398 protein-coding genes, 21 tRNA genes, 1 rRNA gene, 2 other RNA genes and 7 pseudogenes (1 of these 429 only partly in view) are annotated in these 461,373 nt (G+C 25.9%); 241 read left to right on the top strand and 188 right to left on the bottom strand.

Annotated elements, in window-relative coordinates:
• Positions 1-233 precede the first annotated feature (233 nt).
• The 9 genes from mnmG to D9V77_RS00045 all read left to right on the top strand — a co-directional run bounded on the left by mnmG (position 234) and on the right by D9V77_RS00045 (position 8,886).
• On the top strand, positions 234-2,120 hold the full coding sequence (mnmG, locus tag D9V77_RS00005; RefSeq protein WP_158337857.1) for a tRNA uridine-5-carboxymethylaminomethyl(34) synthesis enzyme MnmG: 1,887 nt from the start codon (positions 234-236) through the stop codon (positions 2,118-2,120).
• A gap of 193 nt (positions 2,121-2,313) precedes the next feature.
• A complete protein-coding gene (gene atpB, locus D9V77_RS00010; RefSeq protein WP_158337859.1) occupies positions 2,314-3,138 on the top strand; it encodes a F0F1 ATP synthase subunit A in 825 nt (274 codons plus the stop codon).
• Between the two features lie 36 nt (positions 3,139-3,174).
• Positions 3,175-3,414 carry a F0F1 ATP synthase subunit C gene (gene atpE / locus D9V77_RS00015; protein ID WP_158337861.1) on the top strand — a complete coding sequence of 80 codons (240 nt, stop codon included), beginning with the start codon at positions 3,175-3,177 and terminating at the stop codon, positions 3,412-3,414.
• 120 nt (positions 3,415-3,534) lie between these two features.
• The gene (locus tag D9V77_RS00020; RefSeq protein WP_158337863.1) at positions 3,535-4,020 is read left to right on the top strand and encodes a F0F1 ATP synthase subunit B; all 486 of its coding nucleotides are present in this window, start codon (positions 3,535-3,537) and stop codon (positions 4,018-4,020) included.
• A complete protein-coding gene (locus D9V77_RS00025; RefSeq protein ID WP_158337865.1) occupies positions 4,020-4,553 on the top strand; it encodes a F0F1 ATP synthase subunit delta in 534 nt (177 codons plus the stop codon). The genes D9V77_RS00020 and D9V77_RS00025 overlap by 1 nt, the downstream gene beginning before the upstream one ends.
• A gap of 14 nt (positions 4,554-4,567) precedes the next feature.
• Positions 4,568-6,106, top strand: a complete 1,539-nt coding sequence (atpA, locus tag D9V77_RS00030; protein ID WP_158337867.1) for a F0F1 ATP synthase subunit alpha — start codon at positions 4,568-4,570, stop codon at positions 6,104-6,106.
• Positions 6,107-6,141: 35 nt separating this feature from the next.
• Entirely contained in the window at positions 6,142-7,014 is an 873-nt protein-coding gene (atpG, locus tag D9V77_RS00035; RefSeq protein ID WP_158337869.1) for a F0F1 ATP synthase subunit gamma, read from the top strand.
• Between the two features lie 23 nt (positions 7,015-7,037).
• Complete coding sequence (atpD, locus tag D9V77_RS00040; protein ID WP_158337871.1) at positions 7,038-8,435, top strand: F0F1 ATP synthase subunit beta; 1,398 nt, start codon at positions 7,038-7,040, stop codon at positions 8,433-8,435.
• A 25-nt stretch (positions 8,436-8,460) separates the two neighbouring features.
• Entirely contained in the window at positions 8,461-8,886 is a 426-nt protein-coding gene (locus tag D9V77_RS00045) for a F0F1 ATP synthase subunit epsilon (RefSeq protein ID WP_158337873.1), read from the top strand.
• Positions 8,887-8,962: 76 nt separating this feature from the next.
• Here the strand turns inward: D9V77_RS00045 and gyrB are convergent, their stop codons facing one another.
• From gyrB to dnaA, 3 genes are all read right to left on the bottom strand, one after another.
• Positions 8,963-11,377 carry a DNA topoisomerase (ATP-hydrolyzing) subunit B gene (gyrB, locus tag D9V77_RS00050; protein ID WP_158337875.1) on the bottom strand — a complete coding sequence of 805 codons (2,415 nt, stop codon included), beginning with the start codon at positions 11,375-11,377 and terminating at the stop codon, positions 8,963-8,965.
• Positions 11,378-11,506: 129 nt separating this feature from the next.
• Positions 11,507-12,607: a DNA polymerase III subunit beta gene (gene dnaN, locus D9V77_RS00055; protein ID WP_158337877.1), complete on the bottom strand. Its 1,101-nt coding sequence runs from the start codon at positions 12,605-12,607 to the stop codon at positions 11,507-11,509.
• A gap of 4 nt (positions 12,608-12,611) precedes the next feature.
• Positions 12,612-13,976, bottom strand: a complete 1,365-nt coding sequence (dnaA, locus tag D9V77_RS00060) for a chromosomal replication initiator protein DnaA (RefSeq protein ID WP_158337879.1) — start codon at positions 13,974-13,976, stop codon at positions 12,612-12,614.
• 440 nt (positions 13,977-14,416) lie between these two features.
• On the opposite strand from dnaA, the gene rpmH reads away from it, so the two are divergent.
• The 4 genes from rpmH to mnmE all read left to right on the top strand — a co-directional run bounded on the left by rpmH (position 14,417) and on the right by mnmE (position 18,142).
• Entirely contained in the window at positions 14,417-14,560 is a 144-nt protein-coding gene (gene rpmH / locus D9V77_RS00065; protein WP_158337881.1) for a 50S ribosomal protein L34, read from the top strand.
• A 12-nt stretch (positions 14,561-14,572) separates the two neighbouring features.
• Entirely contained in the window at positions 14,573-14,920 is a 348-nt protein-coding gene (gene rnpA, locus D9V77_RS00070) for a ribonuclease P protein component (protein ID WP_158337883.1), read from the top strand.
• 202 nt (positions 14,921-15,122) lie between these two features.
• The gene (gene yidC, locus D9V77_RS00075) at positions 15,123-16,721 is read left to right on the top strand and encodes a membrane protein insertase YidC (protein WP_158337885.1); all 1,599 of its coding nucleotides are present in this window, start codon (positions 15,123-15,125) and stop codon (positions 16,719-16,721) included.
• A gap of 59 nt (positions 16,722-16,780) precedes the next feature.
• Entirely contained in the window at positions 16,781-18,142 is a 1,362-nt protein-coding gene (mnmE, locus tag D9V77_RS00080; protein ID WP_158337887.1) for a tRNA uridine-5-carboxymethylaminomethyl(34) synthesis GTPase MnmE, read from the top strand.
• A gap of 13 nt (positions 18,143-18,155) precedes the next feature.
• Here the strand turns inward: mnmE and D9V77_RS00085 are convergent.
• A tRNA-Phe gene (locus D9V77_RS00085) sits at positions 18,156-18,228 on the bottom strand.
• Positions 18,229-18,462: 234 nt separating this feature from the next.
• On the opposite strand from D9V77_RS00085, the gene D9V77_RS00090 reads away from it, so the two are divergent.
• The 3 genes from D9V77_RS00090 to efp all read left to right on the top strand — a co-directional run bounded on the left by D9V77_RS00090 (position 18,463) and on the right by efp (position 21,598).
• On the top strand, positions 18,463-18,753 hold the full coding sequence (locus D9V77_RS00090) for a co-chaperone GroES (RefSeq protein WP_158337889.1): 291 nt from the start codon (positions 18,463-18,465) through the stop codon (positions 18,751-18,753).
• Positions 18,754-18,801: 48 nt separating this feature from the next.
• Positions 18,802-20,448 (top strand): chaperonin GroEL, encoded by a 1,647-nt coding sequence (gene groL / locus D9V77_RS00095; protein WP_158337891.1) that lies wholly within the window; start codon positions 18,802-18,804, stop codon positions 20,446-20,448.
• A 580-nt stretch (positions 20,449-21,028) separates the two neighbouring features.
• Positions 21,029-21,598, top strand: a complete 570-nt coding sequence (gene efp / locus D9V77_RS00100; protein ID WP_158337893.1) for an elongation factor P — start codon at positions 21,029-21,031, stop codon at positions 21,596-21,598.
• A 14-nt stretch (positions 21,599-21,612) separates the two neighbouring features.
• Here the strand turns inward: efp and dnaC are convergent, their stop codons facing one another.
• The 3 genes from dnaC to rsmD form a co-directional block, all read right to left on the bottom strand.
• The gene (dnaC, locus tag D9V77_RS00105; RefSeq protein ID WP_158337895.1) at positions 21,613-22,353 is read right to left on the bottom strand and encodes a DNA replication protein DnaC; all 741 of its coding nucleotides are present in this window, start codon (positions 22,351-22,353) and stop codon (positions 21,613-21,615) included.
• Positions 22,353-22,847 carry a primosomal protein DnaT gene (dnaT, locus tag D9V77_RS00110; RefSeq protein WP_158337897.1) on the bottom strand — a complete coding sequence of 165 codons (495 nt, stop codon included), beginning with the start codon at positions 22,845-22,847 and terminating at the stop codon, positions 22,353-22,355. The genes dnaC and dnaT overlap by 1 nt, the downstream gene beginning before the upstream one ends.
• Before the next feature lie 95 nt (positions 22,848-22,942).
• Positions 22,943-23,515: a 16S rRNA (guanine(966)-N(2))-methyltransferase RsmD gene (rsmD, locus tag D9V77_RS00115; protein ID WP_158337899.1), complete on the bottom strand. Its 573-nt coding sequence runs from the start codon at positions 23,513-23,515 to the stop codon at positions 22,943-22,945.
• 136 nt (positions 23,516-23,651) lie between these two features.
• On the opposite strand from rsmD, the gene ftsY reads away from it, so the two are divergent.
• Positions 23,652-24,794 (top strand): signal recognition particle-docking protein FtsY, encoded by a 1,143-nt coding sequence (gene ftsY, locus D9V77_RS00120; RefSeq protein WP_158337901.1) that lies wholly within the window; start codon positions 23,652-23,654, stop codon positions 24,792-24,794.
• Between the two features lie 153 nt (positions 24,795-24,947).
• Positions 24,948-25,802: an RNA polymerase sigma factor RpoH gene (rpoH, locus tag D9V77_RS00125; protein WP_158337903.1), complete on the top strand. Its 855-nt coding sequence runs from the start codon at positions 24,948-24,950 to the stop codon at positions 25,800-25,802.
• Positions 25,803-25,919: 117 nt separating this feature from the next.
• On the opposite strand, the gene glmS is transcribed toward rpoH, so the two are convergent.
• Complete coding sequence (glmS, locus tag D9V77_RS00130) at positions 25,920-27,749, bottom strand: glutamine--fructose-6-phosphate transaminase (isomerizing) (protein ID WP_158337905.1); 1,830 nt, start codon at positions 27,747-27,749, stop codon at positions 25,920-25,922.
• A 74-nt stretch (positions 27,750-27,823) separates the two neighbouring features.
• Positions 27,824-29,200 (bottom strand): bifunctional UDP-N-acetylglucosamine diphosphorylase/glucosamine-1-phosphate N-acetyltransferase GlmU, encoded by a 1,377-nt coding sequence (gene glmU, locus D9V77_RS00135; RefSeq protein WP_158337907.1) that lies wholly within the window; start codon positions 29,198-29,200, stop codon positions 27,824-27,826.
• A gap of 207 nt (positions 29,201-29,407) precedes the next feature.
• Between glmU and D9V77_RS00140 the strand changes: the two genes are divergently transcribed.
• Positions 29,408-30,226 (top strand): Cof-type HAD-IIB family hydrolase, encoded by an 819-nt coding sequence (locus D9V77_RS00140; protein ID WP_158337909.1) that lies wholly within the window; start codon positions 29,408-29,410, stop codon positions 30,224-30,226.
• A 40-nt stretch (positions 30,227-30,266) separates the two neighbouring features.
• On the opposite strand, the gene metR is transcribed toward D9V77_RS00140, so the two are convergent.
• The gene (gene metR, locus D9V77_RS00145) at positions 30,267-31,181 is read right to left on the bottom strand and encodes an HTH-type transcriptional regulator MetR (RefSeq protein ID WP_158337911.1); all 915 of its coding nucleotides are present in this window, start codon (positions 31,179-31,181) and stop codon (positions 30,267-30,269) included.
• 143 nt (positions 31,182-31,324) lie between these two features.
• Between metR and metE the strand changes: the two genes are divergently transcribed.
• The gene (gene metE / locus D9V77_RS00150) at positions 31,325-33,601 is read left to right on the top strand and encodes a 5-methyltetrahydropteroyltriglutamate--homocysteine S-methyltransferase (RefSeq protein WP_158337913.1); all 2,277 of its coding nucleotides are present in this window, start codon (positions 31,325-31,327) and stop codon (positions 33,599-33,601) included.
• Positions 33,602-33,721: 120 nt separating this feature from the next.
• Here the strand turns inward: metE and purH are convergent, their stop codons facing one another.
• From purH to murB, 15 genes are all read right to left on the bottom strand, one after another.
• On the bottom strand, positions 33,722-35,299 hold the full coding sequence (gene purH, locus D9V77_RS00155) for a bifunctional phosphoribosylaminoimidazolecarboxamide formyltransferase/IMP cyclohydrolase (protein WP_158337915.1): 1,578 nt from the start codon (positions 35,297-35,299) through the stop codon (positions 33,722-33,724).
• Positions 35,300-35,463: 164 nt separating this feature from the next.
• Positions 35,464-35,736 (bottom strand): HU family DNA-binding protein, encoded by a 273-nt coding sequence (locus tag D9V77_RS00160; RefSeq protein ID WP_158337917.1) that lies wholly within the window; start codon positions 35,734-35,736, stop codon positions 35,464-35,466.
• A gap of 495 nt (positions 35,737-36,231) precedes the next feature.
• A complete protein-coding gene (gene rpoC, locus D9V77_RS00165) occupies positions 36,232-40,455 on the bottom strand; it encodes a DNA-directed RNA polymerase subunit beta' (RefSeq protein WP_158337919.1) in 4,224 nt (1,407 codons plus the stop codon).
• A 71-nt stretch (positions 40,456-40,526) separates the two neighbouring features.
• Positions 40,527-44,555 carry a DNA-directed RNA polymerase subunit beta gene (gene rpoB, locus D9V77_RS00170; RefSeq protein WP_158337921.1) on the bottom strand — a complete coding sequence of 1,343 codons (4,029 nt, stop codon included), beginning with the start codon at positions 44,553-44,555 and terminating at the stop codon, positions 40,527-40,529.
• A gap of 200 nt (positions 44,556-44,755) precedes the next feature.
• Entirely contained in the window at positions 44,756-45,124 is a 369-nt protein-coding gene (gene rplL / locus D9V77_RS00175) for a 50S ribosomal protein L7/L12 (protein WP_158337923.1), read from the bottom strand.
• A gap of 66 nt (positions 45,125-45,190) precedes the next feature.
• Entirely contained in the window at positions 45,191-45,688 is a 498-nt protein-coding gene (rplJ, locus tag D9V77_RS00180) for a 50S ribosomal protein L10 (protein WP_158337925.1), read from the bottom strand.
• Between the two features lie 237 nt (positions 45,689-45,925).
• Positions 45,926-46,621 carry a 50S ribosomal protein L1 gene (gene rplA / locus D9V77_RS00185; RefSeq protein WP_158337927.1) on the bottom strand — a complete coding sequence of 232 codons (696 nt, stop codon included), beginning with the start codon at positions 46,619-46,621 and terminating at the stop codon, positions 45,926-45,928.
• Positions 46,622-46,623: 2 nt separating this feature from the next.
• Positions 46,624-47,052 carry a 50S ribosomal protein L11 gene (rplK, locus tag D9V77_RS00190; protein ID WP_158337929.1) on the bottom strand — a complete coding sequence of 143 codons (429 nt, stop codon included), beginning with the start codon at positions 47,050-47,052 and terminating at the stop codon, positions 46,624-46,626.
• Between the two features lie 36 nt (positions 47,053-47,088).
• A complete protein-coding gene (nusG, locus tag D9V77_RS00195; RefSeq protein ID WP_158337931.1) occupies positions 47,089-47,634 on the bottom strand; it encodes a transcription termination/antitermination protein NusG in 546 nt (181 codons plus the stop codon).
• Positions 47,635-47,638: 4 nt separating this feature from the next.
• Positions 47,639-48,022, bottom strand: a complete 384-nt coding sequence (secE, locus tag D9V77_RS00200) for a preprotein translocase subunit SecE (RefSeq protein WP_158337933.1) — start codon at positions 48,020-48,022, stop codon at positions 47,639-47,641.
• A gap of 305 nt (positions 48,023-48,327) precedes the next feature.
• Positions 48,328-48,400, bottom strand: a tRNA-Thr gene (locus D9V77_RS00205).
• 13 nt (positions 48,401-48,413) lie between these two features.
• Positions 48,414-48,485: transfer RNA gene (locus D9V77_RS00210), tRNA-Gly, on the bottom strand.
• A gap of 26 nt (positions 48,486-48,511) precedes the next feature.
• A tRNA-Tyr gene (locus D9V77_RS00215) sits at positions 48,512-48,593 on the bottom strand.
• A gap of 16 nt (positions 48,594-48,609) precedes the next feature.
• Positions 48,610-48,682 (bottom strand) — tRNA-Thr (locus tag D9V77_RS00220).
• 143 nt (positions 48,683-48,825) lie between these two features.
• Positions 48,826-49,884, bottom strand: coding sequence for a UDP-N-acetylmuramate dehydrogenase (gene murB, locus D9V77_RS00225; protein ID WP_158337935.1), 1,059 nt, complete (start codon positions 49,882-49,884; stop codon positions 48,826-48,828).
• Between the two features lie 114 nt (positions 49,885-49,998).
• Between murB and metF the strand changes: the two genes are divergently transcribed.
• Positions 49,999-50,877 carry a methylenetetrahydrofolate reductase gene (gene metF, locus D9V77_RS00230; RefSeq protein ID WP_158337937.1) on the top strand — a complete coding sequence of 293 codons (879 nt, stop codon included), beginning with the start codon at positions 49,999-50,001 and terminating at the stop codon, positions 50,875-50,877.
• Between the two features lie 9 nt (positions 50,878-50,886).
• Here the strand turns inward: metF and argE are convergent, their stop codons facing one another.
• Positions 50,887-52,032, bottom strand: coding sequence for an acetylornithine deacetylase (gene argE, locus D9V77_RS00235; RefSeq protein WP_158337939.1), 1,146 nt, complete (start codon positions 52,030-52,032; stop codon positions 50,887-50,889).
• Between the two features lie 149 nt (positions 52,033-52,181).
• Between argE and argC the strand changes: the two genes are divergently transcribed.
• From argC to cysE, 7 genes are all read left to right on the top strand, one after another.
• Complete coding sequence (argC, locus tag D9V77_RS00240) at positions 52,182-53,186, top strand: N-acetyl-gamma-glutamyl-phosphate reductase (RefSeq protein ID WP_158337941.1); 1,005 nt, start codon at positions 52,182-52,184, stop codon at positions 53,184-53,186.
• Between the two features lie 20 nt (positions 53,187-53,206).
• On the top strand, positions 53,207-53,980 hold the full coding sequence (argB, locus tag D9V77_RS00245) for an acetylglutamate kinase (RefSeq protein WP_158338950.1): 774 nt from the start codon (positions 53,207-53,209) through the stop codon (positions 53,978-53,980).
• 31 nt (positions 53,981-54,011) lie between these two features.
• Positions 54,012-55,223: an argininosuccinate synthase gene (locus D9V77_RS00250; RefSeq protein ID WP_158337943.1), complete on the top strand. Its 1,212-nt coding sequence runs from the start codon at positions 54,012-54,014 to the stop codon at positions 55,221-55,223.
• 80 nt (positions 55,224-55,303) lie between these two features.
• Positions 55,304-56,683 carry an argininosuccinate lyase gene (gene argH / locus D9V77_RS00255; protein ID WP_158337945.1) on the top strand — a complete coding sequence of 460 codons (1,380 nt, stop codon included), beginning with the start codon at positions 55,304-55,306 and terminating at the stop codon, positions 56,681-56,683.
• A 110-nt stretch (positions 56,684-56,793) separates the two neighbouring features.
• Complete coding sequence (locus D9V77_RS00260; RefSeq protein WP_158337947.1) at positions 56,794-57,228, top strand: rhodanese-like domain-containing protein; 435 nt, start codon at positions 56,794-56,796, stop codon at positions 57,226-57,228.
• 92 nt (positions 57,229-57,320) lie between these two features.
• A complete protein-coding gene (gene secB, locus D9V77_RS00265) occupies positions 57,321-57,782 on the top strand; it encodes a protein-export chaperone SecB (protein WP_158337949.1) in 462 nt (153 codons plus the stop codon).
• Between the two features lie 74 nt (positions 57,783-57,856).
• Positions 57,857-58,651: a serine O-acetyltransferase gene (cysE, locus tag D9V77_RS00270; RefSeq protein ID WP_158337951.1), complete on the top strand. Its 795-nt coding sequence runs from the start codon at positions 57,857-57,859 to the stop codon at positions 58,649-58,651.
• Between the two features lie 127 nt (positions 58,652-58,778).
• Here cysE and rpoD read toward each other — a convergent pair whose 3' ends face one another.
• From rpoD to rpsU, 3 genes are all read right to left on the bottom strand, one after another.
• Positions 58,779-60,617: an RNA polymerase sigma factor RpoD gene (rpoD, locus tag D9V77_RS00275; RefSeq protein WP_158337953.1), complete on the bottom strand. Its 1,839-nt coding sequence runs from the start codon at positions 60,615-60,617 to the stop codon at positions 58,779-58,781.
• 136 nt (positions 60,618-60,753) lie between these two features.
• Positions 60,754-62,487 carry a DNA primase gene (dnaG, locus tag D9V77_RS00280; protein ID WP_158337955.1) on the bottom strand — a complete coding sequence of 578 codons (1,734 nt, stop codon included), beginning with the start codon at positions 62,485-62,487 and terminating at the stop codon, positions 60,754-60,756.
• 80 nt (positions 62,488-62,567) lie between these two features.
• Positions 62,568-62,783, bottom strand: a complete 216-nt coding sequence (gene rpsU, locus D9V77_RS00285) for a 30S ribosomal protein S21 (RefSeq protein ID WP_158337957.1) — start codon at positions 62,781-62,783, stop codon at positions 62,568-62,570.
• Between the two features lie 232 nt (positions 62,784-63,015).
• Between rpsU and tsaD the strand changes: the two genes are divergently transcribed.
• Positions 63,016-64,026, top strand: coding sequence for a tRNA (adenosine(37)-N6)-threonylcarbamoyltransferase complex transferase subunit TsaD (gene tsaD, locus D9V77_RS00290; RefSeq protein ID WP_158337959.1), 1,011 nt, complete (start codon positions 63,016-63,018; stop codon positions 64,024-64,026).
• Here tsaD and ribB read toward each other — a convergent pair.
• Together ribB and rfaE1 are read right to left on the bottom strand one after the other, a co-directional pair.
• Positions 64,004-64,651, bottom strand: coding sequence for a 3,4-dihydroxy-2-butanone-4-phosphate synthase (ribB, locus tag D9V77_RS00295; RefSeq protein ID WP_158337961.1), 648 nt, complete (start codon positions 64,649-64,651; stop codon positions 64,004-64,006). The two genes, tsaD and ribB, sit on opposite strands and share 23 nt — an antisense overlap.
• A gap of 285 nt (positions 64,652-64,936) precedes the next feature.
• Positions 64,937-65,884 carry a D-glycero-beta-D-manno-heptose-7-phosphate kinase gene (gene rfaE1 / locus D9V77_RS00300; RefSeq protein WP_158337963.1) on the bottom strand — a complete coding sequence of 316 codons (948 nt, stop codon included), beginning with the start codon at positions 65,882-65,884 and terminating at the stop codon, positions 64,937-64,939.
• Positions 65,885-66,109: 225 nt separating this feature from the next.
• On the opposite strand from rfaE1, the gene D9V77_RS00305 reads away from it, so the two are divergent.
• Positions 66,110-67,354 carry a tRNA CCA-pyrophosphorylase gene (locus D9V77_RS00305; RefSeq protein ID WP_158337965.1) on the top strand — a complete coding sequence of 415 codons (1,245 nt, stop codon included), beginning with the start codon at positions 66,110-66,112 and terminating at the stop codon, positions 67,352-67,354.
• Positions 67,355-67,382: 28 nt separating this feature from the next.
• On the opposite strand, the gene D9V77_RS00310 is transcribed toward D9V77_RS00305, so the two are convergent.
• From D9V77_RS00310 to cysK, 5 genes are all read right to left on the bottom strand, one after another.
• The gene (locus D9V77_RS00310; RefSeq protein ID WP_158337967.1) at positions 67,383-68,186 is read right to left on the bottom strand and encodes an undecaprenyl-diphosphate phosphatase; all 804 of its coding nucleotides are present in this window, start codon (positions 68,184-68,186) and stop codon (positions 67,383-67,385) included.
• A gap of 85 nt (positions 68,187-68,271) precedes the next feature.
• A complete protein-coding gene (gene crr / locus D9V77_RS00315; protein ID WP_158337969.1) occupies positions 68,272-68,775 on the bottom strand; it encodes a PTS glucose transporter subunit IIA in 504 nt (167 codons plus the stop codon).
• 47 nt (positions 68,776-68,822) lie between these two features.
• Positions 68,823-70,538, bottom strand: a complete 1,716-nt coding sequence (gene ptsI, locus D9V77_RS00320; RefSeq protein WP_158337971.1) for a phosphoenolpyruvate-protein phosphotransferase PtsI — start codon at positions 70,536-70,538, stop codon at positions 68,823-68,825.
• Positions 70,539-70,673: 135 nt separating this feature from the next.
• Positions 70,674-70,931, bottom strand: coding sequence for an HPr family phosphocarrier protein (locus D9V77_RS00325; RefSeq protein WP_158337973.1), 258 nt, complete (start codon positions 70,929-70,931; stop codon positions 70,674-70,676).
• 150 nt (positions 70,932-71,081) lie between these two features.
• On the bottom strand, positions 71,082-72,029 hold the full coding sequence (cysK, locus tag D9V77_RS00330; RefSeq protein ID WP_158337975.1) for a cysteine synthase A: 948 nt from the start codon (positions 72,027-72,029) through the stop codon (positions 71,082-71,084).
• Positions 72,030-72,275: 246 nt separating this feature from the next.
• On the opposite strand from cysK, the gene ligA reads away from it, so the two are divergent.
• Positions 72,276-74,297 carry an NAD-dependent DNA ligase LigA gene (ligA, locus tag D9V77_RS00335; protein WP_158337977.1) on the top strand — a complete coding sequence of 674 codons (2,022 nt, stop codon included), beginning with the start codon at positions 72,276-72,278 and terminating at the stop codon, positions 74,295-74,297.
• Between the two features lie 11 nt (positions 74,298-74,308).
• Here the strand turns inward: ligA and D9V77_RS00340 are convergent.
• Together D9V77_RS00340 and D9V77_RS00345 are read right to left on the bottom strand one after the other, a co-directional pair.
• Positions 74,309-74,381 (bottom strand) — tRNA-Lys (locus D9V77_RS00340).
• A 22-nt stretch (positions 74,382-74,403) separates the two neighbouring features.
• Positions 74,404-74,479: transfer RNA gene (locus tag D9V77_RS00345), tRNA-Val, on the bottom strand.
• A 202-nt stretch (positions 74,480-74,681) separates the two neighbouring features.
• On the opposite strand from D9V77_RS00345, the gene gltX reads away from it, so the two are divergent.
• Positions 74,682-76,085 carry a glutamate--tRNA ligase gene (gltX, locus tag D9V77_RS00350; protein WP_158337979.1) on the top strand — a complete coding sequence of 468 codons (1,404 nt, stop codon included), beginning with the start codon at positions 74,682-74,684 and terminating at the stop codon, positions 76,083-76,085.
• Positions 76,086-76,265: 180 nt separating this feature from the next.
• Positions 76,266-76,338 (top strand) — tRNA-Ala (locus D9V77_RS00355).
• A gap of 60 nt (positions 76,339-76,398) precedes the next feature.
• Here D9V77_RS00355 and fliE read toward each other — a convergent pair.
• Complete coding sequence (fliE, locus tag D9V77_RS00360) at positions 76,399-76,707, bottom strand: flagellar hook-basal body complex protein FliE (protein ID WP_158337981.1); 309 nt, start codon at positions 76,705-76,707, stop codon at positions 76,399-76,401.
• Between the two features lie 225 nt (positions 76,708-76,932).
• Between fliE and fliF the strand changes: the two genes are divergently transcribed.
• The 12 genes and pseudogenes from fliF (at position 76,933) to fliR (ending at position 86,884) form a co-directional block, all read left to right on the top strand.
• Entirely contained in the window at positions 76,933-78,606 is a 1,674-nt protein-coding gene (gene fliF / locus D9V77_RS00365) for a flagellar basal-body MS-ring/collar protein FliF (protein WP_158337983.1), read from the top strand.
• On the top strand, positions 78,603-79,598 hold the full coding sequence (gene fliG, locus D9V77_RS00370; RefSeq protein WP_158337985.1) for a flagellar motor switch protein FliG: 996 nt from the start codon (positions 78,603-78,605) through the stop codon (positions 79,596-79,598). Before fliF ends, fliG begins: the two co-directional genes overlap by 4 nt.
• The gene (locus D9V77_RS00375) at positions 79,591-80,256 is read left to right on the top strand and encodes a flagellar assembly protein FliH (RefSeq protein WP_158337987.1); all 666 of its coding nucleotides are present in this window, start codon (positions 79,591-79,593) and stop codon (positions 80,254-80,256) included. The genes fliG and D9V77_RS00375 overlap by 8 nt, the downstream gene beginning before the upstream one ends.
• Positions 80,256-81,617 carry a FliI/YscN family ATPase gene (locus D9V77_RS00380; RefSeq protein WP_158337989.1) on the top strand — a complete coding sequence of 454 codons (1,362 nt, stop codon included), beginning with the start codon at positions 80,256-80,258 and terminating at the stop codon, positions 81,615-81,617. Before D9V77_RS00375 ends, D9V77_RS00380 begins: the two co-directional genes overlap by 1 nt.
• Positions 81,618-81,646: 29 nt before the next feature.
• Positions 81,647-82,099, top strand: coding sequence for a flagellar export protein FliJ (locus tag D9V77_RS00385; RefSeq protein ID WP_158337991.1), 453 nt, complete (start codon positions 81,647-81,649; stop codon positions 82,097-82,099).
• Positions 82,099-83,172 (top strand): flagellar hook-length control protein FliK, encoded by a 1,074-nt coding sequence (locus D9V77_RS00390; protein WP_158337993.1) that lies wholly within the window; start codon positions 82,099-82,101, stop codon positions 83,170-83,172. Before D9V77_RS00385 ends, D9V77_RS00390 begins: the two co-directional genes overlap by 1 nt.
• A gap of 83 nt (positions 83,173-83,255) precedes the next feature.
• Positions 83,256-84,218, top strand: a complete 963-nt coding sequence (locus tag D9V77_RS00395; protein WP_261979274.1) for a FliM/FliN family flagellar motor switch protein — start codon at positions 83,256-83,258, stop codon at positions 84,216-84,218.
• Positions 84,211-84,612, top strand: a complete 402-nt coding sequence (gene fliN / locus D9V77_RS00400) for a flagellar motor switch protein FliN (protein ID WP_158337997.1) — start codon at positions 84,211-84,213, stop codon at positions 84,610-84,612. Before D9V77_RS00395 ends, fliN begins: the two co-directional genes overlap by 8 nt.
• 11 nt (positions 84,613-84,623) lie before the next feature.
• Positions 84,624-84,995 (top strand): annotated as a pseudogene (gene fliO, locus D9V77_RS03120) (flagellar biosynthetic protein FliO); the annotation flags it as partial.
• 36 nt (positions 84,996-85,031) lie between these two features.
• Positions 85,032-85,766, top strand: coding sequence for a flagellar type III secretion system pore protein FliP (fliP, locus tag D9V77_RS03125; protein WP_261979305.1), 735 nt, complete (start codon positions 85,032-85,034; stop codon positions 85,764-85,766).
• Between the two features lie 72 nt (positions 85,767-85,838).
• Positions 85,839-86,108 (top strand): flagellar biosynthesis protein FliQ, encoded by a 270-nt coding sequence (gene fliQ, locus D9V77_RS00410; RefSeq protein ID WP_158338001.1) that lies wholly within the window; start codon positions 85,839-85,841, stop codon positions 86,106-86,108.
• Positions 86,108-86,884, top strand: coding sequence for a flagellar biosynthetic protein FliR (gene fliR / locus D9V77_RS00415; protein ID WP_158338003.1), 777 nt, complete (start codon positions 86,108-86,110; stop codon positions 86,882-86,884). Before fliQ ends, fliR begins: the two co-directional genes overlap by 1 nt.
• Positions 86,885-87,017: 133 nt before the next feature.
• Here fliR and rpmG read toward each other — a convergent pair whose 3' ends face one another.
• The gene (rpmG, locus tag D9V77_RS00420) at positions 87,018-87,185 is read right to left on the bottom strand and encodes a 50S ribosomal protein L33 (protein WP_158338005.1); all 168 of its coding nucleotides are present in this window, start codon (positions 87,183-87,185) and stop codon (positions 87,018-87,020) included.
• A 10-nt stretch (positions 87,186-87,195) separates the two neighbouring features.
• Positions 87,196-87,423 carry a 50S ribosomal protein L28 gene (rpmB, locus tag D9V77_RS00425; protein WP_158338007.1) on the bottom strand — a complete coding sequence of 76 codons (228 nt, stop codon included), beginning with the start codon at positions 87,421-87,423 and terminating at the stop codon, positions 87,196-87,198.
• A gap of 335 nt (positions 87,424-87,758) precedes the next feature.
• Here rpmB and D9V77_RS00430 point away from each other — a divergent pair, with 335 nt between their 5' ends.
• Positions 87,759-90,629 (top strand): translocation/assembly module TamB, encoded by a 2,871-nt coding sequence (locus D9V77_RS00430; RefSeq protein ID WP_158338009.1) that lies wholly within the window; start codon positions 87,759-87,761, stop codon positions 90,627-90,629.
• Positions 90,630-90,654: 25 nt separating this feature from the next.
• On the opposite strand, the gene ppa is transcribed toward D9V77_RS00430, so the two are convergent.
• Complete coding sequence (gene ppa / locus D9V77_RS00435; RefSeq protein ID WP_158338011.1) at positions 90,655-91,194, bottom strand: inorganic diphosphatase; 540 nt, start codon at positions 91,192-91,194, stop codon at positions 90,655-90,657.
• A gap of 194 nt (positions 91,195-91,388) precedes the next feature.
• Between ppa and pmbA the strand changes: the two genes are divergently transcribed.
• A complete protein-coding gene (gene pmbA, locus D9V77_RS00440; protein ID WP_158338013.1) occupies positions 91,389-92,729 on the top strand; it encodes a metalloprotease PmbA in 1,341 nt (446 codons plus the stop codon).
• A 45-nt stretch (positions 92,730-92,774) separates the two neighbouring features.
• On the opposite strand, the gene rnpB is transcribed toward pmbA, so the two are convergent.
• Positions 92,775-93,144: RNase P RNA component class A (gene rnpB / locus D9V77_RS00445), an RNA gene on the bottom strand.
• Positions 93,145-93,164: 20 nt separating this feature from the next.
• Positions 93,165-94,025 carry a 16S rRNA (cytidine(1402)-2'-O)-methyltransferase gene (rsmI, locus tag D9V77_RS00450; RefSeq protein WP_158338015.1) on the bottom strand — a complete coding sequence of 287 codons (861 nt, stop codon included), beginning with the start codon at positions 94,023-94,025 and terminating at the stop codon, positions 93,165-93,167.
• A gap of 130 nt (positions 94,026-94,155) precedes the next feature.
• On the opposite strand from rsmI, the gene D9V77_RS00455 reads away from it, so the two are divergent.
• From D9V77_RS00455 to dapE, 4 genes are all read left to right on the top strand, one after another.
• Entirely contained in the window at positions 94,156-95,379 is a 1,224-nt protein-coding gene (locus tag D9V77_RS00455; RefSeq protein ID WP_158338017.1) for a beta-ketoacyl synthase N-terminal-like domain-containing protein, read from the top strand.
• A gap of 224 nt (positions 95,380-95,603) precedes the next feature.
• A complete protein-coding gene (gene tal / locus D9V77_RS00460) occupies positions 95,604-96,554 on the top strand; it encodes a transaldolase (protein ID WP_158338019.1) in 951 nt (316 codons plus the stop codon).
• Positions 96,555-96,608: 54 nt separating this feature from the next.
• A complete protein-coding gene (gene tkt, locus D9V77_RS00465) occupies positions 96,609-98,606 on the top strand; it encodes a transketolase (protein ID WP_158338021.1) in 1,998 nt (665 codons plus the stop codon).
• A 106-nt stretch (positions 98,607-98,712) separates the two neighbouring features.
• The gene (gene dapE, locus D9V77_RS00470; protein WP_158338023.1) at positions 98,713-99,840 is read left to right on the top strand and encodes a succinyl-diaminopimelate desuccinylase; all 1,128 of its coding nucleotides are present in this window, start codon (positions 98,713-98,715) and stop codon (positions 99,838-99,840) included.
• A 146-nt stretch (positions 99,841-99,986) separates the two neighbouring features.
• Here dapE and D9V77_RS00475 read toward each other — a convergent pair whose 3' ends face one another.
• The 3 genes from D9V77_RS00475 to aroC form a co-directional block, all read right to left on the bottom strand.
• Positions 99,987-100,247, bottom strand: coding sequence for a hypothetical protein (locus D9V77_RS00475; RefSeq protein ID WP_158338025.1), 261 nt, complete (start codon positions 100,245-100,247; stop codon positions 99,987-99,989).
• A complete protein-coding gene (gene dapA, locus D9V77_RS00480) occupies positions 100,225-101,109 on the bottom strand; it encodes a 4-hydroxy-tetrahydrodipicolinate synthase (protein WP_158338028.1) in 885 nt (294 codons plus the stop codon). Before dapA ends, D9V77_RS00475 begins: the two co-directional genes overlap by 23 nt.
• Before the next feature lie 591 nt (positions 101,110-101,700).
• Complete coding sequence (gene aroC / locus D9V77_RS00485) at positions 101,701-102,762, bottom strand: chorismate synthase (RefSeq protein WP_158338030.1); 1,062 nt, start codon at positions 102,760-102,762, stop codon at positions 101,701-101,703.
• Between the two features lie 297 nt (positions 102,763-103,059).
• On the opposite strand from aroC, the gene smrB reads away from it, so the two are divergent.
• The 12 genes from smrB to metG all read left to right on the top strand — a co-directional run bounded on the left by smrB (position 103,060) and on the right by metG (position 115,421).
• Positions 103,060-103,620, top strand: a complete 561-nt coding sequence (gene smrB, locus D9V77_RS00495) for an endonuclease SmrB (protein ID WP_158338032.1) — start codon at positions 103,060-103,062, stop codon at positions 103,618-103,620.
• A gap of 371 nt (positions 103,621-103,991) precedes the next feature.
• Positions 103,992-104,891 (top strand): ATP phosphoribosyltransferase, encoded by a 900-nt coding sequence (gene hisG, locus D9V77_RS00500; RefSeq protein ID WP_158338034.1) that lies wholly within the window; start codon positions 103,992-103,994, stop codon positions 104,889-104,891.
• An 8-nt stretch (positions 104,892-104,899) separates the two neighbouring features.
• Positions 104,900-106,207, top strand: a complete 1,308-nt coding sequence (gene hisD / locus D9V77_RS00505) for a histidinol dehydrogenase (protein WP_158338036.1) — start codon at positions 104,900-104,902, stop codon at positions 106,205-106,207.
• Positions 106,204-107,307 (top strand): histidinol-phosphate transaminase, encoded by a 1,104-nt coding sequence (gene hisC, locus D9V77_RS00510; RefSeq protein WP_158338038.1) that lies wholly within the window; start codon positions 106,204-106,206, stop codon positions 107,305-107,307. Before hisD ends, hisC begins: the two co-directional genes overlap by 4 nt.
• The gene (gene hisB, locus D9V77_RS00515; RefSeq protein WP_158338040.1) at positions 107,297-108,358 is read left to right on the top strand and encodes a bifunctional histidinol-phosphatase/imidazoleglycerol-phosphate dehydratase HisB; all 1,062 of its coding nucleotides are present in this window, start codon (positions 107,297-107,299) and stop codon (positions 108,356-108,358) included. The genes hisC and hisB overlap by 11 nt, the downstream gene beginning before the upstream one ends.
• Entirely contained in the window at positions 108,358-108,948 is a 591-nt protein-coding gene (gene hisH, locus D9V77_RS00520) for an imidazole glycerol phosphate synthase subunit HisH (RefSeq protein WP_158338042.1), read from the top strand. The genes hisB and hisH overlap by 1 nt, the downstream gene beginning before the upstream one ends.
• A gap of 4 nt (positions 108,949-108,952) precedes the next feature.
• Positions 108,953-109,693: a 1-(5-phosphoribosyl)-5-[(5-phosphoribosylamino)methylideneamino]imidazole-4-carboxamide isomerase gene (gene hisA / locus D9V77_RS00525; RefSeq protein ID WP_158338044.1), complete on the top strand. Its 741-nt coding sequence runs from the start codon at positions 108,953-108,955 to the stop codon at positions 109,691-109,693.
• The gene (gene hisF, locus D9V77_RS00530) at positions 109,672-110,448 is read left to right on the top strand and encodes an imidazole glycerol phosphate synthase subunit HisF (RefSeq protein WP_158338046.1); all 777 of its coding nucleotides are present in this window, start codon (positions 109,672-109,674) and stop codon (positions 110,446-110,448) included. The genes hisA and hisF overlap by 22 nt, the downstream gene beginning before the upstream one ends.
• Entirely contained in the window at positions 110,442-111,083 is a 642-nt protein-coding gene (hisIE, locus tag D9V77_RS00535) for a bifunctional phosphoribosyl-AMP cyclohydrolase/phosphoribosyl-ATP diphosphatase HisIE (protein ID WP_158338048.1), read from the top strand. Before hisF ends, hisIE begins: the two co-directional genes overlap by 7 nt.
• A gap of 345 nt (positions 111,084-111,428) precedes the next feature.
• Positions 111,429-112,841: an NADP-dependent phosphogluconate dehydrogenase gene (gene gndA, locus D9V77_RS00540; protein ID WP_158338050.1), complete on the top strand. Its 1,413-nt coding sequence runs from the start codon at positions 111,429-111,431 to the stop codon at positions 112,839-112,841.
• A gap of 199 nt (positions 112,842-113,040) precedes the next feature.
• Entirely contained in the window at positions 113,041-113,622 is a 582-nt protein-coding gene (gene dcd / locus D9V77_RS00545; RefSeq protein ID WP_158338052.1) for a dCTP deaminase, read from the top strand.
• A gap of 101 nt (positions 113,623-113,723) precedes the next feature.
• The gene (metG, locus tag D9V77_RS00550) at positions 113,724-115,421 is read left to right on the top strand and encodes a methionine--tRNA ligase (protein ID WP_261979295.1); all 1,698 of its coding nucleotides are present in this window, start codon (positions 113,724-113,726) and stop codon (positions 115,419-115,421) included.
• 47 nt (positions 115,422-115,468) lie between these two features.
• On the opposite strand, the gene tilS is transcribed toward metG, so the two are convergent.
• Together tilS and D9V77_RS00560 are read right to left on the bottom strand one after the other, a co-directional pair.
• Complete coding sequence (tilS, locus tag D9V77_RS00555) at positions 115,469-116,791, bottom strand: tRNA lysidine(34) synthetase TilS (RefSeq protein WP_158338056.1); 1,323 nt, start codon at positions 116,789-116,791, stop codon at positions 115,469-115,471.
• 31 nt (positions 116,792-116,822) lie between these two features.
• Positions 116,823-116,896: transfer RNA gene (locus D9V77_RS00560), tRNA-Val, on the bottom strand.
• 180 nt (positions 116,897-117,076) lie between these two features.
• Between D9V77_RS00560 and D9V77_RS00565 the strand changes: the two genes are divergently transcribed.
• The 8 genes and pseudogenes from D9V77_RS00565 to tyrS all read left to right on the top strand — a co-directional run bounded on the left by D9V77_RS00565 (position 117,077) and on the right by tyrS (position 124,571).
• A complete protein-coding gene (locus tag D9V77_RS00565; RefSeq protein WP_158338058.1) occupies positions 117,077-117,700 on the top strand; it encodes a riboflavin synthase subunit alpha in 624 nt (207 codons plus the stop codon).
• Positions 117,701-117,773: 73 nt separating this feature from the next.
• A pseudogene (locus D9V77_RS03165) lies at positions 117,774-118,280 on the top strand (Rnf-Nqr domain containing protein).
• A 185-nt stretch (positions 118,281-118,465) separates the two neighbouring features.
• Entirely contained in the window at positions 118,466-118,669 is a 204-nt protein-coding gene (locus tag D9V77_RS03130) for a hypothetical protein (RefSeq protein WP_261979276.1), read from the top strand.
• Positions 118,670-119,720: 1,051 nt separating this feature from the next.
• Positions 119,721-119,966: an Rnf-Nqr domain containing protein gene (locus D9V77_RS00580; protein ID WP_158338060.1), complete on the top strand. Its 246-nt coding sequence runs from the start codon at positions 119,721-119,723 to the stop codon at positions 119,964-119,966.
• A gap of 347 nt (positions 119,967-120,313) precedes the next feature.
• The gene (nth, locus tag D9V77_RS00585; protein WP_158338062.1) at positions 120,314-120,955 is read left to right on the top strand and encodes an endonuclease III; all 642 of its coding nucleotides are present in this window, start codon (positions 120,314-120,316) and stop codon (positions 120,953-120,955) included.
• A gap of 8 nt (positions 120,956-120,963) precedes the next feature.
• Entirely contained in the window at positions 120,964-121,554 is a 591-nt protein-coding gene (locus tag D9V77_RS03135) for a hypothetical protein (protein ID WP_261979279.1), read from the top strand.
• Between the two features lie 134 nt (positions 121,555-121,688).
• Positions 121,689-123,146, top strand: a complete 1,458-nt coding sequence (priA, locus tag D9V77_RS00590) for a primosomal protein N' (RefSeq protein ID WP_261979280.1) — start codon at positions 121,689-121,691, stop codon at positions 123,144-123,146.
• A 156-nt stretch (positions 123,147-123,302) separates the two neighbouring features.
• Positions 123,303-124,571, top strand: coding sequence for a tyrosine--tRNA ligase (gene tyrS, locus D9V77_RS00595; RefSeq protein ID WP_158338064.1), 1,269 nt, complete (start codon positions 123,303-123,305; stop codon positions 124,569-124,571).
• 7 nt (positions 124,572-124,578) lie between these two features.
• Here tyrS and D9V77_RS00600 read toward each other — a convergent pair whose 3' ends face one another.
• A complete protein-coding gene (locus D9V77_RS00600) occupies positions 124,579-124,971 on the bottom strand; it encodes an iron-sulfur cluster assembly accessory protein (protein WP_158338066.1) in 393 nt (130 codons plus the stop codon).
• Positions 124,972-125,207: 236 nt separating this feature from the next.
• On the opposite strand from D9V77_RS00600, the gene ydiK reads away from it, so the two are divergent.
• The 12 genes and pseudogenes from ydiK to yajC all read left to right on the top strand — a co-directional run bounded on the left by ydiK (position 125,208) and on the right by yajC (position 137,545).
• On the top strand, positions 125,208-126,302 hold the full coding sequence (ydiK, locus tag D9V77_RS00605; RefSeq protein ID WP_158338068.1) for an AI-2E family transporter YdiK: 1,095 nt from the start codon (positions 125,208-125,210) through the stop codon (positions 126,300-126,302).
• Positions 126,303-126,647: 345 nt separating this feature from the next.
• Positions 126,648-127,694, top strand: coding sequence for a 3-deoxy-7-phosphoheptulonate synthase (locus D9V77_RS00610; protein WP_158338070.1), 1,047 nt, complete (start codon positions 126,648-126,650; stop codon positions 127,692-127,694).
• Positions 127,695-127,857: 163 nt separating this feature from the next.
• Positions 127,858-129,786 carry a threonine--tRNA ligase gene (gene thrS / locus D9V77_RS00615; protein WP_158338072.1) on the top strand — a complete coding sequence of 643 codons (1,929 nt, stop codon included), beginning with the start codon at positions 127,858-127,860 and terminating at the stop codon, positions 129,784-129,786.
• Between the two features lie 3 nt (positions 129,787-129,789).
• Positions 129,790-130,329, top strand: coding sequence for a translation initiation factor IF-3 (gene infC, locus D9V77_RS00620; protein WP_158338074.1), 540 nt, complete (start codon positions 129,790-129,792; stop codon positions 130,327-130,329).
• Between the two features lie 88 nt (positions 130,330-130,417).
• Positions 130,418-130,615, top strand: a complete 198-nt coding sequence (rpmI, locus tag D9V77_RS00625) for a 50S ribosomal protein L35 (RefSeq protein ID WP_158338077.1) — start codon at positions 130,418-130,420, stop codon at positions 130,613-130,615.
• Between the two features lie 43 nt (positions 130,616-130,658).
• A complete protein-coding gene (gene rplT / locus D9V77_RS00630; protein ID WP_158338079.1) occupies positions 130,659-131,015 on the top strand; it encodes a 50S ribosomal protein L20 in 357 nt (118 codons plus the stop codon).
• A gap of 195 nt (positions 131,016-131,210) precedes the next feature.
• Complete coding sequence (gene pheS, locus D9V77_RS00635) at positions 131,211-132,200, top strand: phenylalanine--tRNA ligase subunit alpha (RefSeq protein ID WP_158338081.1); 990 nt, start codon at positions 131,211-131,213, stop codon at positions 132,198-132,200.
• Positions 132,201-132,209: 9 nt separating this feature from the next.
• Positions 132,210-134,597 (top strand): phenylalanine--tRNA ligase subunit beta, encoded by a 2,388-nt coding sequence (pheT, locus tag D9V77_RS00640; protein WP_158338083.1) that lies wholly within the window; start codon positions 132,210-132,212, stop codon positions 134,595-134,597.
• 4 nt (positions 134,598-134,601) lie between these two features.
• Positions 134,602-134,907 (top strand): integration host factor subunit alpha, encoded by a 306-nt coding sequence (locus D9V77_RS00645; protein ID WP_158338085.1) that lies wholly within the window; start codon positions 134,602-134,604, stop codon positions 134,905-134,907.
• Between the two features lie 35 nt (positions 134,908-134,942).
• Positions 134,943-136,015: pseudogene (gene queA / locus D9V77_RS00650) on the top strand (tRNA preQ1(34) S-adenosylmethionine ribosyltransferase-isomerase QueA).
• A gap of 57 nt (positions 136,016-136,072) precedes the next feature.
• The gene (tgt, locus tag D9V77_RS00655; RefSeq protein WP_158338089.1) at positions 136,073-137,185 is read left to right on the top strand and encodes a tRNA guanosine(34) transglycosylase Tgt; all 1,113 of its coding nucleotides are present in this window, start codon (positions 136,073-136,075) and stop codon (positions 137,183-137,185) included.
• Positions 137,186-137,209: 24 nt separating this feature from the next.
• Complete coding sequence (yajC, locus tag D9V77_RS00660; protein ID WP_158338091.1) at positions 137,210-137,545, top strand: preprotein translocase subunit YajC; 336 nt, start codon at positions 137,210-137,212, stop codon at positions 137,543-137,545.
• A 69-nt stretch (positions 137,546-137,614) separates the two neighbouring features.
• Here the strand turns inward: yajC and glyS are convergent, their stop codons facing one another.
• Positions 137,615-139,687, bottom strand: coding sequence for a glycine--tRNA ligase subunit beta (glyS, locus tag D9V77_RS00665; RefSeq protein WP_158338093.1), 2,073 nt, complete (start codon positions 139,685-139,687; stop codon positions 137,615-137,617).
• On the bottom strand, positions 139,662-140,600 hold the full coding sequence (glyQ, locus tag D9V77_RS00670) for a glycine--tRNA ligase subunit alpha (RefSeq protein WP_158338095.1): 939 nt from the start codon (positions 140,598-140,600) through the stop codon (positions 139,662-139,664). Before glyQ ends, glyS begins: the two co-directional genes overlap by 26 nt.
• 883 nt (positions 140,601-141,483) lie before the next feature.
• On the opposite strand from glyQ, the gene nfo reads away from it, so the two are divergent.
• Positions 141,484-142,329, top strand: coding sequence for a deoxyribonuclease IV (gene nfo / locus D9V77_RS00675; RefSeq protein WP_158338097.1), 846 nt, complete (start codon positions 141,484-141,486; stop codon positions 142,327-142,329).
• A gap of 36 nt (positions 142,330-142,365) precedes the next feature.
• Positions 142,366-142,650: a 50S ribosomal protein L25 gene (rplY, locus tag D9V77_RS00680; protein WP_158338099.1), complete on the top strand. Its 285-nt coding sequence runs from the start codon at positions 142,366-142,368 to the stop codon at positions 142,648-142,650.
• A 104-nt stretch (positions 142,651-142,754) separates the two neighbouring features.
• On the opposite strand, the gene D9V77_RS00685 is transcribed toward rplY, so the two are convergent.
• Positions 142,755-143,528: a DedA family protein gene (locus tag D9V77_RS00685; protein WP_158338101.1), complete on the bottom strand. Its 774-nt coding sequence runs from the start codon at positions 143,526-143,528 to the stop codon at positions 142,755-142,757.
• A gap of 183 nt (positions 143,529-143,711) precedes the next feature.
• Here D9V77_RS00685 and D9V77_RS00690 point away from each other — a divergent pair, with 183 nt between their 5' ends.
• Genes D9V77_RS00690 through apaH form a run of 3 tightly spaced genes read left to right on the top strand, consistent with a single transcriptional unit; the run spans position 143,712 to position 146,732 of the window.
• Positions 143,712-145,001, top strand: a complete 1,290-nt coding sequence (locus D9V77_RS00690; protein ID WP_158338103.1) for a peptidylprolyl isomerase — start codon at positions 143,712-143,714, stop codon at positions 144,999-145,001.
• A gap of 53 nt (positions 145,002-145,054) precedes the next feature.
• A complete protein-coding gene (rsmA, locus tag D9V77_RS00695) occupies positions 145,055-145,867 on the top strand; it encodes a 16S rRNA (adenine(1518)-N(6)/adenine(1519)-N(6))-dimethyltransferase RsmA (protein ID WP_261979282.1) in 813 nt (270 codons plus the stop codon).
• 49 nt (positions 145,868-145,916) lie between these two features.
• Complete coding sequence (gene apaH, locus D9V77_RS00700) at positions 145,917-146,732, top strand: bis(5'-nucleosyl)-tetraphosphatase (symmetrical) ApaH (RefSeq protein WP_158338105.1); 816 nt, start codon at positions 145,917-145,919, stop codon at positions 146,730-146,732.
• Positions 146,733-146,754: 22 nt separating this feature from the next.
• On the opposite strand, the gene folA is transcribed toward apaH, so the two are convergent.
• The 8 genes from folA to ribF all read right to left on the bottom strand — a co-directional run bounded on the left by folA (position 146,755) and on the right by ribF (position 158,043).
• Positions 146,755-147,237 (bottom strand): type 3 dihydrofolate reductase, encoded by a 483-nt coding sequence (gene folA, locus D9V77_RS00705; protein ID WP_158338107.1) that lies wholly within the window; start codon positions 147,235-147,237, stop codon positions 146,755-146,757.
• A 97-nt stretch (positions 147,238-147,334) separates the two neighbouring features.
• Positions 147,335-150,556 (bottom strand): carbamoyl-phosphate synthase large subunit, encoded by a 3,222-nt coding sequence (carB, locus tag D9V77_RS00710; RefSeq protein ID WP_158338109.1) that lies wholly within the window; start codon positions 150,554-150,556, stop codon positions 147,335-147,337.
• A gap of 17 nt (positions 150,557-150,573) precedes the next feature.
• Positions 150,574-151,722 (bottom strand): glutamine-hydrolyzing carbamoyl-phosphate synthase small subunit, encoded by a 1,149-nt coding sequence (gene carA, locus D9V77_RS00715; RefSeq protein WP_410051808.1) that lies wholly within the window; start codon positions 151,720-151,722, stop codon positions 150,574-150,576.
• A 220-nt stretch (positions 151,723-151,942) separates the two neighbouring features.
• Positions 151,943-152,752, bottom strand: a complete 810-nt coding sequence (dapB, locus tag D9V77_RS00720; RefSeq protein ID WP_158338113.1) for a 4-hydroxy-tetrahydrodipicolinate reductase — start codon at positions 152,750-152,752, stop codon at positions 151,943-151,945.
• On the bottom strand, positions 152,745-153,716 hold the full coding sequence (gene ispH / locus D9V77_RS00725) for a 4-hydroxy-3-methylbut-2-enyl diphosphate reductase (protein ID WP_158338955.1): 972 nt from the start codon (positions 153,714-153,716) through the stop codon (positions 152,745-152,747). The genes dapB and ispH overlap by 8 nt, the downstream gene beginning before the upstream one ends.
• Before the next feature lie 69 nt (positions 153,717-153,785).
• Positions 153,786-154,262, bottom strand: a complete 477-nt coding sequence (gene lspA / locus D9V77_RS00730) for a signal peptidase II (protein WP_158338115.1) — start codon at positions 154,260-154,262, stop codon at positions 153,786-153,788.
• Positions 154,262-157,084 carry an isoleucine--tRNA ligase gene (ileS, locus tag D9V77_RS00735; RefSeq protein ID WP_158338117.1) on the bottom strand — a complete coding sequence of 941 codons (2,823 nt, stop codon included), beginning with the start codon at positions 157,082-157,084 and terminating at the stop codon, positions 154,262-154,264. Before ileS ends, lspA begins: the two co-directional genes overlap by 1 nt.
• A 17-nt stretch (positions 157,085-157,101) precedes the next feature.
• The gene (gene ribF / locus D9V77_RS00740; RefSeq protein WP_158338119.1) at positions 157,102-158,043 is read right to left on the bottom strand and encodes a bifunctional riboflavin kinase/FAD synthetase; all 942 of its coding nucleotides are present in this window, start codon (positions 158,041-158,043) and stop codon (positions 157,102-157,104) included.
• Between the two features lie 168 nt (positions 158,044-158,211).
• On the opposite strand from ribF, the gene rpsT reads away from it, so the two are divergent.
• Positions 158,212-158,481, top strand: coding sequence for a 30S ribosomal protein S20 (gene rpsT, locus D9V77_RS00745; protein WP_158338121.1), 270 nt, complete (start codon positions 158,212-158,214; stop codon positions 158,479-158,481).
• Positions 158,482-158,529: 48 nt separating this feature from the next.
• Here the strand turns inward: rpsT and dnaJ are convergent, their stop codons facing one another.
• Complete coding sequence (dnaJ, locus tag D9V77_RS00750) at positions 158,530-159,663, bottom strand: molecular chaperone DnaJ (protein WP_158338123.1); 1,134 nt, start codon at positions 159,661-159,663, stop codon at positions 158,530-158,532.
• Between the two features lie 113 nt (positions 159,664-159,776).
• Positions 159,777-161,690, bottom strand: a complete 1,914-nt coding sequence (gene dnaK, locus D9V77_RS00755) for a molecular chaperone DnaK (RefSeq protein ID WP_158338959.1) — start codon at positions 161,688-161,690, stop codon at positions 159,777-159,779.
• A 351-nt stretch (positions 161,691-162,041) separates the two neighbouring features.
• Here dnaK and ndhC point away from each other — a divergent pair, with 351 nt between their 5' ends.
• The 16 genes from ndhC (at position 162,042) to D9V77_RS00840 (ending at position 179,940) form a co-directional block, all read left to right on the top strand.
• On the top strand, positions 162,042-162,437 hold the full coding sequence (gene ndhC, locus D9V77_RS00760; RefSeq protein ID WP_158338124.1) for an NADH-quinone oxidoreductase subunit A: 396 nt from the start codon (positions 162,042-162,044) through the stop codon (positions 162,435-162,437).
• A gap of 46 nt (positions 162,438-162,483) precedes the next feature.
• On the top strand, positions 162,484-163,161 hold the full coding sequence (locus D9V77_RS00765) for an NADH-quinone oxidoreductase subunit B (protein ID WP_158338126.1): 678 nt from the start codon (positions 162,484-162,486) through the stop codon (positions 163,159-163,161).
• A gap of 108 nt (positions 163,162-163,269) precedes the next feature.
• A complete protein-coding gene (gene nuoC / locus D9V77_RS00770) occupies positions 163,270-165,063 on the top strand; it encodes an NADH-quinone oxidoreductase subunit C/D (RefSeq protein WP_261979296.1) in 1,794 nt (597 codons plus the stop codon).
• 22 nt (positions 165,064-165,085) lie between these two features.
• On the top strand, positions 165,086-165,574 hold the full coding sequence (nuoE, locus tag D9V77_RS00775; RefSeq protein ID WP_158338130.1) for an NADH-quinone oxidoreductase subunit NuoE: 489 nt from the start codon (positions 165,086-165,088) through the stop codon (positions 165,572-165,574).
• Entirely contained in the window at positions 165,571-166,905 is a 1,335-nt protein-coding gene (nuoF, locus tag D9V77_RS00780) for an NADH-quinone oxidoreductase subunit NuoF (protein ID WP_158338132.1), read from the top strand. Before nuoE ends, nuoF begins: the two co-directional genes overlap by 4 nt.
• A 95-nt stretch (positions 166,906-167,000) precedes the next feature.
• Positions 167,001-169,733, top strand: coding sequence for an NADH-quinone oxidoreductase subunit NuoG (nuoG, locus tag D9V77_RS00785; RefSeq protein ID WP_158338134.1), 2,733 nt, complete (start codon positions 167,001-167,003; stop codon positions 169,731-169,733).
• Positions 169,730-170,698: an NADH-quinone oxidoreductase subunit NuoH gene (gene nuoH / locus D9V77_RS00790; RefSeq protein ID WP_158338137.1), complete on the top strand. Its 969-nt coding sequence runs from the start codon at positions 169,730-169,732 to the stop codon at positions 170,696-170,698. Before nuoG ends, nuoH begins: the two co-directional genes overlap by 4 nt.
• Positions 170,699-170,722: 24 nt before the next feature.
• Positions 170,723-171,265: an NADH-quinone oxidoreductase subunit NuoI gene (gene nuoI / locus D9V77_RS00795; protein ID WP_158338139.1), complete on the top strand. Its 543-nt coding sequence runs from the start codon at positions 170,723-170,725 to the stop codon at positions 171,263-171,265.
• A gap of 10 nt (positions 171,266-171,275) precedes the next feature.
• Positions 171,276-171,791 (top strand): NADH-quinone oxidoreductase subunit J, encoded by a 516-nt coding sequence (gene nuoJ, locus D9V77_RS00800; protein WP_158338141.1) that lies wholly within the window; start codon positions 171,276-171,278, stop codon positions 171,789-171,791.
• Between the two features lie 30 nt (positions 171,792-171,821).
• Positions 171,822-172,124 carry an NADH-quinone oxidoreductase subunit NuoK gene (gene nuoK, locus D9V77_RS00805; RefSeq protein ID WP_158338143.1) on the top strand — a complete coding sequence of 101 codons (303 nt, stop codon included), beginning with the start codon at positions 171,822-171,824 and terminating at the stop codon, positions 172,122-172,124.
• Entirely contained in the window at positions 172,121-173,980 is a 1,860-nt protein-coding gene (gene nuoL, locus D9V77_RS00810; RefSeq protein WP_158338145.1) for an NADH-quinone oxidoreductase subunit L, read from the top strand. Before nuoK ends, nuoL begins: the two co-directional genes overlap by 4 nt.
• Positions 173,981-174,061: 81 nt before the next feature.
• The gene (locus D9V77_RS00815; protein WP_158338147.1) at positions 174,062-175,579 is read left to right on the top strand and encodes an NADH-quinone oxidoreductase subunit M; all 1,518 of its coding nucleotides are present in this window, start codon (positions 174,062-174,064) and stop codon (positions 175,577-175,579) included.
• A 6-nt stretch (positions 175,580-175,585) separates the two neighbouring features.
• Complete coding sequence (locus D9V77_RS00820) at positions 175,586-177,046, top strand: NADH-quinone oxidoreductase subunit N (protein ID WP_158338149.1); 1,461 nt, start codon at positions 175,586-175,588, stop codon at positions 177,044-177,046.
• A gap of 95 nt (positions 177,047-177,141) precedes the next feature.
• Entirely contained in the window at positions 177,142-178,068 is a 927-nt protein-coding gene (locus D9V77_RS00825; protein WP_261979297.1) for a TerC family protein, read from the top strand.
• A gap of 142 nt (positions 178,069-178,210) precedes the next feature.
• On the top strand, positions 178,211-179,446 hold the full coding sequence (gene folC, locus D9V77_RS00830) for a bifunctional tetrahydrofolate synthase/dihydrofolate synthase (RefSeq protein ID WP_158338155.1): 1,236 nt from the start codon (positions 178,211-178,213) through the stop codon (positions 179,444-179,446).
• A gap of 287 nt (positions 179,447-179,733) precedes the next feature.
• Entirely contained in the window at positions 179,734-179,940 is a 207-nt protein-coding gene (locus D9V77_RS00840; protein ID WP_158338157.1) for a CvpA family protein, read from the top strand.
• A gap of 73 nt (positions 179,941-180,013) precedes the next feature.
• Here the strand turns inward: D9V77_RS00840 and D9V77_RS00845 are convergent, their stop codons facing one another.
• Positions 180,014-180,961, bottom strand: coding sequence for a ribose-phosphate pyrophosphokinase (locus D9V77_RS00845; protein WP_158338159.1), 948 nt, complete (start codon positions 180,959-180,961; stop codon positions 180,014-180,016).
• Positions 180,962-181,078: 117 nt separating this feature from the next.
• Positions 181,079-181,938: pseudogene (gene ispE / locus D9V77_RS00850) on the bottom strand (4-(cytidine 5'-diphospho)-2-C-methyl-D-erythritol kinase).
• 209 nt (positions 181,939-182,147) lie between these two features.
• On the opposite strand from ispE, the gene prfA reads away from it, so the two are divergent.
• The 3 genes from prfA to sirB1 all read left to right on the top strand — a co-directional run bounded on the left by prfA (position 182,148) and on the right by sirB1 (position 185,035).
• Entirely contained in the window at positions 182,148-183,233 is a 1,086-nt protein-coding gene (gene prfA / locus D9V77_RS00855) for a peptide chain release factor 1 (RefSeq protein ID WP_158338161.1), read from the top strand.
• Positions 183,230-184,063, top strand: a complete 834-nt coding sequence (gene prmC, locus D9V77_RS00860) for a peptide chain release factor N(5)-glutamine methyltransferase (RefSeq protein WP_158338163.1) — start codon at positions 183,230-183,232, stop codon at positions 184,061-184,063. The genes prfA and prmC overlap by 4 nt, the downstream gene beginning before the upstream one ends.
• A gap of 162 nt (positions 184,064-184,225) precedes the next feature.
• On the top strand, positions 184,226-185,035 hold the full coding sequence (gene sirB1 / locus D9V77_RS00865) for an invasion regulator SirB1 (protein WP_158338165.1): 810 nt from the start codon (positions 184,226-184,228) through the stop codon (positions 185,033-185,035).
• Between the two features lie 7 nt (positions 185,036-185,042).
• On the opposite strand, the gene nadE is transcribed toward sirB1, so the two are convergent.
• Positions 185,043-185,849: an ammonia-dependent NAD(+) synthetase gene (gene nadE / locus D9V77_RS00870; protein WP_158338166.1), complete on the bottom strand. Its 807-nt coding sequence runs from the start codon at positions 185,847-185,849 to the stop codon at positions 185,043-185,045.
• An 80-nt stretch (positions 185,850-185,929) separates the two neighbouring features.
• Between nadE and D9V77_RS00875 the strand changes: the two genes are divergently transcribed.
• The 3 genes from D9V77_RS00875 to pta all read left to right on the top strand — a co-directional run bounded on the left by D9V77_RS00875 (position 185,930) and on the right by pta (position 189,254).
• On the top strand, positions 185,930-187,150 hold the full coding sequence (locus tag D9V77_RS00875; protein ID WP_158338167.1) for an acetate kinase: 1,221 nt from the start codon (positions 185,930-185,932) through the stop codon (positions 187,148-187,150).
• A gap of 44 nt (positions 187,151-187,194) precedes the next feature.
• Positions 187,195-187,617: a hypothetical protein gene (locus tag D9V77_RS03140; RefSeq protein ID WP_261979284.1), complete on the top strand. Its 423-nt coding sequence runs from the start codon at positions 187,195-187,197 to the stop codon at positions 187,615-187,617.
• Between the two features lie 203 nt (positions 187,618-187,820).
• Positions 187,821-189,254: a phosphate acetyltransferase gene (pta, locus tag D9V77_RS00880; protein ID WP_261979298.1), complete on the top strand. Its 1,434-nt coding sequence runs from the start codon at positions 187,821-187,823 to the stop codon at positions 189,252-189,254.
• A gap of 34 nt (positions 189,255-189,288) precedes the next feature.
• On the opposite strand, the gene yfaE is transcribed toward pta, so the two are convergent.
• The 4 genes from yfaE to gyrA form a co-directional block, all read right to left on the bottom strand.
• Positions 189,289-189,552, bottom strand: coding sequence for a class I ribonucleotide reductase maintenance protein YfaE (yfaE, locus tag D9V77_RS00885; protein ID WP_158338169.1), 264 nt, complete (start codon positions 189,550-189,552; stop codon positions 189,289-189,291).
• 1 nt (position 189,553) lies between these two features.
• Positions 189,554-190,684 carry a class Ia ribonucleoside-diphosphate reductase subunit beta gene (gene nrdB, locus D9V77_RS00890; protein WP_158338171.1) on the bottom strand — a complete coding sequence of 377 codons (1,131 nt, stop codon included), beginning with the start codon at positions 190,682-190,684 and terminating at the stop codon, positions 189,554-189,556.
• Between the two features lie 47 nt (positions 190,685-190,731).
• Positions 190,732-193,017, bottom strand: coding sequence for a class 1a ribonucleoside-diphosphate reductase subunit alpha (nrdA, locus tag D9V77_RS00895; protein ID WP_158338173.1), 2,286 nt, complete (start codon positions 193,015-193,017; stop codon positions 190,732-190,734).
• Positions 193,018-193,112: 95 nt separating this feature from the next.
• Complete coding sequence (gene gyrA / locus D9V77_RS00900; protein WP_158338175.1) at positions 193,113-195,614, bottom strand: DNA topoisomerase (ATP-hydrolyzing) subunit A; 2,502 nt, start codon at positions 195,612-195,614, stop codon at positions 193,113-193,115.
• A 269-nt stretch (positions 195,615-195,883) separates the two neighbouring features.
• On the opposite strand from gyrA, the gene D9V77_RS00905 reads away from it, so the two are divergent.
• Positions 195,884-196,624: a DUF2076 domain-containing protein gene (locus D9V77_RS00905; protein WP_158338177.1), complete on the top strand. Its 741-nt coding sequence runs from the start codon at positions 195,884-195,886 to the stop codon at positions 196,622-196,624.
• A 123-nt stretch (positions 196,625-196,747) separates the two neighbouring features.
• Here the strand turns inward: D9V77_RS00905 and D9V77_RS00910 are convergent, their stop codons facing one another.
• Positions 196,748-197,341, bottom strand: a complete 594-nt coding sequence (locus D9V77_RS00910; protein ID WP_158338179.1) for a peroxiredoxin — start codon at positions 197,339-197,341, stop codon at positions 196,748-196,750.
• Positions 197,342-197,413: 72 nt separating this feature from the next.
• On the opposite strand from D9V77_RS00910, the gene ung reads away from it, so the two are divergent.
• Positions 197,414-198,079 (top strand): uracil-DNA glycosylase, encoded by a 666-nt coding sequence (gene ung, locus D9V77_RS00915; RefSeq protein ID WP_158338181.1) that lies wholly within the window; start codon positions 197,414-197,416, stop codon positions 198,077-198,079.
• A gap of 74 nt (positions 198,080-198,153) precedes the next feature.
• On the opposite strand, the gene grpE is transcribed toward ung, so the two are convergent.
• Positions 198,154-198,675: a nucleotide exchange factor GrpE gene (gene grpE / locus D9V77_RS00920; protein ID WP_158338183.1), complete on the bottom strand. Its 522-nt coding sequence runs from the start codon at positions 198,673-198,675 to the stop codon at positions 198,154-198,156.
• A gap of 140 nt (positions 198,676-198,815) precedes the next feature.
• Here grpE and nadK point away from each other — a divergent pair, with 140 nt between their 5' ends.
• Together nadK and D9V77_RS00930 are read left to right on the top strand one after the other, a co-directional pair.
• The gene (gene nadK, locus D9V77_RS00925) at positions 198,816-199,694 is read left to right on the top strand and encodes an NAD(+) kinase (protein WP_158338185.1); all 879 of its coding nucleotides are present in this window, start codon (positions 198,816-198,818) and stop codon (positions 199,692-199,694) included.
• Between the two features lie 135 nt (positions 199,695-199,829).
• Positions 199,830-200,141, top strand: a complete 312-nt coding sequence (locus tag D9V77_RS00930; protein WP_158338187.1) for an outer membrane protein assembly factor BamE — start codon at positions 199,830-199,832, stop codon at positions 200,139-200,141.
• A 36-nt stretch (positions 200,142-200,177) separates the two neighbouring features.
• On the opposite strand, the gene ssrA is transcribed toward D9V77_RS00930, so the two are convergent.
• Positions 200,178-200,546, bottom strand: a transfer-messenger RNA (tmRNA) gene (gene ssrA, locus D9V77_RS00935).
• 132 nt (positions 200,547-200,678) lie between these two features.
• On the opposite strand from ssrA, the gene grxD reads away from it, so the two are divergent.
• Positions 200,679-201,005, top strand: coding sequence for a Grx4 family monothiol glutaredoxin (gene grxD / locus D9V77_RS00940; protein WP_158338189.1), 327 nt, complete (start codon positions 200,679-200,681; stop codon positions 201,003-201,005).
• Between the two features lie 115 nt (positions 201,006-201,120).
• On the opposite strand, the gene rnt is transcribed toward grxD, so the two are convergent.
• Entirely contained in the window at positions 201,121-201,795 is a 675-nt protein-coding gene (gene rnt / locus D9V77_RS00945; RefSeq protein ID WP_158338191.1) for a ribonuclease T, read from the bottom strand.
• Positions 201,796-202,015: 220 nt separating this feature from the next.
• Here rnt and D9V77_RS00950 point away from each other — a divergent pair, with 220 nt between their 5' ends.
• From D9V77_RS00950 to ychF, 3 genes are all read left to right on the top strand, one after another.
• Positions 202,016-202,627 (top strand): Fe-Mn family superoxide dismutase, encoded by a 612-nt coding sequence (locus D9V77_RS00950; RefSeq protein ID WP_158338193.1) that lies wholly within the window; start codon positions 202,016-202,018, stop codon positions 202,625-202,627.
• 183 nt (positions 202,628-202,810) lie between these two features.
• On the top strand, positions 202,811-203,344 hold the full coding sequence (pth, locus tag D9V77_RS00955) for an aminoacyl-tRNA hydrolase (protein WP_158338961.1): 534 nt from the start codon (positions 202,811-202,813) through the stop codon (positions 203,342-203,344).
• A 33-nt stretch (positions 203,345-203,377) separates the two neighbouring features.
• On the top strand, positions 203,378-204,466 hold the full coding sequence (gene ychF, locus D9V77_RS00960; protein ID WP_158338195.1) for a redox-regulated ATPase YchF: 1,089 nt from the start codon (positions 203,378-203,380) through the stop codon (positions 204,464-204,466).
• Positions 204,467-204,544: 78 nt separating this feature from the next.
• Here ychF and thrC read toward each other — a convergent pair whose 3' ends face one another.
• Genes thrC through thrA form a run of 3 tightly spaced genes read right to left on the bottom strand, consistent with a single transcriptional unit; the run spans position 204,545 to position 209,237 of the window.
• Positions 204,545-205,834: a threonine synthase gene (thrC, locus tag D9V77_RS00965; RefSeq protein WP_158338197.1), complete on the bottom strand. Its 1,290-nt coding sequence runs from the start codon at positions 205,832-205,834 to the stop codon at positions 204,545-204,547.
• A gap of 3 nt (positions 205,835-205,837) precedes the next feature.
• Positions 205,838-206,767, bottom strand: a complete 930-nt coding sequence (thrB, locus tag D9V77_RS00970) for a homoserine kinase (RefSeq protein ID WP_158338199.1) — start codon at positions 206,765-206,767, stop codon at positions 205,838-205,840.
• Between the two features lie 19 nt (positions 206,768-206,786).
• Entirely contained in the window at positions 206,787-209,237 is a 2,451-nt protein-coding gene (gene thrA / locus D9V77_RS00975; RefSeq protein ID WP_158338201.1) for a bifunctional aspartate kinase/homoserine dehydrogenase I, read from the bottom strand.
• 611 nt (positions 209,238-209,848) lie between these two features.
• On the opposite strand from thrA, the gene hpt reads away from it, so the two are divergent.
• Positions 209,849-210,391, top strand: a complete 543-nt coding sequence (hpt, locus tag D9V77_RS00980) for a hypoxanthine phosphoribosyltransferase (RefSeq protein ID WP_158338203.1) — start codon at positions 209,849-209,851, stop codon at positions 210,389-210,391.
• A gap of 12 nt (positions 210,392-210,403) precedes the next feature.
• Here hpt and panC read toward each other — a convergent pair whose 3' ends face one another.
• The 3 genes from panC to dksA form a co-directional block, all read right to left on the bottom strand.
• Positions 210,404-211,258: a pantoate--beta-alanine ligase gene (gene panC, locus D9V77_RS00985; RefSeq protein WP_158338205.1), complete on the bottom strand. Its 855-nt coding sequence runs from the start codon at positions 211,256-211,258 to the stop codon at positions 210,404-210,406.
• A 16-nt stretch (positions 211,259-211,274) separates the two neighbouring features.
• Positions 211,275-212,066 (bottom strand): 3-methyl-2-oxobutanoate hydroxymethyltransferase, encoded by a 792-nt coding sequence (gene panB / locus D9V77_RS00990; RefSeq protein ID WP_158338207.1) that lies wholly within the window; start codon positions 212,064-212,066, stop codon positions 211,275-211,277.
• 117 nt (positions 212,067-212,183) lie between these two features.
• Positions 212,184-212,639 (bottom strand): RNA polymerase-binding protein DksA, encoded by a 456-nt coding sequence (dksA, locus tag D9V77_RS00995; RefSeq protein ID WP_158338209.1) that lies wholly within the window; start codon positions 212,637-212,639, stop codon positions 212,184-212,186.
• Between the two features lie 379 nt (positions 212,640-213,018).
• Here dksA and truA point away from each other — a divergent pair, with 379 nt between their 5' ends.
• From truA to D9V77_RS01010, 3 genes are all read left to right on the top strand, one after another.
• Entirely contained in the window at positions 213,019-213,819 is an 801-nt protein-coding gene (gene truA, locus D9V77_RS01000; protein ID WP_158338211.1) for a tRNA pseudouridine(38-40) synthase TruA, read from the top strand.
• Positions 213,820-215,671: 1,852 nt separating this feature from the next.
• The gene (gene secA, locus D9V77_RS01005; RefSeq protein ID WP_158338213.1) at positions 215,672-218,296 is read left to right on the top strand and encodes a preprotein translocase subunit SecA; all 2,625 of its coding nucleotides are present in this window, start codon (positions 215,672-215,674) and stop codon (positions 218,294-218,296) included.
• Positions 218,297-218,350: 54 nt separating this feature from the next.
• Complete coding sequence (locus tag D9V77_RS01010) at positions 218,351-218,740, top strand: NUDIX domain-containing protein (RefSeq protein ID WP_158338215.1); 390 nt, start codon at positions 218,351-218,353, stop codon at positions 218,738-218,740.
• 35 nt (positions 218,741-218,775) lie between these two features.
• Here D9V77_RS01010 and coaE read toward each other — a convergent pair whose 3' ends face one another.
• On the bottom strand, positions 218,776-219,429 hold the full coding sequence (gene coaE / locus D9V77_RS01015) for a dephospho-CoA kinase (protein WP_158338217.1): 654 nt from the start codon (positions 219,427-219,429) through the stop codon (positions 218,776-218,778).
• A 55-nt stretch (positions 219,430-219,484) separates the two neighbouring features.
• Here coaE and D9V77_RS01020 point away from each other — a divergent pair, with 55 nt between their 5' ends.
• The 4 genes from D9V77_RS01020 (at position 219,485) to lpdA (ending at position 226,110) form a co-directional block, all read left to right on the top strand.
• The gene (locus D9V77_RS01020) at positions 219,485-220,534 is read left to right on the top strand and encodes a GMP reductase (RefSeq protein ID WP_158338219.1); all 1,050 of its coding nucleotides are present in this window, start codon (positions 219,485-219,487) and stop codon (positions 220,532-220,534) included.
• Between the two features lie 198 nt (positions 220,535-220,732).
• A complete protein-coding gene (aceE, locus tag D9V77_RS01025; RefSeq protein ID WP_158338221.1) occupies positions 220,733-223,399 on the top strand; it encodes a pyruvate dehydrogenase (acetyl-transferring), homodimeric type in 2,667 nt (888 codons plus the stop codon).
• Between the two features lie 15 nt (positions 223,400-223,414).
• A complete protein-coding gene (locus D9V77_RS01030) occupies positions 223,415-224,623 on the top strand; it encodes a 2-oxo acid dehydrogenase subunit E2 (protein ID WP_261979286.1) in 1,209 nt (402 codons plus the stop codon).
• A gap of 65 nt (positions 224,624-224,688) precedes the next feature.
• Positions 224,689-226,110, top strand: a complete 1,422-nt coding sequence (gene lpdA / locus D9V77_RS01035; protein WP_158338223.1) for a dihydrolipoyl dehydrogenase — start codon at positions 224,689-224,691, stop codon at positions 226,108-226,110.
• Between the two features lie 126 nt (positions 226,111-226,236).
• Here the strand turns inward: lpdA and speD are convergent, their stop codons facing one another.
• From speD to D9V77_RS01130, 20 genes and pseudogenes are all read right to left on the bottom strand, one after another.
• Positions 226,237-227,037 carry an adenosylmethionine decarboxylase gene (speD, locus tag D9V77_RS01040; RefSeq protein ID WP_187307860.1) on the bottom strand — a complete coding sequence of 267 codons (801 nt, stop codon included), beginning with the start codon at positions 227,035-227,037 and terminating at the stop codon, positions 226,237-226,239.
• A gap of 27 nt (positions 227,038-227,064) precedes the next feature.
• Positions 227,065-227,925 (bottom strand): polyamine aminopropyltransferase, encoded by an 861-nt coding sequence (speE, locus tag D9V77_RS01045; RefSeq protein ID WP_158338227.1) that lies wholly within the window; start codon positions 227,923-227,925, stop codon positions 227,065-227,067.
• Between the two features lie 256 nt (positions 227,926-228,181).
• Positions 228,182-228,880, bottom strand: a complete 699-nt coding sequence (locus D9V77_RS01050) for a 5'-methylthioadenosine/adenosylhomocysteine nucleosidase (protein ID WP_158338229.1) — start codon at positions 228,878-228,880, stop codon at positions 228,182-228,184.
• A 67-nt stretch (positions 228,881-228,947) separates the two neighbouring features.
• Positions 228,948-229,292, bottom strand: coding sequence for an iron-sulfur cluster insertion protein ErpA (erpA, locus tag D9V77_RS01055; protein ID WP_158338231.1), 345 nt, complete (start codon positions 229,290-229,292; stop codon positions 228,948-228,950).
• A gap of 237 nt (positions 229,293-229,529) precedes the next feature.
• Positions 229,530-230,690: a cell division protein FtsZ gene (gene ftsZ, locus D9V77_RS01060; RefSeq protein ID WP_158338233.1), complete on the bottom strand. Its 1,161-nt coding sequence runs from the start codon at positions 230,688-230,690 to the stop codon at positions 229,530-229,532.
• Positions 230,691-230,744: 54 nt separating this feature from the next.
• Positions 230,745-232,001 carry a cell division protein FtsA gene (ftsA, locus tag D9V77_RS01065; protein WP_158338235.1) on the bottom strand — a complete coding sequence of 419 codons (1,257 nt, stop codon included), beginning with the start codon at positions 231,999-232,001 and terminating at the stop codon, positions 230,745-230,747.
• Positions 232,002-232,186: 185 nt separating this feature from the next.
• A complete protein-coding gene (locus D9V77_RS01070; RefSeq protein WP_158338237.1) occupies positions 232,187-233,119 on the bottom strand; it encodes a D-alanine--D-alanine ligase in 933 nt (310 codons plus the stop codon).
• Positions 233,116-234,570 (bottom strand): UDP-N-acetylmuramate--L-alanine ligase, encoded by a 1,455-nt coding sequence (gene murC / locus D9V77_RS01075; RefSeq protein WP_158338239.1) that lies wholly within the window; start codon positions 234,568-234,570, stop codon positions 233,116-233,118. The genes D9V77_RS01070 and murC overlap by 4 nt, the downstream gene beginning before the upstream one ends.
• A gap of 41 nt (positions 234,571-234,611) precedes the next feature.
• Positions 234,612-235,676: an undecaprenyldiphospho-muramoylpentapeptide beta-N-acetylglucosaminyltransferase gene (gene murG / locus D9V77_RS01080; protein WP_158338241.1), complete on the bottom strand. Its 1,065-nt coding sequence runs from the start codon at positions 235,674-235,676 to the stop codon at positions 234,612-234,614.
• Positions 235,673-236,872: a cell division protein FtsW gene (gene ftsW, locus D9V77_RS01085; RefSeq protein WP_158338243.1), complete on the bottom strand. Its 1,200-nt coding sequence runs from the start codon at positions 236,870-236,872 to the stop codon at positions 235,673-235,675. Before ftsW ends, murG begins: the two co-directional genes overlap by 4 nt.
• The gene (murD, locus tag D9V77_RS01090) at positions 236,869-238,191 is read right to left on the bottom strand and encodes a UDP-N-acetylmuramoyl-L-alanine--D-glutamate ligase (protein ID WP_158338245.1); all 1,323 of its coding nucleotides are present in this window, start codon (positions 238,189-238,191) and stop codon (positions 236,869-236,871) included. The genes ftsW and murD overlap by 4 nt, the downstream gene beginning before the upstream one ends.
• Complete coding sequence (mraY, locus tag D9V77_RS01095) at positions 238,191-239,258, bottom strand: phospho-N-acetylmuramoyl-pentapeptide-transferase (RefSeq protein WP_158338247.1); 1,068 nt, start codon at positions 239,256-239,258, stop codon at positions 238,191-238,193. The genes murD and mraY overlap by 1 nt, the downstream gene beginning before the upstream one ends.
• Complete coding sequence (locus tag D9V77_RS03145; protein WP_315984404.1) at positions 239,252-239,908, bottom strand: glutamate ligase domain-containing protein; 657 nt, start codon at positions 239,906-239,908, stop codon at positions 239,252-239,254. Before D9V77_RS03145 ends, mraY begins: the two co-directional genes overlap by 7 nt.
• Positions 239,803-240,618 carry a Mur ligase family protein gene (locus D9V77_RS03150; RefSeq protein ID WP_261979288.1) on the bottom strand — a complete coding sequence of 272 codons (816 nt, stop codon included), beginning with the start codon at positions 240,616-240,618 and terminating at the stop codon, positions 239,803-239,805. Before D9V77_RS03150 ends, D9V77_RS03145 begins: the two co-directional genes overlap by 106 nt.
• Positions 240,615-242,108: a UDP-N-acetylmuramoyl-L-alanyl-D-glutamate--2,6-diaminopimelate ligase gene (gene murE, locus D9V77_RS01105; protein ID WP_158338249.1), complete on the bottom strand. Its 1,494-nt coding sequence runs from the start codon at positions 242,106-242,108 to the stop codon at positions 240,615-240,617. The genes D9V77_RS03150 and murE overlap by 4 nt, the downstream gene beginning before the upstream one ends.
• 33 nt (positions 242,109-242,141) lie before the next feature.
• Entirely contained in the window at positions 242,142-243,854 is a 1,713-nt protein-coding gene (gene ftsI / locus D9V77_RS01110; protein ID WP_158338251.1) for a peptidoglycan glycosyltransferase FtsI, read from the bottom strand.
• Between the two features lie 46 nt (positions 243,855-243,900).
• Positions 243,901-244,160: pseudogene (locus D9V77_RS01115) on the bottom strand (cell division protein FtsL).
• On the bottom strand, positions 244,157-245,095 hold the full coding sequence (gene rsmH / locus D9V77_RS01120; RefSeq protein ID WP_158338253.1) for a 16S rRNA (cytosine(1402)-N(4))-methyltransferase RsmH: 939 nt from the start codon (positions 245,093-245,095) through the stop codon (positions 244,157-244,159). The pseudogene D9V77_RS01115 and the gene rsmH overlap by 4 nt, the downstream one beginning before the upstream one ends.
• A 222-nt stretch (positions 245,096-245,317) precedes the next feature.
• The gene (gene ilvN, locus D9V77_RS01125) at positions 245,318-245,794 is read right to left on the bottom strand and encodes an acetolactate synthase small subunit (protein ID WP_158338255.1); all 477 of its coding nucleotides are present in this window, start codon (positions 245,792-245,794) and stop codon (positions 245,318-245,320) included.
• Between the two features lie 3 nt (positions 245,795-245,797).
• Positions 245,798-247,513, bottom strand: a complete 1,716-nt coding sequence (locus D9V77_RS01130; protein WP_158338257.1) for an acetolactate synthase 3 large subunit — start codon at positions 247,511-247,513, stop codon at positions 245,798-245,800.
• Between the two features lie 1,500 nt (positions 247,514-249,013).
• Here D9V77_RS01130 and degP point away from each other — a divergent pair.
• A complete protein-coding gene (gene degP / locus D9V77_RS01135; RefSeq protein WP_158338259.1) occupies positions 249,014-250,450 on the top strand; it encodes a serine endoprotease DegP in 1,437 nt (478 codons plus the stop codon).
• Positions 250,451-250,496: 46 nt separating this feature from the next.
• Here degP and dapD read toward each other — a convergent pair whose 3' ends face one another.
• Positions 250,497-251,321: a 2,3,4,5-tetrahydropyridine-2,6-dicarboxylate N-succinyltransferase gene (gene dapD / locus D9V77_RS01140; RefSeq protein WP_158338261.1), complete on the bottom strand. Its 825-nt coding sequence runs from the start codon at positions 251,319-251,321 to the stop codon at positions 250,497-250,499.
• Between the two features lie 70 nt (positions 251,322-251,391).
• Positions 251,392-252,186, bottom strand: coding sequence for a type I methionyl aminopeptidase (gene map / locus D9V77_RS01145; RefSeq protein ID WP_158338263.1), 795 nt, complete (start codon positions 252,184-252,186; stop codon positions 251,392-251,394).
• A 251-nt stretch (positions 252,187-252,437) separates the two neighbouring features.
• Here map and rpsB point away from each other — a divergent pair, with 251 nt between their 5' ends.
• The 9 genes from rpsB (at position 252,438) to dnaE (ending at position 264,105) form a co-directional block, all read left to right on the top strand.
• On the top strand, positions 252,438-253,172 hold the full coding sequence (rpsB, locus tag D9V77_RS01150; RefSeq protein WP_158338265.1) for a 30S ribosomal protein S2: 735 nt from the start codon (positions 252,438-252,440) through the stop codon (positions 253,170-253,172).
• A gap of 75 nt (positions 253,173-253,247) precedes the next feature.
• Positions 253,248-254,057 (top strand): translation elongation factor Ts, encoded by an 810-nt coding sequence (gene tsf, locus D9V77_RS01155; RefSeq protein WP_158338267.1) that lies wholly within the window; start codon positions 253,248-253,250, stop codon positions 254,055-254,057.
• A gap of 50 nt (positions 254,058-254,107) precedes the next feature.
• Positions 254,108-254,836 (top strand): UMP kinase, encoded by a 729-nt coding sequence (pyrH, locus tag D9V77_RS01160; RefSeq protein ID WP_158338269.1) that lies wholly within the window; start codon positions 254,108-254,110, stop codon positions 254,834-254,836.
• A 78-nt stretch (positions 254,837-254,914) separates the two neighbouring features.
• A complete protein-coding gene (gene frr / locus D9V77_RS01165; RefSeq protein ID WP_158338271.1) occupies positions 254,915-255,472 on the top strand; it encodes a ribosome recycling factor in 558 nt (185 codons plus the stop codon).
• Between the two features lie 79 nt (positions 255,473-255,551).
• Positions 255,552-256,748: a 1-deoxy-D-xylulose-5-phosphate reductoisomerase gene (gene ispC / locus D9V77_RS01170; RefSeq protein WP_158338273.1), complete on the top strand. Its 1,197-nt coding sequence runs from the start codon at positions 255,552-255,554 to the stop codon at positions 256,746-256,748.
• A gap of 81 nt (positions 256,749-256,829) precedes the next feature.
• Entirely contained in the window at positions 256,830-257,585 is a 756-nt protein-coding gene (uppS, locus tag D9V77_RS01175; protein WP_158338275.1) for a polyprenyl diphosphate synthase, read from the top strand.
• A 163-nt stretch (positions 257,586-257,748) separates the two neighbouring features.
• The gene (bamA, locus tag D9V77_RS01180) at positions 257,749-260,160 is read left to right on the top strand and encodes an outer membrane protein assembly factor BamA (RefSeq protein WP_158338277.1); all 2,412 of its coding nucleotides are present in this window, start codon (positions 257,749-257,751) and stop codon (positions 260,158-260,160) included.
• Positions 260,161-260,319: 159 nt separating this feature from the next.
• Positions 260,320-260,790, top strand: a complete 471-nt coding sequence (gene fabZ, locus D9V77_RS01185; RefSeq protein WP_158338279.1) for a 3-hydroxyacyl-ACP dehydratase FabZ — start codon at positions 260,320-260,322, stop codon at positions 260,788-260,790.
• A gap of 48 nt (positions 260,791-260,838) precedes the next feature.
• Positions 260,839-264,105 (top strand): DNA polymerase III subunit alpha, encoded by a 3,267-nt coding sequence (gene dnaE / locus D9V77_RS01190; protein ID WP_261979293.1) that lies wholly within the window; start codon positions 260,839-260,841, stop codon positions 264,103-264,105.
• A gap of 496 nt (positions 264,106-264,601) precedes the next feature.
• On the opposite strand, the gene D9V77_RS01195 is transcribed toward dnaE, so the two are convergent.
• Positions 264,602-266,323, bottom strand: a complete 1,722-nt coding sequence (locus D9V77_RS01195) for a proline--tRNA ligase (protein WP_158338281.1) — start codon at positions 266,321-266,323, stop codon at positions 264,602-264,604.
• Between the two features lie 298 nt (positions 266,324-266,621).
• Here D9V77_RS01195 and flhB point away from each other — a divergent pair, with 298 nt between their 5' ends.
• Together flhB and flhA are read left to right on the top strand one after the other, a co-directional pair.
• Positions 266,622-267,773 (top strand): flagellar biosynthesis protein FlhB, encoded by a 1,152-nt coding sequence (gene flhB / locus D9V77_RS01200; protein ID WP_158338283.1) that lies wholly within the window; start codon positions 266,622-266,624, stop codon positions 267,771-267,773.
• The gene (gene flhA, locus D9V77_RS01205; RefSeq protein ID WP_158338285.1) at positions 267,766-269,853 is read left to right on the top strand and encodes a flagellar biosynthesis protein FlhA; all 2,088 of its coding nucleotides are present in this window, start codon (positions 267,766-267,768) and stop codon (positions 269,851-269,853) included. The genes flhB and flhA overlap by 8 nt, the downstream gene beginning before the upstream one ends.
• Before the next feature lie 157 nt (positions 269,854-270,010).
• Here the strand turns inward: flhA and argS are convergent, their stop codons facing one another.
• Positions 270,011-271,738 (bottom strand): arginine--tRNA ligase, encoded by a 1,728-nt coding sequence (gene argS / locus D9V77_RS01210; RefSeq protein ID WP_158338287.1) that lies wholly within the window; start codon positions 271,736-271,738, stop codon positions 270,011-270,013.
• Positions 271,739-272,136: 398 nt separating this feature from the next.
• On the opposite strand from argS, the gene D9V77_RS01215 reads away from it, so the two are divergent.
• From D9V77_RS01215 to D9V77_RS01225, 3 genes are all read left to right on the top strand, one after another.
• Positions 272,137-273,683 (top strand): 16S ribosomal RNA (locus tag D9V77_RS01215).
• A gap of 55 nt (positions 273,684-273,738) precedes the next feature.
• A tRNA-Ile gene (locus D9V77_RS01220) sits at positions 273,739-273,815 on the top strand.
• A gap of 13 nt (positions 273,816-273,828) precedes the next feature.
• A tRNA-Ala gene (locus D9V77_RS01225) sits at positions 273,829-273,901 on the top strand.
• On the opposite strand, the gene gloB is transcribed toward D9V77_RS01225, so the two are convergent.
• Positions 273,893-274,642 (bottom strand): hydroxyacylglutathione hydrolase, encoded by a 750-nt coding sequence (gloB, locus tag D9V77_RS01230; RefSeq protein WP_158338289.1) that lies wholly within the window; start codon positions 274,640-274,642, stop codon positions 273,893-273,895. The two genes, D9V77_RS01225 and gloB, sit on opposite strands and share 9 nt — an antisense overlap.
• Before the next feature lie 43 nt (positions 274,643-274,685).
• Positions 274,686-275,155, bottom strand: a pseudogene (gene rnhA, locus D9V77_RS03110) (ribonuclease HI).
• 56 nt (positions 275,156-275,211) lie between these two features.
• On the opposite strand from rnhA, the gene dnaQ reads away from it, so the two are divergent.
• The 5 genes from dnaQ (at position 275,212) to D9V77_RS01265 (ending at position 277,998) form a co-directional block, all read left to right on the top strand.
• Positions 275,212-275,931: a DNA polymerase III subunit epsilon gene (dnaQ, locus tag D9V77_RS01245; protein ID WP_158338298.1), complete on the top strand. Its 720-nt coding sequence runs from the start codon at positions 275,212-275,214 to the stop codon at positions 275,929-275,931.
• A 72-nt stretch (positions 275,932-276,003) separates the two neighbouring features.
• Positions 276,004-276,077: transfer RNA gene (locus D9V77_RS01250), tRNA-Asp, on the top strand.
• Between the two features lie 61 nt (positions 276,078-276,138).
• Complete coding sequence (gene lpcA / locus D9V77_RS01255) at positions 276,139-276,720, top strand: D-sedoheptulose 7-phosphate isomerase (RefSeq protein ID WP_158338300.1); 582 nt, start codon at positions 276,139-276,141, stop codon at positions 276,718-276,720.
• A gap of 105 nt (positions 276,721-276,825) precedes the next feature.
• Positions 276,826-277,311, top strand: a complete 486-nt coding sequence (gene gpt / locus D9V77_RS01260; protein ID WP_158338302.1) for a xanthine phosphoribosyltransferase — start codon at positions 276,826-276,828, stop codon at positions 277,309-277,311.
• 105 nt (positions 277,312-277,416) lie between these two features.
• Complete coding sequence (locus tag D9V77_RS01265; RefSeq protein WP_158338304.1) at positions 277,417-277,998, top strand: nucleotide exchange factor GrpE; 582 nt, start codon at positions 277,417-277,419, stop codon at positions 277,996-277,998.
• Between the two features lie 58 nt (positions 277,999-278,056).
• On the opposite strand, the pseudogene D9V77_RS01270 reads toward D9V77_RS01265, so the two are convergent.
• Positions 278,057-278,355, bottom strand: a pseudogene (locus tag D9V77_RS01270) (RnfH family protein); the annotation flags it as partial.
• A 56-nt stretch (positions 278,356-278,411) separates the two neighbouring features.
• Between D9V77_RS01270 and smpB the strand changes: the two are divergent.
• Together smpB and tadA are read left to right on the top strand one after the other, a co-directional pair.
• Positions 278,412-278,900 carry an SsrA-binding protein SmpB gene (gene smpB / locus D9V77_RS01275; protein WP_158338306.1) on the top strand — a complete coding sequence of 163 codons (489 nt, stop codon included), beginning with the start codon at positions 278,412-278,414 and terminating at the stop codon, positions 278,898-278,900.
• Positions 278,901-278,907: 7 nt separating this feature from the next.
• The gene (gene tadA / locus D9V77_RS01280) at positions 278,908-279,375 is read left to right on the top strand and encodes a tRNA adenosine(34) deaminase TadA (RefSeq protein WP_158338308.1); all 468 of its coding nucleotides are present in this window, start codon (positions 278,908-278,910) and stop codon (positions 279,373-279,375) included.
• Between the two features lie 19 nt (positions 279,376-279,394).
• On the opposite strand, the gene acpS is transcribed toward tadA, so the two are convergent.
• The 5 genes from acpS to lepA all read right to left on the bottom strand — a co-directional run bounded on the left by acpS (position 279,395) and on the right by lepA (position 284,308).
• A complete protein-coding gene (gene acpS / locus D9V77_RS01285; RefSeq protein ID WP_158338310.1) occupies positions 279,395-279,775 on the bottom strand; it encodes a holo-ACP synthase in 381 nt (126 codons plus the stop codon).
• A gap of 104 nt (positions 279,776-279,879) precedes the next feature.
• The gene (gene era / locus D9V77_RS01290; protein WP_158338312.1) at positions 279,880-280,746 is read right to left on the bottom strand and encodes a GTPase Era; all 867 of its coding nucleotides are present in this window, start codon (positions 280,744-280,746) and stop codon (positions 279,880-279,882) included.
• On the bottom strand, positions 280,743-281,423 hold the full coding sequence (rnc, locus tag D9V77_RS01295) for a ribonuclease III (RefSeq protein ID WP_158338314.1): 681 nt from the start codon (positions 281,421-281,423) through the stop codon (positions 280,743-280,745). Before rnc ends, era begins: the two co-directional genes overlap by 4 nt.
• 131 nt (positions 281,424-281,554) lie before the next feature.
• A complete protein-coding gene (gene lepB / locus D9V77_RS01300; RefSeq protein WP_158338316.1) occupies positions 281,555-282,499 on the bottom strand; it encodes a signal peptidase I in 945 nt (314 codons plus the stop codon).
• Positions 282,500-282,514: 15 nt separating this feature from the next.
• The gene (gene lepA, locus D9V77_RS01305; protein ID WP_158338318.1) at positions 282,515-284,308 is read right to left on the bottom strand and encodes a translation elongation factor 4; all 1,794 of its coding nucleotides are present in this window, start codon (positions 284,306-284,308) and stop codon (positions 282,515-282,517) included.
• 192 nt (positions 284,309-284,500) lie between these two features.
• Between lepA and mnmA the strand changes: the two genes are divergently transcribed.
• The 11 genes from mnmA to ribA all read left to right on the top strand — a co-directional run bounded on the left by mnmA (position 284,501) and on the right by ribA (position 295,386).
• Positions 284,501-285,604 carry a tRNA 2-thiouridine(34) synthase MnmA gene (gene mnmA, locus D9V77_RS01310; protein WP_158338320.1) on the top strand — a complete coding sequence of 368 codons (1,104 nt, stop codon included), beginning with the start codon at positions 284,501-284,503 and terminating at the stop codon, positions 285,602-285,604.
• 35 nt (positions 285,605-285,639) lie between these two features.
• Positions 285,640-286,275: a high frequency lysogenization protein HflD gene (gene hflD / locus D9V77_RS01315; protein WP_158338322.1), complete on the top strand. Its 636-nt coding sequence runs from the start codon at positions 285,640-285,642 to the stop codon at positions 286,273-286,275.
• Positions 286,276-286,307: 32 nt separating this feature from the next.
• Positions 286,308-287,678 carry an adenylosuccinate lyase gene (gene purB, locus D9V77_RS01320; protein WP_158338324.1) on the top strand — a complete coding sequence of 457 codons (1,371 nt, stop codon included), beginning with the start codon at positions 286,308-286,310 and terminating at the stop codon, positions 287,676-287,678.
• 106 nt (positions 287,679-287,784) lie between these two features.
• On the top strand, positions 287,785-288,375 hold the full coding sequence (locus tag D9V77_RS01325) for a transglycosylase SLT domain-containing protein (RefSeq protein WP_158338326.1): 591 nt from the start codon (positions 287,785-287,787) through the stop codon (positions 288,373-288,375).
• Between the two features lie 109 nt (positions 288,376-288,484).
• Positions 288,485-289,267: an enoyl-ACP reductase gene (locus tag D9V77_RS01330; protein WP_158338328.1), complete on the top strand. Its 783-nt coding sequence runs from the start codon at positions 288,485-288,487 to the stop codon at positions 289,265-289,267.
• 189 nt (positions 289,268-289,456) lie between these two features.
• On the top strand, positions 289,457-291,397 hold the full coding sequence (gene rnb / locus D9V77_RS01335) for an exoribonuclease II (protein ID WP_158338330.1): 1,941 nt from the start codon (positions 289,457-289,459) through the stop codon (positions 291,395-291,397).
• A 120-nt stretch (positions 291,398-291,517) separates the two neighbouring features.
• Positions 291,518-292,165 carry a YchE family NAAT transporter gene (locus tag D9V77_RS01340; RefSeq protein WP_158338332.1) on the top strand — a complete coding sequence of 216 codons (648 nt, stop codon included), beginning with the start codon at positions 291,518-291,520 and terminating at the stop codon, positions 292,163-292,165.
• A gap of 30 nt (positions 292,166-292,195) precedes the next feature.
• On the top strand, positions 292,196-292,831 hold the full coding sequence (gene lipB / locus D9V77_RS01345) for a lipoyl(octanoyl) transferase LipB (RefSeq protein WP_158338334.1): 636 nt from the start codon (positions 292,196-292,198) through the stop codon (positions 292,829-292,831).
• Between the two features lie 118 nt (positions 292,832-292,949).
• The gene (gene lipA, locus D9V77_RS01350) at positions 292,950-293,906 is read left to right on the top strand and encodes a lipoyl synthase (RefSeq protein WP_158338336.1); all 957 of its coding nucleotides are present in this window, start codon (positions 292,950-292,952) and stop codon (positions 293,904-293,906) included.
• A 120-nt stretch (positions 293,907-294,026) separates the two neighbouring features.
• Entirely contained in the window at positions 294,027-294,740 is a 714-nt protein-coding gene (pyrF, locus tag D9V77_RS01355) for an orotidine-5'-phosphate decarboxylase (protein ID WP_158338338.1), read from the top strand.
• A 61-nt stretch (positions 294,741-294,801) separates the two neighbouring features.
• The gene (gene ribA, locus D9V77_RS01360) at positions 294,802-295,386 is read left to right on the top strand and encodes a GTP cyclohydrolase II (protein ID WP_158338340.1); all 585 of its coding nucleotides are present in this window, start codon (positions 294,802-294,804) and stop codon (positions 295,384-295,386) included.
• Positions 295,387-296,076: 690 nt separating this feature from the next.
• Here the strand turns inward: ribA and cls are convergent.
• The 8 genes from cls to trpD all read right to left on the bottom strand — a co-directional run bounded on the left by cls (position 296,077) and on the right by trpD (position 304,137).
• Positions 296,077-297,537 (bottom strand): cardiolipin synthase, encoded by a 1,461-nt coding sequence (gene cls, locus D9V77_RS01365; protein ID WP_158338342.1) that lies wholly within the window; start codon positions 297,535-297,537, stop codon positions 296,077-296,079.
• 335 nt (positions 297,538-297,872) lie between these two features.
• Positions 297,873-298,280, bottom strand: a complete 408-nt coding sequence (gene yciA, locus D9V77_RS01370) for an acyl-CoA thioester hydrolase YciA (RefSeq protein ID WP_158338344.1) — start codon at positions 298,278-298,280, stop codon at positions 297,873-297,875.
• A gap of 38 nt (positions 298,281-298,318) precedes the next feature.
• Entirely contained in the window at positions 298,319-298,849 is a 531-nt protein-coding gene (locus D9V77_RS01375; RefSeq protein ID WP_158338346.1) for a septation protein A, read from the bottom strand.
• A gap of 28 nt (positions 298,850-298,877) precedes the next feature.
• The gene (locus D9V77_RS01380) at positions 298,878-299,621 is read right to left on the bottom strand and encodes a YciC family protein (protein ID WP_158338348.1); all 744 of its coding nucleotides are present in this window, start codon (positions 299,619-299,621) and stop codon (positions 298,878-298,880) included.
• Between the two features lie 106 nt (positions 299,622-299,727).
• Entirely contained in the window at positions 299,728-300,537 is an 810-nt protein-coding gene (gene trpA, locus D9V77_RS01385) for a tryptophan synthase subunit alpha (RefSeq protein WP_158338350.1), read from the bottom strand.
• The gene (gene trpB / locus D9V77_RS01390; protein WP_158338352.1) at positions 300,537-301,727 is read right to left on the bottom strand and encodes a tryptophan synthase subunit beta; all 1,191 of its coding nucleotides are present in this window, start codon (positions 301,725-301,727) and stop codon (positions 300,537-300,539) included. The genes trpA and trpB overlap by 1 nt, the downstream gene beginning before the upstream one ends.
• 39 nt (positions 301,728-301,766) lie before the next feature.
• Positions 301,767-303,128: a bifunctional indole-3-glycerol-phosphate synthase TrpC/phosphoribosylanthranilate isomerase TrpF gene (gene trpCF / locus D9V77_RS01395; protein WP_158338354.1), complete on the bottom strand. Its 1,362-nt coding sequence runs from the start codon at positions 303,126-303,128 to the stop codon at positions 301,767-301,769.
• Positions 303,091-304,137, bottom strand: coding sequence for an anthranilate phosphoribosyltransferase (gene trpD, locus D9V77_RS01400; RefSeq protein WP_158338356.1), 1,047 nt, complete (start codon positions 304,135-304,137; stop codon positions 303,091-303,093). The genes trpCF and trpD overlap by 38 nt, the downstream gene beginning before the upstream one ends.
• A 233-nt stretch (positions 304,138-304,370) precedes the next feature.
• Between trpD and D9V77_RS01405 the strand changes: the two genes are divergently transcribed.
• The 4 genes from D9V77_RS01405 to topA all read left to right on the top strand — a co-directional run bounded on the left by D9V77_RS01405 (position 304,371) and on the right by topA (position 309,852).
• Positions 304,371-305,264 (top strand): DMT family transporter, encoded by an 894-nt coding sequence (locus tag D9V77_RS01405; RefSeq protein ID WP_158338358.1) that lies wholly within the window; start codon positions 304,371-304,373, stop codon positions 305,262-305,264.
• Positions 305,265-305,316: 52 nt separating this feature from the next.
• A complete protein-coding gene (locus tag D9V77_RS01410; RefSeq protein ID WP_158338360.1) occupies positions 305,317-306,072 on the top strand; it encodes a pseudouridine synthase in 756 nt (251 codons plus the stop codon).
• A gap of 65 nt (positions 306,073-306,137) precedes the next feature.
• Positions 306,138-307,166 (top strand): protease SohB, encoded by a 1,029-nt coding sequence (gene sohB / locus D9V77_RS01415; RefSeq protein WP_158338362.1) that lies wholly within the window; start codon positions 306,138-306,140, stop codon positions 307,164-307,166.
• A 106-nt stretch (positions 307,167-307,272) separates the two neighbouring features.
• Positions 307,273-309,852: a type I DNA topoisomerase gene (gene topA, locus D9V77_RS01420; protein WP_158338364.1), complete on the top strand. Its 2,580-nt coding sequence runs from the start codon at positions 307,273-307,275 to the stop codon at positions 309,850-309,852.
• Between the two features lie 55 nt (positions 309,853-309,907).
• Here topA and D9V77_RS01425 read toward each other — a convergent pair whose 3' ends face one another.
• Positions 309,908-310,705 carry an inositol monophosphatase family protein gene (locus tag D9V77_RS01425; protein ID WP_158338366.1) on the bottom strand — a complete coding sequence of 266 codons (798 nt, stop codon included), beginning with the start codon at positions 310,703-310,705 and terminating at the stop codon, positions 309,908-309,910.
• Positions 310,706-310,936: 231 nt separating this feature from the next.
• On the opposite strand from D9V77_RS01425, the gene rlmN reads away from it, so the two are divergent.
• From rlmN to glyA, 4 genes are read left to right on the top strand one after another with little or no spacing between them, the layout of a single operon-like run.
• Entirely contained in the window at positions 310,937-312,037 is a 1,101-nt protein-coding gene (gene rlmN / locus D9V77_RS01430) for a 23S rRNA (adenine(2503)-C(2))-methyltransferase RlmN (protein ID WP_158338368.1), read from the top strand.
• A gap of 30 nt (positions 312,038-312,067) precedes the next feature.
• Complete coding sequence (ispG, locus tag D9V77_RS01435; RefSeq protein ID WP_158338370.1) at positions 312,068-313,183, top strand: flavodoxin-dependent (E)-4-hydroxy-3-methylbut-2-enyl-diphosphate synthase; 1,116 nt, start codon at positions 312,068-312,070, stop codon at positions 313,181-313,183.
• 42 nt (positions 313,184-313,225) lie between these two features.
• Positions 313,226-314,506, top strand: coding sequence for a histidine--tRNA ligase (gene hisS / locus D9V77_RS01440; protein ID WP_158338372.1), 1,281 nt, complete (start codon positions 313,226-313,228; stop codon positions 314,504-314,506).
• 30 nt (positions 314,507-314,536) lie between these two features.
• Positions 314,537-315,790 (top strand): serine hydroxymethyltransferase, encoded by a 1,254-nt coding sequence (gene glyA, locus D9V77_RS01445; RefSeq protein WP_158338374.1) that lies wholly within the window; start codon positions 314,537-314,539, stop codon positions 315,788-315,790.
• A 78-nt stretch (positions 315,791-315,868) separates the two neighbouring features.
• Here glyA and bioD read toward each other — a convergent pair whose 3' ends face one another.
• Both bioD and bioB read right to left on the bottom strand, forming a co-directional pair.
• Positions 315,869-316,543, bottom strand: a complete 675-nt coding sequence (bioD, locus tag D9V77_RS01450; protein ID WP_158338376.1) for a dethiobiotin synthase — start codon at positions 316,541-316,543, stop codon at positions 315,869-315,871.
• A 345-nt stretch (positions 316,544-316,888) separates the two neighbouring features.
• Positions 316,889-317,920, bottom strand: coding sequence for a biotin synthase BioB (bioB, locus tag D9V77_RS01455; protein ID WP_158338378.1), 1,032 nt, complete (start codon positions 317,918-317,920; stop codon positions 316,889-316,891).
• Between the two features lie 78 nt (positions 317,921-317,998).
• Between bioB and bioA the strand changes: the two genes are divergently transcribed.
• The gene (gene bioA / locus D9V77_RS01460; protein WP_158338380.1) at positions 317,999-319,285 is read left to right on the top strand and encodes an adenosylmethionine--8-amino-7-oxononanoate transaminase; all 1,287 of its coding nucleotides are present in this window, start codon (positions 317,999-318,001) and stop codon (positions 319,283-319,285) included.
• An 8-nt stretch (positions 319,286-319,293) separates the two neighbouring features.
• Here the strand turns inward: bioA and pgl are convergent, their stop codons facing one another.
• Together pgl and mfd are read right to left on the bottom strand one after the other, a co-directional pair.
• Positions 319,294-320,298 (bottom strand): 6-phosphogluconolactonase, encoded by a 1,005-nt coding sequence (pgl, locus tag D9V77_RS01465; RefSeq protein ID WP_158338382.1) that lies wholly within the window; start codon positions 320,296-320,298, stop codon positions 319,294-319,296.
• Between the two features lie 121 nt (positions 320,299-320,419).
• On the bottom strand, positions 320,420-322,855 hold the full coding sequence (gene mfd, locus D9V77_RS01470) for a transcription-repair coupling factor (protein WP_158338384.1): 2,436 nt from the start codon (positions 322,853-322,855) through the stop codon (positions 320,420-320,422).
• 393 nt (positions 322,856-323,248) lie between these two features.
• On the opposite strand from mfd, the gene D9V77_RS01475 reads away from it, so the two are divergent.
• From D9V77_RS01475 to gap, 4 genes are all read left to right on the top strand, one after another.
• Positions 323,249-324,448, top strand: a complete 1,200-nt coding sequence (locus tag D9V77_RS01475) for an ABC transporter permease (RefSeq protein ID WP_158338386.1) — start codon at positions 323,249-323,251, stop codon at positions 324,446-324,448.
• Positions 324,441-325,124, top strand: coding sequence for a lipoprotein-releasing ABC transporter ATP-binding protein LolD (gene lolD, locus D9V77_RS01480; RefSeq protein WP_158338388.1), 684 nt, complete (start codon positions 324,441-324,443; stop codon positions 325,122-325,124). Before D9V77_RS01475 ends, lolD begins: the two co-directional genes overlap by 8 nt.
• A gap of 17 nt (positions 325,125-325,141) precedes the next feature.
• Positions 325,142-326,380 (top strand): FtsX-like permease family protein, encoded by a 1,239-nt coding sequence (locus tag D9V77_RS01485; RefSeq protein ID WP_158338390.1) that lies wholly within the window; start codon positions 325,142-325,144, stop codon positions 326,378-326,380.
• Positions 326,381-326,495: 115 nt separating this feature from the next.
• Entirely contained in the window at positions 326,496-327,500 is a 1,005-nt protein-coding gene (gene gap / locus D9V77_RS01490; protein ID WP_158338392.1) for a type I glyceraldehyde-3-phosphate dehydrogenase, read from the top strand.
• Between the two features lie 497 nt (positions 327,501-327,997).
• Here gap and fldA read toward each other — a convergent pair whose 3' ends face one another.
• Positions 327,998-328,519, bottom strand: a complete 522-nt coding sequence (gene fldA / locus D9V77_RS01495) for a flavodoxin FldA (RefSeq protein WP_158338394.1) — start codon at positions 328,517-328,519, stop codon at positions 327,998-328,000.
• A 227-nt stretch (positions 328,520-328,746) separates the two neighbouring features.
• On the opposite strand from fldA, the gene phrB reads away from it, so the two are divergent.
• The 7 genes from phrB to D9V77_RS01530 all read left to right on the top strand — a co-directional run bounded on the left by phrB (position 328,747) and on the right by D9V77_RS01530 (position 337,966).
• A complete protein-coding gene (gene phrB / locus D9V77_RS01500) occupies positions 328,747-330,198 on the top strand; it encodes a deoxyribodipyrimidine photo-lyase (RefSeq protein WP_158338396.1) in 1,452 nt (483 codons plus the stop codon).
• Complete coding sequence (locus tag D9V77_RS01505; RefSeq protein ID WP_158338398.1) at positions 330,191-330,934, top strand: Nif3-like dinuclear metal center hexameric protein; 744 nt, start codon at positions 330,191-330,193, stop codon at positions 330,932-330,934. The genes phrB and D9V77_RS01505 overlap by 8 nt, the downstream gene beginning before the upstream one ends.
• A gap of 180 nt (positions 330,935-331,114) precedes the next feature.
• Positions 331,115-333,859 (top strand): 2-oxoglutarate dehydrogenase E1 component, encoded by a 2,745-nt coding sequence (locus D9V77_RS01510; RefSeq protein ID WP_158338400.1) that lies wholly within the window; start codon positions 331,115-331,117, stop codon positions 333,857-333,859.
• A gap of 3 nt (positions 333,860-333,862) precedes the next feature.
• Positions 333,863-335,134 carry a dihydrolipoyllysine-residue succinyltransferase gene (gene sucB, locus D9V77_RS01515; RefSeq protein ID WP_158338402.1) on the top strand — a complete coding sequence of 424 codons (1,272 nt, stop codon included), beginning with the start codon at positions 333,863-333,865 and terminating at the stop codon, positions 335,132-335,134.
• Positions 335,135-335,292: 158 nt separating this feature from the next.
• Positions 335,293-335,988, top strand: a complete 696-nt coding sequence (gene gpmA, locus D9V77_RS01520; RefSeq protein WP_158338404.1) for a 2,3-diphosphoglycerate-dependent phosphoglycerate mutase — start codon at positions 335,293-335,295, stop codon at positions 335,986-335,988.
• A gap of 158 nt (positions 335,989-336,146) precedes the next feature.
• Positions 336,147-337,109, top strand: coding sequence for a 6-phosphofructokinase (gene pfkA, locus D9V77_RS01525; RefSeq protein WP_158338406.1), 963 nt, complete (start codon positions 336,147-336,149; stop codon positions 337,107-337,109).
• An 89-nt stretch (positions 337,110-337,198) separates the two neighbouring features.
• Positions 337,199-337,966: an MIP/aquaporin family protein gene (locus D9V77_RS01530; protein ID WP_158338408.1), complete on the top strand. Its 768-nt coding sequence runs from the start codon at positions 337,199-337,201 to the stop codon at positions 337,964-337,966.
• Between the two features lie 11 nt (positions 337,967-337,977).
• On the opposite strand, the gene tpiA is transcribed toward D9V77_RS01530, so the two are convergent.
• From tpiA to serS, 8 genes are all read right to left on the bottom strand, one after another.
• Entirely contained in the window at positions 337,978-338,742 is a 765-nt protein-coding gene (gene tpiA / locus D9V77_RS01535) for a triose-phosphate isomerase (RefSeq protein WP_158338410.1), read from the bottom strand.
• Between the two features lie 100 nt (positions 338,743-338,842).
• Positions 338,843-339,145, bottom strand: coding sequence for an integration host factor subunit beta (ihfB, locus tag D9V77_RS01540; RefSeq protein ID WP_261979300.1), 303 nt, complete (start codon positions 339,143-339,145; stop codon positions 338,843-338,845).
• 72 nt (positions 339,146-339,217) lie between these two features.
• The gene (gene rpsA, locus D9V77_RS01545; RefSeq protein ID WP_158338414.1) at positions 339,218-340,894 is read right to left on the bottom strand and encodes a 30S ribosomal protein S1; all 1,677 of its coding nucleotides are present in this window, start codon (positions 340,892-340,894) and stop codon (positions 339,218-339,220) included.
• A 122-nt stretch (positions 340,895-341,016) separates the two neighbouring features.
• Positions 341,017-341,421: a (d)CMP kinase gene (locus D9V77_RS01550; protein WP_158338416.1), complete on the bottom strand. Its 405-nt coding sequence runs from the start codon at positions 341,419-341,421 to the stop codon at positions 341,017-341,019.
• A gap of 32 nt (positions 341,422-341,453) precedes the next feature.
• The gene (locus D9V77_RS01555) at positions 341,454-341,681 is read right to left on the bottom strand and encodes a (d)CMP kinase (RefSeq protein WP_158338418.1); all 228 of its coding nucleotides are present in this window, start codon (positions 341,679-341,681) and stop codon (positions 341,454-341,456) included.
• Between the two features lie 40 nt (positions 341,682-341,721).
• Positions 341,722-343,008, bottom strand: a complete 1,287-nt coding sequence (gene aroA, locus D9V77_RS01560) for a 3-phosphoshikimate 1-carboxyvinyltransferase (protein WP_158338420.1) — start codon at positions 343,006-343,008, stop codon at positions 341,722-341,724.
• A gap of 66 nt (positions 343,009-343,074) precedes the next feature.
• A complete protein-coding gene (gene serC / locus D9V77_RS01565; RefSeq protein ID WP_158338422.1) occupies positions 343,075-344,160 on the bottom strand; it encodes a 3-phosphoserine/phosphohydroxythreonine transaminase in 1,086 nt (361 codons plus the stop codon).
• Positions 344,161-344,198: 38 nt separating this feature from the next.
• Entirely contained in the window at positions 344,199-345,482 is a 1,284-nt protein-coding gene (gene serS, locus D9V77_RS01570) for a serine--tRNA ligase (protein ID WP_158338424.1), read from the bottom strand.
• A 340-nt stretch (positions 345,483-345,822) separates the two neighbouring features.
• Between serS and trxB the strand changes: the two genes are divergently transcribed.
• The 3 genes from trxB (at position 345,823) to aspS (ending at position 349,006) form a co-directional block, all read left to right on the top strand.
• Positions 345,823-346,782 (top strand): thioredoxin-disulfide reductase, encoded by a 960-nt coding sequence (gene trxB, locus D9V77_RS01575; protein ID WP_158338426.1) that lies wholly within the window; start codon positions 345,823-345,825, stop codon positions 346,780-346,782.
• Between the two features lie 106 nt (positions 346,783-346,888).
• Positions 346,889-347,107, top strand: coding sequence for a translation initiation factor IF-1 (gene infA, locus D9V77_RS01580; protein ID WP_158338428.1), 219 nt, complete (start codon positions 346,889-346,891; stop codon positions 347,105-347,107).
• Positions 347,108-347,239: 132 nt separating this feature from the next.
• Positions 347,240-349,006 (top strand): aspartate--tRNA ligase, encoded by a 1,767-nt coding sequence (gene aspS, locus D9V77_RS01585; RefSeq protein WP_158338430.1) that lies wholly within the window; start codon positions 347,240-347,242, stop codon positions 349,004-349,006.
• Here aspS and znuB read toward each other — a convergent pair.
• The 3 genes from znuB to pyk form a co-directional block, all read right to left on the bottom strand.
• Complete coding sequence (gene znuB / locus D9V77_RS01590) at positions 349,003-349,788, bottom strand: zinc ABC transporter permease subunit ZnuB (protein WP_158338432.1); 786 nt, start codon at positions 349,786-349,788, stop codon at positions 349,003-349,005. The genes aspS and znuB overlap by 4 nt on opposite strands.
• A gap of 35 nt (positions 349,789-349,823) precedes the next feature.
• Positions 349,824-350,540, bottom strand: coding sequence for a zinc ABC transporter ATP-binding protein ZnuC (gene znuC, locus D9V77_RS01595; RefSeq protein ID WP_158338434.1), 717 nt, complete (start codon positions 350,538-350,540; stop codon positions 349,824-349,826).
• A 646-nt stretch (positions 350,541-351,186) separates the two neighbouring features.
• Positions 351,187-352,629 (bottom strand): pyruvate kinase, encoded by a 1,443-nt coding sequence (gene pyk, locus D9V77_RS01600; protein WP_158338436.1) that lies wholly within the window; start codon positions 352,627-352,629, stop codon positions 351,187-351,189.
• Between the two features lie 289 nt (positions 352,630-352,918).
• On the opposite strand from pyk, the gene zwf reads away from it, so the two are divergent.
• The 5 genes from zwf to tsaB all read left to right on the top strand — a co-directional run bounded on the left by zwf (position 352,919) and on the right by tsaB (position 358,563).
• Positions 352,919-354,394, top strand: coding sequence for a glucose-6-phosphate dehydrogenase (zwf, locus tag D9V77_RS01605; RefSeq protein ID WP_158338438.1), 1,476 nt, complete (start codon positions 352,919-352,921; stop codon positions 354,392-354,394).
• 188 nt (positions 354,395-354,582) lie between these two features.
• Positions 354,583-355,461 carry a protease HtpX gene (htpX, locus tag D9V77_RS01610; RefSeq protein ID WP_158338440.1) on the top strand — a complete coding sequence of 293 codons (879 nt, stop codon included), beginning with the start codon at positions 354,583-354,585 and terminating at the stop codon, positions 355,459-355,461.
• A gap of 342 nt (positions 355,462-355,803) precedes the next feature.
• Positions 355,804-356,013, top strand: coding sequence for a cold shock-like protein CspC (cspC, locus tag D9V77_RS01615; RefSeq protein ID WP_158338442.1), 210 nt, complete (start codon positions 355,804-355,806; stop codon positions 356,011-356,013).
• Between the two features lie 247 nt (positions 356,014-356,260).
• Positions 356,261-357,835, top strand: a complete 1,575-nt coding sequence (locus tag D9V77_RS01620) for a TerC family protein (RefSeq protein ID WP_158338444.1) — start codon at positions 356,261-356,263, stop codon at positions 357,833-357,835.
• A gap of 62 nt (positions 357,836-357,897) precedes the next feature.
• Positions 357,898-358,563 carry a tRNA (adenosine(37)-N6)-threonylcarbamoyltransferase complex dimerization subunit type 1 TsaB gene (gene tsaB, locus D9V77_RS01625; RefSeq protein ID WP_158338446.1) on the top strand — a complete coding sequence of 222 codons (666 nt, stop codon included), beginning with the start codon at positions 357,898-357,900 and terminating at the stop codon, positions 358,561-358,563.
• A gap of 144 nt (positions 358,564-358,707) precedes the next feature.
• Here tsaB and minE read toward each other — a convergent pair whose 3' ends face one another.
• The 3 genes from minE to minC are packed head-to-tail and all read right to left on the bottom strand — an operon-like array spanning position 358,708 to position 360,515.
• On the bottom strand, positions 358,708-358,959 hold the full coding sequence (gene minE, locus D9V77_RS01630) for a cell division topological specificity factor MinE (RefSeq protein ID WP_158338448.1): 252 nt from the start codon (positions 358,957-358,959) through the stop codon (positions 358,708-358,710).
• 2 nt (positions 358,960-358,961) lie between these two features.
• Positions 358,962-359,774 carry a septum site-determining protein MinD gene (gene minD, locus D9V77_RS01635; protein ID WP_158338450.1) on the bottom strand — a complete coding sequence of 271 codons (813 nt, stop codon included), beginning with the start codon at positions 359,772-359,774 and terminating at the stop codon, positions 358,962-358,964.
• 27 nt (positions 359,775-359,801) lie between these two features.
• Positions 359,802-360,515, bottom strand: coding sequence for a septum site-determining protein MinC (gene minC, locus D9V77_RS01640; RefSeq protein WP_158338452.1), 714 nt, complete (start codon positions 360,513-360,515; stop codon positions 359,802-359,804).
• Positions 360,516-360,771: 256 nt separating this feature from the next.
• On the opposite strand from minC, the gene rsmC reads away from it, so the two are divergent.
• The gene (rsmC, locus tag D9V77_RS01645; RefSeq protein WP_158338454.1) at positions 360,772-361,782 is read left to right on the top strand and encodes a 16S rRNA (guanine(1207)-N(2))-methyltransferase RsmC; all 1,011 of its coding nucleotides are present in this window, start codon (positions 360,772-360,774) and stop codon (positions 361,780-361,782) included.
• Positions 361,783-361,797: 15 nt separating this feature from the next.
• Here rsmC and D9V77_RS01650 read toward each other — a convergent pair.
• A tRNA-Leu gene (locus tag D9V77_RS01650) sits at positions 361,798-361,884 on the bottom strand.
• A 14-nt stretch (positions 361,885-361,898) separates the two neighbouring features.
• Positions 361,899-361,969, bottom strand: a tRNA-Cys gene (locus D9V77_RS01655).
• 175 nt (positions 361,970-362,144) lie between these two features.
• On the opposite strand from D9V77_RS01655, the gene D9V77_RS01660 reads away from it, so the two are divergent.
• A tRNA-Ser gene (locus tag D9V77_RS01660) sits at positions 362,145-362,229 on the top strand.
• Positions 362,230-362,271: 42 nt separating this feature from the next.
• Here the strand turns inward: D9V77_RS01660 and D9V77_RS01665 are convergent.
• Both D9V77_RS01665 and murJ read right to left on the bottom strand, forming a co-directional pair.
• Positions 362,272-363,318: an OmpA family protein gene (locus D9V77_RS01665; RefSeq protein ID WP_158338456.1), complete on the bottom strand. Its 1,047-nt coding sequence runs from the start codon at positions 363,316-363,318 to the stop codon at positions 362,272-362,274.
• Between the two features lie 132 nt (positions 363,319-363,450).
• Positions 363,451-364,986 (bottom strand): murein biosynthesis integral membrane protein MurJ, encoded by a 1,536-nt coding sequence (murJ, locus tag D9V77_RS01670; RefSeq protein WP_158338458.1) that lies wholly within the window; start codon positions 364,984-364,986, stop codon positions 363,451-363,453.
• Positions 364,987-365,262: 276 nt separating this feature from the next.
• Between murJ and pyrC the strand changes: the two genes are divergently transcribed.
• On the top strand, positions 365,263-366,318 hold the full coding sequence (gene pyrC / locus D9V77_RS01675) for a dihydroorotase (RefSeq protein WP_158338460.1): 1,056 nt from the start codon (positions 365,263-365,265) through the stop codon (positions 366,316-366,318).
• A gap of 15 nt (positions 366,319-366,333) precedes the next feature.
• Here pyrC and D9V77_RS01680 read toward each other — a convergent pair whose 3' ends face one another.
• Both D9V77_RS01680 and flgA read right to left on the bottom strand, forming a co-directional pair.
• Positions 366,334-366,741 (bottom strand): flagellar protein FlgN, encoded by a 408-nt coding sequence (locus D9V77_RS01680; protein ID WP_158338462.1) that lies wholly within the window; start codon positions 366,739-366,741, stop codon positions 366,334-366,336.
• Between the two features lie 76 nt (positions 366,742-366,817).
• Positions 366,818-367,498, bottom strand: coding sequence for a flagellar basal body P-ring formation chaperone FlgA (gene flgA, locus D9V77_RS01685; RefSeq protein WP_158338966.1), 681 nt, complete (start codon positions 367,496-367,498; stop codon positions 366,818-366,820).
• Positions 367,499-367,692: 194 nt separating this feature from the next.
• Here flgA and flgB point away from each other — a divergent pair, with 194 nt between their 5' ends.
• The 10 genes from flgB to D9V77_RS01735 all read left to right on the top strand — a co-directional run bounded on the left by flgB (position 367,693) and on the right by D9V77_RS01735 (position 376,262).
• On the top strand, positions 367,693-368,103 hold the full coding sequence (gene flgB / locus D9V77_RS01690) for a flagellar basal body rod protein FlgB (RefSeq protein WP_158338464.1): 411 nt from the start codon (positions 367,693-367,695) through the stop codon (positions 368,101-368,103).
• An 8-nt stretch (positions 368,104-368,111) separates the two neighbouring features.
• On the top strand, positions 368,112-368,522 hold the full coding sequence (flgC, locus tag D9V77_RS01695; RefSeq protein WP_158338466.1) for a flagellar basal body rod protein FlgC: 411 nt from the start codon (positions 368,112-368,114) through the stop codon (positions 368,520-368,522).
• A 10-nt stretch (positions 368,523-368,532) separates the two neighbouring features.
• The gene (locus D9V77_RS01700) at positions 368,533-369,231 is read left to right on the top strand and encodes a flagellar hook capping FlgD N-terminal domain-containing protein (RefSeq protein ID WP_158338469.1); all 699 of its coding nucleotides are present in this window, start codon (positions 368,533-368,535) and stop codon (positions 369,229-369,231) included.
• A 39-nt stretch (positions 369,232-369,270) separates the two neighbouring features.
• On the top strand, positions 369,271-370,494 hold the full coding sequence (locus tag D9V77_RS01705) for a flagellar hook protein FlgE (RefSeq protein ID WP_158338471.1): 1,224 nt from the start codon (positions 369,271-369,273) through the stop codon (positions 370,492-370,494).
• A gap of 27 nt (positions 370,495-370,521) precedes the next feature.
• Complete coding sequence (gene flgF / locus D9V77_RS01710) at positions 370,522-371,280, top strand: flagellar basal-body rod protein FlgF (RefSeq protein WP_158338473.1); 759 nt, start codon at positions 370,522-370,524, stop codon at positions 371,278-371,280.
• A 20-nt stretch (positions 371,281-371,300) separates the two neighbouring features.
• Positions 371,301-372,083 carry a flagellar basal-body rod protein FlgG gene (gene flgG, locus D9V77_RS01715; protein WP_158338475.1) on the top strand — a complete coding sequence of 261 codons (783 nt, stop codon included), beginning with the start codon at positions 371,301-371,303 and terminating at the stop codon, positions 372,081-372,083.
• 82 nt (positions 372,084-372,165) lie between these two features.
• Entirely contained in the window at positions 372,166-372,882 is a 717-nt protein-coding gene (locus D9V77_RS01720) for a flagellar basal body L-ring protein FlgH (protein WP_158338477.1), read from the top strand.
• A 214-nt stretch (positions 372,883-373,096) separates the two neighbouring features.
• Positions 373,097-374,215, top strand: a complete 1,119-nt coding sequence (locus tag D9V77_RS01725) for a flagellar basal body P-ring protein FlgI (RefSeq protein ID WP_158338479.1) — start codon at positions 373,097-373,099, stop codon at positions 374,213-374,215.
• Positions 374,215-374,532: a rod-binding protein gene (locus tag D9V77_RS01730; RefSeq protein ID WP_158338481.1), complete on the top strand. Its 318-nt coding sequence runs from the start codon at positions 374,215-374,217 to the stop codon at positions 374,530-374,532. Before D9V77_RS01725 ends, D9V77_RS01730 begins: the two co-directional genes overlap by 1 nt.
• Before the next feature lie 92 nt (positions 374,533-374,624).
• The gene (locus D9V77_RS01735) at positions 374,625-376,262 is read left to right on the top strand and encodes a flagellar hook-associated protein FlgK (protein ID WP_158338483.1); all 1,638 of its coding nucleotides are present in this window, start codon (positions 374,625-374,627) and stop codon (positions 376,260-376,262) included.
• A gap of 247 nt (positions 376,263-376,509) precedes the next feature.
• Here D9V77_RS01735 and rne read toward each other — a convergent pair whose 3' ends face one another.
• Positions 376,510-379,236 carry a ribonuclease E gene (gene rne, locus D9V77_RS01740; RefSeq protein WP_158338485.1) on the bottom strand — a complete coding sequence of 909 codons (2,727 nt, stop codon included), beginning with the start codon at positions 379,234-379,236 and terminating at the stop codon, positions 376,510-376,512.
• A 242-nt stretch (positions 379,237-379,478) separates the two neighbouring features.
• Here rne and rluC point away from each other — a divergent pair, with 242 nt between their 5' ends.
• From rluC to D9V77_RS01790, 10 genes are all read left to right on the top strand, one after another.
• Positions 379,479-380,423 (top strand): 23S rRNA pseudouridine(955/2504/2580) synthase RluC, encoded by a 945-nt coding sequence (rluC, locus tag D9V77_RS01745; RefSeq protein WP_158338487.1) that lies wholly within the window; start codon positions 379,479-379,481, stop codon positions 380,421-380,423.
• An 82-nt stretch (positions 380,424-380,505) separates the two neighbouring features.
• Positions 380,506-380,670, top strand: coding sequence for a 50S ribosomal protein L32 (gene rpmF / locus D9V77_RS01750; protein ID WP_158338489.1), 165 nt, complete (start codon positions 380,506-380,508; stop codon positions 380,668-380,670).
• Between the two features lie 308 nt (positions 380,671-380,978).
• Entirely contained in the window at positions 380,979-381,935 is a 957-nt protein-coding gene (gene fabD, locus D9V77_RS01755) for an ACP S-malonyltransferase (protein ID WP_158338491.1), read from the top strand.
• Positions 381,922-382,656 carry a 3-oxoacyl-[acyl-carrier-protein] reductase gene (fabG, locus tag D9V77_RS01760; RefSeq protein WP_158338493.1) on the top strand — a complete coding sequence of 245 codons (735 nt, stop codon included), beginning with the start codon at positions 381,922-381,924 and terminating at the stop codon, positions 382,654-382,656. The genes fabD and fabG overlap by 14 nt, the downstream gene beginning before the upstream one ends.
• 88 nt (positions 382,657-382,744) lie before the next feature.
• Complete coding sequence (gene acpP / locus D9V77_RS01765; protein ID WP_158338495.1) at positions 382,745-382,987, top strand: acyl carrier protein; 243 nt, start codon at positions 382,745-382,747, stop codon at positions 382,985-382,987.
• Positions 382,988-383,055: 68 nt separating this feature from the next.
• Positions 383,056-383,694 (top strand): dTMP kinase, encoded by a 639-nt coding sequence (gene tmk / locus D9V77_RS01770; RefSeq protein WP_158338969.1) that lies wholly within the window; start codon positions 383,056-383,058, stop codon positions 383,692-383,694.
• Positions 383,691-384,674, top strand: a complete 984-nt coding sequence (locus tag D9V77_RS01775; RefSeq protein ID WP_158338497.1) for a DNA polymerase III subunit delta' C-terminal domain-containing protein — start codon at positions 383,691-383,693, stop codon at positions 384,672-384,674. Before tmk ends, D9V77_RS01775 begins: the two co-directional genes overlap by 4 nt.
• 30 nt (positions 384,675-384,704) lie before the next feature.
• Positions 384,705-385,499, top strand: a complete 795-nt coding sequence (locus D9V77_RS01780; protein ID WP_158338499.1) for a TatD family hydrolase — start codon at positions 384,705-384,707, stop codon at positions 385,497-385,499.
• A 118-nt stretch (positions 385,500-385,617) separates the two neighbouring features.
• Positions 385,618-387,051 carry a PTS glucose transporter subunit IIBC gene (gene ptsG, locus D9V77_RS01785; protein WP_158338501.1) on the top strand — a complete coding sequence of 478 codons (1,434 nt, stop codon included), beginning with the start codon at positions 385,618-385,620 and terminating at the stop codon, positions 387,049-387,051.
• A gap of 16 nt (positions 387,052-387,067) precedes the next feature.
• Positions 387,068-387,412 carry a histidine triad nucleotide-binding protein gene (locus tag D9V77_RS01790; RefSeq protein WP_158338503.1) on the top strand — a complete coding sequence of 115 codons (345 nt, stop codon included), beginning with the start codon at positions 387,068-387,070 and terminating at the stop codon, positions 387,410-387,412.
• 503 nt (positions 387,413-387,915) lie between these two features.
• Here the strand turns inward: D9V77_RS01790 and D9V77_RS01795 are convergent.
• The 3 genes from D9V77_RS01795 to pncB all read right to left on the bottom strand — a co-directional run bounded on the left by D9V77_RS01795 (position 387,916) and on the right by pncB (position 391,973).
• Positions 387,916-389,061: a porin gene (locus D9V77_RS01795; protein WP_158338505.1), complete on the bottom strand. Its 1,146-nt coding sequence runs from the start codon at positions 389,059-389,061 to the stop codon at positions 387,916-387,918.
• A gap of 139 nt (positions 389,062-389,200) precedes the next feature.
• The gene (gene asnS / locus D9V77_RS01800; protein ID WP_158338507.1) at positions 389,201-390,601 is read right to left on the bottom strand and encodes an asparagine--tRNA ligase; all 1,401 of its coding nucleotides are present in this window, start codon (positions 390,599-390,601) and stop codon (positions 389,201-389,203) included.
• A 172-nt stretch (positions 390,602-390,773) separates the two neighbouring features.
• Entirely contained in the window at positions 390,774-391,973 is a 1,200-nt protein-coding gene (gene pncB, locus D9V77_RS01805; RefSeq protein ID WP_158338509.1) for a nicotinate phosphoribosyltransferase, read from the bottom strand.
• Between the two features lie 266 nt (positions 391,974-392,239).
• On the opposite strand from pncB, the gene pyrD reads away from it, so the two are divergent.
• The 3 genes from pyrD (at position 392,240) to D9V77_RS01820 (ending at position 397,279) form a co-directional block, all read left to right on the top strand.
• Positions 392,240-393,250, top strand: coding sequence for a quinone-dependent dihydroorotate dehydrogenase (gene pyrD / locus D9V77_RS01810; protein WP_158338511.1), 1,011 nt, complete (start codon positions 392,240-392,242; stop codon positions 393,248-393,250).
• Between the two features lie 115 nt (positions 393,251-393,365).
• Positions 393,366-395,471, top strand: a complete 2,106-nt coding sequence (rlmKL, locus tag D9V77_RS01815; RefSeq protein WP_158338513.1) for a bifunctional 23S rRNA (guanine(2069)-N(7))-methyltransferase RlmK/23S rRNA (guanine(2445)-N(2))-methyltransferase RlmL — start codon at positions 393,366-393,368, stop codon at positions 395,469-395,471.
• 20 nt (positions 395,472-395,491) lie between these two features.
• Positions 395,492-397,279: an ATP-binding cassette domain-containing protein gene (locus D9V77_RS01820; protein ID WP_158338516.1), complete on the top strand. Its 1,788-nt coding sequence runs from the start codon at positions 395,492-395,494 to the stop codon at positions 397,277-397,279.
• A gap of 111 nt (positions 397,280-397,390) precedes the next feature.
• On the opposite strand, the gene D9V77_RS01825 is transcribed toward D9V77_RS01820, so the two are convergent.
• The 3 genes from D9V77_RS01825 to D9V77_RS01835 all read right to left on the bottom strand — a co-directional run bounded on the left by D9V77_RS01825 (position 397,391) and on the right by D9V77_RS01835 (position 402,858).
• Positions 397,391-398,323 carry a rhodanese-related sulfurtransferase gene (locus D9V77_RS01825; RefSeq protein WP_158338519.1) on the bottom strand — a complete coding sequence of 311 codons (933 nt, stop codon included), beginning with the start codon at positions 398,321-398,323 and terminating at the stop codon, positions 397,391-397,393.
• A gap of 63 nt (positions 398,324-398,386) precedes the next feature.
• Positions 398,387-401,248: a valine--tRNA ligase gene (locus tag D9V77_RS01830; RefSeq protein WP_158338522.1), complete on the bottom strand. Its 2,862-nt coding sequence runs from the start codon at positions 401,246-401,248 to the stop codon at positions 398,387-398,389.
• Between the two features lie 104 nt (positions 401,249-401,352).
• Positions 401,353-402,858 (bottom strand): leucyl aminopeptidase, encoded by a 1,506-nt coding sequence (locus D9V77_RS01835; protein WP_158338972.1) that lies wholly within the window; start codon positions 402,856-402,858, stop codon positions 401,353-401,355.
• A 267-nt stretch (positions 402,859-403,125) separates the two neighbouring features.
• Between D9V77_RS01835 and argF the strand changes: the two genes are divergently transcribed.
• The 4 genes from argF to D9V77_RS01855 all read left to right on the top strand — a co-directional run bounded on the left by argF (position 403,126) and on the right by D9V77_RS01855 (position 406,087).
• Positions 403,126-404,142, top strand: coding sequence for an ornithine carbamoyltransferase (gene argF / locus D9V77_RS01840; protein WP_158338525.1), 1,017 nt, complete (start codon positions 403,126-403,128; stop codon positions 404,140-404,142).
• A gap of 104 nt (positions 404,143-404,246) precedes the next feature.
• A complete protein-coding gene (gene pyrB / locus D9V77_RS01845) occupies positions 404,247-405,179 on the top strand; it encodes an aspartate carbamoyltransferase (RefSeq protein ID WP_158338528.1) in 933 nt (310 codons plus the stop codon).
• A 12-nt stretch (positions 405,180-405,191) separates the two neighbouring features.
• A complete protein-coding gene (gene pyrI / locus D9V77_RS01850) occupies positions 405,192-405,653 on the top strand; it encodes an aspartate carbamoyltransferase regulatory subunit (RefSeq protein ID WP_158338530.1) in 462 nt (153 codons plus the stop codon).
• Between the two features lie 47 nt (positions 405,654-405,700).
• The gene (locus D9V77_RS01855; RefSeq protein WP_158338532.1) at positions 405,701-406,087 is read left to right on the top strand and encodes a Rid family detoxifying hydrolase; all 387 of its coding nucleotides are present in this window, start codon (positions 405,701-405,703) and stop codon (positions 406,085-406,087) included.
• A gap of 87 nt (positions 406,088-406,174) precedes the next feature.
• Here D9V77_RS01855 and D9V77_RS01860 read toward each other — a convergent pair whose 3' ends face one another.
• From D9V77_RS01860 to greA, 13 genes are all read right to left on the bottom strand, one after another.
• Positions 406,175-407,977 (bottom strand): DEAD/DEAH family ATP-dependent RNA helicase, encoded by a 1,803-nt coding sequence (locus D9V77_RS01860; RefSeq protein ID WP_158338534.1) that lies wholly within the window; start codon positions 407,975-407,977, stop codon positions 406,175-406,177.
• Between the two features lie 378 nt (positions 407,978-408,355).
• The gene (gene pnp / locus D9V77_RS01865; protein ID WP_158338536.1) at positions 408,356-410,479 is read right to left on the bottom strand and encodes a polyribonucleotide nucleotidyltransferase; all 2,124 of its coding nucleotides are present in this window, start codon (positions 410,477-410,479) and stop codon (positions 408,356-408,358) included.
• Positions 410,480-410,642: 163 nt separating this feature from the next.
• A complete protein-coding gene (gene rpsO / locus D9V77_RS01870) occupies positions 410,643-410,912 on the bottom strand; it encodes a 30S ribosomal protein S15 (RefSeq protein WP_158338538.1) in 270 nt (89 codons plus the stop codon).
• 103 nt (positions 410,913-411,015) lie between these two features.
• Positions 411,016-411,954, bottom strand: a complete 939-nt coding sequence (gene truB / locus D9V77_RS01875; RefSeq protein WP_158338540.1) for a tRNA pseudouridine(55) synthase TruB — start codon at positions 411,952-411,954, stop codon at positions 411,016-411,018.
• 40 nt (positions 411,955-411,994) lie between these two features.
• The gene (gene rbfA, locus D9V77_RS01880; protein WP_158338541.1) at positions 411,995-412,354 is read right to left on the bottom strand and encodes a 30S ribosome-binding factor RbfA; all 360 of its coding nucleotides are present in this window, start codon (positions 412,352-412,354) and stop codon (positions 411,995-411,997) included.
• A gap of 45 nt (positions 412,355-412,399) precedes the next feature.
• Positions 412,400-414,910, bottom strand: coding sequence for a translation initiation factor IF-2 (gene infB / locus D9V77_RS01885; RefSeq protein ID WP_410051809.1), 2,511 nt, complete (start codon positions 414,908-414,910; stop codon positions 412,400-412,402).
• A 133-nt stretch (positions 414,911-415,043) separates the two neighbouring features.
• The gene (gene nusA / locus D9V77_RS01890; protein ID WP_158338545.1) at positions 415,044-416,534 is read right to left on the bottom strand and encodes a transcription termination factor NusA; all 1,491 of its coding nucleotides are present in this window, start codon (positions 416,532-416,534) and stop codon (positions 415,044-415,046) included.
• Positions 416,535-416,881: 347 nt separating this feature from the next.
• Positions 416,882-416,964, bottom strand: a tRNA-Leu gene (locus D9V77_RS01895).
• Between the two features lie 54 nt (positions 416,965-417,018).
• Positions 417,019-417,348 (bottom strand): preprotein translocase subunit SecG, encoded by a 330-nt coding sequence (secG, locus tag D9V77_RS01900; RefSeq protein WP_158338547.1) that lies wholly within the window; start codon positions 417,346-417,348, stop codon positions 417,019-417,021.
• A gap of 180 nt (positions 417,349-417,528) precedes the next feature.
• Complete coding sequence (gene glmM / locus D9V77_RS01905; protein WP_158338549.1) at positions 417,529-418,863, bottom strand: phosphoglucosamine mutase; 1,335 nt, start codon at positions 418,861-418,863, stop codon at positions 417,529-417,531.
• Between the two features lie 223 nt (positions 418,864-419,086).
• Complete coding sequence (gene ftsH / locus D9V77_RS01910) at positions 419,087-420,922, bottom strand: ATP-dependent zinc metalloprotease FtsH (protein WP_158338551.1); 1,836 nt, start codon at positions 420,920-420,922, stop codon at positions 419,087-419,089.
• 65 nt (positions 420,923-420,987) lie between these two features.
• Positions 420,988-421,608, bottom strand: coding sequence for a 23S rRNA (uridine(2552)-2'-O)-methyltransferase RlmE (rlmE, locus tag D9V77_RS01915; RefSeq protein WP_158338553.1), 621 nt, complete (start codon positions 421,606-421,608; stop codon positions 420,988-420,990).
• A gap of 74 nt (positions 421,609-421,682) precedes the next feature.
• Positions 421,683-422,162, bottom strand: coding sequence for a transcription elongation factor GreA (greA, locus tag D9V77_RS01920; RefSeq protein ID WP_158338555.1), 480 nt, complete (start codon positions 422,160-422,162; stop codon positions 421,683-421,685).
• A gap of 504 nt (positions 422,163-422,666) precedes the next feature.
• On the opposite strand from greA, the gene D9V77_RS01925 reads away from it, so the two are divergent.
• From D9V77_RS01925 to cgtA, 5 genes are all read left to right on the top strand, one after another.
• Positions 422,667-422,930, top strand: a complete 264-nt coding sequence (locus D9V77_RS01925; RefSeq protein ID WP_158338557.1) for a BolA family protein — start codon at positions 422,667-422,669, stop codon at positions 422,928-422,930.
• A 35-nt stretch (positions 422,931-422,965) separates the two neighbouring features.
• Positions 422,966-424,219, top strand: coding sequence for a UDP-N-acetylglucosamine 1-carboxyvinyltransferase (murA, locus tag D9V77_RS01930; RefSeq protein WP_158338559.1), 1,254 nt, complete (start codon positions 422,966-422,968; stop codon positions 424,217-424,219).
• A 109-nt stretch (positions 424,220-424,328) separates the two neighbouring features.
• Complete coding sequence (rplU, locus tag D9V77_RS01935; protein WP_158338561.1) at positions 424,329-424,655, top strand: 50S ribosomal protein L21; 327 nt, start codon at positions 424,329-424,331, stop codon at positions 424,653-424,655.
• Between the two features lie 4 nt (positions 424,656-424,659).
• On the top strand, positions 424,660-424,914 hold the full coding sequence (gene rpmA, locus D9V77_RS01940) for a 50S ribosomal protein L27 (protein WP_158338563.1): 255 nt from the start codon (positions 424,660-424,662) through the stop codon (positions 424,912-424,914).
• A gap of 162 nt (positions 424,915-425,076) precedes the next feature.
• Positions 425,077-426,081, top strand: a complete 1,005-nt coding sequence (gene cgtA, locus D9V77_RS01945) for an Obg family GTPase CgtA (protein ID WP_158338565.1) — start codon at positions 425,077-425,079, stop codon at positions 426,079-426,081.
• Positions 426,082-426,144: 63 nt separating this feature from the next.
• Here cgtA and rpsI read toward each other — a convergent pair whose 3' ends face one another.
• Positions 426,145-426,537, bottom strand: coding sequence for a 30S ribosomal protein S9 (gene rpsI, locus D9V77_RS01950; RefSeq protein WP_158338567.1), 393 nt, complete (start codon positions 426,535-426,537; stop codon positions 426,145-426,147).
• Positions 426,538-426,557: 20 nt separating this feature from the next.
• Positions 426,558-426,986 carry a 50S ribosomal protein L13 gene (rplM, locus tag D9V77_RS01955; protein WP_158338569.1) on the bottom strand — a complete coding sequence of 143 codons (429 nt, stop codon included), beginning with the start codon at positions 426,984-426,986 and terminating at the stop codon, positions 426,558-426,560.
• Between the two features lie 227 nt (positions 426,987-427,213).
• On the opposite strand from rplM, the gene D9V77_RS01960 reads away from it, so the two are divergent.
• From D9V77_RS01960 to rplS, 6 genes are all read left to right on the top strand, one after another.
• On the top strand, positions 427,214-428,371 hold the full coding sequence (locus tag D9V77_RS01960) for a chorismate mutase (protein WP_158338571.1): 1,158 nt from the start codon (positions 427,214-427,216) through the stop codon (positions 428,369-428,371).
• 76 nt (positions 428,372-428,447) lie between these two features.
• The gene (gene ffh / locus D9V77_RS01965; RefSeq protein WP_158338573.1) at positions 428,448-429,803 is read left to right on the top strand and encodes a signal recognition particle protein; all 1,356 of its coding nucleotides are present in this window, start codon (positions 428,448-428,450) and stop codon (positions 429,801-429,803) included.
• A gap of 130 nt (positions 429,804-429,933) precedes the next feature.
• Entirely contained in the window at positions 429,934-430,182 is a 249-nt protein-coding gene (rpsP, locus tag D9V77_RS01970) for a 30S ribosomal protein S16 (protein ID WP_158338575.1), read from the top strand.
• 1 nt (position 430,183) lies between these two features.
• Positions 430,184-430,723, top strand: a complete 540-nt coding sequence (rimM, locus tag D9V77_RS01975) for a ribosome maturation factor RimM (protein ID WP_158338577.1) — start codon at positions 430,184-430,186, stop codon at positions 430,721-430,723.
• Between the two features lie 5 nt (positions 430,724-430,728).
• Positions 430,729-431,502 carry a tRNA (guanosine(37)-N1)-methyltransferase TrmD gene (gene trmD / locus D9V77_RS01980; RefSeq protein WP_158338579.1) on the top strand — a complete coding sequence of 258 codons (774 nt, stop codon included), beginning with the start codon at positions 430,729-430,731 and terminating at the stop codon, positions 431,500-431,502.
• Positions 431,503-431,534: 32 nt separating this feature from the next.
• Positions 431,535-431,882, top strand: a complete 348-nt coding sequence (rplS, locus tag D9V77_RS01985; RefSeq protein WP_158338581.1) for a 50S ribosomal protein L19 — start codon at positions 431,535-431,537, stop codon at positions 431,880-431,882.
• 84 nt (positions 431,883-431,966) lie between these two features.
• Here the strand turns inward: rplS and tldD are convergent, their stop codons facing one another.
• The gene (gene tldD / locus D9V77_RS01990) at positions 431,967-433,418 is read right to left on the bottom strand and encodes a metalloprotease TldD (RefSeq protein WP_158338583.1); all 1,452 of its coding nucleotides are present in this window, start codon (positions 433,416-433,418) and stop codon (positions 431,967-431,969) included.
• 136 nt (positions 433,419-433,554) lie between these two features.
• On the opposite strand from tldD, the gene aroQ reads away from it, so the two are divergent.
• Positions 433,555-434,007, top strand: coding sequence for a type II 3-dehydroquinate dehydratase (gene aroQ / locus D9V77_RS01995; protein ID WP_158338585.1), 453 nt, complete (start codon positions 433,555-433,557; stop codon positions 434,005-434,007).
• 140 nt (positions 434,008-434,147) lie between these two features.
• Here the strand turns inward: aroQ and fis are convergent, their stop codons facing one another.
• Both fis and rluD read right to left on the bottom strand, forming a co-directional pair.
• Positions 434,148-434,444, bottom strand: coding sequence for a DNA-binding transcriptional regulator Fis (gene fis, locus D9V77_RS02000; protein ID WP_158338587.1), 297 nt, complete (start codon positions 434,442-434,444; stop codon positions 434,148-434,150).
• A 145-nt stretch (positions 434,445-434,589) separates the two neighbouring features.
• Positions 434,590-435,528 (bottom strand): 23S rRNA pseudouridine(1911/1915/1917) synthase RluD, encoded by a 939-nt coding sequence (rluD, locus tag D9V77_RS02005; RefSeq protein WP_158338589.1) that lies wholly within the window; start codon positions 435,526-435,528, stop codon positions 434,590-434,592.
• 144 nt (positions 435,529-435,672) lie between these two features.
• Here rluD and D9V77_RS02010 point away from each other — a divergent pair, with 144 nt between their 5' ends.
• The 6 genes from D9V77_RS02010 (at position 435,673) to gshA (ending at position 441,555) form a co-directional block, all read left to right on the top strand.
• A complete protein-coding gene (locus D9V77_RS02010; protein ID WP_158338591.1) occupies positions 435,673-436,416 on the top strand; it encodes an outer membrane protein assembly factor BamD in 744 nt (247 codons plus the stop codon).
• Positions 436,417-436,564: 148 nt separating this feature from the next.
• Positions 436,565-439,201 (top strand): alanine--tRNA ligase, encoded by a 2,637-nt coding sequence (gene alaS / locus D9V77_RS02015; RefSeq protein ID WP_158338593.1) that lies wholly within the window; start codon positions 436,565-436,567, stop codon positions 439,199-439,201.
• A gap of 173 nt (positions 439,202-439,374) precedes the next feature.
• Positions 439,375-439,560 (top strand): carbon storage regulator CsrA, encoded by a 186-nt coding sequence (csrA, locus tag D9V77_RS02020; protein ID WP_158338975.1) that lies wholly within the window; start codon positions 439,375-439,377, stop codon positions 439,558-439,560.
• 150 nt (positions 439,561-439,710) lie between these two features.
• A tRNA-Ser gene (locus D9V77_RS02025) sits at positions 439,711-439,801 on the top strand.
• A 20-nt stretch (positions 439,802-439,821) separates the two neighbouring features.
• Positions 439,822-439,895 (top strand) — tRNA-Arg (locus D9V77_RS02030).
• Between the two features lie 103 nt (positions 439,896-439,998).
• Positions 439,999-441,555: a glutamate--cysteine ligase gene (gshA, locus tag D9V77_RS02035; protein ID WP_158338595.1), complete on the top strand. Its 1,557-nt coding sequence runs from the start codon at positions 439,999-440,001 to the stop codon at positions 441,553-441,555.
• 136 nt (positions 441,556-441,691) lie between these two features.
• Here the strand turns inward: gshA and metK are convergent, their stop codons facing one another.
• Positions 441,692-442,831: a methionine adenosyltransferase gene (gene metK / locus D9V77_RS02040; protein WP_158338597.1), complete on the bottom strand. Its 1,140-nt coding sequence runs from the start codon at positions 442,829-442,831 to the stop codon at positions 441,692-441,694.
• A gap of 326 nt (positions 442,832-443,157) precedes the next feature.
• On the opposite strand from metK, the gene D9V77_RS02045 reads away from it, so the two are divergent.
• The gene (locus D9V77_RS02045; protein ID WP_187307854.1) at positions 443,158-443,826 is read left to right on the top strand and encodes an endonuclease; all 669 of its coding nucleotides are present in this window, start codon (positions 443,158-443,160) and stop codon (positions 443,824-443,826) included.
• 11 nt (positions 443,827-443,837) lie between these two features.
• Complete coding sequence (locus tag D9V77_RS02050) at positions 443,838-444,578, top strand: 16S rRNA (uracil(1498)-N(3))-methyltransferase (RefSeq protein ID WP_158338599.1); 741 nt, start codon at positions 443,838-443,840, stop codon at positions 444,576-444,578.
• A gap of 80 nt (positions 444,579-444,658) precedes the next feature.
• On the opposite strand, the gene rpiA is transcribed toward D9V77_RS02050, so the two are convergent.
• The 4 genes from rpiA to D9V77_RS02070 all read right to left on the bottom strand — a co-directional run bounded on the left by rpiA (position 444,659) and on the right by D9V77_RS02070 (position 445,854).
• A complete protein-coding gene (gene rpiA / locus D9V77_RS02055) occupies positions 444,659-445,321 on the bottom strand; it encodes a ribose-5-phosphate isomerase RpiA (RefSeq protein ID WP_158338601.1) in 663 nt (220 codons plus the stop codon).
• Positions 445,322-445,506: 185 nt separating this feature from the next.
• A tRNA-Gln gene (locus tag D9V77_RS02060) sits at positions 445,507-445,581 on the bottom strand.
• A 100-nt stretch (positions 445,582-445,681) separates the two neighbouring features.
• Positions 445,682-445,763, bottom strand: a tRNA-Leu gene (locus D9V77_RS02065).
• A 14-nt stretch (positions 445,764-445,777) separates the two neighbouring features.
• Positions 445,778-445,854, bottom strand: a tRNA-Met gene (locus tag D9V77_RS02070).
• Positions 445,855-445,953: 99 nt separating this feature from the next.
• Between D9V77_RS02070 and glnS the strand changes: the two genes are divergently transcribed.
• The 3 genes from glnS to eno all read left to right on the top strand — a co-directional run bounded on the left by glnS (position 445,954) and on the right by eno (position 450,813).
• Positions 445,954-447,666: a glutamine--tRNA ligase gene (glnS, locus tag D9V77_RS02075; RefSeq protein ID WP_410051810.1), complete on the top strand. Its 1,713-nt coding sequence runs from the start codon at positions 445,954-445,956 to the stop codon at positions 447,664-447,666.
• Positions 447,667-447,840: 174 nt separating this feature from the next.
• On the top strand, positions 447,841-449,478 hold the full coding sequence (locus D9V77_RS02080; RefSeq protein ID WP_158338605.1) for a CTP synthase: 1,638 nt from the start codon (positions 447,841-447,843) through the stop codon (positions 449,476-449,478).
• 30 nt (positions 449,479-449,508) lie between these two features.
• A complete protein-coding gene (eno, locus tag D9V77_RS02085; protein ID WP_158338607.1) occupies positions 449,509-450,813 on the top strand; it encodes a phosphopyruvate hydratase in 1,305 nt (434 codons plus the stop codon).
• A gap of 212 nt (positions 450,814-451,025) precedes the next feature.
• On the opposite strand, the gene D9V77_RS02090 is transcribed toward eno, so the two are convergent.
• From D9V77_RS02090 to D9V77_RS02140, 11 genes are all read right to left on the bottom strand, one after another.
• Entirely contained in the window at positions 451,026-452,039 is a 1,014-nt protein-coding gene (locus D9V77_RS02090; protein WP_158338609.1) for a peptidoglycan DD-metalloendopeptidase family protein, read from the bottom strand.
• A 94-nt stretch (positions 452,040-452,133) separates the two neighbouring features.
• Positions 452,134-452,619 (bottom strand): 2-C-methyl-D-erythritol 2,4-cyclodiphosphate synthase, encoded by a 486-nt coding sequence (gene ispF / locus D9V77_RS02095; RefSeq protein ID WP_158338611.1) that lies wholly within the window; start codon positions 452,617-452,619, stop codon positions 452,134-452,136.
• Positions 452,620-452,638: 19 nt separating this feature from the next.
• The gene (gene ispD / locus D9V77_RS02100; protein ID WP_158338613.1) at positions 452,639-453,346 is read right to left on the bottom strand and encodes a 2-C-methyl-D-erythritol 4-phosphate cytidylyltransferase; all 708 of its coding nucleotides are present in this window, start codon (positions 453,344-453,346) and stop codon (positions 452,639-452,641) included.
• 56 nt (positions 453,347-453,402) lie between these two features.
• Positions 453,403-453,624 (bottom strand): septum formation initiator family protein, encoded by a 222-nt coding sequence (locus D9V77_RS02105; protein ID WP_158338615.1) that lies wholly within the window; start codon positions 453,622-453,624, stop codon positions 453,403-453,405.
• A 51-nt stretch (positions 453,625-453,675) separates the two neighbouring features.
• Positions 453,676-454,296, bottom strand: a complete 621-nt coding sequence (gene cysC / locus D9V77_RS02110; protein WP_158338617.1) for an adenylyl-sulfate kinase — start codon at positions 454,294-454,296, stop codon at positions 453,676-453,678.
• A gap of 1 nt (position 454,297) precedes the next feature.
• On the bottom strand, positions 454,298-455,716 hold the full coding sequence (gene cysN, locus D9V77_RS02115) for a sulfate adenylyltransferase subunit CysN (RefSeq protein WP_158338619.1): 1,419 nt from the start codon (positions 455,714-455,716) through the stop codon (positions 454,298-454,300).
• A 21-nt stretch (positions 455,717-455,737) separates the two neighbouring features.
• Positions 455,738-456,646 (bottom strand): sulfate adenylyltransferase subunit CysD, encoded by a 909-nt coding sequence (gene cysD / locus D9V77_RS02120; protein ID WP_158338621.1) that lies wholly within the window; start codon positions 456,644-456,646, stop codon positions 455,738-455,740.
• 39 nt (positions 456,647-456,685) lie between these two features.
• Positions 456,686-458,077 carry a siroheme synthase CysG gene (cysG, locus tag D9V77_RS02125; RefSeq protein ID WP_158338623.1) on the bottom strand — a complete coding sequence of 464 codons (1,392 nt, stop codon included), beginning with the start codon at positions 458,075-458,077 and terminating at the stop codon, positions 456,686-456,688.
• 326 nt (positions 458,078-458,403) lie between these two features.
• Positions 458,404-459,138 (bottom strand): phosphoadenylyl-sulfate reductase, encoded by a 735-nt coding sequence (locus tag D9V77_RS02130; RefSeq protein WP_158338625.1) that lies wholly within the window; start codon positions 459,136-459,138, stop codon positions 458,404-458,406.
• Positions 459,139-459,153: 15 nt separating this feature from the next.
• Entirely contained in the window at positions 459,154-460,863 is a 1,710-nt protein-coding gene (cysI, locus tag D9V77_RS02135) for an assimilatory sulfite reductase (NADPH) hemoprotein subunit (protein ID WP_158338627.1), read from the bottom strand.
• Positions 460,863-461,373, bottom strand: partial view of an assimilatory sulfite reductase (NADPH) flavoprotein subunit gene (locus tag D9V77_RS02140; RefSeq protein WP_158338629.1) — the final stretch only. The gene runs 1,295 nt beyond the window's last position; only the last 511 of its 1,806 coding nucleotides appear in the window; the start codon falls outside the window, past its right edge — the gene reads right to left on this strand; its stop codon occupies positions 460,863-460,865. The genes cysI and D9V77_RS02140 overlap by 1 nt, the downstream gene beginning before the upstream one ends.

Below are 461,373 nucleotides of genomic sequence, written 5' to 3' on the forward strand. Positions count from 1 at the left end.
TTCTTTTATAATCAATACTACAGACTACTTATCCACAGATTTGGTCTGTTCTAATAATAATAATAATTAAATGTTATTTTTTTATCTTTTGAATTTAGATCTTAAAGATAAAAAGAAAAACAATCTTTCTTTGTAAGATCTTATTTTTAGGATTAACATGTGTTATCTTAAATAACTTAAATAAAATATTAATATTGGTTTAAACTAATTTAAATTTTTTTAAAGGTTTTTCTATGTTAAGTTTAAAAAACTTCGATGTGATTGTTATTGGAGCAGGACATGCTGGAACTGAAGCTGCTATGGCTTCAGCAAGAATGGGTTGTAAAACATTATTATTGACTCAAAAAATGACAGATTTAGGTGTGTTATCATGTAATCCAGCAATTGGGGGGATAGGTAAAAGCCATTTAGTGAAAGAAATCGATGCGTTAGGTGGTATAATGGCTGAAGCTATTGATTATTCAGGTATTCAGTTTAGAATTTTGAATTCTAGTAAAGGTCCTGCTGTAAGATCTACTAGAGCGCAAGCTGATAGATTGCTTTATCATAAAACTATAAAAAAAATATTACGAAAACAAAATAATTTATTAATTTTAGAACAAGAAGTTAAAGATTTAATTTTTAAAAATTATACTGTTATTGGGGTGTTAACACAAAATGAAATTAATTTTTATTCAAGATCTGTTGTATTAGCAACAGGTACTTTTTTAGGTGGTAAAATACATATAGGATTGAACAGTTATTCCGCTGGTAGAATGGGCAATAAATCTTCTGTAGATTTATCTGTTCGCTTAAGAGCATTGTCTTTACGAGTAAATCGATTAAAGACAGGAACACCACCTCGACTTGATATTAATAGTATTAATTTTAATAATTTATTCATTCAAAATAGCGATGTTCCCATGCCAGTTTTTTCGTTTATGGGAGATGTTTCACACCATCCTAAGCAGATATCGTGTTATCTGACACATACTAATGAAAAAACACATGAAATAATACGTCAAAATTTAGATAAAAGTCCTATATATACAGGATTTTTAAAAGGTTTAGGACCTCGATATTGTCCTTCTATTGAAGATAAAGTTGTACGTTTCCCTGATAGAAAATCGCATCAAATATTTTTAGAGCCTGAAGGTTTATCTAGTATTAAAATATATCCTAATGGGATTTCAACTAGTCTTCCATTAGAAGTTCAAGAAAAAATTGTAACTTCGATCAAAGGTTTAGAAAAGGCTAAAATTATCACTCCAGGATATGCTGTCGAATATGATTTTTTTGATCCAAAAGATTTAAATTTAACTTTAGAGAGTAAGTTGATTAAAGGATTATTTTTTGCGGGTCAAATAAATGGTACAACTGGTTATGAAGAAGCTGCTTCACAAGGATTATTAGCAGGTTTAAATGCAGGATTAAATTCGATGAATTCTGAAGGATGGTTTCCTAGACGTGATCAAGCGTATTTAGGTGTATTAATAGATGATCTTACTACTCAAGGTACCGAAGAACCATATCGAATGTTTACTTCACGGGCGGAATACCGGTTAATTTTACGCGAAGATAATGCAGATTTACGTTTAACTGAAATTGGTCGTAAATTTGGTTTGGTAAGTGATTTAAGATGGATGCGTTATAATGAAAAAATATTAAATATTCAAACAGAAATAAGTCGTTTAAAAAAAATTAAGGTATGTCCTCTATCATCTGATATTAATATCCTAAATGAATTATGTAATATTAAACTAATTAAAGAAACAAGTATGATTGAATTATTAAAACGACCAGAAATTAGATATAAAAATTTGCAGTCTTTAGAAGTATTTGGGATTGGACTTTCTGATTTGGAAGCTGTAGAACAAATAGAAAATAAAATAAAATATGCAGGTTATATCAAACGACAATCAGAAGAGATTAGACGACATTTGAAAAATGAAAATACTTTTTTACCTCCTATTTTTGATTATAATAAAATAAAAGGTTTGTCTTCTGAAGTTATCAAAAAATTAAATGATTATAAGCCAATTTCTATTGGTCAAGCGTCACGAATCTCTGGTGTTACACCAGCTGCTATATCTATTTTATTAATTTATATGAAAAAAGAATCTTATAAAAATTTTTTATAGTATGTATTTTTTAAAAATGTGGTTTTTTGACTAATTTTTCTTTAATTCGTGCAAATTAACATTTGATTTTAAATCATTTAAAATACATAATATTTTTTTAATTAGATAATTTTCTTAAACAGTAACTGTTTGCTGAATGTATTTTTTTTATTGTATAATCTTTTTTAAAATTATAAAAAAATAAGAGAAATCTATGATTTTAGAAAAGATATCTGATCCTCAAAAATACATTCGTCATCATTTAAATCATTTGCAAATAGATCTGCGTGATTTTAAATTCATTAAACCAGGTGCATTTTCTTCTCATTATTGGACTTTAAATATTGATTCAATAGTTTTTTCGCTTGTACTAGGGAGTTTTTTTTTAAGTATTTTTTATATAGTCTCAAAACGAGTTACTGAAGGTGTACCAGGAAAATTGCAAACTGCAATTGAGTTAATTTTTGAATTTGTAGATTCAAATGTAAAAAATATGTATCAAGGTAAAAATGCTCTTATTGCACCTTTGTCATTAACAGTTTTTATTTGGGTTTTTTTAATGAATCTTATGGATTTAGTTCCAATTGATTTCTTCCCATTTATTTCTGCAAAAGTATTTAATTTACCAGCTCTTCGTATTGTACCTTCTGCTGATATTAATATTACATTATCAATGTCATTTGGTGTCTTTGTCTTAATTTTATTTTATACTATCAAAATGAAAGGATACATAGGTTTTTTAAAAGAACTGACTTTACAACCTTTCAACCATCCTGTATTTTCTATTTTTAATTTTATATTAGAATTTGTATCATTACTTTCCAAACCAATTTCTTTAGGATTGCGACTTTTTGGAAATATGTACGCAGGTGAAATGATTTTTATTCTCATTGCGGGTTTGCTTCCATGGTGGTTACAATGTTTTTTAAATGTACCATGGGCTATTTTCCATATTTTAATAATTTCATTACAGGCTTTTATTTTTATGGTATTAACTATTATGTATTTATCAATGGCTTCTCAAGTTCATAAGAATTAAAAAATATTGTAATTTTATTAAGAATTGGAGTTTTTAATGGAAAATTTAAATGTTGACATGCTTTATATAGCAGTAGCTATAATGGTAGGATTGGCGTCAATTGGAGCAGCAATCGGTATTGGAATTCTAGGTAGTAAATTTTTAGAAGGGGCTGCTAGACAGCCTGATTTAGTTCCCCTATTAAGAACACAGTTTTTTGTTGTCATGGGATTAGTTGATGCTATTCCAATGATTGCTGTGGGTTTGGGTTTGTATATGCTTTTTGCTATTTCATAGTTTTTTTTATTATAATTTCTTTGAAGAAAAATATATTATTTTAGATAATTAAATAAAATCTTTACGTTTTTTAGATAACGTAAAGATTAATTTTTGTTTTAATATAAAAGGTGCATTATTGTGAATCTTAATGCGACGATTCTTGGACAAGCAATTTCATTTGTTTTATTTGTCTGGTTTTGCATGAAATACATTTGGCCTCCTATTATTTCTGCAATTGAAACTAGACAAAAGGAAATAAAACAATCATTAATAAATTCGAGAAAAGCTCAAGATGAATTATGTATTCTCCAAAAAAAAATAGATCAAAATATTATCGAAGCTAAAGAAAAAGCATCAAATATTTTAAATGAAGCCAATAAACAAAAAGTATTAATTTTAGAAGAAGCAAAAAAAAATGCTTTAGAAGAAAGTAAGAAAATTCTTGCAAATACTCAGTCGGAAATTGAAATCGCTATTATACATGCGCGTAAAAATTTACATAAAGAGGTAGTAGATTTATCTATTTTAATGGCAGAAAAAATTATTAAAAAAAACGTTTCTAAAGATGAAAATCAAAATTTATTAGATGAACTAGTTCTTTTTCTATCACAGGTAAAAAATTAATGTCAGTAGCAGATACTATTTCTAGACCTTATGCTCAAGCAATTTTTGAAATTGCTATTGAAAATAATACTATTGAAGAATGGAAACAGATCTTAATTTTTATTAAAGTTCTGGCTACTTATAAAAAAGTTAGAAATTTTTTATCAGGTTCACTTTCGTCTGAATATTTATCATCAATATTTATTACAATTGGTGGTGGTTTAATTAATAAAAATGCAGAAAATTTAATAAAATTATTATCTGAACATCAACGTTTTAACATATCAAATAATATATTAGAACAATTTTTAAAATTAGAAGCATTTCATAAAAAAATTATGTTGGTTGAATTAAGATCAGCATTTTCTTTAAAAGAAAGAAACATTAGTAAAGTACGAAAAATATTAGAACGATTTTTTTTAAGAAAAATAAAATTTACATGTAAAGTAGATCCTAAAATACTTGATGGTATGATCATAAAGGTGAATAATACTGTTTTTGATTTGTCGACTCAAAATCATCTTAAACAATTATCTAATGCTTTAAATTTTTAAGAGAAGAATAATATATGAGATTAAATTCTACCGAAATTAGTAAATTAATTAAAGAAAGAATAGCTCAATTTGAAGTTTTTAATCAATCATATAATGAAGGTTCCATTATTTCTGTAAGTGATGGTATTATTAGAATAAATGGTCTTTCTAACGTCATGTTAGGAGAAATGATTTTATTACCGAATAATGAATATGCAATTGCTTTAAATATAGAAAGAGATACAGTTGGTGCAGTAGTTATGGGGCCTTACGTTCATATTACTGAAGGCACCAAAGTACAGTGTACAGGAAAAATATTAGAAGTGCCTGTTGGTTATAATTTTTTAGGTCGCGTAGTAAATGCACTAGGTGTGCCCATTGATGGAAAAGATTCTATAAAGAATAATGGTTATTTTCCAGTAGAAGCAGATGCACCTGGAGTCATTGAACGTCAATCAATTAATCAGCCAATACAAACAGGTTATAAAGTTATTGATGCAATGATTCCTATTGGTCGGGGACAACGTGAGTTGATTATTGGAGACAGACAAACAGGGAAAACTGCACTTGCAGTCGATACAATTATTAATCAAAAAAATTCTGGTATTAAATGTATTTATGTTGCGATTGGACAGAAACTTTCTACAATTATTAATGTTGTCAAAAAACTTGAAGAAAATAATTCTTTATTCAATACGATTGTAGTAGTAGCCTCTGCTTCAGAAGCAGCTTCATTACAGTATTTATCACCATATTCTGGTTGCGCAATGGCAGAGTTTTTTCGAAATCAAGGAGAGGATGCTTTAATTGTTTATGACGATCTTTCAAAACATGCGATAGCTTATCGTCAAATTTCTTTGTTATTGCGTAGACCACCAGGTAGAGAAGCTTTTCCGGGAGATATATTTTATCTTCATTCTCGTTTGTTAGAAAGAGCATCTCGAATTTCTGTAGAACATGTAGAAAAAATAACTAAAAATAAGATTATTGGAAAAACAGGTTCAATTACAGCTTTACCTATTATTGAAACACAGTCTGGAGATGTTTCTGCTTTTGTTCCTACAAATGTTATTTCTATTACTGATGGTCAAATTTTTTTAGAGGCGAATTTATTTAACTCAGGTATTCGTCCTGCTGTTAATCCTGGTATATCTGTTTCTCGTGTAGGTAGTGCAGCACAAAGTGTTATTATCAAAAAACTTTCTTCTGGAATTCGTACAGCATTAGCACAATATCAAGAGCTTGCGGCATTTTCACAATTTTCGTCCGATTTAGATGATGCAACTAGAAAACAATTGAATTATGGTCAGAAAATTACAGAATTATTAAAACAAAAGCAATATTCACCTATTTCTATAGCTGAACAAAGTCTTATACTTTTTGTTGCAGAAAATAATTATCTTGACGATATTTCTATAGATAAAATAACTAGATTTGAAAAAGAAATATTAATTTATGCTAAACACTATTATTCTGATTTAATGAATACAATTAATAAAACAGGTGATTTTAACATCGTTATAGAAGAACAATTTAAAGAATTAATTACTAATTTTAAAAATAATCAATTTTAATTTAAATATAATTAAAAAGTTAAAAAGAGAAAATAGTGACTAGTACAAAAGAAATAAGAAATCAAATTTTTAGTGTTATTAATACAAAAAAAATAACTAAAGCAATGGAAATGGTTGCAGTTTCTAAAATGAGAAAAACTGAAGAAAGAATGAAATCTGGTCGACCATATGCTGATATTATTAAAAAAGTTATTGATCATGTTGTCCAAGGAAATTTAGAATATAAACATAGTTATTTAGAAAAAAGAAAAGTTCAACGTATTGGTATAATTGTCATATCTACTGATAGAGGATTATGCGGAAGTTTGAATACTAATCTTTTTAAACAAGTACTATTTAAAATTCAAAAGTTTGCTAATATAAATATTCCATGTGATTTAATATTATTTGGTTTAAAAAGTTTATCTGTATTTAAATTATTTGAAAGTAATATTCTTAAAAAAGTAACGAATTTAGGAGAACATCCTCAATTAGAAGAATTAATTGATTCTGTAAAAATTATATTAAAAGCATATCAACATAAAAAAATCGATAAGATTTTTATTGCTTATAATAAATTTCATAATAAAATGCTACAAGATCCTACAATTACTCAATTACTTCCTTTTTCTAAAAAAAACATTGTCAGTACTAGTAATAATAATTGGGATTATTTATATGAACCAGAATCAAAATTAATTTTAGATATGTTGTTTAATCGGTACATAGAATCTCAAGTTTATCAAAGTATTCTAGAAAATATAGCAAGTGAACAAGCTGCTCGTATGATTGCAATGAAAACAGCAACAGATAATAGTGGTAATCGTATTAAAGAATTACAGTTAGTCTACAATAAAGTTCGTCAGGCTAATATTACTCAGGAATTAACTGAAATTGTTGCAGGTGCGTCAGCGGTTTCAAATGATTAAAAATTAGTTGAGGTTTGAAAATAATGGCTACTGGGAAAATTATCCAAATTATTGGTGCTGTAGTTGATGTAGAGTTTAATCAAGATTCAGTGCCAAAAATATATAACGCCTTAGAAGTTAAAAATAAGGAATATAAACTAATTTTAGAAGTACAGCAACAATTAGGTGCAGGTGTTGTGAGAACTATCGCCATGGGTTCATCTGATGGTTTAAAACGAGGCTTATTAGTTACTGATCTTGGGCATTATATAAAAGTGCCAGTAGGAGAAGCAACATTAGGTCGTATAATTAATGTACTAGGTGAAACAATAGACAACAAAGGTATATTAAAAAGTAAAAGAAATGCTGAAATTGAACATTGGGAAATTCATCGATCTCCTCCAAGTTATCAGGAACAAGCTAGTTCTAGAGAAATATTAGAAACTGGAATAAAAGTTATTGATTTAATTTGTCCTTTTTCGAAAGGAGGAAAAGTCGGTCTTTTTGGAGGCGCTGGTGTAGGTAAAACAGTTAATATGATGGAATTAATCCGCAATATTGCTGTAGAACATTCTGGTTATTCCGTTTTTACTGGAGTAGGTGAAAGAACTCGGGAAGGAAATGATTTCTATCATGAAATGAATGATTCTAAAGTTTTAGATAAAGTTTCTCTTGTTTATGGACAGATGAATGAACCACCAGGAAATAGATTGCGAGTTGCTTTTACTGGTCTTACTATTGCAGAAAAATTTCGTGATGAAGGAAAGGATGTCTTGTTATTTATTGATAATATATATCGTTATACATTAGCAGGTACAGAAGTTTCTGCGTTACTTGGTCGGATGCCATCTGCAGTAGGTTATCAACCGACTTTAGCAGAAGAAATGGGTTTACTTCAGGAAAGAATTACTTCAACAAAAAAAGGTTCTATAACTTCTGTACAAGCTGTATATGTTCCTGCAGATGATTTAACAGATCCTTCACCAGCAACAACATTTGCACATTTAGATTCTACAGTTACATTAAGTCGTCAAATCGCGTCGTTAGGGATTTATCCTGCTATTGATCCTTTAAATTCAACAAGTCGTCAATTAGATCCTAACATTGTAGGTGATGAACATTATGAAACGGCATTAGGTGTACAGTCAATATTGCAAAGATATCAAGAATTAAAAGACATTATTGCTATTTTAGGTATGGATGAACTTGCAGAAAATGATAAGTTATTAGTATCAAGAGCACGTAAAATACAAAGATTTTTATCTCAGCCATTTTTTGTCGCAGAAGTGTTCACTGGTTTTCCAGGTAAATATGTTTCTTTAAAAGATAATATTCGAGCTTTTAAAGGAATTATCGACGGAGAATTTGATTCTTTACCCGAACAAGCATTTTATATGGTAGGTTCAATAGAAGAAGTTATAGAAAAATCAAAGAAACTATAGTTTTTTAAGATATATAGGAAATACTATGAATTTTTATTTAGATGTAGTAAGTGTAAAAAAACGTATATTTTCTGGTTTTGTAAAAAAAATACGAGTTACTGGAAGTGAAGGAGAACTTGGTATTTACCCTGGACATACTCAATTGTTAAGCATAATTAAACCTGGAATAGTATACATTTCTCATAAAATAGATAAAATAGATAAAAAAGAAGAATGTATTTATATATCAGGAGGCATATTAGAGGTACAACCTTCAATTGTATCTATTTTAGCAGATGTTGCTATTCGTGCTGTTGATTTAGATCGAAAACGTATTTTAAAAACAAAAAAAAATGCTGAAGAATATATGAAAAATGTAGATCTTAAAATTAAGAAAGATGACATTTTATTAAAAATTTCCAAGGAAATTGCAAAATTAAGAGTACTTGAAATGATGGACAAATTTAAATGAAAAATAATTTTTCGCGGCTGGTTTTTTCCTGCCGCAGGTGTTTTTAAAAATTTATTTTTTAAAAGTAAAGATTTTTTTAAATATCAATGTTTTCTGCTTTTAAAGCATTATTTTCTATAAATTGTCGTCTAGGTTCTACTGTGTCTCCCATAAGAGTACTAAATAGGTTGTCAGCAGAGACTGCATCTTTAATAGTAACCTGCAACATATTTCTAGTTTCAGGATTCATTGTTGTATTCCATAACTGTTCAGGGTTCATTTCTCCTAAACCTTTATATCTTTGTATAAACAAACCGCGTTTAGATTCTTTTATCAACCATTCTAATGTATCTTTTATATTATTTATTTTGTAGCTTTTTCCTGATTTTTCTATAAAAACTTCATTTAAAAAATGTTGTTTAAAATTCAATCCTAAATCAGTAATTGATAAGTATTTTTTACTTTTTAAAAAATCTTCTTTAAAATCATATTTTTTATAATATGCATATCTAGATATTTTTATCGTCGGTTCAAATATGTTTTTATCTAAATTCTTTTTAATTTCTGTTGAATAATAATTGTTACTTTTATCTTTTTTGTTTAGGTTTTCTGCTAATTGATTTATCCAGTCTTCTACTATTTTGATTTCTTTTAAATTAGATAAGCGGGTATGATATAATAGTTCGTCGAATACTAGTTTAGGAAAATAATGTTTATTTTTTTTAATACTAATTTGAAGAAAATGATATTCAGATATAATTTTTTTGAACGTATTAAGATTTTGATTAATATCTGTATTTTTTGTACTTTTTAAAACAAGATCTTTTAAAGCGTTTTTAATTTGATATTTATTCATATCTTCATCATTTTTAATATATTTTTCTTTTTTTCCTTTTTTTAATTTATATAATGGAGGTTGTGCAATATAAACATATCCTTTTTCAATTAATTCAGGTAATTGACGATAAAAAAATGTTAAAAGAAGTGTTCGAATATGTGCACCATCGACATCAGCATCAGTCATAATAATAATATAATGATACCTTAATTTATCTATATTATATTCATTTTTACCAATTCCACATCCTAATGCAGTAATAAGAGAAGCGACTTCTTGAGATAAAATCATTTTATCGAATTTTGATTTTTCAACATTTAATATCTTTCCCTTAAGAGGAAGAATTGCTTGATTTTTTCTGTTTCTTCCCTGTTTAGCTGAGCCACCTGCTGAATCACCTTCTACTAAATAAATTTCTGAAAATTTAGGATCATTTTCTTGACAATCAGATAATTTTCCAGGTAAAGAAGCGCCTAGATCTAGTATGTTTTTCTTTTTATTAATTTCTCTCGCACGTCGTGCTGCCTCTCTAATTTTTGCTGCATTAATAATTTTTTGAATAATAGATTTTGCATCAGAAGGATTTTCTAGAAGATATTCAATAAGATTTTCATTGATAAATGATTCTATAATTGATCTTGCTTCAGAAGAGACTAATTTGTCTTTAGTTTGAGATGAAAACTTAGGATCAGGTATTTTAATTGATATAATAGCTGTTAATCCTTCGCGTACATCTTCACCTGTTATGATAGTTTTGTGTTTTTTATTATATCCTTCTCTTTCTATATGTAAATTTAATGTTCGTGTCATACCAGAGCGAAAACCAGCTAAATGTGTTCCGCCATCTTTTTGGGGTATGTTATTAGTAAAACATAATATATTCTCTTGATGAGAGTTATTCCATTGCATCGCAATTTCTAATTCTATTTTATCTTTTATAGATTGAAAATAGAATATACGTGAATGAATTGGTGTTTTTTTTATGTTTAAGAATTTAATAAATGCTTTAATACCACCTTTATAATGATAACAATCTTTAATATCACTTCTCTTATCTTCTAAATAAATAGCAATATTTGAATTAAGAAAAGATAGTTCACGCAAACGTTTAGATAAAATGTCATATTGAAATGTTATATTATTAGTAAACGTTTTATAACTAGGCCAGAATCTTATATATGTACCTGTTACATCAGTGTTACCTATAACACAAAGAGAATGCTTTGGTTTTCCATTTTTATATATTTGTTGATATTTTTTGTTGTTTTTGCAAATTATTAATTCTAATTTTTCTGATAAAGCATTAACAACTGATATTCCCACACCATGCAATCCTCCTGATATTTGATATGAAGCATTATCAAATTTACCACCAGAATGTAATACCGTCATAATTACTTCTGCAGCTGAAATGTTTTCTTCAGGATGAATATCAGTAGGTATTCCTCTTCCATCATCTTTTACAGACACTGAATTATCTAAATGAATAGTAACTATTATTTCTTTACAATAACCTGACAGTGCTTCATCTATAGAGTTGTCTACAATTTCGAATACCATATGATGTAATCCACTGCCATCATCTGTATCTCCAATATACATTCCTGGTCTTTTACGAACAGCGTCTAATCCTCTTAATATTTTAATATTAGAAGAGTTGTACATATTCTTCATGCTTTTTCCTTTAATATTTTAAAGCAAAATATTTTTTAAGTATTAGTATGTTATTTCTATGATAAAAGAAATAATATTCAAGTTAATTTAAATTATTTATTATGTTCTATAATGCAGGTTTAAAAATATTTAACGTTTTAATAACATTACAACATATAAAATCGAAGCATCATTTTCTGCTTCAATTTGTATCGAATTATTGGCATTATTTAAAAATAAAAAAATATTTTCGTGAGTAATAGCATTTAATATTTCTAATATGTAATACACATTAACTGATATCTCTATTGCATTTCCGGTATAATTGATATCAAATGTATCTTCTGCTGTTTCTTCTTCTTGATTATCAGATAATACTTTAAATTGATTGTTTCTGATATGCATTTCTACTCCACAAAATTTTTCGTGTGATAAAATAGAAGCGCGTAATAGTGATTGTTTTAATGTTTTACCATTGAAATAAACAAAATCATTTTTTTGTGCGAGTAAAACATTTTTATAATCAGGATATTGTCCTTCAATTAATTGTGCTGTAAAAATTAGATCCTCTATATATACTCTAATATTATTTTTTCCTACTAAAACACGTATTAATTGTGTTTGAGTGTTTAACAATCTATATAGTTCGACAATGCCTTTCCTTGGAATAATTATTGAAAATGAAATTATATTTTCTTTCAAAGGAATTGTAGACATTGCAAGACGATAACCATCTGTGGCTACTACATTTAATGAGTTATCTATTTTTTCTAATAATATGCCATTAAGATAGTATCTAACGTCTTGTTTTCCCATAGAAAATTGAGTTTTTTCTATTGTTTTTTTTAAAATATTTGAAGATATGAAAAATTCTGAAATATGATGGAAATCATGATGATTTGGAAAGTTATCAGCAGGCAAAGTAGTTAATATATAATTACTATTATCAGAAGTAATATGCATTTTATTTTTATTTAATTGCATTTTAATGTCTGATGAATGTAATGAATGTCGACAAATATCTAAAAGTTTTCGACCTGAAATAGTTGTGTTTCCTGGTGTATTTTGTGTTGTCAGTTTAATAATGGAAATTAATTCTACTTCTAAATTTGTCGAAGTCAATGATAACATTCCATTTTTTACGCTAATTAATATATTTTCTAAAATAGGAAAAGAGGGATTTTTCACAAACAAACGATTTATTTTTTGTAAATTTTTAATTAAAATATTGTTTTTAATATTGAATTTCATATAATCACTCTGATAGAGTTCTAATTAAATTTGAAAAATCTTTTTTAATATCGCGATTTTCTTTCCGTAATTGTTCGATTTTACGACATGCATGTAGCACTGTTGTATGATCTCTACCACTAAAAGCATCTCCAATTTCAGGTAAACTATGGTTTGTTAATTTTTTTGCCATCGCCATTGCCATCTGTCTTGGCCGAGCGATTGAACGTGAACGTTTTTTTGATAATAGATCAGTAACTTTGATTTTATAATATTCTGCAACCGTTTTTTGGATGTTATCAATAGTTATAAGCTTGTCTTGCAGTGCAAGTATGTCTCTAAGAGCTTCACGAACAAAATCTACAGTAATAGCACGATGTGTAAAACGAGAATTAATAATGATTCGATTAAGAGCACCTTCTAATTCACGCACATTAGAGCGTAAATTTTTAGCAATAAAAAAAGCTACTTCATTAGATAGTATAACATTACTTTCATCAGCTTTTTTTATAAGAATGGCGACTCTAGTTTCTATTTCTGGAGGATCTATAGATACGGTAAGACCCCAACTAAATCTTGATTTAAGACGTTCTTCAACACCATTTATTTCTTTTGGATAACGATCAGAAGTTAAAATAATTTGCTGGTTTCCTTCTAATAGAGTATTAAATGTATGAAAGAATTCTTCTTGTGAACGTTCTTTATGTGCAAAAAACTGAATATCATCCATTAATAACGCATCAACGGAACGATAGTATAATTTAAATTTTTCAATAGTATTATTTTTTAATGCTTTTACCATATCTTGGACAAAACGCTCGGAATTCATAAAAATAATTTTAATATCATATTTATGTGCTAAAATTTCATTTCCTATAGCATGAAGTAAATGAGTTTTCCCTAATCCTGTTGCACCATATAAGAATAATGGATTATAAGAATTTCCAGGATTTTTTGCCGCTTGAAATGCTGCGGAGCGCGCAAGTTGATTAGATTTTCCTTCTATAAAATTTTCAAAATTATGTTTTTTATTAATATTAGAACAATAAGGCAAATTTTTAAATGCTGAGGTCTTAGACCAGGTTGTTTTTTTGTTTTTACTATTAGAATTATTCGAAATATTAATTTTTATTTTTTTTTCTTGATAAATTTGATATATTTCAAATTTTATTAATGGAGAATTAGTACCGCAAAAATCTTGCAGTATTTTTTGAAAATGAATTAAGTATTTATCTTTTACCCAATCTAACACAAATTTATTTGGGGCATATATTTCTAGAATATTATTTTTTAGTTTGGCCTTCAGAGAGCGTATCCACATACTAAACTCTGTGGTTGATAGCTCATCCTGTAACCGGTCAAGACACTGTTTCCAAAGACAAAGTGACACGTCAGACTCCAAGCGAACGCAATTAATAAAAAAATAAAATTTGAAAGTTATTGTTTTTTATACGTTTACTTTGATAAATATAATTTATATAAAATTATATTTTTTTATATTAAAAGTTATACAATCTAAGATTGGCGAGTATAACGAAAAGGATATAATATATTATTGAGATATTTTTCTTATCTAAAGAAGTGATTTTTAGATGTACTGTCATATTTATAAATAAAAATATAATTATCATACCAGAATACAACATTAAAAATATTTTTTTAGATCAACTAATGTCAAATCTATTTTAATTGAGAAATATTTTATAAATGTTTTTTCTATGAATTAATGATTATAATAAAGTTAATTGACTATATTATTCAGAATAATTACTCTTAGTAAAAGTTAATTTTAAACTATATTTAATAAAAAATAATTAGGTAAATATTAAAATGAAACGAACTTTTCAACCATCGATATTAAAACGTAATCGTTCACATGGATTTAGAATTCGGATGTCTACAAAAAATGGTCGTTATATTTTATCACGAAGACGTGCTAAATTAAGAACACGTTTAACTGTTTCCAGCAAATAGTAGGTTGGTATTGTGCTTAATCATTTTTTTAAAAAACAATTGCGATTATCAAATTCTATAAGTTTTCAAAATGTTTTTAGTAAACCTTTCAAAAAAAAAAATACTTTAGAAATAAGTATTTTAGGACGTTTTAATTTATTAGAACATCCTAGATTAGGTTTGAGTATACCTCGAAAAAATATTAAATATGCTCATAATCGAAATTTAATTAAACGATTAATTCGAGAAACTTTTCGTTTATTGCAATATAAATTACTTTCAATGGATTTTATAGTTATAGCAAAAAAAAATATTCTTTTTTTAACAAATAACAACATAATAGACATGCTAAAAAGCTTGTGGTTGAATTATCATAGATAATTTTATCTTTATATTTAATAAAACTAATATAGGATTAATACAATTACGTATTTCTTTTTATTCTATATATTTTAAATATTATATTATCTAGTTTTAATATCATTAGAATAGTTCTATGTTAATTAAAGTAATATCTTTTAAATGGAGGTAAATGGAATTATTTACCTTTAAATATTAAAGATAAGAATAGTGAATATTAATTATGGAAGTACAACGTAATTTTTTTATTTTTACTTTTTTATTCGTTTCTTTTTTACTTTGGCAAGCATGGCAAAGTCAAACATTTTTAAACAATGAAACAAATGAAAAAAAAGATCTAATTGTTAATTTTATTCATGCAAAAAAAAATGAAAAAAAAATTTTTATTAAAACTGATGTTATCAGTTTAGTTGTTAACATGCATGGTGGAGATATAGAAGAAGCTTCTTTGCTGTCATATAAAGATAAACTTTATTCATCTCAACCTTTTAAATTACTTGAAACTACATCTGATTTTGTTTATCAGGCACAAAGTGGATTAATTGGAAAAGATGGCCCTGATAGTTTGCTGAATAACAGTAGACCATTATATTTTTCTGATAAGAAGTTTTTTAAATTAGAAAAAAATGAAAAAGAATTACGTGTTCCTATAAAATGGGTTAGTAAGAATGGTGTTATTTATACAAAAACTTTTGTTCTTAAACCTAATAAGTATGATATTGAAATAGAATATAATATTTTTAATACAAGTAAAAAAACATTAACGATGAATATTTTTGGACAGATAAAACAAACAATAAATTTACCTAAAAAACGTAATATTTATAGTGGAAATTTTGCTCTTCAAACTTTTCGTGGTGCCGCTTATTCTAGTGTTGATAACAAGTATGAAAAATATAAATTTGATACGATTTCTAATAATGATAATTTACATGTTGTAACTGAAAACGGGTGGATTGCAATGTTACAACAGTATTTTGCTGTTTCTTGGATTCCTCAAAATTTAGGTCAAAATACAATATATACATCTATTTTAGATGATGGCATTGCTGCAATTGGATATAAATCTCCTTCAATTGATGTTTTGCCTGATTCTAGAACTGTTATAAAATCGAAGTTATGGATAGGTCCTGAAATACAAAAAGAAATGAAATTGATTGCGCCGAATTTAGATTTAACAGTTGATTATGGGTGGCTTTGGTTTTTATCTCAACCGTTATTTAAATTATTAAGTATATTATATAATATTATAGGAAATTGGGGTTTTTCTATTATTTTAATTACGTTTATTATGAGAGCGATAACCTATCCTTTAACAAAAGCACAATATACTTCTATGGCAAAAATGCGTGCATTACAACCAAAGATTCAAGAAATAAAAGAAAGATTTTTAAATGATAAACAACGTCTTAGTCAAGAAATGATAATTTTATATAAAAAAGAAAAAATTAATCCATTAGGTGGATTTTTGCCTATTTTTATTCAAATGCCAATTTTTTTATCTCTTTATTATATGCTTATAGGTTCTGTTGAATTACGTCATGCTCCTTTTATATTATGGATTCATGATTTATCAAGTCAGGATCCATATTATGTATTACCTATAATAATGGGTTTAACAATGTTTTTTATTCAAAAAGGATCTTCTACTAATCACATTTCTGATCCATTCCAAAAAAAGATTATGAATTTTATGCCTGTAATTTTTACAGCCTTTTTTTTATGGTTTCCTTCAGGATTAGTTTTATATTATATCGTTAGTAATTTGGTAACCATTCTCCAACAAAAGTTTATCTTATCTAATTTAGAAAAACATAAATAAAATTTTTTTAAATGTTTTTCAAATTGTTTACTCTTTGATTTATATGCAGAAAATATTTTATGATTCATAATAAAACTATTATTGCTCAAGTTACTTGTCCTGGAAAAAGTTCTGTTGGAATATTAAGAATATCTGGTGTTCAAGCAAAAACAGTTGCTATGAAAATTTTAGGCAAAATTCCTATACCAAGATTTGCTACTTATTCGAAATTTTTGGATGAAAATGGAATAGTGTTAGATCAAGGAATATCTTTGTGGTTTCCTGCTCCTTATTCATTCACAGGAGAAGATGTATTAGAATTACAAGGGCATGGTAGTCCATTAATAATGGACTTATTAATAAAAAGAATTTTATCTATTAATAATATTAGATTAGCTAAACCAGGAGAATTTTCTAAACGTGCTTTTTTGAATGGAAAAATAGATTTAATTCAAGCAGAATCTATAGATGATTTAATCAATTCTGAAACAAAAGCATCTATCAATGCCTCACTAAATTCATTACAAGGTAATTTTTCTTTATTGATTAAAGAATTGATGAATTTAGTTATTGAATTTCGTATTAATATAGAATCAAGTATAGATTTTGTAGAAGAAGAAATTGATATTAACATTAAAGATATAGTCAATATAAAATTTAGAGAATTAGATAATAAATTTTTCAAATTAAAAAATATGATTTCAGAAGGAAGTTTGTTAAGAGAGGGAAAAAAAATAGTCATTGCTGGTCTTCCGAATGCAGGAAAATCAAGCTTATTAAATATTTTATCATCTTCTGATAGAGCTATAGTAACTGATTTACCTGGTACTACACGAGATCTTCTTTACGAACATATCAGCATTGATGGTATTGCATGTGAATTAATTGATACTGCAGGTTTACGCACTACAGATGATACAGTAGAACGCATAGGGATTATTCGTGCTTGGGAAGCAATTAGAAAATCTGATCATGTTCTTTTTGTTATTGATAAGACAATTAGCAAATCCAAACAAAAGAAAATATGCGATGATTTTATGAAGAATATTTTAAAGAACAATATTCCAGTGACTTTTGTTTTAAATAAAAATGATTTAGTAAAAGATGATTTTGGTTTTAAAAATATGGATGGTTTATCATTTTTTAGCGTGTCGGCACGAACTGGTCAAGGTATTAATATATTACGAGAACATATTGTAAAAATCGGAAAAAATATAGAAAAAGAAGGTGTTTTTATTGCTCGTCGGCGTCATATAAATCAAATTGATTTAGCGTATAATGAGTTTTTAGTAGCTAAAAAAGAATGGAAATTATCTAGAAGTATTGAATTATTAGCGGAGTCTTTAAATATTATGAATAAGTTTTTAGGTGAAATAATAGGCAATTTTACTTCGAAAGATTTATTAAAACGTATTTTTTCTAGTTTTTGTATTGGAAAATAAATTTTAAATTATATGCCCGAAGGTGGAATTGAACCACCGACACGGGGATTTTCAGTCCCCTGCTCTACCAACTGAGCTATCCGGGCTTTTTTTATATTAAATCATCAAATATAAAACATTGTCAATGTTTTTTATTTATATTAATTAATAATTGATTTTTAAATATTTAAAAAAATAAATTTTATTGAATAAAATAATAAAAAATGATTTTTACCCTTGAAAGTTTTAATAAAGATCCCTATATTTAAACATAAGAGAACATATTAAATTAGAAAATATTTTTTTAAAATATATTAAGTAATTTACAGGAGCATTATCATATGAAAATTCGTCCATTGCATGATCGTGTGCTTGTTAAGCGTCAAGAAGTTGAATCGAAATCTGCAGGGGGGATTGTTTTAACAGGTTCTGCTGCAGGAAAGTCAACTAGAGGAACAGTAACAGCTGTAGGGAAAGGTCGTATTTTAGATAATGGAAATATTAAACCATTAGATGTTAAAGTTGGTGATGTTGTTATTTTTAATGAAGGTTATGGTGCAAAAACAGAAAAAATTGATAATGAAGAATTATTAATATTAACTGAAAGTGACATTTTAGCAATTGTTGAATAGTAAACTATATGCTATATCCATTGAAAAATTTATTTAAGGGAATGTCAAATGGCCGCTAAAGATGTGAAATTCGGAAACGAAGCCCGAATTAAAATGCTTCGTGGAGTCAATGTATTAGCAGATGCAGTTAAAGTAACTTTAGGGCCAAAAGGTAGAAATGTTGTTCTAGATAAATCTTTTGGAGCACCTAGTATTACTAAAGATGGTGTATCAGTAGCTCGTGAAATCGAATTAGAAGATAAATTCGAAAATATGGGTGCGCAAATGGTAAAAGAAGTTGCATCAAAAGCAAATGATGCAGCCGGTGATGGTACTACAACAGCAACGCTATTAGCACAATCTATAGTTAATGAAGGTTTAAAAGCAGTAGCAGCTGGCATGAATCCAATGGATCTTAAACGTGGAATTGATAAAGCTGTTATTAGTGCTGTAGAAGAATTAAAAAATTTATCTGTACCATGTTCTGATTCTAAAGCAATTACACAAGTTGGAACTATTTCAGCAAATGCAGATGAAAAAGTCGGCTCTTTAATTGCAGAAGCAATGGAAAAAGTTGGTAATGATGGAGTTATTACAGTAGAAGAAGGTACAGGTCTTCAGGATGAACTCGAAGTGGTTAAAGGTATGCAATTTGATCGAGGTTATCTGTCTCCATATTTTATCAACAAACCAGAAACTGGTATTGTTGAATTAGAAAACCCATATATTTTAATGGCTGATAAAAAAATATCTAATGTTCGTGAAATGTTGCCAATATTAGAATCTGTTGCAAAATCAGGAAAACCATTATTAATTATTTCAGAAGATTTAGAAGGTGAAGCTTTAGCTACGTTAGTGGTTAACTCCATGAGAGGAATTGTAAAAGTAGCTGCAGTAAAAGCTCCTGGATTTGGTGATCGTCGAAAAGCAATGTTACAAGATATTTCAATTCTTACTGGCGGTTCTGTTATTTCTGAAGAATTAGCTATGGAATTAGAAAAATCTACTTTAGAAGATTTAGGACAAGCAAAACGTGTTGTTATCAGCAAAGACACTACAACTATAATTGGTGGTGTAGGAGAAAAACACACAATTCAGAGCCGTATTAGTCAAATTCGTCAAGAAATTCAAGAAGCTACATCTGATTATGATAAAGAAAAATTAAATGAACGTTTAGCTAAATTATCAGGTGGAGTTGCAGTACTAAAAGTAGGTGCAGCTACAGAAGTAGAAATGAAAGAGAAGAAAGCCCGTGTTGAAGATGCATTACATGCTACTCGCGCAGCAGTAGAAGAAGGAGTAGTTGCAGGTGGTGGTGTTGCATTAGTACGCGTAGCTGGTAAAATATCTCATTTACGTGGTCAAAATGAAGATCAAAACGTAGGTATTCGAGTTGCTCTACGTGCAATGGAAGCACCATTACGTCAAATTGTTTCTAATTCTGGTGAAGAACCTTCTGTAGTTACTAATAATGTTAAAGATGGACAAGGTAACTATGGTTATAATGCTGCTACCGATGAATATGGTGACATGATAGATTTTGGTATATTAGATCCTACAAAAGTTACACGTTCTGCTTTACAGTATGCTGCTTCTGTTGCTGGTTTAATGATAACAACAGAATGTATGGTAACTGATTTACCAAAAGAAGATAAATCTTCTGATTCCCATTCTGCTCCTGCAGGAGGAATGGGTGGTATGGGTGGAATGATGTAATAAAAGATTTATTTTATTAAATTTTTTTTAAATCAATTTTAAAATATCTTTCCTCAGAAAAATTTATCTGAGGAAAGTTTTTTTGTTTTTAGTAGGTATATATTTTATTTGTAAATTGATTTTTTTAAAATAAAAAATTAAATGTTTCTAATTAAATTTAAAATAATCATTTCATATTACAATTTAAAACTAAAATTCATTTATCTAAAACATATAAAAATATTATTTTTATTAAAATTTATTAAATATTTTAATAATAGAATTGAATTATTATGTATTTTTTCTTGGTAAGAAAAATAAGTAAATACAATAATTTTAGATAGAATATAATGAATTTTTTAAAAAATAGAATTTATATAATAAAGTGATATAATAGTGCAATTTTCACAAATATTTTTTTTTATTTGTTTGATTAAAAACATTATAAATATTTATTGTAATATTATTTCTAACAAATGAGTGCGATTTAAATTATACTTGTCATTTCTATTTTTTTAAATTTTTTTAAAAATGATTTTTTTATTAAAAAAACTTATAGTTAGTCATAATTAGCAATTTTTTTTATAGAAATAGAGGTTATATGAGAGTATATCATAGTAATAATTTCCGTTCAGGTTGTAAAATTATTTTTGAAGATGAACCGTGTTTGATAGAATCAAGCGAATTTGTTAAGCCTGGGAAAGGTCAGTCTTTTGTTCGTGTAAAATTACGAAAGTTATTAACAAAACAACTTATAGAAAAGACATTTAAATCTACAGATTCTTTGGAAATAGCTGATGTTATAGAACATGTACTTACTTATTTATATAATGATGGTCATTTTTGGTATTTTATAAACCATAACACTTTTGAAGAATTGTCAGTAGAAGAAAAGATTGTAGGTATTCATAAAAAGTGGTTATTAGAACAAGATAAATGTATTATAACATTATGGAATAATCAACCCATTTCAATTACACCGAATAATTTCGTAAATCTTAAAGTAGTAGATGTACAAGCAACTCTTAAAGGTGATACTATCAATACTAGCAGTACTAAATTAGCTACATTAAGTACAGGTGCTATTGTTAAAGTTCCACTGTTTATTCAAATTGATTCATTCATTAAAGTAGATACTAGAACTGGTGAGTATGTATCTAGAGTTAAATAAAAAATTATATTTTTTTAATACTCATTACCTTTAACATATTGTCTATAACTATCCCATTCAAAAGTTAACCATAAACTATTTCCTAAACGCATTCTGTCAATAACTCTTTCACCTAATAAGCTTTTCATTCCTTTATGATCTAAATTAGATAACATTCCAGTCGAACGTTTAGATGAGGATCTTCTATCAACTATTTGATTAATAATTACTTTTTCATAACGGGATTCAGTTTGCATGCCAATTTCATCAATCATTAACAAATCAACGCTGCTTAGATTATGTAATAAATTTTCTTCAGTAATATTACTTGTACCGCTAAAAGTTCCTTTCATATTAGACATTAAATCTGCTACTGTTACAAGTAGAATACTTTTTCCATGTAAAATTAAATAATTTCCTATAGCAGATGCTAAATGATTTTTTCCTGTTCCTGGTTTTCCTGAGAAAATAAAACTAGCAATATTTTTATTAAATTCTTCTGCATATCGTTTTGATGCTTTAAGTACTTTTCTTTGACCGTCATGTTCAATTTTATAATTATCAAATGAACAGTTCATATATAACTCTCTAATGCCTGATCTTCCCAAAACGCGTTGCATTTTCATTGCTTTATTTTCACGCAATATAGATTCAGAAGACAGTCTTCCTTGTTCTTGATTCCAAGCTAATAAAGCTTCATCATTATCAAATTTAGGTTTAATATTTTTAGGCATAAGACGTTGAAGACGTTTAAAGAATTCAGTGTAGAATGTCATTATTTACCTCTAAATCCATTTGGTATTGTTTGATCAGGTGTTGGTATGTATGTAATATCTCTTTTTTTTTGTGAAATATAATTCATACATCTACTTTTTTGTAAACTTCTGGCTAGTTTTTGTTGCCATTGTATATGATGAAAAAAACAACCTTCTACTTGCCAATAAGAAATAAAACATGCAAGTTCAGATTCTGATACTTCTTCATTTAGTATAATTCCCCATAATGCTGCTTGACGAATAAAATCTTTATCAGGAATCCATTTGGGATGCATTGAAAATTTTTTGAGAATATCTGGTTTGCCTATATTTTTTTTTGATAAATGACATTCAATATCAAATATTTTTTTTAATAAGCAAGGTGAAATTGCATAAAAAATAGGAGAATTATTTTTTAGTACTGCTATTACTCCTTTATTTGATTTCTCTAAAATGGGAATTGGATTCTCACAAAATAAATTCAGTGATACATTATCTGAAACTAAAATTTTCATAAATATTTTTTTGCCTTATTTTAATTGTTAAAAATTTTATATATATTGTATATTATTAGAGTTTTTAAAACAAAATATTATAATTTTCATAAATCTTATATATTTAAAATATACAGATAGCATTGCATTCGATTTGTAATTTTTTTTTTATATAAAGTCCAATTTTTAGGTACTATTAGAGATTTTTGTTTTTCTTGTTCTATATAAATAAAAGAGTTTTTTTTAATCCATTTTTTATATTCTAATAAATCAATAGTTTTTTTAATTAACCCCTGATAATAAGGAGGATCAATAAAGATTATATCATATGGTTTTCCACTTTTTTTTAACCAATTGAGTGTATCAGTACGTATAATTTCTAAATTAGATATATTTAGTTTTTTTGCATTTTGTTTAAGAGTGAAAAATGTTTTCCTTTCTATTTCTAAAAAAGTAGAAAACGCAGCGTGACGAGAAATAGCTTCTATTCCTAGTCCTCCACTACCTGCAAAACAATCAAGACACCGTGAATCTTTAATATATTTAGATAACCATTCAAATAATGTTTCTCTTATTTGATTAGTAGTAGGTCTTAAATTTGGAATATTATCAAAAGATATTTTCCTTCCTTTAAGTTTTCCAGAAATAATATAAATTTTATTGTTTTTTTTTAAAAAAGAATTGTTCATTTTATTAGATGATTTATGTTAGTGATATGATTTATTTAAATATCTAATGTTAATTATAACTTAAATAAATATTTTTTTTTATTTAACATTTAAGATGTCATAGCTTCTTTTCTTGCAAAGTAAAAAGGTGAATAATATGAAAGATGATAAAAAATCTGGTTTTTTTTCTTGGTTAAGTTCTAAAATAAAAAAAAATAAGGAAATAGATACAATAAAAGATAAAAAAGAAAAAATTGATGATTTAAATAATAAAAAATTATTTGTTTCAGAAACTTTTTTTATAAAAAAAGACAATCTTAAAAAAAATAAAATAGAAGAAATAAATAATGATAGTAATAACATAGAAAATAACAAGAATATAAAAATCAATTTTTTTTCACGTTTAAAAGAAAATTTGAAAAAAACGAAAGAATTTCTTGGTGATAAAATCAATAATATTTTTTTATCAAAAAAAATTGATAGTGTGCTTTTTGAAAAATTAGAAGAAACAATGTTACTTGCTGATGTTGGTATTAATACTACTACTCGAATTATTAATAATTTAATTAAAGATGTCAATCATAAGGATTTAAAAATTTCTGAAAAACTATATTCTTTATTAAAAAAGAATATGTATAATATTTTAAAAAAAGTTGAAATTCCTTTAGAAATATCTGCTCATACTCCTTTTATAATTTTAGTAGTAGGTGTTAATGGAACAGGAAAAACTACAACGGTAGTTAAGTTAGCAAAAAAATATAAGTTAGAAGGAAAATCTATAATGTTAGCTGCAGCAGATACGTTTAGAGCAGCAGGTATAGAACAATTAAAAATATTAGGAAAATTACATAAAATACCGGTAATCGCACAGCATGCTAATTCAGATCCTGCTGCAGTGGTATTCGATGCAGTGCATTCTGCGAAATCAAAAAGAATAGATGTTTTAATTATTGATACAGCAGGAAGATTACATAATAAATCACATTTAATAGAAGAATTAAAAAAAATAGTTAGAGTAATTAAAAAAATAGATGTATCTGCACCGCATGAAAAAATATTAATTATTGATTCTTGTAATGGACAAAATACAATACAACAAACAGAAATATTTCATAAAGCATTAGATTTAACTGGAATGATAATTACTAAGTTAGATGGAACAGCAAAAGGAGGAGTTGTTTTCTCTTTAGCAGATCAATTTAAAATTCCAATTCGTTATATTGGAATTGGTGAAAAAATGAATGATTTAGGTGTTTTCAATAGTCAAGAATTTATTAATTCTATATTTTTGCAAAAATAAAATGTCATTTGAATATACAATGATGATTTTATAGAGTATAGATTATTTATTTTTTTATATAAATCTTTGATTTATGTTTTGAATTAAAGTATTATGAACATGTCCCACATATTAATAATTCAGTATATATAGTTCTTTAATGCGGGAATTCAAATGATTAATAAAGTACAGATTTTATCTGTAACACCGCCTAGTAATTTAGATGCTTATATTAGAATAGCCAATTTATGGCCGATGTTATCACTTGAAGAAGAAAAAATACTCACTAAACAATTACGCTATGACAGTAATTTAGATGCCGCAAAAACTTTAATTTTATCTCATCTCCGTTTTGTAATTCATATTTCACGTAACTATTCAGGATATGGTTTACTACAAGCAGATCTTATACAGGAAGGCAACGTTGGTTTAATGAAAGCAGTGCGTAGATTCAATCCTGAAATAGGAGTTCGTCTTGTTTCTTTTGCTGTTCATTGGATTAAATCTGAAATACATGAGTATGTTTTGCGCAATTGGCGTATTGTAAAAGTTGCGACGACTAAATCTCAAAGAAAACTCTTTTTTAATTTAAGAAAAACAAAACAAAGACTAGGTTGGTTTAATGAAGAAGAAATTCAAATAGTTGCTAGAGAATTAGGTGTCAGTAGTAGAGATGTAAGAGAAATGGAATCTCGTATGTCTGCTCAAGATATTGCTTTTAATCCATTACCAGAAGAAGATTTTGATGGTAAAGCAAATAGTTCTATGCAATATTTACAAGATAAAACATCTAATTTTGCCAACGGTGTTGAACAAGATAATTGGAAAGAACATGCTGCAGACAAATTAAGTAATGCCTTATTAAGATTAGACGAACGTAGTCGTCATATTATTCATGCTCGCTGGTTAGATAAAAATAAAAAAAATACTTTGCAAACTATAGCAAATGATTATGGAATTTCTGCAGAACGTGTTCGACAATTAGAAAAAAACGCAATGAAAAAGTTGAAAATAGCCATAGAGGCTTAGTTTAAAAAAAATTTAATATAAACTCATTTAGTTTATTAAAAAAATTTATATAGAGTATGAGATTAAGTTTAATAAAGTTGAAAACTCATACTCTTTTTATATATAAATAATAAAATTCTATTCTACTGTTACTGATTTAGCAAGATGTCTTGGTTGGTCAATACTTTTCCCTTTTTTTAATGCAATATAATAAGCTAGTAATTGTAGAGGAATTGTATAAAAAATAGGTGCTATTAATTCTTCTACATATGGCACTTTTATAATATTTAAATTTTTTTCATAATCAAATTCCTGATCAGAAAAAATATAAATTACACCACCTCTTGAACATATTTCCTTAATATTTTTTTTGTTTTTTTCTAATAATGAATTTTTAGGGGCAATCATAATAACTGGTAAATTTTTATCAATTAGTGCGAGGGGTCCATGTTTAAGTTCTCCAGAAGGATAAGCTTCTGCATGAATATAAGAAATTTCTTTTAATTTTAAAGCTCCTTCTATTGCAATAGGATATTGAATGCCTCGTCCAAGGAATAATATATTTTTTTTATCAGATAGCATATTAGCTATATTTTTTATTAATTGATTTTTTTTTAAAATCTCTTCAATTCTAACAGGTAAAATGTTTAATGTTTGTATAATTTTTTTTAAAAGGTTATTATTTTCTTTTTTTAGATTTATTATTTTAGCGACTAACATTAGTAAGACAGTTAATTGAGTTGTAAAAGATTTTGTTGAAGCTACTCCTATTTCTAAACCCGCTTTAGTTAATATGTAAAAATCAGATTCTCTTACTAAAGATGAGCTCTCCATATTGCATATAGTTAAATTCCCTAAATATCCAAGTGTTTTAGAATATCTTAATGCAGATAATGTGTCAGCAGTTTCACCTGATTGTGATAAAGTGATTAATAAACTTTTTTTTCTTACAACTAATTTTCTTGAAGAAAATTCTGATGCGATTTCAACATCACAAGGAATATGAGCAAGTGATTCAAACCAATATTTAGAAACCATTGCTGCATTATATGAAGTACCACATGCAACTATTTGAATGTGTTCTGCATTGTAAAATATATTTTTTTCTTTTAATCCTAATTCGGAAAAATGAACTTTATTATTATTTTGTAAACGGTTTTGTAATGTTTTTCGAATTGATTCAGGTTGTTCATATATTTCTTTTTCCATATAATGACGATATTTTCCTTTTTTTACTGATTGATATTCTATATTAGATATAATTTCCTTTCTTTGAATGATAGAGTTATCTTTATCAATGATTTTAATTTTTTTTTTCTCAACAATAGCAATGTCGCCTTCTTCTAAGCATATAAACCGTTTTGTAATATGTAATAATGCAATTTGATCTGAAGCAATAAAATTTTCTTCTATTCCTAATCCTACAATCAATGGACTTCCAGAACACGCAGCTATTAATCTTGAAGGATTATTTTTATCTATTATAACCATACTATAATTGCCATCTAATTTTTTTATGCTGTTTTGTATGACTTTTTTAAAGGAATCTTTTTTTTTATTTTGTTCCCAATGTAATAAATGAGCAATTACTTCTGTATCAGTATCAGAAGAAAATATGTATCCTTTTTTTTGTAAAAATAAACGCAACTTAGAATTATTTTCAATAATACCATTATGTACAACAATTATATTTGAAGAAATATGTGGATGAGTGTTTTCTTTTGAAACCTTTCCATGAGTAGCCCAGCGTGTATGAGCAACACCAATATTACCTGATATTTTTTTTTTGTTTGTTTTTTTTATAAGTTCATTAACTTTTCCAACACAACGAATTCTAATAATATTATTTTCATTGTCTATAACAGCGAATCCTGAAGAATCATATCCTCGGTATTCTAGTTTTCTAATACTGTTAACAAGAAAATTAGTAATATTACGTTGTGCTACTGCAGCAACAATACCACACATATTGACACCCTTTATTTTGTATTAAAATATTTTTTTACTTAGTATAAATATATTGATTTGATAGATAGTCATAATTATTTTTTATCATTTTTTCTAGAACGCATCCAATTTTTTTTGTATCGTTGTTCTTTAGTGTTGTAAACCAAACAAGGTGTATTGACATCTTTTGTTAAAGTAGTACCTGCTGCAATAGTTGTATTATTCGCAATTTTTATTGGAGCAATTAATTGTGTATTAGAGCCGACTAAAACATTGTCACCAATAACAGTTTTAAATTTATTCACGCCATCATAATTACATGTAATACTACCTGCTCCAATATTCACTTTAGAACCAATTTCAGAATTACCCAGATAACTTAAATGTTTCACTTTAGATTTTGTTTTTATAATACTATCTTTTATTTCGACAAAATTTCCTATATGAACGTTATTATCTAATAAAGTATTCGATCTTAAATGAGTAAAAGGACCTATAATACAACTTTTTCCTATTTTAGCATTTTCTATAATTGTATATGCTTGAATATTAGTTTGACTGCCAACAATACTATTTCTAATAATACAACCAGGACCAATTTTAACATCATTTCCTAAAATGACGTTTTGTTCTAAAATAACACCTGTATCTATTTCAACATTATGACCATGTTGTAATGTTCCTCTAAGAATAAAATGCAATGGATTTTTTATTATAACTCCATCCATCAGCAATTTATTAATTTGTTTTTTTTGAAAAATCCTTTCTAAAATAGATAATTGTAATTTATTGTTTATTCCTAATATTTCTTCATAATGCGAGGGTTGTACTGTTGTAATAAAATGTCCTTCAAGATAAGCTAAAGAAACAATATCTGTTGCATAAAGTTCTTGTTTTTGGTTTTTTTTATCAATTTTTTCTAACCATCTTTTTAAATCTTTACTTTTAGCTATAAAAATTCCTGAATATATTTCTTTAATATTTTTTTGTATACTAGTAGCATCTTGTTCTTCTACTATGCCGATAACTTTTCCGTTTTTTCGCAAAATACGTCCATATCCATTAGGATTTTTTACTTTCATAGTTAATAAACTAATTTTTGATATTTTTTTAGAACTTTGTAATTTTTTTATTGATGTTTCTGAAATAAATGGTACGTCTCCATATAGAACTAGGATATTTTCATTATCTAAAGTTTTTTTTATAGCTAGTAGTATAGCTTGCCCTGTTCCTTCTGGTTTTTTTTGTATTATCCATTCAAGAGGAATATTATGAATATTAGATGATATGAATTGTTTTTGATCATTATAAACCAATATAATTTTCTTGGGTTGTATAGATTGAGCAGTTTGTATTACATGTTCTAAAATTGTTTTTCCTCCTAAAAAATGCAATACTTTAGGATAATTAGATTTCATTCTAGTTCCTTTTCCTGCTGCTAGTATTACTATAATTGTTTCTTTTTTTAACATGAAGACCCTTTTTATATATATCATTAATTTATTTATTTTAAATAAAAGATTTTTGATTGAATAGTTTTAATTACTTATGAAGTATTTTTTATCGTTATTTTATTAATTTAAGAATAAGAAAACTTTAATAAATAATTTTTATATGTAAATTTATGTGTATATAATATTTTTTACAATAATAAATATTATTTATTTTAAGGTTTTTTTATGTGTCTAGTTATTGCAGTAGATTTAGATGGTACTTTGCTTTCTTCAGGGAATAAAATTACAGAATATACTAAAGAGATTATACATCTATTAATAGAAAAAAATTTTTATTTTATTTTTGCTTCAGGCCGTCACTACATAGACGTCGTTGATATTAGAGATAGTTTAGAAAAAAAAGTTTTTATGATTACTTCTAATGGTGCTAAAATTTATAATTTAGATAATAAACTTATATTTAGTGATAATTTAGAAGAAGATATTGCTTCACAACTTTGTAGAATAAAATATTTAGATGCAGAAATTATTACTCAGGTATATCAAAAGAATCAATGGTATATAAACAACAATGAAATAGGTAATCAATTTTGCTCTGCTCTCTCCTCATTAAGATATCAATATTTTCATCCAGACAATTTAAATTTTAAAAATATTAGCAAGGTTTTTTTTACAAGTAAAAATTTGAAAAAATTATATATTCTTGAAAAAAAAATTATTAACTTATATGGCAATAAAGTTCATATTAGTTTTTCAGTTCCAGGTTGTCTTGAGGTTGTATCAGGAACTACTTCAAAAAGTTATGGATTAAAATTAATATCTAATTTATTAGGAATTTCTTTAGATCATTTCATTGCTTTTGGAGATGGAATGAATGATCAAGACATGTTAACCATTGTTGGCAAAGCATATATTATGAAAAATGCAGATGCACGTTTGAAAGCAGCATTGCCACATATCGAAATTATTGAAAGTAATAATGATCATGGTGTTGCAAGATGTTTAAATAAAATTTTTTTAGAAAATGATAAATATATATTATAAAGTTAATAAAAAATTTTATATGCTATTGTGCATTATACAGTTAATATTGTTTTAATATATTACGAATAAAGTGCAAATGTACAGAAGCATGTAAACGTATAGAATGAATAAAATTTTTTATAACTAGTTCTTTTTGTTCACCATTTCGTATAGCTGCATACAATCGTCTCCATATTCCATTTCCTATTCTTTTTGTGACGATTAAACCTTGATGTTCAAAGTTTTCTACTACCCAATGGGGTAGTGCGGTGATCCCCATTTGTGCTGATACCATTTGAATTAAAAGAAATGTGTTATTTACATTTTTAAAAATAGGTACAATACCAGATGGTTGTAAAAAATGTTTCCATATGTCTAGTCTATATCGTTGAACAGGATAAATCATGAATCTTTCAGATGCAAGATCTTCTGGTGTAATATTATTATTTTTAAATACTAAAGGATGTTTAGGAGACAATACTAATCGTACTTCAAAATCGAAGATTGGTGCATAAAATAAATTATTCCGTGGTAATACTTCGGAAGTTAGTACAATATCAAGCTCTCCTTTTTGTAAAAATTGTTGAGGATTAAACATCATATCAGAATAAAAATCTACTTCTACTTTTGGATTATTTTTTTGGAAAGTTTCTATTGCTGGTATCAACGATTGAATACAACTGTGACATTCAATTGCTAGACGAATGATCATATGATGAGAATCTTTACATAATTGTATTGCTTTTTTTATTTTAGGCAGTATTTCTTCTGATAGTCGAAGTAAAATATTACCTTGGATTGTAAATATTATAGGATTGCTTTTTCTAATAAATAATTTAAATCCTATTTTTTTTTCTAATTGATTACATTGGTGTGATATCGCTGATTGTGTTTGATGAAGTTGAATTGCAGCTGCACTTAATGAGCCATTATTTTTTAAAGCTTGTAATGTTCGAAGATGTTTTATTTCGATCATGAGATTCCTTCATATCGATAATTAACTATTTACGCTTGCTAATTTTCTTTAATACTAGAATTATAAGATATTTGTTTTATACAAAGCAATTGTAAATTATATTCAAAAAAATATTTTAACTAAGAAAATAGGATATATTTAAAATGAAAATTTTAAATCACACTCTTGGTTTTCCAAGAATAGGCGTGAATCGTGAGTTGAAAAAAGCTCAAGAAAAATATTGGTCTGGTAATCTTTCAAAACAAGATTTGTTATCTGTTGGATATGAATTAAGAAAAAAAAATTGGCAAAAACAAAAAGAGTCTGGAATTGATTATATTCCAGTAGGAGATTTTGCTTGGTATGATCATGTATTAACTACTAGCATGATGTTAGGTAATATTCCAGAAAGACATAATAATATTATTAGTTCTGTTGATTTAGATTGTTTGTTTCGTATTGCACGAGGTCATGCTCCAGATATTGCAGCTTCAGAAATGACTAAATGGTTTAATACTAATTATCATTATATTGTACCTGAATTTTATAAAGATAAAGTTTTTAAATTTTCTTGGAAACAAATTTTAGATGAAGTAGACGAAGCATTATCATTAGGTTATAAAGTTAAGCCTATACTTTTAGGTCCAATTACATATCTTTGGTTAGGAAAAGTAAAAGGGAAATATTTTGATCGGCTTGATATTTTAAAAGATATAATACCAATATACAAATATGTTTTAAAAGAATTATCTAATCGCGGTGTTGATTTTGTTCAAATTGATGAACCTGTTCTAGTTTTAGAATTACCAAAAAAATGGCAAGATGCTTATTATGATGTTTATAAAGAATTGTTCGGAATAACCAAGTTACTTCTTACAACATATTTTGATAGTATTGAACATAATATAGAATTTATTCGCGACTTACCAGTGCAAGGGATTCATATTGATTTAGTGTTTGGAAAATATAATTTAAATAATTTCATTTCTAAAATACCATCAGAATGGATGCTTTCTTTAGGTGTTATTAATGGTCGAAATATTTGGCGTGCTGATCTTGTAAAATGGTTTAAATCTATTAAATTAATCTTAAAGAATCATAGAAAAATATTAATTGGTTCATCTTGTTCTTTATTACACACACCAGTTGATTTAGAAACAGAACAGAATTTAGATGCAGAAGTCAAAAAATGGTTTTCTTTTTCTGTACAAAAATGTATAGAGTTAAAATTATTATCAAATGCTTTAAATAATGATGATATTGATTTAATCACACAATGGAGTTTGCCTATTAAGGAGCGTAGTTTTTCTAAAAGAGTACATAAAATTGCAGTAGAAAATCGTTTATCTAATATTGTAATAGATAAATATCAACGTTTAAATTCTTACAATATTCGTACTATAGAACAAAATAAAAAATTTAATTTACCTATTTTACCAACAACTACTATTGGATCTTTTCCTCAAACTATTGACATAAGAAAATTACGACGTGATTTTAAATCTGGAATAATAAATAAAGAAGAATATTCAAAAGGAATTAAAAATCACATTCAAAAAGTTATAAGAATACAAGAAGAATTAGATATAGATGTTTTAGTTCATGGTGAAGCCGAAAGAAATGATATGGTAGAATATTTCGGTGAAAATTTAGAGGGATTTGTTTTTACAGATAACGGATGGGTTCAGAGTTATGGTTCGCGTTGCGTTAAACCTCCTATTATTATTGGAGATATAAGTCGTCCGAAACCAATTACTATAGAATGGTCTAAATACGCTCAATCTTTAACTAAAAAACCAGTTAAAGGCATGTTAACAGGACCTGTTACAATTTTATTTTGGTCTTTTCCTAGGGAAGATGTTTCATTAAAAAAAATGGCAACACAAATTGCTTTAGCACTGCACGATGAAGTGCTAGATTTAGAAAAAGAAAAAATAGAAATAATTCAAATTGATGAACCAGCATTGCGAGAAGGTTTACCCTTACGGAAAAGTTCTTGGGCTGAATATTTATCTTGGGCAGTAAATGTATTTCGTTTAAGTGCTTCAGGTGTTAAAAACACGACGCAAATTCATACTCATATGTGTTACTGTGAATTTAATGATATAATGGATGCTATTGCATTATTAGATGCAGACGTAATTACGATTGAAACAGCTCGTTCAGATATGGAATTATTAGAATCATTCAAAAAATTTAAATATCCTAATGAAGTAGGTCCTGGAGTATATGATATTCATTCATCGAATATACCAAGTGTAAAATCAATAATGATGCTTTTAAATAGAGCAATTAAATATATTCCTTTAAAACGTATTTGGATTAATCCAGATTGCGGCTTAAAAACACGAAATTGGAATGAAACAATATTAGCATTGAAAAATATGGTTGAAGCAACAAAAACTCTCAGAAAAGAAATTAAAAACAGTCATTTAAAATAAATTAGTTTTCTGTTATCTTTATAAAACAACTTGATATTAAATCATCTTTTAGATTTTTTTAAAATCTAAAATGATGATTTAATACTTTTGTAATTTGCATATTTTTTACAAACTAAAAAACTAATGTTTAAAATGACGTTTGTTAGTGAAAATCATTGTGATATTATGTTCGTTTGCAGCTTGAATAACTTCTTCATCACGTATTGAACCTCCAGGTTGAATTATACAAGTAATACCAACAGAAGCGGCGCTGTCAATCCCATCTCTAAAAGGAAAAAATGCATCAGAAGCCATAGTCGCTCCAATAACATTCAAACCTTGATCTTTTACTTTCATATTAGCTAATTTAGTAGAATAAATTCTACTCATTTGACCAGCACCTATACCAAGTGTTACTTCATTACGACCGTATACAATAGCATTTGATTTAACAAATTTAGAAACTCTCCAAGAGAATATTGAGTCTTTTAGTTCTTTTTTTGTTGGTATACGTTTTGTTACAAAATTCCATAATCTATAATCTACGTCACAAAAATCATATTCTTGTACAAGCAATCCATTAGAAATTTTTTTTAAATCTAATCCTATTTTATTTTTTTCTAATTTTCCAGTAATCAGTAATCTTATGTTTTTCTTTTTTTCTAATGTTTTTAATGCTAAATCACTTATTTCCGGAACAAGAATAACTTCAATAAATTGTTGGTTAATAATTGTTTGAGCTGTTTTTTCATCTAATGTTTTATTGAAAGCAATCACACCTCCAAACGCTGAAATAGGATCAGCATTGTATGCTGACAAATATGATTCTAAAATATAATTGCTTACTGCAACACCACAAGGGTTTCCATGTTTTACAATAACGCAAGCGGGTCTATTAAATTCTTTTACACATTCTAATGCTGTATCAGAATCTAATATATTATTATAAGACAGAGTTTTTCCTTGAATTTGATGTGCGGTACTCACTGTTCCAGATTTAAATATATTTTTTTCTATATAAAAAGATGCTTTTTGGTGATGATTTTCTCCATATCTTAAATCTTGTTTTTTTATAAAAGAAAATTTTATTTCGTTAGGGAATAAATAATTTTCATTGTTTTTATGCAAAGCATTTTTTTTTATAAAATATCGTGAAATAATTTTTTCATAAGATGATGTATATTCAAATGCTTTTGATGCTAAATTAAATCTTTTTTCTATATTCATAGTATTATTATTTATAGAATTAATAGTTGGGTGAAAATCAGAATAATCTACTATAACTATAACATTTTTATAATTTTTTGCTGAAGCACGTACGAGTGTCGGTCCACCTATATCAATATTATTTATTATGTCATCTATATCATTTGTTTTAATATTTTTTATTTTTTCAAATGGATAGAAATTCACAATAACCATATCTATTGGGCAAATATTATATAATTCCATAACTTCTTTATCTTGATTTTTTCTTCTTAAAATACCACCCATAATTTTAGGGTGTAATGTTTTAATACGTCCATCCATTATTTCGGGAAAGTTTGTATAATCAGATATTTCTGTTACAAGTATATTATTTTTTTTTAAAATTTCAGCAGTACCTCCTGTTGAAAATAAATTAATTTTATTTTTTATTAGTATCTTTGCTATTTCTAAAACGTTTTTTTTATCTGATACACTAATTAATGCGTTTTTTATAAAATTATCTGATTGCATAATATATTTTCTTGTTTTTAATAAAAAATTAAATATTTTGTTATATCATATAAGAATATTATTTTATATTTAGATTAGTTTAAATATATAATTATTTTATATAACGATAAATAGAATATGTATTAAGGGGCGTAATGCCCCTTTGAATATCTTGTAAATTATAATTATTTAATCGCATTTTTTAATGTTTTACCAGATGTAAAACTAGGAACCTTTGTAGCAGGGATTTGTATTTCTTTTCCTGTTTGAGGGTTTCGTCCTGTACGAGATGATCTTAAATTAACTTTGAAAGTGCCGAATCCAACTATTTGCACAGATTCACCTTTTCTTAAAGAATCTATAATAGTTGATAATGTTGTTTCTAAAGTTAATTTAGCTTGTGTTTTAGATAAATTAGATTTTTTAGAAATAACATTTATTAATTGAGTTTTATTCATTATTTTTCCTTTTTTTATTTAAATGTAAAAATTAATGATTTATTTAGATATTTTTTTTAATAAATTTAGAGAAAGAAAATTGATTTAAACTTTTATATTGATCACAAATAATATAAAAAGAAAGAAGAATTAGATTAAAAATTTTCAATATATCTAAAAACTATTAAAATGTATTATATGAAAATTATATATTTATCAAAAAAATTATTTTTTTAATCTAATGAAAATTGATTTTTTATTGAGTTTTTTATAAATATGAATTTATAATTAACTCCTTTATTACATATAAATAAAAGGAAATAAATTTTTTAAGCATAGCAAGAATTTTAAAAAACGTAATAATTCTATTCGAGAAATAATTTTTAAAAGATCGCAGTTATATTTTTAAAAAAAAAGTCTTATTTGTTCCAATTATGATGTAAAATTATCATATTTTCACTGTGGCTGCTTTTAAGAGCAGCCATAATTGAGGCATATAAAAACATTAAAGACAATTTATTTTTCTATAAGAGCAGAATTTAATAATTCTGAAAGACTAGCAGAGGCTTCTTCAGCACTCACTTGAGAACTGCTGACCGTTGGGTTATTATGTTTTTTTTGACGACGGTTAAAACGCTCTTTATGATATGCATATCCTGTACCTGCAGGAATTAAACGTCCAACAATTACATTTTCTTTTAATCCTCTTAATTCATCTTTTTTTCCTGCCACTGCAGATTCAGTTAATACTCTTGTTGTTTCTTGAAAAGATGCAGCGGATATAAAAGATTCTGTTGCGAGTGAGGCTTTAGTAATTCCTAGTAAATCTCTTGAAAAGGTAGCTGGTATTTTATTTTTTTTATCTAATGTACGATTTGAAATTTTTATACGAGAAAATTCAACTTGTTCACCGTCTAAAAAATCAGAATTTCCTGATTTAACTATAGTGGCTTTTCTTAGCATTTGTCTTATGATTACTTCAATATGTTTATCGTTAATTTTTACACCTTGTAGACGATATACTTCTTGTACTTCATTTACGATATATCTAGTTACAGCTTGAACTCCTCTTAATCGGAGAATATCATGTGGTGATTCTGGTCCATCAGATACAACATCTCCTCTTTCTACTCTTTCTCCTTCAAATACATTTAATTGTCTCCATTTGGGAATCATTTCTTCATAAGCATCACTACCGTCTACTGGCGTAATAACTAATCTTCTTTTACCTTTTGTTTCCTTGCCAAAAGATATAATACCACTGATTTCAGCTAAAATAGCTAATTCCTTTGGTCGTCTAGCTTCAAATAAATCGGCAACTCTTGGTAGTCCACCAGTTATATCTTTAGTTCCTCCTGATTCTTGTGGTACTCGTGCTAATGTATCACCAGAGCTAATTTGTACTCCATCATCAATTTGAACAATTGCTTTTCCAGGTAAAAAATATTGTGCTGGCATATCTGTTCCAGCAATAAGAACGTCTTTGCCATTATTGTCAATGATTTTTAATGCTGGTCTTAAATCTTTTCCAATTGACATTCTTTCTGCAGTATCTAAAATTACTATAGAAGATAATCCTGTTAATTCATCTGCTTGTCTTGTGATACTTTGACCGTCAATCATGTCAACAAAACGAACAAAACCATTAACTTCAGTAATAACTGGCATAGTATGTGGATCCCATTTTGCAACAGTTTCTCCAGAATTTACTTTTTCACCATCTCCTTTAGCCATTATTGCTCCATAAGGGACTTTATAGCTTTCTTTAGTTCTACCAAAATTATCAATGATATTCAGTTCTACATTTCTTGAAGTAATGACTATTTTCCCAGAAGAATTAGTTACAGATTTTGCATTGTTAAGGTTTATAGTGCCTTGATTTTTGATTTGTATACTAGATTCTGCGGCAGCTCTTGATGCTGCACCTCCAATATGAAAGGTTCTCATAGTGAGCTGTGTACCTGGTTCTCCTATAGATTGAGCTGCGATTACTCCAATTGCTTCTCCTTTGTTAACTAAATTTCCCCGAGCTAAATCTCTACCATAACAATAGGCGCACACACCAAAATCAGTATCACAATTTACTACTGATCTTACTTTAACATTATCTATAGAATTCTTTTCTAAAAGATCACACCATTGTTCATTAAGAAGTGTATTTCTTTTGATTAATACATGTTTAGTATTGGGAATAAAAACATTTTGAGCAGTAACACGACCTAAAACACGTTCACGTAATGGTTCTTTTACGTCACCTCCTTCAATTAACGGAGTCATTAAAATTCCTTCATGTGTTTGACAGTCATCTTGTGTTACAACTAAATCTTGTGCTACATCTACTAAACGACGGGTTAGATATCCAGAATTAGCAGTTTTTAGTGCAGTATCTGCTAATCCTTTTCGTGCTCCATGAGTAGAAATAAAATATTGTAATACGTTTAAACCTTCTCTAAAATTAGCTGTAATTGGTGTTTCAATAATAGAACCATCAGGTTTAGCCATTAATCCTCTCATACCTGCTAATTGACGAATTTGTGCAGCAGAACCACGTGCCCCTGAATCAGCCATCATAAATATACTATTAAAAGATATTTGTTTTTGTTTTGTACCTTTTTTGTTTATAACAGATTCAGTTGATAAGTTTTCCATCATGGCTTTAGCTACTCGTTCATTAGCTGCTGCCCAAATATCAATAACTTTATTATATCTTTCACCTGCTGTTACTAATCCAGATTGAAATTGTTCTTGTATTTCAGCCACTTCAATTTCTGCTTCATTAATAATGTTTGCTTTTTTCTCTGGTATTACCATATCATCAATACCAACTGAAGCTCCTGATCTTGCTGCATAGGCGAATCCAGTATACATAATTTGATCAGCAAAAAAAACAGTGGGTTTAAGTCCTAAAATACGATAACAAGTGTTAAGCATTTTAGAAATATCTTTTTTCCCTAAAGTTTGATTGACAATACTAAAAGGTAGTCCTTTAGGAATAATCATCCATAGAATTGCTCGACCTATAGTAGTGGTAATGATTTTTTTTATTGGAGTAAAACTTTCATCTTTATTTTTTTTATATTCTATTATTCTTACTTTTACTGATGAATGAAGTTCAGCAATACCTAATCGATATACTTTCTCTGCTTCATTAGAATCATTTAATAACATACCCTCACCTTTTCCGTTAATTTTTTTACGGGTCATATAATACAACCCTAAAACAACATCTTGAGAAGGTACAATAATTGGTTCTCCATTAGCTGGAGATAAAATGTTATTAGTTGACATCATGAGAGCTCTAGCTTCTAATTGTGATTCTAGAGTCAATGGAACATGTACAGCCATTTGATCTCCATCAAAATCGGCGTTATAAGCTGCACATACTAGTGGATGAAGTTGAATTGCTTTTCCTTCTATAAGAACAGGTTCAAATGCTTGTATACCTAATCTATGTAACGTAGGTGCACGATTTAAAAGAACGGGATGTTCGCGAATTACTTCATCTAAAATGTCCCATACTACTGCCTCTTCTCTTTCTACCATTTTTTTTGCTGCTTTAATAGTAGTAGCTAAACCACGAACTTCTAATTTTCCATATATAAATGGTTTAAAGAGTTCTAATGCCATTTTTTTTGGTAAACCACATTGATGTAAATGGAGATAAGGACCTACAGTAATTACTGAACGACCAGAGTAGTCTACACGTTTTCCAAGAAGATTTTGTCGAAATCGGCCTTGTTTTCCTTTAATCATATCAGCTAATGATTTAAGAGGTCTTTTATTAGATCCTGTAATTGCTCTTCCTCTTCTACCATTATCCAGTAAAGCATCTACTGCTTCTTGCAACATTCTTTTTTCATTGCGCACAATAATATCAGGAGCTGCTAAATCTAATAAACGTTTAAGACGATTATTTCGATTAATCACTCTACGATATAAATCATTTAAATCTGATGTTGCAAATCTTCCTCCATCTAATGGTACTAATGGTCTGAGATCAGGTGGTAATACTGGTAACACATTAAGAATCATCCATTCAGGTTTATTATGAGATTGAATAAAAGATTCTAATAATTTAATTCTTTTTGTTAGTTTTTTTCTTTTTGTTTCAGAATTAGTTTCATTTAATTCTATTCTTAATGTGTTGCATTCTTGTGCTAGATTAATATCTTTTAATAGAAATTGAATAGCTTCTGCTCCCATTGTAGCATGAAACTCATCTCCAAATTCTTCTAAAGAATCTAAATATTGCTCTTCAGTTAAAATTTGACGTTTTTCAAGGTTAGTCATTCCTGTTTCTATAACAACATAAGATTCAAAATATAATACTCTTTCAATATCTCTTAAAGGCATGTCTAATAGCAAACCAATACGTGATGGTAAAGATTTTAAAAACCAAATATGAGCTGTAGGTGAAGAAAGTTCTATATGACCCATTCGTTCTCTTCTAACCTTACTTTGAGTTACTTCAACACCACATTTTTCACAGATTACACCTCGATGTTTTAATCTTTTATATTTCCCGCATAAACATTCATAATCTTTTACGGGACCAAAAATACGAGCGCAAAATAATCCATCTCTTTCAGGTTTAAATGTACGATAATTAATAGTTTCAGGCTTTTTAACTTCTCCAAATGACCATGATCTAATCATATCTGGTGAAGCTAATGAGATTTTAATAGCATCAAAATCTTCATTTTTAGTTTGGGATTTTAGAAATTTTAGTAAATCTTTCACACATGAGCTCTCGTTGGAGTAAACTTTTAAGGTAATAAAGATATAAATTTTTTTTAATGTTACTGATATTCTTATTCACTTTCCAATTCAATATTAATACCTAATGATCGAATTTCTTTCAAAAGCACATTAAAAGATTCTGGCATTCCAGGTTCCATTTGATAATTTCCGTCTACAATATTTTTGTACATTTTAGTTCTTCCATTTACGTCATCAGATTTAACGGTTAACATTTCTTGTAATGTATAAGAAGCTCCATACGCTTCTAGTGCCCAAACTTCCATTTCACCGAAACGCTGTCCACCAAATTGAGCTTTTCCGCCTAGTGGTTGTTGAGTAACTAAGCTATAAGAACCAGTAGAACGAGCATGCATTTTATCATCTACTAAATGGTTTAATTTCAACATGTACATATAACCAACAGTAACAGGTCGTTCAAATTTTTCCCCAGTTCTCCCATCAAACAGCGTAATTTGTCCAGAAGCAGGTAAACCTGCAAATTTTAACATTGTTTTTATTTCGTTTTCTTGTGCACCATCGAATACTGGTGTTGCAATGGGAATACCATTTTTTAAATTTTTTGCTAATCGTAATATTTCTTTATCTGAAAAAGTATTTAAGTCTATTTTTTGACGCAAGTGATTTCCTAAATCAAAAGCTTTTTGGATAAATTTTCGTAAATTAGACACTTTTTCTTGTGTTTTTAGCATGTGATTGATTTTATCACCAATACCCTTTGCTGCCATACCTAAATGCGTTTCTAATATTTGTCCAATATTCATGCGAGAAGGAACGCCTAATGGATTTAAAACAATATCCACTGGGATACCATTATCATCATATGGCATATCTTCAATAGGATTGATTTTAGAAATTACTCCTTTGTTTCCATGTCTTCCTGCCATTTTGTCACCAGGTTGAATTTGACGCTTTACTGCTAAATATACTTTTACTATTTTTAGAACACCTGGCGCAAGATCATCACCTTGTGTAATTTTTCGACGTTTTATCTCGATTTTTTTATTAAATTCTTCTTTTAATTCATCATGTTGTTTTGCAAGCTTTTCTATTTCTTTTCTTTCATGTTTTTGTTTCATTTCTATAGAAAACCATTTTTCGAAAGGCAATCTATTAAGTTTTTCTTCTTCAATATTAAAAGATATAAAAGTTTTTTTAATATGAGCAAATAAACTTGATTCAAATATTTTAAATTCTTCAGTAAGATCTTTTTTAATTTTTTTAAGATGCATATCTTCAATTTCTAAAGCTCTTTTATCTTTTTTTACACCATCTCTTGTAAATATTTGTATGTCTATTACAGTTCCTGATACTCCATTAGGAACTCGTAATGAAGAATCTTTTACATCTGATGCTTTTTCACCAAAAATAGCACGTAATAATTTTTCTTCTGGTGTTAATTGTGTTTCTCCTTTTGGAGTTACTTTTCCTACTAGTATGTCACCTCCAGTAACTTCTGCTCCAATATAAACAATACCAGATTCATCAAGTTTAGACAGTGCAGATTCACCTACATTAGGTATATCTGCGCTAATTTCTTCTGCTCCTAATTTAGTATCTCGTGATATACATGATAATTCTTGAATATGAATTGTAGTAAAACGATCTTCTTGCACAACTCTTTCAGACACGAGTATTGAATCTTCAAAGTTATATCCATTCCATGGCATAAATGCTACACGCATATTTTGTCCTAATGCAAGTTCTCCCAAATCAGTAGATGGTCCATCAGCCAGAACATCACCTTTTTTAATTTTTTCTCCTAAATCAACACAGGGTTTCTGATTAATACAAGTGTTTTGATTTGATCGTGTATATTTAGTTAAATTATAGATATCTATTCCAGCTTCTCCTGCATACATTTCTTTTTCATCAACTTTAATTACTATACGTGAAGCATCTACATACTGAATAAAACCACTTCTTTTAGCTACTGCTGTAACTCCTGAATCTACTGCTACTGCTCGTTCCATTCCTGTGCCAACTAAAGGTTTATCTGCTTTTAGAGTAGGGACTGCTTGACGTTGCATATTAGCTCCCATTAGCGCTCTATTTGCATCGTCGTGTTCAAGAAAAGGAATTAAAGATGCACCGACAGATACAATTTGTTGAGTAGAAACGTCCATGTAATTTACTTGATTACAATTAAATAAACTAGATTCACCTTTGTGTCGACAGGTTACTAAATCGTCAGTAAAAAAACCGTTTTTATCAATGTTAGTGTTGGCTTGTGCAATAATATAATTACCTTCTTCTATAGCAGATAGATAATTAATTTCTTCTGTTACCAAACCGTTTCGTACTTTTCTATAAGGTGTTTCTAAAAATCCATATGAATTTGTTTGGGCGTATACAGATAAAGAATTAATTAATCCAATGTTTGGACCTTCCGGTGTTTCTATAGGACATACACGTCCGTAGTGAGTAGGATGAACATCTCGAACTTCAAAACCTGCTCTTTCTCTAGTTAAACCGCCTAAACCTAAAGCTGAAATTCGTCTTTTATGAGTAATTTCTGATAAAGGATTATTTTGATCCATAAATTGTGATAACTGACTGGAGCCAAAAAATTCTTTCACGGCAGCTGATATTGGTTTAGCATTAATCATATCTTGTGGCATAAGAGTATCTAAATCACCTATAGATAATCTTTCTTTAACAGCTCTTTCCACTCTAACTAAACCAATTCTAAATTGATTTTCCGCCATTTCTCCAACTGATCTGACACGGCGGTTTCCCAGATGATCAATATCGTCTACTTCTCCTTTTCCATTGCGAATATCAATGATTTTTTTTATTACATCAATTATGTCTTCTTTTTTTAAAGTACCTGAACCTTCAATTTCTTTTCGTAAAAGAGATCTGTTGAATTTCATTCTTCCCACAGAAGAAAGATCATATCTGTCCTCAGAAAAAAATAAATTTTCAAATAAATTTTCTGTCGCTTCTTTAGTAGGAGGTTCTCCAGGTCTCATAACTCGGTAAATTTCTATCAAAGCACTAGCACGATCATTTGATGAGTCTATTCTTAGTGTTTCTGACATATATGGACCATGATCTAAATCATTAGTAAATAATGTTTCGACATAATGAAAATTTGATTTTTTTAATTTTTCTAATGCTTCTAAAGATAATTCTGTATTAGAAAAAATAATTATTTCATTTGTTTTTTGATCTATATAGTTTTTAGATACGATTCTTCCTAACATATATTCAACTGGCACTGTTATAGATTTTATTTTATTATTTTTTAGTTCTTGAATATGTCGAGCAGTAATACGACGTCCTTTTTCTATATATATTTTTCCATTTTTTTGAATGTTAAATGATGCAGTTTCGCCACGAAGTCTTTCCGGGACTAATTCTAGTTTGATTTTATTGTTTTCTATTTTAAAAATATTTTTTTCAAAAAAAATATCTAATATTTCTTCTGTGCTGTAATTAAGAGCACGTAAGATAATGCTGACTGGTAGTTTTCTACGTCTGTCAATTCTAACAAATAAATTATCTTTTGGATCAAATTCAAAATCTAACCAAGATCCTCGATAAGGAATAATACGTGCATTATATAGTACTTTTCCGGAAGAGTGAGTTTTACCTTTATCACTATCAAAAAAAACTCCAGGACTACGATGCAGTTGAGAAACAACTACTCTTTCTGTGCCGTTTATTATAAACGTTCCATTATTTGTCATTAAAGGAATTTCACCCATATAAACTTCTTGTTCTTTAATATCTTTAACAGTGGCTTCTAATATGTCACGTTCATAAATAACAAGCCTTAATCTGACTCTCAATGGTGCTGAATAAGTTGCTCCTCTAATTTGACATTCTTTTACATCAAATATTGTTTCTCCTAAACGGTAACTCACATATTGAAGTTCAGAATTTCCATTATAACCACGAATAGGAAATACAGATCGGAATGCTGCTTCCAATCCTTGTTGACCTTCTAAATCTGGTTTAATAAATTTTTTAAAAGAATCTAATTGAATCGAAAGAAGATATGGTATATCTAAAACTTTAGGACGTTTGCCAAAATCTTTACGAATACGTTTTTTTTCGGTATAAGAGTAAACCATGGGGTTCCTAAGCTCGTTGACAGATAAGTTGAAAATTGATTTATTTTTGTTGTCTGAAGGGGAGACAGTTGTAATATTTTTATTATTTTTTATTAAATATTTCTTAGAAAATGATTTGATTTTTTTTTGATCTAAAAGGCTGGTGAATTAACATCACCAGCCGTACTGGAAAATTAATGAAATTATAAAATTTAATTTTTTTATTTAATTTCGATTTCAGCACCAACATCTTCCAATGTTTTTTTAAGTGATTCTGCATCTTCTTTGCTAATATTTTCTTTTAAAACTGTTGGAGCAGATTCTACTAAATCTTTAGCTTCTTTTAGTCCTAGACCAGTTGCACTGCGCACAGTTTTAATTACTGATACTTTATTAGGTCCAATAACTTTTAAAAAAATATCAAATTCTGTTTTTTCTTCATGTAAATTTTTTTCGTGATCATTATTGCTATTAATAGACATACTAGCAGATACACCAAATTTTTCTTCCATTGCTGAAATAAGATCTACAACATTCATGACTGACATTTTTGATACAGCTTCTAAAATTTGCTCTTTAGTGATAGACATAACAATAATTCCTAATAACAATTAGAATTGTTTTAGATGTTAGTAATACATCAAAAATAATAACCTTTAAGAGGTTTCTTTTTTCTTTTTTATAGCAGACAATGTATAAATCAGTTTTCCAGCAACCGACATTTTTAATATTAATAAAAGCTTTACTATTGCTTCTTTATACGTAGGCATATCTGCAAGTTGATTAATTTCTAAAATAGAGAGTAATTTTCCTTCAAAAGCTGCTCCTGTAATTTTAAAATGTGTATTTTTTTTTGAGAATTCCTTAAATAATCTAGCTCCGCTTCCTGGATGTATCATAGAATAAGCGATAAAGGTAGAACCTTTAATTTTTTTTTTTAAACATTCAAAAGCAGTATTTTTAATCGCTAAAGATAGTAGAGTATTTTGAACAATACTCATAGTTACTCCGATTTCACGTCCAGATTTTCTCAATTCATTGATTTTATTCACGCAAATTCCTTGAGAATCTGCAGTTACAGCTGATAATGCTGTATTAGATATTTTATTAATTTTAGAAACAATGATTTTTTTATTATGAAGATTTAATGCCATGTATCAGATTCTCCTGATTGATCTAGAGAGAAATAATTTAAATTCATTTTTTAATGAAAATGATAAACATGATAATATGACTATAAAGAAAAAATTATTAAATAATAAATTTACAGTATTAGACTTAGATTATTTTTAGGCATTGTAAAACTAAAAAATTTCATATATTATGCTGATTAAAAAAAGGATATCATTATAAATAATTTTTTTTATAGCGTAAAGTGGAAATCATTTTTGCTAAACAGATAACGTGGACTGATCCACGATTAATCCTATACCCATAGTTGTTGATAAAACTATTTTTTTTATATATGTTCCTTTTGATTGTGGTGGTTTTGATTTTTTAATGGATTCTAAAAATATATTTAAATTTTCTTTGATATGTTTTATATTAAAATTAATTCGACCAATTGTAGCATGAATAATTCCATTTTTATCATTTCTATAGCGCACTTGTCCGGTTTTTGCATTTTTAATTGCTTCAGCAATATTTGTAGTGATTGTGCCTAATTTAGGATTTGGCATTAAATTACGAGGTCCTAGTATTTGCCCTAACTGTGTCACTACTTTCATCGCGTCAGGAGAGGCGATAACAATATCGAAATTCACACCTTCTTTTTTAATTTTTTCAGATAAATCCTCCATTCCTATAAATTCTGCGCCTGCATTTTTAGCTATTTTAACATTATTACCTTGTGTAAATACGGCTACTCGAATGATGCGTCCTACGCCATTAGGTAAAACCACTGAACCTCGAATGTTTTGATCTGATTTTTTAGGATTTATCCCTAAATTAATAGCGATGTCAATACTTTCATTAAATTTTACTTGAGAAGATTTTTTTAATAAATTTATTATTTCATCAATGTGATGGAATTTTTTGAAATCAATATTATTTTTAATATGTTTCATACGTTTAGTTATTGTGCTCATTATTATTCCTCAATGATTAGTCCCATAGATTTAGCAGTGCCTTCAATAGATCGCATCATACTTTCAATATTAGAACCAGTCATATCGTTATTTTTTATTTTTGCTATTTCTTGTATCTGTAAACGATTTATTTTTCCTATTTGTTCTGATTTGGTTTTGCTTGCACCTTTTTTAATGCCAGATAGTTTTTTTAATAAAACAGAGGCTGGAGGCGTTTTTGTGATAAATGTAAATGAACGATCAGAATAAACAGTGATAATTACCGGTATTGGAAGTCCTTTTTCTATGTTTTCGGTTTTTTTATTAAATAATTTACAAAACTCCATAATATTAACACCTTTTTGGCCTAAAGCTGGTCCAATTGGGGGGCTAGGATTTGCTGTACCAGCTGAAACTTGTAGTTTAATATACGATTGTATTTTTTTAGCCATTTTTTTCTCATTTTATATAAAAATTTATAAATTATTTTAATTTTTTTCAACTTGTCTAAAGTCTAGTTCTACGGGAGTAGATCTTCCAAAGATAGACACAGAAACTTTTAATCTGCTTTTTTCATAATCTACTTCTTCTACAACACCATTAAAATCTGCAAAAGGACCATCATTTACTCGAACCATCTCTCCTGGTTCAAATAAGGTTTTAGGTCTTGGTTTATCGCCAATTTTACGAAGTCTATTAATAATGACTTCTACTTCTTTGTCACTGATGGGTGAAGGTTTATCTGATTTTCCTCCGATAAACCCTAGAACTCTAGGAATATTTCTAATTAAATGCCAGGTTGAATCTGTCATTATCATTTGAATCAAAACATATCCAGGAAAGAATTTATATTCACTTTTTCTGCGTTGTCCACCTCGCATTTCAATAACTTCTTGTGAAGGAACCATTACTTCACCGAATAAATCTCCCATTTCATTTAATTTTACATGTTCTCGTATTGATTGTGCTACGCGACTTTCAAAGCCAGAAAAAGCTTGTAATACATACCATCTTTTTTTTTGACTCTCATGCATTTTTTTAGAACCTTAAACTAATAATAAATGCTATTAAACGGAATATTATGCTATCTACACTCCACAAAATAAGAGATATAAGAATTGTTACACTAATCACAATGAATGTAGTATACAAAGTCTCTTTATATTTAGGCCATATTATTTTTTGCATCTCTTTTTTTGACACAATTATGTATGATAATATTTTTTTTCCCTGTTCTGTATATATAAAAGTAGTTATTGCACATAAAATGAAAAAAGATATCATAAACATTCGAATAAATAATTGTGTTTTATAAAAATAGTAATTAATGAAAAAAGATATAATAAAAAATATTGATATAGACAACCATTTTATTTTTTCTAAAACTTTAGACTTATTGCGATTTTGGTTATTTTTATTCATAGTTTCTCCTAAAATTATAAAATAATATAGAAAAAATATGTTAATACATTAAACAACTTGTTCTTTTTTATTTATAAAAATTTTATTTTTTACGTGAAAAATTTTTTTATTTTTTAATAAATTAAAAACTCTGAAAATAAACTATTTTTTTAAGCTAGATCAATTCTTTATGAAGTAAGTGTAGAAATTTCAAAATATAGAATATTTTAAAATAAAGTATTAGGTGAGATTGATGATAAATGATTTGAAAATATTTTTTTTAAAAAAGCTATCTCTAATATATATGAAATAAATCTTATAAGTTATGCTGATACCCAGAATTGAACTGGGGACCTCACCCTTACCAAGGGTGTGCTCTACCTACTGAGCCATATCAGCAATTTTATTTTTTAGCGGACAGCGGGAATTGAACCCGCGTCATCAGCTTGGAAGGCTGAGGTAATAGCCATTATACGATGTCCGCATTTTATCTGACATTTATTTTTTAATTGGTGGGAGAAGGATTCGAACCTTCGAAGTCTATGACGTCAGATTTACAGTCTGATCCCTTTGGCCGCTCGGGAATCCCACCTGAAATAATATTTTTATGCCGGCTACCGGAATTGAACTGGTGACCTACTGATTACAAGTCAGTTGCTCTGCCTGCTGAGCTAAGCCGGCTTTTTCGTATAAAGTGCAATTAATATTGAGATATTAGTTTGAAATAAATTATATTATATAATTTTTGATTTGTATTGCAAGTTTTTTTATTAAAAAAACTTCGAAGTACGAAATATCATGCTTTTTTTATTTAAATACAGTTTTTAATAGTTTTTTATTTTAAAAATTTTTGATGGTTCAATTTTTCCTAGTTGTCCAATAAAGTCTATTTCTGGTTTTAATGATATATTAAATTTTTTTAAAATAGATCTATGTATTATTTTTGCTAGTTTTAAAATTTCTTGAGCAGTAGCGCTTTTTTTGTTAATTAATACAAGCATTTGTTGCTTATGAATAGTTGCATCACCAATTTGAATATTTTTCAACGAGCAATGTTCAATCAACCAGCCACCAGAAATTTTTATTAAACCGTTTTTTTGAGGATAATTAGGTATTTTATATAATCTTATTAGTTGTTGTGCCTTTTTTTTTGTAATGACGGGGTTTTTAAAAAAACTACCGGCATTTCCAATATTTTTAGGATTTGGTATTTTTTTTTTACGTATTGTACATATTGTATTAAATATTTTATATGCAGTTATATTTTTTGGACTAATATAATTTTCTAATGAAGAAAAGATGATTGGATGCCATAATTTGGATAGTTTTATACCCACTCCAACAATAGCATATTCATGATTATATTTTTTTTTGAAAATACTGTTTCTATAAGAAAATTTACAAAATTTTTTTTTAATTCTTGTGTATGTATTATTTTTTAAAGATAATACGTCAACATATTGACATATATCTTTAAATTCTAAACCATATGCACCAATATTTTGAATGGCGGCAGAGCCTATACATCCTGGAACTAAAGCTAAATTCTCTAATCCTAAAATACCTAAATTCAAAGTTAATTTTACTAAATCATGCCATTTTTCTCCTGAAAAAACATACAATAACCAAGAATCTTTTTTTTCTATTATTTTTATTCCTTTAATTCGATTAATGATTACTACTCCTGCATAATTTTCTAAAAACAATATATTACTTCCTTCTCCTAAAATTATGTAAGGAATTTTAGATGACTGACAAGTTTTTGATATATTAATTAGTGATTGAATTGTTTTTACAAAAATAATTTTTTTTGCTGTTACATCTATTCTAAATGTGTTTAAATCTTTTAATGATTGATTAGAAAAATATTTTTTTTTATACATAGTATATGAAATATTAATTTAATGTTTTTGTTTTTATGGTAATAAATATATATTTAGTACATATAATATTTTTTAATAACTTTTATATAAAATTATTTTGATAAGGTTGTAAGAATGAATATTCCTTCTGTATATCATAAAGATATAATAAATCAAAAATTAGAAAATATTCGCAATAGTGTGGAGTGTTCTTTTGAATTTTTTCCACCTAAAAACTCTTCTTTAGAAAAAAATTTATGGTGCTCTGTAAAACGTCTAAGTGCATTAAAACCAAAATTTTTTTCTGTAACTTACGGTGCAAATGCTGGTGAACGTGAAAAAACATATAATGTTGTAAAAAAAATACAAGAAAAAACAGGTATTGTTACAGCAGCTCATTTGACTTGTATTGATTCTACACCTGATAAGTTAGAAAAAATAGCAAAAAATTATTGGAACAATGGAATTAAAAGCATTGTCGCATTAAGAGGAGACACATCAGAAAAAAACTATAAACATACTATGTATGCTTTAGATTTAGTTATTTTATTAAAAAAAATTGCTGATTTTGATATTTCTGTAGCTGCTTATCCTGAATTACATCCAGAATCAAAGAATTCCAAATTAGATATTATTAATTTAAAAGAAAAAATTGATGCTGGTGCAAGTCGGGCAATTACTCAATTCTTTTTTAATATTGATAGTTATTTACGTTTTCGAGAGAATTGTATTAAAAATAAGATAAATGTTGAAATTATACCAGGTATTTTACCTGTTTGTAATTTCAAGCAACTTCAACGTTTTTCAAATATGACGAACGTTCAAATTCCTAAATGGATGTTCGAAATATTTAATGGACTAGATAATGATATAGTTACACAAAAAATTATAGGTTCTAGTATAGCAATAGATATGGTAAAAAAATTGTCATCTGAAGGAGTAAAGAATTTTCATTTTTACACTTTAAATGAGTCTGATATTACTTATTCAATTTGTCATATTTTAGGTTTGTAAACTTTTAATTTAATAACAAAATTTATGTATTAATTTAGTAATAATATTTATAGTAGGTTGAATAAAATGGCATTCTAAATATTCATCTGGTTGATGTGCTTGTTCAATCGAACCTGGTCCTAATATTAAAGTTGGTGCAATTTTTTGAAGAAAAGGTGCTTCTGTACAGTAATTAACTGCTTGACTATTTAATTGACACAGTTTTTCTACTATTTTAATAGTATTATTTTTATAAGAACATTTATAAGCAGGAACAGAAGAAAAAAGTTTTTCTATAATTATACGATTAGACCATTTTTTTATAATTGATTCTAATTTTTCTTTAATTAAAATTTTAATTTGCGTTAGAGTCAAACCTGGTATAGGTCGTATTTCAAAGTTTAATACACATAAAGAACAAATGCGATTAATTGCATGACCTCCATGTATAGAAGATAAATTCATAGTTGGATATGGAATAGAAAAATCTTGATGTTGATATTGTTCTTTAAAATATTTTTTTAAAAGTAATAAAGATTTAATAATATTGCACATAATTTCAATACTATTAATACCATGGTTAGAATTACTAGAATGTCCAGTGTCACCAATGACTTTAATTGAATATGACACATGGCCTTTATGCGCGTTAATTAATTTTAAAGATGTTGGTTCGCCAATTATTATACAATCTGGTTTAATAGTAGTAGATTGTGCAAAATTTTTAGCTCCAGACATATCTGTTTCTTCATTGGCAGTGGCAAGGATATAAATTGGTTTAGTTATTTTTTTTGTATTAATAGAAGATATTACATCTAATACAAAAGCAAAAAAACCTTTCATATCTACTGTTCCTAATCCATAAAATTTATTATCATTTTGAGTTAATGTAAAGGGATCTTTTGTCCATGTATTTTCATCAAAGTCTACAGTATCTGAATGTCCAGATAATAGTAGTCCTCCATTTCCTGAACCAATAGAAGCTAACATATTAAATTTGTTAGTATGAGGAATTTGATAATTTTTTATTGAAAAATTTAAATCATAAAAGTAATTAGATAATAAATCGATAAAACTTTTATTGCTTTGATCCAGGGATTTATTATGGCTGCTAATCGTAGGAATTTTAATTAGTGATTTGTAAACTTCAATAAAATCAGGTATTTTTTTTTTCATAATAGAATTTCTTAAACTTATATCACGGTGAAATTAAAAATATTTTATTCATAAATAGATGATTCATCAATATATTAATAGTATAAGATATATTTTTTTATAAATTTAACATTTTATTTGATTTATTTTATTTAAGGCTTATTAATTTTATGTTGAATGTGTTAATTGTTGGTGCTAGTGGATATGCTGGTGCAGAATTAGTCAATTATATAAATTGTCATACGTTCGCTAACTTAAAAAAAATATTTGTCTCAAAAAATAGTTTAGATATAGGTAAATTATTTTCAGATGTTCATCCACAATTTAAAAATATTATAGATTTACGATTTGAAGCCATAAGTGAATCTTTTTTAATTGAAAATAATATTGATGCAGTTTTTTTGGCAACAGATCATGATGTTAGTCATTCTTTAGTTCCTTCTTTTTTATCTGCGGGTTGTGTTGTTTTTGATCTTTCTGCAGCTTATAGAATGAAAAATAGTACTATATATTTAAAGTATTATAATTTTATTCATCAGCATAAAGAACTTTTAAAAAACTCTGTTTATGGATTGGCAGAATGGAAAGAAAAAAAAATAAAAAAAGCAAATTTAATTGCAGTACCTGGATGTTATGCCACTTGCATTCAATTAGCTTTAAAACCTCTTATAAAAGAAAACGTTCTTTGTCGTGCAAATATGCCAATTATTAATGCTATTAGTGGTGTTAGCGGTGCTGGTAGAAAAGCTAATTTAAATAATAGCTTTTGTGAAGTAAGTTTGCAACCATATAATGTTTTTACCCATCGCCATACTCCTGAAATTATAGAAAAGTTAGGTGTTCCAGTACTTTTTATTCCCCATTTAGGTTCTTTTCCAAGAGGTATAATTGCTACTATTACATGTAAATTAAACTCTTGTATCAAGACAGTTGATATGTATAACATTTTTTATAAATTTTATGGTAAGAAACCATTAATTCGCATATATGAAAAATATTTACCAAGTATTAAGGCGGTTGAAAAGCAACCATTTTGTGATATTGGATTTATAATTAAGGATAACTATATGGTAATTGTAACAGCTGAAGATAATTTGTTAAAGGGCGCAGCTGCTCAGGCAATACAGTGTTTTAATATTCGTTTTGGTTTTTCTGAAACAGAATCAATTCTTTAATGAATAATGAGATATTTATGATAAACCCTTTAGTTATTAAATTAGGTGGAGTTCTTTTAGAAAGTGATAATGCTATGGTGAATTTTTTTGAAGCTTTAGTAGATTATCAGAAATCCTATAAACGTCATATGTTAATAATTCATGGAGGAGGTCGTTTAATTGATAATTTAATGAAAAAACTCTCTTTACCAGTTATAAAAAAAAATGGATTACGTATTACTCCATCTGAACATATTAATGTTATTACAGGCGCATTAGCTGGAACTGCTAATAAAACTTTACTTGCATGGGCATTAAAATATAAGATAAATGCTGTTGGATTATGTTTAGCAGATGGAAATAGTGTTACTGTAGAAAAGTTAGATCAAGATTTAGGTCATGTTGGAAAAGCAACACCAGGTTCGCCGTTATTTTTAACAAAACTCTTTGAACAAGGCATTTTACCAATTATTAGTTCTATAGGTATTACTTATGATGGCTTATTAATGAATGTAAATGCTGATTTAGCAGCAACAGCATTGGCAACTACTTTGAAAGCTCATTTAGTTTTATTATCTGATATTAGTTCTATATTAGATGGAAAAGGACAAAGAATTAAAGAAGTTAATACTGTTCAAGCAGAACAATTGATTGCTCAAGGAATTATTACTAATGGTATGATTGTGAAAGTAAATGCAGCTTTAGAAGCTGCGCGGATTTTACATAGACCAGTAGATATAGCTAGTTGGCAAAACGCAGAGGAATTGAAATTATTGTTTAATGGTATAAATATTGGTACCCGTGTCTTTTTATAACTTTATAATAAATATATAGTAGGCTTAAAAAATGATTAGAAAAAAAAACAATAAAATTGTTTTAGCATATTCTGGTGGTTTAGATACTTCAGCAATTATTCCATGGCTTAAGGAAAACTATGATTTTGAAGTTATTGCTTTTGTAGCCGACATAGGACAATCTAAAGAAGATTTAAGTGGAATTGAAAAAAAATCGTTAGAGTCTGGTGCATCCAGTTGTCATGTTTTTGATTTAAAAGAAGAATATATAGAAAATTATGTCTATCCTGTTTTGAAAACTGGCGCGTTATATGAAGGGAGCTATTTATTAGGAACAGCTATGGCTAGACCTGTTATTGCAAAAAAACAAGTAGAGCTAGCATTGAACATTGGAGCAAGTTCATTATGTCATGGTGCTACTGGAAAAGGTAATGATCAAGTTCGATTTGAAATGGCTTACGCAGCATTAGCTCCAGATTTAAATGTAATTGCACCATGGCGTGAATGGAATCTTAATTCGAGAGAATCATTGTTAAAATATTTACATGAAAGAAATATCCCTATAACAGCAACATTAGAAAAAATATATAGTAAAGATGAAAATGCCTGGCATATTTCAACAGAAGGAGGTTTACTTGAGAATCCTTGGAATCAGTCTAATGAAGATTGCTGGAATTGGACAGTAGATCCAGAAGATGCTCCAGAAAAACCTGAGTATGTTTTATTGGGAATAAAAGAAGGTTGCGTAATATCTGTTAATAATAAAAAATTAAACCCATTGAAATGTGTAGAAGTATTAAATGATTTGGGTTCCAAACATGGAATTGGTAGAATTGATATTGTTGAAAATAGATTAATTGGGATGAAATCTAGAGGATGCTATGAAACGCCAGGCGGTACTATTATTACAACAGCTATAAAAGCAATTGAACAGTTGGTATTAGATCGTGAAAGTTTTCACTGGAGAACAAAGTTAGGTTTGGAAATGTCATCTGTTATTTATGATGGACGCTGGTTTTCTCCGATAAGAAAATCTATACAGGCAGCAGCGAATTCATTAGCGTCTGAAATAACTGGAGAGGTTATATTAAAATTATATAAAGGTAACGCAATAGCTGTTCAAAAAAAATCTCCTAATTCATTATACTCCGAGGAATATGCTACTTTTGGTAAAGATCAAGTTTATAATCAATCTGATGCAGATGGTTTTATTCGTCTTTTTTCTCTTTCTTCAAGAATACGTGCAAAAAATAAATTAAAATAGTTTTTGTAAAAATGTATAAATATTTTTCTAATATATTACATTTTATTTTCTGTTTACATTTTTTATTATAGAGATAATATATGGCACTTTGGGGTGGACGATTTATTAACAATTCTCATAAATTATTTAAAGAATTTAATGCATCTTTATCTTTTGATTATATTTTAGCAGAAGAAGATATAATTGCTTCGATTGCTTGGTCTAAAACTTTAGTGAAAAGCAACATTATTACTAAAACAGAACAAATAACAATAGAATCTGCACTCCTTGAAATTCTAACAGAAGTTAAAGATAACATAAAAAATATTCTTTCAAGCAATTGTGAAGACATTCATAGTTGGGTTGAGGAGCAACTGATTAATAAAATTGGTTCATTAGGAAAAAAATTACATACTGGTCGCAGTAGAAATGATCAAATTACCACCGATTTAAAATTATGGTGTAGAAAACAAGTTAATCTTTTATTGGAAAATCTTATCGAGTTGCAAAAAACTTTTATTTTCATAGCAGATTCTAATCATGATACTATTATGCCAGGATATACACATTTACAAAGGGCTCAACCTATTACCTTTGCTTATTGGTGTTTGGCTTATGTTGAAATGTTAAGACGTGATGTCAGTCGTTTAAAAGATGTTTTAAAACGATTAAATATAAGTCCTCTTGGTTCTGGTGCTCTTTCTGGAACAGCGTGGAATATTGATCGTGAAGAATTGGCTTTATCGATGGGGTTTGATTCTGCAACTAATAATGGACTAGATAGTGTTTCTGATAGAGATTATATAGTTGAACTATTGTCATGTGCATCAATTAGTATGATGCATTTATCACGATTTTCTGAAGATGTAATTTTTTTTAATTCTGGTGAAGCTAATTTTATCGAATTATCGGATTCTATTACATCAGGTTCATCGTTAATGCCTCAAAAAAAAAATCCAGACGCATTAGAGATAATTCGTTCTAAATGTGGTCGTGTTCATGGTTCTTTGATTTCTATTTTAGTGATTTTAAAATCTCTTCCTTTATCATATAATAAAGATATGCAAGAAGATAAAGAAGGTTTATTTGATTCAATAAAAACTTGGAATGATTGTTTGCGCATAGCAATTTTGGTTTTAAAAAATATCAAAATAAAAAGAAAATCATGTCGTAAAGCTGCGGAAGAAGGCTATTCTAATGCAACAGAGATTGCAGATTATTTAGTAAAGAAAGGAGTAACGTTTCGTGAGGCACATAATATATCTGGTCAATTAGTATTGCGTGCAATTAGTGAAAAAAAGTCTTTAAATGATTTAGAATTATCTATATTTAAAACTTATAGCAATCTTATTGAAAATGACATATATGGAAATATTACTTTAGAATCTTGTCTTCAAAAAAGGTTATCAAAAGGAGGTGTTGCACCATCTCAAGTTTATCAAGAAATTATAAAAGCAAAAAAAAGATTAAATATTTTTTAACGTATTTTTAGAAATATAAGCATATTATATTATTTATAGTTGTTAACTGGCATTTAAAAATTATTTAAATGCTAAGTTAATAAACTTATAAAATATAGGAAACATAATTTATGCAAGATGTAGTATTTTTTTTTAATGAACACATTATACTTTGTAGTATATGGTTTTTTTCTTTTATTGCCGTCATTTTTTTTATGACTAAAAATATTTTTTTAAAATCTAAAATAATTAATAATTTTCAGGCAATCGAGTTAATAAATCGAGACAAAGCAATTATAATTGATACTCGTTCTAAAGAATCTTTTAAAACAGGTCATATTATGAATTCTATTAATATTCCATTGAAAAATATTTTCTTAGGCGATATCGAAGAAGTGCAAATATATAAAATATCTCCTATTATTCTCATATTAAATGATACATATAGCGAAAATAAATGTATTCAAGAATTTTTGAAACATGGATTTAAATATGTTTATATTCTAAAAAATGGTATATATTATTGGGATACAGAACATCTCCCACTCGTTGTAAAAAATAAATAATTTAAAAAAATTATTTTTTTGATGATTTTTTATAAATTAATGAAATTAAAAAATATCAACTTGTATGTATTTATCATTTTTTTGGATAATTTATGTTAGAAGAAAAAAAAAAACAAGAATCTTTTGAAATACAACGTATTTATATAAAAGATGCTTCTTTTGAAGCACCGCATACACCAAATATTTTTCATATTAATTGGGCACCTATGATTAAATTTAATCTAAATACCAGTGCTAAAAAAATAGAAAAAAATATTTTTGAAGTTATTTTAAAAATTAGAGTTGCAGTAAAAATTAAAGAGGATTTAGTTTTTTTATGCGATGTTGATCAAGCCGGAATTTTTTTTATTTCAAATTTAAATGAAGAAAAATTAAAACATTGTTTATATTCTTATTGTCCTAATATTCTATTTCCTTATGCTCGATCATGCATATCTAATTTGATATCTTATGGTAGTTTTCCGCAGATAAATCTTGCACCTATTAACTTTGATGCTCTTTATCATGATCATATTAAATCAGAAAAAAAGCATACACAAAACAATGAATTATAAATGCATTTATTTTTTACGAGATAAGAAAAAATAACTTTTTGCAAAAATTTTAAAAATATTCTATGGAGAAAAATATGTATGTTTTAGAAATATCAAAAATATGGAATACAATACTTTATGAGGTTACTTTATTATTGAAAAAAGAACCAATTTTATCAGATTTTTATAAAAATAGTGTATTGCAACATCAAAGTTTAATTAGTTCTTTAAGCTACATCTTAGCAAATAAATTATCTACATCTCTTATTTCTGAAAAGACGATTCAAAGTGTATTTTATGATATTTATGTAAATAATTCTTCTATATTAAATTTTTTAGTGCGAGATATTAAAGCGGTATTACAACGAGATCCAGCAGTCAAAGATTATTTGACTCCTTTACTTTATTTAAAAGGTTTTCACGCATTAGAAGCTTATAGAATAAGTCATTATCTTTGGAATATAAAAAAACAATCATTATCTATATACTTGCAAAGCAGAATCTCTTCTGAGTTTTCAGTTGATATTCATCCCGCTGCATATATTGGATCTGGTGTAATGCTTGATCATGCAACTGGTATTGTTATTGGAGAAAGTGTAATTATAGAAGATGATGTATCAATTTTCCATTCAGTTACTTTAGGAGGAACTGGTAAAAATTTTAGTAAAAATAGACATCCAACGATTCGAAAAGGAGTTATTATAGGTGCTGGAGCAAAAATATTAGGGAATATTGAAGTAGGTTTAGGAGCAAAAATAGGTGCAGGTTCAATAGTTTTAAAAAATGTTCCTTCATATGCAACAGTTGTTGGAGTACCAGCTAAAATTGTTAATAAATTAGACAGAAAAAGATATTCTTCTCAAAAAAGAAAAATAATTTATCATGCATAAGTATAAATACTTTTTTAATTTATTTTTTGATTTTACATAAAATAAAAACTTCTGTTTTTATTAATACAATTATAGTGGATACACTAATATTAGTACAGAAGCTTTATTTTATATTCAATATTCTATTTTAATCGTCCAAAAAACTACGCAATACTTCTGATCGGCTTGGATGACGTAGTTTTCTAAGTGCTTTCGCTTCTATTTGACGTATTCTTTCTCGAGTAACATCAAATTGTTTTCCAACTTCTTCAAGAGTATGATCGGTATTCATATCTATTCCGAAACGCATGCGTAGTACTTTTGCTTCGCGAGCTGTTAGACCTGATAAAACATCATGAGTCGCTGAACGAAGACTTTCGGATGTAGCGGAATCTAATGGTAATTCTAAAGTAGTATCTTCAATAAAGTCACCTAAATGTGAATCATCGTCATCTCCAATAGGTGTTTCCATTGAGATTGGTTCTTTAGCTATTTTTAATACTTTTCTAATTTTATCTTCAGGAATAAGCATTTTTTCAGATAATTCTTCTGGGGTTGGTTCTCGACCTATTTCTTGCAGCATTTGTCTAGAAATACGATTAAGTTTATTGATTGTTTCGATCATATGAACTGGAATACGAATAGTACGAGCTTGATCAGCAATAGAACGAGTAATTGCTTGTCGAATCCACCAAGTGGCATAAGTTGAAAATTTATAACCACGACGGTATTCAAATTTATCTACAGCTTTCATTAAACCAATATTTCCTTCTTGAATTAAATCTAAAAATTGTAAACCTCTATTAGTATATTTTTTTGCAATAGAAATTACTAATCTTAAATTTGCTTCTACCATTTCTTTTTTTGCTCTTCTAGCTTTTGATTCCCCAATAGACATTCTTTTATTAATATCTTTTACTTCTTCAATTGTTAAACCTGTTTCTTTTTCTATTTGAATCAATTTCTCTAAACTAAAAAAAACATCTTTTTGAACTTTTTTTAAATTTTCAGACCATGGTTGGTTTGAGTTTTGTTCTTTTATGAACCAAATATTATTAATTTTTTTTATTGGAAAAATTTTAATGAAGTTTTTTTTTGGCATTTTGCATATTTCAACACATAATTTTATAATAATTCTTTCTTGTATTCGAACTCTTTCCATCATATGTCGCATGTTATTCACTAAATGATCAAATTGTTTTGGAACTAAGCGAAATTGTTTAAAAACTTCTGAAAGATTATAAATTTCTAATAATGAGTCTTTATGTGTTCTATTTTTACTTTTAATTGTATTATTAGTATTATTATATTGAACGCGTAATTCAGAAAATTTTTCATTAGCTAACTCTGGATCAATACTATTATCATCTTCATGATGTTCTTGATTATGCTCTTCATCTTCTTCATTGTTTTGTTCTTCATCTAATAGTTCAGAGCCTATATGAATAGCTGCAGGAGAAAAAATTTCTTCTACATTAGGATCTACAAAACCTGTTATGATATCTGATAATCGTATCTGACCAGTTTTAACATGATCATATTGTTCGAGAAGATACGTAATGGCTTCAGGATATTCTGAGACTGAGCATTGGACTTGATTAATACCTTCTTCAATACGTTTAGCTATATCAATTTCTCCTTCTCGTGTTAGTAGTTCAACAGTTCCCATTTCTCTCATATACATTCGAACAGGATCAGTAGTTCGTCCTAATTCAGATTCGACACTAGATAGTACTTGTGTTGCTGCTTCAACTGCATCTTCATCTGTATCTGTATTAATCTCATTTAATATTAGATCGTCAGCGTCAGGTGCTTCTTCAACTACTGGAATACCCATATCATTAATCATTTGAATGATATCATCAATTTGTTCAGAATCAATAATATCTTCGGGTAAATGATCATTAACTTCAGAATAGGTTAAATATCCTTGCTCCTTACCATGTGTGACAAGCAGCTTAAGTTGCGATTGTGGATTTTGATCCATAATAAGGTATCCAGATTTTATTAATTTGATGAATATTAATTGACTTTTTTTGTCAATAATAATGAAATTATCTTAAATTTTTAAAGATATTAAGAAATATTTTAAATAGTGAATATATCTTTTAAAGAATTTAACACTATTTTTTTGATAATGCTTTATTAATAGACCAAATTTCTTTTTTTTCATTCATTTTTAATCCTTGTATTCTTTCTTTAGCAATTAGATATTCTTGTCTTTTTTCAAGAATTTTATTATATATATTCATTAACAAATCTAAAAACATATTTTGAATTTCTTCTTGAATTATCATGAGATCCCATCTTGATAAAATTTTTAAAATATTAATTATTTCTGTATGTCTGTATAATTCTAATAGTTGACCAGTATTAATATTAGGGTTTTCAATACAAGTCTGTAATATTTCTAAAAAAATAGGCAGTCCTTTTATTTTAAAATTTTTAAATTTTGTAATTGAAGGAGCTATTTTTGCTAAGCTAGGATTTTGTAAAAGGAGTCCTATTAAAGTACGCATTGGAGTACGCTTAATTTGAAAATTTGGTTTTTGAATTTTTTTCATTTCTTTTTCATGTAAAAATTTTTCAAATTGATTATCATCTAAAATTCCTATCATTCTAGCTAACATTTGGCGTAAATAAATTCTTATTGTATCACTCGAAATAGTATTTATTAAAGGTAAAGCGCGCACGCTTAAATAAAATTTATCATCATTAGATGCTAAATTAATATTTTTTAATATATTTTTAAAAAAAAATTTTGACATAGTAATTGCATTGTCAATACGTATTTGAAATTTTTCTTTACCTTCTTTTCTAATGATTGTATCTGGATCTTCATTATTAGGTAGTAAGATAAATTTTAATGTTTTTTTATCAGATATGTATGGCAATGCTTTTTTTAAAGTTTGCCAAGCCGCATTTTTCCCTGCATGATCACCATCATAGCAATATATAATTACATCAGTATTTTGAAAGAGAAGTTGAATGTGTTCACTTGTTATGGAAGTGCCTAATATAGAGACTGCGTGATTAATATTATATTGTGTTAATGTTATAACATCAATATATCCTTCAACAACTAATAAATATACGGGTTTTGAACATTTTTTTTTAACTTGATATAATCCATAAATTTGCTTTCTTTTCAGGAAAACATCTGTTTCAGGTGAATTAAGATATTTTGGTAAAAAATTGTTTAATGCACGACCTCCAAAACCTACAATTCTACCATGATGATCTTGTATAGGAAATATTATACGACCTTGAAATCGATCATATAGACATCCTTTTTTATTAATAGAAATAATATTATAAACTAATAGTTCTTTTTCAAGTTCTTGATCTATATTCAGTTTTTTATTGAAATTACTCCATTTCAAACTAGAAAATCCAATTAAAAAACAATCAATCATTTTTTTATTAATACCTCTACCAGACAAATATTTATTGGCTGAGTCAGTAAGATTTAAATTTTTTTTATATAATTTACATATTTTCTCCATTAATAAATATAGTTTTTGTTTTTTATAATAAATATTATTTTGTATGATATTTTCAAATGGTATTTCAATGCCATGAATCATTGATAGTTCTTCAATGCTTTCTACAAAACTTAAATTTTCGTACTGAATTAAAAAATCAATTGCATTTCCATGTGCATTACATCCAAAACAATAGTAAAATTGTTTCTCATGGCTTACAGTAAAAGATGGAGTTTTATCATGATGAAAAGGACAGTTAGTTTGATAATTTTTACCATATTTTTTTAATGTTAGACGTGTGTTAATTAATTCTACGATATTTGTGCGAAATAGCAATTCGGTGATAAAATATTTAGGTATTTTCCCAGACATATAATTTTGTAAACATAGAATTGATTTCCGTTCTTAAAGAAGAACGGTTTTTTTAGTTGTTTTATTTTTTTGAATTATATTTAGTACATGCGAATATGTCTTGCATTTTCTCGTGTAAGTTTTTTTGCGAGACGTTTAACAGCTGAAGCTTTAGCACGTTTACGTTCAGTAGTTGGTTTTTCATAAAATTCTCTTCGACGAATTTCTGCTAAAATACCAGCTTTTTCACAAGATCTTTTAAAGCGACGAAGTGCTACATCAAATGGTTCATTTTCACGTACTTTGATTATTGGCATTTAATACTTACCTCAATTATTCATTTTTATTAGAGTGAAAAATATAAAAATATATTTGGGACAATAGATCCTATATCAATCAGTGTAATATTGTAAAGTATCATTTTTTTGTATTTAATATACTTCAAATAAAATTTTACATATTCTAATTTATTTAGAATGACATCATTTTAAAAATCGTATGAAATGTATTTTTTCTCATTTTAGAAATTTAATGTAGAGGTTTAAACTTATGAGAATATTAGGTATTGAAACTTCTTGTGATGATACCGGTATAGCTATTTATGACACTAAAAAAGGATTATTAATAAATGAAATATACAATCAAAGAAAATTAAATAATACACATGGAGGTATTATTCCAGAATTAGCATCTCGCGAACATATGACAGCGATGATTCTTTTGTTAAATAAAATATTTAAAAAGCAAAATATTTCTGAATTTATCGATATTATTGCCTATACTGCTGGACCTGGTTTAGTTGGTTCGTTATTAGTAGGTGCTACATTTGCTTGCTCATTAGGATTATCTTTAAATATACCAGTTTTACCAGTTAATCATATGGAAGCACATTTACTATCTCCAATGTTAGAATTTAAGTTCATTAAATTTCCATTTATTGCATTATTAGTATCAGGCAAACATACACAAATTATTGGTGCTTATAGATTAGGTGAATATGAAATACTTGGAAATTGTTTAGATGATGCAGTAGGTGAAGCGTTTGATAAGACGGCAAAATTGTTGGGATTAAAATATCCAGGTGGTGTTGAATTATGCAAACTTGCATGTCAGGGAATTAAAAACTATTTTTACTTCCCCCGTCCCATGATACGTCATCCTAATTTAAATTTTAGTTTTTCGGGTTTAAAAACTTTTGCAGCTCAAAAAATAAATAATTGCAATCAAACCATGCAAGAAAGAGCTAATATTGCAAGAGCTTTTGAAGATGCGGTTATTGATATATTACTAATTAAAACAAAAAAAGCATTAAAACAAAAAAACTGGAAACGTTTAGTTATAGCAGGTGGTGTTAGTGCAAACTATAACTTACGTAAAAGATCTGAACAAATGGTTAAAAAGAATTTTAATGGACAAGTTTTTTATTCTAGTTTGAAACTATGTACAGATAATGGCGCTATGATTGCATATCTTGGTTCATTGCGTCATAAAGAAGCGAAAAATCCTCAATTAGACATATTAGTAAAACCAAAATGGTCTATAAGCGATTTGTCTTTTTAATGTAAAAAATTAAGTCTTTTATGGTTAACACTTGCATTTTTTTGTTTTTAGAAAATTTTATTACTTCAGGTGTACGAGCCATAGTTCCATCTTTATTAGTTAATTCACAAATCACTCCGGCGGGTTTAAAACCTGCTAAAGAAACAATTTCAACAGCAGCTTCTGTGTGTCCTGCTCTAGATAAAATTCCACCTTTATGAGCCCTTAAAGGAAAGACGTGTCCTGGTCTATTTAAGTCGCTAGGTTTAGCGTCATCAGCCATAGCGGTTTTAATTGTAGTTAGTCTATCTTTAGCGGACACACCAGTAGAAATTCCTTTTGAAGCTTCTATTGTCACTGTAAATCCAGTTCGATATACACTAGTATTTTTTTTTACCATCATAGGCAAATTAAGTTGTTTTCGTTTAGATTCAGTTATGCAAAGACATACTATTCCGCTACCATATCGAATAGTTAAAGCCATTTGTTCTACTGTCATATTTTCACATGCAAAAACAAGATCGCCTTCGTTTTCACGTTTTTCATCATCTAATATAATAACACCTTGACCAGATTGCAAAGCCAATATTGCTTTTTTAATTCGTTCTATAGGTGTTCCAAATTTAGATAGAAGTGATTGATTCATTATATAAATCTTAATAAGGTTGAATTATTTAAAAAATCATTTTTTTTCAAAAAAAAATTTTAGTTGATTTTTTATATTTTTTTGAATTTATTTTATAAAATTAGCATCAATAATTAATATATTATATATTGAATTAAATTGAAGAGCAATGTAGAAATTTTTATTTTTAATAATATCTCTACTTATTAATTCGTAAATATTTGAAATAATATTTTCGTATGAAATTTTATTTAAATGAATTATCGTATAAATTTTTTAAAAATATAAAGATATACGTTATTTTTTTTATTGATAGTTTAACACTGAGTTTAACTCGTTGATAGTTAATGTTTCAGTACCTATTTTTTGTATAACTACACTGGCTCCAATATTAGCATAAAAACATGCTTCTTCTAAAGAATATCCTGTTCCTAAAGACGCTGCGATTATTGCAATTACTGTATCTCCTGCACCAGTTACATCAGGAGCTATTTTAGATATAGCAGGAAAATGTATTGGTTTTTTTTCTCTTTGAAATAAAGTCATTCCATTCTGAGAGCGAGTAACTAATAATGCTGATAACTTTAGTTCATATAATAATTTGATTCCTCTTTGTAAAATTTCATTTTCTCTATGACACTTTCCAACTATTTTTTCAAATTCAGAAAGATTGGGTGTTAATAAACTAGCTCCTGAATATTTTTTGAAATCGATTCCTTTAGGATCTATAAGTATTGGGATGGACATTTTTTTTGCAAAGCTAATTATTTTTTTTATATCAACTAAAGTACCTTTTGCATAATCTGATAGTACTAAAATTTTAAAATATGATAATGAATTCATAATTTTTTGGTGTAATAAATTTATTTTTGTAGAAATATATTTTTCTTGAAAATCTACTCGAATTAATTGTTTGTTTTCTGATAAAATTCTAATTTTAGTAATGGTTTTATTTTTTTTTATAGAAATTAAATCGCAATAAATTCTAACATGATTCATAAGTTTTTTTAGCAGTAATCCTTCGTTATCCATACCAACAAAACCAATTATTTTAGAATAACCTCCAATTTCCGCAATATTTTTAGCTACGTTTGCAGCGCCTCCCGGTTGTTCTATAGTTTTATGAATAGGTGCTACTGGTGTTAATTGTTCAGACAGCATATAGTGGTTTTTACTGTACCAATAACAGTCTAGTATAAGATCTCCAACTACTAGAACAAGAGAATTTTTAAAACTAATTAATTTTTTTTTCATAATGTTATCTCTGATCAGTTTAAATAATTTAAAAAGATTAAATGTGAAATATTTTTTAAAAAAATATTAATAACTGTAAATTTGATAAAATATTTTTTTATATATTATATAAAATATTATTACAATATTTAATTGTTGAAAACGATAAATAATAAATATTTATATAAATGATTCTATTTTTTTATTATAGAATAAAATTCTATTTTTTAGTATGAGAAAATTATCATGAAAATATATTTAGTAGGTGGGGCTATTCGTGACTCCTTGCTGAATTTACCTGTCAAAGATAAAGATTGGGTAGTAGTTGGTGGTACAGAAAAAATGTTATTAGAAAAAAACTTCCAACAAGTTGGAAAAGATTTTCCAGTTTTCTTGCATCCAGAAACACATGAAGAATATGCTTTGGCAAGAAAAGAAAGAAAATCTGGCAAGGGATATACTGGTTTTGAAACTAATTCTGATTCTAATGTTACTTTAGAAGAAGATTTAGTAAGACGAGATTTGACGATTAATGCTATTGCTCAAGATCAAAATGGTAATTATATCGATCCTTTTAAAGGGAAAAAAGATATAGAACATCGTTTGATACGACATGTTTCAGAAGCTTTTACTGAAGATCCATTGCGCGTATTACGAGCAGCAAGATTTGCTGCTTCTTTAGTTCATTTAGGATTTACAATTGCAAAAGAAACTATGTTATTAATGTGCATGATAGTAAAAAAAAAGGAGTTGTTATATTTGACTTCAAATAGAATATGGAATGAAACTGAGAAAGCTTTTAAAACTTCTAATCCTCATGTATATTTTCAAGTGTTGTATTCTTGCAATGCATTACATTGTTTTTTTCCAGAAATGTATTTTTTATATGAGGAAAAATTTTTTTTAAAAAATTCTTATGTCAATCCTTTGTATAATAAAAATCTAGTATTAATGGGGTTAGCTAAAATTTCATTATATAATAAAGATGTTGATATTCGTTTTTCTTATTTATGTCAATTTTTATCAATCAATCTTATACATAAAAATTATTCGAAAATATTTTTTGATTCACGTTCTGCTGCGATTGTGAAAAGTTTATGTAAACGTTTTAATATTCCATCTTGTATTAGAGATATAGCTGTTTTAAATACCGGTTTTTACTTTTTTTTGAATACTATTAATTATCAATCATCTAAAAATATTATAAATTTATTTTCAAAAATTGATGCTTGGCGAAAACCAGAACGTATTGAAAAATTAGCATTTCTAAGTAATTTTAATTTTTTGAAAAAGTTTAAGTCTGAGTTTTTTTATCTCAAATCTGGTTTTTTTTTAAAAAAATATTTTTCTATTGTACAAAGTGTTTCTATTAAATTAATTTTAAAAAAAGGATTTAAAGGTTATGCAATAAAAAATGAATTAATGCGTTTAAGGATTAAAAAATTAGAGTTTTGGCGTTTAAAAAACATTAAAAATGATATTTATCTATAAAAAAATAATTTTGAAATTAGATTCTAAATTAATTAATAAAATAGATTAAAATAGCTGTTATAAAACGATATATTCCAAAAAATATCAGTGATATTTTATTGATCACTTGTAATAATTTTTTTATGCATGATAAAGAGACTATAAAAGAGATTATAAATCCAATAAAAAATATTGGAATTTCTGATATTTTAACATCACTTATATTATTAATAAAATCAAGAAAAGATGCTCCCATTATTAATGGGATAGATATTATAAAAGAAAATTCTATTGCAACTGATCGTTTAATTCCTAATAGTATTCCAGTTGCTATAGTAATTCCCGCCCTCGAAAATCCAGGATATAGACAAAAAATTTGAAGTAAACCAATAATTGTAGATTGAAATAAACTAATATCGTTAATATTATATGTACTATATTTTTTAGGTTTAAATATTTCGGCTATTATTAAAAATATACCACCTAATATTAATGAATACATAACATTCTGTATGTTAAATAATAGTTTAATTTGTTTATAAAATATTAACCCAAAAAAGATTGTAGGAAAAATAGCAATAATAATGTGAATGATTTTTGTTTTTATTTTTTTATTTTTATTGTTTAGATTGAAATTTATAATTGTTAAAATTTTTTGATGAAAAAAATATAATATTGATAATACAGAACCAAATTCAATGAATATTTCTAATATTTTTGTATTGTTATTTTCTATTCCTAACCAATGAGAAGCTATAATCATATGTGCTGTAGAAGAGATAGGAAGAAATTCTGTTATTCCTTCTATTATTCCAATAATAACAGAAGTAACAACTTGATATAAATCAAGCATTTTTTTTCCATATAAATTGTTTAAGATTAATAATGTATGTATTAAAACGGTACTAAATAATATAGCACCGTTTTTATATTGAAAATCAATGATATAAAGTTATAATAACTGTCTTTCCAGCAATAATAGTTCCAGACGATTTTTTTATTTTTTTAAAATTCTCCATATTAGATATTACTACAGGAGTTAAAATAGACTGCGCTTTTTCTGTGAGAAATTTTAAATCAAATATAATAATTTCATCTCCTATTTTTACTTTTTGATTGTCCTGTGCTATTTTTTTAAAACCTTTTCCTTGTAATTTTACGGTATCAATTCCAAAATGTACAAATAATTCCACGTTATCTTCTGAAACAATTGAAAAAGCATGCATAGTTTCAAAGATTTTTCCAATTGTCCCGTTTACTGGTGCAAGTATTTGATTTCCTGATGGTTTTATAGCAATTCCATCTCCTACAATTTTTTTAGAAAACACAAGATCGGGTACATCTTCTATGTTTATTATATCACCTGATAAAGGTGCGATAATTTCTATTTTTTTAGAAAAATTAGTTTTTTTACTGCTAAAAAAATCAGAAAAGAAACTCATTTTTTTCTCCTAAATACTTTTTTTGTCTTTTATAATACTTCTATTTATTAATGATTAACAAATGTTTCTAGTAAATGGAGTATTTCCCTAGTAGTAGGTAGTGTTAATGCTTTTTGTGCTAATTTTTGAGCATCGTGAAAAGATGTTTTGCGAATAATTTCTTTAATTTTAGGAATGCTTATTGAACTCATGCTAAATTCATCTAATCCCATCCCTAGTAATAGAATAGTAGCACGTTCATCTCCAGCAAGCTCTCCGCACATACCAGTCCATTTTCCGTTCAAATGTGAAACATCGATAACTTGTTTAATTAATTTTAAAACGGATGGGTTCATGGGATTATAAAGATGTGAAATTAAATCATTACCTCTATCAACAGCTAAGGTGTATTGTGTTAAATCGTTTGTTCCAATACTAAAAAAATCTACTTCTTTTATTAAATATTCTGCGATTATAGCTGATGCTGGAGTTTCTATCATAATTCCAATGTTAATATTTTTATCAAATGGTATATTATTATTATTTAATTGGTTTTGAAGTTTTTTAATTTCTAATTTTAAGATTCTAATCTCTTCTACTGATATTATCATAGGAAATAGAATATGTATTTTTCCAAAAGCAGAAGCTTTAAGAATGGCATTCAACTGTGCATGTAATATTTCTTTTCGATCCATCGAGATTCGTATAGCACGCCATCCAAGAAAAGGATTTTCTTCTTTAGGTAAATTCATATAAGGAAGTTCTTTATCTCCGCCAATATCCATTGTTCTAATAATAACAGATTTGTTTTCCATCACTTGGGCAATTTTTTTATATGCTTCAAATTGTTCATTTTCAGTAGGCAATGAATTTCTACCCATGAATAAAAATTCAGTTCGATAAAGACCAATGCATTCAGCACCATTTCTTTTTGCAGAATCAACATCTTTCAGGTTGCCAATATTAGAACCTATTTTAACATTATGTCCGTCAATAGTTGTAGCGGGTAAATTCTTTAAAATTATTAATCTATTTTTTTTAGAAATATATTTCTTTTTTATTTTTTCTTTTTGTTTAATTAGTTGATTTAGTGGATTTATAAAAATTTCATTATTAATAGAATCTAAAATAATATAATCATTATTTTTTACTATTTGTGTAATGTTTCCAGTTCCTACAATTGCAGGGATTTCTAAAGATCTAGCCATAATGGAGGTATGTGACGTTCTACCTCCTAAATCAGTAATAAAGCCTAAAATATATTCTAGATTAATTTGTGCTGTTTCAGAAGGAGTTAAGTCTTTTGCAATTAAAATTACTTCACTATTTATATTATTTAAATCAATAATATTTAGGTTAAGTATATTTTTTAATAAACGACTTCCAATATCTCTAACATCAATTGCTCTATTTTTTAAATATTCATCTTCTAGTTCTTCTAGAGCTTTTGCTTGTCCTTCAATAATTAATTCACTAGCTGCTGCAGCAGATATATTTCTTTCTTGTATTAAAGCAATTATTTCTTTTTCTAATTCTTCATCTTCGAGAAACATTATATGACCTTCAAAGATGCTTTCTTTTTTTTCTCCAAATTTCTCTCTTGTTTTTGTTTTTATTTTTGTTAGTTGTTCTATTGATTTTTTTCTACCTTCAAAAAATCTCTCTATTTCTGTTGTAATATTTTTAATAGCAATTGTTTTCCGGTTAATAACAATTTTTTCTTCTTTTAATAAAAGAGCTTTTCCAAAAGCTATACCCGGTGATGCTAAAATGCCTGAAATCATAACATTACCTTTAATAATAAAGTTTATCTATTCAGAGATGGAAATATGATATATCAGGCGAATATATTTTTTTTATAAAACAAGTTAGAAGTTATTTTTTTGCGCAACTTCTGGAGTTTTGTAAAAAATAATAAATTATTCTAATTCTGTCATGATAATAGATAAATGTTTAATAGCTTGTTCTTCATCTTTACCTTCAGCTGATAGCGTAACAAGACTTCCTTTTATCAAACCTAATGTCTGAATTTTAAACAAACTTTTTGCATTTACTGATTTACCGTCATAAATAATAGAAATATCAGAAACAAATTTTTTTGCTTCTTTTACAAACTGAGCTGCAGGACGAGTGTGTAAACCGTGCGGAGCAGTTATTTTAATTTGGTTTTGAAACATTTGTTTTCCTTATTGAAAGTTTTTTATGTTTTATGATAATAAATTTTAAAAAAATTTTTTAGTGTCTTTTAAAATCATTAAAATACAACTCGCATAGAAAAAATAATATTTTATATGTTTTTTACGATAAGTTATATTTTAATGGTTTTTTTATAATTTAGAAAATAATTCTGTACTTAAATAACGTTCTCCTGAAGAAGGTAAAATAATAACTATCTTTTTATTTAAAAAACTTTTTTGTTTCTGTAGCTTTATTGCTGCAAATAACGCAGCACCAGAAGAAATTCCTGCTAATATTCCTTCTTTTTTCATTAATTTTTTAGCCATAAGTATTGCCTCTTCACTAGAAACAGTAATTACCTGATCAATTAATCTTAAGTCTAGATTCTTTGGGATAAACCCAGGTCCAATTCCTTGAATTTTATGCGGTCCAGGTGTTATTTTCTTTCCTGTTAGAAATTGTGTAATTACAGGTGATTCAGAAGGTTCAACAGCAATACTGATTAAATTTTTTTTTCTTTTTGTTTGTTTTATATATTTTGTAATTCCAGTAATTGTTCCACCTGTTCCTACAGCAGAAATTAAAACATCTAAATTGCCATTAGTATCATGCCAGATCTCTGGACCAGTAGTTTTTTCATGAATATCAGGATTAGCTGGGTTTTCAAATTGTTTTAATAAAAAATATTTTTTTGAATTAGATGACGCAATATCATTTGCTTTAGAAATAGCTCCTTGCATACCATATTTTCCATCTGTTAATACTAATGTAGCACCTAAAGCTTTTAATAGTTTTTTTCTTTCAATAGACATTGTATCAGGCATAGTTAGTGTTAATCGATAATTTCTTGCAGCAGCAACATAGGCTAATGCTATTCCGGTATTTCCACTAGTTGCTTCTATTAGTTCTATGTTTTGATTTATATTTTTATTTTTTTCCGCACTCCATATCATATTAGCACCAATCCTGCATTTGACACTAAAACTTGGATTTCTAGACTCTATTTTTACCAAAATATTTCCATATCCGATATTTTTTAAACGAACTAAAGGTGTGTTACCAATAGTTAAAGAATTATCTTCATATATTTTAGTCATTTTTTTCCTTTTTTTGAAATTTTTTGTTCGTATATAATTAAAGTAATATTCAATAAATTTGTTTAATTTTATTTAAAATAATTTTCATTATACTTCTTTTGATAATTTTTAAAAAATTCTATTTTTTGTATTATAAATAAAAATTATATAATAAAAATATTTTAAAATACTAATATTATTAATTTGTAAAATTTGAGATAATTTGAAATTAATTTTTTATATAACAATTATATATATGATAAACTTATGACATCTATTAAAAATAAAATTGATAAATTACGGAAAAATATTTTAAACTATGAACACTTCTATCATACATTAGATCAACCTATTATTTCTGATGCAGAATATGATTATTTGTTGCATCAATTATATAATTTAGAATCAAAAAATAAAAAACTTATTACTTCAGATTCACCTACACAAAAAATTGGATCAAATTTACTGACAAAATTTAAAAAAATAACACATTTTTTTCCTATGTTATCTTTAGAAAATACATTTGATGTAAATGGATATTTTAATTTTGAAAAAAAAATTGTAAAATTTATTGATATTAATAAATCAAAAGATTTTTGTTGTGAACTTAAATTAGATGGTATAGCTATTAGTATAATTTATGAAGAAGGAGTTCTTGTACGCGCAGCAACTCGCGGCAACGGTTTTCAAGGAGAAAATATTACTGCCAATGCTCGAATGATTCAATCAATACCTTTAAAATTAAAAGGAACAAATATACCTAAAAGATTAGAAGTTCGCGGTGAAGTTTTTATGTTAAAATCTGATTTTTTGCAATTAAATAAAAAATACAAGATAAATCACAATAAATATTTTTCTAATCCTCGAAATGCAGCAGCAGGCTCACTACGTCATATCAATCCGAAAATAACAGCTGAAAGAAAATTGATATTTTCATGCTACGCTTGTTATTTTTTTACAGAAATTGAAAAAGAATTAACTACTCATTATACAAGATTAATGCAATGTTCATCTTGGGGTTTACCAGTTGATAAGAATATTATTCTTTGCTCAAGTCATATAGAAGTTATAGATTTCTATAAAAAGTTTGAAAAAAAAAGAAATTTTCTTGATTTTGATATAGATGGTATTGTTGTTAAGGTGAACTCGATAGAACTGCAAAAAAAATTAGGATGTAATACAAAATCACCAAGATGGGCTATAGCATTTAAATTTTTTTCTGCAGAAAGAATTTCCGTATTGAGATATGTAAAATTTGAAGTGGGTAGGACAGGTGTTATTACACCTGTAGCTTATTTTGATCCTATATGTATTTCTGGAGTTTTAATCAAAAAGGCCTCACTGTACAATAAACATGAAATAGAAAGATTAAATTTGCATATCAATGACTCTATTATAATTTGTCGTTCTGGTGATGTGATACCAAAGGTATTAAATGTTGTTAAAACTATGCGTTATAAAAATGCTAAAAAAATTGTTTTTCCTGTACTTTGTCCAGTGTGTAGTACAAAATTACTTGAAAATAGTGAAGAAAAAGTAATTCGTTGTCATGCTGGACTAACATGTGATGCTCAGAAAAAAAAAGCGTTACATCATTTTTTTTCAAAAAAGTCTTTATATATAAATGGTTTAGGTCCTAAAATTATTGACGAATTAATAAAAAAAGAATTTGTTAATAAACCAATAGATGTTTTTTATCTTAAAGATATCGATTTAATTAAATTAAAAAATGTTGGCATGAAGAAAAGCATAAAAATTATGAATTCTATTAGTCAATGTAAAAATACTACTTTTAAATGTTTTATTTACGCTTTAGGAATACCTGGAGTAGGTGAAATCGTTTCTGAAAAAATCGCAAATTATTTTATAAAATTAGATAAATTAATGAATGCAGATATTTTAAAGTTAAATAGTATAGAAGGCATAGGAAAAATCATTGCCAACAATATATTTAATTATTTTTCTATAGTATCAAATTGTGATATGGTTCGTGAATTAATAAAAAAAGCAGGGGTTTTTTGGGACGTACAAAGAGGAAGTGAACTAAAAATTAAACAAACAATTTTTTTTAATAAAAAAATTGTTTTAACTGGTGTTTTTAGTAACTATTCGAGAATAGAGTTAGAAAAAATTCTAATAGATTTAGGTGCTAATATTTCAACTAATGTTTCTAAAAAAACAGATTTTTTAATTTACGGCAAGAGTTTTGGCTCTAAATTTTATAAGGCAAAAAATATACGGATCAGAATAATCAGTGAAAAAGAATTAAATTCTTTAATTCAGATTTAATTATGTGTTTTTGGGTCGTGCAGGATTTGAACCTGCGACCAATTGATTAAAAGTCAACTGCTCTACCGACTGAGCTAACGACCCTTGTATAAAATTGTAAAAATATTGGTGGGTGATGACGGACTCGAACCGCCGACTTCCTCCGTGTAAAGGAGGAGCTCTACCAACTGAGCTAATCACCCTTTAATAAATATATATAATATATTGTAAAGCCAGAAGAAATAGAGTCAATCTTTTTTTTTAAAAACATATTTGTTTGTTGTAATTTTGATCATAATGGTTAAATTATAACCTATATTTTAAGAAACAAGATTGATAACGCTAATGTCAAAATATTTATGTAAGTTATAAATAATTTTAAAAATAATATCTTTTAAGGAATATATGAAAGTAAAAACTCGCTTTGCACCCAGCCCTACTGGAAATTTACATATTGGAAGTATTCGTACTGCTTTTTATTCTTGGTTGTTTGCGAGACATTATAATGGAAAGTTTGTACTTCGTATAGAAGATACTGATCTTTCACGTTCTGAATCAATTTCTACTGATTTTATTATAAATGGATTGAAATGGTTAGGGTTAAATTGGGATGAAGGTCCTTATTTTCAAACTCAACGATTAAATAGATATAAAGAAGTTATTAGAGTTATGTTAGAAAAAGAAGATGCATATATCTGTATTTGCTCTTTTCAAGAATTAGAAAAAACACGTATGAAACAAATTAAAAAAGGCTATAAACCCCGTTATCCTGGTACTTGTAGAAATTTAAAAATTAAACATGTATTAAACAAAAATTATGTAGTACGATTTAAAAATCCATTGTTTGGAAAAGTAACATTTCAAGATGAAATTAGAGGAGAAATTGTTTTTAATAATGAAGAATTAGATGATCTTATTATTCAACGGTCTAATGGTATGCCTACTTATAATTTTTGTGTTGTCATAGATGATTTAGATATGAAAATTACTCATGTTATTCGTGGAGAAGATCATATTAATAATACACCTCGTCAAATTAATATTTTAAAATCTTTAGAAGGTGATATACCTATTTATGCTCATTTATCAATGATTTTAGATGAAGAAGGAAATAAAATCTCTAAAAGAAAAAATTCTGTAAATATAATGGACTATAATAAAAATGGTTTTTTACCAGAAGCATTATTAAATTATATCGTACGATTAGGTTGGTCTTATGGTGATCAAGAGATTTTTAATATATCAGAAATGAAAAAATTATTTAATTTAAAATCAATTACTAAATCTTCTAGTATAGTAAATACAAAAAAACTTCTATGGATAAACAAATATTATATTAATAATTTACCGTTAAATTATGTGTCTAATCTCTTTGATAATTATATGAAGAAGCAAAATATTGATACACAAAATGGTCCTAATTTAGAATCTTTAGTTAAATTATTAAGAAGTCGTTATCATACTTTAAAAGAAATGGCGGAGTCTTGTCGGTATTTTTATGAAGAATTTGATCTTCTTAACAAAAAAGAAACAGAAAAATATTTCACAATAAAAAATTGTTGTGTTTTAGAAGAATCTTATAGAAGAATAAAAAAATTATTTATTTGGAATAACTATAATATATCTATGATTATTAATGATATATCTACAAGTATTAAAGTAAAAACAAAAGAAGTTAATATGATATTACGTATTTCTATAACAGGAAATATATATTCGCCTAGTATTAGTACTGTAATTTATTTAATTGGTCGAGAAAAAACTTTATCAAGAATCCAAAAAGCAATTTTATATATTAAAAATTTATAGAAAATATGTTTTATATATAATTAAGGATGTTACAAATTATTTATAAAAAATTTGACAGGTATGATTTTTAGTAAGATCATATTTGAGTTTTTATAGAAAATATATCTTCAGATTTTATTTTGAGATAATTTATAAAAAATAAATTGACACGGTTCCTGTGTTTTTATATTGTAACATTTTGGGGCTATAGCTCATTTGGCAGAGCGCTTGCATGGCATGCAAGATGTCAGCGGTTCGATTCCGCTTAGCTCCATTAAACTTAATTTTTAGACTGTGCTAAAATTTTTTTATTCAGCACAGAAAATTATATAAGTTAAATTTGTTGATTCATTATTTCTTGATAAGCCGATATAACTTTATTTCTTATTTGGATTGCCATTTGTATAGAAATAGAAGATTTTTCTAAATTTATCATTACATCGTTTAGAGATACTCCTGATTGATTTAATGTAAATTTTTCAGAATCAACTTTTGCATGATTTTGAATTTTGCTTATTTCTCCTAATGCTGTTTTTATATAGTCTAAAAACTTATCATTTTCTTTTTTTTGTATTTTGGTGTTTGTATCTAACAAATTAATTTTTGCATTAATATATTGATGATTGATATTATCAATAAACATAATCTTCCTTTATAAATAATTTTTAATATATTTTTCAAATTTTTAAAATACTATCATATCTTTATAAAGATAAAAATACTATCATATGCAAAAGATAAATATTTTAGTACTGTTTAGTATAGTATTATATTTAACAGGAAATTTTTTTATTTCATACTTTTTAATGAAATTTTTTAATTATCACTAAATTATAGTTAGAACTAATTATTCAGATAGGAAGATTTCATGAATTTCAGTGCTATAGAAGATTCAGTTGTAAAAAATAAAAAAAAATTTAATAATTTTTTATCTCGTTTTTTAAAAAATTCTCGTATTTTAATTATTTTATTAACAGCCGCAGTTCTTACTGCTGTTTCTGTTTCAATATTAGTTAAGTCTCCCGAGTATCAAGTTTTATACAATCATTTATCTAATGAAGATAGTGGAGCTATTATTAATGAATTAAATCAAATGAAAGTTCCTTATCAATTTACTGATATTTCAGGACAAATATCAGTTCCAAAAAATAAAGTTTATGAAATTCGTTTGCATTTTGCAGAAAATAATCTTCCTAGAGGGGGGGGTGTTGGTTTTGAGTTGTTAGACAAAGAAAAATTTGGATTAAGTCAATTTAATGAGCAAATTAATTATCAACGTGCTTTAGAAGGCGAATTAGCTAGAACTATACAAAGAATTAATATTGTAAAAAGTGCTAGAATACACATAGTATTTCCTAAATCATCACTGTTTTTACAAGATAAACAAAAATCGTCAGCTTCTGTTGTTTTAGAACTTCAAACAGGAAGTACACTAAATACAGGACAAATCAAGGCAATATTACATTTAATTTCCAGTAGTATATCTAATCTTTCAGTAGAAAATATTACTATTGTAGATCAATTAGGAAGATTATTAAATCAGACTTCTTTAGAATATGATCAAATTAATGATGTACAGTTTAAATATTCTGAAGATATTGAGTCTCGTTATAGAAATAGAATAAAAAATATTTTAGAACCGTTGGTGGGAATAGGTAATATTTACGCCCAGGTAACTGCACAAATAGATTTTAATGCACAAGAAAAAACACAGGAAAAATATTCACCAAATACTAATTATAAAAATCAAGCAATAAGATCCCATCAGATAAGTATTCATGATCAAATAGAGCAAGAAAATATAAAAGAAGATATAGCAAGTTCTTTATCGAATAATGATGTTTATTTTGATAAGAATATTCAAAATAATACAAATATAAAAAAATTAAAGCCTATTAATACTAGTAAAAGTGTAAAAGATAATTATACACCTTTTAATAGTAATATTAATAGAGATAATACGATCAATTATGAATTAAATCGCAGTGTATCACATACTAAAATGAATATAGGAGAAATTAAAAGATTATCAGCAGCAGTAATAATTAATTTTACTAAAGATGAAAACGGAAAATATGTTCCGTTAACACCAGAAAAAGTAAAAAATATTAAGAAATTAATACGTGAAGCAATAGGATATTCTAGATCTCGAGGAGATAGCATTCATCTTCTTAATGCATCATTTGTTAATAAATATAATGATGAAAACATACCAGTTAAAATAAATAATTCAAATACGTTTACGTTATCAAATTCTTTACTTACTTTTGCTCCATGGATTTTTTCTTCCTTTTTACTTGTTCTTTTATTAAAAAAATATATTTGTCCATTTTCAAAAAATAACACTATTAAAAATACGCCGATTATAAGAGAAAATAGAGATCAAAAAGAATATAATATTATAGAAAAACACGTTGCTCAAGTAGATATTCAAAATAATTTAAACGTAGATACGTTAATCCATAAAATTTGCAATATATCTAATCAGAATCCACGTACTATAGCGTTGATTATTCGTCAATGGATGAGTGATAAAATATGATTTTAAATGGTATTGAGAAAAGTGCATTATTATTAATGTCAATAGGTACTGATCAAGCAGGAAAAATATTAAAACATTTAACTCCTTTTGAAGTGCAAGAACTCATAACTGCTATGGTTAATATTAAAAGAGTTTCTACTCAAAAATTAAACGAAACTCTCTTAGAATGCTATAATATTGCAATGAAAAGCAATATTTTTAACTGCAATAATAGTGACGAGTATCTTATTAAGATGCTGACTACAGCATTAGGAGAAAAACAAGGAAATTTTCTTTTACAAGAAGCATTAGAAATCCGAAACGCCAAAACATGTATTGAAGCACTTAACTATATGAAAGCCAAACAAGTTGCTTTTTTATTAGATAATGAACATCCTCAAATTATTACTACAATACTAATATATCTTAACAAAAATCAAGCAGCTCAAGTCCTTTCATTTCTCAGTGATAAAAAACGTGCTGAAATTATATTAAGAATTATAGATTTTCGCGGGATCGAAGAATCTTGTTTAGTAGAATTGACACAAGTTATTAATAATTTATTAAAAAATAAAAAATTAGTTCTATCAGATCAAGGAGGGGTAAAAACTGCTGTTCAAATTTTAAATTCAATGAAAGTGCAACATGAAAAAGAAACTATAAAAAAAATTAGTAAATTGAATGTAGAATTAGCTGACAAAATTATTAAAGAAATGTTTTTATTTGAAAATTTAGTAGATTTAGATGATAAATATATTAAACTTGCAATAAAAAATATAGAAAAAGAAAAATTGTATATTGCACTTCAAGATACTAATTCCCTGATTAGAGAAAAGTTCTTTAAAAATATGTCCGAGATAGAATCTAGAAAATTATCTTTAAGTTTGCAAAAAAAATCTTATATTTCTAATACTTCAATACAAAATGAGCAAAAGCTAATTTTGATAATGATTAAAAGTATTATAAAAAATGGAAGTGTTTCATTAAAAAATTTAAGAGAGTATTATGTCTAATTCGATCTTAGAAGAAAAATGGAAAAGATGGTATCCAAGAAAAACATTTTTAAAACATACAAAAAAGAATAAAAGAACTTTATATGATTCTGATAAATTTAAAAAAGAAGATTTTCTTGTAGATTTGATAAGCTCACAAAACCTTGTAAGTAATAATACACGTAAAACTGAAGTAGATTTTACAAAAACTAAAGAATATAAAATAGGTTTTGAAAAAGGATTATTACAAGGTAAAGAAGAGAATATTTTATTACAAAAAAAATTAAATAATTTATTTTTGAATTTTGAAAAAGCTCTTTTTATTTTTGAAAATGCACTATATTCTCAATTGTTAAAAACAGTTTTAAAAATTTCATCTTATGTAATTGGAAAAAAAATTGATTTTGATGAATCAGTTCTAATAAATCATATCAAAAAAATTATCGATAAAGATGGTATTTTTTTAAAAAAACCACAACTTATAGTGCATTCTAATAATAAAAAATTAATAGAAAATATCTTTAAAGAGTTTTTAAGTACTTATAAATGGACAGTAATTTCCGACGATAGTATAGATTTAAATGGTTGTAAAATTAGATCAGAAAGTACTGATATAGATGCTACAGCACATGCTAGATGGGAAGAATTATGTCGTCTTATTAATTCAGAGGAATATTAATGAATTTAAGATTTGCTCAATTTTTAAAAAATTTTTCTTCTTTTGAAAATAGGATTGAGAAACTGTCTGATATTATTAATTATGGTCGTCTCGTTAGTATTAATGGATTAGTTTTAGAAGTTTCAGGATTAAAAGCACCCATTGGTTCAGAATGTTTTATTGAAAGAATAGTAGATGGTAAAAATGCAAATATTAATGCTGAAGTGATAGGTTTTTCAAGAGACAAAACTTTATTGCTATCTTTTGAAGAAATTTATGGTGTATTTCCTGGAGCGCGTGTTTTTTCAAAATTAAATAGTTATGTAAATTGTGTTACAAAAAAAATGCCATTAGGGTTAGAACTCTTAGGTAGAGTATTAGATGGTCAAGGAAAACCATTAGATCAATTGCCTAAAATTAATTATAAAAATCATGCTAAAATAAAAATTTATAAAGATAACCCATTAAATAGAACTCCAATTACTGAAGTATTAGATACTGGAATACGTGCTATAAATGGACTTCTCACTATTGGGAGAGGACAAAAAATAGGAATTTTTTCTACTTCAGGTATTGGTAAAAGTATTCTATTAGGTATGATGGCAAGGTATACAAAAGCTGACGTTATTATTATTGCTCTAATTGGAGAGCGAGGTCGAGAAGTAAAAGATTTCATAGAAAATATATTGGGTGTTGAGGGATTATCAAAATCAGTAGTAATTGCTGCTCCTGCAGATAAATCGCCTTTGTTAAAAATACAAGCAGCATCTTATGCTATTAATATTGCTGAATATTTTTATAACAGTAACAAACACGTATTGTTAATTATGGATTCTTTGACTCGTTATGCTATGGCACAACGAGAAATTGCATTATCTTTAGGCGAGTTGCCTATTTCAAAAGGTTATCCAGCTTCTATATTTTCAAAAATTCCAAATTTAATAGAACGTACGGGAATTTTTAATAAAGACAAAGGTTCGATTACTTCATTTTATACAGTTTTAACTGAAGGCGAAGATGAACAAGATCCAGTTTCACATCTTGCTCGCTCTATATTAGATGGGCATATTGTATTATCTCGTTATTATGCTGATTTAGGTCATTATCCTGCAATTGATATTGAATCTTCTATCAGTCGTGTTATGCCTGATATTATTAGTTCTAAACAGTATAAACAAGCTTTTTATTTTAAAAAATTAGTCGCATCTTATCAAAGAAATAAAGATTTAATAAATATAGGTGCTTATGTTAAAGGAACTGATTCAGTATTAGATCATGCAATAAAAATTTGGCCTAAATTAGAAAAATTTTTACAACAAGAAATGTCAGAAAAAAGTGATTATGTTTTTTCTTGTCAATCGTTAAATGAAATATTTCTTTAACATCTAAATATTTTGGATGTATTATACTAATGATATATAAAAAAAATTTTTTTTCTGTATTAGAAGACATTGAAATTAAAAAAATTGAAAAAGAAATAATCAACATTAAAAGTCTTTATTTAAAAAAAAAACAGAATACTGAACAAATAAAACTATTAATTAATTATCAAAAAGAATATTCAAAAAAAATATATAATAAAATGACTTCAGGTATTTGCATACATAAGTGGAAAAACTATAATAATTTTATTAAGATATTAGAAACAATTATTGAAGATAATGTAAATAGAATTGAAAAAAATAAAAAAATTATTGAAGACAATTTAAAAAAATTGTCTAAAAATCAAATGAAACAAAATGTTTGGAAACATTTAAATATAAAATATAAAAAGAAAATATTTAAAACAAAAAAAATACAGCAAGAAATAATTGATGATAGTTACATTCAATTGAAATTTTTTAAAAAAGGACAAGTACTATAATGTCAGAAATGATTTGCAATATAGTTTCACAAAAAAATATTTTTTTGAATAAAGCCAATAATTATTTTAATATTATTTACGAATCAGATTTATCAGAATCCGTTTTTAATAAATTAAATCAATACTTGTTACATCAAGCAATAGAATTTGATAATGTTTTCACGGAAGAAAAAAAAGATAATGAAGATAAAAATATTATATGTGCTAATTTTATAATTAATAATTTATTACATATTCTAAATAAAAAAGATATAAATTTTGATTCAAAACAATTTAATGATATAAAAGATGACAAAATCGAAAAAAAAAAGACAGGAAGACCGCACGATAGTTCATTAAATGCTATTAATTTTTTTAAAAATATAAAAAAATATAAAAAAAATAAAATTAAAGAAACATTCAACATATTAAAGACTAAAAAAGTCTCTAGTGAACTAATAAACAACAAAAATCATTGTAATTTAATTAACAAAATAAATAATGACTCTTTTTTAAAAGAAATAAATATTAATAATATCAATAGAAAAAATATGTCTTTTATAAAAGATGAAAAAAAAATAACTTTTTCAACAGATATAAAACAAAATAAAAGTAATTTATTTTTATCTAAAAATATAAATAAAATCGATAATGTGATTGTTCGAAGAAATTCAATTCAAATTTTTAATAAAAAAGAATATATAAAATCAAATGTAGAACCATTAACTTTAAATGATTCACAAAACTCTATTGAATGGAAAAAATTAATTAGTCATAAAATACTTTTGTCTATTTCTAATAAAGATAATCAAGCAGAAATACATTTAAAACCAGAATCTTTAGGCAATATACATATTATCATTAATATGAAAAATAATGCAGCCACATTAAAATTTATTTCTCAATGTAAAAAAATAAGAATTTTTTTAGATAATTATATGCCTTATTTACGAAATTCATTAATGAAAAATGGAATTAAATTAGAAAATTTTAATATTTGCAGTTCTTCAAAAAATAAACAAGTAAAAAACTACAAAAATGTTTCTCGCACTGATAGTCTTATGCAATATAAACTAATTGATATATACGTGTAATCAAGAATATAAAATATTTATACTCTTTGGTGTATAAAAAAATCGTATTTTCAGTTTTTTTTAATAACTTTTACCTGTGAGGGATGCAAATGGGGAAAAGTAATAATTTGTACAATGAATTTAACAATAATAAAAGAAAAAATAATTTAAAGAATTTTCTAACAGAATATGAAATTAAACTATTAAAAACCATAAATAATTGTTTTATAGATCAGTGTACAAAATTTTTTTCTAATTTTATTAAAAGTAGTGTGAGATTAGTTTCTTGTAATATGCATATTGGATCTTTTAATTTTGACAAGAAAATCATACAAAATTTAAGATCTCTTAATTTAATAGAAATATTACCTTATAAAAAGCAATGTTTTGTCATTTTTCCTCATAATTTTTTATCTTTTATTATAGATATTTTATTTGGAGGTCAAGGTTTTTTTTCAAATACAACTAAAAAAATAACAGATATTACATCTACTGAATCTTTAATAAATATAAAAATTATTAAATTTATAACTAATTCTTTTACTAAGATTTATAAAAAATATTTTTCACCAGAAATTAATTTTATTAATACAAAAACTTTTTATGATATCAAGAAATCGAATTTTGATTCAAATACAGTATTTTTAATTAATTATTTTAGTTTTCAAATCAATAATGTTGAATTTTTTTTCAATATTTTAATTCCAATATCAATACTTAAACATATAAATAAAAATATAGTTTGTTCAACTAGTGATAATCATGCCAATATAAATCTAGAAGAAAATATTGTAAATAGAGTTTCTTTGAATGATATATATGATGTTAAACTGAATATCATATCTAAAATAATTGGTATTTCTATTTCGCATGATAAAATTTCTAATTTATCTATAGGAGATATTTTATCAATTCAGAAACCTAATAAAATTGTAGGATTTATAGAAGATCAAGAGGTTTTTTTAGGTAACTATAAAAGATTTAATGAACAATCTATTGTTTTTATAGAAGAATTTATTCACTCTAATATAGAGTTCAATCAAGATAAGGAATGTTTTAATGAGTAATATAGAAGAAAACTCAGATAAGAAAAAATTGATCGATTCTGAAAAAAAAACTTCTAAAGATAAAGAGATTAATGAAAATATATTATCTCCAAAACATTTAAATAAAAATATTTTAAATGATTCTAAAGATGTAATAAATAATAAAAAAATTATACTTAATACACCTGTTAATATTACTGTGGAATTAGGAGCATCAAAAATAAAAATAAAAGATTTTCTTAGCTTTTCTAAAGGAAGCATGTTAATTTTAGACAAACCGATAAAAGATCCATTAGACATATTTATTAATGGTCATTTAATTGCATCGGGTGAAATTGTAGTTTTAGAAAAGAAATATGGTCTTCGCATTACAAGCATAAAAAAATCTTTAAAAACTATAAATATTTTATCTTAAATTTAAACTTTATGGAAAATAATTTATTTTTTCAATTAATATCAAATACTTTTCAGACAATATTTAATAGTCCAGAATTTTTTAAAATAATTAGCTCATTGTCTGAAATAATATTGCTAATATTAATTTTAAGTTGGATCTTAAAAAAAATTTCGGTTTTTAGAATTAACAACAAAATATCTCACGTGAAAATTATAGATAGGTTATCTATTGGATCTCAACAATCTATTATTCTAATAGAAGTTGAAAAAGTAAGATTAGTGTTAGGAGTAACAACAAAAAATATCACTCATTTGTATACATATCCATATGTTTTAAAAAATGAACCGATAAATAAAGCAATAGATGATACTCTATTTCAAAACAGTTTTTTCAATCGTTATTTAAAGAATTTTTCTAAAATTTCCTGGAAAAAAACAATGTTTTATCGAATTATTCCATTTTTATTTTTATTATTTTTTTGTCCAACTGTTCGTGCAGAAATACCTGGACTAACAAGTCATATTTTAAATGATGGTGGACAAACCTGGTCTGTACCTGTACAAACATTGGTTTTTTTAACATCTTTAACTTTTCTTCCAGCATTTTTATTAATGATGACTAGTTTTACAAGAATTGTTATTGTTTTTGGTCTTTTACGAAACGCATTAGGCACTCCATATGCACCTCCAAATCAAATTTTACTTGGTTTAGCGCTTTTTTTAACTTTTTTTATTATGTCTCCTACATTTGATAAAATCTATAAAGACGCTTATATTCCATTTAGTGAAGAAAAAATAAATATGGAAGATGCCATTTTAAAAGGTTCAGTTCCGTTAAAAAAATTTATGTTAAACCAAACACGTATACCTGATTTAGAATTATTCTCAAAACTAGCGAATATTTCTTATTATAAAAATAAAAATGATATACCAATGCGAATTTTATTACCATCATTTATTACTAGTGAATTAAAAACGGCTTTTCAAATTGGGTTTACTATTTTTATCCCATTTCTTATTATTGATTTAGTTGTAGCTAGTGTATTGATGGCTCTTGGTATGATGATGGTACCACCTTCAACTATTTCCTTGCCCTTTAAATTAATGTTGTTTGTATTAGTAGATGGATGGCAACTATTAATTACTTCATTAGCACAAAGCTTTAATACATGATATCTTCATGTAATGTTTTTGATATATCATAAATAATTTTTAATTGACTTTAAAAAATGGAGATGTTTATTTATGACATCTGAATATGTAATGGAATTATTTCATAATGCTATGAAAGTAACATTAATTATTGCATCACCATTATTATTAGCAGCTTTAATTAGTGGTTTAATTATCAGTATATTACAAGCAGCTACACAAATTAATGAGCAGACTTTATCTTTTATTCCTAAAATTATTTCTGTTTTAGGGGCGATAGCAATACTTGGACCTTGGATGTTAGGTATTATGCTAGACTATATGCATAATTTATTTAACAATATACCATTGATTATTAAATAATGTTAACATTTAATACTTTGCAGTTGATAACTTTAATTAGCAATTTTTTTTGGCCTATGATACGAGTTTTATCTTTTTTTTCTGCTGCACCTATTTTTAATGACAAGCTGATTAATAAAAAAAATAAAATTATTTTATCTGCTATTATCAGTTGGTTAATATCTCCTTTTTTACCTGAAGTTCATACGGTATTATTTTCATCTCTTGGGTTTTTGTTGCTTTTACAGCAAATGTTAATTGGTATTGTTTTAGGTTTTACTGTGCAATTATTATTTGTAACAGTAAATTTGTCTGGTGAAATAATAGGCTTGCAAATGGGTTTATCATTTGCAACCTTTTTTAATAGTAATAGTCATATTGGTACTTCTATAATATCTCGTTTCTTAAATATTTTAACTTTATGTTTTTTTTTAACTCTTAATGCTCATCTTTATTTGATTTCTATACTGATTGAAAGTTTTTATAGCATGCCTATTGAAGGTTATTTTTTTAAAATTAATATTTTTTTTGCTTTATTAAAATTTTCTAGCTATATTTTTTTAAATAGTCTTTTGTTTATCTCTCCTGTTATGATTTTTTTATTATCTCTTAGTTTTATAATGAGTTTATTAAATCGTCTATCTCCTCAGATATCTATTTTTTCGATTGGATTTCCATTAAATTTATTAGTAGGTATATTGATATTATATTTCTTAATTCCTGTTACATTTCCTTTTTTTGAAAAAATGTTAAATGATTTAATATTTTTTATAAAAAACACTTTTTTATATATATAACTGTTATTATATAAAAACATATCTAATAAATTTAAACATTTAAATAATTTTATAAATAAAGTATAATTTTTGAAAAATTATACTTTAATTTAAAATTGCTAAATTATTTTTCTCATAAATATATTTATAATTATTACTTTATTTTCCCTTCATTGTATAAGACATGTTTGCGAATCACAGGATCATATTTTTTAAATGTTAATTTATCTGGTGTATTTCTTTTATTTTTAGTTGTAGTGTAATAATGTCCAGTTCCTGCAGATGATATCATTTTTATTTTTTCACGAGTTTTTTTAGCCATTCAGAATCCTTTATTTTTTAAAATTAATTTTTTTAATTATTGTTTCAATTCCGTTTTTATCAATACAACGCATTCCATTAGTTGAAACACGTAATTTCACAAATCTTTTTTCGTCAGAAATCCAAAAACGATGGTATTGAATATTTATTAAAAATTTTCTTTTGGTCGCATTCATGGCGTGAGAACGATTATTTCCAATCATTCTTTTTTTACCGGTAACTTGACATATACGTGACATGATTTATTCTCTCAAATTTAAATTGAATATATTTAAAGTCAATAAATCTTAAAAATATTATCTTATAGAAAAAACATTTTAACATATTATAAAATACTATAACAGTTCTTTAATTTTGAATGATTTTTTCAAATTAAATTTAGTATATTCTAAATATATAAATTTTTTTTAATGAAATATGAATTTATTATAAAATAATTTTAAAACAACATGTATAAAATAGAAAATATATTTTTTATATTTTCAATATAAAATATATTACATTAACTAATAGTTATTGTATTATAAAATTAACTTTTATATTTATAAGTTAATACTAAATTAGGACAACTTTTATGAGTATATATCAAAGATGCTTGTCCAAATCTTTGATTTTTTTTTCTGTTTTCTTTGTAATTTTTATATTATTTATAGAAAGTAATATAGGATTTAAATGGATTTTTAATTTTACTAGTCGTTTTTTAATAGGATTAAAAGTAGAAGAAATATATGGAAATTGGCGAGATTTTACATTAAAAAATATTAAATACAACGTTTTTGGAATCTCAATGACAGCTAATAGTATACATGTGATACTAGATACTAGATCTTTATTTAAAAAATCAACAATTTTTAAAGAAATTGAAACAAAAAATTTAATGGTTTCATTGGAAAAGAATATATCCTCTGATTTCTTAGAAAAAAATATCTTTATAAAATATCCTACAATTTTTAAACATATACATGTAGATAAAATTTTTTTTAAATTACCTAAAGCACATATATTTTTTTTCAATGTTTCTAGTGGTGTACAATTAATAAATAATAATATTATTTTATCACCTACACATGTAGGTACTGTTCATTTGGCATGTTCAAAAATTAGTTTTAAAAAAAACAATATTTTAAAGAAATTAAATGTCATTAAAAAATTTAATAATACTAAAAAAATATATAGTATTTTAAAGTTTTTTTCAAATAAAAAAAAATTTTTTGTTCCATTAAATATCAACTTAACTTCTTTAAAATGTAATGAAATAAAATTAATAGATTACAAAAATAATAATTTATTTCAATTGGAATTAAAAGCTCAAATAGAAAATAATATTTTCAATATAAAAAAACTAAAAATAGCTTCTTCTTTTTTTACAATAAAATCTTATGGAAAAATTTTTTTTAATGAAAATCATTCGATTTCATGTTTGATGAAAAATATTGTAGTCTTGCCAAGACTTTATAATAGAAGCATAAATTTATCTTTTAAAGCCAATTTAAATTCACATAATAAATTTATATTTAAATTAAAATCTCAAGATTTATATAAAGTTCAATTTTATGGATCAGTTCTTTTAAATAGTACTGATTATCCATTTTTTATAAAATTACAGAGCCGGAATTTATTTTGGACGATTAAAAAAGACTATATTTTTAAATTAAATAGTTTTAAGGCTATTTTAAAAGGAAAAATAAATAATTATTTTTTATCTTTAAAAAATATTTTTACTATACCAGATTATCCTTCAATTTTTATTAATCTCAAAGGAACAGGTAATTTAAAAAATATATTTTTAAAACAAGTTAAATTTTTTCTAATTAAGAAAAAAAAAATCTATAAAGCAATGATTAATTTAAAAAATAAGATTAGATGCCATCGAGAGATATTAGAATTAATAGGAAAAATGAATATATTAGGAAAATCTCATGATAACATATATAATTTAAGTATCCCAAAGATAAATTTAAATGGAAATATAATGCAAAAAAAATTTTCTATACTAGGATCTATATATTATAAAAATTTTAATTATATAGAAATTCCTCGGGTAAAATTATTACTGGGAAAAAATACATTATATTTAAATGGTGCTTTGGGAACAAAATATGATATTAATTCATCTATTTACGCTAATGATTTAGATTACTTTTTACCTAATTTAAAAGGCGTACTTGAAGCAAAAATGAATTTTCGTGGTAATGGTATATTTCCTATTATGACCAGTGAAATTTTAGCTAGAAATTTAAATTGGAATAATGTTTATTTGAAAAAAATTAAAATAGTATCAAAAATTAATAGTGACAATATGTTTTTAGAAAAAATGTTAATCGACATAAAAAAATTCTATTTTAATAGTTTTTATATTAATACTTTACATATTCAAACTCGGTCTAAAAATGATGATCAAAATTTTTCTTTGTTATTAAAAAGTCGTGGATTATATATAAATTTAATTATAAATGGGATGTTTAATAAAAAAACAGGAAATTGGCATGGTTTTTTTAAAGCAATAAATATTCAAATTTTAGGGGGAAAAGTAACTGCACAAAAAAATAATTCGATTAATTATTATGATGCTAATAATCAAATTCGTAATTTTTACAAAAAAAACGTTAAGACAAAAAAGATTTTTTCATCTTTCTTACATGATATAAAGAAATCTTTTTTTAATATATTCAATCAATCTCTTGTGAGTTTTAAAAGCAAATTATCTATTAAGTCAAAATTAAAATGGATTTTGGGAGAGAAGGTTTCTGATGGAAAAATATTTTTAACAGGTAACAATATAAAATTAGAAAAAAATATAAACCAAAAAATTTTTATGGAAAAAATAGATTATATTAATGTATCTATCAACTTAATAAAAAGCAATCTTACAAGTAAATGGACAATAAAAAAATTAAAAAATATGAGTGTTTTTGGATATTTAAATATTATGGATATTTATGATAAAAAGAATATAAAAAGTGAATTTACTATTTATAATTTTCCTTTTTCTTTTATAAATTTTTTTGCTACAAACTTTAAAAAAGTCAATGGTATCTTTAAAAGTAAAATAAAAATTTTTGGTACTTTAAATCAGCCTAAAGTATTGGCTGATATTAATTTTAAAAATATTTTTATTAGAAGTGATAATATATTAAAGTATATGATTTTATTTTTTCCATATTTTTCAGGAAAAGTAGATGCTATAAAAATTAATCAAGAAATCATAATGAAAAAAGGAAGTGTGTTATTTACATTTAACCCCGTTTTTAAGAATTCTACTAATACAGAGTGGACTCTCTTGTTTAAGAGCAAAAAAATAGCAGTATTAATTTTTCCTAAAATAAAACTAAAGTTTTCATCTCAATTAAATTTACACTATTTACTTTCAAAATATGATTTAATCGGATATATAAAATTTTCTTTATTTGATTTTAAAATCAATGAAAAAAATTTTATTTTTTAATTTTATTAAAAATATATTACTTATTTTAAAATGTATTATTTTTTTTAGCACGGTTATATGCATCATTAATTTCTAATTTTGCATCTTGACAATTTCCCCATCCAATAATTTCTACCCATTTTTCCTGTTCCAGTTGTTTATAATGTTGAAAAAAATGTGAAATTTGTTTTTTTAATAATTCCGGTACATCTGATATGTCATTTATATTTTTATATTCTTGACAAATTTTACTTTTAGGTACTGCTATAATTTTAGCATCATGGCCTGATTCATCATGCATCTTGAATATTCCAATAGGTTTACAGTGAATCACACAATTGGATTGTATTGGATAATGAGAAGGTACTAAAACGTCTAAAGGATCACCATCTAGAGACAATGTTTGATTAATATATCCATAGTTGCATGGATAAAACATGGGAGTAGGTATAAAACGATCTACAAAAAGCATGCCTGATTTTTTATCTATTTCATATTTAATGGGAGATGAATTTGATGAAATTTCTATGATAACGTATATATCATTAGGTATATCATGACCAGCTATAATTTTATTTAAATGCATTTTTTTTGCCTTTATAATAATCTGAAGTTATTTTAGTATGCTTATAAGATAAGTAGATAAAGATATAAAATTAAATAAATTTTAACATTGAAGAATAATTATATCTATATTTTACACAAACTAATTTATTTTAATTTTAAATTTTTTTTAATATAATATTAATAAATAAACAAACGTTTTTTAAGGGTTTATATATGACTTTGATTAAAGAAATAGAAAAAGAAGAATTATTTCTTTTAAATACAGCAAAAGAAACTTTGCAATTATCTAAAAATATCAATGCGTCAATAGACGTATTAATAAGAAAAACAATTGGTATTAGTGTTAATGTGAGAAATGGTATTGTAGAAAACGTAGAGTTTAATAATGATAGTGTGTTATTTATCACCGTGTATAATAAGTTTTCTAAAGGTAGTGTGTCATCGAAAGATTTTAGTATTAAAAGTATTAAGAAAATGTTAGAAATAGCTGTTAATATTTCCAAGTATTCTTCTTCTGATTTTTTTTCAGGTTTGCCAGATGTAAAATTTTTATGTTTCCGTTCTATGGAACTAGACTTATTTCATCCGTGGGAATTTGATATAGAAAGTGCAATCAAGATGTCTGTACTATCAGAAAAAGCAGCTTTTAAATTTGATAAAAGAATTGTTAATAGTGAAGGTAGTTTTTTTAATAGTCATGTGACTATAAACGTTTTTGGAAACAGCTTGGGTATGTTGGAAAAATATAAATCTACTCGCCATTCAACCTATAATTGTATGATTTCTCAAGATAAAAATTCTATGCAAAGAGATTTTGATTATTCTATTTCTAGAAAAATAGATCATTTAGTGAAACCAGAAATTTTAGGACAAACAAGTGCTAAACGAGCAGTGTCTAGATTAGGTTCTAGAAAAATAGATACTATGAAATGCCCAGTCATTTTTTCATCGGAAATCTCTCATATTTTTTTCTCTCATCTTGTCAATGCTATCAGTGGTGACAATGTTTATCAAAAATCTACATTTTTAATCAATGATTTAAATATGAGAATTTTCCCTGATTGGTTAAATATCGAGGAAAATCCTCATTTAAAACAAGGTTTAGGAAGCAAAACTTTTGATAATGAAGGTGTAGCTACAGCAATTAAGTCTATTATTCAAAATGGGGTATTAAAAACTTGGTTATTAAATAGTTATAATGCTCGTAAACTTAAATTAGAAACTACAGGAAATTGCGGTGGAATTTATAATTGGATAGTTTCAAATAGCAATATATCTTTTGAAGATCTCTTAAAAAAGATGGATAAAGGTATATTAGTAACTGAATTGATGGGACAAGGTGTTGATATTATTAGTGGTAACTACTCACGTGGTGCTATAGGTTTTTTAGTTGAAAAAGGAAATATTTCTTATCCGGTCAATGAAATTACCATATCAGGAAATTTAAGAAACATGTGGAATAATATTGTTAGTATTAGTAGCGATGTTGATCGACGTAATAATATTCAATGTGGTTCAATATTATTGTCTGAAATGCAGATTTCTGGGAACTGATTTTTGTTTTTTAATATATTAGTTTTTACAAAAGCTTTGATGTTTTAATGAAGTTGACCTATAAGCCGGGTTCTGTTTTAACAGTCATTCATCTAGATTAGTAATCACTTACTAATTCAAGCAGCTTACCCAGGGTTTGTAAAGTACGAGCAATACAAGAAATTAATCTACCCTATATTTAGCTTTGCTCCAGGTGGAGTTTACCATGCCATGAATTGTTGCCAATTATGCGGTGTGCTCTTACCACACCTTTTCACCCTGGCCATATTTTCTATAAAAAATAGGTGGTTTTTTTTCTGTTGCACTAGTCATAAGCTTACGCTTTCCAGGTGTTATCTGGCACCTTGCTCTATGGAGCCCGGACTTTCCTCTTTTTAATTTTTCAAAACTAAACAGCGACTGTTTGGTCAACTTCAAAAGTAAAGGATACATTGTTTAAATAATTTTGTCACTCTTCTTTTTTATTACGTATTGATATAAGTTGTTTTTATTAATTTTATGTATTTTCGAAGTCATTAAAACTGATGTTTTTAATGAAAGAAACTTTCTTAACATAGAAAAAGTTTGTAATGTTTTTGTTGATAGGTTTTTTGTTTTTAATTTTTTAAAACCGTCAATAATAATAACTATTTCTCCTTTATAACGATATTCGTCTTCTTTAAGCCACTGAAGTATTAAAGTTGCTTTAGCTCCGTGAATAGATTCCCATTTTTTTGTGATTTCTCTAGCTATTACTATATGTCTATTTTCATCTATTTGTTCTATTATATCCTGTATACTTTCAATTATTCTGTATTTTGATTCATAAAAAATAATTGTTCGTGTTTCTTCTTTTAAAGAATAGAGCAAATCACATCTTGATTTTTTCTTAGAAGGTAAAAATCCTTCATAGCAAAAGCGATTATTTATTATTCCAGAAGCACTTAATGCTGTAATAGCAGCACAAGGACCTGGAAGTGGGATGACTTTGATATTAAAAAAATGACATTTTTTTATTAATATACCGCCAGGATCATTGATAATTGGAGTACCTGCATTAGAAACTAAAGCAATTTTTTTTCCTTGTTTTAGTTCTTGAACTAAATGAGCACTTTGTTTGTTTTCATTGTCTTTATTCAGTAATATTAAATGGTTTTTAATGTTAAAATGTTTCAGTAGGATAGTAGTATGTTTGATATTTTCAGCTGCAATTATATCAACATTTTTTAGTGTTTCTAATGCTCTATAAGTAATATCTGATAGATTTCCGATAGGAGTTGGTACAATATAAAGAGCACTGATATAAAATTCATTCATTTTTTTATCCAGAAAATATTTTTGTATATATGATAATAATTTTAATTTAATTTAAATATAAAATATTTTTTTATTTTTTAGTACCGATTTTAGTGTTAAATACAATTTTTTATAAATTTAAGGATTAAAGTTGAGACGAGTAGTGATAACAGGTATTGGTATTATTTCCAGTATTGGTAATAATAAAAAAGAAGTACTAGATTCTTTATACCATGGTACTTCTGGGATTGTATTTTCAGAAGAAATGAAGAAATTAGGTATGCGTAGTAAAGTTTGGGGTAGTATTAAATTAGAGAGTTTAAACATAATAACACAAAAATTGTCTCGTTTTATGAATAATGCCTCTAGATATTCTTTCTTAGCCATGAAAGAAGCAATTAAAGATGCTAAGATAACAAGTACAGCATATCAAAAAAATCCTCGTGTAGGATTAATTTCTGGATCAGGATGTAGTTTTTATAAAGATATTTTAAAAAATAATAGACATCTTATAAAAGATAGATGTATTTCAAATACTATTAGTCCTTATCTTGCAGTTAAAACCATGCCTTCTGGAATATCCGCTTGTTTATCTACTTTTTTTAAAATTTATGGAATAACTTATTCTATAAGTTCAGCTTGTGCAACGTCAGCTCATTGTATTGGTAATGCATTTGAGTTGATTCAATTTGATAAACAAGATCTTATCTTTGCAGGTGGAGGCGAAGAAATAAGTTTAGAATTAGCCAGTCAGTTTGATGCAATGCGGGTTCTTTCTACTAATTATAATGATCGTCCTAAAAAAGCATCACGTGTCTACGATGTAAATCGTGATGGTTTTGTAATTTCGGGTGGTGCAGGAATTTTGGTTATTGAAGAATTAAACTCTGCATTATCGCGCGGTGCTAATATTTATGCTGAAATAGTTGGATATGCTGCAACATCTGATGGTTACAGTATGATTTCACCTTCTGGAAACGGAGCAGTTCGTTGTATGAATTTGGCAAGAAAAAATAATTTCGTGTCTATTGATTATATTAATGTACATGGAACTTCTACCAAGATTGGTGATTTGATAGAATTAAAAGCAATTAAAAAAGTATTTTTAAATGAAAAAACACCAATGATTTCAGCAACAAAATCAATGACAGGTCATTCATTGGGAGCTTCAGGGGTACATGAAATGATTTATACATTGTTAATGTTGAAAAATAATTTTATAGCTCCCACAATTAATATTGAAACATTAGAACCTTTTGCAGAAGATATGAATATTGTTCAGAGAACTATGAATATAAAAATCAGGACTGCTATGTCTAATAGTTTTGGTTTCGGAGGCAGTAATGCTTCATTAATAATAAAAAAATATGAATGAATTATATTTCTAATAATGTATATATTGTTTAATAACATTTGAAATTTATATATAATAAAGATATTTGTGTATTTTAAATGTGCATTTAAATAGTGTGAATCAGAAAAAATCATTTTAATATTTTTAATATTAAAATGATTTTTTATTATTAATATATGTTTTAACTTAAATTAAATAAAATATATAAATTATTTAAACTTATATCCAAGAAAAAGAGATTAAATATGAATCAATTAAACGCTTTAAAACAATTTTCAATTATTGTAGCAGATACTAGTGATATAGAATCTATTTGTAAGTATAAACCAGAAGATGCTACGACTAATCCATCTTTAATACTGCAAGCGGTGAGTTCAAGTATAAACCAGTATTTTGTTGATCAAGCGGTAGAATACGCAAAAAAGAAAGGAGGTTTATATAAAGAAAAAATAATTAATGCTAGTGATAAGATACTAGTTGATCTTGGAATAGAAATTTTAAAAAAAATACCAGGTTATGTTTCTAGTGAAGTTGACGCTCGTTTGTCTTTTAGTACAGAAGAATGTATTTTAAAAGCAAGAAAATTAATTCATTTATATGAAGAGGAAGGAATTTCCCGAAATAGAGTTTTAATTAAATTAGCTGCCACATGGGAATGTATAAAAGCTGCAGAAGAACTTAAAAAAGATAATATTCTTTGCAATTTAACACTTTTATTTTCCCTTGCTCAAGCGCGTGCTTGTGCAGAATCAAATGTTTTCTTAATATCTCCTTTTGTTGGACGTATTTATGATTGGTATGTTTCTCAAAATTTATTGTCTAAATCCTTTATAGGAAAAGATCCTGGAGTTATATCTGTTTGTAAAATATATGAATATTATAAAAAGTATGATTATAAAACTATCATTATGGGAGCTAGTTTTCGTAACATTGAACAAATATTATATTTGTCTGGATGTGATCGATTAACTATTTCACCTGTTTTATTAAAAGAATTAGAGTCTAATACTAGAAAAATTGAAAGACATCTTAATCCTCCTAGTGTGATTTCAGTAGCTCCACTTCCATTGTCTGAAGAAGAATTTCGATGGGAACATAATCAAGATCCTATGGCAGTTCAAAAATTATCTGAAGGTATACGTAATTTTGGAAAAGATCAATTATCTTTAGAAAAGATATTTTCTAAAAAAATATAAATAATTTTAATTAATAACAATTTATTTGTAGGATTTTAATCTAAAGGAAAATATATGTGTTCACGAATAGAATTGGCTAATGCAATTCGTTTTTTAAGTATAGACGCTGTACAAAATGCACAATCGGGACACCCTGGCATGCCTATGGGTATGGCGGATATTGCTGAGGTTTTATGGAGAGATTTTTTAAAACACAATCCGAAAAATCCAAATTGGAATAATCGCGATCGTTTTATATTATCTAACGGACATGGATCTATGTTGTTATATAGTTTATTACATCTAACAGGATATGATTTATCTATCGAAGAACTAAAAAATTTTAGACAACTTAATTCAAAAACGCCAGGGCATCCTGAAACAGGTGAAACACCTGGTGTTGAAATAACTACAGGTCCATTAGGGCAAGGATTGGCAAATGCTGTTGGTATGGCTATTGCAGAAAGAACATTAAGTTCTTATTTTAATCGACCAGAATATAATATAGTTGATCATTATACTTGGGTTTTTGTCGGTGATGGTTGTTTAATGGAAGGTATTTCTCATGAAGTATGTTCTTTAGCTGGAACATTAAAACTGGGGAAACTAATTGTTTTTTATGATAAAAACGGTATTTCTATAGATGGGAAAGTGTCTAATTGGTTTACTGACGACACAGCAAAACGTTTTAAATCATATAATTGGCATGTAGTAGATGCGGTAAATGGTCATGATTCAGAATCTATAAATAACAGTATAAAAGCAGCAAAATTAATAACCGATCAACCTTCAATTATTATTTGCAATACTATTATTGGTTTTGGTTCTCCTAATAAGTCGGGAACAGCAGAATCTCATGGGGCTCCTCTTGGTACAAAAGAAATTTCTTTGACTCGAGAAAAGTTACATTGGAAGTATCCTCCTTTTGAAATACCTAAAAAAATTTATAAAAAATGGAGTTTTATAGAAAAAGGTTTTGAACTAGAAAAAACATGGAATGAAAAGTTTTCTTCATATCAATCTAAATATCCTGATTTATCACTTGAATATTTACGACGAATAAATAAAGAATTACCTTTAAATTGGAATGAAACAACTAAGAACTATATTTATTCTTTACAAGAAAATAGACAAAATATTGCCAGTCGTAAAGCTTCTCAAAACACTTTAGAAAAGTATGCTAAAATTTTACCTGAATTAATAGGGGGTTCAGCAGATTTGTCGCCTAGCAATTTAACTATGTGGTCTTGCTGTAATTCTATTACAGATGACTTATCTGGAAATTATATTCATTATGGAGTTCGTGAATTTGGTATGACAGCAATTGCAAATGGTATATCTCATCATGGAGGTTTTATTCCTTATACTGCTACATTTTTAATGTTTGTTGAATATGCACGCAATGCAGTTCGTATGGCAGCTTTAATGAATACAAAACATATTTTTGTATACACTCATGACTCTATTGGATTAGGTGAAGACGGTCCTACACATCAGCCTATAGAACAATTAGCTAGTTTGCGAATGACTCCTAATATAGATGTATGGAGACCTAGTGATCAAGTAGAAACAGCAGTTGCTTGGAAGCAAGCTCTTGAAAAAAAATCAGGACCTACAGCATTAATTTTATCTCGTCAAAATCTTGATCAATTTCATAGAAATTCTAAACAATTAGATAGTATTTCTTGTGGAGCATATATATTATATGATTCTAATAAACCACTTGATATTATTTTCATATCAACTGGTTCAGAATTAAACATTACTTTAATTGCTGCAAAAAAAATTATTTCTTTAGGTTATTCTGCACGTGTAGTATCAATGCCTTCTACTAGTGTTTTTGACAGACAAGATCATGCTTATAAAGAATTTGTACTACCTTCTTATGTTACTAAAAGAATTGCAATTGAAGCTAGTATAGAAGATTTTTGGTATAAATATGTAGGAATAAATGGTTTAATTATTGGAATGAAAACGTTTGGTGAGTCTGCTCCAGCAGAAGATTTATTTAAAAAATTTGGTTTTACTATAGATAACATAGTTGATAAATCAATAGCTCTATTAAAATCTTAATTTTTTAACATTTTAAATTGTTATGGGGCTTGAGGATTACAGCCCCATCTCTTTGTTAAAAAGAAAAATAACGTTTTTTATTATTAATGTTAAATCAGGAAAATGTATGATTTGTTCAATTACTAAATTAGCACAAAAACTAATTTCTATTCCATCTATAAGTCCAAAAGATTTAGGTTGTCAAGATATTATTATAAAACGTTTATGTGCAGTAGGATTTACAGTTAAAGTAATTAATATTAATAACACAAAAAATTTTTGGGCATTTAGAGGTATTGGAAAAACATTAACATTTGCAGGACATACAGATGTGGTTTCACCAGGTCAATATGAAGATTGGCATGATGATCCTTTCAAACCAGTAATTAGAGATGGGTTTTTATTTGGTCGTGGATCTGTAGATATGAAAGGTGCTTTGGCTGCTATGATTGTTGCAGCTGAAAAATTTATAAGTGAATTTCCAAATCATAAAGGACGTTTATCTTTTCTTATTACTTCAGATGAAGAATCTACTGCAGTTAATGGTACGATCAAAGTAGTAGAATACTTGATGTCTAAAAATGATATGATTGATTATTGTTTAGTAGGAGAACCTTCTAGTGATACTATAGTTGGTGATGTTATAAAAAATGGTCGACGTGGTTCAATCACAGCTAATTTAATTATTTATGGAATACAAGGACATATTGCATATCCTGATTTAGCCGACAATCCAATACATAAAGGTTTGCCTATTATTTTGAAAATATTGTCTATGAAATTAGATGATGGAAATGATTTTTTTTTACCTAGTAGTATAAATATTGCAAATATTCGTGCAGGAGATGGAGCTAATAATGTTATTCCAGGCTCTCTATTTGTTCAGTTTAATATTCGATTTAGCACAGAAATTTCTGAAACAGAAATTCAATCTAAAATAGTTGATATACTAGAAGAAAATAATATTAATTACTCTTTAAAATGGCTTTTTTCAGGAAAACCTTTTCTTACTAAAAAAGGTATATTATTAGATGCTGTAATACGATCTGTTTTTCATGTTAACAAAAAAAAACCTATTTTATCTACTTCTGGTGGAACTTCTGATGGTCGTTTTGTTTCTTTAATGGGCGCTGAAGTAGTTGAACTTGGATTAGTTAATAGTACAATTCATAAAGTCAATGAATGTGTAAAAATATCTGATTTACAATTATTGAGTTATATGTATAAAGATATTATGAAGGAATTACTAGTTTAATTTTTAAAAATAAAAAGCATGATGATAATTGTTTATTATAAATGATGCAGAATATCATAGAGATAGTCTGCAACAATTACTATAAATAAATGTTTAATTCAAAATTTTTTAAATACTGTTATATTATTTCCACAATATTATACATTTTATGCAGGAGGAAATATATCAAAATCTTTTTTTTCTAAATCTTTATCCGTATAAGGAATACTATAATCTTTATTTTCATCAGGAATATTAATTCCTTCTGGAATAATTAATTTTCTAAATTGATGTCTTATGTTATCAGAATTAACACTCTGACTTCTTTTAAAATCTTTTAGTGTGCAAGATGTTATGAAAAGTGTATTTAACATTTGAAATGTTATTATAATTTTTAAAAATTTTTTATAATGTTTTAAGATTGGCATATTGAATTGCTTTTTCAAGTTTGAAGCAAGTGGAATCTAAAATAGGAGTCATTGGTAAACGCAGTGTATCATGTTTTATTAACCCTATTTTTTTAGCTAACCATTTTATAGGGATAGGATTGGGTTCTATAAATAGTGCTTCATGTAATAACATTAAACGTTTATTTACAGATCGTGCACTAATAAAATCTCCTTTTAATGCATATGAACACATTTTCCTCATTTCTTTTGCAGCAATATTTGCTGTAACTGATATTACACCTTGACCGCCTAATTGCATAAAATCTAACGCTGTTGCATCATCTCCACTAATTAATAAAAAATCATTTTGAACTAATTCTTTTATTTTATTAATTCTTGATAAATCGCCAGTTGCTTCTTTAATACCTATTATATTTTTTAATTGAGATAACCTGGCAACTGTCTCTGGAAGTAAATCACATCCAGTACGACTGGGAACATTATATAAAATTTGTGGCAATTCAGTATGTTCTGAAATAGCTTTAAAATGTTGATACAATCCTTCTTGAGTAGGTCTATTATAATATGGTGTAACAGTTAGACAACCTGAAATACCAGATTTCTCAAATCTTTTTGTTAAAGAGATAGCTTCTGTTGTAGCATTTGCTCCTGTACCTGCAATAATTGGAATACGTTCATCAGATAATTCTAAAGTAAGCATAACGACGTGTATATGTTCTTCTTGACTGAGTGTTGCAGATTCTCCCGTAGTTCCAACAGAAACAATAGCTTGAGTTTTATTAACAACGTGATAATTAATCAACTTTTTTAAACTAGTACGACAAATTTGACCTTTTTCATCCATTGGTGTAATTAGTGCAACAATACTTCCTTTAAACATTAGTTGTCCTCCTCCATAAAAAATATTTTATGGGATTTTTGACACATTTTAAAAGCAAAGTATATAGAAATTATGAACGTAATATTTCAAGAAAAATATAGTTTTATTATGAACATGAAAATATTATAGAACACACTCTATATTATAAAATATTAATGATTTAATATAATAAAAAATATTTTATATTTAATTTAAAATTAAATTTAATTAATATCAAAAAATCTAGTCAGAATAATATCTGTTTTATCATTATTAGTAATACTTTGTATCATAAAAATGATTATATCTAGTACTATTATACAAATTTATTTTATCTAACTAGACTAAGAATACAGTTAATATTAATTTTTAGAATAAAAACTGCATTTCTATTATAAATTTATAACTTTGGATTGTATAATGCAAGATTTTAATATTATAGAAAAAATAGAATTTTTTAAAAATAAAAAGATATAAATATTAAGAATTAATTTTTGTGTTATTAAAAAATTACTACTTGTTAATAAATAATATTAAGACTTAAATTTTTTATTATTGATCATGCTACTAAAGAAATAGTCATTTAGTAGCATTATAATATTATTTACAATATTACGTGCTGCATTGTGCTCGAAATCTTAGCAAGTGATCCATTAATACAATTGCTACCATTGCTTCAGTTATTGGAACACCTCGTAATCCTACACATGGATCATGTCGACCTTTAGTAATTATTTGAACTTTTTCATTATTTTTATTAATTGTGTTTCCTGCTTTTCGAATACTTGATGTAGGTTTAAATGCTACTTTTAATAAAATTTGTTCACCATTACTTATACCACCTAAAATACCACCAGCATGATTAGTTGAAAATCCGCTTGGTGTAATTGCATCACGATGTTCACTTCCTTTTTGACTTATTACTGAAAATCCATCTCCAATTTCTATTCCTTTCACAGCATTGATACTCATTAAAGCATGCGCTAAATCAGCATCAAGACGATCAAACACTGGTTCTCCAAGTCCTATAGGAATATTTTCAGCAACAATTGTGATTTCAGCTCCAATAGAATCACCTGTTTTTTTTAAATGTTTAATTTGGGTTTCGAGTTCTGAAATTTTTTCGATGTTAGAACAGAAAAAAGGATTTTTTTCCACTTCTTCCCAAGATTTAAAAGAACATTTGATATCCCCCATTGCTGATAAATATCCTCGTATGTTTATTCCATATTTATTTTTCAGGTATTTTTTTGCGATAGCACCTGCTGCAACTCGCATGGTAGTTTCACGAGCAGAAGATCTACCTCCACCACGATAGTCTCGTATTCCATATTTTTTTTCATAAGTATAATCAGCATGTCCTGGTCGAAATAAATTTTTTATATCATCATAGTCTTCAGAACGTTGATCACTATTATAAATGATTAAACCAATACTAGTACCAGTTGTAATACCATTAAATACACCAGAAAGTATATGAATTGTATCTAATTCACGTCGTGGAGTTGTATAACGAGAAGAACCTGGTCTTCTACGATTTAAATCATGTTGTAAATCTTCACAAGATAATTCAAAACCTGGTGGTGTTCCATCAACTATGCATCCTAACGCTTCTCCGTGCGATTCGCCAAAAGTAGTCACGCAAAATATTTTGCCAATTGTGTTTCCAGACATTTTTTTATTCTTCTATAATTGTTAAAATGAAATAATATAACTATACAGAATAAATAAAAAAAAATGATCTTTTTATTTTTTAAATTATTGATATTTCTTTTATTTTTAAAAAATTTTAAAAATAATAAAAACTGTTTATTTATTATATAATTTATTGACAATAATTTTTTTTATTTGTTGTTTTTACAAAAACTAAATTATATAATTAATAAAAATAGATATATAATTAAAAAAATTAATTAGAGTGTGTATATTTAAAATTTTTCAATTAATTAATATTATTGGTAACAAATAATTATGAATAAAAATAGCCGAAATACTATTAGTTCAAATATTTTATTTCGTCAATGGTTAAATGGTACTCGTGAAATAGTACAAGATACTATTTTTCATTCTCGAATTCATAAAAAAAATAATACTACTATAGTATCTCAGCGCACTTTTTTTGAACAAAACGCCCACAGTCATTATTTTTCTTGTAGAAGTAAAAAAGATTTATTTAAAGATAATCCTGTCTCTTATATTCGTCATCAAAATTTGCATAATATCTTAAAAAACCTGAAAAAAGGAAAGTATAATCCAGGTATTTTTCTTGATTTGCATGGATTGACACAACATCAAGCACAGCAAGCATTAGGCAAATTAATTGCAATATGTCAAAAAGAAAATATTTTTTGCGCTCATATTATGCACGGATATGGCAAACGTATTTTAAAACAACAAACACCTTTTTGGTTATCTCAACATCCAGACATTATAGCTTTCCATGAAGCTCCTAAATTTTTTGGAAGTGATGCTGCAATCATAGTTATAATTGAAATTAACTCTAAAAAAAACAATTATAAATATTTTAATTAGAAAATTAAACTAAGCATATCAATATATAAAATAGAACTTTCATTTTTTCAAAAACATCATAAATATATTTTTTAACATCAATAAAACAATTCTTAAAAATTAAACAATAATAGTTGTTACAAATTCTTTATCTAAAAAACGTTTTAATAAAAATCTTTAAAACTAAACTGTTATCAATAATTTTTATATATTATAATTAATCTTTACGACAACATTATTTGTGTTATTCAAGTAATTTAACTATTATATTTTTTCAGTATTATAGGAAGATATTATTTTAAAAACCCTTTATTTTTGGGTTTTTTTATTTTTAAAAAAGTAAAATTTTCAATTTTTTTACATAATATAAAGAATTTTAAAGGATTTTAAATATGTTTGATAATAATCGTGTACGGATAGCGATGCAAAAAACCGGTCGTTTAAGCAATGATTCTATTAGGTTGTTAACATCTTGCGGTATTAAGATTAATTTAAAACAACAAAAATTAATAGCTTTTGCTGAAAATATGCCTATTGATGTAATGTTAGTTCGTGATGATGATATTCCAGGATTAGTGATGGATGGTGTAGTAGATTTAGGAATAGTTGGAGAAAATGTACTTGAAGAAGAATTGTTAAAACGAATATCACAAAGATCAGAATATGCTTATACTACTTTAAGACGCCTTGATTTTGGAGTATGCCGATTATCTTTAGCACTTCCCGTAAACACTGTATATTCTAATATAAAATCCTTGAAGGATATTAGAATAGCTACTTCATACCCTCATTTATTAAAAAAATATTTAGATGAAAAAAATATTTCTTTTAAATCTTGCATGTTAAATGGATCAGTAGAAGTGGCACCTAGAGCTGGTCTCGCAGATGCTATTTGTGATTTAGTTTCTACAGGTGCAACATTAGAAGCCAATGGTTTACGTGAGGTGCAAGTAGTTTATCATTCTCATGCATGTCTTATTTGCAAAATTGGAAAGATTAATGCTATTAAAACAGAAGTTATTAATAAACTAATGACTCGTATTAAAGGTGTAATTAAGGCACGTGAATCTAAGTATATTATGTTACATGCTCCTATAAAGAAATTAGAAGAAGTTATATCTTTATTACGCGGAGCAGAAAGACCGACTATTTTAAAATTAGCAGGTGATGATAATCGAGTAGCAATGCATATGGTAAGTAGTGAAACACTATTTTGGGAAACGATGGAAAAATTAAAAGCATTAGGAGCTAGTTCAATTTTAGTTTTACCAATTGAAAAAATGATGGAGTAAAAACTATAATGAAATATTTTAAAAATATGATTTATTGGAATAAATTAAACTCTAAAGAACAAAAAAAAATATTATCAAGACCTTTTTTAAAAGAAAGTGGTATTATTAAAAAAACTGTTAAAGAAATTATAAAAAATGTTAGAAATTCAGGTGATAAAGCATTAAAAAAATATACTTTTTTATTTGATAAACAAGACGTAAATGAGTTTCAAGTTGCTGAAAAAAAAATCATTTCATCTGAACTTTACTTGAATGATGTTTTAAAAAATTCAATTGCAATTGCAAAAAAAAATATTATGCTCTTTCATAAAGCTCAAATTTCTTCAACAATAGACATTGAAACAGAAATTGGAGTTCGTTGTCAGCAAATTCATTTACCTTTAAATTCTATAGGAATTTATATTCCTGGAGGAACTGCTCCTTTATTTTCCACAGTATTAATGTTAGCAATACCTGCTAAAATTGCAGGTTGTAAAGAAATTATCTTATGTTCTCCTCCTCCGATTAGTAATGAAATTCTCTATACAGCTCATGTATGTGGAATTAATAATATTTTTCAAGTAGGAGGTGCTCAAGCTATAGCTGCTCTTTCGTTAGGTACGGAGACTATTCCTAAAGTAGATAAGATTTTTGGTCCAGGTAATGCTTATGTTACAGAAGCAAAATTACAAGTCAGTTCTATTTTTAACGGAACAGCAATAGACATGTTGGCAGGACCTTCAGAATTATTAATTATTGCTGATAATAGTGCTAATCCAGATTTTATTGCTGCTGATTTGTTATCACAAGCTGAACACGGCATGTCTTCTCAAGTTATTTTATTAACACCCTGTATTGAATTAGCAAAAAAAGTTATTTTATCGCTTGACAAACAATCAAGTAATTTTTCTAGATTACCAGAAATTTTAATGGTATTAAAAAACAGTCCAATTATTATTACAGAAAATTTATCAGAATGTATTAAAATATCTAATATATACGGACCTGAACATTTAATTATTCAAACAAAATCACCTAGAGAAGTACTTCATTATATCTCCAATGCCAGCTCTATTTTTTTAGGTTTATGGTCTCCTGAATCTGCCGGTGATTATGCATCTGGTACAAATCATGTTTTACCAACATATGGAAAATCTATTTCCAATTCTTCTTTAGGGTTGTCTGATTTTCAAAAACGTGTATTAATACAAGAGTTAACACCTCAAGGACTTATAAAATTGTCAAATACTCTTCAAATTTTATCTTCAGCAGAAAAATTGGACGCGCACAAGAACGCCGTAAAAATTCGGGTAGATTTTTTAAAGGAGAAAATATGAGTATTAATATTTTAAAATTAGCAAGAAGTAATGTACAAAGATTGATACCTTATCAATCTGCAAGACGTATTGGAGGAGGACATGGTGATATTTTATTAAATGCTAATGAATCATCTAAACCTGTTTTTTTTGAATCAAAAAAAAAATCATTTCATCGTTATCCAGAATGTCAACCTATTAATGTAATATCTTCTTATGCTAATTATACGAATTTATCTTGCAATCAAATTTTAGTGACAAGAGGTGCTGATGAAGGAATTGAATTATTAATAAAAGCGTTTTGCGAGCCAGGACAAGATGCAATTATGTATTGTCCTCCTACTTATGATATGTATAGAGTAAATGCAGAAATACATGGTGTTGAAATTAAAGAAATCCCTACTATTAAAAATACTTGGCAATTAGATTTGTCAAATATTCAATTAAATTTAAGTAGAGTAAAATTAGTTTATGTTTGTAATCCTAATAATCCCACTGGAAATATTCTTTTAAAACAAGATCTCATCTCGTTACTGAAGATAACTTTAGGTCATTCTTTAGTAGTAATCGATGAAGCATATATTGAGTTTTCTCCAAAAGAAAGCATGACAAATTACTTAAAAAAATATCCGAATTTAGTTATTTTAAGAACACTATCTAAAGCTTTTGCTTTAGCTGGAATAAGATGTGGTTTTACTTTAGCAAATAAAGAAGTCATTGATATTTTAAATAAAGTAATTAGTCCTTATCCGATATCTGCACCTGTTTCTGATATTGCAGTTCAATCTTTAGAAATACCTTATATTAAATTAATGCAGGATAGAGTGCTAGATTCCAATAATAATCGTATTTGGTTAATTGATCAATTAAAAAATATTCATTGTGTAGAAAAAGTATTTGAAAGTAATGCTAATTATATATTAGTAAAATTTTTTATGTTTAAACAAGTTTTTCAAAATTTATGGGACAAAGGGGTCATTTTAAGAAATCAGAATAATAAAATTAATTTAAAAAATTGTATAAGGATTTCAATAGGAACACATTTAGAATCTTTGCGTTTAATTAAAGAACTTAAAATTTTTTCTAAAGAAATATTTGAAGGGAAAATAAGTGAAAAATAAAATATTGTTTATTGATCGAGACGGTACATTAATTGATGAACCATTTAATACTCGTCAAGTAGATTCAATGAATAAATTAGTATTTAAAAAAAATGTAATTTCTTCATTACGAAAATTAATTGCAATGGATTATAAATTAATTATGGTTACTAACCAAGATGGTCTTGGTAGCAAAAATTTTCTTTTTGAAGATTTTAATATTCCTCATACGTTTATGTTAAAAATTTTTCATTCAGAAGGGATAATATTTGATGATATATTAATTTGCCCTCATTTTTTAGATGATAATTGTACATGTCGAAAACCAAAAATAAATATGATAAAACCATGGTTAAATAAAATAGATCGAAAAAATAGTTATGTAATTGGTGATCGAGATACCGATATGGAATTATCAGAAAATCTTAAAATAAAAGGAATTCAATATAAAGAAGATGTATGTAATTGGATTGATATTGAAAAATATATTATAAAATACAATAGACATTCTGAAATTTTTAGAGAAACAAAAGAAACTAAAGTTCGTATTCAAGTTTGGTTAGATTTAGAAGAAAAAAGTAAAATTAATACTGGAATAAAGTTTTTCGATCATATGTTAGAACAGTTATCAGTACATAGTGGTATTTGTATGAGCATTCATACAGAAGGTGATCTTTATATTGATGATCATCATACAATAGAAGATACCGGTATTGTATTAGGTGAAGCATTATTAAAGGCTTTAGGACAAAAAAATGGTCTTGGTAGATTTGGTTTTTATTTACCCATGGATGAAAGTAAATCGAATTGTATTATGGATATATCAAATCGTCCTTATTTAAATTTTAAAGCTAATTTTAATCATAAAATGGTTGGTGATCTTAATACTGATATGGTTGAACATTTTTTTTATTCTCTTTGTTATTCCATGAAAATTACACTTCATTTATACGCTGAAGGAAAAAACGATCATCATTGTATTGAAAGTTTATTCAAAGTTTTTGGACGTACATTACGTCAAGCTATTAAAATAGAAGGAAATGTATTACCAACTTCAAAAGGGATTTTATAATGGATATAGTAATAGTAGATACGGGTTGTGCTAATTTAAAATCAATACAAGTGGCAGTTAAAAATTTAGGTTATGATTCTATAATAACTTCTGAATTGTCTAAAATCTCAAAATCTAAAAAGATTTTTTTGCCAGGAGTAGGTACTGCTTCTGCAGTAATGAGTATTTTATCTAAAAAAAATATAATTCATATTATTCGCGAATGTAAACAAAAAATATTAGGGATATGTCTAGGAATGCAACTTCTTTGTGATTTTAGTGAAGAATGTAATGGTGTAAAAACAATGGGTATAATTAAATCTTCTGTATTGCGTTTAAAAACTAATAATTTACCATTACCTCATATTGGATGGAATCAAATTACATTCAGTAAAACACATCCTTTATTTAAAAATATACCAAATAATTCTAGATTTTATTTTGTTCATAGTTATATAGTTCCAATTAATAAATACACATTATCTACAACTAATTATGGTGTTGATTTTAGTTCAGTTGTACAAAAAAATAATTTTTTCGGTGTTCAATTTCATCCAGAAAAATCTGGAGATATAGGCGCTAAATTATTGAAAAATTTTTTGGAGATATAATATCATGATTATTCCTGCATTTGATTTAATTAATGGGAAAGCAGTACGTTTATATCAAGGTAATTATTTAAATAAAAAAAATTATGATATAAATTTAGCTTATTGTTTAGAAGAATACAGATTAAAAGGAATTAACATTGTTCACTTAGTAGATTTAGATGGAGCAAAAAATATTCATAATAGACAAATAGAATTATTTAAGAAGATATTATCTCAGACTACTATGCCCATTCAAATAGGTGGAGGAATAAGGACTACAAAAGATATTAATATGTTTCTCGAGTTGGGAGCTACAAGAATAGTGATTGGTTCTTCTAGTATACAAAACAAAGAAAAAGTGAAAAAATGGTTAAAAATATATGGTTCAGATGTAATTGTTTTAGCATTAGACGTGCAGATTAATAATGATAATAAAAAAGAAATATATATTAATGGTTGGCAAAAAAAAACTAATTTTCTTTTAGAAGAAATTATTGAATATTTCTTACCGAGTGGATTAAAGCATGTATTATGTACAGATATTTCGAAAGACGGAACTCTTTTAGGACCAAATGTTGCTTTGTATAAAGAAATTACTAGTTCTTTTAAAAATATAAATTTTCAAGCATCTGGAGGAGTTGCGACATTACAAGACATTATTTCTTTGAAGAAAAGTGGTATTAAAAGTATTATTATTGGGCGTAGTTTATTAGAAAAAAAATTTACGATAGAAGAGGCCTTCAGATGTTGGCAAAACGAATCATAGCATGTCTTGATGTTAATAATGGTGTAGTAGTAAAAGGAGTTAAATTTCAACATCATGAAATTGTAGGTGATATTGTACCATTAGCCAAACGTTACGCGCAAGAAGGTATAGATGAACTGGTATTTTATGATATAACTGCTTCTACAAAGAATAAATTAGTTGATCGAAATTGGATAGAAAAAATTGCTGAAGTAATAAATATTCCATTTTGTGTGGCCGGAGGTATTAAAAGTGTAGAAGATGCAAAAAGTATTTTATCTAGTGGTGCAGATAAAATATCGATTAATTCTTCAGCATTAATAGATCCTAATTTAATTACAAAAATTTCAGAACGTTTTGGTGTACAGTGTACGGTAGTTGGAATTGATTCTTGGTTTGACAAAGCAAAAGATTCATATATGGTACAACAATACACCGGAGATGTTAGTAAAACTTATCAAACTTGTTGGAAAACATCTGATTGGGTAAAAAAAGTGCAAGAAAAAGGCGCTGGTGAAATTGTTTTAAATATGATGAATAAAGATGGATTGCAAAAGGGTTATGATCTTGCACATTTGAGTAAAATAAGAAAAATATGTAAAGTTCCTTTAATTGCATCTGGTGGCGCAGGCAATATAGAACATTTTTATGAAGCCCTTCATTGTTCTAATGTTGATGGAGTATTAGCCGCATCTGTTTTTCATAAAAAAATAGTAGATATAAGAATATTAAAAAAATTTTTAATTACACGGGGAATGGAGATTAGAGAGTGTTAAAACAACATGATTTATTAAATCTCAATTGGAAAAAAACTAATGGCATGATTCCTGCGATTATACAAGATTATTCTTCAAATGAAATTTTAATGCATGGATATATGAATAAAGATGCTTTATTAAAAACCCAAAAAGATGGTTTAGTAACGTTTTATTCTCGTACTAGAAATTGTTTATGGACTAAAGGAGAAATATCAGGTAATTATTTAAAAGTAATTGAAATTGGTACAGATTGTGATCATGATACATTATTAATTTTAGCGGAACCTACAGGAAAAACATGTCATTTAGGCAATACAAGTTGCTTTTTTTTAAAAAAATATAATATAAACTTTTTATTTGAATTGGAAAAAATTATAGAGAATAGAAAAGATAAATTTTTAAATAATTCATATACATCTAGTTTGTATAAATCAGGAACAAGTCGTATAGCACAAAAAGTAGGTGAAGAAGCTATAGAAACAATATTAGCAGCTATGAAGAAAGATCGAAAAGAATTAATTAATGAATCTTCAGATTTAATTTATCATTTAATTGTATTATTACATGATCAAAATATAAGTTTAAATTTAGTTCTTGATAATTTAAAAAAAAGAAGAAAAAAAGAATTGATTGTTAATATTGAAAATAATTAATTTTATAAAATTATAAAATATCTATTGAACAGATTTATAATATTTCAATTTTAATATAATAAAATTTATACAATTGTATGTTATTTTTAAAAAAATAATATTTACTTTGAAAAAATTATTGGATACTAGACAAGTAAATTTTCCTTTTTTCAAATCAAAGATAAATATAATTTTTTTAGTTTTTATTTCACATCAATTAAAATATTCTTTTAACACTTTATTTTATATTAACCAAATATTGAAAATATTAGTAATATTATTTACTGTTTCGAAAATTAAATAGAATATATTAATTCTTAAAAATTATTATTGAATCTTTATTCAGTAGAATTTACTGGGGGAAAAATGTCAAAACAACAAATTGGCGTAGTAGGAATGGCAGTAATGGGACGAAATTTAGCGTTAAATATTGAAAGTAAAAATTATAGTGTATCTATATTTAATAGAACACGTTCAATAACAGAAGAAGTAATTAATCAAAATAAGAACAAAAATATTTTTCCATATTTTTCTATGAAAGGTTTTGTGGACTCACTTCTAAAACCTAGGTGTATTTTATTAATGGTTCAAGCTGGACGAGCTACTGATGAAACGATTAAGTTAATTATGCCTTATTTAGAAAAAGAAGATATATTAATTGATGCGGGTAACACTTTTTACAAGGATACTATTCGGAGAAATGATGAATTATCTAAATACGGTATTAATTTTATTGGAATGGGAGTTTCTGGAGGTGAATTAGGAGCATTAAATGGCCCCTCTATCATGCCAGGAGGTCAAAAAGAAGCATATAAGTTAGTAGCTCCTATGTTGCAAAAAATATCTGCAAAATTTCAAGGTGAATCATGTGTAAGCTATATTGGTCCGAATGGTGCTGGTCATTATGTCAAAATGGTACACAATGGTATTGAATACGGTGATATGCAGTTAATTGCAGAATCCTATTTTTTATTAAAATATTTGTTGAATATGAACAATGAAGAATTATCCTCTACTTTTCATGAGTGGAATAAAGGAGAGTTAAATAGTTATTTAATTGAAATAACAAAAAATATTTTTCTTAAAAAAGATAAAAATGATGAGTATTTAATAGATTTAATTTTAGATAAGGCTGAAGATAAAGGTACTGGAAAATGGATTAGTAAAAATGCTTTAGAATTACGAGAACCTCTTTCATTAATTACTGAATCTGTTTTTTCACGTTATTTATCTTTTCTTAAAGAACAACGTATAATTGCATCTCAAATATTAAAAGGACCTGATATAAAAACATCTATTAAAGATAAAAGTAGTTTTATTGAAGAAGTCAGACGAGCTTTATATTTAGGAAAAATAATTTCTTACGCTCAAGGATTTTCTCAGTTAAAAAGATCTTCAGAAAAATATAATTGGAATTTAAAATATGGTGAAATTGCTAAAATTTTTAGAGCTGGATGTATTATCAGAGCTAATTTTTTAGAAAAAATAACAGAAGAATATTCTCAAAATAAAAATATAGTGAATTTGTTATTAACACCCTACTTTTCAAAAATATCTAATGAATATCAAAGTTCATTGCGAAAAATTGTTATCTATGCGATAAAATATGGAATTTCTGTACCAACTTTTTCTGCAGCAATATCGTATTATGATAGTTATAGAGCATTACAGTTGCCAGCTAATCTTATTCAAGCTCAAAGAGATTATTTTGGCTCACATACTTATCAAAGAATAGATAAACCCGGTTACTTCCATACAAATTGGTTAATAAAAAAATAGTCTTGAGGTTTATCAATATTTATATATCAAAATAATGTTTCTTATATGATATCTAGTAATTTATGATTGAAAATGAAAATAGCAGAAGATGTTACAAAATATCTCTGCTATTAAATACTATTTGTTACTGAATATATTTTTTATTTATTTTATAATATTTATTCTTGACTGATAACATAGTTATATTGCAGGCATAAAAATGCGTTTATGTGATAAAGATATTGAAGAATGGTTGGAAAGAAAAGATTTAATTATTGAGCCTTATCCTGAGAAAAAGTTAATTAGTGGAATTACTGTTGATATACATCTTGGTAATAAGTTTCGATTTTTTCATGAAAACACTAAATCTTGTATTAATTTAAGTGATTCTAAAATAAATACTTCATTAGCATTAACAGACATTATGAGTGATGAAATAATTTTTTCTAAAGAAAAACCTTTATTTTTACAACCAGGTTCTTTAGTATTATCATCTACTTTCGAAAATATTACAATCCCTAATAATTTAGTAGGTTGGTTAGATGGACGTTCTTCTTTAGCGCGTTTAGGATTAATGATTCATGCTACTGCACATCGTATTGATCCTGGATGGAAGGGTAATATTGTTTTAGAAATGTTTAATGCGGGCAAATTAACTCTCGTACTACATCCTCAAATAAAAGTTGCAGCATTAAGTTTTGAAATGTTGTCCCAATCAGTTTTACGCCCCTATAATTTAAGGCAGGAAGCTAAATACAAAAGTCAAAATGGAGTAGTACCTAGCCGGATTGATGAGGAATAAACTTTATTACGAAAGATTTTTATTTATACCTATATTTTTTTGTTTATTGAATAAGTTTATTTTGAAAAAAACTATTTATTTTAATTAAAAATAGTTTTATTATTGATTCTTTTCTATATCACACTCTTTATTTTAAAAAAAATTATAATATTATGCAAAGTGTACTTAGAAAAATTTTAGTTACCTGTGCCTTACCTTATGCAAATGGTTCTATTCATATTGGTCATATGTTAGAACATATTCAAGCAGATATTTGGGTTCGTTATCATAGAATGCATGGTCATGAAGTATGGTTTGTGTCTGCTGATGACGCGCACGGTACTGCTATAATGTTAAAATCTGAAGATTTAGGAATATCTTCAAACGAATTAATTAAAAAGATGAGAAAAGAACATCAAAGAGACTTTTTAAATTTTAAAATTTCACATGATAATTATTATTCAACTCATAGTTTAGAAAATTTATATTTATCAAGAAAAATTTTTACATGTTTAAATGAAAAAGGGTTTATTAAAGAAAAAAACATTGTTCAGTTTTATGATAATATAAAAAAAATATTTCTTCCAGACCGATTTATAAAAGGCACTTGTCCTATTTGCAAATCTAAAAATCAATATGGTGATAATTGCGAAATATGTAGTGCAACTTATGAACCTTTGGATTTAATTAATCCCATATCTGTTATTTCCGGAAAAAAACCTATTTTAAAGAATACAAAACATTTGTATTTCGATTTGCCTTTTTTTAGTGAGATGTTGAAAAAATGGATACATTCTGGCGTTTTAGAATCTTCAGTTATTAAAAAGACAGAAGAATGGTTTAAAGAAGGTTTAAAATCATGGGGTATTTCTCGAGACGCACCTTATTTTGGATTTAAAATTCCAAAACATTCTGATAAATATTTTTATGTTTGGCTGGATGCTCCTATTGGTTATATGAGTGCATTTAAAAATCTTTGTTTTAAAAATACAAAGTTAAATTTTAATGAATTTTGGGATAAAAAATCTCATTGTGAATTGTATCATTTTATTGGAAAAGATATTATTTATTTTCATACCTTGTTTTGGCCTTCAATATTAGAAGCATCTTCTTTTAGAAAACCTAGTGGAATATTTGTTCATGGGTATCTTACTATGAATGGTCTGAAATTATCAAAGTCACGAGGTGCTTTAATTAAAGCAAGCAATTGGATTAAATGTTTCGATTCAGATAGCTTGCGTTATTATTATGCGAGCAAGTTATCTAATAAAGTTCATGATATTGAAATTAATCTAAAAGACTTCGTTTGGAAAATAAATAGTGATATTGTAAATAAATTAGTTAATTTAGCATCAAGAAATGCTAGTTTTATTAACAAATATTTTAATGGATACTTATCTAAAAAATTAAGTGATATTAAATTATATGAAGATTTTGTCAATACAAGTAGCAATATTGCAATTTTTTTAGAAAATCGTGAATTTAGTTTTGTTGTAAGAGAGTCTATGAGATTATTAGATGTAGCAAATCAATATATTAATGAAAAAAAACCATGGAAAATTGAAAAAACAGAAAAAAATATTGTTGAATTACAAAAAATTTGCACCATGGGCATTAATTTATTTAGAATTGTTATGATCTTTTTAAAACCGATAACACCTGATTTAGCAAACAAAACAGAGTTTTTTTTGAACACAACATTAACTTGGGATAGTATTAAAAAGCCCTTATTATCTCATAAAATAAATAAATTTACTCCTTTATATAAAAGAATCGATATTAAGAAAATATATGAACTTATTGAGTTATGCAGAGAGTAATAAATTTTTCTTCTTAAATGTAATAAATATTAAATTTAATCAATAATTTAGTAAAATTCAAATGAATTTTGATAGCTAAATCTTAAGTTATTTTGCCAAGATATTGTCCAAGTTTTTTTAGTTCTGTTGTTAGTGTTAATAACAAATACGCCTAAAGCGCTAATGAAATTATTATTATAAAATAATAGTGGAATTTGATTCCTTAACCAAGGAGGAATTTTCTTTTCCTGCCAAATTTTTTTTATTTTTCTTTTTTTATTCCTTCCTAAAATTAAAACGTAACCTTCATATTGAAAACGAATATTGATTAATTCATTATTTTCGGGGGCAGGAATTGTAATACCATTAGTATCTTCTATTAGATTTCCTAAATCATTAGGAAGTATTAGATTTATCTTCGTATTGTGCCAGAATAACAAGGTATTTCTAAGATTAGGTTGTGTTTTTATAAAATAAAGTGATTTTCTATAACGTCTTATCTCATGTTTTCCTAAAATTATTTTCGGGCTTGCATCTGTTTTACTAAAAATCATTTGTTGATAAATACATTGAATATTTTTATATGATGGCATTTTTATTTTTTTTAATGAAATCCAATGTCTAATTAATGCTGTGCATATTTCTTTTGTTGTGTTTTTGAAATTCTCAATATTTAAAGAATTGTCGTATTGTATACAATCATGAATTTTTTCATGAAGAAAGTAATTTAGTAGCCGAGTTTCTTTTTGGCATATTTTAGTAGTACGGAAACAATTGTTTAAAAAATAAGGCCATCTTTTCTCTAATAGAGGAATAATTTTCTTTCGTATGAAATTACGATCATAATCAATGTTTAAATTACTAAAATCTTCAATCCAGCGCAATTTTTTTTTTTTCGCCCAGAATAATAATTCTTTTTTTGTTTTTTTTAAGAAAGGACGGATTATTTTTTTATTGCCTAATAAAGTTTCAAAAGACATACTAGAAAGTCCAGTAGGACCACTACCTCTTTTTAAAGATAAAATTAATGTTTCACACTGATCATTCATATGATGACCAGTAAGAAGTATTTCGTTAGAAAATAAATGATTGTATATAATATTATACCGTTTTACTCTTAATTTTTCTTCAAGATTATTTTTTTTATTATCGATTTCAATATTTTCAATAATTAAAGGGATATGATTTATATCGCAAATTTTCTTGCAATGTTCTGTCCATTTTCTAGAGAGTGAAGTAAGATTATGATTAATATGAATAGCGCGTATGTTAATATAAAACTTTTTTGATATTTCTAGTAGTTGATAAAGTAGTACGGTAGAATCTAGTCCGCCACTATAAGCGATTAAAAATGATTTTTTTTTATATTTACTAATAATTTTTTCTATCAAATAAAAATGACCTATAAATTTTTTGTTTTAATACGTCCGAGTGGACTTGAACCACTAACCTCTACCATGTCATAGTAGTGCTCTAACCAGTTGAGCTACGAACGTAAATATTTAAAAATTTTTTTGATTTTTTTATAATTTAAATTATATATTATTATTAGTATAATATACAAATATTTTTTATAAAATATCAGAGATATATAAAAATATTTTCATTTTGTTTATTAGTAATATATGTAGTAATTTATGCATATATATTAAAGAATATTATTCTAAGGAAATATTATGTTTACAGGTATTGTAAATGGAATTGCTACTATTGTGTCTATAGATAAGAAAAAAACACATTATAGATATACAGTTAAACTTCCATCTATTTTATCTAAAAATTTAAAATTAGGCGATTCAATAGCACATAATGGATGTTGTTTGACTGTAAAATTTATCAATAATGTGTATATAATCTGTGACGTTATAAATGAAACATTAAAAAGCACTAATTTAGGAATATTAAATGTTGGAGAGCATGTTAATATTGAAAGATCAGTAAAGTATGGTGATGAAATTGGCGGCCATATAATATCCGGTCATGTTATGAATACTGCTGAAATTTGTAAAATATTAAAATTAGATGATAATTGTATTATATGGTTAAAAATGAAAAACCCATTATTGATGAAGTATATTTTTTATAAAGGGTTTATTTGTATTGATGGAATCAGCCTTACCGTTGGAGATATTATAGGAAATGAATTTTGCGTTAATATTATACCGCATACTTTTCTATTTACTACTATAAAAAATAAAAAAAATAAAAGTTTAATGAATATTGAAATTGATTTTTATACTCAAACAATTGTAGATACTACAGAACGTTTGATTAATAAAAATATTAAGTATGTTTTATAAGTGTATAAAAAAATTTATTTTTTTCAATTTTAGAAATTATAAATGAAACGTTTCATTTTAGTGAAATTTCTTTATTTTTGTGTATTTTTGTGTATTTTTAGGAGATTTAAGTAAAATTAAAATTGCTTTAAAAATGAGTTGTGTAACTACTTTTGTTGTATTTATATTAACAGTATTATTATGTTATGTTAATTTTTTTTATTTTATTAGCATTGAGTTTAGTTTTTTTGAGAATCATATCTTATGTACTGATTATTTCAGAAAGTGTTCAATTGTTAGAAAAAGTATTATGTAATACTAATCCTGTTTAGGATTATTTTTTAGAATTTTTTTTTTCATTAATTATAAATAATTATCTAGTTTTAGCTATTCTGTTTTTTGGTTTATATTTAAATTATACATTTGTAGAATCTGTTCTGTATAGAACGAATGTATCATTAAGATGTATTTTAGTAATGATTATTTTTTTTGTATTCGCGAATGTATATAGCATTATCTAACATCTATTTACATGTTTCAAGGTGCTCCTATTATTTTAATTACTATGAGTTTAATATCTATGATATTTATGGGTTTTTAAAATTCTGATAAAATTTTCATTATGCTAATACTTCTTATTTTTATTAGGTATTATATTAAGTTTTACTCCCTATAAATTTCGATTAAAAAAAAATTCTGATATATAGAAAAAATTATGAATTTTTATCTCAAACTTAATTCTCTCAATGTGGATATTCCGGATGTTGTCCTTAGAAGCAAGAAATAGTGAAAAATTCTGAAAAATTTGATAAGTGTATTCCTGGTAGTGCTAATTTTATATTAGAAACGTTAGATGTGTTGAATATAGAGAAGTCTCAAAAAAATATAATCATTAATAATATAAACGAAAAAAAGAACAAAAATATATTGTTGTATAGATCGATGAAAAAATTTTGTGTTGTATGTTCAAAATCTACTCCTTTTATCTAGTAGATGCAATTTTTGGTGCCTCTAGTTTTACACATGTCGTTTTATAAAAATTTTATACTGTTTATAATATTTTTTTATTATATGCTTTCACTAATTATATTAAAATAAAAAAAAAGATTAATAAATAATAAAAAATTATTGATAACAAAAAAATTTGTGCAAAAAATGCAATAGAACGTATAAAACACAGTGTTACATACCAATACATCATATAAGAAAAAATGAACTTTCCTTCTATATATCATATTTTTAGTATTGGAAAAATAATATTTTTAGTAATTATAACTTATATTACAGGTAATATGATTAGGTTTTATTTTTTGGCAGTGCTGTTTTAGTATATATTTTATTTTCTATATTAATTTCTTTATTATTAGAAATTAGTTTTTTGAAAATGCGTTTTAAGAAAGTTAAAACTAATTTACAAGATAATTCCTCATTGTTAACTTTAGTTTAGTTGGGAGCAAGTAGTACCCTCTTTTGCTTTCTTGATAGATAATAATTATTGGTTTTTTTCGATTATTGCAGCTAAATTTTTATATAGTGGAATTAGTCAAAATATATTCAATTCAGATGTGATTAGATGTGCAGTACTATTAATATCTTTTTAATTTATAATTAACAATGAGAATTAAAGAGATTTTTTTGTTTTTTCTTAATGATTTTAAAAAATCTCTGTGTATTTTTTTTAAAATTATACGTATTATACTATTCATTATGAAAATAAGATTAAAAAATAAAAAAAAAGACATAAAGATTACTCTAGATGTTTTTACAAAAGCTACTTCTTTAAATAATTTTAAAAAATCAAATCTCATTTGAGAAATAATTTTTTTATCTAAAAAATATATGTTAAAAATAAAAAAATCATGATTCAAATTAGTTGGGAATGTATAAATATAAATTTTTTTAGATACTTTTTTTTAATTTTTTTAGAATTTTTATCAACTATAACTTATTTTTACTCAAAATATTTTTTTATGTTTTCACTAGTTCATTTTTTTCTCGTGAAACTATGATATGTGTATTCTTTATCACTATAGAGATCTAGTTGCTACTGCTTGTTAGGTGTGTAATAGGTGCAACAACCACTGTAGTATTAACTATTATAAGCACCATGATGTCTATTGTAAAAAATTTTATAATTAAAGATCTAAGAATTCTAATTTACATGATAATTATTTTTTCTGTTGTTACATCTATAGAAATATTATTTTATGCTTACTGGTTGAATTTATATCAATCTTCAGATGTTTTTATTCCTTTGATAGTTACTAACTATATTATTATAGGATAAGTAGATCTTATTATTTATAAAAAATCTATAATAAAAATCTTTTTTTGATGATGTTTTTATCAGCTTAGGTTTAACTTTTGCTACGCTTATAGTAGTTTCTATAAGTGAAATATTAGTTAATAGAACCTTATTTTATAGTATTGATAAAAATCATATCTAGTATACAGAATTCTTTTTTTATTAGATGAAAAATATACTATAATTGTAGATATTTTTCATCCGTTAGATTTTTATATTAGGTTTTTTTAATTTCTGTTAAAAATAGTATAGATATATATATTTAAAAAAATAAATAAAAATTTTTTGTAATTCTCATATATTAATAAAATAAAAAAATAATACTAAAAATGAATAAAGACAAGCGTTATAAAATTTTATCATTATTTTATAGTAAATGTCCTGAACCTAAGACAGAATTAATTTTTTCTTCTGATTTTGAACTTTTATTATCTGTAATTCTTTCAGCTCAATCTACTGATTTTATAGTAAATAAAACGACTAAGACGTTATTTAAAATAGCAAATACTCCTAAAGGTATTTTATTATTAGGATTATCGGGTCTTAAAAATCATATTAAAGAGATTGGTTTGTATAATACTAAAGCATTAAACATTATTCGTACTTCCTATTTAATATTAAACAAATATGATGGAATGATTCCCAAAAATCGTATTGAATTAGAATCTCTTCCTGGTGTAGGAAGAAAAACATCTAATATATTATTAAACATATTATTTAAAAAGAAAACTATTGCTGTAGATACACATGTTTTCAGAGTATCAAATCGTACTAATTTTGCTAAGGGAAAAAATGTAAAAGAAGTTGAAAATAAATTAATGAAAGTAGTTCCTAATATTTTTAAATTAAATTTTCATTCTTGGTTTGTTTTACATGGTAGATATATCTGTACTGCACGAAAAATTAAATGTAATATTTGTTTAATATTCAAATTTTGTGAATTTAATAAAAAAAATAATATATTCTCATAGGTACATCAGTGATTATTGTAAAAGTTGCTTTGCCTGTTCCAATCAGACAGTATTTCAAATATTTTATGCCCGATTATATCAATCCTATTATTGGGGGTCGCATTTTAGTTCCGTTTAATTCTAAAGATGTCATAGGTATTGTAGTTTCTTGGTGTAAAAAAAATGACATAAGCCAATTAAATTTGAAATATGCTAAATCATTAATTGACACTGAAGTGTTTTGTACAAATATTATATTAGAACTTATAGATTGGATAAGTAGGAATTATCATTGTCCTGTTGGAAATTTATTTTTTTCTATTTTACCTAAAATTTTACATTCTCATTATCCTGTAGAAAATAAATATATTCATCAGTGGAGCATAACAAAAAAGGGTCAAGAATTAGATCTTTCGTATTTAAAAAGAAAAAAAAAACAATTGCACACCTTGCTTTTTTTAAAAAAGAAGACCGTTTTAAGTACTGAATTAAAAGAATATCATTTGTCTAGATCTATTTTAAAAAAGTTAGAAATACAAGAATTATGTAAAATCAAATCTATTAATGCGATTATAATAAAAAAAAAAATATTTTTAAATCCAAAAAAAAATTTTTTTTAAACAAAAAAATATTAATTGTTGTTAATGATATTTTAATAAAAAAATATTTTACATCTTGGTTGCTAACTAGAACTTATTTAGTTTCTAAAGTTAAATTTTATTTAGGTCTAATCAAGTCAGTATTAAATAAAAATATGCAGATTTTAATCTTAGTACCTTATGTTAAAGGTATAAATGTAATTATAGTTTTTTTAAAAAAATATTTTAATGTTTCTATTGATATAATACATTCAAAATTAAATAATGCTAAATATTTTAAAAATTGGATAAGAACTAAAAATGGCGAGAATTCTATTGTTATTGGTACAAGAAAAAGTGTTTTTTTACCTTTTTTAAAATTGGGCATTATTATCTTACTTGAAGAACATAATTTAAATTATAAAAGCATGAATCAATGCAGATATAATGTTAGAGATTTAGGAATATTAAGAGCATATAAAGAAAATATACCCATAATTTTAGACTCACAAACTCCTTCATTAAAAACGTTATATAATATTTTTCATAAAAAATGTTTTTATATTAAATTGCACCAATACAAATGTATTTATAGATTAAATAATAGTATTATTAACTTAAAAAAAGATAAATTGAAATTTAGTCTATCTTTAACTTTAATAAATGAAATCTATAAAAATTTTAAAAACAAACAAGTTTTATTGATTTTTAATAAATTTAGTTTGTTATTTTTTATATTAACATGTGATACATGTGGTTGTGTTTTTAAATGTACTAGTTGTCACAATTATTTTGAAATTAATCAATATCGTAATATTTTATTTTGTCGATTTTGTTTGATTCAAATTAAAAAACCAATTTTTTGTTATAATTGTGGATGTTTTTTTTTAGTGATAAAAACCATGGACATAGAAAAAATTAAGGATAATATAAAAGATATTTTTCCAAAAATTACATTGTTTTTTTTATTGAATAAAAAAAATATTAATAAAAGTATGTTAGATGTAAAAATGTTTGAATTTTCTACTTCTAGTCCTTGTATTATTATTACTACAGAAGAAATAGTTCAAAATTATTATTTTCCTCATGTAACATTAATTAGTTTAATCAGTATTGATAATTATTTCTTGTCTTTTAATTTTCGTGCCATAGAGCATTTTGCTCAATTTTATATTAATTTAAATCAATTAACTAGAAGATTGCAAAAGTCATATAAAATATTGATACAAACATCTTTTCCTAATGATTTAAATTTAAAAGAGATATGTGATAATGGCTATTTTTCTTTTTCAAAAAAAATATTATCAATTAGAAAAAATTTTTTATTGCCTCCTTGGAGCTCTCAAATTATTATATACTCTGAAAGTTCATATGCTGAATATAATATTATTTTTTTAAATTTACTTCGTAATATTTTAACAAAAAAATCTAATAAAAATAATTGTTTTTTATGGTTTGTAGGACCTTATCACACTTTTTTATTAAAAAATAAAAAAAAATATTTTCATCGTTTATTAATTCAATGTTCCTCGCGAATCTCTCTTAATAATATATTAAATGAATGTATTGATATAATAAATATTTTTAACATTTCAAAACGAGTTAAATGGTTTTTAGATATTGAACCCAATTAAATTTATATATAAATTTTTTTATAAAAAATTTTGAATTTATTTTTTACTCGTTGAACTTATAAGGGAATTAGCTTAATATATTTTAAAAATATTATAAAACTTAAATTAAACAAATAAAATATTTTTTGTTTATAAAATACCAATAAAGAGGTTTGAATGAGTGAATTTGATTTAATTAAAAGATTGCGCAATAGAGGTTTAATATCTCATATTACAAACGAAGATAATTTAAGTGAACTCATTAAAAAAAAATCAATTTCTCTTTATTGTGGTTTTGATCCTACAGATGAAAGTCTTCATATAGGTCATCTTTTACCTTTAATTACTTTAAAAAGATTTCAAATCTCAGGGCATACGCCTATAATATTAATAGGCGGAGCGACAAGCTTAATCGGAGATCCTAGTTTTAAGAAAAAAGAACGTATTTTTAATTCCAATAATGATGTTGATATTTGGACAAAAAAAATTAGCAAACAAATTGCTCGTTTTGTAAATTTTAGTTGTGGTAAGAATAGTGCTGTACTATTAAATAATAATATATGGTTTAAGAACATTAATATATTATCGTTTTTACGAGATGTTGGAAAATATTTTTCAATTAATACTATGATTAATAGAGCAGCTGTTAAACAACGTATTACAAGACCAGATCAAGGTATTTCATTTACAGAATTCTCTTATAATTTATTGCAAGCATATGATTTTTTTGTTTTAAATAAAAAATATCAAGTTGATTTACAAATTGGAGGGGCTGATCAATGGGGTAATATTTCTTCAGGCATGCATTTAATACATCGAAAATCTAATAAAAAAGTATATGGTTTAACAGTGCCTCTTCTTATTCAGTCTAATGGAATCAAATTTGGTAAAACAGAATCAGGAACTATATGGTTAGATGAAAAAAAAACTAGTCCTTATAAATTTTATCAGTTTTGGATGAATATAGAAGATTCTAATGTTTATTATTTTTTAAAAATATTTACTTTTATAAGTATGGAAGAAATTAAAAGAAGAGAACAAAATAAACATCTTCAAAATCAAATTGTTAATGATAAGTCTTTTCTTGCAAAAAACATTACTTGTTTAGTACATGGAAAAGAACAATTACTAGCAGTCGAAAGAATTACAGAGTTTCTGTTTTTAAGAAACATTACTCAAATTAAAGAATCTGATTTTCAACAATTAAAACAAGATGGTATACCGTTTATTATAGTGAATAATATAAAAGATTTGCAGGAAGCATTAGTATTAACTTCATTAGCAAAATCTCGAACTCAAGCTAAAAATATGATAATTTCAAATTCTATATCTATTAATACCAAAAAAATAGGAAAAAATCATATTTTTAATGATCAAGATAAATTATTTGGAAAATTTACTTTATTATCTAGAGGTAAAAAAAATCATTCTTTATTATGTTGGTGAGTTTTTTTTAATCAATAGAAAAACTCTCACCACAACCACAAAATTTTTCTAGTTTAGAATTATAAAATTTAAATATTTTATTAATATTACTTTTCACAAAATCTATTTTAACACCTTCTAAAAAAGGTGCGTCTTTATATAAAACATATATAAGAATACTTTTGTAAAAAAAACTAATTTCTTTGTCATTTTTTTCTTTTTTTAATTCCGAAGTTTTTACTAATTTCATGGTGTAGCGAAATCCTGCACATCCTGATTTTTTTATGCTAAGTCTTATTCCTATATTATCAGGATTTAAATTAATTAAAAATAAAATTTGTTTTATAGCATCTTCAGTGATTGAAATACCTGTCCATTTATTTTTATTTGGCAAATAAGTGTTAATTTTATCTCTATTCATGATGTTCTCTTTTTAAATTGTATTTTCATAGAAACAAAAAAAATTAGTAGAATATACTTTTATTATAAATAAGTCTTTATACTTTAAACAATATTATTGTTTATTAATTATTTTTATAAATTTTGATGTTATAATTATTTTGTTTTTCTTTAGAAGAAAAAAATTTTTTTTATAAAATGACATTAATTTTACAATAAATTATTTATAATATAAAAATATTGAGGTATAACAATTATATGCAAGATCCAAAAGACAAGATAGATTTATCACAATCTATTTTATCACTGATATTTGTTATTGCTATGGGTGTAATAAGTTTTTTAGTCATTCATCCATTTATATTAGGATTTTCTTGGGCTAGTATGATTGTTATTGCCACTTGGCCTCTTATGTTAAAAATACAAAAAATTTTAGGTGGAAAACGTTCTCTCGCCGTAATAATCATGATTGTAATTTTACTTCTTTTATTTATTATTCCAGTGTTTTTTTTAGTAAATAGCTTAATTGCAACAAGTATACCTCTTATTCATTGGTTTAGTTCAAATACTCTAGAGTTTCCAGCATTAGCTTGGTTACAAGATATTCCTCTTATTGGTAAAAAGATATTTATTAGTTATCAAGAATTATTAGATAGTGATGGAGGTGAATTAATTCGTCAAGTAAGACCTTATATGGGACGAACAACTGAGTTTTTTATAATGCAAGCTAAAAATTGCGGATTATTTATTATGCATTTAACATTAATGCTCTTTTTTAGTGCTTTATTATATTGGAACGGTGAAAAAATTAGTATTACTATTCGTCATTTTGCACTCCGACTTAGCAAAAAAAATGGTGATGCTATTATTTTACTAGCAACTCAATCGGTTAGAGCTGTAGCATTAGGAGTTGCGGTAACTGCTTTAATTCAAGCTTTATTATCTGGTATAGGATTATTAATTTCAGGTGTTCCGTATTGGGCATTATTAATGATAATAATGTTTTTTTCTTGTTTAATACAATTAGGACCATTACCTATTTTAATACCTTCAATTGCATGGCTTTATTGGCATAATAATACCACTTGGGGTACAATGTTATTAATTTGGAGTTGTCTCGTATTTATACTTGATCATATACTTAGACCATTTTTTATACGCATGGGAGCTAATTTACCTATTTTATTAATTCTATCTGGAGTAATTGGTGGTTTATTAGCATTTGGAATGATTGGTTTGTTTATTGGTCCAGTTGTATTAGTGATATTTTATCGTTTAATAATATCATGGATGTACGGAATTTCAATTGCATCTTTTTTAGAAGATACATCATTTAAAAAAAAAATTAATTAACATTAAGATAATAGATAAAATAAATACTTTTAATTAAATATAATCTAAATTATGATAATATATAAAAGATAATTTAGTTATATCTAATAATTACTAAACAGAAAACTGATCATATTATATGACGATATTTTTTTAGATTTGATTTTCATTTTTTTCTTATTTAAAACTTCTGTCATATTGTTTGAAGTATACTATTAAAAATTCTTCTCCCTAATATTATGAAATTTTTTCTATTAAGTATTTTAAAAAAACTATTAGAAATGAGACTATTACTGGTTAGTTTTTCGTAATTTTTATGAAATCCTAATATTTCTTCCAGAATAACAAACTCATTTAGAGAACAAAATGAAAAAAACAGATGAACTACGTACAATACGAATTGATCCTTTAATAACTCCATCGGAATTAGCAAGACAATATGCGATTACTTCAGACATTATGGATACTGTTATCGCAACAAGACAAAATATTGCTCGTATTATGACTGGACAAGATTTGCGATTACTTGTTGTAATAGGTCCATGTTCAGTACATGATCCTATTGCTGCAGTAGAATACGCACATCGACTATATGAATTGCGAGTAAAATACAAAGATCGTCTTGAAATTATAATGCGTACGTATTTTGAAAAACCAAGAACAGTTGTTGGATGGAAAGGGTTAATTTCAGATCCGGATTTAAATGGAAGTTTTCGAGTAAATCATGGATTAGCTGTAGCACGTAAATTATTATTAGATATCAATGCATTAGGAATGCCCGCGGCAACAGAATTTCTTGATATGGTTATAGGACAATTTATTGCAGATTTAATCAGTTGGGGTGCTATTGGAGCAAGAACAACTGAAAGCCAAATTCATAGAGAAATGGCTTCTGCACTTTCTTGTCCTGTAGGTTTTAAAAATGGAACTGATGGCAATATACGAATTGCAATTGATGCTATTCGTGCAACTAGAGTTCGACATTTGTTTTTAGCACCTAATAAAGATGGACAAATGACTATTAATCATACTAGTGGAAATCCATATGGACATATAATTATGCGAGGTGGTCGATCTCCTAATTATCATTCTAATGATGTCGATTTAGCAGTAAAACATTTACGCGAGTTTGATTTATCAGAGCATTTAATGATTGATTTTAGTCATGGTAATTGCTTGAAAGAGCATCTTCGCCAAAAAAATGTTTCTAAATCTGTTTCACATCAAATTTCTCATGGTTCTAAAGCTATATTTGGTGTTATGATTGAAAGCTTTTTAGAAGAAGGTTTTCAAACAGTAGTTAATAATCAACCATTAATATATGGTAAATCGATTACTGATGCTTGTTTAAACTGGAAAGACAGCACTTTAATTATTAAACAATTAGCAGATGCTGTGGACTCTCGTTTTTAATCCATATGCTAGTCAAAAAAATTTTGACTAGCATCTTGTGATTAATTTTAAAATATTTTGATATACAATATATATTTTATCCATATAAAAAATTCTACATAAAAAATTAAAAAATTTTTTTATCAAAAATAAATAACTCATATTTTTAATTAAGGACTTGAGAATGCCTGTAATAAGATTTTGTGATGGAAGTCAGCAGGTGTATAATCGTACTGTTTCATTGATGGAGATTATTAAAACTAAAAAACCTAGTATTATCAAATCTCTTGTTGCAATTTCTGTTAATAGTCATTTTTCAAATTTAAATACTGTAATTAAAGAAGATTCTTTTATAGAACTGATTAATCAAAAAGATCATAAAACATTGAGTCTTATCCGATATTCTTGTGCTCAACTATTAAGTTATGCTATAAAAAATACATGGCCTTTTTCACAAATTGTCACAAGTAATATTACAGATAATGGCTTTTATTGCGATATAGATTTTGAAACAAAAATTTCAGAAAAAGATCTTGTTTTATTAGAAAATAATATGAAAATTCTCGTAAAAAAAGAATACGATATTTTAAATAAATTAGTTTCTCATATTGAAGCGATAAAAATATTTGAACAATTTTTTGAAAAATATAAAATATCTTTAATTAATGAAAAAATTAATTGTCAACAGAAAATTTCTTTATATTATCATGAAAACCATGTAGATATTGATATAGGAATGCAAGTTTTTAATATAAAATTTTGCAAATACTTTAAATTACAGAGAATTGGAGGTGTTTATTGGAAGGGTGATAAAAAAAACAAAATGTTACAGCGTATTTATGGTACTGCTTGGTCAAATAAGAAAGAATTAGATAAACATTTAAATTATTCAAATGAATTAAAAAAAAGAGATCATAGAAAAATTGGAAAATTTCTTCAATTATATCATATGCAAGAAGAATCTCCAGGTATGATTTTTTGGCATAATAAAGGTTGGATTATTTTTAATGAATTGCAAAATTTCGTTCGTGTAAAACTGAAAGAATACAAATATAAAGAAGTTAAAACACCATTATTAATAGATAAGTTGATATGGAAAAAAAGTGGACATTGGGATAATTATAAAAATGCTATTTTCACTACATTGTCAGAAAATCGAGAATATTGTATTAAACCTATGAATTGTCCTGGACATGTACAAATTTTTAATAGCGAATTAAAATCTTATCGAGATCTACCTATTCGTATGGCAGAATTTGGAAGTTGTCATCGTAATGAACCTTCAGGATCTTTGCATGGTTTAATGCGAGTTCGTAACTTTACTCAAGATGATGCTCATATATTTTGTACTAGAGAACAAGTGCGTTCTGAAATTAACGATTGTATTAAAATGATATATGATTTGTACAGTACTTTTAATTTTAAAAAAATATTAGTTAAATTGTCTACTCGTCCAGAAAAACGTATTGGTACAGATGCGTTATGGGATGAATCAGAACAAGATTTATCTGATATGTTGTTAGAAAATCATTTATCATTTGAATATCAATTGGGAGAAGGTGCTTTTTACGGACCTAAGATTGAGTTTGTTTTACAGGATTCTTTAGATCGAAATTGGCAATGTGGAACGATTCAACTTGATTTTTATTTACCATTACGTTTAAGTTCATTTTATATTAATGAGAATAATGAACGTAAAGTACCTATAATTATTCATCGGGCTATATTAGGTTCATTAGAACGATTTATTGGCATATTAATTGAAGAATGTTCAGGTAATTTACCAACATGGTTATCTCCAATACAAGTCGTAATAATGAACATTACGGATGTTAGTACAGATTATGTTAAACAATTATTTAAAAAATTTTCTCAAATTAATGTTCGCACAGAATCTGATTTAAGAAATGAAAAAATAGGTTTTAAAATTCGAGAACATGTACTGCGTCGAATTCCTTATATGCTCATTTGTGGTGAAAAAGAAATGCATTCTAAAAAAATATCTGTTCGTACTAGAAGTGGTTATAATTTTGGAATGATTGATGTTGATATTTTTATTGAAAAGTTGCAACAAGAAATTATTACTCGCAGCTTTTATCAAATGGAGGAATAAAGTATTAAAGGTGGAAAAAGAATTCAATTAACACGTCCTAATCGGATTAATAGTGAGATACGTGCTGTCAAAGTGCGTCTTACAGGTGTTGAAGGTAATCAAATTGGTATAGTTAGTTTGCGTGAGGCTTTAGAAAAATCTGAAGAATTAGGTTTAGATTTAGTTGAAATTAGTCCAAATGCTGAACCTCCGGTTTGTCGTATTATGGATTATGGCAAATTTCTTTATGAAAAAAGTAAATCGTCTAAAGAACAGAAAAAAAAACAAAAAATAATTCATATAAAAGAAATAAAATTTCGTCCTGGTACTGATGAAAGTGATTACCAAGTTAAATTGCGCAATTTAATACGTTTTTTAGAAGATGGTGATAAAGCTAAAATTACTCTACGATTTAGAGGCCGAGAAATGGCACATCAAAAAATCGGTGTTAATGTATTAAATAGAGTAAAAAATGATTTAATTGAATTAGCAACTGTGGAATCTTTTCCATCTAAAATTGAAGGTCGTCAAATGATCATGATTTTAGCACCAAAGAAGAAATAGTGATTTTGATTAGATTTTTTTCAAATCAATATATGAATTATTTGAATAATTTGTCATATCTTTTTTTATAATTTAAATGAAACAGTTTATGCCGAAAATTAAAACTTTAAAAAGTGCAGCTAAACGTTTTAAAAAAACTGCATCTGGTAAATTTAAACGTAAACAAGCAAATTTACGTCATATTTTAACGAAAAAAACAACAACTAAAAAACGTCATCTTCGTCCTAAGATTATAGTATCTAAAGGAGATATAGATAGAGTTAAATCTTTTTTACCATATGCGTAAATTAACTTATTTTGTGAAGATTTTTACGAATAGGAGAGCATAAATGGCTCGTGTAAAACGTGGGGTAATCGCTCACGCTCGTCACAAAAAAATCTTAAAACAAGCAAAAGGTTACTATGGAGCTCGTTCGCGTATTTATAGAGTTGCGTGTCAAGCAGTAATTAAGGCTGGTCAGTATGCTTATCGTGATAGACGACAACGAAAACGACAATTTCGTCAATTATGGATCTCGCGTATAAATGCTGCTGTTCGTCAAAGTCAAATTTCTTATAGTAATTTTATGTTTGGTTTAAAAAAAGCTTCAATTAATATTGATCGTAAAATACTTTCTGATATTGCTATATTTGATATCTTTTCATTTAATAAGTTGGTAGAAAAAGCAAAAGAAGCATTATTATAAATATTAAATTTTAATACATAAGAGGGGGAAATTTATCTCCCTCCATTAAAAAAAATTAATAATATTTAATATAGAATTTTTATGTATTTTAATTTTAGACATTTTAGTCTAAAGAAAAATAAGCTTCCTTTATGGAAGCTTTTTAATGTTTTAAATATACTCTTAAACATAATAAAATAAAAAAAAGCATACAAAATGTTAAATTTAAATGAATTATTTAAAGTTATTAAAATAGATGTAAAAAATTCAAAAACAATAGAGGAACTAGACCAAATTCGTATTAAATATTTAGGTAAAAAGGGTATTTTAACTTCTTGTGCAAAGAATTTAAAAAATTTTTCTATTGAAGAAAAAAAGAAATACAGTATTATTACAAATAAAAAAAAACAAGAAATTATTAGTGAAATTAATAAAAAAAAACAAAAATTAATTTTATCTATTTTAGAACAGCGTATTAAAGAAGAAACTATTGATATATCTTTGCCTGGGCGTCGTATTGAACGTGGTTGTTTTCATCCTATAACACATACTATTAATCACATAAAAAATTTTTTTTTAAAATTAGGTTTTCAATCAATCAATAGTCCTGAAATAGAAGATGAATATCATAATTTTAATGCTTTAAATATTTCTAAAAATCATCCGGCTCGAGATAGTCATGATACTTTTTGGTTTGATAATAATAGATTATTAAGAACTCAAACTTCCAGCATGCAAATTCGTATCATGAAAAAAGAAAAACCTCCAATGAGATTTATTTTTCCCGGAAAAGTATACCGTAATGATTATGATATTACACATACACCTATGTTTCATCAAATTGAAGGTTTAATAGTTGATAAAAACATTAATTTTTCTAATTTAAAATGGATTATATATAATTTTTTATATGACTTTTTTGGGAAAGAAGTTTCTATTAAATTTCGTCCATCATATTTTCCTTTCACCGTGCTTTCTGCAGAAGTGGATATTTTTAATGATCACGGAAAGCCTTTAGAAATATTAGGATGTGGAATGGTGCATCCTAACGTTTTAAAAAATGTTAATATTGATTCTAGTATATATTCAGCTTGTGCTTTTGGAATAGGTATTGAAAGAATTACAATGTTACGTTATGGAATATCTGATTTGCGATCTTTTTTTGAAAATGACATAAGATTTTTAAATCAATTTAAATATAATTAGCGAGATAAAATGAAATTTAGTGAAAAATGGTTACGTGAATGGATAGATCCAAATGTTAATAGTAATATTTTACACGAACAAATATCTAGTACTGGTATTGAAGTGGAATGTGTTGAGAAATTTGAGTCTAAATTTAGTGGTGTTGTAGTAGGTCAAATTGTTAAATGTATTTTGCATCCTGAATTTCATCATTTAAAAGTACTTAAAGTAGATATAGGAAAAAAAGAGTTATTAAATATTGTATGTGGAGCGTCTAATTGTTTTAATAATATGAAAGTTGCTGTAGCCACTGTTGGTTCTACTTTACCAGGAAATATTATCATTTATGAAAAAATTTTCAAAGGAGAATTATCTCAAGGTATGCTCTGTTCTTTTTTTGAATTAGGTATTTTTTTTGATGATAAAAAAATTATTGAATTTCCTATAGAAACAATTATAGGAATTGATGTTAATGATTATTTATCATTGAAAGATAATATTATTACAGTTTCTGTTACATCAAATCGTCCAGATGGACTAAGTATTTTAGGTTTATCTCGTAATATAGCAGCAATAAACAATTTAAGAATATCAGATTTAAAATATAAATCATTTTCTAAAACTATTCAAAAAAAAATTGATATTGATATTCAAACTAAAAGAGATTGTATTAATGTTTTAGGAAGAATAATACAAAATATTAATATAAATGTTGATACGCCCTTTTGGATGAAAAAAAAATTATTTTTTTCTGATGTTTTATCAGAAAATATCATAACAAATATTATAAATTATGTATTAATTGAGCTTGGACAACCATTAAACGCATTGAATGCAGATAATATTGATGATTCTATTATAGTTCGCATGGCAAAAAATAAAGAAAAGATGTTTTTAAAAAATAATATAGAAATAAACCTTGATGAAAATATATTAGTGTTTTCTGATAAAAATAAAATATTATTTATTCCCGGAAATATTAATTCATATTTTTCTGATGTGAATACAAACACTAAAAACATATTTTTAATTTCATCTTTAATTGATAGAACTTCTATTTCCTATGTGATTAAAAAAATGAATTCTAATAAAATATTAGAATATTATAATTATGGTATTGATCCGCTCCTTCAAAATTATGCTGTTGAATATGCAACTGATTTAATTATAAAAATATGTGGTGGCACTTCAGGTTCTATTAGCAAGAAAAAATTGAATATTCCCATATGTATGAATAACACAATAAGATTACATCATAAAAAGTTGAACAAAATAATAGGTTTATCTATTGATGCAACTATTATTTCAAATATTTTATATAGTTTGTATTATAAATTGAATTTTCAAGAAACATTTTGGGATGTTATTCCTCCTAGCTGGCGATTTGATATATTAATTGAAGAAGATGTAATTAGTGATATACTTCGAGTATATGGATATAACAACGTTTGTTTAACTCCATTAAAAGAACATATAAACAATGGTCAAAAAAATGAATTAACAGATTCTTTACTAAATAAATCTGCTATTATATTAATTAATAAAGGTTATCATGAAGTTATAAATTATGGTTTTATTAACCCTAAAATACAAAATTTAATTTTCCCAAATCAAAAAACTTTGTTATTATCTAATCCTATTTCCCAAGATATGTCATGTATGCGTTTATCTTTATGGCCTGGTTTACTGAAGAATATTTCCTATAATAAAAATCGCCAGCAACAAAGCATCCGTATTTTTGAAAGTGGACTTTGTTTTTCAGTAGATACAACAGAAAATCTTGGTGTTAAGCAGGAAATTTTTTTAGCAGCAGCCATTAGTGGTAATAATTTTAAAGAAAATTGGTATCATAAAACAAGAAAAATGGATTTTTATGATTTAAAGGGCGATTTAGAATCTGTATTAGAATTAATATGTAAATTGAATGATATAAAGTTTCGACGAGCAATAATATCGGGATTACATCCAGAACAAAGTGCATCTATATACTTCAAAAATAATTTAATTGGTGCTATTGGAGCAATTGATCCAAGATTAGAAAAAAAGTTAAATGTAAATAGTTCTACATTTTTATTCGAAATATCATTATATAATTTTCCGGATATTAAACCATTAAAAATTCAAGAAATTTCAAAATTTCCTACTATTCGACGTGATGTTGCAATATTAATATCAGAAGACATTGCTGTTGATAACGTGATGAGGAAGTGTAAACAATTTTTTATTAATCAAGAAGTAGAAGTTAATCTTTTTGATATATTTTCTTGCAAGGAATTTTCTAATAAGAAAAAAAGTTTAGGAATTAGTTTCGTTTTTCAGAACAAACATAGAACTTTTCAAGATAATGAAATCAATTTAATGATGAATGATTGTATAGGAGTACTAAATAAAAAATTTCAAGCCGTCTTAAGGAAATAAATTTATGGTACTTACAAAAGCCGAAATTTCAGAAAATTTATTTGAGAAGTTAGAATTAACTAAAAAAGAATCAAAAAAATTTGTAGAGTTTTTTTTTGAAGAGGTTAGAAAATCTTTAGAAAAAGGAGAAGATGTTAAATTATCCGGATTTGGAAATTTTCAAATAAAGAATAAAAAAGCTCGTCCTGGAAGAAATCCCAGAACAGGAGAAATTTTTCTTGTAACAGCTAGAAGAGTAGTTACTTTTAAGGCTGGTCAAAAACTAAAAGGTAAAATTGACAATTTTTTTATAAAAAAAAATAATATTTAATATTATTAGAATATTTCTTTAAAAGAAGAAGAAGCATGAAAATTTCTGATTTTTTTTTGATTTACCAAAATCTCTTATATCTTTTTACCCTTATTCTATTCGTAGTACATGTCGTTTAATGATTGTGAATGGACATACTGGGATAATATCTCATAAATATTTTTTAAACATTGTTGATGAAATTAATTCTGGTGATTTAATTATTTTAAATAATACTAAAGTTATTCCTGCTCGTTTTTTTGGATATAAAGAAAGCGGAGGAAAAATTGAAATTTTAGTGGAAAGAATATTAAGCTTTAATAATATTTTAGTGCAAATTAAAAATTCTAAAAATATTAAGATTGGAACCAATATTTTTTTTGGATATGAAAAGAAAATCAAAGGTTCTATTATTAATTATAAAAACTCTTTTTTTGAAATTTTTTTTTATAGTGATATTCATTCAGCTCTAGATATTATTAATGATATTGGAGAAACACCTTTACCACCTTATATTAAAAGACATAAAAATAAATTAGATATAGATCTATATCAAACTGTATATAAAAAAAAAATAGGCTCTGTTGCTGCTCCTACTGCTGGATTACATTTTGATTTTCCTTTATTAGATACATTGTATAATAAAGGTGTAGACATCGATTACATAACTCTTCATATAGGTTCTGGTACATTTCAGCCTATTAGAACAGATACAATTGAAGAACATATCATGCATTCTGAATCAGTTGAAGTTTCTTCTTTACTTATTAAAAAGATTAAATTTTGTAAAAAAAATGGCGGTCGTATTATTGCAGTAGGTACTAGTACACTTCGTGCTTTAGAAAGCGCATATCATTCATTGGAATGGGTACAAACTAAGAATTTTATTAGTGATACTAATATCTTTATATACCCTGGTTATAAACATAATATTGTCGATGCATTAATTACAAATTTTCATTTTCCCGGATCAACGTTAATTATGTTAGTTGCATCTTTTTTAGGGTATAAAAATACGATGAATGCTTATAATAAAGCAATTTTAAATAAATATAGTTTTTTAAGTTATGGTGATGCTATGTATATTACTCATAATAAATTAGCTCCATATGAAAAGTGTTTTATTTAATTATACATACTGTATAAATAAAAATTTTTTTTACATAATGAGGATTATAAAAAAGAAATGAATTTTCAAATTTTGCATCGAGATGGAAATGCTAGATATGGTATATTTAATTTTAATGGAAAAGAAATAGAAACACCTATTTTTATGCCTGTAGGTACTTATGGTACTGTAAGAAGTGTTAGTACAGAAGAGATTAAAAAAACAGGAAGTAAAATTATTTTAGCTAATGCATTTCATTTATATTTTAGACCAGGACATGAAGTAATAAAATCACATGGGACTTTACATGATTTTATGAATTGGTCAGGACCTATTTTGACCGACTCTGGAGGATTTCAGGTCTTTAGTCTTTCAAAATTTTGCAAAGTTACTGAAGAAGGTGTTCTTTTTAAAAATCACATTAATGGAAAAAATTTTTTTTTGACTCCAGAAATTTCCATGAAAATTCAATCAGATTTAGGTTCAAATATAGTTATGATTTTTGATGAGTGTATTGCATATACCCAAGATTGGGAAAAAACAAATAATGCTATGCAAAGATCCTTGAATTGGGCTAAAAAAAGTCGTTTGCATTTTGATTCTTTAAAAAATAAAAATTTATTATTTGGTATTATTCATGGAGGAGTTCATTTATCTCTACGTGATATATCTCTAAAAGAACTAGTAAAAATAGATTTTGATGGATATGCTTTAGGTGGTTTAGCTGTTGGAGAATCTAAAGAAGAAATGTATAGATTATTAGATCATATTTGTCCTCAAATACCAAAAAATAAACCTCGATATTTAATGGGGGTAGGTAAACCTGAAGATTTGATAGAAGGAGTAAATCGAGGTATAGATATGTTTGATTGTGTTATACCTACTCGAAATGCTAGAAATGGATATTTATTTGTTAGGAACGGCATAATTAAAATTAGAAATAAAAAATATAAAAAAGATTTATCTTGTTTAGACCATACTTGTACTTGTTATACGTGTCGATATTATACTCGTTCTTATTTACATCATTTAGATTCTTGTAATGAAATCTTAGGAGCTCGTTTAAATACAATACATAATTTACATTATTATCAAACATTAATGTCTAATATAAGAAATTCAATAAAAAATAATACATTTCGTGAATTTGTATTGAATTTTTACAAGAATAAAAATAAAATTGATTTTTAATAAAAATATTTTAAGGAAAAGTAAATGAGTTTTTTTATTCATAATGCAAATGCTGCAGTAAGTGGTTCATCAGAAAGTGGAAATTTGTATTCTTTAATATTTATGGTTGTTGTATTTTTATTAGTTTTTTATTTTATGCTATTTCGTCCTCAACAAAAGAAAGACAAAGAACATAAAAATCTTATGAATTCTCTTGTTCAAGGAGATGAAGTAATAACAACTAGTGGTTTATTAGGACGAATAAAAAAAATTACACAAAATGGATATATTTTACTTGAATTAAATGATACCACTGAAATATTTATAAAAAAAGATTTTATAGCATCATCTTTACCTAAAGGTACGTTAAAATCTTTGTAATGTTTATATTTTTATCAGACAATCTATATATGATATTAAATTCTTAACTTCTTAAAAAAGAATAAATATCTAATATAGATAAGAAAAATCTGCTATTTTAAAAAAAATTTTTTTTAAAGTATATAATAAAAGTAATCTATTTAATCGTATTTCAGAATTATAATGATAAATTTTGACTTTTTTAAAAAAATTATAGATAGGTTTTTCAAGATCTTTTATTTTCATTAAAATATCTTTATACTTTTTTTCTGAAAATAAATTTTTTGTGTAAATATTAAAGTCCTCTATCTGATTAAATAATATAATTTCTTCTTTTTCTACCATTAGTTTAAAATTAATATTTCCAGTAATTTTTTTATTTTCTTTTTCTAAAATATTAGATATTCTTTTAATAGATGATAGTATTGATTTTGACTCCTCTAGTTTTTTAAAAAAAGATATAGCTTTTATTTTTTTATGAACATCTATTAATAGTGTTGATTTATACGATAATACTGATTTAATAATTTTTACACTATATCCCATTTCTTCATACCAATGGAATAGTCTTGTTATAAAAAAATCAAGAAGTTTGTTAGATATAATTGAGTTTACATCATGTTTTTCATCATATAGATGAAAACTTTTATTGATTAAATTTTTTAAATCTAATGGTATATTTTTTGTTATAATAATACGTATTATTCCTATAGCTAGACGTCTTAATGCAAATGGATCTTTATCTGCACTTGGAATGTTTCCAACATAGAACATTCCTGATAAAGTGTCCATTTTATCAGCAATTGATAATGAACAACCTATAGAAGTTTGTGGAAGTTTATCTCCTGAAAAAGATGGTAGATACTGTTCTTCAAGCGCAATAGAAATCTCTTTTTTCTCATTATCTTCTAAAGAATAATACATTCCTATAGTACCTTGTAATTCTGGAAATTCACATACTATATTAGTTATTAGATCACATTTAGATAGAAGTGCTGCTCTAATAGAATCTTGTATATTGCTATTGCTATATTTAGCGATCCATTCGATAAGAAATTGAAGACGTAACGTTTTTTCATATAATGAACCGAGATTATTTTGAAATAAAACTTTTTTTAGAGATAAAAGACGATTTTCTAGTTTTATTAATTTATCTTGTTTAAAAAAGAACTCGGCATCTGAAAGTCTTGCATGCATTACTTTTTGATTGCCCATAATAATTTTTTCTGGTTTTCGAGGATTAATATTAGAGATGAAAATAAAGTATGGAAGAAGTTCTTGTTTAACATTGTATATTGGAAAGCATTTTTGTTGTTTTTCTATTGTGTATATTAGTATTTTTTTAGGTATCTTAAGGAATTTTTTTTCAAAAACAGCTAAAAACGCTGTAGGCGATTCTACTAAAGAAGTTACTTCTTCAATTAAAAATTGATTATTTTTTATAAATCCACCAACGTTTTGTGCAATTTTTTTAATGTTGTTTACTATTTTTTCTTTGCGAATTATGTAATCAGCAATGATATTATTTTTTTGAAAAAGAATTTTTGGATAATCTTTCACATCATTAATTTCTATTCTCTTTTCTTTTTCAGAAAGATGATTTTGCAAAAGATTATTAGAAGAGATATTGAATATCTTCCCTGAAACAATTGTATTGTTTAATAGAATTACAATATTACGAATAGGACGAGAAAATTTGTAATTGTTTTTTTCCCATCGCATAGATTTTTTTATAGGAATTTTTTTAAGAGCTGATTCAATCATTTTAGGAAGTAGTAATTCAATTTTTTCCTGTTTTTTTCTTATTGTACATAATAACCATTCACCTTTTTTGTTTTTTAAACGACCTGCTTGATTGATGTTGATTCCACAATGTTTAGACCAACGAATAGCTGCTTCTGTTAAAAGTCCGTTTTTATTATAAGATTTTATTATAGATGGACCTCTTTTTTTTATTTCTATAAATTTTTCTGATGTATCAATATCTATGATTTTTAATGCAAGTCTTCTTGGAGTAGAAAATGTTTCAACTTTATTATATGTGATATTGTAAATAATTAATTCTTTAATAAAATTTTCATAAAAATATGAAGATATTTTATAAAGTAATCTGGCGGGAAGTTCTTCAGTGCCTATTTCAATTAATAATGTTTTTCTTGTCATGTATTTCTCTTTTTTTATAACATAACGGAAATCCTAATTTTTCTCTTAAATTTAAGTATTTTATTGCAATTTGAGTAGTTAATTTCCGAATACGTAAAATATAATTTTGACGTTCGTTTGAAGATATAGATTTTCTTGCGTCTAATAAGTTAAATATATGATTAGCTTGTAAGGTTTTTTCATATGCTACTCTTAATAATGGTTTTTTTAAATTTATTAAATTTTTAGCTTCCAGTTCGTACTCTTCAAAGGAATTAAATAGAAAATTAATGTTAGAATATTCAAAATTATAGTATGATTGTTCTATTTCATTTTCTTGAAAAATATCGCCGTAGGTTATTTTTTTATTATTATGCATGTTCCATGTAAGATCATACACATTTGATTTATTTTGCATATGCATAGCAATTCTTTCTAAACCATATGTTATTTCTACAGTTACAGGATTGCATTCTAATGCACCTACTTGTTGAAAATAAGTAAATTGAGTGATTTCCATTCCATTCAACCAAACTTCCCAACCAATGCCCCAAGCTCCTAATGTAGGATTTTCCCAGTTATCTTCTACAAAACGTATATCATTTACTGTTTCATCTATATTTAATAGATTTAACGAATTTAAATAAAGATTTTGAATATTCTCTGTAGAAGGTTTTATAATAACTTGAAATTGGTAATAATGTTGTAAACGATTAGGGTTTTCTCCATACCTGCCGTCAGAAGGACGACGACAACCTTGTACATATGCAGCATTAATTGGTTCTGGTCCAATAGTACCAAAAAAAGTAACATTGTGAAATGTACCTGCTCCTATTGGGAGATCTAATGGTTGAAAAATAGTACATCCTTGCTTTAACCAGTATTCTTGTAAAATTACAATTAAATTATAAAAATTATGATGATAATTTGGCATTATATATCCAGAAAAAATAATAAACATGCAGTATATATTTATTATAATAATTGTTATGTTTTCATAACGTATGAAATATTTAAAAATGTATTCATCATATAAAAAACAATGCAATTTATTAAAAAATGTAATTTAACAATAATATATTTTTAGAAAAAACGTTAAGAATTATTCTTTTAAAGAATACAATGATATAAATGAAAAAGAAAGAAAATTATTGATTTATGAATATATACATATAAAAAAATTTTCTAATCAAAAATTAAAAAATAATAGTATTAAAGATGTGTAAGTTTTTTTATATAAAATATATTTTTATAACAAGCTAATATAGCTCTTATAAATAAATTGATTTTTTTAATTAAACGCATGTTCTGAATAACTACTTATGAATACCATATTTTATATATTTATAAAAATGTATCTTTTAAATTATATAATAACTGCAATTTTATCTTAAAAAGATTGACGTGTCAGAGTTTTAAATAAAATAAATATTAATTGTAATATAAGTTTTATTGGTAACCAAAAATATTATGATTATTAGAAATACTTAAGATTTTTATGTTGAAATTATATAATACTAAACAGTAGTAGAAATATGTTTTTTTATTAAAATAAATTTAAATATAGTCAATATTTTTAAAATAATTTTTATTATGAAGGAGCTTTTTAAATAATATATTAGACATATTTATCTTTATTTTTATTGATTAAAATATACTTTCTCAGTATCATATTATTTTAATATAAAGAATATATTTTGTATTAATAAGTTTTTACCAACATTGCAATATGTTCTTATTATGTCTTTTTTTAAATTTATTTGAATACACTCTGAAATATTAAAATAAAAATTATTTTGACAGGAAAAAAGACAAATATGAATTATATTGGGGCGCATATTAGTTCTTCTGGTGGTGTAGACAAAACCGTTTTGCGTGCTGTTCAAATACAAGCAACAGCTTTTTCTTTTTTTACTAAAAATCAGCGTCAATGGTTTAGTTCTCCATTAATGCAAAAAAAAATAGATTTTTTTAGAGAATTATGTATTAAGCATACATTTACACCTCAACAAATTTTACCTCATAGTAGTTATTTAATTAATTTAGGTCATCCTATTGATGATTTTCTAAAAAAATCTAGAGCTTCTTTTATTGATGAAATAGTTCGCTGCAGTCAACTTGGTTTGATTTTTTTAAATTTTCATCCTGGTAGTCACTTAAATAAAATTACTGAAGAATCATGTTTATTAAGAGTTTCTCATTCTATTAATATAGCTTTAGAACATACTCAAAACGTAATTGCGGTTATAGAAAATACAGCAGGACAAGGAACGAATATTGGATATTGTTTTGAACATTTATCTGAAATTATTCGAAATGTTGATGATAAATCTAGAGTTGGAGTATGTATTGATACTTGTCATTTGTTTGCAGCGGGATATGATTTACGTACTGAACAAGATTGTGAAAATACATTTAAAAAATTTGATGATGTAATAGGATTAAAATATTTAAAAGGCATTCATTTAAATGATTCTAAAAAAAAATTTAATAGTCGAGTTGATCGTCATGAAAGTTTAGGATTAGGTGAAATAGGAAAACTTGCTTTTAAATGGATTATAAGAAATAATAATTTTCATGATATCCCAATCATTTTAGAAACAGTCAATCCTATAATATGGGCAGAAGAAATTCGTTGGTTAAGATCTCAAAGAAAAGTATAAATAACAAATTTATTATATATAATAAGAGGTTAAAATATGTTAATACTACAAGTAGAAATAAGAAAAGATAAAGGAAAAAGCTTTAGTAGACAATTGCGCATAAAAAATAAACTTCCCGGAGTTTTATATGGGATTAATAAAACTGAAATTTTACTTGTATTAGATCATAATTCCGTTTTTAATTTGCAAAAAAAAGAAGGTTTTTATAAAGAAAACTTATTATTACTTATTCAAGATCAAAAATATAAAGTAAAAGTACAAGCGATTCAAAAACATCCATTTAAGTTAAAATTATTGCATATTGATTTTTTGTATGCGTAGTAAATAAATAAATAAATATATTGTGTAATAAATACATAATAAACTAAAATTATGAATTATTTTTTTTACCATGTATTCTATATTTATTTTTTTAATTTATTTTTTTATATCCCGAATAATATAGTTGAAAAAATTTTTCTAAAAGTTAACATTGTAGGATGAAATTGTATAAAAATTAAACCAAAAATTCCAAAGGACATAGTTAAAACAGCTAACCATCCAATCTTTTTCTTAGTGAAGAAAGAAGGTTTAGTATTAATAATATTTTCTTTTCTTATTTTCCACCATTTTGATATTAGCCATATTCCAAGCCATATCAAAATTGAAATAAATAATAAAAGCCATTTAAAATAATCATTTTCAGAATTTTGTGGTATTTTTATAGCAATCCCTGTAACTATACCAGGAAAAAAATATACTGGAGGCCATAATATACACCCAATAATACTGGGAAAAATAAATTTATTTAATGGTAGTTTTAACATGCCTGAAACCATTGGTATTAAAGGTCTAGTTGGTCCTATAAATCTTCCAATAATAATAGTCAAAATACTATGTTTGTGTAATACAGATTTAATTTTATCCAGAAGCTTTTGATTTTTTTTTAAAAAATTAAAATTATATAGCCAATTTTTAAAATATAAGCCAATATAATATGAAATCCAATCACCTAAAAAACATCCGATTGTACCAGAGATCCAAGCAGGATAAAATGACAGTCTACCATCACCTATAAATGTTCCTAACGTGGTCATTAAAATAATACCGGGAAGTAATAATCCTACTAGAGCTAGAGATTCTAAAAAAGAAATAGTACCAACTACCAAAAGAGAGTATGTTAAAGACTGTGTTATAAAAGATGTTAACCAAGATTCCATAAATTCTCATTATTTTGTGTTTTTTATATTAAGACTAAATTTGTAGATAAATATTTTATACTTTATATTTTTTTTAAAACAACCTCAAGAAAATATTGTATATTTATTTTATTTTTATTTTGTTAGAGCAAACAAAAAAATTTTTTAGTATTAAAAAATTTATTCATAAAAAGAAGAATTACAATGAAAGTATGTATTTTTATAATTTTTTATATTTTTACTGGTATTTCTTACGTATTAGCTAAAGATAATCAAATAGATAATATTGTAGCTATTGTTAATGATCAAATTATATTAAGTAGTGATGTTGATAAAGTTCTTTTATTACTAAAAAAAGCAGGTAAAAATTTTAAAATACCTTTGCACAGTAATTTTTTAAAAGAAAAAGTAATTCAAAAATTAATTGTAGATTCTTTAATATTACAAGAAGCACATAGAATGAATATTACAATTAATGAACAACAAATTAATACTGTAATTAAAAATATTGCTTTGAAAAAAAATATTAGTTTTGATCAATTAAAAAATGATATTTTATTGCATGATCTTAAAAGTCGTTTTCATCATGATAATTATATAAACAACATTAAAAAACTATTAAAAATTAAAATGACATCTGATTATGAGCTTCATAACCGTATTCATATTTCTGAACAAGAAGTCAACTTAGTTTTGAATAAACTATTGAAAAATAAAAAACAATCTCAAAAGATTAGTTTAAGCTATATTTTTCTGCCTTCTTTAAAAAAAGATTCTGAGATTATCATTAGTAAGAGAAAAAAAATAGCAGAAAATATGGTCAAAAAACTTCAACAAGGCTATGATTTTGAAAAATTATTTTTAGAATGTAAAAAAAATAAAAGCGTTTTTTTAGAAAAAAAAATATTTTGGATGCGTTATTCAGATATACAAAAAAATTTTTCTGATGTTGTGAATGTTTTCAAAAAAGGACAAATTTTAGGACCATTTTTAAAAAACAAAGGATTTTATATTTTAAAAGTAAATGATATTGTGAATAATGAAGAAGAAATTATAAATGAATTTTATGTTCAACATTGCTTAATAAAACCTTCTCTTATTTTAACAGATGAAGAATCAAAAAAGAATATTTTTAATATATATAAAAATATTAAAAAAGGAATGTATAGTTTTGATAATGCTGTTAAAAAATTATCTCATGATTTTCATACATCTAATAAACATGGTGATTTAGGATGGATTTCAAAAGAATTTTTTAGTTCTAATATAGATAAAGAATTTTTATTTTTAAATACAAATCAAATTAGCAAGCCTATTAAATCTCCTTTTGGATGGCATATCTTTAAATTATTAGATAAACGTCAAACAGATAAATTTTATAATTTTCAAAAGCAAAAAGCTTATAATATTTTATTGAATCAAAAAATGATACTAGAAAAGCAGAATTGGATAAACGATCTTAAAAATAATGCTTATATAAAGATAATAAGATAATAAGTATTTTTTTTCTGACAACATTCGAATATTAAAATATTAACTATGAATTTATGATTATAAAAAATTTTAAAAAACATTATCCTCTTAAAAAGTATGGGCAAAATTTCCTTATAAATAAAAATATTATTCAAGATATTATTAAAATTATTAATCCAAAAAAAACACAAATATTAGTAGAAATCGGACCAGGATTAGCTGCATTAACAAAACCAATCTGTCAATTTTTAGAAAAATTGATTGTTATTGAAATAGATCTGAGTTTGTTGGATTTATTAAAAAAACGTTCTTTTTATTCAAAATTAATAGTTTTTCATCAAAATGTTTTGAATTTTAATTTTATAGATCTATTTCGCAAAAAAAATCAATTAATTCGTATTTTTGGAAACTTACCATATAATATTTCTACATCATTAATAATATTTTTATTAAAACAGATTACAGTTATTCAAGATATGAATTTTATGTTACAGAAAGAAGTTGCTGAAAGATTGATTGCTATTCCTGGAAATAAATCTTATGGTCGTTTAAGTATCATATGTCAATATTACTGTAATGTTAAAATATTATTAAATGTTATACCTGAATATTTTCGACCTATTCCCAAAGTGCATTCTGTTTTTATTAACTTAACTCCTCATCATGTTTCTCCTTATTTTGTTTATGATATAAAAATTTTATGTTATATCACAAAAAATGCTTTTCAGAATAGGAGAAAAACTGTACGAAACAGTTTAAAAAAATTCTTTTCAGAAAGAAGATTAATTCAATTAGACATTGATCCGAATTTAAGAGCTGAAAATATTTCTATTGCTCAATATTGTCGATTATCTAATTATTTATATAAAAAACTAAACAATTCTTAAAAAATTAATTTTTTAATATTTTTATATTAATCACAAGAGGTTATGACATATGAGTACTTATTTTATAAGTGATATACATGGTTGTTATAAAGAGTTGAAAATCCTTTTAGAAAAATCATGCTTTAATGATCAAAAAGATTATTTATGGATCGCTGGTGATTTAGTATCTAGAGGTCCTGATTCACTTAGTGTGTTAAGATATCTTTATTCATTAAAAAATAGAGTTCAAATAGTTCTAGGAAATCATGATATAAATTTAATTGCAGTATATTCTGGTATAAAAAAAAATAAAAAAGAAAACTACTTTGATGAATTTCTCGTTTCGTCAGATAGTTTAAAACTGATAAATTGGCTTCGTCGTCAATCTATTTTAAAAATTGACGAAAAACGAAAAATTATTATGTCTCATGCAGGAATTAGCCCACAATGGGATATTAATACAGCTAAAGTTTGTGCACTAGAAATTGAAGATTGTTTATCTAATATAAATTATTCTTTATTTTTAAAATCTATGTATAATAATAGTATAAATTTCTGGACATTAGATTTAAATCAATTAGATAGATTACGATATTCTATAAATTCTTTCACAAGAATGAGATATTGTTATCCAGATGGTAGATTAAATATGTTTTGTAAAAAATCACCGAATTTTGTTCAATATCCTTTGCGCCCATGGTTTTTAATGCCATCGAATATTTCAAAAATTTATTCTATTTTTTTTGGACACTGGTCTTCTTTAAAAGGAAGTTATATACCTAAACCTTTTTTTTCATTAGATTCTGGTTGCTGTTGGGGAGGAGAATTAACTATGTTGCGATGGGAAGATAAAAAATGGTTTTCACAACCTTTTTTATCAAAATAATTTAAATGAATTATGTATTTTTTTATCTAGATAGAATTTCAAAAGAATAATTATATGGGTTTTTTATGTTTTTTATATTTTTTTTCTTAAATAATATTTTCCAATCTGGATATAATGTATACTCAGGGAAATAAGAATCACCAGTAATATCAATATCTATATGAGTTAAATATAATTTATTAGCATAAAACAGCATTTTTTTGTATATTTTAGACCCTCCAATAACCATAATTTCTTGACTATTTTTTGCTGAGATAATTGCATTAGATATTGAGTTAGCCCAAATTATACCTTCTATTTTAATTTCATTACTACTGATTACTATATTTTTACGCATAGGTAAAGGTTTTTTAATAGATTCCCAAGTTAAACGACCCATAATTACACTTTTATTTATTGTATTTTTTTTGAACCATTTTAAATCTTCGGGAAGATACCAAGGTATTTTATTATTATGTCCAATAACTAAGTTGTTAGAAATCGCTGCAATTAAACTTATATTCATATTAAAATAAAAAGCCTCTATATGAATTATAAATATGTTTTACAACATATTTATAAAAATTTATTTAATGTAAATGTTAGTGTATTTTTTTATAAAATTATTTTATTTTTTCATGTATCTCTTGAAGAGATTGAACATTTTTTTTTGGGTTTTCATTTAAGGCCATAACAGTTGCGAAAGCTCCATTAACTGTTGTATCATAGTGTACTTTATATTGAAGAGCACTACGACATATTAATTTTGAATCCTTTACTCCTTGATTGCAGGATGTAGTATTAACAATATAAGCATATTCTCCATTTTTTAAACGATCTTGTATATGAGGACGTCCTTCATGTACTTTGTTAACTAGTCTAGATAAAATTCCAGATTTCTTTAAAGCTCTAGATGTGCCTTTAGTTGCGTCTATTTCAAATCCTAGTTTCTGCAATTTCACTGCTAAATTTATAATCTTATTTTTATCTTCATTTCTTACTGAAAGAAGAATACGACCTGATTTTTTCATGTTCGTATGAGCTCCTAACATTGCTTTAGAAAAAGCTTCTGAAAAGTTTTTTCCAATACCCATTACCTCTCCTGTAGAACGCATTTCTGGACCTAGTATAGGATCAACACCTTGAAATTTATCAAATGGAAGAACGGCCTCTTTTACTGAAAAATAAGGTGGAACTATTTCTTTGATAAAACCTTGTTCTAATAATGTTTTTCCGCACATTACTCGAACAGAAATTTTTGCTAATGCGAGACCTGTTGCTTTGGAAACAAAAGGAACTGTTCGTGCCGCTCTTGGATTGACTTCAATAATGTAGATTTTATTTTTCTTAATAGCAAATTGCACATTCATTAGACCCCTAACAGATAATTCAAAGGCTAGTTTTGTGACTTGTTTTCTGATTTCATTTTGAACTTTGTTCGTTAAAGTGTATGCGGGTAATGAACATGCAGAATCACCAGAATGAACTCCAGCTTGCTCAATATGTTCCATAATCCCTCCTATTAACACTGTTTCTCCATCGCATACAGCATCTACATCTACTTCTGTGGCATAATCTAAATATTGATCTAATAAAATAGGTGTTGTGTTTTTTATTTTTAATGTTGTTTTAAAATAATTTTCTAAACCATATGGTTCATAGACAATTTCCATAGCTCTACCACCTAAAACATAAGACGGTCGTACCATAATCGGATATCCAATTATTTGAGCTTTTTTATATGCTTCATCTAAAGTTAAGACAGTGGCATTCAAAGGTTGTTGTAATTTTAATTTAGAAACAGTTTTTTGAAAACGATGACGATCTTCTGCTCTATCAATAGCATCTGGACTTGTTCCTATTATAGGAACACCTTCTTTTTCAAATTGACGTGCTAATTTTAAAGGAGTTTGGCCTCCATATTGAATAATAATTCCCTTAGGTTTTTCTATTCTGACTATTTCTAAAACGTTTTCTAATGTGATTGGTTCAAAATACAACCTATCTGAAATATCGTAATCAGTAGATACTGTTTCTGGATTGCAGTTTATCATAATTGCTTCAAAACCATCTTCTCTTAAAGCCTGAGCAGCATGTACACAGCAATAGTCAAATTCTATACCTTGTCCTATTCTATTAGGACCACCACCTAATATTATAATTTTTTTATGATTTTTATTTGGATGTGATTCACATTCGTCTTCCCATGTTGAATACATGTATGCTGTTTCAGTTGAAAATTCAGCTGAACAAGTATCAATTCTTTTATAAACAGGATGCAAATTTAATTTATAACGTAATTTTCTTATTTCACTTTCATTTTTTTGAGTAAGCATTGCAATGCGTTGATCAGAAAAACCTTTCCTTTTAATAAAATAAAAGAAGTCATATTTTAATCCAATAAATCCTGTTTTTATAATTTTTTGTTCTAAAAGAATAATTTCTTCAATTTGAGTAAGAAACCAGGGATCAATTAATGTTAAATCAAATACATCATTTACAGACATGCCAGCTCGAAATGCATCACCTATATACCAGATACGTTCAGAACCAGCATCTTTTAATTCATATCTAATTTTAATTAAATAATCTGGATCAAGACAAGATATTTTAGAATCAAAGCCACTAACACCTATCTCTAAGCCACGAATTGCTTTTTGTATAGATTCTTGGAAAGTACGACCTATTGCCATTACTTCTCCAACAGATTTCATTTGTGTAGTCAGCCTATCATCACATCCTGGAAATTTTTCAAAATTAAATCTAGGAATTTTAGTTACTATATAATCTATTGACGGTTCAAATGATGCTGTAGTATTCATCCCTGTAATATCATTTGCAAGTTCATCTAACGTATATCCAACAGCTAATTTAGCTGCAATTTTTGCAATAGGGAATCCTGTAGCTTTAGATGCTAAAGCAGAAGAACGAGATACTCTAGGATTCATTTCAATGACAATCATTCGACCGTTTTTTGGATTAATTGCAAATTGTACATTAGATCCACCTGTTTCTACACCTATTTCTCTTAAAATTGACATAGATGCATTTCTCATTAATTGATATTCTTTATCAGTAAGAGTTTGTGCGGGTGCAACAGTAATTGAATCTCCTGTATGAATACCCATAGGATCTAAATTTTCAATTGAACAAACTATAATACAATTATCATTTTTATCTCGTACAACTTCCATTTCATATTCTTTCCAACCAATAAGTGATTCATCGATTAAAAGTTCTGTGCTGGGAGATAACTTAAGCCCTCTTTCACATATTTCTTCAAATTCTTCATGATTATAAGCAATTCCTCCTCCATGTCCACCCATAGTAAAAGAAGGGCGAATAATACATGGAAAACCTACACTTTTTAAAACTAAAAAAGCTTCTTGAATATTATGTGCAATACCACATTTTGCAGTTTCTAAATTTAATTTTCTCATCGAATATTCAAATAGTTTTCTATTTTCAGCTTTTTTAATTGCATCAACTGTTGCGCCTATTATTTTGATACCATAGGCATCTAAGATGCCTTTATCATCTAATTCTAAAGCACAGTTTAACGCTGTTTGACCTCCCATCGTTGGAAGTAGTGCATCTGGTTTTTCTTTTTGAATAATTTTTTCTATTACTTCCCAATGAATTGGTTCAATATATGTAGCATCAGCCATGCAAGGATCTGTCATGATGGTTGCAGGATTAGAATTTACAAGGATTATTTTATAACCTTCTTCTTTTAAGGCTTTACAAGCCTGTGCGCCTGAATAGTCAAATTCACATGCTTGTCCAATTATTATTGGACCTGCACCGAGAATTAAGATTGATTTTATATCAGTAGATTTAGGCATTTTTTTTCTCTAATTAATTACTGAGTTCTAGTTTTTTCGTAGGCGATTAATTTAATAAAAGTATCAAATAAAGATGAAGCGTCATGTGGTCCAGGACTTGCTTCTGGATGACCTTGAAAACTAAAAGCCGATTTATTAGTTAAAGACAGTCCTTGTAATGTTCCATCAAAAAGAGAACTATGTGTAATTTCTATATTGTTTGGAAGGTTTTTAATATCTACAGTAAAACTGTGATTTTGAGATGTAATTATAACTCGGTTGTTTTTAATTTCTTTTACAGGATGGTTGCCTCCATGATGTCCAAATTTCATTTTTATAATTTCAGCTCCGACAGCTAAAGCTAATAGTTGGTGCCCTAAACATATTCCAAAAATAGGAATATTAGTTTTTAAAAAATATCGAATTGCATCAATAGCATAATGACAAGGTCTTGGATCACCTGGTCCGTTCGATAAAAAAATTCCATCTGGAGATAAATTTAATACTGTTTTTGGATCAGTTGTAGCAGGGACAATAGTTAAATAACATCCCCTATCTACAAGCATACGAAGTATATTTCTTTTGACTCCAAAATCATATACGACAACATGAAATAAAAGTTTTTCTTTTTCAATAGAAACAAATTTGTTTTTATTCAAAGAAAAACTTCCTTGGCTCCAATTATAAATAGATTGAGTAGAAACTTTTTTTGCTAAATCTAAACCTTGTAAACTCATAAAGTTTTTAGCTTTATTATGTCCTATAGTATAATTTTCTTTTTTATCTTCTATAATACATCCGTTTTGTGAACCTTTTGTACGCAAAATACGTGTTAACTTTCTAGTATCAATATCAGATATTGCTATAATATTATTTTCTTTTAAGTAACAAGAAAAACTTTTTTTATTTCTGTAATTACTTGCAATGAGTGATAGATCACGGATGATGAGGCCTTTTATATAAATTTTAGATGATTCTTCATCATCTAGATTGCTTCCAACATTACCAATATGAGGATAAGTTAATGTTACAATTTGATGTGAATAAGATGGATCAGTGATTATTTCTTGATAACCAGTTATTGATGTATTAAAAACAACTTCTCCTACAGTTATTCCTTTAGCTCCAATAGCTCGTCCGTGAAATCTAGTTCCATCTTCTAAAACTAGTATTGCTGATTGGCTCAAAACACCCTCCATAAAAAATATTTTTTTTACATAAATTGTTATTGCTATTGTATTAATTAAATTTTATTTTAACTAAAATTAATATTTTTGTCTATTATCATGATGCATATTTGTACATTCTTAAAAATAATATATTGCATTTAATTATATATATTTTAATTATTGGTTTATCTTATATATAATTAATACTATTAATAAATTAATTTAAATGGCCTGATTATTAAAATGATAGTACATCTGTCATATCAAATAGACCTGTATTTTTTTGATGAATCCATAACGCCGCTTGTATAGCACCTTGAGCAAAAGATATTCTATTAGATGCAGTGTGAGTAATTTTAATTTCTTCACCAGAATTGGAAAACATAACAGTATGTTTTCCGACAATATTACCTGCTCGTACAATAGAAAACCCAATTTTTTTTGCTTCTCTAATTCCAGTTATTCCTTTTTTATAATATATTGAATGTTTATTTAAATCCCAATTCATTACTTTTGATATCACTTCTCCTAGTGCCAAAGCTGTACCTGAAGGAGCATCTATTTTATTACGATGATGATATTCCATAATATCAATATCAGAATTTTTGCCTATAATTTGAGTGGTTTTTTTAATCAACTGAAATAGTACATTGATTCCTATGCTAAAATTAGACGCCATAATTATAGAAATTTTTTGAGAAGATGATTTTATGATATTAATTTCTTCTTTTGTAAATCCAGTGGTACCAATAACAATATTTTTTTTAAAGTTATGACAATATTGTAAATAAGTTAATGTACTACTAGGTTTTGTAAAATCAATTAAAACATCAAAATTATTTTGTTTTATATTTAATTGATCGCTAATAAGTATACCTATATTCCCTATTCCAAGAATTTTCCCAACATCCTTTCCAATTAATTCATGATTTTTTTTTACTAAGGCTGCCGTTAAATATGTATGTTCATTTTTTTGTATTTCTTTAATAAGTGTTTTACCCATGCGGCCCATTGGTCCAGTAATTGCAATGCGGGTTTTTTTATTCATTTTTTGTGTCCGTATTATCTGAAATTATTTTAATATTTAATAGTTTTTTGGGAATTTTAAAAACTTTTTTTTCTCTAATGCCTATCATTTCTATTGGTTTATTAGCACCTATTTTTTGCAAATACTGTACAACTTCCGTTATTAATATTTCTGGTGCAGAAGCACCAGCTGTAACACCAATATAATTCACATTTTTCAACCATTTTTTTTTGATATCAACAAAAGAATTAATTAGTTTCGTAAATGTACCCGTTTCGTTTCCTAATTCCGCAAGACGATTAGAATTAGAGGAATTTTTAGAACCTATCACAAGTATTATATCGGCTATTTTAGATAATTGGTGAACTGCTGTTTGACGATTAGTTGTCGCATAACATATATCTTCTTTATTAGGACCGGAAATATTCGGAAATTTATTTTTTAAAGCAGAAATAATATTTTTTGTATTAGCAACAGATAAAGTAGTTTGCGTCACATAATTCAATTTATTACTGTTTTTAACAGATAAATTATTTACGTCTTCTATAGATTCAACAAGATATATTTTTCCATTTTTGTTATTGTATTGACCCATAGTTCCTTCTACTTCAGGATGTCCTTGATGACCAATAAGAATTGTTTCTATTCCCTTTTTACTGGATTTTGATACTTCCATATGTACTTTTTCTACTAATGGACAAGTGGCATTTAATATAATCAATTTTTTTTTTATAGATTCTTGTACAATTTTTTTTGATACACCATGTGCAGAAAAAATGACTATTGAATAATTGGGGATTTGTGAGATTTTTTCAACAAAAATAACTCCTTTTTTGCGTAATGTATTAACAACATGTTGATTATGTACAAGTTCATGTCTGATATAAATTTTTGTTTTGTAAATCTTCAATGCATGTTCAACTATTGAAATGGCTCTTTTAACGCCAGCGCAAAAACCTCGAGGATTAGTCAATATAATATTCAGTGTTATGATCTCCAAAATATATATGATAGTATTGAGTTAATAGTATACAGATTACTTAAATTTTTACATTTAATAATTTGTTCGTACAAGTATAATAATCCCTAAAAAAATACTACAATCAGCTATGTTAAATGTAGCAAAGTGCCAATTATGAATATGTAGATCAATAAAATCTATTACAAATCCATAAATAATTCGATTTATTAAATTTCCTATTGCACCTGCGATAATAAAAGAATAAGCTATTATTTTTTTTATTTCTTTGTTGTTTGATTTTATGATAATTCTTGTTGCTATTAGTATAGTAAGAATACTGACAATTGATAAAAACCATATTTCCCATCCTCGTTGTTGAGATAAAAGACTAAATGCAGCGCCGTAATTATGTATATGAAACAAATTTAATATTGAAAAAATTTTTTTTGTTTCATAAAGTTGAATATATTTTGTAATCCAATATTTACTAGATATGTCTAGAATAAGCATAAAAATTATTATAGTCACACAAATCCATTTTTTTGATTTTTTAAAATGTCGATTTTTCATTATATGAATATACGTTTTTCACCGTTACCAATAGTGTTTAAAATACATCGATTACAAATACCGCTGTTTTTTACGTGATTTTTAGTGGGGGTAAAATAGTGCCAACATCGCGGACATTTTTCTCCATTAAATTTTTCTATAAAAACTTTTAAGTGACGAAGGTTCGCACTTTTTTTAACGTTTTTAGGAGCTTTATTATATAGTTTTACTGTGACATGCGATGTTAAAAAGATGAATTTTATCTCTTGTCCTAAGATTTCTAGTTTTCCGAGTAATTCAGGTGAAACATATAAAACAATAGAAGCTTCAAGTGAATTATTAATGGTTTTATTTTTTATTTCTTCTTCTAAAAATTTGTTTATTTCATGTTTGATTTGAATTATTTGATCCCAGAATTGATGATTAAATAATTTATCTTGATTTAAATCAAATAATTTTTCGAACCATTCTTCCATAAACACATATTGAGAATTATTCTCTGGTAAATAGCTCCATAATTCATCAGCAGTAAAAGATAGTATTGGTGCTATCCATCGTACAAGAGAGTTAATTATATAGTACATAGCTGTTTGAGAACTGCGTCTTTCTTGACTGTTGAATTTTAAGGTGTATTGTCTATCTTTTATAATATCAAGATAAAAAGAGCCCATTTCTATAGAACAAAAGTACATTAAACGTTTTACTACTGCATGAAAATTATAATTATTATAGTATTTAATAATTTCTTCTTGAACTATTTTAGTTTGTCCGATAGCCCATTGATCTAACAAAATCATATTATCTTTTAATACTATATCTTCTTTAGGATTAAAATCATAAATATTAGCTAACATAAAACGTGCTGTATTCCTAATTCTTCTATATATATCTGATGAATTCTTTAATATTTCATTGGAAATTGAAAGATCGTTAGAGTAATTAGAAGAGGCGACCCATAATCTTAAAATATCTGCACCTAATGTATTTACTATGTCGTTAGGACTAATGGTATTGCCTATAGATTTAGACATTTTTTGTCCATTTCCATCTACAACAAAACCATGCGTTAACACTTCAGAATATGGTGCTTTTTCATGAATCAAGGTTGATATTATTAGTGATGACATAAACCAACCTCTATGCTGATCTGATCCTTCTAAATACATATCTGCATTTTTTTTAGTATTTTTTTTATTTTCATATTCTATTGAAGTATGTGTGTTTCCTGAATCAAACCATACATCTAATACATCTAAAATTTTTTCATATGATTCATCCTCTTGACCTAATATTTCTTTTAAAGTTATATTCCACCATGCTTGTATTCCTTTTAACTCTACCTTTTTTGCTACTTGCTCCATTAAAAAAACTGTATTAGGATGAATTTTTCCTGTTTTCTTATGTATAAAAATAGACATCGGCACACCCCATTTCCTTTGTCTTGAAATGCACCAATCAGGTCGTTTCTTAATCATCTCCATCATTCTTGATTCCCCCCATTCAGGTACCCAGCGCACTCTTTTTGTTTCTTTTAATAATTTATAACGTAATTTTTTTTGATCTATTTTTATAAACCATTGTGGAGTAGCTCTGTATATAACTGGACTTTTATGTCGCCAACAATGTGGATAGCTGTGTGTTAAAAATGCATGATGAAATAATGTATTATTTTTAATTAATAATTCTATAATAATAGAATTACATTTTAAAACATTAAGACCATTTAATTTAGGATGTATATCAGAGATGTAGTCTCCTTTAAAATCTACTAAATTACTTGTTTTAATATTATATTTTTGACTGATTATATAATCATCTATCCCATGATCTGGTGCTGTATGAACAGCTCCAGTTCCTGATTCAAGAGTAACATGTTTTCCTAAAATTATAGGTACATTGACATTTTCAAAAAATGGATGTAGAAATTTTATATTTTCTAATAGTTTTCCTTGAATACAATTTATTTCTGTCCATTCTTTTACCTTCAATATATTTAATACATTTTGAACTAATTCTTTTGCTATAATTAAATTCCAATTTTTAGTTTCTATTAATTGATATTCAAAATTTGGATGTATTGAGATGGCTTTACTGGATGGAAGAGTCCATGGAGTTGTTGTCCAAACAAGTAGATATATTGCTTTTGTATTGAGATTTTGACAATGGAATAATCTTTTTATGATTTCTCTATTTACAGATTTAAAACCAACTATAATTGAATCTGATTTTTTTTTAGAATATTCGATTTCAGCATCGGATAATGATGATGTACATTGAAGACACCAATATATAGGTTTAAAATCTCGATATAAATATTTTTTTTTAATAATTTTTGATAAAGTTCTAATTATATTAGCTTCGTTTTTAAAGTTCATTGTGAGATGGGCGTTTTCCCAATCACCTATTACTCCTAGTCTAATAAAATCTTTTTTTTGTTTTTCGACTTGATTTTGAGCATATTCTCTACATTTTTTTTGAAAGTCTAAAGTGGATACTTTTTTTTGAGAAAGCTTGCTTTTTTCTTCAACTTTTTGTTCAATCGGTAATCCATGACAGTCCCAAGATGGAATGTAAGGAGCGTCAAAACCCGACATATTTTTAGATTTAATAATGATATCTTTTAAAATTTTATTTACTGCATGTCCAATATGAATATTTCCATTAGCATATGGTGGACCATCATGAAGAAAAAATATTTTTTTATGTTTATTTTTTTTTCTAATTAATTGATATAAATTATTTTCATACCAATTTTTCAATATTTTTGGTTCTTTTTTAAGAAGATCTCCTCTCATAGAAAACATTGTTCTGGGTAGATTTAAAGTTTTTTTATAATCATTCATTATTTTCTCTTTTTCTATTAGCTTTTATGAATTTTAAAATATTTTTTAACTTTTAAAACATCTTTAAAGATTTGTTTTTTTAGCTCTTTTATCGAAACAAAAAATTTTTCATTACGTATTTTTTTATATATAAAAACTTCTATATATTTTCCATATAGATCTAATTCTAGATTAAATAAGTATACTTCAAGTAATTTGTTTTTTTGAGTATTCAAAATGCTTGGTCTAATACCAATATTAGATATGCCTATAGCATGTTTATTTAAATCATATTTTATTCTAACTGCATATACTCCATTAGTTAATAAGAAATTTTTATTTAAACGTATGTTCGCTGTAGGATAATTTATTGTTTTTCCTATGGCATTACCGTGAATCACTTTTCCAGAAATACTGAATCTACGACCAAGAAAAAGAGAAGCTAGTTTTATATTATTTTCAGACAATGCTTTTCTAATATTAGTACTACTAATTTTTGTATTGTTTTTATACAAGGGTTTAATTTTTATAACTTGAAATTGATATTTATTACCCAGTTTTTTTAAAAGATCAATATTTCCATTTCTTTGAAATCCAAATCTAAAATCATCGCCTAATACTATAAATTTTAGATGCAGTTTATTTATTAGTATATTTATGATAAAATCTTCTGCATTTAGAGATTGGAAAGATTTGTTGAATCGAATACATATAATTTTATCAAAATTATAAAAAGCAATACGTTTGACTTTTTCACGAAATTTCGTAATTCTCACTGGGGCATTATTTTTTTTTAAAAATTCGAGTGGTTGAGGTTCAAATAAAATTATTACAGTTGATAATTTATATTTTTGGCCTATTTGATATGTATTTAAAAATAATTCCTGATGACCCAAGTGTATTCCATCAAAATTTCCAATGGTAATAACTGAATGAGAATTTATTTCTTTAATATTATGAATACCTCGTACAATCTTCATTGTTAAGTTAACCTTATTAAATGAAGTAAATTATATTTAAAAATTTTATAGTTTTTTGATTTTTATCATTTAATCATCATCAACATAATAAAAATACATTTTTAGTATATTCATTAATATTGTTTTTTCAAAATAAATGTTTAATTTTTTAAAGTTTAGAGGTAGAAATTGGCTAATATAAAATCTTCTAAAAAAGATGCAGTAAAATCTGAAAAACGTCGAAAAAATAATTCTAGTCGACGTTCAATGATTCGCACTTTTATAAAAAAAGCACGAGCAGCTATTATATCTGGTAACAAAACAATAGCAGAAGATGCATTTAAAAAAATGCAGCCTATTATTGATAGTCATGTAAACAAAGGTTTGATACATAAAAATAAAGCTGCACGTTATAAATCTAATTTATCATTACAAATCAGAAAAATGTCTAATATGTAATTTGTAAATAGTATTGCCTCTAATTTAGAAGCAATACTTTATAAAACTTTATCTCGTTAAATCATCAAAAAATCTTTTTACTCCATCAAAAAATCTTTTTGAACGAGGACTGTTTTTTTCACCTCGGAAACCATTAAAACTATTTCCTAATTCATGTAAAAGATTTTTTTGTTGTTCGTTAAGATTTACAGGTGTTTCTACTACAACACGACATAATAAATCACCTTGATTTCTATTTTGTACTGATTTAACTCCTCTTCCACGAATACGAAAAAGTTTTCCTGATTGCGTTTCATATGGTATTTTTAATTTAACTCTACCGTCTAGAGTGGGAACTTCTATTTCCCCACCTAATGCAGCCATTGTGAAATTTATAGGCACTTCACAGTATAAATTGTTTTCTTCACGTTCAAAAATAGGATGTTTTTTAACTGTAATTTGGACATAAAGATCACCTGATTGCGCGCCATTAGCTCCTGCTTCCCCTTCATTATTTAAACGGATACGATCGTTTGTATCAACACCTGGTGGGATTTTTACTGATAGTGTTTTATATGTTTCAATTCTTCCCTCTCCACGACAAAAATTACAAGGATCAGTAATAACTGATCCTTTGCCATGACATGTAGTACATGATTGTTGTACAGTAAAAAAACCTTTTCTAATATGTATTTGACCTTTACCATGACATATCGAACATGCACGAGGTTTACTACCATGTTTTGTACCACTTCCATAACATGTTTTGCATGTTTGAAGAGTTGGAATTTTAATTTCTTTTTTTGTTCCTTTTACTGCTTCTTCTAATAAAATTTCCATATTATAGCATAAATCAGCTCCTTTTTTAGCTCTTTGAGTTCTGTTACCTCCAAAAATATCACCAAAAACGTCTCCAAAAATATCACCGAAATCTGCAGAACTAGTAAAAGTGCTATATGTATTATTAGACTGACCGTTTTCAAAAGCTGCGTGTCCATACTGATCATATGCACTTCTTTTTTCTTCATTGATTAAAATTTCATAAGCTTCTTTTATTTCTTTAAATTTTCCTTCAGAAGTTTTATCTCCTTGATTTCGATCAGGATGATATTTCATTGCTAGTCTTTTATATGCTTTTTTAATTTCACGTTCTTCTGCTGATCTTGGAATTCCCAAAACTTGATAATAGTCTTTTTTTGCCATTCTTTCTTGCTCTTCTTTTATTTAAAAATAATTACACGGGCGTAGATAAGTTTCCACGCCCGTGCTGGTTTAAAGTCTGTTGTAATTATTTTTCAATATTTTATTAAAATTGATTATTTTTTTGGTTCTTTTATTTCTTCAAATTCTGCATCTACAACATTTTCATCTTTTTTATTAGACGATGCATTTTCATTATTTTTGTTTTCTTCTGATTTTTTTTGATTAATTTCTGTTAGCTTAGCAGATATTTTTAAAAGTTCTTGTATATTTGTATCAATATCAGATTTGTTTTCTCCCTTTAATGCTTTTTCTAACTTATCTAGAGATAATTGAATATCTTTTTTATTTTCTTCTTCAATTAAATTTTTATTTTCATTTAATTGTTTTTTTATACTGTGAACTAATTGATCACCTTGATTTCTTGTTTGAATTAATTCTTCGAATTTTTGATCTGCTTCAGAATTGGCTTCTGCATCATTTACCATTTTTTTAATTTCTTCTTCATTGAGTCCTGAAGATGCTTTTATAGTAATTTTTTGTTCTTTTCCTGTTTTTTTATCTTTTGCAGATACATGAAGTATTCCATCAGAATCAATATCAAATGTTACTTCAATTTGCGCTGTTCCTCGAGGTGCAGGTTCAATGCCATCTAAATTGAATTGTCCTAACGATTTGTTATCTGAAGATCTTTTGCGTTCACCTTGTAGTACATGTATTGTAACTGCTGATTGATTATCTTCTGCTGTAGAAAATATTTGACTATGTTTAGTAGGAATGGTGGTATTTTTAGTGATAAGTGAAGTCATTATACCACCCATAGTTTCGATTCCTAGTGATAAAGGAGTTACATCTAGCAACAAAACGTCTTTAACATCACCAGAAAGAACTCCTCCTTGTACTGCGGCTCCAACGGCTACTGCTTCATCTGGATTCACGTCTTTTCTAGGTTCTTTTCCAAAAAAGTCAGCAACTTTAGTTTGAACCATAGGCATTCTTGTTTGACCACCAACCAATATCACATCATTTATGTCCGAGACTGATAATCCTGCATCTTTTAATGCAACTTTTAGTGGCTCTATAGAACGCATGATTAAATCTTCTACCAAAGATTCTAACTTTGCTCTAGTAACTTTGATGTTTAAGTGTTTAGGACCATTAGAATCAGCTGTAATATATGGAAGATTTACATCTGTTTGTTGTGCAGACGATAATTCTATTTTAGCTTTTTCTGCAGATTCTTTTAAACGTTGCATAGATAATGGATCATTTCTTAAATCTATTCCTTGTTCTTTTTTAAATTCTGTCACTAAATAATTAATTAATCTACTGTCGAAATCTTCTCCTCCAAGATGAGTGTCTCCATTAGTAGCAAGAACTTCAAATGTTTTTTCTTTATCAACATCATCTATTTCAATAATAGAGATATCAAAAGTTCCTCCACCTAAATCATAAACAGCTATTGTTCTATTACCTTTTCCTTTATCTAAACCGTAAGCAAGTGCGGCAGCTGTTGGTTCATTAATAATTCGTTTTACTTCTAATCCAGCTATTCTTCCAGCGTCTTTAGTAGCTTGACGTTGAGCATCATTAAAATATGCAGGAACTGTAATAACTGCTTCTCTTATTGTTTCTCCTAAATAATCTTCTGCAGTTTTTTTCATTTTTTTTAATACTTCCGCAGAAATTTGAGGAGGCGCCATTTTTTGTTTTTTTACGTCAATCCATGCATCTCCATTATCAGAATTTACAATTTTATAAGGCATTATTTTAATGTCACGCTGCACTTCATCATCTTTGAATTTTCTACCAATTAAACGTTTTATAGCAAAAAGTGTATTTTTTGGATTAGTTATAGCTTGACGTTTAGCTGGTTGTCCTACTAACACCTCTCCATCTTGAGTATATGCAATAATTGAAGGTGTAGTACGATCACCTTCTGAATTTTCTAAAACGCGCGGTTTATTGCCATCCATAATGGCAACACAAGAGTTGGTTGTTCCCAAGTCAATACCAATAATTTTACCCATTAACATATCTCCTATTTTAATATCTTGATCAATTGGGTTTGCAACCTTTATGCGGCCATTTTTTTTGGCTGTTAATTAGTTACATGAGTTTATATTTATGCTTTACATCTACAAGGTTGAATGATTATTAGATGGGGTCTCTTTTCCGCTCATCAAGGGTTAAGAGTAAAAAAAATAAAGTTTTAGTACACTATAATATTTAAATTATAAGATTTTTTATTTATTAAAGACAACATATTCGTTAATATGTTTGGTACTATGACAACTTTCATTTTTTAATATTATTTAGATGCATAAAATAATTTATGTTTTATAATTTTATCCGAATATTGCAAATTTTTAGGAAAATATATGTTAATGAACACAGAAATAATTATTGAATATTTATCTTTTTTCGTTTTCATAATTTTTTCTTTAGCATTATGTGGTTTTATGCTGTTTTTAAGTTGGATCTTAGGGGGTAGATCTTTATCTAGATATAAAAACACTCCTTTTGAATCAGGAATTGTATCAGCAGGAAATACTCATCTTCATTTTTCTGTAAAATTTTATTTAATAGCTATGTTTTTTGTTATTTTTGATGTTGAAGCGCTTTATTTATATGCTTGGTCTATTAGTATAAGAGAAGCTGGATGGATTGGATTTAGTGAGGCGTTTATGTTTACAATGTCTCTTTTATTAGGATTATTTTATTTAATTCGTATTAATGCCTTAAATTGGGTATCTTCAATTAAAAATAACATTTAACTATTACTCTAAATATATTATATATTTTACTTTAATGGAGCATAAGATGAACTATACTTTAACTAAAGCAGATGTTTCTAATAAGAATAATAAAAATTATCCAAGACAAACTGTTGAATCTGTTTCAGATCCTATCAAAGAATATGTAAAAAACAATATTTTCATGGGTACAATTACTAAATTATTACACAAATTAGTTAATTGGGGGAGAAAAAATTCTCTGTGGCCTTATAATTTTGGATTATCTTGTTGTTATGTGGAAATGGTATCTGCTTTTACTTCTGTGCATGATGTTGCTCGTTTTGGATCTGAAGTATTACGTGCATCTCCTAGACAAGCTGATGTTATGGTAATTGCAGGAACACCGTTTATAAAAATGGCTCCTGTCATTCAACGTTTATATGATCAAATGTTAGAACCTAAATGGGTTATTTCCATGGGTGCTTGTGCTAATTCTGGTGGTATGTATGATATTTATTCTGTTGTTCAAGGCGTGGATAAATTTTTGCCTGTTGATATTTATATTCCTGGTTGTCCACCTCGTCCAGAAGCATATATACAAGCTTTAATGTTATTACAGAAATTAATTCAAGAAGAAAGAAGACCATTGTCTTGGATTATTGGAGAACAGGGCGTATATCATAAAAAAATGCTATCTGAAAGAGTTAAAAAAAGAAGAAAAATAATTGATATTGTCAATCTTTCAACTCCAGAAAAAATTTAATTGTTTAATTAGAAAATATAAATTCCTTTAATATGATTGATATTTTTTAGATCATAATATATATGATATTTTTGAATTAAGTACAATGGGAAATTTATGATGGATTTCATGCCAAAAGAAGACAGATTTTTATTGAAAAAAAAATATAATGAACAATCTTCTACTGATTTAGTGATTAATGATCTATTTAGTGTTTTTGGTGAAGAATTTTGTTTTTGTCAAAATACCTTAACCGGATTTCCTGTAATTTGGATTAATAAAATATTAGTACTAGAAGTAGTAAAATTTCTGTTTAATTTATCTAAACCTTATATTATGCTTTATGATTTACATGGCATAGATGAGCGTGTTAGATCCCATCGTGAATATTTGCCTAAAGCTGATTTTTCAGTTTTTTACCATTTAATATCGATTGAGCGCAATTCTGATATTATGATTAAAGTACCATTATTAGAGCATGATTTAATTGTACCGACATTGACTAACTTATTTCCTAATGCTAATTGGTATGAACGTGAAACTTGGGATATGTTTGGCATTGTTTTTGATAAACATCCTAATTTAACTCGTATTATTATGCCTTCTACATGGAAAGGGCATCCATTAAGAAAAAATTATTCTGCCCGAGCTACTGAGTATGAACCATTTTTCTTAAACGAGCAAAAAGAAGATCTTGAGATGGAGGGATTAAAATTTAAACCTGAGCTGTGGGGTATGGAACGTAAAAATGATGATGTAGAATTTATGTTTTTGAATTTGGGACCTAACCATCCTTCAGCTCATGGTGCTTTTAGAATTGTTTTACAATTAGATGGTGAAAATATTGTAGATTGTGTTCCAGATATTGGATATCATCATCGCGGAGCTGAAAAAATGGCAGAACGTCAGTCATGGCATAGTTATATTCCATATACTGATCGCATTGAATATCTTGGTGGATGTATAAATGAATTACCTTATGTTTTAGCTGTGGAAAAATTAGCGAATATTTCAGTTCCAGAAAAAGCAGAAGTTATTAGAGTAATGATGTCAGAATTATTTCGAATAAATAGCCATTTGTTATATATTTCTACTTTTATTCAAGATGTAGGTTGTATGACTCCAGTTTTTTTTGCTTTTACAGATCGCCAGAAAATATATGATTTAGTTGAAGCAATCACAGGTGCCCGTATGCATCCTGCTTGGTTTCGTATTGGTGGAGTCGCTAATGATTTACCAAAAGGATGGAATGTTTTACTAAAAGATTTTCTTGATTGGATGCCGAAACGATTAAAATATTATACAACAACTGCTTTAAAAAATAGTATTTTAATCAATCGTTCTAAAGGAATTGCTCAGTATAATAAAAAAGAAGCGTTGCAATGGGGTGTTACAGGAGCAGGTCTGCGTGCTACAGGATTAGATTTTGATGTAAGGAAGTGGAGACCATATTCTGGATATCAAAACTATATTTTTGAAGTTCCAACAGGTTCAGGAACAAGTGATTGTTATTCAAGAGTAATGATTAAAGTAGAAGAAATTTATCAGAGTCTTATTATTTTAAGACAGTGTTTAAATAATATGCCAAAAGGTCGTTTTAAATCTGAAGACTCATTAACTACACCTCCTCCGAAAGAGCGTGTTTTGCAAAATATTGAAACTATGATCACCCATTTTTTACAGGTTTCTTGGGGTCCAGTCATCCCTGAAAACGAAAGTTTTCAAATGATTGAAGCAACAAAAGGAATTAATAGTTATTACTTAATTAGTGATGGTGGTACGATGAGTTATCGAACAAGAATACGTACGCCTAGTTTTCCACATTTACAACAAATACCTTCAGTAATTCGTGGAAGTTTAATATCAGATTTAATTGTATACTTAGGTAGTATAGATTTTGTCATGTCTGACGTGGATAGATAATTATGTATAAAAAAAAAATCAAATTCGAGAAATTTCTATAAAATTTATGTTGACTGATGAAGAAATAAATGAAATACAAAATCAAAAAAAATATTATGAAAATTCTCGTGCTATTGTAATAGAAGCATTAAAAATTGTTCAAAAAAAAAGAGGCTGGATCTCTGATCAAGCCATTTATGCTATTTCTAAAATACTTAAAATTAATCCGAGCGACGTTGAAGGAGTTGCTACTTTTTATAGTCAAATTTTTCGTCAGCCTGTTGGTCGTAATATTATTCGCTATTGTGATAGTGTAGTTTGTTTTTTAACTGGTTATGAAGCAATTAAATCAGCTTTAGAGGATTATTTAAAAATAAAAATAGGAGAAACCACTAAAGATAACAGATTTACTTTATTACCAGTCTGTTGTTTAGGAAATTGTGATAAAAGTCCAACAATTATGATTAATGAAGATACATATTCTTTTTTAACTTCAGAATCTATACCTTGTTTACTGGAATCATACAAATGAATAAAGTTTTACGTACTGCAGAAATGCATCCCTTAACTTGGCGTTTAAGAGATGATCAAAGAACTGTTTGGCTTAAAGAATATTGTGATAAAAATGGTTATTCAGCTTTAAAAAAAGCATTAAAAGAAATACTGCCAGAAGATCTTATTAAGATAGTGAAAGAATCTGGTCTAAAGGGAAGAGGAGGAGCTGGATTTTCTACTGGTTTAAAATGGAGCTTAATGCGTAAAAAAAAATCTTACGAAACAGAACGTAGTTACTTGATATGTAATGCTGATGAAATGGAGCCAGGTACATATAAAGATAGATTATTGATAGAGCAAATTCCTCATCAATTGATTGAAGGGATAATTTTATCGGCATATGCATTGAATGTTTCTCGTGCTTATATATTTTTAAGAGGAGAATATGTTAAAGCAGAACATATTTTAAATAAGTCTATACAAGAAGCAATAAATGCTGGATATATTGGATTAAATATTTTAGGAAGTAGTTTTAATTTTGAATTAGTTTTACATACTGGAGCTGGACGCTATATTTGTGGAGAAGAAACAGCTTTAATCAACTCTCTAGAAGGTCGTAGAGCTAATCCTAGATCTAAGCCACCATTTCCAGCAGTATTTGGTTTATGGGGAAAACCTACTTGTATAAATAATGTTGAAACATTATCTAATATCCCGTGTATTATATTAAATGGTATAGATTGGTATAAAAATTTATCTAAAAGCTCTGATACAGGCACTAAATTAATGGGTTTTTCAGGAAAAGTTAATAATCCTGGTGTGTGGGAATTACCTTTTGGTACCACAGCTCGTGAAATTTTAGAAGATTATGCCTGTGGCATGCAATCCGGTTTTTTTTTAAAAGCTTGGCAACCAGGTGGTGCAGGAACAGATTTTTTAACTGAAAAACATTTAGATTTACCAATGGATTTTCAGAATATTAGTAAGGCAGGAAGTCGTTTAGGAACTGCTCTTTCTATGGCTGTTGATGATAAAGTTAATATGGTTTCTCTACTATATAATATAGAAAAATTTTTTGCTCGAGAATCATGTGGTTTATGTACTCCATGTAGAGATGGACTTCCATGGATTGTGAAAATATTAGAAAGTTTAAAACAAAATACAGGACATAAAAATGACGTTAAAAATTTAGAAAAACTATGTTCTCATCTAGGACCAGGAAAAACATTTTGCGCTCATGCCCCAGGAGCTATAGAGCCATTGCAAAGTGCCATCAAATATTTTCGAGCTGAATTTGAAGCTGGTATTAATATAAAACAAATAAATTTAAATAAAAAAATTATTGGAATTCAAGATAATCAAATATAGTTTTGAATATCAAAATATTTATAGAAAATATTTATTTTTAAATAAATTTTTATAGAAATTTATCTAAAATAGAAGTTTTTTGGAATTATTCTCTTATGGTGAAAATTTATATAGATGGAAAGATGTATAATGTTGATAAATCTGCAAATTTATTACAAGCTTGTTTATCAATAGGCCTTAATATACCTTATTTTTGCTGGCATCCTTTATTAGGAAGTTTAGGAGCATGTCGTCAATGTGCTGTTATGCAATATAATAGTTTAGATGATCGTCAAGGTCGATTAATTATGTCTTGTATGACTCCTGTTACAGATGGGGCTATATTTTCTATTAAAAATTCTGAAGCAGAGATTTTTAGAAGTGCTATTATTGAACTTTTATTAACAAATCATCCACATGATTGCCCAGTATGTGAAGAGGGTGGTCATTGTCATTTACAAGATATGACTGTAATGACAAAACATAGCATGAGAAATTATAGATTTCAAAAAAGAACACATAAAAATCAATATTTAGGTTCTTTTATTAAACATGAAATGAATCGCTGTATTTCCTGTTATCGTTGTGTTCGATATTACAATGACTATGCAGATGGTGTTGATTTTGGTGTTTATGGTTCTAACAATAATATTTATTTTGGTCGTGTAGAAGAAGGTGCCTTAGAAAGTGAACACTCAGGTAACTTAATAGAATTGTGTCCCACTGGAGTTTTTACTGATAAAACTCATTCTAAACAGTACAATCGTAAATGGGATATGCAGTATGCTCCAAGCATATGCCAAAATTGCAGCATTGGATGCAATATCAGTATTGGCGAACGTTATGGTAAAGTACGTCGAATAGAGAACAGATATCATGAAAAAATAAATCATTATTTAATTTGTGATCTTGGTCGTTTTGGATATTCACATACTAATTTACATCAACGTCCAAAAAAACCTAATTATATTTATAATAATAATTTAACTTTGTTAAATTTTAATGAAGCAATAGAAATTGGAGTGAATTTTTTTAAAAAACATAAGCGTATAATTGGAGTTGGTTCTAGTAGAGCAAGTATAGAAAATAATTTTGCATTACAGGAATTAGTGGGAAAAGAAAATTTTTCAAATGGAATGTCTGATAAAGAACAAGGATGTGTTAGATTAATTTTAGAATGTTTAAATAATAATTATATATATACTCCATCATTAAAAGAAATCGAAAGTTATGATGTAATTTTAGTTCTTGGTGAAGATTTAACACAAACATCTGCTCGCGTTGCTTTAGCTGTACGTCAAGCAGTTAAAAAAAGAGCGCAGGATATAACTAATTTACATGGAATACCAAAATGGAATGTTTCTTCTAATATTCATATTGTAGAAAAATGTAAAAATTCTCTATATATTATGCATACACATGAAAGCAAATTAGATGATATTTCTGAATGGTGTTACTTTGCACCTATCAATCAGCAAGTAGATTTAGCATCTGCCATCGCTTCTGAATTAGACAAAAATTTACCAAGAGTTTTAAATTTAAATTCTGAATTAAAAGAAAAAGTATTATTAATTGCTCATCGATTAATTTCATCTAAAAAAACACTAATTATTTCAGGGACTCATTCTTTTAATGGTGAAATTATACAAGCTGCTATAAATATAGCTAAAGCTATTAAGATTCATACTATTGATCACCATGTTGGTATAACTTTTTTAACATCGTCTTCTAATGCTTTAGGTGCTGAATTACTTGGGGGCATGTCTATAGAATGTGTATTAGATCAAATAAAGAAAAAAGAAGCAGATGCTATCATCTTTATGGAGTACGATTTATATCGTTTTTTATCTCAAAATGATTGTAATTATGTTTTAAAAAAACAAGAAAACATCATTACTATAGATCATCAGTATACAGAAACTTATAAAAAATCTGGATTATCTTTACCTGCAACAAATTTTACTGAAAGTTCTGGAACAGTAGTAAACTTTGAAGGAAGAGCTCAGCGTTTTTTTCAAGTATACGATCCTAATTTTTATGATAAAAGCTATTGTCTTTTTGATAGTTGGAAATGGTTGCATACTATTCAATCAAAACTTAATAATGTAGAAGTCCATTGGTTTAATTTAGATGATGTAATAAATGCTTATTCTAAAAAATATTCCATTTTAAAAGATATAAAAATAAAAGAATTAAGCTCTAATTTTCGCATTCATGGGCAAAAAATTCCGCGATCGCCAATTCGTTCTAGTGGTAGAACGTCTTTACGTGCAGATATTGATATTCATGAACCTTGTCAGACTAAGGATCTTGACAGTATGTTTGCATTTTCTATGGAAGGATATAATAAGCCCAACAGTCTAGTATCACACATTCCTTTTGCTTGGTTTCCTGGATGGAATTCACCTCAAGCATGGAATAAGTTCCAGATTGAAGTGGGTAAGAATTTAATATCTGGTGATTCAGGAGTACATATTTTTAAAAAAAATAAAGTAAAAATAGATTCTTATACAAGTTTTTTTTCTAAAAATGTAATCAAAGAAATATATTGGAATATAATTCCTTATTACAATCTTTTTGGAAATGAAGAATTAACTCAGTATTCCTCTGTTATACAAGAAAATATTCCTTTAGCATACGCCTTAATTAGTCTATCAGATGCAATTAAATTAGGTCTAAAAAAAGATTCTATCATAGAATTTAATTGTTTAAATCAAGATTATCGTTTAGCAATACAGTTATCTAGATGTTTATCTAGTAATCAGGTGGGTTTACCTGTTGGTAGAAAAGGTTTTCCTATTGCTCTTGTAGGTGAAAAAATTAAATTTTTACAGGAATTTATGAAATGATTTGGTTAGAAACAAACATTATTAAAATAATTTTTTGTTTGTTAAAAGTTATTTTTATTTTATTTTTAACAGTGTTTTTTAGTGCTATGTTAAGTGTTGTCGAGCGAAGATTATTGGCTTTATTTCAAAATAGACATGGACCTAATCGAGTTGGTTGGATGGGGAGTTTACAACTGTGTGCTGATATGATTAAAATTTTATTTAAAGAAGACTGGGTTCCTCCCTTTAGTAGAAGATTTATTTTTGTTTTATCGCCTGTAATAGCTTTTACTTCTTTATTATTTGTTATTCCTATTATTCCCTTTACTTCTCGTATTTTTATCATTGACTTAAATATAGGGATATTGTTTTTTTTAATGATGGCTAGTTTATCTGTTTACTCTGTGTTATTTGCTGGTTGGTCTAGTAATAATAAGTATTCGTTATTAGGGGCTATGCGGGCTTGTGTTCAAACTTTAAGTTACGAAGTATTTTTAGGATTATCATTAATGGGAGTAGTAGCTCAATCAGGATCTTTTAAAATATCTGATATTATAAATAGTCAAAAAGATATGTGGAATATTTTCCCACAGTTCTTTGGTTTTTTAACTTTTTTTATAGCAGGTTTAGCAGTTTGTCATAGACATCCTTTTGATCAGCCTGAATCAGAACAAGAACTAGCTGATGGTTATCATATTGAATATTCAGGTATGAAATTTGGTTTATTTTTTATTGGTGAATATATTTCTATCATTACAGTTTCATCGTTAATGGTGACAATTTTTTTTGGTGGTTGGTTGGGACCTTTTCTACCTAGTTTTATTTGGTTTTTTTTAAAAACTATTTTTTTTATTTTTCTTTTTATTTTAATTCGAGCATCTTTACCAAGACCAAGATATGATCAAATGTTATCATTTGGATGGAAATTTTGTTTACCATTGACGTTATTTAATTTGCTTGTAACTGCTTTTTTTATTTTGTTATAAATTTTATGAGAGATTTTTTTATTTATGATATTTAAAGATATTATTATCGGATTTTTTACGCAAATACGAAGTATTTTAATGATCGGTTTAAATATTTTCTCTAAATCGGAAACTAAATTATATCCAGAAGAAAAAGTATATCTAGCTCCTCGTTATAGAGGACGTATTATATTAACTCGTAATGTAGATGGACAAGAACGTTGTGTTGCCTGTAATTTATGTGCCGCAGTTTGTCCGGTTGATTGTATTTCTTTACAAAAATCTGAAAAAACGAGTGGTCGTTGGTATCCAGAGTTTTTTAGGATTAATTTTTCTCGTTGTATATTTTGTGGTTTATGTGAAGAAGCTTGTCCTACAGCTGCAATACAATTAACTCCTGATTTTGAATTATCTGACTTTAAAAGAAAAGATTTGGTATATGAAAAACAAGATTTGTTAGTTTCAGGTCCAGGTAAATATCCAGATTATGATTTTTATAATTTTTCTGGTGTAGCTATAAAAGGTAAAAAAATAGGTGATTTAGACATCGAATCTAAACCAGTTAATGTAAAAGATTTATTACCATAAGGAGATTTTTATGGAATTGGTTTTTTATATATGTTCATGTGTAGCTGTTATTTCTACTATTTTTACAATTATTCAGAAAAATGCAGTATATTCCTTGTTATACTTAATAATTTCCCTTTTATCTATAGCTGGTGTTTTTTTTTCACTAGGTGCTTTTTTTGCTGGTGCTTTAGAAGTTATCATTTACGCTGGAGCTATTATAGTTTTATTTGTTTTTGTTATTATGATGCTTAATGTAAATGATAAACATAACTTAGAGGAAGAAAATTATTTAAAATCTACTTTTTGGATTGGACCTAGCATTTTATCCTTAATATTATTTTCATCTATGACTTATGCGATATTTTTTTTAAAAATAAAAAAAATAGATGGATTATTGATTAATTCAAAGATAGTAGGTGTGAATTTATTCGGTCCTTACATGCTTTTAGTTGAGCTCTCTTCCATTCTTTTGTTATCTGCTTTAGTTGTTGTTTGTCATATTGGTAGAGAAAAAAAATATTTTAATAAAAATAAATCTTTGTAATTAATTCATATTTATTAAGGATAATAATTCATGATTTCTTTATTTCACGGGTTATTTCTATCATTAATATTATTTATTTTAGGTTTAACATCTTTGATTGTTCGACGTAACATATTATTTATATTAATTAGTTTAGAAATAATGATGAATTCTGCTGGATTAGCATTAATAGTAGTTGGTAGTTATTGGCATCAACCAGATGGTCAAATAATGTATATATTTGCTATTACTTTAGCAGCATCAGAAGCTAGTATAGCTTTAGCATTATTACTTCAACTTTACAGGCGTAATAAAACATTAAATATTGATATATTAAGTGAGATGAATGGATGAATATTATTGTTTTCATAACTTTATTTCCGCTGTTCGGTTTTTTACTTTTATCTTTTATACAAGGTGCTATTTCTAGAGAAAATACATCTATTATAGGTATTTGTTCTATAGTTATATCATTTTTTATAACTTGTTTTTATAGTGTAAGAATTATTGAAAACAATAATCAAATATTTACTCAGATGCTATGGCAATGGTTATCTATTAATGGTTTTAACATTGATTTTGGTTTTATTTTAGACAGTTTGTCTCTCAATATGTTATTCGTAATTACAGGTGTTGGTTTATTAATACACATTTTTTCATCTTGGTATATGAAATTTAAAGAAGGTTACTCACGTTTTTTTGCATACACTAATTTATTTATAGCAAGTATGTCGCTTCTTGTGCTTGCTGATAATTTTTTATTTATGTATTTAGGATGGGAGGGAGTCAGTGTATGTTCTTATTTGCTGATTGGATTTTATTATACGAAATCTCAAAATAATTATTGTGCTTTTAAAGCTTTTATTTTAACTCGTATTTCTGATATTTTTTTAATGATTTCAATATTTTTAGTTTATAACCAATATCATACTTTTAATTTTCAACAAATAAAATTTGTATCAACTTTTTTCAATTTAGAAAATATTTATGATTTAAATTTTATCACATTTTTTCTATTGTTAGGCGTGATTGGAAAATCAGCACAACTACCACTACAAACTTGGTTGTCTGATGCAATGGTTGGTCCGAGTCCTGTTTCAGCATTAATACATGCAGCTACTATGGTAACAGCAGGTGTGTATTTAATTGCAAGAACACATTTTTTGTTTTTATTGACTCCAGAAGTATTATATATTGTAGGATTAATTGGTATAATAACAATATTGATCTCTAGTGTTTCTGCTTTAGTTCAAAATGATATAAAACGTATTTTAGCTTATTCTACAATGAGTCAAATAGGATATATGTTTTTGGCTTTAGGAGTAAAAGCTTGGAGTGCAGCAATTGTACATTTAATGACTCATGCATTTTTTAAAGCATTATTGTTTTTATCTGCAGGTTCATTAATTCTGTCTTGTAAGAATGAAAAGAATATATTTAAAATGGGAGGCTTGCGGAAAAAACTGCCTTTTCTATATATTAATTTTATAGTAGGAGGTGCATCTTTAACCTCTTTTCCCTTATTTACATCTGGATTTTATAGTAAAGGTGATATTTTATTTAGAGTGTTACAAAGTGGTTATTTTTATTTTTTTTTAATCGCTCTATTTTGTTCTTTCTTGACAGCTCTTTATACATTTAGAATGATTTTTGTTATTTTCCACGGAAATAATACTCATGAAGTTACTCCATCAAAAAATTTAAATCATAATATCCCATTATTTATACTTTTATTATTTTCTACTGTATTTGGTTCATATATATTACCACCATTATTACATGTGTTTCCTGTATCTTTTTTTCTAAAAAACGATAAGTTTATATTGGAAACAATATGCAGTATATTATCTATTTCCGGAATATATTTATCTTATTATTTTTGGATTAAAAACTTACATTGGGTTGATAAAATTCTTAATTTTAAATTAATGAAATATTTACATTATTTTTTTTTAAAAGGATGGGGTTTTAATTGGTTTTATAATATATCTTTTGTAAATTTTTATTTATATATATCTAAAATATTATCTTTTGATCCATTAAATAAAACTATTAATTATTTTTTAAGAATTATTTGTGTGTTTAATCATTATTTATTAAAAACTAGTAATGGTTATATGAGATGGTATGCAGCTTCAATGATAGTAGGTATAAATTCGTTTTTTATATTAATTTTATTTTATTGGTTAAATTTAAACTTAGTTCTTTAGATAAATTTATGTTTTTTCTAAAAAATAAAAAGTAATTCCATTGATTAAATAGTCATAGTGAATAATAGGAATATACGTGCAATGTTACTTTCTTTGTTAATTATCATTCCGTTTTTTAGTGGTTTTTCTGCTTTTTTTTCTTATAAATTAAATAAAAATTTTCCTCGTTGGATTGCATTATTAGGAATAATTTTAACATTATTAGTTGTAGTTCAATGTTTTTTGCAAAAAGATTATCATCTTTATGAAAGCGGATATTATCCCAATTGGGACAAGCAATTAATTGCACCTTGGATATCAAGATTTGGTATAGAATTTAATATTGCCATTGATGGATTTTCTATTATAATGCTTTTTTTTACTTCTTTTTTATCTATAATAGCAGTTTTATGCGCGTGGAATGAAATCAAAAAAAACGAAGGTTTTTTTTATTTAAATTTTATGCTTGTCTTAACTGGAATTATTGGTGTTTTTATTTCTCTTGATCTTTTTTTATTTTTTTGTTTTTGGGAAGTCATGTTGCTTCCAATGTATTTTTTAATAGTATTATGGAGTGATCAAATTGAAAAAAAGAACAATTTTCTTGCTGCTAATAAGTTTTTTTTATACGGTCAAATTTCTGGTTTAATATTATTATCGTCTATTTTATTATTAGTTTTTAACTATTATCAAAATACTAATATATTAACTTTTAATTATAATTTATTAATAAATGCACCAATTAATAGTTATATAGAATATATAGTTATGATCGGTTTTTTCTTAGCATTTTCTATAAAAATGCCTATTGTTCCATTTCATGGATGGTTGCCAGATACGCATTCTCAATCAGTTTCTTGTGGCACAGTAGAAATTATTGGTGTGTTGCTTAAAACTGCTCCTTATGCTCTTTTACGATATAACTTAGTTTTATTCCCTTCTTCAACAGAAAAATTTTCTATTATTGCAATATTTTTGGGTCTTTTTAGTATTTTTTATGGAGCCTGGATTGCTTTTTCTCAAAAAAATGTTAAAAAATTAATTGCTTATTCTTCTATTTCTCATATGGGATTAATTTTAATTGCTATTTATAGTGATAATGAAATAGCAATACAAGGAGCGGTTATTCAGATTTTATCAAATAGTATAACTACTGCAGCTTTATGTATTTTATCCGGTCAAATTTACAAACGTTTTAAAACTTACAATATTGATGATATGGGAGGTTTGTGGTCTTGTATTTATTGGATTCCAGGTTTTTCTTTGTTTTTTTCTCTTGCAAATTTAGGAATTCCTGGAACAGGAAATTTTATTGGTGAGTTTTTGATTTTATCTGGTATTTTTCAAGTTTTTCCATTGGTATCTATATTAGCAACAATAGGAATTGTTTTTTCTTCTATTTATTCTTTAAATATGATTCAAAAAATGTTTTATGGTCCATGCAAAAAACAGTTTTCAATGTTTTCAATAAACAAAAAAGAACTATGGACGATATTAACGCTAATATTTATATTGCTTTTTATAGGTTTAAATCCACAGAAAATTATAGATATTTCATATAATTCTATACACAATATTCAAAAAGAATTTAATAATTCTATTCTAAAGATAAGGTTATAATTAGTAATGATAATGAATTTACAACAATTAACAGCACTACTGCCTTTATTGATTACAATATTCACTGCAGTAACAGTTATATTATCTATTTCTTGTAATCGAAATCATTTTTTTATTGCTGTCTTTAGTATATTAGGTTTTATATCTACATTTTTTTCATTATATTTTTTAGTTAAAATTATTCCTATAGATATAACTTCTTTATTTCATATAGATGCTTATTCTATTTTTTATATTGGAATGATTATAATTTCTAGTATTAGTACATGTGTTTTTGCATATCCATGGTTAATAAAATACCCATTTAATAAAGAAGAGTTTTATTTATTAATAATTATTTCGAATTTAGGGGCTATTTCATTAATTGCATCTAATCATATGGCATCTTTTTTTGTTAATATTGAACTTGTATCTCTTCCAATGTTTGGTCTAATTGCTTATTCTAATTATCAAAAGCATTCTTTAGAAGCCTCGTTCAAATATATTATTTTATCTGGTATTTCATCGAGTTTTTTATTGCTTGGTATTGCGTGGATTTATTCTGTTTCCGGCAGTCTTAATATTCTATCTATACATCAAATTTTTCATATCATATCAGAGCATGAAAAATTAGTAGTCCTATTTGGAATTAGCATGGTTCTTTTCGCTTTATTTTTTAAATTATCAATAGTACCGTTTCATTTATGGACTCCTGATGTTTATCAAGGAACGCCTGCATCAGTTTTATCTTTTTTTTCAACTACGGGTAAAATTTCTATTTTTAGTATTTTATTACATTTTTTTTCACATAATGCTAATTCAAATAATGAAATATTGTATTTTATATTATTATTGATTACTATTTTTTCTATATTAATCGGTAATTTAATGGCTATGTTTCAAAAAAATATTAAAAGGTTTTTTGGTTACGTATCAATATCTCAATCAGGATATCTTTTGATAGTATTTTTTGCATCAAATAAAAATTATTCATTTTCTTTAGAAGCTAGTGCAATTTATTTATGTAGTTATTTATTCAGCAATATAGCATTTTTTGGTATTATTAATTTGATTTCAAATTCGCATGAAAAAAACAATGCTGATTCACTAAATTCATATCAAGGATTATTTTGGTCACAACCAATATTATCTAGCATATTTACTATAGTCCTCCTTTCTTTATCAGGCATTCCACTAACATTAGGATTTATTGGAAAATTTTATATATTATCAATTATTGTAAAAGAGCATTTATGGATAATAGGTTTTTCTTTTTTAATTGGTACTATATTAAGTTGGTATTGTTATTTGAGAATAATTTTAAATTTATATTTGCATCCATTGAAATCATTAAAACAAGATTTAAATATAACTCATAATTGGTTTTATACTCCTTCTGGAATAGTAATATGTATTTCGGCGATGATACTTTTAATTTTAGGTGTATGTCCAAATCCATTAATTAGCTTAGTTAAATTAACTATATAACATTAGATTATAAAATACATGTATTATAAAAAATTTTTACTAATAAAAAAAAGGTGTATTTAGTGAACAATTTTTTTTATATGCCATTGCTTTGGATGATTTTTTTTTTCTTAGTTTTGATGATATTTACAATAGATTACTATATATACAAAAAAATAAAAATAAAAAAAAGTTTTTTAAAACATATTTTTATTCATGATTTTTATTGGTTTTTTTTATCTCTATTGTTTTTTATAATTTTTTGGTTGATTGTTTTTAGAAATGAAGGTATTGAAATTGCTAATTTAAAAATTACATTATTTTCTACTGGATATTTATTAGAAATATTACTTTCAATAGATAATCTTTGTGTATGGTTTTTTATTTTTCAATCTTTTAAAATACCGATACATTTTCAAAAAAAAGTATTGTCTTATGGTATATGGAGTGCTGTAATATTACGTTCTATAATAATTTTTTTCGGAAAAGTATTTTTTTATAAATGGCATTGGTTATTACTTTTGTTTGGTTTTCTTTTTCTATTTACAAGTTTAAAATTTATTCTTTTTTCAAAAAAAAACGACTCAAGCAAAAAAAGTATTAGAATGTCTTGGATATTTAATGTTTTTAGGGTTAGTAAAGATGTGAATAGTGAAAAATTTTTTACTATTATAAATAATAAATTTTTTATCACTCCTTTATTTTTATCTTTAATAACAATAGAATTAAGTGATATTATGTTTTCAGTAGACAGTATTCCTGCTATTTTTTCTATAACTGATGATTTTTTTATTGTGTTTTCTTCTAATATTTTTTCCATCTTAGGTTTAAGATCAATGTATTTTCTTATTGCTAATATCATAGAAAAAAACACTATCATTGAATATGGATTATCAGTGATTTTAATGTTTATTGGATTAAAAATGATATTTGAAAATTTTTTTGTTATTCCCGCATCTATTATTTTTTTAATAATATCAGCTATTATAACAATTACATTCATTTTTAATAAAATTTTGCATTATAAAAATTTTAAACCATAAAAATATTTTTAGAATATAAGAAATTTTTTAATTTAATTTTAAATCTTTATAAATATATAATGTGTTTATATTTTAATAAAACCAATATTTTTTCATGAAAATATTTTAAATATTATTTTATATAAAAAACAACAAGAATTTTATGATCAATAAAAATTATTCTTTATCTAAATGGCTCAAAAATTTAGAGAACATAAATAAAAAAACAATATTTAATCTTATCGAATTAAAATCTCTTGCAAAAAAATTAAATTTATTAAATTCGAAGGCTTTTATTTTTACTGTTGGAGGAACTAATGGAAAGGGAACAACCTGTGCTATGTTAGAAAGGTTGCTATTAAATTCAGGTTATCAAGTAGGACTTTATACTTCTCCTCATCTTATAAACTTTGTAGAAAGAGTTCGTATTAATGGAACTGTTCTTAATGAAGAAGAGCATGTTTCTTCTTTTCAGAATATAGAATCAGTACGAAATAATGTTTCATTAACTTATTTTGAATTTATTACACTTTCTGCGTTAATACTATTTAAAAGATATTCATTAGATTTTCTTATACTAGAAGTAGGATTAGGAGGAAGGTTAGATGCTACTAACATTATAGATTCTAATATATCTATAATAACTAATATAGGTATAGATCATACTTCTTTTTTAGGAATGGATCGTGAAAGTATTGCATTTGAAAAATCTGGTATTTTTAGAAAAAACAAAATCTCTGTTATTGGAGAAATAGATATTCCTAATTCTATGCATAAAATAGCTAAAGAAAAGAAGACAATACTAAAGAAAATTAATATAGATTGGTTTTGGGAAAAAAAAAGGGATTATTGGAACTTTATTCATTCAAATGTGCAATTATATAATTTACCTAAAACGCAAATACCATTATCAAACACAGCTATTGCGTTATCAGCTTTATATTATTCTGGATTTAAAATTGATGAGCAAGTTGTAAGAAAGTCTATCTCTACTGTTCAAGTATTAGGTAGATTTCAGATAATTTCTACTATTCCTTATATTATTGTAGATGTGGCTCATAATCCTGACTCTGCTTTTTACCTATCTAAAAAGATAGATGAAGTTAATGTAAAAGGGAAAATATATGCAGTAATAGGTGTATTGAAAGACAAAGATATTTTAGGAATTATTGAGCCTTTAAGAAATATAATTCATTATTGGTTTGCTGCACCTTTAAAAACTATACGAACTGCTACTAAAGATCAATTAAAAAACATATTTCCTAAAAATAATACATTTGTTTTAAATAGTATTCATGAAGCTTATAAAAAAGCATGCATATCGGCAAAAAAAGAAGATGCGATTCTAGTATTCGGTTCTTTTTCAACTGTGTCAGAATTTTTTTCTTTCAAAAGATAAATATACTATAATATATAAAAAATATAATTTTGGAATATCTATGTTTCTATTTGATTATATTATAGTTTTAACTATTGTTATTTCAGTTTTTTTAGGTTTATCACGGGGTTTTTATCAAGAAATAGCTTCTTCTTATTTTTGGTTTTTTAATTTTTATTTTTTTAATAAATATGATTATTTTACTTCTTTTTTTATAAATACAGTTCAAAATATTTTTTTAAAAAAAAAATTTTCATATTAATAATGATTATTTTTTTTTTATTATAAAATATATTCTAAATTATTTTATGAAAAAAATTATTAAGGAATTTAAACTTTCTTATAAAAATATGATTTTAGGCGGATTTTTTGGAATATTACGGGGTATATTATTAGTATTTTTCTTCCTTTTAATTTTTCATTATTTTAATGAGAAAAATTATAATTTTTATAAAAGTCATTCTATTTTAATTTCTATTTTTTTAACTTTAAAAAGTTTTTTTTATTCTTTTTAAATGTATTTAAAAAAACTAAGCACATTATTAGTATAAGTTTAAAAAATTGTAGTGTGCTTAGAATTATAAATATTTAATGTTCAAACATAGCAGAAATAGATTCTTCATTGCTAATTCGTCTTATTGCTTCTGCCAGCATGCCTGCTAATGTCAGTGTGCGTACGTTTGGTAGTAATTCAATTTTTTCTGATAGCGGGATAGTATCACATACGACTACTTCATCAATTACAGAGTTTTTTAAATTGGTCGGCGCATCTCCAGAAAAAATAGGATGTGTTGCATATGCAAAAACTCTTTTAGCGCCTCTTTCTTTAAGAGCTTCAGCGGCTTTACAAAGAGTTCCTCCGGTATCTATGATGTCATCAACTAAAATACAATCACGATTAGCAACATCTCCAATAATATGCATAATTTGAGATACATTGGCACGAGGTCTTCTTTTATCAATAATCGCCATATCAGTATCGTAAAGAAGCTTAGCAATGGCTCTAGCTCTTACTACTCCACCAATATCAGGAGAAACAACAATTGGGTTTTTTAATTCTCTTTGAAGCATATCTTCTAATAAAATTAAACTACCAAATACATTATCAACAGGAACATCAAAAAATCCTTGTATTTGTTCAGCATGTAAATCTACTGTTAATACACGATCTACTCCAATACTAGAAAGAAAATCAGCTACTACTTTTGCTGTTATAGGAACTCGTGCTGATCTTACTCTACGGTCTTGACGAGCGTATCCAAAATATGGTATTACTGCAGTAATTCTACCAGCAGAGGCTCTTCTCAAAGCGTCTACCATTACAACTAATTCCATTATATTGTCATTAGTAGGTGAGCAAGTTGATTGAATAATAAAAATATCTCCGCCTCTTACATTTTCATTTATTTGAACACTTATTTCACCATCACTAAATCTACCTACTGAAGCTTTTCCTAAATTAATATATAATCTATTTGCAATAAATTTTGCTAGTTTAGGAATAGAATTTCCAGAAAAAAGTTTCATATCAGGCATAAAGAACCTTTTTTATTTTTAATGAGTAATTTTATATATATATCATTATAATATGTTTTATTATTAATATTTTCATAAATACATTTATATTAAAAATTTTTTAAATATAAGAATATATTATTTTTTATAAAAAGTTTTATGAAACGGTGAAATATTAACACTTTTTGCTATAAATGCTTGCATATTTTTAGGTAGTAAAGAAAAAATTTTTTGTGCAGATTTTTTACTGTTAAATTCAGAAAAAACACAAGAACCGGTGCCAGTCATTCGTGAAGGTGCATATGAAGATAACATTGAAATTAATTTTTTTATTTTAGTAAATTTTTTTCGTGCTAGATTTTCAAAATCATTACTAAAAGGTAAATTTAATAATAATTGAATCGATTTTTGAGGAGTATTTCTGGTTAAAAATGGACTTGAAAACATTTTTTTTGTTGAAATATTAATATAAGGATATACAACTAAATACCATTTTTCTGGTTGTGAAATGGGGTGTAATATATCTCCTATTCCTTCAATAATAGCGGTCTTTCCCATAATAAAACCAGGTATATCTGCGCCTATTTTAAGACCTAATGATGCCAGTTCTTGTAATGTATATTCTGTATGCCATAATTTATTTAAAACAATTAAAGTAGTTGCAGCATTTGAAGAACCTCCTCCTAAACCTCCTCCTATTGGTATTTTTTTTTTAAGAATATTTTTGCTCCATAATTAGAACTGCATAATTTTCCTTGAAATAGTGCTTTTTCTTTTAATAGTTTAGCTGCAATAATAATGCTATTTTTTATATTTAAGATATTTTTCTTTTCAGTAAATAATTCAATTTTTCCTGTTTTGTTAGGAATAATTTGCAATGTATCACCATAATTAAGAAATTGAAATAAGGTTTGTATATTATGATATCCATCTTTACGTTTATCTGTTATATATAAAAATAGATTGATTTTAGCAGGAGAAGGCCATGTATAAATCATTTTGATTTTTATTAATTAATGTAAAATATTTTTTATATTAGTTTTTCTTAAAATGATATAATCATTATAGTATATATATTTTGATTTTTACATTTTTTTAAAGTTTTTATAAAAAATATTTTTTTATGTTTTTAATTGTATCAATAATACATATATTTAATATTAATTAAAAATTATTTTTAGAAAATACGGATTAATAGAAGGACTTCATGAATAATTCTATTTTAAACAAATTAAAGTCTTTACGAAATCGTTATCAAGAAATTGAAGTCATGCTTACTCAAAAAAACATTATTTCGAATCGAGAACATTTAAAAAATTTATCTAAAGAGTATTTAAAAATTTCTGAAATTATAAAATATTTTATTCAATGGGAACAATTAGAAATTGATATTAAAAATATTCATATTTTATTAAATGATACAGAGATGCAGAATATAGCTGAAGAAGAATTATATGTTTTAAATAAAAAAAAGAAAATTTTAGAAGAACAAATTAATAAATTGTTATTACCTGAAGATCCCAATGATAAACATAGTTGTTTTATTGAAATTCGATCAGCAACAGGTGGAGATGAATCTTCTTTATTTGCAAGTGAATTATTTAGAATGTATTCTCGATATGCTGAAAATTTTTCATGGGAAGTAGAAGTAATGAATACTAGTGAAAGTGAAAAAGGGGGCTTTAAGGAAATAATTGCAAAAATTACAGGAAAAGGTGCTTGTGGTCGTTTAAAATTTGAATCAGGTGGTCATCGTGTGCAAAGAGTACCGGAAACAGAATCACAAGGAAGAATTCATACGTCTACTTGTACTGTTGCTATTATGCCTGTAACTCCCAAAACGGAAAAAGAAGAAATTCATTTTTCTGATTTAAAAATTGATACTTTTCGTTCTTCTGGTGCTGGAGGACAACATGTCAATACTACTGATTCAGCTATTAGAATTACTCATATTCCTACTGGTAATGTAGTTGAATGTCAAGATGAACGTTCACAACATAAAAATAAAGCGAAAGCTTTATCTATTTTATCAGCGCGTATTTATGCAGCTAAATTAGAAAAAGATCATCAGAAAAACTCTTTTATAAGAAGAACTTTATTAGGTACTGGTGCACGATCAGATAGAAATAGAACATATAATTTTCCGCAAAATAGAATCACAGATCATAGAATTAATCTTACTATTTATAAATTAGATGAGGTATTGCAAGGAAAATTAGATTTTTTGATTGATCCAATAATTCAAGAGTATCAAGCAGACATGCTTTCTTCTTTATCTGAATCAGAACTATGAAAATTCAAAAATGGATAGCAAGATCTATTAGAAAATTATCTTGGGTTGATAATCCCAAATATGAGGCTGAATTTTTATTGAGTTATGTTTCAAAATGTACACGTAGCTTTATAATGAGTTATGATGATATTGAGTTGACATGTGAACAATACAAATACTTAAATCATTTGATTGATCGTAGATCTTTAGGAGAACCAATAGCTTATATAATAGAAGAAAAAGAATTTTGGTCTTTGTCTTTATGTGTTTCATATGATACTCTTATTCCAAGACCTGATACAGAAATATTAGTAGAACAAGTGTTGTCTAAAGTCAATAGAAATTCTGCTTTAATTCTTGATTTAGGCACTGGCTGTGGAGCTATTTCTCTAGCTTTAGCAAGCATCTGTGCTAATTGGGATATTATCGGTGTTGATAAATCCGAAAAAGCTCTTTCGATAGCTCAAATTAATAAACTTAAATTAAATTTTAAAAATGTTTCTTTTTTTTTTAGCGATTGGTTTTCGAATATAAATCAAAAGTTTAATATCATTGTAAGTAATCCTCCATATATTAGTGAAAATGAAATTAAATTTTTTAAAAAAGATATTTTTTTTGAACCATTTGATGCACTTATATCTGGTGATAATGGATTATTAGATATTGAAAATATTATAAAACAATCTCAAAATTACTTGTTTAGTGGAGGATGGTTGTTAATAGAACATGGATGGCAACAAAAATTACAAGTACAATATTTATTTAAAAAATATAATTTTTTTGAAATTCAAACTTATCTAGATTATGGAGGTAACGATCGCGTGACAATTGGGAAAAAATATAATAAATAAAAAATGTATAATATTTTAAAAAATTTATGCAAATAGAAATGTTCTATTAACAAAAATTAAAAAAAATGTTATATTTTAATATAAAAAACATTCATTATATAAAAATTTATTTTATTGAAACTTTTATCATTTATTTAAATAAATATTACTATTACTAATAATATGAAATCTCTTTCTAATATTGATTTTTCTAAATTATCACTTTTTGAATCTATTATTGTAGCTTCTCAAGCTATTCGAGCAGATTTTCCTCTAAATTGTGTTTTATCAGAATTAAAGAATAGAATAAAAGAAGCTCAATCTTATATTGCATCTGAAAATAAACCAAATCGACAATTAGAAAAATTGTTGGAATTGTTTTATATCCATTGGAATTTTGGTGGTGCAAGTGGTGTTTACAACCTTTCAGATGTTCTATGGATTGATAATGTGTTAAAAACCCGACAGGGTACTGCTGTATCTTTAGGTATTCTTTTTTTGCATATTGCTCAGGAATTGAAATTACCATTAAATCCTGTTGTTTTCCCTACACAACTTATTTTAAGAACTGATTGGATCAATGAAAAAAATTGGCTGATTAATCCCTTTAATGGGGAAATATTAGATCAACATACATTAGAAGTTTGGTTAAAAGGCAATATTAGTCCAACTGCAGAATTATATGAAAATGATCTTTATAAATCTGAATCCATTACTGTCATACGAAAAATGTTAGACACATTGAAATCTGCATTAATGGAAGAAAAAAAAATGGAATTAGCATTAAACGTTACTAATTTATTATTGAAAATTGATCCAAACAATCCATATGAAATTCGTGATAGAGGACTAATATATGCACAATTAGAATGTAACCATGTTGCTCTAACAGATTTAATTTACTTCGTAGAACACTGTCCTGAAGATCCAATTAGTGAAATTATAAAGATACAAATTCATTCTATGGAACAAAAAAAAATGATATTACATTAAAAAATTTTTATTGTGTTACTGGCAGATTACGTTTGTGTAACGTATTTAAATATAATTTTTCAATAATTTTTTGACTTTTAAGATCTATTTTTTTTCCTTCTAAATAAGAATCAATTACACTGTATGTAATTCCTAAAATAGATTCGTCATCTTGTTGTGGATGCTCTTCTTCTAAATCTGCCATTGGCTTTTTTAAATACAGGTGTTTTGGACAATTTAATTTTTTTAATAAAAATTGAATTTGTCTTTTGTTTAATTTGAAAATAGGATTTATATCTGTTCCATTATCTCCATATTTTGTAAAAAACCCAGTGATGTTTTCTGCTGCATGTCCTGTTCCTACTACAAGACCTTTATTCATACCCGCAACACTATATTGTACTTTCATTCTTTCTCTGGCTTTTTCGTTTCCTTTTATATAATCTGAAATAATAATTCCTGATTGTTTTAAAGATTTTTCACTACTTAAAACTGCTTTTTTAATGTTAATATTAAAAACTTGATCTGGACGTATAAAATTGATTGCATCTTGACAATCTTTTTCATCAGATTGAATACCATATGGCAAGCGTAATGCGATAAATTGATAAGCAGTATCTTTTGTTTCATTTCTTAAGTCTTCAATAGTTATTTGACATAATTTTGCGGTTAATGTAGAGTCTTGTCCTCCACTGATACCCACTATTAATGATTTTAAATCAAGATGTTCATGCAAATATTTTTTTAAAAAGTCGATGCAATTTTTAATCTCTATTTCCGGAATAATTACTGGTTTTACTCCTAGAGATTTAATAATTTTGTTTTGAAGTGTCATAGTTCTTCCTAATTTTTTAAAAAATATAAACGTTTACATTAAATACTGAATATATTTTTTAATTTGTTTACAATAAAAAAATGGATAAGAAATTGAATAATTTAATTTTGGTATTAAATTGTGGTAGTTCTTCTATAAAATTTGCGATATTAAATCCTAATAATAAAAAAAAATATTTATCTGGTTTAGTAGAGTGTCTTTATTTATCAGAAACATACATTACATGGCAGTGTCTCGGTTTAAAATATAAAAAGAAAATTGGTATAAAAATAAATCATCAAGATGCTTTAAATTTTATTATAGATCAAGTGCTGTCTCAAGAAAAAGATATTTTAAAAAATTTAATAGGTGTAGGACATAGAGTAGTACACGGAGGAACTAAAATAAAAAAATCGATTTTAATTAATGATAATGTGATTAAATGTATTCAAGATGCAGTGTCTTTTGCTCCGTTACATAATCCGGTTAATTTAATTGGCATTAAAACAATTATAAAAAAATATCCTGTTTTATCAAAAAAAAATGTAGCGGTTTTTGATACATCTTTTTATCAAAATATGCCTGAAACATCTTTTCTTTATGCTATACCGTATAATTTTTATAAAGAACATGGTATTAGACGTTATGGGGCTCATGGTACTAGTCATAATTATGTTGCACATAAAATGTCTTTTGTATTAAATAAAAAATTTAAACTTTTAAATATTATAATATGTCATTTAGGTAATGGAGCTTCTGTTTCTGCTGTTTGCAATGGAATATGTGTAGATACTTCAATGGGATTAACACCTTTAGAAGGTTTAGTGATGGGTACTCGAAGTGGAGATATAGATCCTTCAATTATTTTTTTTATGAATAAAACTCTTAATTTAAGTATTGATGAAATTGAAACAATATTAACTAAAAAGTCTGGATTATTAGGTTTAAGTGGAATTAGTAGTGATTTTCGTTATTTTGAAAAAAATTACAATATGAAACAAGATGCAAGAAGATCTGTAGATATTTTTTGTCATCGTTTATCTAAGTATATTGCTTCTTATACGTGTTTAATGGAAAATCGTTTGGATGCGTTAATTTTTACTGGGGGGATTGGTGAAAATGTGCCTTTGATTAGAAAATTAACTCTTTCGAAATTATCTCTACTAGGTTTTAAAATTGATTCTAAACTAAATTTATTTACTATCGGAGGTAAATCAGGATTAATTACTGAGTCTTCTTCCAGTCCTGCATTCGTAATTACGACAGATGAGGAATTAGCAATAGCTCAAGAAACTAGAAACATAATAATTAATATAAAATAGTTATTTTTTAGTATATTATACTGATGCATCAGAATGGGATAATTATGTCATGTGTCATTAGGTTAATACCCTTAGATGAAGATGTTGGTTTAACTTCAATTAGTTTAAGCATGATTCATTTTTTTAATAAAAATAAATTTGAGAAGAAACCTGTTCAATCTATATTATATTTTTTTTGTATAAAAAAATCATTAGATGATACATTATTCATTATCAATAAAAACTTTTTAAAAACTGTTTCTACAGTAGATAATATAGATTTTTCTCAAATCCTTTTTAATTCTCCTGAATATTTTTTTTTATTAAATAAAATTTCTGATCAATGCCGTAGTAGTATGCATCTATATGAAGTTATTTTAATTGAAGGCATGAGTAATATTTATAGCAAATTTAGAAGATACGTCCCTAGAGTATATTACAAAAAAAGAAAATCAAATAAATTTATTTTTGAAACAGAAAAATTATAGGAATATTTTAGGTGTAATTTTCAATAAAATAAATTCTCCTTTTATAGAAAAAAATATGATTTTATAAAAAAACTAATGTATTTAAAGAAAATAAAACATAGAAAAGAAATGATTAATATAAAAAAAGTATTTAAAAATAATTTTTTTCAATTATAGCAGGTGTACCTTGGAATAAAAAAATTATAGAAACATATGTAATAGATATTTATAATTTTTTAAATATACAATATATTAATTTAATTTTAAAAAATACTCGTGTTACAAAAGAAATAATTATATTTGATGAAGGTTGTCTAAGTATATCAAGTAAAAATTATTCAAGTACTTTAATAATAGTTTCTTTTAGTCGTTTAGATGTTTTGATAGATTTTGTTAATGCTAATTTTAGTAGCAATGAAATTAGTTGTATTATATTGACAGGAGTATTAAAATTAAAAAGATATATTATATCTTTGTATAAGATATTAATTGAAAGATCTATTCCTATATTTTTTACAAAAAAAAATACAATAAGTATTTTATCTCAATTACAAACTTTTAATTTCAACATTAATATAAAAGATACAATGTACATTAAAAAATTACAAAAATATATTTCTAGTTTTTTTTCTTATTCTACTCTAAAAATTTCTAAAAATAATCACAATGATTATATAACATATTCTCCACAAGAATTTTGTTATAATTTAAACTCATTATCAAAAAAAAGAAATAAACGTATTATATTACCTGAATCATATGAAGTTCGAATATTAAAAGCAGCTTCAATATGTCATGAATCTAATATTGCTCAATGTATATTATTAGGAGATCCCAAAAAAATACATGCTATAGCAAAGTATGAAGGTATCAATCTAAATAAAAATATTGAAATAATCAATCCTGATTTAATAAGAGAAAAGTATATTTTACGTCTTTTAGAAATTCGAAAAGAAAAAGGTTTAAATGAATGTTCTGCTAAAAAACAATTAGAAGATAATACTATTTTAGGCACATTAATACTAGAATCTAATCAGGTAGATGGATTAGTTTCTGGATCAGTAAATACTACTTCTAATACGATACGTCCAGCACTACAAATTATTAAAACTCATCCTGATAATTTATTAGTTTCATCTATTTTTTTTATGCTATTACCACATAAAGTTTTAATTTATGGTGACTGTGCTGTTAATATTAATCCAACTGCAGAAGAATTAGCAGAAATTGCAATTCAATCTGCAGATTCATCAAGACTTTTTGGAATAGAGCCGCGTATTGCTATGTTATCTTATTCAACAGGTTGCTCTGGATTTGGATATCAAGTGGAAAAAGTTAAAAAAGCTACTTTTCTTGTCAAAAATAAAAGACCTGATTTAATTATTGACGGTCCTATACAATATGATGCAGCAGTTTCTAAAACAGTTGCTAAATTAAAAGCACCTCGTTCTCCAATTTCTGGTTCTGCAAACGTATTTATTTTTCCAGATTTAAATTCTGGAAATATTACTTATAAAGCAGTGCAGCGATCTACAAAAATAGTTTCTATTGGTCCAATGTTGCAAGGATTAAGAAAACCGGTAAATGATTTGTCACGAGGTGCTTCAGTAGAAGATATTATTTATACTATTGCATTAACATCAATTCAATCTCAATAAAATTGATATTTTATAAAATAAAAAAATATATTGTTTAAATTTGAATTATAATATTTCCATTTGGTTTGCAACAACATGGAAATATTTCTTGTTTTTGAAATAAAGCAGCCATAGGCTGTTTTATGAAATAAAATATTTTTCCTTTAATTAATTTAATTCTGCACATACCACAATATCCAGATCGGCACTGATATTCTATATTAATATTATTTAATTCTAAAATAAATAATAAGGAAATATTTCTTTTATAAATAATTTTTTTTTTGATGTTTATTACTTCAATAATAGAGTATCTCATTTTACAATTCAAATTTTTTAAATGCATTATCAGAAACTTCTGAATCAATTTGACCAACTAAATAAGAACTAATTTCTGTTTCTTGGGGAGCAGTTTGTATGTTTTCAGAAGTTAACCAATCATTAATCCAAGGTATGGGATTAGATCGTTTTTCAAAAGGCATTTTAAAACCTATTGCATGCATACGAATATTTGTAATATATTCTATATACTGACACAGTATATCTTTATTTAATCCCAGCATTGAACCGTCTTGAAATAAGTATTCAGCCCATTTTTTTTCTTGTTGTGAAGCTGAAAGAAATATATTAATAGCTTCTTCTTTACATTCTAAAACTGCCTCTTCCATTTTTTCGTTATTTATTATATTACTTACAAGATTTAAAATATGTTGAGTTCCTGTCAAGTGTAGTGCTTCATCACGTGCTATTAATCTTATAATTTTTGCATTTCCTTCCATTAACTCTCTTTCTGCAAATGCAAATGAACATGCAAAACTAACATAAAATCTAATTGCTTCCAAAACGTTTACACTTATTAAGCATAGGTATAATCTTTTTTTTAGTAATTTTAAATTAATGTTAATTTTTTTTCCATTAATTAAATGATTACCCTCTCCTAATAGATGCCAGTAACTAGTTATTTTTATCAGTTCATCATAATAAATTGTAATATTTTGAGCTCGATCATTAATATGTTTATTTGAAATAATATCATCAAATACTAAAGATGGAGAGTTAACAATATTTCTAATTATATGAGTATAAGAGCGCGAATGAATAGTTTCTGAAAAAGACCATGTTTCAATCCATGTTTCTAATTCGGGAATAGAGACAATTGGTAAAAAAGCTATATTAGGACTTCTTCCTTGAATAGAATCTAGTAATGTTTGATATTTTAAATTGCTAATAAAAATATGTTTTTCATTATCTGGTAAATTTTGAAAGTCTATTCTATCTCTAGAAAGATCTATTTCTTCAGGTCTCCAAAAAAAAGATAATTGTTTTTCGATTAATTGTTCAAATATAATATATTTTTGTTGATCGTATCTGGCAATATTTACAGATTGTCCAAAAAACATAGGTTCTTTAAGTTGATTATTTTTTTTTTTTGAAAAAATGGTGTAAGACATAATAATTATACCTAATAAAGTTATATTGTAGTATATATTTGTGATTATTATATAATACACGAGCCACTTTCACAAACATCTTCAGTTGTAGATTCAGATGTAATGTTTTGATTGTCTTCAGAACCATCTAAAGTGTTTTGATAATATAGTGTTTTTAAGCCAAGTTTATAAGATAGTAAAAGGTCATAAAGAAGTTGCTTCATGGGAATTTTATTATTTAAAAATTTTTTTGGATCATAGTGAGTATTAACTGAAATAGACTGATCAATAAATTTCTGCATAATACCAGCTAGTTCCAGATATCCTGTATTATTTGGTATATCCCAGAGTAATTCATACTGTGATTTTAATTTTTTATATTCAGGAACAACTTGACGTAATATTCCATCTTTTGATACTTTAATGCTGACAAAACCTCTTGGTGGCTCGATTCCATTAGTTGCATTAGATATTTGAGAAGATGTTTCTGAAGGCATCAAAGCAGATAAAGTTGAATTTCTTAAACCATATTTTTTAATTTTAAAACGCAATAAATCCCAGTTTAAATGAAGTGGTTCATTGCATATATTATCAATATATTTTTTATATGTATCTATAGGTAATTTTCCTAAATAATAATTAGTGTGATGAAATAAAGAGCATGCTCCTTTTTCTTTTGCTAATTCACAAGATGCTTCTAATAAATAATACTGCATAGCTTCAAAAGTTCTATGCGTTAGATTTTTTGCACTTCCATCTGAGTAGCGTACTTTATTTTTAGCTAAATAATATGCGAAATTAATTACACCAATTCCTAGAGAACGTCTAGAAATAGCTGATTTCTTAGCAGCTAATATTGGATAATTTTGATATTCTAATATTTCATCTAATGCACGTACGGATAATATAGCTAGTTCTTTAAATTCATCAACATTTTGAATAGTTCCTAAATTAAAAGCTGACAACGTACAAAGTGCTATTTCTCCATCTTCATCATAAATATCATTTAATGCTTTAGTTGGTAGTGTAATTTCTAAACATAAATTAGATTGTCTTATTGGAGATATTCGAGGGTTAAATGAACTATGTGAATTACAATGATCTACGTTTTGTATATAAATGCGTCCAGTAGAAGTTCTTTCTTGCATTATTAATGAAAAAAGATCAAGTGCTTTAATTTTTTTTTGTCTTATTTTTTTATTGTTCTCATATTGAAGATATAATTCTTTAAATGTTTTTTGATCAGAAAAAAATACTTCATATAAATTAGGTACATCAGAAGGACTGAATAATGTTATTTGATCTCCTAATAACATTCTTTCATACATTAATTTATTAATTTGAATTGCATAATCGATATGACGTACTCTGTTTTCTTCAACGCCTCTATTATTTTTTAAAACCAATAAACTTTCTACTTCTAAATGCCATATTGGATAAAAAATAGTTGCAGCTCCACCTCTGACACCTCCTTGAGAACAGGATTTTACAGCACTTTGAAAATGTTTATAAAAAGGTATACAACCGGTATGAAATGCTTCTCCATTTCTAATTGGACTTCCTAATGCACGGATTTGTCCAGCATTGATACCAATTCCCGCGCGTTGTGAAACGTATTTAACAATAGAACTGCTTGTAGCATTGATAGAGTTTAAGTTGTCAGCACATTCAATTAACACACAGGAACTAAATTGACGTGTAGGAGTTCTTACTCCAGACATAATTGGTGTTGGTAATGATATTTTAAAAGTAGAAATAGCGTTATAAAAACGATGAATGTAGTCCATTCGAATATTTTTTGGATATTTAGAAAATAAACATGCAGATATTAAAATATATAAAAATTGTGCACTTTCATATATTTTTCCACTAATACGATTTTGTATTAAATATTTTCCTTCTAATTGCTTTACAGCTGCATATGAAAAATTCATATCTCGCCAATGATTTATGAAAGAGTTCATCTGAAGAAATTCTTTATATGAATAATTTTTTAATAAATTTTTGTCATACTTTCCTAAAGCAACCATTTTTTTTACATGATCATATAATTGAGGTGGTTCAAATTGACCATAAGCTTTTTTTCGAAGATGAAAAATAGCCAATCTTGCAGCCATATATTGATAGTCTGGTGTGTCCTGTGAAATAAGGTCTGCAGCAGCTTTAATGATAGTTTCATGGATATTAATAGTGGTAATATTATTATAAAACTGGATTCGAGAACATAATTCAACTTGTGATACGGATATGTTGTTTAATCCTTCTGCTGCCCAATTTAATACTTTATGAATTTTATCTAAATTTATTTTTTCTTTTCTTCCGTCACGTTTAGTGACAAACAGACTGTTTTTCATAATTAATTTGACTTATTTTAAAAAAAGTACAAGAAAATATTTATTTTATTTTATCAGAAATATATATTATCTATTTTATAGATAAATGTGTATTTTTAAAGAGGTTCTATAATTCTTTGTAAAGCAACGACTTTTTCGTTTTTTGATGTTCTAATTAATATTACACCTTGTGTGTTTCTTCCCAACACTCCTACTTCAGAAACTCTGATTCTAACTAACGTTCCAGCATTAGTAATCATCATAATTTGATCTTTTTCTATCACTTGTATTGCTCCAATAATTTTCCCATTTTTTTTCGTGATTTTAATAGAGATCACTCCTTGGGTAGCACGTGATTTTATAGGAAAATCAGTAATTTTTGTACGTTTTCCATATCCATTTTTTGTTGCTATTAAAATGCTACCTTTGTTTTTAGGTACAATTAAAGAAACAACTTTATCATTTTTTTTAATTTTAATGCCTTTCACTCCAGATGCAGTTCTACCCATAGTTCGGACGCTTTTTTCTAAAAACTGAACTACTTTGCCATTTTGCGTAAATAACATAATATTATTATTTCCATCAGTCAACGAAACTCCAATAAGTTCATCGTTTGCATGCAAATTGATAGCGATAATTCCTGCAAATCTGGGTTTTTTGAATTGTGTTAAAGAACTTTTTTTTACTATTCCATGTGCAGTAGTCATAAAAATATTGAGGTTGTCTTTATATTCATGCACTGGTAATATAGCTGTAATTCTTTCCTTTGGACTTAAAGGTAATAAATTGACTATAGGTCTTCCTCTCGCATGTCTACTAGATTCTGGTAATTGATAAACTTTCATCCAATATAGAAGTCCTCGACTAGAAAAGCATAATATAGTATCATGCGTGTTTGCTATAACTAAACTTTCTATAAAATCTTCTTCTTTTATTTTTGCGGCTGATTTTCCTTTTCCACCTCGTCTTTGAGCATTATAATCAGAAAGAGGTTGATATTTTACATATCCTGAATGAGATAGTGTGACTACTACATCTTCTTGATTAATTAAATCTTCGATATTAATATCAGTATGATTTTCAATAATTTCTGTTCTTCTTTTGTCACTAAAATTATCTTGTATAGATAATAATTCTGATTTGATCACATTAAGCATACAGTTTGGATTTTCAAGTATTTCTTTTAGTTCTTTAGTTTTTTTTATTAATTCATTATATTCTATAATAATTTTTTTTTGTTCTAAATTTGTTAATTTATGCAGTCGTAAATCTAATATAGCTTGTGCTTGTTGTTCAGTAAAACTGTATTTATTTTTTTTGCATAAATGATTTTTTTCTTGTAAATTATAAATTTCTTCTATATTTTCAGAGATCCATTTTTTTTTAATTATTAATTTTTTTGCTTCCAGTGCATTTCCTGAATTTTTTATTATTTCAATAATTATGTTTATATTTATTAAAGCAGTATTCAGTCCTTCAAGAATATGAATACGATTCTTGGTTTTTTTTAATTCAAACAGACTCCGTCTTGTAATTATTTCTTGTCTATGAGATAAAAAATTTTTTAATATTTCTTTTAAAGATAAGGTTTTTGGTTGTCCTTGACATAAAGCAACCATGTTAATACCAAAAGATATTTCTAACTGAGTGAGAGAATACAGTTGATTTAAAATTATTTCAGATATGGCTTCTCTTTTAATTTCTATAACAATTCTCATTCCATCTTTATCGGATTCATCGCGCAAAGCAGTAATTCCATCAATTCTTTTATCTTTTACTAGTTCTGCTATTTTTTCAATTAAACGTGATTTATTCACTTGATAAGGTATTTCATCAAACACAATAGATTCTTTTTTATTTTTTTTATTTTTTTCGATTTTATTACGTGCTCGAATATAAATTTTACCTTTTCCTGTACGATAAGCTTCTTCGATGCCTAGTTTTCCATTAATTATTCCGGCAGTCGGAAAATCTGGTCCTGGGATATATTTGATTAGTTCCCCTAAGGTAATGTCATTATTATCAATATAAGCTAGGCATCCATTAATTACTTCATGTAAATTATGAGGTGGAATATTAGTAGCCATACCTACAGCTATACCTGATGAACCATTGATTAAAAGATTAGGTATTTTTGCTGGAAGTATTTCTGGAATATATTCGGTTCCATCATAGTTTGGTAAAAATTCCACAGTTTTTTTTTCTAAGTCATTTAACAGTTCATGAGCTATTTTAGACATTCGAATTTCTGTGTATCGCATTGCTGCAGCAGAATCTCCATCTACGGAACCAAAATTTCCTTGACCATCTATCAACATATAACGTAATGAAAAATTTTGAGCCATGCGTACTATGGCATCATATACAGCAGAATCTCCATGAGGATGATATTTTCCTATAACGTCACCTACTACACGAGCGGATTTTTTATATGATTTATTCCAATCATTATTTAGTACATACATTGCAAAAAGTATTCTTCGATGAACAGGTTTTAAACCATCTCGAACATCTGGTAAAGCTCGGCCAACTATTACAGACATAGAATAGTCTAAGTAAGAGCTCTTCAACTCTTCTTCAATATTGACCTGTATAATTTCTCGTGCAGGGTCTTTCATAGAACTTTTATCTCTTTAATTAAAGCAATCAAATTAAGTATAAAAGTATAACATAATTAAACTATTAGATGCATATAAAGAAAACTATTCTTGATTATAAATAGTTTTATAAAATAATTACATTGCAATAAAAAATATTTTTTATATTGTTTATTTGAAATGAAAGTATTATTATAAATTATAATTATATAAAATATAATTATAAATTAAAGAAGTCATCATTAAAATATAATGGTTTGTTAACTTGATTTTAAAATGAGATCTTACTTATGAAAGATGAAGAAAAAAATTTAATAGAAAATTTATTTCATCGTTTAAAAAAAGCTGAATTGAACACTTCTGAAAGAGATAGTTCGGCAGATGAGTTAATTCAAAATTTAGTAAAAAAACAACCTGCTTCTTCTTATTATATGACTCAAACAATATTGATCCAAGAAACAGCGATAAAAAAAATGAGCATGAAAATTGAAGAATTGAAAATGCGAATAAAATCATTAAATAATAATAAAGAAGAATCAAACAAAAAAACAAGTTTTTTATCCAGTTTTTTTAAAAAAAACCCGACTCCTCAAAAAGCATCTAATGATGATATCTGGAAAAAAAAAGAAGATATTCTACCGCCTAATTATTCTAATACAACTGTTTTGCCCACAACTCAATCATTACCCACAGTAAACAGTAGAAGCAGTAGTTTTCTTGGCAGTGCATTGCAAACTGCAACAGGTGTTGCAGGTGGTATGATTTTAGGCAATATGTTGATGAATGTTTTTAGTCATTCCAAACCAGAAGAAGATATATTTGATACTGTTAATAAATCATCTTTAGATCAGTATCAAGAAGAAAATTTTTTAAATAATGATCATCATGATCATCATGATCATCATGATTTGATAAACTATGAATATGATAACGAATCAGATATTTATGAAAATGAATTAAGTTCTTCAAATACTTTCGTAAATAATGATGTTTATAATACAGATGATATTGATGATGATAATTTTATTTAACTAATATATGTCTAAATCATAATATATAATGTGTGATAATATATTTAGTTTATAAGAACAGACTAAAAAATTTAAAAAAATAAAGCCAGCATAAAAAATTTTTTTTGCTGACTTTAAATTTTTTTAAGAATATTTACTTAAATATTCAGAAACTCCTTCTTCAGATGCTTTCATGCCCCTTTCCCCTTTTTTCCAATTTGCAGGACACACTTCTCCAAATTTATCATGAAAATCTACAGCATCTACCATTCGTATTATTTCTTTTATATTTCGCCCAAATGGCAGATCGTTTACTACTTGATGACGTATAATCCAATTAGAATCAATTAGAAATGAAGCTCTTAGTGCTATACCAAGATTTGGATGTTCAATTCCATAAGATTTTTGAATAGTATGTTTTATATCAGATACCATAGGAAAATTGATTTTTCCAATTCCACCATTTTTAGGTAGCGTTTTTTGCCATGCCTGATGAACAAAAACACTATCAATGGATACCCCTACAATTTTTACATTTCTTTTTTCAAAATCCGTATAGAGTTTATTAAATTCGATAATTTCAGATGGACATACAAAAGTAAAATCCATAGGCCAGAAAAATAGTACAATAGGTTGACCATTAGAATATTTTTTTAGATCAAATTGTTCAACAATTTGATTATTTTTTAAAATTGCTGGAGCTATAAAGTTAGGTGCATTTTGTGTTACTAAAACCATTTTTTTCCCTTATAATTTTATACTGGTAAAAGAAAAATATTATTAAAATTTCACTAAAAATGGAAAATAAAAATGAATAAGATTTTATCTTGGAAAGATGTGTTATCTCAAGAAAAAAAAAAATATTTTATTAATATAATGAAATTTCTTAAACAAGAACGTTTGAAAAAAATAATTTATCCAGATCAAAAGGATGTGTTTAATGCTTTTTTTCTAACCAATTTTAATGATATAAAAGTTGTTATCCTTGGACAAGATCCATATTATTCAAAAAATCAAGCGCATGGTTTGTCATTTTCTGTACCTAAATATTTTACTATACCACCTTCTTTAAAGAATATATATAAAGAGTTAAATAGTGATTTTAAAAAAAAACATATTTTTAATCATGGATGTCTTAAAAATTGGGCCAATCAAGGTGTTTTTTTATTGAATACTATTTTAACAGTTGAATCAGGAAAACCAAAGTCGCATAGTGATATAGGATGGAATATTTTCACTGATAAAGTTATTTCTGTAATTAATTTATATAGAGATTCTGTTATTTTTTTACTATGGGGAAATAATGCGCAAACAAAATGTAGTTTAATTAATAATAATAATCATTATATATTAAAAACATCACATCCTTCTCCATTATCAGCATATAGAGGGTTTTTTGGATGCAAACATTTTTCTTTAACAAATAATATACTTCTTGAAAATAAAAAAAAACCAATTAATTGGTTTTTGATTTAAAAATAGAAAAATTTTTTCTATTTTTAAATGCTATAATATTATTGTTTAAGTAAATGTTTTACAAATAGAAAATATTAACTTTTAGAAATTGTAACAATTGCTTTTCTTAAAAGTGTTTTATTAAAAGTGAATCCTTTTTTATTAGTAAAAATAATATGATTAGGTGGTATTTTTTCGGATGATTCTGTTGATAGCAATGTATGAATTTCAGGGTTAAAAAGTTCATTTTTTTGACCCTCAATAGTAACTCCTAATTTACATAATATATTTAATAAAGATTGTAATGTTAGTTCTATGCCTTTTATTAGAGGTTTATCTTTAATATTTAATGTGTTAGATAGTATTAATATATCTTCTAAAGAATCTATAATTGGAATTATTTTTTTTAAAAATCTTTCAATTTCTGTTTTTTTGATATTTTTTATTTTTTTTTCAGTATTTTTTTTTATATTTTCTATATTTGCTAGTTTGCGGAGTTCAATATCATTTATTTTTTTTTGGTTTTGAAGTAATTCTAATTTTAAATCATCTATTTTTTTATTTTCGAGAGCAGTTGCATTAGTATGATTTTTTTGTATTGTTTCTTGATTATCCATAAATTTTTATCACTTATAAATTTAATAATTAAGATATTAAAAAAAAAGATGGTATATATTATAAAGCCTATAATTAATCTTTCAAGACTGTTTAGTATTATAATATAATAAATATTATTTTTATTAGGAATGTTTATGTGATGAAGCAACACTTCACTTGTATAGGTATTATCGGACGTCCGCGTTATGCGAGTGCATTAATAACACATAAGAAGCTTTATAAGTGGTTAATAAAAAACGGTTATAAAGTTTTTATTGAATATACTGTTGCTCAAGAATTGAAATTAAATAATCCTAATACTGCTACATTAATTGAAATTGGACAATATTGTGATTTAGCAGTAGTGATTGGGGGAGATGGTAATTTATTATGTGCTGCGCGTGTTTTATCATTTTACAATATTAAAATTATTGGAATCAATCGAGGTAATCTAGGTTTCCTTGCTGATTTAAATCCTGATACTGGTTTAAAACAATTATCAGAAGTGTTATCTGGGAATTATCTGTTAGAAAATCGTTTTTTGCTTGATGCGCAAGTTTGTGAAAAAAAAATAATTTCAAGATCTAGTATAGCTATTAATGAGGTAGTGTTACATGCAAAACATTTAGCTCATATGATAGAGTTTGAAGTTTATATTGATAATAAATTTTCTTTTGCTCAACGTTCCGATGGATTAATCGTTTCAACACCTACAGGTTCCACGGGTTATTCATTATCAGCTGGCGGACCAATTATAGCAGCTTCTTTAGATGCAATTGTATTAGTACCAATGTTTCCACATACTTTGTCTGCTCGTCCTTTAGTCATTCATAGTGATAGTACAATTTGTTTAAAATTTTCTAATATTGAAACTAATTTAAATATAAGCTGTGACAGTCAAATTGTTTTAACAATTGAAAAAGGTGAATGTGTGTTTATTCGTCGAAGTTGTTATTATTTGAATCTTATTCATCCTAAAAGTTATAATTATTTTCAAACTCTAACTTCTAAGTTAAATTGGTCTAAAAAATTTTTTTAGATTATTAAAAATAAAGTGGTATATAAAAAAATAAGTTTTTTTTATATAATTAATGTTTTTTGCTGATATAAAATATTGTATTATGCGAATAAAAGTATTAATTATTTTTTATGTAAACTATAATAGGATATTACAATGAATAATTATATGAAAATACTATTCATAGTTATCTTATTTTCTAGTTGTTCAATTTTAGATAAAGAAAAATATAATATTAGTTCTTTAGAAAAAATGCACTATTTAAATCAAGATATTTTAAATAAAAGTTATATTGGGATGACAAGAGAGCAAATAATTTATATATTGGGTGTGCCGATTATTTCTGATTCTTTTGATAATGGTTATCACTATTATTTAAAGGATCAAGAAAATGAAGAACTTCTTCAAAAAGATATGTTAAATCTGTATTTTAAAGATAATAAAGTCTATAAATTTAATATTACATAGTTTTGAGAAATTTTTAAAATATTAGATGCATCTTTTTTGGAGCTGGCGGGATTTGAACCCGCGTCCAAAATTTCTACGAATAAAGTACTACATGCTTAGTTTTTTCTTTATGACATTCATTACCTAATTTGGAAAAAACACATTTTAGGTATATAGCTTGAAAAATTACTTCGTGTTATCGTCAAGCTTGATACTCACGTTTTTCTCTTATTTTTGACCTTTCTGTTTTCTCGTCTTTAAGAGAAAAAGGCTGAGAAGAAAGGGCTTTATACAGTTTTTTAAGCTGCTAAAGCGTAGTTTTGTTTGTTATTTGCAATTATTTTTTTACGGCTTTTATCGAGGCAAACCGTTCCTCGGCATGCACTTTATTTTGTTGATAATTTTGTCAAATCCAAGAACAGCCCCTTTTATTCTAACAACGTAGTATTGCAAAAAAAAATAATTTTGTCTATCAATTATTTTCTTGTATTTTAAAAAAACTTTTATATAGATTATTTAGATATGTATTTTATGTAAATTTTAACAATGGAAATGAATATGAGTATTTTAAAAAAAATAAAACAACAAATTAAAGATAACATTATTTTAATTTATATGAAAGGAACTCCAGAATCTCCTAGTTGTGGTTTTTCTTCGCAAGCTGTGAAAGCTTTATCGGTTTGCGGAGAAAAATTCGCCTATGTAGATGTTTTAGAAAATATGGATATTAGAAATGAATTGCCAAAATATGCTAATTGGCCAACATTCCCTCAATTATGGATAGATGGCGAATTAATTGGCGGTTGTAGTATTATACTTGAAATGTTGGAAAATGGTTCATTGAAAGAACTAATATTAAAAACAGTAAAAAAATATAATACATAATTTATGTATATAAGAAATTAGATATGACATTAAATAAAGAATCTAAATTTTTTATCTTTATTGTTAATGTCATATCTTTTTCTTTTTCAGAAAAATTTTAAAGATGTAATATAGGTTATTTTTTATTATTAGTTATACTATTTAAATTGTTTTTTATTATATTTAGAGGCCATCCACCTAAACGTTTCCAACGATTTACTAGTTCACAAAAAAGATTGGCAGTTTGTAAAGTATCATAAAGTGCAGAATGAGCTTGATGGTTGTCAAATGACAAGCCGATAGCTTTACATGCTTTAGACAAAACGGTTTGACCAACTACTAATCCACTTAACGCTGCAGTATCAAATGTAACAAATGGATGAAAAGGATTATTTTTTACTTTTACTCTTTGAATTGCTGCCATTAAAAAATTATGATCGAAATTAGCATTGTGTGCTACAACAATTCCTCGACTACACCCTTGTATTTTAATTCCCTTTTGTACCATTTTCAATATAGATTGAATTGCTATTTTTTCGCTAATAGCTCCACGAAATGGATTGAATGGATCAATTTTATTAAAAGCTATTGCATCAGAATTTATCATAGATCCTTTAAATGGTTCTATATGAAAATGCAATGTTTTTTCTTTATGCAACCATCCTAATTCATCCATTTTTAATGTTATCATGGCAATTTCTAATATTGCATCAGTATTTGGATTAAATCCTGCTGTTTCAATGTCTATAACAACAGGATAAAAAGTTCTAAATCGGTCACTTAATAAATTGAATTCTTGAGTTGTAGACATCAAAATCTCATTTTCAAATACACTCTGTGTTTAATGTGGTTAATTTTTTATGTTTTTACGATTTTAACTTTATATATTTTAAAAATATGTATTATGATTCTTGTGAATAATTTAACCAGTGTACTATAATTTACAAAAATATTTAAGATTAAATTATTAATTTAATTTTTTTAAAAAATTGCGATATAATTTTCTTTTCAATCATATCTAAGGAATTAAAATGAGTTACGTTCTTCCTCCTTTACCTTATGCATATAATGCATTAGAGCCATTTTTTGACGAACAAACTATGAGAATTCATCATACTAAGCATCATCAAAATTATATTAATAATGCTAATTCTATTTTAGAAAATACAACTTTTTCTTCATTATCTATTGATGAATTAATGTCTATTTTTAATGAGATTGTTTTAGAAAACAAGAATTCATTACGTAATAATGCGGGTGGTCATATAAATCATAGTTTTTTTTGGAAGAGTTTAAAAGTAGGAACAGTTTTAACAAATGATTTAAAAATAGAAATAGAAAAACAATTTGATACTTTTGATAATTTTAAAGAAAAGTTTGAATCTGTAGCATTAAATCATTTTGGATCTGGATGGGTTTGGTTAGTAAATCAAAATGGTATTTTATCTATTGTTTCTACTATTAATCAAGACAATCCTTTAATGGGTAAATTAATATCTAATACTTATGGTGATCCTATTATTGGTTTAGATATTTGGGAACATGCCTATTATTTAAAATATCAGAACAGACGATTAGATTATATTAAATCTTTTTGGAACGTTGTTAATTGGGAAGAAGCTTCGAATCGTTTGCAGAAATAATATATAAATGACATTAAAAGAATATTTTTTTATGTAAATAATATATTATCTATTTTAATTTAAATTTCTTCATACTTATTTTTAAAAAACATATAATGCATATTATATGTTTTTTTAATGTGTTTTATGAAAAATCAAAGTAATTATTTTAAAATTAAAGGATATTTTTTGAATACTATTAAAATGATAGTAGGACTATCTAATCCAAAAATAGATTATCATAATACACGTCATAACGTAGGTTCTTGGTTTGTTTATTCTTTGGCAAAAAGTTATTTGAAGAATTTAAAAAAAGAAAAGAAATTTCTCGGTTTCACTACTTCTTTTAGTATTGAATCAAATTATATTCGATTACTTGTACCTGATATATTTATGAATATAAATGGTCATTCTATATTAAAAATGGCATCATTTTATAATATTAATTTAAGTGAAATACTAATAGTTCATGATGATTTAGAACTTGATCCTGGAATTATAAAATTAAAATATAGTTATGGACATAATGGACATAATGGATTAAGAAATATTATTAGTGTATTTAACGAGAAAATTAGTTTTCATAGATTTAGAATTGGAATCGGTCGTCCAATAAATCGTAATCAAACAGCTTCTTTTGTATTATCAAAACCTACAGAAAATGAAAAACAGTTAATTCAAAAATCAATTCTACATGCAATAGAAGAAAATTTTATTTTAAAAATTTTAATAAGATGAAAATATCTTCTAGTTTTTAAGGCGTATTAAGATATGAGTTTTAAATGTGGTATTATAGGATTACCTAATGTTGGAAAGTCTACTTTATTTAATCTTCTAACTAAAGGTAATTCAGCAGTTGCTAATTTTCCATTTTGTACTATCAAACCAAATATAGGTATTGTTCCAGTTCTTGATGAACGTATTAACACTCTTGCTGAAATTGTTTCTCCTGAAAAAATAGTTAATGCATGTATAGAATTTATAGATATTGCAGGTTTAGTTAAAGGCGCATCTAAAGGTGAAGGATTAGGCAATCAATTCTTAGGTAATATACGTGATGCACATGCTATAGCACATGTTGTTCGTTGTTTTAAAAATGATAACATTACTCATGTTTATAATAAAGTACACCCTATTAAAGATATAGATATTATCAATACTGAGCTTATATTGTCTGATTTTGATCTATGTGAAAAAACTATATTACAATTGCAAAAAAAAACAATTTTCAAAAATAATGAAGCAGAAAAAAAAATAAAAGTTTTAAAAAAATGTTTTAATCATTTAGCACAATTTTTAATGTTAAAAACTCTGATTTTAAATGAAGATGAAAAACAACTAATTAGTTATTTGCGTTTTTTAACTTTGAAACCAACTATGTATATTGCTAATATTAATGAAGAAAAAGAATCTTTTTGTTTTTTAAATGAACTAAATGATATGGCTCAAAAGGAAGGATCAATAGTTATTCCAATTCACGCAAATCTAGAATTAGATTTGGTTAAGATGAATAATGAAGAACAAAAATATTTCATGAAAGAATTTAATATAAAAACTTTGGGTTTGAGTAGTATTATTTCTTGCGGTTATAAACTATTAAATTTAATAACTTTTTTTACTGTAGGTGTAAAAGAAATTCGAGCCTGGGGAATTCTTAATGGTAGTACTAGTATTCAAGCTGCTCATAAAATACATAGTGATTTTAGTAAAGGTTTTATTCGAGCACAAATTATTAAATATGTAGATTTCATAAAATATAAAAGTGAAGCAAAAATTAAAGAAATGGGAAAATTTAGAACAGAGGGAAAACAATATTATATTCAAGATGGTGATATCATTCATTTTTTATTTAATATTTAAAGATAATTAATTTTTGAAGTTTTATATACATTGTGTTTTAGAGAGGAAAAAATTGTTTTATCCTCTCTAATATAATATTTATTTTTCTAATAAAAATTTTTTTAATTTGCTAAAAACAGGATTAATATTATGAGATAATAATGGTAAATCAACTCTACTTTTTAGTTCATCAGGTAATAAAATTTCATTTTTTAATATTTTTTCTACTGTATTTTTGAATTTAGCTGGATGTGCAGTACCTAAAAATAAACCAAATTCATTTTTCTTTAATTGATCTCGCAATAATCTATATGCTATTGCAGCATGAGGTTCGGAAATATAACCTAATTCAAATAGTTCTTTTAATGTTTCTTTAGTAGAAGAATCTGATACACTTCCAAATCTAAGTTCTTTTAAATTCCATTTTTTTCGATGAAATAATTCTTCAATTCGAGTCCAATTATTAGGTTGACTAATATCCATAGCATTAGAAATTGTAGATACAGTTTTTTTTGCATCCCACACTCCATTTTTAAGAAATCTTGGAACTGTATCATTGGAATTTGTACATGCTATGAATGATTTAATTGGTAAACCAAGAGACTTAGATAATAGTCCAGCAGTTAGGTTGCCGAAGTTACCACATGGAACTGCTATAACTAAATTTTTTCTTTGTTCTTCTGAAATCAAAGAAAAAGCTTCAAAATAATAACAAATTTGTGCTAGCAATCTACTTATATTAATAGAATTAGCAGAATTCAATCCTATTAGTTCTTTAAGTTTTTTATCGTTAAACGCTTCTTTTACTAGTTTTTGACAATCATCAAAACTACCGTTAATTGATATAGTTTTGATATTTTTATCTAAAGTACAAAATAATTTTTCTTGTAATTCGCTAATCTTCCCTTTTGGGTACAATATAATTACTCGTACATTCTTCATTCCATAGAATGCATGAGCAACTGCTGCACCTGTATCACCTGATGTCGCAGTTAAAATAGTAACAGACTCATTTTTTTTATTTAGTAATAGTATCATTTGAGCCATAAAACGCGCACCAAAATCTTTGAATGCTAATGTAGGACCGTGAAATAGTTCAAAACAGTGTATGTTTTCTGTAATTTTTGTTTTAATTGGATGTTTGAAAGAAAATGCTTTTTTAACATGTTTGTGTAGTTCTGATTTAGATATTTCATGATAAATGAATTTGGAAAGTATTTCAGTACTACGAGTAATAAAGTCCATTTTTAATATTTCTGATAATTCATCAGAGTGAATAATAGGTAATTTTACTGGAAAAAATAATCCTTGTTGCTGTCCTAATCCTAGTTTTACGGCAGTTTCAAAGTCTACTTGTTCTCTATGATCTTTTAAATTGTAAAGTTTCATTTTTTATCCTATTTTACGTACACCTTTTAAATCTAAAAAACAAATATGAACAAATCCTGTTTTATTTTGCAAATAATTCTTTGTTAACCATGAAGAGATTTTTTTAGCCATTTGTATATTATCAGTAACGGAAAAAATAGTAGGACCTGAACCAGATATTCCACAACTTATAGCACCCATTTTTTTAATTTTTTCTTTTGTTTTTAAAAAATTCGGTAATAATTTAATACGATATGGTTCCGCTATAAAATCTTGCATTAATCGTGCAGCTAAATAAGGTTGTTTACTATATGAGGCATGAATAAAACCAGCTAAATGACGACTATTTTTAACACATACTTCTTTATTATATTTTTTTGGTAATATTTCTCTTGCTTCTGAAGTAGAAACTTTTACACCCGGCCAAGCTATTATCCAGAACCAATTTTTAAAACTTGGGATTGTTTGACTTATTATTTCAGAATCATTTAATATTAGTTGTAGTCCGCCAAGATAAGATGGAGCTACGTTATCATAGTGTATGCTTCCTGATATTTCACCTTCTACCTCTCCCATAAGAAGTAATAATTCTTTTGAACTTAAAGGTTTTTTGCAAAATTCATTCATAGCAACTAAAGTAGCTACTACTGAACAAGCACTAGAACCTAGTCCTGATCCAATAGGCATATTTTTTTCTAGTATAATTGAAACAGGAATATTTTTTTTTATGATTTTGCAAAATTTTAACCAGCATTTCCAAACAATATTTTCTTCGGTATCTTTAGGTAATTTTTCAGCAAAAATACCTTTATTAATTAAATTGAATTTTTCTGATAATTGCACTGTTACAAAATCACCTAATAACATACCATTAATGGGTACAATTGCTGCACCTAAAATATCAAACCCCACTCCAACATTACCAATAGAAGCTGGTGCATAAATTTTAATCATGACTATATGCTCCTGACGTTTATGATAGTGTGCGCAGTAAGTCGGAAAATACGCCAGACGCTGTAACATTATTACCAGCACCATAACCTCTTAGTACTAAAGGAATTGGTTGGTAATAATTAGTATAAAATGCTAATGCATTTTCACCATTTTTTATTTTGTATAATGGATCATTAACATCCACTTCTTCAAGTTTTATAAAAAATTTTTTTTCTGGCTCTATTGTAGCAACAAATCTTAGTACATTTCCTATATTGCGTGCTTTATTGACTTTTTTAAAAAAATACGAATCGAGTTCTTTTAATTTTGATAGGAATACATCGGCATTTTTATATTTCTTAAAAATATCTGGTAATATAGATTCGATTTTAATATCTTTTAATTCTATATCATATCCAGATTCACGTGCTAAAATTAGTAATTTTCTTGCAACATCTACACCTGATAAATCATCAGATGGATTCGGTTCAGTAAAACCTAGTTCTTTGGCTTCTCTAGTAGCTTCTGAAAGCAAAATTCCTTCTTCCAATCTTCCAAAAATAAAGGATAGCGATCCAGATAATATACCTTTAAAGCGAATTAGAGTATCACCTGTTTTAAATAAATTTTGAAGTGTTTCAATAACTGGTAATCCTGCTCCAACATTAGTTTCATATAAAAATTTTTTATTTGTTTTTCTAATAGCATTTCTTATTTTTTTATAGTAAGTCCATTCACCAGTATTTGCTTTTTTATTTGAAGTTACTATATGGAAGTCATTGTTAATAAAGTTTACATATTGTTCTGATAATAATTGATCTGATGTGCAATCAATAATAACTGAATTTGGAAAATTATTGTTTTTTATTAAATTATTCAAAAATTCTAAATTAAATTTTGTAGTTGATTTATTAAAATCGTTTTTCCAATTAGATAAATTATATGTGTCATTTAATAATAATATTTTTTTACTATTTGCAATAGTACAAATTTTAATTTCTATATTTTTCTTATCTAAAAAATTTTTTTGTTTTAATATTTGATCTAATAATGTACTACCAATTCCACCTATTCCCAGCAAAAAAACATGAATTATTTTTCTATTGCAAAATAATACATCATGAATATTTTGAACTGCTTTTAAAGCGTATTCTTTTTTAATCACTAGTGAAATAGAATGTTCTGAAGATCCTTGTGCAATTGCAAATATATTAATTTTTGAAGCACCTAAAGCAGAAAAAATTTTTGATGCGATATTATATTTTTTATAAATATTTGATCCAACTACTGAGATAATAGATAAATTTTTTTTTGTTTTAAAAGGATTTAATAATTTATCTTTTAATTCTAGTTGAAATTCTTTATTTAATAAGTATAGAATTTTACAAACGTCATGTTCAAAAATACAAAAATTAATTTTATTTTCTGAAGATGATTGAGTGATAAATAATATTTTAATATCATCTCGTGATATTATCGTAAATATACGTGATATCATATTCCTTATGTATTTTATATGAGATCCAGATATATTAAACATTACTATGTTATCAAGATGAGTAACACCTTTCATAAAATCTTTTTCAGAACGATTGTTTTCGCAAATTAGAGTTCCAATAGATTTAATATTAGCAGTATTTTTAATAAAACATGGAATTTTAAATTGCGAGATTGGTTCAATAGTACGAGGATGTAATACTTTAGCACCAAAATAAGATAATTCCATTGCTTCTTGATAGGATATAGATTTTAATAAATAAGTATTGAGAATTTTTCTTGGATCAGAAGTAAAAACTCCATCAACATCAGTCCAAATTTCACAACAATTTGCATCTAAACAAGCAGCTAAAACTGCAGCAGAATAATCAGAACCATTTCGTCCTAATACTACTAATTTTTTATCTTGATTACCGGCAATAAAACCAGCCATTAAAATAATATCATTTTTTTTAATATATATGTTATTAATACATTTTTTAGATTGGGATATATCAACAGTGCAATCTAAGTAGTTATTACCTATAGAAATAAAATTTTTAACAGGATTAATAATAGTTACGTTATAATTTTTAGATTGTAATATACTTTTCATTATAAAAACTGAAAGTATTTCTCCTCGAGAAATAATAGTTGCACGAATGTTATCTGGACACTGTTTTAATAATATTATTCCATGTATTATTTTTTTTAATTTATTAAATTCTTTTTTTATAATTTCCTCGATTTCTTGGTAAGGAAAATTAGATTGTATTTTCAAAAGATTTTTTATTAAATCAATAAATATATTTTCTGCAAGATGTATTGTTTCTAAAATTTGATCATTATTAATGATATTTTCTACAATATGAACAAGATAGTTAGTAATTTTAGCTGGTGCTGAAAGTACTACTGCAATTTGATCTGTTTTAATATTTTCTTCTATAATACCAGCTACAGATAAAAATTTTTCCGCATTAGCCAATGAAGTACCACCAAATTTTAATAATTTCATATTTTATGATTCCTTATATTTATGTCATAAAAAAACCCGCCTTTCAGCATGAGCGGGTGTTTTAGAAAATTATCTGAGCCCACATCATTATGACTAGTTATAATAATTAGAATAGCTATTCTAGTGAAGAGGCTATAAATAGACATTAATATTTTTTTACGAATGCGTAAAGTGTGTTAATTAATTTTATTAGGTAATATTTTTAATTAAAAAAATATTTTTATTTATTTAGTATGCTTTAAAAGCAGTATTTTTGATTTTATCATAAATTAGATGTATTTATGTTTATAAAAAAATTATGTATTATTTTTTTAAAATTTAATTTTTTATTTTATAAAATATCACATAAATTACATTTTGATATAAATAGAATATATGTTTTTTAATTATTTTACTTTTAAAAAAAAATATTTTATTAGAAATGTTTTTATTTAATTGATTTTTATAACATAATGATCATTATTAGTGCAACAGTTAAAAAAATAAATATTTCATTTTTTAAATATATATTAGAAATTTCTTTATTCAACATGTTGTTTTTTAAAAAAATATCATGTGATATTTTATATTTTTAATATAATTCAATTCACGCTAACTATTTAATGAATCTTATGAAACATACTCTTCAAGTTATCATTACTGAAAAAGAACTTGATATCCGCGTTCGAGAATTGGGTCAAGAAATTACTAAAAAGTACAGAAACAGTAAAAATAAAATGATATTAATAGCATTACTACGTGGTTCTTTTGTATTTATAGCAGATTTATGTCGCAGAATTCACATTAAACATGAAATAGATTTCATGACAACTTCTAGTTATGGAAGGGGGATGCTATCTAGTGGGGATGTTAAAATTATAAAAGATTTAGATGAAGATATATATAATAAAAATGTTTTAATTGTAGAAGATATTATTGATTCAGGAAAAACTTTAAGTAAAGTATTAGGTATTTTAAAACTTAGAAATCCAAAATCATTATCCGTTTGTACTCTTTTGGATAAGCCAGAGTGTCGTGAAGTTGACATTAGTGTTGATTTTGTAGGTTTTTCTATTTTAGAAAACTTTTTTATAGTAGGTTACGGTATTGATTATGCTCAATCTTATCGTTATTTACCATATATAGGAAAAGTAGTTTTTAAAGAATCAAATTAATAATAAAAATATTTAATTAATTAAAAGTATTTTTTTATTATCAATTAATCGCGTTTTTCCCAACCACACACATGCGAGAAGAATTAATTTTTTAATGTTTTCAGATGAATTTTCTAATGTTTTAGAATTGTATACATCAAATATATCAATAGAAAATCCTTTTTTTATTAATAAAATTTTAGATGCATGAATAATATTTTTTCTAGTATTGTCTCCTTTTATGATTTCTTCACATGTTTTTTTTATTATTTTGTATAAATATGGTGCTATTTTTTTTTCTTTAGAATTTAAATTATTATTTCTTGAACTTAGGGCGAGTCCGTTTTTTAATCGTATTGTAGGCAAGCTAATTATTTTTATCATGTAATTCAATTCTTTTATAAGAATTTTAATTATTAATAATTGTTGATAATCTTTTTCTCCAAAAAAAGCAAAATCCGGTTGTATAATATTAAATAATTTACAAACAATTGTTGTGACACCGTTAAAATGCCCAGGTCGTGCGCTACCTTCTAAAATTTTAGATAATTTAGGAACTTCTACAAACGTTTGTTTTGTTATACCATTCGGATAAATCTCATCTATATGAGGAAAAAAAACTATATCTACATTGTGTTTCTTTAATATTATGCAGTCTTCTGTAAAGCTTTGAGGATAATTTTTTAGATCTAACAAATTGTTAAACTGCATGGGATTAATAAAAATACTTACGATTATAATATCTGCATATTTTTTTGCTAATAATATTAGTTTTACATGACCATTATGTAAATTGCCCATTGTAGGGACTAGTCCTATTTTTTTATTTGTTTTTTTTAAAAGTATTATTGTTCTATGTAAAATTTTTATTTTTTTTATAATGAGCATTTTAACCTCGTATTTCTTAAAAACTATATTGTGGACTTGGATAAATACCTGTTTTTACTTCATGTATATATTTTTGAATTGCTTTTTGAATACTTCCACTTTCAGAAAGAAAGTTTTTTGAAAAGCTAGGTATTTTCCCTTCAGTAATTCCTAAAAGGTCATGCATTACAAGAATTTGGCCATCAGTATTTTTTCCTGATCCTATACCAATAACTGGAATAGATAAACATTTAGTGATTTTTTCTGCTAATTTTTCTGGAACACATTCTATTACAAGCATTTTAATTCCAGATTCTTCTAGTACTAAAGCTTCATCTATTAATTTATTTGCATCATTTTGTTTCTTTCCTTGAATTTTATATCCACCTAAATAATGAAAATATTGTGGTGTTAAACCTATATGACCACATACTAATATTGATCTATTAGATAGTTCTTTAATAATTTCAATCAACCATTTTCCGCCTTCTAATTTTATCATATTGGCTCCAGATCTTATTATTTTTGCTGTATTTTTAAGAGCTGTTTTTGTGTCATAATAAGACATGAAGGGTAAATCAGATATTAAAAAAGTATTTGGTGCTCCTTTTCTAACTGCTTTTGTATGATATTCAATATCTTTAATTTTTACTGATAATGTCGAAGCATGACCCTGTATAGTCATACCTAAAGAATCACCTATAAGTATAACTGGAATACCTTGATTAGAAAATAATTTAGCAAAGCTAAAGTCATAAGCTGTAATAGCAGGAAATTTAATTTGTTTGTTTTTCCAATCATTTATTTGTGATATTGCAATATATTCCATATTTACTCCAGTTGATTATATTATGATAATAATACAAATTGAATTAAGAAAGGATACTCGAATTGATTTTCGAATCAACCGAACATCCTTATCTAAGTATTTTAATCTATACGAGAACTAACCAGTCATTTGTTTTTCTCTAATTTCTGCTAATGTTTTACAATCAATACATAGATTAGCAGTGGGTCTGGCTTCTAAACGACGAATTCCAATTTCAATGCCGCAAGAACTACAGTAACCAAAATCTTTTTCTTTAATTTTTTTTAAAGTCATTTCAATTTTTTTAATTAGTTTTCGACTGCGATCACGATTTCGTAAATCTAAACTAAATTCTTCTTCTTGTGCAGCTCGATCAATAGGATCTGGAAAATTTGTAGCGTTATCTTGTATATAGAATAGAGTATGGTTAATTTCGTCTTCTAATTGATTTTTCCATGTTTTAAGAATTTTATGAAAATGTAGCATTTGATCTTCATTCATGTATTGTTCATCTATTTTTTTTTGATATGGCTTTAAGCCGGCAATAGAAAGAACATTTAAAGATGATGTATTTTTATTTTTTTCTTTTTCCATAGTTTCCTCCAAGATAATATTTTTAATAAATAATAAACATAAAAAAATGAATAATAATATTTATTATTAAATTAATAAAAGTTGTTTAAGTTATATGAAATATATCTTTTTGTAATATATTATTTGTATTTTTATTGAAAGAATTTAAAATAAAAAAATTTATCTGTTTTTTAGAAAAAATATTTTATTTATATTAAATATATAATTTTCTCTTATTTTTTTTAATTCAAATAAATTATTATAATAAACTATTTTAACATAAACTATAATTAAATATTTTTTATATCATTGAATTTATTTCCGAAGATATACAGAACTTCTTTATAAAAAATATAAATTTATTATTTTGATTAATATTCATGATAAGGTTTTCATTAAAATGGTAGAAAAAAACATTAAAAAGTTTGCTTTAGGAATTGAATATGATGGAAGTTTTTATCATGGATGGCAGCGTCAAAAAAGAGTGTCTAGTATTCAAGAAGAAATAGAAAGAGCTTTATCTATAATTGCTAATCATAAAATAGACGTTATATGTGCAGGTCGAACTGATGCTGGAGTTCATAGTGTAGGACAGGTAATACATTTTAATACTACAGCCATTAGGAAAAAATCGTCTTGGTTAATGGGTGCAAATACTTACTTATCTAAAAATATTTCTATTATATGGGTAAAAGAAGTTCCAGAAAGTTTTCATGCTCGTTATAGTGCTATTACACGCTCTTATCGTTATATAATATATAATTATAGTATCCGCTCTGCTATTTTACAAAATAAATCGAATCATATTTATAGAAAACTAAATGTAAAAAAAATGTATTCTGAAGCTCAATTATTATTAGGAGAACATGATTTTACATCTTTTAGAGCACTTAGTTGTCAATCACATTCTCCTTGGAGAAAAATTATAAAATTGAATGTTTTTCGTATTAATAATTTCGTAATGATTGATATTACAGCTAATTCTTTTTTACATCATATGGTTCGAAATATTGTTGGTTCTTTAATTGAAATCGGAATGTCTAATAAAAAAGAATGTTGGATGAAAGAATTATTACATAAAAAAAATAGAAATTGTGCTGGAGCTACTGCACCTGCTAAAGGTTTGTATTTGGTACATGTAGATTATCCTTTACGTTTTAATTTTCCAAAATCAGAACAAACTTATATGTTTTTTAAATAAAGTAATATTTAATATTATTTAAATGGTCTTTTATGGCTTGTGTTTATTTTTTAATAAATATTTATAAAAATTAACAGAAATACTGATAGTAGTACTAAATAAGTATTTTTATCAAAATGATTCTATTCATACATCTTTTATAAGTCTATTTTGTTCAAAAAAATTCTATAGTGAGTTGTGGTGTATAAAGTGGTAGTACGCTTGCGTAATAATTGATACAAAATTTATATTAAAATAATATTCATTTAATTTTAAAAAAATAAATGAAACATGTGGTTTTCATTGTAAATTTTTTACAGAAAAAGATCAGTTTTTAAAAATATATTTAAAGAAAATTTATTTAAGATGGAATGGTGGTGAAAATATCGAATTTTTCTTATTGTTGCTTCTTATTATTTTTAGTTAGAAAATATATGAACTGATATTAGAAAAATATTTTTTATCAGTCGGAATAGTTAAAGAATCTATTTTATATTTTTTTCGATTTATCTTAAATTTTCATTAAAAAAAGAATTGAATTTTATTTTTAAAATTTCAAAAAAAATATTGTAAGAAATATTTATAAATTTTCATTTAAACTATTTTTAAATATTTAATTTAAAGAGTATATCATTTTATATGATTCGCATTTTAATAATTTAAGAAAATAGGAATCATATCTAATCAAAATTTTTAAGAATAAAGATATTTAGAAGCTTCTATAATAGTTATTAGATAGATTTACAGAAAAGATTTAACACCTTATTCTAAGTTATAAATTAGAATTTAATAATTATAATCATATTTTATAATCTTGTCGTTCTATTAGTTCGATATCTAAAATAATAATTTTTTTAACTGATTTATTATGATCTGACAAACACAATATTCATATTTGAATCTCTAATTATCTCATTTGAATGAAATTAGAGCACATTAAATTCTAAAGTTAAAAAATAATATTTTTTTAGTGTAAAATCAACATTATTTGATGCTTTAGCAAATTTAATTGGTGTTTTTATATTTAATTTTAAGACAGGTTTAAGTTTAAAAAAATAGTTAATGGTTTTTTAAATTTAGATATTTCTAACAAATGGAATACATTTTCTTTTTGATATTTTTAAGTCATCTTGATTTAAGATTTTTAAATTGGAACTAGTATTTAAAATAATTTTAAATAGTGGCTATAGATTATCATCGTTAGTTAGGTTAATTCTATCTGGTAATGAAAAAATATTTTTAAAAAACTATATTGCAATTCAAATATATCATCTTTTCTAATTTTTTTGATATTGTGTGTTCACACAACAAGTAGTAAAAATCAGAAGTATAAAATTTGTTCAGAGTAATTGTTAAAGAGTTCTTTTTATCTAGAAAGAATAGTGCTATTACTAATGTAGTTTATAATTAGTATTATATCTATTGATAGAAAAAAATTGTAATGATTTAAATCGAAATAGATGATGTTTTTTTTTAAAAATTATATATTTTTTGTAAAGCAATATAGATTAATGAGTAGTATCTTTAATATCAACACCTGACACTACTAATGTTGAAATTTCTAAAAAAATATTAAATGTTTTATACGCATAATTAAGAAAGATTATTTTTTTAAGAAATGATAAATATAATTAATTATTAATATGGTCTATAAAAAATTTTATAGACAAAATAAATGTTGAGAAAAAATAAAAAAAGAAAGAATTTTTTTAACCACATATTATTAATATTCATTTAATAATATTTTATTAATTGAAAGTTTTTAATAAATCATATATTCATTAAGTTAAAATAATCTATTAAATTACTTAAAGAATAATGAAAAATTTTTAATTGTTACTTAATTTAAAAAATTAAAATATGAGAATATAGTATGTTCATTAAATTTTTAACTAAAATATTTAGTAATCGTAACGATCGTATTTTAAAAAAGTTTAAAAAAATAGTAATTTCCATTAATCAATTAGAAAAAAAATTTGAAGTCTTATCAGATATAAAATTACGAGAACAAACGAAATTATTTCGTTTAAGATTAAGTGATGGTGAAACTTTAGATGATATATTACCGGAAGCTTTTGCTGTAGTAAGGGAAGCAAGTAAACGTATTTTTAATATGCGTCATTTTGATGTGCAAATTCTTGGGGGTATAGTTTTAAACGAACAATGTGTTGCAGAAATGCGAACAGGTGAAGGAAAAACTTTAACATCAACATTGCCAGCCTATTTGAATGCATTAAGTGGAAAAGGTGTTCATATAGTAACTATGAATGATTATTTAGCTCATAGAGATGCTGAAAAAAATACTCCATTATTTGAATTTCTTGGTCTTACGGTTGGTTTAAATTTATCTGAAATGTCTTTTTTTTCTAAAAGAAAAGCTTATTTATCTGATATCACTTACGGTACAAACAACGAATATGGGTTTGATTATTTGCGGGATAATATGGTTTTTTCTGCTGAAGAAAGAGTGCAAAGAGAATTAAACTATGCATTAGTAGATGAAGTAGATTCAATTTTAATAGATGAAGCCAGAACTCCTTTAATTATTTCGGGTCCTTCAGAAGATAGCTCTGAATTGTATAAAGAAATTAATAAAATTGTTCCTTTATTAACTTTTCAAAAAAAAGAAGATTCAGATATTTTTTGTGGAACAGGAGATTTTTCTATTGATGAAAAAGCCAAACAAGTATATTTAACGGAAAGAGGATTGATTAAAGTCGAGAAAATATTATTTAACAAGAAATTAATGAATACAGGCGAATCATTGTATTCTTCCAATAATATAATATTAATGCATCATATTTTGTCAGCACTCCGTGCTCATAAATTGTTTATTCGAGATGTTGATTATCTTGTAAAAGATAATAGTGTGATTATTGTAGATGAACATACAGGTCGTACTATGCCAGGAAGAAGATGGTCGGATGGATTACATCAGGCAATAGAAGCAAAAGAGAACGTTACTATAAAAAATGAAAATCAAACGCTAGCATCTATTACTTTTCAAAATTATTTTCGTTTATATAGAAAAATAGCAGGTATGACAGGTACTGCCGAAACTGAATCTTTTGAATTTAGTTCTATTTATAATCTTGATACTATTGTAATACCAACAAATAGAAAAATGATACGTCAAGATTTACCTGACTTAGTATATATTACTAAAAAAGAAAAAATTAATGCTATTGTTAAAGACATACAAGAATGTATAAAATTGAATAAACCTGTATTAGTTGGTACGGTTTCTATTGAAAAATCAGAGATTATTTCTAAAGAGTTATTAAAGTTAAATATTAATCACAGTGTTTTAAATGCTAAGTTTCATGCTAAAGAAGCTGAAATTATAGCACAGGCAGGAAAACCTAAATCAATTACAATTGCTACGAATATGGCTGGTAGAGGTACAGATATAGTTCTTGGTGGCAACTTAGAAGTAGAATTAAAGAGATATCCAAATATGACTTCATATGATATTGATAAAATTAAAAAGAAATGGCAAAGAGAACATGATTTAGTTGTTTCAGCTGGAGGATTACATATAATTGGTACTGAACGTCATGAATCACGTCGGATTGATAATCAATTAAGAGGTCGTTCTGGTCGTCAGGGAGATAGTGGTTCTTCACGTTTTTATATTTCTATGGAAGATTCATTAATGCGAATTTTTGCATCTGATAAAATCATTCATATGATGCGCAAGTTAGGATTAGCTTCGAATGAAGCTATTGAACATCCTTGGGTAACAAAAGCTATAGAAAACGCTCAAAAAAAAGTAGAAAATCGAAATTTTGATATTAGAAAACAATTATTAGAATATGATGATGTTATTAATGAACAACGCAGTGCAATTTATTCTCAACGTAATAAGTTGATTGATGCACTAGATATTAAAATTATGATTTATGACATTATAAAAGATGTTTTGAAAAAAAGTATTTGTCTATATATACCTAAAAATACAATAAAAGATAAATGGAACGTTGTTGATTTAGAAAACAAATTAAATATGGATTTTCATTTAAATATGCCAATTTTAGATTGGTTAAAAACTGAACCTAATTTAAAACATAAAGAAATTGTAAAAAAAATAATTGATTTTGCAAAAGACAATTATGAAAATAAAGAAAAATTAATTGGTGCGAATAATATGCGTGTTATAGAAAAAATGATTATGTTGCAAACATTAGATTCACTTTGGAAAGAACACTTATCAGCTATAGATTATCTAAGACAAGGTATTCATCTACGTGGTTATGCTCAAAAAGATCCTAAACAAGAATATAAACGAGAATCTTTTAATATGTTTTCTAACATGTTAGAATTATTGAAATATGAAGTAGTATCGTTTCTTAATAAGATTAACTTATCTTATGCAAAGAAATATATAGATTTAAATAAACATTTAATAGTAACTGCTAATAATATTAAAATGGGTCGAAATGTACCTTGCATTTGCGGTTCGGGGAAAAAATATAAACATTGTCATGGTAGTTTATAAATTTTTATTTTTTTATAAAAAATAGAAAATGTTTTTTAGTCAAGGACATATTTCATGAAGGATACAGAAGCTGTAATTGGTATAATTATACATGGAAAAAAAATTTATGTAACTCGAGGCAAATATAAAACAAATATTTGGGAATTTCCAGGTGGAAAAGTTAAAAAACATGAAAGTATAATGCATGCATTAAAACGGGAATTATTGGAAGAAGTTGGAATTATCGTCATAGAAGTTAGTTTTTTTCAATATACAGAATATGTTCATCTTAAGAAAAAAATAAAATTATATTTTTTTTTAATAAAAAAATGGAAAGGGCAACCATATAGCATTGAAGGGTACTCTTATCATTGGAAGTTCGTATACAATTTAAGACCTCTCGATTTTCCACTTGCTAATCATCATGTTATAATGTCTCTTAAAAATAAATATTTATTTATTTAAAGAATTTTTTTAAATTATAAATATATTTTATTTTTTTAGTAAAACGTTGTTAAATAATTTTTTTTAATGTTTATAGTTTTATTTTTATAATACTCCTTTGATAGATATGAATACAGTAAATTAAAATAACTAATATATAAATTCATTTTTTTCATATTTTTTTTATTGAAAATAATATCATCTGACATAGATATTCTTTTGTTTCTCGTGGCCTGTAATGAAATGATTTTTTTGGCTTCTAGAAATGTAATATTATCTCTTTTAACTATGCGTTTTATTTGTTCTTTCACAGGTATGTCAACTAAAAGAACTCGATGAGCTTTTTTTTCTAATTTTTTTTCAATTAGCAATGGTACTACCCATAAACACCAATTTGATTCTACAAGTTTTATTTGACGCTTAGTTTCTTGATAAATTTTAGGATGTAATAGATTTTCTAACCATACACGATAGTTCTTTTCATTAAAAATGTATTTTCTAAGTAAAAATCGATTAATTGAATGATCTAAGTTTAATATTTTTTTCCCAAATTTTTTCTTAATAGAAGATGATATATATTTATCATGTTCTATTATATTTCTAGCAATGATATCTGTATCGATAATATTAACGCCTATTTTTTTAAAACAATTAGAGACGGTAGTTTTTCCACTACCAATACCCCCAGTAAGTGCTACAATATAAGTCATAATATTTTAAATTTTAATTATTAGTATTATACATTCAAATTAGGATAATAATTTTATGAGAATTGAAGAAGATATTAAATTAGGTTTTAAAGATGTATTAATTAAACCTAAACGTTCTATATTAAAAAGTCGTTCTGAAGTTAATCTTGTTCGTCGTTTTTCTTTTAAATATTCTTCTAATATATGGTCTGGAATTCCTATTATTGCAGCAAACATGGATACAATAGGTACATTTGAGATGGTGAAATCTTTATCAGATTTTAATATACTCACTGCAGTACATAAATATTATTCTCTTGAAGAATGGAAAACTTTTATTGATTTATCTTCTAAAGAGGTATTAAATCATGTAATTGTATCAATTGGAACTTCTAATATAGATTTTTTAAAAATTAAAAAAATTTTTTTGTTGTCTTCTGAGTTAAAATATATTTGTATTGATGTTGCAAATGGTTATTCTGAACATTTTGTTTCTTTTTTAAAGTTAGTAAGAGATTATTTTCCAGATAAAATTATTTGTGCTGGCAATGTTGTTACTGGAGAAATGGTTGAAGAATTAATACTTTCTGGAGCAGATATAGTTAAAGTTGGTATTGGTCCAGGTTCTGTATGTACTACACGAATTAAAACTGGAGTTGGTTATCCTCAACTTTCAGCTATTATAGAGTGTGCTGATGCAGCGCATGGATTAAATGGTCAGATTATTAGTGATGGAGGGTGTTCTGTGTCTGGAGATATTGCTAAATCTTTTGGAGGTGGAGCGGATTTTGTAATGTTAGGAGGAATGCTTGCAGGTCATAGAGAATGTGCAGGGAAGTTAATAGAAGAAAAATCAAAAAAATATATGTTATTTTATGGTATGAGCTCTATTTCTGCCATGAAACGTTACGAAGGCAAAATTGCAGTATATCGTGCTTCTGAAGGTAAGACTGTGAAAATACCTTTCCGGGGGGATGTAGATACTACTATACGTGATATTTTAGGAGGATTACGTTCTTCTTGCACCTATGTCGGTGCTGCAAAGTTAAAAGAGTTGACAAAAAGAACTACATTTATACGAGTCACTGAGCAAGAAAATTGTGTTTTTAATATCTTTGCAGAATAAAAAATGACATTCATTTAAAATTTTTATATTTCAAAATCAATAAAATTAATTATATTTTATATATTTAATTTTATTGATTTTTTTTAGACATTTATGATTAATTTTTAGTTAAAATAATAGTGTGTAAAATAAAATTTTTATTAAAATTAAAATTTAATTTATTTATTTAATGCATATAATGTATAAGGAATTTATACCATGTCAGAACGTTTATATAATGACGTGGATCCAATTGAAACTAGTGATTGGGTACAAGCTATTGAATCCGTTATTCGCGAAGAAGGTCGCGAAAGAGCTCATTTTTTAATTGAACAAGTTTTAAAAAAATCTAAAATAAATAGAGTAGAATTTTTTAGATGTTTTTTTACTAGTAATTACATTAATACTATTTGTAGTGAGGATGAATCTCAATATCCTGGAAATCTCATTTTAGAAAAGCGCATTCGTTCAGCAATTCGTTGGAATGCTATTATGATGGTACTCCGCGCATCTAAAAAAAATTTGGAATTAGGCGGTCATTTATCATCTTTTCAGTCATCTGCCACCATATATGAAGTATGTTTTAATCATTTTTTTAGAGCTAAAAATGATAAAGATGGCGGTGATTTAGTTTATTTTCAAGGTCATATTTCACCAGGAATCTATGCTCGTGCTTTTTTGGAAGGACGGTTATCAGAAGAGCAAATTAATAATTTTAGACAAGAAGTTGATGGGAAAGGTTTGTCTTCTTATCCTCATCCTAAATTAATGCCAAATTTTTGGCAATTTCCTACTGTATCTATGGGTTTAGGTCCGCTTTGCGCTATTTATCAAGCAAAATTTTTAAAGTATTTGCAAAATAGAGAATTAAAGAATACTTCAGAACAAATAGTTTATGCCTTTTTAGGTGATGGTGAAATGGATGAACCGGAATCTAAAGGTGCTATTTCTATAGCTGTACGTGAAAAACTAGATAATTTGATATTTATAATTAACTGTAATTTACAAAGATTAGATGGTCCAGTAGTCGGTAATGGAAAAATTGTAAATGAATTAGAAAGTTTTTTTTATGGTGCTGGATGGAAGGTGATCAAAGTTATATGGGGTGGAAGATGGGATTGTTTGTTAAAAAAAGATAAAACTGGTAAATTAATTCAATTAATGAATGAAACGGTTGATGGAGATTATCAAACTTTTAAATCTAAAGATGGCGCATATGTTCGTAAATATTTTTTTGGTAAATATCAAGAAACATATGAGTTAGTTAAAGACATGACTGACGAAGAAATATGGAGATTAAACAGAGGGGGGCATGATCCAAAAAAAATGTTTAATGCTCTCAAAAAAGCAAAAGAAACAAAATATAAACCAACAGTTATTTTGGCTCATACTGTTAAAGGATATGGAATGGGAGTAACCGCAGAAGGTAAAAATATTGCCCATCAAATCAAAAAAATTAATATAAATGGAATAATGCATATTCGAGATCGTTTTAATATTCCTGTATCAGATGATGATATAAATAAATTACCATATGTAACTTTTAAAAAAAATTCTGAAGAATATTATTATATACACTCACAGAGAAAAAAATTGGGTGGTTATGTTCCATTTAGATTATCTCATTTTACTACTACTACATTAGTACTACCAGAATTAATAGATTTTCAACCATTATTAGAAGAACAAAAAAAAGATATTTCTACAACTATAGCTTTTATACGTGTTTTAAATATTATATTAAAAAATAAATCTATAAAACATTTAATAGTCCCAATTATTGCGGATGAAGCACGTACCTTTGGAATGGAAGGATTATTCCGGAAAATTGGTATTTATAGTTCTAGCGGTCAAAAGTATATTCCTCAAGATCGAGAACAATTAGCATACTATAAAGAAGAAAAAAAAGGTCAAATATTACAAGAAGGAATAAATGAATTAGGTGCGGCTTCGTCATGGTTAGCTGCTGCTACTTCCTATAGTACTAATGATTTTCCTATGATCCCTTTTTATATTTACTATTCAATTTTTGGTTTTCAAAGAATTGGTGATTTATTTTGGGCTGCTGGAGATCAACAAGCAAGAGGTTTTTTAATTGGAGGGACTTCAGGAAGAACTACTTTAAATGGTGAGGGATTACAACATGAAGATGGACATAGTCACATACAGTCTTTAACTATTCCTAATTGTATATCTTATGATCCTTCTTTTGCCTATGAAGTTGCTGTCATCATACAAGATGGTTTAAGGCGCATGTATGGTCCTTCTCAAGAAAATATATACTATTATATTACTACAATCAATGAAAACTATCATATGCCTGCTATGCCTGTAGGTGTAGAAGAAGGTATTTGCAAAGGAATTTATAAATTAAAAACTTTACATGGTACTGCATCAAAAGTACAGTTAATAGGTTCTGGTGCCATTTTACGTTCTGTCTGTGAAGCTGCAGAAATTTTATTTAAAGACTATTCTTTGACAATAGATGTATATAGTGTTACTTCTTTTACAGAATTAGCTAGAAACGGTGAAGATTGTGAACGATGGAATATGTTACATCCTAATGAAAAAAATAAAACAGCATATGTCAAACAAGTTATGAATGACAATCCTACAGTTGCTGCTACTGATTATATGAAATTATTTGCTGAGCAAATTCGTCATTATATTCCGTCACAAGAATATCATGTATTAGGAACAGATGGTTTTGGTCGTTCAGACAGTCGTGAAAAGTTACGAAATCACTTTGAAGTAAATGCGTATTATATTGTTGTATCTGCTTTAAATTTATTAGCTAATATAAATCATATTAAGAAAAAAGTAGTAGAAGATGCAATTATTAAATTTAATATTAATGCTAATAAAATCAATCCGCGTTTGGCTTAAGAGGTAAAAAAACAAGTGGATATTGAAGTAAAAATGCCTGATATTGGCTTAGATGAAGTAGAGGTAATAGAAATATTAGTTAATATTAATGAAAAAATAGAAACGGAACAAGGATTAATAGTTGTAGAAGGAGATAAAACTTCTATGGAAATACCATCACCCATATCAGGTATTGTAAAAAATATTTACATTAAAATTGGGGACAAAATTAAAACAGATTCTCTTATAATGATGTTTATAGAAAATGATACTAATTTTCATAAAAAGCAAAAAGAAGAAAATTATTTAGATAGAAATGATAAAATTCATATTGAAAAAAAAAATAAAGAAGATGTTTTTTTTCATGCCACTCCAGTTGTAAGACGTTTAGCACGAAATTTAAATATTAATTTATGTAGTATAATTGGTACTGGACCTAAAAATCGAATTTTAAAAGAAGATGTAGAATTGTATCAAGACAATTATAAAAAAAACGTTTTAGAAAATAAAAAATCTGTTAATTTCAAAAATGATGAGAATTTAAAAGAAGAAGAGTTTGAACTAAGTAGCGTTCAAAAAATGATTGGTAAAAATTTACATCAAAATTGGATGAATATACCGCATGTCACACAATTTGATGAAGTTGATATTACTACATTGGAAAAATTTCGCAAAAAATATAATTTTGAAAAATATGGTCATAAAAAAACAAGTAATAATATTACAATATTAGTTTTTGTAATTAAAGTAGTTGCGTATGCATTAGAAAAATTTCCTATGTTCAATAGTTCTTTTACTCTTAAAAATAAAAAAATTATTTTAAAAAAATACATCAATATTGGATTTGCTATAGATGTAAATAATGATTTATTCGTTCCTGTATTAAAACATGTTAACACAAAAAACATTGAACAATTATCCTCTGAATTAATATTACTATCAGAAAAAGCACGGAAAAGACAATTAAATCTTTCAGATATGACAGAAGGATGTTTTACAATATCTAATTTAGGAGGAATAGGAGGAAGTTGGTTTTCTCCGATTATTAACTCACCAGAAGTTGCAATTCTTGGTATTTCAAAATCTCAGGTTAAACCATTATGGAATGGAAAAGAATTTATTCCTTCTTTAATGTTGCCTTTGTCTTTATCTTATGATCATCGTGTAATAAATGGAGCTTATGCAGCACGTTTTATTGCGTTTATTAGTAAACTTCTATCTGATATACATTTTTTAATTATGTAGTTTTTATAAATTTTTTTATTATTAAAAGAATATTTTCTTTAAATTTATTTATAAGAGGTTGTGTGATGCATCAAAAAATATACGCACAAGTTGTAATTATTGGATCGGGCCCCGCAGGTTATTCTGCAGCTTTTCGTTGTGCAGATCTAGGTTTAGATACTGTTTTGATAGAGCGTTATAACAAATTAGGTGGTGTTTGTTTAAATGTTGGTTGTATACCTTCAAAAACGTTATTACATATAGCCAAAGTTATTAAAGAAGCAAAAGAATTACATGAAACTGGTGTATCTTTTAGTAATCCAGAAATTGATATTAATAAAATAAAAAGTTGGAAAGAAAATATTATAAATAAACTGACTCATGGTTTATCTAACATGAGTAAAAAAAGAAAAATAAGAATATTCCAAGGTAATGCTGTTTTTAATACTGAAAAAAGCCTTTTAGTTATTAGTCAAAAAGATACATTTACTATTTTTTTTGATAATGCAATTATTGCGACAGGTTCTAAGCCGATTAAAATTCCTTCAATTCCTAAGGATGATGAAAGAATTTGGGATTCAACTGATTCTTTATCATTAAAAAAAATACCTAATCGTTTTTTAATTATAGGTAGTGGAATTATTGGTTTAGAAATGGCAACAATATATAGTGCATTAGGATCAAACGTTGATATTATTGATAGATTTAATCATTTCCTTCCTTCAATAGATAAAGATATTACTGATATATATAGAAAATCTATTAATAAAAGATTTAATTTAATGTTAAATACTCACATAGATACGGTTAGTTTAAAAAAAAATGGATTATTAGTAAATATGGTACAAGATAATTGTGCTAATACAGATGTATTTTATGACGCTATATTAGTTGCAATAGGTAGAACTCCTAATATTAAAGAATTAGGATTAGATAAAATAGGATTAAAAATCAATAGTTTTGGGTTTATTGAAGTCGATAAACAATTAAAAACAAATATATCTCATATTTATGCCATTGGTGATGTAACTGGTGCACCTATGTTAGCCCATAAAGGTGTACATGAGGGACATATTGCAGCAGAAGTTATTTCTGGTAAACAACATTATTTTGAACCTAAAGTTATTCCATCCATAGCATATACTGAACCTGAAATTGCTTGGGTTGGATTAAATGAAACACAGGCTAAAAAGGATAATATAGTTTATGAAACTGCAATTTTTCCTTGGAGTGCATCCGGGAGAGCTATTGCTTCAAATTGTAGTACAGGAATGACTAAACTAATTTTTAATAAACAAGATAATAAAATTATTGGTGGGTCTATAGTAGGAACAAATGCTGGGGAGTTAATTGGTGAAGTTGGACTTGCTATTGAAATGGGGTGCGACGCTGAGGATATCGCATTAACTATTCATGCCCATCCTACTTTATATGAATCAATTGGTTTATCTGCAGAAATTTTTCAGGGTACAGCAACAGATGTGTTAAATTTTAAATTAAATAAATAATCGTTATTTTTTAAAAAGTTCTATTTTTTAAACTAATAAAGTTTTTTTAGAAAAACTTTATTAGTTTGAATTACTACTTTATAATTTTAATTGTTTTTTAAAACACATATTTTAATTAAATACGGATTAAGCAAAATCTATCATAGATATATTTCTACCATAATAGATTTCACGCATTTCCCTCCAGAGCAAGTTAACAATATAAGAACGTTCTTTTTGTTTTAGATCTTCTAAATGAATGTTAAACAAGTAATTTTTCAAATTAAATTCTCTTAATAACATTCGGGTGTGAAAAATGTTTTCTTGATATACATTCACATCAACCATATCATACATTGATTTTATGTCATTCGACATAAAATTTTGAATAGAATTAATTTTATGATCGATAAAATGTTTTGTCCCATAAATATCTCTAGTAAATCCCCGAACACGATATTCAATTGTTACAATATCTGACTCTAATTGATGTATTAGATAATTTAACGCATTTAGAGGTGATATAATTCCACATGTTGACACTTCGATATCAGCTCGAAAAGTGCAAATTCCATTCTGAGGATGACTTTCTGGATACGTATGTACACAAATATGACTTTTATCTAAATGAGCAAGGACAGAAGATGATACAATATTGTTGTTTAAAATATTAATTTTATCTCTATTAATTGGCTCTTCACATACTAAAATAGTAACACTTGCACCTTGAGGTTCATAATCTTGATGAAATATATTCAATACGTTAGCACCAATAATTAAACAGGTTTCTTTTAAAATTTTAGTCAATCGAATAGCATTATATTGTTCGTCAATATAAGAAATATAACTGTTACGTGAATCATTAGTATTCGCATAGCAAATATCATAGATACAAAAACTTAGGCTTTTAGTTAAATTATTAAAGCCATGTAATTTTAGTTTTTGCAATTTAATTGCTCTCCTATGAAAGCATTTTTAACTTTCATCTAATATATTGAGAATATATTGAGGTAAATAAAAACTGCTCATATGAATTTTAGCATTATAGTAATTAAAAGCTAACTTTGTATGTTTTATGCGTGATTTTATGTTTTGTAGATTATTTTTATACAATTCTGTATTGTTGCTACCCCATGCAAAAATCATTATTCCGCCGTAATAAGTTGGAATATTTGCTTGATAAAATCTTGTATCACAGAAGTGTTTTTTTAAATTTTTATAAGTAAGAATGCTTTCATTTTTTTGAAGAAAAAAAACACCATTTTGTGCTACAAAAATTCCGTTTTTATTCAAACAATTTTTACAATTAAAATAAAATTCTGATAAAAATAAATTTTTCCCACAACTAACAGGATCTGTAGAATCAGATATAATTAAATCAAACTTTTCTTTTGTTTTTTTTGTAAAATTTAAACCGTCATCAATAATTAATTTTAAACGAGAATCTTGATAAGCGTTTTTACTATGATTGGGAAAATATTTTTTACACAAATTAATAATATCGATATCAATCTCTACCATAGTAATATTTTCAATATTTTTATGTCTACATACCTCACGAAGTATGCCTCCATCACCTCCTCCTATTATTAATACGTTTTTTATTGAACCATGAGAAAATATAGGTACATGAGTTAGCATTTCATGATATATAAATTCATCACGTTCAGTTGTTTGAACAATATCATCTATCACCATAACTTTGCCAAAGATAGAATTTTTAAAAATCATTACTTTTTGATAAGCAGTTTTTTTTTTATATAGTAGTTCTTCAATTAAAAAATATTGTCCAAGATGACAATAAAGTTTTTCGTGCCATTTTTTTTTCTGATCCATGGTTTTATTTATATATCCTATAAAATGCAATGTTATAGATTATTTTGGGATGCATAAAAAATTACGAGTATTTTGAAATAGTAGATTTTATTTTCAGATTTTTAAAAGAAGGATAATGATTCTTACGAAATAAATTACTTTTAAAAATAATTTTATCACTTATATTAAAAATTTTTTATAATAACAATTATGAAAAAATTATCTTAAATAAAGGTTATCAAAAATAGTATCAGAATGCTATTATTTATTAAACGGATTACATGTTATTTAGATTTTCTAAAATTATTTTTACAAATTTGGCAGATTGAAATGATGCAATTGAAATATTTTTTTTGAAATTAAATGTAGCGCTATTATCAGATAAATCAGAGATAGATTTTATAACAATTAGAGGAATATTAAATGTATAGCAAACTTGAGCTATTGCTGCGGATTCCATTTCAACGGCTATAGCATGAGGAAATTTATTTTTTAAACTTTTTATACGTGAGTTTTTTCTGATAAACGAATCTCCACTAACAATAAGTCCTTTCGTACACTTTAATTCATATTTAGAAGTATTTTTTTTGCAAAAATTATATATTTTATCGTTGATAATAAATTTTTCTGGATATTTAGGTACTTGTCCTAAAGCATATCCAAAATTAATTAAATCTACATCGTAGTAACATGTTTTTTCAGGAATAATAATATCGCCAATTTTTAGCAATGCATTTAAACTACCAGCAGAACCGCTATTGATAATAATATCTGGTTGATATAAGTTAATAAGAGTCATAGTTGACATGCTGGCAGCAACTTTTCCTATTCCTGATTTTATTAAAAAAATAATATTTTTTTTAAATTTTCCTTGATAAAGTTTAATATTACTAATATTGTTTTTTATGTATGGATGTATTATTTTTTTAAGTGTTTTAATTTCTTGATTTATAGCACCTATTATTCCAATTTTCATTTTTATATAACGTATATTTAAAGATAAAAAAATTATGTAAGATTATCAGATATATCTTGTTGTGTTTTTAAATGCTGAATGATGAACCGCATCCACATGTATTTTTTGCATTAGGATTAGAAACTATAAATTTAGAACCTTCTAAATTTTCTAAATAATCTATTTTACCTCCATATAAATACTGCAAACTAATAGGATCAATAATTAATGAGATATCCGATTGAACAATTATAATATCATCTTCATTTATTAAAGTATCAAAGATAAATTGATACTGAAAACCACTGCATCCTCCACCATTTATATAAATTCTTAATTTTAAATTATTGTTGTCTTTTATTGCAACAAGTTCTTTTATTTTTTTAATTGCTTTTTCGGTAAATGTAAGATAATCTTTAAAAGATTTTTCCATTTTTATTTTATTCTCATGATATTGTAAAACTTATATATAGTACATATCTTATTAATAATTTTATCATAAATAAATATTTTTTAAAAATGTTATATGCGTGTTTTTAGTTGAATTAAGACATCCGTGCGCCGATAGAGAAGCTGATCATTATTGGCGCAGGTTGTTAAAGATAATGATATTATTAACCAGTACTTAATGAAATATTTTTAAGAAAGATTTTAATAATTTGAAAAAAAATTAATCCGCTCTTTTACGAAGAAAAGATGGTATATCTAAATATTCTGGTTCTTTTTTAATTTTTTCTTCTGAGTTTTTTATTTCTTTTTTTATAGTTTTTTTATCAATTTTTGTAGGAGATATATTTAAATATTGGTAACGATAATCCATTAATACTTCTCTAGAAGACTTGTTTTTTATTTGATTAATATCTGCTGCTGAATGTTTTTCCATTCCAATTCCAGTAGCAACAACTGTTACACGAAGCGTATCATTCATATCAGGATCTAAAGAAGTACCTATAACAACTGTTGCGTTATCTGAAGCGAAAGATCTAATAGTATTTCCAACTGTTTCAAATTCATCTAACTTTAAATCAAATCCAGCAGTAATATTTACTAATACACCCCGAGCTCCAGACAAATCTATATCTTCTAATAAAGGACTGGATATAGCTATTTCTGCAGCTTCTTCTGCGCGATTTTCTCCAGAAGATATTCCAGTACCCATCATGGCATATCCCATTTCCACCATAACAGTGCGTACATCAGCAAAATCCACGTTCATTAAACCTGGTCTTGTAATTAACTCAGCAATACCCTGTACAGCTCCTTTTAAAACATTGTTAGCTGCGCTAAAAGCATCAAGTAAAGAAATTCCTCGACTAAGAACTTTTAATAATTTATCATTAGGAATTGTAATTAAGGAATCAACATATTTTGATAATTCTACTATACCTTGTTCTGCAACGATCATTCTTTTTTTACCCTCAAAATTAAAGGGTTTTGTGACTACAGCAACAGTTAAAATACCTAATTCTTTTGCAATTTCTGCTACTACAGGAGCAGCTCCAGTTCCAGTACCCCCTCCCATTCCAGCTGCTATAAAGACCATGTCCGAACCATCTAATGCAGATTTTAATAGTTCTTTATCTTCTTCTGCTGATGTACGTCCAATTTCTGGATTAGCTCCAGCACCCAATCCTTTTGTTATATTATTGCCTATTTGTATGGTTTGTCCTACTTCTATTTTTCTTAATGCTTGCGCATCAGTATTGACTGCAAAAAACTCTACGCCTTCAATACGTTCTCTAACCATATGTTCTACTGCGTTTCCACCTCCACCTCCGACGCCAATTACTTTAATTATTGCATTATTACTTAATTCTGAAGATTCAAACATAATTTATTTCCATAATATATCTATATTTTATAAAGTTTTGAGTATAATATATTTTTAAAATTCTTTTTTAAACCAATTGTTAATTTGTTTTAAAAACTTTTCAAAAAAAGAAAACTCTTTTTTTTTCTTATCAATATTTGTGTACGATTCTCTTCCATAATGCAACAAACCAATTACTGTTGAGTAATCTGGTTCAGTTACCTTCTCAATTAATCCAGAAACGTTAAAAGGCTTAGCAATTCGTACTTTTTTATTAAAAATTTTTTCTGCACAGTCAGTTAAACATGGAATCTTTGATCCACCTCCAGTAAGCACAATTCCACTTAATAATTCATATTTCTTTCCCTTTTTTTGAAGTTTTTTTTGTATATGAATAATTTCATTATCTATTAAAGATAATAGTTCTATATATCTCGATTCAATTACGTCTATTAATGCATCTTGTTGTAAAGTTTTTTGAAAATTACTATTGATATCAGAAAAATCAATATTTTTTGATGATCCTAAAGATGGTTTCATTGTAGAACCATATTTGATTTTCATGTTTTCTGCATCATAATAAGAGGTACTAAAAGCATATGAGATATCACTTGTTACAATATTTCCAGCATATGGTATCACTTGGCTATACTGTATGGATCCATCGATATAAATAGTAAAATCTATTGTGCCTCCACCTATATCAATCATACATACACCAAGATTACATTCATCTTCAGTTAAAACGGCTTTACTCGACGCCAGACCCGAAAAAATAACTTGATCTACTTTTACATCGCATTTTTCTACAGCTTTAATAATATTCTTAGCCATATTTTGATGGCAAGTAATCAAATGAACTTTTACCTGCATACGTACTCCGGACAAACCTATAGGATTTTTTATTCCGGATTGTTGATCAATTGAATATTCTTGAGGTATCACATGTAATATATGATGTTCATTAAGAATTTGAACGGATTTCGCAATATGTATTACATTTTCCAGATCGTCTTTTGTTACTTCATCTTCAGAAATTGGAACTATACCTATTTCGTTTTGACAATTAATATATTTATTTGATAAAGACATATGTACAGAAGTAATTTGACAATCTGCCATGATTTCAGCTTTATTAATTGACTCTTGTATACATGAAACTATGGAATCTAAATTATTAATTCTTCCTTTATCTATACCTTTAGACGCACAAGTTCCTAATCCAATGATTTTAATCGTATCATCTATTAATACTTCTCCTACCAAAGTTACGACTTTAGTAGTACCAATTTCTAATCCTACTACTAATTTTCTGTCTTTTGATATGATCATTATTTTTAGCCTGTACTATATTTCTTTAATTATTACTTTTTTAATAAAATAATTCTTTATTTTTTATATTCATGATATATTCAAATTTAATAAGTAAATTTTATTGTCTTTTTCTTTATTTAAATATTAAGCATTAGATTAGTATTGTTTGGTGTTAATCATCAATTATTTTGATTAACGTTATATTATAATAAATTCTGATCATTCATATTTAAAATCAACAAAACTAGTTTATCAAATGATATTCCCATGTTTTGTGCGGACATTGGAACTAAACTTCTATTTGTCATGCCAGGTATAGTATTAACTTCTAATAACCAAAATTTATTCTCATTATCTAATATCACATCAATTCTTCCACATCCACTACATCCTAGTGTGTTCCACGCTAAGATTGCTATCTTTTGCAATTCTGTTTCTTGAAGTATATTTAATCCACTTGGACATGAGTATTGTGTAGAAGAAGACATATATTTAGCATCATAATCATAAAAATTATTTTTGGTGGAAATATGAATAGAAGGGAGTACTTTTTCACCTAGAATAGAAATTGTATATTCTTTTCCTTTTATAAATTTTTCAATGAGAATATTATTATCATAACTAAAAGCTATTTTTATAGCATTTTTCAGTTGATCAAGACAAGATACTAACGTTATACCTATACTTGATCCTTGATTATTTGGCTTAATTAAAACGGGGAATCCAAGTTTTAATGTTTTTTTTACTATAAGAGGATATATTGATGCAATATTTTTTTTTTTTGAAATGTAAATGTCAGGTGCGGTTAAAAGACCACGAGATTTCCATAATAATTTAGTACGAAATTTATCTATAGAGATTGAAGAAGACATGATCCCGCTACCTGTATAAGGAATATTTAAATATTGAAGGACTCCTTGAATACTTCCATCTTCGCCACCATATCCATGTAATGAAATATATACCTTATCAAAACCTTCTTGTTTTAATTTCATTATAGAATAATCACGTGTATCGATTGGATATGCATTTAATCCAGATTTCAGTAAACTGTTAAGAACAGCATATCCTGATTTGATTGAAATTTCTCTTTCAGAAGATGTTCCTCCTAATAAGACAGCTATTTTTTTATTCATTTGCTCCACTTTTTTATTTTTTTAATTAACATTGTACGTACGATTTTATCTACGTTTCCAGCACCCTGTATTAAAACAATATCGTTTCCACTTAATTGAGGCATAAGAGCATCTAATATTAGATTATTATCAGAGATTAAAATAGCATGATTTTTTCCTGTTTTTTTTACATCATTAAAAAGTGAGAAACTATCTGCTCCTAGAATAAATTTTTCGTTTGAAGAGTATACATTTAATATCAATAAAACATCTACCTTAGATAAAACATAAACGAAATCATTATACAAATTATATGTTCTTGTATATCGATGAGGTTGGAATATCATTATTAAGTTTTTATTTGGCCAACTCATTCGTATTGTTTTAATAGTCTTAGATAACTCCGTAGGATGATGTCCATAATCATCTATTAACATGCAATTAGTATTTGTACCAATATTTTTCTCAATTGAAAGAAATCCGAGGAATTCAAATCTTCGACAAGTACCTTGGAAATTTTTTAGAGATAAAATTATATTGTGACTACTTATGCCTTCATTAATTGCCAGAGCAATTGCAGCTGCAGCATTTAACGCATTATGTTTACCAGGTATATTCAAAGTTATATTTAATTCTTTTTTATTTTTTAGGATAATTGTGAAATTTCCAAAAAAATAATTTTGTTTGTAAAAAAAAACTCGAATATCTGCATTTTTATTGAAGCCATATGTAATTACTTTGCATTTAATATCAGTTAAAATATCACAAATAGCACTATCATCTATACATACTATAGCTATTCCATCTGATGGAATTTTTTTTAAAAAACATAAAAACGTTTTTTTTAATTTTGCAAAACTATTATTATAATGATCCATGTGATCAGGTTCAATATTAGTTAGAATCACTATTTTTGGATTTAGATATAGAAAAGAAGAATCACTTTCATCTGCTTCTGCAATAAAGTAGTGAGAAGATCCTAATTGAGCATGAGAATTAATTGATTTTATTAAACCTCCATTAATTAAAGTGGGATTTATACCGCTTTCGATAAAAATATCTGAAATCATCGAAGTAGTAGTGGTTTTACCATGTGTTCCGGAAACTGCTATTCCAAATTTAAAATTCATGAATATTTCAAGCATTTCTGCTCTTAATAATATAGGTATATTACGTTTTTTGGCTGCTATAATTTCTTTATTTTTTTGTGAAATAGCACTAGATTTAATGATGAAATCAATATTTTGAATATTTTTTTCAGAATGTTGAAAATATATAGTTGCTCCTAGATTAATTAATTTTTTTGTATTAAAACTATTTGATAAATCAGAACCACTGATTTTATATCCTAGTTTTAATAAAATTAAAGCGATTCCTGACATGCCGGAACCACCAATACCAATAAGATAAATATTTTTATATTTTTTTTTAGAAATAAAAAAGTTATTTTTTTTTATATCTTGTACATTCATACTTTTATCTTTTCAATTCTACTTTATTGTAAATGTAAGATTTATGTTTTTTTGGAAATATTATTAATTATATTGAAAATATTTAATATTGAATCGCGAATTCCAAGAGAATAAGCTTTTTTCGCCATTAAAAAAAGCGTGTCTCGATTTAGAGAATTAAGTAAATTAACAAGCAATTTAGTATTAAATTGTGACTGATCAATTATTTTTGCTGCGCCAATTGATTCTAAATCTTGTGCGTTTCGGTGTTGATGTTGATCTTTATGTGGATAAGGTACAAAGATAGCAGCTAACCCTACTATAGATATTTCGCTGACAGTCAATGCTCCAGAACGACAAATAATTATATCAGCCCATTGATATGCAGCAGATATATTTTTTATAAAACAACTAATTTTATATTGATTTAATTGGAATTTTTCATATTTTTTTTTTGTTTTTTCTAATTCTTTAAAACCTGTTTGATGCCAAATAATAATTTTTTCTTTTAGTACTAATGATACTTCTGGTAGTATCTGATTTAAAATAGAAGATCCTTGACTTCCACCAATAACTAGTACTCTTAAAAGACCTTCTCTATTTTTAAAACGATTCATAGGAGAAGGAATGTTTATAATTTTTTCACATACTGGATTTCCTACTACTTCTGCATTTCTTAAAACTCCAGGATATGCTTGCATGTTTTTTATAGATATTTTAGATAGCCATTGATTTGTAATACCTGCAATTTTATTTTGTTCATGTAGAATTAATGGAATTCTACAATTCCAAGCAGCAATTCCTCCTGGACCGGATACATATCCCCCGAGTCCTAGTATAATATCTGGAGACCAATTTTTTATTATTTTTTTAATATTATAATAAGCGCGTAATATATATATTGGTGAAAGGATTAAATTTTTTAAGCTAGTATTACGTAGTCCCTTAATTTTAATATAATGTATTTTAATACCATATTTAGGTATTATTTTGGATTCTATACCATTTTTTGTCCCTATCCAATTAACACTCCATCCTTTTTTAATGAGATAACGAGCTATAGTTAGTCCTGGAAAAACATGGCCACCACTTCCGCCTGCCATAATTATTATTTTTTTATTAATCATCCAGATCCTCTAGGAAATGCTTGCGATGTTTTTAATCTTATTTCAAAATCGATTCTTAATAGAAGAAAAATAGCAATTGAATTAATAATCAAACTTGACCCGCCATAACTAATAAATGGTAAAGTAAGTCCTTTAGTTGGTAAAATACCAGTTACAGCACCAACATTAATTAATGTTTGAAAGCCAAACCAAATACCGATAGAACAAGCTAAAAATCCTGGAAAAATTTGTTCTTTTTCTAAAGCTTTTTGTCCGATATACATAGCGCGCAAAGCAAGTGAAAAAATGAGTAATAAAATTAAAAAAGCACCAATATAACCCAATTCTTCACCTATGATAGAAAATATAAAATCACTATGTGCATCTGGCAAATAATCTAGTTTTTGTATTGAATTACCTAGACCTTGTCCTAAGAAGTTTCCACGACCCAATGCTATTAATGATTGTGTTAATTGATATCCATTACCAAATGGATCTTCCCAGGGATTCCAAAAAGACAAAACTCTTTTAATACGATAAGGTTCTAATAATATTAATAAAATTATTGTTAATATGCTAATGGCAATAATAATGCAAAATTGTCCTATTTTAGCACCAGAAATAAATAAAATTGATAAAGTGGTAAAAAAAAGAACAACTACAGTTCCTAAATCAGGTTCTGCTAACAAAAGAATTGATTGTATAATAATAACACTCATGGGTTTAAAAAAACCCCAGAAATTATTACGTACTTCGTTAGATTTTCTTGATAAGTAACTAGATATATAACAAAAAGAGGAAATTTTACATATTTCGGAAGGTTGTATGTGCAAGAAACCTACATTTATCCATCGGAAAGATCCGTGTATTGAATGGCCGAATAGGAGTACAAAAACTAGTAATAGAATTGAAATGATAAGGATAATATTACTGTTATTTTTCCAAAAAATAATTGGCATACGTAAAAAAATAAAAGATAATAAAAATATTAAGAAAAGATAAAAAATCTCTCTTTTAATAAAAAAAAATGGATTATGATATATATTTTGACTTATAGGAATGGATGTTGAGATAACCATAATTAACCCGATAGAAAATAAACTCAAGGTTAACCATACTAATATACGATCATATAATATAAAAAAAGAATCTTTTTTATTACATTTTTTTTCAGTATTTTTTTTATTTTTTACATTTTTGTTGTATAAGTGTATCAAGTGATTTCCTTTATTAATTTTATAAAAAGATTACCCCTCTCTTCAAAATTAGAAAATTGATCTAAACTGCTACATCCAGGAGACAGTAGTACTGTATCACCTGGTTTAACTTGTTGTGAAATTAATATCATTGCTTCTTTTAAATTTTCAACATAAATAGATTTTTTTTTATATATTTTTGAAAGTTTAATACCATCTTTTCCAAAACAGTAAATTTTTATTTTTAGTTTTTTGAAATAAATTTTTAATTTATTAAAATTTCCAGATTTACTATCTCCACCTAATAACAATCTTATTTTTCCTGTTGTTTTTATGGAATTTAAAGCAACTTCAGTACTATTTACGTTTGTAGATTTAGAATCATTGATCCAATTTATTCCCTTTTCATTTTTTATTATTTGAAATCGATGAGGCAGGTTTTGAAAATTTTTAATTACATTTATTGTCTTATTTCTAGGAAATTTCATTGCATCTGAAACAGCAATAGAGACTAATGCATTATTATAATTATGGTAACCATACAATGAGATTTCTCTCGTATTCAATATCTTTTTATTTTTAAAAAATAAAAAATTATCTTGATTTTCATGATGTATATGATAATCACTTGTACTAGTTCCAAAACTAATCCATTTTTTATTTTTAATATGCGCAAGATCATTTATTAAGTCATCATTTGAATTAGTTATGCAAATTTCCGCTTGATTATAAATAGATATCTTGGTTTTTTTATATTGTTGAAACCCTTGTGGATATCGATTGATATGATCCTCGCTAATATTGAGAAGAATTGCTATTTTAGATTTTAAAGTAAATGTGTTTTCTAGCTGAAAACTAGATAATTCTATTATGTATAAATCCGCTGTTTTATCAAGCATTTTTAATACAGGAAAGCCAATATTTCCACCTAAAAAAGATTTATAACCTGCATTTTGCGCGATTTTTGTTATCATTGTAGCCACAGTGCTTTTCCCATTAGTTCCTGTAATTGAAATAATAGGAACATTTGTTTCTCTAGAAAATAATTCAATATCGCTAATAATTTCAATTCCTAATGTACGTGCTTTAATTAAAGTAGGTTTCAATGAAGAAATTCCTGGACTTATAATAATTAAATCTGATTCTAAAATCCATTTATGTTCTAAGTTTCCTAAACTATATTTAATATTTTTAGGAATCTTAAAAAGATTCTTAGGATTTTTAGACTCGTCAAGAATTTTAGGTCTTATTCCTTGTTTTAAAAAAAAATTAATACATGACATTCCTGTCAATCCCATACCTAAAATTAATATTTTTTTACTAAAATAATTATATGACATTAATACACCTTTAAGGAAATAAGACTTATTAATAGTAATATTAATGATACGATCCAAAATCTCACCACAATTAAAGGTTCTGATATACCTTTAATTTCATAATGGTGATGAATTGGAGCCATTTTAAATATTCTTTTTTTTCTTATTTTGAATGATATAATTTGTAAAATAACAGATATTGTTTCAAAAACAAAAATACCACCCATAACAGTAAGTAGTAATTCTTGATGCAATAATATTGCTATAGTTCCTAAAGCACCACCTAGTGAAAGAGAACCCACATCTCCCATAAATACCTTGGCTGGATAGCTGTTAAACCACAAGAAACCTAATCCTGAACCAATAATTGCCATGCATAATACAGATAATTCTTCTGAATTTTTTATATAATGAACATGTAAGTGAGTAGCACTGTTTATATTTTCACTAAATAAAGATATTAATGTAAAACCACAAGTTAAAAAAATAACAGGCATAATGGCTAATCCATCTAATCCGTCTGTTAAATTAACTGAATTACTAGTGCCAACAATTACAAAATAAGAAAGAAATATGTATAAATAATGTATTTCAAAAGAATTTTTTACATAAAAAGGAATGATTAATTTAGTAGAAATGATTTCTTTGTTGCTAGTATTTATTATGTAAATGAATACTAAAGCAATGACAGACAACCAAAAATATTTCCATATTAATTTTAATCCCTGAGTGTTTTGGTATTTTATTTTTTTATAATCATCTATTAAACCTATTATGCCATATCCTATTAAAATACTTATAACATACCAAATATAAATACATGATAAATTACAATATAATATTATAGAAAATAATATAGAAAAAATTATAAAAATTCCACCCATAGTTGGAGTATTATTTTTTGAAAAATGTGTTTTAGGTCCATTTTTTCGTATTATTTGATAATTTTGCAATTTTTTAAAAAAATATATGAAATATGGTCCAATATATAAATTAATAAAAAAAGAAGTTAATAAGCTGAATATTGCACGATATGGAATATTAAAAATAAAATTTAAATTAAAATATTTATTTAAAAAAATTAACATTTTTTTTTGCTCTCTTTGATAAGTTTTTCTACTATTTCTTCCATTTTTGCACTGCGAGATCCTTTGACTAGTATTGTTATTTGTTCTTGTTTTAAAAATAGTTTTTTTAAATATTCACTGAGATTCTTTTTATTAAAAAAATGTTTTCCATTATTGCAAACTTTAGTAATTTCATTGCTTATGTTACCAACGCTAAACACTTTATTAATTTTTGATAAATTAGCAGTATTTCCTATCATTCTATGATATAAAGCACTTTTTTCTCCTAATTCGGCCATATCTCCAGTTACTAAAATTTTATAACCTGGCATGTTTTCTAAAACTTTTATTGCTGAAATCATAGATGAAACATTAGAATTATAAGTATCATCAATTAAAATTTTATTGTTTGCTAATGTAATTAGTTCTAATCTTCTTGAAACAATAGGAGTATTTAATAGTCCTATTTTTATTATTTTTAAAGGTATTTTTACTGCAAAAGAAAGGGCTGTAGCTGCTAATGCATTAGATATGTTTTGATAGCCTAAAAATGGCAGTGAAATATCTATGTTTCCACATGGTGTATGTATTGTAAAAGATGTACCATATACATGAATTTTAATATCACTAGAAAAAAAATTACTATATTTTTTTTTTTGATAGAAAAATATAAAATATTATTTTTATATATATCTTTTTTCCATAGTGAAAGATGATGGCTGTCTAAATTAATAACCACTGTTCCATTTGGTTTTAAACCAGAAAATATTTCTGATTTGGCTTTAGATACTCCTAATAACGATTTAAATCCATTTAAGTGAGCACAGTGAATATTATTAATTAAGATAATTTCTGGTTGACTAATATTGCTGGTATAAGAAATTTCACCTAATTTGTTTGCACCTAATTCAATCACAGCGTATTTATGTTTTTTTGTCAGTCGTAACAAAGTCATAGGTACACCAATACTATTATTTAAATTGTCAATAGTAGATATTGTATTTCCATTCTGCCTAAGAATAGATGCCGTCATTTCTTTAACTGAAGTTTTTCCACAAGAACCAGTAATAGCTAATATTTTTGCATTAGTTTTTTTGCGAATCCAATTAGAAATCTGTCCTAAAGCAATAGATGTGTTGTCTACTATAATATAAGAAATATGGGATTTTATATTTTTCTGTGTAATTACAGCAGAACAGCCTTTTTTAATAGCATCTTTTACAAATATATGAGCATCAAATTTTATACCTATTAAAGCGATAAAAAGACAACCTGGAACAATTTTTTTAGTATCAATAACAATTTCATTTATAAATAAATTGTTTCCATATAGTTTTCCATTAGTAATTAAGGCGATTTTTTTCAATGATACAGAAATCATATTTTATTTTCCAATAAGTTTAATACTGTTTTTTTATCTGAATATTTTATATCTCTATTTTTAATTATTTGTTGTTCTTCATGTCCTTTTCCTGCTATTAAAATTATATGATTATGTTTTGATTTAAGATATGCATAATATATTGCTTTTTTTCTATTTGGAATAATTAGTATTTTTTTCTTGTTTTTACAACCACTTAGAATATCTTGTATAATTTTTATTTCTTTTTCATTTCGCGGATTATCGTTTGTAAGAATAACTTTATCTGACATTTTTTCCGCAATAGCCCCCATAATAGAACGTTTTTTTTGATCTCTTTCTCCTCCGCATCCAAATATACACCAAATGTATTTTCGATAATGTAAATAAATTGCATCAAGTGTTTTTTGTAATGCATCTGGTGTATGAGCATAATCAATAATAAAAGTTGGTTTTTTAATACGAAAAAATGTTTCCATTCTACCATGTACAGGTGTTATTTTTTTAGATGTGCGAATTAAATCAGACAAATTATAACCTAATTCTAAAAGACAAGCTAAAGATAATAAGAGATTGGTGACATTGAAATATCCAATTAGACAAGATGATATCTCACCCTTTCCCCAACTTGATTCGAATGTAATACGAACAGAATGATTATAATATTTAATATCTGTGGCATTGATCCATTTTGTAGAATATTTTCTCTGTTCAGAATTTTTAATCGTAACCGATATTGTATAGAAATCGAGTAATTTTTTTAACCATATTTTACCGTATTGATCATCAGCATTTAATATAATTTTTTTAACTTTATGCGTGCTAAACAATAACCATTTTGCTGATTCATATTGTTTCATATTTATATGATAATCTAAGTGATCTTGTGTTAGATTTGAAAATATTGCAATATGAAAAGGAACGTCTTTTACACGATTTTGTATCAAACCATGTGAAGAAACTTCCATAGTCACTAATTTAGCTTGTTTTTCTAATGCCATAGATAAGAATGAATGAATAAAAATAGCAGAAGAGGTCGTGTTTTTTGAAGGTTTTAAAAAGTTATAAACACCGTTTCCTAAAGTTCCCATGGTTGCAACTTTATTGCCTAAAATTGTACTCCATTGATTAATCAATTGAATTATAGTCGTCTTTCCATTAGTACCAGTAACTCCAATTATTTTTAATTTTTTTCCTGGTTCTTTATAAAAACGGCTTGCTATCATCGATATTTTTTCGGATAGTTTAAAAAAGTATATTATAAGAATATTATTAATATATTTAAATATTCCATGAATTTCTTTTTTTTCAGTTTCATATAGAATTGTTGACACTTTTTTATAAATCGCTTCGAAAATAAAGTTGCGTCCATCTTTTTTTATTCCAGGCACAGCTATAAATAAATCTCCTTTATTCAAATTTCTGCTATCCATATTTAAATTTAAAATATATTTGTTTGGAATATTTTTAATCCATGGTGATAGTAAATATTTTAAGGAAGTTTTGTTCATTCAGTTTTGTAATTTAATTTAAATAATAATATTTTAATTAGATAGATTATCTGGTTTTATATTCATTTCTTTTAATATTAATTGCATTACACCGCTAAAAACTGGAGCGGAAACTGCACCTCCATAATATTGATTTCCTTTAGGATTATCGATAATAATTATCAATGAAAACCTTGGATCACTCGCTGGAGCAATTCCCGCAGTATAAGCTGTGTATTTTTTAATATAATGTCCATTAATACCGACTTTTTTTGCAGTTCCTGTTTTAATAGCAATACGATACCCTTTAACTGCAGCTTGTCTACCGCTTCCTCCTATTTTAGCAACACTTTCCATCATATTAATTACTTTTTGAACATATTTTTTTGGGAAGATTCTCTTTTCATATAATGGTTTTTTAATTTTTATAATAGAAAGTGGGCGATATATTCCATAACTTCCGATAGTAGCATATAATCTGGCTAGTTGAAGAGGGGTTACCATAAGTCCATATCCAAAAGAGAAAGTAGCTTTATCTAAATCAGACCATCTTTTTCTTTTAGGTATCAATCCGCTTTTTTCTCCAATTAATCCTAGTTTAGTAGGTTTTCCTAATCCAAATTTTGTATAGCCGTCAAGTAATTTTAAAATTGGCATAGAAAGTGCAATTTTTGATACTCCTACATTGCTTGATTTTTGTAATATACCAGTGATAGAAAGTTGTTCATGATAAGAAACATCTTTTATTCGATGACTTTTAATGAAAAAAGGTTTTGTATTTATTATAGAATTTTCTTGAATTGTGCCAAGTTCTAATCCTTCTAAAATCACTATTGGTTTTACTGTTGAACCAGGCTCAAACATATCTGTAATTGCTCTATTACGAATATTTTTTTTTATTGTATTTTTCATATTATTAGGATTATATGAAGGACTATTTGCCATAGATAAAACTTCTCCAGTTTTGATATCAATCAAAACTGCAGTGCCACAATCAGCTTTATTTTTTTCTACTGCATCGTGTAATTTATCATATATAATATTTTGTAATTTTGTATCAATACTGAGTGTTAAATTATTGGATGGACTTTTATTAACTAAAGATATATTTTCAACAACATGTCCTTTATTATCTTTTCTTATTTTTCTTTTTCCTGGTTTTCCTGTCAACAGTGAATTAAAACTTTTTTCTATTCCTTCAATTCCGATTCCATCTATGTTAGTTATACCTATAAGTTGAGCTGCGATTTTTCCAAAAGGATAATATCTTTTTGGTTCTTCTAATAAAAAAACACCAGATAAATGTAATTGTTTAATATAATCTGAAATCTCAGGATTTATTTGACGAGCTAAATAAATAAATTTTGATTTTTTATAAGAATTTATATGTGAAATTACATCTTGTAAAGGAATAGATAGAATTTCTGATAAAGCTTTCCATCGTTTATCATTTTTAATATTTTTGATATCAAGAATTGCAGATGGATCTGCACATATCGCATTAACTGATACAGTGACTGCTAGAGGGTATCCTCTTCGATCATTAATAATTCCTCTTGTCGCAAGTAAAGATTGTGTTCTTAATGTTCTACGATCTCCTTCTATTATAAGTGGATTCGGATTAATTATTTGTAAAAAAATTATGCGCGAAGTTAAAATAAGTAAAGATAAAAAAATAAAACTATATAATATAAAAAAACGCCAATTTATATAATCTATTTTTTTTATTTTTTCTTTAAAAAAATTAATTTTTTCTTTTTTATACATTTTCTAAATAATATCCATCAATTTACATTTTTTTATCAAATAAAAATTATTTTTTTTGAACTGTAGAGTGAATAGATAAAGAATTTTTTTCAATTATTAAATTTCTCCATTCTTCATTTTTCTCTTTTTTTTTAGAATGAGATTTTCTTCTTGAGAAATTAATAATCGGGTATTGTAAACTGTAATAATAACAAAACTAGCAGATAATATAATAGCTATTAATAGCATTAAGTGTATTTTCCCATGGGAAAGTAAATCTTTTTTAATTATTTTTGGTAAATCATAACGTTGAATTTTCATATTCATTCTTTCATTTCTGCTGTACGAAGTATAGAACTTCGAGCTCTGGGATTATTACTTATTTCATTTTTAGTGGGTAATATACGATTAATAATTTTTAATTTGCATATTTTTAAATTGTTTAATTGTTTTTCTGTAATAGGCATACCATATGGAACTATTGCTTTTTTACTATTTTTTATCATAAATTTCTTTACTATTCTATCTTCTAAAGAATGAAAACTAAGAATTGATATCCGTCCTCCTGGTTTTAATATTTTCAGTGTACTTTCTAAAGCGGCTTCAATTTCTTTCAATTCTTGATTAATATAAATTCTAATTGCTTGAAAACTTCTTCTTGCTGGATGTTTAAACTTGTTTTTTATCGGTATTGCTTTTTTTATAATACTTGCTAATTCTAGAGTGCTTGTTATTTTTTTTATTTTACTTGTTTTTTTTATTGCATAAGCTATTTTTTTTGAAAAACGTTCTTCTCCAAAATTTTTTAAAACAAAAGAAATTTCATCAACATGACTTTTAAACAGCCATTCTGAAGCAGAAATGCCGGATTCAGGATTCATTCGCATATCTAAAGGACCATCTTTTTTAAATGAAAAACCTCTTTTACAGTCGTCAATTTGTAATGAAGACACTCCTAAATCAAATATAATTCCATTAACTTTTCCTGCAATTTTTTCGTTTTTTGCATAATCTAGTAATTTTGAAAAATTCTTGTGAACTATATGAAAACGCATGTCTTGAATATTTTTTCCAATAGAAAAAGCTATTGGATCTCTATCAATAGAATATAATCTTCCATCTTTTCCTAATTTTTTTAAAATTTCATATGAATGTCCACCAGATCCAAATGTGCTGTCAATATAAATACCATTTTCTTGAATCTTTAAAGAACGAATTAGTTCTTCTTTCATTACTGGAATATGCTTAATTATATGATTCATTCTGAAATGTATATGATGTAAAGTAAAAATATTATAATACATAGTCGTTTTTTTAAACGACTATGTATTATATGTATATTTAGAATACTTACTATTCAAATAGTATGTTATAAAATTTAAAAAATTTTTTTAATATTTTTATCAAAACATTTAAAAAATTTATAAATAAATTAAAAATTTTTAGTAGAAAAATGAGTACGTATTATTTTTATTTTTAATCATTTATCCTCGAGAAATACCAACAATTCCAGAACGAGTTACTTCAATAACTTCTGATATATTTCGTATGATTTTAAGAAAAGAATCAATTTTTTTTGTAGTACCAGACAATTGTAATATATATGTTGCAGATGTTATATCTACAATTTGTCCTCGAAATACTTCGATAATATGTTTTATATAATCTCGTCTATAATCGTTTATCTGAACTTTTAGTAATATAATTTCACGTTCGACATGAGAAGACTGTCCAATTTGTACAACTCTTAATACATCTATCAATTTATGAAGTTGTTTTTCAATTTGTTCAATGGCTTTTTCATCGCCTACTGTTTGTATAGTCATTTTTGATAAAGTAGGGTCTTCAGTAGGTGCTAATGTAATAGTTTCTATATTGTATCCTCTTTGCGAAAAGAGTCCTATTACTCGTGATAATGCACCTGATTCATTTTCTAATAGAATAGATAGAATTCTTCGCATATTTTAGGAGACCTCTTTTTTCCTTAACAACATTTCATTCATACCGCCGCCTTGAATCTGCATGGGATAAACGTGCTCAGAATTATCTATTTGAACGTCTACAAATACTAAATGACCATGAGATAATTTATTTAATGCTAATGTTAACTTTTCTTCTAATTCTATAGGTTTAGTAATTTTAAGACCAAAGTGTCCATAAGATTCTGATAATTTTACAAAATTTGGAAGTGAGTCCATATAAGAATGAGAATGCCTTCCTGAATAAATCATATCTTGCCATTGTTTAACCATTCCTAAAGAAGAATTGTTAAGATTTAATATTAATATTGCTAAATTATATTGTTTCGCTGTAGATAATTCTTGAATATTCATTTGAATACTACCGTCTCCAGTGATACAGATGACAGTTTCTTTTGGCAAAGCTAGTTTTACACCCAATGCTGCAGGAAGTCCAAATCCCATAGTTCCTAGACCACCTGAATTAATCCAATGTCTAGGCTTGTTAAATGGATAATACAATGCAGTAAACATTTGATGTTGTCCAACATCTGAAGTAATATAAGCTGTACCTTTTGTTAGTTTAAAAAGAGTTTCAATAACTTTTTGAGGCTTAATCTCATTACCTGTTTGATCATATTTGAGACTATTAACTTTTTTCCATTTTTTAATAGTATCCCACCAATTTTTTAATAGCGGAATTTTTTTTTCTTTCTTTAATAATTCCAACATTTTTCGAAGTACATGTTTCGCATCTCCAACAATAGGTATATTAGCAGACACAGTTTTAGAAATAGAAGTAGGATCAATATCAATATGTAAAACAACAGCGTTTGGACAGTATTTTTTTAAATTATTTGTTGTTCGATCATCAAATCTAACCCCTATAGCAAAAATAACATCGGCATGATGCATAGTCATATTAGCTTCATAAGTTCCATGCATTCCCAACATAGAAATATTTTGAGCATGATTTCCCGGAAAAGCTCCTAGTCCCATCAAAGAAGTAGTAACAGGACAGTTTGTCTTCTCTGCAAAAACACGTAGTTCGTCACTACCATCAGAACTAATAATTCCACCACCTGCATAAATTACAGGTTTTTGAGCTTTTAATAATGTGCAAAGTGCTTTTTTAATTTGTCCTATATGACCTTTTGTGGTTGGATTATACGATCGTATATGAACTTTTTCTGGCCATTCATAATAAAATTTATTTTCTTTTTTTAAGATGTCTTTAGGCAAATCAATTACCACAGGTCCTGGACGTCCACTTGATGCTAACCAAAAAGCTTTTTTAAAAACCATAGGTATATCTTCAGTTTTTTTAACTAAAAAACTATGTTTTACTACCGGACGAGAAATGCCAATCATGTCACATTCTTGGAAAGCATCATAACCAATTAATGAAGAAGCAACTTGACCAGATATGACAACCATAGGAATAGAATCCATATATGCTGTAGCAATACCAGTAATAGCATTTGTTGCACCTGGTCCAGAAGTAACTAATACAACTCCTGTTTTTCCAGTAGCACGAGAATAACCATCAGCCATATGAGTTGCAGCTTGTTCATGTCTTACTAAAATATGTTCAATGCCACCAACAGTTTTTAGAGCATCATAAATATCTAGTACAGCACCACCAGGATAACCAAATATATGCTGTATTCCTTGATCAATTAATGATCGAACAACCATTTCGGCTCCTGATAATATTTCCATTTTTTTCCTCCAGGATAATAATTTATTAGGTTTATTCCCTAGCTCTCTATCTATCAGTTTATCCTGTAGTTCATCTAGATAAAATTAGCGCTATTTATTATAAAATTTTAAAAAATATCTTGTGTCCAAGATTTATATTTTTCATATGATTGTTCTGTGTTTAACAGTCAATGACTTCAACGGCGTTTGATTCTGAATTAGTCTTTAGTGTAAGAGGAGTAATATTAATTTTCATTATTACAAATATATCAGAGATTATCAATTAATAGAAAGTATTAAGTTTACTTTATTATAATTTAGTTTTTACATTACTAAATTAGTATAATTTTATTCTTTAGCTAAAAATATTTTAAATTCAGGGGGGGAATCTATGTTTAAAAAATCTTTTTGCTTGTGTAAAAAGAAAAATTTCTAATTTTTTTTTTAATGCTAATTTTTAGCTTTTTTAAAACTTGATATTAACAACTCTGTATTCCAGATATTTGCTTCTAATGCTATTGATGTAATGACGCTGACTTATACTAAGTTATAAATTATAGGTTTCTTATTATAAGGATCTCAATTAAATGTGAAATATATTTTTTTTGAAGTAATAATTTCGATAAGTGCCTGTTGTACTAATTGAATTATTTTTTAAACATACGAGTAAAAGTGTCAATTTTTTCTTATTAATTAGTTTTTGAATTACAATAATTTTATAATTTTGTTTACGTTATTTTTTTATTAATACATATTGTATATGATCTACAGTAAAAACGTTTACCAAAACTAGAAAGATTAATTTCTATTCTATTTAAATCTTTTTCTATAAATATTCTAAAATAATTTTTAGCAAGTTTTATGTTTTGGTCTCCAGAAAGATGTGTTTTTCTTATTTTTTTTATAAGGATAACTAGTTGATTTTTTTAGCACCTAATCCCCATATATGAATTAATAGGCTAATTATAATATCTAATTTTTCATTAATTTTTATTAACATTTAGAACTTTTACAGTAATATTAAAAAAATTTTTATTGATGAGTTGTGGTTGATTTTTTCATTTTTATTAAATTGAGGTGCTATAGAATTTTTTCTTCAAGCATGAAATCATTTTTTCATCTTGATCTAAATATGTTTATATTAATTTTTTTATGTATATTTTTTCTAAATCAGGAATTTTAACATACCAATTATGTCCCTATAGTTTTTCTATAAAATATTGTAATATTTTTTTCTTTATTTTAAAGGTTTATTATAAAAATTAATTTTTATCAATATAATGCAAAAAGACTATAAATTAAATAAGAAAATAAAATTATATGTATTTTAAAAGCATTAAATATTTATTGTTTTATAGTTTTTTCTGATCTTGATATTAGTATAAATTTTTATATTATAGATATTAACAAGCAATGGAGTTAAATTTTAATGGAGTGTATAATAAAAATTTATTCCATTGCATAATGCATTATAATAATTTTTTTATCTACATATTAGATTGTAATTATGAGAAAGAAATAATGAAAAAATCAGCTATAATATCAAGTGAAATAATTCTGATTTTAACGCTATTACTAAGTTTTGGAATGTCTTGGAACGATATTACTCCTGCTATAAAAAATAGCACTGTTTCGAAAGAAACATCTCCTAGTTTAGCGCCAATGTTAGAAAAAGTTATGCCTTCAGTAATTAGCATTAATATTGAAGGAAGTACTGTTGTGCATACTTCTCGGTTGCCTCATCAATTTAAACCATTTTTTGGTGATAACTCTCCTTTTTGTCAGGATAATTCACCATTTCGAAATTCTCCTTTTTGCCGAGTTCATCCTAATTCTGATAATAAAAATGAAAAATTTCACGCATTAGGTTCTGGTGTTATTATTAATGCTGATAAAGGATATGCAGTAACAAATAATCATGTTGTTGAGCATGCAAACAAAATTCATGTCCAATTAAGTGATGGACGTCGTTATGAAGCTCGAGTAATTGGCAAGGATTCGCGTTCTGATATTGCTTTAATACAATTAAAAAATGCAAATAATTTAAGTGCGATAAAAATTGCTGATTCTGATACTTTGCGGGTAGGAGATTATACTGTAGCTATCGGTAATCCATATGGTCTTGGAGAAACTGTTACTTCAGGTATTATTTCTGCGTTAGGACGAAGTGGTTTAAATATTGAGCATTATGAAAATTTCATTCAAACTGATGCAGCAATTAATCGAGGCAATTCTGGTGGAGCATTAGTTAATTTAAACGGCGAATTAATAGGAATTAACACTGCTATTTTAGCTCCAGATGGTGGAAATATTGGAATTGGATTTGCTATTCCCGGAAATATGGTAAAAAATTTAACTGCACAAATGGTTCAATATGGACAAGTAAGACGAGGGGAATTGGGCATAATAGGTATGGAATTAAACTCAGATTTGGCACAAATTATGAAAATTAATGCACAAAAAGGTGCTTTTGTTAGTCGAGTTTTACCTGATTCTTCTGCATTTGAAGCAGGTATCCGAGCGGGTGATATTATTGTTTTTTTAAATAAAAAACCTATTTCTAGTTTCGCAGCATTACGTGCTGAAATAGGATCTTTGCCAGTAAAAACTAAAATGGAATTAGGAATATTTCGAGAAGGAAAAATTAAAACTATTTTAGTTGAATTAAAACATTCTATAAAACACAATTTAAATTCAGAAAATAATTATATAGGAATTGAAGGTGTAAATTTAAGTGATTATGTATCTAATGAACAAAAAGGAGTAAAAGTAGAAAATGTAAAATTAAATACTCCTGCATCAAGAATTGGTTTTAAAAAAAATGATATTATTATTGGAGTTAATCAGAAATTAATAAATTCTTTAGAAGAATTAAAAATAATTTTAGATAGTAAGCCTAAAATATTAGTTTTTAATGTAAAAAGAGGCAATGATAGTATATACCTAGTCAGTGAATAATGATTATATTAGTTCCGCCCGAAAAAATACGGGCGGTTTTTTTAATTTATATCGCATTGCGTAATAATTGATTAATCTCTGTTTTGCTTAAAGTTTTTAAATCTACTTTTTTTACAATGATAGCAGCATAAAGATTGTAATTTTTATTTTTAGACGGCAAACTACCAGAAACGACTACGGAATGAGCAGGTACTTTTCCATAAAAAATTTTCCCGTTTTCTCTATCATAAATTTTAGTGCTTTTTCCAATAAAAACACCCATAGAAATCACGCAACCCTTTTCTACAATAACTCCTTCTACAATTTCAGATCGTGCACCAATAAAACAATCATCTTCAATAATTGTAGGATTGTTTTGTAGAGGTTCTAAAACACCTCCTATACCAACACCTCCGGATATGTGTACGTTTTTACCAATTTGAGCACAAGAGCCCACAGTAGCCCAAGTATCTATCATAGTTCCTTGATCAATATAGGCGCCTATATTTATATAAGAAGGCATAATCACTGTATTATAATTAATAAAAGAGCCATATCTTATTGTTGCTGGTGGTACAATGCGTATTTTTTCTCTTGCGAACTTTTCTTCAGTGTATTCTTCATATTTTAATGGGATCTTATCATAATAATTAGTACAACTGCCTTTTATAAAATTATTTTTTTTTATATACATGTATAATAAAACTGCTTTTTTTAACCATTCATGAGTAATCCAATGATCATCTTTTTTTTCTGCAATTCTAATTATACCATTGTTTAATAATTTAATAACCTGTGAAACGGTTTCAAAAATATCGTGATTAATATTATTAATATCAATTTTATTTTTATTTTCGTACGCTTCTTCAACTATTTTTTTTAATTCTTGCATCTTTTAATTTAACCTAATATGTTATTAATAAATAAGAAATTTATTTTAATCTATACAAATATTTAAAAATTTAATTTGTGTTAACTAATTTTCGAGAAATGTTTTCATCTTTTTGCCATGTTAAAATTTCACACCCATATTCTGTTACTAACACAGTATGTTCATATTGTGCTGATAAAGAATGATCTTTAGTTTTTACAGTCCATCCATCTTTCATACACTCTACTTGAGAATTTCCAGAATTAATCATGGGTTCAATGGTAAAAATCATTCCTTTTTCTAAGATAATATTATTTTCTTTGTTTTGATAGTGTAGTACATGAGGTTCTTCATGAAAATCACGACCGATACCATGACCGCAATATTCTTTTACAACAGAAAAATTATGTTTTTCAACATAATTTTGAATAATTCTACCAACTTTGTATAAAGGTATGCCTGGTTTAACTGTTTTTAAAGAGAGGTAAAGGCTTTCTTGAGCAATTTGACACAAACGTTTAGATAAAAGACTAGTTTTACCTATAAAAAACATTTTTGAAACATCACCATAATAGTTATTTTTCATAACTGCTACATCTATATTAACTATATCTCCTTCTTTGAATATTTGATTTTTATTGGGAATTCCATGACATACTACATCATTAATGGAAATACAAATAGATTTTGGAAATCCATGATAGCCTAAACATGCTGGAATAGCTTTTTGTTTGTAAACAATATAATCATGACAAATTTTATTGATATCTTCAGTGCTTATCTTTGGTTGAAGATGTTCTTTAATCATTTCCAACACTTCAGCTGCTAATTTTCCAGATGTTCGTATTTTTGCAATTTCTGATTCTGTTTTAATTATACAACTCATAATATTTTGCCATTTTTTTGTGTCAATTTTTTAAATTTCAAATATATATAAATTATACTTTAAAATAGATATTTTTTTAAAATTTAATGATAAAATTATATAAATAATTAATAATTATTCGTTTTTTTAATATAAAAATATGATATAAATTATTTTATATAATATACAAAATAAAAATTAAGATATTAATCTTTAGTTTTATTACATATAATATTTTAAAGCTATTTAATATTTTAAAATTAGAGGTAATTATGGAAATAGTATCAATGCGTGATATGTTAAAAGCAGGAGTTCATTTCGGTCATCAAACACGTTATTGGAATCCAAAAATGAAACCTTTTATTTTTGGAACCCGCAATAGAGTTCATATTATTAATTTAGAAAAGACGCTACCAATGTTCAATTTCGCTCTTTCTGAATTAAGAAAAATTTCTTTAAGAAAAGGAAAAATATTATTTGTAGGTACTAAAAGAGCGGCTAGTCAAGGAATAAAAGAGTCTGCTATTAATTGTGAACAATTTTATGTGAATTATCGTTGGTTAGGTGGAATGCTGACAAATTGGAAAACTGTGCGACAATCTATAAAGCGTTTAAAAGATCTAGAAATAGAATCTAAAGATGGTACTTTTTCTAAATTAACTAAAAAAGAAGCGTTAATAAGATCACGTGAACTGTATAAATTAGAAAATAGTTTAGGCGGAATTAAAAATATGGGAGGATTACCTGATTGCTTATTTATTATTGATGCCGCACATGAAAATATTGCAATAAGAGAAGCTAATAATTTAGGAATCCCTGTATTTGCCATAGTTGATACTAATTCCAATCCTGATGGGGTAGATTACATTATACCTGGAAATGATGATGCTATTCGTTCGGTTAATCTATATTTAAAATACGTATCAACTATTGTTTCTAAGACTAATAATCAAAATTCCTTAGATAAGGAATTAATTAATTTTAAAAAAAATACAGATGTTCAATAAAAGCCATTGATTTAAATTTTTTTAAAAAAATCCTTATGAAATTTAAATGAATAATTCATAAAAAAGGAAACTAATATGACGATTACCAATGTTAACTCTTGTCTTATTAAAGAACTAAGATTTCGTACAGGAGCAGGTTTCTTAGAATGCAAAAGAGCATTGTTAGAAGAAAATGGCGATATTGAGTCAGCGATTGATAACTTGCGTAAAGTAGGAAAATTAACTGCTGAAAAAAAAACAAAGAATGTTACTAATCAAGGTATGATTTTTTCAAAAATTCAAAATAATATTGGTGTTATGCTTGAATTAAATTGTGAAACTGATTTTGTATCTAAAGATAATTCGTTTATTTGTTTAGGTGAAGAAATCATATCAAAGGCATTAGAAAGTAAATTAAAAGAGATTGATCAGGTAAAAAATATTTTTGAGTCAAAGAGAACAGATTTGGTTTTCAAAGTAGGTGAGAATATTAATATACGTCGCTTCTATTTTATGGAAGGCGAAAATATTTTTTCGTATCTTCATGGAACTCGTATTGGTGTTTTAGTCAGCGCTAGTTCTTTAGATAAAATAATATTAAAAAACATTGCTATGCATATAGCTGCAAGTAAGCCAGAATATTTATGCCCAAAAAATGTATCTAGTGCGGTTTTTGATCGTGAATATCAAATTCAATTAGAATTAGCGAATGCTCTTAAAAAACCTCCTAATTTGTTAAAAAAAATTATAGATGGAAGAATGAATAAATTTGTTAATAATATCTCCTTGACAGGTCAGAGTTTTATCATGGACCCTTCAAAAACAGTAGGAGATATTTTAAATCAAAACAGTGCATATATTATGTCTTTTATCAGATTTGAACTAGGTGAAGTTATCTCTAAATAAACTATAGATTTAAAACATATTAATATAAAAATATATTTAGGTTGAGAAATATGTCTACAAATAAGAAGTTTATATATCGACGTATTTTATTAAAGATAAGTGGAGAAGTATTACAAGGAGTTAATAAATTTGGTATTGATATAAATTCTTTAAAAAGAATAGCAAAAGAAGTGCAAGCTATAGTAAATATTGGAATTCAAGTAGGTTTAGTTATAGGTAGTGGTAATTTATTTCGTGGTGCAGAATTATCTAAATTAGGTCTTAAACGAGTAGCTGCTGACCATATTGGTATATTATCAACAGTTATAAATAGTTTGGCTATGAGAGATACAATAAATTCAATTTCTTCTATTAAAACTTGTTTAATGTCTGCAATTCCGTTAAATGGTATCTGTGAAATATATAGTTGTGAACGAGCAATAAATTTATTATCTAATAATGTTGTTATTATTTTTGCCGCAGGGACGGGAAATCCCTTTTTTACAACGGATTCAGCCGCCTGTCTACGAGGTATTGAAATAGAATCTGATATCATTTTAAAAGGTACTAAAGTAGATGGAGTATATTCAAAAGATCCAAAAAAAGATAATAATGCTATTTTATATAGACAATTAACATATAAAGATGTTCTTAAAAAAGAATTAAAAGTAATGGATTTAGCAGCTTTTACACTAGCTCGAGACTATCATTTACCCATTCGAGTTTTTAATATAAACAAACCAGGATCTTTATATCGTATTATGATAGGCAATGATGAAGGAACTCTTATCACTAGATAAATTTTTAAAAAATATTAATAATATTTATTTTTCAAAATAATGTCTTTTAAATATGAAATATATTATATAGGTGATAATGTGATTAATCAGATTAAAACAAAAACTTGCGAACAAATGGAAACATGTATTCAAACATTTCAGAACAATATTAATAATATCAAAACTGGTCGAGCATCACCCACATTACTTCATAATATTTATATTGAATATTTTGGTTCTAAAACTTCTTTACGTCAAGTATCTAATATAATCGTTGAAGATACTCATACTCTTAAAATTAACGTTTTTGATGATTCTATTACATCTTTAATCAGAAAAGCTATTTTGAATTCAGATCTTGATTTAAATCCAATTTTACAGGGAAAAGATATACTAATACCAATACCAGTACTAACAGAAGAAAGAAGAAAGAAATTAATTAAGGTAATTCGCAATGATGCCGAAAATAGTCGTATTAAAATTCGTAATATTCGCAGAGATTCAAATGATAAGATTAAGAGACTTTTTAAAAATAAAATGATTAGTGAAGATAATGAACATATTTCACAAACTAAAATACAAATAATGACAGATGAATATATAAAAAAAATAGATTCTATTTTATCTAAAAAAGAAATAGAACTGATGAAGTTTTAAAAATATATATATTATATCCGAAAGTCTAAATTAGAAAATTTATATAAAATTTAATAATTTTTTATTATCAAGAATATTTATGAAAAAAATCACTATTTTAGGATCAACAGGTTCTGTGGGTATTAGCACTTTATCTATTATTCAACAAAATCCAAATTTATTTAAGGTAGTTGCTTTAGTAGCCAATACAAATGTTTCTGCTATGTTAAAACAATGTGAATTATTTTCTCCCGATTGGGTAGCTATGAGAGATGAGAAATGCGCTTATATATTGAGAAAAAAATTAAAACGTAGAAAAATAAAAACTCAAGTACTTTTTGGAGAAAAAGATATTTGTGCATTAGCTTCATTAAAAGAGATAGATCAAGTTATATCTGCCATTGTGGGAATGGCTGGTTTATTGCCAACATTATCAGCAATAAAGGCTGGAAAAATAATATTATTAGCTAATAAAGAGTCTTTAATTACATGTGGCGATTTATTTATGAAAGCATTGTCTTTAAGTGGTGCTAAAGTTCTTCCTATTGATAGTGAACACAATGCTATTTTCCAAGTTCTGCCTTCAGAAGTTCAAAAAAATTTAGGTACAGCTAATTTAAAAGAAAATAATATTAAGCATCTGATTTTAACGGGTTCTGGAGGACCATTTTATAAATTTCCTTTATCTGATCTATCTAGTATAACTCCTGAGCAAGCATGTTCGCATCCCAATTGGTCCATGGGAAAAAAAATTTCTGTAGATTCAGCAACTATGATGAATAAAGGTTTGGAATATGTTGAAGCACGATGGTTGTTTAATGCTTTAGAATCTGAAGTTAAAATTTTAATCCATCCCGAATCAATTATTCATTCTATGGTGCAGTATTCTGATGGTGCTTTATTAGCGCAATTATCAGTTCCTGATATGAGAATTTCTATTTCATATGCAATGTCTTGGCCAGATCGTATTGATTCAGGGGTAGACTTTTTAAATTTTTCTAAAATAAATAACTTATCTTTTTTTGAGCCTAATTTTATTCAATTTCCATGTTTGAAGTTAGCTATTGATTCTTTTTCTGAAGGTCAAGCTGCTATGATTGTTTTAAATGCTGTGAATGAAATTGCTGTAGCAGCTTTTCTTGAATCTAAAATTTCTTTTACTAAAATTTATGAGGTCAATATTGAAATATTAACATCTTTGTATTTTTCACAACCTCGTTGTATTGAAGATATTTTGGAAATTGATAGAAAAACAAGAATATTAGCTGAAAATAAAGTATTGTCTTTAGTATGTTGACTATATATTATTAATTTATTAATTACTTAATTCAGAATATTTTAATAAAATTCTGTTTTTCAAGAGAAATATATATGTATTATGAAGTATAAACCTTTATTAGAATACAAGAATAAACATCAAGAAATAAGTCCGTATCATGTGGCAATTATTATGGATGGAAATGGACGATGGGCTAATCAACAAGGGAAAATACGCATTTTAGGTCATAAAGAAGGTTTTAAAGCAGTAAGAAAAGCCATAAAATTTTCTATTAAAAAAAAAATAAAAATATTAACATTATATGCTTTTAGCAGCGAAAACTGGAATCGTCCGTTATGTGAAATTAATTCATTAATGGAATTGTTTGTATTTGCATTAGACAGTGAAATTAAAAATTTAAAAAAATATAATATTAAATTAAAAGTTATTGGTGATATAACATATTTTAATAAAAAGTTACAAAAAAGTATTTATAATGCAGAACAACTTACTTTAAATAATACTGGTTTAATTTTAAATATAGCTGCAAATTATGGTGGAAGATGGGATATAATTAAGGGTGTCAAGAAAATTATTAATAAAGTTCAGCAAGGAGTTTTACAAATAAATAACATCAAAGAAAATACCCTCACTCAACATTTGTCTACTAGAAAACTTCTTCCAGTAGATTTAGTCATTAGAACAGGAGGAGAAAAGAGAATTAGTAACTTTTTATTATGGGAAATAGCTTATTCTGAATTGTATTTTACTGATGTTTTATGGCCTGATTTTGATCATAATATTTTCCAAAATGCTATAAATTCTTTCATATCTCGTGAACGTCGTTTTGGAGGATTTAAAGGATATGAGAAATAGCATGTTTTTATATCATTAACATTTTTTGATAAACAATTTAATGAAAAATACAAACAATAAATCAGTATCTTTTAAATTTACTTTATAATTTCTCCTAACTTGTAAATATTGCTAATATATTCTACAAAGGAAGAAATCTATTGCAGGAAAAATTATAATAATAATGTTAATTAAAAATTTTTTTATAGCTTTTTTGATCTTTTTTAATGTAGTAGCTTGCGCAAAAAATACATGGATTGTGAAAGATATCCAATTTAAAGGATTAAAAAATTTTTCACAAAATGAAGCATTAAAAAATATTGTTTTTAATATTGGTAATGAGATATCTCAAAATGATATAAATAATAGTATTAAGTCTTTATTTAAAACTGGAAGATTTGAAGATATTCAAGTTTTCTCTTCAGAAAAAACTCTTGTTTTCAATATTAGAGAAAGACCTATTATTTCTGATGTTGTTGTTTCTGGCAACTATATTGTTAAAAATTCTATTTTAGATGCATTTTTAAAAAATTTAAATATTAAAAAAGGGAGTTCTTTTAACGATTATTTTATTAATGTTTTCATTAAAACAATAGAAACCTTTTATTGTGATCTCGGAAGATATAAACCAAGTGTAAAAATATTAAAAACTTTTTCTAAAAATAATATTGTTAATTTAAAAATACTCATTAATGAAGGTCTTCCAATAAAAATTAATAATATTAAAATACTTGGCATTCAACATTTTCCTACAGAAAAAATTATTTCATTATTTAAGTTAAAAGATCATCGTTCTTGGTGGAATTTTTTAGATAAATGCACGTATTCTCCAAAGCAATTAAATAGTGATTTAGAACATCTAAAAGATTTTTATTTAAATCATGGATATTTTAATTTTCATTTGAACAGTAAAAAAGTAGATTTTTTTCAAAATAACAATAAAGTAAATATTATAATCAATATTTCTGAAGGTAAAAAGTATAGAATTTCAGATTTTTTTATTAATGGTAATGTATTTCCATATGAAAAATTGATTAAAAGTTTTATTAAAATTAATCGCAACGAAGTCTACAGTAAAGAAAAAATTGATTTTATAGTAAATAAAACTATAAGATTTTTATCTGAAAAGGGATACATTAATGCTTCAATTGAAGTTGATCCAAAAATTGATTATGAAAAAAAAACAATTGTTTTAAATTTTAATATGGATTTTAAAAATCGTTTTTCTGTAAAAAGAATTCGTTTTGTAGGAAATGAAATAACTCAAGATGATGTTTTACGGCGCGAAATGAAACAAATAGAAGGTAAGTATTTTAATGTAAAACTAGTAGAATTAGGTAAAAAGTTGTTAGAAAACACAAAATATTTTAGCAATGTTGAAATAATTACAAAATTAAATTCTCGTAAATCTAATCAAGTAGATATTATTTATAAAGTTAAAGAACAGTCTACAGGGTCTATAAATTTTGGTTTGGGATATGGAGTAGACAGTGGTACGAGCTTTAATACTTCTTTTTCTCAAGAAAATATATTGGGTTCTGGAAATTCTGTGAAAGCTAGTTTTATTAAAAATAATAATCAAAAATATGCTGATATATCAATGAGTTATCCATATTTATTTTCTAATAATAGCGTAGATTTTAATACTAGATTTTTTTATAATGATTTTAAATATAATTTTAATAGTATTTCAAATACTATAAAAAATACCTATGGATTTGAAAGTAATTTAGGTTTATTAGTTAACAATGCTAATAGAGTAAACTTTGGATTTGGATATACTCATAATGGTATTAATAATAAAGCAAAAAAAATAGGTTCCATTTTAGAAGAAAATACTTTATTAGATACTACAATATTTTTAAAAAATAGTGTAGTAGATGATTTTACTTTAAATTACTCTTGGATATATAATAGTTTAGAATATTTTTATTTTCCTATTTCTGGTAACCAAACATATTTTGGTGGTAAAAATACCGTCCCAGGTTCGGATAATAATTTTTATAAAACAGTATTAGATAGTGAAGAATATATTCCATTAAATAAAGAAAAAAGCTTTATTTTTTTAAGTCATATCTATATGGGAATAGGGAATAGTTTTGATAAAGAAAAACTACCCTTTTATGAGAATTTCTATGCTGGTAGTGGAAATAATATTCGTGGTTTTCGAATGAATACTATCGGTCCTAAAACTATTTATAATGATACTGATTTAAAAGATTGTGTTGGATATAAAAAAAATAACAACGTATGTGAATCGATTGATTCTATTGGGGGAAATTTAACTTTAGTTTCTAATTTAGAGCTAATTGTACCTCTTCCTTTCATAAAGGATAAATATTCTAAATTTCTTCGTGCTTCTTTGTTTTTCGATTTTGGTAATGTTTGGGATACTCAATCTGATGATATGAAAAATATTAATTCTTTTTCATTTTTAAAAGATAATATATTCAATGATATTTATTCATCAGTCGGTCTATCACTACAGTGGTTTTCTCCAATTGGCCCATTGGTTTTTTCTTATGGTATTCCTCTTCAAAAAAATAAAAATTATCAGTTGGAACAATTTCAATTTAATTTTGGTAAAAATTGGTGATGTGCATAATGAAAAAAAATTTTTTTTAAATAGATCTATTTATACAAATAGAAAATATTAGATCTTTTTAATAATTGAAAAAATAATATATTTAAATTTATTTTTGTATTTTTTAAAAAATGTTAATTTGAATAAAATGTTTAAAATAAGGTAGATATTTTGAATTTTACAAATAACCAGTTAAACATTAAAACAATTTTAAAAATTTTACCCCATGGTTATCCTTTTTTACTGATTGATCGAGTTTTAAATTTTGAAACGTTTAAGTATTTAAAAGCAATAAAAAACTGTACTATAAACGAACCATGTTTTCAAGGTCATTTTCCAGATGATCCGATTTTTCCTGGCGTATTAATTATTGAAGCTATGGCTCAAGCTGCAAGCATTCTAATATATAAGAGTATAAAATATAAGAGTATAAATGAATTAAATATAAATAAATTATATTATTTTGTTGGTATAGATAATACTCGTTTTAAGAAAACAGTTATTCCAGGTGATCAAGTATTGATAGAAGTAAAAGTTTTAAAATCCAATAAAAATATTTTAATTTTTAAAAATACAGCTTTAGTGAACAATGATGTTGTTTGCAAATCTGAAATTATTTTTGCTCAAAAATATTTATTTTAAAAATATAGATATATAAATATATATATGTATATAAATTTCGGAAAATATATGAATGAACCAGAATTTATTCATCTTCATGTTCATAGTGATTATTCCATTATTGATGGATTATCTAAACCTGAAGACTTGGTTAAAAAAGCAGTATCTTTAAAAATGCCTGCTATGGCAATAACTGATTATAATAATCTATATGGTGTAATAAAATTTTATAATATAGCTCATAAATTAGGTTTGAAACCTATTATTGGCGTCACAGTAAAATTTTTTTCTGATTTAATAAATAACGAATTAACAAAATTGACTTTATTAGCTTCCACTCAAAAGGGATATAAAAATTTAATTTCATTAATTTCTCATGCATATAAAAAAGGATATGTTAATAACAATGATGTTACTATTGAAAAAAAATGGTTATCAGAAATTAATAAAGGATTAATATTACTTTCTGGAGGTTCTCAAGGTGAACTGGGAAAAGTTTTACTTCAACGTGAATCATTATTGATATCTTCTTGTTTGTCATTTTATCAGAAATATTTTCCTGATTCATATTATTTAGAATTAGTTCGTACTAACCGAGAAAATGAAGAAAAATATTTACGTTTAGCTATAGATTTGTCTTTATCTACAGGTGTTCCTGTTGTTGCTACTAATGATGTTTGTTTTTTGAATAAAGAAGATTTTAAAGTTCATAAAATCAGAATTGCCATTCATGAAGGTGAAATATTACAAAATTCAAAAATTCAAAATAATTATAGTAATCAACAATTTTTAAAAAGTGAACAAGAAATGTCTGATCTTTTTTCAGATATTCCAGAGGCATTGATAAATAGTGTAGAAATTGCAAAGCGTTGTAACGTTTTTATACATTCAGGAAAATATTTTTTACCTCAGTTTCCAACTGGCAAGATAAGCGTTGAAAATTATTTGATTGCACAAGCATATAAGGGAATAAAAAAACGTTTAAGTCTTTGCATTTCAAATAATAAAAAACATAAACATATTTACGATCAATATAGAAATCGTTTGGATATGGAATTAAATGTAATTAATAAAATGGGTTTTCCAGGATATTTTTTAATTGTCATGGAATTCATACAATGGGCAAAAGATAATAATATACCAGTAGGTCCCGGACGAGGTTCTGGAGCAGGTTCTCTTGTAGCATATGCTTTGAATATTACTGAGATAGATCCATTGTCTTTTGATCTTTTATTTGAACGATTTTTAAATCCCGAACGTATTTCAATGCCTGATTTTGACATCGATTTTTGTATGGAAAAACGTGACAAAGTAATTGATCATGTTTCAGAAATATATGGAAGAAATGCAGTAGCGCAAATTATTACTTTTGGAACATTAACAGCAAAAGCTGTTATTCGAGATGTAGGTCGAGTTTTGGGCTACCCATATGGATTTATTAATAAATTGTCTAAGTTAGTACCTTTAGATCCTGGAATAACTTTAAATGAAGCTTTTTCTAAAGAATCTGAATTGTCTAATCTGTATAAAAACAATGAAGACGTTAAAAATTTAATTGACGTTGCTAAAAAACTAGAGGGTACTAATAGAAATGTTGGAAAACACGCAGGAGGTGTAGTTATTTCACCTACTAAAATTACTGATTTTTGTCCGTTATATTGTGATGAAAAGGGTAATAATCCTATAACTCAATTTGATAAAAATGATATAGAATATGTAGGATTAGTAAAATTTGATTTTCTTGGTCTACGTACACTTACTATCATTAATAGTACAGTAGAAATGATTAATCGAAAACTTAGATTTCATAAAAAAAATTTAATCAATATTAATTTAATCCCTCTCGATGATGTTAAATCTTTTAATTTATTAAAAAAATCTGAAACTACTGGTGTGTTTCAATTAGAATCGTATGGTATGAAAGATTTAATTAAAAGATTACAACCTGATTGTTTTGAAGATATAATTGCTTTAGTAGCACTTTTTAGACCTGGTCCTCTGCAATCTGGAATGGTTGATAATTTTATCAATCGAAAACATGGACGTGAAAGTATTTCATATCCTGATCCTAAGTGGCAACATGTTTTATTAAAACCTATACTAGAATCAACATATGGAATTATATTATATCAAGAACAAGTAATGCAAATAGCACAAGTTTTAGCAGGTTATACACTAGGAAGTGCAGATATTTTAAGACGCGCAATAAGTAAGAAAAATTTCAAGGATATGTCAAAACAACGTGCTATATTTGAATCAGGAGCTTTAAAAAATGGAATTAATAAGAAATTATCAATAAAAATTTTTGATTTATTAGAAAAATTTGCAGGATATGGATTTAATAAGTCTCATTCTGCAGCGTATGCTTTGGTTTCATATCAAACTTTATGGTTGAAATCACATTATCCTGCTGAGTTTATGGCTGCAGCTATGACCTCTGATATAGATAATACAGACAAAATTGTTATTTTAGTTAATGAATCTTTAAATATGGGAGTAAAAATTATTCCACCGAATATTAATTTAAGTAAATATGAGTTTTACGTAAATGATGAAAATAACGTAGTTTACGGTATGGGTGCTATTAAAGGTATAGGAGAAAATTCAGTACAAAATATTGTTCAAGAACGTAAAAAAAATGGATTTTTTAATGATTTATTTGATCTTTGTATGCGTATTGATGCTAATAAAATAACTCGAAGAGTATTAGAAAAATTAATAATGTCTGGAAGTTGTGACTGTTTTAATAAAAATAGAAATTACCTACTTAAATCAATTGATGATGCTATAAATGCATCAAAAGAATTTCTTAGAGCAAAATTTTTTAAACAAGAAAGTCTTTTCGGTTTTTTTAAAAATGAGTTAAGTCAAGTAAAAAAAAATAATTTTATTAATTTAACATGCTCGGAAAAAAATAAATTAGAAAATGAGTATCAAGTATTAGGTTTTTATCTGACAGGGCATCCTATTGATCGATACACAAAAGAATTAAAAGCTTATGTAAATGGAATCACATTATCACAATTAAAATTATTCGAAAAAAATAAGAAGGTTTTAGTTGTAGGTATTATAGTTTCTATTAAAGTGAAAATAACTAAAAATAAGAATCGTATAGCTATTTTAATATTAGATGACAATACAAATCGTGTAGAAATTGTAATTTTTACAGATTTACTAGATCTATATGAATCTCTTTTAAAGTTAAATCAACTTTTATTTGTAAAAGGTATTTTAAATGTTAATGCTATTAATAAAAACATTAAAATAATAGCTTATGATCTTATGGATTTAAGTATAGTAAGAAAGAATCATATAAAAAAATTAACAATTATATGAGACGAAGAGAAAACAGACTAGTTTTTTAAATAAGTTATACACAAATATTCAGAAAAAACAATTTAAAGGAAATATACTTGTTCGTATTTCTTATCATAAAAAAAGAGTGTATTTAAATTCAAAATTAAATAAAAAATAGTTCGTTATCATTACTGATGATTTTTAAAATGAATTAAAATTATTAGTGGGATTAAAAAAAATACAATTAGAGTATATTTAAATATTTGATTTAATAATTTTGAACTTTTTTAAAAATAAAAATCATGTTAAATAAAAAATATTTTTTTGTGATATATTTTTGTCTAAAGTAAACTATTTTGAAACTCTTAATTTCTTATAAGATATTAATCTTCATTAAAAATATTTTTGTACACTATAAAAGTGCAAATAATTTTTTTAAATAAAATTATTGATCAAATTTTCAAAATAATTTCATTGAAAATGTGGTTTAATGTTTAAAAAATTTGACAAAAAATTATATTTTACCAACTAAATTCTATTGTTTTTTTAATTTTTTAATAATAAAATTCACTATTTCTTCTATACTAACTAAAATATTTTCTTTGTTTTTTCTTTCACGATATTCGACATTATTATTATTAATAGAACGCATACTAATAATAATTTGATGAGGAATACCAATTAAATCAATTTCATTAAACATTACTCCTGGTTGTTCATCTCGATCATCTAACATAATATCTATTCCTATTTTTTTAAAATTTTGATATAAACTATTTGCTATTTTTTTAATTATGTTAAATTTTTTCATATTTATAGGAAGAATAACAACTTCAAAAGGTGCAATAGAACTTGGCCAAATAATACCATTTTTATCATGATTTTGTTCAATAACAGCTGCCGCAATACGTGTTATTCCTATCCCATAGCATCCCATATATAAATTTTCTTGACTACCATTTTTCATCTTAACAGATGCGTTCATTTTTTTAGAATATTTTTGTCCAAGCTGGAATATATGACCAATTTCAATGCTTTTTTTAATATTTAAATATCCTACTCCATGAGGACTTAAATCATATTTTGTTACTTTTCTAATATCTTTAATTATCGGCATAGGTAAATCAATATTCCAATTAACATTGATAAAAAAATTTTTATTGGTATTTGATCCGATAGTAAAATTTTTCATTGTGTAAGTAGAAACATCAGCGATAATAGGGATTTTTAATCCATACGGACCTAAAAACTTTTGTTCTACTCCTATTAGTGAAATAGTTTCTTTTTCATTAAGAAATACCAAAGGTTTTTTTAGCATTTTAATTTTTTCTATTTTAAATAAATTTAATTCATGATCTCCTCGTATTAATAATGCAGCTACTGAAGTCGTGTTTTTTATGTTTGTTTCAACTAAAAAAGTTTTGATTTGATTTTTTAAGGGTGTATTTAATTTTTCAGAAATTATAGTAGATTTTTTAGTGTGTATTTTATTTGAGATAATTTGAGTTTGATTTTTTTTTGTAAAAAAATTAATTGTTTCTATAGATTCAGCCATATTTATATTGGCGGAATATAATTTATCGTCAGAAAAAACTACTTCGTCTTCTCCATTTTTAGAAAAAGCTTGAAATTCATGTGAAATGCTTCCTCCCATAGAACCTGAATCAGCATTGACTGTACAAAAATCTAATTTCATTTTTTTAAATATATTTATATAACTTTTATATAATATATTATAAGTGTTTTCTAAACAATTGTGATTAATATGAAAAGAGTAAGCATCTTTCATAGTAAATTCACGTGTTCTAATTATGCCAAAACGAGGTCGTATTTCATCTCTGAATTTTGTTTGTATTTGATAAATAATTAACGGAAGTTCTTTATATGAATGAATTTCAGAACTAATGAAATTAGTAACGACTTCTTCATTAGTAGGTCCTAAAACAAATTGATTTTTACGGCGGTCATAAAATTTTAATAGCTCTTCTCCATATATACTTAATCGTCCACTATCTTTCCATAAATATTCAGCTTGTATAATAGGCATTGATATTTCTAATGCATTTATTTTTGTCATTTCCTGTTTAATAATTTTTTTAATTTTTTCTAGTACTCTAATACCCGTTGGAAGCCAAATATATAAACCTGAAGATGTTTTGCGAATCATACCACTTCTCAACATTAATTGATGACTAATGATTTTCGCATCATAGGGAATCTCTTTTGAAGTTGCTAGTAAATATTGACTTGTAAGCATGTATTAAGTTCTCAAAGAAAAGTTTTGTTAATAGTAGATGTCATTTTAAGTTATAATAACATCTTATGCGAAATAATTTATTTCAAATTAATATATTTTAAAAATATAAATATATATGAATTTTAATATACATAAAATATATGTATTTAAAAAAATAAATATGAATATATATTATATTTATTTTTTAAAAAAAATAGATGTGGTTTAACTAAATCATTAATAAAATTAACTTGTTTTTTTTTTCATACAGATGTTTAATGAATTTTTTACGTCTAAAATAGTGGTTAAAATATTTATCATGAAACACAATATGAATGAGGAAAAAACAGAAAATCCTACTGAGCATCGTATTAGAAAATTTCGTAAAGAAGGGAAAACTAGATATTCTAGAGAATTAAACTCTTTATTTATTTTGTTAGTTGGATTTATAAATTTATGGTGGTACGGAGACGTAATTATTTTTAGTCTTAGGAAAATGGTATTTGATAGATTTTCTTTTAATCAAAATGATTTTTTAAATGAAACTCATGCTTTATTAAAAATATTTGTATCTTTAAAAGATATACTTTTTGTATTTTTTCCATTTTTATTGTCTTTATTAATTACAATCATAGTACCTTCTATAGTTCTTAGTGGTATTAAATTAAATTTTAAATCATTAAAGTTTGATCTTTTTAAATTGAATCCTTTCAACGGTTTAAAAAGAATATTCTCTTTTCAAATAGTTCCTGAGTTATTAAAGACAGTATTAAAATTATTTTTAGTTACTATTATATCTTTTTGGTTTCTATGGATTTCTTTACCTGAAATACTATTTTTAATTAATGAAACCTATATGTCTTTATTATTACACGGTTTTAAAATAATTTCTGTTTGTTGTTTTTTAGTTATATTAGGTTTAGTCCCTATTATTGGTTTTGATATTCTTTGGCAACAATTTAATTACTATAAAAAATTAAAAATGACTCGTCAAGAAATAAAAGATGAATTAAGAGAAAAAGAAGGCAATCCAAATATAAAAATACGTATTCGACAAGAAATGAAAGCAGCCATGCGTAGAAGAATGATTGCAGATATTCCTAAAGCTGATGTAATTATAACCAATCCTATACATTATGCCATTGCACTTAAATATGATGAAAAAAAAATGAACGCACCTAAAGTAATTGCTAAAGGTATAGGAGAAATAGCTGTTAAAATAAAAACTTTAGCTATTAAAAATAATATTTCTATTATTTCTGCACCATCATTAGCTCGTTCATTATACCGTTATTCCGAAATAGGACAATATATACCAGGTCCTCTGTACAAAGCTGTTGCAGAAGTTTTAGCATGGGTTTGGAAAGTGCGAAAATGGAAAAAAGAAGGTGGTGTTTTTCCTGAAAAACCTAGAAATATATCAGTGCCATCAGAACTAACTTTTACAGGAGAACATAAAACTAATGATTAATTTTTCTTCTTTTTTTCGTATTGTGAAAAGTTTAAAAACAACACAATGGCAAATACTTTCAGGTCCAATACTTATTTTAATGATTTTATCAATGATGGTTTTACCATTAGCACCTTTTGTATTAGATGTTTTTTTTACTTTTAATATTGCTTTATCAATAATTATTTTGCTTGTATCGATGTTTACTCGTCATACTTTAGAATTTACTGCTTTTCCAACAATTTTGCTTTTCTCTACATTATTGCGTTTAGCTTTGAACGTAGCTTCTACTCGTATTATTTTTTTGAGAGGTCATACCGGAACTGATTCAGCCGGAAGAGTAATTGAATCATTTGGTCATTTTTTAGTAGGTGGCAATTTTGCTATTGGAATCGTTGTATTTGTAATTTTAGTTATTATTAATTTTATAGTGATTACTAAAGGTGCTAGTAGAATTGCTGAAGTTGGTGCGCGATTTATTTTAGATGCTATGCCAGGAAAACAAATGGCCATTGATGCTGATTTGAATGCGGGTTTAATTGGTGAAGAAAAAGCTAAAAAACGCCGTATAAAGATTACGCAAGAAGCTGATTTTTACGGTTCTATGGATGGTGCAAGTAAATTTGTACGCGGAGATGCTATTGCTGGAATTTTAATAATGATCATTAATATATTTGGAGGTTTAATTATTGGTCTAATACAACATCATATGTTGTTAAATAAAGCTGTAGAAGTTTATACGCTATTAACTATTGGAGACGGTTTAGTCGCTCAAATTCCAGCATTGGTTATTTCTACTGCAGCTGGTGTTATTGTAACGCGTGTTAGTAGTAATCAAAATGTTGGTGAACAAATGGTTAGTCAGTTATTTTACAATCCTCAAGTTATTTTGTTAAGTGCAATAGTATTAGGTGTTCTTGGTTTAGTTCCTGGCATGCCAAATATTATATTTTTAGTATTTACAGTTTTATTGTTTATTCTTTCTTGGTGGTTGTATGAAAAGAAATATGATTTAGAAAATAATTTCTTGAGTTCTAATAAAAAATATAAGTTGATACATGATTCAATTTCAGAAGCGTCTTGGAATGATATTGAATTAGAAGATCCAATTAGAATAGAAATAGGCTATAAATTAACACCAATGACTGATATTAATCAAAAAGGTGATTTATTAGATAGAATTCGTATAGTTCGTAAAAAGATTGCTCAAGAAATTGGGTTTTTACCACCATTAGTACGTGTTAAAAATAATATCAATTTATCAGGAAATATTTATCGAATTTTTATGAAAGGAGTAGAAGTAGGCCAAGGAACATGTTTTTATGGACGTTTTATGGCTATTCATTCAGGAAGAGAAACAGAATCCTTACCTTTTGAAAAGGTACATGAACCTGCCTTTGGTTTATCTGGTTATTGGATTGATGAGGAATTTAAAAATACAGCTCAAAAAAAGGGCTATTCTGTTATAGAATCTAGTGTTGTAATTGCAACACACTTAAATTTTCTAATTACTAATCATCTTAATGAGTTATTTGGGCGCCAAGAAGCTCAGCAACTATTAGAACATGTTAGTACAGAAATGCCAAAATTAACCGAAGATTTAGTTCCTAATACAATAAGTTTGACGGTTCTTCATAAAGTTCTTAAGAATTTGTTATTAGAACATATTCCAATACGCGATATGAGAACTATTTTAGAAACATTATCAGAATATTCAGATGTTCAAAAAGATCCAAATGAATTAACTAGTATTGTACGTATTGCATTAAGAAAAATGATTATGCAAAAATTATTCAGTCAAAAAAGTATTATCGAAATAATGAGATTAGAATCGAATTTAGAGCAGTTATTATTAAATACTTTAAAATCAGGAACTAATACTATAGAACCTAATTTATCTGAAGATTTGTTAGTAAAAACAAAAGTAGCTATAAAAAAACAATTATCAATAAATTCTCCTATTGTATTATTGGTAAGTCACCCTTTAAGATATTTTTTATCGAGATTTTTACGACAAAGTTTTCCTGAATTAACTGTTGTATCTGAATTAGAAATTACAGGTGCAAAACAGATAAAAGTTACTAATATCATCGGCATTTAAATGGGTATTTAATCAAATATAAAAAAAATTGCATTGGTTTATTTGTATTTGTAATACAGAATTGGTGTGGCAGTAAGTAGTGCGTTTTATTAGTACTACATTATTTCCTCACCTTACTGATTTTATTAGGATAAAAAAATAACATTAAAATTATATTTTACATTTTTTTCACTACTTTAATGCCTAGCATATTTAATCCTTTTTTTAATGTTCTAGCTGTTAAAATAGATAATTTAAGTCTGCTTTTGCAGGTTTTTATTTTTTTTGAAAAAAGAATAGAACATTTTTCATAAAAATTAGAAAAAATTGTTGCAAGTTGATAAAGATATTTACATAAAATATGAGGTGTTCCTTTTTCAGAAATGGAAACAATAATTTCTTCAAATTCTAATATTTTAATAGCTAAATTAATTTCACTTTCTTTTTTTAAAAGTATTTTTTCTGTTAATTTATTTACAGGGATAATAGATTTTTTTAAAATAGAGATAATTCTTGTATAAGCGTATTGTATATAAGGAGCTGTATTACCTTCAAAATTCAGCATTTCATCCCAATCAAAAATATAATTAGTACTTCTATTTTTAGATAGATCTGCATACTTTACTGCGCTTATACCTATTACTTTAGCTAATGGAATCCATTTTTTCTTAGGTAAATTAGGTTTTTTATTTTTTATTAAATATATAGCTCTTTCTGTTGCTTCATCTAGAAGTGCAGAAAGTTTTATAGTATTACCATCACGTGTTTTAAATGGGCGTTTATTTTTTGACAATATCATTCCAAATGTATGATGTTCTAATAGAAAGTCTTGAGATATATAATTAGCTTTTTTAGCTATGGTCCATGTTTGTATTAAATGTTGATGTTGACGAGAATCAGTATAATATATGATACGGTCAGCATGTAATTCTTGATATCTATATTTAAAACAAGCAATATCAGTAGTAGAATATAAAAATCCTTTATCTTTTTTTTGAATTACAACTCCCATAGGTTCTCCTGATCTATTCTTGAATTCTTGCAAAAAAACAATTATAGCTCCATTTTTTTTAGTGGCTATTTTTTTATTTTTAAGATCTCGAATAATATCAGGAAGCATTTTATTATATACGCTTTCTCCCATAGTATGACTTTCTTTCAAAGTAACATTTAATTTTTTATATATGTTGTAATTTTCTAACATAGTAATAGATACTAATTTTTTCCAAATAGAACGACAATATTGATCTCCGTTTTGTAGTTTTACTACGTATTCTCTCGATTTTTCTGCAAATAATTGATCAGCATCATATTTCTTTTTTGCTTTACAATAACATTTTTCTAATTGCATAAGAGATAAATTATAATTTTCTAGTTTTTTATTTTCTAAATATGCAATCAACATGCCAAATTGTGTTCCCCAATCACCAATATGATTTGCTCGAATTACATTATGTCCTAAAAAATCTAATATTCTTGCTGTAACGTCTCCAATAATTGTTGAGCGTAAATGTCCGATATGCATTTCTTTTGCAATGTTTGGAGAGGAGTAATCTATAACAATATTTTTAGGTGATTTTACATAATTTATACCAAGACGAGAGGAAAAAAAAATTTTTTCTAATTGTTCAGAAATCCAATTTTCATCAATAAAAATATTAATAAAACCAGGTTGAGAAAATGTTATTGATTTATACATGGATTTTTTTTTAATATTAACTATTATTGTTTTAAACATTTCATATGGTTTTATATTTAACATGTTAGATATTTTAATTAGATTATTCAGTTGATAATGACCTAATGTTATTTTTTTATTTAATATGACAATCGGATTGCAATTTATAATCCCAATTTTAATCAAAGAATTTTCAATATCTTTTGTTATTATCTTTTTTAAATTCATTTATAAAAGCCTTTTTTTACGTTACACTAAATGGAATTTTTTAATTATCTTTAAAAACTAATAAAATACATATTTTATGATATTATAATGATAAATCTCATTTTATTATAAGATATAATACATATTATATTTTTTTTAGTTATTTATTTATTAAATTTTTATTTTAAATTACCCATTTTGATTAAAAAACAAAATAATTTTTTACTATATAAAAAAATATTTTATAAAAAGGTTGACAACAAAATAAAAAACATGTACTCTCTTAATCTAAAGTTTAAAGTATAAAACGCTCTTTAAAAATATATTAGATAATCTGTGTGGGCACAGAAAATTAAGTACAAAATTTATTTTTTGTTATTTAAAAATCTTAAAGATTTTTTCTTTAAGAAAATTTTTTTCAATTGAAGAGTTTGATCATGGCTCAGATTGAACGCTGGCGGCAAGCCTAACACATGCAAGTCGAGCGGCAGCGAAAGAGAGCTTGCTCTCTTGTCGGCAAGCGGCAAACGGGTGAGTAATATCTGGGGATCTACCCAAAAGAGGGGGATAACTACTAGAAATGGTAGCTAATACCGCATAATGTTGAAAAACCAAAGTGGGGGACCTTTTGGCCTCATGCTTTTGGATGAACCCAGACGAGATTAGCTTGTTGGTAGAGTAATAGCCTACCAAGGCAACGATCTCTAGCTGGTCTGAGAGGATAACCAGCCACACTGGAACTGAGACACGGTCCAGACTCCTACGGGAGGCAGCAGTGGGGAATATTGCACAATGGGCGAAAGCCTGATGCAGCTATGCCGCGTGTATGAAGAAGGCCTTAGGGTTGTAAAGTACTTTCAGCGGGGAGGAAAAAAATAAATCTAATAAATTTATTTCGTGACGTTACCCGCAGAAGAAGCACCGGCTAACTCCGTGCCAGCAGCCGCGGTAATACGGAGGGTGCAAGCGTTAATCAGAATTACTGGGCGTAAAGAGCACGTAGGTGGTTTTTTAAGTCAGGTGTGAAATCCCTAGGCTCAACCTAGGAACTGCATTTGAAACTGAAAAACTAGAGTCTCGTAGAGGGAGGTAGAATTCTAGGTGTAGCGGTGAAATGCGTAGATATCTGGAGGAATACCTGTGGCGAAAGCGGCCTCCTAAACGAATACTGACGCTGAGGTGCGAAAGCGTGGGGAGCAAACAGGATTAGATACCCTGGTAGTCCATGCCGTAAACGATGTCGACTTGGAGGTTGTTTCCAAGAGAAGTGACTTCCGAAGCTAACGCATTAAGTCGACCGCCTGGGGAGTACGGCCGCAAGGCTAAAACTCAAATGAATTGACGGGGGCCCGCACAAGCGGTGGAGCATGTGGTTTAATTCGATGCAACGCGAAAAACCTTACCTGGTCTTGACATCCACAGAATTTTTTAGAAATAAAAAAGTGCCTTCGGGAACTGTGAGACAGGTGCTGCATGGCTGTCGTCAGCTCGTGTTGTGAAATGTTGGGTTAAGTCCCGCAACGAGCGCAACCCTTATCCCCTGTTGCCAGCGGTTCGGCCGGGAACTCAGAGGAGACTGCCGGTTATAAACCGGAGGAAGGTGGGGACGACGTCAAGTCATCATGGCCCTTACGACCAGGGCTACACACGTGCTACAATGGTTTATACAAAGAGAAGCAAATCTGTAAAGACAAGCAAACCTCATAAAGTAAATCGTAGTCCGGACTGGAGTCTGCAACTCGACTCCACGAAGTCGGAATCGCTAGTAATCGTGGATCAGAATGCCACGGTGAATACGTTCCCGGGCCTTGTACACACCGCCCGTCACACCATGGGAGTGGGTTGCAAAAGAAGCAGGTATCCTAACCCCCTTAAAGGGAAGGCGCCTACCACTTTGTGATTCATGACTGGGGTGAAGTCGTAACAAGGTAACCGTAGGGGAACCTGCGGTTGGATCACCTCCTTAAAAATATATACTTATTTTGAAAGTGCCCACACAAATTATCTAATAAAAAATTAGAAGGCTTGTAGCTCAGATGGTTAGAGCGCACCCCTGATAAGGGTGAGGTCGGTGGTTCAAGTCCACTCAGGCCTACCATAAAAAATCATCTGGGGCTATAGCTCAGCTGGGAGAGCGCCTGCCTTGCACGCAGGAGGTCAGCGGTTCAATCCCGCTTAGCTCCAAAAATCTTTTTTTAATCTCAAATCCAAAAATACTTCAAAAGAAGTATGCCTACTCAACCCGATTGATTCTTTAATAAAATTTTCGTCTGTTCTTAAAAATACATTAATTTTTTTTTCAAAAAAAATATAAGAAGGTAAACTAGACTTCTGAAAGTCAATTTTTTTTTTTATATATTTAAAATACAACTTAATAAAGTCATCATTAGGGAAGTAAAACATAGAAAATTTCAAATTTGATAAAGTGTATTCATGAGAACAACATAATAAAGTATTATTTGGAAAAGAAGAAATAATTTTTAAAGAACAATACATCTCTAAGTATTTTTTTTGATAAACTCGCCCGCACCCTGCTGAAAAAAGAGTATCTCCACAAAAAAGATAAGGGCTACTGTAGTAAGAAATATGTCCTGAAGTATGACCCGGTGTAAAAAAAACATAAAATATTTTATCTAAAATAACAATTTTATCACCATCAGTCACAATTTTATTGACATTTTGTTTTGTTTCATCGGGCCCAAAAACAGTGATTTTAGGAAAATGTTTTACTATTTTTTTTACTCCCCCCACATGATCAATATGATTATGAGTTAACAAGATAGCAATGGGAATCCATTTTTTTTTCTTTATTTCTTTTATTACAGGTTTAGATGATCCAGGATCTATAATTATACAGAAACCATGAATATTACAAAGAATCCAGACATAATTATCAGATAAAATAGGTATTTTTTTTAAAATCATATTTTTCCTTGTTACTCTGTATTTAATTTATAAGAATAATAACTTATAATTGAGTATTTTCATAATAATCATCTTTCATCGAAGGATTTTTAGCAGATTGACGAGCTATTATGTCACATCTTTCGTTTTCCACATGACCCATGTGTCCCTTGATCCAAAACCAAGTTACAAAGTGATTTTTTAAAGCAGAATTCACACGGAACCATAAATCTATATTTTTTACAGGTTTTTTTTTAGTAGTTTTCCAGTTTTTTTTTTCCACATGGGCATCCAATCAATAATTCCTTTTTTGACATATAAGCTATCTGTTGTAATCTCAATAAAACATGGTTGATTAAGATGTTCTAATCCTGATATTACAGCCATTAATTCCATTCGGTTATTAGTGGTTAGGTAAAATCCTGAAGTTAATATTTTTTCATATTTTTTATAACGTAATATTGTACTGTATCCTCCTGCTCCAGGATTTCCTAAACAAGAACCATCTGTAAATATTTCAACTATTTTTAACATAATGATAGTTATTCCAGAGTCATTTTAATTATATTTAAACTATTTAAAATAATATCATGAATAATAAAAAAAGAATAATTATACTAGACACCGAAACAACAGGTATAAATCAAAATGCTCTTCCTCATATAAATCATAGAATTATAGAAATTGGAGCTGTTGAAATAATTGGACGTCGTTTTACAGGAAATAATTTTCATGTTTATATTCAACCTGATAGGATAATAGATCCCGGAGCATTAAAAATTCATGGCATTACTAATGATTTTCTATTAGATAAACCTTTTTTTAAAGATATTGCTGATCAATTTTTAAATTATATTCAAAATTCTCAGTTAGTTATTCATAATGCTTCGTTTGATTTAGGATTCATTAATCAAGAATTGGAAATGCTTAATAAAAACATAAAACCAATTAATACATTATGTTCTGTTGTTGATACATTGAAAATAGCTAGAACATTATTTCCAGGAAAAAAAAATACATTAGATGCCTTATGTACGCGTTATAAAATAAAAAAATCCCATAGAAATCTACACAGTGCAACAGTAGATGCTTATCTTTTAGGTAAATTATATCTCTTAATGACTGGTGGTCAAGAGTCTTTGTTTGCCTATAATACCATTAATAACAAAAAAACAATTCAACCTTTAAAAAAAAATATTAAAGAAAAAAAAATTTCTTTAAAAATATTATCTCCTACGCAAAAAGAAATAGATCAGCATGAAAAATATTTAAAATATATGAAAGATCATAACATATGTTTATGGTATTAATATTTTGAATAAATATACAAAAGATTATTGACTGATTTTTTTAAAATATGTACAATATAAAAATACTAACAAGGTGTGGTAGTTCAGTTGGTTAGAATACCGGCCTGTCACGCCGGGGGTCGCGGGTTCGAATCCCGTCCGCACCGAAAAAAATAATTTAAATTTCTTATTTTAAATAAAATATTAAATTAATAAAACAATAAAATTATGTATAAAAAAATAATTTTTTCTGAGTTTAATACTGCATTAAAAACGTTAAAAAATTTTTTACAAGATGATCATCAAATACAAAACATTCAAAAATCAGCTATTCTAATTGCTCAATCATTCAAAAACGGTAACAAAGTAATATCATGTGGCAATGGAGGATCACATTGTGACGCATTGCATTTTGCAGAAGAATTAACTAGTGTTTATAGAAAAAAAAGATCTGGATATCCCGCAATATCTATTTCTGATAGTAGTTATATTTCTGCAGTAGGTAATGATTTTGGATATGATCAAGTATTTTCACGCTTTATTGAATGCATTGGATGTTCAGGTGATATCTTATTAGCGATTTCTACTTCGGGAAATTCTTTAAACATAATTAAAGCTATAAAAGAAGCAAAGAAAAAAAAAATGAAGATCATTGTTTTAACAGGAAATAATGCGGGTAAAATTAAAGCATTATCTGATGTAGAAATTTGTGTTCCTTATTTTGGATATTCAGATCGAATACAAGAAATACATATTAAAATTATTCATATATTAATATTAATTATTGAAAAAGAAATGCAAAAAAACTAATGAATTATACAAAAATTTATTTTTAGTACATTACATTCCTATAATAATTTCGAGTTATTTCCACTTTTTAATAAATACTATTTTATAGTTTCGGAATTTCTTTTTATGAGTGAGAAATACATTGTTACCTGGGATATGCTCCAAATTCACACTAGAAAATTAGCTGATCGAATACTTAGAAATATACATTCATGGAATGGGATCATTGCAGTAAGTCGAGGTGGTCTGGTACCATCAGCTTTATTAGCGCGAGAGTTAGGTATTCGATGTGTCGATACTATATGTATTGAAAGTTACAATTATGATTGTTTAAAAAAAAATAGAAAAATTATTAAAAAAGCGAAAGGTGATGGAGAACAAATTATTGTAATAGATGATCTAGTAGACACTGGTGGTACTGCAAGAATTATTCGAAATTTATATCCCAAGGCATTTTTTGTAACTATTTTTGCAAAACCAATGGGTCGTTTATTAGTCGATGACTATATTATAGATATACCTCAAAATGTATGGATTGAACAACCCTGGGATATGTCAATTTCTTATGTTCCTCCTCTTGTTAAAAAACTACAAAATCACATAAAATCTTAGTTATACAAAAAATAATGTTTTTTCTAAAAAATTTTTAAAAAAATGATTTAAAATATATAAAAAAAAAATTTTTAAAATAAATACATACTGAAAAAGGATGTTTTTATGATAAACACAGAAGAAAAAAAAGTGGAAAAAATAATAGACAATAATCAAGATCAAAAAATAAATAATGAAGAACATGAAAATAATAATTTAATAAACAAAAATTTAACTAATTTTTTAGAAATACAATTAAAAGAATCTCAAGAGAAAATAATAGAAAAAGAAACTTCAACGGAAAAAGAGATAATTTCAGTTTATAACAGACTAAATAAAGAAATTGAAAAATCGATAAAATTTTCTTTAGAAAAATTGATTATAGAATTTCTTCCTATTTTTGATAATATCGAACGTGCATTAAATTTAATTGAAACAACTGAATCAAAAGAAAATTATATAGAAATTTTAAATAAGTTAAAATTTATTTCTAACTTGCTTAAAGAATCGTTTATAATGTTTAATATTAAAAAAATAGATGATATAAATATACCATTTAATCCATCTATTCATCAGGCTATGTCAGTTCATTATACTGATGAAATAAAATCTAATCAAATAGTTACAGTTATGCAGCCTGGCTATGTTCTTCATGAATCTCGTTTGTTACGTCCTGCTATGGTCATAGTTTCAAAGAAAAAAAAATAAAAATAAAATATAATTTAGGTTTAATAATTTTATAACAATTGGCAATTATTATTAAATCTAAAACATTTTTTATTTTTTTTGATGAAAAAATTTTTTCTTCTCTATGCCTTGGGATCTATTGTTATATTTCTATAAATTTCGATTCTATCTCCATCTTTTATTTTTGATTTTAAATGTACTACATTAGTATATATTCTAAAACTGTTTTTAATAGAACGAAATATTCCTTATCACATTTAATAAATTTTATATTAAGACTACATTTTTTATAGTTGATCTTTTTTTTTCATATTAACTTTACAAATATATTGAATTTTAGGAGAAATATAAAAAAATCGTTACTTTAACAATATTGATATTTGTATTATAAATTTTTATTTTAATGTATTTTAACTTTTGGAAGAAATTTAATTGTGTTGTTAAAAAGAAAATCGAGTGAAAAAATATCTAAAATTGTTATTAATAAAAAAGCATATCATAATTATTTTATAGAAAAAGTTTTTCAATCGGGATTAATTTTAGAAGGTTGGGAAGTTAAATCTATTAGATCAGGAAAAGTTAATATTTCAGAAAGTTATATTATGAATTATTGTAATGAAATGTATCTTTGTAATTCTTTAATTCAACCTTTATATATGTCTTCAAATCATATTACTTGTAATCCAACAAGAAAAAGAAAATTATTATTGAATAAAAATGAAATTGATTTCTTATTTCTAAAGAAAAAGAATATAGGATACACAATAATTTCATTATCTTTATTTTGGAAAAAATCTTGGTGTAAATTAGAATTTGGATTAGCAAAAGGTAAAAGTTTACAAGATAAAAGAATAAATTTAAAGAATCGAGAATGGGAAAAAGAAAAATTAAAAATACTAAAAAAAACTAAAGAAAAATATTAAATATTTCATGAAAAATCAAAAAGATAATAATTGGATGAAAATTGCTTTGCAATATGCATGTCATGCTGAAGAAAAAGGTGAAATTCCTATAGGGGCAGTAATAGTTCTAGAAGAACGTATAATTGGAAGAGGCTGGAATAGTTCTATTGTTAAAAACGATCCCACTGCACATGCTGAAATTATAGCATTACGTCACGCTGGAAAAAAAATAAAAAATTATCGATTGTTAAATGCCACATTATATGTAACTTTGCAGCCTTGTATTATGTGTTGTGGGGCAATTATACACAGTCGTATTAAACGCTTAGTATTTGGTGCGAATTGTGAAGGATCAAACAATAAATATTCTTTAAAAGATATTTTTTTCAATTCACAAAAAGATTATAAACTAAATATTAAAGAAAATGTTATGAAACATGAATGTTCTAATATTTTAATAAATTTTTTTAAAAAAAAAAGAAAGCAAAAACTATAATATTTCAAATAAACTTAAACTAACTTTCTAAAATTACTAAAGCATAAGCATACAATTTTTGATCAGATATACTTACATGTATAGATTTACATTTTATCTCCTTAGATTTCTTTAAAGCGTTTTTTAAAAAACGTAATTTTGGTTGTCCTGACTTATTATTATAAAATTCTAATTGATTAAATGTTATTCCATCATTTATGCCTGTCCCTAATGCTTTAGACGCTGCTTCTTTAGCAGTAAATTTTTTTGCAAGGAAATTTATATTAGATTCCATGAGAATATATTTTTTCCATTCTTCTGCAGATAAGATTTTTTTAGGAAAACGCTTGCCATAATGAGAAATAATATTTTTAATGCGTAATATTTCTATAAAATCTATTCCTACACCTATAATTGACATTTTAAAATATACCTTTTTATAAAACATTTTTGATTTAATAAGATGGTTTTTTAAAATTAGTTAAATCTTTTAATTCTTAACTAATTTTAAAAAATTAGTTATTTTTATATTACTTTTTTAAATTTTTTATATTTAATCCACAAGAGAAGATGAGTTTTAATGTGAAACTCTTTTTCTATATTATTTCTTGAATTCATACTAATTTTTTTTATTTTTTCTCCATTATGACCAATTATAATACTTTTTTGTCGGATGTTTTCTACCCAAATTATAGCTCGTATATAAAGTTCTTTATTTTCTTTTTTTTGAAAATCATCAATTTCTACTTTTATTATAGAAGGTAATTCATCACCCAAAAAAAATATTAATTGTTCTCGAATAATTTCAGACATCGTGAAAAATTGAGAATTTGTTGTAATATAAAATTCAGGATATATATGAGGTTTCTGGGGCAAATAAGATGCAATTGTGTTATTTACTAAAGTTACATTTTTTATTTTTTTTGCAGAAATAGGAATAATTTCCAAATTATCAACTTTTTTTTTAAGAAAATCAATAAAAGGTAACAAAATAATTTTGTTAGTTATTTTATCAATTTTATTAATTATAATAATAACAGGTATTTTATATTTTTTTATTTCATTTGAAATCATTTCATCATCTTCTGTCCAAAATGTTCGATCAATAATAAAAATTATTAATGTTGAAGATTTTCTTATTTGATGAAAAGTATGTTTTTGATACTTAATTTTCTTATTTCTTTTATTTAAAATTATCCCGGGTGTATCTACATAAATAAATTGATAATTATTTTGTGTTTTAATACCTGTAATGTTATTTTGTGTTGTATTTTTTTTTCTTGATACAATGGAAATTTTTTTTCCGATTATTTTATTAAGAAATGTTGATTTACCAACATTTGCTTTTCCAATAATGGTTATATATCCACAATGTTTTTGTTTTATTTTCACTCTACACCTAATTGAATCAATGCCTTCTGTGCAGCATCTTGTTCAGCTTTTCTTCGACTAGAACCAGTACCAATTAAATATTCTGAAATAATACTAATTTTACAATGAATAGTAAATAACTGATTATGAGCTTCACCATATACTTCAACTATAAAGTATGACGGTAAAGATAAATGTTTTGACTGTAAATATTCTTGTAATCGTGTTTTAGGATCTTTTTGTGTATCTCCAGGGCTAATTTTTTCTAAACGTTTTTCATACCATTTTAATATTAATTCCTCTACTGTTTTAATATTACTATCTAAATAAATACTTCCAATTAGAGCTTCTACTGCATTAGCTAAAATAGATTCACGACGAAAACCTCCACTTTTAAGTTCTCCCTGTCCTAATTTCAAGTAATCTCCTAAATCAAATTCATATGCAATTTCTGCTAATGTATTACCTCTTACTAACGTTGCTCTCATACGACTCATATCGCCTTCATCAATATATGGAAAATGTTGATATAAAGCATTGGCAATTACAAAACTTAAAATGGAATCACCTAAAAATTCTAATCGTTCATTATGTTTGCTGCTTGCACTACGATGCGTTAATGCTTGTTTTAAAAGATCTTTATGAGTAAAAGTATATCCTAGTACTTTTTGTATTTTTTTTGTTACGATATGATTCATGTTATACCAATTTCAAAAATATTTTCATTGATCGTATATATAATAGGAAAAATAGAAAATTTGATAAAATTGAAGGTTTACGTTAATATAAATATATAATACTAATTATATTTTTTTTGTATTAATTTTTTCTAATATATATTTCCAATTCTATTTATACGTATACCAGTAGGCCATTCATTTTCATTTTTATCAAAGCTCATCCATATTTTAATGGCTTTTCCCACTAAGTTTTTCTCGGGCACAAAACCCCAATAACGACTATCTAAACTATTATCACGATTATCCCCCATCATAAAATATTTACCTTTAGGCACAATCCAAGTTAATGCAGGCATATTTTTTTGTCGAAAATAATCTTTTTTTGGATTTTTTATATTATTCAATAGTAATATATTATGTTTAAAATTATTAATATTTTCTTCTAAAATATTAAAATATAATGAATTATATGTCTTTTTTTCTTTTTTTGGATTTTTCTTATTCGAAAAATATATCTTTTGAATAAAATTACTTGATTTAGCTTTTGAATAATTAATAAAAAATTTTTTCTGGCATTTTTTTTCATTAACATAATTTACACAGATATCTATGTGTTTATTATTAATATCATATTTTATTTTATCTCCGGGTAATCCTATTACACGTTTAATATAATCTATATTATGATCATTAGGATGTTTAAACACTACAATATCACCACGTTCAGGATATTTTGTGTGTATTAATGTTTTATGTGTAATGGGTTCTTTAATACCATATGAAAATTTTTCTACTAAAATAAAATCACCTACTAGAAGAGTAGGCATCATAGAACCTGAAGGAATTTGAAAAGGTTCATAAATAAATGAACGTATAATAAATATTATTAAAAAAATAGGAAAAAATGATGCTATAGATTCAAAAAAATATATTTTACTTTTTACGTTAACTATATTATTTTGACATAAAGGTTTTTTTTTAATTATTTTTTTATTAATTAAATAATTTTTAATGTTATTAATACAATAAAAAATCCAAAACACTCCTGTTACTAATGTGCTAATTAATAAAAAAATAGTTAATTTATTAGCCATTGTCATTTCCTTATATTAATTTTTACTAGTATTTAAAATCGTCAAAAATACTGTCTTAGGTACATTAATATTACCTATTTTTTTCATTCTTTTTTTTCCATCTTTTTGTTTTTTTAATAACTTTTTCTTTCTGCTAATATCACCGCCATAGCATTTTGCTAATACATTTTTTCTTAATTGTTTGATAGTAGAACGTGCAACAATAGAATTGTTAATTGTAGCTTGAATACAAATATCAAATTGATGTCGAGGTATTAATGTTTTCATTTTATCAACTATTTCACGAGAACGATGATGTGCATTTTTATAATAAGATAGCATTGTTAATGCATCTACTTTTTCGGAATTAATTAATATATCTATTCTTACCATTTTTGCCGACTTAAAACATTTAAAATCATATTCTAATGAAGCATATCCGCTAGAAACAGACTTCAACTCATCAAAAAAGTTTAATACTACTTCATTCATTGGTATATTATATTTTAATAATACCTGATGTGTATGATAAATCATATTGATTTGAATGCCTCTTTTTTTTATACATAACTTTATGACTGCTCCAAGATACTGAGGAGGTAATAAAATATTGCATTCTACTATAGGTTCTTTAATTTTTTTAATATCATTCATGTTTGGAAAATTAGAAGGAGTGTCTAAATAAACTATTTTTCCATTAACCAACTCTATTTGATAAATAACTGTAGGTGAAGTTGAAATTAAGTCAATAGAATATTCTCTTTCTAAACGAGCTTGAATAATTTCCATATGTAATAAACCTAAAAATCCACATCTAAATCCAAAACCAAGGGCTGTAGAATTTTCTGGTTCATAGAATAAAGAAGAATCATTTAAACTAAGTTTCCCTAACGCATCTCTAAATGTTTCATATTGGTTAGATGAGAGAGGAAATAAACCAGCATATATCTGAGGTTTAATTTTTTTAAATCCTACTAGCGTCTTTTTTGCTGGATTTTTAGCTGTTGTTAGTGTGTCACCTACAGGAGCTGCTATAATATTTTTTATCCCACAAATAATCCATCCTACCTCACCACATTTTAATTGATTTTTATTTACTTTTTTAGGTGTAAAAATTCCTAATTGTTCAACAAAATAATTTTTTCCTGTACTCATTACTTGAATTTTATCTTTTTCAAATAATATCCCATTTTTAATCCTTATTAAAGATACTACTCCTAGATAATTGTCAAACCATGAATCGATAATTAAAGCTTGAAGAGGAGCATCTATTGAACCCTTAGGATAAGGAATATCATTAATAATACGTTCTATAAGTTTTTCAATACCCTCTCCAGTTTTAGATGAACACCTAATTGCATCTAATGCAGATATCCCTATAATGTCTTCAATTTCTTTTGCCACCTTATCTGCATTTGAATTGGGTAGATCTATTTTATTTAATACCGGAACGATTTCTAAATTCATCTCTAATGCAGTATAACAATTAGCCAAGGTTTGAGCTTCAACTCCCTGAGTAGAATCTACTACTAATAACGCTCCTTCACATGCTGCTAATGATCGAGATACTTCATATGAAAAATCTACATGACCTGGAGTATCTATAAAGTTCAAATTAAAAATATTGCCTAATTTGTTTGTATAATTAATCATAACACTTTGGGCTTTAATAGTGATCCCTCGTTCTTTTTCTAAATCCATTGAATCTAATACTTGATTAGACATTTCTCTTTCAGATAACCCGCCACATATTTGTATTAATCGATCAGATAAAGTTGATTTTCCATGATCAATATGAGCTATAATAGAAAAATTTCTTATATTTTTCATATTCTTATACCATTTTTATTTTTTATATATTTTAACATGCAGCAAAAAATATTTTTTATTATTTTTATAAATTTTTTAATAAAACGTTTTTTAAAAAACAATTTTAAAAAATAAAGAATATAATTAATATATAATATATAATGCAATATTAAAAAATTTATCAATGAAAAATATAAATCAATACTATTTAATATGACTAGAAAAAGAAATAAAAAAGTAATCGTTGCAATGTCTGGAGGTGTAGATTCGTCTGTTTCGGCATGGATTTTAAAAAAAAAAAGATATCAGGTAGAAGGTTTGTTTATGAAAAATTGGGAAGAAGATGATAAAAAAGGATATTGTAATTCTACTGCAGATTTGTTAGATGCCGAAAATGTGTGTAAAAAATTGAATATACATCTTCACAAGATAAACTTTTCTGTGGAATATTGGGAATATGTTTTTAAAAATTTTTTAATTGAACATAAAAAAGGAAATACACCAAATCCCGATGTTTTATGTAATAAAGAAATTAAATTTAACATGTTTTTAAATTATTCTATTCAAGAACTTAAAGCAGATTATATTGCTACAGGTCATTATGCTCGTATAAAAAAAATTAATGGAAAGTTTTTTCTTTTGAAAGGAATCGATATAAATAAAGATCAAAGTTATTTTTTATATACTTTAAATAGCATGCAACTTAAAAGAATTTTATTTCCAATTGGATATTTACAAAAAAGTAAAGTAAGGGATCTTGCTAAAAAAATAGATTTAAAAATTTCTACAAAAAAAGATTCCACTGGTATTTGTTTCATTGGCCCTAAAAACTTAAAAAATTTTTTAGGACGTTATCTTTCTGAAAAAAAAGGAGATATAGTTACAACGTCAGGAAAAGTGATTGGAAAACATGACGGAATTTTTTATTATACTTTAGGTCAACGACAAGGATTAGGTATTGGTGGAATAAAAGGAGAATATAACATACCATGGTATGTCGTAGAGAAAAATATTAAAAAAAACATATTAATTGTTGCTCAGGGTTCTTATAATAAACATCTTATGTCGATAGGTTTAATTGCTAAAGATATCAATTGGATTAATAATGAAGTGTATTTTCCTTTTTTCTGTAGGGCAAAAATAAGATATCGTCAAAAAGATATGGTATGTAAAATAGAATATATCAATGATAAATATATAAAAATATTATTTGATTTACCTGTTATTGCCGTCACACCTGGTCAATCAATAGTTTTTTATTTATCAGAAAAATGTATAGGTGGGGGGATTATTAAATCTAGATTGCCATTGTTGTAATTTTAATAATTCAAAACAGTAAAGAGATAATTGTGATGAAAAAAATACACTCAATTACGTTATCACTTGCAAGTATATTTCAATCAGCTGATTTAGTTCAGAAATTAGCTCATTCAGGACAATGTGACAACTATGCATTTAGTACATGCTTAAAAAGTATTTTAGAAATTAATCCTACCTCTATAATTACAATATATGGAAATCATGAAAAAAATCTTATCATAGGATTAAAAAAATTAGTATCGATTTTAACTTTTTCTCATTTTTCTTATTCATATATCGAGTTAATGAAATATATTTTTAATATGATGACTATTGAAAGAAAATTACAAAAAAATCGTAAGGCCATTAATTTTTTAAAAAATGAAATATCTATTATATCTAATGAATATAACTTAAATTACAATACAAAAAATTTAACTAGAAAATTAGCAGAGTTATATCTTGAAATTATCAGTCCTTTAGGTTCTCGCATTTTAATTAACGGAGTAAAAAAATTTTTACAAGATTTTCACATACAAGAAAAAATTAGATGTTTGTTATTCGCGGGTATTCGTGGCATAGTTTTATGGCGACAATATGGTGGTAGTCAATTACAACTAATATATTTTAGATATTGTATTATTAAAAAAGCAAAGAAAATATTATATACACTAAAAAATGCAACGTAAATTTTCTTTTATAAAAAACAGGATCCTAATTTATGGAATTAACTGCATTAACAGCTATCTCTCCCATAGATGGTCGATATAGTGCTTTAACAGTACTATTAAGAAATATTTTTAGTGAATTTAGTTTTTTAAAATATCGTCTTAATATTGAAATTGAATGGCTAAAAAAAATAATTAGCATGTCTCAAATATTAGAAATTAAAAACATTCAATATAAAGATACATTTTTTCTTGATAATATTGTTAAAGAATTTAATGAAAAAGATGCAATATTTATTAAAAATATAGAAAAAACAACTAATCATGATGTTAAAGCTTTAGAATATTTTTTAAAAAATAAAATTTCTAAATCTAAAAATTTTTTATTGGTTTCAGAATTTGTTCATTTTGGATGTACTTCCGAAGACATTAATAATGTCGCATATGCATTAATGATAAAAGATGCTCGTGATAAAATAATTTTGCCATTATGGACTAAGATTATTAATGTCTTAAAAAAAATGGTATTCAGATATCAAAATAGTCCTTTATTATCTTTAACTCATGGACAACCTGCGACTCCATCAACGATGGGTAAAGAAATTGCTAATTTTTATTATCGAATGCAACGTCAGTACATAATTTTAACAAAAATAGAAATATTAGGAAAAATGAACGGGAGTACTGGGAATTATAATGCACATTTAGCAGCATATCCTCAAATTAATTGGCATAAAATAAGCAAGGATTTTATAATGTCACTAGGCATTAATTGGAATCCATATACAACACAAATTGAACCGCATGATTATATTGCTGAATTTTTTAGTTGTATATCGCTCTTTAATACTATACTAATTGATTTTAATCGCGATATGTGGGGTTACATTTCTCTTAATTATTTTAAACAAAGGTTAATAGATTGCGAAATAGGTTCTTCAATAATGCCCCATAAAGTCAATCCAATCAATTTTGAAAATTCTGAAGGTAATTTAGGAATAGCTAATGCTTTAATGAATCATATGATAACAAAATTGCCTATTTCTCGATGGCAGCGAGATTTAAGTGATTCTACAGTTTTACGTAATTTAGGAGTCGCAATTTCTTATTCAGTAATTGCATATTATTCTGTATTATCAGGGATTGATAAATTAGAAATAAATGAATTTCAATTATTGAAAAATTTAGATCAGAACTGGTCTATTTTATCTGAACCTATTCAAACTGTCATGCGTCGTTATGGGATAAAAAATGCATACGAAAAATTAAAAAAATTAACTCGGGGGAAAGAAATAAATAAAGATATTATACATTCATTTATTTCAAGTTTAAAAATTCCAGAAAAAGAAAAAAAACGTTTAAAAAATATTACACCAAGAAACTATATTGGTGCAGCTAGTACGATTATTAATGAAATAAAATAAATGATAATTTAATATTATGTACTATTATACTTGTTTTATATAATAAAGATTATTTATATTTTTCAAACATTACTCAGTAATGTATAAAATTTAAGGAAATATTCCTGTGAAATTAGGAATTTTAATTATTTGTTTTTTATTATTAACTGGATCTAGTCAGTTTTTCAATATAAAAAAAAATTTAACAATAAATTATTTTTTAAATAAGAATAGTATTCAAAATACTTTAAATCATTGGAATGATATTGTCGAAGTGGCTGCACATAAATATAAAGTTGATGAAAAATTAATTAAATCCATTATTTATGTAGAATCTTCTGGCAATCCTTGTGCTAAAAGTAAATCCAATGCAATTGGATTAATGCAAATAAAACCTTCTTCAGCAGGAGCTGAAGTATATCGTTTATATGGAAAAAAAGGCCAACCTTCTATTAAAGAATTATATAATCCAAAAATAAATATTGATATGGGAACTGCCTATATTAGTTTTTTACAAAAAAAATTTTCGACGATAAAAAACAAAGATGTGATGAGATATGCTACTATTGTTTCATATGTCAATGGAGCTAGCGCACTTCTTAAAACATTTTCTAAAAATAGCAAAGAAGCAATAGATATAATAAATACTATGACAACACAATCTTTTTACACACACGTAAAAAAAAACATCCAGCAATTCAAGCATCTCGTTACTTAATGAAAGTAATTATGATATACAATTTAATATAAAAATATATTTTTAAAATACAATTAATAAAACATTAAAAGTTATATTGACAATCATATCTATTTTTCGAGATGTAAAAATGGGATTTTTAAAAGGTAAAAAAATTTTAATAATTGGGATTTCAAGCATAAGATCAATTTCTTTTGGTATAGCAAAATCTTTATATAGTCAGGAAGCAGAATTAGCATTTGTATGTCAAAATGAAAAAATAAGTAAAAAAATAAAACATTTAACACGAGAATTAAACTCATCTATTATTTTTTCTTGCGATGTATCAAAGGATGACAATATTAAAAAATTATTTATAGATTTAAGACAAGTTTGGAAAAAATTTGATGGTTTAGTTCATGCTATTGCCTACTGCCCCAAAGAACATTTTAACGAAGATTTTATAAGTAGTACTACAAGAAATGGATTTAATATTGCACATGAAATTAGTTCCTATAGTTTTTTAGGATTAGTAAAAGAATGCAGAAATATGTTAAATAATTTTTCTTCTTTGTTAACTTTATCCTATTTAGGTGCACAAAGAGTAATACCTAATTATAATGTTATGGGTTTAGTAAAAGCATCGTTAGAAGCAAATGTTCGTTATATGGCTTATTCGTTAGGAAAAAAAAACATTCGTGTTAATGCAATTTCGTCTGGTCCAATTAAAACTATTTCTTCTTACAAAATTAAAAATTTTAATAAAATAAAAAATTTTTCTCATGCATCTTCATTTTTAAAAAATTCTATTACCAGTGAAAATATAGGAAACGTAGCCTCTTTTCTATTATCTGATTTGTCTTTAGGTATTACTGGTTCAGTGATTTATGTTGATAATGGTTTTAACATAAGTGGAATAAATAATATTTTATAAAACTGCTAATTTTTTAAATAAAAATATATAATTTTTTATTATTAAAATAAGTTATTATAACTTACATATATTTGACAATCATCACAAAAGAACTATCTTTGTTATTTCATAAATACATTATACATTTAAATTAATTTTTAAATTTATAAGATTATTAATTTTGCACCATGACAATTAGGTTTTATTATTATGTTTCAAAACAATCCATTACTGACACAGTTAAAAAAAAATCTACATGCTAAAACACCACGAGTTGAAGGCATAGTAAAAAGTACTGAAAGAGGATTTGGATTCTTAGAAGTTGATGTGCAAAAAAGTTATTTTATACCTCCTAAAAATATGAAAAAAGTTATGCATGGTGATAAGATAATTGCATTATTAAAAACAGAAAAAGATAGAGAAATAGTCGAACCTGAAAAATTAATTGAACCTTTTTTAAATAGGTTTGTTGGAAAAATAGAAAAAAAAGATAATCGACTATTGATCATGCCAGATTATCCATTTTTAAAAGATTTTATAATATGCCATCCGAGTAAAGATTGCACTGATATTTTTCAAAGTGGAGATTGGGCTATAGCTCAATTAAAAAAACATAAACTTAAAGGAGATCATATTTTTTATGCTGAATTAACAGAAAAAATAATAGAAAAAGATAATCCGTTAATCCCTTGGTGGGTAACTTTAGCACGTTATAATCTTGATAGAAAAGAGCCATTATCAGAAGAAAATGATCTTGTACTAAAAGAATGTAATAACAGAAAAGACTTAACAGATTTAGATTTTATTACTATAGATAATGTAAATACTAAAGATATTGATGATGCACTTTTTATTACTGAAAAAAATAATGGTGAGATTTCTTTAATTGTCGCTATTGCAGATCCAACGGCTTATATAAAAAATGGTAGCAAGTTAGATTTGATAGCTTCTCAAAGAGCATTTACAAATTATTTACCCGGTTTTAATGTTCCTATGTTACCTCGCAATTTATCAGAAGATATATGTTCATTACATCCTAATAAACATCGTCCTGTATTAGCTTGTAACATTACAGTTTTAAAAGATGGTAGTATTGCTTATGATACTATTTATTTCTTTTTAGCATGGATAAAATCAAAATCAAAATTATCTTATGATCATGTTTCAGATTGGATTGAAAAATCTGGAACATGGACACCTCCAACAAAATCAATTGAACAACAAATATTAATTTTACATCGTTTATGTTTATTACGTATCAAATGGCGTAAAATGAATGCAGTATTATTTAAAGATAGCGTAGAATATCGATTTCATTTATCTGAATATGGAAATGTTATAGATATAATAATTGAACAAAGACGTATTGCACATAAAATTATTGAAGAAGCCATGATAATTGCAAATCTCTCTGCTGCTAATTTTTTATCTAGAAACCTTGGGTTTGGTGTATATAATATACATACTGGATTTGATCTTGTTAATGCTGAACATGCAGTTGCTTTTTTAAAAAGTTATAATTTAAACTTCAGTGTTGCAGAAATAACTACCTTAAAAGGTTTTTGTCATCTTAGACGTGTATTAAATTCATTATCAAATAATTATATTGATAGTCGTATCCGTCGTTTTCAATCTTTTGGAGATTTTAGTACTGTACCTGGTCCTCATTTTGCACTGGGTTTTTCAGAATATGCAACCTGGACTTCTCCTATTCGCAAATACAGCGATATGATTAATCATCGTTTATTAAAATCAATTATAAAAAAAGAAAAACCAATTAGACCTAATGAGGATATTAAATTAAAAATAAGCGAACAAAAACGACGTAATCGAATGTCTGAAAGAGATGTTTCAGATTGGCTTTATACTATATTTTTACAGAAAAAAGAACATCGAAATCAAAAATTTAATGCTGAAATAACTGATATTTCTAGAAGTGGAATAAGAGCTCGGTTAGTAGAAAATGGTGCTCATGTTTTTATTCCAGGACCTTTAATACATTCTGTTAGAGAAGAATTAAATTTTAATCAAGATGTAGGAAAAGTTTTTATTAATGGTATTATGCATTATAAAATATCTGATTTAATTCAAGTATCTTTATCAGATATTCGCTTAGATACTCGTAGTATTATTGCTAAACCTGAATTTTAAAAATATTATAAAAAATAAAAATATTGTATATTTTTTATAAAAAGCATTCCATGATGATGCAAGTATAATAATAAAATTTCAAATAAGTTATAAAAATTCAATACAAATTAGGAGTATAATATGAATATTTCAATTTTTGATTTATCTATATATATAAAATTCTTTATAGGTTTATGTGCTTTAGTTAATCCAATTGGAATGATTCCTATCTTTACAACTATAACAAATAATCAGTCTCCCTTAGAAAGAAAAAAAACTAATTTAGTAGCTAATTTTTCTGCATCATTAATTTTATTAATATCGTTATTTTTTGGTAGTAATATTTTAAATATTTTTGGCATATCTATTAATTCTTTTCGTATTGCTGGTGGAATACTAATTATTAGCATAGCTTTTTCTATGATTAGTGGTCAATTTATAAAAAAAATCACAACTAAAAAAGATAAAAAAGAAGAATCTAAACTAGATAATATTAGTGTTGTTCCTTTGGCAATGCCTTTAATTGCTGGCCCAGGAGCTATTAGTTCTACTATTGTTTGGAGCAGTTATTATTCAAGTTGGATTAATTTATTTGTATGTGGTGTAGTCATTTTTTTATTTTCTTTTGTGTGTTGGTTGTGTTTTGAAGCTGCTCCATGTGTTGTTCAAATTTTAGGAAAAACAGGAATTAATATTATCACCCGTATTATGGGATTATTACTAATGTCTCTGGGAATAGAATTTATTAGCACTGGTATAAGTTCTATTTTTCCTGGATTATTACATTAACTTTATTCTTTATTTTTACTGGATAGTTTTTTGCAAAAAAAAATAATTTTTTTTCGTGATCTAGGAATAGAACATTGGTTAACAACCCTCAATAAAATGAATAATTTTACAATAGCACGTAATTTTTATACATTTGATGAAATTTGGTTTGTAGAACATTACCCTATTTTTACTCAAGGAAAGTTACAAGAAAATAAAAATATAATTTTTTTACATGGTATTCCAATAGTAAAAACTGATAGAGGTGGTCAAATTACATATCATGGACCTGGACAACAAGTATTATATTTTTTAATAAATCTTAAACGTCGAAAGATTAGTATTCGCCAATTCATAGATATAATGCAAAACATAGTAATAGAAACTTTAAATAATTTCTCTCTTAAAGCATACAGTAAAATAAAAACACCAGGTGTATATATAAATGGAAAAAAGATATGTTCTTTAGGTTTAAGAATAAAAAAAGGTTCAACTCTTCATGGTTTAGCAATCAATGTTGATATGAATTTAAAACCATTTGACTACATTTATCCTTGTGGAGACAAAAAAATAAAAATGACACAAATAAAAGATTTTAATTTAAATGTTTCATTACAAGATTTACAAGTTGTTTTAGTTAAAAAAGTATCTAAATTTTTAAAAGTTATTATGATAAAAGAAGACTAAATTAAAAATTAATTAAAAAATTTTAATAAATCATATATTTAAACTTTTACTTAAATAATTATTTTTAAGTTGACATGTAGTATGTATTTCAGCGCTTGTAATCGAGATCATAAATTTGATGAAGAATAATAAAGATGTCTTATTAAAAAATAAGATATTAAAAAAAATAAATATTGTTAATGTTAAACAAAATATTGATTTTATAAAAAAATTAAAAAAACCTGATTGGATAAAAATTAAGATACCTATTAATACATCTCGTATACATCAAATAAAAAATGCTTTACGTAAAAATAATTTATATTCCGTTTGTGAAGAAGCTCAATGTCCAAATTTATCAGAATGTTTTAATAATGGTACTGCGACGTTTATGATTCTTGGACCTATATGTACACGAAACTGTCCTTTTTGTGCTGTATCTCACGGAACACCTAATCCGATAGACATAGAGGAACCTCAAAAATTATCTAATACTATTTTCGATATGGGAATTAATTATGTAGTAATTACATCAGTTGTACGTGATGATTTATATGATGGTGGTGCTCAACATTTTGTAAATTGTATTCAAGCGATCCGCAATAAAAATATGGCGAAAATTGAAATATTAGTTCCTGATTTTCGAGGAAGAATAAAATTAATTTTAAATGTTTTTAATAATGCATTACCTGATGTTTTTAATCATAATATAGAAAATGTTCCTCGAATGTATAAAAAAATTCGTCCTGGGGCAAATTATGAAAAGTCCTTATTATTATTAGAATCATTTAAAAAAAAATATTGTAATATACCCACTAAATCAGGTTTTATGTTAGGTTTAGGTGAAAAAGATAAAGAAATTGTTCAAGTAATGAAAGATCTTTATTCCAGAGGTGTAACTTTATTAACTGTAGGTCAATATCTTCAACCCAGTATTCACCATCTCCCAGTAAAACGTTATATACCAATTACAGAATTTGAAAATATAAAAAAAGAAGCTTTATCTATCGGTTTTACTAATGCTTTTTGTGGTCCTTTTGTTCGTTCATCATATCACGCTAGTTTTCAATCACATTTGCCTATTAAGAAACAATAATATTGATAATGTTTAAAAATTATTTTTCATATACATGTAATTTAGTACGTTTTATATCAAAAATATAAAACCAATAATATTTTTTTATTGATGTATAGTATATATACTAGAGGTTGTATAGTGTTAAATCCTAATTTATTTAAAATACCAAAAATCATTATTGCATTAGATTTTTATGATAAAAAAACAGCTATGAAATTAGTAAATGTTCTGAATCCATCTATCTATTATTTAAAAATTGGTAAGGAAATGTTTACAATTTTAGGCTTTAAATTTATAAAAGAATTACATCAGTTGGGATTTAACATTTTTCTTGATTTAAAATTTCATGATATCCCGAATACTGTATTTAATGCTACAAAAGCAGCGGCAGATTTGGGAGTATGGATGTTAAGTGTTCATGCTTCTGGTGGAAAAAAAATGCTAATTTCTGCAAAAAAAGCATTAAAATCTTTTAAAAAAAATGCTCCTTTATTAATAGCTGTTACAGCATTAACTAGTTTAAAAGAAGAAGAATTAAAAGACATTGGAATTCAAATTTCATTAACAGAATATATTTTAAAGTTATCACAATTATCTAAAGATTGTGGTTTAGATGGTATTGTATGTCCAGGAAAAGAAGCAAAAAAAATTAAATTTTTACTGGGAAATCAATATAAAATTATTACTCCGGGTATTAGAATTTCTAAAGATTTGCCACATGATCAAAATAATATTATTACTCCTAAAGAAGCAAAAGAATATAAAATAGATTATATAGTAATAGGACGTTCTATTACAATGTCAAAAAATCCAATTAAAAAATTAGATTTAATCATAAAATCTATGGAATAAATTAACACAAAACAATAAAAATATTAAAAAATATTTATTTAATCCTAAATCAGGAGAATTTATGCAATTAATAGAAAAAGCTGTTTTACCCACTCCTTGGGGTAATTTTTTTATATTTGGTTTTAAAGAAAAGAAAAATGGGAAAAATCATGTTGCTCTTGTATATGGTGACATAAAAAAAAATACTCCTACTCTTTCTAGAGTACATTCAGAATGTTTAACAGGAGATGCTTTTTTTAGTTTACGTTGTGATTGTGGAAGTCAACTAAAAATGTCTATGAAAAGAATTTCTCAGGAGGGAAGTGGTGTATTAATTTATCACCGGCAAGAGGGTAGAAACATTGGTCTTCTTAATAAAATTAGAGCATATGCTTTGCAAGATAAAGGATTGGATACTGTTCAAGCTAATCAAAAACTTGGTTTTTCTGCTGATGAAAGAGATTTTTCACTATGCGCTGATATATTTAATATATTAAATATTAATAAAATTCGTTTGTTAACAAATAATCCTTTTAAAGTTCAGATGCTTAGTAATGCTGGAATAAATATTATTGAACGAGTTCCTCTTATTGTAGAAAAAAATCCTAAGAATGCTTATTATTTAAAAACTAAATCTGAAAAAATGGGCCACTTATTATCTGAATAAAAATAATTAATTATTCGATCATAAATTAGTGTGTATTTTTTAAAAAATGCATTTTTTTTTAAATGATAGGGGTTTTTTTTGATAAACCCCTGTATATAATTATTTTTAAAAAAGTTTTCAATATTTTTTTATGATTTAAAATAGCGTTATTTTTAAATCTTTATATTATTAACTGATATATTTATATTTTTTAGTTTTTTTCTTCGTGTATGTATTTTAAATCTTTCTAAGCCATAATTTTTTTATTAGTTCATTAAAACTTATACAAACCGAAATTAATATTTCTATATATTTTTAAATTTTTTTATCTTTTTTTTTTATTCCTAAATTTTTTATTCTTTTTTCCTGTTAATAATAACGATTTTGAATTTCTCTAATATTCCTTTTTAAAATTTCTAAAAAATATTTTTGTAAATGTACACGAAGTATGCGAATTCTATTTAGAATTTTTAGAGCTTGATTCATCATATTTTCATAATATTAATTCAATATAAAAACATTTCGCTTAAAATTAATATGTAATATCAAAATTTAATAAAGTTAACACAAAAAAAAGAACTAATTTATTAAAAATACAAAAATATTGTATAAGTATATAACATAGTTTTATTATAGGTACAATACAATGATTTCATGAAATATAAATATATATATTTACTAAAAAAATTATTTTTTGAAAATTTTTCTTTTTTATAACAAAGGACTTAAAAAATAAAATATTTTTTCAAGAATTTTTTTCCAATATGGACGCATTGACCAAATTTTTTTATCTATTAGCTGAGAATCAGAAATATATTTTTTTTGTATACACAATAAATTATGTCCAAAATCACTATCATCAATTACTAAAGTAATTTCAAAATTCAACCAAAGACTTCTCATATCTAAATTTACAGTACCAATCAAACTTAATTGTTGATCTACTAATATGCTTTTACTATGTAATAATCCTTTTTTAAATTGATAAATTTTTACACCAGCTTCTAATAGTTCACTAAAAAAAACTCTACTAGCCCATTTTACTAAAATAGAATCATGACATAAAGGTATAATAATACTAACTTCAACTCCTCTTTGAGCAGCAGTACAAATAGCTTGAAGCAAATCTTCGCTAGGAACCAAATAAGGAGTAGTCATAATCAACTCATGTTTAGCTGAATAAATAGCTGTTAATAATGCTTGATGAATCATATTTTCAGGGAATCCTGGTCCAGATGCAATAACCTGAATACTAGAATGTTTATTAGATGTATTTTTTAAAATCGTTTTATTAGGTAGTTGCGGTAAAATTTTTAAACCTGTTTCAATTTCCCAATCACAGGAATAAATTATCCCCATTGTTGTAGCTATAGGTCCTTCTATTCTTGTCATTAAATCAATCCATTGACTGATTCCAGAAGAATTTTTAAATAAATAAGGATCTACAAGATTCATACTACCAGAATATGTAATGTAATTATCAATTAATATAATTTTTCTATGTTGTCTAACGTCAATACGTCTTAAAAAAATTCGTAATAAACTGACTTTTAGAGCTTCTACTACTTGAATCCCAGCGTTTCTCATTATTGTAACCCAAGGACTCTGAAAAAACTCAATACTTCCTGCTGAATCAAGCATTAATCTACAATTTATACCTCGTTTTGCAGAATCAATAAGCGCTATTGCCACATCATCTGCTATCCCTCCTGGTTTCCAAATATAAAATACCATTTCAATATTTTTACGTGCTAAATAAATATCACGTATTAAAATTTGCATAATTATTTTAGTATTAGTGAGAAGTTTAAGTTTATTGCTTTTTATTCCAGACATTCCTTGTCTATGTTTGCATAATTGAAATATAGAAGTGGCTACTTCACTGTTTTTGATTTGAAAAATATATGTACAAGACTTTAATTCGTTAAGCCATTTATTAGAAATAGACCATATTCTATTCGCAATTTTTTTATGCCTTTTCCCTAAATATAATTCTCCAAAAAAAAACCAAAAATAAATTCCAATAAAGGGGATAATATAAATTGTTAAAAGCCAAGACATAGAAGAGGGTATATTGCGGTGTTTAATCAAAACTCGAAAAGTAATATTAGCAATTAATAAGCAGTATATTAAAAAAACTAGACATTTGATGAAATTATAGAAAATATCCATCCATTGAAGGTCCTATGTATGATTTTTTCAAAAGTTTCTTGTATTTAATTAAATATTTTTTTTAGAATAAAGTATATGTAATATTTAAAGTATTAAGATAATTAATGAATACTAAAAATTTATTTATTTTTTTAATATTATTTTCAATATAAAAAATATAAGAATTATACAATACTATTTTGTTCAACACCGTTAAAAAAAATAATTGCATCATAAATAAATTTTAAATTAGTTTTATCAAGTGTTGAACGTGATACCTTGATAGCATCCTTTATAAAAATTAAAAAATTTTTAGAAATATATCTTAATAAAAGAATTATTTTATTTTTTTTTGTTTAAATAATGCTCATAGGTAACAATTCACGAGATTTTCCTGTGTTATCAATGGCTACATAAATAAATACTGCTTCTGCAGCACAGTAGTATTGACCTAATGGTTTCGAACAAATTTTTTTAATCCATATCTCTATATTGATTTTAATAGAACTTTTTCCAATTTTTATGCAATTTGCATAGCAATTAACAATATCACCAACAGATACAGATTTTAAAAAAGTAATTCCATCAACTCGTACAGTAGCTACTTTTCCTCCCGCAATCTCTTTTGCTAATATTGCCCCGCCTATATCCATTTGAGACATAATCCAACCGCCAAAAATATCACCATTAGCATTAATATCTGTAGGCATTGAAAGTGTTTTTAATACTATTGTCCCTTTTGGTAATTTATTTTTTTTTGACATTATTAAAACGTTCACTCTATTATGTTGTAAAAAATTATTTATTTTTTCGAAATTTTAAAATTTATATAAATACTCGTTAATAAAATTAAAACAAATGTTAAAGATGTAAAACCAAAAACTTTAAAATTTACCCATTCCTTTTCTGAAAAATAAAATGCTATATAAATATTCAAAATACCACAAAACAAAAAAAATAAAGACCAAAAAAAATTAATTTTACGCCAGTACACATGAGATATTTTTATGTCTTTTTCTAAAAATCTTTGTATCATTGTTTTTTTTGTTAAAAATTGACTAATTAATAAAACTAAAGAAAAAATTATATAAATTATTGTTATTTTCCATTTAATAAATTGACTATCATGAAAAAATATTGTAAGAGAACCAAAAAGAGCAACTACAAAAAAACTAAATAAATTAATTTTATCTATTTCTTTGTAAAGAATCCAATGAAGTATACACACTAATCCTGATATAACAATAAGAGAACCGGAAGCTATAAAAATATCATAAAACTTATAAAATATGAAGAAAATGAGCATAGGTAATATATTTAATATTTGTTTCATAATATAAACCTGGATATTCTTTAGATTTTTAAGAACGCAAGAAAATCATATAAAATCGAAATAGGTATATGATTAAAATAGAAAATAATATATTCATACTAACATTAGATATTAAATCTAAAATATTCTTGTTAAGAAAATGAATATGATCTAAGAATACTGTCAAAATAAATTTACTAAACATCCAAGTTAAAATACATGGGCTTATTATTTTTATATATCTCCAAGAGATAGATATACTAAGACGGATAGAATCTATTAATCCATGTTTTTTAAAAGAAAAAATAATAGGTGATAAAGAAAGTGTTATTGATAGTAATACGCCTGGAATAATAAATAACATAAAACCTATTTGAATTATAATAGTACTTAGAAAATTTAGTATAAACAAACTAGGTAAAAATGAAAACAAAGAACATATTGATGTTATAATGGTTTTTTTTTCACTGTTAGATACACTGGAAATTAAAATTATAATACTTCCTAACAATACTGTTTTACTCATTAATGATTCTATAATTTTAAAAATAGAATATTTTAATAATTCATGTTTTTCTTCTAAATTCATACTATTAATTAATTCTAATAGTGCGTGAGCATTAATAAAATTATTATTTTCTATTATAGATATAATATAAATGTTTGGTTTAACAAAAATATCTATTATTAGATTAATAAAAGCAATAAATATAGATATAAAAAAAATAGTTCTTATTTGTTTATAAAAAAAATAACATGTATCATGACGTAATTCGTTTACGGTAATTTTCATATGTATATTCCTTATAAATACTTAATATGATGCGAAGATTATACATATTATTTTAGATAAGAATATTTTTTAAAATATAAAAAAATATGTATTCTAATAAAGAATATTATTCTAATTTAGTAGAAGATTTTAATAAATTAGTAAATTTTTTTATTTTTTCAATCATGATTTCTTCTTCATTTAAATTTTTCTCAATAATATTAATGATCGCTGAACCGCATATTATACCAGATAAACCTAATGATATTGCTTTTTTGACTTGTTTAGAGTTTGAAATTCCAAAACCTTGTAACAAAGGAATAGAATTATATTTCTTTATGTTTTTTATAAATTGTCTAGATAGTGACAAAGTTTTTTTATCAATTCCAGTTACTCCAGAACGAGATAATACATAAATAAATCCTTGTGCATATAAAGAAATATTATATAAAAAATTATCATCTGCATTTGGAGGACAAATAAAAATAGAATTAATTTGATACTTATTTGCAGTTTTATAAAATATTTTAGATTCTTCAATTGGAACATCCGCTATAAGAACAGAATCTATACCAGAATTTAAACATTGAAAATAAAAATTATTAATTCCTTGATTATATATAAGATTAGCATATATTAAAATACCAATAGGTAATCTTTTATTTTTACTACGTATTTTTTTTAATATTTTAAAATATTCTAAAAAAGTATTTTTATTAGATAATGCACGTAAATTAGATTTTTGAATAATCGGCCCATCAGCCAATGGATCTGAAAATGGAATTCCAATTTCTAAAGCATCTGCTCCGTTTTGAATTAGAGTATCAATGATTTTTATTGATATTTCTAAAGAAGGATCACCTAAAACCACAAAGGGTATAAAACATCCTTCTTTTAATAAAGATAATTGTTTAAACATTACCTGATATCGACTCATTATATGTTCTCTTTCTTTTTTAAGAAATTATGTACTGTAGAAATGTCTTTATCACCCCGACCAGAAAGATTAACAATTAAAATTTGTTTTTTTTGAGGATTCATTTTCATTAATTTTAATGCATATGCTAATGCATGCGAAGATTCTAAAGCAGGGATAATACCTTCTTTTTTACATAGAATTTGGAATGCATCAATTGCTTCTTTATCAGTAATAGAAACATATTGAGCACGATGAATACTATTTAACCAAGCATGCTCAGGACCAACAGATGGAAAATCTAATCCTGCTGAAACTGACCAAGATTCTTGAATTTGACCTTCTTTACTTTGCATTAAACTAGATTTCATGCCAAAAAAAATACCAGTTCTTCCATGTTTTAATGGTGCACCATGCCTTCCTGTTTGGATCCCACAACCGGCTGGTTCTACTCCAATTAAATTCACATTATTATCGTCAATAAAATCTGAAAAAATGCCAATAGCATTAGATCCACCACCAACACATGCGATAATTGAATTAGGAAGTTTATTTTCTTTTTCTAAAATTTGTTTTCTTGCTTCTTTTCCAATAATTCTTTGAAATTCACGAACAATAATAGGATATGGATGTGGTCCAGCTGCAGTACCAATCATATAATGAGATGTTTGATAGCTATTAGACCAATCACGCAAAGCCTCATTACACGCATCTTTCAATGTTCCAGAACCATTTTTTACTGATATTACTTCAGCGCCCATTAATTTCATTCGAAATACATTCGTATTTTGTCTTATAATATCTTTTTCACCCATGTAAATTCTACATTTCAAATTGAATAGCGCACAAGCAATTGCACTAGCAACACCATGTTGACCAGCACCTGTTTCAGCGATAATTGATGTTTTCTTCATTTTAACTGCCAACATAGCTTGTCCTAAAACTTGATTGGTTTTATGTGCTCCGCCGTGTAATAAATCTTCTCTTTTAAGATAAATTCGTGTTTTAGTACCTTTTGTTAAATTACTACATAAAGTTAATGGTGTAGGTCTGCCAGCATAATTTTTTAATAAATTATGAAATTTTTTTTGGAAAGCATTATCTTTTTGTGCAGTAACAAATGTTTCTTCCAATTTTAATAAAGCCGGCATCAATATTTGAGGAACGTACATACCTCCAAATTCACCAAAATAAGGATTTAGTAAAGCCATGTAATATTTTCCTGTAGTCTATTAAACAAAAAAATTAATTTAATAATATCTTAATATTTTAAAAACTGATCTTATTTTTTTAGGATCTTTAATACCAGGAGAGATTTCTACACCAGAATTAAAATCTAACCCCGAACAATTTAATTGAGAAGCTGCGATACAATTTTCTACATTAATCCCACCAGCTAAAATAACGTTATCTAAAATATGATCATGTAGAATAGACCAATTAAAAGTTCTATTACTTCCACCGCAAAAAGAATCAAATACATACATGTTTATATTATCCCAATTACAATTAGGAAATTCTGATTGAATAGAAAAAGCTTTCCAAATTTTAATTTGATGAGGGAGTACTTTTCTTAATTTATTAACATATTTTTTATTTTCGTAACCATGTAATTGAATTGCATATAAAGAAAGTTCTTCAGCAATTTTACTAATAAGATTTATGTCTTCATTTTGGAAAATACCTATAAACCTTAATCTTTTATTTAAAATAATTTTTTTCGCAGTATTTTGTGTAATATAACGAAGGGAATTTTTTACAAAAATAAGACCGCCATAAATTGCTCCATATTTTTCAGCGCTTTTTATATCAGCACTGCGAGTTAATCCACAAATTTTATTATTACCGAATATTATAGAACGTACACCTATCTCTAAATCAATTTTAGACATTAGATGTGAACCAATTAAAAAACCATTAACAAATTTACTGAGTTCTTTGATTTCACGATATTTTTTTATGCCCGACTCGCTAATTATTATAATGTCTTTTTTGATTAAAGGAGATAAAATACGAGTGCGATTTAAATCAATTGATAAATCATGTAAATTACGATTGTTAATACCAATAATATTAGCTTCTAGTTTAAGAGCCCGTTTTAATTCTACTTCATTATTTACTTCAGTTAATATACCCATATTTAATGTTTTTGCTATTGTAGATAATTCTCGATATTTGACATCATCTAAAATAGATAACATTAATAAAATAGCATCTGCATGATAATATCTCGCTAAATACACCTGATATGAATCAATAAAAAAATCTTTGCATAAAATAGGCTGAGTAACACACTCTCGTACTATTTTTATAAATTTTAAATTTCCATGAAAATATTTTGAATCTGTAAGCACTGAAATAGAAGAAGCATATTTTTTATAAACATTAGAAATTTCAACTAAATCAAAATTATTTCTAATAATTCCTAAAGTAGGAGAAGCTTTTTTGCATTCCAATATAAAACATGGTTTTTTTTCTTTTAAAGAATTATAAAAACTACGGGTGTTTTTATTAATTTGATTTTTAAAAGTAATCAATGGTTGTTTTAATCTTCTAGATTCAATCCAATCATATTTATATTGTACAATTTTTTTCAGTATTGTTTCTTTCATTTTCATCTTCTTTTAGCATATTAGCAATATTTTTTATATGTTTATAAACATCTCCACTTCGAATTTTATTTAGTGCTAATTCAGTGTTGTCTTTTAAGTTCTCACATCCAAAAACTTTTAATAACATTGCTACATTTACTGCAATTAATTCTTCATGTAATCTATTACCTTTGCCTTTCATTGTTTGACTTATAATACGATAACTTTCTTCTAAAGAATTTATTTTTAATATTTTTTTAGAATGAATATTCAATCCAAAACTTTTTGGTTCTAGTTCATATGATATAATCTTTTGATTTGATAATTCAGAAACATATGTTGTTCCATATAAAGTAACCTCATCAGTATTATGACTGTGAAAAACTATACCCCGTTGACATTTTAGATTTTTCAAAATATTAATTGCAGGACTTATTAATTTTTTATTATAAACACCAATAACAGATAGAGGAGGTTTTGCTGGATTAAGAAAAGGACCTATTAAATTAAAAATCGTTTTGGTTTTTAAAACTTTGCGAACGTTGTTAGAATATTTAAAACCAGTATGATAATTAGGTGCAAATAAAAAACAAACATTTAATTGATCTAAAGTTTGACGGGATTTTTCTGGAGATGCATTTAAATTTATATTGAATTTTTCCAAAAGATCAGAAGAACCTGATGTGCTAGAAATTTTTTGATTGCAATGTTTAATAATTTTAAAACCACATGTTGCAGCAACAAAGGCACTTGCAGTTGAAATATTAATAGTATTTTGAGAATCTCCACCTGTCCCTACGATATCAGAGAAAATATAATTAGGTCTGGAAAAAAATTTCATTTTTTCTGAAAATGCATGTATTGCACCTGTAATTTCTTCTATTGTTTCACCTCTTATGCGCATTGCTGTTAAGATAGATGCTAATTGTATATCTGTTATTTCTCCAGAAGAAATTAATTTAAATAGTTGATAACTTTCTTTTTGACTTAAAGATTTTGAATCATAAATTTTATTAAAAATATTTTGCATTTATTACCTTGAGAAAATTTTTAAAATAAATATTTATTAACATAATAAAATGTTTTAATATTTATATTTTTTTAAATTTCCACAATAATCTATTGATGTAAATAATTCAATTTAAATTTAAAAAATTTTTTTCTTAAAATTTATTTATAAAATTTATACTAAAAAAATAAAAATATAACTATCATTTCCAGATATGATCTATGTTATATTTTTATTTTTTGGAGTTTTTTTTCATGAATAAGGTGTTAATTATAATATTATTTTCTTTAGTATCTCTTACTTGGGGGACAACTTGGATTGCAATGAAAATTGCAACAGAAACAATTCCTCCATTTTTTGCTACTGGAATACGTTTTTTAGTTGCAGCTCCTCTATTAATTATTATTGCTTTCTATACAAAAACACCTCTTTTATTTCCTTATGGACAAAGATGGTTTCAATTTGTTATCGCAATTTTTTATTTTGCTATACCATTTACATTAATGTTATACGGAGGTATGTACGTTAGTTCTTCTACTGCTTCTGTTATATTTTCAACTATGCCTGTAGTTGTATTAATAATATCATTTTTATATTTGAAAAAAAAATTATTTTTAACTCAAAAAATAGGAATATTGATTTCTTTAATTACATTATCAACTATTTTATTAATAGAATTAGAATCACAATGTTTTTTTCAGTGGAAGGGAATTTTAGCTTTACTTCTTGCCTTATTTAGTCATGCTTTTATCTATGCCGAATGCCAAAAAAAATGCTGTAATGTATCTGTTATTACTTTTAATGCTTTGCCATCATTAATATCTGGAATATTGTTATCTACTGTATCTTGGTTTATAGAAAATCCACATATTAATACAATGTCTAATAGATCTATTTTAGCAATACTTTATCTCGGAGATTTTTCTGGAATTTTTGGCATTTTATCTTATTTTTATTTGCAACAAAAAGTAAGTGCATTTTATGCTTCTACTGTTTTCTTAATTTTTCCGGTTATTGCTGGATTTCTAGAAAATTATATTTATAAAAATACAATTATATTATGTAAAATGTGGTTTGTTTTCCCGTTAATGATAGGAATATTACTAACTTTAATTCCAATCAATTATCAAAAAAAACAAAAAAAGTAACAAATTAAGGTTTTTTTCTATATTGTAATAAAATTATTAAAGGTCTTAATAAATGAGTGAAAAAATACAAAAAATATTATCTCATTATGGATATGGATCACGTCGAATAATTGAAGAAATGATTAAACTTGGAAATATATCTGTTAATGGTAAAAAAGCAGAAGTTGGTCAACGTCTAGACAATAAAAATCCTGGAGAAATTAAAATCAAGGGAGCAATAATACCTATACAAAAAACACAATTCAAAACAAAAATAATAATTTATAATAAACCTGAAGGAGAAATTTGTACTAGAAATGATGATAAAAAACGTCCAACAGTATTTGATAAATTACCATTTTTAAAAATTCATCGATGGATTAGTATTGGCAGATTAGATCTTAATACTAGAGGATTATTATTGTTTACAAACAATGGATATTTAGCTAACCAACTCATGCATCCTAGGAACAAAGTAGAAAGAGAATATTATATTCGAGTTTTTGGAGATATTAATAAAAATACAATGAATATTTTAAAGAATGGAGTTAAAATTAAAGACGGTTATGTCTCATTTAAAAGCATACAACCTATGCATAATCAAGAATTAAGCAAAAAAAATAAATGGTTTAAAGGAGTTTTATGTGAAGGAAAATATCGAGAAATTAGATCTATGTGGAAAACAGTTCAATGTCAAGTCAATCGATTAATTAGAATACGATATGGAAATATTATGTTGCCTAAAAATTTAAAATTAGGGCATTGGACTGAATTAAATTCTATATTAGTAGATAATTTATTAAATACAGTATATTTTGAAAAACACTAAAAATTTTATATCTGTTTATTTTAATAAAAAATATTTAATCTATCTTCTTTTAAAAGGTCTATTCTGTGAGTTTACTTATAAATTATGAATTATTCTTAGCAAAAATTATTACTTTCTTTATAATTAGTGTTTCTGCATTAATTTTATTTTATACTATAATAAAAAGAAATAAAAACATTCAAAAAAAAATAAAAATTACTTTGCTTCAAGAAAATTATAAAGTTATAAAAAATAAGATTTTATTATCTACCATGCAAAATTCTGAAAAAAAAATATGGTTGAAAAAAGAAAAAGAAAAAAACAAAAAAAAAATACTAGATGATAAAAATAAATATTTAAAAAATACAAGAAAAAAATTATATGTATTAGATTTTAAGGGAGATGTTCATGCAAATGAAGTAATTGGATTACGAGAAGAGATATCTGCGATACTGTCTGTAGCAAATAAAAATGACGAAGTTTTATTACGTTTAGAAAGCTCAGGGGGTGTTATTCATGGGTATGGATTAGCTGCTTCTCAATTAAATAGATTACGTCAAAAAGGAATACGTTTAATTGTATCAGTAGATAAAATTGCAGCAAGCGGAGGATATATGATGGCATGTGTTGCAGATTATATTGTTTCAGCACCATTTGCAATAATAGGTTCTATCGGAGTAGTTGGTCAAATACCTAATTTTAATAAATTATTAAAAAAATATAACGTAGATATTGAACTTCATACTGCAGGAGATTACAAACGTACTTTAACAATGTTTGGAAACAACACTGAATCAACACGAAAAAAATTCTGTGAAGAATTGAATACAACACATAAACTTTTTAAGAATTTTATCAAAGAAATGAGACCCTCTTTAGATATTGAAAGTGTTTCTAATGGAGAACATTGGTTTGGAACAATGGCTTTAGAAAAAAAATTAGTAGATCAAATCAGCACAAGTGATGATATTCTTATATCCAAAATGGAAGAATATACTTTATTAAGTATTCAGTATGTTTACAGTAAAAAAATATTAGAGCGTTTTATTTCTTCTATAGCACACAATGTTAGCAAAACTTTACTTAAAATATTTTTTTATAAAAATTATTTATAATTATAAAGAAGGTAATGAATTTTTTTAAATGTAATCAATATTATGTTAATTATTGTTTTTAGAATTACAATTAATATAATCATCATATGATTTGTTGGATAAAAAAATGCGAAAGTCTCTTGTTATAGTTGAATCTCCAGCTAAGGCAAAAACTATAAATCAATATTTAGGTTGCGAATACATAGTTAAATCTAGTATAGGACATGTGCGAGATTTAATAACAGGTAAATCACAAAATAAAGGAAAAGATAAAAAGTATTCTAATGAAGATTCTTTATTAAAATATAATGAAAAAGAACTTTTAATAAAACAAATTGGGATAGATCCTTATCAAAATTGGAAAGCTGAATATCATATTTTACCTGGAAAAGAAAAAATAATTTCTGAATTGAAAATTATTGCTGATAAAGTTGATCATATATATCTTGCGACAGATTTAGATAGAGAAGGAGAAGCAATAGCTTGGCATTTGCAAGAAGTTATTGGAGGTGATTCTTCTAAATTTAGTCGGGTGGTATTTAATGAAATTACAAAACGTTCAATAAAAAAAGCTTTTAAAAATGTCAGTCATATAAATATGAATCGAGTATATGCGCAACAAGCACGTCGTTTTATGGATCGCATTGTAGGTTTTATGATTTCACCTTTGTTATGGAGAAAAATTTCTAGAGGTTTATCTGCAGGTCGAGTTCAATCTGTAGCAGTTCGTATAATAGCAGATCGTGAAAATATTATAAAAAATTTTATTACAGAAGAATATTGGAAGTTAAACATATCTCTTTTATCTAAAGATAAAAAAAAGATTAGTATGCATGTAACGCATTATGACAACAAAAAATTTCGCCCAAAAAATAAAAAAGAAATTTTTTTTGCAATAGAAAAAATTAAAGAATCACTATATATTGTTGAAAAATATGAAGAAAAAATATTATATAGAACAGCGCCCGCTCCATTCATAACTTCTACTTTGCAACAATCTGCTAGTCTCAATTTAGGTTTTAGCGTCAAAAAAACAATGTTTTTAGCTCAAAAATTATATGAAGAAGGTCATATAACTTATATGAGAACTGATTCTAATTATTTAAGTCAACATGCAATTAAAAAAGTTAGAACATATATTAAAAATTATTACGGTAGTGAATATTTACCTAAAGAACCTAATTTTTATTCTAATCAAAAACATTCTCAAGAAGCTCATGAAGCCATTAGACCATCTGATGTTAAGATCCAAGATATACATTCAAATAATTTAAGTTCAAGTGCTAAAAAATTGTATAAATTAATTTGGAATCAATTAATAGCATCTCAAATGACACCAATAAAATATAAATCTATTACTATAACAGTTTTAGCTGATGTTTTTAAATTACAAAAAAATGAACACGTAGTACTATTCAACGGTTGGAGCAAGGTATTAATAGAAGAAACAAATATTATCTCTGAATTTCCTGAGTTAAATGTAGGAAGTAGATTATTTCTTGATCAAATAATACCCATACAAAAATTTACTAAACCTTTGCCGCGTTTTAGTGAAGCGTCTTTGGTTCGCGAGTTAGAAAAAAAAGGTATTGGAAGACCTTCTACTTATGCTGTAATCACGTCAAAAATACAAGAGCGAGGTTATGTTAAAATTAAAAAAAATAAGTTTTATGCAGAAAAAATGGGAGAGATTCTTACTGTTAGACTAAAAAAAAGTTTTAGCAATCTAATCGATTACAACTTTACTGCACGGATGGAAAAAAAACTTGATAAAGTAGCTGAAGATAAAATAGCATGGAAAAATGTACTTGATTCTTTTTTTAAAAAATTTTCTGAGCAGTTAGAACAAGCTAAAAAAAGTCCAGAAGAAGGAGGTATGGAACTAAATAATATTGTTCCTATTTCAATTAGTTGTCCAGTTTGTTGTAAAAAAATGGGGATAAAAACTGCTATAACTGGTGTTTTTCTCAGTTGTTTAGGATATAATAATACTGAAGTTAAAAAACGTTGCAAACAAACTATAAGTTTAATATTAATAGATAGTTTTGATGAAAAAGACAATAAAAAAAATATTTCCCTCAAAATAAATCGATGTGAAATATGTAATATGTCCATGGATAGTTATTTTATTAATACCAAATTAAAATTGCATATTTGTATTAATAGTCCTACTTGTATTGGCTATAAACTCGAAGAAGGGATATTTAAAAGTCCACTTTATTTCTCTGAAATAATTCAATGTGAAAAATGTCATAGTAATATGATGTTTAAAACAGGTCCATTTGGTAAATTTTTTATATGTATAAATAAAACATGCAAAAATACAAGAAAAGTTTTACCTAATGGTGAAATATCAGCTCCAAAATTAGAACCTATTCCCTTTCCAGAATTAACATGTAAAGAATCTAATGCATGGTTTGTTTTACGAGAAGGGGTTTCTGGTATTTTTTTTGCTGCAAACACTTTTCCCAAATCACGTGAAACTAGGTCTCCATTTATAGAAGAATTAGCTCGATTTGAACATTTATTACCAGAAAAAATACACTATTTATCTACAGGACCTAAAATTGATAACAATGGCAATAAAACTATTGTATGCTTTAACAAAAAGACTAAAAAACATTATATTGCTTCTAAAAAAGAAGGAAAATTTACAGGTTGGTCAGCTGTATTTATTAATAAGAAATGGTGTATAGTAAATAAATAAGATATGCGATAATATCGCATGTGAAAAAATTAAAAAAATATAATTTATTGTTTAATTATATCAAATAGCACTCGCGTATTTTTTCAGTAATCAATCTAATAAATTTTGGACTACTAGTTATATTTCCAGAATGGCAATTATTATGTTCATGTCCTCCGTTAAAATTACTAATTAAGCAACCAGCTTCTCGTACTTGTAATTTTCCTGCTATAAAATTATTAGGTTCTAAATTAAAATCAAATAAGCAATCTATTTTTCCAGCTGCAACATAAGCAGAATCAAGTACCGTAGAACCAGTACATCTAAAAGAAATTCCATATTGAATTAATTTTTTATATATTTCAAAATAGGATAATGTTTCGTTATAAATTTTGTCAGGTAGATTAACAGCTACTGTAGTATATTTTAGAGTATTAATTTTACTACATCTAGTTCGGTATCCATTTAATTGTGAACCTTGTCCCTTTACAGCTGTAAATAAATCATTTTTTATAGGATCGTATATTACGGAAATTTCAGTTCTATTTTTTACAACAACAGCAATAGAAATACAAAAATATGGAAAATTTTTAATAAAATTATTTTTTCCGTCTAATTCATTAATAATCCACATAGTATTTTTTTCATTTTGTGTAAAAAAAACGTCTTCATTTTTTTTTAAAATAATATGATGAGGATAAGATTTATGAATAATTGAACTAATTGTTCTATTTGCTTTATACATTATGTTTTTTATGAACATTTTATTTTTTTCTACATCTTCTTTAATGAATTTATGTGTATCATAATTTTGAGTTATGATATTTCCTCCTCTCCTTACTGCACGAATAGCAATATTTAACATTGGATGCATTGAAATCTCCTAAATTTTAAATTTTATTAGAATAATACCATGATTTAAATATCTTTAACATTTATTATAAGAAATATAATATGTTGTAGTACATGAAAATAAAATGAAAACTAATGAATTTATTATTTTAATATATTATTATTAAAAAATATATTTTACTATTTTTCTTCTTCTTAGGTGAATTTTTAAAAATGAGAAAAAATTTTTTATTAATTCTTTTTAGGTTTTTAAATGAAAAAAAATATTAATATATTTAATATTTCAACATCTAAAATTAATTTATTAGACTTAAATCGTCAAGATCTAAGATGTTTTCTTATTTCTTTAGGAGCTAAAAGTTTTTGTGCAGAGCAAATTATGTATTGGATTTATCATGATTACTGTAATGATTTTAAAAAAATGTTTAATATTAGTATTAAAATAAGAAATCAATTATATGAAAAATCTTATATATTTGCAGCAAAATTTATAGAAGAAAGAGTATCTTGTGATGGTACAATAAAGTGGATTACTTCGATTAATAATCAAAAAATTGAAACAGTTTATATACCAGAAAAAAAACGTTCTACTCTTTGTATTTCTTCACAAATAGGATGTCCGTTACAATGTCATTTTTGTGCTACCGGAAAAGAAGGTTTTCAACGTAATTTAAAAGTTTCTGAAATTATTGCTCAAATTTGGCAAGCAAATAAAATGTTAAAAGAAAAAAACATTACAAAAAATATTACTAATATCGTTTTTATGGGTATGGGTGAACCTTTATTGAATTTGAAAAATGTTGTGTCTGCATTAAAAATAATTTTAGATGAATATGGTTTTGGCTTATCAAAACGTCGTGTTACTTTATCTACTTCAGGTATAGTTCCAGCATTAGATAAGTTGAATAGTATGATTGATGTTTCTTTAGCAATTTCTTTACATGCTCCAAATAATTATATTCGAAACATGATTATGCCTATTAATAGAAAATATAATATTGACTCTGTTTTAAAGTCTGCATTTAAATACTTTAAAAGTTCAAATGCCAACCGAGGTGGAGTGACAATAGAATATGTTATGCTAGATGGAATTAATGATTCAAATAAAAATGCTCAAGAATTAGCTTTTTTATTAAGGAAAATACCTAGTAAAATTAATTTAATTCCTTGGAATTCTTTTGTCGGTTCATCTTTTTTATGCAGCGATATTAATCGTATTAATATTTTTGCAAACATTTTAAGAAAAAAAGGATTTACTGCAATGATTCGAAAGAATAGAGGACAAGATATTCATGCAGCATGTGGACAATTAACTAGCGGCATGAAAAATAGTCTTAAAAAAAAATTTGTTTAATATAACTTTCATTATTTAAAAAAAAATTTTATGAAAACATGCAAAATTATTAATAGAAGAAAATCTGATCGTATTTATGTTGGTAAAGTACCTGTTGGAAATCATGCATTAATTTCAGTACAGTCCATGACTAATACTCAAACGGCAAATACTTTAGAAACTATCAATCAAATTTTAGAATTACAACAAGTAGGAGCTGATATTGTTCGTGTTTCTATACCAAGTTTAAAAGCTGCAGAATCATTTAAAATAATTAAAAAAAAAATCAAGATTCCATTAATTGCAGATATACATTTTGATTATAGATTAGCTTTAAAAGCTATAGAATATGGTGCAGATTGTTTAAGAATTAATCCTGGAAATATTGGAAATCAAAAAAGAATATCAGAAATAATTACTTGTGCAAAAGATAAAAATATTCCTATTCGTATTGGTGTAAATGCTGGATCTTTAGAAAAAGATATACTGAAAAAATATAAGGAACCTACTCCAGAAGCTTTAGTAGAATCTGCTATGAGACATATTGAATATTTTGATGCTTTTAATTTTAATCAATTTAAAGTTAGTGTTAAAGCATCTAATGTATTTTTAGCAACTGAATCGTATCGAATATTGGCAAAAAAAATCACACAACCGTTACATATTGGGATAACAGAAGCAGGAGGTTTAAGAAATGGAACAGTAAAGTCTTCTATAGGTATTGCTTTATTATTATTAGAAGGTATTGGAGATACAATACGGATTTCATTGGCTGCAAATCCTGTTGAAGAAGTAAAAGTGGGTTATGATATTTTAAAAGCATTGCAAATAAGATCAAGAGGCGTTAACTTTATTGCTTGTCCCACTTGTTCTAGACAAGAGTTTGATGTCATTAATACAGTAAATCAATTAGAAAAAAAATTAGAAGATGTCTCGACTCCTATAGATGTATCTATTATTGGTTGTGTTGTTAATGGAATAGGTGAAGCTAAAACAGCAACATTAGGTGTAACAGGAAGTAATAAGAAAAGTGCATTTTACGAAGATGGAATACGACAACAAAAAAAAATAAAAAATGAAGAAATTATAGAACAATTAGAAATAAAAATTCGAAATAAAATAAAAAAGTTAGATGAATTGAATACTTTTAAAAAAAATAATATTTAACTATGCATTTTAATTAATTTATATTTAATACAAGAGATAATAGTGAATAAAGAAATTAAATCGATTAGAGGCATGCATGATTATCTTCCAAAAGAATTAAAAATATGGAATCATATAGAAGTTATATTAAAAGAAGTTCTTACCAGTTACTGTTATTTAGAAATTAGACTGCCTATATTAGAAAAAACTGAAATTTTTCAAAGAGCAATTGGTGATATTACCGATATAGTAGAAAAGGAAATGTATTCTTTTAATGATCGGAAAGGTAATAGTATAACTTTACGTCCAGAAGGTACTGTAGGTTGCGTACGTTCTATAATACAAAATAATTTATTACATAAACAAAATAATAAATTTTGGTATTTAGGTCCTATGTTTCGATATGAAAGACCACAAAAGGGGAGATATCGTCAATTTTTTCAATTAGGTGCAGAAGTTTTTGGATTAGATACAGAAGATATTGATTTGGAAGTTATTATTTTAACTAATCGTTTATGGAAACGAATGGGTATTGATTCACATGTAATATTAGAGATAAATTCAATTGGTTCTAAAATAGATCGTTTTCAATATACAAAAGAACTTGTTTGTTTTCTTAAAAAACATGAGCACTTACTAGATCAAGACTGTAAAAGACGCTTATATACCAATCCCTTACGTATTTTAGATTCTAAAAATAAAGACGTTCAAAAAATATTAAAAGAAGCACCATTACTTAGTAAGTATATTGATATTTCTTCAAGTAATCGTTTTAAAAATTTATGTCAAATGCTGTGTGCTCATAGAATCAAATATAAATACAATTCAAATTTAATAAGAGGTCTAGATTATTATAACAGTACTGTTTTTGAATGGAAAACTAACAAGTTAGGTTCACAAAACACTGTATGTGCAGGAGGTAGATATGACTCTTTAGTCCAAGCAATGGGAGGTAAAAAAACATCTGCTATAGGATTTGCAATAGGAATAGAACGTTTAGTTTTATTAACAAAATCACTGAAAATTTTTTCTGAAGAAATAGAAGAAATTAATATTTATATCATTTTTATAGGAGATAATAATAAACATTATGCTATAAATTTATCTGAAGAAATAAGAGATTTATATCCAAATTTAAAAACATTTGTTAATTTTATAAATCAAAATCTTAGAAAAAAAATTAAGAATGCTATAAATTCTTCAGCAAGAATTATTATTTTAATAGGTGACCATGAAATGAAAAAAGGATTTTTTGTAGTTAAGGATTTAAAAGAAGAAAAAGAATATCATCTTTTAAAACATGAATTAATGATAAAAATTCAAAAAACTTTTCAATTAAAATAATTTTAATCAAATTTAACTATTGAGAAAATAATGTTAAACAATAAAATAGATTTTTCAAAATATGATCCACAACTATGGTCTGCAATAGAACAAGAAAAAAAAAGACAAGAAAACCACATAGAACTAATTGCATCAGAAAATTATGCAAGTCAGCATGTTATGTATGCGCAAGGTTCGCAATTAACTAATAAATACGCAGAAGGTTATCCTGGAAAACGATATTATGGTGGTTGTAAATATGTAGATATAATAGAAGAGTTAGCAATTAATCGTGCAAAAAAACTATTTAATGCTGACTATGCCAACGTACAACCTCATTCTGGTTCTCAAGCTAATTTTTCTGTTTATACAGCGCTTTTAAAACCTGGTGACACAATATTAGGAATGAAGTTATCTCATGGAGGTCATTTAACTCACGGATCTCCTGTAAATTTCTCAGGTAAAATGTACAATGTTATTTCATACGGAGTAGATAAAAACGGCGAAATTGATTATGAGGAATTATTAAAATTAACTAAAAAATATCAACCAAAAATGATTATTGGAGGTTTTTCAGCATATTCCGGTATTTGTGATTGGAAAAAAATGCGTATTATTGCAGATGAAGTTAATGCTTATTTTGTTGTAGATATGGCACATATTGCTGGTTTAGTAGCTGCACAAATTTATCCAAATCCTATTAATTATGCACATGTTGTTACAACAACTACTCATAAAACATTAGCAGGGCCTCGTGGTGGACTTATTCTTGCTAAAAATGGAAGCGATATGTTATATAAAAAATTAAATTTGTCAGTTTTTCCTGGTGCACAAGGAGGACCGCTTATGCATGTAATTGCCGGAAAAGCAATTGCATTTAAAGAAGCTTTAGAACCAAAATTTAAAGAATACCAAAAACAAATAGTAAAAAATTCTCAGTTTATGGTTCAAAAATTTTTAGAAAAGGGATATAAGATAATATCCGGTAACACTTATAATCATTTGTTTTTAATTGATTTGACTAATAATAACCTAACAGGTCAAGATGCTGATATCGCTTTAGGTAAAGCAAATATAACTATTAACAAAAACACCATACCTGATGATTCAAAAAGTCCTTTTGTTACTTCAGGTATACGTATTGGAACACCTGCTGTTACTAGAAGAGGATTTAAAGAAAACGAAGTTGCTAAAGTATCAGATTGGATATCTAGTATTCTAAATGATGTAAACGATCTTAATAATATTGTTAAGATTAAAAAGAAAGTATTAGAAATTTGTTCGAAATATCCTGTTTATATTTAAACATTAAATATATCCATCTTTGTTAATTATTATATTGATAATAATAAAATAACATTTTTAAAAATGTATTTTAATCTGTCACTCAGGTAATTTAATTTTTATTTTTTTAAAATTTATTTTATTTTTATTTTTTAAATACGGAACTTCGCCTAAAAATGGAGATTTAATATAACTTAACAAAGTTTGGATGTAATATATGTTATATTTATCTTTTGGAAAAATATTATTAGCAATCCAGCCTCCGCATTTTATATTTTCTGAAATAATAGCTTTTTCCGTTAAAATTGCATGGTTAATACATCCTAGTTTAATTGGAATAATGATGATTACAGTTAATTTTTCTTGTTTTACCCAATTTGAAAAAGTATCTTTATAAGATAACGGTGTATACCATCCACCAGCACCTTCTACTAAAATCCAATTACTTTTATTTGTAATATTTTTTAAACCTAAAGATAATTCTTCTGTTTTAATATTCTTTTTTTTAAATATGCTTAAAATATGAGGAGGAGCATTTTCAAAAAATGAAATTGGATTAATTTCTTTAGTGCTTAATATTATTGAACTACTTTTTTTAAGAGCAACGGCATCATTATTCAAAATACTACATGATGTGTTATGATATCCAGAAGATACAGGTTTATATCCTGCTGTTTTATATCCTGCCGCAGTAGCTTTTTTTAATAAAATACTGCTTATGATTGTTTTTCCTACATTTGTATCTGTACCGGTAACAAAAAATTTTTTAATCATGACAAAATCTTTTTTTGAATGGTTAGTATATAATTAAAGAAAGATGTTTTATTTAATATAATTAATATCAGTAAAATTTTTTCATGCTATTAATTTTTCTTTTAGGAAAAAATTATGTAAATGTTAAAATTCCTCCACATTGAGTAACTTGATATAATTTATTATGTATATTTGATTTAATAACATAGAACTATAATATCAAGTTACTCTAAAATTAAAAAACAAAATTATTCTAATTAAAAATAATTACCTGATATTTTAAAAAAGAAAAATTTTTATATTTAAAATATTTATAAAATTTTTAATCATTTAAGTGTTTAAAAGCAAACTACATAATATTATACATTATAATATAGCTGCATTATAGTATTGGTCTTTATTAATTTTTAACGATTCTATAATAGAATTATATTTTTCTTGCTTTAAAATAGGTTGTTTTTTATATTCAGGATGTAAATTCAATTTTTCAAATAATTCTAAATCGTGTTTTTCTTCCGGATTATCTGCTGTAAGTAATTTGCACCCATAAAAAATAGAATTAGCTCCGGCCATAAAACACATAGCTTGAGTTTGATCATTCATTTTTTGACGTCCAGCAGACAATCTAATATAAGATTTGGGCATCATAATACGAGCTGCTGCAATCACACGAATAAAATCAAATAATTCTACATTTTCATTGTGTTCCATAGGTGTTCCGGGGATTTTAACTAACATATTAATAGGTACGCTTTCCGGTTGAATAGCTAAATTAGCTAATTCCATTAATAATTCAATACGATCTTCTTTTTTTTCCCCTAAACCCACAATTCCTCCAGAACAAATTTTCATTCCTGCATTACGAACAATATGTAAAGTGTTTAATCTTTCTTGATATGTTCGAGTAGTAATAATGCTACTATAAAAATTCTTTGATGTATCCAGGTTATGATTATAAAAATCTAAACCTGCGTTTGCTAATTTTTGTGCTTGTGAATCATTTAAAGTTCCTAAAGTCATGCAAGTTTCCATGCCCATTTTTTTTATTTTTTTAATAATTTCTTCTAAATAAGGCATATCTTTTTCTTTTGGATTTTTCCATGCAGCACCCATACAAAATCGACTAGAACCTGAAGATTTTGCTTTTTTTGCAGCATTAAGAATTTGTTTTATTTCTAACAAAGGCTCTTTTTTTAAACCTGTTTTATATCTAGCACTTTGTGGACAATATTTACAATCTTCTGGACAAGATCCAGTTTTTATCGAAAGTAATGTGCTGATTTGTATTGTATTAGGATTAAAATATTTTCTATGTTTTTTTTGAGCTTCAAACATAAGATCAAAAAATGGTTTTTTAAAAAGTATGTTTGTTTTTTCGATAGTCCATTTTTTTTTCATATTATCTCCGAAAAAATTATGATTTTATTTAAGTAAACGTTTATACTTAATTATTTAATATTTTATATATAAATAATCATGAGTCAATCTGATACGTTTTTTGATTACAAACACATTTGGCATCCTTATGCCTCTATGATTAATCCAGTTCCTTGTTATACTGTTATATCTGCCAAAGGAGTGTATTTAAAATTAAAAAACGGTAAAAATATAATAGATGGCATGTCTTCATGGTGGTCTGTAATACATGGCTATAATCATCCTATTTTAAATAAAGCTTTAAAAAAACAGATAAGAAAAATGTCTCATGTAATGTTTGGTGGAATTACACATCCATCTGCTATTGCACTTTGTCGGAAATTAATTTCATTAACCCCAGAAAAATTAGACTGTGTTTTTCTATCTGATTCTGGCTCAGTTGCTGTTGAAGTAGCAATGAAAATGCTAATACAATATTGGCAATCATTAGGTCAAAAAAGAAAATTATTCTTAACTATTCGAAATGGTTATCATGGGGATACCTTTGCTGCTATGTCAGTCTCGGATCCTGAAAATTCTTTTCATAAAATATACAATAATTTATTGCCAACAAATCTTTTTGCAGATGCACCAATTTCTTCTTTTTATAAAGATTGGGATGCTAACGATCTTATCTCTTTTCAAAAAATAATAGAAGAAAATTCATCTAAAATAGCAGGAGTTATACTTGAACCTATAGTACAAGGTGTAGGGGGGATGAATTTCTATCACCCAACGTATTTAAAAAAAATAAAAATTTTATGTGATCATTATTCCATTCCAATAATTTTTGATGAAATTGCAACCGGATTTGGCCGAACTGGAAAAATATTTGCTTTTGAACATGCGAATGTTATACCAGATATATTGTGTTTAGGAAAATCAATGACAGGTGGAACAATAACTTTAGCTGCTACCTTAGCTTCACGTCATATTGCTGATACTATTAGTAACAGTAAAACAGGTTGTTTTATGCATGGTCCAACCTATATGGGTAATCCGTTAGCATGTGCAGTTGCAAATGCAAATATAAAAATTTTAAAAACTAATCAATGGAAAACACAAGTATCTAATATAGAAAAACAATTATTTAAAAATTTATTACCATTAATTGATCATCCTTATGTAATTGATATTCGTATATTAGGAGCTATTGGTGTAATTGAATGTTCTCGTTTAGTTAACATGTTTTCAATACAGAAATTTTTTGTTGAAAACGGTGTATGGATTAGACCATTTAAAAAATTAATTTATATTGTGCCACCTTATACTATAAGCTCTCATGCATTAAAAAAATTAACTAATGTTATTACAATGGCCTTAAATAATACTAAATTGTTCATGTGAATTAAATATTAATATAATTTATGACTGAGTATCCAGATAGGTCTTTGACCAGTAGCATAAACATTTATTTTTATTAATTCACCAGTAGTATTAGAAATACTATATATAACAAATGTATTTGATTTTTCACCAGCAACTAATAAATATGTATTATTAGAATTTATATGAAATGATCGAGGTTGTTCTTCTGTTTGATAACTTTTAAAAAAAATGATTGTATTATCGTGTTTATTTATATGAAATAATGAAATTGTATTAAAAAATCGATCAGAAGCATATAAAAAACGACCGCATGATGTTAAATGAATATCAGAAGACCAATAATTTTCTGAAAATTGATTATTTAATATATTAGTGTTCTGTATTTTTTTTATTTTTATAATGTTATTTTTTTTATATATTTTCCATGTGTCTATAGTTCCATTTAATTCGTTTATAGTATACATAAAATCTTGGTTAGGATGAAAGACAAGATGACGAGGTCCTGATTCTTTTTGAGTATAAAGTATTTTTTGTTCAGTACTTTTCAATATTCCAAAATTTGTTAAATGATATAAATAAATAGCATCTTCTTTAAGAGACATGACAAATAATATATTATATTTATAATTAATTTTAGCCGCGTGACAACCTTCTATATTATGAATAATTTGTATTGGATTTTGTGGTATACCATTTTGATTTAATGGACTCACACTAATGCAGTTTGAATGATAAGAACTACAGAATAAAAACTCTTCCCTTTGATCAAAAGAAATATAATTGGCTTTCCCTGGAATATTAAGTTCATTTTTCTTTTCTAAAAAACCATTTCTTTCTATAGAATATGTAACAATCTTATTGTTAGGAGAAATTCCAGCATATAATAAATTTTTATTTTTAATAATTTTTATAGGTTGAATTTGTCCGTCTACGTCAATTGTTTGTACTAAATTCATATATCCATCGTCATATAAATTCCATACTTCTATATTTTTACTTTCTGAATTTGCAATATAAACAATCTGTTTCATATCATTCCTTCAATATTTTAAATAAAATTTTTAATTATTATGTCATAAAAATTTTTTAAAATAATTTAAATAATAAAAATATTTAATAGTGATCTTAAAATATATTTATATTAAATTAAACTTAAAAACTTTTAAAACTTAAATTTCTTAATAAATTCATAATCCATTTTAAGCGTAAATAATCATTTTCAAAATTTAAAATAAATTTTATTTTTTTTGAACTTTCCATTTTCCATTTACTTGGTTCTTCTTTAAAAATTTTCAGCAAATATTCAACATTTATAGAAATTTTATTATTAAATTCTATTACACCGATCTTGTTATTAGATTTAATAGATTGAATACCAATTTTTTTTGCTATTAATCGAATTTTAGAAATTAAAATTAAATTTTTAGCAAAATCAGGTAATTTTCCAAATTGATTAATTAATTCACATTTTATTTCTTCTATTTGTTTCTCATTTTTAGCATTTGAAATATTCCTATAAAAAAATAGTCTTGTATTAACATCTACTATATAATTATCAGGTAATAAAGAAGATGCATGCAATTCAATTTCCAATGATTTTTTTAAAAATTCATTTTCAGATAAAACTTTTCCACTTTTTAGTAATTTAATTGTATTGTTCAATAATTTCATATATAAAGAAAATCCTATATTTTTTATATGTCCACTTTGTTCTTTACCTAATATTTCACCCACTCCTCTAATTTCAATATCTTGATTAGATAGAGAAAAACCACCTCCGAAGTTATCAACTGATGAAATCGCCTCCAATCTTTTTTTTGCATCTGAAGTAATTTTATTAAAATTATTCACAATAAATAAAGCGTATGCTTGACGATTCGATCTACCAACACGCCCGCGAAGTTGATGAAGTTGAGATAGTCCAAAATGATCAGAATTTTCAATAATAATCGTGTTTGCTCTTGGTATATCAACACCACTTTCAATAATTGTCGTACAAATTAAAACATTAAACATATTGTTACAAAATTCATTCATGACCTTTTTTAAATGAATATTCTTCATTTTTCCATGACCTATTTTAATATCAGCTTCAGGGATCAGTATTGATAATTTTTCAGCAATATTAATAATATTTTTAACTTTATTATATATATAATAAACTTGGCCACCTCTTGATATTTCACGTAATATTGTCTTTCTTATTAATAAAGGATTATATTCTTGAATAAAAGTTTTAATAGCTAATCTTTCAGCTGGAGGTTTTTCTATAATAGATAAATCTTTTATGCCAGTCATTGCCATATTTAAAGTGCGAGGTATAGGTGTGGCTGTTAAAGTCAGTATATCAACATTAGAATATATTTTTTTTATAATTTCTTTATGACTTACACCAAATCTATGTTCTTCATCAATAATTAATAATCCTAGATTATGCCATTCTATTTTTTTAAATAATAGTTTATGAGTACCTATTAAAATATTAATTTTACCATTTTGAGTGTTTGTAAGAATTAAATTTTGTTCCTTTTTTGTTTGAAATCTAGACATTATATTAATGATAACAGGCCAATTAGAAAATCGTATTTTAAAATTTTTATAATGTTGTTGTGCTAATAAAGTAGTTGGTACTAAAATAGCCACTTGTTTATTGTTAGATACAGCTACAAAAGAGGCTCGCATTGCAATTTCTGTTTTTCCAAAACCTACATCACCACAAATTAAACGATCCATAGGAATGGATTCAGACATATCTTTTAGTACAAGTTTCATTACTTTATTTTGATCTTCGGTTGTTTTAAAAGCACAATCATTACAAAAATACTCGTATTTTTCTTGATATTTTTTAAATGCAAATCCCTTTTTTGATGCTCTTATAGCATAAATTTGTAATAATTGTGCAGCATGATCATAAATAGTTTTTCTGATTTTATTTTTTTCTTTATTCCAATCATCACCACCCAATTTATGAAGAGGAGCATTTTCTATTGAGGTCTTATTATAAGGTGAAATAAGATGCAGATACGAAACGGGTACATATAATTTATCTCCTTCTGCATATGAAATAATTAAATATTCAGATTGAATACTGGCTGTTTTTATCATAGTCAATCCCTGATATCTTCCAACGCCATGTTCAATATGTATAATGGGATCATTTAATATGAGTTGAGATAAATTACTTTTTTTTAGGACATTAATTTTTTTTTTTTCAGAAGTGTTTTTATCATTAATCAAAACTGGTAATAAATCTCTTGTGCAAATATATAAAAGATTGTTTTTTTTATCTAAAAACCCATTTTGGAGCTCTTCTATCATATAGAAGTAATTTACTTTCATACTAATATCAGTAGTTTTTTTTATATATTTTGGATAAATTTTATTCCTTATTAAAAAATTTAAAATTTTTTTTAAAGATTCTTCTTTTTTCAAAGAAAATATTATTTTTCCTGAAAATGAATATAAAAAAGACATTAATTTATTAATGTTTTTTTGATTTTTAATATTATAAAATATGCTTAATAATCTTTGGTATTTAAAATTATCAGCACTTTTATTTTTTAAAATGTTGTTGTTTATAATTTTCATAAAAGAGTATTTCTTTAAAAAAAAGTAATAATAGATCTTCAATAGATATTGTTTTAACCATAAGGATATGATTACTATCATATCGTATTTTTTTATAGTATTAAAAAAAATATTTTTAGATAATTTTATTGAATTTATATTCAATAAAATAATTTCAGATTCTTCAAAATAAAATTTAATTTATTTTGCAAATGTTATATTTAATAAATGTTAAAAATTTAGTCATTTTGTTATATTAAGACATATTAAAAAAATAAAGAAAAATAATTTTTTTTATGTGATAGAAGAATGTCATAAAAAACTTTTCCAGATGTTTCTAAAATTCTCATTTTTATTTTAATAAAAAACGAGAATTTTTAATAAAAATCTTTATAAATTTAAAATGATATCAGAATGTATAAACCTATATCTCTTTTTATTGCTTTTCGTTATCTATGGAACGTACGTCTACCAACATTTAAAAAAATTATTACAATTTTATCTGTTATAGGAATAAGTATTAGTACAGCTTCGTTAATTATTATAATATCTATGATGAATGGCTCCGAAGAAAATTTTAAAAAAAATATTTTATCCTTTACTCCTCATTTAATAATAACAAATGAAAGTCAATATATTAAAAAATCTGATTTTCCTAAAAAGATTTTAAAATTAAATAATATTGAAAAAATTTCTGATTTTATTAGAAAAGAAGTTATTGTGAAAAGCAAAAGTAATATTACTACAGCAGAAATAATTGGAATTGACAGTACAAACTATTATAATGTAAATAATTACAATATAAAAAATATTTTACATGTACTTCAACCAGGATATTGTAATATAATTATAGGAGATCAATTAGCTAAAAAGCTAAATGTTTATATTGGCGATAAAATTAAATTAATTCTTTTATCTTATAAAAATATTTTTTTTTCAAAAAAAAATTTAAATCCACAGATATTTAAAATTATTAGTATTTTTTCAACCCATAATGAAGTTGATTATTATCAAATTTTAATGAATAAAGAAGATAGTTTAAATTTTCTGAACTATTCTAAAAATTATATTACTGGTTGGCGAGTATGGTTAAAAAATCCATTTTTTTTAGATGTTTTCCAGATAAAAAAAATAGCAGATAAATTCGTCTTATTAGATTGGAAAACACAAAAAAGTGAACTTTTTAAGGCTATAAAAATTGAAAAATATATCATGTTGTTTTTATTTTTATTAATTTTACTAGTAGCTATTTTAAATATATTTATAATTCTTAATATATATATATTAGATAAAAAAAATGATGTTGCAATTTTAAAAACACAGGGATTATCGTTTTGGAAAACTATGTTGATATTTATTATATTCGGTTCAGGAACTGCAATTATTGGAAATATGTTGGGTACAATGATCAGCATAACACTCATATTACAAAATAATTTTTTAAAATTTTTTATTAATATTTTTTTCGATGACATTGACATGAAAATAGTTTTGATACCATCTCAAGTTTTTTTAATTAATTTTATGTTTACATTGTTTGCAATTTTTGCAACATTCTACTCATCTTGGAAGACTATTCAATTTAAACCAGCTAAAATTTTAGATAATGAATAATATTATAAAATGTATTAATCTACACAAATCTTATCAAAATGGAGATTCAAGTTTTAATATTTTAAAAAAAATATCGTTTGAATTAAAAAAAGGCGATATAGCTGGTATTATAGGAGAATCAGGTTCAGGAAAAACTACTTTATTACATTTACTTGCCGGGTTAGATACTCCTACTTCTGGCGATATATTATTTAATGGTAGATTATTTAGCTCTATGTCATCTAATCAAATGTCAAAATTTAGAAATGTTGAATTAGGTTTTATCTATCAATTTCATCATTTAATGTTAGATTTTAATGTATTAGAAAATGTTGCAATACCTCTTTTAATTAGCAACAAAAGCAAAAAAGAATCTGAAGAAATAGCTTTTAATATGTTAAAAAAAGTTCATTTAGAAGAAAAAATAAAAAAATATCCATCTGAACTTTCTGGAGGAGAGAGACAACGTGTTGCTGTTGCCAGAGCGTTTATCAATAAACCTTCTTTAATAATAGCTGATGAACCTACAGGCAATCTAGATTCATATAATACAAATATTATTTTAAATTTAATATTTCAATTAAATTTTGATTGTAATACTTCTTTCTTAATTGTCACACATGATCCTGATTTAATAAAAAAAATACCTATTTTATTCCAAATGAAAAGTAGTCAACTCTTTAATTATAAAAATTAATTAAAAAGAAATATTCAATGAATTTTTTGCCGTTTTTAATTGCAAACAGATTGCATCTTAAGAAAAATAAAAACTACACTATACTATTAACTTCTATTTTATCTAAAATAGGAATTTCCATTAGTGTTTTTGCGTTAATTATGAGTTTTAGTGCATTAAATGGATTTCAGATATTATTAAATAAAAAAATTTTATCAACTTTGCCTCATGGGATTATTCAATTGCCTGATAAATCATTTTTAACATGGCGGGATGTAATCAGAGAATTAAAATTTTTTCCAGGAGTTGTTCATGCTGAACCTTATATTGTTACTAATGGATTATTAGTTGCAAAAAATAAAATTAAAACAATTGAGATTAAAAGTTTTACTAACATAAAATATTTAAAAAATATTTTTTCTTCTTCATATAAAAAGAATAATTCTATTAAAAGACAATACCATAACCATGAAATTATTATTTCATCTTATTTGCTAAGATGTTTATCAATGAAAAAAGGCGACTCAATTAATGTGATTTTTTTATCTAAAAAAGGTAATTATTTGTATTCTCAAATACGAAATTTTTCTTTAAAAATTGTTGACGTATTTAAATCAAATGGAAGATTAGATTCAAATATAGGATATATGCACATTAATTTTTTTAAAAATTTTCTTCAATTAGATGATAATATTAATAAAATTGAATTGCACATGTCTGATCCCTTTAATGCAGATCAAATTATTTTAAATGCTGCAAAAAAAATAAATAAACCTCTTTTAGTATATACATGGATTAATAGTTATAAATATATATATCATAATATCAAGAAAATTAAAATAATGGTATATTTAGGGCTTTTATTGCTAGTGATAATTTCATGTTTTAGCATTATATCTATTTCCTTAATAACTATATCTAAAAAAACGCGAGAGATTGCTATCTTGCGTAGTATGGGTGCTGATGATCTTATTATTCAAATGACTTTTTTATATTATGGGTTACGTTCTATCATCATGGGAAATTTCATTGGTTTATTGATAAGTGTAGTCACAATCTTAAATTTTGAAAAAATAATAATATTTTTAGAAAAAAACTTTAAGAATAATATATTATTAGACAATATTTATTGTAAAAGTTTCTTTCTATTAAAAATAAATCCATTAGATATAATAGTTATATTTATAAGTATTATAATAATAGGAATTATTACGAACGTCTATCCAGCATATTATGCTTCAAAAATTAATCCCAGTGATGTATTAAAAGAGTATTAATAAAAATATTTTTTAAAAATCTTCTTTTTTTAATAAAAAATTAAGAAATAAAAAATATATAAAATAAAACCGAACATCTTTTATCATAAAGATAATTGCTAAAAAATGGTGAAATATGACTATTAAAGTAGGTATTAATGGGTTTGGTCGTATTGGACGTGTAGTTTTTCGACTTGCTCAAAAACGTTCCAATATTGAAATTATAGCTATCAATGATTTATTAACTCCTGAATATATAGCATATATGTTAAAATATGATTCTACACATGGTGTTTTTAAAAAAAATATTGAAGTGTATAAAGAAAATATTATTGTTGATGGAAAAAGAATTCGTATTACTTCTATAAAAGATCCTGAAAAATTAATATGGCATGATCTATCAGTTGATGTGGTAATTGAATCAACAGGTCTTTTTTTAACAGAAGAACAAGCTTATAAACATATTTTAGCTGGAGCAAAAAAAGTAGTTATTACAGGTCCGTCAAAAGATAATATTCCGATGTTTGTAAGAGGTGCTAATTTTCATAAATATAAAGGAGAGAATCTTGTATCTAACGCATCATGCACCACTAATTGTCTAGCCCCTTTATCTAAAGTAATAGATGATGAATTGGGTATAATTGAAGGTTTGATGACAACGGTACATGCAAGTACAGCTACGCAAAAAATTGTTGATGGAGCTTCTAATAAAGATTGGAGAGGTGGGAGAGGAGCATTACAAAATATTATCCCGTCTTCTACCGGAGCTGCTATTGCTGTGGGGAAAGTTTTACCAAATTTAAATGGAAAACTCACTGGTATAGCGTTTCGAGTGCCAGTATCAAATATATCTGTAGTAGATTTAACAGTGCGTTATAAAAAATCAGCTACATATGCTGAAATATGCCAAATAATCAAACAGGCCTCGCAAAAAGAAATGAAGGGAATTCTAGGGTATACTGAAGATGAAGTGGTTTCTACAGATTTTAGTGGTGAAGAATTAACTTCTATTTTTGATGCTAAAGCAGGTTTATCTTTAAATAAAAATTTTGTTAAATTAATTTCTTGGTACGATAATGAAACAGGTTATTCTAGTAAAGTTCTTGATTTGGTCTCTTTAGTATCTGGCATACAGATATAAATATAATTTTTTTTTAAAATAGTATTTTATACTGTAATCAAACAATGATACATCTATATTTTTATATCTATATGGCAGTATTAAGTCTATACTTAATACTGCTTTTTGTATTTTTAAAAAAATATTTTTTTGTAAAAGTAAATTACTTTTTGATCTGTACAATAAAATAAAAAAAGCTAAAAAAGATTATTACTTAATCTATAAATTAAATATAAAACTATTTTTTTTGTCTCTTCCAACTAATTTTTACGTTTTAAAAAATTTTTAATATCATTAATATTTTGATTTAATACATTGATTATTGAATAAATAAAGTTAATGACGTTAAATTAAAAAATCATAACCTAAAAAAAATTTTTTTAAATAATGTTTTTATATAATATGTTATATAATAAATATTCTTAATATCTTGTTATTTTAAACATTTTTTAAAAGGTGAAATTTTAATAAACTATAGCATCATTTTTAGAAATTATATCTTCATTATTGTCCAGCTTTTATATTTTATTTAGTTCAAAATCAGGCATAATTTTTTCAACCCATTTTTTTATTCTATATTCAGTTTTTTCTGCTTGTCGATCTTCATCTAAAATTAATCCAACAAAATATTCTTGATTGAATAAAGCTTTAGATTGTTCAAAAAAATATTCTTTTGTAGACCACTTACCAATTATTTTTGCTTTATTTTTTTTTATAATATTGTAAATTATACCCACTGCATCACAAAAATATTCGCTGTAATCTTCTTGATCACCACATCCAAATAACGCGACAGTTTTCTTTGAAAAATTAATTTTTTTTAAAGTTGGTAAAAAATCATCCCAATCACATTGAACTTCACCATAGTACCACGTAGGAACTCCTAATATTAAAAAATTAAAACTTTCCATGTCTTTCTGTGAAGAATTACTAATATCATGTAAAATACAAGTATTGTTACCTATATATTGTTTAAGTAATTTAGCTATCTTTTCTGTATTACCAGTATCACTTCCAAAGAAAATACCTATTTTTTTCATTTTAAACCTGCTTATTATGAAATTTATTTTTAACGTAAATATACGTTAATATATGTCATATAAAAAAATTGTTGCTCGATTGTTTTTATTTTTATCTATATTATAATCATTTGATTATAAATTTTTTTATAAATATTTTAATTATAAAAATTAAAGTTTTTTGTACAAAAAAAATATGTTTTGATAAGACATTTTTCCTAAATTAATATATTAAACACAAATATTATATGCAAAATAATTTAATTTGGTTTCGTAATGACCTTCGTTTACATGATAACACTGCTTTGCATCACGCATGTAATTCTAATGAAGATAAAGTAATAGGTTTATTTATTGCCACTCCTAAGCAATGGAGTGATCACTCTATGTCGCAAAAGAAAAAATCTTTTATTTATTCCCATTTACTATCTTTACAAAAAGAATTATTAAAATTAAACATCATTTTATATTATTATGAATCAACCGATTTTTTAAATTCTATAGAATATCTTTTATATTTTTGCGAAAAACATAAAATAAAAAATTTATTTTATAATTATCAATATGAAATAAATGAACGTAATCGAGACGTTTTATTAAAAAAAAAATTATCTGAAAAAGGATTTATCATAAAAGGTTTTCACGATAATATTTTTTTTTCTGAGAAAAAAATTAAAAACCATAAAAATGAAACATATAAAGTTTTTACTTTTTTTAAGAAAAAAGTTATAAAGAATTTAAATGATAATATACCCCAATGTTTTCCTGTTCCTTTAAAAAGAAAACCTGATAAAGATATTTTTTCAATGTTTAAGTCTCTTAAACATTTAAGTTTGCATTTTGATAAAAATATTTTTCCAGTTGGAGAAAAAAAAGCTATTGATCGCTTGAAAAATTTTTATATACATAAAATTGATGATTATGCCTCTAAACGAAACTTTCCTTTTTTAGAAAGTACTAGTATGCTATCTCCATATTTATCTTCAGGGATAATATCATCTCGATATTGTCTCATGATGCTTCTAAAAATAAAAAATGATTTCTCATCAAACATTCTTCTTACTTCTTCCTGGTTTAATCAGATACTATGGCGTGATTTTTATTACCATTTATTAATTGGTTTTCCAAAAATTAGTAAATTTCAAGCATTAGTTGCATGGGAAGAAGAAATTCCCTGGGTGAATAATATAAAACATTTTAATGCTTGGAAAGAAGGATGTACAGGTTTTCCTATAATAGATGCCGGTATGAGACAATTAAATCAATTGGGCTGGATGCATAATAGGTTAAGAATGATTACATCTAGTTTTTTAGTAAAGAATCTTCTAATTAATTGGAGGAAAGGTGAAAAATATTTCATGTCTAATTTAATTGATGGAGATTTAGCTTTAAATAATGGAGGATGGCAATGGTCAGCGTCAGTTGGATGCGATTCTGTACCTTATTTCCGAATGTTCAATCCATTGAATCAATCAATAATTTTTGATATGTCAGGTGATTTTATCAAGAAATTTATTCCAGAGTTAAAACATGTGCCAAATCATTATATTCACGAACCACATAGATGGTCAAAAGAAAAAAATATTAAATTAGATTATCCTGTTCCTATAATAAATTATAATGATAGTAGAAAAAAGTTCTTATTAACATTCAATCAAGCTCGATTAAAGTTTAAAAAAAGGTTAAACACTTATGAATAATTTTTCTTTAGAAAATATTATTAATAAAAAATTGTCGTCTAAAGAATTTCAAGATGTAGTTCCTAATGGTTTGCAAATTGAAGGGGAGGAGATAGTAAAAAAAATAATAACAGGAGTTACGGCATGTCAAGCTTTATTAGAAAAAGCATTGTTGTATAGTGCTAATACTATAATAGTTCATCATGGTTATTTTTGGAAAAATGAATCAAAATATATACATAATATGCAAAGAAACCGATTAAAAACTATACTTTCTCATAATATTAACTTGTACAGTTGGCATTTACCTTTAGATATGCATCCCGAACTAGGCAATAATGTACAAATAGCTAAAAAATTAAATATTTGTATTCAAGGTAATATTTCACCTTGTCTTTTATGGGGCACTATCAAAAATAAAGTTACAGGTTTTGAATTTGCAAATAAAATAAAAAAAGAATTTAATAAATATCCTATACATCTATATGAAAATGCCCCATTGCATATTAAGCGTATTGCTTGGTGTAGTGGTAAAGGACAAAGTTTTATTAAACAAGCATGTGAATTTGGAATTGATGCCTTTTTAACAGGAGAAATTTCGGAAGAAACTACTCATATTGCTACAGAACTAGGTATCCATTTTTTTGCTTTAGGACATCATATAAGTGAAAAATATGGCGTAAAATCTTTAGGTGAATGGTTGCATAACCAATATCATTTAGATGTAAATTTTATTGATATTTATAATCCTGCATAACGTTTTTAAATAAAAATTCAATTATGATAATTTGTTTTAAAGTAATTTATTATTATTTTATAATTAGTTCGATATTTTCTTATTATATAATAATAAATATATTTAATATATTCTTATAAGTATATGTTTGATTTAAAATGTTTATGACATTTGATGTGATAACTTTTTTAAAAGAAAATTATGAAAAAAAATAAAATAGAATATTGGTTAAAATCTTCTTGGCTGTCTAGAGAAAATCAAAATTATATAGAAAAATTATATAAAAATTTTTTAATAGATCCTGAATCTGTAGACCCTGTGTGGCATCAAGCATTTTTAGAATTTTCTGAAAATAAAGAGAATGCTGATAATATAAATGATAAAATAACAAATGCATATTCAATTATTGATAAAGTTAATTGTATTATTCATTCATTTCGTACTCAAGGTTATAAGAAATCTTTAATTGATCCACTTCAATTAATAAAACAAAATGTGATTCAAGATTTAGATCTTTCATCTTATAAATTTACATCAGTAGAATTAAAAAAAAATATTAAAATTAATTTTAAAAATTGTAATAATTTTGAAACTAATATTATGAATTTATATGAAACATTATGTAAAATTTATTCAAATTCTATTGGTTTCGAATATATGTACATAGATAATTTATTAGAAAAAGAATGGATTACAAATTATATAGAATCTTCTTTTTATAAAAATTTATTCAATATAGAAAACAAAATAAATTTTTTAAAAGAAATAACTTATGCTGAAACTTTAGAAAAATATATTGGAAAAAAATTTCCTGGTGCTAAACGTTTTTCTTTAGAAGGAGCAGAAACCTTAATTCCTATGTTACATGAAGTCATAAGATTCTCAAAAAAAAATAACGTATCTAAGATAATATTAGGAATGGCTCATAGAGGTAGATTAAATGTACTTGTTAATGTTTTAAATAAAAACCCAAAAATTTTATTTGATGAATTTTATGGTGTAAATTTATTAAAAAAAATAAGTGGTGATGTTAAATATCATATGGGAGGAACTTCAGAAATAAGAGATGAAAAAAAAATAATATTTCATATGGCATGTAATCCATCTCATCTAGAAATCATCAATCCTGTTATTGCAGGAATGGCTCGTTCTTATATTGATAAAGCAAAAAAAATAGACAATAACATTTTACCTATTAGTATTCATGGAGATGCTGCTATTATTGGTCAAGGCATAGTACAAGAAACATTGAATATGTCTCAAACAAAAGGTTATAAAGTAGGAGGAACTGTTCATATAGTTATTAATAATCAAATTGGATTTACTACTTCTAATCCTCAAAATCTTCGTTCAAGTCAATATTGCACTGATATTGCCAAAATAATTCAAGCGCCTATTTTTCATGTTAATGCAGATGATGTAGAAGCATCTATTTTTACCATCCAATTAGCTCTACATTTTAGAGAAAAATTTAAAAAGGATGTATTTATAGATTTAGTTTGTTATAGGCGTCATGGACATAATGAAGTAGATGAACCGTCCGTAACACAACCTGTAATGTATCATAAGATAAAAAATCATCCCACCGTAAGAAAAATATATTCTGATTTATTAATATCTAAAAAAATCATTACACCTGAACAAACTACAGAAATTATAAATCAATATTCTTCTAAATTAGAAATGGGTCAACATATTTTTTCAAGATCTAAAAAAATACATTTTAAAGATGAAAAATATTTAGAGCAAAAAAATATAAAAAAAATAAAAAAAATTATCAGATTGCCTGATTTACAAAATTTAGCTTGTTTAATTAATATTATTCCTGATTCAATTCAAATGCATTATCGAGTTAAAAAAATTTATCAAGAAAGATTGAAAATGGCTCAAGAATTAAGATTATTTGACTGGGGAGCAGCTGAAACATTAGCTTATGCAACAATTATTAATGAGGGATTTTCTTGTCGTATTTCTGGAGAGGATGTCAGTAGAGGTACTTTTTTTCATCGTCATGCCTGTATTCACAATCAAATCGATGGTTCTATTTACATTCCTTTAAATAATATTAGTGAAAAACAAGGAAAATTTCAAATTTGGGATTCTGTATTATCAGAAGAAGCAGTTTTAGCTTTTGAATATGGATATTCTTTATTTTCATCTGACACACTTACTATTTGGGAAGCTCAGTTTGGAGATTTTGTTAATGGTGCTCAAATAGTAATCGATCAATTTATAAGTTCTGGTGAACAAAAATGGAATAAAAAATCTAATTTAGTTCTTTTGCTACCTCATGGTTATGAAGGACAAGGACCTGAGCATTCATCTTCTAGAATCGAGCGTTTTCTTCAGCTATGTGCAGAAAAAAATATGCAAATATGTGTACCTACTACATCATCACAAATATTTCATATTTTACGAAAACAAGTATTTAATAAAATTCAAAAACCATTAATTATTTTTACTCCGAAATCTCTTTTAAGAAATCCTATGGCAAATTCTTCTTTTGCAGCGCTTATTAATGGTAGATTTCAAAAAACAATAGATGATGAAATAGATAATATAAATAAAAAAGAAACACGTCTTATTTTTTGTTCAGGAAAAATATATTATGATTTATTACAAAATCGTCGTGAGAAAAAAATTAATTCTATTATATTGATTCGTATTGAACAATTATATCCATTTCCAGAAAATGATATATTAAAAATATTTAAAAAATATTTTTATATTAAAGAATATATATGGTGTCAAGAAGAACCATATAATCAAGGCGCATGGTTTTATATTAAAGATCATTTGAATAATATGTTACCATCATCTTCTTCATTAAAATATATTGGTCGTACATCTTCTGCTTCACCTGCTGTTGGTTATACTTCTATTCATAAAAAACAACAAGAAAAAATAATTTACGATGCATTAAATATCAATTTAATAATAGGATAAATAATGAAAGCAATAAATATTCTTGTTCCAGATTTACCAGAATCCATCAATGATGCAACAGTAATAAAATGGTATAAAAAAATAGGAGATAAAGTTTTTTATGATGATAATATAGTTGATATTGAAACAGATAAAGTAATGTTAGAAGTATCTTCTCCGTGTGATGGAATATTAGAAATAATTCTTGAAGAAGAAGGGAAAATAGTTAAATCACAACAAATACTGGGACAAATAAATCAAATTAGTGATATTGATAATAATGTTTGTAATGATCACATTCTAGAACAAGAAAATCATTTATTAAATGAAAAAAAAATTTTTATAAACAAAGAAAAAGAAGCAATATTAACACCTATCTCCCAAGATAATCAAAAAAATTTTTTTACGCCATCTATGAGACGAGCAATTAAACTACAAAATATTAATAATAATTGTTCTGTAAATACAAATGTAGAAACAGGTAATAAAATTAATCATGTTGTAAATATTGCCAAAACAAAAGAACAAGAATTAGATAAAAATCTATCGAATCATGATGTATTAGATCTAAAGAAGAGTCATGAAAAACAAAATAATCATTTTGAATATAGAGTAAAAATGACTCGATTAAGACAAAGAATCGCGGAACGCTTACTATATAGTAAGAATAATACAGCCATGCTGACAACTTTTAACGAAGTTAATATGAATTCAATAATACTTTTACGTAAAAAGTATGGAGAGGACTTTAAAAAAAAATACAACATTAAAATTGGTTTTATGTCTTTTTTTGTAAAAGCAGTAGTTCAAGGATTAAAGAATTTCCCAGAAATAAATGCTTATATAGATGAAACTGATATAGTTTTTTATAAGAATTTTGATATAAGTATCGCTATTTCAACACCTAGAGGTTTAATAACACCAGTATTAAGAAATGCTGATAAAATGTCTATGTCAGAAATAGAAAAAAAAATAAAAGAATTTTCCATTAAGGGATTTCAAAACAAAATTAATATTAAAGAATTAATAGGCGGTAATTTCACTATTACTAATGCTGGTGTTTTTGGCTCATTACTATCTACACCTATTATTAACCCTCCTCAAACAGCTATATTAGGTATTCACGCTATTCAAGAACGCGCAGTCGTTATTGACGGAAAAATTAAAATTCTTCCAATGATGTATCTTGCATTATCTTACGACCATCGTTTGATAGATGGAAAAGAATCAGTGGGTTTTTTAATAAATATAAAAAACATATTAGAAGATTTTACTCGTCTTTCTATTGATATTTAAAAAATATTTTTTATGGTTTGATATTAGTATACTTTAAAAGTACAGTAATTAAACTCTTTCTAAACTGTACTTTTATTTTTATATTTAAAAATAAACAAAAAATTGGTTCTTTCTATTGAAATATAAAAACCACACAAATAACAAAAAGCAGAAGAAAAATGAAAATCAATAAAGTTGTTCTAATTAGACATGGTCAAAGTGAATGGAACGAACTCAATAAATTTACCGGATGGCACGATGCTAAGTTATCTCAAAAAGGAAAAGATGAAGCAAAAGCTGCAGCTGTTTTATTAAAACAAAAAAATTTTTTTTTCGACTATGCGCATACATCTGTATTAAAAAGAGCAATTCATACTTTGGGATATATTTTAGACATACTCAATCAAAATTGGTTATTAGTTGAAAAATCTTGGCGTTTAAATGAAAGACATTATGGTGCATTAGAAGGATTAAACAAAGATGAAGTAATTGAAAAATACGGACAAAAAAAAGTTATGTTATGGAGAAGAAGTTTCGATATTATACCACCTCAGATTAATATCAAAGACAAACGTTTTCCAGGGAATGATGTACGATATTCTCATTTAAAAATTAATGATATTCCTCTTGGAGAAAGTTTAGAAATCACTGCAAAAAGAGTTATTCCTTATTGGAATAAAATTATTTTTCCTCAATTAAAAAATAATAAAAAAATACTTATTGTGGCACATGGAAATTCTTTGCGTGCTTTAATACAATATTTAAATAAAATAGATAATAAAGAAATTTTAAAGTTAGATATACCTACTGCTACACCTATTATTTTAGATTTTGATAAAGAAAGCAATCCAATTAAATGGTACTACTTAAAATAATTTTATTTTAAAAAATATTTATTAATTTTTATATCCCCTAAAATTTAAATGCTAAACTGATGCAGTTATATTTAAAATAAAATTAATATTAAAAAATATCAATATGTTTTTTATAGTAAAGAGAAAAAAATTATAGAAGTTAAAAAAAAGAGGTTCTAATGATTAAAAAAATTGGAGTCTTAACTAGTGGTGGAGATGCTCCAGGGATGAATGCTGCAATTAGAGGAGTTGTTCGAACAGCACTTAGTGAGAAATTAGAAGTATTTGGAGTTTATGATGGATATTTGGGCTTATATGAAAATCGCATGGTAAATCTTGATAGATACAGTGTATCCGATATGATTAATAGAGGAGGAACATTTTTAGGATCAGCTAGATTTTCTAGCTTTTATAAAGATGAAATACGCTCTATCGCAGTACAAAATCTAAAAAAAAGGAAAATAGATGCTCTTGTTGTAATTGGAGGAGATGGATCTTACGTAGGAGCTCAAAAATTAACAGAAATGGGTGTTCCATGTATTAGCATTCCAGGTACTATAGATAACGATGTATCAGGTACTGATTACACAATAGGTTATTTCACTGCTTTGCAGACAGTAGTTGAAGCTATTGATCGATTACGCGACACTTCATCTTCACATCAACGTATTTCTATTGTAGAAGTAATGGGTCGATATTGTGGGGATTTAACCTTAGCGGCAGCTATTGCTGGTGGATGTGAATTTATTGTGTTACCGGAAATCGACTATAAAAAAGAAGAACTAGTTGTTGAAATACAAGCAGGTATCGCTAAAGGGAAAAAACACGCCATCGTTGCAATAACAGAATATATTTGTGATGTAGAAGAATTGGCACAATATATTGAAAAAAAAACTAATCGAGAGACTAGAGCTACAATACTTGGACATATTCAAAGAGGTGGAGCACCTGTAGTATATGATCGTATATTAGCTTCAAGAATGGGTGCATATTCAGTTGAATTATTAATCAAAGGTCATCAAGGACAATGCGTGGGAATTCAAAATGAAAAAATGGTTTTTAATGATATAAAAAGTGTACTAAAAAATATGAAGCGTACTTTCAAAAAAGATTGGTTAATTACTGCTAAAAAGTTATACTAATATAAAATTAGTGCCGGTATTACCGGCGCTCTAATTTTTAAACAAATAAATACAGGTTTTTAAAAAATGAAAATTTATAAAAAAAAAACATTATAAAACAATGTTTTTTTGAGTTTTTCGGAACAGGTTTAGTAATATTTTTTGGTACGGGCTGTTTAGCCGCTTCAAAATTGACAAATATTAGTTTTAATCCGTTTGAAATTAGTTGTATTTGGGGCTTTTCGGTATCTATATCAATTTATTTTAGTTCTTCAATATCTGGAGCTCACTTAAATCCAGCGATTACTATTTTTTTATGGTTATCTTCTAGATTTAATAAAAGAAAGGTATTACCGTACATCACATCTCAAATACTAGGTTCTTTTTTTTTTACAATGATAGTCTATTATTTTTATAATAATTTATTAATTTCGTTTGAAAAAACAAACAATATTGTAAGAGGTACAAAAGAAAGTATTAATTTAGCTTCTATTTTTTGTGTATACCCTAACTATAATAATAGTTTTATTTCTGATTTTATAATAGAAATTTTTTCAACTGCATTTTTTATGATTGTTCTATTAGAATTTAATAATAGAGATAATTATTGCTTGTATAAAAAATCTATTGCGCCTATTTTAATAGGAATTTTAGTTTTTATGATTAATTTAGTTATAAACCCCTTAAACAATATAAGTTTAAATCCGGCACGTGATTTAGGTCCTAAAATATTTCTTAGTTTAAATGGATGGGGTATTTTATCTTTTACTGGAGGAAATCACAATATTCTTTATTGCTTAATTCCTTCAATAGGACCAATTTTAGGTGCTAATTTAGGTGGTTGGATACATAAAAAACTAATTGATAATAATAGTTAATTTTTTTTATATTAAATAATATCATGAGTTATTTTGATAATTTTTAAGAACTCTTGAGGACTTAAAGATGCATTTCCGATTAAAAAACCATTTATATCTGGTTGTTCAAGAAATTTTTTTATATTAGAACAATTAACAGAACCACCATATTGAACTATTATATCATTTATATTCATAAAATCATGTTTTTCAATATGATTTTTTATAAATTTATGTATTAATTGCACATATTCTGGATCAGCTGATAAACCTGTTCCAATAGCCCAAACAGGTTCATAAGCAATTATTGCATTCTTAAAGACTAGTTTTTTTGATTTTTTTAATATACAATTTAATTGTTCTTGAATTACTTGTTTAGTGCACCCATATTTTTTATCTTTTTCTGTTTCACCTACGCACAAAATAGGTATCAAATTTTCTTTTTTGATTAAAAAAAATTTCTTTGCAATAGTATCATTATTTTCATTATGTAGAAAACGTCTTTCGGAATGTCCAATAATAACATATTTTACACCTATATCTTGTAACATTAAAACAGAAGTTTCACCAGTAAATGAACCTTTTAAATTTATATCTACGTTTTGTGCACCAATAAAAATATTCATATTACTTATATTTTTATTTACTTCTTTTAGGTATATCGTCGGAGGTGCAATAATAATAGTTTTTTTTTCTAAATATATTGATGAATGAAACTTTAAATATTCAAAAAATCTGGAGATCATGTTTATACTACCATTTAATTTCCAGTTAGCTACAATGACAAAATTTCTCATTTTTTCACCTTAATAAAGTTTTTATAATTATAGAAACTAAGCTTTTTTTATAAAGAAATTATATAAACTTAGTTTCTACTTTAAAGAATATTAAAAGATGTTACTTGTATATATTTGCTCGATCTCGTAGTTTTTTTCCTGGTTTAAAATAAGGAACATATTTTTCATTTAATTTAACTATTCTTCCAGTTTTAGGATTTCGACCAATACGAGACGAACGATAATGTAATGAAAAACTACCAAATCCTCGGATTTCAATTCTGTGCCCCTGTATCAACGATGTAGTCATATGTTCTAACATTTCTTTTGTCGCAAGCTCTATCATTTTATTTGACATCTGAATTCTTTGTTCAGAAATTCTTTCGAATAATTCTGACTTTGTCATAAATCCCCTATGTTTTATAAACTTTAAAAATTTATTAATTTTTTATATTCTAATAAAAGTTATAGAAAAAATATTCTCTATAAAAAATGATTATTCAGTATTTTTAGCTGCTTTAAATGCTTCTGTCATAACATTAGAAAAAGCATCATCATTTGTTTTATTATTAGATGGAACTACTACATCTTTTTTTTCATTTTCATCTACAGTGTGCATTACAAGATAAATTATTCTATTTTTTCGATCAAAACTAGATATTTTAACTAGAATTTCATCTTTGACTTTTAAGTTATTTATTGTTTGTTCAGAATGCGTATGAGAAATATCAGATAATTTTATAATACCATCCAAATGTTCGGGTAATTTTACAATAATATTTTTTTTATCTACAGACTTGATTATTCCAGTAATAATTGTGCTTTTTTTATGATTTGTGATATATAGATTAAAAGGATCCTCTTCTAACTGCTTAATTCCTAAAGATATACGTTCTCTTTCCGCATCAACTTGAAGAACTACAGCAGAAATTTCATCATTCTTTTTATATTTTTTAACGGCTTCTTCACCAGATATTGTCCAAGAAATATCAGATAAATGCACTAATCCGTCAATACCTCCATTTAAACCAATAAAAATACCAAAATCTGTAATAGATTTTATTTTCCCAATAACATGGATACCTTTTTTATGAGTTTCAGAAAACTCTTTCCATGGATTAATTTTACATTGTTTTAAACCAAGGGAAATGCGACGACGTTCTTCATCTATATCCAACACCATTACTTCAACGATATCATTAACCATCACTACTTTTGATGGATGAATGTTTTTATTGGTCCAATCCATTTCAGATACATGTACAAGACCTTCTACCCCTTCTTCAATTTCTACAAAACATCCATAATCTGTTAAGTTTGTCACACGTCCAGTTAATTTAGTTTCTTCAGGATAACGCTTAGAAATTGCTATCCATGGATCTTCACCTAATTGTTTTAATCCCAGTGATACGCGAGTTCTTTCTCTATCAAATTTTAAAATCTTAATATTAATTTCATCACCTACATTTACTATTTCACTGGGGTGTTTAACTCTTTTCCAAGCCATATCAGTAATATGTAAAAGACCATCTACACCGCCTAGATCTACAAAAGCTCCATAATCAGTTAAGTTTTTTACAATACCCTTAATATGCATTCCTTCTTGTAAATTTTCTAATAATTGATCTCTTTCTGCACTATTTTCTGATTCAATAACAGCTCTGCGTGAAACAACAACATTATTACGTTTTTGGTCTAATTTTATTACTTTAAATTCTAATTCTTTTCCTTCAAGATGTACTGTTTCTCGAACTGGACGAATATCTACTAAAGAACCTGGTAAAAATGCTCGTATATCATTTAGTTCAACAGTAAAACCACCTTTAACTTTCCCGTTAATAATTCCAATAACTGTTTCTGATTTTTCATGAGCTTGTTCTAATATCAACCATGCTTCATGACGTTTTGCTTTTTCACGAGATAAAAGTGTTTCTCCAAATCCATCTTCAATAGCATCTAAAGCAACATCAATTTCATCCCCTACATTTACATCTAAAAAACCTTGAGAATTTTTAAATTGTTCAGCAGGAATGGCAGATTCAGATTTAAGACCTGCATCAACTAACACTATATCTTTTTCTATAGAAACGACAGTGCCCCGAATAATAGAGCCTGGACGAGTTTTAATTTCTTTTAACGATTCTTCAAATAATTGAGCAAAAGATTCATTCATATTAATAATTTTAAAAAATCTTTATTAAACGTTCATCTTAACTTCATGTTAAAATGAGGTTATTTTTATGTATCTTATAATAATCCCTATTAAAAGAGTGTCATATGCAAAAAATATATTAATTATTTAACTATTTTTTTTATATTTTTAATAATATATTGCATTAAAGTTTTTACGACTTCTGATAAACTCATATCAGTAGAATCTAATATTATAGCATTTTTTGCTATGCATAAAGGAGAAATTAATCGATTTTGATCACGTTCATCACGAATCTTCATTTTTAAAAACAATTCATGAAAATCAATATAATGACCATTTTTTCTTAATTCTATAATTCTTCTATTTACACGCACTTTTAAATCAGCTTTTAAAAAAAATTTAATCATAGCATCTGGAAATACTACTGTACCCATATCACGTCCTTCTGCTATTAAACCCGGAAGACATGGCACACACCTTTGTTTTTTTAGTAAAATTTCTCTAACACGAGGATATACTGATAATTGAGAAGCAACCTCGCTAATGTTCTCAAGATTTTTTGAGTTGTAAAAATCATTTAGAGTTTTTTTTTAATTAACGAATAATCTAAATTATTTAATAAATTAACTATATCTTCTTCAAGAATAGAAATATTTTTTTTCAATGCTAAAAACGCTATTAATCGATAAATGTTGCCTGATTCTAACAACGCCCAATTTAACTTATTTGCTATTATTTTAGAAAGTGTGCTTTTTCCTACACCACTTGGACCATCAATAGTAATAACAGGGATTTTATTTATCATATTTTATCTTTAATGTATAAAAAATTATTAAAAAATTTTATTAGATCTTAGTCATACGTAAAAAGTCTTTAAAATAAGATGGAAAAGTTTTTGAAATACAATTTGGATTTAATATATTTACACCTGTTCCAGATAAAGATATTAGTGAAAAACACATAGCCATACGATGATCATTATAAGTGTCAATATTAGAATATTTAAAATTAACAGGTGGAGTAATTGATAAAAAATCTTTTCCTTCTTCAACTACCGCGCCAATCTTTCTTAATTCTATCGTCATAGCAGATAAACGATCAGTTTCTTTTACTCTCCAATTATATATATTTCTAATAATCGTAGTACCCTTAGCAAAAAGAGCTACTATTGCTATAGTCATAGCTGTATCTGGAATATGATTCATATCTAAATCTATTGCATTTAATTTATTTCGAGTACAAGTAATACAATAGTCTTCCCAATAAATTATTGCTCCCATTTTTTCAAGAACATTTGCAAATTCTATGTCACCTTGAATACTTTTTTTACCAACACCAGAAACTTTTATTGAACCACCCTTAATAGCAGCCGCTGCTAAAAAATAAGAGGCTGAAGAAGCATCTCCTTCAATCATATAGTTACCAGGTGTTTTGTATTGTTGTCTACCTTTGATATAGAATATATCATAAGAATTATGTTTAATGTTTACTCCAAAATATTTAATTAAATTAAGTGTGATATCAATATAAGGTTTAGAAACTAAATTACCTTTAATAAAAATAGTAGTATCTTGCAGAGCAAGTGGTGCGCTGATTAATAATGACGTTAAAAATTGACTAGAAATATTTCCATCTAAAAAAAGAGATCCTCCAATAAAACCACCTTTTGTTCGTATCGGAGGATATCCTTCATTTTTTTCATATTCTATAATTGCACCTCCTTGTTTTAAAGTATCAACAAGATGTTTAATAGGTCTTTCGTGCATTCTATCATCTCCACCTAATAAAATATTGTTCATATTATGTAAGGATAATATAGCAAGAAGAGGTCGTATTGCAGTACCCGCATTTCCTAAATATAAAGAGATAGATTTAGATGAACAAAAAGGTCCACCTATACCTTCAACATGACATGTTTTTTGATTATTAGATAAAACATATTTAACACCTAATTTTTTTAAAGCATTTAACATATATTGAGTATCATCACTATCTAATAAATTACTTATATATGTTGTACCTTTAGCTATTGCTGAAAGTAATAAAACTCTATTTGAAATACTTTTTGAACCTGGTAAAGAAACGGTTCCATTAACATAAGATATTGGTTTTAAATCCAAAGAATCTTGCATAATAAATATACGCTCTGCTTAATTATAGTTGAAATAGTTTTTTTAAAAAAATCAACTAGAGATAATTTATCCATATTGATTTTCAAAATATGACATGAATTCTATTAAAGATCGAATGCCTTCCAACGGCATAGCATTATAAATAGATGCCCGCATACCACCTACTGCAGTATGTCCTCTTAAATAATTTAATCCTAGTTTAGAAGCTTCTTTTAAAAAAATTGTATTTAATTTAGGATTAATTAAATTAAATACAACATTCATTTGAGATCTGTTTTTATTATCTATGTTATTTATATAAAAATCACTAGCATCTATTTTCTTATATAACAAATCTGATTTTTTTTGGTTTGATTTTTCAATTTCTTTTAAACCTCCCTGTTTTTTTAACCATTTAAAAACTAATCCTGATAGATACCAAGAAAATGTAGGAGGTGTATTAAACATAGAGTTATTTTCTGATATTTTTTGATAATCTAAAATAGAGGGAGTTATATTAGAAGAATGTTTTAATAAGTTTTCTCGAATAATAATTATTGTTATTCCTGCAGGACCAATATTTTTTTGAGCACTTGCATAAATAAGATCATAATTATTAATATTAATTGGACGTGATAAAATAACAGATGAAAAATCTCCAACAATAATTTTTTTTTCAAAGACTGGTTCTTCATGAATACATAATCCATCTATTGTTTCATTAGGACAATAGTGAATATATGCTGAGTTTTTATTAATTTCCCATTGATTTATTGATAAAAGAGATTCTTTTTTATCATCATTTTTTCTAATTAGTATAGATTTAGGAGTGCAATATTTTTTAGCTTCAATAAATGCACAATTTGACCAATAACCACTATTTATATAATCTGCTGTTTTTGAATTACCTAATAAATTCATGGGAACAGCTGAAAATTGTCCTCTAGCACCACCTTGACAAAATAACACTTTAAACCAATCAGGTATTTTTAATAATTCCCTTAAATCTCTTTCTGCTTCCAAGGCGATTTGTATAAATTTTTCACTGCGATGACTGATTTCCATTATAGAAAAATTTGATTTTTTCCAATTTCGTAGATCTTTTTGAGCTTCGTAAAGAACATCTTTGGGAATCATAGCTGGGCCAGCACTAAAATTGTAAACTACATTCATTATTTCACCAATCATATTTTTAGTATTACATTCAAAAACTAATTTATAAATTCTAATCCTTGCATATATTTTTTTTGAAGAATTTTAGGAATTTCTATACGGCCATCAGAATGTTGATAATTTTCTAATACTGCCGCTAATGTTCTACCTATTGCTAAACCAGAACCATTTAAGGTATGTACAAAAAAATTTTTTCGTGTAGATTTTTTTCTATAACGAGCTTTTATACGACGTGCTTGAAAATCATTCATATTAGAACAAGAAGAAACCTCTCTATATTTTTTTTGAGAAGGAAACCAAACTTCTAAATCATATGTTTTTACAGCTGAAAAACCCATATCTCCGGTACATAAAAGCACTTTTCTATAAGGTAAATCTAAAAGTTGTAAAACTTTTTCAGCATGATTAGTTATTTCCTCTAATGCTTCCATAGATTTTTCTGGCTTTACAATTTGCACTAATTCCACTTTGTCAAATTGATGTAATCTAATTAAACCTTTAGTATCACGTCCATAAGAAGATGCTTCTGATCGAAAACAAGGAGTATGTGCAGTTAACATAATAGGTAAATCTTGTTCGTTTACTATTTGATTGTAAAATAAATTAGTTAATGGAACCTCTCCTGTAGGAATTAATATATACTTTTTTTTATTCGCAAGATTTATATGAAATAAGTCATCACTAAATTTTGGTAATTGTCCTGTGCCATATAACGCTTCAGGATTCACTAAATAAGGAACATAAGTCTCTATGTAGCCGTGTTGTAACGTATGCAGATCTAGCATAAATTGACTAAGTGCACGATGTAAAAGAGCAATTTTACCCTTCATTACAACAAATCGGGAACCTGACATTTGGGCTGAAGATTTCCAATCTAATTCATTAAATTTACTTCCTATTTTAATATGATCTTGAACTGTAAAATCATATTGTCTTTTTTGACCCCAAGACTTAATTTCTTTGTTATTAATTGATGTATCTCCTTCTGGAACATCATCAGAAGGAATATTAGGTATACACATAGAAAAATGATATATTTTTTCTTTTAAAGAATTAAGTTCAATTTTAGCAGCGTCTAAATCTTTGCTTGATTGTATAACTTCATTTTTTAAAGATTCATTTTTATTCTTAATACTTTTAGATTCTCTAACCAGATTTGATAGAGAATTATGTTTGCATTGTAAACTCTCAGTTTGAATTTGTAATTTTTTTCTCTTTGCTTCCATATAAGATATTGTAGAAATATCTAATTTATAACCTTTTTTTAACAGTTTCCTAGCTGTTAAATGTAATTCATTGCGTAATAAATAAGGATTTAACATAAAATGTGTTACTCTTTTTTTGATTATTTATAAAAATTGTTATTCAATACATATTGTGAATTATTTTATAAGTTAATACTATATACAGTAAAATATGAAAATTTTTATTGCATATATAAAAATAATTTTTTTAAATTAAACTATATTAGTAATATACTAAGACGTATTTTATAGAATTAAAACAAATATAACAGTATTGCGATAAAAATTTTTATTAAAAAACAACGTGTTTTTTAAATTATTTATATTTTTTAAAGAATTAATTCATTTTCAGTAATATATAAAAACCATAATATTTGTTATATTCAATCAATGATAGGATTTTTTCAGGAAATTAAATATGAATGATATTCAGCATAGAAAAATAATTATTTTAGGATCTGGACCAGCAGGATATACTGCAGCAATATATGCTTCAAGAGCTAATCTAAGACCTTATTTAATTACTGGTGTAAATAAAGGAGGTCAATTGATGAATACTAATGAAATTGAAAATTGGCCAGGAGATTTTAACAAAATCAGCGGTTCAGATTTAATGGATCGTATGCATAAACATGCTGTTCAACTTAATACTAAAATTGTTTCTGATAATATAATATCGGTAGATTTTAAAAAAAAACCTTTTTATTTAATAGGAGAGAATAATAAATATACTGCTGATGCAATTATTATTGCTACTGGAGCAAATCCTCGTTATTTAGGATTAAAATCAGAGGTATTTTTTAAGGGAAAAGGTGTTTCAACATGTGCTACATGTGATGGTTTTTTTTATAAAGAAAAAGAAGTTGCAGTTGTAGGTGGTGGTAATACAGCTATAGAAGAAACATTATATTTATCAAATATTGTTAAAAAAGTTCATTTAATACATCGTGGAATTAATTTTAGAGCTGAAAAAATTTTATTAAATAGATTAACAAAACAAATAAAAACTAAAAAAATAATAATTTATTTAAATTCTACTGTAAAAGAAATATTAGGAACTTCTTCTGAAGTCACTCATTTATTAATTAAACAAAAAAATTCAATAAAAAATAAAGAATTAAAAATCAATATTTCAGGATTATTTATTGCAATTGGATATATTCCTAATACAAATATATTTATAGATCAGTTAAAAATGAAAGATGGTTATATTTCAGTAATCTGCAATACACATGGGAATTATACTCAAACAAGTATCCCTGGTATTTTTGCAGCAGGAGACGTAATAGATCATGTTTATAGACAAGCGATTACATCATCTGCTAGTGGTTGCATGGCCGCCTTAGATAGTGAACGTTATCTTAGTTCTTTACTATAAAAAATTATATGCAAAATATCATTATATCATAAAAACATACTAGTCAAAATGACCAGTATCTGATATAATGAAATTAATTATATTTAATATTTTTTATGAGGGAAAAATGTCTAAAGAAGAAAACATTGAAATGCAAGGAGTTGTAATAGATACATTACCTAATACCATGTTTCGCGTGGAATTAGAAAATAAACATATTATTACTGCACATATTTCAGGAAAAATGAGAAAAAATTACATTAGAATACTAACAGGTGATAAAGTAACCGTAGAATTAACTCCTTATGATTTGACTAAAGGAAGAATTATTTTTAGAAGTCGTTAATCAAAAAAATCAATTATTTTCTAAAAAATAAAATCCATTTCTTAAAAAACTTATCTAGTTGAAAAAATCCTTTAAAAAAACGAGTTCTTTCTTATTTTCAGTAAAAAAATAAAAAAATTTTAAAGAGAATTTATGCGTACTAAATATTGTGGAAAAATTCGAATAATTCATTTAAATAAAATAGTGAAGTTATGTGGTTGGGTACATAAAATAAGAAATTTTGGTCAATTTATTTTTGTTGACATGAGGGATTATACTGGTCTTATTCAAGTTATTTTTGAATTAAAAAATAATATTGTTTTTAAAAAAGCTTTAAATTTAAGAAATGAATTTTGTATTCAAATCACGGGTACTGTTCAAAAAAGAGAAGAAAAAAATAAAAATGTCAAAATTAGCACTGGAGAAATAGAAATATTAGCAAGTGTATTAAATATTTTAAATACATCACAAGCATTACCATTAAATTATACAAATAATAATCATGATGACTCTAGATTAAAATATCGCTATTTAGATTTACGCTCTTTTAATATTCTAGACAATCTTAAAATAAGAAATAAAATAACTTATTTGATAAGAAATTTTATGATGAAGAAAAATTTCCTAGATATTGAAACTCCTATTCTTACAAAATCTACACCAGAAGGTGCTAGAGACTATTTAGTACCTAGTCGAAACCATCCAGGAAAATTTTATGCACTGCCTCAATCCCCCCAATTGTTTAAACAAATCTTAATGATTGCAGGTATAGATAGATATTATCAAATAGTAAAATGTTTTCGTGATGAGGATTTGCGTTCTGATCGACAGCCAGAATTTACGCAAATCGATATTGAAGTTTCTTTTATGAATGCTAAAAAAATTCGTAATTTAGTAGAAAAACTTATAAAAACACTTTGGTCAAAAATAGTAAATTTTAATTTTAAAAAATTTCCTGAAATGTCTTTTCATGAATCAATGAAAAAGTATGGATCAGATAAGCCAGATTTACGAAATCCAATTGAAATCATTGATATATCTAATATATGTAAAGATGAAAAATTTATATTTTTTTTTAATTTAAACACTACAAAAAATAATCGGATAGCATTATTATGTATTCCTCAAGGTGCAGATTTAAGTCGCAAAAAAATTGATATTTATACTCAATACGTAAAAAAATTTGATTCAAAAAAATTATTTTATATTAAAATAATAGAAAATTATATTGGATGTAAAAGTGTTTATAGTTCAATGAAACAAATTTTAGATGAAACAACTTTAAGAAAAATAATAGAGAAAAGCAAAGCTAAAAATGGAGATATATTGTTTTTAGTTGCTGATGAAGAACATATTGTTAATAAATCGCTTGGTATGTTGCGTTTAAAATTAGGAAGTGATCTTGATATCACTCAAAAAAATAGTTGGAAACCAGTATGGATAGTTGATTTTCCTATGTTTACTAAAGACATAAAAGGAAACATTTCTTCTGTTCATCATCCATTCACAGCCATAAAAAAAATGGATATAAAAAAATTAAAAAGTTCACCTAATACTGCTATTTCAGATAGTTATGATCTTGTAATAAATGGCTATGAAATCGGCGGGGGTTCAGTTCGTATTAATGATGTTAATATACAAAAAACAGTCTTCGACATTATTGGAATAAAAAAATCAATACAAAACAAAAAATTTGGATTCTTAATAGAAGCGTTAAAATATGGTGCTCCTCCGCACGCAGGAATAGCTTTAGGATTAGATAGAATTGTTATGCTTTTAACTCATAGTGAAAATATTAGAGATGTTATTGCTTTCCCAAAAACAACATCGGCGACTTGTTTAATGACTGATTCTCCAAGCACAATAAATAATGTATTATTACAAGAACTAGGTATAAAAATTTTAAAAAATAGATATTAAAGATATTTTTTTATATTACTTAACAAACATAAAAACGAAGAACATAAAACAATAGATGGACTAGCGGGTGTATTATAAAAAATAGATAGCAATATTCCTCCTGTAACAGATATGATACTGACTATTATAGCAATAAAAACCATTTTTTCCGGAGAACCAGAAAAATGTTGTGCAGTTGCAGGTGGGATGATTAACAAAGATGTGATTAATAATGCACCTACAAATTTAATTGCTATCGCAATAGTAAAAGCAGTCATTAACATTATAGTTAAACGAGCATAGAAGATATTTATACCATCTATTTTAGCTAGTTCTTCATTAATAGTTGCTGATAAAATAGAATTCCAACGAAAAAGTAAAATACTAACTATTATCATACTGCTTATTGAGATAATAAGTAGATCTAATTTTGTCACAGATAACAAATCACCGAATAAATAATTAGTAACATCTACTGTTTTTTTACTAGACATTAAACTAATCAAAACTATTCCTAAGGACAACGAACTATGTGAAACTATACTTAATATAGTTTCTAATGACATAGATAATAGTTCTTCCAAACACGCTAAAATAATTGCAATTAAAATCATTAGAAAAAACAAAGCATAAAACGAATGAATATTAAATGCAATAGATATCGCTATACCAAGCAAGGAAGAATGGGATAAGGTATCACCAAAAGATGACATGCGCCGCCAAACTATAAATGAACCTAATGGACCAGTTGTTAAAGACAATATAACACCTGCTAACCATCCTGGAAGAATTAGTTCAAACATAAAAAAATTACTCTATAATTAGATTATTATATACTTTAAAAATTATGAACATGATTATGATCATGATGGTAAATAGCTAATTCTTTTACATATTTATATCCAAATATAGAAATAAATTCTACATTATTACAAACTGCTTCTGGAGTTCCAGAACAACAAACATGATTATTCAAACAAATTACATCATCTGTTTTGGCCATAACAAAATTTAAATCATGAGAAACTATTAAAATAGAACATTTTAGTTCATATCGAATTTCATTAATTAATTTATATAAAGCCAGTTGTCCTGTCACATCTACCCCTTGTGTGGGTTCATCTAAAACTAGAAGTTTAGGATTATTTAATAAAGCTTTTGCTAAAAGAATTCTCTGTATTTCTCCGCCAGATAACTTTTGCAATTGACAAAATTTTAAAGATTCTGCTTTTACACGTCGCAACATTTCTGATATTTTTATATTATTTGTTTTATGTGATAATTGCATAAATCGTTCTACTGTAATTGGCAATAAAGTATTAATGTTTAATTTTTGAGGCACATAACCAATCGATAAATTATATGCACGCATAATTGTACCTGAATTAGGTTTTATTAACCCTAAAATGATGCGTACTAAAGTAGATTTACCAGCTCCGTTAGGTCCAATTAAAGTAAGAACACGATTGGGAATTAAAGATAAAGATATATTGGTCAGAATAGAACGATTGGATAAATTTACACAAACATTTTTTAATTTTATACATTCAAACATAGTGTTATAAATTATTTATTTTAATCTTAATATTATAAGATATATTTTCAAAGATGGACATTGATATTACATTAAATATAAAAAATATTACATCAATTAACAATTTTTTTCTAAATTTTAATATTAAACTTATTGAGTTCTACTATAAAAAATTCATCCATCGAAAAAATTTAGTAGAAGTAAATATAAAAGATTACTTTATCATAAAAGACTATATATTTAGTATGTATTACACAAATATAAAATAAGATGATTTATTAATTTCTAATATAAGATTATATTTAAAACGATTTTTTAAAATAACACATAATCTTTTAAAAAAGATAAAACTAAATTTATTCAAACAAAATATTAATAATATTAATAATATTAATAATATTAAATATGTAAATTCTTAATATTAATAATATAGAAAATTTATAAAAAAATAGATTTTAAATAAAAAATTTTAAAACTCAATTAAACATGATTCATGCTATAATATTCTTTGAAAGTTAGACTAAAAAATGCATTCTTTAATAATTAATCCTTTAAAAAAACTTAGTCAAGTAAATATACAATAAAAATTTATGCTTATTAAGCATATTTTTTATATTCCTTAATAAATATGTAAAAACAAACAACATAAAAAATAATCAGAAAGAAATTATACAACTTTCAAAATTCTACTAGTATTAGTTTTACCTATTCTTCCCATAATATCACCTTGAGTTATAATAACTAATTCGCCGCTGCATAAAAAACCTTTTTTACATAAAAGAATAATTGCTTCATCAGCAGCTTGAAAACCATTGCTTGCACTATTGAAATACACAGGTGTAACACCTCTATAAAGAGCTGCTAAATTTAAAGTTTTTTTGTTTTTTGACAAAGCAAAGATAGGTAATCCAGATGTAATCCGAGATGTCATAAGTGCAGTTTTACCTGATTCTGTCATCGTTATAATTGCTGTAATCCCCTGTAAATGATTTGCAACATACATTGCTGACATTGCAATTGCTTCTTCAATATCATTAAATTTTGCATTAATTCGATGTCTAGAGACATTAATACTGGGTACTTTTTCTGCACCTTGACAAATTTTTGCCATTTTTATAACTGTTTCAGACGGATATTTACCAGACGCCGTTTCTGCTGAAAGCATGACTGCATCAGTACCATCTAAAACAGCATTCGCTACATCCATGACTTCTGCACGAGTAGGTAATGGATTTGTAATCATAGATTCCATCATTTGTGTTGCTGTAATTACTATTCTATTTAATTGTCTAGCCGTTCTAATTAATTTCTTTTGAATACCTGCCAATTCAGGATCGCCAATTTCTACACCTAAATCACCTCTGGCTATCATAATTGCATCTGATGCTAAGATGATATCTTCTATAGTATTTTGACTTATTACGGCTTCAGCACGTTCTATTTTTGCTATAATTTTAGCATTACTCCCAGATTTCTGAGCTAATTTTCGCGCTTTTTTTAAATCATCACTGCATCTTGGAAAAGATATTGCTAAATAATCTACATCAATTTCCGCTGCAAGAATTATGTCTTTTTCATCTTTTTTAGTTAATGCATTTGCAGATAGACCACCGCCTAATTTATTAATACCTTTGTTATTAGAGAGAATTCCTCCGATAATAACCCTTGTTAATATTTCATGATCAGTTACTTTAATAACTTTTAATTGTATTCTACCATCATCTAATAATAATATATCACTAACTTTTAGATCATACGGTAATTGTTTATAATCAATACCCACTCGTTCTTTAGTTCCATTATTTTTTCCTAATATTGCATCTAATACAAAAAAATCACCGATATTTAAAAAAATATTATTTGTTTTAAATTTAGATATTCTAATCTTAGGACCTTGCAAATCGCCAAGCAATGCAATATGACAATTTAAATTTTTCATTATTTCTCTTGCTTTCTTCGCTCTTAGTTTGTGTTCATTTTCTGAGCCATGGGAAAAATTAAATCGAAGAACATTTGCTCCAGAACGAATGATTTTTTCTAAATTATTATCAATATCTGTCGAAGGTCCTAAAGTCACGACAATTTTAGTTCTTCTTAATCGGTTTAACATAATAAACACCTTGTACAAAGTTTTTAAAAAAAATTTTATATTTTTATGTGAATTCTAATAATGTGAAATATTTATTTATATTTAATAAGTTATTTAGTAAAATTAATAAAAATATTTTCATTATAGATAATATCTTATAAAAGATAAAAAATCTTAAATAATAGTATTTATATAAAAGAATATTTATATTAAAAAAATTTTTTATTAAAATTTTTTGATAAATACTATTATGTAAATAATTATATTAAAATTTTTAATTTTATATATAAATTTTAAAAAAGAGAAGATTATGAGTATAGAAATCAATCAAGCTTGCGATTTAGTAATTTTTGGTGCTAAAGGAGATTTAACAAAAAGAAAACTACTACCTGCTTTATATAAATTAGAAAAATCTAAAAAAATACACAAATATACACGAATAATTGCTTCAGGTCGTGCTGATTGGAGTACTCAAGATTATATAAAAATAGTAAAAACAGCAATAAAAAATTTTTTAAATGAAGAAATTGATGATTTTATTTGGAAAAAACTTAGTTCTCGTATATATTTTTGTAACGTTGATGTCTATAAATTATTACATTTTTTTAGATTAAAAGAAATTTTAGATCAAAAAAAAAATATAACTATTTATTATTGTGCTGTTCCTCCTAATACATTAAATTCTATTTTTATAGGTTTAGGAAATGCAAATTTAAATTCTATTTCATCTCGTATAGTTTTAGAAAAACCATTAGGAATTTGTTTAAAAACATCAAAAATAATTAACAATCAAATTTCTAAATATTTTTTAGAATCACAAATTTTTCGTATTGATCATTATCTCGGAAAAGAATCAATACTTAATCTTCTCGCTCTACGATTTGCTAATTCATTTTTTTTTCATAATTGGAATAATACCGCTATTGATCATATTCAAATCACTGTATCTGAAGAAGTTGGCATTGAAGGTAGATGGAATTACTTTGATACGACGGGACAAATGAAAGACATGGTACAAAACCATCTTTTACAAATATTAACTATTCTTGCCATGGATCAACCAAAAGATATTACAGCCGAAAATATTCGACATGAAAAAGTAAAAATACTACGAGCTCTAAATCCTATTGATATAAAAAATATAAATAAAAAAACTGTTCGAGGACAATATTGTTCTGGATTGATTAAAGGGGTAAAAGTACCTTCATATTTAGAAGAATATGGTGCAAATAAAACAAGTGCAACTGAAACATTTGTTGCTATAAAGGCAAGCCTCAATAATAAGAAATGGTCAGGAGTTCCTTTTTATTTAAGAACAGGAAAACGTTTAGCACACAAGTATTCTGAAATTGTAGTTTTTTTTAAGAAAATGCCTATAAACTTATTTCAAAATTTAAATAAAGAATTATTACAAAACAAATTAGTTATACGTTTAGAACCTGATTCAAATATTAAATTTGAATTTTTGAATAAAACCCTAGGATTAGAAAAGGAGTATAAATTAGAACATTCTCAACTTAAATCTAGTAATTTTTATGAAAAAAATTCTAAAAATTCAATTGATGCTTATGAAAGATTATTATTTGAAAGTATGAGAGGTATACAATCTTTATTTGTATGTCGTGATGAAGTAGAAGAAGCATGGAAATGGATAGATCCCATTATAGATGCATGGAAAAATTCTAAAAATAACATCCCTCAATTATATATGTCTGGAACTTGGGGTCCTAAAGATGCAGATTTACTTCTTCTTCGTGACAATCGTTATTGGTATAAATTTAATTAAAAAAATCTTAAAAAATTTATCTATCTTGACTTGATCAAGATAACTATGATAGCTTAAAAATTAATTTTTTAATATTTTTAAAAATCGAAAACAATAATAAAAAACTTGTATGTTTTAATATTAAAAAAATATTTGATTTTAAATGTATATAAAATATCAATTTTGCTAATCGAGGAAGATAATATCTTATGATACGTATTATTCTTTTCTTATTAACTAATTTGGCAGTTATGTTAATATTTGGTCTGATTCTAATTTTAACAGGTATTCAGTCTAACAATATTTATGGTTTATTAATTATGTCGAGTCTATTTGGTTTTAGTGGTTCTATTTTATCATTAATTCTATCAAAATGGATCGCATTACGTTCTGTAAATGGTGAAATCATCATCCATCCTCGAAATGAGATAGAAAATTGGCTTATTAATACTGTTCGTAAACAATCCATTCAAAAAGGCATTATCATGCCTCAAATTGCAATATATCATGCAACTGATATTAATGCGTTTGCCACAGGAGCGCGTCGTAATTCTGCTTTAATTGCTGTTTCCACAGGATTATTAGAAAACATGACTCATCATGAAGCAGAAGCGGTAATTGCTCATGAAATTAGTCATATTGCAAATGGTGATATGATCACTATGACATTAGTTCAAGGCGTTGTGAATACTTTTGTAATTTTTATATCTCGCATTCTTTCTCAAATCATAAGTGGTATATTATCAAATAATAGAAATGAAAATAATACAGATGAAAAAAACCCTTTCATATATTTTTTGATTTCTACATTTCTAGAATTAACTTTTGGCGTCTTAGCTAGTATTATTACCATGTGGTTTTCTAGACATCGTGAATTTTATGCTGATGCTAGTTCGGCAAAAATGGTAGGTCGCGAAAAAATGATCTCTGCTTTAAATCGTTTAAAAAAAAGTCATGAACCTCAAGAATCTGATAGTATGATTGCGTTTTGTATAAATGGAAAATCTGATTCTCTTTTCAAGTTATTTGCATCTCATCCTTCTTTAGAAAACAGAATACAAGCATTACATAATAAAAAATATATGTAGTCAAAATATACTTTTCCTAATAGAAATTTATTTTTAATTTTTCTATTAGGAAGCTTGGAATGTATAAAAAAAATTTTTTTTAATAAATTTAAACTTGATTTTTTTTTATAAAAATGATAATATATAATGATATTATGCTTTTTTATTATTAATTAAATTTTTAGGTAAAAATAAGTTACAATTCTGTTATGCATAGAATATTAAATTTAAAAAAGTTTAGAAGTAAAGACGTTGACACAGCTTCTCTTGCCAAATCTTAAATTCATGCCTTATACAGTAATGTTTTTATTTTCTACATAAATTAGCAATAAGACTAATAAATTTTCTTAAGGAAATTACAAAATGGCTAAGATTAAAGGTCAAGTTAAGTGGTTCAACGAATCTAAAGGTTTTGGTTTTATCACACCATCAGATGGAAGTAAGGATGTTTTTGTACATTTTTCTTCAATTCAGGGAAATGGATTTAAAACATTAACTGAAGGGCAAAATGTTGAATTTGAAATTCAAGATGGACAAAAAGGTCCAGCTGCAATAAATGTTTTTTCTATATAAACTAAACATTAGTTAATACAAAACTAAATTTTTTAAAAAGCCCTCTGTTAAATAAATCAGAGGACTTCGTTTTTTAAATCCTCTAAAAATATCTATTTTTTACTATAATTACAAAATAAGTACTAACTTCACAAATAAATTCTTCAAAAAAAAATATTCATTCACATGACCTATTTTTATCAAAAAAATTTTTAATCTTCTAAATATAATAAATCAATATATCCTATTTTTTTACGGAGTTTTTCTGATGGAGTTTTTTTTAGACCCGTCAACTTGGGCTGGATTATTAACACTAGTTATACTAGAAGTAGTATTAGGCATTGATAATTTAATTTTTGTAGCAATTTTATCAGAAAAACTACCCCCTAATCAACGAGATAAAGCACGTTTAATCGGTTTAGGGCTAGCTTTAGTAATGCGTTTAGCATTACTATCATTAATATCTTGGGTTGTGACTCTTAATTCCCCTATTATTCATAATAGATTTTTTTCTTTATCTATACGTGATGTTATTCTTTTATTTGGTGGTTTTTTTTTATTATTTAAAACTACAATAGAATTACATGAAAGACTAGAAAATAATCATCATGAAAATTCAGAAAATAAAAATTATGCAGGTTTTTGGGCTGTAGTAATTCAAATAGTTGTTTTAGATGCAGTATTTTCTTTAGATGCAATAATAACAGCTGTAGGCATGGTCAATCAGCTATTAATTATGATGATAGCAGTAATATTAGCAACTATGCTTATGTTGTTAGCATCAAAAGCATTGACTAACTTTATTAATCTTCATCAAACAGTTGTAGTACTATGTCTTAGTTTTTTATTAATGATTGGTTTTAGTTTAATTACAGAAGCTTTGAGATTTTGTATTCCAAAAGGATATTTATATGCTGCCATTGGTTTTTCTGTTTTAATCGAAATTTTTAATCAGATAGCACGTCATAATTTTATGAAAAATCAATCTAGAAGACCTATGCGACAAAGAGCAGCAGAAGCTATTTTACGATTAATGGTAGGAGAAAATAATAAAACAAAAAAAATAAAAAAAACCACAAAAAGTAATAAAGAAAATACTTATGTTCAATCTTCAAAAGAATTAGAAACTTTTAAAGAAGAAGAAAGATATATGATCAACGGTGTTCTTACATTAGCCGGGCGTTCTATTAGAAGTATTATGACTCCACGAAGTAATATTTCTTGGGTAAACACAGAAAAAAACACTGATGAAATTCGAATGCAATTGTTAGACACACCACATAGCTTATTTCCAGTATGTAAAGGAGAACTAGATGAAATAATAGGTATTGTACGTGCTAAAGAATTATTAGTAGCTATTGAAAACAAAATAGATGTATCTACTTTTTCTAGTAAAATTCTACCAATTATTATACCAGATACGCTCGATCCTATCAATCTTCTTGGTGTGCTTCGTCGTGCACAGGGAAGTTTTGTAATTGTTAGTAACGAATTTGGAGTAGTACAAGGTTTAATTACTCCTCTAGATGTTTTAGAAGCTATAGCAGGAGAATTTCCAGATGCTGATGAAACTCCTGATATTATAAAAGAAAATAATAGTTGGTTAGTAAAAGGAGAGACTGACTTGCATTCATTACAACAACTACTAAATACTGAGGCACTAATTAAAGAAGATAATTATGCTTCTTTAGGAGGTTTATTAATTGCTCAGAAAGGTCAATTGCCTCTTCCAGGAGAAATAATTCATATATATCCTTTCTCTTTTCATATTGTTAAAGCAACAGAATATCGTATTGATTTAGTAAGAATTACTAAAAACAAAGATAATAATCAAGAAATATAAATAATTTTATAGAAAATAAAAAAATATATATTTTTAAGGTCAAAATAATTTCTGAGAAAAGCATGTCTAAAATAATTTTAGCAATTGATAGTTCGATTGATTGTTGTTCAGTTGCAGTTTATAAAAACAAATATATTTATTCTCTATCAGAGAAATGTAAAAAAAAACACACTTCTCAAATATTACCTATGATTCAAGAAACATTATTGAAAGCCAATACAGAATTTAAAAAATTAGATTATATTTCTTTTGCTAAAGGCCCTGGAAATTTTACAAGTATACGTATTGCAGCAAGTATTGCACAAAGTTTATCGTTCAGTTTAAAAATCCCTCTAATAAGTATTTCTACATTAGCTATTATGGCTGAAAAAGCATGGCGAAAATACAAACAAAAACAAATATTAGTTCTAATTAATGCAAAAAAAACAGAAGTATATTGGGGGCAATACATAAGAAATAAAGAATCTATTTGGATAGGAGAACACACTGAATCTTTGATGAAAAAAAAAATAATTATAGAAAAAATTAATAATTTAAAGAAAAAATGGACGCTTGTCGGTAATGAATCTCAACTTATTCAAGTTAAAAACTTTTTACATATAAATAATACTAAAATTTTTTCTCCTAATGCAAAAGATATAATTCCCTTTGCTTTATTAACAATAAAAAATAAAAAATTATTTTCACTTGAAGAAAATAGTATTAATTATTTATATGATAAATTTTAAAAAAAGATCTTATTATCTTGATAATATAAAAAAACAATCAATGCTGAAATATTAAACATACTTCAGTATTGATTGAACTAAATTATCATTAAATAATAAAAAATAAATTTTAATTATTTTATTAAAAATATATTTTTTAATAATTTAATCAGGCAAAACAATATTTAATTCTAATATAGAAATATCTTCATTTTTTTGTTCTAATTGAACTGTTACCATATTGGGTTCTATATTTACATATTTACAAATGACAGATAATATTTCACGTTTTAATTGTGGAAAATAATCCGGTTCATTATCATATTTTCTTTGTTCTGCAACAATTATTTGCAATCTCTCTTTTGCAACATTAGCAGTATTTTTGTTCCGGGATAAAAAAAAATCCAATAAAGCCATACCTATCTCCCGAATAAACGTTGTAAAAAACTTTTCTTTTCTTCTTCAATAAAACGAAACTGATGCTCTTCACCTAATAATCGATTTACAGTATCACTGTAAGCATGTCCTGCATTTGAATTCATATCTAATATTATAGATTCGCCTTGATTAGACGCACGAAGAACAGATGTATCTTCTGGAATCACACCTATTATAGGTATTTGAAGAATATCTAAAACGTCGGTCATACTTAACATTTCGCCTTTTTTTACACGTCTGGGATTATACCGTGTTAATAAAAGATATTCTTTAATAGGAGTTTTGTTTTGTTCAGCTCTTTTTGATTTTGATGCAATTATTCCTAAGATTCGATCAGAATCCCGTACTGAAGAAACTTCAGGATTAGTAGTAATAATTGCTTCATCAGCAAAATATATTGCTAAAATGGCACCTGTTTCGATTCCTGCAGGTGAATCACAAATAATAAAATCAAATTCCATTTTTATTAGCTCTGTTAAAACTTTCTCAACTCCTGTGGCTGTTAAAGAATCTTTATCTCGAGTTTGTGACGCAGGAAGTATAAATAAATTATTTGTTTTTTTATCTTTAATTATAGCTTGATTAAGAGTTGCATCACCTTGAATGACATTAATAAAATCATATACTACTCTACGTTCACATCCCATAATTAAGTCTAAATTTCTTAACCCTATATCAAAATCTATAACAATTGTTTTTTTGCCTTTTTGTGCTAAACCTGTTGCAATGGCTGCACTTGAAGTAGTTTTACCTACACCTCCTTTCCCTGAAGTTACTACAATGATCCGTGTCATATTAAAAATATCCTTAAAAAAACACACTCAACTGAGAGAATTGATAGTTAAAAATTTATTTTTTAAGTAAATTTGCGCTGATTTTCCGAAAAACTCTGATGGTATTTGGTCTGATAACCAATATTCCCCAGATATAGAGACTAACTCAGCAAATAATCCTGTGCAAAAAATTTTTCTTGATGAGTCTCCATTAGCACCTGCAAGTACTCTACCTCGAACTATACCATAAATATGAATATTTCCATCAGCTACTAATTCAGCACCAGCACTGACATTGTTTACAACTATTAAATCAGCGTGTTTAGCATAAATTTTTTGACCTGAACGTACAGGTATATCTATAATATGAGTTTTTTCTACTTTATTATTTATTGCTTTTTTTTCATTTTTTATGGGATTAATACAAAGATTGGTAACAAAATTATATTTTTTCTTTTTTCTTTCGGACAAAACAGGTAATCCGGAATCAATAATATTTTTTTTTAATATATTATCTTGACAGCCACTTACTCCTACAACGAAAAAACCATGAGAACTAATAGTGTCTTGTATTTTTTTCCAGTCTACTGTACTACATAATCTTGACACATTAATAATAATAGGTGCATTTTTAAAAAATTTTGGACATTCTTGAGTTTTTTTATATAATGATTCATTAATTAAATCTATATTTTGATTATTTAAATAAAGTACTAATAATGTAAAATTACTACTTTTAAGTTCGATAGATTTTTTTTGCATATTTATTGCTCAATGATATTAACTTATATGCATATAAAATTTATATACAAATATAATTTTTATTTTTTATATTCGATGAAAATTAATAAAATTTTACGCAGGTAAATTATAGTATAAATACTATATGATAACAATTTCTATTTTTTTATTAAAAATAAAAAATATATAAAAAAAATCTTATGAAATACATGAACATTTTTAATAAAAATAATGATAAGTCATAAATTTATTAAAATTTACAAGGAAAAGTATTATTTTGTTAATATCTAAAAATAGTCAACTTATACTACGTCATAGCGAAATATTTCAAACAAAAAAAGTTTTCTTTTCAGGGAATATACAAGATGATTTCCCTCTACATTTATACACTATTATTACAAAAATAAATCTTCAAAAAAAAAATAATTATATCAGTTTCAAAAAACAAAATAAAAATATTGATGTTTATAATAATTTATTAGTTTCTCAGGAAATGACAAATAATTGCGATACAATAATTTATTATTGGCCTAAAGATAAATCTGAAGCAAAATTTCAATTGATCAATATTATTTCGTGCTTTCCAATTAATACAGAAATATTCATTGTAGGAAATAATTCGAGTGGAGTCAAAAGTGCCCCATCAATTTTTAACAAATGGATTGAAATAAATAAAATTGAAAAAGCTAAACATTCTATTTTAATTTCCGGTTTTATTAAAAAAAATAGCGTTTTTATATTAGAAGATTTTTTTAAAACGCATATATGGGAAAATTTAATTATAAAATCACTACCAGGAGTTTTTGGCCACAAAAAAATAGATGAAGGAAGTAAATTGCTCGTTTCTACTTTTTCAAGAAAAATAACAGGAAATGTTTTAGATATAGGTTGCGGGACAGGATTTTTATCAGTATCTTTATTGTATTCTTCGCCAAATGTAAAATTAACGTTAGTCGATAATAGTCTGTGTGCATTAAAATGTAGCCAAGAAACACTTGATTATAATAAATTAACAGGGGAAATAATTTATAGCAATTTGTACTCAAACATCTTTAAAAAATTTAATTTAATTATTTCTAATCCACCTTTTCATCATGATTTAAAAACAAATTTTAATATTATAGAAGAAATGATCCGTAATTCTCGAAAATATTTAATGTTAAAAGGAGAGCTGAGATTTGTAACAAATAGTTGTTTTAAATATGATTTCTTATTAAAGGAATTTTTTAAGAAACATTGCATACTAAAGAAAACAAGTAAATACAAAGTATATCAAGCTTTTTTATAACGCTTGTAATTTTTTTGGTACCCGGAGCGGGACTTGAACCCGCAAAGCTATAAAGCCGAGGGATTTTAAGTCCCTTGTGTCTACCAATTTCACCATCCGGGCGTAAAAAATTTTAGAGGCGTATCCCGGAATCGAACCGGGTTATACGGATTTGCAATCCGCTACATATCCAATCTGCCAATACGCCTATAATTTTATTATAGAAAAAAAAAAGAAAAATTACAAATAAAAAGATAATTTTTTTAAAAAAATAAATTTATACAAATAAAATAAAATTACCTTTGCAATAAATAATATAATGATTTATCATTATATGAATAATTTATTGTATTATTTATAAATCATTGTCTTGTGTTTACATCGGAGAGATGGCCGAGCGGTTTAAGGCAGCGGTCTTGAAAACCGCCGACGAGAAATCGTCCGAGAGTTCGAATCTCTCTCTCTCCGAAAAAAATATATCAGACTTTAACGAACTGCGCTAAATAAAATTTATTGCATATCAGACAAAACTTCAATTTCAACACGACGATCCGGAGCTAAACAACTAATTAGCAAAGGTCTATTTCCTATATCTTTACATACTTGATTAGTTAATGGATATAAATTCCCCATACCTTTAACAGTAATGTTTTCTTCAGAAAAACCTCGAGACGTTAGATAATTTTTAATACTATAGGCTCGATCTTCAGACAATTTTTGATTATATTCCTCATTACCTATTCTATCAGAGTGCCCTAAAAGAATAATAGAAATATTTTTTAATTTCATGTCTTTAATGTCATTATCTAATTTATTTAATTTATCATAAGAAATAGGTTTTAATTTTGCACTATTAAAAGGAAAATTTATGTTTTCATTTAATACGCTATATTGTGTATTTGTTAATTCAGAATCATCAGATATAAACATATCATTCATGTTTGATGTTCCAAACTTCCATCCAATAGATATAACTGCATCTCCCGAAGAAGGTTTCATGGATCGATCTATTATATTTTTAACACTATTTTTCCAATTATAATCTAATCTAGTGATAAATTTATCATTAAAAATATACTCAGCACCCAAAGAAACACTCGGAAATAGTGATGTATTTTTAGTAAATAAGTTTTTAAAAACATTTGTAGAAGTGAGATCATCCCATAAAAATATTCCACCTAATTTCGTGTAAAGATGAAAATCATTCGTAATTGGATATGATAACTTGGTTGCTAATTTAAGATTGTTAAATTGCACATGTTCTGCATTCTTTTCAAACATAAAATGAGGGAAAAAACCATTAGTATCATTTTCTACTTCAAAACCAAAATATGGATTAAATTCATATCCTAAAAACAAACCAATAATTGGAGCATTAAAATTTTCTGTCAAAAAATTACTATCATTGACTTGAGAATGATTCATATCAGATTGTATAGGATTAAAATGAGACCATCCCAGTTTTGTACCTAAGTACCATCCATTTTGTTCGTCAGCCTGAACAGGGGTAATTAAGCTTGCTAATAATAATACGATAGCAAGAGCTTTTTTTTTCATTTGAAACTCCATTGTTTTTAGATGAACTATAAGAAACATGAAATTTATATAATATTATATAATAAATATTATATTAATCATATATCAATGAAAAATAATCATTAATATGTGATTAGTATAATACTACCTTATTTAAGAAAATTTATAAGAAAAACTTAACAAACGTACTCCTAAAAAATTTAACATTAAAAAATATACAATCCCCGAAACTAATAATACTAAGAACAAACGGATCATTTTATTAAAAAATGAACCTATATTCCACAGTGGCATCATATGTAATATAAAAAATAAAATTATAATCATTACTAAAGTAGATAAAATTATATGAATAATAAAAATTAATTCTTTATATGTAAAAGATATAATTTTTCTTCGATGTAATTTCCAATAAAGCAATAAAAAATTTATCCAACTAGATATGCTAATAGATAAAGCAAGACCAGCATGTTTAAAATAAAACACAAAAAATGGATTCATTAATTGAGTCAAAACAAGCGTGAATAATGAAATCTTCATAGGAGTATTTATTTCTTCACAAGCATAAAAAGCAGAAGCTAAAATTTTTACTAAAATAAATGAAATCAAGCCAAAAGAATATAATTTTAATGAAGTTCCTGTCATTAAAACATCGATATCTGTGAATTTCCCATATTGAAAAAGAACTGTAATTATTGGTGTTGAAAGAAAAAAAATTATTGCTGCAGTCGGTAAAGATAAAATTAAACTAATACGAAAACCCCAATTAAATATTTTTTTATATTCTGATATTACACCGTTTTTATAATTTTTAGTCAGAGATGAAAACAAAATAGTGCTTAACGAAACACCTAATATACCTACTGGAAATTCTATTAACCGATCAGCATAATATATCCAAGATATTGATCCAGCATTAAGTAAGGAACTAAAAATAGTATTAATTATTAAGGAAACTTGATTTGCAGAAGCTCCTAAAATAGCAGGCCCCATTTTTCTTAAAACTCTTAACAGACCAATGTTGTTCCAACGAAAATTTGGTATTACTAACATATTTATTTTATATAAAAAAGGAAGTTGATAACAACATTGAATTAAACCGCCTATAATCACTGCCCATGCCAAAGAAATAATGCTGGGATTAAAAAATGTACTAAAAAATATAGAAAAAATAATAATACTAATATTTAAAAATATTGGTGAAAAAGCTGGAATAGAAAAATAATTCCAACTATTTAAAATAGATGAAAAAAATGAAGATAAAGAAATTAATAAAATGTAAGGAAACATTATTGTTAACAAATTTGCAGACAATATTAATTTTTCAGGTATTTTTGAAAAACCTGGCGCACTTATTGAAATTACAAATTGAGAAAAAAACATTCCTAAAATAGTTATTAAAAATAAAAAAAAGATCATAAAACTAGATATGGAAGAAATAAAATCTTGTAAATTTTTTTTATTTTCATTAGTTTTATATTCCATTAAAACAGGTATAAAAGCCTGAGAAAATGCACCATCAGAAAAAATACGACATAATAAATTAGGAATTTTAAAAGATATAAAAAAAGCATCAGTAAACATAGAAGCACCAAAAATACTCGCAATTAAAATATCTCGAACAAAACCTAATATACGAGAGATTAAAGTCATAAAACTTACAGATATTAAAGATTTTAAAAGATTCATTCCTAACTAACCTATAATCATAAAAAAATATTTCTGTTTTTTTAATTATACAATCATTTAAAGATCAATCTTAATTTTTTGGAATAATTATAAAAATATTTATAACATGTACATTTTAAAAAATTAATTGAACTAATCACTAACAATAATTTTTTATATTACATATTTATTTTAAAAAAATAAATGAAATAATATAGCCTAAATACTTTAAAAAAATTAAATTAATATTTAAAATCAGTTTAATAATTATAATTATATAAAAAAAGCAAAAAGAAAATGTCTGAATTTGTAAAAAAAATAAAAATAAAAAAACCTGATGATTGGCATGTTCATTTAAGAGACAATAATATTTTGAATAAAGTTATTAAATATACTGGAAAATTTTATAAAAGAGCTATCATTATGCCCAATCTTAATAATCCTATCACAAATTGTTTAAAGGGTATTTCTTATCGTAATAGAATTTTAAATGCAATGCATGTAAATTATGAATTCCAGCCATTGATGACTTGTTATTTAACTCGATCTACTATACCACAGGAATTGGAATTAGGTTTTTCTAAAAAAATATTTATTGCAGCTAAATTCTATCCTGATTGTTCTACAACTAATTCAAAAACTGGTATAAAAAAAATTAGTGATATTACTTCTGTCTTAGAATGCATGGAAAGAATAGGAATGCCATTACTGATTCATGGTGAAGAGATTTGTCAAAATATTGATATTTATGATAGAGAAGCAAAATTTATTGAAAAAACATTGGATCCCTTACGGAACAAATTCCCAAAGTTAAAGATAGTTTTAGAACACATCACAACTAAAGAATCCATAGAATATATAAAAAAAAGTGATTTTAATTATTTATCTGCAACTATTACACCACATCATTTAATACTAAATCGTAATGATATGTTTTCTGGTGGAATTCAGCCATATCTTTACTGTTTGCCAATTTTAAAAAAATATACACATCAAATAGCTTTAAGAAAAGCTATATCTAAAGGAGATAAACATTTTTTTTTAGGAAGCGATACTGCTCCACATTTTCATAAAAACAAGATTAATATTTTTGGTTGTGCTGGTATATTTAATGCTCCATCTTCTCTATTGTCTTATGTTGAAGTTTTTGAAGAAATGAATGCTTTAAAACATTTGGAATCTTTTTGTTCTAAAAACGGTCCAAAATTTTATAATATGCCTATTAATAAAGAAACTATCACTATAGTAAAAAAACCATGCAGGATTGTAAAAAGAATAAATGTTGGAAAAGATGTCATCATTCCCTTTTTATCAGGTAAAACTTTACGTTGGTCTCTTGATGATAAATGCTAATTCACTATTTTTATATTAATTTTTTAAATCTCCATTCAAATTATAAGTAATAGCTGTTTTATGTGATGGAAACAACTCTAAAAAATGTTGATTTAAATAAAATTTTTTATTTAAAAGAATTTTATTCTTTAGATTTAATCTTTTTAAAAAAATACACTTTTTTATGATTTGATTCCAATAATTATTTAATTGATAATGATTTTGATAAGGTGCAAAAATACCGATTTTTTTTTCAAGAGATAATCTATCTTGACTTAGAATGGTTAATTTCTTAAAACATGATGTTTTTTTTTCAATTAAATATAATAGATTTTCATTAGAAGTCTCACTGTTTGATAAATTATGATATTCTTGTGTGAATATATCTTCTAAAGAATTCAATATGATTTTTATTTTTTTTATTGCTTCTATTAATGTTTTCATTTTTTATATTTAAAAAAAAATTTTATATAACATATTTACATAAAGATACAATTACATCAATAAAAAAAAATAATTTTTATAAAGAGACTATAACTTCACCATTTTTATTAATGATTCCATTAATAATTTTTCCTGTTTTTGTTTGAACACGTATGTTCTCATGAATAGCACCATTACTCAATGATTTTGCTCTGGAAAAAATCGTAAAATTATGACCATCAATAATAACAGTCACCTGTTGATTAACTTTAACCATCCAAAATGGATGTGTCATTAAAGATGTTATAGGTTGCAATGGCAAAAAATCACGTAGATTTACTCTATTTATAACATCTTTTTTATTACGAAAGGTATTATTAGGTAGTTTATCTAAACGTCCTATTAAAACTTTTAAATCAGATTCTTTGATTATAGTACCTCGAGGAATTTTTCTATTTGCTGCAATATACTCTCCTTCAGATTGAATTTCTACTGTTAGATAGTAATATTGTTTGTTACAAGTTAAAAGAACATCAATCAAACCTAATTTACGAAAATTATTTAAAAGAGAAAAAATAGGTTTTTTGCAAGAAATATTTTTTTTTAATGGAGTACGTAATATGATACTGATATGATCTTTATTAGAAGGGTACTGTTGTTTTAAAAAAATATTTAATTGTCGAGTTAAATCAAAAAAATTAAATTTTTGTACAGTTGTACCAATAGAATTAACTGTAAAAGATGTAAATAATAAAAACAAATAAATTATCATTTTTATGATTATCATTTTTTTCCTTGATTTATATTAATTAAATGATTTATAAATACAGTGTTTTTAAGAACATTTTCTTGATAGAAAATATTTAATAAAGGTATAATAAAAATACTTTTTTATTTTTAAGTACATCCTTTTAAATCTTTTGTTTTTAAATTTATTAAAATTTTTTATATTATGATGCTTAGGATAACAATATGTTTAATAAAATAGATCAAATTTTTAATTTTAACCAACAGGCATTAAATCTTTATGCTAAACGTCAAGAAATATTATCTTCAAATATTGCTAATGCTGATACGCCAGGATACAAGTCAATAGACTTTAATTTTAAAGATGAACTTAGTAAAATGTTATATAATAAAAATGCAAAAAACACAGGTGTTTTTTTAAAAAAAACATCTCCTTATCATTTAAACGCAACAAATAAAAATGTTTTTTTATTAAAAACTCTACCTGTTATTACAAATCAAATGAAACAAGATGGTAATACGGTAAATATGGATAGAGAAAGGATTGAATTCATAAATAATAGTTTAAAATATCAATCTAGTTTAGTATTTATGCAAAACGAAATTAGAAATATTATGCGCGTATTAAAAGGATAATGTAAATCATGTCTCTGCTAAATATATTTAATATTGCAGGTTCAGCAATGACTGCTCAGTCACAAAGAATAAATGTAATTGCTAGTAACTTAGCAAATATGGATACTACAATATACAAAAATGGAAAATTCTATCCATATATTGCAAAAAAAGTGGTTTTTGAATTAGATCCTTTAAAAAATTCGAAAATAGGCGGTGTGAAAATATCTGCTATAATAGATAATCCTAGTCCAATGAAAAAAATATATGATCCAAATAATCCTATGGCTGATAATAAAGGTTATGTTTTAACTTCAAATGTGAATCCCATTACAGAAATTGTCAATAATATTTCCGCAGCAAGAAGTTATCAAGCAAATATAGAAGTATTAAAAACAGCTAAAACCATGATAATGAAAACACTAACCATTAGTGAATAACGGAGACAAAATGAGTATTGCTATCGATGCCCATTCATCTAATATAGATTTACCTGTAGACAATAGATTTGCAAAAAACAAAGGACATGATTTACAAAATAACATTAATCCACTAGATTTACAAAAAAACTTTTTAAGTTTGCTTGTTGCACAAATTAAAAATCAAGATCCAACTGATCCTATTAAAAATTCTGATTTAACATCACAATTAGCTCAAATTAATACAGCAAGTGGGGTTGAGAGACTAAATAATACAGTAATAAAATTCTCTAATGAAATTGCTGCAAATCAAAATATTCAATTATCTTCATTAATCGGACGTCATGTAACAGTTCCTAGTAAAAAAATAATGCATACCAAAGATAGTGAAACAAAATTTGGTATAGAATTAATGGGAAATGCCACTTCAATTAAAATACAAATTACAGATGAAAAAAATAAAATTTTATATTTAAAAACAATATCAAAAGATATAAAAGCAGGGAGATATACTTTTATATGGAACGGTAAGGATTTAAATAAAAAAAGCTTGACCACTGGAACATATAATATTTCAGTTAAAGCTCAAAACAAAGAACAAAATGTTCCTGTTCAAAGTCTGAGTGAAGCCTTAGTCAATAGCATTATTATATCTTCTGAAGAGCCTATTATAGATTTAGGAAAATTAGGAAAAACAATCGCTTCAGACATTCGTGAGATCCTTAAATAAGAAAATTTTATTTAATACAAATGAAAAGGGAACAAATTTATGTCAAGTATGGCAGCTATAAGTGGTTTACTAATTAATAATGATTATATAGATATAATATCAAATAATATCGCTAATGCATCTACGATAGGATATAAATCTAGAAAACCAATTTTTTTTGATATGTTTTCTCATTCATTTTATTCTAATAATCCTAATGGATATGGTGTTAGAATTTTTAATGTTACACCAAACTTTAACAATGGAATGTTAGTTGAAACTGGTAGGGGTTTAGATTTAGGAATTATAGAAGATGGATTTTTCCGTGTTTTAGATTCTCAAGGTCAGGTGCATTATACAAGAGACGGTCAATTCTTACTTGATAAGAACAAGAACATTGTTAATATGCAAGGAATGTATCTCACCGGGCAAAACAAATTTTATTCAAACAATACTTTTAATGGTCTATCTAACTTGGAACCTATTAATTTAAAAAATGCTCATGTACTAAAAGAAAAACCTACTTCTGAAATAACATTAAAAGCTATTTTAAATCGTAATACTCATTCAATGGAAAATATAGATAGTTCTGATAATAACTCATCCGGAAGAGAAGACTATACTACTACTATCAGTATCTATAATAAAGATGGCATACAAGAACAAATCAAGATCTCTTTTAATAAAATAGAAAATAATATATGGAAAGTTAATGTAAATTCAAATGAATCTAATGATCAAAAAAGTATAAATAATAGTTTTGATTTAAAATTTGATTCTGATGGCGAATTAATTTCTAATACAAGTTTTACTATTGAATCAAAAAACCCTAAAAAATACGATAATATCGTACTCAACTTAACTGGTACTATAGAACAATCTGATACTGATAATTCTTTTGAAGAATACACTCAAAATGGATATGCCCAAGGCATATTAAAAACATTTAATGTTTTTCCAAATGGTGAAATTGTTGGTACGTATTCAAATAATAGACAACAAGGAATTGGACGAATACTATTATCAAAATTCATCAATCCCGAAAAACTACAGCCTGAAAGTGGTAATCTATGGTCAGCTAATTCGGAATCGGGTTCCGAAATCATTGAAACAACAGGCGATAAAGATGTTGAAATTTTAACTGAAAAAACTTTAGAAGCATCTAATGTTGATTTAAATAAAGAGTTAATAAATATGATTATAGCGCAGCGTAACTATCAATCAAATGCTCAATCTTTTAAAACAGAAGATAAAATAATTAATACATTAATAAATTTACGATAATTTAACAAAATGGGATTTAAGAACATAATGGAGAATACGATATATCAATCTATGATTTCTGCGAATCAATTATTAGAAAAACAAACTATTATTTCTAATAATTTAGCAAATATTTCAACTACTGGTTTTAAAGAAAAGTTTATTACTACGATACAAAACTATGACATAAAAAACTTATATAATAATACTAACAATAAAATTACAAAGGAATATCATAATCTTTCTACAGGATCTTTAAATCATACAGAAAGAAATTTAGACTTATTTATAAAAGATGACGGATGGTTAACAGTTAAAGATAGAAAAGGTCAAGAAGCATATACAAAAAATGGTCATTTAAAAATAAATTCGAATGGAAAATTAACTATTCAAGATCATGAAGTAATAGGAAACAATTGCAATATAAAAATACCAAAAAATATAAATATAAAAATATTATCTAGTGGAGTTATCATTTCAATAGAAAAAAAAAATAATTATATTTCCGAACATAAAATAGGAGCATTAAAATTAGTATCTCTTCCTTCACAAGATCTTGTAGAAAAGGAAAATGGACTATTTTATCTTAAACAAAATAATTTCTTGAATCAATATACTGGCACTGTACCTCATAGTAAAAAAATACATGTACAATCAGGTTTTTTAGAAGAAAGCAATGTAAATGCTTCTAAAAATATGATAGAAATGATATCAAATGCTAGACAATTTGAAATGCAAATGAAAATGATATCCATGTGTGATAAAAATGCAGAATATGCAAATCAACTAATTAATGTTAATAATTGATAAAACAGGATAAAAAAAATATGATTCCTTCTTTATGGATTTCTAAAACTGGTCTTGACGCTCAACAAATTAATATGAATGTTATTTCGAATAATTTAGCAAATGTTAGCACGAATGGGTTTAAAAGATCCAGAGCAGTTTTTGAAGATTTAATGTATCAAACGATACGAGAAGCAGGAACAAATTCATCACTTGAAACAACTTTACCATCAGGATTACAATTAGGTACTGGAGTAAGACCAGTATCTACTGAACGAATTCATAGTCAAGGTAATCTTTCAAAAACAGATGCTTCAAAAGACGTAGCTATCAATGGCACAGGATTTTTTCAAGTACAGTTGCCGGACGGAAACATAGGATATACAAGAGACGGCTCTTTTCAATTAGATCAAAATGGTCAATTAGTAACCAATAGTGGTTTTCCTATTCTACCGGAAATTAATATTCCTCCTAATTCTACAAATATCAACATAGCAAGAGATGGTGTTATTAGTGCAACAATTCATGGACAAACACAACCTATCTTAGTTGGTCAGTTAAGTTTAACTAATTTTGTAAATGATTCAGGATTAGAAAGTTTAGGTGAAAATTTATATCAAGAGACTCAAGCATCTGGAGCTCCAATTGATACTCTTCCAGGTTCAAATGGCGCTGGAGTATTATATCAAGGATATGTTGAAACTTCAAACGTCAATGTTGCTGAAGAACTGGTTAATATGATTCAAACTCAAAGAGCATATGAAATAAATAGCAAATCTATTAGTACATCAGATCAAATGCTACAAAAACTGTCACAGTTATAATAATCACTTGTGATTGTGTCTTTAGAAAATATGTTCGAGAATATTCATATATTAAACGTCTATCATTAAAGGTAACTTTTTCGTGATAAAGTTATTTATTCGTCAAATAAAATACTTTTTAACTGCCATGTTTTTATTAACAATTCAAAGTTGTACTAATATTGAATACAAAACTTTAGTAGAAGGCAAAACAACTGCTATAGCACCTAATATATGGCCTAAAGTAATAAATGGTTCTTTATTTCAAGAAAAAATACCAATGAATTATGGATATCAACCATTATTTGAAGATCATCGCCCACATAACATTGGGGATACAGTCACTGTTGTATTACAAGAAAATATAAGTGCTAGCAATAGTTCTGTTTCAGATGTTAGTAGAGATAGTACTGCCAACTTAGGAGTAAGAATATCACCTGGACAATTAAATCCTATTTTAGGAATTAATTTGAAAGATAATGCTACTGGTGTAGATAGCATAGGAAGAAACAATTTTTCTGGAAAAGGCAGTAACTCAGCTAAAAACAAATTTACTGGTCTTATTACTGTTACTGTTCAAAAAGTACTCCCAAATGGAAATTTAAAAGTTATTGGAGAAAAACAAGTTTCTATCAATGAAGGTATAGAATTTATTCGTTTTTCAGGTGTAATAAATCCTAATAATATCAATAAAAATAATTTTATCGCATCTACTCAAATTGCTGATGCACGTATTGAATATTTAAGTCATGGACGTATTAACGAAATTCAAAAAATAGGATGGTTTCAGAAATTTTTATTAAAAATCTCTCCTATATAGATATATATTACAAAATTAAATAATTTTAAAAATTATATTTCTTCAAAATTTCATTCAATCTCATAAAGAATATTATTATTTATTCTTTATGAGTAAAGATTAAATATGTTTAAAATAACTAAAAAATATTTTTTTTTAAATTTTAATATTTATTAAAAATAATATGATTATATACTATGACACTTTTTAAAAAACACATCAATAAAGGTTTTTTATGTTTAAAAAAATATTATTGTTAATAAAATCAATTATTTTTATTTGCGTGAGTTGTTCATCGTCTTTGCATGCTGAAAAGATACGTGATTTAACCAGTATTCAAGGAATTCGAGATAACCCGCTTATCGGTTATGGTTTAATAGTTGGTTTAGATGGAACGGGTGATCAATCAACACAAACTCCTTTTACTAATCAATCATTAAATAACATGTTGTCGCAATTAGGTGTTAGTATTCATTCAGAAACTAATATGCATATAAAAAATGTAGCTGCAGTAATAGTTACAGCAAATCTACCTCCGTTTAGTCATACAGGTGAAAAAATAGATGTGGTCGTTTCATCTATAGGTAATGCTAAAAGTCTTAAGGGAGGAACACTTTTAATGACTCCTTTAAAAGGCACTGACAATCAAATCTATGCTATTGCTCAAGGTAATGTATTAGTTTCTGAGAAACTTAATAAAAAGGGTAAAATAAATTATATTAATTTAAACCAAGTCAATTCTGGTAAAATTCATCGTGGTGCAACAATCGAACGTGAAATAAATAATAATTTTGGAACACAAAAAACAATTAATTTACAATTGAACGAAGAAAATTTTAGTACAGCACAACGTATGAGTGATATGATTAATGTAAAATATCCAGATACAGCTACTCCTATTGATTCTAAAACAGTACAATTAAGTACTTCAGCTAATAATGATGTACAAGTGCATATGCTTTCTAATATTCAAGATATAGACATCTCATTACCATTAGAAGAAGCTAAAGTTGTGATAAATCCTCGTACTGGTTCTATTGTTGTTAACCAATCAGTAAAATTAAGATCATGTGTAGTTTCCAACGGAAATACATCGATCATAATAAATCAAATTAAAAATAAAAAAAGAGATCTATATTTTTTAAAATCATTTAAGAAAACTGAAAAAAAAGCGAATTCTATAGAAGATATAGTTAATAAAAACTATATGAACGATATTTCTAGTAATAGAGACAATTTAAATAATATAGTTAAGGCATTAAATGCATTAGGAACTAAACCTGATGAATTAATGTCTATTTTAGAATTAATGAAAAGTGCTGGTTGTCTTAACGCAAAATTGGAAATTGTTTAATGAATGATAATTTTTTACTATTTAATACATTAAATTATAATGTTAAATTTATTAATGAACTGAAATATCAAGTACATGATAATCCCACAAAATATGCATTAAAAACAGCTAAAGAAGTAGAAAGTGTGTTTATTCAAATATTACTTAAAAATATGAGAAACACTTTATTAAAAGATAGTTTATTAGATAATAATCAGAGTCGTCTTTATACTGATATTTATGATCAACAACTATCTCAAGAAATTAGTAAAAAAGGAATAGGATTAACTGACATAATTTTAAATCAAATTCAACCAAAAAAAAATATTATGTCATGAAAATAATGATAAAGTATCATTTCAATGAACTATTTTATATAGAAAATATATTTTAAAATAAAATAAATCTCTTATGAAATAAGGATAAAAAAATGAGTTCAATATTAAATGCCGCCATTGCTGGTATAAACGCAATGAAAATTATGATTGATAATACTGTCAATAAAATTAATAATCCTGCTGAAAAAATTTCAGGAAAACGTGTTATTTTAGAAAATACTATACAAAATTCAGATTCAAATACAAATACTAAAGTAAAAGTAAAAGAAATATACGATAATTATAATGACTTTATTACAGAAGAAAAAAGAAAAACTGAGGTGCAAGTTCAAGATGAGCAAACTAAAATTGAACAATTATTAAAATTAGAAGATTTGTTGTGTGAAAAGTCAAATATTTTCAATATTTTAATTAATGATTTATATGAACAAATAGAAAAAGATATTGTTGTAGGTCAAAAAAATATAATCAATGAAAATATCAAAAACAAATTAAGTAATATAGTATTAGCAATACAAGATTTTGATAAAAAATTAAAATTTTTAGAAAAAGATATCAAAGAATCTGTGATAAACAATATTGAAAAAGTTAATTCATTAATTAACGAAATTCATGAAATTACTATAGATATTCGTTATTTCCCTGTTTTAAAACTCCCTAATAGGGTTGATAGCTTAATTGACAAAAGAGATAATCTAGTAGACGAATTAAACGATTTAATAGGAGTTAAAGTTGTAAAAGGTAATGATAGTTATAAACTTTATTTAAATAATGGGATATCTATCATAGACAATAATCAAAAACAAAATTTAATTCCATTAACATCTAAATCAGATGACAGATATATTAGCGTAGGATATATTGATAATAATGATAAAATAGCGAAAAAAATAGAAGACATGATTCCTAGTGCTACTTTAGGAGCACTTCTTAAATTTCGTAGAGAAGAACTAACAGATGCAAGAAATAAAATCGGACAATTAACAATTAATTTTGCGGATAGTATTAACTCATATCATACGTTAGGATATGATATGTTTGGACATGTAGGTAAAGAAATCTTTAAAATTAGCCAACCAGAAGTTATATCTAGTTCAAGCAATCATTCATCTCCTACAATATCAGCAAAATGGGTTTCTACTAGTAATGCAAAAGATACTGACTATATTATATATTTTAAAAATAATAATTGGACAGTAATAAGACTAATAGATCATACTCAAGTTGAACCTAATATACGTACAGAAAATAACAATCTATTAATCACTTTTGATGGAATCGAATTTTTAATACAAGGTGAAAATTCTGACGGTGATATTTACATGATTAAACCATATTCTAAAACGTTAGAACAATTAGAATTGTTGATTGATAAAAATCAACCATTTGCGTTTTCATCTACAGATGATGTAAATTATCCCAATAGAAACAATGCTATGATAATGAATAAATTTCATAAAGATCTTTTAGTTGATCATAAAGAAACACTTGATGAAGCCTATCAAAAATTTTCTAAATCTATAGCTTATAAATGCAATGAACTTGAAGAAGAAATTCCCTTTAAAAAAAATATGGTTAATATACTTAAAGATAAAAAATTATCTATGTCTAACAATGTTGAACAAGATTATCAAGATTTAAATTATCAACAAGAATGCTATCTTGCAAACGTTAAAGTTTTACAAATAGCAGAAAATATTTTTAATGAAATAATCGACTGTTTTAGCTAATTAATTTTTAAAAAAGACCTATAAAAAAATAAAAACTTACTTAAATAGCAGAAAATATTTTTAATGAAATAATCGACTGTTTTAGCTAATTAATTTTTAAAAAAGACCTATAAAAAAATAAAAACTTACTTTTAAAGTAAGTTTTTATTTTTTTATGAAAGAAAAATACAATAAATAATTATGTTTATGATATATTGTAATAATTTCATCCTTAATTACAAAATATTTAAGATTTCTAAAAAATATTTTATTTAAGTTTTGAAACCGGCGAATTAGAAAAACTTGTTGCAGAATGTGCTCCTGCAGAATTTTTTCTTCTATAACTTAATTTCATCATCAAAAAACTAAAATCTTTTTCTGTCTTTTTACAATGTGAATTTTCTGAAATTTTTGTTACAGGTGCGCTTGATTGATTTTTTTTTCCCGAAATTAATACAGATTTTTTCTCAGTACTTATTGAAAATTTTGATTCTATAATTTTTGGAATTTCAGTATTATATTTTATACATTTTTTAAAGGGATATATTCTATTTTTTGTTTTTTTTGTTCTGGGATAATCATTATTCTTAATAATTTTATTTGTTTTGCAAACAGAAGATAAATGTAATTTTTTCTTTTTGATTATTGTATTTTGTTGTTTTTCTTTATCTAAAATAATAACTGGATATTTAATCCATACTTTACCTAATGATAATTCTAATGAAAATACTGAAGAAAGTATTAATATTGGTGATTTAATAGGATGACAATTTACAAAATTATTATTTAATATAGTATTATTTTTAAAAGTTCCAGAATTGTTAAAAAATTTATAAAAAATAGGATTGATATTAATAGGATTATATTTATTAATTTCAATGTTTTTAAAAGAAATATTTTTATTTATATGTTTTTCAATTAAATTAACTTTTTTGATTTCTTTTCTTTTATTTTCTTTGTTATAGAAAAAATTATCTGGATTAGATGTATCTAATTTTTTACTTTTCAAATGTTTTTCATCGTTTTTTTTATAAGAATTACTATTTTTTCGTGAAGAAATATTGTAATCTTTTTTAGATGATTCCAAAAATTTATGTTTTAAAGATATATTTTCAATATTTTTTCTAGCTTCTTGAGAAGAAACAACTGTTTTTTTTTGAAAAATATTTTTCTTATTTAAAGAATAATGTTTTTTTTTTGAAAATCCATTATTTTTATTTTGAAAAATATTATTTTTTAGAATTTTTCGAGTAATTAAAATATGTTTAATTAAAAAAGAATTTTTTAACCAAGAAATAATCTTAGATATAAAATTATTATGAATGATATAATGTTTATTATTTTTTAAAATGTTTTCTTTCTCTTCTTCTAATCTCTCAGTACTATGATTAAACAAATTCAAATCAGTAAAATTTAATTTATTTTTTATCTTTTTTTTCAAGATGTTTTCTTTTAAAAAATCTGTAATTTTACTTTTACGAATGTTAGAAAAACCATAACTTATAGAATTTACACTTTCACCCTTTCTAATTCTAGAAACAGAATAATGTGGAGTTTTCATTTTTTTACTAGGAATAATGATAGTTTTTCCACCATCTTGACGTTTTTCAATAGCATGAACTACATCTCTTTTTTCATTTAGTAAATAGCAAGCTATCTCTACAGGTACAATAGCACGTACTTCAGATGTATTTTCTTTTAAAGCTTCTTCTTCAATTAAACGTAAAATTGATAAAGATAAAGATTCATTATCTCTAATTGTTCCTGTTCCTGTACATCTTGGACAAACATGATGACTAGACTCACCTAAAGATGAACTTAATCTTTGTCTAGACATTTCTAACAAACCAAAACGAGAAATTTGACCAATTTGAATACGAGCTCTATCTTCACGTGCAATTTCACGTAATCTATTCTCAACAGCTTTTTGATGACTGACAGATGACATGTCAATAAAGTCAATTACTATCAATCCGCCTAAATCTCGCAAACGTAATTGACGAGAAATTTCATCCACAGCTTCTAAATTAGTATTAAATGCTGTAGATGCAATATCTGCACCACTTGTAGAACGAGAAGAATTAATATCAATAGCAGTTAGAGCCTCAGTACTATCTACCATAATTGAACCACCAGAAGGCAATCTTACTTTTCTTTGGAAAGCAGAATCAATTTGTGTTTCAATTTGAAAATAACTAAATAATGGAATTTCTCCAGTATACAACTTGATTTTATTAGCAAAATCCGGACGGCCTAAAAAAGTAATATGTTTTCGAGCTAAATTTAATATCTTAGGATTATCAATTAAAATTTCTCCGATATCTTGACGAAGATAATCTCTAAAAGCGCGAACAATAATATTACTTTCTTGATGAATTAAAAATGGTGCAGTTCGACTTTTTGCTATTATTTGAATGGTATTCCAATGCTGTAACCTAAGAGACAAATCCCATCTTAATGACTCTATAGATTTACCAGCACCAGCAGTTCGAATAATTAAACTCATATCTTCAGGTAATTTTAATAAAGATAATAACTCTTTTAATAAAATTCTATCATTTCCTTCGATTCGTCTTGATATACCACCAGATTTTGGATTATTTGGCATGAGAACTAAATAACTTCCTGGTAAACTGATAAAAGTTGTTAAAGCTGCACCTTTAGTACCTCGTTCTTCTTTATTTATTTGAACAATAACTTCCTGACCTTCTTGTAAAATATCTTTAATATTAAGACCTAAGGTATAAACATAATTTTCTGGAAAATAATTTTTAGAGATTTCTTTTAATGGTAAAAACCCATTTTTTTCTTCACCATAATCTACAAAAGCAGCTTCTAAACTAGGTTCTATACGAGCAATTCTTCCTTTATATATATTTGATTTCTTTTGTTCTGATCCAGAATTTTCTATATCTAGATCGTATAAACGTTGACCGTCAACAAGAGCTACACGCAACTCTTCCTGCTGAGTTGCATTAATTAACATTCTTTTCATTATAACTTTTTCTCTCTTATTTTTATAAATAAGTACATACATCAACAGGAAAAATAGATCATTAAAAAATTTTATATTTTAATAAATTTAATAATATAAAAATACAAGAAATATTATATAAAATAATATTAAATTTTTTTATATTACATATTAATGAATTATTTATTTAATATATTTATATAAATAATTATATTATAATAAATAAAAAATTAAAAAAATTACTTACCATAGAGATTTTTTTAATGAAACATAAAATACTACCGATATCTATTATATATATTAATCAAGAAATGCTAAATCAACGCATAGATAATTTTATGCATAATAGGTTTAAAAACGTTCCTAAAAGCATGATTTATCGTATTATAAGAACAGGAAAGATTCGAATTAATAAAAAAAGAATCAAACCACATTATAAATTAAAAATTGGAGATGTACTGAGAATTCCACCAATAAAAATCTCATATAATTTAAAAAATACTTTTTTTCCCTTAAATGATGCTAAAAATTTATTAAATAGCATTTTATATGAAGATAATCATTTGTTAATTATTAATAAACCTTCAGGAATTGCAGTACATGGTGGAAGTGGACTAAATTTTGGAGTAATAGAATATTTTCGAAAATTGCGTCCACTAGATAAATGTCTTGAACTTGTACATCGTATTGATCGCGAAACATCAGGCATTTTAATATTAGCAAAAAAACGTTCATCTTTAGTATCACTACATCAACAATTAAGAGAACAAAAAGTTAAAAAAGAGTATATAGCATTAGTTCATGGTTTGTGGCCTATTCATTTAAAAAAAATTTCAGAACCTTTATTAAAGATTAGATTGCAGAATAAACAAAAAATAGTTTTAATTAATCCAAAAGGCAAACCTTCAGAAACTTGCTTTCAAATTAAAAAAAAATTCTCATCCTCAACTTTACTGTCAATTATACCTAAAACTGGTAGAACACATCAAATTCGCGCACATACCTTCCATGCAGGACATCCAATATTATTTGATAAACGTTATGGTAAAAATAGTCTAGATGCTAATATAAAAAATAATATTAATATTAACAGACTTTTACTTCATTCTTATGGAATTCATTTCATCCATCCAAAAAATGGTCATAATATTTATATAAAGGCTCCGTTACATGCAGATTTTAAAGATTATTTAAACAATATGATATAGTTTATATATAATAAGATCTAATATGAAACATATTATTTTTAATAAAATATTTTTCCAGCATACTAAATAGAGAAAACATCATATGGCAGTTCAAAAAAATAAACCTACTCGATCTAAAAGAGGAATGAGACGTTCTCATGACTCTCTGCAAGTACCAACTTTATCTATAGATAAATTTTCTGGAGAAACACATATTCGACATCATATTACTTTTGATGGCTATTACAAGGGGAAAAAAGTTATTTAAGAAAACACATAATATAATAAATACTATTTTATATATTTAAAAATTAAGTTAACTTTTTTAAAAAAAATTTTATTTAATTAATTTTTGTAAAACTATTCATTAAAAACTATTTTTTTATAAGTTTTTAATGAATACATTATATTAACTTAAAAATATATAATAAATTTTATCAAAGATATTTTCAAATTGTTTTAAAAATGTCATATTTCATGTGAAATTCAATATATTTATATAAAATAAATAAAAAAAATTAAAAATATCTTATAATTATATTGTAAATTTTTATTTTAAAAAACAAGGTAATTATAATGAGTTTATTTGCAATGTTATTTCCAGGACAAGGTTCTCAATATGTAGGTATGCTATCTTCATTCTTTTACAGAAGTAATAACATTTTTTATAACACCTTTGATGAAGCATCAGAATATATTCATTTTGATTTATTTAAATTAATACAAGAAGGACCTAAATTTAAATTAAATGAAAGTAAATATACACAAGTAGCAATATTAACTGCATCAGTTTCAATATATCGTTTTTGGAATTATAAACATGGTAAAGCTCCAACGTTTATGTCAGGACACAGCCTTGGTGAATATTCAGCTTTGGTATGTTCTGATTCAATAAAATTTTCTGATGCATTAAACTTTGTGTTTTTACGAGGTCAACTCATGGAAGAAATAACTATAAACCGCCCTACTTTAATGCAAGCAATTATTGGAATAGATAAAAAAAAAGCTCAAACTGCATGTTCTACAATAAAATCAAAAAAAATTGTTTCTTTATCAAGTATAAACTCTCACAATCAAATTGTAATTTCAGGAGATAAATCTGCAGTATATAAAGCAAGTTTAAATTGTAAAAAATTAGGAGCTAAACATATATTTACACTTAATACTAATATACCAGCACACTCTAAGTTAATGAAACCAATATCTGAAAAATTAAAAAAAATGTTAAATATGATCTCTGTACATCCACCTAAAATTCCAGTTATCAATAACGTTGATGTAACATCTGAAAATAACAGCGAAAATATAAAAAATGCATTAATTAGACAAATCTATAGTACTGTAAGATGGAAGGAAGTTATAGATTTTATGAAATTGAAAAAAAATTTTGTAATGTTAGAAATTGGACCTAATAAAATACTTACTAAATTAAACAAAAAAGATAAAAAAATTATTTCATTTAGCACTAATAATTTAAAAAATTTTTTAATAGCTTTCAAAAAAATTAATCAAGGAATTAATGAACATAAATAAAAAAACTGCATTAATAACAGGTGCCAATCGTGGGATAGGAAAAGGAATTGCAAAGAAACTAGTTAATCAGGGAATACGAGTAATTGGAACATCTACTACTCAAAAAGGAGTGGAAATTATTAATAATTATTTAAAAAAAAACGGATTTGGTTGTATATTAAATTTAAAAAATACTAATTCTATCACAGAAACAATAAAAGAAATTTATAAAAAAAAATACTCTATTGATATATTAATTAATAACGCAGGAATAAAAGAAGATAATTTATTAGTAAATATGAAAAATCAAGAATGGGATGATGTAATAAAAACTAATTTATCATCAATATTTTATCTAGTAAAATCTGTTATTCGATCAATGATTAAAAAAAGACAGGGTAGAATTATTACTATTGGTTCCATAATTGCTTGCACAGGTAATAAAGGACAAGTCAATTATAGTGCTTCTAAGTCAGGATTAGTTGGATTCCATAAATCACTAGCATTAGAAGTAGCATCGAAAGGTATTACTGTGAATATTGTTGCACCAGGTTTTATTAAAACAGATTTAACAAATACATTAGATTCGATTCAATATCAGAAATATTTGTGCAATATCCCTATGAAAAGAATGGGAAAAATAGAAGAAATAGCAGATGCTGTTGTTTTTCTAGCTTCAAAAAAAGCATCATATATAACTGGACATACATTACATGTAAATGGAGGGATGTATATGATATAATATAAAAAAAATTAAAAAAATATATAAATTACATTTTTTAAAAAAATTAAAACAGCAATTAACATTAAAAATATAGTGAAAAATAAATATGAAAAATATTGAAAAACGTATAAAAAAAATAATTAGTGAAAAACTAGATATAAAAGAAGAAAAAATTTTCAATGAATCTTATTTTATAGATGATCTTGGTGCAGATTCACTTGATACGGTAGAATTAATTATGGCTTTGGAAGAAGAATTTGATATTGAAATATCAGATGAAGAAGCAGAAAAAATTAATACAGTACAAAAATCTATCGATTATATCAAGAGTCGTAGTTCAAAAAAATAAACATGCAAAGTTTTATCAACAAAAAATTTAATATAAATTACACTTAATTAAAAATATTTTACATGAGAATAATAAAAAATAAATTTATTGTAATTGAAGGGTTGGAAGGTGCAGGCAAAACTCATGCCTGTATCTGTATTAAAAATATATTAAAAAAAAATAATATCAAAAAAATACTTTTAGTACGTCAACCTGGCAGCACACCTATTGCAGAAGATATAAGAAAATTAATAAAAAAAAAATTTGATACCGATAATCTCGTCAAAGAAACAGAATTATTGTTAATGTATGCAGCAAGGATACAATTAGTCGAAAAAAAAATAAAACCTGCATTAATAAATGGTATTTGGGTTATTTCTGATCGTCATGATTTATCTTCTTTAGCTTATCAAGGTGGTGGATTGGGTATTAAAAAAAAAATAATTGCTAAATTACAATCTTTATTTCTATATAATGTTATTCCAGATTTAACTGTCTATATGGATGTATTACCGAAAATTGGTTTGGCAAGAGCATTAAAACGGAATTCATTAGATTCAATTGAAAGTAGATCTTTAACATTTTTTCAAAAAACTAGAAATAGTTATTTAAAAAATATCAAAGAAGATAAAAATATTATAAAAATCAATGCTAATTTAAACATGAGCAAAGTAACTCAAAATATTACGAAAAAAATATTAAATTGGCTTAAAAAACAAGTTATATGAAATTATACCCATGGTTAATAAAACCGTACAATAATATTGTACGACAACATCAAATAAAAAAAGCTCATCATGCTATTTTAATACAAACCCAAAGAGGTATAGGGATATCATTATTAATTTGGTTTATTAGTAAATGGTTATTATGTTTAAAACCTATAGAAATGAATTCTTGTAATCAATGTTATGGATGTAAATTAATGTCTTCAAATAACCATCCAGATTGGCATAAGTTAATATCGGAAAAAAGTAACATATTTAGTATAGAAGACATAAGAGTTATTAATGAAAAAATATTTAAATGTTCTCAACAAGGTAGATGTAAAATTATTATTTTATCAGATACCGAAAAATTAACAGAATCAGCTATTAATGCTTTTTTAAAAACATTAGAAGAACCACCTAAAAATACTTGGTTTTTTCTTGTAAATTATAAAAATGCAAATTTGCATTCTACATTAAATAGTCGTTGTCTTATCTACAAAATATTTGCTCCAAAAGAAAAAGATAGTTTACATTGGTTAGAAAGCGAAATTATCAAAAAAAACAGATCACATTTAATAGCATTACGTATACATCAAGGTTCTCCTCTATCTGCAAAAAAATTTATTAATAGTAATATCTGGATAGACAGAAAAAATTTTTATAACGATTTATTTTCTGCTTTAAAAAATAAAAATTTATTAAGAATATTATCGTCACTTAAAGAAAAAAATAGTACGGTGAAAATCGACTGGATATGTTTTTTACTATTTGATTCGATTAAATTTAATTTTAATGAAAAAAATCATTTAATCAATCTAGATCAAATAGAATTAATTCAATTTCTTTCTAACAATTATAGTAATGTTGTTTTAGATATAAGTATTCGTAGATGGATGCATTGTAAATACAGATTGTCAACAATACCTGGAATTAATTATGAATTGTTATTATTAGAACAATTACTTGTATGGGAAAAAATTTTAGATTTCATATTATAGACTTAATTTTTATATAAAAGAGATAAGATTATGTTCTTAATTGATTCACATTGTCATCTTGATAGATTGAACTATAATTTATTACATAAAAATATAGAAGATGTGTTAAAAAAATCTTGTAAAAATTATGTAAAAAATTTTTTAACTATATCAACTTCTATAAATAATTTTTATACAATCATAAAGTTGTTTCAAAAATACGATTTTATTTTTTATTCTTGTGGCGTACATCCAATAAACTGTCAAAAAGAACTCAACATTTTTAATACAATAGAAAAATTATCTCTAAAAATAGAAGAATTATCTTATATAAAACATGTAATAGCATTAGGTGAGACTGGCTTAGATTATCATCATTCATATGAAACTAAAAAAATACAAAAAGATTTTTTTCGAGAACATATTCGAATTGCAATAAAGTTAAAAAAACCAATCATAGTACATTCACGAAATTCTACAAATGATACCATAAAAATATTAAAAGAAGAAAATGCAGAAAAATGTAGAGGGGTAATACACTCTTTTAATGAAGATTATAATACTGCATCTAAATTATTAGATATGGGTTTTTATATTTCTTTTTCTGGAATAATTACTTTTAAAAATTCTATAGAACTTTGTAATACAATCAAAAAAATACCACTAGAACGATTGTTAATAGAAACAGATTCACCATATTTATCACCAGTTCCATATCGAGGAAAAGAAAATCAACCTGCATATTTATTTTATATAGTAAAAAAAATTTCTATATTAAAAAAAATAGAAATGAACACACTTGCGAAAATTATAAAAAATAATTTCTATACATTATTTAATGTATAGAAGATATACCCTTTACTTAGTATTTAATAAAAAAAAATATTTCTTAAATAAAATATAATATTTATTATATACAATTCATGTCAAAATCTTTTTATATATGTTTAGGAGCTAATTTTATATGTTTAAAAATGTATTTGCAAACCTTCAAAAGGTTGGTAAATCACTTATGTTACCTGTTTCAGTTCTTCCTATTGCTGGAATACTATTAGGAATAGGATCTGCACATTTTAGTTTATTACCAGAAATCATCTCTCAAATTATGGCACAAACAGGAGGTTCTGTTTTTAGTAATATGCCGTTAATTTTTGCAATTGGGGTAGCTCTTGGTTTTACTAACAATGATGGTGTAGCAGCATTAGCAGCAGTTGTATCTTACGGAATTTTAGTGCAAACGCTTACGGCTGTTGAACCAATTATTTTGCATACAACTATAGATGTGATACAAAATAAACATCTTTCCGATACTGGAATATTAGGCGGGATTATTGCGGGTGCAATTTCGGCATATATGTTTAATAAATTTTATCGTATTCAATTACCCGAATATTTAGGTTTTTTTGCAGGAAAAAGATTTGTTCCTATTATTTCAGGATTATCTGCCATATTAATGGGTTTAATACTATCTATTATTTGGCCTCCCATTGGACACGGAATACAAATTTTTTCTCAATGGGCTGCTTATCAAAACCCTATCCTTGCTTTCTCTCTGTATGGATTAGTAGAAAGAGCACTAGTACCATTTGGACTTCATCATATATGGAACGTTCCATTTCAAATGCAAATTGGAGAATATACTAATTCTATAGGACAAGTTTTTCACGGAGACATCGCAAGATATATGGCTGGAGATTCTACAGCTGGAAATTTATCAGGAGGTTTTATTTTTAAAATGTATGGTCTTCCTGGTGCTGCATTAGCAATTTGGCATTCAGCTAAAAAAGAAAATAAAACTAAAATTGGTAGTATTATGATTTCAGCAGCACTAACTGCTTTTTTAACTGGTATTACTGAACCAATTGAATTTTCGTTTATTATTGTTGCACCTATATTATATATTATTCATTCTTTTTTAGCAGGATTATCTTTTGCATTATGTATTTTTTTAGACATGCGTGCTGGTACTAGTTTTTCGCATGGTTTTATAGACTTTGTTGTATTAAGTGGAAATAGTAATAATATATTTCTTTTTCCAATTATCGGAATACTTTACGGGTTTTTATATTATAGTTTATTTTATTTATCAATCGTAAATTTTAATTTAAATACACCAGGACGAGAAGATATTAAAAATAATATATTAGATAAAAATAATCATGAAATCGCACTATGTATTATTACAGCATTAGGTGGGAAAGATAACATTAAAAATCTAGACGCCTGCATTACTAGATTAAGAATTACAGTTTTAGACATTTCAAAAGTCAATCAAAAAGATCTAAAAAATATTGGTGCTTCAGGAATCATCATTTCAGGAACAGGAATACAAATTGTTTTTGGAACTAGATCTGAAAATATTAAAACAGCTATGGATGAACATATACATAATATATAAAAAAGGCATTTATATCATGCAAAATCAGTTAATTTTTGAAAATATCATAAAAAAAAAAATACCGGCAAATATTGTTTATCAAGATGAAAAAATTACTGCTTTTAAAGACATACAACCGAAAGCACCAATACATATACTCATTGTACCAAACTTTTTTATGGCATCATTAAATGATATCAATAAAGAAAATAAATGGATCATGGCACATATGTTTTATATTGCTGTTAAGATTGCAAAAAAAAATAAAATCAATGAGGAAGGATATAGAATTATTATCAATTGTAATAAAAATGGAGGTCAAGAAATTAATTATCTTCACATGCATTTATTAGGCGGAGAAAAACTAAAATCATTTTCTTAATTTTTTATTTTTAAAGTTTTTTTAGAAATTTAATAAATTCATAGTTCATACAAATATTTTTTTCTAAAAAAGGCATTTTTTATAAATGTTAAAATAAATAAGAATATATTCATTTTTAAAAAATATATTAAACACTTAGCACTCTCTTATAGTACTATGTCAGAATAATAATATAACATGTTATCTCTATTAGACATGTTTTATTAAAAAATGCATTGTTCTTGTTACAAAAAAATTAAAACTATTTAAAATTAGAAAAATAGTATTTATAAAAAAATTTATTTTTAAATATAATATATAGTAAAATTATACTTCTATATAAAAAAATATTTTTATATCATTAAGAATAGCCCTTTCTACTGAAATTTATATATTTTAAAAAATATTTTTTTAAAAAACATAAAAAAATAAATTTCTCTATTTATATATCAGTAGAAAGTTCTAACTCTTAATTATTATTAAAAATTTTAAATTCGTTTTAAAAAACACGCATTCTAATAAAATTAGAAATGATATACTATTCCAGCACCAATAATATTATCTGTAGAAATATTCTTTGTTTGAATGAAATTATTATTCTTTAATAAATTAATTTTATAATTCATATATGTAGAAATATTTTTATTAAATTCATAACGAGTAGAAATATTAATTTGTTTTGCTAATTCTAAATCTTGATTGCTAGACGAATTTAGTGTATTTGAATTTTGCCCTTTAGAATCTAAATAACTTAATGAAGGATGAAAACCAGAACTGAAATTATATTCCGCAATAGCTTCAATATTTTGTGTTTTATTAATATATGATTGTTCATTAGGTAAATTATTTTGAGTAATAACATGAAATGATGGTGTTAAGTTATGTGATTCACCATAAAAAGCTGCGATATATATATTGTTGGCATCATATTTAAAACCTAATCCATATGCTCCTACAGAAGAAAATTTTTGATTTTGATTATTGTTTTTATCAACTTGAGATCTTTCAGAAGAAAAAAAAGACCCAATAGCAGTAAGTCCAACATCACTTTCATATTTCAAAGAAGCACCCCAACCAGAACCATTTTGTTGGTATTCTTCTCTATTGTTATTTTCATTTTGATGTTGTAGAGTTAGACTCATTCCATTGATTAAACCAAAAAGATTGCTATTTTTATAAGTAAGTAGACCATTATTTCTACCTATCATATAATTATCATTACAAGCAAAAACACTATTTTTATTAATGTAAGGAATATGATCTGTTAGTGCTTGTACATCATGAAAAACACCATAATTGCGACCGTAATCTATAGATCCCCAATTACCATATTTAAAACCTGCATATCCTAAACGTACAGTATTAGACTGTTGTTTGTTTAATAATTCTTCTGGTGCAGAAAAATCAGTACTATATTCCACTGAAGCGTAACTGAATAATTCATCAGCAATATTAATTTCTCCTGATAGACCTATAACAGCATTTGTAGTATCATTATGAGATGTAATTTTTGTCGAGAAAAAACTATGAGTTAATTCATGACTAGGATTAATACTACCATGTATTTCAAGTTTATTGCCATTTTTATTAAAAATCTCCAAAGCATTAACTCCATTACTAGCAGCTAATAACATTGGTATCACAATTGCTAAGGATTTATGATTTGTCATAATTTTTTATACTACCTTTTAGTCAAAATAATTTTAATAAGTATTAATTCATTAAAAATAAATATTTTTGTAATATATTATATTTTTATATGTAAATGCTAAAATAGAAAAAACATTTAGTAAATATTAAAAATTCTAGTTAAAAACGAGAATTATTAACAGTACGTGGAAATGGGATCAGATCTCGTATATTTGATACTCCAGTAATATAAGAAATTAATCGCTCGAAACCCATCCCAAAACCTGAGTGGGGAACTGTACCGTATCGACGTAGATCACGATACCACCAATAATCTTCTTTTTTTAATCCTAATTCCAACAACCGTTCATCTAAAATTGAAATACGTTCCTCACGTTGAGAGCCGCCTATAAGTTCCCCAATATTAGGAACCAATAAATCCATTGCTGCAACAGTTTTTTTATCGTTATTTAATCGCATATAAAATGCTTTTAATTCTTTTGGATAATTTTTTATTATTGTTGGAACTTTAAAATATTTTTCTACAAGAAAACGCTCATGTTCAGAAGATAGATCCATTCCTAAAAAAACAGAGTTATTAAATCGAATTTTAGAATTAAGTAGAATTTTTACAGCATCTGTATAGTCTATACGTATAAAATCTACTACTAACAATTGTTCTAAACGATTAACTATATTGCTATCAATATATTTTTCAAGAAAATTAATATCTGATACACAATTTTTTAAAAGAAATTGACAAATATATTTTAACATATGCTCAGCAAAATCAGATATATCATTTAAATTTTTAAAAGCCGCTTCTACTTCTAACATCCAAAATTCTGCTAAATGGCGACTAGTATTAGAATTTTCAGCTCGAAATGTAGGACCAAAAGTATAAACTTTAGATAAAGAACAGGCATATGTTTCGATGTTTAATTGTCCCGAAACAGTTAAAAAAGATTCTTTTCCAAAAAAATCTTTTTTAAAATCAACGGATCCATCTTTATTTTTAGGAATATTTTTCATATCTAATGTTGACACACGAAACATTTCTCCAGCACCTTCAGTATTTAAACTAGTTATAATTGGTGTGGGAACCCAGTAATAATCGTTTTTATAAAAAAATTTATGTAACGATTGTAATGTATGATTTCTTATTCGAGCTATTGCACCGATTAAATTTGTTCTAGATCTTAAATGTGCTACTTCTCTCAAATACTCTAGACTATGCTTTTTAGAAGATATTGGATAAGTATCTGGATTTTCAATCCAACCTAAAATATCAATTTTTTTTAACTGAATTTCGTATTTTTGCTTATTTCCAATTGATAATATTAATATTCCAGTCAGCATAACAGAACATCCAGTACTCAAGTGCAATATTTCTTGATCATAATTAGATAAACTTTTTTTAGCAATCACTTGTATAGAATCAAAGCACGAACCATCATAAACTGTAATAAAAGAAAATCCAGATTGTGAACTTCTTCGACTTCTAACCCATCCACATATAGTAACGGAACTATTCACTATAATATTATCTTTATATATATCTGATATTGATACTGTATTCATGAAATCTTTCCTGTTTTACTTATTCTAAATAACAGACTATTATTAGAAATAAACTATTAAAATAAGTAAAAATTTTTTATTTTCTAAATAAATAAGTAAATTTTACTTTTATTTTAAAAAAATAATACAAAAAAAATATTTATATCATTCTATCAACTAAAAAAATTTTAGTTTATCTATTTCTTAACGGCACATTAAATACTTTACGTAAATATTTTAAAAAATGTTCGTCTAAACAAAATGTTTTTCCTGGACTATCAGATATTTTAGCAACTGGTTTACCATTACATTCTACTAGTTTGATAACAATATTTAATGGTTTTACATAAGGAATGTCACAAGTTAACTTTGTCCCTATTCCAAAAATAACATTAATTCTTCCGCTAAATTTTTTATATAAAGATATGATGCTTTCTAAATCTAAACTATCAGAAAATAATAATGTTTTAGTAGAAGGATCTATTCCTAATTTTTCATAATGCTTAAGAGCTTTTTCACCCCATTTGATAGGATCTCCTGAATCATGTCTGATACCTTGATACGAAGAACTAAGATACAAATTAAAATCATTTAAAAAAGCGTCCATAGTAATTGAATCTGTCAGGGCGATATTTAAATGATTCTTATATTGATACAACCATGTTTCCAATGCTAAAATTTGACTATTTTTTAAATTCGATTCAATTTGTTGATGTGCTTGAAACCATTCATGAGCTTGCGTACCTACTGGATTTATTTTTAAAATACGAGCTATATGATAATTACTAGAGCCAATTAAAAAGGGAAAATTTTTTTTCAATCTTTTCACAATAGAATATTGTACATCATAAGAAAATCTTCTTCTTGTGCCGAAATCAACAATTTTTAAACGAGATAAATCTATATCTTTCGTATTGTTAAAAAATTTTGTCAATTTATCATCTAAATATTGTACAGCAGATTTGGGAGTAACTTCTGGATAAAAATTTCTATGAAAAACTTCACTAATTAACGCTAAAATTGGAACTTCCCATAAGATTACTTCCTGCCATAAACCACTTATACGAATATGTAATTGACCTTTATAGTTATTTATTTGAACTTGTGAAACATTATAACGAAATTTTCTCAACCAATGTAAATATTCTTTCTGAAAAAATGGGAAAGAAGTCATATAAATATATTCTTCTTCGCTTAAAGACAAAGATCTCATCATACTAATCTGTTCTAATAAAATGCTTGAATAACAACCTAAAAAATTATTTCCTCTACATACAAATTCGGCAACTACATCTACATCTTTATAATGATAAAAAATAGCTTGTTGCATATAAAATTTATATACATCAGTATCAAGGAATGTTTTTACTATTGGATAATCATATCGTTTCATAGTATTCTTTATTTTTTATTCTACTTTTATTTCATAACAAAAGATATATTAAGATAATTATCGCATTATTTTTATACTTCAATTCCATAAAATTTTAAAAAGCAATATTATTCCAGTATTTTATAAAAATATAACACAAATAAAAAAGTTATCAATTTTTCAAAAAAATAATATATAAAATAAAAGTATTTTATTGTATCTTTTTTATAGAATGTTTTATTGTAGTTTTTTTGTAAAATTTTATTCTATATCAAAAAGGAATTATAATGTTTTATTATTTAATTCGTAAACTATTATTTTTAATAGAACCTGAAAGAGCTCATTTTTTAATGTTAAAACTTCTATACATGAAAAATTTTCAAATTTTTAATTTCTTTTTCAAAACTAGAATACCATCAAAAAAAATTAAATGCATGGGTTTAACTTTTAAAAATAAAATTGGCATGGCAGCAGGAATAGATAAAAACGGAGAATATATAAATTCTTTATCAAAATTAGGATTTGGTTTTATTGAAATAGGTACTGTTACTCCTTTGCCTCAAACTGGAAATTTAAAACCTAGAGTATTTAGAATAATTCCTGCGGAAGGCATAATTAATAGAATGGGATTCAACAATCTAGGAATAGATAATTTAGTTAATAATATAAAAAAATCTAATTTTAAAGGAATTATAGGTGTTAATATTGGAAAAAATGAACACACTAAAATTGAAAATTCAGTTAATGATTATTTAATATGTATAGAAAAAATTTATTGTCATGCAAGTTACATTGCGATCAATATTTCATCACCTAATACTTTAAATTTAAGAAAATTACAATATGGTATTCTTTTTAAGAATTTATTATACGAAATAAAAAAAAAACAAAAAGCACTTCATCAAAAACATTTAAAATATGTTCCTATAGCAATTAAAATCTCACCAGATCTTTCAAAACAAGAATTAATGTATATTTCAAAACAATTAATTAAATATAAACTAGATGCAGTAATTGCAACTAATACCACACTAGATCATTCATTAATATCTGGATTTAAACATAGTTCTGAAAAAGGAGGATTAAGTGGATTGCCATTACAAAAAAAAAGCACTAATACCATTTCAATATTATCGAAAAATTTACAAAAAAAAATTCCTATTATTGGAGTTGGTGGTATCAATTCTATTAATGCAGCTAAAGAAAAACTTGCATCAGGAGCCACTTTAATACAAATTTATTCTGGATTAGTATATCATGGTCCAAAATTAGTTAAAAAAATCATTCATAATATATAAAATTTTTTTATAGGTTTTAAAATTTAATTATCTAGTCTAAAGCACCCACTAAATTTTTATAAAATGTTCATTATCAAAATAATTTTTAGTTATATAAAAAAAGATGATAAAAAAAATGAATTATTTATTTGCAAGTACAAATTTTGGAACTGAAAAATTATTAGAAAAAGAGCTTTTATCTTTAGGAGCTGTTAATCTAAATATAATTAATGGAGGAATTTATTACGAAGGTGATGATCTATTGCTATATAAAAGTTTAATGTGGAGTCGAATTGCTTCACGTATTTATTTACATATAAAAAAATTTTCTATCAATACAAGCAATGATATTTATCATAATGTATATGATATTAATTGGACGGAAATTTTTGATGTAAATAATACTTTTTTAGTTAATTTTAAAGGAACAAATAATATTATTCGTAATAGTTTATTTGGAGCATTAATAACTAAAGATGCTATTGTTGATCAATTTAATAAAATATACTCTTCACGTCCAAATATAAATCTCATCAAACCGGATATTCGAATAAAAGTATTATTATTAAATGATAATATCCTACATATTATGTTAGATCTCAGTGGAGAATCTTTAAATAAAAGAGGATATCGTCAATTTTGTAATACTACTCCGATTAAAGAAAATTTAGGAAGCGCACTTGTGTTAAGTTCAGGATGGTATAAAAATATACCTATGATAGATCCCATGTGTGGTTCAGGGACATTGTTAATTGAAGCAGCTATGATGGCTTCTGATAGGGCACCTGGTTTAACAAGATTAAAATGGGGATTTCAATCATGGAAAAAATATGACAAATATCTCTGGGAAAATGTTCTAATAGATGCTAAAAAACGATTTAAGATAGGCATAAAAACATGCTTTAAAAATTGTTTTATTGGATATGATTATAATTTAGAAATAATAAAAAAAGCTAAAATAAATGCATTAAATGCAGGCATATCAAATATAGTTCACTTTTCAAAACAAAATTTAAATAATTTAAAAAATATTTATAATAATGAGAAAACAGGAATAATATTAAGTAATCCACCTTATGGAGAGAGATATCAAACTGAAAGTCAATTAGTAGGTCTATATGTCCAATTAGGCATGGTGTCAAAAAAATATTTTCAAAATTGGACATTATCAATATTTAGTTCATCAATATTTTTATTAAATTTTTTATACATGCAGTCATACAAAGAAAATTCTTTTAAAAACGGTTCATTAAATTGTATTCAGAAAAATTATAGAATTTTCTTAAAAAATTCACATATTCATAAACACGAATATAGAGACAGATTAAATAAAAACTTTAAAAAATTAAAAAAATGGGCTAATCTAGAAAAATTAGAATGTTTTCGTATTTATGATGCAGATTTACCAAATTATAATATAATAGTAGACGTTTATCAGAAATGGATAGTAATTCAAGAATATCAAGCTCCAAAATTAATAGACAATAATAAAGTTCTTAAAAGATTGACCCATGCTATTTACTATACTAAAGAAATATTATCTATATCTATAAATAATATTATATTAAAAACAAGACAAAAAAATAAAAATAAAACACAGTACAAGAAATTATTTAACAGCAATAATTTTATTATTATTCAAGAATATCATGCAAAATTCCTAGTGAATTTAACAGATTATTTAGATACCGGATTATTTTCAGATAAACGTCTTGTAAGGAAATTATTGGGAGTAATGTCAAAAGGAAAAGATTTTCTTAATTTGTTTTCATATACTGGAACCGCTAGTGTCTATGCTGGTTTAGGAGGGGCAAATAGTACAACTAGTGTAGATATTTCTAACACTTATATGAAATGGTGTATGCGTAATATGTCTCTTAATAATTTAACAGGTTCTCAACATAATTTTGTTAAATCTGATTGTTTACAATGGATAAAAAAAACTACACAAAAATTTGATTTAATATTTATTAATCCACCTACTTTTTCTAATTCTAAAAAAATGAAAAAACCTTTTGACATACAAAAAGACTATCTTGATATAATAATCAATTCAAAAAAAATTTTAAATTACAATGGAAATATTATCTTTTCAAGTTCTACACGCAAGTTTGAAATTAACTTTAATTCCATTAAAGAAATGAAATTATATGCAATAAAGATTACTAAAAAAGTACAATCAAAAGATTTTTTTAAACATTCTAATTTTTATCATTCATGGTTAATAAAACATATAAAATAAATTCCAGGATAGAAAAATTTATGTCTTTAATTAATGTTCAAAATGCTTATTTATCATTTAGTAATTTAGAAATATTAAAGAATAGTACATTACATATTAATGAAAATGAAAGAGTATGCTTAATTGGCAAAAATGGAACTGGAAAATCTACTTTATTGAAAATTATTTATAAAAGACAAGAATTAGATCATGGTAAAATTGTTTATAAAAAAAATATAAATATATCTTATTTAAAACAAGAAAACCCTAAAAATCTTAATATTTCTATATATGATTTTATCTATTCAGGATTGAATAAAAGCAAAATAGAGAAAAAAAAAAATACTATAGAATGTGTTCAAATAGAAAAAATAATCCAATTAATTCAATTAAACAAAAATACTTTATTATCTCATCTTTCCGGAGGTTTATTAAGAAAAGCAGCGTTAGGTCGTGTATTAATAAACGAACCTGATGTACTATTGCTTGATGAACCTACAAATCACTTAGATATAAAAACTGTTACATGGCTTGAAATGTTTTTAAAAAAATTTCCTGGTAGTGTGTTATTTGTATCACATGATAGAAGTTTTATTCAAAATATTTGCACTCGTATTGTAGATCTCGATCGCGGAAAACTAGTTTCTTGGCCAGGTAATTATGAAAATTTTATTAAACTAAAATATGAAAGCAATCGTATTGAAAAAACACAAAAAAAATTGTTTGATAAAAATCTAGAAAAAGAAGAAAAATGGATTAGAAAAGGTATAAAGGCGCGTTCTACTCGAAATGAAGGAAGAGTAAAAAATTTAGAATTATTACGAAAAGAATCTGAAGACTATCAAAAAATAGAAAAATTAAATAACATTCAAATTAATCAATCTACAAATTATGCAGGAAAAGTAATTTTTAGATTAGAACATGTAGATTATTCAATAAATAATAAAATCATCATAAAAAATTTTTCGTCAATTGTTCAACATGGTGACAAAATAGGATTACTAGGTGATAATGGATGCGGAAAAAGTACATTGATTAAAATTCTTATAGGAGAAAAAAAACCTCAAAAAGGACAAGTACACATAGGTACAGGATTAAAAATATCATATTTTGATCAAAATAGATCTATATTAAATCCATATCAATCTATTTTAGATAACATAGCCTACGGGAAAGAAAAAATTATATTAAATGGAAAAGAGCAGCACATCATAGCTTATCTAAAAAATTTTCTTTTTAAACCTAATCAATTACAATCTTTAGTAAAAACATTATCAGGTGGTGAATGTAATAGATTACTTTTGGCTCGATTATTTTTAAAACCAAGTAATGTTTTAATTTTCGATGAACCAACAAATGATTTAGATTTAGATACTCTGCAATTATTAGAAAAAATTATTATAGATTATAAAGGTACTATTATAATAGTCAGTCATGATAAAAAATTTATTGATAATACAGTAAAAAAATGTTGGTCTTTTGAAAAAGATGGACATATTAATATACATTTCGGAAATTATAATTCTTTGCAAGAAGAAAAAAATTATTTAAGAAAGGAAAAAATAAAAAAAAACAAATCAAAGATAAATCTTAATATACCAAAAAAAAATGTTAATAAAGAGTTGCATAAAATATTACATACAATAGAAATGATTGAATTAAATATTAAGAACTTGCAAAAAATCGTCAATGAACCTGATTTTTTTAAAAAAACATTAGAAAAAAAATTACCAATACTAAAAATGCTTTCTCAGCAAGAAAAAAAATTAGAAAAAAACATATTGTATTGGGAAAATTTAGAAAAAACTATTAAATATAATAAAATATAAAAAATATTTTTTATATAAAATATTTTTTATATAAAATATATTATATATAAAATTTAAAAAATTGATTACTTTATAAACATCATTTATAAAATGATTTCGTTTTACATAAAACTATATTTTTTCCATACAGCCAAAAGAACAGCAATTGTTAAATTTAAGAGAACATTTTACACATTGAATAAAAAGAAGATGACACAAATTATACTTACAATTAACATAGGTATCAGAAGGTTCATTACATTGCTTACAAAATGATATTACTTCATCTGAAATTTTTTCACTCATTCGATTATCAAAAACAAAGTTTTTTCCTTTAAAAAGAACTGGTAATCCATTTTTTCGAGCATCATGCACATAACCAATAATACCTCCTTCTACATGATAAATATATTTAAAACCATTATAAAGCATCCAAGAAGTAGCTTTTTCACAACGAATACCACCAGTGCAGTACATAACAATTTTTTTATTTCTAGAAAAACGCATTAATTTTATTACATTTTGTAATTGCTCTCGAAATGTGAAACTTTTAATTTCTATTGCTTTTTCAAAATGACCAATAGCGTATTCATAAGAATTTCTCATGTCAATAAATATTACATTTTTATCATTTAACATTAAGTTAACTTGTTTTGATTTAATATATATACCAACGTTTTTAGGATCGAAAAAAGATTCTTTAATTCCATCTTGCACAATTTTTTTTCTAATTTTAACAGAAAGAACCCAAAAAGATTTATCATTGCTTAATGATTTATTAATACGTATATTGTTCAATTCTGAATTACATTGATATAGAAATTTTTTCATAAAAGAATAATATTTTTTTGGGATGCTAATTTGCGCATTAATGCCTTCAGTTGCTATATACACCCTTCCTAAAACATGATATTTATAAAAATTTTCATAAATTTTATCGCGATATTCTTGAACGTTTTCAATTGTAAAATACTTATAAAAAGACAATGTTACACGAGGTTCTATTTCAGCAAGCATGCGTTTTTTTAGTTCGATTTTAGAAATAAGATTATATAAAATTGACATTTCAATTACCTGTTATTGATAAAAATTAAAAACAATGTGTACAAATACACTATAAAATTATTTTTAGAAAGACGTCTTTTTTAATATTTTTATCTGTTCGGACAATTTCATATGTATTTCGTTTAACTGTAATAATTTATTTTTTTCTGCATATACTATATTTTCAGGAGCATAATGTAAAAAATTTTTGTTTAATATTTTATTTTTAATTTTTAATATTTTAAGTTGCATTTTTTTTTCTTCTTTTATTAATCTTTTTAATTCGACTTTGGTATCTACTAATTTGAGCATAGGAATGATAATTTCTGCTCCATCTATCACTTCTTTTATACATAAATCTTTATCATATTCTTTAAAAAGTATTGTAATACTATCTAAAAAAGATATATTTTTTATCAAAAAAATATTCTCTTTAATAATACTTTCTTGTTCATAAGTAATATTATATAAAAATAATGGTAGTAGTTTTGTAGAACTAATTTTCATATTAGTTCTGATATTTCTTAAAAATACAATGATTTTTTTTATCCAATTCATATTTAGTAATATTTTTTTATCAAATAACTTATGATTATATTTTGGAAAAGACTGAAGCATAATCGTCTGTTCTTGAATTTTTTTAATTAATTTTACACGTCGCCAAATTATTTCTGTTATAAAAGGTATAATAGGATGAGCTAATCTTAAAAGTAATTCTAAAACATGTATCAAAATATTTTTAGTAAAGTAAACCTCTTCAGAAGAACCTTTTTTCAAAATTATTTTTACGAATTCTAAATACCAATCACAAAAAATATTCCAAATAAAATCATATAAAATATTAGCCGCAATATCGAAACGATAGGCATCTAAAGACTCACGATATAATTTAATTGTGTTATTAAATTCTATTAAAATCCATTTATTTATTAATAACATTTTATCTTTTGTATGAAATTGTGAAAAATCATGATTTTTTGTATTAATTAAAACAAATCGACTAGCATTCCAAAGCTTATTACAAAAATTACGATATCCTTTTAATCTATTCATATCCCATTGTATATCTCGTGTACTAGATGCTAATGCAGCAAAAGTAAAGCGCAATGCATCTGTACCAGTAGGTTTAATACCTTCAGGGAATTTTTTAATAGTATTTTGAATAATTTTATCAGATAAATTTGGTTGTAATAAATTACTTGTCCTTTTTTTAATTAATTCATTTAAAGAAATTCCGTCTATCATATCTAAGGGATCAATAACATTACCTTTTGATTTAGACATTTTTTCACCATGTTCATCACGAATTAAACCGGTTATATAAATGTTTTTAAAAGGTACTTGAGGTTGATTATGTTCATCTTTGATAAGATACATGGTTAACATAATCATCCTAGCAATCCAAAAAAAGATGATATCAAAACCACTAACTAAAACATTAGTAGGATGAAATAGTTTTAAAAACATAGTTTTTTTAGGCCATCCTAATGAAGAAAAAGTCCATATCCCAGAGGAAAACCAAGTATCTAATACATCATTTTCTTGTATTAATAATATATTTTCTGATATAGAGTATTTTTGACGTATTTCCTTTTCATTTTGCCCGATATACATATTTTTTTTGTTATCATACCATACTGGAATACGGTGGCCCCACCATAATTGACGAGAAATACACCAATCTTCAATATTATTCATCCAAGATGAATACATGCTTTCATATTGTTTAGGTATAAATTGAATTTTTTTATCCTTTACGGCGTTTAAGGCAACTTTAGCTAATTTTGATGTTTTTAAATACCATTGATTTGTCAACATTGGCTCAACAACAACACCACTTCTATCACTATAAGGAATAGTAATATTACATTCTTCAATTTTTTCTAAAAAACCTAATTCTTTAATTTCTTTAATAATTGCTGTTCGTGCAGATAAAATATTTAATGCTTGAAATTGAGAGGGTATAAACGAACTGTATTCATTAGATTTTTCACCTTTATAATTATAAACTTCAGCAATAGATTTAATTCGACCATCAAAAGTAAAAATATTAATCATTGGTAATTTATGATACAATCCTACTTTATAATCATTAAAATCATGTGCTGGAGTAATTTTTACACAACCAGTTCCTTTTTCTACATCAGCATATTGGTCTCCAATAATAGGAATAATTCTATTAGTTAAAGGACATATGACAAAATGTCCAATAAATTTATTGTATTTATTATCTAAAGGATTTACAGCAATAGCTGTATCACCTAATGAAGTTTCAGGCCTAGTTGTTGAAACGACTAAATATTTAATTTTATTTTTAGAAAAAATGTTATTTTGTAAAATTGGATACCGAATAAACCATTTTTTGCCTTTTATCAAACGATGTTCAACTTCTAAATCTGAGATTACAGTTTCTAATTTTGAATCCCAATGTACCAACCTTTTTTTTTGATAAATTAAATTGTTTTTGTAAAGTAAAATAAAAGCTTCTCTCACAGCAATAGAAATATCAGGATCTAAAGTAAATTTTTCATGATCCCAATCAACAGATACTCCTAAACGCCGCATTTGTTTAGTAATGACCTGCCCAGATTCTTTTTTCCATAACCAAATTTTTTTGATAAAGTCATCTCTACTATAATCTTTTCTAGTTTTCTTTTCTTTGTAAAATATTTGACGTTCAACTAAAATTTGTGTTGCTATACCAGCATGATCTGTTCCAACTTGCCAAAATGTATTTTTCCCTTGCATTCTCTGATAACGAATCAATATATCCATAATTGTTTGTTGAAATGCATGCCCCATATGCAAACTTCCTGTAATATTAGGTGGAGGCATCATAATACAAAACGTTGATTGTTTTGAATGATCGGGTTTAAAATACCCGTTTTCTTCCCAAAAATTATATAAATGTTCTTCAATATTTTTAGGATTATAAGTTTTTTCCATTGTGTTTAACTATTTTAAATTAAAAAAAGGCGGTATTGCCATACTTCATAAGTCATATCTCAATCAAATATAAAATTATATTTAATTATGTGATATAATTAATGTTAAATATCATTTAACTGATTTAATAAAAATTGACACAAAAGTTCAACAGGACGTCCTGTAGCTCCTTTATTTTTTCCAGATTTCCATGCAGTTCCAGCAATATCTAAATGCGCCCAATTATATTTTTTAGTAAAATTAGAAAGAAAACAAGCCGCAGTTATAGCACCTGCTTTGCCTTTTCCTATATTAGAAAAATCTGCAACATCAGAACTTAATTCTTTGTAATATTCTGAAAATAATGGTAACGACCATACTTTATCATCTGTTTCTTGTGAAGCATTATATAATTGATTTTCAAGTTCTTTATTATTAGAAAACAATCCACTTACTGACTCTCCTAATGCCGTAACACAAGCCCCAGTTAATGTGGCAACATCAATTACTATATTTGGAGAAAAACGTTCTAAATATGTTAATGAATCACATAAAACTAAACGTCCTTCAGCATCAGTATTCAATATTTCTACTGTTTGACCTGACATAGTAGTTAACACATCACCAGGTCTAAAAGAATTAGCTCCTAACATATTTTCACAACCAGATAAAATTCCTATTATCGTTAAAGGTAGCTGTAATTCAGCAGCCATAATTAAAGTTCCATAGACCGCTGCAGCACCACACATATCATATTTCATTTCATGCATATGAAATGCAGGTTTAATTGATATACCTCCAGTATCAAAAGTCAAGCCTTTTCCTACTAAAGCAATTTTTTTATCATTAATAGTATTGCCTCCGGAGTATTTTATTACCGACATGAACGGCTTATTTTTAGATCCATCCCCAACTGCTATATAAGCGTTCATTCCTAATTCTTTCATTTTTTTTATATCAATTACCTCCACAATAATGTTATCTTTATATTTTTTAGAAAGTTCTTTGGCTTTATGAGACAAATACAGAGGATTGCAAATATTAGGTGGTAAATTACTTAAGTTTTTTGCTGATGTAATAGCATGATCAATTGCTAATGCGTGTTTTAAAGATATTTCTGCTGTGAATAAATCCTTTTTTTTTGAAATATTTAATATAATATTCTTAATATTAATATTTTTTGAATTGTTATTGTTTATTTTAATAATTTTATACAAACATTCTTTTATAGAAATTATAATTACTCTAATCATCCAATATATATTGTTATTATTATTATTAATTCTAAACTCCGAAAAAGAAAAAATAATATTTTTTATAGACAGTTTCTTTACTATCTTAATAGTATTTTGTAATATTTCTTTAAAACGTAATTTATTTATTGCGTTTTTTTTTCCACAACCCACTAGTAATATTCTTTTTGAAATAATTTTAGGGACGTTATATAACATCATTGCATCTCCTATCTTCCCTGGAATATCACCTAATTTTATTAGAGAAGTTATATAACCATTACTGCATTTATCTAAGTATACAGCGGAGTCAGAAAGTTTAGATCCATCAAATATAGAAATGACGATACAATCGGTTTTTTCTTTTTCTAAATCGCAATTTTTTATAAAAAAATTCATCATATGTTCTCTATTTTAAATAAAATCAAGTAATTTAAAATCTTTAGTTTGCAAAAATCTTTAACTAATTTTTTCATATCAATAAATAACATTTATTTTGTTATACCACTAAGTACTCTACAGAGAGCTATTAATATAATTTAATTATTCAACTAATAATTATCATAATTTTAAATTTGATAAAAAATATTATATACTATAAAAAATACTTTTTCTTCAAGTGAAAACAGTGAAAATATACTTTCATTTAATACCGAGACTTTAATTATGAATAATCTTTATCAACGTGATTGTTTAAGACTATTAGATTTTACTTCTTTAGAATTAAAAAATATAATTATGTTAGCTCAAAAACTAAAAAAATATAAAAAAAATAATCAAGAAATACAACTACTTAAAAAAAAAAATATTGCTTTAATTTTTGAAAAAGAATCAACTCGTACAAGATGTTCTTTTGAAGTAGCTGCATTTGATCAAGGAGCTTGTGTTACATATCTTGGACCCGGTAGCACTCATCTTGGAACTAAAGAATCAATTGAAGATACGGCTAAAATACTCGGACGTTTATATGATGGTATTCAATATCGAGGCCACAATCATAGAACAATAGAAATTTTAGCAAAATACTCAAAAGCACCGGTATGGAATGGTCTGACTGAAAAATATCATCCTACACAATTGTTGGCTGATCTACTTACTATAAAAGAAACTTTTCCAGAAAAACAATTTTATGAAATAAAATGTGCTTATGTTGGAGATGCACATAATAACATGGGAAATAGTTTATTAGAAGCTGCATCGTTAGTAGGATTAGATCTGCGTTTAGTAGCTCCTAAAGAATGTTGGCCAGAAAAAAAACTATTTAAATATTGCGAAGAGAAAATAAAAAAGACTAAAGGTAGCATAATATGTACTGAAAAAATTAGTGAAGGAGTAAAAGATGTCGATTTAATCTATACTGATGTTTGGGTCTCTATGGGAGAACCAGAAAAAGTATGGGAAAAAAGAATTAACTTATTAAGTTCTTACCAAGTAAATGATTTGATGTTATATAAAACTAATAATCCTAAAGTACAAGTATTACACTGTCTTCCTGCTTTACATGATCAAAAAACTAATATAGGAAAATCTATATTAAAACAATATGGTTTTAAAAATGGGATGGAAATAACAGATGATGTTTTTCAAAACAATCAAAAAATTATTTTTGAGCAAGCAGAAAATCGATTACACACTATAAAAGCAATTATTGTATCTAGTTTATTGAAAACAATTGATTTTTAAAAAGTATAACTTTTTGTTAAAACAACTCAAGATTTTTTTAGTTTCTTTATATGTTGAAAAGTATTTTTTATGATCTTTTCTTCAATAATCAAGGAAAATAAAATTTGAGAAATTCTCTATATAAAAAAAATATTATTTCAATTAATGATTTGCAACGTAATGAATTAGAATTAGTTTTAAATAAATCTGCAATGCTCAAGAAAAAACCACAACCTGATTTATTAAAAAATAAAATTATAGCCAGCTGTTTCTTTGAAGCATCAACACGTACTCGTTTATCATTTGAAACAGCTGTTTATCGCTTAGGTGCTTCAATAGTAGGATTTTCTGATGGTCATAATATTTCTTTAGAAAAAAAAGGAGAAACATTAGCAGATACTATTTCAGTAATTAGTTCATATGTCGATGCAATTATTATTCGACATCCTCAAGAAGGATCTGCGCGTTTAGCTGTAGAGTTTTCTAATAAAATCCCAATATTCAATGCAGGGGATGGAGCAAATCAACATCCCACACAAACACTTTTAGATTTGTTTACTATACAAGAAACTCAAGATAGACTTACTCATTTAAATATAGCTATAGTTGGAGATCTTAAATATGGAAGAACAGTACATTCATTAACACAAGCATTGGCTAAATTTAAAAAAAATAAATTTTATTTTATTTCTCCTGATGCTTTATCAATGCCTAACTATATTAACAATATGCTTGATAAAAAAGAAATTTATTGGAAAAGATATAAAAATATTGAAGAGATAATCTCTGAAATAGATATTCTTTATATGACTCGAATTCAAAAAGAAAGACTCGACTCTACTGAATATGCAAATGCAAAATCAAAGTTTGTATTACACACTTCAATTTTAAAAAATGCGCGTAGCAATCTAAAAATATTACATCCTCTTCCGCGTATAGATGAAATAGATCGGGATGTAGACTATACACCTTATGCCTGGTATTTTAAACAAGCTGCAAATGGAATTTATGCACGTCAGGCAATCTTATCTTTAGTATTAATAGAAAAACACCTATAAATAAAAAAATATATGGAAATAAACAAACTTCAAGTAGAAGCTATTAAATCTGGTAGCGTAATCGATCATATTCCTGCACATATTGGTTTTAAATTATTGTCTTTATTTAGATTTACTGAAACAGAAAAACGTATTACTATAGGTTTGAATTTACCTTCTAAAAAGTTAGGAAAAAAAGACATTATAAAAATTGAAAATACTTTTCTTAGTGGTGATCAAATTAATCAATTGGCGATTTATGCTCCACATGCTACAGTAAATTATATTAATAAATATAATTTAGTCAGAAAAGTTTTTCCAACTTTACCTGAAAAAATTGACAGAATTTTAATATGTCCAAATAGTAATTGTGTTAGTAATCACAATCTCATTACTTCCAGTTTTATTTTTAAAAAAGATCAATTTTTCAATATAAATTTAATATGTAAATATTGTGAAAAAGAATTTTCTAAAAATATAGTTTTATCTTATTAGTAATATTATTCGCATATATAATATATTAAACATATGAGTGATAATTTATGAAATGTATCATTAACACCAAAAACGCCCCTAAACCTATCGGTCCTTATTCACAAGCTATTAAAATCGATGATTTTATTATATTATCAGGACAAATACCTATTGATGTCACGTCTAATCACATACCAGATAATATTTCCGAACAAACATATCTTGTATTAAATAATATCAAATCTATTTTGACTGATGCGGGATTTAAAGTAAAAAATATTGTAAAAACTACGGTTTTTACTACCAATTTAGAGAAAATTAATATAATTAATGAAATTTATAAAAAATTTTTCATAGATAATAAGTCAAATTTTCCTGCTCGATCCTGTATTGAAGTTCAGGCGCTACCTAAAAATGTAAAAATAGAGATTGAAGCAATAGCATGTAAAAAATAATTTTTAAAAATATTTGCTCTATTTAAAGCATTAATGATAAATTAAAACATGTGTAATATGCCGCAAAGCGGCATAAAAACTGAAACATTAAATTTTTCTACGACGAAAAAAAGACGTTTTAAGTTCATTTTTTTTAGATGTATTAGATTTGTTTATACTATTTTCAGGAACACGACGACTACTATTTTTATCTCTATTAAAAATAGAGCGATTAGACGTCTTACTTTCATAACTTCTTAAATCTTTTAATAATTTTATATTAATTAATTTGTTTAAGATTCTAGTACGAGTGAAGTTTTGTAGTAAATCTTTAGACATTCCCTTAGGTAATTCAATTGTAGAATAAGAAGAAAAAAGTTTAATATTGCCAATATTACGACTATTAATATTCCCTTCATTAGCAATTGCTCCGACTATATGACGCACTTCAACTCCATCATTACGACCTACTTCAATACGATATAAATCCATATCTTTATTATCACGACGTTCACGACGTAATCGACTATTTCGATTATCCTCACGTCGATATTCATCTTTTAATAATGCATCCCGTGATTGACGTTTTATTGGATCTGATTTAATTATTAAAGGACGTTCACCTTGAGCCATTTTCAACAAAGCAGCCGCTAAAGTTTTTATATCTAAATCATCAGTAGAATATAACTTATCTAATAAAACACTATATTCATCTAAATCTCGACTTTCTAATTGTTGTTGTACTTTTTTAGCAAATTGCTCAAGACGTCTTTGACATAATAATTCTATTTTTGGCAATTGAACTTCCGGAATAGACTGTTTAATAGTACGTTCTATATTGCGTAACAAACGACGCTCACGATTTTCAACAAATAATAATGCCCGACCTGCTCGACCTGCTCGACCTGTTCGACCTATGCGATGAACATAAGATTCTGAGTCCATAGGAATATCATAATTGATAACCAAACTAATACGATCAACATCCAAACCACGTGCTGCTACATCTGTAGCAATTAAAATATCTAATCTACCATTTTTTAATCTTTCTAAAGTTTGTTCTCGTAATGCTTGATTCATATCTCCATTTAATGCTGCACTATTATATCCATTACGTTCTAATGCTTCAGAAACTTCTAAAGTTGCATTTTTAGTTCTAACGAAAATAATTGTAGCTGAAAAATCTTCTGCTTCTAAAAAACGAATTAATGCGTCGGTTTTTCGACCATATACCATCCAATAACTCTGTTTAATATCTGGTCGTGTAGTTATATTAGACTGAATTTTAATCTCTTGTGGATTTTTCATAAATCTTTTGGAAATACGACGAATTGCTTCTGGCATTGTCGCAGAAAACAATGCAGTTTGATGTTCTTTTGGAATCTGAGTCATAATAGTTTCTACATCTTCTATAAATCCCATCCGTAACATTTCGTCTGCTTCATCTAAAACTAATCCGTGTAAATTAGAAAGATTGAGTGTTCCTCTTTTTAAATGATCTAATAAACGACCTGGAGTTCCTACAACAATTTGAGGTCCTTGTCGTAACGCACGTAATTGAAGTTCATATCTTTGACCACCGTACAAAGGCAGTACATGTATCCCGATCATATATTTAGAAAAATCTGAAAATGCTTCTGCTACTTGAACTGCTAATTCTCTTGTAGGAGCTAATACTAATATTTGAGGAGCTTTTAAATTAATATCAAGATTATGTAATAATGGCAATGAAAAAGCAGCTGTCTTGCCGCTTCCTGTTTGTGCCATTCCTAATACATCACGTCCTTCTAAAAGCAAAGGAATACATGATGCTTGAATAGGAGAAGGTTTAACGTATCCCATTTCAGTTAAAGATTGAATAAGAAAAGGATTTAAACCAAGAAAAGAAAATGTGCTTTCAATATGAGTCATGCAGTAGATATGCCTTTTAAGTTACCGTGGCCAGTCTACATAGCTCATTATGAAAATATTTATTTATTCTCATTGAAAAGTGTGAACCGGCTCAAATTAAATGATCTAAAAAATAAAACCATTGAATTTTTAAAAATCAATAATAATATTTCTTAGTTATTGCCAATGATTTGTTAAGTATTAGATATATTAAAAACAACATTAGCAACTTGTTGAAATTTATTTTTTTAAAAATTATATATTTATATTATATAATAATTTTTATAAAATAAAATGAATTAAGTTTATACTGTTTCTGTTTATATGGTACTATTTGAGAACATATAAATCTATATTTTATTAAAAAAATATAAATAATTTTCAAGTAATATAATTATATCAGATAATAGCATTATTTATTGATGTATTAGAAACAATAGAATTTTCTATTTCTTTAATACTTAACCTTAAACGACCTTGACGATCTATTTCCAAGACTTTAACAGATATCATTTGATCAATTTTTAAATGATTAGATACTTTATCTACTCTTTTATCAGAAATTTGTGAAATATGTACTAGACCCTCTTTTCCTAAACCAATAGAGACAAAAGCACCAAAATCAACAATACGAGTCACTTTTCCAGAATAAATTTGACCTACTTCAATTTCTGCTGTAATCTCTTTAATTCTACGGATAGCAAGCTTTGCTTTTTCTTTAACAGTAGATGATATTTTAACTGTGCCATCATCTTCAATTTCGATTATAGTTCCAGTTTCTTCAGTTAACATTCGAATGACAGAACCTCCTTTACCTATAACATCTTTAATTTTTTCAGGATTAATTTTTATAGTATGAATTCGAGGTGCAAATTCAGAAATATCAATTCTAGATTTGTTTAATGCTTGGTTCATTACGTTTAAGATATGAAGTCTAGCTGATCTTGCCTCATTTAAAGCTGCATGTATAATTTCATTGGTAATGCCTTCTATCTTCATATCCATTTGTAAAGCTGTGATTCCATCTTCTGTACCAGAAACTTTAAAATCCATGTCACCTAAATGATCTTCATCACCTAAAATATCCGAAAGCAACACGTATTTATCTCCTTCTTTAACTAATCCCATTGCTATTCCGGCAACAGCAGATTTAATAGGTACCCCTGCATCCATTAAAGCCAAAGAAGCACTACAAACAGAGGCCATAGAAGAAGAGCCATTAGATTCTGTGATTTCAGATACTACTCGAATAGTATAAGGAAAATCATCTAATTTAGGCATTACAGCTAAAAGACTTCTTTTAGCAAGACGACCATGACCAATTTCTCGTCTTTTAGGTGAACCTACCATCCCAATTTCTCCAACAGAATAAGGAGGGAAATTATAATGAAATAAAAAATTATCTATTCTGTCTCCTAATAATTCATCTAAATTTTGTGCGTCTCTCGATGTTCCTAAAGTTACAGAAGCTAAAGATTGAGTTTCTCCCCTAGTAAATAAAGCAGAACCATGTGTTCGAGGTAAAATACCAGTTCGAACATCTAAAGCACGAATCATATCTTTTTCACGTCCATCAATACGTGTTTGATTGTTTAATATACGCTTTCGAACAACTTTTTTTTCAATTTTTTGAAAAATATCTTCTATTTCTAATGTATCTATATTTGAATTTTCTTCTAAAAATAATTTAATTGTATCTTCTTTAATACTATTTAATTTTTCAATCCTATCTTGTTTATTAAAAATAAAATAAGCGTCACTTATCTCTTTTTCAGAGATATCAATAATTTTCGATTCTAGTATTTTGTTTCTTTCTGGATAAGACATAATCCATGGTAACTTACTAGCTTCATTTGATAAAGAACGAATGTTATTAATTACTACTTGTTGTTGTTGATGACCAAATACAATAGCTCCAAGAATTTGTTCTTCACTAAGTATTTTAGACTCCGCTTCTACCATAAGAGTAGCGTTTTGTGTTCCTGAAATCATTAAATCTAAAGAACTGTTTTTCATATCTTCACTAATAGGATTCAATACATATTGATTATTAATATAACCAACTCTTGCAGCACCTACTGGACCATAGAATGGAATCCCAGATAAACTAAGTGCTGCGGATGCACCTATAATAGAAATTATATCAGGATTAATTTGAGGGTTAACTGACACTACCGTAGCAATTATTTGAACTTCATTTAAAAAATTCTTTGGAAATAATGGACGGATAGGTCGATCGATTAGTCTAGCTGTTAATATTTCATTTTCACTAGGACGTCCTTCTCTTCTAAAAAAACCACCAGGTATACGACCTGCTGCATATGTACGTTCTTGATAATTAACAGTAAGAGGAAAAAATTTTTGTCCTGCATTTATTTTTTTTTGTCCAACAACAGTTACAAAAACTGCTGTATCATCCATACTAGCCATAACAGCAGCTGTAGCCTGTCGAGCCATCACACCTGTTTCTAAAGTGATTGTATGTTGGCCATATTGAAATTTACGTACAATGGGATTTAGCAAAATAATATCCTTAACATAAAACTAATTTTTTAATAAAAAGACGTTACATTTTTTAAAAATTTTTCAAAATTAAAAAAATGTAAAAAAAGGGCTAATAAAGCCCTTTGAAAAATCTGTTTTTTATTATAATAAAATATTTAATTTTATTTTTTATAAAAAGTATTCATCGTCTTAAACGTAAATCTTCAATTAAAGCGGTGTAACGAGATATATTTTTTTTCTTTAAATAATCTAATAATTTACGACGTTTCGATACCATATTTAAAAGACCTCTGCGACTGCAATGATCTTTTTTATGTTGAGAAAAATGTGTTTGAAGATGATTAATTTGCTTGGTCAACAAAACAACTTGCACTTCTGTCATCCCGCTATTTGTATCAGATTTGCCATATTTTATAATGATTTTTTTAGTATCAATTGCCGATAAAGACATATAAAAATACTCCATATATTAAAAACTATATTAAATTAATTTCAACTTAATTCAGTTATTTGAAAATAATATCATGCCAATCTTAAATTTAATAGTGAATAACTTAATTAGTAAATCTAGAAACTAATCGGTATGGAATTAACAACGCTTCTTTATTAATTTTTCCTACACCAATAAATCTTTTAGACTTTTCTTCTATTACACGTACTAAACTATTTTTTATATTAGAAAAAAAATTTATTTTTGCACCTAATTTAAAATTATATGATTCTTCAGTAGAAAGATAAATTTTAGGTAAAAAAGATACAAGATCATCTATAGGCATTAACAAATCATCTATATTTTTAAAAATTTTAACATTGTCAATATTTTTTAGACTAGATAATTTATATAAATTAGAAATTGTCACTAATTGAGTATGCAGATATGAAGCTACTTGTAAGCGCCGCAAGAAAACAACATGAGCACCGCAGCCTAATTTTTCTCCTAAGTCATCAATAAGAGTTCTAATATATGTTCCTTTTGAACACGATATTTTGAATGAAATTAAATTTTTTTCTTGATGAATAGAATATATATCATATATTGTAACTTTTCTTGTATCACGTGTGATGTTTATTCCTCGACGTGCATATTTATATAACGGTATACCATTATATTTTATTGCTGAATACATTGAAGGCATCTGTTCAATTAAACCAATGAATTCTCTTATAGATAGAAGAAGCTTTCGAAAATTAAATAAAATAGGCCTCTTTTGTATAATAATTCCATCAGAATCAGATGTAGACGTTTTTTCACCTAACTTAGCAATAACATGATATGTTTTATGAGATTCTGTCAAATAATATGAAAATTTAGTACATTCTCCAAAACAAATTGGCAACATTCCTGTTGCTAAAGGATCTAGAGTCCCAATATAACCTGCTTTTTTTGCATTAAAAATAATTTTAACCTTCTGTAAAGCATTATTAGAAGAGATACCTCGAGGTTTATCTAGTAAAAGTAATCCATGAATATTGCGTTTTTTATAAAAAAACATCTATTTACCTTTCTTTTATTGATTCAAACATGTACTTTTATTATTTTTTTGATAAACTTTCTAAAATATATGAAATTTTATTACCTTTTAAAAAGGAATCATCATGATAAAAGATAATATTTGGAACAATGCGTAATCTCATTCTTTGACATAATAAGCTACGAATATAACCAGTAGCTTTATTCAAGATAATTAACATTTTTTTTACATTTAATTTATCATCACTTTGTAGAAAACTAACAAATATTTGCGCGTGAGATAAATCTTTAGAAACTTGCACATCAGAAACTGTTATTATTGTTTTAATACGTGGATCTTCAAGTGAATACTGTATAATCACAGCTATTTTTTTTTGTAATTCTTGAGCAATACGGATGGATCGATTAAATAATTTTTCCATAATTATATTACCAAATTAAATATTTTATAAAAAATACATCATACTTTATAATATTCTCTTAATTTCTTTTACTTCAAAAACTTCTATAATATCTCCAACACGTATGTCATTATAATTCTTTATACCGATTCCACACTCTAAACCATTTCGTGTTTCATTTACATCTTCTTTAAAACGACGTAGGGACTCTAGTTCACCTTCATATATAACTATATTATCTCTTAATATATGAATAGGATTACTGCGTTTAATTATTCCTTCTATAACCATACAACCAGCAATTACACCAAATTTAGGAGATTTAAATATATTTCTTACTTCAGCCAAACCAATAATGTCTTCTTTATATTCAGGCGATAAAAGACCTGTCATAGCAGATTTGACTTCATCAAGTAAATCATAAATAACCGAATAGTATCGAAGATCTAAATGTTCAGAATTAATTATTTTTTTAGCAGAAGAATCTGCACGAACATTAAATCCTAAAATAATAGCATTTGAAGCTAATGCTAAAGAAGCATCTGTTTCCGTGATACCTCCAATTCCTAATCCTATTATTTTTATTTTTACTTCATTAGTAGATAATTTTAATAAAGCTCCAGAAATAGCTTCTAAAGAACCTTGTATATCAGATTTAAGAATAATTTTTAATTCAGATACATTATCTTTTTTTATATTATCAAACATGTTTTCTAAATTCATTTTATTTTGATTAGATAATTTTATTTCACGTGATTTCTCTTTACGATAAGATGCCACTTCTCTTGCCTTTTTCTCATCACGAACCACAGTGACTATATCTCCAGAAAAAGGAACTTTAGACAAGCCTAATACTTCTACTGGGATCGATGGTCCTGCACTTAAAACTTCAGTTCCATTTGCATCACGCAAAGATTTAATACGCCCATATTCAAAACCACATAATATTATATCTCCTTTATTTATTTTTCCTCTTTTTACTAATATAGTAGCTATTGGTCCTCGACCTTTATCAAGAAAAGACTCAATAACAATACCTTCAGCCATACCAGTAGATACTGTTTTTAATTCTAACATTTCTGCTTGTAATAAAATCGCATTCAATAATGTATTGATACCTTTTCCTGTTTTTGCAGAAACAGATACAAATATATTTTCGCCACCCCATTCTTCTGAGAGAATATTGTATTTCATTAAATCATTTCTAACTTTATCAATATCAGAATCTATTTTGTCAATTTTATTAATAGCAACTATTACTGGAACATTAGCGTCTTTTGCATGTTGTATAGCTTCTATGGTTTGTGGCATCACACCATCGTCTGCTGCTACAACTAAAACAACAATATCAGTTAATTTAACACCACGCGATCTCATTGCAGTAAATGCTGAATGTCCAGGTGTATCTAGAAAAGTAATTGAACCTAAATCAGTTTTTACATGATAAGCACCAATATTTTGTGTAATTCCACCAGCTTCATGAAATGCTGTTTTTGTTGAACGAATATAATCTAATAACGACGTTTTTCCATGATCAACATGTCCCATTATAGTTACTACTGGAGCTCTAATAATAGAAACATTATTTCCTGTATCACGATCTTTCATAATCAATTCTTCTAATACATTTTCTGGTTGTATAATGACTTTATGACCCATCTCTTCTGCAATTAATTGAGCTGTATCTTGATCAAGAACGTGATTAATTGTTCCTATAATTCCCATATTCATCATGTTTTTAATAACTTCAGAACTCTTTATTGCCATTTTATTTGCTAAATCAGAAACAGAAATTGTATTACTAATAATGACATCTCTATTAATAATAGATTCAGGTTTTTGAAAAACTTGTTGTAATAAAATAGGTTTATTTTTTTGTTTGCTATTTTTTTTATTACGATTAGAAGTACGAATTTCTTCTTTATAATGTTTTCCACTATGAAAACTTTTATTGTTTTTTTTATGTCGATGATTTTTTGAAATTCGACTATGATTTCTTTTGTCTGTTTCTACTTCTCTGTCGTTGTCATCTTCGGCTTGACGTGCATGTAAAAATGTTGTTAGATGATAATCTTTTTTTTCCTCCTTATGAGACGGTCTTTCTTCTATATTTTCTTTAATTCTTTTTTTATTGTTTAATTCAAAGGAACTAGATTCTAAATGTTTCTTAAATTTTTTATTTTTTTCATCTTTATTTAAATTTTTTGATTTTTTTAAATGTAAAAATTTCAAATCATGTTTATTTAATTCTAGTTTATCAATATTTTTTATATGTTTTTTTTCTAAATCATTAGTTTCTATGTTTTTTTTAAAAACTTTTTTTTCTTTGTTGCGTGAAACTAGTATTTTTTTTATTGAAGGTGTAATTGTTTGTTTTATGTTTAATAAACTTTCAGTTTCTAGTTTATTATTTTTTACATATACTCTTTTTTTTCTAACTTCTACTTGTACAGATTTATTTTTCCCTCCAATACCTGAAACACTTAAAGTGCTACGTGTTTTTCTTTGTAATACCAAGGTATCTAAAGAATATTTTTTTTTAGATTCTAAATGTTTTAATAAAAGATTCTTTTCAATAAAATTGATATGATCATCTTGAGTTTTTGTTATACCAATATCAGATAATTCTTTTATTAATTTATTAATTGATATTTTTATCCCATTTGATAAAACTTTTAAACTTATATCTGGCATATTATTGTTCCTATTATCAGACTTTACTACCAAACCAACAAATATTACGAGCAGCCATAATCAGCAAACCAGCCTTTTCAGAATTTAAATTCTCAATATCAGTTAAATCATCTATTCCTTGATCAGCCAACTCTTCTAAAGTAAATATATTCTTTTCAGCTAATTGCAAAGCTAGTACTGCATCCATCCCGTTTATTTTTAGTAAATCTTTTTCTATTTTTCTTTCTTTAACAATACTAATTGTTCTATCTGATTCTATTTCGAGCAAGCTATTTTTTGCTCCTTTACGAACTAGTTTCGCTTGTTCTTCAGTTAAATCATCAATTTCTAGTAATTCGTTAAATGGTATATAAGCTAATTCTTCGAGAGAAGAAAAACCTTCTTTTACTAAAATTTTAATAATGTTTTCATTTACGTTTAAATATTTCTTAAAAGTATTAAAAGCAGCATGAGCTTCTTCTTGATGTTTAGAATTCAAATCTTCCGTAGTCATAACGTTTAATTCCCAACCACTAATTTGAGAAGCTAAACGAACATTTTGACCATTTCGACCAATAGCTTGTGCTAAATTATTCACATCTACTGCTATATCCATAGTACGCCTATCTTCATCTACAACAATAGAAACTACATCAGCTGGAGCCATTGCGTTTATCACAAATTGAGCGGCATTATCATCCCATAAAATAATGTCAATACGTTCTCCACATAATTCGCTAGATACTGCTTGTACACGAGCACCTCTCATACCCACGCAAGCTCCCACAGGATCAATACGTTTATCATTAGTTTTTACTGCTATTTTAGCTCGTGATCCTGGATCACGAGCTGCTGCTTTTATTTCGATGATCTCTTCTCCAATTTCAGGAACTTCTATTCGAAATAATTCAATAAGCATTTCAGTTTTAGAACGACTTATAAATAATTGAGGACCACGAGCTTCTGGATGTACCGCATATAAAATACCTCGGATACGATCACCAGGACGAAAATTTTCTCTAGGTAACATACCTTCACGTAAAATTAACGCTTCAGCATTGTTTCCTAAATCTAACATTATGTTATCTCGATTAATTTTTTTAACTATACCAATAATTATTTGACCAATATATCTTCGAAATTGTTCAACTAGCATTGCTCTTTCTGCTTCGCGAACTTTTTGAACAATTACTTGCTTTGCAGTTTGAGTTGTTATTCTATCAAAATCAACAGATTTAATCTGTTCTTCAACATAATCATTAAGATGAACTTTTTCACCTTCAAAACATGCTGCTCCTAAAGTAATTTCTCTAGTTGGTTGAGTAACAGTCTCTACTACCATCCAACGTCGAAAAGTAGTAAAACTTCCAGTTTTTCGATTTATACTTACTCTTATATCAATTTCTTGTTCGTGTTTTTTCTTAGTTGCTGTTGCTAATGCAATTTCTAAAGCTTCAAAAATTTTTTCGCGGGGAAGAGATTTTTCATTAGAAACAGCCTCGACAACAGCTAAGATTTCTTTATTCATACTAGAGAACCTCAAAATAAAAACTTTTAAAATAAATTATCGCAACTTATTTTACATGTATTAATTACAAAAAAATTTAATTGTGAAATTAGATAATTAATACACTAATTTTTATTAATCAAGAGTTTATATAATTAATGATTACTTATACTAAAAAACAAAATAAACCATATAATTTGCAACAAATATTCTAATAAAAAACCCCGAAAATTCGGGGTTTCAGGTGCTATCACCCTATATGTGAAGTTTATCATCAAAAAATGTTTTATATATTCAATACTTACGTAGTATTACTTTAAAAATTCATCTAATCATTTAAAAATTAATTTTTAGTAATATATTCGTATTACCGAGAATGGGATTTGAACCCATACGCCTGTTTGGCACTATCCCCTCAAGATAGCGTGTCTACCAATTCCACCATCTCGGTAAAAATTTATTATAATTACATCTTTTATATATATTTACACTAAGAAGACGATAATTAATGAGGTATATCAGAATGCAACATCTTTTTATTTGAAAAATGATTTTTTTCTACAGTTTTTTTATAATCATCTTTCCAAAAAAGATCTGAATCAATTTTTCTACTATTAATATTACATAAAATAATACTTATCACTAAAAATAAACAAGAAAAAATTCTAATAATATTAGTTATTAAGGTATTTGTTCCAATACTATTAAAGCATTTAATATTATTTTTTAAATTTGAATGAACTGTGTTATTAGGTCCTTTTGCTGGTTGTAGCAAAATCAAAAAAATCAAAGAAATTGAAATAACAATAAAAAAAATTAAAAAAAACAAATACATAAAAAATTATTTCCTTTTTTGATACAATATTAACACTTATAATAAATTTATTTTTAATTGACTATAATCCATGTCATTTAAAAAAATATTTTTGATAAAGAATTTATATATAAATTTATACATATAAATTATCTATTTAATTTAAAAAAATTATTATAACAGTCATTTTTATAATATAAATTAAAGCGATTGGATAGTTTCTCGAATATAATTAGCTAACTTATATACTTTTAAATAATTTTCACCTTCTACCATAATTCTAATATAAGGCTCTGTACCAGATTTACGAACTAAAATCCGACTATTTTGTCCTAAAATATCTTTATATCGAGATAAAATATCTTGTATTTTTATGTTTTTTTCTATATTTCTATCTTCTTTTAAAAAAATATTCAGCAAAACTTGAGGAAGTAATTTTACTTGACTTAATAAATGATATAAAGTCATATTATTATTAATCATACTTAATAATACTTGTAGGCTAGCTATAATGCCGTCGCCAGTAGAATGTTTGTCTAACAAAATAATATGACCTGATTTTTCAGCTCCTAATAACCATCTTTTTTCTTTAATTTTTTCACATACATTACGATCTCCTATTTCTGCAGCATAAAAAGGAATTCCTAGTTCTTTTAAAGCTACAATGATACCCATATTAGTCATTAAAGTGCCTACAACACCACCTTTTAATTTGTTTTTTTTTAAATATTCTTTTGCAATAATATAAATTATTTGATCTCCATCTACTTTATTACCTAAATGATCTACCATAATGACACGATCTCCATCACCATCAAATGCTAAACCAATATCTGCTTTTTCTAATAAAACTATTTTTTTTAATTTTAAAATATTAGTAGATCCTGAGTTTTTATTTATATTTACTCCATTAGGATCAATAGAAATATTAATAACTTTTGCACCTAGATCTTCAAAAATTTTAGGTGCTGTATTAAAAGTTGAACCATTAGCACAATCTAAAATAATAGTAAATTTTGATAAATCTAAATCTTTAGGAAAAGTATTTTTACAAAAGTTAATATATTGATTCTCAGGTTCTATAATATCATTAGAACAACCAAAACTCATATGATTAGGATAAAAAAAGGTGTTTTTTATTTTTTGTTCAATAGATAATTCTATTTTTTTAGTTAATTTAATTCCGTTTTTATAAAAAATTTTTACCCCGTTATCATAAAAAAGATTATGAGAACCTGAAATAACAATACCTGCAGAAGCATTTAAAGATTTTGTAAAATATGCAATTGCTGATGTAGGTATACAATTAGCTAATAAAGTGGATACTCCTGTTGATAAAATACCAAATTCTAAAACAGACTGTAACATAGATCCAGAAATACGCGTATCTCTTCCAATGATAATTTTCTTTGTTTTGTTTTTTCCTAACACTGTTCCAATAGACCATCCTAATTTTAATAAAAAATTTGGTGTGATTGGATTAATTCCTACTTTCCCACGTATACCGTCTGTTTTAAAATATTGCAAAACAGTCATAATGATTTCATTCCTATTTTATTTAAAAATAATTATATTTTGCAACAAACCATAACAGTTATTATTTTTTAATTAAAAAATAAGATGAAGTTATAGTAATTTTATCACTTCATCTTATTTTAAGATATACTAAATGAAGGAATGTTAAATATTATAAAATTAATATTTTTTGAAATAAGATCTTTTAATAAAAGAATCGTAATATATTTATAAAATACAGAAATTATTTATTTATATCTGTCTCGATCCATCCCTTTGGTTTTCGTACTTCTCTTCTTTTCATTAAATCATCAATCTGAAATGCATCAATAGTCTCGTATTTTATCAAGGCTTCTTTCATAGCATGTAATATATCAATATTTTCATTTAAAATTTTTCGAGCTCTACTATAATTAATTTCAATCAACAATTTTACTTCTTCATCAATAATTCTGGCTGTTTCATCAGACATATGTTTAGCTTTAGCAACTGAACGTCCTAAAAATACTTCCCCTTCTTCTTCAGCATACAACAAAGGTCCTAGTTTTTCTGAAAATCCCCATTGAGTCACCATATTTCGTGCTAAGCTTGTAGCTATTTTAATATCATTACAAGCACCAGTAGAAACGTTTTTAACACCATAAATAATCTCTTCTGCTAAACGACCACCATATAGAGTAGATATTTGACTTTCTAACTTTTGGCGGCTAATACTAAGAGCATCTGACTCAGGTAAGAAAAATGTAACACCTAGTGCTCGACCTCTAGGTATAATAGTCACTTTATGTGCAGGATCATGATCAGGCACTAATCTTCCAATAATAACATGTCCAGCTTCATGATACGCAGTTGATTCTTTTTGAAAATCACTCATAACCATCGATCTTCTTTCAGAACCCATCATCATTTTATCTTTTGCTCTTTCAAATTCCAGCATAGAGACAACGCGATTGTCAAGTCTAGCTGCAAAAAGAGCTGCTTCATTAACCAAATTAGCTAAATCAGCACCTGAAAAACCTGGTGTACCACGTGCAATAATCATAGGATCTACATCTTTAGATAAAGGAACTTTTCTCATGTGTACTTTTAAAATTTGTTCTCGTCCACGAATATCTGGAAGTGCTACAATTACTTGACGATCAAAACGACCAGGACGTAAAAGAGCTGGATCTAAAACATCAGGCCTATTAGTAGCAGCTATTAAAATAATACCTTCATTTCCATCAAAACCATCCATTTCTACTAACATCTGATTGAGTGTTTGTTCTCTTTCATCATGCCCTCCACCTAGTCCAGCACCTCTTTGACGTCCCACTGCGTCAATTTCGTCAATAAAAATTATACATGGTGCAGATTTTCTTGAATGCTCAAACATATCCCTTACTCTAGAAGCACCTACTCCGACAAACATTTCAACAAAATCAGATCCAGAAATAGTGAAAAAAGGAACTTTAGCTTCTCCAGCTATTGCTTTTGCCAGTAATGTTTTACCGGTACCTGGTGGTCCAACCATTAGTATACCTTTAGGTATTTTACCTCCTAATTTTTGAAAACGACTTGGTTCTTTAAGATATTCTACTAATTCACTAACTTCTTCTTTTGCTTCATCACACCCCGCAACATCTGAAAAAGTAGTATGAATTTGATCTTCTGATAGCATTCGTGCTTTACTTTTTCCAAATGACATTGCTCCTTTTCCACCACCCATTTGCATTTGACGCATAAAAAAAATCCAAACACCAATAAGTAAAAGCATGGGAAACCAAGATATAAGAATTGAAACAAGAAGGCTTGGTTCTTCAGGAATTGTTCCAACAATTTTAACTCTTTTTGTCAAAAGATTGTCCAAAAGTTTAGGATCATTCATAGGAATATAAGTAGTGTATTTACTACTATCCTTTTTAGTAACACTAATCATACGTCCGTTAATATACGCTTCACGGACCTGATCTTGATTTACTTCTGACAAAAAAGTTGAATAATCAACTTTATGATTATTTGTATCATTAGTATTGAAATTCTGAAAAATAGACATTAATACAACTGTAATAACCAACCAGAAGATCAGGTTTTTAACCATGTCACTCAAAGGAACAACCTCTCATTAAATCTATATTTTAAAAACAACACAGATTATTATAATATTTATCTGGTTGCTATAATGAATATCTCTCGAGATCTTGTCCGAGAAGTTTTAGGTTTACAAATTTTAATTTTTGCAAATAATATTTTAATTTCTTCGTACAATTCATTAAAACCTTCTCCCTGAAATGATTTCAATAAAAAAATACCATTTTTAGATAAAACATAATTTGCTATTTTTAATGCCGACTTAGACAAGTCAATAATACGTGGCATATCAATAGAAAAATGTCCTGTTATATTAGGAGCCATATCTGACATCACCAAATGAAATGTAGTATCGCTTAAAGAACTTAACATTAAATTTAATATTTTTTTATTACGAAAATCTCCTTGAAAAAAATCAACACCTTTTATTGGTTTAATAGGTAATATATCACAGGCTATAATACGTCCTTTTTTTCCTATCTTATCAAGAGCATATTGTGACCAACTTCCAGGAGCAGCACCTAAATCAATAACATTCATGCCAATTTTAAATAATTTATAACTTTTATCCAATTGTTGTAATTTAAACCAAGCTCTTGAACGTATGTTATTTTTTTTCGCTTCCTTGACATATTGATCTTTAAAATGTTCTAATAGCCAACGATTAGAACTACTTGTTTTTTTTTTAGAAATCATGTTTTTACTATTTTAAAATGAATTTCTTAATAAAATATTAAAAATATTTTAACGAGATTAAATAAATCTTAAAACTATATATAATTTATTTTTAAAATCTTATATTCAACATCGCCACCCGGTGTACATATACTTACCACATCATTAATTTTTTTTCCAATCAGACCTCTTGCTATTGGAGAATTAATTGAAATTAAATATTTTTTAAAATCAGATTCATCATCCCCTACAATTTGATAAGTAAATTTTTCATTATTTTTCATATTTAAAATGCTAACAGTGGAACCAAAAATTACCCGACCATTATTGGATATTTTTGTTATGTCTATAATTTGCGAATTAGATAATTTTAACTCAATCTCTTTAATACGTCCTTCACAAAAACTTTGCTCTTCACGAGCTGAATGATATTCAGCATTTTCTTTTAAATCACCATGTTCTCTAGCTTCTGCTATTGCTGTAATAATACGAGGACGTTTTATACTTTTTAATTTTTTAAGTTCTTGACGAAGTTTTTCTGCCCCTCTTACAGTCATCGGAATTAGATTGATCATATAAACACTCCAGTATTTTTTATTTAGTATTTAAAAAAATATAAAAAATATTCTTTAAAATTCAAAAAAATGTTAAATTATATTTTGTATTTAATAATATTTCATCTCTATATAAATTTTTAACTGTTAAAATTTTTATCCCATATCTTTTGCAAAAATTCTAAATACAAGATTATAAAAAAATTTTTTTAAGAAAATTTAATGAACTTTTATCAATAAAAAAATACATTTAAAATAAATTAACAATATAAATATTAAATTTATCTAAAAAAAACATTGAAAAAAATTTTATGAGATTTAATAATTTTCTTATAAAATATATTTTTTAATATTAAATATATTCATCTATTTTAAAGTAAAAAATATAATTTATCAAAATTTTAAAAATTTAGTTATATATTATTGATTAATTTATTTAACAACATGATTAATTAATAGAAAACATGATTATTTTTTTGAAATTTTCATCCTAAATAACATATTTAATTCAAAGTAGATTGCAAAATGGATAATCAAAATATCAAGTCATTACTAGTTAATAGATTAAATCTAGAAAAAGCTTTTGTTACAGGAGACACAAATCATATTAAGATCATTGCTATAGGAAACATTTTTAAAGGTATTACGCAAGTAAAAAGACAACAAATAGTTTATAAACCTTTAATAAATATGATTTCAGAAAAGCAAATCCATGCTGTATCCATTGTTACTTATACACCTCAAGAATGGGAAAAATATACAAAAGAAAATAATTCTGATTATCTATAAAACATCATATTAATAAAACAGAGATTGATTAATGCATGAGTAAATTATACGTAGAAGGGAATAAAAGTTTAAATGGCAATGTTATTATTTCAGGCTCTAAAAACGCAGCACTACCAATTTTATTTATGAGTATATTAACAGAAGAAAAAGTAAAAATTAGTAATGTTCCAAATTTAACTGATATTAACATAGCACTGAAGTTACTTATATATTTAGGAGTAAAAATAAAATATAACAAGATATTATATATTGATGCAAGTTCAATAAATATTTTTTATGCCCCATATCATTTAATTAAAAAAATTAGAGCATCTATATGGATATTAGGCCCTCTTCTAGCACGTTTTGGAAAAGCTAAAATATTTTTACCTGGTGGATGTAAAATTGGCAATAGACCTGTTGATTTACATTTAAATGGTTTAATAAAATTAGGAGCTACAATTACTTTGAAAGATAATTGTATTGATGCCTATGTTAAAGGGCGTCTGCAAGGAAAATATATCTTCATGAAAAAAATTAGTGTCGGTGCTACTATTACAATTATGAGTGCCGCAACTTTAGCTGAAGGATTTACAATAATTGATAATGCAGCACGTGAACCAGAAATTGTCGATATTGCAAAATTTCTAAATACTTTAGGCGCTAATATTATTGGTGCTGGCAGTAATAAAATATATATTAAAGGTGTTATCAAGCTCAATGGTGGTACTCATAAAATAATTCCTGATAGAATTGAAACAGGGACTTTTTTAGTTGCTGCAGCAGCATCTCAAGGATTTATCACTTGCCATGAAACTGAACCAAAACATCTAAATAGTATATTAACGAAACTAACTGAATCTGGAGCTAAAATTAAAACAGGAAAAGACTGGATTCAATTAGATATGAGAGGGAAAAGACCTAAATCTTTACATATTCATACTTCTCCTTATCCAGGATTTCCAACAGACATGCAAGCTCAATTTACTTTATTAAATAGCATTTCTGAAGGTATAGGTACTATAACTGAAACTATATTTGACAATCGTTTTATCTATACATCTGAATTAATTAATATGGGCGCTAAAATAAAAGTGCAAAATAATAATACTATTATATGTCATGGAATACCTAAATTAACATCTTCTAATGTTTTTTGTAGTGATTTAAGAGCATCAGCAACATTAATATTAGCAGGTTGTATTGCAGTAGGTCTAACAATAGTACATCGTACTTATCATCTTATTAGAGGATATGAGTTATTCCCTGATAAACTCAATCAATTAGGCGCTGATATCAAAATCATATAAATGTAGTTAATTTTTTGTTATAAACATACAAAATATTTTTATAAAAAATTTAACTATTTTTATAAAAATACTATTAAAGATATAAAAAATCAAATAAGTGGAGCATTTTATGTATGCAGTTTTTATAAGTGGTGGAAAACAATATCGAGCAACTAAAAATCAAGTTATCAGATTAGAGAAATTAAATAATTCACTTGGTTCTACTATACAGTTCGATAAAATTTTAATGATTTCTGATAAAGATTCTATAAAAATCGGAACTCCTTTTATAAAAGGGGGAATAATAAAAGCTCATGTTCAAAACCACGGACGCTTAAAAAAAATTAAAATTATTAAATTTAATCGCCGTAAACATTATAAAAAACAACAAGGTCATCGTCAACATTTTACTGATGTAAAAATTCTTGACATTAACAATATTACAGGAGAAATTTAAATCAATGGCACATAAAAAAGCTGGCGGTTCTACTAGGAATGGACGAGATTCTAATGCTCAAAGACTTGGCGTAAAATGTTTTGGCGGTCAATTAATTTCATCAGGAAGTATAATTGTAAAACAGCGTGGGACAAAATTTCATCCTGGTAAGAATGTACGTTGTGGAAAAGATCATACAATTTTTGCTATTGCACAAGGAAAAGTAGAATTTCAAAAAAAAGGACTAAAAAAAAGAACATACATAAATATTATAAATTAAATGAAAAATTATTTACGTATAAAAAAACCCCTTTTTAAGGGGGTTCTGTTTTCCTTTCTAATAAAAATATATAATGTATTTAAAAAAATTAATCTTATAAATAAAGCTATTAAATATTAAAATACTCATTAATATTAAAAGAAAATTTAATTGGTATAAAAAATGAAATTTATCGATCAAACTGTAATACAAGTTATTGCTGGAAATGGCGGAAACGGTTGCGTTAATTTTAGGAGAGAAAAATATATTCCCAAAGGAGGTCCAGATGGTGGAGACGGTGGAGACGGTGGAAATGTTTGGTTAGAAGCTGATAATAATTTAAACACTCTTATAGATCTTAGATTCAAAAAAATCTTTCAAGCTGAAAATGGACAAGATGGATCAGGTAAAAAATGCTCTGGTAAAAAAGGAAATGACATTAAAATACACGTACCTATAGGAACGCAAGCAATAAACTATAAAACACGCGAAATAATAGGTGACTTAATTCAACATAAACAAAGAATACTAATCGCTAAAGGGGGGTGGCATGGACTAGGCAATACTAGATTTAAATCTTCAACGAACAGAAGCCCTAGAAAAAGCACACTAGGTACAATAGGAGAAAAAAGAGATATACAATTAGAATTGATTTTAATTGCTGATGTTGGAACACTTGGAATGCCAAATGCTGGAAAATCTACTTTAGTAACAAGTATATCTGGAGCTAAAACAAAAATTGCAGATTATCCATTTACAACATTGAATCCAATTTTAGGCAGTGTGAATATTAATAAAAATAAAAAATTTATTATCGCAGATATTCCAGGTATAATTAAAGGAGCATCTAATGGTTGTGGTTTAGGGATTCGTTTTCTAAAACATTTAGAAAGATGTAAACTATTACTGCATATTGTCGATTTAGTTCCTCAAAATAATTACCATCCAGTGCATAATATTATTACTGTATTGAATGAATTAAAAAAATACAGTTTAAAACTATATAACAAACCAAGATGGTTAGTTTTCAATAAAATAGATTTATTGAGTTCAGAAAAAATAAATCAAATAATTGATGAAATTCAATTTAAATTAAAGAGAAATGAAAAATATTATTTAATTTCATCAGTAGAAAAAACTGGAATAAAAAAATTATGTTTTGATATAAGTAGATATTTAGAAAAATAAAAAAAAGAACTCGGTTTGTTAAAAAAACCAAGTTCTTTAAAATTAATTATGCCCTTTTTAGTCTTAACGCTTAGAAAATTGTGGACGCTTTCTAGATTTTCGAAAACCAACCTTTTTACGTTCGACTTGACGTGAATCACGCGTTACAAATCCAGATTTTCTTAATTCAAAACGTAACGATTCATCATATTTCATTAAAGCACGAGTAATACCCTGTCGAATTGCACCTGCTTGACCAGAAATACCTCCGCCTTTTACTGTAATATAAATATCAAATTTATTAGTCATGTCCACCAATTCTAATGGTTGACGCACGATCATACAAGAAGTTTTACGACCGAAATACTCATTTAAAGAACGTTTATTAACTATTATTGCTCCATTTCCAGATCTAAGAAATACTCTAGCAGAAGAGCTTTTACGACGACCAGTACCATAGTTTTGAGTATGAATCATTACTTTTATACACCTTTATATTAAATGTTTAGCAACTGAGGACATTGTGCTGTATGTTCATGATGTTCATTAGCAAAAACTTTTAATTTTTTAAACATAGAACGTCCTAAAGGACCTTTTGGCAACATGCCTTTCACTGCATTTTCTATTACTCTTTCTGGATGACGAGAGATTATTTCTTCAAATCTAGATTGTTTTATACCACCTACATAACCTGTATGATGATAATAAATTTTATTAATATTTTTATTCCCTGTCACTAGTATTTTAGAGGCATTTATTACAATAATATAATCACCAGTATCAAGATGAGGAGTATATTCTACTTTATGCTTTCCTCTAAGACGAAAAGATAATACACTTGCCAACCTACCTAATATTTTATTCTTTGCATCTATATAATACCAATTTCTTTTAATATTTACTGACTTAAGTGAAAAAGTTTTCATATGCAATCCTTTTTAATATAATTATTTATATAGAAAATCATACTATGATTGACATTAATAAGATATAGTAAACATATTTTACAAAAAATATTTTTACATATATAAAATTAATTAAAACAATAATATTCAAGAAACATATATACTTTTCTATAATCATTTTATAAAAAATTTTCTAAAACACTCTATTTTATATTCAGACATATAACATCTTGCATGAGTAATAAATTATGCCTACTAAAAATTCTTTACTAATCTTTCGTAATGAAATTAACAATATTGACAAAAAAATAGTGAAATTATTAGCTGAAAGAAAAAATCTAGTATTAAAAATAGCTCAATCTAAAATAGAAAATAATCAAGCAATACGAGATATAGAACGTGAAAAAAAAATATTGCAAAAATTAATTTTTTTAGGAAAAAAAAACAATTTAACACCTGAGTATATAACTCAATTATTCCAATTAATCATTGAAGAATCTGTATCAACTCAAAAAAAGTTATTAGAAAAATTTTGCAACGATCATAAATTAATTTCTACTAATTTTTCTTTTCTTGGTCCTAAAGGTTCTTACTCTCATATTGCCGCCTGTGAATACGCAGATCGAAATTTTCAAACATGTATTAAAAATGAATGTTCAACATTTGAAGAAGTTATTCTATCTGTAGAAAATAATCAATCAGATTATGCTGTTTTACCAATTGAAAATACCTGTTCTGGTTCTATTAATGAAGTTTTTAATCTTTTAAAAAATACTAATTTGTTTATTGTCGGGGAAATCAATATTTTTATAAATCATTGTTTACTTGCAATTGAAAATGTTGAATTACATAAAATTCAAAAAGTATATAGCCATCCTCAACCATTTCAACAATGTAGTAACTTTATTAAACAGTTTCCAGAATGGAAAATCAAATACACTAAAAGCACGGCAGATGCAATGAAAAAAATTACTCAATATAATAAAATCACTAACGCAGTATTAGGAAGTGAAATAGGAAGTAAAATTTATGGATTAAAAATCTTAAGAAAAAATTTATCAAATAAAGAAAAAAATATTACAAGATTTGTTATATTACATAAAAACTCTATAAAAATTTCAGAACAAATACCAACTAAAACAACGTTAATATTTAGTACAGGACAAGAATCAGGAGCTCTAGCTAAAGTACTACTTATATTACAAGAAAAAAAACTAATTATGAAAAAATTAAGTTCTCAAACAATTTATAAAAATCCATCAGAAGAAATGTTTTATATTGATATTGAAGTCAATCTATCATCACCATTGATGCAAGATACTCTTAAAGAGATTAAGAATAATACTAAATTCATAAAAATTTTAGGCTGTTATCCTAGTGAAAATATAGTTCCAATAACACCATAAAAATTTTATTTTTTTAAATAAAATATAATTCTTATCTTCGATAAGATATCAAGAAATTTAATGTAGGCAATAAATAATGTTTAATAATTTAACTCAACGTTTATCACATAGTTTAAAAAAGATCATCAATAAAGGAAGACTTACAGAAGAAAATATTAAAGACACTATAAGAGAAGTTCGAAAAGCATTATTAGAAGCAGACGTAACATTATCAGTAGTAAAAAGATTTATAGAAAACGTTAAACAAAAATCAATTGGACATCAAATAAATAAAAGTTTAACTCCTGGACAAGAATTTATAAAAATAGTTAAACAAGAATTAATACTTGCAATGGGTGAAAAAAATAACCATCTAAATTTATCTATTGAACCACCAGCAATTATATTAGTAGTTGGTTTGCAAGGATCTGGAAAAACTACTAGTTTGGCAAAAATAGGCCTATGGATTAAAGAGAAACACAAAAAAAAAATATTAATGGTATCTGCTGATATTTATCGTGCAGCTGCTATTACACAACTTCAAATATTATCTCAGAAAATTAAAGTCGATTTTTTTTCATCTAATGAAAACCAAACACCAATAGAAATCATTACACAAGCAATACAATATGCAAAATTGAAATTATATGATGTTTTACTAATTGATACAGCTGGACGTTTGCATATTGATGAAATAATGATGGATGAAATTAAGCAAATACAAAATGAATCAAAACCTATTGAAACACTATTAATAGTTGATTCAATGATGGGTCAAGATGCAATAAACATGGCAAAAATATTTAATGATGATCTATTAATATCTGGTATAGTATTAACTAAAACAGATGGTGATTCTAGAAGCGGAATTGCTTTATCTATGCGATACATCACTGGAAAACCTATTAAATTTATAGGAACAGGAGAAAAAATAACATCTTTAGAAGCATTTTATCCTAAAAAAATAGTTGATAGAATTCTAGGAATGAACGATGTTATGTCTTTAATTGAAGACATTCAAGAAAAAGTAGATAGAACACAGATTCAAAAACTGACTAAAAAATTAAAACAAGGTCATGATTTTAATTTAAATGACTTTTTAACACAAATTAAACAAATGAAAAAAATAGGAGGTTTAAATTACTTTTTAGATAAATTTCCTACGAATCATCAATTATCTCATAATATATCATTATTAAATACAGATAAAAATACATTAAAAAAAACAGAAGCGATGATATATTCTATGACACCTAGAGAAAGAGCAATACCAACGATTATAAAAGGTTCAAGAAAACGTAGAATAGCTTTAGGGTCTGGAACCCAAATACAAGATGTAAATAAATTATTAAAAAATTTTGATGACATACGAAGAATTATGCGAAAAATTAAAACTAACGGGATAGCTAAAGTAATACGAGGGATCAAAAATATGCTACCTAAAAAATTTTAAAAAACTACGTTGAAAAAATATAGATTTATTAGATTTTTTATCTTTTTTGAAATATAAAAAGTACAAATCTGTTTTTTAATTTGCTTGCAAAAACTTTATTCAATTCAATTAATTTTAAGAAGAACTAAAAATGGTAAAAATTCGTTTATCTAGATATGGGACAAAAAAACGTCCTTTTTATAAGATGGTAGTAGCCGATAGTCGTTTTTCTAGAAATGGTCGTTTTATTGAACGTCTAGGATATTTTAATCCTATTGCTAAAGGAAAATCTGAAATATTGAAATTAGACTTAGAGCGCATTGAATATTGGAAAAATCAAGGAGCTCAAATGTCAGAAAGAACAAAAACACTGATAAAACTATTAAACAAAAAGAGGTAAGATTATAAATATTAGTACTAATATACCAGAAAAACCACTATTAATTGGAAAAGTTGGAAAATCTTATGGAATATTAGGCTGGATAAATATATTTTCTTTTACAGAAAAACAAGAAAAAATATTTAATTATCTTCCATGGTTTTTTCTAAAAGAAAAAAAATGGACTAGTATTCAAATTACAAATTGGAAAAAACATAAAAATAATTTTATTATCCATGTAAAAGGGATTTCTGATCGTTCAATCATTAGTCAGTTTACTAATTCAGATATAATAATCAGCAAGTCTTCATTACCTTTGTTAAAAAAAGATAATTACTATTGGAATGATCTTATCAACTACAAAGTATTTAATGTAAATCAACGTTATTTAGGAACAGTAATTGATTTAATAAGGACAAAGAATAATGACATTCTTGTATTAAAAAATAAATTAAAAACATCTGAAAAAAGTATATTAATTCCATTCATCGAGAAGATAATAATAAAAAATGTAAATACTAATAATAAATTTATATTAGTTCAGTGGAACGAAATCATATAATCTCAATGAAAAAACAACATAATACTATAATATGGTTTGATATCATTACTATCTTCCCAGAAATGTTCCGTGCAATTAGTGATTTTGGCATAATTGGACATGCAATTAAAAAAAAAATTATTGATGTTAATTTTTTTAATCCAAGAAATTTTGCTGAAAATAAGTATAAATCTGTAGATGATCGTCCTTATGGAGGAGGACCAGGAATGTTGATGAGTTTTAAACCACTATATTTAGCCATTCAAAAATCAAAATCTATCTTAAAAGATGCAACAGTTATTTACTTAACTCCTCAAGGTAAAGAATTGCAACAAAATGATTTAAAAAAATTAATTTCAAAAAAAAAAATTATTTTTATATGTGGTAGATATGAAGGAATAGATCAACGAATTATTGATAATCAAGTAGACGAAGAATGGTCTATTGGAAATTATATACTTACTGGGGGAGAATTAGCCGCCATGGTTATGATTGACGCTATTTCTCGATTAATTCCAGGTGTTATTAAATCAAAAAAATCAATAGAAGAGGATTCTTTTTCCAATAATTTACTTGATTACCCCAATTATACTCGACCTAAAATGATACAAAAAATGTCAGTTCCTGAACTGTTGTTATCAGGAAATCACGATCAAATCCGTACCTGGCGTTTAAAACAAGCACTTGGAACAACATGGATTAAACGTCCAGATCTTTTAGAAAAAAAACTATTAACACTAGAAGAAAAAATTCTGCTAGCTGAATTTAAAAAAAAATTTAGAGAAAAAAATAATTGTTAATTTTTTTAATTGTCTCAATCAATAGGAAAATTATGTTTAATATAATTCAAGAAGTAGAAAAAGAACAAATGAAAACAAACATACCTATTTTTAGACCCGGAGATACTGTAGAAGTAAAAGTTTGGGTAATTGAAGGTTCTAAAAAACGTCTGCAATCTTTTGAAGGAATAGTGATAGCAATAAAAAATCGTTATTTGAATTCATCTTTTACTGTACGTAAAATATCTAATGGAGAAGGCATTGAACGAGTTTTTCAAACACATTCTCATAGTATTAATGAAATTCTTATTAAAAGAAAAGGTTTAGTAAGAAAAGCGAAATTATATTATTTACGAACTCGAACTGGTAAAGCCGCTCGTATTAAAGAAAGACTAAATTAATTTTAACATGCAGTCACGACATAATTCTTGACTGCATTATTATTTATAGTACATGCATTACATTGATTTTTTATCTTGAAAAACTTATACAGTCCCACCTACAGTCAAATTTTCTAATTTCATAGATGGCTGACCTATTCCTACTGGAATATTTTGACCATCTTTCCCACAAATACCCATTCCTTGATCCATTGTCAAATCATCACCTACCATTGATATTTGTTGCATAACTTCCAAACCTGAACCTATGAGAGTAGTATTTTTAATTGGGCTAACAATTTTCCCTTTTTTTATTAAATATGCTTCTGATGTAGAAAATACAAATTTTCCAGAAGTGATGTCAACTTGACCTCCAGAAAAATTTACAGCATATATCCCATAGTCAACACTTCTAATTATATCTTCTATTTTAGATTTTCCAGACAACATATAAGTATTAGTCATACGAGGCATTGGTAAGCATGCATAAGATTCACGACGTCCATTTCCAGTAGACTCCATTCCCATTAAACGTGCATTAAGTTTATCTTGCATATACTTTTTTAATATACCATTTTCAATTAAAATATTATATTGACCCGGAGTACCTTCATCATCAATATTTAATGAACCACGTTGATCTTTAATTGTTCCATCATCAATAATAGTACACAATTCCGAAGCAACTTTTTTGCCAATCATATTAGTAAATATCGAAGTGCCTCTTCTATTAAAATCACCTTCTAAACCATGACCTACTGCTTCATGTAATAAAACACCCGGCCATCCAGATCCCAAAACCACTGGAAACGTTCCGGAAGGAGCTTCTTTTGAAGATAAATTCAATAAAGCTATACGCACAGCTTCTCTACACCAATAGTCAATTCTAATTTCTTTTGAAGAATCATCTTTATTTAAAAAAAAATTATAATTAGTACGACTTCCTCCCCCACTGCGACCACATTCTCTCTTGCTATGATCTTCCACTAAAACACTAATAGAGAATTGTACTGATGGTCTTATATCTGAAACTAAACTTCCATCAGTAGAAGCGATTAAAATTTGTTCATATGATCCTGTTAGAGTTGCATTCACTTCTACAACGCGTTGATCAAGATTTCGTGTTATATGATCTGCTCTATAAAGCAGATCAATCTTTTCTCCAGAAGAGAATATATCTAAAGGATTAATAGCACTATAAAAAGGCTTTATCTTTTTTTGCGATAAAGTTTTTATTTTTCCTGTGCCTTTTGTAGAAATAATACTAGATGCTTTTTTGGTACTTTGTCTTAAAGATTCTATTGATATTTGATCTGCATATGCAAATCCTGTACTTTCTCCTTGGACAGCTCTGACACCAATACCATGATCAGAATGATAACTTCCTTTTTTTATGATGCTATTCTCTAGTGACCAAGACTCATTAATATGAGATTGAAAATAAAAATCTCCATAATCTAATTTGCGTGTGCATAGTTCTTCTAAGGAAACAAAAATATCTTCATGATTTATTTTATTTGCAGTTAACAAAGATTCAGTAACCAATTCAAATGTCATTTAAACTCACTTATTTTATGATAGTATTATAAATACATCTTATAAAAGATAATATAAAAAATAAAAAACATTATATAATGTTTTTTTAGAAATTACAGTTTAGTTTTTTAGTATATAATTATTTAAAGAGATTAATATGAAGAACATTATAAATGTATTATTAATAAATGGACCTAATTTAAATCTTTTAGGAACAAGAGAAACTGAAATTTATGGCAATAGCACTTTAAGTGATTTATTAAAAAGTTTAGAGATGCAAGCAAAGGAGCTGAATATATCATTACATCATATACAATCCAATGCAGAACATGTATTAATTGATAAAATTCATTCTTCAAAAAATAATATTAATTATATAATTATTAATCCAGCTGCATTTACTCATACTAGTATAGCTATTAGAGATGCATTAATTGCAGTCGATATCCCTTTTATTGAAGTTCATATTTCAAATATTTACTCTCGAGAAAATTTTCGTTCTCATTCATGGTTATCTGATATTTCTAAAGGTGTAATTTGCGGATTAGGTTTAGATGGTTACTATTGGGCACTAAAGACAATATCTAATAGACTTGCTAGTTTAAAATAATAAATTTAATAAATACAGAGGCTCTTTAAAAATTTAAAAAACTATAAAAAATATTTTGTATTATCAATATAATTTTGCACTCTCTTAATTTTTTATTCAAATAGAAAGTGCAATAAAAAAATAAAAAATCTTTAAAATAATTAATTCATGTTATATTTTTTTAGTTTTTTGCGTAACGTACTACGATTTATTCCCATCATTAAAGCAGCACGTGTTTGATTTCCTCTGGTATGCTGCATTACCATGTCCAAGAGCGGTTGTTCTAATTCAGCTAAAGCTAATTCATATAGATTGTTTATATTTTTACCATTTAAATTTAATAAATAATATTTTAAAGATTTTTTAACTAATTCACGCAAAGGTTGTGTTATATTTTTATCTTTAGAATCTGTAGTAGATAAAACTAAAAATTCAGTATTTATTTTTTTTTCTAACATAATACTATCAACTCTTGATTTTTTATATTGTATATATTTTTTAAGAAAATTTATTCTTGAAAAGAAATAAATTATTTATTAAAAAATATATTTAAAACACTTTATTATATACATAATATATTCTATTAAATATAAAAAAAATATTTTATATTTGCAAAATAAGTTTTTTCATGTCTTTAGGAAGAGGTATTGTCCAAGATACTAAACTTTTAGTAGTAGGATGATGAAAAGAAAGATGGCTGGCATGTAATGCTTGTCGGGGAAATTTATGTATTTTATTAATATTGCTATCTTTGATATAATTCATTTGAATATTAGAACCTCCATAAAAAGGATCTCCTACTAATGGATATTTAATGTATAACATATGAACACGAATTTGATGTGTGCGTCCTGTTTCTAATCTTATTTGGATATGAGTATAAAATTTAAAACGTTTTATTATTTTATAATGCGTAACTGCTTGTTTTCCTAAATGATGAACCATCATGCAAGTTCTTTTAGTTTGATGACGCATTATAGGTGCATTTATACTTCCACCTGAAATCATTCTTCCTTTAACAACTCCTTCATATATGCGTGTAATTTTTCTCTTTTTCAATAATTCCAATAAATAATTATAGGAAAAAATAGTTTTGGCAATGACCATTAATCCACTGGTATCTTTGTCCAAACGATGGACTATACCTGCACGGGGTAAATTTTTTATATTCGCATAATGATATATTAGACCGTTCAAAACGGTTCCTGTTTGATTGCCGGAACCTGGATGAACAACTAAACCAGAAGGTTTATTAATTACTAATATATCATGATCTTCATATACAGTATTCAAGAAAATATTTTCAGGAATATTGAATAATAAATCTTTATCAAAAGGATGAATAGTAAGAGTTTCTCCTCCTAATATTTTTTTGTCAGGTTGATTCACAATTCTATGATTGACATATACTTGATTTGTAATAATTAACTGTTTTAAGTAAGAACGAGAATATTGTTTAAATAACTTAGATAAAACTAGATCTAATCTTTTTCCTGATAGAGAAAAACATGATACCAGAGCACTTAATTCTATTTTTTTCAATATAGTTACTCCTACACACTTAAATAATTTTTTTATAACTTAAAAACTGAATCTTTAATATTCATAGAGTATGATATTCTATATAATTACAAATACAAACATTTTTAATAAATAATCTTATTAATTTAAACTGAATATATAATAATGAAAAAAAAGAACAGTATTATATTTATTTTTATGATTTTATTCTTAAGCTCAATAGTACATTCTAAATCTTTAAAAAATTTTCATTTTATGAAAATATACACTCTCTATGAAGAATCTAAAAAAGAGTTGAGAAAAGAACATTTTGATAATGCAATATCTATATTAGAAAAAATAAAAAAAAATAATATTGCTAATATTAAAAATGATAAAATTCAAATGCATTTAATTTACGCTTATTACAAGAATTTAAATTTCAATACAGCTCTTAAAAATACAGAAGAATTTATACGTTTTTATCCAAAACACCCGAATATAGATTATGTCATATATATGCAATGTTTAATTAAAATATCTTTAGATAAAAATATATTTTTTAATATCTTACCTATAGAGTACCATAAAAATGATATTAATCATGCAGTAAACGCATTCTTTCAATTAAAGAATTTTATTTATCAATATCCCAATAGTTCTTATGTTATAAATGCTAAAAAAAACTTAATTTATCTTAAAAATCGTTTATCAGAAAATGAATTCAAAATATTAAAATTTTATTTTTCTCATAAAGAATATATAGCAGTTATAAATAGAGGAGAAGAAATGATTGAAAAATATTCAGAAACACCAGCTGCACGAAAAGCTCTTATATATATAGAAAAATCTTATAAAGCATTAAAGATTTTTGATACAGCAAAAAAAATATCAAAAATTATTTTATTAAATAAAACTCAAGAAACTTAAAACTCGAAAAAAATTTTTTATGTTCAATTTATAAACATTGTCCATAAATATTATTTTATAATTATTTTAATAATAAATAATATAACGAATTCTATTTTTAGAACGTTCGTATAATTAATATGTATTTTTTAGATCAACAAGAAAAATGATGAAAATAACAACAGATAAAATACGCGAAGATTTTTTAAAATTTTTCACAGAAAAAGAACATGTAATTATCCCTAGTAGTTCTTTAGTTCCACACAATGATCCAACATTATTATTTACTAATGCAGGTATGAACCAATTCAAAGAAATATTTCTAGGTGAAAAAAAAAGTGATTATCCACGCGTAGTTACTGTTCAACGCTGTTTGAGAACTGGAGGAAAACATAATGATTTAGAAAATGTAGGATACACTTCAAAACATCATACGTTTTTTGAGATGCTTGGAAATTTTAGTTTTGGTGATTATTTTAAACAAAAAGCAATTGAATATGCTTGGGAATTATTAACATCACATAAATGGTTTAATATACCTCAAAATAAATTATGGATTTCAGTATATAAAAATGATAACGAAGCATATGAAATATGGAAAAACATCATTAAAATACCTTCTGAACGTATTATAAGAATAGGTGATAGAAGTGATGCTCAATATGATTCTGAAAATTTTTGGCAAATGGGTGATAGAGGACCATGTGGTCCTTGTACTGAAATATTTTATGATTATGAAAATACAATTATCAATCATTCATTAGAATTCTTAGAAAATAAAAATAATCGTTTTATTGAAATTTGGAATATTGTTTTTATAGAATTCAATCGTGTTTCACAAACAAAAATTATTCCTTTAGAAACTAAATCTATAGATACAGGTATGGGATTAGAAAGAATATCTTCTGTTTTGCAAAATGTTAACTCTAATTACAATATAGATATATTTAAAAAATTAATAAAAAAGATATCTATATTAAGTCCAATACAAGATTTGAACCATATCTCTTTAAAAGTTATAGCAGATCACATTAGATCTTGTGCATATATTATCGCAGATGATATTGTCCCATCAAATGAACATAGAGGTTATGTTTTAAGAAGAATTATTAGAAGAGCATTAAGACATGGTCATAAACTTGGAATTAAAAAAAAATTTTTTTATAAATTAGTTTCTAGTTTGATTCAAGTTATGGGAAATACAGCTAATATTTTAAAAGAAAAAAAAGAAAAAATAGAAGAAATTCTAAAAATAGAAGAAATGCAATTTTCTTATACTCTTGATAAAGGTTTAAAAATATTACATCATGAAATTAAGAAAACACATAATAATATATTGCCTGGTAAAACTGCATTTTATCTTTATGATACGTTTGGATTTCCAATTGACTTAACAGCTGATGTTTGTCGTGAAAAAAATATAAAAATAGATTACAATAGCTATACATTAGCAAAAGAAAAACAAAAAAAACAATCAAATATTAATAAAAAATTCCATAAAAATTACAATGATAATATTATTTTAAATGATATTTGTATTTTTAAAGGTTATGAAAAATACAAAACAAAATCATTAATAAAATATATTTTTATAAATAATAAATCTGTTGAAAATATTAAAAAAAATGAAAACGGAATTATTTTTCTTGATCAAACACCATTTTATGGTGAATCAGGAGGGCAAATAGGCGATACAGGTCAATTATATGATGATACATCATATTTTTTAGTAGAAAATACAAAAAAATACGGACAAACAATAGGACATATTGGAAAATTAATTTCAGGTGAAATTAAAATTAATAATTCTATTTATACTCAAATTAATCAAGATTACAGACGTGAAGTTCAATTAAACCATTCAGCAACACATTTATTACATGCTGCATTAAGACAAATTTTAGGAAACAATGTCACTCAAAAAGGGTCCTTAGTAACTAATACACATTTAAGATTTGATTTTTCTTATTTTAAACCAATAGAGATGTTTCAATTACAGAAAATTGAATATATCATTAACATGAATATTCGTAATAATATTGAAATTAAAACTCAAGAATTAAATTTAGAAGAAGCTAAAAAGACAAATGCAATAGCTCTGTTTGAAAATCAATACAGTTCTATTGTACGAGTGGTATCTATAAGAGATTTTTCAATTGAACTATGTGGTGGTACACATACTAAAAGAACTGGTGATATTGGACTTTTTAAAATTATTTCTCAATCGAGCATAGCATCTGGAATTAAAAGAATTGAAGCTATGACAGGACAAAAAGCTATAAACTATTTACATGAAAAAGACAATTATATACAAAACTTATCTAGTATATTAAATTGCAATAGTCATGATATTAAAGAAAAAATAAAAAAACTTATAATTACAAAAAAAAATTTAGAAGAAAAAGTAACTCAACTGCAAACAAAAGAAAATAAACAATACATACAAAAATTACTTAAAAATATTGACGATATACAAGGAACAAAATTTTTATTAAATATTTCTTATAACTATGAACATAAATTATTAAGAACAATAGTTGATCAATTAAAAAAAGAACTAGTAAATACAATTACTATATTGGTAAACATTATAGACAATCGTTTTACTATTGTTGTCGGAGTAACAAAAAATTTACTCAATTGCATAACAGCAATAGAAATTATCAATATGATTTCAAATAAAACAAATGGAAAAGGTGGAGGAAAAAAAGAAATTGCTGAAGGAGGGGGAATCTATAAAAAACAACTTCATGTTATTTTGAAAAATATAAAATTATGGATTAATACAAAATTAAATAAAATATAAAAATAACAAGTATTCTTACTGTATATATTATACATGAAATACCAAATAATTATTAAAAATATGTAATCAGAATATATTATTAAAATATCTCATGGTCTATGTTTAACCCTGTATTATTCATGACACCAGAAACCAGAGAGGCCGAACTCTTTCAATCTTTCAAGGAACAAAGAATGCTTATTCTAACTCGTCGGGTCGGTGAAACGTTAATAATTGGCGATGAGATAACTGTAACAGTACTAGGAGTTAAAGGTAACCAAGTTCGTATTGGTGTAAATGCCCCTAAAGAAGTTTCGGTACATCGTGAAGAGATATATCAACGTATTCAAGCCGAGAAAAAAAAACAAAGAAGTTACTAATCAATACTGCATCTTACTAAGATTAAGTAAGATGTAGTGTTTATATTTTCTTTGAAATATAATAGATATTTTTTATATCAAAAATATATTTGACTTATATCAAAAAAAAAGTAAAATAAAACGAATAAAAATTAAAAAATTTTATAGTTAGGTGAGATGGCCGAGAGGATGAAGGCGCTCCCCTGCTAAGGGAGTATGCAGAAAAAAATCTGCATCGAGGGTTCGAATCCCTCTCTCACCGCAGTAATTAAATTTTACATTGCATCCGTAGCTCAGTTGGATAGAGTACTCGGCTACGAACCGAGCGGTCGGAGGTTCGAATCCTTCCGGATGCAAAAATAAAGAATCAAAAATAATCTCTCAACTAAAAATAACAAAAAAAGTATTTATCAAATATTTTTTTATAAATATTTTAATACTTTATAGCAGGAGATAAAGTTGATACAAGATATCTCGAAAAAAATTGCTTGGTTAAAAGCACATCCAAAAATGTTAGAAGGTATTTTTCGAGGAATTGAACGTGAAACCTTAAGAATTCAAAAAAACGGAGATTTTTCTAAAACAACACATCCATATTCAATCGGTTCCTCTTTAACTCATAAATGGATTACTACTGATTTTTCTGAAAACTTACTAGAGTTTGTCACACCTACTAGTGATAACATAGATTATTTATTATCTTTCTTAAAAGATTTGCATTGTTTTACAGCATCTAATATCCAAAATGAACGCATGTGGCCTTTTAGTATACCTTATTGTTTTCATGATAAAATGAGTATTCCAATTGCTCAGTATGGAAGTTCTAATGCTGGAAAAATGAAAACGATTTATAGAACTGGTTTAAAAAATCGCTATGGCGATCTTATAAATACTATTTCAGGTGTGCATTATAATTTTTCACTCCCTGTATCCTTTTGGAAAAATTGGAAAGAAAATAATAAACAAGAAAATGATACTGATCAGATTTCATCTGGATATTTAAATTTAATTAGAAATTATTATCGATTTGGTTGGATTATTCCTTATTTATTTGGTTCATCACCTGCGATCTCATCATATTTTTTAAAAAATACGCAAAAAAAATACAAATTTAAAAAAAATAAAGAAAATATATTTTATTTGCCATGGTCTACTTCATTAAGACTTAGCGATATCGGATATGCTAACACTAATATTTTAGATCTTAATATTATGTTTAATAACTTACATGAATATCTTGACTCATTAAAAAATGCTTTAGAAACACCCTCTAAAAAATTTGTTAATATAGGATTAAAAGATATAAATGGTCATTTTCAGCAATTAAATACTAATATTTTACAAATAGAAAATGAACTTTATACTCAAATAAGACCTAAAAGAAAAACAAAAAATGGTGAATCTCTTATAGAAGCTCTAAAAAATAGAGGAATTGAATATGTAGAAATACGTTCTCTAGATATTAACCCATTTTCGCCTTTAGGTATAAATAAAAATCAAATACTTTTATTAGACTTATTCTTGATTTGGTGTGCTTTAATTGAGTCACCTAAAATTGATAAAACAAACTTTTTATTAATAACTAAAAATTGGGAAAAAATAATTTATGAAGGAAGAAAACCCAATCAAAAAATTTATACTAACAATCAAAATGAAACAAAAACATTAATTGAAATAAGTGAAATTATATTTAAAGATTTAAATCAAATTGCATTAATACTTGATTTTAATTCAAAGGACATATTATATCAAACAGCATGTAGAAAAACAAAATTATTCTTTCAAAATCCAGAATTAACTTATTCTGCTCAATGCTTAAAACTATTAATTGAAAAAGGCATAAAAAAAACAGGATTATATTTATCTAATAAATATCATAAAAAATTTATTAATAGTAATTATTTAAATTTAAATAAAGATATTTTAGAACAAGAAACTATACGTTCTCATCAACAACAAATTCAAATAGAAAAAGAAGACATATTGTCTTTTGAAGAATATATACAAAAAAAATAATTCTCCCATGCTGATGCACATGGGATATACATAAAAAAATATTAATATACACTCTTTTTATATATAATAAACTTTAATATTAAAAAAATTTTACTAAAATATTTATTTTCTGAATAATAAAATTGTTGAAATAATTTTATCGAGATAATTCATTCACTTTGTCAATTTTTTCCCACGGAAATTCTTCTCTACCAAAATGACCATACACAGCTGTTTTTAAATAAATAGGTTGAAGAAGATTCAGCATTTTAATTAATCCATATGGGCGTAAATCAAAAATATCTCGAATTAAAGAAATCAAAGAACTATTACTTATTTTTCCAGTTCCAAAGGTGTCTATCATAATAGAAGTAGGTTCTGCTATTCCTATAGCATAAGAAAGCTGAATCTCGCAACGGTCAGCTAAGCCAGCAGCAATAATGTTTTTAGCTACATATCTAGCTGCATATGCTGCAGAACGATCTACTTTTGAAGGATCTTTACCAGAAAAAGCGCCTCCTCCATGTCTCGACATGCCCCCATAAGTATCAACAATAATTTTACGCCCTGTTAAACCGCAATCTCCCATAGGACCTCCTATAACAAATCTACCCGTGGGGTTAATAAAAAATTTTGTATTCTTTGTTAACCATTTATTTGGCAGTACTGGTTTTATAATTTCATCCATAACCGCTTCTTTTAAAACATTTTGCGTAATGTTTTCTCGATGTTGAGTAGAAAAAACTACAGTGTCTATTTCTAGAATTTTTCCATCATTATATTTAAATGTAACTTGACTTTTAGCATCAGGTCTTAACCAAGGTAAAATATTTTTCTTCCTTAATTCAGATTGTTTTTTCATTAAAAGATGAGCATAAGTAATAGGAGCAGGCATTAACACTTCAGTCTCGTTAGTAGCATAACCAAATATAATTCCTTGATCTCCAGCTCCTTGTTTTAAAGGATCAAGATGATTTATACCTTGATTAATATCTAAAGATTGTTTTCCAATTGCACTTAAAACTGCACAAGAATTAGCATCAAATCCTGAATCAGAATCAACATAACCAATATTACTAATAGTATTTCGAGCAATTTCCTCTACATCAACCCATGCAGTTGTTGTAATCTCTCCGCCAATTAAAACCATACCCGTTTTAACATAAGTTTCACAGGCAACATGTGCCTGAAGATCTTGTTTAAGTATTTCATCCAGTAGGGCATCAGAAATTTGATCAGCAATCTTGTCAGGATGACCCTCCGAAACAGATTCAGATGTAAAAAGATATTCAGTCATATTTTATCCACTTGATTTAAAAATAATTTAATTTCTACATTCTAAGAAATAAAAAAATTTTTTAAAGTATAAATCTTAAATAGAAGATATATTGAAATTTAGATTGTTTTTCATTTATAATAAAATATTACTTCATTATAATATTTTTTAAAATAAAAACTTATAACTAGATATTTGTTTTTAAAATATAAAATATAGTATTTTTCTAAAAAAGAAAAATAAAATATATTTTGAATTACAACATATTATAAATATTTATTATAAAAAATAGAAAAAATAAAAATGCTAAAAAAATTATTTATTACTATGATTAGTATGTTTTTTTTTTGTCTTTGAATAAACAAAATAATTTTAAAAAAAATACTATAAAAAATTTCTATCAAGCCAAACTTATATCAATTAAAATTCATCAAAATGCACCAGGCTCGTTTTATTGTGGATGTAAAATCATTTGGAAACAAAAAAAGGGAATTCCTAATCTATATTCCTGTGGATATAAAATTAGAAAAAATAAAAATCGTGCAATAAGAATTGAATGGGAACATGTAGTGCCAGCATGGCAATTCGGACATAAAAAAAAATGCTGGAAAACAGGAGGTCGTAAAAAATGTACTGCAAATCAAAGATATAAATATATTGAATCTGATCTTCATAATTTACAACCGGCTATTGGAGAAATAAATGGAGATCGTTCTAACTTTATATATGGAGAGTTAAATAATAAAACTTCACTATATGGAAGATGTAATATGAAAATAGATTTTCAAAAAAAAATAGCAGAACCACCTGAAAGAGCTCGGGGTGCTATAGCGAGAACTTATTTTTATATGAGCAAAAAATATAATATTATTTTATCACAAAACGAAAAAAAAATATTTAAAATATGGAATAAAAATTTTCCTGTAACCAAATGGGAGTGTGAAAGAGAAAAATTAATATTTAAAATACAAGGAAATCATAATAATTATATTTATAAACAATGCTATAAACAATAAAAAAGAAAAATATGAATAAAAAAATCCCACGAATATATATTCAAGATCATTTAAACCTTGATAAAATTTATTTTTTATCAACAGAGAATAGACATTATGTTAAAACAGTTTTAAGGATGAAACTGCAAGATGTATTAGAGGTATTTAATGATACTGATTATGTTTTTTTCGCTGAAATAAAATATATTTCTAATCAAATAATTAAAATAAAAACTTTTAAAAATGAATTTAAAAAAGTTGAATCTCCACTGCATATTCATTTAGGACAAGTTCTTTCTAAAAATGATAAAATGAACTTTACTATTCAAAAATCAATTGAAATGGGTGTTAATATTATCACTCCATTATTTTCTAATAATTGTCATGTGGACAAAAACAATATAAATATTAAAAATAAAATAGAACGTTGGAAAAAAATAGCAATTTCCGCATGTCAACAGTGCAAACGCAATATTATTCCAAAAATAAAAACACCTATAGATATTTTTACATGGTGTAAAAAAAAGAAAAAAAATGATATTAATATGATTTTTCATCCACAATCTAAATTAACGATTAATGACTTAAAAGGATCTATAAAATATATTCGTATGATTATTGGTTCTGAAAAAGGTTTTTCAAATGATGAAATTAAAAAAATTATTAACTATGGATTTCTTTCAATAAAATTAGGACCTAGAATTTTAAGAACAGAAACAGCGGCTCTTGCAGCAATTACTGCTTGTCAAGTAAAATTTGGTGATCTAAAATAAAAATAATAGATCTTTATATTTTTCTATATTATAAGATAATTTATTAAAAAAAATAAATTTTATTGATGCATTAACATTAATTATTTATTTTTTATAGTTTTTATTCCTTTATTCGTGCCCATTAAAATAATGTCAGCGCTTCTAGAAGCAAATAAACCTACTGTAACTACTCCAGGTAATGAATTTATTTTCCTTTCCATGGATATAGGATCTTTTATACATAAATTATATACATCAATAATTATATTACCATCATCTGTAATAAAACCTTTTCGATGTTTGGGTATTCCGCCAATTTTTATCATTTCTTTTAGAATATAAGAAAAAGCCATAGGAATAATTTCAATAGGTAGTGGGAATTTTCCAAGAAAATCTACTTTTTTTGATTTATCAACAATACAAACAAATTTTCTTGACATTGCAGCAATAATTTTTTCTCTAGTTAAAGCACCTCCTCCGCCTTTAATCATTTGCATTTGATGATTAATTTCATCAGCACTATCAACATAAATGTTAAGTGAACTAAAATTTTTCAAATTAAATACTTCTATACCTTGTTTTTTTAATAATATAGTTGAAGCATTTGAACTGGATACTGCTCCATATATTAAATGTTTTTTTGTACTTAAAGCTTCAATAAAATAAAAGACAGTCGTGCCAGTTCCTACTCCAACAATAGTACCAGGACGGATGTAATCTAATGCAGCCCATGCTGCTTTTTTTTTTAGTTTGTTTAGATTCATAATATAAAAAAATATTTTTTTAAATAAAAATTTTAAAAATAGAAAATGATAGTTTTTTTAATTTGATTTAATTAATACTCAACACATAATATACAATTAATAATTTTAAATAAAAAAAGTTTCTATTTTTTATTTTTAAGAATATTATTTACTTAAGAAGTTGAAATAAAAGATGGTTTTTAGAGTGGCTGGGGTACCTGGATTCGAACCAGGGATGCCGGTATCAAAAACCGGTGCCTTAACCGCTTGGCTATACCCCATCATTGTAATATAGTTTATATTATTAGATATTTTTTATTTTTAAAGAATTAATTATAATTGCTTTTATTTTTCAAATGTTACAAAGTATACGAAAAAATATACGGGAGGCGAGATTTGAACTCGCACACCTTTCGGCGCCAGAACCTAAATCTGGTGCGTCTACCAATTTCGCCACTCCCGCTTTAGTAAAAAAAATGGTAGCTACGACGGGAATCGAACCCATGACCCCAGCGTTATGAGTGCTGTGCTCTAACCGACTGAGCTACGTAGCCTAATGAAAATATTATTTTATATAATTTAAATATATTTTATAATATATAAATTTAATAATCAACAAAATTATTTTAATTAAGAATATTAACATCAGGAAGATAATGGATACTAATATAAAAAATAATAATTTTATTTGTCAAATTATTAATAAAGATTTTAATAAAAATAAAGATTTATCTTTTTATACTCGCTTTCCACCTGAACCAAATGGATATCTTCATATTGGTCATGCAAAATCAATATGTTTAAATTTTGAACTTGCACATTTATATAACGGACAATGTAACCTTCGTTTTGATGATACAAATCCACTAAAAGAAAATGTTAAATATATTCATTCTATTAAAAATGATATTAATTGGTTGGGTTATAAATGGCATGGTGATATTCGATATTCTTCAGAATATTTTGAAAAACTATATCAATATGCAAAAGAACTTATTAGAAAAGGTTTAGCTTATGTAGACGAGTTGACAAAAGAACAAATACGTGAATATAGAGGAACTTTAAATACACCAGGAAAAAATAGCCCCTATAGAAATAGAACAATTGAAGAAAACATAGAACTTTTTGAGAAAATGAAAAACGGAAAATTTTCTGAAGGAAAAGCATGTTTACGTGCTAAAATAGATATGAATTCTTCTTTTATTATTATGCGTGATCCTGTTTTATACCGAATTATTTTTGCTGAACATCATCAGACTCAAAAGAAATGGTGCATATATCCTATGTATGATTTTGCTCATTGTCTATCTGATTCTATTGAAGGAATTACTCATTCATTATGTACATTAGAATTTCAAGATAATAAATGTTTATATAACTGGATTTTAAGGAATACTAGTATTACACACTTTCCTCAACAATATGAATTTTCTAGACTGAATCTAGAATTTTCTGTTTTATCTAAAAGAAAACTTAAAATACTTATTGATAATAATATAATACAAGGATGGAACGATCCCCGAATACCTACACTTTCTGGTCTGCGAAGAAAAGGATATACACCATCTTCTATTAAGCACTTTTGCAAAGAAATTGGAGTTACTAAACAGAATACTTTAATAGAATTTTCCATGCTAGAACATTGCATTCGAAAAGAACTAAATCAAACTTCTATACGTACCATGGCTGTACTAGAACCTATTAAAGTATTTTTATATAATTTAGATGAAAATCATGAGGAAAAATTTATAGTTCCTAATCATCCTAATAATCCTGAAATGGGGACACATGAAATTATTTTCACTAATACTATATATATTGAACGTTCAGATTTCCAAGAAAAATATGAAAAAAAATATAAAAGATTAAAACTTGGAAACAAAATACGTCTAAGATATGCTTATATAATTAAAGCAGAAAAAATAGAAAAAGACGAACATAATAATATTATTAATATAATATGTTATTGTGATCTAAACACTTTAGGTAAAAAACCAAAAAATAATAAAAATCCTTCAGTAATACACTGGATTTCAGAAAAAAATACAATTCCAGCAGAATTTAGATTATATAATCAATTATTTAATATAAAAAATCCAGAAAAAGAAAAAAATTTTTTATCTTATATAAATTTAGAGTCATTAATAAAAAAAAATGGTTTTATAGAAAAAGAAATGGGGAAAAAAATACAAAACAAAATTAATACTAGTAATTCAAAATTATGCTTTCAATTTGAAAGAATAGGTTATTTTTGCATAGACAAAATAGATTCGAAAAAAAATTATTTAGTATTCAATCGAACTGTAAGTTTACGTGATACATGGAACACAAAAAAATTAGAACAAAAAAACATTACTAATAATTAGTATCAGTATATAATCTTAAAGATATATTTCACATACAAAATATGATTAGGGAAAAATAGTGAATATATTTTTATTAAAATTTTTATTTCGGTAAATGCATTTATGATTAAATATCATAATAAAATATTCTAAATTAAACACTTACTCATTTTAACTAATATTTTTATATTTAGCATGACTAAAAATTATATTTTTATTACTGGTGGAGTAGTCTCATCTTTGGGAAAAGGTATTACAGCTGCGTCATTAGGTGCAATATTAAAAGCACGAAACTTAAAAATAACAATTATGAAACTAGATCCATATATCAACGTGGATCCTGGTACAATAAGTCCGATTCAACATGGCGAAGTATTCGTCACTGAAGACGGTTCTGAAACAGATTTAGATTTAGGTCACTATGAACGTTTTGTTCATACAAAAATGACGTTTTTAAATAATTTTACTACAGGTGGAATTTATTCTCAAGTTTTAAAAAAAGAAAGAAGAGGTGATTACTTAGGAGCTACTATTCAAGTAATTCCCCATATCACTAATGCTATTAAAGAAAGAATTGTTTTATGTTCAAAAAATAGTAATATTGTTATTGTAGAAATAGGTGGTACTGTTGGAGATATTGAATCACTACCTTTTTTAGAAGCAATTCGTCAGATGGCAGTTGATATTGGACGTAAAAACGTTATATACATACATTTAACATTAGTACCTTATATTGCTACAGCAGCTGAAATAAAAACAAAACCTACACAACACTCAGTCAAACAATTGCTTTCAATAGGAATACAACCAGATATTTTAATATGTCGTTCAGAACAGACTGTTCCTCTTAATGAAAGAAAAAAAATTGCATTATTTTGCAATGTACCAGTTAATGCCGTTATATCCTTAAAAGATGTTAATTCAATATATAAAATTCCAAATTTATTAAAAAATCAAAAATTAGATGATTATATTTGTCAATATTTCAATTTAAATGCTCCTCAAGCTAATTTAAAAGAATGGGAAGAAGTGATTTACGCGGAAAAAAATTTTGATGATAGTATTATTATTGGAATTATTGGAAAATACGTTAAATTACCTGATGCATACAAATCAGTCATGGAAGCTCTTAAACACGCTGGTTTTAAAAATAAAAAAAAAGTTAATATACAATTAATTAGTTCTCAAGATATAGAAAATAACAATTTTAAAAAATTAAAACATCTTAATGGTATTTTAATACCTGGAGGTTTTGGGGATCGGGGTATTACAGGAAAATTATTATCCATACAATACGCGCGAGAAAATAATGTCCCATATTTTGGCATTTGTTTAGGTATGCAAATAGCAATTATAGAATTTGCACGAAATGTTGTTGGAATTAAAGAAGCAAACTCAACAGAGTTTGACCCTGAATGCAAATATCCTATTATTGATTTAATAAAAAATCATCATGATTATTCATGTAAAAATTATAATAAAAACGAAAATAACATAAATTTCGGAGGCACTATGAGATTAGGAGGTCAATCTTGTATATTAAGTGCAAATAGTTTGTCTCGAAAATTATATAATCAAGAAATTATTATAGAAAGACACAGACATCGATACGAAGTCAATAATGTTCTATTAAAAAAAATAGAAAATTCAGGATTAAAAGTAACAGGACGTGCTCAGAACAACAATGTAGTAGAAATTGTAGAATTGTCCAATCACCCATGGTTTTTAGCTTGTCAATTTCATCCTGAGTTCACTTCTACACCACGTGATGGACATCCATTGTTTATAGATTTTATTAAATTAGCAGGAAAACATAAAAAAAAATTCGTATAAGGTATATTAAAATATATTAAGGCCAAAAATATGTCTAAAATAATAAAAGTTATAGCTCGTGAAATAATAGACTCTCGAGGTAATCCTACTGTAGAATCTGAAGTACATTTAGAAGGTGGTTTTGTTGGACTAGCCTCTTCTCCATCTGGTGCTTCTACAGGTTCTTTAGAAGCTTTAGAATTAAGAGATGAAAACCAAAACAGATTTATGGGTAAAGGAGTTAAAAAAGCAGTTTCGTCAATCAATGAAAAAATATCCAGTGCATTAAAAAACAAAAATGCTAAAGATCAAAGTGACATTGATAATATAATGATTGATTTAGATGGAACAAGTAATAAATCTAAATTAGGAGCAAATTCAATTTTATCTGTATCTTTAGCTGTTGCGAAAGCAGCTGCTGCATCAAAAGGAATGCCTTTATATGAACACATTGCAGAAATTAATAATACACCAGGTATTTTTTCTATGCCACTCCCAATGATTAATATTATTAATGGTGGGAAACATGCTAATAATAATATTGATATTCAAGAATTTATGATTCAACCGATCAGCGCAAAAACAGTAAAAGAAGCAATACGTATTGGATGTGAAATATTTCATACACTAGGTAATTTGCTAAAAGAAAAAGGCATGAGCACAGCAGTAGGAGATGAAGGAGGGTATGCACCAAATTTAAAATCTAATGAAGAAGCATTAGATATTATTCAAGATGCGATACACAGAACAAAATATAAATTAGGAAAAGATATAAGATTAGCAATAGATTGTGCAGCATCAGAATTATATGATAAAAATACAAAAAAATATCAATTAAAAGGAGAAAATACTCATTTTTCTTCAGAAGAATTTACTCATTATTTAGAAAAATTATGTAAAAAATATCCTATAGTTTCAATTGAAGACGGACAAGATGAATCTGATTGGCCAGGATTCCTATATCAGACTAATATATTAGGTCATAAAATACAACTAGTAGGAGATGATTTATTTGTTACAAACACAAATATTCTAAAAAAAGGTATAGAACAAGGCATTGCTAATTCTATATTAATAAAACTTAATCAAGTTGGAACATTAACTGAAACTATTCAAGCTATAAAAATGGCAAAAGAAGCAGATTATAGTGTTATTATCTCTCATCGTTCAGGAGAAACAGAAGATGCTTCTATAGCAGATTTATCTGTAGGAATATCAGCTGGGCAAATTAAAACAGGTTCTATGAGCCGTTCAGATAGAATTGCAAAATACAATCAATTAATCAGAATTGAAGAAAATTTAGGAAGAAAAAATGCACCTTTTCATGGTTTAAAAGAAATTAAATCAGCATCATAATTAGTTGTGTTAATAAAATAATACATTAAAAGAATCAGGTATTGTAAAAATATGCCTGTTTCTTCTTAGATAAAATTTTTTTTAAAATAAGATTTTATGTCATATACAAAAATAATTTTTCATATTTTCTGTATGAAAAGTAAAAAAAGTAATTATAATATCATTATCTATAAATTCTATAATTTAAAACTCTTAAATATTAATTTAATATATTAGAAATGTACATTAATTTTAGGCAAAACATTCAATGGATTTATAGATTCACCTAAATAACGTATTGCAAAATAAAGTCCTGGCAAGTGAGTATCAGATGACAACCCCATTGTAGCAATTTGCTGTTTTTCGTCTACTATATCTTTTTCTTTTACTAATATCGAATTATTAAAAGCATAAATACTAAGATAATTTTTATTATGTCGAATAATAATCAATTGACCATATTTTTGAAATGAATTAGTAACACATACCACTTCTCCTGAAGCGGCAGCAAAAACTGGTTGTCCTTTAAAACCAGAGATCTCTATTTTTTTATCGTCTGATATATCATTATAAATATACTGAACGTTTTTACTTTTAACAGGCCAAAACCATTTATTAGAAAAATTAAACAATTTCTTGTGTAAATAAACATTATTTTTTTTATATTCTTTATTACAAAAGAAACATATTTTCATCTCTTTTATATTATTTGTTAAAAAATTTTTTATACCTAATGGCGTTTGAAAAATAAATTTATAAGAAAAGTCATTTAAAATAGTATTATCTGAGTTTAAAATAGTAAAATTATGTTCGTTTTCATTAATTAAAATATCTCCCATCCATATTTTTTGACCTATAATTATTTTATAAGGTTTTTTAATTGAATTAAATTTAGATAATTCATAATAATTATAACCAGAATTTTTAGCGATAGAATATAGAGTATCTTTAGATTTTACAATATAAAATATTTTAAATCTGTTTTTATAAAAAAACCCAATAAAATTATTATTTGAAATAATAATTTTTTGTTCTTTTTGTTCTTTTTGAAAAAAATTCTTTGGAGACTTTAAAAATGAAAAACACTCATTTTTCTTTAAAAAAATAAAATTATTGCTATTTTTTTTATTTAAATACAAATTAGAATCGTTTTGATTTTCTATAGAGAATCCTAATGCAATATTTTTCCAAAAGAATAAAAAAAATACCAAAAACAATAATTTAAATAAAGAAATTTTTTTTTGCATTAATTTTATCCATTCCATTCAATAAAAAATAAATTTATTACACTATATTTTTTTATATATTTTTAAAACGAAGAAAATTTACCATCTATTTCATTTAAACAAATTTTGCATTTTTTATAAGCATGACAATTGCTTGACAAGCAATGCCTTCTTTTCTTCCAATGCATCCTATTCTTTTAGCACTAGTAGATTTAATACTAATATTATCTATTTCGGTATTAAGATCTAAAGATATATTTGATCTCATCGAAAATATATAAGGCAATATTTGTGGCTGTTCTGTGATAATAGTAATATCAAGATTACATATATCATAATTTATTAATTTAATTTTTTTCCAAACTTTTTTCAAAAGTATTCTACTGTCAATATTTTTATATATTTGATTATCACTAGGGAAAAACGTACCAATATCACCCATTGCAACAGCACCTAATAATGAATCTATTATAGCATGTATTAATAAGTCACCATTAGAATGAGCAATAAGACCTTCTTTATAAGGGATTAGTACACCACCGATAATTAATGGTTTCTTACTTCCAAAAGAATGAAGATCAAAACCATATCCGATTCTCATAAAAATATCCTTTTTTGATTTATATATTACAATCTTTTAAATAAAAATTCGCAAGAATAAGATCTTCAGGCCAAGTAATTTTAATATTCCTACAGCTTCCTTTAACTAATAATGGATTATATCCACAATATTCTAGTGCTGATGCCTCATCTGTTATACTAATTTTATCTTTGATAATTTTTTTTAAACAATATTCCAGCAATCTTGCCTGAAACAACTGAGGAGTTAACGCGTGCCATAAATTTTTTCTATGTACAGTATATAATATTTTTTCTTGTGCTAAATCACTATATTTCATAGTATCAGATACCGGTCTTGCTAAAACAGCACCTACTGGATTTTTTTTAATCACAGATATTAAATTATCTAAATCTTTATAACTTAAACATGGACGAACAGCATCATGAACTATAACCCAATCCGCATCTTTCGCAACTATCAATCCTGACAAAACTGAATTAATTCTTTTTTCACCACCAGTAACAGAAATGATGCGAAGATTAGATGATATAGACAATTTATGAAAGTAATCATCTTTTTCATGCAAGCTTATAATTATACGAATTATATCAGGGTGTAATAATAATGTTGTTAAAGTATGTTCAAGAATAGTACGATGTTGAATTTTTATATATTGCTTAGGTAAATCTTTCTGCATTCTACTACCTATTCCAGCAGCAGGTACAATAGCTATAATTTTTGGTTTAAAAAAATTAACCAAGATCATTTGGAATCCAAAATAATACTAAAAATTTTTTTTATTTAAAATCATATATATAAAGATTATATTTTTTTATCGTTATTCACGTTTTTAACGTTCTTATTAAAATTTTCAATTTCTAAGATAATTTTCTTATTGCGCATCTCAAGACATTCGTTTTTTTTTTTTTGCATTGCAACTTTTTCATGTATTTTTATATAATCTAAAATACCATTTTTTCCTAGCCAAAGAGAATATTGTAACCATAATAATAAAAATAATAAAAACATTTTGAATGTCTTCATATGTTACTCTGAATAATTAATTTTCAATAAAAATTTTTTTATTAAAAGTATTTAATTCATATCAATAAAAGATATTATATTATGATTATATAAAATTTTTATTAACTTTTTTAAATTATATTCTACAGAATCTGTACCATTTAAAATCGCATTAGGTGTTCTTGGGATTTCATATATGGATTGCACGCCAGTAAAATTAGATATTTTTCCAGAACGAGCTTTTTGATATAATTTTTTTGGATCTCGAGATTCACAAACACTAATAGGTGTATCAACGAATACCTCAAAAAAATTTTTTTTCCCTAACATTTGACAAATCATTTCCCTGTGATGTCTATAAGGAGAAATAACTGATACTAATATTATTATTCCAGCTTCTAGCATTATTTTTACTACTTCTCCAATACGTCTAATGTTTTCTTTTCGATCAACCATACTAAAACTTAAATCAGAACATAGACCAGATCTAATATTATCTCCATCTAATAAATAAGTATTAATTTCATGTTTGAATAATATTTTTTCTAAAGAATTAGCAATAGTTGATTTTCCTGATCCTGAAAGTCCAGTAAACCATATTGCAATTGATTTATAACCATTTTTTTTTTCACGTTTTATGCGTGTAATTGAATGTTTTTGCCAAATAACATTATTTTTAAAATCGTCATTCATCTTAATTAAAATCCTTTTTATTTAAAAATTTTGGTAGATTCCAGTGTGGAAAATGTCGAGAAATTAAATCATAAAGGTCTGATTCAAAATCTTTATATTCATAAAATATTTTTTCTTTATTTTCTAAACTATTTACAATCATCCCTGCACCTACTGTCATGTTGGTTAGTAGATCAATAAAAATCATATTTCCTGTCATTCTATTGTCACAATAACTATCAAAAATCATAGGTTCACTAAAAATAATTCTCACGCGACCAATACTATTTAAATCAAGAGAGTGTGTTTTTATTTTTTTTAATGTATTAACATCTATTTTAAATAAAATTTCTTTTATGTAAACACGTGTTTTCTTACCAGATAATTTGATATTGTATGATTCCCCTATTGATAAAGCATGATCTTTCATCCAAACAATATCAATAATGCATTCTTGAGATGGTTTTAAAAAAGAATCAATATTTACAAAAAAATCTCCACGATTCACATCTACTTCATCTTTCAATACTATTGTAATCGATTCACCTGTCTCTGCTTTTTTTAAATCCTGTTCAAATGTTACAATCCGAGCAATATGAGATTGTATATTTGCAGGAAGTATTTTAATAGATTGCCCGACATGCAATGTACCAGATAATACAATCCCAGAATATCCACGAAAATTTGAATTAGGACGATTTATATATTGCACTAGAAATCTTGTTTCTTCTAAACTAGTACTAGTTTTCACTTTTATTGTTTCTAAAAAATTTAACAATGTTAAACCCTTATACCAAGGCATTAAATTTTTCTTAAACACAATATTTTCACCAACCAGAGCTGATATAGGAATAAAAAAAATATTTATATCACTAGGAAGTTTTTGTGAAAAAAGTAAAAATTTTTTTTTGATATTTATAAAGATATCTTTTTTATAGTTTACTAAATCCATTTTATTAATAGCAACAATAAAATACTTAATTCCAAGTAAAGAAGAAATAAAACTATGTCGATAAGTTTGTTTTGATAGACCTTTTCTAGCATCAACTAACAAAATAGATAAATTACATGTGGAAGCACCTGTTACCATATTACGAGTGTATTGTTCATGACCAGGTGTATCTGCAATAATAAATTTTCTTTTATGAGTAGAAAAATAACGATAGGCTACATCAATTGTAATTCCTTGTTCACGTTCAGATTGAAGTCCATCTACTACTAACGCAAGATCTATAGCGTGTCCTTGTGTTCCATGACGTTTACTATCATTTTTCAATGAAAATAATTGATCATCATAAATTTGTTTAGTATCATATAACAAACGACCAATTAATGTACTTTTCCCATCATCTACACTACCACATGTTAGAAATTTTAATAAAGTTTTTTTTTGCTGCAGATGAAACCATTTCTTAAAATTATCTTTTATATTAATATTCATTTTTTTTAAATTTCTCTTTTTTTAAAAATAACCTTGTCTTTTTTTTAACTCCATTGAACTTTTTTGATCATAATCAACAGCTCGACCAATTCGTTCACTGGTTTTAACTGTCAGAGTTTCTTTGATCACATCTTCAATATTTTTTGCTTCTGATTCAACTGCGTTAGTTAAAGGCCAACAACCTAATGTACGAAATCTAACCATTTTTTCTTGTATTATTTCATTAGATTGAATATTAATACGTTCATCATCAATCATTATTAATACTCCATTTCTTTCTAATACTGGACGTATAGAAGCAAAATAAAGAGGAACAATTTCAATTTTTTCTAAAAAAATATATTGCCAAATATCTAATTCAGTCCAATTTGACAAAGGAAAAACTCGAATATTTTCCCCCTTATTAATTTGACCATTATAGTTCCACCAAAGCTCAGGACGTTGTTTTTTTGGATCCCATTGATGAAATGAATCTCGAAAAGAATAAATTCGTTCTTTAGAACGTGATTTTTCTTCATCTCGTCTAGCTCCCCCGAAAGCTGCATCAAAACTATATTGATTTATGGCTTCTTTTAATCCTTCTGTTTTCATAATATCGGTATATTTACCACCTCCATTCTGAAAAGGATTTAAGTCTAATAATTTCCCTTTTGAATGTGAATGAACTATTAATTCTATATTTGAAGTACTGGCAATATGATCTCTAAAAATATACATTTCTTTAAACTTCCATCCAGTATCTACATGTAATAAAGGAAATGGTATTACTCCAGGATAAAAAGATTTCTTTGCTAGATGTAACATAACTGACGAATCTTTCCCAATAGAATACAACATTACAGGATTTTGAAATTCTGCAATCACTTCTCTCATGATATAAATACTTTCTGATTCTAATTGGCGTAAATAAGTAGTATTTTTTTTGAACATTATTTTTCCTTTAATGAATTTAATCATAGAAAATGTATTTTATATCTTATTTAATTTATTTTCATTTTGAAACCATGCTAACTTTTCATGAAAATGCACTACATCTCCAATGATTAATAAAGACGGAGTAGCAACCATCTTAATTATTTTTTCAATTTCACTTAAACATCCTGTAAAAACTTTTTGATCAACAGTAGTTCCTTTTTCTACAATCGCTATTGGTGTTGATTTTAATCTACCAAATAAAATAAGTTTTTTAGCAATATATACAGCTTTTAAAGTGCCCATATATATGACTAAAGTATAAGAAGAATCAGACAGAATCGACCAATTATTTACAAAACCATTAATACACTTATGACCTGTAATAAATATAACACCCTGTGCATATTTTCGATGTGTTAATGGTATTCCAGCATAAGCTGCAACGCCAAGTGCAGAAGTTATACCTGGAACTATTTGAAAATTAATACCTGCATTTTTTGCAGCTTCTATTTCTTCACCACCACGTCCAAAAATAAAAGGATCTCCGCCTTTTAAACGTACTACTTTTTTTCCCTGCTTTGCCAAAAAAATTAATAAATTTATAATTTCATCCTGACTAATATTGTTTAAACCAGCACGTTTTCCAACACATATAAGTTGTGCATCACGACGAATTAAATCTAAAACCTCTTCAGAAACTAAGCAATCATATAAAACAACGTCTGCTTGCTGTAGTATTTGCAGTCCTCTTAAAGTTAATAAGCCACTATCCCCTGGTCCTGCTCCTACTAAAATAATTTCGCCGGTTAATAAATCATTTTCATACATATTTTTCTTTAAAATTTTAATTGCTTGTTCTTTTTTTCCATTAAGAATATGTTCAACAAAAACACTCTTAAATAATTTCTCCCAAAATCGACGTCTTTCTAAAAAATTAGAAAAATGTTTTTTAATGACTTCTCGCCATTTACCTGCAATTTTAGCAACATCACCCAGTCTCATCGGCAAAATCGCCTCAATTTTTTCTCGTAAAAAACGTAATAATACAGGAGCGGCACCTCCAGAAGAAATAGCTACAATAATAGGAGAACGATCAATTATGGAAGGAAAAATAAAAGAACATTTAAATTTGTCATCAACTGTATTTACCAATAAATAACGTTCATTGCATTTTTGATATATATATTCATTTAATTTTACATCGTTTGTAGCTGAAATTACTAAAAATATTTTCTTTAAATAAATTAATTCAAATTTTTTAGATAACCAATTTATTTTTCTTTGATGTAAAAGAAATTGAACTTCTGAACATAATTCTTTAGCAATAACACTAACTTTAGCTTTAGCACGAATTAGTAATTTAATTTTATTTAAAGCCACTTCTCCAGCACCAACAACTAAAACATTTTTAGATTTTAAATCTATAAAAAGAGGAAGATAATTCACAATAACCTTATTTTAAAATATAAAACTTATGAATAAATAAAAAAATAATTTTAAAATTATAAGAAACACACAATACTTAAAAATATCATACAAATTTTTATAATAAGTAAAAAATTAAAAATATTTATAAATATTTCTTAAAAAATTTTTATAACTTGAGGATTATAAGAAAATTATTGTAAAATAATTTTTATATAAAAAATTAATTACGTAAGATTAAATATGTTTAATTAAAAATAAATAATTCACTGTATATATAATTATAAAAAATGCAGAAAAAACTTTACAAAAAAAAATTTTTGATAATAAAAACTGATATATTCAATTTAATTTTCATGTAAACCACATTCACGTTTTAATCCAAAAAAACGAGTGTCTTCTTCCAACATTCCCGGTGTATGTTTTATAGTAGTATGTACATCTCCTACAGACGAATATCCATTCTTATGCAATGGATGTATGTCTAAATTATTTTCTTTTATATAATGTTTTATTTTATTATTAGACCAATCTAATATTGGTAACATTTTAAATGTTCCCTTTTGAATAGAAAGATATGATAATGAATTTCGAGTTTTTGATTGATCATGACGTAGTCCAGCAAACCATGTTTGTGCTGATAACTTATTTAAAGCAAAATTCATTGGTTGTATTTTATTAATATCATTATAGAAATCTATTCCTTTTATACCTTGTTCCCACAATTTTCCATATCGTGCTTCTTGCCATGCTGGAGACATTTCCGATCTAAAAATTTTTAAATTTAAATTAAATTTATTACTTAACACATCAATAAATTTATATGTTTCAGGGAACAGATAGCCTGTATCAATTAATACAATAGGAATATTAGGTTTTTGTTTAGTCATGAGATGCAATAATACTACTGATTGAATACCAAAACTAGATGACATGATCTGTGTATGAGGCAAATTGTCTAATGCCCAAGAGATACGTTCTTCTGTAGAAGAATTTGATATAAGTATGTTTGATTCAAATAATATCTTGTTTTTTTTTTCAGAATTTAATAGATTAATGTTTTTAATTGGAAATATAGACATTATATTTTCTCCATACTAGCTCCAAAAATCATGAATAGGATTAACAATTTCTTTAACAAAATTTTTTCTAATAACGAAATCTCCGAAATCTTCTTTTTTATTACGTTCAATAGACCAAGTTTTAATTAAATAATTTAAATGAATTAATATTTCTTTTTCAGTAATATTCTCTTTATAAATTTTTGGAATGCGATTTCCTATTTGATTTCCTCCTATATATAGATTGTATCTACCAATAGATTTTCCAATTAAACCAATTTCAGCTAATAAAGTTCTTCCACAACCATTAGGACAACCAGAAATGCGGAAAATTATTATCTCATGTTCTAAACCATATTTTAACATGATACTTTCTAATTGAGTAATAAAAAAAGATAATATACGTTCTGCTTCTGCCATTGCTAAAGGACAAGTAGGAAATGATACGCATGCCATGGAATTTTTACGCACATTGCTTATTTTATTCATTAGTCCATATGATATAGCTATTTTTTCTATTTTATTCTTATTTTCTTCAGATATTTCAGAAATAATTATATTTTGATTTGATGTAATTCTAAAATTACCCTCATGAATTTCTGCTATTTTTAAAAGTCCAGATTTTAATAATTGATCATTACTATCATATATGCGTCCATTCTGAATAAATAATGTTAGACTCCAACTTTTATTAATATTTTTAATCCAACCAAATCTATCTCCTCTACTAATAAAATTATAATCACGAATTGGTTCAAAAGATATTTTCGCTCGTTTTTCGATTTCTTTTTTAAATACATTTAAACCAAAATTATTTATAGTATATCTGGTTTTTGCATTTGCACGATCAGTACGATTTCCCCAATCTCTTTGAGTAGTCACTATAGCTTCAGCAATAGATAAAGTATTTTCTACAGAAATATATCCTATTTCTGTTGCAAGAAATGGCCATGTATTTTTATTTCCATGAATAAAAGATAATCCACCACCAATTAAAACATTAAAACCAATAATTTTTTGATTTTCTACAATGGCAATAAAATTCATATCATTTGCATATAAATCTACATCATTATATGGTGGAATTACTACTGTTGTTTTAAACTTTCTTGGTAAATACGTCTTTCCTAATATAGGTTCGTTATCTGTTGTAATAATTTTTTTTTTATCCAACCAAATTTCTGCATATGCTTTAGTATGTGGTAATAAAAAATTTGAAATTTTTTTAGCCCATTCATATCCTTCTTGATGAATTAAAGATTCCATCGGATTTGATGTGCAAAGTACATTTCTGTTTACATCATTAGCAGTAGCTAATGAATCTAATCCTATATCATGTAACATTTTATGCACATCTTTTAATTTTTTTTTTAAAATTCCATGAAATTGAAAAGTTTGACGATTAGTTAATCGAATTGTTCTATATAATGTATATTTACCAGCAAAGTAATCAATTTTTAACCATTTTTTTGCTTGAATAATCCCTCCAGGTAATCGACAACGTAACATCATTGCATAACGTGGTTCTAACTTTTGTTCATGACGTTCTATACGCAAATCACGATCATCTTGCTGATACATACCATGAAATCGAATAAGAGAAAAATTATCCCCACTAAAACCATTAGTAATTTCATTTTTTAAATCATCGACAATTGTACCTCGAAGATAATTACTATTTTCTTTAATACGTTCTGCATCAGTTAATTTTTTTTCTATAACTATTTTTTTATAGTTTTTTTTCATTAATAGATATCTCTTTTATAACGTTTATTCAAACGAAGATTGTTCAAAAATTCACAGGCATCTTCAAAATTCAAACTACCATTTTCACTAATAATATCTAATAATGTTTTTTCAACATCCTTAGCCATGTTAGAAGCATTTCCACAAACATATATTTGCGCTCCTTCTTCTATCCAAGACCATATTTCTTTTCCATTTTCTCTTATTCTATCTTGTACATATACTTTATGTTCTTCATCTTGTGACCAAGCTAAATGCATATTAGTAATAAGTCCTTTTTTTATGTATCGTTGCCATTCTAATTGATATAAAAAATCTTCAGTAAAGTGAGGATTTCCAAAAAAAATCCAATTTTTTCCCTTAGAACCATCATTATCTCTTTGTTGCATAAAAGAACGAAACGGAGCAATTCCTGTTCCTGCACCAATCATTATTATTGGCGTATTTTGATCAGTAGGCAATCGAAAATTATTATTAGATTCAATAAAAATTTTTATCATATCATCAGGT

The organism is Buchnera aphidicola (Sitobion avenae), assembly GCF_005082585.1.
GTDB lineage: Bacteria > Pseudomonadota > Gammaproteobacteria > Enterobacterales > Enterobacteriaceae > Buchnera > Buchnera aphidicola_Z.

Bases quoted from the DNA above. Each gene is read 5' to 3' on its own strand.
- murE (WP_158338249.1), bottom strand. From the start codon at position 242,108: ATGAACAAAACTTCCTTAAAATATTTACTATCACCATGGATTAAAAAT.
- tsf (WP_158338267.1), top strand. From the start codon at position 253,248: ATGACGATTACCAATGTTAACTCTTGTCTTATTAAAGAACTAAGATTT.
- D9V77_RS01700 (WP_158338469.1), top strand. From the start codon at position 368,533: ATGAGTATTGCTATCGATGCCCATTCATCTAATATAGATTTACCTGTA.
- greA (WP_158338555.1), bottom strand. From the start codon at position 422,162: ATGATCAATCTAATTCCGATGACTGTAAGAGGGGCAGAAAAACTTCGT.
- map (WP_158338263.1), bottom strand. From the start codon at position 252,186: ATGAGTTGTATAATTAAAACAGAATCAGAAATTGCAAAAATACGAACA.
- murJ (WP_158338458.1), bottom strand. From the start codon at position 364,986: ATGAATCTTTTAAAATCTTTAATATCTGTAAGTTTTATGACTTTAATC.
- atpD (WP_158337871.1), top strand. From the start codon at position 7,038: ATGGCTACTGGGAAAATTATCCAAATTATTGGTGCTGTAGTTGATGTA.
- yfaE (WP_158338169.1), bottom strand. From the start codon at position 189,552: ATGAGATACTCTATTATTGAAGTAATAAACATCAAAAAAAAAATTATT.
- ftsY (WP_158337901.1), top strand. From the start codon at position 23,652: ATGAAAGATGATAAAAAATCTGGTTTTTTTTCTTGGTTAAGTTCTAAA.
- truB (WP_158338540.1), bottom strand. From the start codon at position 411,954: ATGTTTTTTTATAAAAAACGCAATATTCATGGATTACTTTTACTAGAT.
- hflD (WP_158338322.1), top strand. From the start codon at position 285,640: ATGAAAAAAATACACTCAATTACGTTATCACTTGCAAGTATATTTCAA.
- D9V77_RS00600 (WP_158338066.1), bottom strand. From the start codon at position 124,971: ATGAATAGAGATAAAATTAACACTTATTTGCCAAATAAAAATAAATGG.
- nfo (WP_158338097.1), top strand. From the start codon at position 141,484: ATGAATTATATTGGGGCGCATATTAGTTCTTCTGGTGGTGTAGACAAA.
- rne (WP_158338485.1), bottom strand. From the start codon at position 379,236: ATGAAAAGAATGTTAATTAATGCAACTCAGCAGGAAGAGTTGCGTGTA.
- purH (WP_158337915.1), bottom strand. From the start codon at position 35,299: ATGCAATCAGATAATTTTATAAAAAACGCATTAATTAGTGTATCAGAT.
- gap (WP_158338392.1), top strand. From the start codon at position 326,496: ATGACTATTAAAGTAGGTATTAATGGGTTTGGTCGTATTGGACGTGTA.
- pheS (WP_158338081.1), top strand. From the start codon at position 131,211: ATGTTAAATTTAAATGAATTATTTAAAGTTATTAAAATAGATGTAAAA.
- glmU (WP_158337907.1), bottom strand. From the start codon at position 29,200: ATGTTAAAAAAAGAAACAATTATAGTAATACTAGCAGCAGGAAAAGGA.
- D9V77_RS01725 (WP_158338479.1), top strand. From the start codon at position 373,097: ATGTTTAAAAAAATATTATTGTTAATAAAATCAATTATTTTTATTTGC.
- carB (WP_158338109.1), bottom strand. From the start codon at position 150,556: ATGCCTAAATCTACTGATATAAAATCAATCTTAATTCTCGGTGCAGGT.
- D9V77_RS00090 (WP_158337889.1), top strand. From the start codon at position 18,463: ATGAAAATTCGTCCATTGCATGATCGTGTGCTTGTTAAGCGTCAAGAA.
- phrB (WP_158338396.1), top strand. From the start codon at position 328,747: ATGCAAAATAATTTAATTTGGTTTCGTAATGACCTTCGTTTACATGAT.
- rluC (WP_158338487.1), top strand. From the start codon at position 379,479: ATGAAACATAAAATACTACCGATATCTATTATATATATTAATCAAGAA.
- nusG (WP_158337931.1), bottom strand. From the start codon at position 47,634: ATGCATGAGAGTCAAAAAAAAAGATGGTATGTATTACAAGCTTTTTCT.
- nth (WP_158338062.1), top strand. From the start codon at position 120,314: ATGAATAAAGACAAGCGTTATAAAATTTTATCATTATTTTATAGTAAA.
- ftsA (WP_158338235.1), bottom strand. From the start codon at position 232,001: ATGATCATATCAAAAGACAGAAAATTAGTAGTAGGATTAGAAATTGGT.
- serS (WP_158338424.1), bottom strand. From the start codon at position 345,482: ATGTTAAATCCTTATTTATTACGCAATGAATTACATTTAACAGCTAGG.
- D9V77_RS00930 (WP_158338187.1), top strand. From the start codon at position 199,830: ATGAATAATTATATGAAAATACTATTCATAGTTATCTTATTTTCTAGT.
- aspS (WP_158338430.1), top strand. From the start codon at position 347,240: ATGCGTACTAAATATTGTGGAAAAATTCGAATAATTCATTTAAATAAA.
- D9V77_RS00325 (WP_158337973.1), bottom strand. From the start codon at position 70,931: ATGTTTCAAAACCAAATTAAAATAACTGCTCCGCACGGTTTACACACT.
- fliN (WP_158337997.1), top strand. From the start codon at position 84,211: ATGAGTAATATAGAAGAAAACTCAGATAAGAAAAAATTGATCGATTCT.
- D9V77_RS01425 (WP_158338366.1), bottom strand. From the start codon at position 310,705: ATGCATCCAATGTTAAATATTGCTATTCGTGCAGTAAGGAGAGGAGGA.
- ftsI (WP_158338251.1), bottom strand. From the start codon at position 243,854: ATGTATAAAAAAGAAAAAATTAATTTTTTTAAAGAAAAAATAAAAAAA.
- ychF (WP_158338195.1), top strand. From the start codon at position 203,378: ATGAGTTTTAAATGTGGTATTATAGGATTACCTAATGTTGGAAAGTCT.
- groL (WP_158337891.1), top strand. From the start codon at position 18,802: ATGGCCGCTAAAGATGTGAAATTCGGAAACGAAGCCCGAATTAAAATG.
- ydiK (WP_158338068.1), top strand. From the start codon at position 125,208: ATGCAAGATCCAAAAGACAAGATAGATTTATCACAATCTATTTTATCA.
- rnt (WP_158338191.1), bottom strand. From the start codon at position 201,795: ATGTCTACAACTCAAGAATTCAATTTATTAAGTGACCGATTTAGAACT.
- rplU (WP_158338561.1), top strand. From the start codon at position 424,329: ATGTATGCAGTTTTTATAAGTGGTGGAAAACAATATCGAGCAACTAAA.
- gloB (WP_158338289.1), bottom strand. From the start codon at position 274,642: ATGATTTTAAAAAAAATACCTATTTTATCTGATAATTATGTCTGGATT.
- ispD (WP_158338613.1), bottom strand. From the start codon at position 453,346: ATGATCTTGGTTAATTTTTTTAAACCAAAAATTATAGCTATTGTACCT.
- cysC (WP_158338617.1), bottom strand. From the start codon at position 454,296: ATGAATGACGATTTTAAAAATAATGTTATTTGGCAAAAACATTCAATT.
- bioA (WP_158338380.1), top strand. From the start codon at position 317,999: ATGAGTCAATCTGATACGTTTTTTGATTACAAACACATTTGGCATCCT.
- dnaE (WP_261979293.1), top strand. From the start codon at position 260,839: ATGAATGAACCAGAATTTATTCATCTTCATGTTCATAGTGATTATTCC.
- csrA (WP_158338975.1), top strand. From the start codon at position 439,375: ATGCTTATTCTAACTCGTCGGGTCGGTGAAACGTTAATAATTGGCGAT.
- dnaT (WP_158337897.1), bottom strand. From the start codon at position 22,847: ATGAAAATTTTAGTTTCAGATAATGTATCACTGAATTTATTTTGTGAG.
- D9V77_RS00140 (WP_158337909.1), top strand. From the start codon at position 29,408: ATGTGTCTAGTTATTGCAGTAGATTTAGATGGTACTTTGCTTTCTTCA.
- apaH (WP_158338105.1), top strand. From the start codon at position 145,917: ATGAGTACTTATTTTATAAGTGATATACATGGTTGTTATAAAGAGTTG.
- cysN (WP_158338619.1), bottom strand. From the start codon at position 455,716: ATGAATATTAATATAAAAGATAATTTTAAGAAATGGTTTCATCTGCAG.
- rplK (WP_158337929.1), bottom strand. From the start codon at position 47,052: ATGGCTAAAAAAATACAATCGTATATTAAACTACAAGTTTCAGCTGGT.
- ilvN (WP_158338255.1), bottom strand. From the start codon at position 245,794: ATGCGAAGAATTCTATCTATTCTATTAGAAAATGAATCAGGTGCATTA.
- fabD (WP_158338491.1), top strand. From the start codon at position 380,979: ATGAGTTTATTTGCAATGTTATTTCCAGGACAAGGTTCTCAATATGTA.
- bamA (WP_158338277.1), top strand. From the start codon at position 257,749: ATGTTAATTAAAAATTTTTTTATAGCTTTTTTGATCTTTTTTAATGTA.
- argS (WP_158338287.1), bottom strand. From the start codon at position 271,738: ATGAATTTAAAAAAGATAATAACAAAAGATATTGAAAATTCTTTGATT.
- atpA (WP_158337867.1), top strand. From the start codon at position 4,568: ATGAGATTAAATTCTACCGAAATTAGTAAATTAATTAAAGAAAGAATA.
- D9V77_RS00685 (WP_158338101.1), bottom strand. From the start codon at position 143,528: ATGGAATCTTGGTTAACATCTTTTATAACACAGTCTTTAACATACTCT.
- tsaB (WP_158338446.1), top strand. From the start codon at position 357,898: ATGTCTAAAATAATTTTAGCAATTGATAGTTCGATTGATTGTTGTTCA.
- yciA (WP_158338344.1), bottom strand. From the start codon at position 298,280: ATGTCAAAAAAAAATAAATTACCAAAAGGGACAATAGTATTAAAAACA.
- murB (WP_158337935.1), bottom strand. From the start codon at position 49,884: ATGTATAAAAAAAAATATTTTTCTAATCAATCATTAAAAGATTTAAAC.
- D9V77_RS00820 (WP_158338149.1), top strand. From the start codon at position 175,586: ATGATAATGAATTTACAACAATTAACAGCACTACTGCCTTTATTGATT.
- D9V77_RS01265 (WP_158338304.1), top strand. From the start codon at position 277,417: ATGATAAACACAGAAGAAAAAAAAGTGGAAAAAATAATAGACAATAAT.
- rlmE (WP_158338553.1), bottom strand. From the start codon at position 421,608: ATGATTTCTAAAAAAAAAACAAGTAGTTCTAATCGTTGGCTATTAGAA.
- nrdA (WP_158338173.1), bottom strand. From the start codon at position 193,017: ATGAAAAACAGTCTGTTTGTCACTAAACGTGACGGAAGAAAAGAAAAA.
- rpmH (WP_158337881.1), top strand. From the start codon at position 14,417: ATGAAACGAACTTTTCAACCATCGATATTAAAACGTAATCGTTCACAT.
- prmC (WP_158338163.1), top strand. From the start codon at position 183,230: ATGAAAATTCAAAAATGGATAGCAAGATCTATTAGAAAATTATCTTGG.
- nuoL (WP_158338145.1), top strand. From the start codon at position 172,121: ATGAATATTATTGTTTTCATAACTTTATTTCCGCTGTTCGGTTTTTTA.
- D9V77_RS00905 (WP_158338177.1), top strand. From the start codon at position 195,884: ATGAAAGATGAAGAAAAAAATTTAATAGAAAATTTATTTCATCGTTTA.
- nuoJ (WP_158338141.1), top strand. From the start codon at position 171,276: ATGGAATTGGTTTTTTATATATGTTCATGTGTAGCTGTTATTTCTACT.
- rplM (WP_158338569.1), bottom strand. From the start codon at position 426,986: ATGAAAACTTTTTCACTTAAGTCAGTAAATATTAAAAGAAATTGGTAT.
- bioD (WP_158338376.1), bottom strand. From the start codon at position 316,543: ATGATTAAAAAATTTTTTGTTACCGGTACAGATACAAATGTAGGAAAA.
- priA (WP_261979280.1), top strand. From the start codon at position 121,689: ATGCAGATTTTAATCTTAGTACCTTATGTTAAAGGTATAAATGTAATT.
- rplS (WP_158338581.1), top strand. From the start codon at position 431,535: ATGTTTAATATAATTCAAGAAGTAGAAAAAGAACAAATGAAAACAAAC.
- D9V77_RS01665 (WP_158338456.1), bottom strand. From the start codon at position 363,318: ATGAAAAAAAAAGCTCTTGCTATCGTATTATTATTAGCAAGCTTAATT.
- folA (WP_158338107.1), bottom strand. From the start codon at position 147,237: ATGAATATAAGTTTAATTGCAGCGATTTCTAACAACTTAGTTATTGGA.
- ftsH (WP_158338551.1), bottom strand. From the start codon at position 420,922: ATGGTTAAAAACCTGATCTTCTGGTTGGTTATTACAGTTGTATTAATG.
- D9V77_RS01820 (WP_158338516.1), top strand. From the start codon at position 395,492: ATGTCTTTAATTAATGTTCAAAATGCTTATTTATCATTTAGTAATTTA.
- dnaG (WP_158337955.1), bottom strand. From the start codon at position 62,487: ATGTCTGGGAAAATACCTAAATATTTTATCACCGAATTGCTATTTCGC.
- D9V77_RS03140 (WP_261979284.1), top strand. From the start codon at position 187,195: ATGTCATGTGTCATTAGGTTAATACCCTTAGATGAAGATGTTGGTTTA.
- D9V77_RS00380 (WP_158337989.1), top strand. From the start codon at position 80,256: ATGAATTTAAGATTTGCTCAATTTTTAAAAAATTTTTCTTCTTTTGAA.
- D9V77_RS01010 (WP_158338215.1), top strand. From the start codon at position 218,351: ATGAAGGATACAGAAGCTGTAATTGGTATAATTATACATGGAAAAAAA.
- D9V77_RS00765 (WP_158338126.1), top strand. From the start codon at position 162,484: ATGAACTATACTTTAACTAAAGCAGATGTTTCTAATAAGAATAATAAA.
- rpmG (WP_158338005.1), bottom strand. From the start codon at position 87,185: ATGGCTAAAAAAACTCGTGAAAAAATAAAAATGATATCATCTGCAGGA.
- panC (WP_158338205.1), bottom strand. From the start codon at position 211,258: ATGCTCATTATAAAAAAAATAAAAATTTTACATAGAACAATAATACTT.
- D9V77_RS01130 (WP_158338257.1), bottom strand. From the start codon at position 247,513: ATGGAAATATTATCAGGAGCCGAAATGGTTGTTCGATCATTAATTGAT.
- argC (WP_158337941.1), top strand. From the start codon at position 52,182: ATGTTGAATGTGTTAATTGTTGGTGCTAGTGGATATGCTGGTGCAGAA.
- truA (WP_158338211.1), top strand. From the start codon at position 213,019: ATGGTAGAAAAAAACATTAAAAAGTTTGCTTTAGGAATTGAATATGAT.
- erpA (WP_158338231.1), bottom strand. From the start codon at position 229,292: ATGGAAAAATCTTTTAAAGATTATCTTACATTTACCGAAAAAGCAATT.
- flhB (WP_158338283.1), top strand. From the start codon at position 266,622: ATGAAACACAATATGAATGAGGAAAAAACAGAAAATCCTACTGAGCAT.
- yidC (WP_158337885.1), top strand. From the start codon at position 15,123: ATGGAAGTACAACGTAATTTTTTTATTTTTACTTTTTTATTCGTTTCT.
- bioB (WP_158338378.1), bottom strand. From the start codon at position 317,920: ATGAAAAAAAAATGGACTATCGAAAAAACAAACATACTTTTTAAAAAA.
- D9V77_RS01925 (WP_158338557.1), top strand. From the start codon at position 422,667: ATGGATAATCAAAATATCAAGTCATTACTAGTTAATAGATTAAATCTA.
- lolD (WP_158338388.1), top strand. From the start codon at position 324,441: ATGAATAATATTATAAAATGTATTAATCTACACAAATCTTATCAAAAT.
- tal (WP_158338019.1), top strand. From the start codon at position 95,604: ATGAATCAATTAAACGCTTTAAAACAATTTTCAATTATTGTAGCAGAT.
- rfaE1 (WP_158337963.1), bottom strand. From the start codon at position 65,884: ATGAAAAAAAAATTAATTAGTTTTAAAAATTCTCTTGTTCTAGTAGTT.
- uppS (WP_158338275.1), top strand. From the start codon at position 256,830: ATGAAGTATAAACCTTTATTAGAATACAAGAATAAACATCAAGAAATA.
- trpD (WP_158338356.1), bottom strand. From the start codon at position 304,137: ATGCAAAATATTTTTAATAAAATTTATGATTCAAAATCTTTAAGTCAA.
- cysK (WP_158337975.1), bottom strand. From the start codon at position 72,029: ATGACTAAAATATATGAAGATAATTCTTTAACTATTGGTAACACACCT.
- rlmKL (WP_158338513.1), top strand. From the start codon at position 393,366: ATGAATTATTTATTTGCAAGTACAAATTTTGGAACTGAAAAATTATTA.
- fliQ (WP_158338001.1), top strand. From the start codon at position 85,839: ATGACATCTGAATATGTAATGGAATTATTTCATAATGCTATGAAAGTA.
- minD (WP_158338450.1), bottom strand. From the start codon at position 359,774: ATGACACGGATCATTGTAGTAACTTCAGGGAAAGGAGGTGTAGGTAAA.
- mfd (WP_158338384.1), bottom strand. From the start codon at position 322,855: ATGAAAATTATAAACAACAACATTTTAAAAAATAAAAGTGCTGATAAT.
- tadA (WP_158338308.1), top strand. From the start codon at position 278,908: ATGAAAAATCAAAAAGATAATAATTGGATGAAAATTGCTTTGCAATAT.
- rnc (WP_158338314.1), bottom strand. From the start codon at position 281,423: ATGAATCATATCGTAACAAAAAAAATACAAAAAGTACTAGGATATACT.
- gyrA (WP_158338175.1), bottom strand. From the start codon at position 195,614: ATGAAAGACCCTGCACGAGAAATTATACAGGTCAATATTGAAGAAGAG.
- atpB (WP_158337859.1), top strand. From the start codon at position 2,314: ATGATTTTAGAAAAGATATCTGATCCTCAAAAATACATTCGTCATCAT.
- pyrC (WP_158338460.1), top strand. From the start codon at position 365,263: ATGTCTGAATTTGTAAAAAAAATAAAAATAAAAAAACCTGATGATTGG.
- pyrI (WP_158338530.1), top strand. From the start codon at position 405,192: ATGGAAATAAACAAACTTCAAGTAGAAGCTATTAAATCTGGTAGCGTA.
- dnaC (WP_158337895.1), bottom strand. From the start codon at position 22,353: ATGACATTCTACACTGAATTCTTTAAACGTCTTCAACGTCTTATGCCT.
- dnaJ (WP_158338123.1), bottom strand. From the start codon at position 159,663: ATGGCAAAAAAAGACTATTATCAAGTTTTGGGAATTCCAAGATCAGCA.
- pyrH (WP_158338269.1), top strand. From the start codon at position 254,108: ATGTCTACAAATAAGAAGTTTATATATCGACGTATTTTATTAAAGATA.
- D9V77_RS03150 (WP_261979288.1), bottom strand. From the start codon at position 240,618: ATGATTTCTGTATCATTGAAAAAAATCGCCTTAATTACTAATGGAAAA.
- hisA (WP_158338044.1), top strand. From the start codon at position 108,953: ATGATTATTCCTGCATTTGATTTAATTAATGGGAAAGCAGTACGTTTA.
- rlmN (WP_158338368.1), top strand. From the start codon at position 310,937: ATGAAAAAAAATATTAATATATTTAATATTTCAACATCTAAAATTAAT.
- D9V77_RS01555 (WP_158338418.1), bottom strand. From the start codon at position 341,681: ATGATAAATAAAATCCCTGTTATTACTATTGATGGTCCAAGTGGTGTA.
- acpS (WP_158338310.1), bottom strand. From the start codon at position 279,775: ATGTCAATTATAGGTGTAGGAATAGATTTTATAGAAATATTACGCATT.
- D9V77_RS01070 (WP_158338237.1), bottom strand. From the start codon at position 233,119: ATGAATAAAAAAATAGCTGTCTTATTAGGAGGAACATCTTCTGAAAGA.
- glmS (WP_158337905.1), bottom strand. From the start codon at position 27,749: ATGTGTGGTATTGTTGCTGCAGTAGCACAACGTAATATTACTAATTTT.
- rpiA (WP_158338601.1), bottom strand. From the start codon at position 445,321: ATGAATCTAAACAAACTAAAAAAAAAAGCAGCATGGGCTGCATTAGAT.
- mnmE (WP_158337887.1), top strand. From the start codon at position 16,781: ATGATTCATAATAAAACTATTATTGCTCAAGTTACTTGTCCTGGAAAA.
- gyrB (WP_158337875.1), bottom strand. From the start codon at position 11,377: ATGAAGAATATGTACAACTCTTCTAATATTAAAATATTAAGAGGATTA.
- fliP (WP_261979305.1), top strand. From the start codon at position 85,032: ATGTTTTATCGAATTATTCCATTTTTATTTTTATTATTTTTTTGTCCA.
- D9V77_RS00375 (WP_158337987.1), top strand. From the start codon at position 79,591: ATGTCTAATTCGATCTTAGAAGAAAAATGGAAAAGATGGTATCCAAGA.
- rpmB (WP_158338007.1), bottom strand. From the start codon at position 87,423: ATGTCACGTATATGTCAAGTTACCGGTAAAAAAAGAATGATTGGAAAT.
- nadK (WP_158338185.1), top strand. From the start codon at position 198,816: ATGAAGCAACACTTCACTTGTATAGGTATTATCGGACGTCCGCGTTAT.
- efp (WP_158337893.1), top strand. From the start codon at position 21,029: ATGAGAGTATATCATAGTAATAATTTCCGTTCAGGTTGTAAAATTATT.
- D9V77_RS01485 (WP_158338390.1), top strand. From the start codon at position 325,142: ATGAATTTTTTGCCGTTTTTAATTGCAAACAGATTGCATCTTAAGAAA.
- eno (WP_158338607.1), top strand. From the start codon at position 449,509: ATGTCTAAAATAATAAAAGTTATAGCTCGTGAAATAATAGACTCTCGA.
- D9V77_RS00385 (WP_158337991.1), top strand. From the start codon at position 81,647: ATGATATATAAAAAAAATTTTTTTTCTGTATTAGAAGACATTGAAATT.
- rplT (WP_158338079.1), top strand. From the start codon at position 130,659: ATGGCTCGTGTAAAACGTGGGGTAATCGCTCACGCTCGTCACAAAAAA.
- murD (WP_158338245.1), bottom strand. From the start codon at position 238,191: ATGTCATATAATTATTTTAGTAAAAAAATATTAATTTTAGGTATGGGA.
- argH (WP_158337945.1), top strand. From the start codon at position 55,304: ATGGCACTTTGGGGTGGACGATTTATTAACAATTCTCATAAATTATTT.
- ribF (WP_158338119.1), bottom strand. From the start codon at position 158,043: ATGAAGATTGTACGAGGTATTCATAATATTAAAGAAATAAATTCTCAT.
- rplJ (WP_158337925.1), bottom strand. From the start codon at position 45,688: ATGGCATTAAATCTTCATAATAAAAAAATCATTGTTTCTAAAATTAAT.
- flgF (WP_158338473.1), top strand. From the start codon at position 370,522: ATGGAGAATACGATATATCAATCTATGATTTCTGCGAATCAATTATTA.
- fis (WP_158338587.1), bottom strand. From the start codon at position 434,444: ATGTTAGAAAAAAAAATAAATACTGAATTTTTAGTTTTATCTACTACA.
- aroA (WP_158338420.1), bottom strand. From the start codon at position 343,008: ATGCAAGATTCTTTGGATTTAAAACCAATATCTTATGTTAATGGAACC.
- infA (WP_158338428.1), top strand. From the start codon at position 346,889: ATGTCTAAAGAAGAAAACATTGAAATGCAAGGAGTTGTAATAGATACA.
- D9V77_RS00260 (WP_158337947.1), top strand. From the start codon at position 56,794: ATGCAAGATGTAGTATTTTTTTTTAATGAACACATTATACTTTGTAGT.
- nusA (WP_158338545.1), bottom strand. From the start codon at position 416,534: ATGAATAAAGAAATCTTAGCTGTTGTCGAGGCTGTTTCTAATGAAAAA.
- aceE (WP_158338221.1), top strand. From the start codon at position 220,733: ATGTCAGAACGTTTATATAATGACGTGGATCCAATTGAAACTAGTGAT.
- ppa (WP_158338011.1), bottom strand. From the start codon at position 91,194: ATGCATTTAAATAAAATTATAGCTGGTCATGATATACCTAATGATATA.
- rpmI (WP_158338077.1), top strand. From the start codon at position 130,418: ATGCCGAAAATTAAAACTTTAAAAAGTGCAGCTAAACGTTTTAAAAAA.
- nuoG (WP_158338134.1), top strand. From the start codon at position 167,001: ATGGTGAAAATTTATATAGATGGAAAGATGTATAATGTTGATAAATCT.
- glyS (WP_158338093.1), bottom strand. From the start codon at position 139,687: ATGACAAGAAAAACATTATTAATTGAAATAGGCACTGAAGAACTTCCC.
- acpP (WP_158338495.1), top strand. From the start codon at position 382,745: ATGAAAAATATTGAAAAACGTATAAAAAAAATAATTAGTGAAAAACTA.
- hisH (WP_158338042.1), top strand. From the start codon at position 108,358: ATGGATATAGTAATAGTAGATACGGGTTGTGCTAATTTAAAATCAATA.
- tldD (WP_158338583.1), bottom strand. From the start codon at position 433,418: ATGACATTTGAATTGGTTACTGAATCTTTGTTAACTGCAAATAAAATA.
- lepB (WP_158338316.1), bottom strand. From the start codon at position 282,499: ATGGCTAATAAATTAACTATTTTTTTATTAATTAGCACATTAGTAACA.
- D9V77_RS01680 (WP_158338462.1), bottom strand. From the start codon at position 366,741: ATGAAAACATTAATAGAAGCAATAAAAAAAATAAAAATCATATTGAAT.
- D9V77_RS00395 (WP_261979274.1), top strand. From the start codon at position 83,256: ATGCAAATGGGGAAAAGTAATAATTTGTACAATGAATTTAACAATAAT.
- glmM (WP_158338549.1), bottom strand. From the start codon at position 418,863: ATGACTGTTTTGCAATATTTTAAAACAGACGGTATACGTGGGAAAGTA.
- ptsI (WP_158337971.1), bottom strand. From the start codon at position 70,538: ATGATTTCAGGCATTTTAGCATCACCGGGTATAGCTTTTGGAAAAGCT.
- znuB (WP_158338432.1), bottom strand. From the start codon at position 349,788: ATGTTTGAACTAATTCTTCCAGGATGGTTAGCAGGTGTTATATTGTCT.
- lspA (WP_158338115.1), bottom strand. From the start codon at position 154,262: ATGAAAAATCGACATTTTAAAAAATCAAAAAAATGGATTTGTGTGACT.
- trpA (WP_158338350.1), bottom strand. From the start codon at position 300,537: ATGAGTCGATATCAGGTAATGTTTAAACAATTATCTTTATTAAAAGAA.
- D9V77_RS01340 (WP_158338332.1), top strand. From the start codon at position 291,518: ATGAATATTTCAATTTTTGATTTATCTATATATATAAAATTCTTTATA.
- D9V77_RS01860 (WP_158338534.1), bottom strand. From the start codon at position 407,977: ATGACTCATATTGAAAGCACATTTTCTTTTCTTGGTTTAAATCCTTTT.
- murG (WP_158338241.1), bottom strand. From the start codon at position 235,676: ATGATTAATAAAAAAATAATAATTATGGCAGGCGGAAGTGGTGGCCAT.
- fabG (WP_158338493.1), top strand. From the start codon at position 381,922: ATGAACATAAATAAAAAAACTGCATTAATAACAGGTGCCAATCGTGGG.
- rpoD (WP_158337953.1), bottom strand. From the start codon at position 60,617: ATGGATCAAAATCCACAATCGCAACTTAAGCTGCTTGTCACACATGGT.
- rplY (WP_158338099.1), top strand. From the start codon at position 142,366: ATGTTAATACTACAAGTAGAAATAAGAAAAGATAAAGGAAAAAGCTTT.
- ribA (WP_158338340.1), top strand. From the start codon at position 294,802: ATGCAATTAATAGAAAAAGCTGTTTTACCCACTCCTTGGGGTAATTTT.
- minC (WP_158338452.1), bottom strand. From the start codon at position 360,515: ATGCAAAAAAAATCTATCGAACTTAAAAGTAGTAATTTTACATTATTA.
- panB (WP_158338207.1), bottom strand. From the start codon at position 212,066: ATGGAATATATTGCAATATCACAAATAAATGATTGGAAAAACAAACAA.
- rpsI (WP_158338567.1), bottom strand. From the start codon at position 426,537: ATGATTCATACTCAAAACTATGGTACTGGTCGTCGTAAAAGCTCTTCT.
- grpE (WP_158338183.1), bottom strand. From the start codon at position 198,675: ATGGATAATCAAGAAACAATACAAAAAAATCATACTAATGCAACTGCT.
- D9V77_RS02105 (WP_158338615.1), bottom strand. From the start codon at position 453,624: ATGAAGACATTCAAAATGTTTTTATTATTTTTATTATTATGGTTACAA.
- nadE (WP_158338166.1), bottom strand. From the start codon at position 185,849: ATGACACTTCAAAACAAAATTATTAAATCTCTAGGAGTAAAACCAGTA.
- flgG (WP_158338475.1), top strand. From the start codon at position 371,301: ATGATTCCTTCTTTATGGATTTCTAAAACTGGTCTTGACGCTCAACAA.
- D9V77_RS00310 (WP_158337967.1), bottom strand. From the start codon at position 68,186: ATGCTTGATTTATATCAAGTTGTTACTTCTGTTATTATTGGAATAATA.
- D9V77_RS00815 (WP_158338147.1), top strand. From the start codon at position 174,062: ATGTTACTTTCTTTGTTAATTATCATTCCGTTTTTTAGTGGTTTTTCT.
- flgC (WP_158338466.1), top strand. From the start codon at position 368,112: ATGTCTCTGCTAAATATATTTAATATTGCAGGTTCAGCAATGACTGCT.
- fliR (WP_158338003.1), top strand. From the start codon at position 86,108: ATGTTAACATTTAATACTTTGCAGTTGATAACTTTAATTAGCAATTTT.
- gpt (WP_158338302.1), top strand. From the start codon at position 276,826: ATGAGTGAGAAATACATTGTTACCTGGGATATGCTCCAAATTCACACT.
- D9V77_RS00430 (WP_158338009.1), top strand. From the start codon at position 87,759: ATGAGTATATATCAAAGATGCTTGTCCAAATCTTTGATTTTTTTTTCT.
- fliG (WP_158337985.1), top strand. From the start codon at position 78,603: ATGATTTTAAATGGTATTGAGAAAAGTGCATTATTATTAATGTCAATA.
- pheT (WP_158338083.1), top strand. From the start codon at position 132,210: ATGAAATTTAGTGAAAAATGGTTACGTGAATGGATAGATCCAAATGTT.
- metE (WP_158337913.1), top strand. From the start codon at position 31,325: ATGAAAATTTTAAATCACACTCTTGGTTTTCCAAGAATAGGCGTGAAT.
- cspC (WP_158338442.1), top strand. From the start codon at position 355,804: ATGGCTAAGATTAAAGGTCAAGTTAAGTGGTTCAACGAATCTAAAGGT.
- D9V77_RS00840 (WP_158338157.1), top strand. From the start codon at position 179,734: ATGAAAAAAATTATTAAGGAATTTAAACTTTCTTATAAAAATATGATT.
- ligA (WP_158337977.1), top strand. From the start codon at position 72,276: ATGACATCTATTAAAAATAAAATTGATAAATTACGGAAAAATATTTTA.
- ispF (WP_158338611.1), bottom strand. From the start codon at position 452,619: ATGAGAATCGGATATGGTTTTGATCTTCATTCTTTTGGAAGTAAGAAA.
- fliF (WP_158337983.1), top strand. From the start codon at position 76,933: ATGAATTTCAGTGCTATAGAAGATTCAGTTGTAAAAAATAAAAAAAAA.
- D9V77_RS00160 (WP_158337917.1), bottom strand. From the start codon at position 35,736: ATGAATAAAACTCAATTAATAAATGTTATTTCTAAAAAATCTAATTTA.
- nuoI (WP_158338139.1), top strand. From the start codon at position 170,723: ATGATATTTAAAGATATTATTATCGGATTTTTTACGCAAATACGAAGT.
- D9V77_RS00305 (WP_158337965.1), top strand. From the start codon at position 66,110: ATGAAAATATATTTAGTAGGTGGGGCTATTCGTGACTCCTTGCTGAAT.
- hisC (WP_158338038.1), top strand. From the start codon at position 106,204: ATGAGTATTAATATTTTAAAATTAGCAAGAAGTAATGTACAAAGATTG.
- cgtA (WP_158338565.1), top strand. From the start codon at position 425,077: ATGAAATTTATCGATCAAACTGTAATACAAGTTATTGCTGGAAATGGC.
- rpmA (WP_158338563.1), top strand. From the start codon at position 424,660: ATGGCACATAAAAAAGCTGGCGGTTCTACTAGGAATGGACGAGATTCT.
- D9V77_RS01775 (WP_158338497.1), top strand. From the start codon at position 383,691: ATGAAATTATACCCATGGTTAATAAAACCGTACAATAATATTGTACGA.
- degP (WP_158338259.1), top strand. From the start codon at position 249,014: ATGAAAAAATCAGCTATAATATCAAGTGAAATAATTCTGATTTTAACG.
- tyrS (WP_158338064.1), top strand. From the start codon at position 123,303: ATGAGTGAATTTGATTTAATTAAAAGATTGCGCAATAGAGGTTTAATA.
- folC (WP_158338155.1), top strand. From the start codon at position 178,211: ATGATCAATAAAAATTATTCTTTATCTAAATGGCTCAAAAATTTAGAG.
- dnaQ (WP_158338298.1), top strand. From the start codon at position 275,212: ATGAATAATAAAAAAAGAATAATTATACTAGACACCGAAACAACAGGT.
- D9V77_RS01830 (WP_158338522.1), bottom strand. From the start codon at position 401,248: ATGGAAAAAACTTATAATCCTAAAAATATTGAAGAACATTTATATAAT.
- rsmH (WP_158338253.1), bottom strand. From the start codon at position 245,095: ATGAATCATATAATTAAGCATATTCCAGTAATGAAAGAAGAACTAATT.
- ung (WP_158338181.1), top strand. From the start codon at position 197,414: ATGAATAAGATTTTATCTTGGAAAGATGTGTTATCTCAAGAAAAAAAA.
- secA (WP_158338213.1), top strand. From the start codon at position 215,672: ATGTTCATTAAATTTTTAACTAAAATATTTAGTAATCGTAACGATCGT.
- D9V77_RS01825 (WP_158338519.1), bottom strand. From the start codon at position 398,323: ATGTCAATTTTATATAATCTTATTTCTAAAATCGAACTAAAAAAACGC.
- pyk (WP_158338436.1), bottom strand. From the start codon at position 352,629: ATGTTAAACCGATTAAGAAGAACTAAAATTGTCGTGACTTTAGGACCT.
- dapA (WP_158338028.1), bottom strand. From the start codon at position 101,109: ATGTTTAAAGGAAGTATTGTTGCACTAATTACACCAATGGATGAAAAA.
- gpmA (WP_158338404.1), top strand. From the start codon at position 335,293: ATGAAAATCAATAAAGTTGTTCTAATTAGACATGGTCAAAGTGAATGG.
- D9V77_RS01790 (WP_158338503.1), top strand. From the start codon at position 387,068: ATGCAAAATCAGTTAATTTTTGAAAATATCATAAAAAAAAAAATACCG.
- gndA (WP_158338050.1), top strand. From the start codon at position 111,429: ATGTCAAAACAACAAATTGGCGTAGTAGGAATGGCAGTAATGGGACGA.
- smrB (WP_158338032.1), top strand. From the start codon at position 103,060: ATGAATAAAAATAGCCGAAATACTATTAGTTCAAATATTTTATTTCGT.
- D9V77_RS01735 (WP_158338483.1), top strand. From the start codon at position 374,625: ATGAGTTCAATATTAAATGCCGCCATTGCTGGTATAAACGCAATGAAA.
- cysI (WP_158338627.1), bottom strand. From the start codon at position 460,863: ATGAAAAAAAACTATAAAAAAATAGTTATAGAAAAAAAATTAACTGAT.
- D9V77_RS02080 (WP_158338605.1), top strand. From the start codon at position 447,841: ATGACTAAAAATTATATTTTTATTACTGGTGGAGTAGTCTCATCTTTG.
- secG (WP_158338547.1), bottom strand. From the start codon at position 417,348: ATGTATTTGTTTTTTTTAATTTTTTTTATTGTTATTTCAATTTCTTTG.
- ptsG (WP_158338501.1), top strand. From the start codon at position 385,618: ATGTTTAAAAATGTATTTGCAAACCTTCAAAAGGTTGGTAAATCACTT.
- htpX (WP_158338440.1), top strand. From the start codon at position 354,583: ATGATACGTATTATTCTTTTCTTATTAACTAATTTGGCAGTTATGTTA.
- metR (WP_158337911.1), bottom strand. From the start codon at position 31,181: ATGATCGAAATAAAACATCTTCGAACATTACAAGCTTTAAAAAATAAT.
- D9V77_RS02010 (WP_158338591.1), top strand. From the start codon at position 435,673: ATGAAAAAAAAGAACAGTATTATATTTATTTTTATGATTTTATTCTTA.
- D9V77_RS02130 (WP_158338625.1), bottom strand. From the start codon at position 459,138: ATGTCTATATTTCCAATTAAAAACATTAATCTATTAAATTCTGAAAAA.
- tgt (WP_158338089.1), top strand. From the start codon at position 136,073: ATGAATTTTCAAATTTTGCATCGAGATGGAAATGCTAGATATGGTATA.
- rpoB (WP_158337921.1), bottom strand. From the start codon at position 44,555: ATGGTTTACTCTTATACCGAAAAAAAACGTATTCGTAAAGATTTTGGC.
- dcd (WP_158338052.1), top strand. From the start codon at position 113,041: ATGCGTTTATGTGATAAAGATATTGAAGAATGGTTGGAAAGAAAAGAT.
- D9V77_RS01050 (WP_158338229.1), bottom strand. From the start codon at position 228,880: ATGAAAATTGGAATAATAGGTGCTATAAATCAAGAAATTAAAACACTT.
- trpCF (WP_158338354.1), bottom strand. From the start codon at position 303,128: ATGAAAGAAACAATACTGAAAAAAATTGTACAATATAAATATGATTGG.
- glyQ (WP_158338095.1), bottom strand. From the start codon at position 140,600: ATGCCAAATTATCATCATAATTTTTATAATTTAATTGTAATTTTACAA.
- znuC (WP_158338434.1), bottom strand. From the start codon at position 350,540: ATGTTTGAATGTATAAAATTAAAAAATGTTTGTGTAAATTTATCCAAT.
- trxB (WP_158338426.1), top strand. From the start codon at position 345,823: ATGAATGATATTCAGCATAGAAAAATAATTATTTTAGGATCTGGACCA.
- rpsO (WP_158338538.1), bottom strand. From the start codon at position 410,912: ATGTCTTTATCGGCAATTGATACTAAAAAAATCATTATAAAATATGGC.
- hisF (WP_158338046.1), top strand. From the start codon at position 109,672: ATGTTGGCAAAACGAATCATAGCATGTCTTGATGTTAATAATGGTGTA.
- secB (WP_158337949.1), top strand. From the start codon at position 57,321: ATGTTAGAAGAAAAAAAAAAACAAGAATCTTTTGAAATACAACGTATT.
- cysD (WP_158338621.1), bottom strand. From the start codon at position 456,646: ATGTTCAAAAAAAATACTACTTATTTACGCCAATTAGAATCAGAAAGT.
- secE (WP_158337933.1), bottom strand. From the start codon at position 48,022: ATGAATAAAAATAACCAAAATCGCAATAAGTCTAAAGTTTTAGAAAAA.
- lepA (WP_158338318.1), bottom strand. From the start codon at position 284,308: ATGAAAAATATAAGAAATTTTTCTATTATAGCTCATATTGATCATGGA.
- tkt (WP_158338021.1), top strand. From the start codon at position 96,609: ATGTGTTCACGAATAGAATTGGCTAATGCAATTCGTTTTTTAAGTATA.
- dapD (WP_158338261.1), bottom strand. From the start codon at position 251,321: ATGCAAGAATTAAAAAAAATAGTTGAAGAAGCGTACGAAAATAAAAAT.
- D9V77_RS01020 (WP_158338219.1), top strand. From the start codon at position 219,485: ATGAGAATTGAAGAAGATATTAAATTAGGTTTTAAAGATGTATTAATT.
- rpsB (WP_158338265.1), top strand. From the start codon at position 252,438: ATGGAAATAGTATCAATGCGTGATATGTTAAAAGCAGGAGTTCATTTC.
- rplL (WP_158337923.1), bottom strand. From the start codon at position 45,124: ATGTCTATCACTAAAGAGCAAATTTTAGAAGCTGTATCAAAAATGTCA.
- D9V77_RS00845 (WP_158338159.1), bottom strand. From the start codon at position 180,961: ATGCCTGATATGAAACTTTTTTCTGGAAATTCTATTCCTAAACTAGCA.
- argF (WP_158338525.1), top strand. From the start codon at position 403,126: ATGAATAATCTTTATCAACGTGATTGTTTAAGACTATTAGATTTTACT.
- D9V77_RS01960 (WP_158338571.1), top strand. From the start codon at position 427,214: ATGCCTACTAAAAATTCTTTACTAATCTTTCGTAATGAAATTAACAAT.
- tpiA (WP_158338410.1), bottom strand. From the start codon at position 338,742: ATGAGAAATTTTGTCATTGTAGCTAACTGGAAATTAAATGGTAGTATA.
- metK (WP_158338597.1), bottom strand. From the start codon at position 442,831: ATGACTGAATATCTTTTTACATCTGAATCTGTTTCGGAGGGTCATCCT.
- pfkA (WP_158338406.1), top strand. From the start codon at position 336,147: ATGATTAAAAAAATTGGAGTCTTAACTAGTGGTGGAGATGCTCCAGGG.
- aroQ (WP_158338585.1), top strand. From the start codon at position 433,555: ATGAAGAACATTATAAATGTATTATTAATAAATGGACCTAATTTAAAT.
- D9V77_RS01505 (WP_158338398.1), top strand. From the start codon at position 330,191: ATGAATAATTTTTCTTTAGAAAATATTATTAATAAAAAATTGTCGTCT.
- thrA (WP_158338201.1), bottom strand. From the start codon at position 209,237: ATGAAATTATTAAAATTTGGTGGTACTTCATTGGCTAATGCGGAAAAA.
- coaE (WP_158338217.1), bottom strand. From the start codon at position 219,429: ATGACTTATATTGTAGCACTTACTGGGGGTATTGGTAGTGGAAAAACT.
- ribB (WP_158337961.1), bottom strand. From the start codon at position 64,651: ATGAATCAATCACTTCTATCTAAATTTGGAACACCTATAGAACGAATT.
- ileS (WP_158338117.1), bottom strand. From the start codon at position 157,084: ATGAATGATTATAAAAAAACTTTAAATCTACCCAGAACAATGTTTTCT.
- minE (WP_158338448.1), bottom strand. From the start codon at position 358,959: ATGGCTTTATTGGATTTTTTTTTATCCCGGAACAAAAATACTGCTAAT.
- D9V77_RS00565 (WP_158338058.1), top strand. From the start codon at position 117,077: ATGTTTACAGGTATTGTAAATGGAATTGCTACTATTGTGTCTATAGAT.
- D9V77_RS01380 (WP_158338348.1), bottom strand. From the start codon at position 299,621: ATGAAAATTACCGTAAACGAATTACGTCATGATACATGTTATTTTTTT.
- alaS (WP_158338593.1), top strand. From the start codon at position 436,565: ATGAAAATAACAACAGATAAAATACGCGAAGATTTTTTAAAATTTTTC.
- D9V77_RS01510 (WP_158338400.1), top strand. From the start codon at position 331,115: ATGAAAAAAAATAAAATAGAATATTGGTTAAAATCTTCTTGGCTGTCT.
- D9V77_RS01475 (WP_158338386.1), top strand. From the start codon at position 323,249: ATGTATAAACCTATATCTCTTTTTATTGCTTTTCGTTATCTATGGAAC.
- pncB (WP_158338509.1), bottom strand. From the start codon at position 391,973: ATGAAACGATATGATTATCCAATAGTAAAAACATTCCTTGATACTGAT.
- serC (WP_158338422.1), bottom strand. From the start codon at position 344,160: ATGAATGTAGTTTACAATTTTAGTGCTGGCCCAGCTATGATTCCCAAA.
- ftsZ (WP_158338233.1), bottom strand. From the start codon at position 230,690: ATGTTTGAATCTTCAGAATTAAGTAATAATGCAATAATTAAAGTAATT.
- D9V77_RS01375 (WP_158338346.1), bottom strand. From the start codon at position 298,849: ATGAAACAAATATTAAATATATTACCTATGCTCATTTTCTTCATATTT.
- speE (WP_158338227.1), bottom strand. From the start codon at position 227,925: ATGGATCAGAAAAAAAAATGGCACGAAAAACTTTATTGTCATCTTGGA.
- nuoC (WP_261979296.1), top strand. From the start codon at position 163,270: ATGCCAAAAGAAGACAGATTTTTATTGAAAAAAAAATATAATGAACAA.
- D9V77_RS00825 (WP_261979297.1), top strand. From the start codon at position 177,142: ATGATTTTTTTTTTCTTAGTTTTGATGATATTTACAATAGATTACTAT.
- D9V77_RS00045 (WP_158337873.1), top strand. From the start codon at position 8,461: ATGAATTTTTATTTAGATGTAGTAAGTGTAAAAAAACGTATATTTTCT.
- D9V77_RS01705 (WP_158338471.1), top strand. From the start codon at position 369,271: ATGTCAAGTATGGCAGCTATAAGTGGTTTACTAATTAATAATGATTAT.
- D9V77_RS01330 (WP_158338328.1), top strand. From the start codon at position 288,485: ATGGGATTTTTAAAAGGTAAAAAAATTTTAATAATTGGGATTTCAAGC.
- ispC (WP_158338273.1), top strand. From the start codon at position 255,552: ATGAAAAAAATCACTATTTTAGGATCAACAGGTTCTGTGGGTATTAGC.
- argE (WP_158337939.1), bottom strand. From the start codon at position 52,032: ATGAAAAAAAAAATACCTGATTTTATTGAAGTTTACAAATCACTAATT.
- lipA (WP_158338336.1), top strand. From the start codon at position 292,950: ATGAAGAATAATAAAGATGTCTTATTAAAAAATAAGATATTAAAAAAA.
- dapB (WP_158338113.1), bottom strand. From the start codon at position 152,752: ATGAATAAAAAAACCCGCATTGCAATTACTGGACCAATGGGCCGCATG.
- hisD (WP_158338036.1), top strand. From the start codon at position 104,900: ATGAAATATTTTAAAAATATGATTTATTGGAATAAATTAAACTCTAAA.
- mnmA (WP_158338320.1), top strand. From the start codon at position 284,501: ATGACTAGAAAAAGAAATAAAAAAGTAATCGTTGCAATGTCTGGAGGT.
- sirB1 (WP_158338165.1), top strand. From the start codon at position 184,226: ATGAAATCTCTTTCTAATATTGATTTTTCTAAATTATCACTTTTTGAA.
- D9V77_RS01855 (WP_158338532.1), top strand. From the start codon at position 405,701: ATGAAATGTATCATTAACACCAAAAACGCCCCTAAACCTATCGGTCCT.
- pth (WP_158338961.1), top strand. From the start codon at position 202,811: ATGATAGTAGGACTATCTAATCCAAAAATAGATTATCATAATACACGT.
- aroC (WP_158338030.1), bottom strand. From the start codon at position 102,762: ATGTCTGGAAACACAATTGGCAAAATATTTTGCGTGACTACTTTTGGC.
- rsmI (WP_158338015.1), bottom strand. From the start codon at position 94,025: ATGAATGAATTTTATATCAGTGCTCTTTATATTGTACCAACTCCTATC.
- nuoF (WP_158338132.1), top strand. From the start codon at position 165,571: ATGAATAAAGTTTTACGTACTGCAGAAATGCATCCCTTAACTTGGCGT.
- D9V77_RS00025 (WP_158337865.1), top strand. From the start codon at position 4,020: ATGTCAGTAGCAGATACTATTTCTAGACCTTATGCTCAAGCAATTTTT.
- D9V77_RS01405 (WP_158338358.1), top strand. From the start codon at position 304,371: ATGAATAAGGTGTTAATTATAATATTATTTTCTTTAGTATCTCTTACT.
- lpdA (WP_158338223.1), top strand. From the start codon at position 224,689: ATGCATCAAAAAATATACGCACAAGTTGTAATTATTGGATCGGGCCCC.
- pgl (WP_158338382.1), bottom strand. From the start codon at position 320,298: ATGAAACAGATTGTTTATATTGCAAATTCAGAAAGTAAAAATATAGAA.
- dnaN (WP_158337877.1), bottom strand. From the start codon at position 12,607: ATGAAATTCAATATTAAAAACAATATTTTAATTAAAAATTTACAAAAA.
- prfA (WP_158338161.1), top strand. From the start codon at position 182,148: ATGAATAATTCTATTTTAAACAAATTAAAGTCTTTACGAAATCGTTAT.
- glyA (WP_158338374.1), top strand. From the start codon at position 314,537: ATGTTAAACAATAAAATAGATTTTTCAAAATATGATCCACAACTATGG.
- rpsU (WP_158337957.1), bottom strand. From the start codon at position 62,783: ATGCCAATAATCAAAGTACGTGAAAATGAACCATTTGATGTAGCACTT.
- D9V77_RS00875 (WP_158338167.1), top strand. From the start codon at position 185,930: ATGGATAAGAAATTGAATAATTTAATTTTGGTATTAAATTGTGGTAGT.
- zwf (WP_158338438.1), top strand. From the start codon at position 352,919: ATGAGTATAGAAATCAATCAAGCTTGCGATTTAGTAATTTTTGGTGCT.
- trmD (WP_158338579.1), top strand. From the start codon at position 430,729: ATGAAAAAACAACATAATACTATAATATGGTTTGATATCATTACTATC.
- D9V77_RS01195 (WP_158338281.1), bottom strand. From the start codon at position 266,323: ATGCTTACAAGTCAATATTTACTAGCAACTTCAAAAGAGATTCCCTAT.
- rplA (WP_158337927.1), bottom strand. From the start codon at position 46,621: ATGAGCACAATAACTAAACGTATGAAACATATTAAAAATAATATTGAT.
- rpoH (WP_158337903.1), top strand. From the start codon at position 24,948: ATGATTAATAAAGTACAGATTTTATCTGTAACACCGCCTAGTAATTTA.
- rnb (WP_158338330.1), top strand. From the start codon at position 289,457: ATGTTTCAAAACAATCCATTACTGACACAGTTAAAAAAAAATCTACAT.
- cls (WP_158338342.1), bottom strand. From the start codon at position 297,537: ATGGATATTTTCTATAATTTCATCAAATGTCTAGTTTTTTTAATATAC.
- gltX (WP_158337979.1), top strand. From the start codon at position 74,682: ATGAAAGTAAAAACTCGCTTTGCACCCAGCCCTACTGGAAATTTACAT.
- lpcA (WP_158338300.1), top strand. From the start codon at position 276,139: ATGTATAAAAAAATAATTTTTTCTGAGTTTAATACTGCATTAAAAACG.
- cysE (WP_158337951.1), top strand. From the start codon at position 57,857: ATGTATGTTTTAGAAATATCAAAAATATGGAATACAATACTTTATGAG.
- D9V77_RS00690 (WP_158338103.1), top strand. From the start codon at position 143,712: ATGAAAGTATGTATTTTTATAATTTTTTATATTTTTACTGGTATTTCT.
- ispG (WP_158338370.1), top strand. From the start codon at position 312,068: ATGAAAACATGCAAAATTATTAATAGAAGAAAATCTGATCGTATTTAT.
- rsmD (WP_158337899.1), bottom strand. From the start codon at position 23,515: ATGAACAATTCTTTTTTAAAAAAAAACAATAAAATTTATATTATTTCT.
- yajC (WP_158338091.1), top strand. From the start codon at position 137,210: ATGAGTTTTTTTATTCATAATGCAAATGCTGCAGTAAGTGGTTCATCA.
- fliE (WP_158337981.1), bottom strand. From the start codon at position 76,707: ATGTTTATTGATAATATCAATCATCAATATATTAATGCAAAAATTAAT.
- nrdB (WP_158338171.1), bottom strand. From the start codon at position 190,684: ATGTCTTACACCATTTTTTCAAAAAAAAAAAATAATCAACTTAAAGAA.
- dksA (WP_158338209.1), bottom strand. From the start codon at position 212,639: ATGGAAAAAGAAAAAAATAAAAATACATCATCTTTAAATGTTCTTTCT.
- murA (WP_158338559.1), top strand. From the start codon at position 422,966: ATGAGTAAATTATACGTAGAAGGGAATAAAAGTTTAAATGGCAATGTT.
- D9V77_RS01795 (WP_158338505.1), bottom strand. From the start codon at position 389,061: ATGACAAATCATAAATCCTTAGCAATTGTGATACCAATGTTATTAGCT.
- pmbA (WP_158338013.1), top strand. From the start codon at position 91,389: ATGACTTTGATTAAAGAAATAGAAAAAGAAGAATTATTTCTTTTAAAT.
- hpt (WP_158338203.1), top strand. From the start codon at position 209,849: ATGAAACATACTCTTCAAGTTATCATTACTGAAAAAGAACTTGATATC.
- mnmG (WP_158337857.1), top strand. From the start codon at position 234: ATGTTAAGTTTAAAAAACTTCGATGTGATTGTTATTGGAGCAGGACAT.
- hisG (WP_158338034.1), top strand. From the start codon at position 103,992: ATGTTTGATAATAATCGTGTACGGATAGCGATGCAAAAAACCGGTCGT.
- D9V77_RS00910 (WP_158338179.1), bottom strand. From the start codon at position 197,341: ATGGTTTTAGTAACACAAAATGCACCTAACTTTATAGCTCCAGCAATT.
- D9V77_RS01410 (WP_158338360.1), top strand. From the start codon at position 305,317: ATGAGTGAAAAAATACAAAAAATATTATCTCATTATGGATATGGATCA.
- rpmF (WP_158338489.1), top strand. From the start codon at position 380,506: ATGGCAGTTCAAAAAAATAAACCTACTCGATCTAAAAGAGGAATGAGA.
- rbfA (WP_158338541.1), bottom strand. From the start codon at position 412,354: ATGGAAAAATTATTTAATCGATCCATCCGTATTGCTCAAGAATTACAA.
- D9V77_RS01835 (WP_158338972.1), bottom strand. From the start codon at position 402,858: ATGAATTTTTTTATAAAAAATTGCGATTTAGAAAAAGAAAAAACCGAT.
- murC (WP_158338239.1), bottom strand. From the start codon at position 234,570: ATGAATGTACAAGATATAAAAAAAAATAACTTTTTTATTTCTAAAAAA.
- flgB (WP_158338464.1), top strand. From the start codon at position 367,693: ATGTTTAATAAAATAGATCAAATTTTTAATTTTAACCAACAGGCATTA.
- D9V77_RS00610 (WP_158338070.1), top strand. From the start codon at position 126,648: ATGAAAAAAACAGATGAACTACGTACAATACGAATTGATCCTTTAATA.
- D9V77_RS00250 (WP_158337943.1), top strand. From the start codon at position 54,012: ATGATTAGAAAAAAAAACAATAAAATTGTTTTAGCATATTCTGGTGGT.
- nuoK (WP_158338143.1), top strand. From the start codon at position 171,822: ATGATTTCTTTATTTCACGGGTTATTTCTATCATTAATATTATTTATT.
- ndhC (WP_158338124.1), top strand. From the start codon at position 162,042: ATGTTAATGAACACAGAAATAATTATTGAATATTTATCTTTTTTCGTT.
- dnaK (WP_158338959.1), bottom strand. From the start codon at position 161,690: ATGGGTAAAATTATTGGTATTGACTTGGGAACAACCAACTCTTGTGTT.
- atpE (WP_158337861.1), top strand. From the start codon at position 3,175: ATGGAAAATTTAAATGTTGACATGCTTTATATAGCAGTAGCTATAATG.
- D9V77_RS01780 (WP_158338499.1), top strand. From the start codon at position 384,705: ATGTTCTTAATTGATTCACATTGTCATCTTGATAGATTGAACTATAAT.
- D9V77_RS02050 (WP_158338599.1), top strand. From the start codon at position 443,838: ATGAATAAAAAAATCCCACGAATATATATTCAAGATCATTTAAACCTT.
- pyrD (WP_158338511.1), top strand. From the start codon at position 392,240: ATGTTTTATTATTTAATTCGTAAACTATTATTTTTAATAGAACCTGAA.
- flhA (WP_158338285.1), top strand. From the start codon at position 267,766: ATGATTAATTTTTCTTCTTTTTTTCGTATTGTGAAAAGTTTAAAAACA.
- purB (WP_158338324.1), top strand. From the start codon at position 286,308: ATGGAATTAACTGCATTAACAGCTATCTCTCCCATAGATGGTCGATAT.
- D9V77_RS00950 (WP_158338193.1), top strand. From the start codon at position 202,016: ATGAGTTACGTTCTTCCTCCTTTACCTTATGCATATAATGCATTAGAG.
- asnS (WP_158338507.1), bottom strand. From the start codon at position 390,601: ATGAATACAGTATCAATATCAGATATATATAAAGATAATATTATAGTG.
- crr (WP_158337969.1), bottom strand. From the start codon at position 68,775: ATGAGTTTCTTTTCTGATTTTTTTAGCAGTAAAAAAACTAATTTTTCT.
- sucB (WP_158338402.1), top strand. From the start codon at position 333,863: ATGAAAGCAATAAATATTCTTGTTCCAGATTTACCAGAATCCATCAAT.
- metF (WP_158337937.1), top strand. From the start codon at position 49,999: ATGAATATTCCTTCTGTATATCATAAAGATATAATAAATCAAAAATTA.
- nuoH (WP_158338137.1), top strand. From the start codon at position 169,730: ATGATTTGGTTAGAAACAAACATTATTAAAATAATTTTTTGTTTGTTA.
- tsaD (WP_158337959.1), top strand. From the start codon at position 63,016: ATGAGAATATTAGGTATTGAAACTTCTTGTGATGATACCGGTATAGCT.
- D9V77_RS01730 (WP_158338481.1), top strand. From the start codon at position 374,215: ATGAATGATAATTTTTTACTATTTAATACATTAAATTATAATGTTAAA.
- topA (WP_158338364.1), top strand. From the start codon at position 307,273: ATGCGAAAGTCTCTTGTTATAGTTGAATCTCCAGCTAAGGCAAAAACT.
- D9V77_RS00645 (WP_158338085.1), top strand. From the start codon at position 134,602: ATGGTACTTACAAAAGCCGAAATTTCAGAAAATTTATTTGAGAAGTTA.
- thrC (WP_158338197.1), bottom strand. From the start codon at position 205,834: ATGAAACTTTACAATTTAAAAGATCATAGAGAACAAGTAGACTTTGAA.
- grxD (WP_158338189.1), top strand. From the start codon at position 200,679: ATGAGTATTTTAAAAAAAATAAAACAACAAATTAAAGATAACATTATT.
- thrB (WP_158338199.1), bottom strand. From the start codon at position 206,767: ATGATTAAAATTTATGCACCAGCTTCTATTGGTAATGTTGGAGTGGGG.
- D9V77_RS00390 (WP_158337993.1), top strand. From the start codon at position 82,099: ATGTCAGAAATGATTTGCAATATAGTTTCACAAAAAAATATTTTTTTG.
- fldA (WP_158338394.1), bottom strand. From the start codon at position 328,519: ATGAAAAAAATAGGTATTTTCTTTGGAAGTGATACTGGTAATACAGAA.
- rsmA (WP_261979282.1), top strand. From the start codon at position 145,055: ATGATTATAAAAAATTTTAAAAAACATTATCCTCTTAAAAAGTATGGG.
- D9V77_RS02090 (WP_158338609.1), bottom strand. From the start codon at position 452,039: ATGCAAAAAAAAATTTCTTTATTTAAATTATTGTTTTTGGTATTTTTT.
- trpB (WP_158338352.1), bottom strand. From the start codon at position 301,727: ATGGCTTTACTAAATCCTTATTTTGGTGAATTTGGAGGTATGTACGTT.
- mraY (WP_158338247.1), bottom strand. From the start codon at position 239,258: ATGTTAATTTTTTTAAATAAATATTTTAATTTAAATTTTATTTTTAAT.
- D9V77_RS01620 (WP_158338444.1), top strand. From the start codon at position 356,261: ATGGAGTTTTTTTTAGACCCGTCAACTTGGGCTGGATTATTAACACTA.
- dapE (WP_158338023.1), top strand. From the start codon at position 98,713: ATGATTTGTTCAATTACTAAATTAGCACAAAAACTAATTTCTATTCCA.
- rpsA (WP_158338414.1), bottom strand. From the start codon at position 340,894: ATGAATGAATCTTTTGCTCAATTATTTGAAGAATCGTTAAAAGAAATT.
- thrS (WP_158338072.1), top strand. From the start codon at position 127,858: ATGCCTGTAATAAGATTTTGTGATGGAAGTCAGCAGGTGTATAATCGT.
- rpsP (WP_158338575.1), top strand. From the start codon at position 429,934: ATGGTAAAAATTCGTTTATCTAGATATGGGACAAAAAAACGTCCTTTT.
- D9V77_RS00475 (WP_158338025.1), bottom strand. From the start codon at position 100,247: ATGCCAATCTTAAAACATTATAAAAAATTTTTAAAAATTATAATAACA.
- ffh (WP_158338573.1), top strand. From the start codon at position 428,448: ATGTTTAATAATTTAACTCAACGTTTATCACATAGTTTAAAAAAGATC.